Source organism: Sphingobacterium pedocola (assembly GCF_015209965.1).
GTDB classification, from domain to species: domain Bacteria; phylum Bacteroidota; class Bacteroidia; order Sphingobacteriales; family Sphingobacteriaceae; genus Sphingobacterium; species Sphingobacterium pedocola.
Map to the genome: position 1 here is coordinate 606,347 of NZ_MU158689.1, position 461,373 is coordinate 1,067,719.

390 protein-coding genes, 13 tRNA genes, 1 pseudogene and 1 riboswitch (2 of these 405 only partly in view) are annotated in these 461,373 nt (G+C 39.7%); of the genes and pseudogenes, 231 read left to right on the top strand and 173 right to left on the bottom strand.

Annotated features, from left to right (window positions below):
- Positions 1 to 3,906, bottom strand: partial view of a glutamate synthase large subunit gene (gene gltB / locus C4F40_RS02440; RefSeq protein WP_196937802.1) — the 5' portion only. 609 nt of this gene lie to the left of the window's left edge; only the first 3,906 of its 4,515 coding nucleotides appear in the window; it begins with the start codon at positions 3,904 to 3,906; the stop codon falls past the left edge of the window.
- A 109-nt stretch (positions 3,907 to 4,015) separates the two neighbouring features.
- Between gltB and C4F40_RS21525 the strand changes: the two genes are divergently transcribed.
- Entirely contained in the window at positions 4,016 to 4,183 is a 168-nt protein-coding gene (locus tag C4F40_RS21525) for a hypothetical protein (protein WP_231389892.1), read from the top strand.
- A gap of 786 nt (positions 4,184 to 4,969) precedes the next feature.
- Here the strand turns inward: C4F40_RS21525 and C4F40_RS02445 are convergent.
- Positions 4,970 to 5,758 carry a DUF3575 domain-containing protein gene (locus tag C4F40_RS02445; protein ID WP_196937803.1) on the bottom strand — a complete coding sequence of 263 codons (789 nt, stop codon included), beginning with the start codon at positions 5,756 to 5,758 and terminating at the stop codon, positions 4,970 to 4,972.
- A gap of 281 nt (positions 5,759 to 6,039) precedes the next feature.
- Here C4F40_RS02445 and C4F40_RS02450 point away from each other — a divergent pair, with 281 nt between their 5' ends.
- The 4 genes from C4F40_RS02450 to C4F40_RS02465 are packed head-to-tail and all read left to right on the top strand — an operon-like array spanning position 6,040 to position 9,396.
- Positions 6,040 to 7,137, top strand: a complete 1,098-nt coding sequence (locus tag C4F40_RS02450) for a mandelate racemase/muconate lactonizing enzyme family protein (protein ID WP_196937804.1) — start codon at positions 6,040 to 6,042, stop codon at positions 7,135 to 7,137.
- A gap of 58 nt (positions 7,138 to 7,195) precedes the next feature.
- Positions 7,196 to 8,176 (top strand): deoxyhypusine synthase family protein, encoded by a 981-nt coding sequence (locus C4F40_RS02455; protein WP_196937805.1) that lies wholly within the window; start codon positions 7,196 to 7,198, stop codon positions 8,174 to 8,176.
- Positions 8,177 to 8,220: 44 nt separating this feature from the next.
- Complete coding sequence (locus C4F40_RS02460; RefSeq protein ID WP_196937806.1) at positions 8,221 to 8,766, top strand: hypothetical protein; 546 nt, start codon at positions 8,221 to 8,223, stop codon at positions 8,764 to 8,766.
- A 57-nt stretch (positions 8,767 to 8,823) separates the two neighbouring features.
- Entirely contained in the window at positions 8,824 to 9,396 is a 573-nt protein-coding gene (locus C4F40_RS02465) for a non-canonical purine NTP diphosphatase (protein WP_196937807.1), read from the top strand.
- 48 nt (positions 9,397 to 9,444) lie between these two features.
- Here the strand turns inward: C4F40_RS02465 and C4F40_RS02470 are convergent, their stop codons facing one another.
- Positions 9,445 to 11,838, bottom strand: a complete 2,394-nt coding sequence (locus C4F40_RS02470; RefSeq protein ID WP_231389893.1) for an OstA-like protein — start codon at positions 11,836 to 11,838, stop codon at positions 9,445 to 9,447.
- A gap of 655 nt (positions 11,839 to 12,493) precedes the next feature.
- Between C4F40_RS02470 and tilS the strand changes: the two are divergent.
- The 5 genes and pseudogenes from tilS (at position 12,494) to C4F40_RS02495 (ending at position 16,273) form a co-directional block, all read left to right on the top strand.
- A pseudogene (gene tilS / locus C4F40_RS02475) lies at positions 12,494 to 13,864 on the top strand (tRNA lysidine(34) synthetase TilS).
- Between the two features lie 23 nt (positions 13,865 to 13,887).
- Positions 13,888 to 14,313 (top strand): hypothetical protein, encoded by a 426-nt coding sequence (locus C4F40_RS02480; protein WP_231389894.1) that lies wholly within the window; start codon positions 13,888 to 13,890, stop codon positions 14,311 to 14,313.
- 85 nt (positions 14,314 to 14,398) lie between these two features.
- A complete protein-coding gene (locus C4F40_RS02485) occupies positions 14,399 to 14,719 on the top strand; it encodes a DUF4834 family protein (RefSeq protein ID WP_196937808.1) in 321 nt (106 codons plus the stop codon).
- A 137-nt stretch (positions 14,720 to 14,856) separates the two neighbouring features.
- On the top strand, positions 14,857 to 15,960 hold the full coding sequence (gene recF / locus C4F40_RS02490; protein WP_196937809.1) for a DNA replication/repair protein RecF: 1,104 nt from the start codon (positions 14,857 to 14,859) through the stop codon (positions 15,958 to 15,960).
- Positions 15,953 to 16,273, top strand: coding sequence for a DciA family protein (locus tag C4F40_RS02495; RefSeq protein WP_196937810.1), 321 nt, complete (start codon positions 15,953 to 15,955; stop codon positions 16,271 to 16,273). The genes recF and C4F40_RS02495 overlap by 8 nt, the downstream gene beginning before the upstream one ends.
- Before the next feature lie 13 nt (positions 16,274 to 16,286).
- Here C4F40_RS02495 and C4F40_RS02500 read toward each other — a convergent pair whose 3' ends face one another.
- Together C4F40_RS02500 and asnS are read right to left on the bottom strand one after the other, a co-directional pair.
- Positions 16,287 to 16,907, bottom strand: a complete 621-nt coding sequence (locus C4F40_RS02500) for an L-threonylcarbamoyladenylate synthase (RefSeq protein ID WP_196937811.1) — start codon at positions 16,905 to 16,907, stop codon at positions 16,287 to 16,289.
- A 124-nt stretch (positions 16,908 to 17,031) separates the two neighbouring features.
- Complete coding sequence (gene asnS, locus C4F40_RS02505) at positions 17,032 to 18,477, bottom strand: asparagine--tRNA ligase (RefSeq protein WP_196937812.1); 1,446 nt, start codon at positions 18,475 to 18,477, stop codon at positions 17,032 to 17,034.
- A gap of 128 nt (positions 18,478 to 18,605) precedes the next feature.
- On the opposite strand from asnS, the gene C4F40_RS02510 reads away from it, so the two are divergent.
- Positions 18,606 to 19,439 carry an IPT/TIG domain-containing protein gene (locus tag C4F40_RS02510; RefSeq protein ID WP_196937813.1) on the top strand — a complete coding sequence of 278 codons (834 nt, stop codon included), beginning with the start codon at positions 18,606 to 18,608 and terminating at the stop codon, positions 19,437 to 19,439.
- Positions 19,440 to 19,560: 121 nt separating this feature from the next.
- Here C4F40_RS02510 and sucC read toward each other — a convergent pair whose 3' ends face one another.
- Positions 19,561 to 20,754, bottom strand: coding sequence for an ADP-forming succinate--CoA ligase subunit beta (sucC, locus tag C4F40_RS02515; RefSeq protein WP_196937814.1), 1,194 nt, complete (start codon positions 20,752 to 20,754; stop codon positions 19,561 to 19,563).
- Between the two features lie 394 nt (positions 20,755 to 21,148).
- Between sucC and C4F40_RS02520 the strand changes: the two genes are divergently transcribed.
- The 5 genes from C4F40_RS02520 (at position 21,149) to C4F40_RS02540 (ending at position 25,447) form a co-directional block, all read left to right on the top strand.
- Positions 21,149 to 21,802 (top strand): ABC transporter ATP-binding protein, encoded by a 654-nt coding sequence (locus C4F40_RS02520; RefSeq protein ID WP_196937815.1) that lies wholly within the window; start codon positions 21,149 to 21,151, stop codon positions 21,800 to 21,802.
- Positions 21,803 to 21,805: 3 nt separating this feature from the next.
- Positions 21,806 to 22,276, top strand: coding sequence for a hypothetical protein (locus tag C4F40_RS02525; RefSeq protein WP_196937816.1), 471 nt, complete (start codon positions 21,806 to 21,808; stop codon positions 22,274 to 22,276).
- A gap of 115 nt (positions 22,277 to 22,391) precedes the next feature.
- Positions 22,392 to 22,832: an HAD family hydrolase gene (locus C4F40_RS02530; protein ID WP_231389895.1), complete on the top strand. Its 441-nt coding sequence runs from the start codon at positions 22,392 to 22,394 to the stop codon at positions 22,830 to 22,832.
- 14 nt (positions 22,833 to 22,846) lie between these two features.
- Entirely contained in the window at positions 22,847 to 24,403 is a 1,557-nt protein-coding gene (locus tag C4F40_RS02535; RefSeq protein ID WP_196937818.1) for a S41 family peptidase, read from the top strand.
- A gap of 33 nt (positions 24,404 to 24,436) precedes the next feature.
- Positions 24,437 to 25,447 carry a LacI family DNA-binding transcriptional regulator gene (locus C4F40_RS02540; RefSeq protein ID WP_196937819.1) on the top strand — a complete coding sequence of 337 codons (1,011 nt, stop codon included), beginning with the start codon at positions 24,437 to 24,439 and terminating at the stop codon, positions 25,445 to 25,447.
- Positions 25,448 to 25,509: 62 nt separating this feature from the next.
- Here C4F40_RS02540 and lpdA (C4F40_RS02545) read toward each other — a convergent pair whose 3' ends face one another.
- Positions 25,510 to 26,898: a dihydrolipoyl dehydrogenase gene (gene lpdA, locus C4F40_RS02545; protein ID WP_196939242.1), complete on the bottom strand. Its 1,389-nt coding sequence runs from the start codon at positions 26,896 to 26,898 to the stop codon at positions 25,510 to 25,512.
- 240 nt (positions 26,899 to 27,138) lie between these two features.
- Here lpdA (C4F40_RS02545) and C4F40_RS02550 point away from each other — a divergent pair, with 240 nt between their 5' ends.
- Positions 27,139 to 27,444 (top strand): DUF3817 domain-containing protein, encoded by a 306-nt coding sequence (locus tag C4F40_RS02550; protein ID WP_196937820.1) that lies wholly within the window; start codon positions 27,139 to 27,141, stop codon positions 27,442 to 27,444.
- On the opposite strand, the gene C4F40_RS02555 is transcribed toward C4F40_RS02550, so the two are convergent.
- The 7 genes from C4F40_RS02555 to C4F40_RS02585 form a co-directional block, all read right to left on the bottom strand.
- Positions 27,441 to 27,848 (bottom strand): acyl-CoA thioesterase, encoded by a 408-nt coding sequence (locus C4F40_RS02555; protein WP_196937821.1) that lies wholly within the window; start codon positions 27,846 to 27,848, stop codon positions 27,441 to 27,443. The two genes, C4F40_RS02550 and C4F40_RS02555, sit on opposite strands and share 4 nt — an antisense overlap.
- A gap of 94 nt (positions 27,849 to 27,942) precedes the next feature.
- A complete protein-coding gene (gene lpdA, locus C4F40_RS02560; RefSeq protein WP_196937822.1) occupies positions 27,943 to 29,349 on the bottom strand; it encodes a dihydrolipoyl dehydrogenase in 1,407 nt (468 codons plus the stop codon).
- Positions 29,350 to 29,436: 87 nt separating this feature from the next.
- Entirely contained in the window at positions 29,437 to 29,964 is a 528-nt protein-coding gene (locus tag C4F40_RS02565; RefSeq protein WP_196937823.1) for a plastocyanin/azurin family copper-binding protein, read from the bottom strand.
- A gap of 152 nt (positions 29,965 to 30,116) precedes the next feature.
- Entirely contained in the window at positions 30,117 to 31,733 is a 1,617-nt protein-coding gene (locus C4F40_RS02570) for a response regulator (protein ID WP_196937824.1), read from the bottom strand.
- Positions 31,734 to 31,739: 6 nt separating this feature from the next.
- Positions 31,740 to 32,306: a chemotaxis protein CheB gene (locus C4F40_RS02575; protein ID WP_196937825.1), complete on the bottom strand. Its 567-nt coding sequence runs from the start codon at positions 32,304 to 32,306 to the stop codon at positions 31,740 to 31,742.
- Complete coding sequence (locus C4F40_RS02580) at positions 32,306 to 33,139, bottom strand: CheR family methyltransferase (protein WP_196937826.1); 834 nt, start codon at positions 33,137 to 33,139, stop codon at positions 32,306 to 32,308. The genes C4F40_RS02575 and C4F40_RS02580 overlap by 1 nt, the downstream gene beginning before the upstream one ends.
- Positions 33,127 to 36,531, bottom strand: a complete 3,405-nt coding sequence (locus C4F40_RS02585; RefSeq protein WP_196937827.1) for a response regulator — start codon at positions 36,529 to 36,531, stop codon at positions 33,127 to 33,129. Before C4F40_RS02585 ends, C4F40_RS02580 begins: the two co-directional genes overlap by 13 nt.
- 307 nt (positions 36,532 to 36,838) lie before the next feature.
- Between C4F40_RS02585 and floA the strand changes: the two genes are divergently transcribed.
- The 3 genes from floA to C4F40_RS02600 all read left to right on the top strand — a co-directional run bounded on the left by floA (position 36,839) and on the right by C4F40_RS02600 (position 39,273).
- Entirely contained in the window at positions 36,839 to 37,819 is a 981-nt protein-coding gene (gene floA, locus C4F40_RS02590; RefSeq protein WP_196937828.1) for a flotillin-like protein FloA, read from the top strand.
- Positions 37,820 to 38,148: 329 nt separating this feature from the next.
- On the top strand, positions 38,149 to 38,679 hold the full coding sequence (locus C4F40_RS02595; RefSeq protein ID WP_313784904.1) for a KdsC family phosphatase: 531 nt from the start codon (positions 38,149 to 38,151) through the stop codon (positions 38,677 to 38,679).
- Positions 38,680 to 38,682: 3 nt separating this feature from the next.
- Positions 38,683 to 39,273, top strand: a complete 591-nt coding sequence (locus C4F40_RS02600) for a Maf family protein (protein WP_231389897.1) — start codon at positions 38,683 to 38,685, stop codon at positions 39,271 to 39,273.
- A gap of 25 nt (positions 39,274 to 39,298) precedes the next feature.
- On the opposite strand, the gene C4F40_RS02605 is transcribed toward C4F40_RS02600, so the two are convergent.
- From C4F40_RS02605 to C4F40_RS02645, 9 genes are all read right to left on the bottom strand, one after another.
- Positions 39,299 to 41,923: a carboxypeptidase-like regulatory domain-containing protein gene (locus C4F40_RS02605; protein ID WP_196937829.1), complete on the bottom strand. Its 2,625-nt coding sequence runs from the start codon at positions 41,921 to 41,923 to the stop codon at positions 39,299 to 39,301.
- Between the two features lie 788 nt (positions 41,924 to 42,711).
- On the bottom strand, positions 42,712 to 43,467 hold the full coding sequence (trpA, locus tag C4F40_RS02610) for a tryptophan synthase subunit alpha (protein WP_196937830.1): 756 nt from the start codon (positions 43,465 to 43,467) through the stop codon (positions 42,712 to 42,714).
- A gap of 37 nt (positions 43,468 to 43,504) precedes the next feature.
- Positions 43,505 to 44,689 carry a tryptophan synthase subunit beta gene (gene trpB, locus C4F40_RS02615; RefSeq protein WP_196937831.1) on the bottom strand — a complete coding sequence of 395 codons (1,185 nt, stop codon included), beginning with the start codon at positions 44,687 to 44,689 and terminating at the stop codon, positions 43,505 to 43,507.
- Complete coding sequence (locus tag C4F40_RS02620; RefSeq protein WP_196937832.1) at positions 44,682 to 45,311, bottom strand: phosphoribosylanthranilate isomerase; 630 nt, start codon at positions 45,309 to 45,311, stop codon at positions 44,682 to 44,684. The genes trpB and C4F40_RS02620 overlap by 8 nt, the downstream gene beginning before the upstream one ends.
- Complete coding sequence (gene trpD / locus C4F40_RS02625) at positions 45,304 to 46,293, bottom strand: anthranilate phosphoribosyltransferase (RefSeq protein WP_196937833.1); 990 nt, start codon at positions 46,291 to 46,293, stop codon at positions 45,304 to 45,306. The genes C4F40_RS02620 and trpD overlap by 8 nt, the downstream gene beginning before the upstream one ends.
- Before the next feature lie 268 nt (positions 46,294 to 46,561).
- The gene (locus C4F40_RS02630; RefSeq protein WP_196937834.1) at positions 46,562 to 47,014 is read right to left on the bottom strand and encodes a hypothetical protein; all 453 of its coding nucleotides are present in this window, start codon (positions 47,012 to 47,014) and stop codon (positions 46,562 to 46,564) included.
- A gap of 230 nt (positions 47,015 to 47,244) precedes the next feature.
- Positions 47,245 to 47,466 carry a DUF2795 domain-containing protein gene (locus tag C4F40_RS02635; protein WP_017258669.1) on the bottom strand — a complete coding sequence of 74 codons (222 nt, stop codon included), beginning with the start codon at positions 47,464 to 47,466 and terminating at the stop codon, positions 47,245 to 47,247.
- Between the two features lie 122 nt (positions 47,467 to 47,588).
- Positions 47,589 to 48,356, bottom strand: a complete 768-nt coding sequence (locus tag C4F40_RS02640; protein ID WP_196937835.1) for a lysophospholipid acyltransferase family protein — start codon at positions 48,354 to 48,356, stop codon at positions 47,589 to 47,591.
- A 233-nt stretch (positions 48,357 to 48,589) separates the two neighbouring features.
- A complete protein-coding gene (locus C4F40_RS02645) occupies positions 48,590 to 49,960 on the bottom strand; it encodes a dipeptidase (protein ID WP_196937836.1) in 1,371 nt (456 codons plus the stop codon).
- A 207-nt stretch (positions 49,961 to 50,167) separates the two neighbouring features.
- Here C4F40_RS02645 and C4F40_RS02650 point away from each other — a divergent pair, with 207 nt between their 5' ends.
- A complete protein-coding gene (locus C4F40_RS02650) occupies positions 50,168 to 52,882 on the top strand; it encodes an outer membrane beta-barrel protein (RefSeq protein ID WP_196937837.1) in 2,715 nt (904 codons plus the stop codon).
- A gap of 152 nt (positions 52,883 to 53,034) precedes the next feature.
- Positions 53,035 to 53,820 carry a GLPGLI family protein gene (locus C4F40_RS02655; RefSeq protein WP_196937838.1) on the top strand — a complete coding sequence of 262 codons (786 nt, stop codon included), beginning with the start codon at positions 53,035 to 53,037 and terminating at the stop codon, positions 53,818 to 53,820.
- 77 nt (positions 53,821 to 53,897) lie between these two features.
- On the opposite strand, the gene C4F40_RS02660 is transcribed toward C4F40_RS02655, so the two are convergent.
- Positions 53,898 to 54,077 carry a histone H1 gene (locus tag C4F40_RS02660; protein WP_196937839.1) on the bottom strand — a complete coding sequence of 60 codons (180 nt, stop codon included), beginning with the start codon at positions 54,075 to 54,077 and terminating at the stop codon, positions 53,898 to 53,900.
- Between the two features lie 122 nt (positions 54,078 to 54,199).
- The gene (locus C4F40_RS02665) at positions 54,200 to 56,338 is read right to left on the bottom strand and encodes a S46 family peptidase (RefSeq protein WP_196937840.1); all 2,139 of its coding nucleotides are present in this window, start codon (positions 56,336 to 56,338) and stop codon (positions 54,200 to 54,202) included.
- Positions 56,339 to 56,576: 238 nt separating this feature from the next.
- Between C4F40_RS02665 and C4F40_RS02670 the strand changes: the two genes are divergently transcribed.
- The 4 genes from C4F40_RS02670 to C4F40_RS02685 all read left to right on the top strand — a co-directional run bounded on the left by C4F40_RS02670 (position 56,577) and on the right by C4F40_RS02685 (position 59,037).
- Complete coding sequence (locus C4F40_RS02670) at positions 56,577 to 57,926, top strand: DEAD/DEAH box helicase (protein ID WP_196937841.1); 1,350 nt, start codon at positions 56,577 to 56,579, stop codon at positions 57,924 to 57,926.
- A gap of 5 nt (positions 57,927 to 57,931) precedes the next feature.
- Positions 57,932 to 58,174, top strand: coding sequence for a hypothetical protein (locus C4F40_RS02675; protein ID WP_196937842.1), 243 nt, complete (start codon positions 57,932 to 57,934; stop codon positions 58,172 to 58,174).
- Between the two features lie 41 nt (positions 58,175 to 58,215).
- Positions 58,216 to 58,566, top strand: coding sequence for a gliding motility protein GldC (gldC, locus tag C4F40_RS02680; RefSeq protein ID WP_196937843.1), 351 nt, complete (start codon positions 58,216 to 58,218; stop codon positions 58,564 to 58,566).
- A 63-nt stretch (positions 58,567 to 58,629) separates the two neighbouring features.
- Positions 58,630 to 59,037, top strand: coding sequence for an EVE domain-containing protein (locus C4F40_RS02685; protein ID WP_196937844.1), 408 nt, complete (start codon positions 58,630 to 58,632; stop codon positions 59,035 to 59,037).
- Positions 59,038 to 59,061: 24 nt separating this feature from the next.
- Here the strand turns inward: C4F40_RS02685 and C4F40_RS02690 are convergent, their stop codons facing one another.
- The 6 genes from C4F40_RS02690 to ileS are packed head-to-tail and all read right to left on the bottom strand — an operon-like array spanning position 59,062 to position 65,974.
- Positions 59,062 to 59,589 (bottom strand): acyl-CoA thioesterase, encoded by a 528-nt coding sequence (locus C4F40_RS02690; RefSeq protein ID WP_196937845.1) that lies wholly within the window; start codon positions 59,587 to 59,589, stop codon positions 59,062 to 59,064.
- A gap of 6 nt (positions 59,590 to 59,595) precedes the next feature.
- Positions 59,596 to 60,522 carry an SDR family oxidoreductase gene (locus tag C4F40_RS02695; RefSeq protein ID WP_196937846.1) on the bottom strand — a complete coding sequence of 309 codons (927 nt, stop codon included), beginning with the start codon at positions 60,520 to 60,522 and terminating at the stop codon, positions 59,596 to 59,598.
- Positions 60,510 to 61,463: a M20/M25/M40 family metallo-hydrolase gene (locus C4F40_RS02700; protein ID WP_231389898.1), complete on the bottom strand. Its 954-nt coding sequence runs from the start codon at positions 61,461 to 61,463 to the stop codon at positions 60,510 to 60,512. Before C4F40_RS02700 ends, C4F40_RS02695 begins: the two co-directional genes overlap by 13 nt.
- A gap of 1 nt (position 61,464) precedes the next feature.
- Positions 61,465 to 62,115, bottom strand: coding sequence for a lipoprotein signal peptidase (locus C4F40_RS02705; protein ID WP_196937847.1), 651 nt, complete (start codon positions 62,113 to 62,115; stop codon positions 61,465 to 61,467).
- Between the two features lie 58 nt (positions 62,116 to 62,173).
- Positions 62,174 to 62,557, bottom strand: a complete 384-nt coding sequence (locus tag C4F40_RS02710) for a TraR/DksA family transcriptional regulator (RefSeq protein ID WP_136819508.1) — start codon at positions 62,555 to 62,557, stop codon at positions 62,174 to 62,176.
- Positions 62,558 to 62,560: 3 nt separating this feature from the next.
- Positions 62,561 to 65,974: an isoleucine--tRNA ligase gene (gene ileS, locus C4F40_RS02715; protein WP_196937848.1), complete on the bottom strand. Its 3,414-nt coding sequence runs from the start codon at positions 65,972 to 65,974 to the stop codon at positions 62,561 to 62,563.
- Between the two features lie 171 nt (positions 65,975 to 66,145).
- Here ileS and C4F40_RS02720 point away from each other — a divergent pair, with 171 nt between their 5' ends.
- Positions 66,146 to 67,567, top strand: a complete 1,422-nt coding sequence (locus tag C4F40_RS02720; RefSeq protein ID WP_196937849.1) for a DUF4419 domain-containing protein — start codon at positions 66,146 to 66,148, stop codon at positions 67,565 to 67,567.
- Between the two features lie 501 nt (positions 67,568 to 68,068).
- Here the strand turns inward: C4F40_RS02720 and C4F40_RS02725 are convergent.
- The gene (locus C4F40_RS02725) at positions 68,069 to 68,422 is read right to left on the bottom strand and encodes a HesB/IscA family protein (RefSeq protein WP_196937850.1); all 354 of its coding nucleotides are present in this window, start codon (positions 68,420 to 68,422) and stop codon (positions 68,069 to 68,071) included.
- Positions 68,423 to 68,641: 219 nt separating this feature from the next.
- Between C4F40_RS02725 and C4F40_RS02730 the strand changes: the two genes are divergently transcribed.
- The 9 genes from C4F40_RS02730 to purE all read left to right on the top strand — a co-directional run bounded on the left by C4F40_RS02730 (position 68,642) and on the right by purE (position 77,407).
- The gene (locus C4F40_RS02730) at positions 68,642 to 69,169 is read left to right on the top strand and encodes a DUF7935 family protein (RefSeq protein WP_196937851.1); all 528 of its coding nucleotides are present in this window, start codon (positions 68,642 to 68,644) and stop codon (positions 69,167 to 69,169) included.
- A 103-nt stretch (positions 69,170 to 69,272) separates the two neighbouring features.
- The gene (locus C4F40_RS02735; RefSeq protein ID WP_196937852.1) at positions 69,273 to 70,544 is read left to right on the top strand and encodes a serine hydroxymethyltransferase; all 1,272 of its coding nucleotides are present in this window, start codon (positions 69,273 to 69,275) and stop codon (positions 70,542 to 70,544) included.
- Positions 70,545 to 70,781: 237 nt separating this feature from the next.
- A complete protein-coding gene (locus C4F40_RS02740; RefSeq protein ID WP_196937853.1) occupies positions 70,782 to 71,372 on the top strand; it encodes an RNA polymerase sigma factor in 591 nt (196 codons plus the stop codon).
- 820 nt (positions 71,373 to 72,192) lie between these two features.
- Entirely contained in the window at positions 72,193 to 72,879 is a 687-nt protein-coding gene (locus C4F40_RS02745; RefSeq protein WP_196937854.1) for a zinc metallopeptidase, read from the top strand.
- A 346-nt stretch (positions 72,880 to 73,225) separates the two neighbouring features.
- The gene (ffh, locus tag C4F40_RS02750; RefSeq protein WP_196937855.1) at positions 73,226 to 74,569 is read left to right on the top strand and encodes a signal recognition particle protein; all 1,344 of its coding nucleotides are present in this window, start codon (positions 73,226 to 73,228) and stop codon (positions 74,567 to 74,569) included.
- 87 nt (positions 74,570 to 74,656) lie between these two features.
- Complete coding sequence (locus C4F40_RS02755) at positions 74,657 to 75,244, top strand: NADH-quinone oxidoreductase subunit A (RefSeq protein WP_196937856.1); 588 nt, start codon at positions 74,657 to 74,659, stop codon at positions 75,242 to 75,244.
- Between the two features lie 3 nt (positions 75,245 to 75,247).
- Positions 75,248 to 75,748 (top strand): NADH-quinone oxidoreductase subunit B, encoded by a 501-nt coding sequence (locus tag C4F40_RS02760; RefSeq protein ID WP_196937857.1) that lies wholly within the window; start codon positions 75,248 to 75,250, stop codon positions 75,746 to 75,748.
- Positions 75,749 to 75,759: 11 nt separating this feature from the next.
- Positions 75,760 to 76,902, top strand: coding sequence for a 5-(carboxyamino)imidazole ribonucleotide synthase (locus C4F40_RS02765; protein WP_196937858.1), 1,143 nt, complete (start codon positions 75,760 to 75,762; stop codon positions 76,900 to 76,902).
- A 1-nt stretch (position 76,903) separates the two neighbouring features.
- Positions 76,904 to 77,407, top strand: a complete 504-nt coding sequence (purE, locus tag C4F40_RS02770; RefSeq protein ID WP_196937859.1) for a 5-(carboxyamino)imidazole ribonucleotide mutase — start codon at positions 76,904 to 76,906, stop codon at positions 77,405 to 77,407.
- 30 nt (positions 77,408 to 77,437) lie between these two features.
- Here purE and C4F40_RS02775 read toward each other — a convergent pair whose 3' ends face one another.
- The 4 genes from C4F40_RS02775 to bshA form a co-directional block, all read right to left on the bottom strand.
- On the bottom strand, positions 77,438 to 78,421 hold the full coding sequence (locus C4F40_RS02775) for a sugar phosphate isomerase/epimerase family protein (RefSeq protein ID WP_196937860.1): 984 nt from the start codon (positions 78,419 to 78,421) through the stop codon (positions 77,438 to 77,440).
- Positions 78,422 to 78,566: 145 nt separating this feature from the next.
- Positions 78,567 to 79,130, bottom strand: coding sequence for a ribosome recycling factor (frr, locus tag C4F40_RS02780; RefSeq protein ID WP_196937861.1), 564 nt, complete (start codon positions 79,128 to 79,130; stop codon positions 78,567 to 78,569).
- A gap of 19 nt (positions 79,131 to 79,149) precedes the next feature.
- Positions 79,150 to 79,854, bottom strand: coding sequence for a UMP kinase (gene pyrH, locus C4F40_RS02785; protein ID WP_196937862.1), 705 nt, complete (start codon positions 79,852 to 79,854; stop codon positions 79,150 to 79,152).
- Between the two features lie 72 nt (positions 79,855 to 79,926).
- Positions 79,927 to 81,069 (bottom strand): N-acetyl-alpha-D-glucosaminyl L-malate synthase BshA, encoded by a 1,143-nt coding sequence (gene bshA, locus C4F40_RS02790; protein WP_196937863.1) that lies wholly within the window; start codon positions 81,067 to 81,069, stop codon positions 79,927 to 79,929.
- A 184-nt stretch (positions 81,070 to 81,253) separates the two neighbouring features.
- On the opposite strand from bshA, the gene C4F40_RS02795 reads away from it, so the two are divergent.
- Entirely contained in the window at positions 81,254 to 81,952 is a 699-nt protein-coding gene (locus C4F40_RS02795; protein ID WP_196937864.1) for a type 1 glutamine amidotransferase, read from the top strand.
- Here the strand turns inward: C4F40_RS02795 and C4F40_RS02800 are convergent.
- The 4 genes from C4F40_RS02800 to C4F40_RS02815 are packed head-to-tail and all read right to left on the bottom strand — an operon-like array spanning position 81,929 to position 87,375.
- Complete coding sequence (locus C4F40_RS02800) at positions 81,929 to 83,179, bottom strand: hypothetical protein (RefSeq protein WP_196937865.1); 1,251 nt, start codon at positions 83,177 to 83,179, stop codon at positions 81,929 to 81,931. The two genes, C4F40_RS02795 and C4F40_RS02800, sit on opposite strands and share 24 nt — an antisense overlap.
- A 53-nt stretch (positions 83,180 to 83,232) precedes the next feature.
- Entirely contained in the window at positions 83,233 to 84,945 is a 1,713-nt protein-coding gene (locus C4F40_RS02805; protein WP_196937866.1) for a HEPN domain-containing protein, read from the bottom strand.
- A gap of 10 nt (positions 84,946 to 84,955) precedes the next feature.
- Positions 84,956 to 86,176, bottom strand: a complete 1,221-nt coding sequence (locus C4F40_RS02810) for a hypothetical protein (RefSeq protein WP_196937867.1) — start codon at positions 86,174 to 86,176, stop codon at positions 84,956 to 84,958.
- A gap of 2 nt (positions 86,177 to 86,178) precedes the next feature.
- On the bottom strand, positions 86,179 to 87,375 hold the full coding sequence (locus C4F40_RS02815) for a hypothetical protein (protein ID WP_196937868.1): 1,197 nt from the start codon (positions 87,373 to 87,375) through the stop codon (positions 86,179 to 86,181).
- 103 nt (positions 87,376 to 87,478) lie between these two features.
- Here C4F40_RS02815 and C4F40_RS02820 point away from each other — a divergent pair, with 103 nt between their 5' ends.
- From C4F40_RS02820 to C4F40_RS02865, 10 genes are all read left to right on the top strand, one after another.
- Complete coding sequence (locus C4F40_RS02820) at positions 87,479 to 87,868, top strand: hypothetical protein (RefSeq protein WP_196937869.1); 390 nt, start codon at positions 87,479 to 87,481, stop codon at positions 87,866 to 87,868.
- A 737-nt stretch (positions 87,869 to 88,605) separates the two neighbouring features.
- The gene (locus C4F40_RS02825) at positions 88,606 to 88,884 is read left to right on the top strand and encodes a type II toxin-antitoxin system RelE/ParE family toxin (RefSeq protein ID WP_196937870.1); all 279 of its coding nucleotides are present in this window, start codon (positions 88,606 to 88,608) and stop codon (positions 88,882 to 88,884) included.
- A gap of 10 nt (positions 88,885 to 88,894) precedes the next feature.
- Positions 88,895 to 89,209 (top strand): HigA family addiction module antitoxin, encoded by a 315-nt coding sequence (locus tag C4F40_RS02830; RefSeq protein ID WP_196937871.1) that lies wholly within the window; start codon positions 88,895 to 88,897, stop codon positions 89,207 to 89,209.
- A 133-nt stretch (positions 89,210 to 89,342) separates the two neighbouring features.
- Positions 89,343 to 89,747, top strand: coding sequence for an alternative ribosome rescue aminoacyl-tRNA hydrolase ArfB (gene arfB / locus C4F40_RS02835; RefSeq protein WP_196937872.1), 405 nt, complete (start codon positions 89,343 to 89,345; stop codon positions 89,745 to 89,747).
- A gap of 191 nt (positions 89,748 to 89,938) precedes the next feature.
- Positions 89,939 to 90,307, top strand: a complete 369-nt coding sequence (locus tag C4F40_RS02840; protein WP_136819573.1) for a BlaI/MecI/CopY family transcriptional regulator — start codon at positions 89,939 to 89,941, stop codon at positions 90,305 to 90,307.
- Positions 90,308 to 90,335: 28 nt separating this feature from the next.
- A complete protein-coding gene (locus C4F40_RS02845; protein WP_196937873.1) occupies positions 90,336 to 92,372 on the top strand; it encodes a M56 family metallopeptidase in 2,037 nt (678 codons plus the stop codon).
- Between the two features lie 172 nt (positions 92,373 to 92,544).
- Positions 92,545 to 93,411, top strand: a complete 867-nt coding sequence (locus tag C4F40_RS02850) for a hypothetical protein (RefSeq protein ID WP_196937874.1) — start codon at positions 92,545 to 92,547, stop codon at positions 93,409 to 93,411.
- Between the two features lie 256 nt (positions 93,412 to 93,667).
- Positions 93,668 to 95,107: a circularly permuted type 2 ATP-grasp protein gene (locus tag C4F40_RS02855; RefSeq protein WP_196937875.1), complete on the top strand. Its 1,440-nt coding sequence runs from the start codon at positions 93,668 to 93,670 to the stop codon at positions 95,105 to 95,107.
- Positions 95,108 to 95,123: 16 nt separating this feature from the next.
- Positions 95,124 to 96,038 (top strand): alpha-E domain-containing protein, encoded by a 915-nt coding sequence (locus C4F40_RS02860; RefSeq protein ID WP_196937876.1) that lies wholly within the window; start codon positions 95,124 to 95,126, stop codon positions 96,036 to 96,038.
- A 26-nt stretch (positions 96,039 to 96,064) separates the two neighbouring features.
- Positions 96,065 to 97,042: a transglutaminase family protein gene (locus tag C4F40_RS02865; RefSeq protein ID WP_196937877.1), complete on the top strand. Its 978-nt coding sequence runs from the start codon at positions 96,065 to 96,067 to the stop codon at positions 97,040 to 97,042.
- A gap of 10 nt (positions 97,043 to 97,052) precedes the next feature.
- On the opposite strand, the gene C4F40_RS02870 is transcribed toward C4F40_RS02865, so the two are convergent.
- From C4F40_RS02870 to C4F40_RS02930, 13 genes are all read right to left on the bottom strand, one after another.
- Positions 97,053 to 97,331: a chaperone modulator CbpM gene (locus tag C4F40_RS02870; protein ID WP_196937878.1), complete on the bottom strand. Its 279-nt coding sequence runs from the start codon at positions 97,329 to 97,331 to the stop codon at positions 97,053 to 97,055.
- Positions 97,332 to 97,335: 4 nt separating this feature from the next.
- Positions 97,336 to 98,247, bottom strand: a complete 912-nt coding sequence (locus C4F40_RS02875) for a DnaJ C-terminal domain-containing protein (RefSeq protein ID WP_196937879.1) — start codon at positions 98,245 to 98,247, stop codon at positions 97,336 to 97,338.
- Between the two features lie 38 nt (positions 98,248 to 98,285).
- Complete coding sequence (locus tag C4F40_RS02880; protein ID WP_196937880.1) at positions 98,286 to 100,979, bottom strand: peptidase associated domain and porin domain-containing protein; 2,694 nt, start codon at positions 100,977 to 100,979, stop codon at positions 98,286 to 98,288.
- Between the two features lie 358 nt (positions 100,980 to 101,337).
- Positions 101,338 to 102,915 (bottom strand): M28 family peptidase, encoded by a 1,578-nt coding sequence (locus tag C4F40_RS02885; RefSeq protein ID WP_196937881.1) that lies wholly within the window; start codon positions 102,913 to 102,915, stop codon positions 101,338 to 101,340.
- A 9-nt stretch (positions 102,916 to 102,924) separates the two neighbouring features.
- Positions 102,925 to 103,356 (bottom strand): ribose 5-phosphate isomerase B, encoded by a 432-nt coding sequence (rpiB, locus tag C4F40_RS02890; protein WP_196937882.1) that lies wholly within the window; start codon positions 103,354 to 103,356, stop codon positions 102,925 to 102,927.
- A gap of 13 nt (positions 103,357 to 103,369) precedes the next feature.
- Positions 103,370 to 104,239 (bottom strand): twin-arginine translocase subunit TatC, encoded by an 870-nt coding sequence (gene tatC / locus C4F40_RS02895; protein WP_196937883.1) that lies wholly within the window; start codon positions 104,237 to 104,239, stop codon positions 103,370 to 103,372.
- A gap of 81 nt (positions 104,240 to 104,320) precedes the next feature.
- Positions 104,321 to 105,676 (bottom strand): acetyl-CoA carboxylase biotin carboxylase subunit, encoded by a 1,356-nt coding sequence (gene accC / locus C4F40_RS02900; protein ID WP_196937884.1) that lies wholly within the window; start codon positions 105,674 to 105,676, stop codon positions 104,321 to 104,323.
- 75 nt (positions 105,677 to 105,751) lie between these two features.
- The gene (gene accB, locus C4F40_RS02905; RefSeq protein ID WP_196937885.1) at positions 105,752 to 106,237 is read right to left on the bottom strand and encodes an acetyl-CoA carboxylase biotin carboxyl carrier protein; all 486 of its coding nucleotides are present in this window, start codon (positions 106,235 to 106,237) and stop codon (positions 105,752 to 105,754) included.
- Positions 106,238 to 106,426: 189 nt separating this feature from the next.
- Positions 106,427 to 107,416, bottom strand: a complete 990-nt coding sequence (locus C4F40_RS02910; RefSeq protein ID WP_196937886.1) for a beta-ketoacyl-ACP synthase III — start codon at positions 107,414 to 107,416, stop codon at positions 106,427 to 106,429.
- Between the two features lie 6 nt (positions 107,417 to 107,422).
- A complete protein-coding gene (gene plsX / locus C4F40_RS02915; RefSeq protein WP_196937887.1) occupies positions 107,423 to 108,361 on the bottom strand; it encodes a phosphate acyltransferase PlsX in 939 nt (312 codons plus the stop codon).
- 106 nt (positions 108,362 to 108,467) lie between these two features.
- The gene (gene rpmF, locus C4F40_RS02920) at positions 108,468 to 108,659 is read right to left on the bottom strand and encodes a 50S ribosomal protein L32 (RefSeq protein WP_136819611.1); all 192 of its coding nucleotides are present in this window, start codon (positions 108,657 to 108,659) and stop codon (positions 108,468 to 108,470) included.
- A gap of 15 nt (positions 108,660 to 108,674) precedes the next feature.
- Positions 108,675 to 109,217 carry a YceD family protein gene (locus tag C4F40_RS02925; protein WP_196937888.1) on the bottom strand — a complete coding sequence of 181 codons (543 nt, stop codon included), beginning with the start codon at positions 109,215 to 109,217 and terminating at the stop codon, positions 108,675 to 108,677.
- A gap of 70 nt (positions 109,218 to 109,287) precedes the next feature.
- Positions 109,288 to 109,950, bottom strand: coding sequence for an epoxyqueuosine reductase QueH (locus tag C4F40_RS02930; protein ID WP_196937889.1), 663 nt, complete (start codon positions 109,948 to 109,950; stop codon positions 109,288 to 109,290).
- 206 nt (positions 109,951 to 110,156) lie between these two features.
- Between C4F40_RS02930 and C4F40_RS02935 the strand changes: the two genes are divergently transcribed.
- Complete coding sequence (locus C4F40_RS02935; RefSeq protein ID WP_196937890.1) at positions 110,157 to 111,272, top strand: hypothetical protein; 1,116 nt, start codon at positions 110,157 to 110,159, stop codon at positions 111,270 to 111,272.
- Positions 111,273 to 111,274: 2 nt separating this feature from the next.
- On the opposite strand, the gene C4F40_RS02940 is transcribed toward C4F40_RS02935, so the two are convergent.
- From C4F40_RS02940 to C4F40_RS02950, 3 genes are all read right to left on the bottom strand, one after another.
- Positions 111,275 to 112,123, bottom strand: coding sequence for a transglutaminase-like domain-containing protein (locus C4F40_RS02940; protein WP_196937891.1), 849 nt, complete (start codon positions 112,121 to 112,123; stop codon positions 111,275 to 111,277).
- Positions 112,124 to 112,858: 735 nt separating this feature from the next.
- Positions 112,859 to 113,038: an ATP-binding cassette domain-containing protein gene (locus C4F40_RS21695; RefSeq protein ID WP_270049216.1), complete on the bottom strand. Its 180-nt coding sequence runs from the start codon at positions 113,036 to 113,038 to the stop codon at positions 112,859 to 112,861.
- A 361-nt stretch (positions 113,039 to 113,399) separates the two neighbouring features.
- On the bottom strand, positions 113,400 to 113,624 hold the full coding sequence (locus C4F40_RS02950) for a helix-turn-helix domain-containing protein (RefSeq protein WP_196937892.1): 225 nt from the start codon (positions 113,622 to 113,624) through the stop codon (positions 113,400 to 113,402).
- A gap of 117 nt (positions 113,625 to 113,741) precedes the next feature.
- On the opposite strand from C4F40_RS02950, the gene C4F40_RS02955 reads away from it, so the two are divergent.
- Positions 113,742 to 114,401: a hypothetical protein gene (locus C4F40_RS02955; RefSeq protein ID WP_196937893.1), complete on the top strand. Its 660-nt coding sequence runs from the start codon at positions 113,742 to 113,744 to the stop codon at positions 114,399 to 114,401.
- A 94-nt stretch (positions 114,402 to 114,495) separates the two neighbouring features.
- On the opposite strand, the gene C4F40_RS02960 is transcribed toward C4F40_RS02955, so the two are convergent.
- Positions 114,496 to 115,668: an ATP-binding protein gene (locus C4F40_RS02960; protein WP_196937894.1), complete on the bottom strand. Its 1,173-nt coding sequence runs from the start codon at positions 115,666 to 115,668 to the stop codon at positions 114,496 to 114,498.
- A 326-nt stretch (positions 115,669 to 115,994) separates the two neighbouring features.
- Here C4F40_RS02960 and C4F40_RS02965 point away from each other — a divergent pair, with 326 nt between their 5' ends.
- The gene (locus C4F40_RS02965) at positions 115,995 to 116,450 is read left to right on the top strand and encodes a hypothetical protein (RefSeq protein WP_196937895.1); all 456 of its coding nucleotides are present in this window, start codon (positions 115,995 to 115,997) and stop codon (positions 116,448 to 116,450) included.
- On the opposite strand, the gene C4F40_RS02970 is transcribed toward C4F40_RS02965, so the two are convergent.
- Positions 116,447 to 117,586: a BamA/TamA family outer membrane protein gene (locus tag C4F40_RS02970; RefSeq protein WP_196937896.1), complete on the bottom strand. Its 1,140-nt coding sequence runs from the start codon at positions 117,584 to 117,586 to the stop codon at positions 116,447 to 116,449. The two genes, C4F40_RS02965 and C4F40_RS02970, sit on opposite strands and share 4 nt — an antisense overlap.
- Positions 117,587 to 118,094: 508 nt before the next feature.
- Between C4F40_RS02970 and C4F40_RS02975 the strand changes: the two genes are divergently transcribed.
- The 14 genes from C4F40_RS02975 to rpoC all read left to right on the top strand — a co-directional run bounded on the left by C4F40_RS02975 (position 118,095) and on the right by rpoC (position 131,525).
- Positions 118,095 to 118,167: transfer RNA gene (locus C4F40_RS02975), tRNA-Thr, on the top strand.
- A 24-nt stretch (positions 118,168 to 118,191) separates the two neighbouring features.
- Positions 118,192 to 118,272, top strand: a tRNA-Tyr gene (locus C4F40_RS02980).
- A gap of 58 nt (positions 118,273 to 118,330) precedes the next feature.
- Positions 118,331 to 118,403: transfer RNA gene (locus tag C4F40_RS02985), tRNA-Gly, on the top strand.
- A gap of 92 nt (positions 118,404 to 118,495) precedes the next feature.
- Positions 118,496 to 118,567: transfer RNA gene (locus C4F40_RS02990), tRNA-Thr, on the top strand.
- A gap of 74 nt (positions 118,568 to 118,641) precedes the next feature.
- The gene (gene tuf, locus C4F40_RS02995) at positions 118,642 to 119,826 is read left to right on the top strand and encodes an elongation factor Tu (RefSeq protein WP_196937897.1); all 1,185 of its coding nucleotides are present in this window, start codon (positions 118,642 to 118,644) and stop codon (positions 119,824 to 119,826) included.
- A gap of 164 nt (positions 119,827 to 119,990) precedes the next feature.
- Positions 119,991 to 120,061 (top strand) — tRNA-Trp (locus C4F40_RS03000).
- A 24-nt stretch (positions 120,062 to 120,085) separates the two neighbouring features.
- Positions 120,086 to 120,280 (top strand): preprotein translocase subunit SecE, encoded by a 195-nt coding sequence (gene secE, locus C4F40_RS03005; RefSeq protein WP_196937898.1) that lies wholly within the window; start codon positions 120,086 to 120,088, stop codon positions 120,278 to 120,280.
- Between the two features lie 19 nt (positions 120,281 to 120,299).
- On the top strand, positions 120,300 to 120,845 hold the full coding sequence (gene nusG, locus C4F40_RS03010; RefSeq protein WP_196937899.1) for a transcription termination/antitermination protein NusG: 546 nt from the start codon (positions 120,300 to 120,302) through the stop codon (positions 120,843 to 120,845).
- A 222-nt stretch (positions 120,846 to 121,067) separates the two neighbouring features.
- Positions 121,068 to 121,511 (top strand): 50S ribosomal protein L11, encoded by a 444-nt coding sequence (gene rplK / locus C4F40_RS03015; protein WP_196937900.1) that lies wholly within the window; start codon positions 121,068 to 121,070, stop codon positions 121,509 to 121,511.
- Positions 121,512 to 121,533: 22 nt separating this feature from the next.
- Positions 121,534 to 122,232 carry a 50S ribosomal protein L1 gene (rplA, locus tag C4F40_RS03020; protein ID WP_196937901.1) on the top strand — a complete coding sequence of 233 codons (699 nt, stop codon included), beginning with the start codon at positions 121,534 to 121,536 and terminating at the stop codon, positions 122,230 to 122,232.
- Between the two features lie 2 nt (positions 122,233 to 122,234).
- The gene (gene rplJ, locus C4F40_RS03025) at positions 122,235 to 122,753 is read left to right on the top strand and encodes a 50S ribosomal protein L10 (protein WP_196937902.1); all 519 of its coding nucleotides are present in this window, start codon (positions 122,235 to 122,237) and stop codon (positions 122,751 to 122,753) included.
- 75 nt (positions 122,754 to 122,828) lie between these two features.
- Complete coding sequence (rplL, locus tag C4F40_RS03030; protein ID WP_196937903.1) at positions 122,829 to 123,206, top strand: 50S ribosomal protein L7/L12; 378 nt, start codon at positions 122,829 to 122,831, stop codon at positions 123,204 to 123,206.
- A 161-nt stretch (positions 123,207 to 123,367) separates the two neighbouring features.
- Complete coding sequence (gene rpoB / locus C4F40_RS03035; protein WP_196937904.1) at positions 123,368 to 127,177, top strand: DNA-directed RNA polymerase subunit beta; 3,810 nt, start codon at positions 123,368 to 123,370, stop codon at positions 127,175 to 127,177.
- A gap of 70 nt (positions 127,178 to 127,247) precedes the next feature.
- Positions 127,248 to 131,525: a DNA-directed RNA polymerase subunit beta' gene (gene rpoC / locus C4F40_RS03040; RefSeq protein WP_196937905.1), complete on the top strand. Its 4,278-nt coding sequence runs from the start codon at positions 127,248 to 127,250 to the stop codon at positions 131,523 to 131,525.
- 81 nt (positions 131,526 to 131,606) lie between these two features.
- Here rpoC and C4F40_RS03045 read toward each other — a convergent pair whose 3' ends face one another.
- Positions 131,607 to 132,248: a bifunctional 4-hydroxy-2-oxoglutarate aldolase/2-dehydro-3-deoxy-phosphogluconate aldolase gene (locus tag C4F40_RS03045; protein ID WP_196937906.1), complete on the bottom strand. Its 642-nt coding sequence runs from the start codon at positions 132,246 to 132,248 to the stop codon at positions 131,607 to 131,609.
- 2 nt (positions 132,249 to 132,250) lie between these two features.
- The gene (locus C4F40_RS03050; protein ID WP_231389899.1) at positions 132,251 to 133,243 is read right to left on the bottom strand and encodes a sugar kinase; all 993 of its coding nucleotides are present in this window, start codon (positions 133,241 to 133,243) and stop codon (positions 132,251 to 132,253) included.
- A 157-nt stretch (positions 133,244 to 133,400) separates the two neighbouring features.
- On the opposite strand from C4F40_RS03050, the gene C4F40_RS03055 reads away from it, so the two are divergent.
- Genes C4F40_RS03055 through C4F40_RS03065 form a run of 3 tightly spaced genes read left to right on the top strand, consistent with a single transcriptional unit; the run spans position 133,401 to position 136,889 of the window.
- Positions 133,401 to 134,222, top strand: a complete 822-nt coding sequence (locus C4F40_RS03055; RefSeq protein ID WP_196937907.1) for an SDR family oxidoreductase — start codon at positions 133,401 to 133,403, stop codon at positions 134,220 to 134,222.
- Positions 134,223 to 134,240: 18 nt separating this feature from the next.
- The gene (gene uxuA / locus C4F40_RS03060; RefSeq protein ID WP_196937908.1) at positions 134,241 to 135,410 is read left to right on the top strand and encodes a mannonate dehydratase; all 1,170 of its coding nucleotides are present in this window, start codon (positions 134,241 to 134,243) and stop codon (positions 135,408 to 135,410) included.
- A 36-nt stretch (positions 135,411 to 135,446) separates the two neighbouring features.
- Complete coding sequence (locus C4F40_RS03065) at positions 135,447 to 136,889, top strand: MFS transporter (RefSeq protein ID WP_196937909.1); 1,443 nt, start codon at positions 135,447 to 135,449, stop codon at positions 136,887 to 136,889.
- A gap of 2 nt (positions 136,890 to 136,891) precedes the next feature.
- Here the strand turns inward: C4F40_RS03065 and C4F40_RS03070 are convergent, their stop codons facing one another.
- From C4F40_RS03070 to C4F40_RS03080, 3 genes are read right to left on the bottom strand one after another with little or no spacing between them, the layout of a single operon-like run.
- Positions 136,892 to 137,935, bottom strand: a complete 1,044-nt coding sequence (locus C4F40_RS03070; protein ID WP_196937910.1) for a LacI family DNA-binding transcriptional regulator — start codon at positions 137,933 to 137,935, stop codon at positions 136,892 to 136,894.
- A 57-nt stretch (positions 137,936 to 137,992) separates the two neighbouring features.
- Positions 137,993 to 138,640: an outer membrane lipoprotein periplasmic chaperone LolA1 gene (locus tag C4F40_RS03075; protein WP_231389900.1), complete on the bottom strand. Its 648-nt coding sequence runs from the start codon at positions 138,638 to 138,640 to the stop codon at positions 137,993 to 137,995.
- Positions 138,641 to 141,256: an FtsK/SpoIIIE family DNA translocase gene (locus tag C4F40_RS03080; protein ID WP_196937911.1), complete on the bottom strand. Its 2,616-nt coding sequence runs from the start codon at positions 141,254 to 141,256 to the stop codon at positions 138,641 to 138,643.
- 303 nt (positions 141,257 to 141,559) lie between these two features.
- Between C4F40_RS03080 and C4F40_RS03085 the strand changes: the two genes are divergently transcribed.
- The gene (locus C4F40_RS03085; protein ID WP_196937912.1) at positions 141,560 to 142,252 is read left to right on the top strand and encodes a DUF4397 domain-containing protein; all 693 of its coding nucleotides are present in this window, start codon (positions 141,560 to 141,562) and stop codon (positions 142,250 to 142,252) included.
- A 24-nt stretch (positions 142,253 to 142,276) separates the two neighbouring features.
- On the opposite strand, the gene tyrS is transcribed toward C4F40_RS03085, so the two are convergent.
- Positions 142,277 to 143,560 (bottom strand): tyrosine--tRNA ligase, encoded by a 1,284-nt coding sequence (gene tyrS, locus C4F40_RS03090; protein WP_196937913.1) that lies wholly within the window; start codon positions 143,558 to 143,560, stop codon positions 142,277 to 142,279.
- An 89-nt stretch (positions 143,561 to 143,649) separates the two neighbouring features.
- Here tyrS and C4F40_RS03095 point away from each other — a divergent pair, with 89 nt between their 5' ends.
- Positions 143,650 to 144,324, top strand: coding sequence for a competence protein CoiA family protein (locus C4F40_RS03095; protein WP_196937914.1), 675 nt, complete (start codon positions 143,650 to 143,652; stop codon positions 144,322 to 144,324).
- A 50-nt stretch (positions 144,325 to 144,374) separates the two neighbouring features.
- On the top strand, positions 144,375 to 146,069 hold the full coding sequence (locus C4F40_RS03100) for an amino acid permease (protein ID WP_196937915.1): 1,695 nt from the start codon (positions 144,375 to 144,377) through the stop codon (positions 146,067 to 146,069).
- Between the two features lie 32 nt (positions 146,070 to 146,101).
- Here the strand turns inward: C4F40_RS03100 and C4F40_RS03105 are convergent, their stop codons facing one another.
- Positions 146,102 to 148,045: a KUP/HAK/KT family potassium transporter gene (locus tag C4F40_RS03105; protein ID WP_196937916.1), complete on the bottom strand. Its 1,944-nt coding sequence runs from the start codon at positions 148,043 to 148,045 to the stop codon at positions 146,102 to 146,104.
- Between the two features lie 213 nt (positions 148,046 to 148,258).
- Between C4F40_RS03105 and C4F40_RS03110 the strand changes: the two genes are divergently transcribed.
- Positions 148,259 to 148,681: a T9SS type A sorting domain-containing protein gene (locus C4F40_RS03110; protein ID WP_196937917.1), complete on the top strand. Its 423-nt coding sequence runs from the start codon at positions 148,259 to 148,261 to the stop codon at positions 148,679 to 148,681.
- Between the two features lie 64 nt (positions 148,682 to 148,745).
- Here C4F40_RS03110 and ispG read toward each other — a convergent pair whose 3' ends face one another.
- The gene (gene ispG / locus C4F40_RS03115) at positions 148,746 to 150,746 is read right to left on the bottom strand and encodes a (E)-4-hydroxy-3-methylbut-2-enyl-diphosphate synthase (protein WP_196937918.1); all 2,001 of its coding nucleotides are present in this window, start codon (positions 150,744 to 150,746) and stop codon (positions 148,746 to 148,748) included.
- 28 nt (positions 150,747 to 150,774) lie between these two features.
- The gene (locus tag C4F40_RS03120) at positions 150,775 to 151,692 is read right to left on the bottom strand and encodes a LiaI-LiaF-like domain-containing protein (RefSeq protein WP_196937919.1); all 918 of its coding nucleotides are present in this window, start codon (positions 151,690 to 151,692) and stop codon (positions 150,775 to 150,777) included.
- 220 nt (positions 151,693 to 151,912) lie between these two features.
- On the opposite strand from C4F40_RS03120, the gene C4F40_RS03125 reads away from it, so the two are divergent.
- Genes C4F40_RS03125 through C4F40_RS03135 form a run of 3 tightly spaced genes read left to right on the top strand, consistent with a single transcriptional unit; the run spans position 151,913 to position 154,374 of the window.
- Positions 151,913 to 152,647: an MlaE family ABC transporter permease gene (locus C4F40_RS03125; RefSeq protein ID WP_196937920.1), complete on the top strand. Its 735-nt coding sequence runs from the start codon at positions 151,913 to 151,915 to the stop codon at positions 152,645 to 152,647.
- A gap of 16 nt (positions 152,648 to 152,663) precedes the next feature.
- Entirely contained in the window at positions 152,664 to 153,419 is a 756-nt protein-coding gene (locus C4F40_RS03130; protein ID WP_196937921.1) for an ABC transporter ATP-binding protein, read from the top strand.
- A 52-nt stretch (positions 153,420 to 153,471) separates the two neighbouring features.
- Positions 153,472 to 154,374: a class I SAM-dependent methyltransferase gene (locus C4F40_RS03135; protein ID WP_196937922.1), complete on the top strand. Its 903-nt coding sequence runs from the start codon at positions 153,472 to 153,474 to the stop codon at positions 154,372 to 154,374.
- Positions 154,375 to 154,441: 67 nt separating this feature from the next.
- Here the strand turns inward: C4F40_RS03135 and purU are convergent, their stop codons facing one another.
- The 4 genes from purU to C4F40_RS03155 all read right to left on the bottom strand — a co-directional run bounded on the left by purU (position 154,442) and on the right by C4F40_RS03155 (position 158,665).
- A complete protein-coding gene (purU, locus tag C4F40_RS03140) occupies positions 154,442 to 155,287 on the bottom strand; it encodes a formyltetrahydrofolate deformylase (protein ID WP_196937923.1) in 846 nt (281 codons plus the stop codon).
- Positions 155,288 to 155,328: 41 nt separating this feature from the next.
- Entirely contained in the window at positions 155,329 to 157,197 is a 1,869-nt protein-coding gene (locus C4F40_RS03145; RefSeq protein ID WP_196937924.1) for a DNA topoisomerase IV subunit B, read from the bottom strand.
- 104 nt (positions 157,198 to 157,301) lie between these two features.
- The gene (locus C4F40_RS03150) at positions 157,302 to 158,093 is read right to left on the bottom strand and encodes a DUF3575 domain-containing protein (RefSeq protein WP_196937925.1); all 792 of its coding nucleotides are present in this window, start codon (positions 158,091 to 158,093) and stop codon (positions 157,302 to 157,304) included.
- A gap of 71 nt (positions 158,094 to 158,164) precedes the next feature.
- The gene (locus tag C4F40_RS03155) at positions 158,165 to 158,665 is read right to left on the bottom strand and encodes a cupin domain-containing protein (RefSeq protein ID WP_196937926.1); all 501 of its coding nucleotides are present in this window, start codon (positions 158,663 to 158,665) and stop codon (positions 158,165 to 158,167) included.
- Between the two features lie 264 nt (positions 158,666 to 158,929).
- On the opposite strand from C4F40_RS03155, the gene C4F40_RS03160 reads away from it, so the two are divergent.
- From C4F40_RS03160 to C4F40_RS03235, 16 genes are all read left to right on the top strand, one after another.
- Complete coding sequence (locus tag C4F40_RS03160; RefSeq protein WP_196937927.1) at positions 158,930 to 161,146, top strand: helix-turn-helix domain-containing protein; 2,217 nt, start codon at positions 158,930 to 158,932, stop codon at positions 161,144 to 161,146.
- 33 nt (positions 161,147 to 161,179) lie between these two features.
- The gene (locus tag C4F40_RS03165; protein WP_196937928.1) at positions 161,180 to 161,437 is read left to right on the top strand and encodes an AtpZ/AtpI family protein; all 258 of its coding nucleotides are present in this window, start codon (positions 161,180 to 161,182) and stop codon (positions 161,435 to 161,437) included.
- Positions 161,430 to 161,816 carry a hypothetical protein gene (locus C4F40_RS03170; RefSeq protein WP_196937929.1) on the top strand — a complete coding sequence of 129 codons (387 nt, stop codon included), beginning with the start codon at positions 161,430 to 161,432 and terminating at the stop codon, positions 161,814 to 161,816. Before C4F40_RS03165 ends, C4F40_RS03170 begins: the two co-directional genes overlap by 8 nt.
- A gap of 49 nt (positions 161,817 to 161,865) precedes the next feature.
- Positions 161,866 to 163,011, top strand: a complete 1,146-nt coding sequence (atpB, locus tag C4F40_RS03175) for a F0F1 ATP synthase subunit A (RefSeq protein WP_231389901.1) — start codon at positions 161,866 to 161,868, stop codon at positions 163,009 to 163,011.
- A gap of 35 nt (positions 163,012 to 163,046) precedes the next feature.
- A complete protein-coding gene (gene atpE / locus C4F40_RS03180) occupies positions 163,047 to 163,235 on the top strand; it encodes an ATP synthase F0 subunit C (protein ID WP_136819682.1) in 189 nt (62 codons plus the stop codon).
- A 98-nt stretch (positions 163,236 to 163,333) separates the two neighbouring features.
- A complete protein-coding gene (locus C4F40_RS03185; protein ID WP_196937930.1) occupies positions 163,334 to 163,834 on the top strand; it encodes a F0F1 ATP synthase subunit B in 501 nt (166 codons plus the stop codon).
- Positions 163,835 to 163,931: 97 nt separating this feature from the next.
- Positions 163,932 to 164,477, top strand: a complete 546-nt coding sequence (gene atpH / locus C4F40_RS03190; protein ID WP_196937931.1) for an ATP synthase F1 subunit delta — start codon at positions 163,932 to 163,934, stop codon at positions 164,475 to 164,477.
- Positions 164,478 to 164,531: 54 nt separating this feature from the next.
- Positions 164,532 to 166,106 carry a F0F1 ATP synthase subunit alpha gene (gene atpA / locus C4F40_RS03195; RefSeq protein ID WP_196937932.1) on the top strand — a complete coding sequence of 525 codons (1,575 nt, stop codon included), beginning with the start codon at positions 164,532 to 164,534 and terminating at the stop codon, positions 166,104 to 166,106.
- 82 nt (positions 166,107 to 166,188) lie between these two features.
- Positions 166,189 to 167,067, top strand: coding sequence for an ATP synthase F1 subunit gamma (gene atpG / locus C4F40_RS03200; RefSeq protein ID WP_196937933.1), 879 nt, complete (start codon positions 166,189 to 166,191; stop codon positions 167,065 to 167,067).
- 554 nt (positions 167,068 to 167,621) lie between these two features.
- Positions 167,622 to 168,902 (top strand): hydroxymethylglutaryl-CoA reductase, encoded by a 1,281-nt coding sequence (locus C4F40_RS03205; RefSeq protein ID WP_196937934.1) that lies wholly within the window; start codon positions 167,622 to 167,624, stop codon positions 168,900 to 168,902.
- A gap of 10 nt (positions 168,903 to 168,912) precedes the next feature.
- Positions 168,913 to 169,887, top strand: coding sequence for a UbiA family prenyltransferase (locus C4F40_RS03210; RefSeq protein WP_196937935.1), 975 nt, complete (start codon positions 168,913 to 168,915; stop codon positions 169,885 to 169,887).
- A 45-nt stretch (positions 169,888 to 169,932) separates the two neighbouring features.
- Positions 169,933 to 172,551, top strand: coding sequence for a PEP/pyruvate-binding domain-containing protein (locus C4F40_RS03215; RefSeq protein ID WP_196937936.1), 2,619 nt, complete (start codon positions 169,933 to 169,935; stop codon positions 172,549 to 172,551).
- A gap of 3 nt (positions 172,552 to 172,554) precedes the next feature.
- On the top strand, positions 172,555 to 173,640 hold the full coding sequence (locus C4F40_RS03220) for a DUF3419 family protein (RefSeq protein ID WP_196937937.1): 1,086 nt from the start codon (positions 172,555 to 172,557) through the stop codon (positions 173,638 to 173,640).
- A complete protein-coding gene (locus tag C4F40_RS03225; protein ID WP_196937938.1) occupies positions 173,637 to 174,314 on the top strand; it encodes a diacylglycerol/polyprenol kinase family protein in 678 nt (225 codons plus the stop codon). Before C4F40_RS03220 ends, C4F40_RS03225 begins: the two co-directional genes overlap by 4 nt.
- 2 nt (positions 174,315 to 174,316) lie before the next feature.
- Positions 174,317 to 175,285, top strand: a complete 969-nt coding sequence (locus tag C4F40_RS03230) for a hypothetical protein (RefSeq protein ID WP_196937939.1) — start codon at positions 174,317 to 174,319, stop codon at positions 175,283 to 175,285.
- The gene (locus C4F40_RS03235) at positions 175,269 to 176,819 is read left to right on the top strand and encodes an AMP-binding protein (RefSeq protein ID WP_196937940.1); all 1,551 of its coding nucleotides are present in this window, start codon (positions 175,269 to 175,271) and stop codon (positions 176,817 to 176,819) included. Before C4F40_RS03230 ends, C4F40_RS03235 begins: the two co-directional genes overlap by 17 nt.
- Here the strand turns inward: C4F40_RS03235 and C4F40_RS03240 are convergent.
- Positions 176,788 to 177,870, bottom strand: coding sequence for a 3-oxoacyl-ACP synthase III family protein (locus tag C4F40_RS03240; protein ID WP_231389902.1), 1,083 nt, complete (start codon positions 177,868 to 177,870; stop codon positions 176,788 to 176,790). The genes C4F40_RS03235 and C4F40_RS03240 overlap by 32 nt on opposite strands.
- 38 nt (positions 177,871 to 177,908) lie before the next feature.
- On the opposite strand from C4F40_RS03240, the gene C4F40_RS03245 reads away from it, so the two are divergent.
- From C4F40_RS03245 to C4F40_RS03255, 3 genes are all read left to right on the top strand, one after another.
- Positions 177,909 to 178,190 carry an ATP-dependent Clp protease adaptor ClpS gene (locus tag C4F40_RS03245; RefSeq protein ID WP_196937941.1) on the top strand — a complete coding sequence of 94 codons (282 nt, stop codon included), beginning with the start codon at positions 177,909 to 177,911 and terminating at the stop codon, positions 178,188 to 178,190.
- A gap of 95 nt (positions 178,191 to 178,285) precedes the next feature.
- Complete coding sequence (locus tag C4F40_RS03250; RefSeq protein ID WP_196937942.1) at positions 178,286 to 180,733, top strand: TonB-dependent receptor; 2,448 nt, start codon at positions 178,286 to 178,288, stop codon at positions 180,731 to 180,733.
- A 103-nt stretch (positions 180,734 to 180,836) separates the two neighbouring features.
- Entirely contained in the window at positions 180,837 to 181,649 is an 813-nt protein-coding gene (locus C4F40_RS03255) for a 3-keto-disaccharide hydrolase (protein ID WP_196937943.1), read from the top strand.
- A gap of 29 nt (positions 181,650 to 181,678) precedes the next feature.
- On the opposite strand, the gene C4F40_RS03260 is transcribed toward C4F40_RS03255, so the two are convergent.
- Positions 181,679 to 182,380, bottom strand: coding sequence for a YjjG family noncanonical pyrimidine nucleotidase (locus tag C4F40_RS03260; protein WP_196937944.1), 702 nt, complete (start codon positions 182,378 to 182,380; stop codon positions 181,679 to 181,681).
- A 197-nt stretch (positions 182,381 to 182,577) separates the two neighbouring features.
- On the opposite strand from C4F40_RS03260, the gene C4F40_RS03265 reads away from it, so the two are divergent.
- The 6 genes from C4F40_RS03265 (at position 182,578) to C4F40_RS03290 (ending at position 186,863) form a co-directional block, all read left to right on the top strand.
- Positions 182,578 to 183,453 (top strand): sensor histidine kinase, encoded by an 876-nt coding sequence (locus C4F40_RS03265; protein ID WP_196937945.1) that lies wholly within the window; start codon positions 182,578 to 182,580, stop codon positions 183,451 to 183,453.
- The gene (locus C4F40_RS03270; RefSeq protein WP_196937946.1) at positions 183,443 to 184,165 is read left to right on the top strand and encodes a response regulator transcription factor; all 723 of its coding nucleotides are present in this window, start codon (positions 183,443 to 183,445) and stop codon (positions 184,163 to 184,165) included. The genes C4F40_RS03265 and C4F40_RS03270 overlap by 11 nt, the downstream gene beginning before the upstream one ends.
- Before the next feature lies 1 nt (position 184,166).
- Positions 184,167 to 184,682 (top strand): tetratricopeptide repeat protein, encoded by a 516-nt coding sequence (locus C4F40_RS03275; RefSeq protein WP_196937947.1) that lies wholly within the window; start codon positions 184,167 to 184,169, stop codon positions 184,680 to 184,682.
- Positions 184,682 to 185,716 (top strand): uroporphyrinogen decarboxylase, encoded by a 1,035-nt coding sequence (gene hemE / locus C4F40_RS03280; RefSeq protein WP_196937948.1) that lies wholly within the window; start codon positions 184,682 to 184,684, stop codon positions 185,714 to 185,716. The genes C4F40_RS03275 and hemE overlap by 1 nt, the downstream gene beginning before the upstream one ends.
- A 69-nt stretch (positions 185,717 to 185,785) precedes the next feature.
- Positions 185,786 to 186,337 (top strand): CopD family protein, encoded by a 552-nt coding sequence (locus tag C4F40_RS03285; RefSeq protein ID WP_196937949.1) that lies wholly within the window; start codon positions 185,786 to 185,788, stop codon positions 186,335 to 186,337.
- Positions 186,338 to 186,350: 13 nt separating this feature from the next.
- A complete protein-coding gene (locus C4F40_RS03290; protein ID WP_196937950.1) occupies positions 186,351 to 186,863 on the top strand; it encodes an outer membrane beta-barrel protein in 513 nt (170 codons plus the stop codon).
- A gap of 23 nt (positions 186,864 to 186,886) precedes the next feature.
- Here C4F40_RS03290 and C4F40_RS03295 read toward each other — a convergent pair whose 3' ends face one another.
- The 4 genes from C4F40_RS03295 to C4F40_RS03310 all read right to left on the bottom strand — a co-directional run bounded on the left by C4F40_RS03295 (position 186,887) and on the right by C4F40_RS03310 (position 191,593).
- A complete protein-coding gene (locus C4F40_RS03295; protein WP_196937951.1) occupies positions 186,887 to 188,317 on the bottom strand; it encodes an NAD-dependent succinate-semialdehyde dehydrogenase in 1,431 nt (476 codons plus the stop codon).
- Positions 188,318 to 188,399: 82 nt separating this feature from the next.
- Entirely contained in the window at positions 188,400 to 189,614 is a 1,215-nt protein-coding gene (locus C4F40_RS03300; RefSeq protein ID WP_196937952.1) for a bifunctional 3,4-dihydroxy-2-butanone-4-phosphate synthase/GTP cyclohydrolase II, read from the bottom strand.
- Positions 189,615 to 189,698: 84 nt separating this feature from the next.
- Positions 189,699 to 191,147, bottom strand: a complete 1,449-nt coding sequence (locus C4F40_RS03305; protein WP_196937953.1) for an LptF/LptG family permease — start codon at positions 191,145 to 191,147, stop codon at positions 189,699 to 189,701.
- Positions 191,148 to 191,215: 68 nt separating this feature from the next.
- On the bottom strand, positions 191,216 to 191,593 hold the full coding sequence (locus C4F40_RS03310) for an START-like domain-containing protein (RefSeq protein ID WP_196937954.1): 378 nt from the start codon (positions 191,591 to 191,593) through the stop codon (positions 191,216 to 191,218).
- Between the two features lie 254 nt (positions 191,594 to 191,847).
- Between C4F40_RS03310 and C4F40_RS03315 the strand changes: the two genes are divergently transcribed.
- Positions 191,848 to 191,921: transfer RNA gene (locus C4F40_RS03315), tRNA-Met, on the top strand.
- 116 nt (positions 191,922 to 192,037) lie between these two features.
- On the opposite strand, the gene C4F40_RS03320 is transcribed toward C4F40_RS03315, so the two are convergent.
- From C4F40_RS03320 to C4F40_RS03330, 3 genes are read right to left on the bottom strand one after another with little or no spacing between them, the layout of a single operon-like run.
- Positions 192,038 to 193,021 carry an ISAon1 family transposase gene (locus tag C4F40_RS03320; RefSeq protein WP_196937955.1) on the bottom strand — a complete coding sequence of 328 codons (984 nt, stop codon included), beginning with the start codon at positions 193,019 to 193,021 and terminating at the stop codon, positions 192,038 to 192,040.
- Positions 193,014 to 193,367 carry an ISAon1 family transposase N-terminal region protein gene (locus C4F40_RS03325; protein WP_196937956.1) on the bottom strand — a complete coding sequence of 118 codons (354 nt, stop codon included), beginning with the start codon at positions 193,365 to 193,367 and terminating at the stop codon, positions 193,014 to 193,016. The genes C4F40_RS03320 and C4F40_RS03325 overlap by 8 nt, the downstream gene beginning before the upstream one ends.
- A gap of 33 nt (positions 193,368 to 193,400) precedes the next feature.
- Complete coding sequence (locus C4F40_RS03330) at positions 193,401 to 193,568, bottom strand: hypothetical protein (protein WP_196937957.1); 168 nt, start codon at positions 193,566 to 193,568, stop codon at positions 193,401 to 193,403.
- Positions 193,569 to 193,663: 95 nt separating this feature from the next.
- Between C4F40_RS03330 and C4F40_RS03335 the strand changes: the two genes are divergently transcribed.
- Entirely contained in the window at positions 193,664 to 194,299 is a 636-nt protein-coding gene (locus C4F40_RS03335; RefSeq protein WP_196937958.1) for an OmpW family outer membrane protein, read from the top strand.
- A gap of 289 nt (positions 194,300 to 194,588) precedes the next feature.
- On the opposite strand, the gene rpsJ is transcribed toward C4F40_RS03335, so the two are convergent.
- From rpsJ to fsa (C4F40_RS03370), 7 genes are all read right to left on the bottom strand, one after another.
- Complete coding sequence (gene rpsJ / locus C4F40_RS03340; protein ID WP_002993539.1) at positions 194,589 to 194,894, bottom strand: 30S ribosomal protein S10; 306 nt, start codon at positions 194,892 to 194,894, stop codon at positions 194,589 to 194,591.
- Positions 194,895 to 195,029: 135 nt separating this feature from the next.
- Positions 195,030 to 197,153 carry an elongation factor G gene (fusA, locus tag C4F40_RS03345; RefSeq protein ID WP_196937959.1) on the bottom strand — a complete coding sequence of 708 codons (2,124 nt, stop codon included), beginning with the start codon at positions 197,151 to 197,153 and terminating at the stop codon, positions 195,030 to 195,032.
- 136 nt (positions 197,154 to 197,289) lie between these two features.
- Positions 197,290 to 197,757, bottom strand: coding sequence for a 30S ribosomal protein S7 (gene rpsG, locus C4F40_RS03350; RefSeq protein ID WP_136819823.1), 468 nt, complete (start codon positions 197,755 to 197,757; stop codon positions 197,290 to 197,292).
- Positions 197,758 to 197,776: 19 nt separating this feature from the next.
- Positions 197,777 to 198,190: a 30S ribosomal protein S12 gene (gene rpsL, locus C4F40_RS03355; RefSeq protein ID WP_002993550.1), complete on the bottom strand. Its 414-nt coding sequence runs from the start codon at positions 198,188 to 198,190 to the stop codon at positions 197,777 to 197,779.
- A 113-nt stretch (positions 198,191 to 198,303) separates the two neighbouring features.
- A complete protein-coding gene (rnr, locus tag C4F40_RS03360) occupies positions 198,304 to 200,433 on the bottom strand; it encodes a ribonuclease R (RefSeq protein WP_196937960.1) in 2,130 nt (709 codons plus the stop codon).
- Positions 200,434 to 201,012: 579 nt separating this feature from the next.
- The gene (locus C4F40_RS03365) at positions 201,013 to 201,477 is read right to left on the bottom strand and encodes a Fur family transcriptional regulator (RefSeq protein WP_196937961.1); all 465 of its coding nucleotides are present in this window, start codon (positions 201,475 to 201,477) and stop codon (positions 201,013 to 201,015) included.
- An 88-nt stretch (positions 201,478 to 201,565) separates the two neighbouring features.
- Complete coding sequence (gene fsa, locus C4F40_RS03370; RefSeq protein WP_196937962.1) at positions 201,566 to 202,225, bottom strand: fructose-6-phosphate aldolase; 660 nt, start codon at positions 202,223 to 202,225, stop codon at positions 201,566 to 201,568.
- 186 nt (positions 202,226 to 202,411) lie between these two features.
- Between fsa (C4F40_RS03370) and C4F40_RS03375 the strand changes: the two genes are divergently transcribed.
- Complete coding sequence (locus tag C4F40_RS03375; protein ID WP_196937963.1) at positions 202,412 to 203,644, top strand: MFS transporter; 1,233 nt, start codon at positions 202,412 to 202,414, stop codon at positions 203,642 to 203,644.
- Here C4F40_RS03375 and C4F40_RS03380 read toward each other — a convergent pair.
- The 4 genes from C4F40_RS03380 to C4F40_RS03395 all read right to left on the bottom strand — a co-directional run bounded on the left by C4F40_RS03380 (position 203,621) and on the right by C4F40_RS03395 (position 212,808).
- Positions 203,621 to 204,064, bottom strand: coding sequence for an aspartyl protease family protein (locus C4F40_RS03380; protein WP_196937964.1), 444 nt, complete (start codon positions 204,062 to 204,064; stop codon positions 203,621 to 203,623). The two genes, C4F40_RS03375 and C4F40_RS03380, sit on opposite strands and share 24 nt — an antisense overlap.
- Positions 204,065 to 204,181: 117 nt before the next feature.
- Complete coding sequence (locus C4F40_RS03385; RefSeq protein ID WP_196937965.1) at positions 204,182 to 205,120, bottom strand: malate dehydrogenase; 939 nt, start codon at positions 205,118 to 205,120, stop codon at positions 204,182 to 204,184.
- A gap of 103 nt (positions 205,121 to 205,223) precedes the next feature.
- A complete protein-coding gene (gene tamL / locus C4F40_RS03390) occupies positions 205,224 to 207,560 on the bottom strand; it encodes a translocation and assembly module lipoprotein TamL (RefSeq protein ID WP_196937966.1) in 2,337 nt (778 codons plus the stop codon).
- On the bottom strand, positions 207,529 to 212,808 hold the full coding sequence (locus C4F40_RS03395; RefSeq protein WP_196937967.1) for a translocation/assembly module TamB domain-containing protein: 5,280 nt from the start codon (positions 212,806 to 212,808) through the stop codon (positions 207,529 to 207,531). Before C4F40_RS03395 ends, tamL begins: the two co-directional genes overlap by 32 nt.
- A 276-nt stretch (positions 212,809 to 213,084) precedes the next feature.
- Between C4F40_RS03395 and C4F40_RS03400 the strand changes: the two genes are divergently transcribed.
- The 4 genes from C4F40_RS03400 (at position 213,085) to C4F40_RS03415 (ending at position 216,059) form a co-directional block, all read left to right on the top strand.
- Positions 213,085 to 213,756, top strand: a complete 672-nt coding sequence (locus C4F40_RS03400) for a response regulator transcription factor (RefSeq protein ID WP_196937968.1) — start codon at positions 213,085 to 213,087, stop codon at positions 213,754 to 213,756.
- A 3-nt stretch (positions 213,757 to 213,759) separates the two neighbouring features.
- Positions 213,760 to 215,040, top strand: coding sequence for a sensor histidine kinase (locus C4F40_RS03405; RefSeq protein WP_196937969.1), 1,281 nt, complete (start codon positions 213,760 to 213,762; stop codon positions 215,038 to 215,040).
- Between the two features lie 97 nt (positions 215,041 to 215,137).
- On the top strand, positions 215,138 to 215,581 hold the full coding sequence (locus C4F40_RS03410) for a PepSY-like domain-containing protein (protein ID WP_196937970.1): 444 nt from the start codon (positions 215,138 to 215,140) through the stop codon (positions 215,579 to 215,581).
- A gap of 31 nt (positions 215,582 to 215,612) precedes the next feature.
- On the top strand, positions 215,613 to 216,059 hold the full coding sequence (locus C4F40_RS03415; RefSeq protein ID WP_196937971.1) for a PepSY-like domain-containing protein: 447 nt from the start codon (positions 215,613 to 215,615) through the stop codon (positions 216,057 to 216,059).
- A 77-nt stretch (positions 216,060 to 216,136) separates the two neighbouring features.
- On the opposite strand, the gene C4F40_RS03420 is transcribed toward C4F40_RS03415, so the two are convergent.
- The 8 genes from C4F40_RS03420 to rplM all read right to left on the bottom strand — a co-directional run bounded on the left by C4F40_RS03420 (position 216,137) and on the right by rplM (position 222,602).
- The gene (locus C4F40_RS03420; RefSeq protein WP_196937972.1) at positions 216,137 to 216,736 is read right to left on the bottom strand and encodes an alpha-ketoglutarate-dependent dioxygenase AlkB family protein; all 600 of its coding nucleotides are present in this window, start codon (positions 216,734 to 216,736) and stop codon (positions 216,137 to 216,139) included.
- Positions 216,723 to 217,664 carry a methylated-DNA--[protein]-cysteine S-methyltransferase gene (locus C4F40_RS03425; RefSeq protein ID WP_390881606.1) on the bottom strand — a complete coding sequence of 314 codons (942 nt, stop codon included), beginning with the start codon at positions 217,662 to 217,664 and terminating at the stop codon, positions 216,723 to 216,725. The genes C4F40_RS03420 and C4F40_RS03425 overlap by 14 nt, the downstream gene beginning before the upstream one ends.
- Positions 217,665 to 217,680: 16 nt before the next feature.
- Positions 217,681 to 218,424 (bottom strand): SDR family NAD(P)-dependent oxidoreductase, encoded by a 744-nt coding sequence (locus C4F40_RS03430; RefSeq protein WP_196937973.1) that lies wholly within the window; start codon positions 218,422 to 218,424, stop codon positions 217,681 to 217,683.
- A 180-nt stretch (positions 218,425 to 218,604) separates the two neighbouring features.
- Positions 218,605 to 219,654, bottom strand: coding sequence for an AI-2E family transporter (locus C4F40_RS03435; protein ID WP_196937974.1), 1,050 nt, complete (start codon positions 219,652 to 219,654; stop codon positions 218,605 to 218,607).
- A 184-nt stretch (positions 219,655 to 219,838) separates the two neighbouring features.
- Positions 219,839 to 220,675, bottom strand: coding sequence for a translation elongation factor Ts (tsf, locus tag C4F40_RS03440; RefSeq protein ID WP_196937975.1), 837 nt, complete (start codon positions 220,673 to 220,675; stop codon positions 219,839 to 219,841).
- 248 nt (positions 220,676 to 220,923) lie between these two features.
- A complete protein-coding gene (gene rpsB, locus C4F40_RS03445; RefSeq protein WP_196937976.1) occupies positions 220,924 to 221,742 on the bottom strand; it encodes a 30S ribosomal protein S2 in 819 nt (272 codons plus the stop codon).
- Positions 221,743 to 221,760: 18 nt separating this feature from the next.
- Positions 221,761 to 222,147 carry a 30S ribosomal protein S9 gene (gene rpsI, locus C4F40_RS03450; protein WP_140938572.1) on the bottom strand — a complete coding sequence of 129 codons (387 nt, stop codon included), beginning with the start codon at positions 222,145 to 222,147 and terminating at the stop codon, positions 221,761 to 221,763.
- A gap of 11 nt (positions 222,148 to 222,158) precedes the next feature.
- Positions 222,159 to 222,602 (bottom strand): 50S ribosomal protein L13, encoded by a 444-nt coding sequence (rplM, locus tag C4F40_RS03455; protein WP_136901040.1) that lies wholly within the window; start codon positions 222,600 to 222,602, stop codon positions 222,159 to 222,161.
- A 217-nt stretch (positions 222,603 to 222,819) separates the two neighbouring features.
- On the opposite strand from rplM, the gene C4F40_RS03460 reads away from it, so the two are divergent.
- The 5 genes from C4F40_RS03460 to C4F40_RS03480 all read left to right on the top strand — a co-directional run bounded on the left by C4F40_RS03460 (position 222,820) and on the right by C4F40_RS03480 (position 228,556).
- Positions 222,820 to 224,529 carry a tetratricopeptide repeat protein gene (locus C4F40_RS03460; protein WP_196937977.1) on the top strand — a complete coding sequence of 570 codons (1,710 nt, stop codon included), beginning with the start codon at positions 222,820 to 222,822 and terminating at the stop codon, positions 224,527 to 224,529.
- Positions 224,519 to 225,289 carry a lipoprotein insertase outer membrane protein LolB1 gene (locus C4F40_RS03465; protein ID WP_196937978.1) on the top strand — a complete coding sequence of 257 codons (771 nt, stop codon included), beginning with the start codon at positions 224,519 to 224,521 and terminating at the stop codon, positions 225,287 to 225,289. Before C4F40_RS03460 ends, C4F40_RS03465 begins: the two co-directional genes overlap by 11 nt.
- A gap of 96 nt (positions 225,290 to 225,385) precedes the next feature.
- Complete coding sequence (locus tag C4F40_RS03470) at positions 225,386 to 226,651, top strand: murein hydrolase activator EnvC family protein (RefSeq protein WP_196937979.1); 1,266 nt, start codon at positions 225,386 to 225,388, stop codon at positions 226,649 to 226,651.
- 72 nt (positions 226,652 to 226,723) lie between these two features.
- Positions 226,724 to 226,936, top strand: coding sequence for a twin-arginine translocase TatA/TatE family subunit (locus C4F40_RS03475; protein WP_196937980.1), 213 nt, complete (start codon positions 226,724 to 226,726; stop codon positions 226,934 to 226,936).
- Between the two features lie 171 nt (positions 226,937 to 227,107).
- Positions 227,108 to 228,556, top strand: coding sequence for a lytic transglycosylase domain-containing protein (locus C4F40_RS03480; RefSeq protein ID WP_196937981.1), 1,449 nt, complete (start codon positions 227,108 to 227,110; stop codon positions 228,554 to 228,556).
- A gap of 9 nt (positions 228,557 to 228,565) precedes the next feature.
- Here the strand turns inward: C4F40_RS03480 and C4F40_RS03485 are convergent, their stop codons facing one another.
- Positions 228,566 to 229,081, bottom strand: coding sequence for a phosphoribosyltransferase family protein (locus C4F40_RS03485; protein WP_196937982.1), 516 nt, complete (start codon positions 229,079 to 229,081; stop codon positions 228,566 to 228,568).
- A gap of 208 nt (positions 229,082 to 229,289) precedes the next feature.
- Positions 229,290 to 229,874, bottom strand: a complete 585-nt coding sequence (locus tag C4F40_RS03490; protein WP_196937983.1) for a C40 family peptidase — start codon at positions 229,872 to 229,874, stop codon at positions 229,290 to 229,292.
- A gap of 503 nt (positions 229,875 to 230,377) precedes the next feature.
- Here C4F40_RS03490 and thrA point away from each other — a divergent pair.
- From thrA to thrC, 3 genes are all read left to right on the top strand, one after another.
- On the top strand, positions 230,378 to 232,825 hold the full coding sequence (gene thrA / locus C4F40_RS03495; RefSeq protein WP_196937984.1) for a bifunctional aspartate kinase/homoserine dehydrogenase I: 2,448 nt from the start codon (positions 230,378 to 230,380) through the stop codon (positions 232,823 to 232,825).
- Between the two features lie 88 nt (positions 232,826 to 232,913).
- Positions 232,914 to 233,897 (top strand): homoserine kinase, encoded by a 984-nt coding sequence (locus C4F40_RS03500; protein ID WP_390881607.1) that lies wholly within the window; start codon positions 232,914 to 232,916, stop codon positions 233,895 to 233,897.
- Between the two features lie 43 nt (positions 233,898 to 233,940).
- Positions 233,941 to 235,257 (top strand): threonine synthase, encoded by a 1,317-nt coding sequence (gene thrC / locus C4F40_RS03505; protein ID WP_196937985.1) that lies wholly within the window; start codon positions 233,941 to 233,943, stop codon positions 235,255 to 235,257.
- Positions 235,258 to 235,357: 100 nt separating this feature from the next.
- Here the strand turns inward: thrC and C4F40_RS03510 are convergent.
- Positions 235,358 to 235,442 (bottom strand) — tRNA-Ser (locus C4F40_RS03510).
- A 168-nt stretch (positions 235,443 to 235,610) separates the two neighbouring features.
- Here C4F40_RS03510 and C4F40_RS03515 point away from each other — a divergent pair.
- The 3 genes from C4F40_RS03515 (at position 235,611) to C4F40_RS03525 (ending at position 240,820) form a co-directional block, all read left to right on the top strand.
- A tRNA-Arg gene (locus tag C4F40_RS03515) sits at positions 235,611 to 235,684 on the top strand.
- Positions 235,685 to 236,164: 480 nt separating this feature from the next.
- Positions 236,165 to 238,435 (top strand): S9 family peptidase, encoded by a 2,271-nt coding sequence (locus C4F40_RS03520; RefSeq protein WP_196937986.1) that lies wholly within the window; start codon positions 236,165 to 236,167, stop codon positions 238,433 to 238,435.
- Positions 238,436 to 238,600: 165 nt separating this feature from the next.
- Complete coding sequence (locus tag C4F40_RS03525) at positions 238,601 to 240,820, top strand: glycosyltransferase family 4 protein (RefSeq protein ID WP_196937987.1); 2,220 nt, start codon at positions 238,601 to 238,603, stop codon at positions 240,818 to 240,820.
- Here C4F40_RS03525 and C4F40_RS03530 read toward each other — a convergent pair.
- Positions 240,817 to 242,283 (bottom strand): glycoside hydrolase family 130 protein, encoded by a 1,467-nt coding sequence (locus C4F40_RS03530; protein WP_196937988.1) that lies wholly within the window; start codon positions 242,281 to 242,283, stop codon positions 240,817 to 240,819. The genes C4F40_RS03525 and C4F40_RS03530 overlap by 4 nt on opposite strands.
- A gap of 187 nt (positions 242,284 to 242,470) precedes the next feature.
- Between C4F40_RS03530 and C4F40_RS03535 the strand changes: the two genes are divergently transcribed.
- Entirely contained in the window at positions 242,471 to 243,277 is an 807-nt protein-coding gene (locus tag C4F40_RS03535) for a patatin-like phospholipase family protein (RefSeq protein WP_196937989.1), read from the top strand.
- 22 nt (positions 243,278 to 243,299) lie between these two features.
- Here C4F40_RS03535 and C4F40_RS03540 read toward each other — a convergent pair whose 3' ends face one another.
- The gene (locus tag C4F40_RS03540; protein WP_196937990.1) at positions 243,300 to 244,124 is read right to left on the bottom strand and encodes an alpha/beta fold hydrolase; all 825 of its coding nucleotides are present in this window, start codon (positions 244,122 to 244,124) and stop codon (positions 243,300 to 243,302) included.
- A 156-nt stretch (positions 244,125 to 244,280) separates the two neighbouring features.
- Here C4F40_RS03540 and C4F40_RS03545 point away from each other — a divergent pair.
- The 4 genes from C4F40_RS03545 (at position 244,281) to obgE (ending at position 246,283) form a co-directional block, all read left to right on the top strand.
- Positions 244,281 to 244,354, top strand: a tRNA-Arg gene (locus tag C4F40_RS03545).
- A 184-nt stretch (positions 244,355 to 244,538) separates the two neighbouring features.
- Positions 244,539 to 244,612, top strand: a tRNA-Arg gene (locus C4F40_RS03550).
- 75 nt (positions 244,613 to 244,687) lie between these two features.
- On the top strand, positions 244,688 to 245,263 hold the full coding sequence (locus C4F40_RS03555) for an adenylate kinase (protein ID WP_196937991.1): 576 nt from the start codon (positions 244,688 to 244,690) through the stop codon (positions 245,261 to 245,263).
- Between the two features lie 12 nt (positions 245,264 to 245,275).
- The gene (gene obgE, locus C4F40_RS03560; protein ID WP_196937992.1) at positions 245,276 to 246,283 is read left to right on the top strand and encodes a GTPase ObgE; all 1,008 of its coding nucleotides are present in this window, start codon (positions 245,276 to 245,278) and stop codon (positions 246,281 to 246,283) included.
- 78 nt (positions 246,284 to 246,361) lie between these two features.
- Here obgE and C4F40_RS03565 read toward each other — a convergent pair whose 3' ends face one another.
- Positions 246,362 to 247,315: an acetyl-CoA carboxylase carboxyltransferase subunit alpha gene (locus C4F40_RS03565; RefSeq protein WP_196937993.1), complete on the bottom strand. Its 954-nt coding sequence runs from the start codon at positions 247,313 to 247,315 to the stop codon at positions 246,362 to 246,364.
- 252 nt (positions 247,316 to 247,567) lie between these two features.
- Between C4F40_RS03565 and C4F40_RS03570 the strand changes: the two genes are divergently transcribed.
- The gene (locus C4F40_RS03570) at positions 247,568 to 248,386 is read left to right on the top strand and encodes a mechanosensitive ion channel family protein (RefSeq protein ID WP_231389903.1); all 819 of its coding nucleotides are present in this window, start codon (positions 247,568 to 247,570) and stop codon (positions 248,384 to 248,386) included.
- Here the strand turns inward: C4F40_RS03570 and coaA are convergent.
- From coaA to C4F40_RS03610, 8 genes are all read right to left on the bottom strand, one after another.
- Complete coding sequence (coaA, locus tag C4F40_RS03575) at positions 248,373 to 249,326, bottom strand: type I pantothenate kinase (protein WP_196937995.1); 954 nt, start codon at positions 249,324 to 249,326, stop codon at positions 248,373 to 248,375. The genes C4F40_RS03570 and coaA overlap by 14 nt on opposite strands.
- 139 nt (positions 249,327 to 249,465) lie before the next feature.
- Positions 249,466 to 249,867: an OsmC family protein gene (locus C4F40_RS03580; protein ID WP_196937996.1), complete on the bottom strand. Its 402-nt coding sequence runs from the start codon at positions 249,865 to 249,867 to the stop codon at positions 249,466 to 249,468.
- A 4-nt stretch (positions 249,868 to 249,871) separates the two neighbouring features.
- On the bottom strand, positions 249,872 to 250,246 hold the full coding sequence (locus C4F40_RS03585; RefSeq protein ID WP_136899688.1) for a methylglyoxal synthase: 375 nt from the start codon (positions 250,244 to 250,246) through the stop codon (positions 249,872 to 249,874).
- Positions 250,247 to 250,328: 82 nt separating this feature from the next.
- Positions 250,329 to 251,561, bottom strand: a complete 1,233-nt coding sequence (locus tag C4F40_RS03590; RefSeq protein ID WP_196937997.1) for a nucleoside recognition domain-containing protein — start codon at positions 251,559 to 251,561, stop codon at positions 250,329 to 250,331.
- A gap of 87 nt (positions 251,562 to 251,648) precedes the next feature.
- Entirely contained in the window at positions 251,649 to 252,929 is a 1,281-nt protein-coding gene (locus C4F40_RS03595; RefSeq protein ID WP_196937998.1) for an anthranilate synthase component I family protein, read from the bottom strand.
- 7 nt (positions 252,930 to 252,936) lie between these two features.
- The gene (locus tag C4F40_RS03600; protein WP_196937999.1) at positions 252,937 to 254,208 is read right to left on the bottom strand and encodes an adenylosuccinate synthase; all 1,272 of its coding nucleotides are present in this window, start codon (positions 254,206 to 254,208) and stop codon (positions 252,937 to 252,939) included.
- A gap of 126 nt (positions 254,209 to 254,334) precedes the next feature.
- Positions 254,335 to 254,823 (bottom strand): Fur family transcriptional regulator, encoded by a 489-nt coding sequence (locus tag C4F40_RS03605; RefSeq protein WP_196938000.1) that lies wholly within the window; start codon positions 254,821 to 254,823, stop codon positions 254,335 to 254,337.
- Positions 254,824 to 254,901: 78 nt separating this feature from the next.
- The gene (locus C4F40_RS03610) at positions 254,902 to 257,109 is read right to left on the bottom strand and encodes a RelA/SpoT family protein (RefSeq protein ID WP_196938001.1); all 2,208 of its coding nucleotides are present in this window, start codon (positions 257,107 to 257,109) and stop codon (positions 254,902 to 254,904) included.
- 233 nt (positions 257,110 to 257,342) lie between these two features.
- Here C4F40_RS03610 and C4F40_RS03615 point away from each other — a divergent pair, with 233 nt between their 5' ends.
- The 3 genes from C4F40_RS03615 to bshB1 are packed head-to-tail and all read left to right on the top strand — an operon-like array spanning position 257,343 to position 259,242.
- Positions 257,343 to 257,984, top strand: coding sequence for a DUF4294 domain-containing protein (locus tag C4F40_RS03615; RefSeq protein WP_196938002.1), 642 nt, complete (start codon positions 257,343 to 257,345; stop codon positions 257,982 to 257,984).
- 7 nt (positions 257,985 to 257,991) lie between these two features.
- Positions 257,992 to 258,483, top strand: a complete 492-nt coding sequence (locus C4F40_RS03620) for a glutathione peroxidase (RefSeq protein WP_196938003.1) — start codon at positions 257,992 to 257,994, stop codon at positions 258,481 to 258,483.
- Positions 258,484 to 258,522: 39 nt separating this feature from the next.
- A complete protein-coding gene (gene bshB1 / locus C4F40_RS03625) occupies positions 258,523 to 259,242 on the top strand; it encodes a bacillithiol biosynthesis deacetylase BshB1 (protein WP_196938004.1) in 720 nt (239 codons plus the stop codon).
- Here bshB1 and C4F40_RS03630 read toward each other — a convergent pair.
- From C4F40_RS03630 to C4F40_RS03650, 5 genes are all read right to left on the bottom strand, one after another.
- Positions 259,235 to 260,209: a bifunctional riboflavin kinase/FAD synthetase gene (locus C4F40_RS03630; RefSeq protein WP_196938005.1), complete on the bottom strand. Its 975-nt coding sequence runs from the start codon at positions 260,207 to 260,209 to the stop codon at positions 259,235 to 259,237. The genes bshB1 and C4F40_RS03630 overlap by 8 nt on opposite strands.
- 102 nt (positions 260,210 to 260,311) lie before the next feature.
- Positions 260,312 to 261,049 carry a tRNA pseudouridine(55) synthase TruB gene (truB, locus tag C4F40_RS03635; RefSeq protein ID WP_196938006.1) on the bottom strand — a complete coding sequence of 246 codons (738 nt, stop codon included), beginning with the start codon at positions 261,047 to 261,049 and terminating at the stop codon, positions 260,312 to 260,314.
- The gene (locus C4F40_RS03640) at positions 261,049 to 261,843 is read right to left on the bottom strand and encodes an undecaprenyl-diphosphate phosphatase (protein ID WP_196938007.1); all 795 of its coding nucleotides are present in this window, start codon (positions 261,841 to 261,843) and stop codon (positions 261,049 to 261,051) included. The genes truB and C4F40_RS03640 overlap by 1 nt, the downstream gene beginning before the upstream one ends.
- Before the next feature lie 5 nt (positions 261,844 to 261,848).
- Positions 261,849 to 262,091: a DUF3098 domain-containing protein gene (locus C4F40_RS03645; protein WP_196938008.1), complete on the bottom strand. Its 243-nt coding sequence runs from the start codon at positions 262,089 to 262,091 to the stop codon at positions 261,849 to 261,851.
- An 18-nt stretch (positions 262,092 to 262,109) separates the two neighbouring features.
- Positions 262,110 to 262,988 (bottom strand): cell division protein FtsX, encoded by an 879-nt coding sequence (locus C4F40_RS03650; protein WP_196938009.1) that lies wholly within the window; start codon positions 262,986 to 262,988, stop codon positions 262,110 to 262,112.
- Positions 262,989 to 263,213: 225 nt separating this feature from the next.
- On the opposite strand from C4F40_RS03650, the gene leuS reads away from it, so the two are divergent.
- Together leuS and C4F40_RS21650 are read left to right on the top strand one after the other, a co-directional pair.
- Positions 263,214 to 265,994 (top strand): leucine--tRNA ligase, encoded by a 2,781-nt coding sequence (gene leuS, locus C4F40_RS03655; RefSeq protein WP_196938010.1) that lies wholly within the window; start codon positions 263,214 to 263,216, stop codon positions 265,992 to 265,994.
- A 184-nt stretch (positions 265,995 to 266,178) separates the two neighbouring features.
- Positions 266,179 to 266,313, top strand: coding sequence for a hypothetical protein (locus C4F40_RS21650; protein WP_262894804.1), 135 nt, complete (start codon positions 266,179 to 266,181; stop codon positions 266,311 to 266,313).
- Between the two features lie 77 nt (positions 266,314 to 266,390).
- On the opposite strand, the gene C4F40_RS03660 is transcribed toward C4F40_RS21650, so the two are convergent.
- The 5 genes from C4F40_RS03660 to C4F40_RS03680 all read right to left on the bottom strand — a co-directional run bounded on the left by C4F40_RS03660 (position 266,391) and on the right by C4F40_RS03680 (position 271,918).
- A complete protein-coding gene (locus C4F40_RS03660; protein WP_196938011.1) occupies positions 266,391 to 267,413 on the bottom strand; it encodes a cytochrome-c peroxidase in 1,023 nt (340 codons plus the stop codon).
- Positions 267,414 to 267,565: 152 nt separating this feature from the next.
- Entirely contained in the window at positions 267,566 to 268,456 is an 891-nt protein-coding gene (locus tag C4F40_RS03665) for an MbnP family protein (RefSeq protein ID WP_231389904.1), read from the bottom strand.
- A 52-nt stretch (positions 268,457 to 268,508) separates the two neighbouring features.
- Positions 268,509 to 270,497 (bottom strand): TonB-dependent receptor, encoded by a 1,989-nt coding sequence (locus C4F40_RS03670; protein WP_196938012.1) that lies wholly within the window; start codon positions 270,495 to 270,497, stop codon positions 268,509 to 268,511.
- A gap of 5 nt (positions 270,498 to 270,502) precedes the next feature.
- Positions 270,503 to 271,429: a hypothetical protein gene (locus C4F40_RS03675; RefSeq protein WP_196938013.1), complete on the bottom strand. Its 927-nt coding sequence runs from the start codon at positions 271,427 to 271,429 to the stop codon at positions 270,503 to 270,505.
- Positions 271,430 to 271,708: 279 nt separating this feature from the next.
- Positions 271,709 to 271,918 (bottom strand): hypothetical protein, encoded by a 210-nt coding sequence (locus C4F40_RS03680; protein WP_196938014.1) that lies wholly within the window; start codon positions 271,916 to 271,918, stop codon positions 271,709 to 271,711.
- 398 nt (positions 271,919 to 272,316) lie between these two features.
- Between C4F40_RS03680 and C4F40_RS03685 the strand changes: the two genes are divergently transcribed.
- Positions 272,317 to 272,814, top strand: coding sequence for a hypothetical protein (locus tag C4F40_RS03685; protein WP_196938015.1), 498 nt, complete (start codon positions 272,317 to 272,319; stop codon positions 272,812 to 272,814).
- Between the two features lie 51 nt (positions 272,815 to 272,865).
- Here the strand turns inward: C4F40_RS03685 and C4F40_RS03690 are convergent, their stop codons facing one another.
- Positions 272,866 to 273,471, bottom strand: a complete 606-nt coding sequence (locus tag C4F40_RS03690; protein WP_196938016.1) for an NUDIX hydrolase — start codon at positions 273,469 to 273,471, stop codon at positions 272,866 to 272,868.
- On the opposite strand from C4F40_RS03690, the gene pyrE reads away from it, so the two are divergent.
- Together pyrE and C4F40_RS03700 are read left to right on the top strand one after the other, a co-directional pair.
- Positions 273,470 to 274,117, top strand: coding sequence for an orotate phosphoribosyltransferase (pyrE, locus tag C4F40_RS03695; RefSeq protein ID WP_196938017.1), 648 nt, complete (start codon positions 273,470 to 273,472; stop codon positions 274,115 to 274,117). The genes C4F40_RS03690 and pyrE overlap by 2 nt on opposite strands.
- 12 nt (positions 274,118 to 274,129) lie before the next feature.
- Complete coding sequence (locus C4F40_RS03700; protein ID WP_196938018.1) at positions 274,130 to 274,528, top strand: SRPBCC family protein; 399 nt, start codon at positions 274,130 to 274,132, stop codon at positions 274,526 to 274,528.
- A gap of 49 nt (positions 274,529 to 274,577) precedes the next feature.
- On the opposite strand, the gene C4F40_RS03705 is transcribed toward C4F40_RS03700, so the two are convergent.
- Complete coding sequence (locus tag C4F40_RS03705; RefSeq protein WP_196938019.1) at positions 274,578 to 275,120, bottom strand: DinB family protein; 543 nt, start codon at positions 275,118 to 275,120, stop codon at positions 274,578 to 274,580.
- Between the two features lie 209 nt (positions 275,121 to 275,329).
- Here C4F40_RS03705 and C4F40_RS03710 point away from each other — a divergent pair, with 209 nt between their 5' ends.
- From C4F40_RS03710 to C4F40_RS03740, 7 genes are all read left to right on the top strand, one after another.
- Positions 275,330 to 276,283, top strand: coding sequence for a 3'-5' exonuclease (locus tag C4F40_RS03710; RefSeq protein ID WP_196938020.1), 954 nt, complete (start codon positions 275,330 to 275,332; stop codon positions 276,281 to 276,283).
- Between the two features lie 28 nt (positions 276,284 to 276,311).
- Positions 276,312 to 277,274, top strand: a complete 963-nt coding sequence (gene trxB / locus C4F40_RS03715) for a thioredoxin-disulfide reductase (RefSeq protein WP_196938021.1) — start codon at positions 276,312 to 276,314, stop codon at positions 277,272 to 277,274.
- A gap of 134 nt (positions 277,275 to 277,408) precedes the next feature.
- Entirely contained in the window at positions 277,409 to 278,971 is a 1,563-nt protein-coding gene (locus C4F40_RS03720; protein WP_196938022.1) for a calcineurin-like phosphoesterase C-terminal domain-containing protein, read from the top strand.
- 142 nt (positions 278,972 to 279,113) lie between these two features.
- Positions 279,114 to 279,662 (top strand): YeeE/YedE family protein, encoded by a 549-nt coding sequence (locus C4F40_RS03725; RefSeq protein ID WP_196938023.1) that lies wholly within the window; start codon positions 279,114 to 279,116, stop codon positions 279,660 to 279,662.
- A 3-nt stretch (positions 279,663 to 279,665) separates the two neighbouring features.
- Positions 279,666 to 280,079, top strand: a complete 414-nt coding sequence (locus C4F40_RS03730) for a DUF6691 family protein (RefSeq protein ID WP_196938024.1) — start codon at positions 279,666 to 279,668, stop codon at positions 280,077 to 280,079.
- A gap of 9 nt (positions 280,080 to 280,088) precedes the next feature.
- Entirely contained in the window at positions 280,089 to 280,898 is an 810-nt protein-coding gene (locus tag C4F40_RS03735) for a sulfite exporter TauE/SafE family protein (RefSeq protein ID WP_196938025.1), read from the top strand.
- A 71-nt stretch (positions 280,899 to 280,969) separates the two neighbouring features.
- Complete coding sequence (locus tag C4F40_RS03740) at positions 280,970 to 282,346, top strand: MBL fold metallo-hydrolase (RefSeq protein ID WP_196938026.1); 1,377 nt, start codon at positions 280,970 to 280,972, stop codon at positions 282,344 to 282,346.
- Positions 282,347 to 282,359: 13 nt separating this feature from the next.
- Here the strand turns inward: C4F40_RS03740 and C4F40_RS03745 are convergent, their stop codons facing one another.
- Both C4F40_RS03745 and C4F40_RS03750 read right to left on the bottom strand, forming a co-directional pair.
- Positions 282,360 to 282,575, bottom strand: coding sequence for a hypothetical protein (locus C4F40_RS03745; RefSeq protein ID WP_196938027.1), 216 nt, complete (start codon positions 282,573 to 282,575; stop codon positions 282,360 to 282,362).
- 211 nt (positions 282,576 to 282,786) lie between these two features.
- Positions 282,787 to 283,317, bottom strand: coding sequence for a YceI family protein (locus C4F40_RS03750; protein WP_196938028.1), 531 nt, complete (start codon positions 283,315 to 283,317; stop codon positions 282,787 to 282,789).
- Positions 283,318 to 283,478: 161 nt separating this feature from the next.
- Here C4F40_RS03750 and mnmE point away from each other — a divergent pair, with 161 nt between their 5' ends.
- Together mnmE and C4F40_RS03760 are read left to right on the top strand one after the other, a co-directional pair.
- On the top strand, positions 283,479 to 284,858 hold the full coding sequence (gene mnmE, locus C4F40_RS03755; protein WP_196938029.1) for a tRNA uridine-5-carboxymethylaminomethyl(34) synthesis GTPase MnmE: 1,380 nt from the start codon (positions 283,479 to 283,481) through the stop codon (positions 284,856 to 284,858).
- 84 nt (positions 284,859 to 284,942) lie between these two features.
- Entirely contained in the window at positions 284,943 to 285,758 is an 816-nt protein-coding gene (locus C4F40_RS03760) for a ZIP family metal transporter (RefSeq protein WP_196938030.1), read from the top strand.
- 71 nt (positions 285,759 to 285,829) lie between these two features.
- Here C4F40_RS03760 and C4F40_RS03765 read toward each other — a convergent pair whose 3' ends face one another.
- A complete protein-coding gene (locus C4F40_RS03765) occupies positions 285,830 to 286,153 on the bottom strand; it encodes a YegP family protein (RefSeq protein WP_196938031.1) in 324 nt (107 codons plus the stop codon).
- Between the two features lie 216 nt (positions 286,154 to 286,369).
- Between C4F40_RS03765 and C4F40_RS03770 the strand changes: the two genes are divergently transcribed.
- Positions 286,370 to 287,359 carry a Gfo/Idh/MocA family protein gene (locus tag C4F40_RS03770; protein ID WP_196938032.1) on the top strand — a complete coding sequence of 330 codons (990 nt, stop codon included), beginning with the start codon at positions 286,370 to 286,372 and terminating at the stop codon, positions 287,357 to 287,359.
- 107 nt (positions 287,360 to 287,466) lie between these two features.
- On the opposite strand, the gene C4F40_RS03775 is transcribed toward C4F40_RS03770, so the two are convergent.
- A complete protein-coding gene (locus tag C4F40_RS03775; protein WP_196938033.1) occupies positions 287,467 to 288,213 on the bottom strand; it encodes an isocitrate lyase/PEP mutase family protein in 747 nt (248 codons plus the stop codon).
- 514 nt (positions 288,214 to 288,727) lie between these two features.
- Between C4F40_RS03775 and moaCB the strand changes: the two genes are divergently transcribed.
- Genes moaCB through C4F40_RS03805 form a run of 6 tightly spaced genes read left to right on the top strand, consistent with a single transcriptional unit; the run spans position 288,728 to position 297,826 of the window.
- Positions 288,728 to 289,678, top strand: a complete 951-nt coding sequence (gene moaCB / locus C4F40_RS03780) for a bifunctional molybdenum cofactor biosynthesis protein MoaC/MoaB (protein ID WP_196938034.1) — start codon at positions 288,728 to 288,730, stop codon at positions 289,676 to 289,678.
- Between the two features lie 2 nt (positions 289,679 to 289,680).
- Entirely contained in the window at positions 289,681 to 290,862 is a 1,182-nt protein-coding gene (locus C4F40_RS03785) for a molybdopterin molybdotransferase MoeA (protein WP_196938035.1), read from the top strand.
- A 36-nt stretch (positions 290,863 to 290,898) separates the two neighbouring features.
- Positions 290,899 to 292,239 (top strand): NarK family nitrate/nitrite MFS transporter, encoded by a 1,341-nt coding sequence (locus C4F40_RS03790; protein WP_196938036.1) that lies wholly within the window; start codon positions 290,899 to 290,901, stop codon positions 292,237 to 292,239.
- Complete coding sequence (locus tag C4F40_RS03795; protein ID WP_196938037.1) at positions 292,226 to 295,750, top strand: nitrate reductase; 3,525 nt, start codon at positions 292,226 to 292,228, stop codon at positions 295,748 to 295,750. The genes C4F40_RS03790 and C4F40_RS03795 overlap by 14 nt, the downstream gene beginning before the upstream one ends.
- Positions 295,740 to 297,254, top strand: coding sequence for a rubredoxin (locus C4F40_RS03800; protein WP_231389905.1), 1,515 nt, complete (start codon positions 295,740 to 295,742; stop codon positions 297,252 to 297,254). Before C4F40_RS03795 ends, C4F40_RS03800 begins: the two co-directional genes overlap by 11 nt.
- A gap of 2 nt (positions 297,255 to 297,256) precedes the next feature.
- Positions 297,257 to 297,826, top strand: coding sequence for a molybdenum cofactor guanylyltransferase (locus tag C4F40_RS03805; RefSeq protein WP_196938038.1), 570 nt, complete (start codon positions 297,257 to 297,259; stop codon positions 297,824 to 297,826).
- A gap of 221 nt (positions 297,827 to 298,047) precedes the next feature.
- On the opposite strand, the gene C4F40_RS03810 is transcribed toward C4F40_RS03805, so the two are convergent.
- On the bottom strand, positions 298,048 to 298,608 hold the full coding sequence (locus C4F40_RS03810; RefSeq protein ID WP_196938039.1) for a biliverdin-producing heme oxygenase: 561 nt from the start codon (positions 298,606 to 298,608) through the stop codon (positions 298,048 to 298,050).
- A 271-nt stretch (positions 298,609 to 298,879) separates the two neighbouring features.
- On the opposite strand from C4F40_RS03810, the gene C4F40_RS03815 reads away from it, so the two are divergent.
- Together C4F40_RS03815 and C4F40_RS03820 are read left to right on the top strand one after the other, a co-directional pair.
- The gene (locus C4F40_RS03815; protein ID WP_390881624.1) at positions 298,880 to 301,336 is read left to right on the top strand and encodes a glutaminase domain-containing protein; all 2,457 of its coding nucleotides are present in this window, start codon (positions 298,880 to 298,882) and stop codon (positions 301,334 to 301,336) included.
- 167 nt (positions 301,337 to 301,503) lie between these two features.
- Positions 301,504 to 302,178 carry a hypothetical protein gene (locus C4F40_RS03820; protein ID WP_196938041.1) on the top strand — a complete coding sequence of 225 codons (675 nt, stop codon included), beginning with the start codon at positions 301,504 to 301,506 and terminating at the stop codon, positions 302,176 to 302,178.
- A gap of 21 nt (positions 302,179 to 302,199) precedes the next feature.
- Here C4F40_RS03820 and C4F40_RS03825 read toward each other — a convergent pair whose 3' ends face one another.
- A complete protein-coding gene (locus C4F40_RS03825; RefSeq protein WP_196938042.1) occupies positions 302,200 to 303,717 on the bottom strand; it encodes a GH3 family acyl-acid amido synthetase in 1,518 nt (505 codons plus the stop codon).
- Between the two features lie 115 nt (positions 303,718 to 303,832).
- Here C4F40_RS03825 and C4F40_RS03830 point away from each other — a divergent pair, with 115 nt between their 5' ends.
- The 4 genes from C4F40_RS03830 (at position 303,833) to C4F40_RS03845 (ending at position 307,159) form a co-directional block, all read left to right on the top strand.
- A complete protein-coding gene (locus C4F40_RS03830; RefSeq protein WP_196938043.1) occupies positions 303,833 to 304,843 on the top strand; it encodes a DUF6807 domain-containing protein in 1,011 nt (336 codons plus the stop codon).
- A gap of 181 nt (positions 304,844 to 305,024) precedes the next feature.
- Positions 305,025 to 305,858: a helix-turn-helix domain-containing protein gene (locus C4F40_RS03835; protein ID WP_196938044.1), complete on the top strand. Its 834-nt coding sequence runs from the start codon at positions 305,025 to 305,027 to the stop codon at positions 305,856 to 305,858.
- A 60-nt stretch (positions 305,859 to 305,918) separates the two neighbouring features.
- On the top strand, positions 305,919 to 306,494 hold the full coding sequence (locus C4F40_RS03840; RefSeq protein ID WP_196938045.1) for a DUF417 family protein: 576 nt from the start codon (positions 305,919 to 305,921) through the stop codon (positions 306,492 to 306,494).
- Positions 306,495 to 306,655: 161 nt separating this feature from the next.
- Positions 306,656 to 307,159, top strand: a complete 504-nt coding sequence (locus tag C4F40_RS03845) for a VOC family protein (protein ID WP_196938046.1) — start codon at positions 306,656 to 306,658, stop codon at positions 307,157 to 307,159.
- Between the two features lie 73 nt (positions 307,160 to 307,232).
- Here the strand turns inward: C4F40_RS03845 and C4F40_RS03850 are convergent, their stop codons facing one another.
- On the bottom strand, positions 307,233 to 307,601 hold the full coding sequence (locus C4F40_RS03850) for a DUF2200 domain-containing protein (protein ID WP_196938047.1): 369 nt from the start codon (positions 307,599 to 307,601) through the stop codon (positions 307,233 to 307,235).
- 606 nt (positions 307,602 to 308,207) lie between these two features.
- Here C4F40_RS03850 and C4F40_RS03855 point away from each other — a divergent pair.
- The 3 genes from C4F40_RS03855 to C4F40_RS03865 are packed head-to-tail and all read left to right on the top strand — an operon-like array spanning position 308,208 to position 312,161.
- Positions 308,208 to 309,353 (top strand): endo-1,4-beta-xylanase, encoded by a 1,146-nt coding sequence (locus C4F40_RS03855; protein ID WP_231389906.1) that lies wholly within the window; start codon positions 308,208 to 308,210, stop codon positions 309,351 to 309,353.
- Between the two features lie 42 nt (positions 309,354 to 309,395).
- Positions 309,396 to 310,361: a glycoside hydrolase family 43 protein gene (locus C4F40_RS03860; protein ID WP_196938048.1), complete on the top strand. Its 966-nt coding sequence runs from the start codon at positions 309,396 to 309,398 to the stop codon at positions 310,359 to 310,361.
- A 51-nt stretch (positions 310,362 to 310,412) separates the two neighbouring features.
- Positions 310,413 to 312,161 (top strand): glycoside hydrolase family 43 protein, encoded by a 1,749-nt coding sequence (locus C4F40_RS03865; RefSeq protein ID WP_196938049.1) that lies wholly within the window; start codon positions 310,413 to 310,415, stop codon positions 312,159 to 312,161.
- Positions 312,162 to 312,384: 223 nt separating this feature from the next.
- Here C4F40_RS03865 and C4F40_RS03870 read toward each other — a convergent pair whose 3' ends face one another.
- From C4F40_RS03870 to C4F40_RS03880, 3 genes are all read right to left on the bottom strand, one after another.
- On the bottom strand, positions 312,385 to 313,341 hold the full coding sequence (locus C4F40_RS03870) for a TolB family protein (RefSeq protein WP_196938050.1): 957 nt from the start codon (positions 313,339 to 313,341) through the stop codon (positions 312,385 to 312,387).
- Between the two features lie 389 nt (positions 313,342 to 313,730).
- Entirely contained in the window at positions 313,731 to 314,273 is a 543-nt protein-coding gene (locus C4F40_RS03875; RefSeq protein WP_196938051.1) for a hypothetical protein, read from the bottom strand.
- Positions 314,274 to 314,275: 2 nt separating this feature from the next.
- The gene (locus tag C4F40_RS03880; protein WP_196938052.1) at positions 314,276 to 314,752 is read right to left on the bottom strand and encodes an RNA polymerase sigma factor; all 477 of its coding nucleotides are present in this window, start codon (positions 314,750 to 314,752) and stop codon (positions 314,276 to 314,278) included.
- 223 nt (positions 314,753 to 314,975) lie between these two features.
- On the opposite strand from C4F40_RS03880, the gene C4F40_RS03885 reads away from it, so the two are divergent.
- On the top strand, positions 314,976 to 315,173 hold the full coding sequence (locus tag C4F40_RS03885) for a hypothetical protein (RefSeq protein WP_196938053.1): 198 nt from the start codon (positions 314,976 to 314,978) through the stop codon (positions 315,171 to 315,173).
- 134 nt (positions 315,174 to 315,307) lie between these two features.
- Here the strand turns inward: C4F40_RS03885 and C4F40_RS03890 are convergent, their stop codons facing one another.
- Complete coding sequence (locus tag C4F40_RS03890; RefSeq protein ID WP_196938054.1) at positions 315,308 to 316,447, bottom strand: epoxide hydrolase family protein; 1,140 nt, start codon at positions 316,445 to 316,447, stop codon at positions 315,308 to 315,310.
- 162 nt (positions 316,448 to 316,609) lie between these two features.
- On the opposite strand from C4F40_RS03890, the gene C4F40_RS21535 reads away from it, so the two are divergent.
- The 4 genes from C4F40_RS21535 (at position 316,610) to C4F40_RS03910 (ending at position 319,907) form a co-directional block, all read left to right on the top strand.
- On the top strand, positions 316,610 to 316,765 hold the full coding sequence (locus C4F40_RS21535) for a DUF1016 domain-containing protein (RefSeq protein WP_262894805.1): 156 nt from the start codon (positions 316,610 to 316,612) through the stop codon (positions 316,763 to 316,765).
- 185 nt (positions 316,766 to 316,950) lie between these two features.
- Positions 316,951 to 317,178 (top strand): hypothetical protein, encoded by a 228-nt coding sequence (locus C4F40_RS03900; RefSeq protein WP_231389907.1) that lies wholly within the window; start codon positions 316,951 to 316,953, stop codon positions 317,176 to 317,178.
- A 281-nt stretch (positions 317,179 to 317,459) separates the two neighbouring features.
- Positions 317,460 to 318,236 (top strand): hypothetical protein, encoded by a 777-nt coding sequence (locus C4F40_RS03905; RefSeq protein WP_196938055.1) that lies wholly within the window; start codon positions 317,460 to 317,462, stop codon positions 318,234 to 318,236.
- A 12-nt stretch (positions 318,237 to 318,248) separates the two neighbouring features.
- The gene (locus tag C4F40_RS03910; protein WP_196938056.1) at positions 318,249 to 319,907 is read left to right on the top strand and encodes an IPT/TIG domain-containing protein; all 1,659 of its coding nucleotides are present in this window, start codon (positions 318,249 to 318,251) and stop codon (positions 319,905 to 319,907) included.
- 165 nt (positions 319,908 to 320,072) lie between these two features.
- Here C4F40_RS03910 and C4F40_RS03915 read toward each other — a convergent pair whose 3' ends face one another.
- Complete coding sequence (locus C4F40_RS03915; RefSeq protein WP_196938057.1) at positions 320,073 to 320,417, bottom strand: winged helix-turn-helix transcriptional regulator; 345 nt, start codon at positions 320,415 to 320,417, stop codon at positions 320,073 to 320,075.
- Between the two features lie 109 nt (positions 320,418 to 320,526).
- On the opposite strand from C4F40_RS03915, the gene C4F40_RS03920 reads away from it, so the two are divergent.
- A complete protein-coding gene (locus C4F40_RS03920) occupies positions 320,527 to 321,555 on the top strand; it encodes an LLM class flavin-dependent oxidoreductase (protein ID WP_196938058.1) in 1,029 nt (342 codons plus the stop codon).
- Positions 321,556 to 321,743: 188 nt separating this feature from the next.
- On the opposite strand, the gene C4F40_RS03925 is transcribed toward C4F40_RS03920, so the two are convergent.
- From C4F40_RS03925 to C4F40_RS03960, 8 genes are all read right to left on the bottom strand, one after another.
- The gene (locus C4F40_RS03925; RefSeq protein WP_196938059.1) at positions 321,744 to 321,947 is read right to left on the bottom strand and encodes a hypothetical protein; all 204 of its coding nucleotides are present in this window, start codon (positions 321,945 to 321,947) and stop codon (positions 321,744 to 321,746) included.
- Positions 321,948 to 322,533: 586 nt separating this feature from the next.
- Positions 322,534 to 323,376 carry a sialate O-acetylesterase gene (locus C4F40_RS03930; RefSeq protein ID WP_231389909.1) on the bottom strand — a complete coding sequence of 281 codons (843 nt, stop codon included), beginning with the start codon at positions 323,374 to 323,376 and terminating at the stop codon, positions 322,534 to 322,536.
- A 94-nt stretch (positions 323,377 to 323,470) separates the two neighbouring features.
- Positions 323,471 to 325,633 carry an endo-1,4-beta-xylanase gene (locus tag C4F40_RS03935; protein ID WP_196938060.1) on the bottom strand — a complete coding sequence of 721 codons (2,163 nt, stop codon included), beginning with the start codon at positions 325,631 to 325,633 and terminating at the stop codon, positions 323,471 to 323,473.
- A 25-nt stretch (positions 325,634 to 325,658) separates the two neighbouring features.
- On the bottom strand, positions 325,659 to 326,693 hold the full coding sequence (locus C4F40_RS03940; protein ID WP_196938061.1) for a DUF5627 domain-containing protein: 1,035 nt from the start codon (positions 326,691 to 326,693) through the stop codon (positions 325,659 to 325,661).
- A gap of 20 nt (positions 326,694 to 326,713) precedes the next feature.
- The gene (locus C4F40_RS03945) at positions 326,714 to 328,483 is read right to left on the bottom strand and encodes a RagB/SusD family nutrient uptake outer membrane protein (protein ID WP_196938062.1); all 1,770 of its coding nucleotides are present in this window, start codon (positions 328,481 to 328,483) and stop codon (positions 326,714 to 326,716) included.
- 25 nt (positions 328,484 to 328,508) lie between these two features.
- The gene (locus C4F40_RS03950) at positions 328,509 to 331,373 is read right to left on the bottom strand and encodes a SusC/RagA family TonB-linked outer membrane protein (protein ID WP_196938063.1); all 2,865 of its coding nucleotides are present in this window, start codon (positions 331,371 to 331,373) and stop codon (positions 328,509 to 328,511) included.
- Positions 331,374 to 331,412: 39 nt separating this feature from the next.
- Entirely contained in the window at positions 331,413 to 333,353 is a 1,941-nt protein-coding gene (locus C4F40_RS03955) for a RagB/SusD family nutrient uptake outer membrane protein (RefSeq protein ID WP_196938064.1), read from the bottom strand.
- Positions 333,354 to 333,364: 11 nt separating this feature from the next.
- Positions 333,365 to 336,535: a SusC/RagA family TonB-linked outer membrane protein gene (locus C4F40_RS03960; protein ID WP_231389910.1), complete on the bottom strand. Its 3,171-nt coding sequence runs from the start codon at positions 336,533 to 336,535 to the stop codon at positions 333,365 to 333,367.
- A 522-nt stretch (positions 336,536 to 337,057) separates the two neighbouring features.
- Here C4F40_RS03960 and C4F40_RS03965 point away from each other — a divergent pair.
- The 8 genes from C4F40_RS03965 to C4F40_RS04000 all read left to right on the top strand — a co-directional run bounded on the left by C4F40_RS03965 (position 337,058) and on the right by C4F40_RS04000 (position 352,893).
- Positions 337,058 to 341,173 carry a hybrid sensor histidine kinase/response regulator transcription factor gene (locus C4F40_RS03965; protein ID WP_196938065.1) on the top strand — a complete coding sequence of 1,372 codons (4,116 nt, stop codon included), beginning with the start codon at positions 337,058 to 337,060 and terminating at the stop codon, positions 341,171 to 341,173.
- A 184-nt stretch (positions 341,174 to 341,357) separates the two neighbouring features.
- Complete coding sequence (fsa, locus tag C4F40_RS03970; RefSeq protein WP_196938066.1) at positions 341,358 to 342,020, top strand: fructose-6-phosphate aldolase; 663 nt, start codon at positions 341,358 to 341,360, stop codon at positions 342,018 to 342,020.
- A 153-nt stretch (positions 342,021 to 342,173) separates the two neighbouring features.
- Positions 342,174 to 342,998, top strand: a complete 825-nt coding sequence (locus C4F40_RS03975; protein WP_196938067.1) for an alpha/beta hydrolase — start codon at positions 342,174 to 342,176, stop codon at positions 342,996 to 342,998.
- A 26-nt stretch (positions 342,999 to 343,024) separates the two neighbouring features.
- Positions 343,025 to 344,587, top strand: a complete 1,563-nt coding sequence (locus C4F40_RS03980; RefSeq protein WP_196938068.1) for a glycoside hydrolase family 43 protein — start codon at positions 343,025 to 343,027, stop codon at positions 344,585 to 344,587.
- 11 nt (positions 344,588 to 344,598) lie between these two features.
- Positions 344,599 to 345,966 (top strand): glycoside hydrolase family 43 protein, encoded by a 1,368-nt coding sequence (locus C4F40_RS03985; protein ID WP_196938069.1) that lies wholly within the window; start codon positions 344,599 to 344,601, stop codon positions 345,964 to 345,966.
- Between the two features lie 5 nt (positions 345,967 to 345,971).
- Positions 345,972 to 347,834, top strand: a complete 1,863-nt coding sequence (locus tag C4F40_RS03990; RefSeq protein WP_196938070.1) for a sialate O-acetylesterase — start codon at positions 345,972 to 345,974, stop codon at positions 347,832 to 347,834.
- A 62-nt stretch (positions 347,835 to 347,896) separates the two neighbouring features.
- Complete coding sequence (locus tag C4F40_RS03995; RefSeq protein ID WP_196938071.1) at positions 347,897 to 350,005, top strand: hypothetical protein; 2,109 nt, start codon at positions 347,897 to 347,899, stop codon at positions 350,003 to 350,005.
- A 239-nt stretch (positions 350,006 to 350,244) separates the two neighbouring features.
- Positions 350,245 to 352,893 carry a glycoside hydrolase family 3 C-terminal domain-containing protein gene (locus C4F40_RS04000; RefSeq protein ID WP_196938072.1) on the top strand — a complete coding sequence of 883 codons (2,649 nt, stop codon included), beginning with the start codon at positions 350,245 to 350,247 and terminating at the stop codon, positions 352,891 to 352,893.
- A gap of 78 nt (positions 352,894 to 352,971) precedes the next feature.
- Here the strand turns inward: C4F40_RS04000 and C4F40_RS04005 are convergent, their stop codons facing one another.
- Both C4F40_RS04005 and C4F40_RS04010 read right to left on the bottom strand, forming a co-directional pair.
- A complete protein-coding gene (locus C4F40_RS04005; RefSeq protein WP_196938073.1) occupies positions 352,972 to 354,921 on the bottom strand; it encodes a RagB/SusD family nutrient uptake outer membrane protein in 1,950 nt (649 codons plus the stop codon).
- A gap of 10 nt (positions 354,922 to 354,931) precedes the next feature.
- Positions 354,932 to 358,006 (bottom strand): SusC/RagA family TonB-linked outer membrane protein, encoded by a 3,075-nt coding sequence (locus tag C4F40_RS04010; RefSeq protein WP_196938074.1) that lies wholly within the window; start codon positions 358,004 to 358,006, stop codon positions 354,932 to 354,934.
- A 659-nt stretch (positions 358,007 to 358,665) separates the two neighbouring features.
- Between C4F40_RS04010 and C4F40_RS04015 the strand changes: the two genes are divergently transcribed.
- On the top strand, positions 358,666 to 358,866 hold the full coding sequence (locus C4F40_RS04015) for a hypothetical protein (protein ID WP_196938075.1): 201 nt from the start codon (positions 358,666 to 358,668) through the stop codon (positions 358,864 to 358,866).
- 11 nt (positions 358,867 to 358,877) lie between these two features.
- Here C4F40_RS04015 and C4F40_RS04020 read toward each other — a convergent pair whose 3' ends face one another.
- Both C4F40_RS04020 and C4F40_RS04025 read right to left on the bottom strand, forming a co-directional pair.
- Positions 358,878 to 359,390, bottom strand: a complete 513-nt coding sequence (locus C4F40_RS04020; RefSeq protein WP_196938076.1) for a hypothetical protein — start codon at positions 359,388 to 359,390, stop codon at positions 358,878 to 358,880.
- Complete coding sequence (locus tag C4F40_RS04025) at positions 359,390 to 359,761, bottom strand: winged helix-turn-helix transcriptional regulator (protein ID WP_196938077.1); 372 nt, start codon at positions 359,759 to 359,761, stop codon at positions 359,390 to 359,392. Before C4F40_RS04025 ends, C4F40_RS04020 begins: the two co-directional genes overlap by 1 nt.
- An 80-nt stretch (positions 359,762 to 359,841) precedes the next feature.
- On the opposite strand from C4F40_RS04025, the gene C4F40_RS04030 reads away from it, so the two are divergent.
- Positions 359,842 to 360,720, top strand: a complete 879-nt coding sequence (locus tag C4F40_RS04030; RefSeq protein WP_196938078.1) for an NmrA family NAD(P)-binding protein — start codon at positions 359,842 to 359,844, stop codon at positions 360,718 to 360,720.
- A 74-nt stretch (positions 360,721 to 360,794) separates the two neighbouring features.
- Here the strand turns inward: C4F40_RS04030 and C4F40_RS04035 are convergent.
- Positions 360,795 to 360,868, bottom strand: a tRNA-Ile gene (locus C4F40_RS04035).
- 89 nt (positions 360,869 to 360,957) lie between these two features.
- Here C4F40_RS04035 and C4F40_RS04040 point away from each other — a divergent pair.
- The 3 genes from C4F40_RS04040 (at position 360,958) to C4F40_RS04050 (ending at position 362,208) form a co-directional block, all read left to right on the top strand.
- The gene (locus tag C4F40_RS04040) at positions 360,958 to 361,590 is read left to right on the top strand and encodes an HAD family hydrolase (protein WP_196938079.1); all 633 of its coding nucleotides are present in this window, start codon (positions 360,958 to 360,960) and stop codon (positions 361,588 to 361,590) included.
- Between the two features lie 92 nt (positions 361,591 to 361,682).
- Positions 361,683 to 361,874: a 30S ribosomal protein S21 gene (rpsU, locus tag C4F40_RS04045; RefSeq protein ID WP_196938080.1), complete on the top strand. Its 192-nt coding sequence runs from the start codon at positions 361,683 to 361,685 to the stop codon at positions 361,872 to 361,874.
- Between the two features lie 249 nt (positions 361,875 to 362,123).
- A tRNA-Ser gene (locus C4F40_RS04050) sits at positions 362,124 to 362,208 on the top strand.
- A gap of 429 nt (positions 362,209 to 362,637) precedes the next feature.
- Here C4F40_RS04050 and C4F40_RS04055 read toward each other — a convergent pair.
- Positions 362,638 to 363,108, bottom strand: a complete 471-nt coding sequence (locus C4F40_RS04055; RefSeq protein WP_196938081.1) for a hypothetical protein — start codon at positions 363,106 to 363,108, stop codon at positions 362,638 to 362,640.
- Between the two features lie 300 nt (positions 363,109 to 363,408).
- Between C4F40_RS04055 and C4F40_RS04060 the strand changes: the two genes are divergently transcribed.
- From C4F40_RS04060 to C4F40_RS04070, 3 genes are all read left to right on the top strand, one after another.
- Positions 363,409 to 364,182, top strand: a complete 774-nt coding sequence (locus C4F40_RS04060) for a histidine kinase (protein WP_196938082.1) — start codon at positions 363,409 to 363,411, stop codon at positions 364,180 to 364,182.
- A complete protein-coding gene (locus C4F40_RS04065) occupies positions 364,151 to 364,882 on the top strand; it encodes a LytR/AlgR family response regulator transcription factor (protein WP_196938083.1) in 732 nt (243 codons plus the stop codon). The genes C4F40_RS04060 and C4F40_RS04065 overlap by 32 nt, the downstream gene beginning before the upstream one ends.
- Positions 364,883 to 365,013: 131 nt before the next feature.
- The gene (locus tag C4F40_RS04070; protein ID WP_196938084.1) at positions 365,014 to 367,293 is read left to right on the top strand and encodes a cation:proton antiporter; all 2,280 of its coding nucleotides are present in this window, start codon (positions 365,014 to 365,016) and stop codon (positions 367,291 to 367,293) included.
- A gap of 111 nt (positions 367,294 to 367,404) precedes the next feature.
- Here the strand turns inward: C4F40_RS04070 and C4F40_RS04075 are convergent, their stop codons facing one another.
- The gene (locus tag C4F40_RS04075) at positions 367,405 to 368,625 is read right to left on the bottom strand and encodes an MFS transporter (RefSeq protein ID WP_196938085.1); all 1,221 of its coding nucleotides are present in this window, start codon (positions 368,623 to 368,625) and stop codon (positions 367,405 to 367,407) included.
- Between the two features lie 443 nt (positions 368,626 to 369,068).
- Between C4F40_RS04075 and C4F40_RS04080 the strand changes: the two genes are divergently transcribed.
- Positions 369,069 to 370,175, top strand: a complete 1,107-nt coding sequence (locus C4F40_RS04080) for a DUF2891 domain-containing protein (RefSeq protein ID WP_231389911.1) — start codon at positions 369,069 to 369,071, stop codon at positions 370,173 to 370,175.
- Here the strand turns inward: C4F40_RS04080 and C4F40_RS04085 are convergent.
- Positions 370,172 to 370,435: a 5-oxoprolinase gene (locus tag C4F40_RS04085; RefSeq protein WP_196938086.1), complete on the bottom strand. Its 264-nt coding sequence runs from the start codon at positions 370,433 to 370,435 to the stop codon at positions 370,172 to 370,174. The genes C4F40_RS04080 and C4F40_RS04085 overlap by 4 nt on opposite strands.
- A gap of 70 nt (positions 370,436 to 370,505) precedes the next feature.
- Positions 370,506 to 370,599: riboswitch (SAM-I-IV-variant riboswitch) on the bottom strand.
- A gap of 244 nt (positions 370,600 to 370,843) precedes the next feature.
- Here C4F40_RS04085 and htpG point away from each other — a divergent pair.
- Together htpG and C4F40_RS04095 are read left to right on the top strand one after the other, a co-directional pair.
- Entirely contained in the window at positions 370,844 to 372,730 is a 1,887-nt protein-coding gene (gene htpG / locus C4F40_RS04090; RefSeq protein WP_196938087.1) for a molecular chaperone HtpG, read from the top strand.
- A 117-nt stretch (positions 372,731 to 372,847) separates the two neighbouring features.
- Positions 372,848 to 372,921, top strand: a tRNA-His gene (locus tag C4F40_RS04095).
- 68 nt (positions 372,922 to 372,989) lie between these two features.
- On the opposite strand, the gene C4F40_RS04100 is transcribed toward C4F40_RS04095, so the two are convergent.
- Positions 372,990 to 373,553, bottom strand: coding sequence for a YqgE/AlgH family protein (locus C4F40_RS04100; protein ID WP_196938088.1), 564 nt, complete (start codon positions 373,551 to 373,553; stop codon positions 372,990 to 372,992).
- 175 nt (positions 373,554 to 373,728) lie between these two features.
- On the opposite strand from C4F40_RS04100, the gene pdxH reads away from it, so the two are divergent.
- From pdxH to C4F40_RS04120, 4 genes are all read left to right on the top strand, one after another.
- Complete coding sequence (gene pdxH / locus C4F40_RS04105) at positions 373,729 to 374,382, top strand: pyridoxamine 5'-phosphate oxidase (protein ID WP_196938089.1); 654 nt, start codon at positions 373,729 to 373,731, stop codon at positions 374,380 to 374,382.
- 3 nt (positions 374,383 to 374,385) lie between these two features.
- Complete coding sequence (locus C4F40_RS04110) at positions 374,386 to 374,877, top strand: NADH-quinone oxidoreductase subunit C (protein ID WP_196938090.1); 492 nt, start codon at positions 374,386 to 374,388, stop codon at positions 374,875 to 374,877.
- A gap of 2 nt (positions 374,878 to 374,879) precedes the next feature.
- Positions 374,880 to 376,076, top strand: coding sequence for an NADH-quinone oxidoreductase subunit D (locus C4F40_RS04115; protein ID WP_196938091.1), 1,197 nt, complete (start codon positions 374,880 to 374,882; stop codon positions 376,074 to 376,076).
- A gap of 207 nt (positions 376,077 to 376,283) precedes the next feature.
- Positions 376,284 to 377,615: a PDZ domain-containing protein gene (locus C4F40_RS04120; RefSeq protein ID WP_196938092.1), complete on the top strand. Its 1,332-nt coding sequence runs from the start codon at positions 376,284 to 376,286 to the stop codon at positions 377,613 to 377,615.
- A gap of 98 nt (positions 377,616 to 377,713) precedes the next feature.
- Here the strand turns inward: C4F40_RS04120 and dnaJ are convergent, their stop codons facing one another.
- From dnaJ to C4F40_RS04145, 5 genes are all read right to left on the bottom strand, one after another.
- A complete protein-coding gene (dnaJ, locus tag C4F40_RS04125; protein ID WP_196938093.1) occupies positions 377,714 to 378,856 on the bottom strand; it encodes a molecular chaperone DnaJ in 1,143 nt (380 codons plus the stop codon).
- 11 nt (positions 378,857 to 378,867) lie between these two features.
- Positions 378,868 to 379,398, bottom strand: coding sequence for a nucleotide exchange factor GrpE (locus C4F40_RS04130; RefSeq protein ID WP_196938094.1), 531 nt, complete (start codon positions 379,396 to 379,398; stop codon positions 378,868 to 378,870).
- 138 nt (positions 379,399 to 379,536) lie between these two features.
- Positions 379,537 to 380,217: a cell division ATP-binding protein FtsE gene (locus tag C4F40_RS04135; RefSeq protein WP_196938095.1), complete on the bottom strand. Its 681-nt coding sequence runs from the start codon at positions 380,215 to 380,217 to the stop codon at positions 379,537 to 379,539.
- A 3-nt stretch (positions 380,218 to 380,220) separates the two neighbouring features.
- Positions 380,221 to 380,424, bottom strand: a complete 204-nt coding sequence (locus C4F40_RS04140; protein WP_196938096.1) for a fructose-6-phosphate aldolase — start codon at positions 380,422 to 380,424, stop codon at positions 380,221 to 380,223.
- Positions 380,425 to 380,483: 59 nt separating this feature from the next.
- Positions 380,484 to 381,497 (bottom strand): acyl-CoA reductase, encoded by a 1,014-nt coding sequence (locus tag C4F40_RS04145; protein WP_231389912.1) that lies wholly within the window; start codon positions 381,495 to 381,497, stop codon positions 380,484 to 380,486.
- 165 nt (positions 381,498 to 381,662) lie between these two features.
- On the opposite strand from C4F40_RS04145, the gene C4F40_RS04150 reads away from it, so the two are divergent.
- The 12 genes from C4F40_RS04150 (at position 381,663) to C4F40_RS04205 (ending at position 395,251) form a co-directional block, all read left to right on the top strand.
- Positions 381,663 to 382,013 (top strand): 4Fe-4S dicluster domain-containing protein, encoded by a 351-nt coding sequence (locus C4F40_RS04150; RefSeq protein ID WP_196938097.1) that lies wholly within the window; start codon positions 381,663 to 381,665, stop codon positions 382,011 to 382,013.
- A 137-nt stretch (positions 382,014 to 382,150) separates the two neighbouring features.
- A complete protein-coding gene (locus C4F40_RS04155; RefSeq protein WP_196938098.1) occupies positions 382,151 to 383,605 on the top strand; it encodes a dicarboxylate/amino acid:cation symporter in 1,455 nt (484 codons plus the stop codon).
- A gap of 176 nt (positions 383,606 to 383,781) precedes the next feature.
- Positions 383,782 to 385,098, top strand: coding sequence for a D-alanyl-D-alanine carboxypeptidase (locus tag C4F40_RS04160; RefSeq protein ID WP_196938099.1), 1,317 nt, complete (start codon positions 383,782 to 383,784; stop codon positions 385,096 to 385,098).
- Between the two features lie 41 nt (positions 385,099 to 385,139).
- Entirely contained in the window at positions 385,140 to 386,447 is a 1,308-nt protein-coding gene (locus C4F40_RS04165) for an MFS transporter (RefSeq protein WP_196938100.1), read from the top strand.
- 6 nt (positions 386,448 to 386,453) lie between these two features.
- The gene (locus C4F40_RS04170) at positions 386,454 to 387,188 is read left to right on the top strand and encodes a (Fe-S)-binding protein (protein WP_196938101.1); all 735 of its coding nucleotides are present in this window, start codon (positions 386,454 to 386,456) and stop codon (positions 387,186 to 387,188) included.
- Between the two features lie 18 nt (positions 387,189 to 387,206).
- Complete coding sequence (locus C4F40_RS04175) at positions 387,207 to 388,085, top strand: sugar phosphate isomerase/epimerase family protein (RefSeq protein ID WP_196938102.1); 879 nt, start codon at positions 387,207 to 387,209, stop codon at positions 388,083 to 388,085.
- A gap of 3 nt (positions 388,086 to 388,088) precedes the next feature.
- On the top strand, positions 388,089 to 388,976 hold the full coding sequence (locus C4F40_RS04180) for a hypothetical protein (RefSeq protein WP_196938103.1): 888 nt from the start codon (positions 388,089 to 388,091) through the stop codon (positions 388,974 to 388,976).
- A gap of 112 nt (positions 388,977 to 389,088) precedes the next feature.
- Positions 389,089 to 390,684, top strand: a complete 1,596-nt coding sequence (locus C4F40_RS04185) for a peptide MFS transporter (protein ID WP_196938104.1) — start codon at positions 389,089 to 389,091, stop codon at positions 390,682 to 390,684.
- Positions 390,685 to 390,877: 193 nt separating this feature from the next.
- The gene (locus tag C4F40_RS04190) at positions 390,878 to 392,647 is read left to right on the top strand and encodes a peptide MFS transporter (protein WP_196938105.1); all 1,770 of its coding nucleotides are present in this window, start codon (positions 390,878 to 390,880) and stop codon (positions 392,645 to 392,647) included.
- 66 nt (positions 392,648 to 392,713) lie between these two features.
- On the top strand, positions 392,714 to 393,442 hold the full coding sequence (locus tag C4F40_RS04195) for a polyprenol monophosphomannose synthase (protein WP_196938106.1): 729 nt from the start codon (positions 392,714 to 392,716) through the stop codon (positions 393,440 to 393,442).
- An 11-nt stretch (positions 393,443 to 393,453) separates the two neighbouring features.
- Positions 393,454 to 394,476: a Holliday junction branch migration DNA helicase RuvB gene (gene ruvB / locus C4F40_RS04200; RefSeq protein WP_196938107.1), complete on the top strand. Its 1,023-nt coding sequence runs from the start codon at positions 393,454 to 393,456 to the stop codon at positions 394,474 to 394,476.
- Positions 394,477 to 394,489: 13 nt separating this feature from the next.
- Positions 394,490 to 395,251, top strand: a complete 762-nt coding sequence (locus C4F40_RS04205; protein WP_196938108.1) for a hypothetical protein — start codon at positions 394,490 to 394,492, stop codon at positions 395,249 to 395,251.
- Here C4F40_RS04205 and C4F40_RS04210 read toward each other — a convergent pair.
- The 3 genes from C4F40_RS04210 to C4F40_RS04220 all read right to left on the bottom strand — a co-directional run bounded on the left by C4F40_RS04210 (position 395,228) and on the right by C4F40_RS04220 (position 399,790).
- Positions 395,228 to 395,785, bottom strand: a complete 558-nt coding sequence (locus tag C4F40_RS04210) for a hypothetical protein (RefSeq protein WP_196938109.1) — start codon at positions 395,783 to 395,785, stop codon at positions 395,228 to 395,230. The genes C4F40_RS04205 and C4F40_RS04210 overlap by 24 nt on opposite strands.
- 1 nt (position 395,786) lies before the next feature.
- Complete coding sequence (locus C4F40_RS04215) at positions 395,787 to 398,276, bottom strand: S9 family peptidase (RefSeq protein WP_196938110.1); 2,490 nt, start codon at positions 398,274 to 398,276, stop codon at positions 395,787 to 395,789.
- A gap of 95 nt (positions 398,277 to 398,371) precedes the next feature.
- Entirely contained in the window at positions 398,372 to 399,790 is a 1,419-nt protein-coding gene (locus C4F40_RS04220) for an ATP-dependent DNA helicase (protein ID WP_196938111.1), read from the bottom strand.
- Between the two features lie 91 nt (positions 399,791 to 399,881).
- Here C4F40_RS04220 and C4F40_RS04225 point away from each other — a divergent pair, with 91 nt between their 5' ends.
- From C4F40_RS04225 to coaD, 3 genes are all read left to right on the top strand, one after another.
- Entirely contained in the window at positions 399,882 to 400,673 is a 792-nt protein-coding gene (locus C4F40_RS04225; protein ID WP_196938112.1) for a DUF3822 family protein, read from the top strand.
- The gene (locus C4F40_RS04230) at positions 400,664 to 401,200 is read left to right on the top strand and encodes an RsmD family RNA methyltransferase (protein WP_196938113.1); all 537 of its coding nucleotides are present in this window, start codon (positions 400,664 to 400,666) and stop codon (positions 401,198 to 401,200) included. The genes C4F40_RS04225 and C4F40_RS04230 overlap by 10 nt, the downstream gene beginning before the upstream one ends.
- Positions 401,201 to 401,291: 91 nt before the next feature.
- The gene (gene coaD, locus C4F40_RS04235; RefSeq protein WP_196938114.1) at positions 401,292 to 401,756 is read left to right on the top strand and encodes a pantetheine-phosphate adenylyltransferase; all 465 of its coding nucleotides are present in this window, start codon (positions 401,292 to 401,294) and stop codon (positions 401,754 to 401,756) included.
- A 1-nt stretch (position 401,757) separates the two neighbouring features.
- On the opposite strand, the gene C4F40_RS04240 is transcribed toward coaD, so the two are convergent.
- Positions 401,758 to 403,065 carry a DEAD/DEAH box helicase gene (locus tag C4F40_RS04240; RefSeq protein WP_196938115.1) on the bottom strand — a complete coding sequence of 436 codons (1,308 nt, stop codon included), beginning with the start codon at positions 403,063 to 403,065 and terminating at the stop codon, positions 401,758 to 401,760.
- 324 nt (positions 403,066 to 403,389) lie between these two features.
- Between C4F40_RS04240 and C4F40_RS04245 the strand changes: the two genes are divergently transcribed.
- The 12 genes from C4F40_RS04245 (at position 403,390) to C4F40_RS04300 (ending at position 416,410) form a co-directional block, all read left to right on the top strand.
- On the top strand, positions 403,390 to 404,277 hold the full coding sequence (locus C4F40_RS04245) for an OmpA/MotB family protein (protein ID WP_196939259.1): 888 nt from the start codon (positions 403,390 to 403,392) through the stop codon (positions 404,275 to 404,277).
- A gap of 133 nt (positions 404,278 to 404,410) precedes the next feature.
- Positions 404,411 to 405,157 (top strand): hypothetical protein, encoded by a 747-nt coding sequence (locus tag C4F40_RS04250; protein WP_196938116.1) that lies wholly within the window; start codon positions 404,411 to 404,413, stop codon positions 405,155 to 405,157.
- A 29-nt stretch (positions 405,158 to 405,186) separates the two neighbouring features.
- Entirely contained in the window at positions 405,187 to 405,783 is a 597-nt protein-coding gene (locus tag C4F40_RS04255; RefSeq protein WP_196938117.1) for a hypothetical protein, read from the top strand.
- A gap of 64 nt (positions 405,784 to 405,847) precedes the next feature.
- Positions 405,848 to 406,762, top strand: coding sequence for an AEC family transporter (locus C4F40_RS04260; RefSeq protein WP_262894806.1), 915 nt, complete (start codon positions 405,848 to 405,850; stop codon positions 406,760 to 406,762).
- A gap of 100 nt (positions 406,763 to 406,862) precedes the next feature.
- On the top strand, positions 406,863 to 407,825 hold the full coding sequence (locus tag C4F40_RS04265) for a formylglycine-generating enzyme family protein (RefSeq protein WP_196938119.1): 963 nt from the start codon (positions 406,863 to 406,865) through the stop codon (positions 407,823 to 407,825).
- 24 nt (positions 407,826 to 407,849) lie between these two features.
- Complete coding sequence (locus C4F40_RS04270) at positions 407,850 to 409,163, top strand: Gfo/Idh/MocA family protein (protein WP_196938120.1); 1,314 nt, start codon at positions 407,850 to 407,852, stop codon at positions 409,161 to 409,163.
- Positions 409,164 to 409,165: 2 nt separating this feature from the next.
- Positions 409,166 to 410,170 (top strand): FAD:protein FMN transferase, encoded by a 1,005-nt coding sequence (locus C4F40_RS04275; RefSeq protein WP_196938121.1) that lies wholly within the window; start codon positions 409,166 to 409,168, stop codon positions 410,168 to 410,170.
- A 155-nt stretch (positions 410,171 to 410,325) separates the two neighbouring features.
- Positions 410,326 to 411,243 (top strand): hydroxypyruvate isomerase family protein, encoded by a 918-nt coding sequence (locus tag C4F40_RS04280; RefSeq protein WP_196938122.1) that lies wholly within the window; start codon positions 410,326 to 410,328, stop codon positions 411,241 to 411,243.
- 86 nt (positions 411,244 to 411,329) lie between these two features.
- Positions 411,330 to 412,580, top strand: coding sequence for a nucleoside permease (locus C4F40_RS04285; protein ID WP_196938123.1), 1,251 nt, complete (start codon positions 411,330 to 411,332; stop codon positions 412,578 to 412,580).
- A 21-nt stretch (positions 412,581 to 412,601) separates the two neighbouring features.
- Positions 412,602 to 414,284, top strand: coding sequence for a GMC oxidoreductase (locus C4F40_RS04290; RefSeq protein WP_196938124.1), 1,683 nt, complete (start codon positions 412,602 to 412,604; stop codon positions 414,282 to 414,284).
- A gap of 24 nt (positions 414,285 to 414,308) precedes the next feature.
- Complete coding sequence (locus tag C4F40_RS04295) at positions 414,309 to 415,739, top strand: Gfo/Idh/MocA family protein (RefSeq protein ID WP_196938125.1); 1,431 nt, start codon at positions 414,309 to 414,311, stop codon at positions 415,737 to 415,739.
- An 11-nt stretch (positions 415,740 to 415,750) separates the two neighbouring features.
- Entirely contained in the window at positions 415,751 to 416,410 is a 660-nt protein-coding gene (locus C4F40_RS04300; protein ID WP_196938126.1) for a gluconate 2-dehydrogenase subunit 3 family protein, read from the top strand.
- 170 nt (positions 416,411 to 416,580) lie between these two features.
- Here C4F40_RS04300 and C4F40_RS04305 read toward each other — a convergent pair whose 3' ends face one another.
- Complete coding sequence (locus tag C4F40_RS04305; protein WP_196938127.1) at positions 416,581 to 417,591, bottom strand: LacI family DNA-binding transcriptional regulator; 1,011 nt, start codon at positions 417,589 to 417,591, stop codon at positions 416,581 to 416,583.
- A gap of 84 nt (positions 417,592 to 417,675) precedes the next feature.
- On the opposite strand from C4F40_RS04305, the gene C4F40_RS04310 reads away from it, so the two are divergent.
- From C4F40_RS04310 to C4F40_RS04320, 3 genes are read left to right on the top strand one after another with little or no spacing between them, the layout of a single operon-like run.
- The gene (locus tag C4F40_RS04310; protein ID WP_196938128.1) at positions 417,676 to 419,154 is read left to right on the top strand and encodes a xylulokinase; all 1,479 of its coding nucleotides are present in this window, start codon (positions 417,676 to 417,678) and stop codon (positions 419,152 to 419,154) included.
- 23 nt (positions 419,155 to 419,177) lie between these two features.
- Positions 419,178 to 420,506, top strand: a complete 1,329-nt coding sequence (gene xylA, locus C4F40_RS04315) for a xylose isomerase (protein ID WP_196938129.1) — start codon at positions 419,178 to 419,180, stop codon at positions 420,504 to 420,506.
- A 50-nt stretch (positions 420,507 to 420,556) separates the two neighbouring features.
- Positions 420,557 to 422,242 carry a sodium/sugar symporter gene (locus C4F40_RS04320; protein WP_196938130.1) on the top strand — a complete coding sequence of 562 codons (1,686 nt, stop codon included), beginning with the start codon at positions 420,557 to 420,559 and terminating at the stop codon, positions 422,240 to 422,242.
- A gap of 323 nt (positions 422,243 to 422,565) precedes the next feature.
- Here the strand turns inward: C4F40_RS04320 and C4F40_RS04325 are convergent, their stop codons facing one another.
- The 3 genes from C4F40_RS04325 to gyrA are packed head-to-tail and all read right to left on the bottom strand — an operon-like array spanning position 422,566 to position 427,427.
- Complete coding sequence (locus tag C4F40_RS04325; RefSeq protein WP_196938131.1) at positions 422,566 to 423,741, bottom strand: tetratricopeptide repeat protein; 1,176 nt, start codon at positions 423,739 to 423,741, stop codon at positions 422,566 to 422,568.
- Between the two features lie 13 nt (positions 423,742 to 423,754).
- A complete protein-coding gene (locus C4F40_RS04330) occupies positions 423,755 to 424,879 on the bottom strand; it encodes a tetratricopeptide repeat protein (protein ID WP_231389913.1) in 1,125 nt (374 codons plus the stop codon).
- On the bottom strand, positions 424,860 to 427,427 hold the full coding sequence (gene gyrA, locus C4F40_RS04335; protein WP_196938132.1) for a DNA gyrase subunit A: 2,568 nt from the start codon (positions 427,425 to 427,427) through the stop codon (positions 424,860 to 424,862). The genes C4F40_RS04330 and gyrA overlap by 20 nt, the downstream gene beginning before the upstream one ends.
- A 326-nt stretch (positions 427,428 to 427,753) precedes the next feature.
- Here gyrA and serC point away from each other — a divergent pair, with 326 nt between their 5' ends.
- From serC to lysA, 4 genes are all read left to right on the top strand, one after another.
- The gene (serC, locus tag C4F40_RS04340) at positions 427,754 to 428,821 is read left to right on the top strand and encodes a 3-phosphoserine/phosphohydroxythreonine transaminase (RefSeq protein WP_196938133.1); all 1,068 of its coding nucleotides are present in this window, start codon (positions 427,754 to 427,756) and stop codon (positions 428,819 to 428,821) included.
- A gap of 253 nt (positions 428,822 to 429,074) precedes the next feature.
- Positions 429,075 to 430,022, top strand: a complete 948-nt coding sequence (locus C4F40_RS04345) for a D-2-hydroxyacid dehydrogenase (protein ID WP_196938134.1) — start codon at positions 429,075 to 429,077, stop codon at positions 430,020 to 430,022.
- 110 nt (positions 430,023 to 430,132) lie between these two features.
- The gene (locus tag C4F40_RS04350) at positions 430,133 to 431,446 is read left to right on the top strand and encodes an aspartate kinase (protein ID WP_196938135.1); all 1,314 of its coding nucleotides are present in this window, start codon (positions 430,133 to 430,135) and stop codon (positions 431,444 to 431,446) included.
- Positions 431,447 to 431,461: 15 nt separating this feature from the next.
- The gene (gene lysA / locus C4F40_RS04355; protein ID WP_390881625.1) at positions 431,462 to 432,616 is read left to right on the top strand and encodes a diaminopimelate decarboxylase; all 1,155 of its coding nucleotides are present in this window, start codon (positions 431,462 to 431,464) and stop codon (positions 432,614 to 432,616) included.
- A gap of 27 nt (positions 432,617 to 432,643) precedes the next feature.
- On the opposite strand, the gene bglX is transcribed toward lysA, so the two are convergent.
- The 5 genes from bglX to C4F40_RS04380 all read right to left on the bottom strand — a co-directional run bounded on the left by bglX (position 432,644) and on the right by C4F40_RS04380 (position 443,959).
- Complete coding sequence (bglX, locus tag C4F40_RS04360) at positions 432,644 to 434,917, bottom strand: beta-glucosidase BglX (protein ID WP_196938137.1); 2,274 nt, start codon at positions 434,915 to 434,917, stop codon at positions 432,644 to 432,646.
- Between the two features lie 34 nt (positions 434,918 to 434,951).
- Positions 434,952 to 436,310, bottom strand: coding sequence for a glucoamylase family protein (locus tag C4F40_RS04365; protein WP_196938138.1), 1,359 nt, complete (start codon positions 436,308 to 436,310; stop codon positions 434,952 to 434,954).
- A gap of 12 nt (positions 436,311 to 436,322) precedes the next feature.
- A complete protein-coding gene (locus tag C4F40_RS04370) occupies positions 436,323 to 437,816 on the bottom strand; it encodes a RagB/SusD family nutrient uptake outer membrane protein (RefSeq protein ID WP_196938139.1) in 1,494 nt (497 codons plus the stop codon).
- 10 nt (positions 437,817 to 437,826) lie between these two features.
- Positions 437,827 to 440,832, bottom strand: coding sequence for a SusC/RagA family TonB-linked outer membrane protein (locus C4F40_RS04375; RefSeq protein ID WP_196938140.1), 3,006 nt, complete (start codon positions 440,830 to 440,832; stop codon positions 437,827 to 437,829).
- Positions 440,833 to 441,109: 277 nt separating this feature from the next.
- Positions 441,110 to 443,959, bottom strand: coding sequence for a helix-turn-helix and ligand-binding sensor domain-containing protein (locus tag C4F40_RS04380; protein WP_196938141.1), 2,850 nt, complete (start codon positions 443,957 to 443,959; stop codon positions 441,110 to 441,112).
- 140 nt (positions 443,960 to 444,099) lie between these two features.
- Here C4F40_RS04380 and ispE point away from each other — a divergent pair, with 140 nt between their 5' ends.
- From ispE to C4F40_RS04395, 3 genes are all read left to right on the top strand, one after another.
- On the top strand, positions 444,100 to 444,909 hold the full coding sequence (gene ispE, locus C4F40_RS04385; protein ID WP_196938142.1) for a 4-(cytidine 5'-diphospho)-2-C-methyl-D-erythritol kinase: 810 nt from the start codon (positions 444,100 to 444,102) through the stop codon (positions 444,907 to 444,909).
- Positions 444,910 to 445,992: 1,083 nt separating this feature from the next.
- Entirely contained in the window at positions 445,993 to 446,241 is a 249-nt protein-coding gene (locus C4F40_RS04390) for a hypothetical protein (RefSeq protein WP_196938143.1), read from the top strand.
- 507 nt (positions 446,242 to 446,748) lie between these two features.
- Positions 446,749 to 448,752: a heavy metal translocating P-type ATPase gene (locus tag C4F40_RS04395; RefSeq protein WP_196938144.1), complete on the top strand. Its 2,004-nt coding sequence runs from the start codon at positions 446,749 to 446,751 to the stop codon at positions 448,750 to 448,752.
- Between the two features lie 54 nt (positions 448,753 to 448,806).
- On the opposite strand, the gene C4F40_RS04400 is transcribed toward C4F40_RS04395, so the two are convergent.
- On the bottom strand, positions 448,807 to 451,656 hold the full coding sequence (locus C4F40_RS04400) for an MGH1-like glycoside hydrolase domain-containing protein (RefSeq protein ID WP_196938145.1): 2,850 nt from the start codon (positions 451,654 to 451,656) through the stop codon (positions 448,807 to 448,809).
- 612 nt (positions 451,657 to 452,268) lie between these two features.
- Between C4F40_RS04400 and C4F40_RS04405 the strand changes: the two genes are divergently transcribed.
- From C4F40_RS04405 to C4F40_RS04445, 9 genes are all read left to right on the top strand, one after another.
- Entirely contained in the window at positions 452,269 to 452,862 is a 594-nt protein-coding gene (locus tag C4F40_RS04405; RefSeq protein WP_196938146.1) for a (2Fe-2S)-binding protein, read from the top strand.
- Positions 452,859 to 453,836 carry an FAD binding domain-containing protein gene (locus C4F40_RS04410; protein WP_196938147.1) on the top strand — a complete coding sequence of 326 codons (978 nt, stop codon included), beginning with the start codon at positions 452,859 to 452,861 and terminating at the stop codon, positions 453,834 to 453,836. The genes C4F40_RS04405 and C4F40_RS04410 overlap by 4 nt, the downstream gene beginning before the upstream one ends.
- A gap of 65 nt (positions 453,837 to 453,901) precedes the next feature.
- Positions 453,902 to 456,109 (top strand): xanthine dehydrogenase family protein molybdopterin-binding subunit, encoded by a 2,208-nt coding sequence (locus C4F40_RS04415; RefSeq protein ID WP_196938148.1) that lies wholly within the window; start codon positions 453,902 to 453,904, stop codon positions 456,107 to 456,109.
- Positions 456,110 to 456,194: 85 nt separating this feature from the next.
- Positions 456,195 to 457,325 carry an XdhC family protein gene (locus C4F40_RS04420; RefSeq protein WP_196938149.1) on the top strand — a complete coding sequence of 377 codons (1,131 nt, stop codon included), beginning with the start codon at positions 456,195 to 456,197 and terminating at the stop codon, positions 457,323 to 457,325.
- Between the two features lie 8 nt (positions 457,326 to 457,333).
- Positions 457,334 to 458,314 (top strand): GTP 3',8-cyclase MoaA, encoded by a 981-nt coding sequence (moaA, locus tag C4F40_RS04425; RefSeq protein WP_196938150.1) that lies wholly within the window; start codon positions 457,334 to 457,336, stop codon positions 458,312 to 458,314.
- On the top strand, positions 458,311 to 460,077 hold the full coding sequence (locus C4F40_RS04430; RefSeq protein ID WP_196938151.1) for an NTP transferase domain-containing protein: 1,767 nt from the start codon (positions 458,311 to 458,313) through the stop codon (positions 460,075 to 460,077). The genes moaA and C4F40_RS04430 overlap by 4 nt, the downstream gene beginning before the upstream one ends.
- A gap of 4 nt (positions 460,078 to 460,081) precedes the next feature.
- Positions 460,082 to 460,816, top strand: coding sequence for a sulfite exporter TauE/SafE family protein (locus C4F40_RS04435; protein ID WP_196938152.1), 735 nt, complete (start codon positions 460,082 to 460,084; stop codon positions 460,814 to 460,816).
- A 92-nt stretch (positions 460,817 to 460,908) separates the two neighbouring features.
- A complete protein-coding gene (locus C4F40_RS04440; protein WP_196938153.1) occupies positions 460,909 to 461,136 on the top strand; it encodes a MoaD/ThiS family protein in 228 nt (75 codons plus the stop codon).
- Position 461,137: 1 nt separating this feature from the next.
- Positions 461,138 to 461,373, top strand: the beginning of a protein-coding gene (locus tag C4F40_RS04445; RefSeq protein ID WP_196938154.1) for a ThiF family adenylyltransferase. 868 nt of this gene lie beyond the right edge of the window; 236 of the gene's 1,104 nt are visible here — the first part of the coding sequence; the start codon lies at positions 461,138 to 461,140; its stop codon lies beyond the right edge, outside the window.

Below are 461,373 nucleotides of genomic sequence, written 5' to 3' on the forward strand. Positions count from 1 at the left end.
ACCTTCGAATTTAAAGTTGATGGTATTATCGGGTAATCCCTCGGCGCCGTATAATTTGGATATTTCATTGGATAATAACGTTCCGATCGTACGGTCTGTGTTTTTCACCAGGAAGGTTCCGAACACTGGTGTCTTCGTGTCCAAAGCAGGTTTAGCTTGTTTTACGAGACCCCAGTCTAAAATCATGCTCATGCCATGATCTTGCTCTTCAGTGTTATAAAGTGTTTCGCCTGTTGCATTTCTAGCCACGTGTAAGATTCCGGAGAAATCAATTTTGTTGGCTTTCCAATGCTGAATGTCTTCACGTTTTTTAAGGAATTGTGCACGGCCTACCATTTCATTGATGGTACGGAAACCCAATTCTGCCATGATCTCGCGCATTTCTTCTGCTAAGAATTGGAATAAGTTTACGATATCTTCCGGTTTTCCAGAGAACAGCTTACGTAATTCCGGATCTTGTGTCGCTACACCTACCGGGCAGGTATTTAAGTGACATTTGCGCATCATAATACATCCGCCAGCTACTAAGGCCGCAGTTGCCACACCCCATTCTTCAGCACCTAATAATGTAGCGATAACTAAATCGCGACCTGTTTTCATTTGGCCATCGGCTTGCAATACAACACGACTTCTTAGTTTGTTCTGTACCAATGTTTGATGTGCCTCGGCTAATCCTAATTCCCAAGGAAGACCTGCATGTTTAATCGAACTGATTGGAGAGGCTCCTGTACCGCCGTCGTATCCTGCTATTAAGATTACATCAGCGTGTGCTTTTGCAACACCTGCTGCAATTGTTCCGACCCCAGCTTTAGAAACTAATTTTACGTTGATACGTGCTTCTCTGTTCGCGTTTTTAAGATCAAAGATTAATTGTGCTAAATCTTCAATGGAATAAATATCGTGATGTGGGGGAGGAGAAATTAAGCCCACGCCAGGTGTTGAGTGACGTACTTTAGCAATCCACTCGTCTACTTTGTGTCCTGGTAGCTGGCCACCTTCTCCTGGTTTAGCTCCTTGCGCCATTTTGATTTGAAGCTCATCTGCTTGCGTCAGGTAATTGGATGTTACACCAAATCGTCCTGAAGCTACTTGTTTGATAGCCGAACGCATCGAATCACCGTTAGGCAATTTTTGATAGCGTAACTCATCTTCCCCACCTTCACCCGTATTGGACTTCCCGCCGACACGGTTCATAGCAATGGCTAGGGTGCTGTGTGCTTCATGCGATATCGATCCAAAGGACATGGCGCCTGTTGCGAATCTTTTCATGATTTCGCTCGCAGGTTCTACTTCGTCAATAGAAATAGCCGTACGATGTTTTGCAAAATCCAACAGCCCACGTAAGGTAAAAATACGTTCTTTCTGATTGTTGATAAGTGCGGAATATTTTTTAAAGGTCTGAAAGTCATCTGTGCGGCATGCTTGCTGCAATAAGTGTACAGTTTGCGGATTCCACAAGTGTCCTTCGCCACGTCTTTTCCATTGATAGATACCGCCTTCTGGCAATAAACTTTTTGGAGATCTATTGTTTTCAAAGCTTCTCCAGTGTTTGGCTAAAGCCTCTTTTGCTATGTCATCTAGCTTTAATCCGCCAATACGTGAAACTGCTCCACAGAAATATTTATCGACTACTTCCTTATCTATACCCAATACTTCAAATATTTGAGCGCCGTGATACGACTGAAGGGTCGAGATACCCATTTTTGAAAATATTTTCAATAGGCCGTTGCAAACTGCTTTGACGTAGTTTTTCCTTAGTTGATCCCAGGTAAGTTCGGTATCTAACTGCCCTTCTTCGCGCATGGTACGGATACTTGCCAACGCCATGTATGGGTTGATTGCCGTAGCACCGAATGCCAGTAAACAAGCAAAGTGGTGTACTTCCCAGGCATCTCCAGCTTCGACCACCAAACCAACAGCTCCGCGGTTGCCTGTTTTGATCAAATGGTGATGTACGGCGGATACGGCTAGGATAGAGGGTATGGCCGCATGTTGTGAGTCAATAGCCCGATCCGATAAGATAATAACTTCGAAGCCATCACGTACGGCATCGTCAGCATAGCGACAAAGACGCTCAATACCGGCTTCTAAAGAACCTGGCTTGCCATCTGCACGGAAATAGGATTGTAATGTTTTGGCTTGGAATACTCCGGTGTCGATAGAACGTAATTTTTCCAGTTCGCTCGACGTTAATATAGGGTGTTCTAAGGTTACACAGTGACAGAATTTTTTATCTTCAATAAGTATATTTCCGGCATTTCCGATGAATGTTGCCAAACTCATAACCAAACGCTCGCGAATCGGATCTATCGGCGGATTGGTTACTTGTGCAAAGAACTGTTTGAAATAGCTTGATAAATGTTGTGGTTGATCCGATAGCAAAGCCAATGGTACATCTGTACCCATTGAACCAATCGGCTCATAGCCCGTGAGCGCCATTGGGGTAAGGATTGTTTCCAGATCCTCTCGGGAATAACCAAAAGATTGCTGATATTTAAATACCGATTCTTTAGATAAGTATGTGAATGTAACGCGTGGCTTAGCCAGTTGTTCTAATTTAATCTTGTAATTGTCTAGCCATTCGCCGTAAGGTTGTTGACGAACTAATTCACCTTTTACTTCCTCATCGCTTCGGATAAGACCGGCTTCCATGTCTACAACAAAGATTTTTCCGGGTTGTTGACGTCCTTTTTTGATAATGGTAGCTTCGTCTATGGGTAGAGCTCCGGCTTCAGAAGCTACAACAACACGGTCATCAGATGTGATGGCATAGCGCAAGGGACGAAGGCCATTGCGATCTAATGTAGCGCCAATCGTTTTTCCATCCGTAAAACATAATGCAGCTGGACCGTCCCAAGGCTCCATTAATGTTGCGTGATATTCATAGAATGCTCTTTTCAATGGATCCATCTGTGTATTACCATCCCAAGCTTCCGGAACAAGCATGAGCATCACATGTGGTAAACTACGGCCACTGTGTAATAAGAGTTCTACCACATTGTCCAAACAGGCTGAATCGGATTGACCTTTATCAACTACCGGTAATAGGATTTCCATTTCTTCTTCCGTGAAATAGGGGGAAGATAGCGAGCGTACCCCTGCATAAAACCAGTTTAGGTTTCCGGTAAGTGTATTAATCTCACCGTTGTGCGCAATCATGCGAAACGGTTGAGCTAAAGACCAAGAAGGGAATGTATTGGTAGAAAAACGCGAATGCACCAATCCAAAAGCAGAAACTACGCGCTTATCGCGAAGGTCTTCAAAATAGGTGCCTACTTGATAGGTCGTTAATTGACCTTTGTAGATAATGGTCTTGCATGACAGCGATGCAATATATAAAGGTAGTGGGTAACTTTGCTTTTCTTTTATTTTTTGGATGATCAAACGTCTTAATACATAAAGTTTCCGTTCAAACTCTTCTGTGTTTGCCACGCCATCGGGACGGGAAACGAAAAATTGTACAATTTCTGGTTCAGCACCTAACGCGGTTGGGCCGATGCCTTGACGATTTACAGGTACAGATCGGAATCCAAGAAAAGTCATATTGCGCTCTGCTGTAGCTTCTTGTATCGTCGTTCGGCAAAGTTGATTTAATTCGGCTTCCTTTGGAAGAAATACCATTCCTGTTCCATAATAACCGGGCTCTTCCAGCTGGATACCTAATTTAATACATTCTTCCCACAAAAATTCATGTGGTAACTGAATCATAATACCAGCGCCATCTCCACTCTCTGGGTCGCATCCACATGCACCACGGTGTTCCATGTTTTCCAACATAGTAAGCGCATCTTTGACCTGAGCATGTGATTTTTGCCCTTTGATGTGGGCCACAAAACCAACACCACATGCGTCATGTTCAAATTCCGGGTTGTAAAGTCCTTCTTGCTGCATTCTTTCGTTAATCATTTTCTCTCCTCAAAATATTGGTTTGCTAATATACGAATAAATAATGTGTTGCCATTGAATTATTTATAAAAATTTTGTATTTATTTTGTTTTTTCTTCAAAGAAGGTTTGTGAAATTAATTGAATTCGCATTTATTGCGTTTTTTAATGCGAAAATTGAAATATCATTCAGTGTGGGTGCCATCTTACAGAACAATGAAAAATTAACCATTTCCCTGTCTGCAGGGGATATTTTAGAAACGTTTAATGAAGATATTTTACGTTTACAGGTGATTTGATTGATCCGGGGTAGGCTCCATTCTGATTGGTAACGATAAGTATATAAAGGGGAAAGCATTTTAAAAATAGGAGGACTGCGCCGAGTGAGTTGTATAAAAAAAATGAACCCTCCAGTACCGAGCGGCAGCTAGAGGGTTACCAAACCAATTATTAACCTAAACTAATTTTCGCAATTTTCGTGCCAATTTTTATCCGATAGGGCCTTCTGAAAGGAGATCAAAAAAGAGGAGAAAGTTTTTACGTAACATTAGCATAGACTCAATTGCTTTTGCGTAAAACTAAACTACTTCGCTTTAAAATTTACTTCGGTTTTTGATAAACTCGTTATTAATCAGTGTTCTATATGAATACTTGTTCAAGTTTCCAGCTCGTTGTGGGAATTTATCAGTCGCGTTTCGACCAACAGTACTGTTTTTTTGGTTAAGCAAAAACGGGTAAACATAGTAACCAGTTTAACTTTTGGTTATTAGCTATCCCCGTTTCTGTCCTACATTTCGTACAGTGTGTAAATTTATCCAATCAGCATCTTAAAAAGCCTTAATTCCGTAAATCTTATCGATTAAGTACTTGTCTGCGTTTCTTTTTATTCTGTAATAGTATCGTTTGTGGAAATTCAGGTGTGTCCCTGTGGTATTCAGGGCAAATACGTGTTTTTTTGCCGAAAGATTAATATATCTAATAATACAGCTTTTGGTTAAGTTTCGGTACAGTTTTATTTATCGATTTCGAATTCAACCCACGGTTTACACCGCGGGTTGAAAATTAATATACTGTTCCATTTTTTCTTAAAACCGATAGGCAATCGACAATCCACTGCGGATTCCCGCCCATGGGCTTCTTAATATTTTAATGTTTGCACCATCGGCATTTACATCGTAATCAATCTTTATAGACAAGGGCAATTCTTCCAGATCTGTTTTTAGATCGTTCAAGCTTTCACGAAGTTCGGACTGTTCTTCACTGTTCAGCGTCATTTTCCCAGCTACATCTCCTTTAGCAGACCCATATCCAGGTCCCATAATTCGCCAATCCAAGTGGATGTTGCGCGAAAGTTTAAAGTTGACGCCAAAAGATACACCCGCAGTAAAGGATGTTATATCTCCTTTTAATGGAATAGTTTCGGTGCGGCTATAAATGTCGGTTTCCTCGATATCAAAGTCGAATGGTAAGGAAGCGCCGTAGCTTGCGTATTTGATATAAGGAGCAATATAGAAGCCGCTAAACGGTCCCCGCTTGGAGGTGTAGAAACGTGCCTCCGGTGTAATCGAGAAATTGGAACTACTGAAGTTGTCGATTAAATCGTCAAGCTCTTCGTCGTCTACAAAGCTTTTTACGGTCGATCCAAAGGGGAGCCCTTTATTGGGGCGGATGCTGATCGCCGCGCCTGCGGTAATACGGCTGGTCAGTAGTCGCTCGTACTCGAAAGAGAATTTGCCACCGAGTAAAGGCAAGACGTTGAATTTTACCATATTGGGGCCACCTTCTTCTAAAGAAGATGCAGTTTGGGCGGTAGCACTAGAAAGTGCGAATATAAGGCCGAGTGCAGGGATAAATCTTAGAAATTGTTTTTTCATTTTTGATTGGGTTAATGCTTATGAACGATTTGGGAACAATGTTTGGCTAGATATTTTTACCCGAACAGCGCAAATTTAACGAACTACCGATTTTAGCACAATACCCCATAAGGGGTATTTTTTCATTAGATAATTGTCCGTATTGATCTTTAAGGTGAGTTTTTTGTGACACATGGAAACATTGATCGTGAACTTTATTATATTAGCTCAGTATTATCGAAGTAGCGATTTTGAACTTTTGAACCGAACGCTAGCGCGGTTAACTTTTATATAATTTTTCAATGAAAATAACACAAGTAGAAATCTACCGTTTAAGCATTCCAATGGAACCATTCGTAATTGCTACAGGTACGATGGACTATGCACAGAATACATTTATTCGGATACACACCGATGCTGGCTTGTATGGGGTGGGGGAATGCTCGGCTTTCCCAATGATTGTGGGCGAAACCCAGGATACCTGTATCAGCGTAGCGCAGGATTTTGCGAAGATATTGAAAGGCAAAGATCCATTGGCTATTGCAGACCGCCTTGCAGATCTTAACTTGTATATAGCAGGAAATACCACCATCAAATCGGCGTTTGATATGGCATTATATGATCTCGCAGCCAAGCATGCAAATGTGCCCCTATATCAATATCTGGGAGGTGCTCGCCGTGATATGGCGACAGATATTACGATTGGTATTGCAACACCTGAGGAGATGGCTGCTAGAGCATTGGGCTTTAAAGATAACGGTGCAATAGCACTTAAAGTGAAGCTGGGTAAGCTGCCGCAGGATGATGTTGCTCGTATGCGGGCAATCCGTCGGGCAGTCGGGTTTGATATTCCTATTCGTATAGACGCCAACCAAGGCTGGAGTTATGAGCAGGCGGTTGAAGCGTTAACGGGATTAGAGCCTTACAAAATTCAGTTCTGCGAACAACCCATGCGTACCTATAACGATCATTTAATGCCTGAATTACGGATCCAAACAATTGTACCGCTTATGGCGGACGAGTCTGTGTATTCGCATTACGATGCCGAACGATTGTGCAAAAATGATGCTTGCGACTACATTAATATTAAATTTTCCAAATCAACAGGAATTCATGAAGCGTTAAGGATTCAGTCCGTAGCTGCGGAATACGGTGTTCCGTGTATGATAGGAGGAATGCTGGAAAGCCGTTTAGCATTGGCAGCTAAAGTACATTTTGCTTATGCGGCCCCGAATGTTAAATTTTATGATCTGGACACCTGTATGGTCGGACATTTGGAAGATCCTGTGACCGGTGGTGTTAAATACAACGGCTACCATATTGCTATTTCAGACGATATCGGAATTGGCGCGGATATCCGAGCGGAGTTTTTGGACAGATGTGAAAAGTGGGTGATATAGATTTTTATATTTACAATTATCAGTACCTTTGCGTTAGTTAATAAAAAGAAATAATATTATGAGTTCACAAAAAGGTCCTATTTCTCAGTTTTTGGAGAAAAACTACCTACACTTTAATGCTGCGGCACTCGTGGATGCGGCTAAAGGATATGAAGCCCATTTGAATGAGGGGGGTAAAATGTTGATTTCCTTGGGTGGAGCGATGAGTACTGCTGAATTAGGTATCTCGTTAGCGGAATTGATCCGTCAAGATAAAGTCGCTATTATTTCGTGTACAGGTGCTAACCTAGAGGAAGATGTGATGAACCTAGTGGCGCATTCGCACTACAAGCGCGTGCCCAATTACCGCGATTTAACGCCGGAGCAGGAACGCGAGTTGTTAGATCAACACTACAACCGTGTTACAGATACCTGTATTCCAGAAGAAGAGGCCTTCCGCCGTCTCCAAAAGCACTTGGAAGATGTCTGGCAAGCGGCCGAAGCAAAGGGTGAACGGTATTTGCCGCATGAGTTTTTATACCAAGTGGTCAATTCTGGCGTGTTAGAGCAGTACTATGAAATTGATCCTAAAAATTCGTGGATCGTTGCAGCTGCGGAGAAGAACTTGCCTATTATTTGTCCAGGATGGGAAGACTCGACTACAGGGAATATCTTTGCTTCTAATGTGATTAAAGGCAAATTAAAAGCAAGTACCGTGAAATCTGGTATCGAATATATGATTTACCTGACAGAGTGGTATCGTGCCAACTCAGGAGGTAAAGGTGTGGGATTCTTCCAGATTGGTGGTGGTATCTCGGGCGATTTTCCGATTTGTGTGGTGCCGATGATGTATCAGGATCTGGAATGGGAAGACGTTCCGTTCTGGTCATATTTTTGCCAGATATCAGATTCGACCACTTCTTACGGATCGTATTCCGGAGCAGTTCCAAATGAGAAAATCACTTGGGGTAAATTAGATATTGATACACCTAAATTTGTGATAGAGTCAGACGCTACGATTGTAGCTCCGCTAATTTTCGCTTATTTATTGGGGCAGTAAAATTTCAGATATTAGATTTGAGACATTAGATATTAGACTGCGCATTGAAGAATTTATTGACAGATAACCCAATTGCTTTACAGGCATTGATGTCGGAAACAATTTTTTCGACGGGATTTTCTGAAAAAGAGGATACTAGCTCATCTGTGTCCAATGCAACTGCAATTCCTCAGCCAAGTACTGCTACGGGCTCAGCTGAGGAATTCATATATCAAGGGGATAAAGCGACCGGTGTACTTTTTATACTCCGATATCCTGAATATCCCTATTTTTCACCGAATGCTGAAGAAGCATTCATTAAGACGATAGGTGCGCTACAACTTACGCCACATAATGTTGCGGTAGTCAATTTGGCAAACCCGCATAATCCGAATGATTTTAAACGTATCATGCAGTTTTTTCAACCCAAGAGGATAACACTTTTGGGTGTCGAACCTGCTTCACTAAATCTGCCCGCTATAGCCTATAATTCGTATATGAAAGGTAAAGTAGCAACGGTATTCAATACATTTAGCTTTGAGGAGATGTTTGTCGATGTGGAGAAGAAAAAACTATTCTGGGGGGAGTTTAAGACTTTTATTGGTTCATAAGCCGGATTTGCGAATATGCTTTTTTACTTTTTATTTTTTTACTTATTACTTTGCAACATGCTTGAACTAGTTTTTGCTACAAATAATGCACATAAATTGGAAGAGGTACAACAGGTTGTTGGAGACCGCTTTCAAATCCGATCACTTGCGGATATCAATTGTCAGGATGATATTCCGGAGACAGGGGATACCTTCGAAGAGAATGCGAAACAAAAGACAGATTACTTAGTTAATAAATATGGGCTGTACTCGTTTGGTGATGACTCTGGTTTGGAGGTTGATGAATTGGATAATGCCCCTGGAGTTTATTCTGCCCGGTACTCTGGATCGCGGGATATGGAAAAGAATATAGATTTGGTGTTGGAAAGTTTAGCAGGTAATCTTAATCGTAAGGCACGTTTTCGGACCGTTATTTCACTCTTTTTGAATGAACAGCAGCATTTCTTTGAGGGAACGATAGAAGGTCGTATCGGAACGGAAAGGAGGGGTGAAGGCGGCTTTGGATATGATCCTATTTTTATCCCCGAAGGGTATGAGAAGACCTTTGCAGAGATGACCGCCGCCGAAAAGAATCAAATCAGTCATCGTGCGATTGCTGTTCGGAAATTGGCAGATTTTTTGAATGATTAAGTAGGCGATTTAAAAAGACACGTTTAACAAAAGTGTTTAAGAAGATGTTTAATTAGCCTGTTTCAACGGAACAGGCTTTTCTTTTTCAGTGTTTTCCACTTTCTTTGTCTCCTTAGAAACCGTTTCTTGCACTGCGTCGATTAGGCCCTTTTCGGAGGAGATATCTTTCGTTATCTGCTCTGATGTTTGGGGTAGGTTAGGCCCTTCTTCTCCAGCTTTTGGAATTTCACGCCGTCGATTGAGCAAATCTTCCTTCGATGTCGGTCTATCTTGTGGTCTCCAGATAAAACCAGGCAATATCTCATTTTCTTGGGTTACCATTTTGAATGGATATACTTTTTGATCCACTTTTCGGACGGAAACGTAATCTATGATTTTTTTGCCTTCCATTTTTATTTTTATTCGCGCGCCTCGGTCATGGAACATATCGGTAATAATGCCTAATTCTGTGTTCTCCATAAAGATGAGATTTTCCGCGTTGCCATCTACATACAACCGGTCGATATTATTGTTAGCGAAAAATGCGGTAATCTTTCGTCCTTTTAATTGATTGAACTTAACGGTATCTAACACGGCATTAACCATCATGGCGTTTTCTTTAAGCAGCGCATTATCCAGTTGCTGGTTTAATATCTGCATAAAAATGGTGTCTGCCGAAATTTGAGATCCTTGCGCCCAGATCATTGGTCGCCCCATGAACCGAAACATGGAGTCGGCCATACCATAATAAACGGAATCCGCGACGGCCTGTAAGTCAGATTTAAATAATCGTACGTTATAATATGCTTTTACGATTCGTGTGCGCGCGGTATCGGATGCGGCATCAATCGTTGTACTATCACCCACGGGAATATTTTTTGTAATCGTATCTTGGGTTTGCGCGACTTTCAGGGCATTGTTAAGGAGACTATCAGCTTCGGATCCGGTGGGGATAATGGCATTTTGACGCGTCAAACTATCTGCTTTTATAGTCGCTTCGATAGAAAGCGGTTCATCTTTTTTGTTGTTTTGAGGCTTTTTTGCTTGTATAACAGGTTTTTGTGGTATGGTTTTTAGGGTGCTATCGGGATAGGATTTCGATGAAATAACTTGCTCCAGATCATCGATTGCCATTTCGCCTGAGTCTAAGTTTAGCTTTAGCGCAGTTGAATCAACCTCTAAATCCATGGTCGAATCAACCTCTAAATTCAAATCATCATCCCCATAATCCACATCGTCTTCAATAATTAATTCTCCTCCGCTGCGATCTAATTTTAAATCGAGGGCAATATATTCTTTTAACGGAATTGCTCTAGAGAATAACGTGTCGGCAGTGAGGAAAACGGAATCCATCTTCGCTTCTTCTTTAAGTTTAGGCGGTATCACTTCGCTTTCGACGGATGAGATACTATCTGTCTCTGTCTCTATCTCTAATATTTCCTGTTCTTCCAACTCCCGCTGTTCTCTACGTCGTTCGCGACGCGATTTTACTTCATCGGTATTTTCTGTACTGTCTATTTTTACATTATTATCTGTACTATCGTTTTTGACCAATGTAATGATCAACGGTTTTTCCGTCATGGTGATAGATTCATCCGATTGTCGATACAGTCCAAATCCTCCGTATGCATAAAATTTATCGAGCGTATCGATAAAAACAACATTTCTATAAGCCTTGCCTATACCAGATTCCCGTTCATAATGGAGACTGTCGCCTTTTAAGAACTTCGTGCCCTCCGTATATAAATTGTTTTTATTAAAATCAGCTATTCCGGTACCTGTATTATAATGCCCCCTTTCGGTGTACAAATTTTTCTCGCCTGTATTATCTTTTATGTTAGTCGGTCCGAAAAAATAAGTCATCCTGTCCGCTGAATTATACCGCATGGTGTCGGTGTAGATTTTTACGTTTGGCGTCCGTACGACGACTGCATTACGGAAATAAGCATCTTTCGTGTCCTCAAAATAATACGCATTTTTAGAAGTAATCGTATCGCCTTGAGAGATAATACGTCCACCTCCTGTGTAGGTGCCTACTTTAGCACGCATCTTGTAGGTTAGGAAATTGGTGGTCAACGTCGATGTGCCATCGACCATTTTCACGTTTTTATTTAACCGTGCATGTTGTGCAGTTGCGTCGTAATGTAAATAATCCGAATAAATAACCGTGCCCGAGGGTTGTGTAATGACCACATTACCGAACGCTTCGAAAAATTGTCGCTTTAACTCATCTTCATAAATATAGCCGCTATCTGCAGATAGTGTACTGCCTTTGTGTTCGTACACCGGGCGGTAGAATATCATCTGTCCTGTCTTAGCGTTGATTCGCCCGCTACTGGAGGAGACTAGGTTTAATCGATCTTGCCCACCACCTTGTTGAATAGGAGTTCCTCCGATTGGCGTCTGACCAAAAGTAAGTTGTGCACCGACTACGAAAAAGATAAAAATCAACCAATATTTCACGAAGGCAAAAATATGTAAATAAATAGCAAAATAATGTTAATTGCGAAATTTTCATATACTTATTTACTTGTTTTACCGCGGTGTTCTAGGTTATGTAAAAAAGGTTAGGGGTTATAAAAATGAACCTATTTTTTAATCAGTTTTTATGCGCCTCTTTCGCCGGCGCGAGGGCGACTTCTTTTTCCTAAAAAGAAGCAAAAATCGTCGCTGTACCCATTTGCCAGAATGGCTAGTGCCTCCCACTGCAATTGGCAAATGGCTAAGGCGACATTTTCGAATTTGTAAGGATTGTGCATTGATTATATGTGCTTTTTTTCATCAGCTAAATTTAGAAAGAACGACCTAGGTCGATGTAGCGTTAAGAAAGCTTTTGGATTTACGTTAAGAACAGATCCTTGAAGTGAAACGGCTCGGAGCTGTTTAGTAAATCCAAAAGCTTTTAGCGTAACGTTGACCAAGTCTTGAATTTTGTCAACCTTTTTTTCAAGAAAAAGGTTGGAGCCCTGCCATGGCCAATGGCGGAAGGGTGCTGAACGGGACAAAAGAAATCGATTAAGAAAAACCTTCTTTTAATATCAACAATATCTCCATGAAATCTAATGGATCGGTTTTGTTTAAATCCGTAAAATCAATTAATATTATTTAAATTTGATCAATGGAACTTTTGAGTCGTTTTAAGTATTATTGTGTTGATAATGAATTATTTACTTCTGTAAACAAGGTTTTGCTTGCAGTAAGCGGAGGACGTGACTCTATGCTAATGGCAACATTGTTTTTGGAAGCGCAGATAGCTGTTGAAATTGCACATTGTAATTTCGGTCTTCGTGGACGGGAATCGGATGAGGATGAAATCTTGGTGCGGAACTTTGCACGACAGCATGGGATACCTTTTCATCTAAAGAATTTTGATACCGTATCTTACGCTGAAACGCATAAGATATCGATTCAAATGGCGGCACGCGATCTACGGTATGCTTGGTTTAATGACCTTGCACGGGAATTGAACTGTCGGTACATCGCGGTGGCACAACATAAAAGCGACCATGTCGAAACAGTACTCTTGAATCTTACACGTGGAACAGGACTTCAGGGACTTCAGGGGATCAAATCGAAGCGCGGAAACATCATTCGTCCGCTTTTATTTTTGACGGCTGCAGAAGTAACTAGCGCCGTCGAAGAACTAAAGGTGCCTTTTCGAGACGATTCTTCTAATTTTTCGACTAAATATGCTAGGAATAAAATTCGTTTAGATATCATACCGCAATTCGAGGCTTTAAATACTGATTTTATTGATACGATGGATAAAAATATACAACGTTTTCAAGAAAATTATGTGTTACTCCAAAGTTTTATTGACCCGTTGCGCAGTCAGTTGTTTGAAACGGATACTGGAGAAGGCTGGAAAATTAAAAAAGAAGATCTGAGTAGGCAAAGTATGCCATTGCTATATGCTCTCTTTGAACCTTTTGGGTTCTCCAAAATGACGCTTCAGGATTTGCTGCAAGCATTAGCGTCAAATGCGGAGTCTGGTCGTATTTTCGAATCGAATAAATATCAGTTATTATTAGACCGGACCTATGTACTTCTCAAAAAGAAAGATAGGTTAGCGACCGAGTTGGAAGTGTCGGAAGATGCAAAGGTCATTGTCTGGTTAGATAAAACCTTCGAAATCCTGCTCTCGGAGCACACAGAAATTTGCCCTGATGTTCAAGTAGCGCAAATAGATTATAATAGACTTATTTTTCCATTGAAAGTTCGATCTTGGCAAGAAGGAGATACGTTTTATCCTTTGGGAATGCGGGGCAAAAAAAAGCTGAGCGATTATTTTGTGGATAGAAAAATTAGTCTTTTTGATAAGAAAAATATTGCAATTTGGGTGAATGGTAATGGAGAGATCATGTRGATCAGMGGYTAMCRCTTAGATGATCKGTATAAGATTACAGATAATACACAAAAAGTAMTTAMCTTAGTTTGTAAATWATRGRTATKKAMAAAGMAAATCTTTWTGTCKAAAGACAATATTTAGGAAGAGACAAAACCTGGATCAGTGTGCGTCTTATTTTGGCATTGTTCTGTTTTATTGCCTATTACCTAAATCTAGATCATTTGGCGTCTAGACAATTATTTTTTATTGTGGGAGGAATCATCATTATCGTTTCTATTATTATGATGTATATGCTGCTGTATAAAACCTTAGTCACACCAAATAATATAACGATCAGCGGATTGTGGTCTACCAGTTTGGTGAAAATTGATTTATCATCGATAATCTCGGTTGAGAAGAGACCGTATAGTAGTTTCATTTTTAACAATCCCGTGTATAATTTACATACCAAGGGTAAAATCCGCTTTTATGCTGGAGGAAAAGATGCCGTATGGCTGAAGGATCGAGATGGACTTGTATATATAATTGGTACCCAGAAGCCAGAAGAATTGGCAAATGCAATTCACAATGCAAAACGTACAGAGTCTTAAAAAATGTTAAGCGTATTGACTCTGACATTTTTTTGACGTATCCATCTTTTTAAATTTTTATCTTTGAAGAAAGAGAATACACAAGATGACATTTTTATATTTTATTTTATTTACCATACTGTTTTACTACGTTTTTAAGTTTTCGATTCGTCTGCTTATGCCTTTCGCTATGCGCAAACTTGCCGAGCGTATGATGAAAAAGGCGCAGCAATCCCATCAATATATGTCTGGAGGTCAAAATCCTTTCGGAAATGCGAACCCTTTTGGTAGTGGCTATCAAGATCAATCGCAATCGCGTAAACCGGATAATAAAGTACATGTAGATTATGTTCCGCCTAAAGAAGAAGCTAAGAAAAATGGCGCGGCAACAGCGGGTGAGTTTGTCGATTTCGAAGAAATTAATTAGGTCAGAACGTTGTTTTTTTAATGGATACATTTGCCTTTGGTTAATTTGTTTTTGCCGATATTGACTGATCATTTATAACTATCTTCGATGAATTCGCAAGTGCGATTTTTTACTTTTTAATTTTTGACAACGTCGATATGTGGCTGAAACAATTATCTGTTTTTAATTTCAAGAATTATACAGAATCGACATTGGATTTTCTGCCTGAGGTGAACGCGTTCGCCGGAGAGAATGGTGCAGGTAAAACCAATCTACTCGATGCCATCCATTATTTATCCCTCTGTAAATCCTATTTTAACCCCATTGACTCCCAACATATCAAAAAAGGGGAAGACTGGTTTATGATTCAGGGTGAATTTGATAACGATGATCGCTTAGATCATATATCATGTAGCCTTAAGCGCAATCAAAAAAAGCAATTTAAACGCAATAAGAAAGATTATCCACGGTTAGCAGACCATATCGGGCAGTTCCCCTCGGTAACGATTTCCCCTAATGATAGTGTCATTATTACGGAGGGAAGTGAAGAGCGTCGTAAATTTATAGACAACGTAATCTCGCAAACAGATAATAAGTATTTAGATACGCTTATTGCCTATAACAAAGTATTGCTTCAACGTAATGCTGTACTGAAAAACATCAGGGATAAAGGTGTTTTTGACCTTGGTCTTATGGAGGTTTTAAATGTACAGTTGGTAGAGGTAGGTGAGATTATTTATGCGCGTCGCAAACGATTTATGGCATCGTTTTTACCTGAATTCCAACGGCATTATAGCTTTTTGTCGGAAGGGGCGGAGGAGGTATCTCTTGAATACGAATCTCAATTAGGTCAACATGGATTTCTCTCTCTTCTGAATCAAACCCTCGAAAAGGATCGGATTTTAGAACGTACCACTCAAGGCATTCATAAAGACGACCTGTTATTTACGATCCATGAAGATATGCCGTTGAAAAAGTTTGGTTCTCAAGGACAGCAAAAGTCGTTTTTGATTGCGTTAAAATTGGCGCAGTATAGCTTTTTACGGCGTGAGAAAAAATATAAACCTCTTTTGTTACTAGACGATATCTTTGATAAGCTGGATGAAAAACGTACCAAAAAATTGATGCAGATGGTATCAGAGGATGAATTTGGACAAATTTTTATAACGGATACCGATGCATTCAGGCTGCAGAAGATTTTTGAGGATATTGCCCAGCCTATACGTATCTTTGCGATACAAGGAGGGGCGGTAAATGTATAAGTATAAGAAAAAGTTAGAGGAGATTCATACCCGGGATGATATCAGTATCAAACAAGCCGTTGAAAAATGGCTTGAAGTTTTCAAATTACGCAGAAAATTTGATGAGTCCTCAATCGTGTCCGCGTGGCCTGAAATAATGGGGACGTCTATCGCTAACCGTACACAACAGATTTATATTAAGGATAAGAAGCTCTTTGTAAAGGTTGAATCTGCGGTTATCAAAAATGAACTGGCGTTAATGAGAAGGCAGATAATAGGTCGCGTGAATGAACACGTGGGGCAAGTCATTATAGAAGAACTCATCATTCTGTAAATCGTTTATCGCGCTACAAATAAAGCTCCAGATCACCTTTGCCATCCCGGATAATCTCGAATTCACCATTAGTTAGGTCGACAACCGTGGAAGCGATATTATCTCCATACCCTCCGTCGATAACCAGATCCACTTTATCTTCATACTTTTCGTAAATCAATTCGGGATCCGTTGAGTATTCTATAATCTCATCTTCATCATGAATAGAGGCCGTCACAATGGGATTTCCTAGTTCTTTGACGATCTCGCGCACGATGCTATTATCCGGAACACGTATACCTACCGTCTTTTTCTTCGAACTCAATAATTTGGGCACTTGGCTACTTGCGTTAAAGATAAAGGTGAACGGGCCAGGCAATGCCTTTTTTAACACCCGGAAAACAGTCGTGTCAAAAGGTTTTGTGTATTGAGATATGTCTGTTAGATCGTAGCAAATAAAAGACAAGTTAGCCTTATCGGGTCGCAGCCCCCGAATGGCGCAGACACGTTCAATTGCTTTTTGATTCGTAATATCACATCCAATACCGTATACGGTATCAGTTGGATAAATTATCACACCACCTCTCTTCAAAATATCTACCGCTTGTTGGATAGCTTTTGGATTCGGATTGTCTTCGTATATTTTAATTAACATTTGTAAAATAAAAAAAGCATATTCGCAAATTTGCATATTCGCGAATATGCTGATAGTCTATATAATAAAACCGTCAAAAGTATAATTTGTTTTGACGGTTTTAAGGCGTTTGTATAGTTTATCATTAAAATTCTGCGTTGTTGGGCGTACGTGGAAAAGGAATTACATCTCTAATGTTCGTCATTCCTGTCACGAAGAGTACCAATCGTTCGAAGCCGAGTCCGAAGCCGGAATGGGGCGCTGTGCCAAACCGTCTTGTATCTAGGAACCAATCCATCTCTTCAGAAGGGATACCCACTTCTTCCATACGAGCCAGTAATTTGTCAAGATTTTCTTCCCGTTGTGAACCGCCCACCATTTCTCCAATACCTGGGAACAGGATGTCCATGGCACGTACCGTATGGCGTCCTTGTGCATCAGGTTCATTTTGTTTCATATAGAAAGATTTGATTTCTCGCGGATAATCGATTAGGATTACCGGTTTTTTAAAGTGCTTTTCGACTAGATAGCGCTCGTGTTCCGATTGTAAATCAGCACCCCATTCTTCAATGAGGTACTTAAATTGTTTTTTCTGATTGGGTTTACTGCGTTTTAATATTTCGATAGCGTCAGTATATGTTACGCGTTCGAAATTATTCTCTAAAACGAAGTTTAATTTGTCGACCAAGTTTAGTTCCGCACGTTCATTTTGAGGTTTTGATTTCTCCTCCTCCAATAATCGGCTTTTTAAAAAGTCAATTTCTTCTGCGCAATGATCCAAGGCGTATTTGATCACGTATTTTAATAGATCTTCTGCTAGATCCATGTTGTCTTCCAATTCGTAGAATGCCATCTCCGGTTCGATCATCCAAAACTCAGCCAAATGACGTGTTGTATTCGAATTTTCTGCACGGAACGTTGGGCCAAAAGTATAAATATTACCCAGGGCCATGGCGGCAAGCTCGCCCTCTAACTGTCCTGATACAGTTAAATTGGTCGCTTTACCGAAGAAATCTTCTTTATAATCTATTTGTCCTTGATCGTTGCGGGGAATATGGTCAAAATCTAACGTAGTTACCTTAAACATTTCACCTGCTCCTTCGGCATCTGATCCAGTGATAATAGGTGTATGCATGTACACGAAATCCCTTTCGTTGAAGAACTGATGGACTGCAAAAGCTAATGCATTTCGTACTTTGAATACTGCATTGAATGTTCCGGTGCGAAAACGTAGGTGTGCTATCTCGCGCAGGAATTCTAAGCTGTGTTTTTTTGGTTGCAATGGGAATTTCTCCGGATCAGAATCTCCTAAAATTGCCAGTTCCTGCACTTTAATTTCAACACGTTGGCCTTTACCTAACGATTCTACTAATGTTCCGGCTACGCGCACGGTCGCACCTGTTGTTATCCGCTTCAAGAGAACTTCGTCCGTATTCTCAAAATCAACTACTGCCTGAATATTATTCAAAGAAGAACCATCATTAATCGCTATAAATTGATTATTGCGGAAAGTTTTTACCCATCCTTTTACAATAACGCGTTTGCCGAATTCCTCGGATTTTAATAGTCCTTTGATACGTGTGTGTTCCATTTAATAATCAACTTCTTTGTTAAGCGTCACAAAAATACGCTATTCTGTCGGTTATTGGTAATAAATGAGGAATTTATGAAAAAAATGAACATTATGGATGGATTGTAAAAAAAGTTATCTTTATAGTCATGAAAAGTTACTTACTCAAAATATTGGTCGTGTCCATCGCCTTGTTTGTATCGTGTGGTAAAAGCGATGATGGAGACCCTGTTAAGAAGACTATAGATAGAATCTTAATTGCTCCGGAAAGTATTGTTCAAAAAACTGGAGTGGAATATTATGTCATTGGACGGTACTTCAAAGACTATGAGGAAAAAGATAACGTCCGCTTAACGGTAAATGGCCAATCGGGAACGATAATAAAGGAAGAAAAAAAAGAACTGGAGGGAACTACAATACTATTTAAGCTTCCGCCAGTCAATCAAACCGGCGATTTGACGATGAAATTGACGATAGACAATGGTCAAAATGTCGTGGAACAGGAGAGCATGCTGCGCTTTGTTGCTGATTATACCTTGCCGACAGTTTGGCAAAGCCTAGATAGGGCCTATAGAAACCAGATATCATGGATTGGTCGCCGGTTTAAAAGTGGAGGTAGCGCCATCAGTATCATTTCACCAGGAGAATCGCTAAATCCTTCTGTCGGTTTATATTATTCAAAAGATAAATTGTATGACCAGTTGGTGCATGTTCCGTTTATAGAGGGACTTAGTGGTAACTATTTGTTGTATTTTGAAGATAGTTCCCTAAAAGAATTAAGAATAATACACGGAGAACCGATTAGAAATCCTCAATATAGTGCAGAAGAATCCCATGCAGAGATTCGTACAGAATTGGGTGCTACACTCGTTTCGACAGAGGAAAGAAGCAATTATGTACTAACCACCTATAAGAAAAATAATTTTACATTGAGCGTAAGCGAGAACGAAAGTGCAGTACATACGTTGGTTACGAAAGAATAGCTTAGGGGATACTTCTTTCAACGTACCACGGGTAGTTTTCGATTTTAGGGGTATAAACAAAAAAGACCGATTTTCTTAATGGAAAATCGGTCTTTTTATCTATTTTAAAACCAAAAACTATTTATCCTTTTAATACTTTAGTAACTAATTCAGCAGCTTCTTTTAATTGAATAGCAGAATAAACTTGTAATCCTGATTCGTCAATTAACTTTTTAGCTTCTGCAGCATTTGTACCTTGAAGACGTACAATGATTGGAACAGGAATGTTTCCGATTTCTTGATATGCATCGATCACACCTTGAGCAACACGGTCACAACGAACGATACCGCCGAAAATATTGATTAAGATTGCTTTTACGTTAGGGTCTTTTAAGATGATGTTAAAACCAGCTTTTACCGTTTCTGCATTTGCAGTACCGCCTACGTCTAAGAAGTTAGCAGGCTCACCACCAGCAATTTTGATGATATCCATTGTTGCCATTGCTAGACCAGCACCATTAACCATACAACCCACGTTACCGTCAAGTTTTACATAGTTTAAGTTAGATTTGCCAGCCTCAACTTCTGTAGGATCTTCCTCCGTTACATCACGTAATGCTGCATAATCCGGATGACGGTATAATGCATTCTCATCTAAGTCTACTTTTGCATCTACAGCTAAGATTTTATCGTCAGATGTTTTTAATACAGGGTTGATTTCGAACATAGATGAATCTGTTGAATCATATGCTTTATATAAAGCAGCAACAAATTTCACCATTTCTTTGTGTGCACCACCGGTTAGGCCTAAATTGAAAGCAATTTTACGTGCTTGAAAGCCTTGTAAACCAACTTTAGGATCGATTTCTTCTTTGAAGATTAAGTTTGGAGTTTTCTCAGCTACTTCTTCAATGTCCATCCCACCTTCTGTGGAATACATAATGATATTACGACCTTTAGCCCGGTCTAATAACACAGATACATAAAATTCTTTCGTTTCACTTTCGCCAGGATAGTAAACATCTTGAGCAACTAATACTTTATTTACTTTTTTACCTTCGGCACCAGTTTGAGGAGTTACTAATTGCATACCTATGATATCTGTAGCACGTTGTGATACTTCCTCTAGGTTTTTAGCTAATTTCACACCACCACCTTTACCGCGACCACCAGCATGAATTTGAGCTTTGATTACAACCCAGTCAGAATTGTATTCTTCTTTCAATTTTTTAGCAGCTTCTACAGCTTGCTCTGGGGTTTCAGCAACAATACCTTCTTGTATTCTTACGCCAAAACTTTTAAGTATTTCTTTTCCTTGATATTCGTGAATGTTCATCGATAAAAAATTTAGTGTAAAAGTAGTATTTTTATTCGTAAGGGTCAAGATTTTGTTCGTTAAAAAGCTACTTTTTTTACGGGAGAGTTTGTCTTCAATGCTCGTCAAGAACCTGCACTAACTTTTGAGGTTGTTGGTGCTCATGCTAAGCCTGCGAAGATTTTTCATCGATGTATATTTGTTTTCAACGTAGTGACAGACGATCTTAATTTCACCTATTTTTTATTGATCTCTTGTCTGTATTTATTGGTGTCAATGAGATCGGTTTGTTTCGCAGTTGTCTTCGGTGGTCGCTAAGTTTTTAATGGCTGATGAGAGCCGATCTAAATGATGATTGCCCTGTGTGTCCATATTATTTACACCTCGATTTCATACTTTTTGCTAACTTCGTGTTATGATATTGAAAGCAAGTAATATTTATAAAGCTTACGGTGAATTACCCATTCTAAAAGGCGTTAGCCTAGAAGTAGAGAAAGGTGAGATCGTTTCAATCGTGGGAGCTTCGGGCGCAGGAAAGAGTACGTTGCTGCACATCATCGGGACATTGGACAAGGCCGATAAAGGTGAACTTTATATCAATGGCGCTGCAATACATGCTCTTTCCGCTAATGCACTGAGCAGTTTTCGGAATGAACATATCGGTTTTGTATTTCAATTCCATCATTTGCTGCCGGAGTTTACGGCGTTAGAGAACGTTTGTATTCCTGCCTATATCAAAGGTCAAACCCATGGACAAGTTGAAAAGAAAGCAATGGAATTATTAGATTTGTTAGGTGTAGCTGGACGTGCGAAACATAAACCTTCTCAGATGTCTGGAGGCGAGCAACAGCGTGTCTCGGTAGCCAGGGCGTTGATTAACAATCCGTCTATTATACTCGCAGATGAGCCCTCAGGTAATCTGGATTCTGAAAACGCGTCGTCATTACACAATCTGTTTTTTCATCTGCGGGATACAATGCGTCAAACATTTATTATTGTGACACATAACGAAGAGCTTGCCGGTATATCAGACCGTACCATTCATATGCGGGATGGATTTATTTATTAAATTATGCAAAAATTATTAATTACGTTCGGAACCCGACCGTTAGCCATCCGGCTGTCGAAGTTAATGCAGCGCAAATATGAAGTGATTCTTTCCACTTCAGAAGAAGTTCCTTCGGTATTACAAGACAAATATCTCCATATTCCCACAGGAACAAATCCTACCTTTTCGCACGAAGTGCTCAAGCTGGCTTTGGATCATAACGTGCCCTTCATTCTTCCCCTAGGAGTGGCAGAAGTACAGTCTATAAGTGAATCTATACAGCTTTTTGAAGAATACGGGATACGGGTTATTTGCCCTTCTAAAAATGAGCTTTTGGAAATGGAGGTATTATTCGATCCTATTAAAGAATTGGCGTTAAGTGTGGTGTTAGACCATATAGATTTAATCTCAGGTCAATCTGTTGCTTATGCAGTTAACGGATTAGGCGTAGTTTCAGATTCGGGAGAAGAGTTTGTTTTAGCGGTTTTGAAATAATATGCATATCGAACGTATTCCTTTAGATAAGGAAATTTATTTATTTGAAGTAGACAACGTCCTATTTGCGAAGTCTGATTACGATTTACAGGTCTACTACCTGTTTGCAAACTTTATGGAGTTTACAACAGGGGCGATACCTGCCAGGGATCTTGTTGGTTTTATGAAAAAAGTTTATGAAAACCAAGGACCGAAATTCGTTTTTGACAGACTGAAAGAGATGTTTGGAGTGGAAGAGAAATATAAAGAAAATTTGCTGCGCTTGCATGTTAATGCGCAGTTACCACTCAAATTAATATTATTCAAAGAAGTGGAAGAATTAATTGTTCGACTTTTTACACAAAATAAGCAGGTCGCTATTTTAACAAAGGGTAATCCGGTCGAACAATTAAATAAAATGAAACACATTGACTGGGGAGAAGCAAATCAGTTTAAAAATTTGCTTAAAGTTTATTTTGTGGATGAACTAAAGTTTAGAAATTTCGAACCAATTGATTATCTTGCTGAAGATTATGGCGTGAAGCCCCAAGATTTATATTGGATTCAGGCTGATTAGACTTAAAAGGTATTATGAAGAAATTTTTTGCATTACTGTTTATACTTGGTTCTTTCGGATCTATGCTTTCTTGTAAAAAGGATAGTCCCGCTAGTCCGGATGAGGGAGTTGTCGAAACAGGTATCGATAAAGGCAAAACATATCTGTCTGATGAAAGTGAGAATAAATTACGCGATTCGGTATGGTATTTTTATAAAGTATTATCCTTATGGGAAGAATACATTCCTCCACGCGATATAAATAGGATTGATGAAGATGGCTATTTACGTGAAAATTTCACCCAATATTTTGAGCGAAGCGAAAACGTGTTGGATTATTTAATGGGGTTAACAAAAATCGATCCTTCAGGAGCTCCTATAGACCGTTACAGCTTTATCGATAGACAGGGTGTGATTAGCGGAGAATTAGAGGGAGGTGTAGCTACGGATTTTGGGATGTATGTTTTTTATTTGCAAACCGTTTCTTCGGGCGACAATGCGGATCTATATGTGCGTATGGTAGATGTCGAATCTCCAGCTTATAAGGCAGGCATAAGACGTGGTGATCGTATAGCTCGTGTCAATGGCAATTCGGATATCGATTATGAAGCACAAAGAGCCCAAAATTTCGCTTTTATAAATAATGCATTGTCTTCCTCTTCGATGAGCTTAAACCTAGTAAAAGCGGACGGTTCAACCGATATCGTCTCTATAAATAGCATTGAATATTCCTTCAACCCTGTTGTAAGCGAGAAAGTAATTATTCAAGATGGAAAAAAAATTGGATATTTAGCTTTTAGCTCCTTTATAAGTCTTTTTGTAGAAAACACGAATATTCCTTCGAAAATGAATACAATTTTTCAAGATATCTTTCAAGAATTTGAAACGGAGGGGATTGAGGAACTCGTTGTCGATTTGAGGTATAACGGCGGAGGTATCGTAAATACTGCTGAATATTTAGCCAACAAAATTGTACCTACGAGTGGAAACGGAGAACTGATGTCGACGCACAAAATCAATAGGTATCTCCTTGCCGATCCAGAGATAAAACGAGAGTTTGAAGATGTGTATTTTTCGAAAACGAACGCATTAAATTTAAAGCGCGTATATTTTTTGGTTACTTCTTCCACGGCATCTGCAAGCGAGTTGCTGATCAATAGCCTAGAGCCTTATATGGATGTGCACGTTGTCGGTACCTACGCTTGGGATGAAAACGGAAGTAGGATTTCGGAAAATACCTACGGAAAGCCGGTTGGTTTTTTTGAATTAGAACTTTTAAATAAATCTCTATCATTGTATGCGGCTTCGTTCCAAACCTTTAATGCAGACAACCAAGGCGATTATTTCAATGGATTGATTCCGGATGTCCACGTATCGGAGTTCGATAATTTTTATGATTTTGGCGATGAGCGCGAGTCAATGTTATCAATGGCGTTAAGACATATTAATACCGGGACATATACCTCGCTTGAAAGATCGGCTACAACTTCTATTCGCAATAGGCGGATTCGAAAGGGAATCTTGAATATGGGTGATAGAAGTAAAGTGCATGGCATGTTCAAATTCCGGAATAAAGACCTAAAAATAAAATAGTATTTTTGAGATAGAAACTTAAAGTAAACTTTGATGACAAAGCCAAACAAGCCAGCGACGATAAAGGAAATAGCGAGAAAGCTTAAAATTTCACCTTCCACAGTCTCTCGTGCACTCAATGATCATCCAAGTATTGGGCTTGTGACCACCATGCGTGTCAAAAAAATGGCGGTAGAGTTAAATTATGAACCCAATCAGACAGCAATATTTTTTAAACAACGTAAGACATTTACGATTGGCGTAATTTTGCCGTCATTGTCCGAACCGTTCTTCTCACTAGCTATTAGCGCGATAGAGACTGTCGCTGAAGAACATAAGTATACGGTACTGCTCGGGCAATCGTTGGATAATGAAGAGCGGGAACTTCAAATTATTAATACATTTAAGAAACATCGTGTCGACGGAATTTTGATGTCCATGGGTAAGAATACGACAGACTTAAGTTTTATTGAGATACTTAAGTCTTCCGATATTCCGATTGTATTTTTTGATTGTGTGCCCGAGTTGGATAATGTAGATAAAGTCTATAGTGATCTGTCTTCTGGTATGGAAGAAGCAATTGAAGCATTTATATCTAGAGGACATCAGCGTATCGCACTGATTAATGGCCCCGATACCTTGCTTGCTTCTGGCGAGCGAACAGCAGCATTTAAGAGTGCGCTTAAAAAATTTGATGTCGTGATTGATGAAAAATATATTGTGCATACCGATTTGACGGAAAGAGGTAATGAAGAGGCGATGGAGGAGCTGTGCTCCTTGTCCGAACGACCTTCTGCAGTGGTGTCTTTTAATGATTTCGTGACACTAGATGTCATGAAATATGCACGTCACAGGGGTATTGTCTTAAGTCAGGATATGCATTTTATTAGCTACGCAAATTATCCGTTGTGGAAATATATCGAAAATCCACCAATAGGAAGTATTGAGCAGTATCCGGATAAGCAAGGTGGAAAAGCTGCGGAAATTCTTTTTGATATCTTGACCTCGAAAGAAGAATTTGAGCCTAAAGACATCGTTTTTCCTTCTAAATTGATCTTAAAATAAAAGGCGCGGTTTTTATAGTAACCGCGCCTTTTGTTATTTTGTAGCCAAAGACAAGGAGCTTCTTATAAGTGGATTACTTCACCGTATGCGTCTGCAGCAGCTTCCATGATTGCCTCGCTCATCGTAGGGTGGGGGTGCACCGATTTAATAATCTCATGCCCCGTTGTTTCCAATTTACGGGCTACAACTACCTCAGCGATCATCTCGGTTACATTGGCCCCGATCAAGTGAGCGCCTAGGAATTCGCCGTATTTCGCATCAAAAATAACCTTTACGAAACCATCTTTTGCACCAGCGGCCGAAGCTTTTCCTGAAGCAGAGAATGGGAATTTACCTACTTTGATTTCGTATCCAGCTTCACGGGCAGCTTTCTCCGTATAACCTACGGATGCAATTTCAGGTGAGCAATATGTACAGCCTGGTATATTATTATAATTGATAGCTTCTACATGAAGGCCTTTGATCTTTTCTACGCAGGTAATGGCTTCAGCGGATGCAACATGAGCTAGGGCCTGACCTTTTACAATATCTCCGATCGCGTATACGCCGTCAATGTTTGTTTTGTAGAAATCGTCAACTACAACGCGTCCCTTATCAACTTTTACGCCGACTTCTTCAAGTCCCAAATTCTCAATATTTGGAGAAATACCAACAGCAGATAAGACCACCTCAGCTTCGATTACTTCGTTTCCTTTTGCTGTTTTAATATTAACTTTAGAAAGATTTCCTTTTGTATCAACAGATTGAACTTCTGATTTCGTTAAAATTTCAATGCCTGCTTTTTTAAGGGATTTTTCGAGTTGTTTTGAAACCTCTTCATCTTCAACAGGGACAATACGATCCATAAATTCTACAATGGTAACCTTGGTTCCTATTGTATTATAAAAATAGGCAAATTCAACACCAATTGCCCCGGATCCCACTACAACCATTGATTTGGGCTGTGTCGGTAAGTTCATTGCTTGACGGTATCCAATGATTTTTTTTCCATCTTGAGGAAGGTTAGGTAATTCCCTAGAGCGAGCGCCGGTAGCAAGAATAGTATGTTTTGCAGTATACTCTTTCGTCGAACCATCAGCCCCTTTTACCTCTATTTTACCACCTTTTTTGATTTTGGCAGTACCCATGATCACATCGATCTTATTCTTTTTCATCAAGAATTGAATACCTTTGCTCATCCCGTCTGCAACACCTCGGCTCCGTTTTACGATAGCGCCAAAGTCAGCCTCTCCACCTTGTACTTTGATGCCATATTCTTCAGCGTGATTTAAATATTCAAATACTTGAGCACTTTTTAATAATGCTTTAGTTGGAATACATCCCCAATTTAAACAGATACCTCCTAAAGCTTCGCGCTCCACAACAGCAGTCTTAAAACCTAATTGAGCAGATCGGATAGCAGCTACATAACCTCCAGGACCACTTCCGATGACGATGATGTCGTAGTTCATATAATTTAATGATTTTGTGTCTTTTACAATTAAACTCAAAAATACATTTTTTTTTTGGTAGCACGTAATTTGAGCGTGTGATTTTGACGTTATCATACCTAGATAAATTATTTTGAACACCTTATTTTTACAGAAAAATAAATACCCGCGTGGGTTTGTCACTAGGTAGTCAATAATGGTAAATAATCTGTGTAATATGAATAATAAAGCTATTTTTGTTACCGAAAACACCTTATTTGTATGTTAAGAATATTTCAACAAATCGCACTTTGGGAGGCCATTTCTACTGTTATATTGTTTTTTGTGGCGATGCCTTTAAAGTATTTTGCGGATGTACCCGAAGCGGTTCGAATTGCGGGATCCATTCATGGATTTTTAGTCGTTATTTTTGTTATCTTGCTAGTGGCATGTTGGCAAACGTATAACTGGAAATTCTCAAAAGTACTGACCTATTTCGTTTTATCTCTAATCCCTATTGTCTCATTTTGGGTTGAAAAAGACGTTAAAAAAGAAATCGCTTCTATAAAGAGAAGCAATATCCGTTAGTCATGTTTTAGTTTAGGCGTGTCTATACTCATATAGGCATAGGTAATTTCGGTTTTGCCATGTGGCACAGGGAGGCCATTTTCATCGAGGTTGACGAAGACCAATTTGTCTATTGAAAGAATCGTTTTCCGCGTAATCTTATTTCGTACCTCACAGGCCAAGGTTATGGAGGTCGTGCCGAAATGAGTTGCTATAATACCTAGTTCGATAATATCCCCTTGTCTGGCTGAGCTGACGAAATTTATTTCGGAGATGTATTTGGTAACAACATGGGGATTACTTAATTGTACGATGGCATAGATAACGGCTTCTTCGTCGATCCACCTCAACAATGTTCCCCCAAACAAGGTGCCGTTTGGATTGAGGTCTTCTGGTTTTACCCATTTTCGTGTATGAAAATTCATCTGGTGGTTTCGTTTTTTTGAGATAATAGATAAGGAACAAAGATTAAGGCTCAAAGACTATCCTTGCTCCTTAATCCTCGCTCTGAACCTTTTTTTAAGCATGAATTGCTCGGTTAGCAGTAGCGGCTAATGCTGCTTCTTTTAATGCTTCTGTATAGGTAGGGTGTGCATGGCAGATACGGCCGATATCTTCTGCAGATGCACGGTATTCCATGGCGACCACGGCTTCAGCAATGATGTCCGCTGCTCTTGGGCCTATGATATGTACTCCAAGAACCTCATCCGTTTCTATATCCGCCAAGACCTTAACAAATCCATCCGTGTCTCCAGATGCTTTTGCCCGGCCGGAGGCTTTGAAAGAAAATGAACCAGCCTTATATTTTTTACCGGCTTCTTTGAGTTGTTCTTCCGTTTTACCGACTGAAGCTACTTCGGGCCAAGTGTAAACTACCCCAGGAATTAAGTTATAATCGATATGTGGTTTTTGACCAGCAATACGCTCGGCTACATAAATTCCTTCATCTTCTGCTTTATGCGCCAACATAGCGCCCTTTACCACGTCCCCAATCGCGTAAACGCCCGCTACAGCGGTTTCCAAATGATCGTTTACTGGGATTTTATTGCTTCTCTCTTCAGCAGTAATGCCTATATTTTCTAATCCCAGATCTTTGGTATAGGCGATACGGCCGACTGAAACAATACAATAATCACCTTCAAAAGACACGCTTGCTCCTTTGGTATCTTCTGCCGTTACCGTGACATTTTTACCTTTTACCGAGGCACCTGTTACTTTGTGGCCTAAAAAGAATTCCATGCCTAATGACTTTTTCAATACGCGTTGTAGTTCTTTTCCTAGTCCACCATCCATGGTGCTGATAATTGATTTGGCATATTCTATAACAGAAACTTTTGCACCCAAACGCGCATACACGGAACCTAACTCTAGGCCGATTACTCCTCCACCGATTACGATAAGATGTTTAGGGACTTCATTCAGATTTAACGCTTCTGTAGATGTAATGATACGCTTTTTGTCAATAGGCAGAAATGGTAATGCTGTAGGTTTTGAGCCTGTCGCAACAATTACATTTTTTCCTTTTATTTCTTCTGTTGTGCCGTCACTTTTAGTGATTTTGATCGTATTTTTGTCTACAAAAGAGCCAACACCTTCAAAAGAATCAATTTTATTCTTTTTAAAGAGAAAAGTGATGCCAGCTGTATTTTGCGCGATAACATCATTTTTACGAGCGATCATCTTTTTGATATCAATTTTCAAATTGCTCAGATTAATCCCATGATCTGCGAAATTGTGAGCGGCATTATGATAATGTTCCGACGTGTCTAATAACGCTTTTGATGGGATACAACCCACATTAAGACATGTGCCGCCGAATGTGCTGTATTTTTCGATAACTGCTGTTTTAAGGCCTAATTGGGCGCATCGGATGGCAGCTACGTAACCACCTGGACCACTACCAATTACTATAACATCGTATTGCATGCGTGCGAATTTTATTTTTTGTTGCTAAGTTACTTATAATAGAAGGCACAAACTAGCACCTTTTTTATCAAAATCGTTCCAAAAAGCTTATTCAGCAACGATTTTACCTTTCATAACACCGTAATGGCCAGGGAAACTACAGATGAAATCGTAAACACCTTTTTCAACAGTGAATGTAATTTTATCTTCTTCACCTGGACCTAATAATTTAGTATGTGCCACAATGGAAGAAAGGGAAGATTTAGGAATGTATTCTGACTCCGCAGCACCTGTAGCTTCTGCGCCGAAGGTAGGTAAATCTACACCAGGTTTTAGCACAACAAAGTTATGTCCCATAGATTCTTTCGGCATGGTGCCTACATTTTTTAGTGTAATTTCTACAGGTTCACCTGCTTTTACACGAATTAACTCCGTGTCGAACTTCATTTGATCATTGCCTTCTACCGTCCATGTATTAGACAAATTGACATTTTCAATACCAGGTATTGTTTCAGCTACAGCATCTGTAGACTCTTCTGTTGCTGCATTATCAGTGGTAGATTTTGTGTCATTACCTCCACATGAGGATAGTGAAATCGCGAATAAAACTGCCGGAATGATAAAGAATTTTTTCATATATATATTGTTTGTTTTCAAGTGGTGATGAAGCTATTCTGATGCTATATATTCCCGTAAAGGGTTTTTTGAAATCAGAATGGTTTCATACGTCTTTGTTAAATCAGCGACTAATTTACTAATAATTTTGTTGAACTGCTGTCTTTGCTCGCCTAAAATGTAATATTATTTTCATTTTTCAATGCGCAGGTTTTTGTAATCTTATTGTACAGATCTATGGGGTGGAAGGGCTTACTAATCACGTCATCCGCGCCTACTTCGAAAGCAGCTTGTTGTTCATGTTCAAGCACCGAAGCCGAAATAGTTATAATCGGGACATTCCGCTTATCCCGATTAGGGTGCCTACGGATTTCTTTGATCGCCTCGAATCCAGACATGATCGGCATGTGCGTATCCATTAAGATCAAATCGTAGGTGTTAATTTCGAATTCCTCTAATGCCAACATGCCATTTTTCACTACCTTTACATGACAACTCCATGTTTGAAGCATATGAGAAAGCATAAAGCTATTGAGCTCGTTGTCTTCAGCTACTAGTACATTGAGCTTATTTAATTCGGGGAATTGAGTATATTGTAGTCGAACTTTTTCTTGCGTACTTTTTTCTGCTTTTTGAATAGTTGACACAAACGAGAACTCAGAGCCGTTACCGTAGGTGCTTTTCGCACTAACCTTTCCTCCCAGTAACTCGGAAAGTCTTTTTACAATAGCTAAGCCCAAGCCGGTGCCCCCAAATTTTTTGGTTATGCCATCGTCGCCTTGTTCAAAAGCTTGAAATATTTTTTCAACGGCGTCGGGCTTAATACCAATGCCGGTATCTCTTACCACAAAGCTAATGGAATATTGATCTCCAATATTCTCCACGTTTGTAACTATTAATGATATTTTTCCTTTTTCGGTGAACTTTAAGCTGTTGGAGATGAAATTGCTGATGATCTGTTGAAGCCGTAAGGCATCGAACCTAACATATTGTGGCAGTGCCTCATCTAGAATGACTTCAAAATCCAAATTTTTGTTAGTTGCCTTAAGTTTGAAATTTTTGTCGAACTCCAAAATCATGGCTTTCAAATCAAAATCTTCAAACTCGATTTTCATCATGCCCGAATCTATTTTTGAAATGTCTAAGATGTCATTGATGATCAAAAGCAAAGAATTAGAAGCGTTCTCTAAACGATTTATCCAGTCGATTTGCTCGGGATTCAAATTTGCATTTTTGAGCATATGAACAATACCCATAATTCCATTTATGGGGGTACGGATTTCATGACTCATATTGGCTAAAAAAATCTCTTTCGACCGGCGGGCCTGTTCTGCTTCTTTATTGGCTTGAATTAAGGCTTTTTTGGATTGTTCCAGTTCCATGTTCTTTTGGATGATTTCTTCTTGAATATGGATCTGTTTTATAAAGGAAGTCACCTTTGCAATAGTGATCTCTGGATTAAGGGGTTTATATAGGTAATCAACTGCTCCACTCTCTAGGCCCCGTATTAGATACTTATCTTCTTTAGATATTGCTGTTACCATGATCGCCGTGATGTGGCTAGTTCTTGAATTGGACTTCAATAGTGAAACAAATTCGAATCCGTTGATTTCAGGCATTTGCACATCGACTAGGGCAATAGATATGTCCTTCATCCAACAGATTTTTAATGCTTCATTGGGATCTGTAGAGCTGATAATGTTGATGTCTCCAATATCTGAAAGTAAAGCCGAAAGACTGATGATGTTTTCCTCTTTATCATCAAGAATGAGAAGATTGATGGTACTCATAGAAGTTTACTTTATGGAACAAAAGTAGTTAATTATTTCTTTGTTTTTGAGCACATTCGCTTTTGATGACGTAGTGATAGCGCTGTTGGGCATAGTATTTATAAGTGCATCATTAGGATCTTGTATTATCGAAGTTCCGCCGAAAAATTCTACTCTTTTAATACCATATGCTCCGTCGTTGTTTGCACCAGAGAGTAAGAGGGCCGTACATCTGGTTGTATACACCTCCGCCGCACTCTCGAAAAGGACGTCGATGGAAGGTCGTGAAAAGTTGACCGGATCGGAGATGTCCAAAGAAAACGTATGGTCGGGCTCAACGAGTAGATGATAACCCGGAGATGCAAAATAAATATTATTACCTTCAATTGTTACCTTGTCTTCGGCAGAAAGAATGGGCCTTTTGAGCTTCAACGTAAGGCTTTTCTCCATTTGAGTTGGATATTTTGCATTCCGGTGAATGATTACAATTATTGCTGATGAAATTTTGGCGGGGATACTTTCCAACATGTTTACAATCACACCGTATGAGCCCGCAGAGCCTCCTATCAAAATTATATCCTCAGCTTGTGCCATTATTTTATTTTTTGATAAATGTTTAAGCTTTTGTTGATGACTTTAAAATTCGCATTCATTTCCTGCCTATAAAGCGATTCTTTAGTGCCTAGGCACAAAAATCCGAATAAGCTTAACGATTCATAGAATACATTAAGCACGCGCTGTTGTAATTCTTTGTCAAAATAAATAAGCACGTTGCGACAGCAGATCAGTTGAAATTCATTAAATACATTATCGGATACTAAATTGTGATTAGAAAATAAAATACTATTCCGATATTCATTGTTGATGATTACGGCATCATACATTGCAGTATAGTGATCGGAGAATTTACTGTTCATTCCTACTCGGTTATAGTTCTCTGTGTACGATTTTATTTTTTCCACGGTGTAAACACCTTTTTTAGCAGTATTAATGGCTTGTTGGCTGATGTCGGTTCCGTAGATAAAGGAGCGGTTTAATAATTTTTCTTCTTGTAATAGTATGGATAATGAATAAGCTTCCTCTCCGGTAGCACATCCAGCACTCCAAACACGTAGTTGTGGATAAGTTTGTAAGTAGGGGAAAACAGCGTTTCTTAACTCTTGATAGAATGGTGGGTCACGAAACATCTCGGTTACATTAACCGTAATCTCCTGAATAAAATACCCAAAAAAACCATTCACATTTAGAATTGCATTTTTTAGGTCGATAAGATCCATGCTTTCCATGGCCATAAGACGTTGCACTCGTCTTTTTAAGGATGATTTAGAATAACCCGATAGATCATAGTCTGCTACTTTCTTAAGCAAATAGACAACATCATCCAACTCTTCAAATGTAATATGGACCGGCTCTTTTAACTTAACCATACTTGCATTAATGATGTTAATTTGTCAATATCAATGGGTTTGCTGATGTAGTCGTTGGCTCCGATCTGTAGTGACATTTCCCTGTCGCCTTTCATTGCCTTTGCCGTTACAGCAAGGATAGGAAGTTTTTTGAATTTCAACTCCTCGCGAATAATTCGAATGGCTTCATGTCCGTCCATCTCCGGCATCATAATGTCCATCAATACGATGTCTATCTCGTTACCGAGTTTTTCCATTAATTTTATCGCTTCTTTGCCATTATTAGCCACCTCGATTTCCATGTTAAGACTTAGTAAAGTTGTCGTTAGCGCAAATACATTTCGCATGTCGTCATCTGCAATCAAAACGCGCTTTCCCGCCAAATTATTCGTTTGGATAGTGGGATCTATTTTATGGATATTCTTGACCGGTTGATAGTGTTCATTATTTATTTTGTTCAAGAATAAATTCACTTCGTCTATGAGTCTATCACTCGATTTAGCCGATTTTAATACAGTAGCTTTTGCATAAGATAATATCTTTTCGGACTGATCTTTCGGTAACTCAAATGCCGTATTGATAATAATTGGAATATTTTCAAGTGATCGGGAATCTTTTATACGTTCCAATAGCTCTATACCCGTGCCGTCCGGAAGTTGCATATCAAGAATAATGCAGTCTATGTTTGGTTCCTGATTCAGTTTTTCCCAAGCGGAGCTAAGGGAAAATGCCTGAATCACATTTATCTTATGCTCTGCGAAAGAGTTTTTTATAAAATCACTTTGTAATTCTTGGTCTTCAATCAATAAGATCTTTTTTACCGATTGGCTTAAATTTAAGTTAATATTATCAAATGTCTTTTTGATAGCCTCTTCATTTACGGGCTTATGCATGAACCCTATTGCGCCTTTTTCCAGAAAATCTTTTTTGTTAAATGAAGCCGCTGACATCATGTGAATTGGGATGTGTTTGGTGTTTTCATTTTCTTTCAATACGCGAAGTACTTCCCAACCATCCGAAATAGGAAGCATCACGTCCAAGATAATTGCATCGGGTATGATCTCTTGTGCCAATTTAATCCCCATAGATCCATCGTGTGCCAGGGTAACTTTGAAATTGTAGTTCTCAGCGAAGGCTTTAAGTATGTCTGCGAAGTTAACATCGTCCTCAATTATCAGTATACTTCTGTGTTGATTTACTATAAAACCACCGCCCGTCTCTTTAACATCAATTTGCTCGGAAGATTTCTTAACAACCGGTGAAGCCGATGTTTGCGGTGTCTTATTTGGAATGATGAGGGTAAAGGTACTCCCTTTTTCTAGATCACTTTCTAACGTTATTTTCCCTCCTAGAATGGAGGCAATCTCTTTGCTAATGGAAAGTCCTAGTCCGGTCCCGCCATATTTTCTGCTCGTGGAGCCGTCTTCTTGTTTAAATGCCTCGAAAATTAACTCTTGTTTTTCCTGGGAAATACCTTTTCCGGTGTCTGATACTTTAAAATGCAAGTTATTGTCTAAATAAGATATCTTGAAATCGACCTTTCCATTTTTATCCGTGAACTTAAATGCATTTGATAAGAAGTTTTTCAACACTTGCTCTAACCTGTATTCATCACATAAAAATTTATCGGGTACATTACTGGATGATGATACACTGAAGATAATTTGTTTATCATTCGCTAATTCTTTGAACAGTTCCCCGATATTGTCTTTAAATTCATTTGTATTGATCGTCTCAATATGCAGCTCTATATTACCCGACTCTATTTTGGCGAGATCTAACAGCTCATTAATAAGTTGTAATAAATCGCTTCCTGCGCTATGAATGACATTGGCATATTTTACTTGATCTCCGGTCAAATTTTTACCCTTATTATCGTGCAGAAGTTTGGCTAAGATCAAAATACTATTTAGCGGTGTACGAAGCTCGTGACTCATATTCGCCATGAATTCTGATTTATATTTGCTTGCAAGTTCTACTTCCGCTATTTTTTGTTCAACCGTTATTTGAGCGGTGTTCAGGTCTTTGTTTCGTGTCTCAAGTTCGGAGGCCTTCTCATTGAGTTCTTGGTTGGTTTGCGTCAATTCCTCTTGCTGTACACGCAATTCTTCTTCTGATGACTCTAATAAATTCGTCTTATATACTAATTCTTCGTTCGTAATACGAAGCTCTTCTTGCTGTGCTTCTAGTTCTTCAGTTTGCCGTTGAGTCTCCTCTAATAATTGCTCTACGAGATGATGACTTTGTCCGAATTTTATCCGTGTAGCGATATTTCTCGATGCCCTGATCAGAAACTCAACATATTTGGGCGATTGATTTTCTTCGATGTTTAAGACGATTTCCAAAAGACCAAGACTATGCCCTTCGTGAGCTAGCGGACAAATAAAGACTGTCGCAGGAATCTCGCGTGCAATACTGCTTTTGATATTCAAATGGTCAATATCTTTGATCGATAGTATTTTGATCTCGTTATTCTCTACTACTTTGCCCAATAAACCTTCGCCGGTAATGAAACTCGACGGGCACAGGTTTTTGTCTACCCCTACACTGTTACTTAAACGAAACTCGTTCGAACCGATCTTTCGGATGTATATTGTAGCTCCATAAAATGGAGTTACTCCGTCTAAGATATTCAAGGCTATCTTACTTATTTCATCTTCATCATCGATACCACTAATCTCCTCAATAATCTTATTGTTGGTTTCCAATACCCAGTTCGTATTTTCTATTTTTTCACTCGCAACTATAAATTGATTATTCATTTCTTTGAGCTCCTTACGGGATGTCCGTAAGTATTCGAGCAATTGAAATACTTTAAAAAATGTATAGAGAATAACCACCAGCGATATGCAGATCAACGCAAGGACTATTTTTTTTGAATCGTCAAACCGCTCTTTGTTTTTTGCTAAACCTTCTTCTCTTTGTTCAATAATAAATTGGGTGTACGTATTAAGCGCACTCTTTGTTTCTTCTTGTTCATCGACTAGGTACGACGCAATTTCATTCCGATTTTTATGTTTTAGTTGTTGCTCAAAATAGGCTAAATCGGTAATTCGTTCTACTAATTCTCTTAGGTTCTTTTGTACGGGACCATTGGAATGAAAATAGCTGTTGTGTGTTTCTAATTTGATAAGGCTATTTAAAGCCTCGTTTTTGTCTTCTTTTATCCGTTGGGCATCGGGTTGTAGATTATTGGTGGCGTAATGCGCTTTATACTGAATAATATGATATAAATTGGATTCAATAGCTGTAGATGTAGCAAAACGTTCTTCAGCTAAATTTATGATCAATTCGTTTTCGTCCGTAAAACTATTTAGCTTATTAAAAAAATACAAAGCCGAGAATATAATTACGAGATAAGCTAGTACAATACTTATTAAAAGCTGTAATTGTATTATATTTCTTCGAGCCATAATTTATTCCATCATTTTATAATAATATAAATACTTTATCCACAAAATTTGTTTGCCATATCTTTTGTACCTATTGTATAGCGGATACGCATCTAAACTTGATGTGATTTGATAAATTGTGAGGAGTATATATTATTTTTAACGTAAATATGTTAGATAATTTTTATACAAATATAATCAATATACTCTTCTGAAGAACGTTGTAAAGGTAATTCTTTTGAAGAATTGAACCTAAAGGTGTTAAAAACTCGTCTAATTTTAATACCTTTAGGGAGAAAGTGAACCATATAACAAATACTACGGAAAAATGAATTCAGAAATAACATTAATATTGACCATTGTAGGGGGACTAATCGCCTTCTTTCTTTTGTTTTATCTTTTGCCTGTAAACCTGTGGTTTACAGCTCAACTTTCGAATGTGCGCATCAGCCTTTTGAATTTGGTTTTGATGCGTCTACGTAAAGTTTCTCCAGCGTTGGTAACGAATGCAATGATTACTTCGACAAAAGCAGGATTGCGTATCACTACGAACGAGATAGAAACACATTATTTGGCAGGTGGAAATGTAAATAAAGTTATTAGAGCATTGATTTCAGCGGATAAAGCAAATATTCCATTAAGCTTCAAGTTGGCAACTGCTATTGATTTAGCAGGACGGGATGTGTTTGATGCAGTACAGCTTTCTGTAAATCCTCAGGTAATAAACACACCTCCGGTAGCAGCTGTTGCTAAGGATGGCATTCAATTGATAGCGAAGGCGAGGGTAACCGTGCGTGCGAATATTAACCAACTGGTCGGAGGAGCTGGTGAGGAAACTATTTTGGCTCGTGTTGGTGAAGGTATTGTTACGACGATCGGGTCCGCAGACAGCCACAAACAGGTTTTGGAGAATCCGGATAGAATTTCAAAAACCGTACTTGCGAAAGGACTGGATTCAGGTACAGCTTTTGAAATATTATCGATTGATATTGCCGATATTGATATCGGTGTAAATGTTGGCGCGCAACTACAGACTGATCAGGCTGAAGCTGATTTAAAGGTTGCAAACGCTAGAGCAGAAGAAAGAAGGGCTATGGCAGTTGCCAATGAGCAAGAAATGCGTGCGAAAGCGCAGGAAGCAAAAGCAAAAGTAATCGAGGCCGAAGCTCAAGTTCCATTGGCTATGGCCGAAGCGTTTAGAAGCGGTAATCTGGGTATAATGGATTATTACAAGATGCAGAATATTCAAGCCGATACGGATATGCGCTCTTCAATTTCCAATCCTAAAGGAAACGATAAAAGTAAATAAGATCAAATAGATTTTTAAAAAAAAGCCAATTGGATACGTTCAATTGGCTTTTTTTGCAAAAAACAAAACCTTGGCGTTGGGCGCCAAGGTTTGCTACTAACCAATTATAAACCTAAATTATGAAAAGACATTTTTAAAACAATTACACTGCTCCGAATTGTTAAGACAAATTTACGGCAAGATTTTTCATCTATCAAGTATTCTGATAAAGAAAGTTGTTATCACAACTACTTTGTGACAATTACATGATTTGTGTTATTTTTTGGGATAAAAAAATGACTCGAATGAATAAAAGTTGTTTTTGAAATGGGTAATAAAAAACTGTATTTTTGGAATCAGATATGATATTAAAACGCTTAGAATATGTGAAAGCCATCTTTTTGGATGTGGATGGTGTGCTTACAGACGGATCGATCTTCGTTAATGAAGTCGGAGAGCAGCTACGGACTTTCAACGTAAAAGATGGCTATGCGATTCAATTGGCAATTAAGAAAGGAATTAAGATCTGCGTCATAACCGGAGGGAAATCGGAGGGGGTATTAAGAAGATTTGAAGGTCTGGGTGTAGAAGAGATACATATGGGGATTACAGATAAACTTGCTATACTGGAAGCTATCTTAGAAAGATATCAGATTAATAAGGAAGAGGTTCTCTTTATCGGTGATGATATGCCAGATTTGGCGTGTATGCAATATGTGGGAATCGCTGCCGCCCCCCAAGATGCCGTTGAGGAAATCAAGGCGATAAGTCATTATATATCTTCTAAGGAAGGCGGGAGAGGTGTTGTTCGTGATGTCGTGGAGAAGGTACTGAAATTACAAAACAAGTGGGGCGCGGATTTTTCTGTAAAAAGTGTTTGATATATGATACTTGATAAACTAAAAGATGTGCAGGTAGTTTTGGGTTCTCAATCACCACGACGCCGTGAATTGTTAGCTGCTTTGGGGATTTCGTTTGAAGTTATTGTGAGAGAGGTTGATGAACGTTTTGATTCCGATATTGAGGTTCAACATGCAGCGCTGGAAATAGCACGTAAAAAGAGCGCGGCTTTTTTAGAGGAGCATTTTTTCGAAGCGTTGGTTATTACCGCTGATACCATCGTGATCGATGCGGAAGGTAATCCGATTGGTAAACCTAACGATCAAGATGATGCTATTCGCATATTGCGTCGGCTATCCGGGAAACCACACGTTGTACATACAGCAGTAGTTATTCGGTATAGAGCGAAACAGCATCATTTCACCGAAGAAACAAAAGTATGGTTTGCGGCGTTGAGCGATGATGAAATAGCGTATTATGTTAATTTATACCAACCTTATGACAAAGCTGGTGCGTACGGTATCCAGGAGTGGATAGGCCGTGCAGCTGTGACGAAAATAGAAGGTTCTTACGAAAATGTGGTAGGACTACCTACCGCTCGTCTGTTTCAGGAACTGAAAGAAATATTAAAATAAAAAATGGAGCGTTAGCTCCATTTTTTTATTTTATGTGATACCGTATTCCGGCGTAGAACATTTTTCCCGTCAATGGACCCCAAAGTAAGTTGGTGTCAAAGTAGGAACCAAAAGGATCTTCAAAAGCTATTATTGGATTTTTTTGATAGTAATTTGACAGATTTTCTCCTCCTACATATACATCAAAGTTTTTGGCTTTGCCTAGCGTTTTGCTGATCTGTGCGTTCATCGTAACATAGGCTTCCGAATAGCGCGATAATTGATATTCTTCTGGATTAGCTGCCGTAGATGGTAACCTTTTTTCTCCCACCACATTTAACGTATAATCAAAGCTCCATCCGCTATGTGTATTGTATGCTAGGTTCATAAAACCTCGGTGTTTAGCCGTCAATGGCTTTTGTAATCGTCCGGCTTCATAATCTGTTTGTACATCAAGTAGTCTATAAGCAAGCCTAGCTTCCAAATGTTGTGCTGGCATAAACCTGAATTCTGTTTGTAGGCTGTTTGAAAAAGATTTTCCGTCCAGATTATAGAAAGAGATTGCCCTTGGATTTTCATAGTCGATGATGACTTGATTTTGAAAATTATTGTGAAACAATTCGACGGACATTCCAGATTCTCTTCCAAACAACTGAAAATCCTGGTCAAAAGTAAGGCCCGTATTCCAGGATACCTCCGGTTTTAGATTGTATGCAAACTGTCCGTTATCTAGGGCTGAATAGTTAATCGCGCGACTTGACGCGAGGATACTCATGTTTTCCGCAAATATATTGGCGGTACGTTGGCCTCTCCCCGAACTCACGCGTATCGTCGTACCTGTAACTGGAGAATACCGTAGTACCGCACGAGGCGTTGTGAACCACCCATATATATTGTTGTAGTCTTGTCGAATGCCTAATACGGCATCAAATTTTTCGGATGGGCTGAATGTATATTCTGCAAATGCCCCAGAAACGACTTCTTTCCTGTCAAAATTGTAGCTGTTTACATCTTCAGTGTAATCGTCGTATGTTAAGGATGTACCCACCTTATATTTATGATTAACGGTGCCGATTACATCTTGATAAATTAAGTTGGCATATCCGCTATTTTGCTCACTTAAGTACGTGTTTAATCCAAAATAACTATCCTGTTTATAGTTGGAAGCGGATAATTGTAACCCTATGCTACGCAGCCTATTCTGCGGAAATACATAGCCTATTTTTGCGAATCCTTCGATTCGCTGGTTGTCAAATCCCAATCCGTAGCGGTTGGTGGTTAATTTGTCTGTTGCTTTATTAAAATCGATTTCACCACCTGTCCTGTCATCCTTTAAGAATTTAACCCCAAATTGAGCGATTAGGCCTTTTCCATCTTCATAATGCCATCTATTTATGCCGGAAAAGAGGTTTCCTACAGGGGCATCACGAAACCCATTGTCACTGAAATTCATATTTTTATTGTACATGAAGTTGTCGTGGAGCAATAATCCGACAGACCAGTCTTCATTTATTTTGTGCGAAAGATTCAAGTTGACATCCGTACGTCCCATGTTATTTGCATAGGCATTGAAAAATAGCTTCTCTGATGTATGTGGTTTTTTAAGTTCGACATTGATTTGCCCGGCCATGTTTTCGAATCCATTTACCACCGAACCGATTCCTTTACTTATTTCGATGGATTCAATCCAGGAGCCAGCGATACTGTTTAATCCTAAAGGCGTCGCAAAACCGCGTGGGCCAGGAAGGTTTTCTACGGTTAGCTGCGTGTAGATGCCACTTAATCCCAACATTTGAATTTGTTTGCTGCCTGTCACGGCGTCATTGCTCACTACATCTACCGAAACATTTGTCTCAAAGCTTTCACTTAGATCACAACAGGCCGCTTTAAATAGTTCTCTTGTGGTCAGTACTTCTACACGATTCGGTTCCATTGATTTGACGTAAGCAGATTTTCGACGACGAGATACCACTACTTCCGATAGCACATTGTCTTGGGCATGGATAACCAAAACTTCGTGCAAATCTTTTACTTCAACCGTGTCTGGTTCCATCCCCGCGAAAGAAAAAACCAAATTTTTTAATCCTTCTTCGTGTTTGATTTTGAAGACCCCGTTTTCATTGGTAATCGTGTTGGTACTGTTGTTTTCCAACCATTTGATATTCACGCCTATGATCGGACTCAGATCTCCTTTTGCGTTTTCTTTGACAACGACACCCGTGATTTCATGTTCATGATCGTGATGATCATCATGATCCTTTTTCTGAGATTTAGTTTCCTGATCATGTTGATGAATGTCATGTGAAGCGCCATGACTATGCCCTCGTTCTTCCGCGCCCAACCTATTATAATGACAACATTCATGAAGTTTTTTGTAAACGTCATCGGGCGCTGTATATAGCGGAGTGTCATGCCCAACGGTTGCTATGGCCTGCTGTATGTGATTTAATTTTGTTTGTTGGGAATTGTATTTTACGGTCAATTCACCCGTTTGTATATTCCATACCGCGCTTTCAACACCCTTGATATTTGCGGCTTTTTCGATTCGATTTTTACACATTCCGCAGTTTCCAGCCACTTCAAAACGGGCTGTGCTGTCTGATTGTGCAAAGCTTTTATGTCCTACTGATAGGATGAGTACTAATAAAGATAATTTTAATATAAAATTCATTGTAATTCATTTTAAGTATAAAAATTCCATTACATCTAGTTTAACTAAATGATTAAATAAAGAAATCGAAATACTAAATCCTGAAATTACGATGGAGAAGGTAGGTTGGTGGCGAAGAATTGGAAAATGCTACTGTTTCTTCGGGCGTGTGTTTGCTATTAAAAACAAAATCAATAAAAAGACTAGGTTGTACCCAATATAATGTAATTATGGTCGGGCTAAATCCGAGAAAACTTTTGCTGTAGTCCGCCGAGAATAGTTTGTCAGACAATTGATCCAATTTTACCTGTATATCATTACACGAATGACTTTCTTGACAATTGGTCTTTTTTTCTGCGGTGTGCTGGTGATCTTTCGAACACAGAGGGCAATTACTGTGTGTGTTCGCCCCTTCCATAAGACTTATTACGGTAGTACCGCTACACTGATGCAAATATATAGTCGCTCCACTAGATGTGAAGGAATATAGTATCAACATGGTAAGCGCTAAAAACTGTCTCATCATCACAAAGATACAATGATTAAGACGAATAAAAAAACAAAAAATAATTTGATATTTTGAAATAAACTTACTAGGTTAGATTCCGACAAATATAAAACCTAGATGAATGATGGAAAGTATTCTCAGCACACCGATTGGAGTTTATGCGAGTATAACGGGGTTAATTATTTTAGCCTGTTTACTACTTAAATTTTACGCTAAAGTTATTTCAAAAGTAAGTTAGTGATTAAGGCTACTAAAAAGTCCGTTTGTCGACCTTTTAGTAGCTTTTTATTTTTTTAATTCTCTAACTTTTTAGTTCTCTAACAAAATCCGGAATATACTTTAATGGGTTTTCCTGAGCAAGTATTTTGACAAATGCCGTCCCAACAATGGCACCATTTGCATAGGTCGTTGCTTTTTCAAACGTTTCTTTATTAGAGATTCCGAAACCTATTATAAATGGATTAACAAGATTCATCTCTTTGATTCTATTGAAATAATCCGCTGATTGATTTTTAACTTCAAGCTGTTTACCTGTAGTTGCATTCGAGGATAGCAAGTAGATGAAATTTGTCGTTAGACTGTCTATTTTACGGATACGCTGTTCTGAAGTCTGTGGTGTTACTAAAAAGATATTGCTGACTCCATTTTCTTCGAAAATAGTTTTATACAGCTCTTCGTACTCATACATCGGAAGATCGGGTAAGATGGTGCCGTTCACCCCAACTTCTTTACATGCTTTACAGAAGTTTTCTACACCAAATTGTAAAACGGGATTAAAATAGCCCATTAAGTAAACCGGAATACTGACGTACTTTCTTAAATCTTTTAATTGATCAAAAAGCAGTTTTAAGGTCATCCCGTTTTTTAAAGCAATTTCGGAACTATGTTGTATAGTAGGGCCATCTGCAACCGGATCGGAATAGGGGAAGCCGATTTCTAAAAAATCTACACCCGATTGCTCTAATGTCTTAGCGATTTCTATGGTACTATCCAATGTGGGATAACCCGCTGTAAAATATATGGATAGTAAACCGTTCGAGTTTTTGTTGATTTGCATTTTAAAAAGTAAAAGGTAAACGTAAAAAGTAAGCTTGCTACAAATTAAAGTATTTCATATAATTATCTAAATCCTTGTCGCCGCGACCAGATAAACATACAACCACTGTTTCATCGCCTTTGAAATTCATTTTTTGAAGATAGGCGAGTGCGTGAGAGCTTTCTATTGCCGGAATAATTCCTTCTAATTTCGTCAGTTCCAAGCCTGCCTGCATTGCTTCATCATCCGTCGCACTTACATATTGTCCTCTGCCGCTTTTGAACAACCACGCATGCTGCGGTCCTATTCCCGGGTAGTCAAGCCCCGCAGAGATGGAGTACGGTTCTATCACCTGTCCATCCGTTGTCTGCATCAGTATCGAACGACTTCCGTGCAATACACCTTCTTTTCCTAAGACGGTAGTGGCCGCAGATTCACCGGAGTGTATCCCGTGGCCTGCGGCTTCAACAGCGATAAGTTTGACGTGCTCATCGTCTAAAAAGTGGTAAAACATTCCCGCAGCATTTGATCCTCCCCCTACACAAGCCATTACAACATCCGGAGTAGATTTTCCTGTTTTTTTCAACAATTGCACCTTCGTTTCTTCTGATATAATAGATTGGAAGCGAGCAACTAAATCGGGGTAGGGGTGCGGGCCTACCACAGATCCAATGATGTAATGTGTATCTACGGGATTGTTAATCCAATCTCTTAACGCCTCGTTTGTGGCATCTTTTAACGTTTTGCTGCCTGATTGCGCTGAAACTACGGTCGCCCCCATCATTTTCATTCGGGCTACATTGGGAGCTTGTCGTTGGATATCTATTTCTCCCATGTATACCACACATTCCAGCCCTTTCAGGGCACATACTGTAGCTGTAGCAACACCATGTTGGCCGGCTCCAGTTTCGGCTATGATTCTTTTTTTTCCTAAACGTTCGGCAAGCAGGATCTGCCCAATGGTATTATTAATCTTATGAGCTCCCGTGTGATTTAAATCTTCCCGTTTTAAGAAAATTGTTGCATTATACTTTTTGGATAATCGTTTTGCATGGTAGAGTGGAGAAGGGCGTCCGACGTAATCGGTTAATAATTGTTCAAACTCTTCCTTAAAAGAAGGTTCCTCCATAATCTGAAGATAACGGCTCTGTAATTCTTCCACATTCGGATACAACATCTCGGGAATATATGCTCCCCCAAATGGCCCGTAGTATCCTTTGTCGTTCACTTGATATTTACTCATCTCTTAGTAGTTTCAATGCTTGCGTTAATGTACTTATATTTTTTAGTCCCGGTTCTATTTCAAATTTAGAATTCAAATCCACACCGAATAATCTATCATCGTCGAAATTTTTGGCTTCCTCAATATTGGCTAGTGATAAGCCTCCGCTCAAAAAATACGGTTTGTTGTGGGGGTAATCTGTAAGTTTTTGCCAGTTAAAGCGATGTCCGGTTCCTCCATACGTTGCGCTTTTGGTATCAAATAAAAATAGATCAACGTCATTGAGAAAGGGTTCGACGCTTTCCCATTCGAAATCACCATCAATCCCAAATGCTTTGATGAGTTGGATGCCTGGTTGAGCAAGCTGTTGGCAAAACGCTACATCTTCATCTCCATGTAGCTGTACGGCCTGTAAGGAGCACTCCGCTATTTTGGCCTTTATATGCGCTACACGGTCGTTCACGAATACGCCCGTACGTTTTAGTCCTGAGGTCGATGGCGCAAATGGGATATGATCAACAAAGCGCTTGGACTGTGGATAAAATATGAATCCCATATAGTCGATGGTTAAAGCGGCTACATCGTCAATATTCTGAGGGAGCCTCATTCCGCATACTTTAATCTTTAGATTTCTATTAGCCATTAATCAGCGTTTTAAAACTACGTAAGGCTTTCTTGCCCAATAAAGAACCCTCTGCTTCCTGATAGCAGTCTACAAATGATTTTTTTGGATCAAATGTTTTGATTGCAAAGGCTGCGTTTGTTAATACCACATTATTTTGCGGATCAGTACCTTCTCCGGATATTATCTTGCGAAAAATTGCTGCTGCTTCTTCTACGGTATTTCCTCCATTTAAGTCGTCTGCTTTTAAAGTTTCCAATCCAAGTTCACTCACCTCGTAGTAGTTTTCGCCGGTATTGCTGATGATTTTAAAATCACCCGTTAATGAAATTTCGTCGTATCCATCTAAAGCATGGATAATGCTATATTGTTTCGCTGAATTTTGGTAGAGATATCCATACAGCCTTGCCAGCTCTAGACTAAATACACCGACGGATTGAAATTTAGGGTTAGCAGGATTTGTCAACGGGCCTAGCATGTTAAAAAAAGTCTTTATTCCCAATGCCCTACGGATGGGAGCGACAGTTTTCATAGCCGGATGAAACAAAGGGGCATGGAGGAAACAAATGTTAGCCTGATCCAATTGTTTATTAAGGATGTCGCTATCATTTGTAAAAGTATAGCCTAAGTGTTCCATTACATTGGAAGATCCGCATCCCGATGATACACCGACGTTACCGTGTTTGGCTACATGATAGCCCGCTCCTGCGACGACAAATGAAGCCAATGTTGAAATGTTGAACGTGTTTTTTCCATCTCCTCCGGTTCCGCACATATCGATTAAGTCGTATCCATCGAAATCGACTTTTAAACATAAGTCGTACATGGCATCTCTAAACCCTCCTAACTCTTCTACCCGAATGCTTCTCATCCCGTATGTCGTCATAAAGGCTGCGATCTGATGAGAGTCGTATTTACCTGTAGCAATATTTGTTAGGATATCATAGGCTTCTCTCCGTGAGAAAGATTTATATTCAAATAGGTGTCTTAGTATTTCTTTCATTTTACAAAGTGAAAAGTTGAATTCCCACCCAACCGTCATCCTCCTCAAAAGGGAGGCCAGATAGGGAACAAAAAAAAGGCTCACCCGAAAAGGCAAGCCCGCTATTTTTTGATATGTATCAATTTATGCAATAGGTGTCTGCCACAACATTAACTGTTATGCCACCACCAAGCTTTATATGATACGATCGATTTCATATTCTCTATTATTATCACAAATATCTTATAAGTTTTTTAAAAAAGCAAAATGTATTTTGAAAAAATTAAATTTAATACGTTACAAAATGTGCCAGATTATTCCCTTTAGATACCAATGTAAACGAAGCGATTTTGCCCTTTTCAATATAGATTGCAAGCACCTGTCTTTTTTTATACTGTAAGAAGTACATCTTGTTCGTGTCCAATTCCTCTGGATCGATATCCCGAACCTCTTTGCGTGGCATATTGGCATATGGAATGTAAGTGATATCAGAAATTTGTTTGTACAGCACATTGATACGCACTTCTTCAAGACTCACTTCTAAATAATCGTATGTTTCGCTTGAAGGTTGATCTACTTTTATATATTGGCTTAAAATAACATCTACTGCAATATTCTCGTTTGCAAGATCTGCAATAAAATTTTTTATTAGCTGGATATCGTCCTGCCTTGTTGCGTCTTGATTTTGGGCAAAGATAAAAGGCGATAATAAAGTGAAAATCGATATCAGTAGAATTCTCATGTTTTTTATTTAAAGATATGACAAGTTTTGGAAGAAAAGGATTAGTCCTAAAGTTGTCCTCCTATTTGTTTGTAATCTTTAAAGTATAGGCGCAATCTTTCCAGTTTGGCGGAACACTTCTGACGACTGCCAAATATTCAACTATAACAGTCGAAGTTAGGTAATATATTTTTGAAAATTGAGTAATAAAATAAAAATCGCACTACTGTTAGTGCGATTTTTATGATGGATTAATACTCGTCTTCATTGAAAAAGAAATCGTCCTTAGTCGGATAATCTGGCCAAATTTCCTCAATATTCTCGTAGGGTTCACCGTCATCTTCCAGCGCTTGGAGATTCTCTATTACTTCCACTGGAGCGCCAGAACGAATTCCATAATCGATTAATTCATCTTTTGTTGCAGGCCATGGCGCATCTTCCAAATGCGATGCTAATTCTAGTGTCCAATACATAGTCTTACAATTTGTGTTTTATCTTTTTCGCAAAAATAGTATTTAATTTGACTATATCAAGTTATTTTTAGGGTGGGATAAATCTTTCGGCTTATTTATCTGGTATACAGGTAAATAAAATTTTATTTCCCTGAGTTTATGACGGTTTGATGATCATTGTAGATGTCCCAAAATGATTTCATTTGATGATATACGCTTGTTTGGAGCTGATTACTTGCTTCTGAGGGTAAATTTTGCGTATTTATGGGGGCTAAAACGGTAATGTGGATGGTGCCGGGGCGTGATCCTCTTTTTAATCCGTCGTCCCAAAGTATCTTCCAGGCGTCATGTATAACCACAGGGATAATTTGAACTTGATTTTCGATAGCAATGCGAAATGAGCCGGATTTAAATTCATGGAGCTGAGGAGGGTATTCGTCGTCGATTTTTCCTTCTGGAAAAATGACGATAGTTTTGTGTTCTTTTACCAGTTGATGCACTCGTTTGAACGAACGGAAAGCGGATATTTTACTTTTGCGATCTACGGCAATATCGACGCTCTTAAAAAACATACCCGTAACCGGATTTTTGAGTAATTCTATTTTCCCCATAAACGAAAAAGGTTGCTTACAAAGGTAGCTAATAGCGGTAATATCCAATACGGACGTATGGTTGGGACAAATAACGTATGGTTGCGTCCAGTCGATGGTTGTTTCAAAAGTTACTTTAAATCGAATACCTACAAGCCAGCACGCTAAGAGGCTTATCCATTTGCGTAGAAATACAATTTGATTATAATATTTAGAAGGATGTAAAGTGAGGTAGCGTAGAATGGGATAGGCGAGCAGAAAGAAAAAGGACACAGCACTGTAATATAGGACAGTGTGCGCTTTTTTTAAAAGTTTTACCATAGTGTAAACTTAAAAAGAAAAGTTGGATTTCTTAACAAATAACAGGTGCATCTAACAAGGTAGTTGACTAACAAAAAAACACGTCACTGCGAGGAGGTACGACCCGGCAGTCTTTTTAAGATTGGTTTTTATCAGCCACACAATCCCATACACAGCCCTGATAGAGAAAAGTTCCTTCGGAGCTGCCTTCGGCGGTCGTTGCTGCGCGCCTCGCAATGACGTTAAAACATCTCTTACCTACTTAATTCCGCATAGTGCTTATGGAATAAAGGAATGGTTTCGATTCCCTTTAGATAGTTTTCGATACCATATTTTTCATTCGGAGAATGTAGGTTATCGCTGTCCAATCCAAAACCCAACAATACAGTTTTAATGCCTAATTCTCTTTCGAATAAGGCTACAATAGGGATGGACCCACCGCCACGTGTTGGGATCGGTTTTTTGTTGAAAGTTTCGGTTAAAGCTTTTTCAGCAGCTTTGTATGCGATGCTATCAGTCGGTGTAACCACGGGTTCGCCTCCGTGATGCGGTGTTACCTTCACTTTTATATAATCGGGTGCTATCCCTTCAAAATGATCTTTGAAAAGTTTGGTGATTTTTTCCGAATCTTGATTTGGTACCAAGCGCATCGAAATCTTAGCAAATGCTTTGGAAGGTAGTACTGTTTTTGCACCTTCTCCAATATAGCCGCCCCATATACCATTCACTTCTAGCGTAGGACGAATACCAGTTCGCTCAATTGTTGTGAAACCTTTCTCGCCCCAAATATTAGCGACGCCTAGATCTGATTTGTATTCTTCAATATCAAAAGGAGCTTCATTTAACGCCTTTCTTTCTTCGGTTGTCAATTCGACAACGTCGTCATAAAATCCGGGGATGGCAATATGATTATTCTCATCGTGTAAAGAAGCGATAAGTTTAGCTAAAATTGTCGCAGGATTTGCTATAGCACCGCCGTACACTCCGGAGTGTAGGTCACGGTTAGGCCCCGTTACTTCAACCTCCACATAAGAAAGGCCACGCAAACCAGTTTCTAAAGATGGATTTTCGAGACTGATCATAGAGGTATCGGATATAACGATAACATCTGCCTTCAACCGTTCTTTGTTTTCTTTTACGAAGATGCCTAGGTTTGCAGAGCCAACTTCTTCTTCCCCTTCGATCATGAACTTGATGTTACATGACAGTTGTTCATTTTTTATCATGTATTCAAATGCTTTTACATGCATGTAAAACTGACCTTTGTCATCTGCTGCGCCACGGGCATAGATTTTGCCATCACGAATAGTTGGCTCGAAAGGAGGGGTGTCCCATAGTTCGATAGGGTCTGCAGGTTGTACATCATAGTGACCGTATACTAAAACCGTAGGCAAGGACGGGTCAAAAACTTTTTCACCATATACGATGGGATAACCCGCCGTAGGGCAAATTTCCACATTGTCAGCTCCGGCATCTTTTAGTTTTTGGGCTACGAATCCAGCGGTATTTAATACGCCTTCCTTATACTGTGGATCAGCACTTACTGAAGGAAAACGCAATAATTCAAATAGTTCGTCTAAGAAGCGTTGTTTATTTGCTTCTACATAATCTTTGATATTTTGCATTATAAACGGGTTTTTACAAAGGTAAAGAAATAAATTAGGAAAGTAGATGTAACATTTCGTGCATTCGAGCTACAAATGATATGGAATTTGGATTTTGTTGCATCTTATTAAATAGTAACGGAATTAAAAACTTATTGTTAATTATGGTTAATGTTGTTGCATAGTATAAATCGTTAAATTATTTTCGCTTAAGATTATAGCCTTTGTATGAAAAAAATACTCTTCATTTTGTTGCCGTTCATGTTCAGCAGTTCCGCTTTTTCGCAAATTTTCATAAAAGGCGAAATTGTAGATGAGGCAGATAAAACAAAACTATCGAATGCCACAATTATGCTTTTACAGTCCCGTGATTCTATTTTGGTCGATTTTACCCGATCGGGAGAAAACGGAAAATTTCAATTGATAAAGCCCGATACCGGCTCTTACTTGTTAATCATCTCTTATCCAAAATTTGGAGATTATTATACACCGATTGACGGGAACAAACAAAACGAAGACATTGGTCAGATTGGACTAACCAGTGTGACAAACCTTCTGGAGGAAGTGCTGGTAACGGGTAAAATTCCAATTGTTATTAAAGGGGATACGGTGGAATATGATGCGTCAAGTTTCACGGTGGAAAAGAATGCCAAGGTTGAAGATTTACTTAAAGTGTTGCCGGGGATCTCCGTAGACGCAAGTGGTAAAATTACGGCGCAGGGAAAGACTGTAGAGAAGGTGTTGGTAGACGGGGAGGAGTTTTTCGGCGATGATCCTGTATTGGTAACACGGAATATTCGATCGGATATGGTGGACAAGGTGCAGGTATACGAAAAGAAATCGGATCAAGCGGAACGCACAGGTGTGGATGATGGACAGCGCTCGCAAACGATCAATTTGAAACTCAAAGAGGAAGCCAAACATGGTATTTTTGGTAAGATAGAAGCAGGAGCAGCGACCGATAAGTTTTATTTAGGCCAAATGATGACCAATTATTTTAAAAAATCACTTCGATTATCAGCTTATTTAATTGCAAGTAATAACGGAAAGACAGACCTGTCGGGAGACGAAGCATCTTCGATCGGAAATGAGGATCGAGGAGGGCAGGGGCAATTTTCGGGTGAGGGGCGCCCGGAAGTCTTAAATACCGGGGTGCAGTACGCGGACAAATCGAACAATGGAAGACATTATTGGCATGTAGGATATAAGCTTAATGATGCAAATAATGATATTAACCGCTCTGTGTTTACGCAAAATTCGTTAAGAGATACCGCGTTAATTACGAATAACGATTCGAGAATAAATTCACACAACAATAAGCAGGACATGTACCTGAAATATGAAGCCAAATTCGATTCCTTAACCACCCTGACTGTTTGGGCAGGTGCTTCGCGTACGAAATCAGAATACAATTCATCTTCGGTATCGAAGACCATGAATCAGTTTAACGACAAAATTAACGACAATGAAAGAAATTCCTCGAATACGAATAGAAATGAATCACTAAATGCAAGTACATTGTTTACACGGAAATTCGGAAAAGAGGGCCGTTCTTTATCCTTCTACTACGGTACGAATACCTCAGACGCAGAAAGTGATCAATATATTTACGCGTTAACAAACTATTTTAGAAATAATGAGTTGTTACCTGATTCATTGGATCAAAATAAAGTAAGTGAAAATACCTCTATAAATCACGACGCGAAAGTGACATATTCCGAGCCAATTTTGAAAAATTTGGTGGTATCTTTCGAATACGGGATTACGAATAATTTCAATCAGAATAAGCTTGAGTCTTTTAATAAGAACGAGCAGACGCAGGCTTATGATATACTTGACGATGAATTTAGTAACGACTATGAATATAATACATTTATAAACCGTTACAATGTCGCCTTCAATTATAAGGTCGGCGATGCGTTAAATTTCAACTTCTCTAATGCATTTAACGACAATGAATTATCTCAAAAAAATAATTACGATAATTCAGAATTATCGCGTACATTCTTTACGTATAGTCCACGGATGAATACGAGATACAGCATTACGAAGAACTCCATGTTATCGTTGAATTACCGGGGAGATAATACGCTTCCGAATCTTACACAGATACAGCCGCTACGTTCAAATGAAGACCCTTTAAATGAGTACTTGGGAAACGAAGAGCTAAAGAATTCGTATACGCATAATATGGATATAAACTACTGGGCTTCTAAACTTTTGCAAGGAACATTTTACGGATTTGGCGCGAATGCATCAAGTACAGAGGATGCCCTGATACAAAATGTAATGACCGATAGTCTGGGAAAAAATACTTATATCTGGGATAATTTGAGTATCCGAAATAATCAAAGTTTAAGTTTTTATTCGTGGTATTCGACTTTTCTGCATAAGAAGTATCAGATTAGGCTAGGTGTTAATCCCGGAATCACGATTAACAAAAATTATAATTACGTAAATAGTTTGTTGGCCGCATCGTTAAATCAGACCTACAACATGGGCTTATCCCTACAGCGTAGCACTACAAAGGGATTTGATTTTGACGTAGCTGTCGTGCCAGGTTATACCGTTCGGTCTACCGATTTAAATACGCAGGCAGATAGTAAAGGATTTACGTTTAGCTCTAATAATGCATTGAAATATTATTTACCGATGAAATTTGTCCTTCAGGCTGATCTTAATTACATATATGAAGCGCCTACTGAGGTCTATAGTCAAAAATTTGAACGCTTGTTGTTGAACCCGTCTATTTCTAAAAAATTTTTGAAAGATGAAACGTTGATGTTGACATTGGCTGCCAATGATATCTTAAATCAGAATATAGGATTCTCGAGAGTTCAAAGTGGTGCTCAGCTTACCGAGCGCAGGTATAATACAATAGGGCGGTATTTTATGCTAAAAGTATCTTGGGATATTAATAAAATGTTTGTACAAGCGAATTAAATTGTAACAGCTCTATTGACTGTAGAATTATCCGTGAGGTCCTGGACATTCCACGTGACGTTGAAGAAGTCAAACGAAGCTTACCACGCTCACGAAAGAAATGTACGGTATGATGGATACAATTCTAAAATTTATTTAAAAATATACACGATATGAAATTTATATTATTTGTCAGTCTATTTATATTATGCTTCCATTTTCCATTGAAAGCGCAGTATACTTATTTTCCGCAACAGGGAACAATAAGCTATGAGAAAACGATCTTCATAAAGAATCTGGTAAAACGATATGGTGCGTATGCAAAGGATGAAAATTCAAAACAGATGATGCTCTCACTACTGGATCGACTTCCTGAAAATCATATATTTAAAAAGAAAGCATCATTTTCTGATAAGGAAGTGTTGTTTGAGCACGTAAAAGAGGATTACACTGAATCTGTCCGTATGATGATGCAAATGGGAGTTATCGAATCGGGTATCACCACCTACCAAAATTTGGGAGAGAAGCGTATGAAGTCTTCTTTTGATCTCGGAGGACAATCGATTCTAGTGGATGATCAGATGGTTGGTGTGAAATGGAAGATAACGGATGAATATAGATCAATAGCGGGATATAATTGTCGAAGAGCCAATGGTCTAGTTATGGATTCGATTTACGTTGTTGCATTTTATACAGATGAAATTCCTGTCTCGGCAGGACCTTCTAGTTTTAATGGATTGCCGGGAATGATATTGGGACTGGCGGTACCCGAATTACACTATAATATTTTCGCCACCAAGGTAGATCTGACACCATTAGCACCGGGCGCGTTGGCAATCGGTAAAGTAAAGGCCAAGCCGATGACAAGGAAGGAAGTTTACGACCAGTTGAGCGCAGTTTTAGTAGGTTTTTTAGGAGAGAAGATGTTTAACCTGGTGATGGCCGGATACTATTTATAAAAAGTACATTACGATAGGATAAAAAAACCTGACTTACGCATGTAAGTCAGGTTTTTTATTTCTGATAAACAAGATAATTATTTATCGGTGTTTTTCTTCTCCGTTACTTCGTTACGAATGTCCTGAGCTAAAGTTTTGATTTCTTGTAAACCTTTACGAACGCGTGTACCTGCTGCTGAGTTACCGTTGTTGAAGAATTTGTCCGCATCTGCTTCGATTGAAGCTACCAGTTCTTTTAATTTAGTGTAGTTTTCCATTTTTATTAATATAATTTTAGTTTTCTCTAATTAATTGCTAAGAGGTAATAAATATACAAAATCAACAAATAAAAAAACAATAAAATGTTGTTTTTTTGTATAAAAAGTCATTTTATTAGAATTTATTCTACAATAGTCAATTCATCAATTATGTTTTGAGCCCCGGCAAATTTGTCGATAATGAATAAAACATACCGTACATCAACTGAAATTGTGCGTTGCAATTTAGGGTCAAAAATAACATCACCGGCCATTGCTTCTATATTTCCGTCAAATGCCAATCCGATTAATTCGCCATTTCCATTCAACACCGGAGAACCAGAATTACCGCCAGTAATATCTTGATCGCTCAAGAAATTGACAGACATATGCCCATTCTTATCAGCATAACGTCCAAAATCTTTCTTTTCGTATAAATCAATCAATTTTTGAGGAAGATCAAATTCTTCGTCTTGTGGTTTGTATTTTGCTATCGTACCTTTTAAAGTTGTGTAATTGTTGACTTTAGCGTCGTTTCGTGGATCTTTAGGTAAGGCTCTAATAGTACCATACGTTAAACGTAACGTGCTATTTGCATCCGGATAATATTTTGTCTTAGTATTCATTTCCAAGAAACCTGCTATGTATTTTCTATACGCCGCTTGGTAAGCATCTGCCAATTGATTTTGTTCTGGAGATTGTTCGCGATATTTTGTCATCAATGCATTAGAAATGGCATATAACGGATCCGTATCAATCTTTTGTGCAGATGGGTTTTCCAAGAAAGCAAGCATATTTGCTTCCGAGCCAAATACACTATTGGTAAAATATTGAGCGACCGAACCTTTAAAATTACCATTGTTTTGTTTCGCCAGCTCTGCAATATAAGGAGAAATGTTGCCTCCCTTTGTGCTATATAAATTTAATTCGTCGGCCAAGACATCGATCTCCAATGGAATATGAACTTTTTCATACGTTTCACGTATAGCGCTTTCTAATCTTGGATGCATCTCTTTGCGTTTTTCCGTATTCGCATCTGCGTATTGTTTTAATGCATTTCCTAAGCTAGCTGGTAACGCCGCAAATGTTGACGAACGGAGCATACCGATTAAGTAATTGTCATGACGCGCTTTTTCATTTGTTGCTGCGTAATACCTATTTATTGTTGTGATGACTTCACCGTATTCGGCTTTATTTGCTGTTTTACTTGCCCATTTTTGGAATTTCTTCTCTGCTTTACGTTTCGAGTCTGATGTTTTGTGCTTTGAAAGTGCATCGATCATACCTTGACGATTTTTCCAGTAGTTGGCAACTCCTGAATATTGTGAAGCATAGTTGATCTTAACAGCTTGATCTTGGTCCATATGTTTTTTCATTGCATCCATTCCTACTTTGGACGCTTCTACCCAAGCAGGGTATGCGTAATTCACATTTTGGTCAATCCCTGCGGCAGGCATCCAACGATTCGTACGTCCAGGATATCCTAATATCATCGAGAAATCACCTTCTTTTAATCCTTTGATGCTAATTGGTAGGTGATACTTCGGTTTTAATGGAACATTCTCCGCTGAATAGTCGGCCGGATTGCCATCTTGGTCTGCATAGACCCGGAAGATAGAAAAGTCTCCGGTGTGACGAGGCCATTCCCAATTGTCGGTATCTCCGCCAAATTTACCAATGCTATTAGGAGGAGTGCCCACCAAGCGCACATCATTGAAGTCTTGGTACACAAAATAATAATACTCATTACCATTGTAAAATGATTTTACCGAAACGACATATTTTCCGTTTTCGCTATTTTCTTTCTCAATTTTAGCAATTTCTTGATTAATAATTTTTTCTCTCTCTTTTTCGGGCATCGTATCATTTACCAATCCCAAAATACGCTTAGAAACATCGTCCATACGTACAAAGAAACGTACATATAAGGATTTGGGTTTCAATTCTTCAGCATGGTTCTTCGCCCAAAAACCATTTGTTAGGTAGTCGTGTTCTGGAGTAGATAATTCAGCAATTGCGCCATATCCACAGTGGTGATTAGTAAAGACCAGTCCTGTTGCTGAAACTATTTCCGCTGTACACCCTCCGTTGAATTGAACTATTGCATCTTTTAAGCTAGAGTTGTTTATGCTGTAGATTTCTTCAGCTGTTAATTTCAAGCCTTTTTTCTGCATATCCGCTTCATTTAGCCGTTTCAAATGCATTAAAAACCACATGCCTTCATCGGCCATACTTGTCATGCTTATCGCACATAACACTACTAGTGATAGTATTTTTTTCATTCGTATAAATTATTTATGAGTGCTAGATTTCAAAGTTAAATGAACGCGTTACACTCGGTTTGTTCTTAAAGGTGATGGAACCGTCACGATTTTACATTTCCGTTTCACGCTCATCAATTTTATTTCGGAAGCAAAATTGGCGTAAATACACCGTAAAACAAAATTTTGGTTAATAAAGTTGCTGTTGCAACCTCTTCTTTGCAAAATTTAAATGCACAGATTTACCTATCTTTGTAAAATGCAAGCATCGTTTGAGGATTTTAAGTTAAATAAACAGCTATTAAATGCAATAACCGAGGCAGGTTATTCAATACCGACGGAAATACAAGAGAAAGCTATTCCACCGATTTTAGCGGGACAGGATGTGATGGGCATAGCACAGACGGGTACAGGTAAAACTGCGGCCTTTGTGTTGCCACTTTTGATGAATCTCAAATATGCGCAGGGAAACGATCCACGGGCGCTCATATTAAGTCCTACCCGCGAACTTGCTATTCAGATTGAAGAACATATCCAGCTTTTTTCCGCTTACCTGGATCTGCGTACTATTGTATTATATGGTGGTTTAGGTCCTAAAACGCAAAAGGAATTGCTTGCTAAAGGCTGCGATATTGTTGTCGCTACACCAGGCAGGTTTTTGGATCTATATCTAGCGGGAGATATTAATACAAAGTCGTTAAAAGTGTTGGTGATGGATGAGGCAGACAAAATGGTAGACATGGGCTTTATTGGTAAATTACACCGTATTTTGGAAGTAATACCCCGTAAAAGACAGAATTTACTTTTTTCCGCTACCATGAGCGAATTGGTGCGGAAGATTGCAGGAGATTTTTTGGCGTTTCCAACGGTAATTGAAGTCACAGAGCAAGCGACGCCTGCTCAAACGGTTACACAATCGCTATATCATGTTCCCAACGTTAAGACCAAGATTAATCTGCTTCAGCATCTATTTACAGATGATGAAGCGTACCATCGGGTGATTGTTTTTTGTAAGACCAAGCAAGTTGCCGATAGTGTATTTGCGTTTTTAGAACGCAAGTATGGTGCAAAAAATGTCCGTGTGATCCACGCTAATAAAGGGCAAAATACACGGATCAATTCTATCCATGCTTTTAAGACCGGAGAAATCCGTTTTTTGGTCGCTACGGATGTGGCAGCTAGAGGACTGGATGTGAGCAATGTGAGCCATGTTATTAACTTTGATGTACCTATTGTCATAGAGGATTATGTGCATCGAATCGGCCGTACTGGCAGAGCGTTTAATACAGGAGACGCTATCACATTTTGCAATCCTGCAGAAGAATATTCTATTGCAAAAATTGAAAAGCTGATTCGGCAGCCTATAGAAGTGATCGATTTACCGGAGGATGTTTTTGTAGAAAAAACACCTTTTGACGAACGACAAGCCATTGCCCGTGAAATTGATAGTCAGAAGAAAAAGGAAAATCCTGATTTTCAAGGCGCATTTCATGAGAAGAAATTTATGCTGAAGCACGGCGGTAAAAAAAGAACTGCAGCTTCTGGAACAAAAGGGGGTGGTAAAGGAAGAGTTTCTAGCGGAAAATCGAAATCGTTTAAAAAGAAGTAACATCCATGAAATTGACACCCTTGAATATTACCTTGGCCTGTATCTTGGTCTGGTTTATCTCTGAAATGAATGCCGATACGGAGATGCTGTTTTCCTGGGGATGGTTGATCACATTGATTGCGGTACTTTTGTTAGTGGACGTATTTTTTAGATTAGTTATAAAAGATTTACAACGCATTTGGTTCCTACAGATTGGCTTTATACTAGTAGTAGGTATCGTAATGGTAATATTAAAAATTCAATCATGATACCTACCTGTAGTAGGTGAGGCATCATAAAAAATAAATAGATGAAAAAAGCAGAAATAAAATTAGAAGTAGAATTAGACGATAATAATGTACCTGATACCATTCAATGGTCGTCTACTGATGGACAAAATACGGAATCTTTACCTACGAAGGCCATGTTTTTGGCATTGTGGGACGGACAGTATAAAAATTCGTTACGCATAGATCTTTGGACTAAAGATATGCCCTATGACGAAATGAAACGTTTTTTCTATGAAACTTTACAAACGATGGGCGATTCTTTCTTACGTTCATCCGGAGGTGACCCGATGGCCGAAAAGGTAATCGAGGATTTGAGAGATTACTGTTCACACTTTGCGGAGAAAATGGAAGTGTTAGAGCAACAGAATTAGATATTAGACATGAGATGTAAGATATTAGACATGAGATGCTAGATATTAGATAGGAGAAAAAAAATGAATTACTTTTTGGTCAAATCAGAACCGTTTAAATACAGTTGGGAACAATTCAATAAAGACGGTCAAACGTTTTGGGATGGCGTCCGCAATTATCAGGCTCGCAATAATTTGAAGGCGATGAAAGAAGGCGACCTTGTCTTATTCTATCATAGCAATGAAGGAAAGGAGATTGTAGGGATAGCGAAGGTGATCAAAGAATTTTACCAGGATCCGACTACCGAAGATCCAAAATGGGTAGTTGTCGATTTAGCTCCGGTAGAGACCTTTGAGAAGCCGGTTACACTGGAAGCCATTAAAGCAGACGAATTTCTTCAGGATGTCGCATTGGTACGCCAGGGACGACTTTCTGTAATGCCGTTGAAACCGGAAGAATTTGATCGTATCGTCGCATTGGGGAATTCATAATATTCCCAATGCGATATCGATCCTTTATCCCTTATGATCGAACAGATTAACCAGATTTTTTAATTCTGTCGCGTGTTCAGGATCCAGTTTCCCAGCCAGAATCAAACGTAATTCTCGTCGCTGTAAGGCCTCGTTGTATAGTTTTAATTCGTTTTCGGTTTCTGGTTTCAACAAAGGAATAGCTTTCGGTTTACCTTGCTCGTCCAACGCGACAAAAGTATAATAGGCCTCATTGGATTTCTCGTTCGTACCTTTGGGAAGATTCTGGGCAAACACTTCTAGACGTACCTCCAAAGAGGTGTTAAATGCTCGAGTTACCTGGGCTTTAATGGTAACTACATCCCCGAGTTTTACCGGTCTTTTAAAAGAAACATTATCAACCGATGCGGTAACGACGACGTTATTGCAATGTTTTTGAGCCGCCATAGCCGAACAAATATCCATCCAGTATAGTAAACGTCCGCCCATTAAGTTACCAAACGTATTGGTGTCATTTGGAAGAACGAGTTCATTCATTTCGGTATACGACGCTTTCGCAAATTTTTCCTGCATATTATTCTATACTAATTTCAATTGTTTATCTATCTCTGCCAAGCTGTTTGCTAACGACGTAGGAGTGAACCCTAATTCTTTTTTTGCTTTGTCTAGTACAAAACCAGTCTTCTTGGGACGGTTATCCGCTTGCCCAATCTCTTCTGCGGTTACAGGTGTAATCAAATCAATGTTTAAAGACCAATGATCCGCTACCTTATAGACAATATCAAGTATAGAATACATCTCATCGCCGGATATATGATAAATACCGACTGCATTTTTCTGGACGGCGAGGAGGCAGGCATTCGCCAAATCATCGACCCAGGTAGGCATGCGCCATTGGTCCTGTACAACACGTATTACTTCGTTGTCCTGTAACTTATTTTTAGCCCAAAGGATCAAATTGGAGCGATTCTTATCGGCAATAACACCGTAAACCAATATGGTGCGTAGGATAGCAGCCTTACAGCCCGACTGTATTATCTTTTGTTCTGCAGCAACTTTACTTTTTCCATATGCATTGCACGGGTTCGTCGGAGCAGTTTCCAAATAAGTTCCTTCTTTTCCATCGAAAACGAAATCTGTAGATAAAAAAGTGAGGTGGATATTCTTTTTCTCACAGATTTCGGCTAAAAACTGAACCGTATCAGTATTAAGCTGTTTGCATTCTTCCCAATTATTTTCACAAGCTTCAACACTTGTCGTAGCAGCAGTGTGAACGATATGCGTCGGGGAATACGTGTCGATTAATGTTGCGAGCTCTTTCTGATTTATAAGTGAAAGCTGAACATAATTGTATCCCTTTATATTCGGATTCCTATTCGCGGATTTTGAGGTACACAGCAGCGAATAATCCGTTTTTTGTACAATAAAATCTGTAAGCTTTTGACCTAGAAAACCATTGGATCCTGTTAGAAGGATACGTTTTTCACCGTTTATCAGTTCGTCCATTGAAAGTCCATTTTGCCTTGTTTCATGGAATTGTTTAATACCTCTATTTCCAGCTTTAAAATCGATTCCAATGCATTATAATCAATTTTTTCGGGATCATCCCCTGGTTTGTGGTAATCATCATGCCCCCCCGTATGAAAAAATAAAACAGGAATATTTTTTTTGTAGAAGGAAGTTTGATCGGAACCGCCGTTTCCATCCCTGCTTAAGTTGAATTTTATATCGCTGGTGATCCCTTCAAATATGGTCGGAAATTTAGAGCTGGTACCATAACCAATGATGGCTAGGCCATTATCTGGATTATACCGGCCGATCATATCCATATTGAGCATCCACTGTATATACTCCAGTGGTACGGTCGGATTCTCCGTGAAGTGCTGTGATCCTACTAAGCCCAATTCTTCTGCACCAAAGCCGATAAATAGCATGTTATATGCTTCTCTCTCTTCGTTAGTAGCGAAATATCTTGCTAATTCTAGTAGTCCCGCCACTCCTGAAGCATTGTCGTCTGCACCATTATGTATTTGTCCGACGCCTAACGAGTCCCGTGAACTCCCTTGATGCCCTATGCCTAAGTGATCATAATGGGCTCCAATTATAATGGTGTGAGGTGCACCGTTATCTAAAAATCCAATAATATTGTCGGCTAGACGAATGCTGTCGGGAACGACGACGCGACGAATTTTTGCGGTAAATGTTTGACGGTAGCCTTTTTCGCCTTTGGGTGAGAGCCCGTATTTTTTAAAAAGTTTTTCAATATAATTAGCCGCTTTATTTATTTCCTTAGATCCTGTGCCGCGGCCTTTCATGTTGTCTGAAGCTAAATAGTAAACATGCTTCTTGAGATTCTCCTGCTTGATCTGAGCAGTTAAGTATGTTGGTAGAATCAGCAGAGCTGATAGTAAACTACAGAAAAAACTGATTCTTAAATTTACTTTCACTTTAATCCTCCAAGATCTCGCTATTTACACTCTCTTCTTCGTTGTGCTCTTCTTTAAAGTATCTCTTTTGAAAGAGTAAAATTAAAACTACTCCAACCGAGATAGCGGAATCGGCTACATTAAACACTGGTCGAAAAAACAGGAAGTGTTCTCCTCCCCATATCGGAAACCAGGTTGGAAAGTTCCCTTCGATCAGTGGGAAATAAAGCATATCCACCACTTTGCCATATAGGAATGGAGCATATCCACCTCCTTCGGGAAAAAGAACAGCTTTTGTATAAAAATCACTTTCGCTAAAGATCATACCATAAAATACGCAATCAATAATATTGCCTAATGCACCGGCAAATATCAGGGCTACATTCAGGGTAAAGCCTCTGTGATATTTATTCTTGATCATGTAATGAAGGCCGTAACCGATACCAATAACAGCAATAATACGGAAGATACTTAGAAAGAGTTTACCATATTCGCCACCGAACTCCATTCCATAGGCCATGCCTGGGTTTTCAATGAAATGGATAAGAAATTTATTACCAAGTATCTTGAAATCTTGACCTATCGTCATGTTGAGTTTTACCCAAAATTTTGATATTTGATCAATTAATAGAATAAGAAAGATAAGAGTTATTGGTCGCGTGTAGCCTTTCATGATATAGGATAAAATGGTCTTTGCGCTATTTGAGCAAAGACCATTCAGGTTTCAATTCTTAATATTGTTTGTTTTTTGCTTCGATACTTAATGTTGTATGAGGAACTGCTTTCAAACGTTCTTTTTGAATTAGTTTTCCAGTCTCACGGCAGATGCCGTACGTTTTGTTTTCGATGCGTACCAATGCGGCTTCAAGATTGTCAATGAATTTTTTTTGACGAGCCGCCAACTGGTTTACTTGCTCTTTCTCAAGAGTCGCAGAACCGTCTTCTAAAGTTTTATAGGTTCCAGCTGTATCATCTGTGCCGTTTGCGTTACTGTTGCTTAAAGTTCTTGTTAATGCTAGTAACTCCTCTTTAGCAACACGCAACTTTTCTAAGATAATCGATTTGAATTCTTGTAATTCTGAATCGCTGTATCGTGTTTTCTCTGTGTTAGCCATAACCTAAATTTTTTCGATTAATACCTTTAGTTCTATACCATTTATTTCTATTGTGTCTGACGACGTTAGTGTGTCTACAAAAACAAATGAATCAGCTAATATTTCGGTGCAAATATAAGATAAATTATGTTGTGTAGCCTCTTCTATTTCAATATTTTGGCTCACTAGAACTTTGATTCTATCTGTAACTTCAAAATCCTTTTCTTTCCGAAGATTCTGAACTCGATTTACCAATTCTCTAGCAACACCCTCTTTCTTTAATTCGTCTGTAATCTGCACATCCAGTGCAACGGTCAAGTTTCCTAGATTTGCCACTTGCCAGCCTGCGACATCTTCTGCGATAATTTCCACATCTTCTAAAGAAATGTCGTATGCTGTCCCTGCTAATACATAATTTCCATTTCTTTCAAGTTCGCCAATTTGATCTGCATTCAATGCTTGGATAGCCGTCGTCACCAATTTCATATCCTTACCAACTTTCGCGCCAAGTGCTTTGAAATTAGGTTTTATTTTTTTCTTGATGATGCCGGTTGTGTCGGTAATAAATTCAATAGATTTGATGTTCGTCTCTGAAAGAATAAGGTCCTTTACCTTCTCTACTTTCGCCTGGAATGCACTATCTAAAACAGGTAGTAATATCTTGCTAAGTGGTTGACGCACATTTATTCCCGTTTTCTTGCGCAACGACAAAACTAACGATGAGATGTCTTGTGCCAATGCCATTCTTTCTTCCAAAGCTTTATCCACAAGAAGGGGATTGTAAGATGGGAAATCAGCTAAATGTACGGATTCGAAATTTTCCTTTTTGGTCACCGCATTTAAATCCAAATACAATTGATCGGAAAAAAATGGTGAAACTGGAGACATCAATTTGGCAATAGTGTCCAAACAAGTATACAGTGTCTGATAAGCAGAAATCTTATCTTCCGTATAATCGCCCTTCCAAAAACGACGACGACACAAACGTACATACCAATTGCTCAAATGTTCGTCGACAAATGTTTGGATAGCCCGGGTTGCTTTGGTCGGTTCGTAATCCGCATAATAATCGTCTACTTCTTTGCTTAAGCTATTCAGAAGTGATAATATCCAGCGATCAATTTCTGGACGGTTTTCGTTTGCAACATCCGGTTCTACATAGTTGAAATTGTCAATATTCGCATATAAGGCAAAGAAAGCATATGTATTATATAATGTTCCGAAGAATTTACGTCGTACTTCATCCAGTCCTTCCTCATTAAACTTTAAGTTGTCCCAAGGTGCTGCATTGCTAATCATGTACCAACGCGTGGCATCGGCACTGTATTTTTCAATTGTAGCAAATGGATCTACTCCATTACCAAGGCGCTTAGACATTTTGTTGCCATTCTTGTCTAACACAAGTCCATTAGATACGACATTTTTAAAAGCTACAGAACCTCGAATCATGGTGGAGATCGCGTGCAAGGTAAAGAACCATCCTCTGGTTTGATCTACACCCTCGGCAATGAAATCCGCCGGAAAAGCGTGGTTATACTCCTCTTTGAAGGGCAATTTATCTCCATTAGCTAATTTATTGTGATCCAAGCCCCATTGCGCATAAGGCATCGCACCGGAGTCAAACCAAACATCGATCAGATCTGGCTCGCGAAACATTTTTTGTCCTCCGTCAGATACTAAGACCAGATGGTCGACATATGGCCGGTGTAAGTCTAAATCCGTGGTGTCAAATTTTGCTAAATATGCTGTATTGACTGCTTTCTCATTTTCCGAAAGTACATCAGATGCAATGGATGCTTCTAGATATTTTTTTAATTCCGGCATGGAGCCAATACAGATTTCTTCGTTTTCGTCTTCCGAACGCCAGATGGGCAATGGGGTGCCCCAGTAACGCGAACGTGATAAGTTCCAGTCTACCAAATTTTCCAACCAGTTGCCAAATCGACCAGATCCTGTAGCTTCTGGTTTCCAGTTTATGGTTTTATTTAGGGCCACCATTTCTTCTTTCATGGCTGTTGTACGGATAAACCAGCTATCTAGGGGATAATACAATACCGGTTTGTCTGTGCGCCAACAGTGTGGATAGGTGTGCTCGTATTTTTTTACATCGAAGGCTTTGTTGTCCTCTTTTAATTTGATGGCAATTAAAACATCCGTCGGACGGAAATCTTTTTCAGCGCGTTCGGCATCTGAATAGTATTCTTCTTTCACAAAACGTCCCGCAAAATCCGTGATTTCTTTCACGAAACGACCTGTACGGTCTACCGTCGGTACGTCTTTTCCATTTTCATCCTTAACAAAAATACCCGGAACGTCATTTTCCTTTGCAACTCTAAAGTCGTCTCCACCATATGTAGGGGCAGCATGAACAATACCTGTACCATCCTCTGTGGTTACGAAGTCACCTGCAATTACCCGGAATGCTTTCTCTAATAACTCTTCGTTTGTTATATAGGGTAGTAGTTGTTCGTAACGTAATCCAAGAAGCTCTTCACCTACAAATTCTGCCGCTATTTCCCAAGGAATAGTTTTGTCTCCAAGATTGTAGTCCTGAAAAGAAATTTGTTGACCTTCAGCCTTAAAATGCTTGCTGATTAGGTTTTTTGCTAAAATTACGGAAACCGGTGATCCGGTGTATTGATTGAATGTTTTGATTTTAACGTATTCGATTTTCTTCCCTACTACCAAGGCTGTGTTGCTTGGTAATGTCCAAGGTGTGGTCGTCCAGGCAATAAAAGCAACATCTTCTTCTTCGGTTTCGACCAAAGTCGAGATCAGTGGATGGATTTGATCTTTTACTAAGCGAAATTCGGCAACAATCGTCGTGTCTTTTACATCTTTATAGGTGCCGGGTTGGTTCAACTCATGCGAGCTTAGCCCCGTGCCGGCAGCAGGGGAGTAGGGCTGTATGGTATATCCCTTGTACAGAAGGCCTTTGTTGTACAGCTCCTTCAACAAATACCATAATGTCTCGATGTACTCATTCTGATAGGTGATATATGGATTCTCAAGATCTACCCAGTAGCCCATTTTTTCTGTTAGGTCATTCCATACATCCGTGTATTTCATCACCTCTTTACGGCAGGCCGCATTATATTCTTCAACAGATATTTTTTTACCGATATCTTCTTTCGTGATGCCCAATGTCTTTTCAACAGCCAATTCAATCGGAAGCCCGTGTGTATCCCATCCGCCTTTACGTTTTACCTGAAAGCCTTTCAATGTTTTGTAACGGCAAAAAATATCTTTTATACTACGCGCCATTACATGGTGAATTCCGGGCATACCATTTGCGGACGGTGGACCCTCGTAAAAAGTATACGGTTTACTTGCAGGACGGTTTAAAACACTTTTTGCGAAAATGTCCTGAACTTCCCAACGCTTCAATACTTCTTTCCCGATTTCCGGTAAATTTAACTGCTTATATTCCTTGTACATTACGTAAATTAAATGTCTGTTTTTAAGGTTGCAAAGTTAATGATTATTAAGGAAAGGTGAAAGAAAAGAACTGCGATTGCTGTCAAGATTCTTCAGGTGTTATTTTTTTTAGCTCTATTTATGGAATTGTTGCTTTCGGTACATCATGTACGAAATTTATACCCCTGCGTTATGATGAAAATTAATTATTTATTTAGCCTGACACTGCTGCTGTTTTCGACGTCTTGTTTGAGTAGTTTAATAAAGTCGGGGACATCTTCGTCGTCGTTTTCTGTACAACAAGTCCGATCATTAGACACGTTGCGTTTGCACCGATCTGCAACAGAATATCCAATCGATGAATTGTTGGAGCCACCAAAAGAATTGTTGGAGCGCGTTAGCTCTTTGGATCTTTTTCGAAAGCTTAAGTCGGGCGAAGTCGAAAAATATGCGCCTATACCGGATAGTATTGTTTATTTTGGTAATCAACCTTTTCTATTGGGGATGCTTAAAGCCTATCAGGAGCATAGGCCTATTGTGATTTCTCCGGATATAATTTGGTTATTGATTGAACAGGGGTTTGCGAGACATATTGCATTTCATGGCGAAAAATTTAGAGACAGGCTTGTCGGTTTCGATGGTAAACGGGAGCTGACCGTTGTGGTGGATAGTAGGCAGGTAAAACTTGGGAATAAGGACAGTGATTGGGAGCAGGTTTTTCCGCAGTTTGTCGATCAAATATTAACGTATACGGGCGAGGATTATGTTAGGAATTTACGGGCGGATTTTTCGACATCAAATGAGATAAGTAAAATTGCCTCCGAAATAGTACTGATGGAGTCGGTTAAGATTTATTTTGATTATAAGATGATGATGATCGGATGTGGCATATCATCCGTTACGATAGAAGGAACAGTAGCCGATTGGAAAAAAATTCTGGACAAGATAGATTACATGGAAACATTTGATTTGGCGTGGTGGACAAAAGAATTGAAACCAATTATTCAGGAAATTGTGAAAACGAAAGAAGGTAAGCTGGATAAAGAGTTTTGGAAAAATATGGTGCAATTACAGCGCAAAGCTGTTTATTCACCTCATGAGACAATCGATGGGTGGATTACTAAATTTTATCCGTTCAATGATAAAGGGGAACGCCGGAACCTCGACCCGATAACGCACGCGAGTTCCATCGCGGCTGAATATGTAAAAGTACCGTTTATAATGGAAGACCGAGCCTCTGGGGTACAATATGCTATGGAATTTTGGGCTGGGTTGTTTGGAATGGAGCAAGATGCCGTCAACTACAGGCTAAGGCCAGTTGTCGGTTGGGCTATTGCCCATAATACGGAAAGTACGATTGCTACTCCTCCGAAGGATAATTACGATGATGTGAGTTTAAAAAATATTACGGAGATACCCCGACAGTTCTTTGCCCTCAAAAGTATAGACCGCTTGGTCATTGGTTTCGTTGGAAAAGTAAATATTCCTGATGAAATAAAACGTATAAAAATAAAGAAAATGATGGTAACAGGCGAGATCTCTGTTGAAGAGGAGAAGCGTTTGAAAGAACTATTGCCGGACACCTGGCTGTTTGTTAATGATCGCGAAATATAAACATTAGATCGGGGAATGTGCTGAATTTCCACTTAACGAAATAAAGTGCTTATATTTATTGGATGTTAAATTTATTGACATGAAAGATAACGCGCTGACTAAAAATATTTTATATGGTCAGATATGTGCTTGTTTGTTTTTAATACTTGCAATTCTATACGTTCGCTATTATACTTGTCTTCCAGAAATAGTAAGTACACTATTTGGAGTGGTTCACAATTTGGCTATGATTCCAGTGCTGGGGTTTTTGCTTTTTTCGTTCGGATATGGAGTGTTTCAGCTTCTTTTTAAAAGAAGATATAGCCTTACGAATGCGGTAGTTGCAATTTTAGGGGTTATATCGGTAGGCTTCATTGTCTTCGAATTTCTCACAGTCTAACACAGCACAAAAACCAGAAAATTTTTGTGCTGCGTTTTTAACGTCGTAAGATTGGTTTCCTTCGGAGCTGCTTCGCGGTCACCATCGTTCCTCCTGTTCGCAATGATGACGACGTTGTGTTTTTAAGCGGAAAAACTACTTCCACAACCGCAGGTGCTAGATGCATTTGGGTTATTGAAAGTAAATCCTCTGGCGTCGAGTCCGTTTTTAAAATCGACCTCCATGCCAGCTAAATATAGTCCATGTGCTTTATTCATAAACACACGGATTCCAGCTATTTCGTATTCCGAGTCACCATCTTTCTTTTGGTCAAATCCCAAGATATAGCTCATTCCCGAGCACCCTCCGCCTTCCACGCCTAAGCGTAGGCCGAAGTCAGATCCCAGTTCTTGTTGATCGATTAATTTTTTTAGCTCTGAAACTGCTCCCGAAGTTAATGTGACTGGTGCAGCGGCGGATATGTTATCTATAGTCATTTCTTACCTTTCCGATGGTGTATAGTTAAACAAAAATACATATTTTTAGCCGAAATATTTGACATCACTGATTTTTGACAATACGTAAACAATGTGGTCATTGAGGATAGCCGAATACGAATAATATAGTTTGGATATTCCATATGGCCGTTAAAAGACAAACCGAGTGAAACGAGTTCATTTATACCGATGAAAACAGACACTCCTAAATAATTATATATGAATTATACCGAGTTTTTCGCGCAGTTATTCGTTATCGCTTTTGGTGTATTTGCGGCATTAGTTTTAGCATTTAGGATTATTTGGCCTAAAATCGAGAACTACCTTTTAAAGATTAATGCGATAAATCAAAGTAAACTTTTAACCAAAGAAAATCTCCAATTACGCTATACTGCTTATGAACGGTTGATTTTGTTGGTTCACCGTATAACTCCCGAACAAATTATGTTACGTAATCATGATCCACAGCTATCAGTGGGGCAATTTAAGCAGATACTGATCGCGGAATTGGAAAGTGAATTTAACCATAATTTTACACAACAGCTTTATGTATCAGATGCTGCCTGGATGGTGGTCAGAGATTTAAAGGCCAATACCGTTTCTCTGTTAAGAAATACGGCGAAGGTATTACCAAAAGACGCGACGTTGGACCAGTATGTCAGTCTGGTCTTGAAGCATGTAAAAGAATTAGATGTTAATCCGTATGATGCTGCCCTCCTTATATTGAAAAATGAGTTAACGGCTTAGATTCTTTTATATTAACGCGATTATAATTGGATATAAAAGCAAATTTATCTAAATTTGCGGCTTATTAAAATAATTCTTCAAAATCCTATTTAATACAATAATAATGGAAAGAGATCAGGCCATATTTAATCTTATAGCTGAAGAGCTAAAACGTCAGGAAGAGGGTGTTGAATTAATCGCTTCTGAAAACTTTGTAAGCAAGCAAGTGATGGAAGCTGCGGGTTCAGTATTAACAAACAAGTATGCTGAAGGTCTTCCGGGAAAGCGTTACTACGGTGGCTGTGAAGTGGTGGACGTTATCGAAACGATTGCTATTGATCGTGCCAAGCAACTTTTTGGAGCAGAGTGGGTAAATGTTCAACCTCACTCAGGAGCACAAGCTAACGCAGCTGTATTCTTGGCTATTTTAAAACCTGGCGATAAGATTTTAGGTTTTGACCTTTCTCATGGTGGACACCTGACGCATGGTTCTCCGGCAAATTTTTCTGGAAAGCTATATCAACCTTTATTTTACGGTGTTAAGCAAGATACTGGTTTGATTGATTATGAGCAATTGGAAGAAACGGCATTAACTGAAAAGCCAAAAGTAATCATCTGTGGCGCTTCGGCTTATTCGCGTGATTGGGATTATGCTCGTATCCGTGCTGTTGCAGATAAAATTGGCGCTTTGGTCGTAGCTGATATTTCTCATCCCGCTGGTTTGATTGCACGTGGATTATTGAATGATCCGCTTCCGCACTGCCATATCGTTACGACTACTACACATAAGACGCTACGTGGTCCACGTGGCGGTATGATTATGGTTGGCAAAGACTTCGAGAACCCATGGGGCATCAAAACACCTAAAGGCGAAATACGTACCATCACGCAATTGTTGGATTTGGCTGTTTTTCCAGGTACACAAGGTGGTCCATTAGAGCATACTATTGCTGCCAAAGCAATTGCTTACGGTGAGGCATTATCTGATGAGTATATGGAGTATATTGTTCAAGTGAAGAAAAATGCAGCTGTTCTAGCGCAGTTTTTTGTTGAGAAAGATTACAATATTATTTCGGGCGGTACAGATAACCACTTGATGTTGGTTGATCTTCGCAATAAGGATATTTCAGGTAAAGAGGCCGAAGCAGTATTAGGCTTGGCAGGAATTACGACCAACAAGAATATGGTGCCTTTTGATACACGTTCTCCTTTCGTTACTTCAGGCGTTCGTTTTGGAACGGCTGCTATTACGAGTAGAGGTATTGGGGAAAACGAAATAGTTCAGATTGGTGAATTGATTGATGAGGCTTTATCAAATCGTGGAAATGAATCTCAGTTGGCTAGTATTCACGAAAAAGTGAAGACAATGATGGCGCAGTTTCCGTTATACAAATAAATTTAGAGAAATAATCACTCAAAAAAGCTCCGAAATTAATTTTTGGAGCTTTTTTTGTTGCATAATATTTGAAGTAATATTCGAAGTGTGAATTAATGTTAAAAAGGGGAGTGATAATTTGAAAGGTGGGATTTTTTCATTTGATTTGAATAGTTAAACAAAAAAACAATTGCCTATTGATATAAAATTACTCTTTTTAAAATTAGTGCGACTCTAACTTAAATTAGGGAAATTATTATGAAACTATTGAAAAACAAGAGTGATCAGGAGTTGATCCACACGTATATTAATGGCGATGAAGCTGGATTGAAAGTTTTGATTGAGCGGTATAAAAGCAAAATTTATACATCAATATATATACAGGTTAAAGACGAATATCTTACAGAAGATATATTTCAGGAAACATTTATCAAGGTAATAAATGTATTAAAAGCTGGACGATATAACGATGAGGGTAAGTTCTTGCCCTGGGTAATGCGAATCGCGCATAATATGGTTATTGATCACTTTCGCCGTGAAAAACGTGGGCTGAACGTTATTAACGCAGATGGATTTGATATATTTGAAGTCCTTGACTTTGCGGATGAAGACGCGGAAAGTAAAATTGTCCGTACACAGCGGGATATCGATTTGAAGAAAATTATTCAGCTTTTGCCTGATGACCAAAAAGAGGTATTGATTATGCGCCATTTTTGTGATATGAGTTTTAAAGAAATAGCAGAAATCACTGATGTTAGTATTAATACGGCATTAGGTAGAATGCGATATGCGTTGAGTAACCTGCGCAAGATTATTGAAGATCATAATATGCTATTACAAATGGGATAATAAAAAAGCCGGATTTTAAATCTGGCTTTTTTATTGTCTATCGGCTTCCTTTCATTCATGCGTTATCCCGCAAGTACAGAATGAAATCAGATTAAGTGTTTTTGGAACGTTGATGTTAAAGGAAGGTTTTTCTTAATCAATTTTATGCGCCTCTTTCGCCGGCGCGAGGGCGACTTCTTTTTCCTAAAAAGAAGCAAAAATCGTCGCTGTACCGGATCGACACCACGGTTCACCTTTCCTGCCATTGTCGACCCGCTGAGGCGACATTTGTCGGATATGTAAGGATAGTGCATTCGTTCTGAAAGTTAAGTATTCCGCAAACTCAAAAACTCCGGCCTTAGCGGATTTGGATGCGTAGGCAGCAGATGATGTGTTGCAGAAACGTACAATTAGCATTTAACCAAGCAGGTCTCAGTCTTCGAAATGGGATAGTGTGTTGGAGGCCTAAGAGCTGCGTACTGCGTCATCGCGTAGCCGAAACGACAAATATGGTATCAGCCTTGACTTTTTTTGCTTCGTTTTTTTGGTCAAGCAAAAAGATGAAGGCCCTGTCGTGGCAACGACGGAAAGGTGGAGCCAGGGAAAAAAACTGATTAAATAAAAGGTTCCTTTTTATTGTTCCACTATATTCAGAACTACTATGAAAGCTAAAAACGGGCAGCAAGTCATTTTGTCACGAATTGACCATTTATAGGCAATTATTTGTCAGAACCAAAGTAATTTGATATTTTTAGTCGGTTATTTTAACAGCTTCGTTTAAATGGAATGCCGTTTGATAATCTACTATAAATATTAACGCGATAATAAAAGTATTAAAAATATGGGAATTTGGATTTTATTAATTGGTATTGGAATCATAAGTATGATTGTCCAGTCAAGATTTAAGAATAAGTTTAAGAAATATTCAGAGATGCCATTGACCTCGGGTATGTCGGGAGCAGATATCGCGAAAAAGATGCTAAATGATAATGGGATATATGATGTGAATGTAATTTCTGTTGAAGGTCAGCTTACGGATCATTATAATCCATCGGATAGAACGGTAAACCTGAGTCCTGAAGTATATCATGGACGCAGCGTTGCTGCTGCTGCTGTATCAGCTCATGAATGTGGCCATGCTGTGCAACATGCCAAAGCCTATACGTGGTTGCAATTTCGTTCTGCAATGGTGCCGATGGTAAATGTAGCTTCTAAGATTGTTTCATTTACGCTTATGATAGGCGTAATGCTAGCGATTTTTTCGAATAACTTATTCTTATTACAGATAGGAGTGGGGGCATTGGCGGTTACTACGGTATTTAGTTTCGTGACCCTGCCAGTAGAGTTTGATGCTTCTAATCGTGCTCTGGCGTGGTTGAATACGGCTAATATCACACACAATACGGAGGAGCATGATGGTGCAAAAGATGCTTTGAAATGGGCTGCTATGACTTACGTAGTTGCGGCGTTATCTGCATTAGTTACACTACTTTATTACGCAAGTATGCTCTTAGGCCGGAGGGATTAATCACGTTTAAAATATATCAGGCGGTTGTATCATAAATAAATCATTCCGTCATTTCGAGGAGGTACGACGAGAAATCTATGGTCAAGTAATTTTTCAACTAGTTGAAATTTAGTTCATTAAAATTAATCCATAGATTTCTCCCCCTGGTCGAAATGACGGTCAGGCGAATTACTCGGTCTTTTGATACGGCCTCTTTTTTTTCTGCAGGTGTCTACTCTCAAAGGCCATCAAGAACTTTCATGGCTGTTGGTGATTCAATGGATCATGAAAGTTTTGTGACTAGAACACATTGCTTTCAGCTCAATTTCGTAACTTTGCGTTTTAGTATTAAGAACTTCAATAGATTATGTTTTCAAATCTTCAGGATAAATTAGATAGAGCCTTTAAGGTATTAAAAGGTCAGGGGAATATTACCGAAATCAACGTCGCAGAGACGATGAAGGAAATTCGTAAAGCATTATTGGATGCCGACGTGAATTATAAGACTGCTAAAACATTTACAGACGATGTGAAGCAGAAGGCTTTAGGGCAAAATGTATTGACGAGTATTTCACCTGGGCAGTTGTTGACCAAGGTTATGAACGACGAGCTGACCGATCTGATGGGAGGTACAGTTACCGAACTTGATCTTTCTAAAAGCCCTACAGTTATTCTAATCGCAGGTTTAAATGGTGCAGGTAAGACAACCTTTGCCGGCAAGTTAGCTAACTTCCTAAAAGAACAGAAGGGTAAAAAGCCCTTGTTGGTGGCAGGTGACGTATATCGTCCTGCTGCAATCGACCAGTTGCAGGTCTTGGGCAATCAGGTCGGTGTTCCTGTTTATGCAGATCGCGAATCTACTGATCCTATTGCGATCGCTAAAGCCGGAGTTGAAGAAGGTAAACGAAATGGTAATAATGTCATCATTATAGATACAGCTGGGCGTTTGGCGATTGATGAAGCGTTGATGAATGAGATTACGGCGGTAAAAGAGATTACACAGCCGAATGAAATCTTATTTGTAGTCGATTCGATGACCGGTCAGGATGCTGTAAATACGGCAAAGACGTTTAATGATCGTCTTGACTTTACTGGTGTGGTGTTAACCAAACTAGATGGTGATACCCGCGGTGGTGCGGCCCTTTCGATAAAATCTGTCGTCAATAAGCCGATCAAGTTTATTGGTACAGGTGAGAAAATGGAGGCATTGGACGTCTTCCATCCAGATCGTATGGCTTCCCGTATTTTAGGTATGGGTGATGTGGTATCTTTGGTAGAGCGTGCACAGCAACAGTTTGATGAGAAAGAAGCAGCAGCACTTCAAAAGAAAATCCGCAAAAATAAATTCGATTTCAACGATTTCAGGTCCCAAATTCAGCAAATCAAGAAAATGGGTAACATGAAAGATCTTATCGGAATGATTCCGGGAGCTGGAAAAGCATTGAAAGATATTGAAATAGAGGATGATGCGTTTAAGCCTATTGAAGCCATCATAAACTCGATGACACCTTTTGAAAGAGAAAATCCGGATGCGATAGACCAGAAAAGAAGAAGTCGTATTGCCAAAGGATCTGGCACGAATATAGACGAAGTTAATAAATTGCTGAAGCAATTTATGGATATGCGTAAGGTCATGAAGCAGATGTCTAATCCTGCTATGGCGGCAAAAATGATGCGCGGTATGCCAAAGATGCCGGGTAAACCGTTCTAGAAACTTTTAGATACAATATAATTTTAAGAAAGCCAAACGTTCGTGTTGGCTTTTTTATTAAATTGTTTTTTGTTATTTTTGCATTATATGGACGATCATCCCGGGCAGTTATCTGAATATGGTTCTATTCTCCTCATGGGAATAATAGGAATTATATTGGTATGTGCAACCATTGGGCTGGCAAAATTCATATCTCCTAAACATCCTAATCCTATTAAGCAGAGCACTTACGAATGCGGTGAAGAAACAGTAGGAACTTCATGGGTTCAGTTTAACCCACGTTTTTATGTTATAGCACTTATCTTCTTGCTATTTGATGTTGAATTGATATTTGTATTTCCTTGGGCTACGGTGTTTGGGAACCGTGATCTCATAGCGGCAGATTCGAGATGGGGTTGGTTTACATTGATCGAAATGGCTATTTTTTTAGGTATTTTAATCATCGGTTTGGTTTATGTATGGCGGCGGGGAGATTTGAATTGGATTAAGCCTATCCATCAAAAACCTACTACAGATGTAAAAATACCCTTTTCTGTATACGATACGCTGAATAATAGGGCGTATCAGATTAAGGACTATAAGGTAGCGGCGGCGGTGGAGCCAGAACCTGGGGAACGGCCTGCCGAGATTCCGAAAACCTCAGTAGGGTTTAAACCACGATTTAAAAAAACATAAGCAATGGGTGTACAGCAAGAGCAGAATAATGGTGTCGTCATTGCTAAACTCGACGATTTATTAAACTGGGCTAGACTTTCTTCCATGTGGCCGGTGAGTTTTGGTATTGCCTGTTGTGCGATAGAAATGATGGGGGCAATGGCGGCTACCTATGATTTGGATAGACTGGGTGTATTCCCTCGACCCTCACCAAGGCAAGCTGATGTCATGATCATTGCTGGAACGGTTACCTTTAAAATGGCCGAGCGTATAAAACGGTTGTACGAACAGATGCCCGAACCGCGTTACGTTATTTCTATGGGGTCTTGTTCGAATTGTGGAGGACCTTATTGGCAACATGGTTACCACGTGGTTAAGGGGGTGGACAGAATTATACCGGTCGATATCTATGTGCAAGGATGCCCACCTAGACCGGAAGCGTTGATCGGTGCTTTTTTAGAATTACAAAAGAAAATAGAAACAGAACATATTCTTCAAGAAAAATATTTCGAAGAAAAGGTTTAAGATAAAATAATATGGCAAAAGATTTTTATGGGGAATTGCAATTAGGTATCCTTGGAGGTGGACAGTTGGGGCGTATGCTGATCCAGGAAGCTATTAATTACAATGTGAATGTACATGTGCTCGATCCAGATAAGAATGCTCCATGTCGTAAATTATGTAATCAATTTGAGTGCGGGTCATTGAGTGACTACGAAACTGTTTACAAATTCGGAAAGGGATTGGACATGATCACCATTGAAATTGAAAAAGTAAATGTAGATGCATTGGAAAAATTGGAAGAGGAGGGTGTGCTTGTTTACCCCCAATCTCGTGTTATTCGCCTGATTCAGGATAAAGGAATGCAGAAGCAATTTTTTAAACAGAATAATATTCCCACCGCGACCTTTCAATTGATCTCCAATAAAGAGGCGCTCGCAAACGCACAACTTCAGTTACCGTATATCCAAAAATTAAGAAAAGACGGATATGACGGAAAGGGAGTAAAGAAAATACTATCGGTAGAAGATCTCGAACATGCTTTCGAAGAACCCTCTATTATCGAAGAAATCGTAGATTTCGAGAATGAGATCGCAGTAATCGTAGCACGCAACGATAGAGGAGATGTTAGTACGTTCCCCATGGTTGAAATGGAATTTAATCCACAGGCCAATCTGGTTGAATTTTTGATTTCTCCATCGACATATAGCTTTGAAATACAACAGCAGGCTGAAGATATTGCTAAAAAATTAGCGAACGACTTGCAGATCGTTGGCCTGTTAGCTGTTGAGATGTTCTTGACTAAAACAGGGGAAATACTGGTAAACGAATTGGCTCCACGTCCTCATAATTCAGGACATCAGACTATAGAAGGGAACTTTACCTCTCAGTTTGGTCAACACCTTAGGGCTATTTTCAATTTGCCGTTGGGTAATACTGCTGCGCGTACTAATGCAGTCATGATCAATTTACTTGGCGAAGATAAGTATGAAGGCTTAGCTGTATACGAAGGTGTGGAAGAGGTATTGGCCATGGACGGTGTATACGTGCACCTGTATGGTAAAAAATACACTAAACCATTTCGTAAAATGGGACACGTCTGTATTGTGAATGATGATCGCGAAGTGGCTATAGCAAATGCACGCAAGGTTCAAGAAATATTAAAAGTAATCGCATAATATGAATCCAAATATACAAGTAGGTATTATCATGGGAAGTAAATCTGATCTTCCTGTTATGCAAGATGCTGTAAATGTGTTGAAGCAACTTGGAGTAGGTTTTGAGGTAACGATTGTTTCGGCGCACCGTACACCACAGCGGATGTTTGATTATGCTGAGCAAGCTGCGGGCAGAGGCTTAAAAGTAATCATAGCAGGAGCAGGAGGTGCCGCACATTTACCGGGTATGGTAGCATCAATTACGCACTTACCTGTAATTGGCGTGCCTGTTAAATCTTCTAATTCCATAGATGGTTGGGACTCTGTTTTATCCATATTACAGATGCCAAATGGTATTCCTGTTGCAACGGTGGCACTCAATGCTGCAAAGAATGCAGGAATTTTAGCAGCTCAGATTATCGGAACAAACGATGATGCGATCGCTAACAATGTATTGGCGTTCAAGAAAGATTTAAAGGAGGCTGTTGAAAAAACGGCATCTGAAGTCGAACAGATGAAATTTTAAATAAAAAAGGAGCTTCCAAAAGCTCCTTTTTTATTTTGTTAAGATTTTTTGTACATAGTCGTAGCTCTTCTTTACACTTTCAAATTTATTGGGGATATAAATGTCGTCTTGCTCTACAAACGCAAATTGTAGTCCTGATTGATTTGCACTCCGTACAATATTTGGATAGTCTATTGCTCCCGTTCCCACTTCGGTATAGCGTACATTTGCCTGCATCAGACTATCGAGAGGTAGCTTGTCGAATGCGCTCCCAATGACTTCCGTTGTGTAATTTTTGTCCATATCCTTTACATGCCATAAAGGAAAACGGTTCGGATATTTTTCAAAATAACTTTGCGCACTGATACCTGCTTTTTCAACCCAAAAAATATCCAGTTCAAAGTCTACCAGCTCGGGTTCTGTAAACGCAATCAAGATATCTAAACCCTTTGTGCCGTTAGGGAAATTCCGAAACTCCCAAAAGTGATTGTGATAGCCCATTTTGATGCCGGCCTTTTTGGACATCTCTCCAGCTTTATTTAGTTGTTCGGCAGCATATTGATAGTCAGATATCGATAGATTATTTAAATCTTCCATCGGCGTTACGGGGGCGATGATATACTTTTGTCCCAGTTCGTGTGCGATCTCAATATATTTTTCGATACTCTCTTTGTCGCTTTGTTTTTGATCGAGGTATTTCGATAAGTCGTAATGCCCGCTATGCGTTTTGAGGTTGTTGTCGTCTAAAATCTTTCGTAGATCAGTGAGCGGAACACCCCAAAAGCCGTTGGCGGCAATATCTACCCCAAAGGTTTCCACGTGTTTGTAGCCAATCTTTGCAACAGTTTCTAAGACTAATTTGGGGTCTTCACTGAGTAGGTCGCGTAGCGTATAGAGTTGTAGGCCGATGTTGTGAAACGGAGAATCTCCGGGTGCGCTCTTATTGGTGCAGGCAGATAATAGCTGTGTGCCAACGAAAGCTGAAGTCAATCCTATTCCCGTTTTTTTTATAAAATCTCTTCTTGATTTGTCCATATGTATATAATCTGGTTGCAGCTACTGTACCTTCCTATGGCAGATAAAAGGAGGGTGAGTTACAAGGATTAAATTTATAAAAAAAATGGAACAAAAAAAGGATTCTTTCAAGAATCCTTTTTTTATCGTTATAAAAGATGTCGACTTATACAGTCATGATATCTTTCTCTTTCAATTCAGCTAGTTGGTCTACTTTTGCAATATAGATATCGGTCAATTTTTGCACCTCGCCTTCTCCTATTTTAATCTCATCTTCTGAAGCACCGTCATTTTTTAGCTTTTTGATGGATTCGTTGGCATCTTTACGGATGTTACGTACAGCTACCCGACCTTTTTCAGCTTCTTCTTTTGCCTTTTTTACGAGATCACGTCTTCTTTCTTCAGTCAATGGAGGCACGACTAAACGTATTACAGAGCCATCATTTTGTGGATTGAGACCAATATTAGAATCAATGATCGCTTTTTCGATAGCGGTCATGATGGTTTTTTCCCAAGGTTGAATCACCAATGTACGTGCATCGGTCGTATTAATATTTGCAACTTGAGAAAGAGCGGTGGGTGAACCGTAATAATCTACACTAATGCCGTCCAACATAGAAGGTGTAGCTTTTCCTGCGCGGATTTTTGTAAGTTCTGATTCGGTATGGGTTATTGCCTTAAGCATGCTTTCTTTGCAGTCGTCCAATTCTAATGATATCAGTTCGTTCATATCTTTGAGTATTTATTCGTTAGCTAACTATAGTTCCAATGTGTTCACCAGATGCTAATTTTGTTAAATTACCTGGTTTATTCATGTCAAATACGATAATAGGAAGATTGTTTTCCTGACACAAGGTAAATGCTGTCATATCCATTACATTAAGCCCTTTTTCATAGACTTCGGTAAATGAAATCGTATCAAAGCGTTTGGCATTCGGATCTTTTTCTGGATCTGCAGTATAAATACCGTCTACACGTGTTCCTTTTAATACTGCATCAGCATTAATCTCGATAGCACGTAAAGAGGCAGCGGTATCTGTTGTGAAATAGGGATTACCTGTACCGGCACCAAATATCACCACTCTACCTTTTTCTAAATGTCTAACTGCTCTTCTACGAATGAACGGTTCACAAATCTGTTCCATTTTGATGGCCGTTAACAAACGCGTTTTTAATCCTACTTTTTCTAACGCATCCTGAAGTGCCATGCTATTGATAACTGTTGCAAGCATTCCCATGTAGTCTGCCTGTACCCGATCCATCCCCGATTTTTCTGCGCTCAAACCGCGATAGATATTACCTCCACCGATTACGATGGCTATCTCGAGTCCCTGATCGTGAATTTCTTTAATATCGCGAGCGTATTGTGCGACTCTGTTGATGTCAATGCCATAGCTTTGCTCCCCCATAAGGGCTTCACCGCTGAGTTTAAGTAGGATACGTTTATATTTCATGTGTGTTCTTTTTTGGAATCTTTCCAAAAGTCAAAGATATGATTTTTTTTTATCCCATGAGACAGCAGCGCGTTATTTGTTGCTGTTTTTTACGCTTTCTATGGTCTGTTGGTAATAGTTTTCATAAAGAGGAAGGATCTTACTGATCTCAAAATCTTTTGCGCGATTGAATGCTGCAGTCTTAAATTCCGCTAATCGTTCACAGTTTTCAAGAATATAGATCGCATTTTTTGCCATTTCATCTACGTTTCGAACATCGCTCAAAAAGCCCGTTACACCTTGTACATTTAGTTCAGGTAACCCTCCGGTATTGGAGGAAATGACGGGAACGCTGCATGCCATAGCTTCCAAAGCAGCAAGTCCGAAGCTTTCAGAGCCAGATGGAATCAAAAACAAATCAGAAACGGATAGAATTTCTTCAATGGCGTCTTGTTTTCCTAGAAAACGTACGCTGTTTGCAATACCTAGCTGTCGAGATAGTTCTTCTGCGTTACTCCGCTCGGGGCCATCTCCCACCATGAGTAATTTGCTGGGTATTTTTTGATTGACCAGATGGAATATGCGTATCACGTCGTCGGTGTTTTTGACTTGTCGAAAATTAGACGTGTGCACAAGTATGCGTTCATCATCTGGCGCAATAGCCTTTTTAAAGTGTTCTCTTTTTTTGTTGTAAAAGCGGTTGAGGTCAATGAAGTTGGGTATGACCTGGATAGGTCTTGTAATATCAAAGAAAGATAATGTCTCTTCCCGGAGGCTTTCCGATACGGTGGTGACACCATCAGACTCATTGATCGAAAAGGTAACGACGGGCTTAAAGCTTTTGTCTCTACCTACTAGAGTGATGTCTGTTCCGTGTAACGTAGTCACGACGGGGATATCTATGCCATATGTTTTTAAGATCTGCTTCGCCAAATAGGCCGCAGAAGCGTGAGGAATGGCATAATGGACATGTAAGACGTCTAATTTTTCAAATCGAACCACATCTACTAACTTACTTGCTAAAGCGGATTCATAGGGAGGGAAGTCAAACAGGGGGTATTGGGAAACAGCAACTTCGTGATAATATAAGTTTTCGGAAAAGAAATCTAATCGTGCCGGCTGGCTATATGTGATAAAGTGTATCTGATGTCCGTTGGACGCCAGTGCTTTGCCCAATTCGGTAGCGACTACACCACTGCCACCAAAAGTTGGATAGCAAACTATGCCTATTTTCATCTATATGTTTTTTGTTCTCTGATATAAAACTGGCACAAATTACGGATTATTTATGCAACAGTATGTCAATCGAATTGCCATAATTGTGCAAAATTTTACGCGTACCGTATTCACACATCGATGTTCATCGTATTGCATATTGCCGTAACTTTATCTAAGTTTGGTTTAAGATAAAACACAATAGATGAACGTACATTACTTACAACATGTATCTTTTGAAGGATTGGGCTATATAGAAACATGGTTAAAAGAAAGCGAGTGTACCGTTTCATCAACTCATTTTTATGAAACGGATTACGATTTACCTGCTGTTGAAGCAATAGATTGTTTAATTATTATGGGAGGCCCTATGGGGATACATGATGATGATCAATATCCTTGGTTGCTGGAGGAAAAGCAGTTTATTACGGATTGCATTCAATCAGGAAAGAAAGTATTGGGAATTTGTTTAGGAGCGCAATTGTTAGCGGATAATCTTGGTGCTAAGGTCTACGGAGCACCGCATAGGGAAATCGGTTGGTTTCCTGTGAAACCAACCGAAGAGAGCAAACAGCTTGCTTGGTTTTATGATCTGTTTAAGGATCAACGAACGGTATTTCATTGGCATGGCGACCAATTTGAAATTCCTGAGGGCGGTCTTGACCTGCTTTCCTCTGCGGCAAATAACAATCAGGCATTCTCTTACGGAGATAACTTGATCGGTTTGCAATTTCATTTGGAAGTAACCCGAGATACGCTGAACGACATGTTGGAAAATGGTGCTTCGGAATTGACCGACGCACCTTATATCCAGAAGGTAGCAGAAATAACAGCGCGTGAAGCAAATATAGCTCGTTGTAATGCAATGATGGCAAGTATTCTAGGGGCTTGGCTCAGCAGGTGAGATTTTGCTGACCTCTAAATCTAGATGCTTTTTAGAAAGGCAATTTCTTTGATTGATGACGTCCAATATTTCGACAATCTTTTTGAGCAGGTTCCGTTTATCCTCATAAGAACTATAAGGGTTTTTACTAGTACGTAAGGCGTAGGACAAAACTTCTCCCAGCTGGTCTCGAAGGAAACCAATACCCGTTCTTCGGTACAATATGGATAGTGTTCTTGTTGAGTTTGCGCGTTGCTTTAATGAAAGCAGATTTGTTTGTGGATTTTGCGTTAGACTCTCCTTGGGTAAATCAAAATGCTCAAAGAGATGGGGATCTAACCATTTTGCAGGAACTTCTTCTCCTTGTAATAATAACCATCCGGCTTCGTAGAGGCAGATAATCCAGTCATGAAAATCGATCAGCTTCCCCGGCTCCGCTTTATTCCAGATCTTTGTTTCGTCAATGGCACAGTCAAACCAATAATCAATCTCTTCTTTAAGTTCATATACCGTATAATCCCCAAATATCCAATTAATCTGTTCCAAAGGATTGTATACACCGGTGTTGGTGGCATCTAACTTGGTAATCACATAATCCGCATCAAAAAAATGTCCATTATGCACAAGACCATCTTCTACGGGGTGGTTATAGTAAAAGCTATCTCCTAGATAAGTTATCTCGATAAGCCGTCTTAATTCGTCATAGGTACATAAGGGGTGTTCGTCCCAACCTTCAGATGCTATGCTTTCTACTTTTCTGCTGTACTCCTCCCATTTATCCAGTAGAGCTAACCAGTCAAGCACATTCAATTGCTCAAAGAAATGATCTATAGCCAAAGTGAAATCACGCACCTCGGCGACAGACAGGTGTTGTATTTTCCCTTCATGCATAAGATAAGGTTTATTCCGGTCGTTATATTCGTGATCCTGATCGGTTGGTCTTTGGTAGAATGGGTTTTCCTCCCATTTAAGATGAAAGGAAGGGTGTGTATATTTTTCTCTTTCCATATATTCTTTGCAACGCCATGCTGCGGTTACCATCTTTTTTAGGAAAATGACTGTTCTACCATGATCTACCTCTTCCGTATTTTCCCATCCGAACGAGACAACAGCTTTTGTTAACAACCATAAGTTCTGTTTTATGGTTTTATAATCACGATCCCAAAAGGACCTGTGCATCCCACTTACAAAATAATCGACGTACTCGTCATCGTTCTTGTCGGGGAAATAATAGCATCCATTTCTCATGTTTTAGATTTTTTTAATGGTTACTTTTCTTGTTAGCGTTTGTAATCTTTCATTTAAGCGTACAGTTCTCCTTTTGCCGCTTGTTCCTGTTCGAGCGGTGTTACGGTGTTGATTTCTGCTGAAAGGTAAGACTCTACTGCGCTGTGTGCAATGGCAATAAACTGCTTTACGCGTCCCGCTAAAACCTCTAAATGTTGTCCCTGTGTACGGTAGTTGGGAGCATGTCGGAACCGCTGCTGGGCTTCGGTTAGGAGTTTGAAAATATTGTTATCCTCTTCATTTTCTCTACGGAAGACTGCGCTCACGTGAGGCGCACTGACATCAACAAGTTTCATCAAATAGTTGAGGTTCAAAATATGCGAGGAATAACCTAGTAGGCTTTTAATTAGACCTAGACAGACTTGCTCTGTTGCAATTGCAAGAACAAAGCAAATGGCTCGTTCATCGCCAATGAGGTGTTGTCTATTGTTTAAGTTTAGCAATCCCTCTGCATTCTGTATTCGTTTGCCCCATTGTTTGTTCAGATAGCTCATATTTCGATAAGTAGCAGGCAATTGTGATTTTTCTATTCTGTTGCCGTTTTGCAGCCACGTTTCTCCATTTTGAATAACATTGCAGAAGAATGGGTGTCCTTGCTGTGCCTTATTAAGAATTGTATCCTCTCTCTCCAGGATGAGCGTTATATTTATTTCTGAAGGCAGCAACTGATTGATTTTATCCTGTAAATCCAGCGTGTTTATCCGTTCGTCTGATGTCGCAAGCAAAAGGTAGTATTGGTGTAAGGTAGTTTTATTATCACTAAGCAAGAGTATATTTGAAAGCTGTCTTTGCTCACACCGGTAGGCAAAACAATTTACCTGTTTGGGGGTGCAGTAGACTTGCAATGCGCTGATGATAAACTCCTTATGGCTGTCCGTGGACAATGATTTCACGTCTTCTGCGTAGCGCGTTTTCAGGTTCTGAATACGTTTTTGAGCGATATATTCAGGGGCCAGTTCGTTTTTGATTTCCTCTATATACTCAATTTTGAACATCTCTATCCACGCGATTGCTTTTTCGACGATGCGATAAGCCGTTTCTAGATCTGCCACGGCAATTTGATAATTTGGCGTGTATCGAAATGCAGAGTAAGAGTTATCTAGCAGACGGAGTACTGCTTGATTTCGATCTTTAATACAAAGTCTGCCCAGTACAGAATCGTATGTTTTTAAATGCGCGATGTTATTAACTAGATTATGTGATTTTTTCTCGTAGCCAACCAACAGCATAAAGGCTGTTCGAAGAATTAGCTCAAGTGCTTGGTGCAGCATAAAGGCTGCATGAGGTGCGTTTCCGGTATTTACATAAAAATGGTAACCATCTAGAAAGGATGCGACCTTGCTTCTTTCGATGTCGATATATGCTTCACTTTGGTTAGCTATCTCGTCTGCATCAGCTTTTGGAAGTGTAATATCCTGGACAGACTTGTCATTTTGATAAATTATATTTTCTGCACGACAGACTAGAGAGAATCGACCTAATCCTTGCTCGATAAGTTGCTGGATCTCCTCTTGATAATAGATTGTGAAATAGATGTCTTTGTATTTTTCAAAAATAGCGAAACATAGTTCCTTGGCGTCGCCAAAGCGTAACCCTGAACTTTTCTGTAAATGAATATGTAACATAGATAGCTTTTTCCCGTCACGTGCATATGTCCAATGGTAGATTCGGTCTATGTGTAGTTTAGCGACGAGTGTTTCTACGAGTATATTGATATTTGTATTCATATGGCGTGTGTTATTTCTTAATTAAACTATTGTCATTTTCTTTAAAGTTCTCATGGTAAATGAATTCGATTTCATCCTGATAAGTAATTAAGAATGAGATTTCGATGATTTTCCTGAGCTTCATAAAGTCATTTGGAAATGTGGCTTCATCTTCCTCCATTATAAAAGGTTCTGTACTCAAGCTTTGCTCGGACCAATCGTCAAACAACATTTTCCACTCTTCAAGTGAATGTTCCCAGAACAGTCTAGGCAGATAGTAATGAGGCGCAGCTATTTCAGCGAGCGATAGGGATTCGATATTATACACCTTATTTCCTTGTTTTACTTTCGTGCTAACCCAAGAAATGCTATGGCGGGAATGCTTTTTTTTCGATTGATCGTGAAAAAGATTGGAAGCAATTTCATTGATATGTTCAAAAAGGTTCCTCATTATTTGAGTATAAATTATTTGATCTGCAGGTTTGTACTCCCTAAATGCATCCTCCCAGCCAGCATACGCTTTTGGTATAGATATTTCCCAGAAGCTCAAGAATTTCTGCCAATCTTCTAACCATGTGTATTCGAAAGGATATTTTAGTTTATTCCTGTAAGTAATAGATTGCGAATTGCCGGTATTCTCCTCGATCTGGTTGCTTTCCGTATATTCACTTTCGTTTTTTGCAGCTTTCACTTCTAAGAGATCTGGTCGTTCCGATAGGTGATACATTGCTTGCGCAAGTCTCAAAAGCAGCTCCCTGATGGCGAGCACGCGGTCGCCAAAACGATCGTTGTGCTTGTTTTCGTAGGATGTTAGACCCATCCACAGTTCGTCCAATATGTAATACCATCGTTCAAGGTTTTGATAGGAAAAAAACTTAGCTATCGTATCGAGGGGGTTGATTTCCCCATTTATTGTATATTCACCGTTATTGGCATATCGTATAAGATTCTCGTGAGTAGGGAAGAAATCTAAGTGCATTGTTTCCTCTTTCAGATCTTGCTTTCGAAAAATCACATATGCTGCTTCCACTTGTTCTATTAATTGCTTGCAAACATATCCGTTGTTCTGTTTACATTCTGAATTGTTCATTTCTGGACAAGTTCCTGCGTTAATAAGCAAATGGATGTCTCGTAACCAATATTGAATATCAGTTTCGTGTCCGAAGAAATTTTCGATATAATTTAATGGATTCTTGACGTGTTCTTTCACGAGGTAGCGAAATTCGTGCCCTCTTAATTTAGTTGTTTTCATGATCAGTTTTTATGTTGGTTAGTAAATTCTATTTCATGTTTAAAGGCAAGGACATAACTTAGTTCTACGATTTTCACTAAGGATTGATAAATGTAGGAGGTGTGTTCTGCATACTTTGTGCCACCTATTTCACCACTTGAAAGTCCGTAGAACAACCAGTCATAGAGTATTTCATCCCATTCGAATTTATTGTATTCGGTAACCAGATCTGTAATTGCACCTAGTGGGTTTTCCGTATCATCCTGTAAAACATATTGAAGTGAAATTGTGCTATCTTTATGCTCAATGGTTACATTAGGGTATACTTTAAAGACTGATCGGCTTTTTTTGCAAGAGAAATTGGGAGTTTGCTGTTCAGGTGCAGCCTGAGATCTATACATCTCTAAAAGAGAATAGAAACATGCATAGCTGTAGAGTAAATTAGCTCCTGAGAGCATTTTTTTATCCGCAGACCAAAACTGGCCTTCAGTAAGAACTGCTTGATACCAGTTCCAAAGATCGTTTTTCCATCCCTCCAGAGAAGAAACTTGAAAAAAGTCCCTTATTGCTGTTAGCGAATAGGCTTGCGGAGCTAACCACTCTGGCAAAGCAACCTGTTCTCTGTGAAAAAATGGAACTGGAGATTTTCGTATTACGTCGTCATCATCAGGGAGCCGTTGCAGACAATTTTTATGTTCTCGTTCTTTGTCGGTTAAATTGTGATAGGGCAATACATATATAGGAATGTTAAAATCTTCAGCTTTATCGATAGATAGAAGATAGAAATAGTAGCTCAGATAATGCAACAGTTCGATAGTCCGTATTATGTATAGGTTATAGTTGTCTTCATCGTGCCTATAATTACAATCTGTTTCATTTTTTAAGAGTTCATACATAGTCTCTAACCAATATTCTCGACAATTGATCTCGAAGAAATAATTCAGGAAACGAGATGCAATACCTCCCCCCACAACGCGTTCATTCATAATATAGGCGATCTCAATGTGTTTAATTATATTTTGATGAACATAATAAGGATCAAACAATGGAGGTCTGAATTGTGCAGACCCCGAAGTAAGGAAAACATATACTTTTTCCTGCCAATGCCTCAGCTCATATTGGTCGTAAAAAAAGCGTATATATTGAAGAGGATCCTTCACATATTCCTTACTTAAATACCGAAAATGTTTCGCTTTCAGTTTCTTTTGTGTATTTTTCATACTTGTAAGTTTGAATAATAGTTTTAAAAATAATTATCTTCCGTAATGCTAATTTAGGAACTATTTTTCATCAAAACAATAATTTTGAATATAATTTTCGTTTATGAGTTCTGTTTTGAAGAGAATTAAAGTGATTTCCGATCACGAAGGTATCAGTGTAACCGCACTTGAAGCTGCAATAGGCGCCAGTAAGGGTGTTTTTTCGCGTGCGTTGGCAAATGGAACAGATATACAAAGTAAATGGCTGGTTAAAATAATTGAAAATTATCCCCAATATTCTTCTGAATGGTTATTGTCAGGCAAAGGAGAGATGTTGCGTGAGGCGGCAACCACAGCTCGAGACAAGACCGATCATTATGAAGAAAGCGCCGAAAGTCACGCGGTTATCAATGCTCTTAAAATGGTAATCTCCACACAGGAAAAAACTATTCAATCACTCGATAAACAAGTGCTTTTTCTGGAAGAACAGGTTCAAAAACTTAAAGGAAAATAGGTTAACAGCCTACCGATTTGATTCGAGAAGGTGGCTATTCTTTCTTTTTATGTAGGTATTATCATCTCATACCTAGCTGTTTTGTTTCACGACCTGACTGTTTAGTCTCACCACCTGGCTGTTTAGTTTTTTTAGCTACCGATCCTGACGGAACACCTAGCGTCTGTCAAAAAGCACCTAGCTTTTCTGAAAGAACAGCCATCGTTTCTAACAAAACACCTAGCGTTTGGAACAGGATGCCTAGCTGTTTTTACAGAACACCTAGCGTTTAGAACAGGATGCTTAGCTGTTTTTACAGAACACCTAGCGTTTGGAACAGGATGCCTAGCTGTTTTTACAGAACACCTAGCGTTTGGAACAGGATACCTAGCTGTTTTTTCAAAACAGCTAGCGTTTCTAACAAAACACCTAGCGTTGCGTTTTTTGGTGATTGCTATTTTATTTAGCTAAAAAACCCTATTAATGATAGTTTAAAATAAGTTTTTATCAAAAAAATGGTCTAAATTTTGTGATAAAAAGGTTTGTTTTTGAGCCAACGGCTTTTTGGTATCCCCAGGAAAATGGCCCAAAAACAAACCTTTTTGCGAAGACGATAAAGCAGGTTTTCGGTTGTTTTCATTTATAAATTATAGTGGGATGTTGGGAACAAAAAAGGGAAAAATAGAAAGTCTGCTCATAAATATTAATTTATTTGATCGGATATTTGCAACGTGATACGTTTCATGTTACATTTGTAAATGATTGTTAGCTTCAGACACAAAGGGCTTAAGCTCTTTTACGAAAAAGGAGATACTTCAAAACTTCAATCGCAGCATGTAAGCAAAATTAGGCTGATCTTAACCCGTTTAGATGCCGTCAAAACCCCGGAAGAACTAAATGTTCCGGGCTACGGTCTTCATCAGTTGAAAGGGAACCTCAAAAACTTCTGGTCAGTAAAAGTTGACAAGAATTATAGGATCATTTTCAATTTTGAAAATGAGCAAGCTCAGGAAATAGATTATATTGATTATCACTAATAAAGAAATTATGGCAATGTTCAGTCCAGCTCATCCCGGAGAATTAATCAGGGAAACCATTGACGGTATTATTGAAGAAACCGGCAATAAACTAAGTGTAGAAGAAGTCGCAAAGGGTTTAGGTACTACTCGTAAAACATTGTCGGCTATCATCAATGGAAAACAGTCCGTTACCCCGGAAATGGCGATCAAACTGGCGACAGGTTTCAGTAATACGACACCTGAATTTTGGTTGCAGGTACAGGACAATTACAACTTGTTTTTAGCAAGAAAAAAAGTAGATACTAAATCTATCCGGGTTTTCTGGAAAGCGGCTGTTCTTTAGTATAAAATACCTTAAGTTTAGTTGCCCGATAATTGCCATTGGATTTAGCTGTAAAACCTTTGGCGTGAGAAGTATAAGCAAGTTTTTGGTGTTGAAGCGTATCGCGCCTAAAAAGTTTTCATAATTTTGTACCATGATACATAAGGACGAGTTGGTGGCAGAACTGACTTATAGAACTTCCCGGTCGAGCGGACCGGGGGGACAGAATGTGAATAAGGTCGAGTCCAGGGTCACTGCGATATGGCATGTGGAGGGATCCCAATTACTTTCTGATGTCGAAAAGGCCATTGTAGAACAACGATTGGCCCACCGGATAAATGCATTGGGTATGCTCAGTGTGGATTCATCCGAGAGCAGAAGCCAGTTGGAAAATAAAGAACTTGCCGTCGAGAAGTTGGTGAATTTGATCAATATTGCGCTCAGACCGGTAAAAAAACGTATACCGACCAAGATCTCCAAAGCTAAAGTTTTAGAACGTCTGGATCGTAAAAAAAAGCAGGCAGCCAAGAAAAAGGATAGAAGATGGCGACTGGAGTGACGCACATAATGAGATTTTTACAGCGTGTATTAATGATTGAAGGAATTTATCTTGTTTATTTTCAGTTAGATAACCATATATCCTGAAAATAAACTAAAAAAATAGTTGTGTAACTAAATTTTTAGTTTTAACTTCGTTTATGTAATCGATTATAGGCAGACGTGCCATTATTTTTATTTATAAACAGAGTTATGCACGAAATTAAAGAACTAACAAAAGCCGAGGAGCAGATTATGCACGAGCTTTGGGAAATGGGAGGGGGCTTCGTGAAGGAGGTCATCGAACGTTTACCGGAACCCAAACCGGCTTATAATACTGTATCTACTATAGTACGTATTCTAGAGACCAAGGGTTTCGTAGAACATCAAGCATTCGGGAAAAGCCATCGTTATGTCCCGAAAATACACAAAGAGGAATATAAAAAATTGATAACGGATAAATTGTTGAACAATTATTTTGACAATTCACCGAAGCGCATGCTGTCTTTCTTCTTGGAAGACAATAAGTTGGATGTCAAAGAATTGGATGATATCCTGGCGATCTTAAAAAAGCATAAATAGGTTAACCGCCTCTATAAACTTTAATATTATGGTGTATTTAATTTTAGTCAATATCTCATTGATTGTATGCTATACGTTATATAGCTTGTTCTTCAAAAAACTTACTTTTTTTCAATGGAATAGATATTATTTGCTGGGGGCATTGATCATTTCATTGCTTATCCCTATCGGTCTATTTGTCGATATGTCGTCGAATAGTCTATTGGAGCAGACGCTTCCTACCATTGATCTGCATATGATGATGGATGTCGATGTCATGACGTTTGGAGCGCAGGCAAGTAATTATTATTTAATGGATTTTCTTGCACCTCTGTATGGCTTAGGTGTCCTTGCATTCGGATTCTCGCTGTTGCACCGGTTATACCGACTCCGGTCGATCATGCGAAGCGAACAGGATTGGCTGAGTTTTTCCGTCTTTAATAAGATTTTTCTGGGAAGGCACTTGATGGACAACTCGACGATTCTTTCGCATGAGCAGGTTCACGTGAAACAGGGGCATACCTACGATATTGTATTGGTAGAGTTGGTGAGATTGTTCAATTGGTTCAATCCCGTTTTGTATTTCTACCAGAAGGAATTAAAATTCCAGCACGAGTGTATTGCGGATGAATTCTGTTCGGAGGATAAGGTGGCTTATGCCGAACTATTAGTGGCTCATGCGATGAATGTAGATCAACTGCATCTAACGAATGAGTTTTCCAACCATTCATTTTTAAAGAAAAGAATCATGATGTTATTTAAGAATAAATCAAAAACACAACACAAATACTTGTATCTATCTGTACTGCCTGTTATTTTGGTAGTAGTGGGGTCGACGTTGATCTTCAACACCTCGAAAGCTAGAAATATCGTGGCTGATTTTGAAAACAAGGTAGCAGATGTAGCGATACCTTTGTCATCTAGTGTTGATGACCAACCATCGGAAGCACCCAAGGAACCGATACATCTTATGGAAGTGCCACTGGGATCTCAAGAGGGAAACAGGGTTTTACAGCAATTGGCGCTTGAGGTAATAACACAGGAGGATACCGTAGGGAAAGAGATATTCACTGCGGTGGAGGTGCAACCTGAACCCCCCGGTGGAATGGCTGCTTTTCGAAAATGGATATCTGAAAATTATCAGTATCCTCAAGCGGCTATAGATGCGGGCGTAAAAGGTACAGTACAGGTTTCATTTATTGTAGAAGCGGATGGAGCCCTTTCCAATCTAAAGGTAGGAAAGGATAATATGGGGCATGGAACGGGAGAGGCTGCAGTAGAAATGCTGAAAAAATCTGAAAAGTGGAGTCCTGGTGTACAAAATGGGCGTGCTGTTCGGGTTGCTTATACGCTTCCGATCCGATTGGATCTGACGCCGATGGGATCCGCTCCGGAAGAAGTTAAACCGGATATACTAGCTGAACCTGAGTTGGGAAGAGCAAAATTTATGGAATGGTTTGCAAAGGAATATCGACTGCCAAGAGCGATTACCTCAGAAGATAAAGATCCCTATATGTATGTGCGTTTTGTCGTAAATAAGGAAGGTAAACCGGATCAATTCTCATCCCGGGCAGACGAGCTTGAACAGAGTTTTTTTAATGAAGCTGTACGTATCATCTCTAAAAGTAAGTGGAAGCCCGCACTTAAAGACGGACAACCGATTGATTCCCGAACAGCGGTAGGAGTTAAATTTGATCGAGACGGTAAGATTATTAAGAATCATACCCGGGTAGAGGTAATGCCTGAACCGAAAGGTGGAATGGCAGCTTTTCGGAAAAATATAAGTGCGTGGCTCGTATATCCCAAAGAAATGATTTCAAAAAAGGAAAGTGGAAAAGTAGATGTATATTTTGAAATCGCTAAAGATGGCACGCCTTCAAATTTTAAAATTCTGGAAGAGCCATACCCCGGGGTAGGAAAGAACCTTGTAGAAATTATCCAAAAATATGGAAGATGGGCCCCGGCTATTCTTGACGGAAAAGGTGTGGTTACGCAATATTCTGTTTCCGCTGATCTGACTTTTATGCTCGGTGGAGGGGTCATAGAAGTGAAGGGATTAAAGGGTGGTAATTTCATCAAATCTTAAAAAGAAAGCTGTTTGGAAAATGCTTCCCCAACCGTGATGAAGGATCTAAATGCTGGAGTAAATCAATGGCATTAGATCCTTCACTTCGTTCAGGATGACAATTTAAAATATCGTTCTTCGGATACTCATAACAAAATCTCGAGTTATTAAGACCTTCTTTCAAAAAATAAGAATGCGAAGACTAGTTTTTCTTTTAATCATAGCAACGTTATCCGGATGCAAATCTTACGATTTCGTAAAGAATGGATATATGGTAAAAGGCGACGATCAATTTGTAAGTCTCGACCGGAAACTTACCGTTAATGTAGGGGCTGATTTTATGGAAGATAAGGTCTGGCAGCACAACAGGTCCCCGGTGAATACAGTCAAGCTATCGCGTGAATCTCGAAAAATTCTAAAAAGCTTAGGCTATAGCAGTAAGGCTTATTCTACTTTATTCAGCAGTAGAATTGACAATGAAAATGTCAGGTATGACCTGCTGACCATGATTAATAATCATGGGATACAAAAATCGGGTAAAGACGATTTACTGGACCTCAGCAGGCTGGCGCGAATGAACACACAGGCTGGCGATAGATGGTTTTACGAAATTTTAACGCTAAATCAAGCGAAGGTGTATCATGCCGTCATCCCCGTGTCGGATGAACTATGGTCTGAACGATACTTAAGTATGATATACGTCTTACCAAAAAGCAGGGATTCCAATCTTCAGGATATAGAAAGTATAGTTGCAGAAAATGCATCTTTACAGCATCCTTCGTCCTTTTTCCCAATGAAAACAGTATTGAGCTGTCCCTGCGACGGAGAAGTTTTCTATTATGAGTATGAAATCCCCACGCACGTTTCGAATACAAATGAACACATGATATTGAAAGTTTCAAGTGGTTCAATGGAAGACGAAAAATTGATCTATTACACGGTAATAAATCCCGAACTTCGTCTAGGAGCCTTCAAAATATGTAAGGGAAACTATACCTTAACCTATACTACACTTCAGGGAAAGGAGATCTGGAATTCGGAAATAGTCGTCGGAAATTAACTATAGAATGCTTTTTTTGATTTTAATAAGGTTATTGTTGTTTTAATCCTGTTTTTTGTCTCTTATTAGGGATGATGTCTTGATTTTTGTTTTAGACCGTGTTTTGTTTGGTATTATATTTTATATTTCTGTGAAATTCTGTTCTTTTTATGCTTAAAGTGTTTATTTTTTTATTAAAAATTTAATAAAATTCGGATTTTTATATTGATTTGTTAACAATTATTCTTTAGTTTTAAGAGAAATTAAACTAATTGTTATGATTGACCATTTGCTTGATAGTTATAAGCCGATAGATGGCGTCTATGATGAGATGATGAATGGTGTAATCCGCCAGCATTATAAAAAATTTGTTTCCTCTTTCGGAAAATTGGATGTGAATTCCATGGAACTGCGTAATGAAATGGCTAAAAAGCTTTTTATGACGCAAGGAATTACGTTTACCGTGTATTCTGATGGAGAAGGAATTGAAAAAATATTCCCTTTTGATATGATTCCTCGAATTATAGAGGCTGCAGAGTGGGAATATATTGAATCGGGAATTCGGCAAAGGCTTAAGGCGCTCAATATTTTTCTAAAGGACATTTATCATCAGCAATTTATTTTAAAAGACGGTATTGTTCCCTCCAGTTTAATCTTCTCCTGTCCCAATTATTTGCGCGAAATGGTAAATGTCAACGTGCCGTTCGATATTTATACGCATATAAGTGGCATAGACCTCATTAGGGACTACGACGGCACGTACTATGTGCTGGAGGACAATCTTCGGACGCCTTCGGGTGTGAGCTACATGCTGGAAAATCGAAAGATGAGCTATCGTATTTTTCCGAATATCCTGCCTGAAAATAAGGTGCGTCAAGTCGCCCATTATCCGGATATTTTAGTGAAGAATCTCGTAAGCTTGGGGGCGCATTTAAGTACAAGACCGACGGTTGTATTGTTGACTCCGGGCATTTTCAATTCTGCTTATTTTGAGCATACTACACTGGCAAGATTGATGGGGATTGAACTGGTCGAGGGTCGTGACCTCGTGGTGCAGAATCATATCGTTTATATGCGAACAACCAAAGGCTTGAAAAAAGTAGATGTTATATACCGTCGTGTAGATGATGATTTCATTGATCCATTGGTATTTCGGTCGGATAGTCTATTGGGCGTGCCGGGTCTGTATCACGCCTACCGGAAAGGTACCGTAAATATCGTCAATGCAATGGGTAATGGCGTGGCAGATGACAAGGCAATCTATACCTATGTGCCTGATATGATCCGGTATTACCTAAATGAAGAGCCCATTCTGAAGTCAGTACCTACCTACAGAATGGAAAATGAAGAACAGCGAAAATATACGGTGCAAAATATTCGTAACATGGTCGTGAAGAAGACCAACGAAAGCGGCGGTTATGGCATGCTGATAGGTGACAACGCATCGGATCAGGAGATAGCGGAGTACATTTGCGAAATAGAGAAAAACCCAAGGCAGTTTATCTCGCAACCGATTATCAAGCTGTCGGCAGCGCCTTGTTATATTGATGGAAAACTACAGCCTCGTCGGGTTGACCTCCGGCCTTTTGCGCTCTATGGACCGGACGGAATCAAAATTGTTCCGGGCGGACTGACCAGAGTAGCTTTAAAGGATGGATCTATTGTGGTCAACTCTTCGCAGGGTGGCGGCAGTAAGGATACGTGGATAGTGGATTGAACTAAATTTTAAACATATGTTAAGTCGAGTTGCCGAAAATCTTTTTTGGATGAGCCGTTATATGGAACGGACGAATATAAGCCTGAGGGTGTTGAAGACCTTGTATATCGCGCATCAAGACGGACTACCGGTACGATCCTGGGAGCAAACAGCGCATCAATTCGGTATCAGGGAGGCTGAAAATATGTCTAGTTACACGATTTTAAAAACATTGATCTTTGATGGAAATTCCAATTTTTCAATCTTGAATAATGTTTTTCGTGCACGTGAAAATGCACGCAGTGCTCAGGATCACATCAATAGGGAATTATGGCAGTCTCTGAATGATTATTATCACCTGGTGCGGGATAGCCAATTGAGTCAACAGTTGATCTTTGATCCGATAAGCGTACTGGATCAGCTTATCAAACAGACTATGTATTATTATGGTGTGATCGATAGTTCGATGAACAGGGGGGAGGCTTATTGTTTTCTGAGTCTGGGGAAATTGATCGAACGCGGAATGCAGATCGTAGACTTGCTTAAAACCGAATTGGAGCAGAATATCCATACGGAAGGACGCGAAGAAGATCAGCGTTGGCGGTATCTGCTCATTGCGTTGAATGGTTATGAAACGTACCTGAGTGAAAATGTAGGGAGCCTTGAGCCGCAGTCGGTACTTAATCAGATTCTGTATAAGAATAATTTTCCGAATTCCCTGTTCTACAACTGGGATCAGATCGAGTCATTTGCTAATTTCATGGAGCGGGATGAAGTGGATCTGCATACGAAAGGACTTAACTTCGAGATAGGGAAGTCATTTTCATTTATTAAGTATAACCAGCTTCCAGAGCATATCGATCATAAATTACAGTTCCTGAATACGATTCAACGGAATTATTATAACTTGTCAAAAGTGATTAATAGAGACTATTTCGGGATTATAAATTAATTTTTAACAATTTAGCAATTACAGCAATGTCAAAATATAGTGTCGTACATCTGACCAGGTATGTATATCCGTCGGATGTGACGGATAGTGCCAATCAATTTATATTATCTCCGAAGTCTGACGATATGCAGCAAATATTGAAGCATCAGATATCAGTTTCACCCAAGGTTAATATAGATGTTTTTTCGGATTACTTCGGAAATGAAGTGGGTGTGTTTACCATAGTGGGGCCACATCGCTCGTTGGAAATACGAGCGGATATGGAGGTATTCACCTTTGCTTCTACGGAGCCTATTGCTGAGGTCTCGGTGTTGGAGCAATGGGCCGATCTCGAACTGAAAAAATGGGAATTTCCGTATATTGATTTTCTCTATCTGGAAAATATTAATTGCAAAGCGGAGGTTAATGCAATTTTTGACGACTACGTCTTAAAGGAGATGCATATTGTCGATGTTGTTCGTATGTTGTCGACGTATATCTATACGAATTTCACGTATCGGCAAGGCGTAACGACGGTAGAGAGTACGGTAGATGAGATCTGGAAGCTTCGAGCCGGAGTATGTCAGGATTTTGCACACTTACTGATTACGATGTTGCGCATGCAGGATATACCGTCACGTTATATTTCAGGATATATTTGTCCAAGCAACAGTGAGATGAGAGGCGAGGGTGCTACGCATGCCTGGGTAGAAGTGTATATTCCATCCGTTGGATGGAGAGGTATTGATCCCACGAATAATTGTTGGGTGAGTGATAGACATATTAAAATAGCTTATGGACGTGATTTTAAAGACTGTACGCCAGTTAAGGGTACTTATAAGGGGCCATCGGCACATACGTTGACGGTATCTGTAATTATAACGAATGAAAATACAAAGGAAAAAACAGCAGAACCGATCGAACCTGCCTATGTGAGTGTGACCACTGATAAACAGGGAGTAGAAAAATCGAATTCATATCAGCGCTATCTTGAAATGCAACAACAGCAACAACAGCAACAATAGTGAAGCTAATTTATTTGGTGTGGCCCTCGAGCTTACGGAGTTCGAATTGAAGTTGTTCGATACGATTTAACAGATGCCGAACAACTTCAATTCCCTGTAAATTTAATTCCAGATCATAGTGCCAGGTGGAATACTGTTCCAACTGGCCAAGCTCTTCTTCATCTATAAATTCTTCTTCTTCTACAGAAACTAATTCTATCAGGCCGTTTTCATGCAGATCCCGGACAAACGTGCTTTCAATCCTATAGGACCGGCAGACATCTATTATTTTAACCAGTGTTCTTTCCATGATTTTATTTTCTTAAATCGCTCAATTGCTGGAATAGGTTTTTCTCTTCCTCACTGAGGTTCTTCGGATTTTTGATAGTTATTTCTGCATATAAGTCACCGAATTTCCCTTCCTGTTTATAAACAGGAAGACCTTTCTCTTTGAGGCGGATTTTGGTTCCATTTTGTGTTTCAGGTTTTATTTTTACGCTGATCTGCCCATCTAGTGAATTCACTATGGCATTGCCACCCAGTAGGGCGGTATATAAATCAAGTTCCAGTTTAGTGTATAGATCATCTCCTTTACGCTGGAACCGGGGGTCTGCTGCAACGGTAAATGTAATATACAGATCTCCTTTTGGTCCTCCATTTGCACCGGCAGTTCCCTGACCTTTTAGACGTATTTTCTGCCCGTTTTGTGTGCCTGCCGGAATGGTAATACGGATGTTTTTCCCGTTTACGGTGAAGGTACGCTGATGTGTTGTCGAAGCCTCTTTCAACGTGAGGTTTATTTCGGCATTCAAATCCTGTCCGCGGAAAGCGCTTTTGCGTCCGCCCCCAAAACGGGAACCAAACATCTGTTCAAAGAAATCAGAATATTCTCCGGTATCGTAATTACCACTGTAGTCGAAGTCGAACCCCTCGAACGGATTCTGTGTACCTCCCCGTCCCTGACGCGAATACTGCTGTTGGGCTTTTTGATGTTCTTCTCCATGTTTCCAATTTTCACCATACTGGTCATATTTCTTCCGCTTCTCCGGATCGGTAAGCACCTCGTTCGCCTCGTTTATCTCCTGAAATTTTTTCTTGGCTTCGTCATCATTCGGATTCAGATCGGGATGGTATTTACGTGCCCGCTTTCGATAAGCCTTTTTGATATCATCCTGCGAAGCCGATTTGTCTAAGCCGAGTACGTTATAATAATCTAAGAATGCCATAGTATATGTATAGACTAATGTTTGAAAAACAATACAGTTTACTTTTTGTTTTTATCCGATGAAGTTAGAAATTTGTAAACAAATCCCAGCATGAAATATTGTTTTTGCGTGAGCTGCTCGCCATATCCAATGTAATTGTTGCTGCTGTATCGGTATACATTCTGATTCTGATTCAACAGATCGAACACGGTTAGTTTCAATTCGCCTTTCCCCATTACCGGATAGTAAACGGATGCATTTACGAGATGAATGTTCTTTCGGGCATTATCTATACTGGAGGGTTGATTTTTTATATTATAGGAGGTCTCGAAGGTTATTTTGTGAATGTCGCTCAATCGTAACCCTGCACCGAAATCGTGTGTAGTTGTTTGTATATTTCTAAAGCTGGGGTCGTCGGATGAATTTATGCTTTTGGATACATTAAAATTGTAGCTTGGACTGATGGAGATTTTATTTTTCCAGGAAATATTCAGTGTTTGGTTTCCTGAGACGGTATTACGGTTACTCCTATTTTCTATACCGTTTGTTATGTTAAAGGAAGGGTAGCTGTAAAAATTATAATTACCATTGACGTAGATATTCCATGTTTTATGTTGAATGATCTCTTTACGGAAATTTCCTCCTAGGCTGAACCGATCTGTGCCCTCTGCCTGGTAATACTGGGAGGTAGAGGTGGAAGTTTCGACGTCGTAGAAACGCCTATTTCCGATCGATCTGTCATTGACAGTGTAATTTCCATAGAAAGAAAGATTAAACTTTAATTTTTGGAAATACTTAAAATACTGTATACGCAGGTTATCCTGGATCTCGTTGTCAAAATAGGGACTGGCGTAAGTGATCGTAGTGGGGTATAAATCGGAATCGACTGCGACAAACTGATAAAAGGAGGGGAGATTTACACCTTTTGAATAAGAAAGATTTAGGTCATATACATTTAAGGATATGTTCGGAAGCCAATAATTTTGGGTCTTTTGGATGTCTTCATTTTTGCCGTAGAAGTCATATCGGCGATCCATATTAAGCCATTCTACACCAATCGATCCCCTTATTCTCTTGGAGATTCGATAATTGATTTTTGTACCTACGAATGCAGCATCTGCATTCATTTTTTTGTCGTTTGTGATGGCCTCTTTATCTTCGAAATAATCCGCATTCAATTTGGAATAGATATCTTCTATCTGGTCTTCGATCTCTATATTATATTTAGCATAAATATCGGTGGTAAATAGTTTTTTGTACGGAATTTGAAGATTTAGTGTATTCCCGATCCGCTGCGTATTCGAACGTCCGATTTCATTTATGTGTTGGTCGATAATACTGTCGCCGAAAAGATAATAGTGTCCATAAGAAAGGTCGTTTCGATCCCCTTTGCTGTTGCTTACATTTACATCGTTGCTGAGGGATAATACCCATTTGTTCGAAAATTTCTTCTCGTATCTGAAATTGTGTCTTAAAGACGGTGAATTATTCAAACTGGTGTAATCTCCTTTTCCCCATTGCACCGGTGTAGATTCATTCCGGAAACTGCTGGATTCATTGTAGCTATCCGAAGTTCTTTTATTTAAATTCAGATTCAGGTCGTAGAAAATAAATGACGTGGTATCGAGATGATAACGTGCAAATGCTCTTATTTTATGCCTGTAGTCTTTGTATGTTGCGTTGGAAAAATTTGTGCTGTTGATGGTCGTGTCGTTATAGAAATTTTGATTGTTACCCGTATTCCTAGTATAATCGTTTTGTTGTTCAAAAGAATATAAAAAATTGGTCTTTAATTTTTTAGCGATATCGTAATTGATATTCACGGCTCCGGATAGGTTATTCTGTAAACCTCCGTAATAGGAGTAAGAGGAGGAATTATTTTCCGCTCTTCCAAACCCTCCCTGTTGGCTGAGCTCACTGTAATCAAACCCTTTTCGGCTCAGGTTATTGGCATATCCGATAAAGCTAATCTGCAGGGTATCCCTAAAGGTATTTACCAATGCTCCTGCTTCATAGCGGTCGCGTGTACCTCCACCTGCATAGAATTTACCAAATTGTGCTTTTACAAATTCGCGTTTCGTCTTCAGGTTGATGATAACGGGGAGATCGGTATCGTCTAATATGGTCTGTTTGCTCTCTCCCTTCTCGCGAAACACCTGTACTTTGTCGATCATGGATGCATCTAGGTTCCTTGTTGCGATCGTCATATCCTCGTTGAAGAAATCCTTATTATTCAAGCGGACAGACTGCACTGCTTTTCCTTGGTAGTAAATGGAGCCATCTAAGTTGACCTGTAGACCTGGTAGTTTTTGCAATAATTCTTCCACATTCGCATTTGGACGGGTTTTGAAATACTTCGCATTGTATTCCAACGTGTCTTTATTCATCCGTATTGGGGGCGTCATCTCGATGACGACTTCTTCTAGACTTGTAGGGGCTAACGTGATATCTTTAAAGTCATACTCCTCCTCGTTTGACAGGTTGAAATTTATGTATTCTGCTGTGGCATTGATATGGCTGATATATAAGATCAAATTTTGGTTAAGCGGTAATTTAATAAAACTAAATTTTCCGTTTTCATTGGATAAGGAGTAAGATAAGACGGTGGAATCCTGGGCGAGTAATATTGCTACGGTGGCTTTTTCAAGCGCTTCCTTTTCGGACGAGTAGAGAACACCCTTTATCTTTCCTTTGTTTTGGGCAAGTAGCGAAGTACTGCAAAGAAGTAGGCATAAAAATACAGTGAATTTCATTTAAGCTAATAATTAAGTTGGTATAAATATTACGATTTATTCGTAATAATCAAAATGAGAACGGCTGTATTGCTTATTATTAACTTTTTTTAAGGAATAGTACTAAGAAAACGTTAAATTTAGAGGAAAAAGAGACTGTCTAAAATCAAAACATCGTCGTCATTGCGAACCGGAGAGACGATGGTGAAGCAATCTGACGATGTTAAAAACGCAGATTGGTTTTTATCAGCCCCACAACCCCATACACAACCCTGATAGAGAAAAGTTCCTTCGGAGCTGCTTCGCGGTCGTCATTCTTCCTCGCAATGACGCATTTTTTTAGGGAGAAGACCTTTTAGACAGCCATCCTTTTTAGCCTTTATTCTTTATTGCTATCGACCGCTAATCGTTGTGCGCGGTTGGCAATCTCCCAGGTGATATGGAATACGAGTTTCTCCCGTTTTACCATCATCGGAAAATCAATTTTATCTACGGTATCATTTGGTGTGTGATAATCCGGATGTAATCCTGAAAAGAAAAAGGCGGAGGGGATCCCTTTTTGTGCAAAGTTGTAATGATCTGATCGGTAGTACAGGCGCATGGGATCTTTCGGATCATCATAGGTGAAATCAATCTCCATCTGTGTATATTCTTTGTTGGAGGTTTCTGTTATTTGTTTCAATTCTGAGCTTAATTTATCCGTACCTATTGCATGGATATAATTGTGATTCCCGGTCAAATGTTTGTCATCGATACGGCCAATCATATCCAAATTGAGACAAGCTACTGTATTGGCTAATGGAAATATAGGATTTTCGGTATAATACTTCGAACCCAAAAGTCCTTTTTCTTCGGCGGCGAGGCCGATAAATACGATACTTCTTCTCGGCCCTTTGCCTTCTTTTTTAGCTTCGGAAAAAGCTCTTGCCAATTCCAGCACACCTGTTGTTCCTGATCCATTGTCGTCGGCCCCCGGAAAAATCGTGCCATCCGGAAGAATTCCATCGTGATCGTAATGCCCTGAAATGATGATAATTTCCTCTTTTAAATCCGAACCTTCTAATAGTCCCAATACGTTGGGATCGCCTAATTTTTCCACCTTCACGCCCATAGAAGCTGCGAAAGGAGTTTTAATCTGTAGTGTGGAAGGTTTGAACGATTTGTTGGTTTCTTCTTTGAATTTTTCGACGGAAGTATTTGCTTTAGCAAGCAATTTATTTGCTGTAGCTATCGAAATGTTAATAACGGGAATGGCTTGTGTGATATTCCGGTTAGTAATATTCCCGTCGCCTAACATAACACGTCCGCCAGTCAGTCGACCTTTCATTTTCGTAAGCGTCTCCGCTACCTGAGAACCGGTTGAAAATATAGCAGCCGGCTGCAATTTGGTTAATTCCTGAATCCTCTTAAACCGGCTTGAAGACCATTCTGATTTATAACTTTCTTTGGTGATATGGGATTTCCCTGATGCATCGGTTGGTTCGTGTTCATTAATGAGCAATATTACCTTTCCTTTTACGTCTATTCCACTAAGCTCATTGTAATTTACATGCTGTATGCCGTAGCCAACAAAAATAATCTCGTTTGCGGAGAAATCTTGAAAATCATGATCTCCTTGTACAAAGAAATCTTTTCCGTTTACCCAGGTTTCGCCGTCAATACGGAAGTTCTCGGCATGATAGGCGATCTGTTGTAAGGCTACAGGCTGATAATAAGAACCATTTACCGGGGGGGTAAGCCCGTACGACCTGAATTCATTCGCGATATATTCAGCGGCTTTTCTTCCGCCTTCTTGTCCTGTACCACGACCTTCAAATTCAACAGAACTTAAGGTAGTCAGGTGTTTTTTGGAACTTTCTACCGTGATCAGATCGGCATATTTTTGCTGCACATCTTGTGCGATGCTACAACTGTATACAGCGGGAATTATGAACAAAAGAGAAAAGAGGCGTTTCATATCGTTATATTAAGAACAAGAGATCTTATTAACACGAGTAGCATGTCTTCCAGCTTCAAAATCAGTCGTCAAGAAAGCTTTTACAATTTCTTTTGCCAGGTCGAGATCGACAAAACGAGCTGGTATACAAATGATATTCGCATTATTGTGTAAACGGGCTAAAACAGAAATTTCTTTTTGCCATGCGATAGCTGCACGTATACCTTGATGCTTGTTGGCTGTGATGGCCACGCCATTTGCACTGCCACAGATGAGCACCCCAAATTGACTTTTCCCTTCTTCTACGTTTGATGCTACAGGATGTGCAAAATCTGGATAATCGACAGAATCTGCTGTTGCAGGGCCGAAATCTTCTACATCATGTCCTAACTCTTTCAATACATCAACAAGTGGTGCTTTGTAATCAAATCCTGCGTGATCGCTTCCAATGGCTATTTTCATGATATTTATCGTGTTAATTGTTATAAAATTCTTTTTCTTTTAATTCCTTTTTACGGAGTACATTCGCTGACACGACTATACTTATTTCATATAGAATAAACATCGGTGCACTCACCGTTAAGAGTGTGATCACATCTGCGGTAGGGGTGATGATAGCAGCTATTACTAAGATGATGACAATGGCGTAACGTCTACTTGCACGCATGAATTGCGGTGTCATTAACCCTAATTTGGATAGAATGAAAATCAAAATTGGCAATAAGAATATAATCCCACAACCCAATGTCAACGTAGCGATAGTGGATAAATAGGAATCAATAGTAATCTGGTTAGTAATTTCCGAACTGAGGGAAATATTTGCTAGAAAGTTGACCGAAAGGGGGACTACGATATAATAGCCAAATAAAGCCCCAACCACAAAGAGTAGTGTGGCATAGAGAACGAATCCGCTAGCTGATCTCCTTTCGACTTCGGTAAGCGCTGGTTTCACAAAAAGCCAGACTTCAAATAGCAGGTAGGGAAATCCCAAAGCTACCGCCATCAAAAGACAGGAATTAATTTGCAGCATAAACTGTCCGGCCAATTCAGTATTGATAATATTGAAAGGAATACGTTCTACACAGAAGCCTTCCAGGTTCAATAGCGCTCCCAATTTACACATCATTCTGTACGTCCAAAAATCAAGGTTCTTTGGCCCCATAATGATGTCATTGAAGACAAAATCATAAAATGTAAAAGCTAGTATTGCAAAAACGGTAATCGCTATTACTGATCGGATAATGTGCCAACGAAGTACTTCGATGTGTTCGAAAAAAGACATTTCGGTTTCTATGTTCTTCCCTTTATCTTTTATGGCTTCTATTAATTTTTTGCTACTTGACATGTTTACGTTCTATGGAAAACAAAAATACCATTCTTTGTTATAAGAATGGTATTTTTTAATAGGAAAACAAAAAATTTACGCTTAATCTTCGTCGGGGTAAGCCGTTAAATCGAAAGTTTCCATAAATTTCGTTGTGAAATTACCCGCTCTAAAGTTTGGATCGCGCATTAGTCTCAGATGCAGCGGTATAGTGGTCTTAACACCTTCAATTACAAACTCGCTGAGTGCACGCTCCATGGTATTGATTGCTTCTTCACGTGTTTGCGCAACACAGATCAGTTTTGCGATCATTGAATCGTAATTCGACGGAATGGTATATCCTGCATATACGTGTGTATCTATACGTACACCATGGCCTCCTGGGGAATGGAAATTTGTGATTTTACCCGGAGAAGGACGGAAATTATTAAATGGATCTTCCGCATTGATACGACACTCAATTGCATGCATGGTCGGTTCGTAGCTTTTTCCTGAAATAGGGATACCCGCAGCGACTTTAATCTGTTCTTTGATTAAATCAAAGTTGATGACTTCTTCCGTAACGGGGTGCTCTACCTGGATGCGGGTGTTCATTTCCATAAAGTAGAAATTACGATGCTTATCTACCAAAAACTCGATAGTACCAGCTCCTTCGTAATTCACGGCTTGCGCTCCTTTTATAGCGGCTTCACCCATCCGTGCGCGTAAATCTGGTGTGATGAATGGGGAAGGGGCTTCCTCAACAAGCTTTTGATGGCGACGTTGAATAGAACAATCTCGTTCAGATAGATGGCATACTTTGCCATATTGATCTCCAATTACCTGAATTTCAATGTGGCGTGGATCTTCCACAAATTTTTCGAGGTAAATCCCATCGTTTCCAAATGCTGCTCCTGCTTCTTGACGAGCCGAATCCCAAGCGGGCTCAAATTCGGCGTCTTTCCATACGATACGCATACCACGTCCACCGCCTCCGGCAGTGGCTTTTAGAATCACGGGATATCCTATTTCATTAGCCGTGATAATGCCGGCTTTTACATTTGGAACTAATCCTTCCGACCCGGGGATGGTAGGGACTCCTGCTAACTTCATAGTTTCCTTTGCAGATGCCTTATCGCCCATTCGTTCAATCTGTTCAGCGGTAGCACCAATGAACTTAATTCCATATTCGGCGCAGATAGCCGAAAATTTAGCATTTTCGGATAAAAATCCATAGCCTGGATGAATGGCGTCTGCATTTGTTAATTCTGCAGCGGCGATAATATTGGGGATACTTAGATAGGAATCTTTACTTGCTGGAGGGCCAATACACACGGCCTCATCCGCGAAACGGACGTGAAGGCTGTCTCTATCAGCAGTAGAGTATACCGCTACACTTTTGATACCCATCTCGCGACAGGTGCGGATGATACGTAGGGCAATCTCTCCTCTATTAGCTATTAATATTTTTTTAAACATAAGGAATAAATGAGGTAACCTATTGACGAATTACTTCGTGTGACTAAATTTAGTTGATATAAATTACAACTAATATTATCTTGGATCAACTAAGAATAAAGGTTGATCGTATTCAACAGGTTCTGCATCGTTCACTAAAATCTTAACGATTTTTCCAGAAACTTCAGATTCAATTTCGTTAAATAACTTCATTGCTTCTACAATGCACAATACTTTACCAGGCGAGATCTCATCACCTACGTTTACGAAAGCTCCTTTATCGGGGCCTGATGAGCGATAAAATGTACCAATCATTGGAGACTTTATCGTGATAAAGTTTGCTTCTTCGTTGACTACTGTTGCCGCTGCTGGCACCGGTGCACTAACTGCTGTCGGAACTGCTGCTACAGGAGATACTGCTGCAACGGGAGCCGCAGTAGGGATGGATGCCGTTACGTAGGTAGGCTCCTGACTGGTCTTTATTGTTATCTTGAAATCCTTTTCTTCAATTGATACTTCATTCACACCTGATTTTGATACAAATTTGATCAGGTCTTGAATTTGTTTGATATCCATACTCATATTGGAAGGGTTTGATTTAATGTTATGTATAAAAATAGCTTTTAAACTTAGATAAATTTGTTTTTATATACAAATTATAATTATGTTGAATATAAAACACAAATTTATCAGATTTGCTTCTTTGAGCTCGAAAGCTCGGTTTATCAGCTGTAAGTGTTTAAATTATAGCGAAAATATAAAAAAGACGGCTTAATATGCCCATTTTAAGTAAACTGATCCCCAGGTGAATCCTCCACCAAAAGCAGCTAATATTAAATTGTCTCCTTTTTTTAATTTATCTTCCCATTCCCATAGACACATGGGAATCGTGGCGCTTGTTGTATTTCCATATTTATGGATATTTACCATCACTTTTTCTTCCGGCAAACCTGCGCGTTCTGCAGTGGCATCGATGATACGTTTATTTGCTTGATGCGGTACTAACCAAGCTATATCTTCAGAAGTCAAGTTGTTTCTTTCCATTACTTCGGCGGCTACATCAGCCATATTTGTAACAGCGAATTTGAATACGGTACGACCTTCTTGGTATGCGTAGTGTAGTCCGGCATCAACGGTTTGATGTGAGGCGGGATACAGTGAACCTCCACCTTTTATGTTGAGAAACTGTCCACCTGAACCGTCTGTTTTTAAAAGTGAATCTTGAAGACCATTGCCTTCGGTATCTGGTTCTAATAGCACAGCGCCACATCCATCACCAAATAAAATACAGGTATTACGGTCTGTATAATTTACGACAGAAGACATTTTATCAGCCCCTATGACAAGCACTTTCTTGTGCTTACCGGACTCGATAAATTGTGCTCCTGTAGTTAATCCAAATAGAAAACCGGAACAGGCAGCTTGCAAATCGTAGCCCCAGGCATTTTTTGCACCTATTTTGTCTGCTAAAATATTGGCGGTTGCAGGGAAAAGCATGTCGGGAGTACTGGTACAGAAAATGATTAATTCAATCTCTTCTGCTGAAATTCCTCTTTTTTCCAACAATCCTTTTACAGCCGGGACAGCTAAATCAGACGTGGCTAGGCCTTCTCCTTTTAAGATACGACGTTCTTTGATACCTGTACGACTGACAATCCATTCGTCATTCGTTTCTACCATGGATTCCAACTCCTTGTTGGTGAGGATATAATCCGGTACATAACCATTTACAGCGGTAATTGCCGCGTGAACTTTAGACATATGTTTTTAATTGAATGCAGACTTGATCTTATCGATAAATTTTGATACGATCATGTCTTTTGATAGTAATACCATATTTTTTATAGCCTCAGGAGTAGATATGCCGTGCCCTATTATTACGGGTGCATTTACACCTAATACTGGGCTCCCTCCATACTGCTCATAGTTGAACCGATCAAAAAAATCATCTTTAATTCCCTTTTTTAAGGTCACTACATAAAATGATTCAGCAAGTTTTAAAACAACATTACCTGTATAACCATCGCATACATATACATCCGCATGATCGGTAAAGAGATCTCTACCCTCAGCGTTGCCTATGAAATTGATTTTGGAATTTGATTTAAGTAGTGGATAGGTTGACATGGTTAGATTGTTGCCTTTTTCTTCTTCTTCACCAATGTTTAGAAGACCTACTTTTGGGTTTGGTACACCGTACACATATTCCGAATAAAGGCTGCCTAAAATGGCAAATTGATTTAACATTTCGGGCTTGCAATCTGCATTGGCTCCTACATCCAGTAAAATGCCGAAACCGCTTTTTAATTTAGGTACATTCGTCGCAATAGCAGGACGTATTACCCCAGGTATAGTTTTTACGCTGAACATCGATCCGACCAGCATAGCGCCGGTATTGCCTGCTGAAGCAAAGGAATCGATCGCACCTTCTTTGAGAAGGTCGAAACCTCTTGATATGCTTGAATTTGGCTTCTGCGAGATTGCTTTTGTAGGGTGTTCATGCATAGAGATGATCTCCGGAGCATGTACGTAGGCAAATAAAGATGAATCTACTCCAGTCTCTTCAATACGCTTTTTGATATCAGACTCGTCGCCGAACAACACAATCTGTTGGTCTTTATCGAGCGATTTTTGCGCTTCTATAGCGCCTAATATTGTAGCCTCAGGGGCATAATCTCCTCCTGATACGTCTAAACCAATCCTCATTCGTTATTATTTATCTAATCAATAATACGCAAAAAACATCCCAAAGTAAAGCATAAAATTCAAATTTTATGCTTGTTTGGGATGTTTAATTTTTTAAAGATATACTTTAGACAACTGCAGTATTTTCAATAATTAATTTACCGTTGTAGTATAAATTGCCATCTACAGTATACGCACGGTGGGGTAAGTGAACTGCTCCAGTTTCTTTACACACTGTTAATGTAGGTGCTTCTGCCTTATAATGTGTTCTTCTCTTGTCTCTTCTCGATTTCGAAGTCTTACGCTTTGGATGTGCCATCTCGTATTTTGTTTTTTAATTGTTTTTAATATTCTTTAATGCTGCCCAACGTGGGTCTATTTTCTCTTCTTCACCTGATGATTCGTCTTCCTGTTGACTGCTATTGTTGATTTTTGACAACATTTCTGCATCACAAGTAAGATTTATGCCCTGCTCGCTACACTTTGCGTAATAAGGGACTCTGACATTGATGTACTCGTATAAAAGACCTGCAATATCCAATTCATAATCTGTCTTAGGCAGTACAAGCACCTCCTCCGTGTCGTTATCCCATTCTTCATTTACGAATTTGACAATCAAACGCTCGGTAAACTGTAGCGGAGAATCAAACTCATTCAGGCAAACATCACATGTCAACATTATTGTTCCTTCGATATTAAAAGTCACTATTAACATGGTTTCCTGTTTCTGTAATTGAACCAGGGCTTTTAGCTTGCCATTTTTAACTAATGAATGCGCGTAGCAGTCAAAGAACTTATCATCTATTTCAAACTCAAAATCGTGCTTTCCTTCAGTTAAGCTTGAAAAAGGTATTCTATATTGTTTTAGATACTTCACAATCTTGTATTTGAGCCTGCAAAATTAATCTTTTTAACGATACTTTGCAATTTTTTATGAAAATACTTTTTTAATCCTCGTTACCATAGTATTGGGTGCCTAATTCTATTTTCTCCCGGCCGTTTGCCATGCGCCATTTATTGGTGTCGCGCAGCGAGTAGGCACAGCCGCAATATTCCTGCATGTAAAATTTTTCCCTTTTGCTGATTTCCAGCATGCGTGTAGAGCCTCCTTTTTTCCGCCAGTTAAATGTCCAATAATCCATGTTTGGATATCTGGAGGCTGCACGAAATCCACAATCATTGATCTGCTCCATGTTTTTCCAGCGGGAAATACCCAGCGAGCTTGATATGACATCAAATCCATTTGCCGCTGCATATGCAGCGGTTTTTTCAAAACGCATGTCAAAACACATGGTACAGCGTACACCTCGTTCGGGCTCGTGTTCCATGCCCTTCGCCAAATTAAACCAATTGTCCACATCATAATCTGCGTCAATGAACGGGATATTATGTTTTTCTGCAAAGCGAATATTTTCGTCTTTGCGGATGTCGTATTCTTTACGTGGGTGGATATTCGGATTATAAAAATAAATGGTGAAATCGATGTCGGAGGAAATCAATGCTTCCATTACTTCTCCTGCACAAGGTGCGCAGCAGGAGTGTAAAAGTAGTTTTTTGCCGGAATTCGGAAGACTTAACTTTTCTCGTGTGAGTTCTTTATTGCTATCCATGGTTCTAATTTCAGATCCTGCAATTTTAAGTAAATACGACGATATTCTAAAACATATTGTAAACTTGTGGCGTTATTATTGCATTTTTCGTTTAAATCATATCTATAAAAACTAGATTACGACTTACATTTTTTTACTCGTCGATTTTAGTGAATGCAAAGCATTTTATCTAAGTTTGTAATATAAATAAATACGCATCTTATACAATGAATAGATATATCTTTTATATAGTAACAGTGATCTCACTGATTTGTTTCAGTAGCTGTCAACGTGACGACGACGAACCGGTGAAGGCACTGAAGCCTATTTCAAGGTTATATGTTTCTACTTCTAACTATCAGGCGAATACAACCTCGCCCGCGTTGTATAACGTTTTCGTAGTGTCTCCCGCAGATTCTAATTCTTTTGAGATAGATCCGCTTTCTCGTCATACCTCTTCCGCACTTGGAGGTAGTGCGATACATTTCAGCCCGTATGCACAAAGTATCTTTCAAAGCAGCATGAATGCACCTGCATACCGAGATACGTCGATATATGTCATGCCGGTTAGCGACAAAGGTGTGATTTCAAACGGTAATGTAATAGGAAACCGAAGGTTTAATAATGTGAAGGGATTGTGGTATTATGTCCATAATACCCCTGGAAATACGACAAATATTACAAATAATTATTTGTTGATGACAAATTTGGGTGTCGACACCGTGAGCTTGTTTATAATCGATCAACCAAGGAATAAAAGAGGGTTTACCCGACCAAGATATGAGTTGATGTTGGATTATCGGCCATGGAGTATACAAATGGACGTGGATGATCTGTTGCTTTCAAGAACAGAGGATAATGGAGGTATAGTTGTTTATAAGAATTTACCTGCCGCACTCGGACGCGATACCGTGCTTAATATAGAGCCTACCTACGAATTTACGGTAACCGGGGCAAATAATATACGCGGACTCTCGTATTCGAGAGATAGGGATGTATTAGCGCTTACCGATTATTCCGGGGACGCCGTGGGTAGTGGACGGATTTTGATCTTCGAGAACTTCTCACAGTACACCGGTTCGACAACCATTACACCAACACGTATTATAACAGGTACGAATACCTTATTACATCAACCGATTGATGTTGCCTTAGATACTCGGGAAGGTGAAGATGATGCATTGTTTATTTATGTAGCAGATGCAGGGGCCCAGACGCGAAGCATTCTACGGTTCAAATTGTCGGATAATGGGAATGTTGAGCCGGATCAGGTTTTGGAAATTTTAAATAACCGACAGACACCGCAATCTATTTCATTGGATTCCAGAGGTGTGAACAGGTAGTTTTAATCGTCTTCTAAGATTTGTAGCAAGAGGGCTACTTCGTCTTTTTTTTCGGTATTTCCTTGGTTCTCGTAGGCGGTCATTAAATTGCGTAAGACGCGTTTTACGATGGCTAAATTGGAACAAGGCAATATGTAGTCATCTGATGGGGGAAGATTTAGCTGTTTAAGAAACGAAAAGATATCCTCCTGTTTCATGATTTGCCCCCTATTAAAAATGTTGATATAAAATAGAGGCACGTTTTCGGCTTCATTGTCGATATACGCTACCACGAAATGTTTAGGCAGATTGATTCCGTAAATGGGAATATCTAACTTCTGTGCGACGATCGCATAAATGCAGGATAATGTGATTGGATTGCCCTTCTTGGACTCTAATACTTTATGGATAAAGGAGTTTTGTGGGTCGTGGTAATTCGTGGTATTGCCGGATAGACCGAACTCCCTAAATAAGACGTTATTTAATAGTTTTACTTTCTCAACTGGACTCATGTCATACATGAGGTGATACCATGCATTTCTGCGTAATTCTGCAATTTGAAAATGTACTACATCTTCATCAAGAGCAGGATACTGATATCTATTAATGATAAGTAACCCTTCTAATAAGTCATCGCTGTTACTTATTTTCCAGAGTTGCAGCTCGTGCTTTATCTGATCAAATTGGATTCGATGTATAATATTTTCTATTCGAGTTTGCGACAACACGTCAAACGATGCCTCCCAGGATTCTTCAAGAAGAGGAATGACTTCTGGTCCACAGGTCACAAGATGTTGTTCAACCTGACTGAATATTTCGCTGTCAGGGTCATCTAATAACGAAATCAATGCCTTTAGTTCCTTCTCCTTCATATTCGAATTTAACTAAATTTAATATAGATTGCAAATTGTTGCTGCAATTGCGCTGATGTCTGTTCATTAAGTCCTTTTGTTTCCTCATAAATCTTTATAAATCTTTTTTGAAGGAGTCGTAAAGTTAGAGGGGGGTAATGAAAATGAAGGATTAATTTAGGCAGTTTTTTGCGCCTCGCATTACCTATCCGTCGCTGCCACGACGGGGCCTTCATTTTTTTGCTTGACCAAAAAAACGAAGCAAAAAAAGTCAAGGCTGTACCGTATTTGTCGTTCCGGCTACGCGATGATGCAGTGCGCAGCTCTTAGGCCTCCGGCGCACTATCCCATTTCAAGGGCTGAGATCTGCTTGGTTAAGTGCTCGCTGTACGGTTCTGCAGCACATCATCTGCGGCCGGCACGTCCAAATCCGCTAAGGCCGTCTTTTTGAGTCTGCCGAACACAGGGCTTTCATAATGAATGTACTATCCTTTCATACCCGACAAATGTCGCCTTAGTCATTTGCCAATAGCAGGAGGAGGCACTAGCCATTGTGGCAAATGGGTACAGCGACGATTTTTTCCTTCTTTTTATAAAAAAAAGAAGTCGCCCCGCGCCGGCGAAAGAGGCGCATAAAAATTGATTAAGAAAATCCTTCATTTTCATTAATCTTCTATTTTACCTGTCCATCCAATAAATTAATAACCCTATTTCCATAGGTGGCATTTTTCTCTGAATGAGTTACCTGTATGATCGTCACACCATCTTTATTGAGTTGGCTAAACAGTGATGAAGCAATGTTGATTTCCCCGAACCTGAAGGACCCATGATTGAAATAAACTCGCCTTGTTCGATCGTTAGGTTGATGTCCTTAAGTACAAAACTACGTGCTCCACCTATAGTGTACCATTTGAATATGTTATTTAGCTGTATCATTGTTTTCGTATTTATCCCCTAAATCCCACAAAGGGGACTTTTCGCTTCGTTGTTTTATCTATCTTCCCTAATCTTTTCTCCTCCGTCCAAAATTATTTGCGCTTAACCTCTATTAACTCATCCCACAAACTGTTGCGGGATATGCCTGTGCGACTTTATCGGGTTAATAGTTTCTAATTATGCGATATCCTAATCGAGTTACAATTGATAAGCCAATGGTGTATGTTGTTTGTTACCAGTAAATTGTGTTTTTACTACTTTGTGCTACTGTTCGATTTCGAACAGCCACTTGTACGTCTACGGACAATAATATGTGCGCATTTAGGCTCATATTATTCTGTAAGGGGATGGTGTTAACCGCCTACGAATCCAAATCCGCTAATGCTAAGTCTTCACAAAGGACTTTCATCATTTCGCAAGGATCTGTATCAATGGACAAAGCGATCAGGTACATTTCATCCAAGCGTAGTTTGGCGGTTTCGGTCATGGTTAATTCATTGACCCTAGCCTTGCTAAGTCCGGTCTTACGGGCCACCATCGACTTATTAACTGATTTCTTCGCTAAGTATTCTCCTAATTTAGTCATTGCTTTATATCTATTTGTATAGATAAATGTATAAAATGTGAGTTTTATTTAAACAAATGTTTTGAATATTGATATTAAATCTATTTCTTTGTATAGAAAAGCTATATAAATTAAACTATGAAAGAAAAAGTATTTAAACCCAAAACAAAGGTATACAAGCGGATTTGTTCTTCATTTGAAATGATGATGTATTACCGTATGATGTTATTACGGATTTCCCGGAATTTATCTCCTATTGAGATTTCTTTTTTAATGGGAAAGCGTCTAGATTTTATACATAAAATAGAGGCATTTAAACTGAAGAAGATAATGATGGCAGATCTGTTTGATATGCAGCGGGCTTTGGATATAAAAAGTATAGGGTTTCTTTTTTCGAAGGGTATAGAAAGTCACGATGATAATTGTCATTATCAGTTGACGGTTAGGGCATTGAAAAGCAAAACTATCCATGAAGTACAGAGGTTAGATAAGGAACTGAATGTCTTTGTCAGTGAATTTAAACTGATCGACAAAAGGCATGATATAGACTCGTATTCGTCGTCAACTTTGCAGGAGTTAGACGAAATAAAAACCTTCATGAGAGAATTATTTGTTGAGGGTTATTTTAAAGAAAAGAGGGGGCCGTATGAGATTTACACAAAGTGTTGCACCGATATGGATCAATATCTAAGACCGAAAAATGTGCTGAGCATTTTGCAGGGTGATTCCGAATCACCATTCTCCATTCAGCGAATAGAAAGCAAAGATGGGGCTTTCTATATGGAGCATGGGGTATAAAAAAGCAATTAAATTTTTTAAGCCGTAGGTTTTACCAATTATTAACCCCCTTCCTCCCCGATCGGTTATTTTTTATTTTTTCGCACCCTACGGCTTATTTGTAAAGACTTCCGTCCGATGCTTCGTCCCAGCTCCTGACGAGATACTTACTGCGCTTTTGGGATTGATTTCCTCCGTATATCAACACTTTTTGCACAGGTATTTCCTGATGGCTTTCGAATTTGTCCAACTGTTTAAACATTTCTGTGGTTATTGTCTTAGCCGCTTTTATTTCTGTCGCTATAAAGGTACGGTCAACCTTCCAAAGGAGGTCGATTTCATTTCCGTTACTGTCCTGCCAAAAATATAGATCGTTAAATTGATAAAGGTGATTGGTGCTTTTCACGTGCTCTGCGATAATCATATTTTCGAATATGTTACCTCGGGCCTGATCCAATAACAATTGTTCTGTTGTTTTTATACCTAAAAGAAAACATAATAATCCGGCATCGTAAAAGTAAAGTTTGGGTGTTTTGACTAATCGCTTATTCCTGTTTTCGTAATAGGGGTGAAGTAGAAATGTGATGTAACTGCTTTCTAAAATAGACAACCATTCTTTAGCCGTATTAAAAGATATATCGGCTTCGTTAGCCAGCGCAGAAAGGTTGAGCAGTTGACCAGCCCTGTTGGCACATAGCTTGATGAATTGTCTAAACTGTCGGAAATCCTTTATTTTTAATAGCTCGGTAACGTCTTTATCGATGTAAGTTTGTAAATAATTGCTGTAAAAGATGGAAGGATTAATCTCCCGATCATAAATAGCAGGATAAAAACCCCGCAGTGTGTTGTCGGCGTAGTCTTCGGATAGAAGTTGGTGTGCTTTTAGTTCTTCTAGGTCAAACGGAAGTAGTTTGAACAAGGCTACTCTGCCCGCTAGAGATTGCGTTATACTTTTTAGTAAATTAAAGTTTTGAGAACCGGATAAAATATATTGCCCCATAAGTCCGCTTTCATCTACGCGCCCCTGTAGATAAGAGAACAGCTGAGGAACACGTTGTACTTCGTCCAGAATGACGTACTTATCATAAAGATCCAAAAAAGCCGTCGGATCGGATTCCGCAAACTCCCGAATGTCTGGATCTTCCAAAGAAATATAGCGATATGTAGGGAACGTGTTTTTGAGCAATGTCGTTTTCCCAGACTGTCTGGGGCCAGTAAGGGCTATGATAGGATACTTGTCCTTTACTTCGTTTATTTTATTCGCTATCCTTCTGGTTACAAACATCATTCAATCCTTTGACAGGACAAATGTAAATCATTTTGATGAAATTACATAACTTCTATTGATGAAATTACATAGACTGTACTGATGAAATTACATAACTTCTATTGATGAAATTACATAGATTGTTTTACTCATCCCTCAAACTATCCACGGGGTTTGTTCTAGCGGCATGTGCTGCACGAAAACCTACAACGGCTATAAAATCTTGTTAAATATAGAAATAGCATACTACTTAATGCGAGTTTAGCATAAAGGAGGTCAGTATGATTTTTGGAGCAGTTTGAGTAAAAGTGATAAATCTTTGGGAAACAATAATTAATTTTGCGGAGATGTTATTTTACTTTAAAGCCATAATCCATTTTCTCTTTTCCAATAGTAGACATGGTACACATTCTCCATTTGTGTATAGGCTAGCTGATGAGGTAATTTACGCATCAACTAAGCAACAGACCAATGGAGATAGTAAATCCGGTCTTCTTATTAAAGAAATCGCAGCATATTATAGCGCAGAAATAAAACAGGATAAATCTGTATCGGGAGGAGCCCTGGATATTTCCATAGAAAAATTGCAAGTAGCAGAGGTCGCGGACTTACAACATCGCTTCACCATACTCTTTTTAAGAGATATACATAAGAACCTTTCTAATACACGAAAATGGAACAACTTAACCAAAGAAGATGCTTTTACCGTTACGATAGATCTGTTCTATTTTGGAATAGTGTGTCAGCGGGAAGGGCAGCGGAAGGAGCATTTTAAGCTCCGTTTCCCATTTTGGAAATACTAAAAGGCTTCACTGATACTTAGGTAAAAGCCAGACTGTCTTTTTTCGCCCGATCTCTTTTCACCATATGCATAATCGAATCGAATCGTACTGTTATGCTCTAAACTAAAGAAATAACGTATTCCTCCACCAAATGAAGGTACTAGCCGTAGGTTGTGCTGAGGAGAGAACGTACTTCCTGTGCCTCCAAAGACAACAGCTCCGAGTCTTGGAATTATTCTATAGCGTAGCTCTGCCTGTGTAGCTGTGTAACTCTTGTCTTTATAACGTCCCAGGTAATAACCTCTCATTGTCATGTCACCTCCTAAATCCCTAAAGGCATAGAAGGGAATATCTTTACCGATGGAAGCCCTATAGAGTGTTTGGACAGCGGTTGTTAATTTGGGTGTAAGGGGATAGAAGTATCTTACGTCCAGTTCGATTTGACTACCTACGAAATTTTCTCCGCCCCAGAAGTTGGGAGCATAAGCATATTTTATTCGGCTGTAAAGGCCCGATGTGGAGTAGGTTGTGTTATTCCGAGTGTCGAATAGTGCGGATACTCCTAACGCGAGGTATTTTCCACCTGTTTTTCCCAGTACTTCATTTGATTCGAAAATGCCTCCAGGCTCTTCATCCGTAAAGGAGAAATGTTCAAAATTAGCATTTACTCCTAGATAGAGCTTTGATGATATTTTCTTTTCGACATCGAACTTCGCTCTGAAGAGTTCTTGGCCGATATAGTCTTCATTAATGAGTAATGTTTCGTTGCCAATGCCGTAAAAATTGAACGGCCAATCTCTAAATCTTAACTCGGAAATAATATGATAATCGTTGTTTTTCGTCCAGATGTCTGATGTTAGTTTTATGTTTTTCTGTTGCTTGGTGGTCATGGTTGCCATCAATGTCAGATTGGATGTTCGGCTGTTTAAATCTGATTTATCCGTATAAAAATTATAAGTAGATGCGAATCCGTATTCAAATCCTGATTCTTGTGCGTATCCCACTGCCGGTAAAGCGATGAAACTTGCTCCTCTGGAGGAATCTTTTTTGGATGATAAAAACTGTTTGATTGTCTTTTTTATAAAATTATTGTTTTCTTGGGCGGCTAGGGGTAGAGAGAGTAAGGTGCAAAGACAAAAAATAAAATTTCTTTTCATGTAGTTTTGATATCGCTTTTACGTGTTTCAAACATAGATAAAATGCTTTGCATTCACGAACGCCTAAAACAAAAAAGCACTGTTCGTAATTACTTCAACTATGAAAGCTAATTATTCATCCATGTTCTTTCTACGGCCTGAATGAGCGCTACGCGGTTCATCGTTCTCTCCTGTGCCTTTGAAAATTGAGAACGTAGCGGAAATATAATCGAGATGTTTCGGAATAGAAGGTGGAATTGGAATTGAAAATTATTTCATTGCATATCAGCACAATGAAAAGAATGGATATGTTTTTTTAGAAAATACTTTTGTAAAGTTCTTTTAGTACCTATCTTTGCGTCATCAAAAACAACAAGGTTTATGCCTAAATTGGTTTTTGAGTCGTTCTTTAAGGAAAAAAACTTTTTTTTAAAATACTCTTGCAAAAGTGAAATTAAATTTTGATTTTTGCACTCGCTGTTCAGAAGAACAGATTGTTCTTAGAGATTATATTAAAAGAAAAATATTAGCCTCCTTAGCTCAGCTGGTAGAGCAACTGACTTGTAATCAGTAGGTCATTGGTTCGATCCCGATAGGAGGCTCTAAGCGACGCAAGTTGCTGGTCTGGAGGGGTTCCAGAGCGGTCAAATGGGACGGACTGTAAATCCGTTGCTTCGGCTTCGAAGGTTCGAATCCTTCTCCCTCCACACTAAATAGTTTGTGAACTGTATCAGGTTAATCTCTGGTTACAGTTCGCAAGCAAAAGCGGAAGTAGCTCAGTTGGTAGAGCGATAGCCTTCCAAGCTATAGGTCGCGAGTTCGAACCTCGTCTTCCGCTCTTTAATATCAAGATTTTAAGTCTCTATCTTTCATGATAATCATGTAATGTAAGGTGGAGGCAATAATCTGTAAATAAGCTTTTGATAAGAAGCCGAAGTAGCTCAGGGGTAGAGCACTTCCTTGGTAAGGAAGAGGTCGTGGGTTCAAATCCCATCTTTGGCTCGAATAATTTAAGTTTATTAACTTTGTAAAGAATTTAATAAAGAAATATTTAATAATTACTAATTCGCATAAACATGGCAAAAGAGAAATTTGACCGTAGTAAACCACACTTAAACATTGGTACAATCGGTCACGTTGACCACGGTAAAACTACTACAACTGCAGCTATCACTAAAGTATTAGCTGATAAAGGTTTATCAGAAGCTCGTTCATTTGATTCAATTGACTCTGCTCCTGAAGAAAAAGAACGTGGTATTACAATTAATACAGCACACGTTGAGTACTCAACAGCGGCTCGTCACTACGCACACGTTGACTGTCCAGGTCACGCGGATTACGTGAAAAACATGGTTACTGGTGCTGCTCAAATGGATGGTGCGATCATCGTAGTAGCTGCTACTGACGGTCCTATGCCTCAAACTCGTGAGCACATCTTATTGGCTCGCCAAGTAGGTGTTCCTGCATTAGTTGTTTTCATGAACAAAACTGACTTAGTTGATGACGAAGAGTTGTTAGACTTAGTTGAAATGGAAGTTCGTGAATTATTGTCGTTCTACGAATACCCAGGTGATGATATTCCTGTAATCAAAGGTTCTGCTCTAGGTGCATTGAATGGTGAGCCGGAGTGGGTTGAAAAAATTATGGAATTAATGGATGCTGTAGATAACTACATTCCGATTCCTCCACGTTTGACTGAGCTTCCTTTCTTGATGCCGGTAGAAGATGTATTCTCGATCACAGGTCGTGGTACAGTTGCTACAGGTCGTATCGAAAGAGGTGTAATCAACTCTGGTGATCCAGTTGAGATCTTAGGTATGGGTGCTGAGAACTTGAAATCTACAGTAACGGGTGTGGAAATGTTCCGTAAAATCTTAGACTACGGTGAAGCTGGTGATAACGTAGGTTTATTGTTACGTGGTATTGAGAAAACTGATATCCGTCGCGGTATGGTTATCTGTAAACCAGGTTCTGTAACTCCTCACGATTACTTCAAAGCTGAGGTTTATGTATTATCAAAAGCTGAAGGTGGACGTCACACTCCATTCTTTAACAAATACCGTCCACAATTCTATTTCCGTACAACAGACGTTACTGGTGAGATTTCATTAGCTGAAGGTACTGAGATGGTAATGCCAGGTGATAACGTTACAATCACTGTTAAGTTGATTTCTCCTATCGCTATGGAAAAAGGTCTACGTTTCGCTATCCGCGAAGGTGGCCGTACAGTAGGCGCTGGTCAGGTAACTGAAATTTTATAGTCTTAATAGATTATAATACTCAATATAAAAATAAGCTAATTAGCTGATGCTGATTAGCTTATTTTTTCTAAGGAAATTGGGTTGCGTAGCGTTGAAAAAAAGTAAATAATATTTGCTGTAATGTATCGTAAATACTATATTTGCAGCATTAAAATAATAACTACACGGGCATAGTTCAATGGTAGAATAGAGGTCTCCAAAACCTTCGATCAGGGTTCGAATCCTTGTGCCCGTGCTAACATAACTTAAGTAACTACTAATGGCTAAAGTACTTGATTTTTTTAAAGACTCTTATGTTGAGATTACAGAGAAAGTAACTTGGCCTACTTGGTCTCAGTTGCAAAATCATGCAGTTGTTGTACTTGTTGCATCTGTTTTAATCGCATTGATTATTTTTGCGATGGATAAAGCTTCAAGCAATGTGTTAGAGGTGTTGTACGGTACAGCTTCTTAATTTTATCAATCAAATATCTATGGCTGATCAAAGTTTGAAATGGTACGTAGTGCGTGCTGTAAGTGGTAAGGAAAAAAAAGTAAAGCAATATATAGAGGCTGAAGTAAGTCGTCTTGGTATTCAGCATTTGGTTCCTCAGGTTCTAATACCAATGGAAAAATATTATCAGATGCGTGATGGTAAAAAAGTTGCTAAGGAACGTAATTACTATCCAGGATATGTGCTTATCGAAGCTTCTTTAGATGGAGAAATCGAACATGTAATTAAGAACTTAAACAGTGTAATAGGTTTCTTAGGTGATAAAGCGGGTAACGCTATTCCGCTTCGCCAAGCTGAAATAAATCGTATTTTAGGCAAGGTAGATGAGATGGCTGAGCAAGGAGAGACGATCAATGTTACGTATTATGTGGGAGAGGCAGTGAAGGTTGTAGATGGGCCGTTTAACGGTTTTACGGGTGAAATCGAAGAAGTTCACGAGGATAAAAAGAAATTGACAGTCATGGTTAAAGTTTTTGGTCGTAAAACGCCATTGGAACTGAATTATATGCAAGTTGACAAAGAATAGTATGTCTTTATAAACAGGAAGGCCCTTTTGACAATCAGAAGGGCCTTCCTGTTTATAAAGAATAATGAAATATTTTGCATATTAATTTGCTTGCGACTAATATATTTTATATCTTTGCACCTCGTTTGGTTGCAAAGCTATGTTTTCAATCAAATGAATAAATGTTACGTTATCTGCTTCCAACTTACTAACAAACATTTAACACATTAAATTTATAACAAAATGGCAAAAGAAGTCAGTGCGTTAGTAAAATTACAAGTTAAGGGCGGCGCAGCCAATCCATCTCCTCCAGTAGGACCTGCTTTAGGTGCTAAAGGTGTGAATATTATGGATTTCTGTAAGCAGTTCAATGCTCGTACGCAAGACAAACCCGGTCAGGTTTTACCTGTTGTCATTACTGTTTATGCAGACAAGTCATTCGATTTTATCATCAAAACTCCACCGGTAGCTATCCAATTGAAAGATGCTGCTAAATTAAAAAGTGGATCGGGTGAGCCCAACCGTAAAAAAGTTGCTGCGGTAACTTGGGAACAGGTTGAGACAATCGCGAAAGATAAAATGCCCGACTTAAATGCATTTACAGTAGAGTCAGCTATGAAAATGGTAGCTGGAACGGCGCGTAGTATGGGTATCACTGTTTCAGGTGACGCTCCTTGGAAAAATTAATTAACGAAATCAGTTTAAGAAAGTGGCTAGATTAACAAAAAATCAAAAAGCGGCACTATCCAAAATTGAAGCTGGTAAGGCGTATTCTTTACAAGAAGCTGCGGCTTTAGTGAAAGATATTACGACAACTAAATTTGATGCTTCAGTGGATATCGACGTTCGTTTAGGCGTAGATCCACGTAAAGCGAATCAAATGGTTCGTGGTATTGCGACATTACCTCACGGAACTGGTAAAACTGTGCGTGTTTTAGTATTGTGTACTCCTGATAAGGAGGAAGAGGCTAAAGCCGCTGGTGCCGACTACGTAGGTCTTGACGACTATATCAGCAAAATTGAAGGTGGTTGGACTGACGTTGACATCATCATTACCATGCCTAGCGTGATGGCAAAAGTAGGTAAATTGGGCCGAATTTTAGGGCCAAGAAACCTAATGCCAAATCCTAAAACTGGTACAGTAACTACCGACGTAGGTAAGGCTGTAACAGACGTAAAAGGCGGTAAGATCGATTTCAAAGTTGACAAAACCGGTATCATCCACACTTCAGTTGGAAAAGTGTCTTTCCCTGCGGAGAAGATTTATGATAATGCTTTAGAAGTATTACAAACTATTGCAAAATTGAAACCTTCGGCAGCTAAGGGAACATACTTCAAGAGTATCCATATCTCATCAACAATGAGTCCCGGTATTCATATCGAAACTAAATCAGTAGCTGGAATTTAATCATGAGAAAAGAAGAAAAACAAGAAATTGTTCAAGCTTTGGCCGAACAGATTAAATCTTTTGGTAATTTTTATATTACTGACACAGCTGATTTAACTGTTGATAAGATCAATGGAATTCGTCGCAAGTGTTACGAACAAGGGATCATCATCCAAGTAGCTAAAAACTCATTAATCGAGAAGGCACTTGTTGAAGCAGGAATCGATTCAGAAGAATTGCGTAGCGTACTGAAAGGTGCTTCTACGTTGCTGTTCTCTGAATCAGGAAATGCTCCAGCGAAGTTGATCAAGGAATTGCGTAGAGCAGGCGACAAGCCTGTGTTGAAAGCGGCATACGTTCAGGAGACAGCCTTTGTAGGTGATGATCAACTGAATGCACTAGTTACCCTTAAATCTAAGGATGAACTTGTTGCAGACATTATCGCAGCACTTCAATCACCAGCGAAGAATGTTATTTCTGCACTTCAATCGGGCGGAAATACTATCTCAGGTTTAGTAAAAGCTTTAGAACAAAGAGGATAACGAACGCCTCATTAATTTAAAAGTTCGTAATATTAATTAACAACATTATTAAGTAAATTCAAAAATCAAAATAAAATGGCAGATTTAAAACAACTTGCTGAACAGTTAGTAAACTTAACAGTAAAAGAAGTTAAGGAATTAGCTGATATCCTAAAAGACGAATATGGTATCGAGCCTGCTGCTGCTGCTGTTGCAGTTGCTGCTGCTCCTGCTGACGGCGGTGCTGCTGCAGTTGAAGAGAAAACATCTTTCGATGTAATCTTGAAAGAAGCTGGCGGTTCAAAACTAGCGGTAGTTAAATTGGTTAAAGATTTAGCTGGCTTAGGTTTGAAAGAAGCTAAAGATTTAGTTGACGGCGCTCCTAAAGAATTGAAATCAGGTGTTTCTAAAGACGAAGCAGAAGCTTTGAAAAAACAATTAGAAGAAGCTGGAGCTGTTGTTGAGATTAAGTAATCTCAAATAAAGCCCCAAAAGGTTAGACTCTGATAGCATTTCTATCAGAGTCTATTCCTGTTTTATACTATAAGTCTTGTAAGGAGTGGTGCTGGCTTCTTTACATTTACAACAAAACAGCACAGTTAAGTTCAGTTTTTTTAAACTAAAATCTTATTCCCTTGGCAAACAGTAATATTCAAAAAGAAAGAGTAAATTTTGCTACAAGTAAGAAGGTAATTGATTACCCCGATTTCTTGGATGTGCAATTGCAGTCTTTCAAGGAGTTTTTTCAATTAGAAACTACTTCTGATAATCGCCATCAGGAAGGGTTGTACAAGGTTTTCGCGGAAAACTTCCCTATTTCTGATTCAAGAAACATTTTTGTGCTAGAGTTTTTGGATTATTTCATTGATCCTCCTCGCTATGATATCCAAGAGTGTATCGAGCGTGGTCTGACCTATAGCGTGCCTTTAAAGGCAAAATTAAGATTATCTTGTAATGATGAAGAACACGAAGATTTCGAAACTATCGTACAAGATGTGTATTTAGGTACAATTCCTTACATGACTCCCAAAGGTACGTTTGTTATCAATGGTGCTGAACGTGTTATTGTGTCTCAATTGCACCGCTCTCCTGGTGTTTTCTTTGGTCAGAGTAGACACACAAATGGTACTAAACTTTATTCTGCTAGGGTAATTCCTTTTAAAGGTTCTTGGATTGAATTTGCGACAGACGTAAACAACGTGATGTACGCTTATATCGATCGTAAGAAAAAATTCCCAGTTACTACTTTATTACGTGCAATCGGTTTTGATTCGGATAAAGATATCTTAGAATTGTTTGACCTTGCAGATGAAGTAAAAGTTAGTAAATCTGGTTTAAAGAAATATATTGGTCGTCGTTTGGCGGCTAGGGTATTGAAGAAATGGATTGAAGATTTCGTGGATGAAGATACAGGTGAAGTTGTATCTATTGACCGTAATGAAATCATACTTGAACGCGAAACTGTCCTAGAAGAAGATCACATTGATTTGATCATTGATGCCGGTGTAAAATCCATTATTCTGGCTAAAGATGATGATTCGAACAATGCGGACTATTCTATTATATATAATACTTTACAGAAAGATACGTCAAATTCTGAAAAGGAAGCGGTAGAACATATCTATCGACAATTGCGTAATGCTGAACCACCTGATGAGGAAACTGCTCGTGGGATCATTGATCGCTTGTTCTTCTCAGACAAACGTTATGACTTAGGAGATGTGGGGCGTTACCGGATTAACCGGAAGCTTCAATTAGATACGGCTGCTGAAACGAAAGTTTTAACCCGTCAAGATATTATCGCGATCGTGAAGTACTTGATCAACTTGATCAATTCAAAAGCTGAGGTAGATGATATTGATCACTTGTCAAATCGTCGTGTACGTACGGTAGGTGAACAGCTGTATGCCCAATTTGGAGTTGGTCTAGCTCGTATGGCGCGTACAATTCGCGAGCGTATGAATATTCGTGATAACGAGGTGTTTACGCCAACGGATTTGATTAATGCACGTACATTGTCGTCCGTGATCAATTCATTCTTTGGTACTAACCAGTTATCACAGTTCATGGATCAGACCAACCCTCTTGCAGAGATTACGCACAAGCGTCGTCTTTCAGCTTTAGGTCCAGGTGGTCTTTCTCGTGAGCGTGCTGGTTTCGAGGTTCGTGACGTTCACTATACGCACTACGGTCGTTTGTGTACGATCGAAACTCCTGAGGGACCAAATATTGGTTTGATTTCATCATTAGCGGTTCACGCTAAGATTAATAATTTAGGTTTTATCGAAACGCCATACCGTCGTGTTGATGAAGGTCGTGTTGTGGTGGATGAACCAGTGGTGTATTTATCTGCGGAAGATGAAGATGGGAAAACTATTGCGCAGGCAAATGCACAATATGATGATAATGGTAATTATTTAGATCCTAAAGTAAAAGCGAGATACGAGGGTGATTTCCCGATTATCGTGCCTGAAAAATTAGACTACATGGATGTTGCTCCTAATCAGATTACATCTATTGCAGCATCTTTGATTCCTTTCTTGGAACATGATGATGCCAACCGTGCTTTAATGGGATCTAACATGCAACGTCAAGCCGTTCCATTGTTACGTCCGCAAGCTCCTATTGTAGGAACTGGATTAGAAGGTCGTGTGGCTTCAGATTCCCGGACGTTAATCAACGCAGAAGGAAACGGTGTAGTAGAGTACGTCGATGCCCAAGAAATAAAAATTCGTTATGAACGTAACGAAGATGACCGTTTGGTTTCATTTGACGATGATATTAGGACATATCGATTAATTAAATTTAAGAAAACCAACCAGAATACGTGTATCAACTTAAAGCCTATCGTTAGAAAGGGGCAGAAAGTTACTAAAGGTCAAGTGCTTTGTGAGGGGTATGCTACTGAAGACGGTGAATTAGCTTTGGGACGTAACTTAAAAGTGGCATTCATGCCTTGGCAAGGATACAACTTTGAGGATGCGATTGTAATTTCTGAACGCGTTGTTTCTCAAGATATTTTTACTTCATTGCACATTGAAGAATTCGAACTAGAGGTTCGTGATACCAAACGTGGTGAAGAAGAATTGACGGCTGATATTCCTAACGTATCGGAAGAAGCTACTAAAGATCTGGATGAGAATGGTATTATTCGCATTGGAGCAGAAGTAGGTGAAGGAGATATCTTGATCGGTAAAATTACACCTAAAGGTGAATCAGATCCTTCGCCGGAAGAAAAGTTATTACGTGCTATATTCGGTGACAAAGCGGGAGATGTTAAAGATGCGTCTTTAAAAACTCCTCCTTCCATTAAAGGTGTTGTAATTGATACTAAATTATTCTCACGTGCTAAGAAGATGTCTAAAGAAGTTGAGAAAAAGGCTTTAGAGAAATTAGAAGTAGCACACGATAAAAACTTAAGATCATTAAAAGAACGCTTGGTAGACAAATTATTTACGATTGTAAATGGTAAAACGAGTCAAGGTGTTTATAATTCTTATCGCGAATTATTGGTAGCAAAAGGTGCTAAGTTCACACAGAAAATCTTAACAGATTTAGATTACGCACATATCAATCCAACGGGTTGGACTACTGATGAGGAAAAGAATGAGATGATTAAGATGTCTCTTCATAACTACAATATAAAGTATAACGAAGAGTTAGGCGCTTTCAAACGTGATAAATTTGCTATTTCGGTAGGAGATGAGCTGCCGTCGGGTATTGTTCAAATGGCTAAAGTTTACGTAGCAAAAAAACGTAAATTGAAAGTAGGTGATAAGATGGCGGGTCGTCACGGTAATAAAGGTATTGTTGCACGTATTGTACGTGATGAAGATATGCCTTTCTTAGAAGATGGCACCCCGGTTGATATTGTATTGAACCCTTTAGGTGTACCTTCTCGTATGAATTTGGGTCAGATTTATGAAACCGTATTGGGTTGGGCAGGTCAAAAATTAGGTATGAAATTCGCTACACCGATCTTTGACGGCGCTGAAATGGGCCAAGTGGAAGAGTGGGTTGCAAAAGCGGAGTTGCCTAAGTCAGGACGTACATACCTTTACAATGGGTTGACGGGAGAGCGTTTTGATCAACCTACTACTGTCGGCGTGATTTATATGTTGAAATTAGGTCACATGGTAGATGATAAAATGCACGCACGTTCGATCGGACCATACTCATTGATTACACAGCAACCATTGGGTGGTAAAGCACAATTTGGAGGTCAGCGTTTCGGTGAGATGGAGGTTTGGGCATTGGAGGCATTCGGTGCATCTAATATCCTTCAGGAGATCTTGACCGTGAAATCCGATGATGTTGTAGGTCGTGCTAAAACTTACGAAGCAATCGTGAAAGGTAATAACTTACCAACTCCATCGGTACCAGAATCGTTCAACGTATTGGTACATGAGTTGCGTGGTTTAGGTTTAGATATCACATTAGATTAATCAAGCAAATAGGACTTAACGGATGGAAACATGCGTTAAGTTTCTTTAAAGCTTTAACTTTTGAATAAGTATGTCTTACAAAAAAGATAATAAAATTAAAAGCAACTTTACATCGATCACGATCAGCTTAGCGTCTCCGGAAACAATTTTGGAACGCTCAAGTGGTGAAGTTGTAAAACCAGAAACGATCAACTATCGTACGTACAAACCGGAACGTGATGGTCTATTTTGCGAGCGTATCTTCGGTCCGGTAAAGGATTACGAATGTCACTGTGGTAAATACAAACGTATCCGTTACAAGGGTATCGTATGTGACCGTTGTGGTGTCGAAGTTACAGAGAAAAAAGTACGTCGTGAGCGCATGGGCCATATCTCTTTGGTAGTTCCTGTTGCGCATATTTGGTACTTCCGTTCTTTACCCAATAAAATTGGTTACTTATTAGGTCTTCCTACTAAGAAACTAGATATGATCATCTATTACGAGAGATACGCTGTAATCCAAGCGGGTATTAAAGAAGATGATGGTATTTCGTATATGGATTTCTTAACAGAAGAAGAGTATCTAGATATTTTAGATACTTTGCCAAAAGAGAACCAATATTTGGATGACAATGATCCTCAAAAGTTCATTGCAAAAATGGGTGCGGAAGCATTGGAAGAATTATTGAAACGTATTGATCTTGATCAATTGTCATACGATTTACGTCATCAAGCCGCCAATGAAACTTCTCAACAACGTAAAAATGAGGCATTAAAACGTCTTCATGTGGTAGAGGCATTCCGCGGTTCAAGAGATCGTATTGAAAATCGTCCGGAATGGATGATCGTGAAAATCGTTCCTATTATTCCACCGGAATTGCGTCCGTTGGTACCTTTGGATGGTGGTCGTTTTGCGACATCAGATTTGAACGACTTATACCGTCGTGTTATTATCCGTAATAACCGTTTGAAACGTTTGATTGAAATCAAAGCCCCTGAAGTAATATTACGTAACGAAAAACGTATGTTACAAGAGGCTGTAGATTCATTATTTGACAACTCACGTAAGGTTAACGCAGTGAAAACTGAAGGTAACCGTGCGTTGAAATCATTATCTGACATCTTAAAAGGTAAACAAGGTCGTTTCCGTCAAAACTTATTAGGTAAGCGCGTGGATTATTCCGCTCGTTCAGTAATTGTCGTGGGACCTAACCTGAAATTACACGAGTGCGGTATTCCTAAAGATATGGCGGCAGAGCTTTACAAACCGTTTATCATCCGTAAGATGATCGAAAGGGGTATCGTTAAAACAGTAAAATCGGCTAAAAAAATTGTAGATCGTAAAGATCCAGTTGTTTGGGATATCCTTGAAAACGTGTTGAAAGGTCACCCGGTGTTATTAAACCGTGCACCTACGCTTCACCGTTTGGGTATTCAAGCTTTCCAACCTACTTTAGTAGAGGGTAAAGCAATTCAATTACACCCATTAGTGTGTACAGCGTTTAACGCCGATTTTGATGGTGACCAGATGGCAGTCCACTTACCGCTAGGTAATGCTGCAATTTTGGAAGCCCAGATCTTAATGTTGGCTGCACATAATATTTTGAATCCTGCTAACGGCTCTCCAGTTACAGTACCATCTCAAGATATGGTATTGGGTCTTTACTATATTACCAAAGGCCGTAAATCGGAAGAAAATCGTAAGATGAGAGGTGAAGGAAGTACATTCTATTCTCCCGAAGAAGTTATCATTGCTTTAAATGAGCAACAGGTAGATCTTCACGCTTGGATTAAAGTTAAGACGCAAGTTAAAATAGGTGAGGAGAAATATGCTCAACAGATTATTGAAACGACTGTAGGACGGGTAATCTTTAACCAGATTGTTCCGCTAGAGGTGGGTTATATTAATGAAATCTTGACAAAGAAATCACTTCGTAATGTCATTGGAGAGATCGTGAAGAATACGGGTATGGCTCGTGCAGCGAAGTTCTTAGATGATATGAAGGAATTAGGTTTCCAAACGGCTTTTAAAGGTGGTTTGTCCTTCAACTTGCAAGATTTGAATATTCCTGACGCAAAAGCTGACTTGATCGCTCAAGCTACTAATGAAGTTGAAGAGGTAATGAACAACTATAATATGGGTTTCATTACGAACAACGAGCGTTATAATCAAATTATTGATATCTGGACACGTATCAACAATAGGTTGACTGCGCACGTTATGGATATTCTTTCCAACGATAACCAAGGTTTCAACTCAGTTTATATGATGTTGGATTCTGGAGCGCGTGGTTCGAAAGAGCAGATTCGTCAGTTGTGTGGTATGCGTGGTTTGATGGCTAAACCTCAAAAATCGGGTAATTCAGGAGGAGAAATTATTGAAAATCCGATTTTATCAAACTTTAAAGAAGGTCTTTCTGTATTAGAGTACTTTATTTCTACACACGGTGCGCGTAAAGGTCTTGCCGATACAGCATTGAAAACAGCCGATGCGGGTTACTTAACGCGTCGTCTGCATGATGTTGCTCAAGATATGATTGTCGTAGATCACGATTGTGGAGGCCTACGTGGTATCTATACAACCGCATTGAAAGATAACGACGATATCGTTGAACCATTATATGATCGTATTTTAGGCCGTACACCACTTCATGATGTTTATCATCCGGAAACCAACGAGTTAATCGTGGCAGCGAATGATGACATTAACGAGGAAGTTGGGTATGCGATCGAAGAAGCAGGTATTGAGGGAATTGAGATTCGTTCGGTATTGACCTGTGAATCAAAACGTGGAGTATGTGCTTGTTGTTATGGACGTAACTTGGCTTCTGGTAAACGTGTACAAATGGGAGAAGCTGTCGGTGTAATTGCCGCACAATCCATTGGTGAGCCAGGTACACAGTTGACACTTCGTACATTCCACGTGGGTGGTACTGCATCAAATATTGCCAACGAGTCAACGATCATTGCCAAATACGAGGGTATTGTCGAATTTGAAAATGTTCGTACTGTTGAAAAGCAAGGTGAGAATGGGCCATATCAGGTTGTACTTGGTCGTTCAGGTGAGATCAAAATTATCAGTGACGAAAACAAAGTTCTTTATCAACAAATTATTCCTTATGGTTCCAACTTGTTTGTACAAGAAGGGGAAAAAGTCGAAAAAGGTGTCAAACTTGTTGATTGGGATCCATATAATGCGGTAATCATCTCGGAGTTTGCAGGTAAAGTAGAATTTGATGCTGTTATTGAAGGTGTTACTTTCCGTGAAGAATCTGATGAGCAAACTGGTCACAAGGAAAAGGTGATCATAGAAACTCGTGATAAGACGAAGAATCCGACGATCAAAGTCCTTGACAATAAGGGTGAAGTAATTCGTTCTTACAATATTCCTGTAGGAGCTCACGTTTCTGTATCTCATGGTCAAAAGGTAAAAGAAGGGGCTATCTTAGTTAAGATTCCTCGTTCTACCGGTAAGACGCGAGATATCACAGGTGGTCTTCCGCGGGTAACAGAACTATTCGAAGCGCGTAACCCGTCTAATCCAGCCGTAGTTACTGAAATCGATGGTGTTGTATCATTAGGTGGGGTTAAGCGTGGTAACCGAGAGATTTCGATCGAATCCCGTGATGGACAGGTGAAAAAATATTTGGTACCTCTTTCAAAACATATTCTTGTACAAGATAACGATTTTATCAAAGCTGGTATGCCTTTATCAGATGGTCAGATTTCTCCTGGAGATATCTTATCTATCAAAGGTCCGGCGGCAGTTCAGGAATATATTGTCAACGGTATACAAGAGGTTTACCGTCTTCAAGGTGTAAAAATCAACGATAAGCACTTTGAAACGATTGTTCACCAAATGATGCAAAAAGTTCATATTGAAGATCCTGGGGATACACGTTTCTTAGAAAAAGAAGCGGTGAATAAATGGGATTTCATGTTGGAAAATGACTCATTGTACGATAAGAAGGTTATCGTTGAATCAGGTGATTCTTCGACTTTACGTGCAGGTCAAATTGTTACATTGCGTAAACTTCGTGAAGAAAACTCCAGTCTGCGACGTCAAGACTTAAAATTAGTGGAAGTGCGTGACGCAATTCCAGCTACTTCGAGTCCGCTATTGCAAGGTATTACAAGAGCCTCGCTAGGAACTAAATCATTCATTTCGGCGGCGTCCTTCCAGGAAACCACGAAAGTACTGAATGAGGCGGCAATCGCAGGTAAACGTGATAATTTATTAGGATTGAAAGAAAACGTAATTGTTGGTCACTTAATTCCTTCTGGTACTGGTCTACGTAAATACAGTAATATTATCGTAGGTTCCCGTGAAGAATACGATCAATTATTGGCGTCGAAAGAAGAAGATTAATTATTTCTTTTTCGTATTATATATAATAAAGGCTAGCAAATTTTGCTAGCCTTTATTGTTTCTATCTATCTCCAGAATGTTTTATTTGTTGATCCAGCTGAACAATTGCTTGCTTCGCTCAGCTAGCCACGAATAATCTGTAGCGCCTTCTGGCTCTTGAAATAACTTTGAACCAAGACCGACGGAATATACTCCGGCGTCAAACCATTCCTGAATATTTTTTTCTTCTACATCAACACCACCTGTGGGCATGAATTTTACCTTGGGAAACAAGGGTTTGATCGCTTTTAAAAAATTTGGGCCAAGCGTATCTCCAGGGAATAATTTAACAAGTGGTGCACCTAATTTTTCGGCGACAGCAATTTCAGAAGGTGTCATACAGCCCGGAATCCATAAAATACCTTTATCTAATGTTTCCCGAGCAATACTTGGTTCAATAATTGGACTTACAATAAATTCTGCGCCAACCGCTAAAAAGCTTTTCGCCTGTTCAACATCTTTTATGGTTCCTATACCTAATACCAACCCGGGTAGATGCAAATTCTTATACTCCAACAATATTTTGAAATTTTCCAATGCTTTTTCACCTCGGTTTACAAACTCGAAAACACGAATTCCTCCTTCATAAGCGGCCTTAACAATTTCAATGCATTTCGCGCTGTCATCATGATAATAAACAGGTATTACTGGGTATTTATTGATTGTTTCTAATATATTGTTCATGATTATTTAAATTTTCCGTTTCCAAAATCGCCTTCTACAAATAGCTTTTGATATCCTGCTCCTGTAGCTATTTCAATTATTTCCCGAGCGTCAGTCGTGTTTTTTAAGGCATGAATGAATCCGGCCATAAACGCATCGCCACTTCCTATGCGATCGATGACGGCATTCGTTTCATATATTTGAGAGATGCCGTTTTCTTCTCTTGAATGATAGGTTCCATAGAAGAGATTATGTGTCGGGTTATCCATAAAACGATAGGTATTGGCGATATGCTTCGTTTTATGAAATTTATCAAATATCTCCTTCGCCGATTTTATCGCATATTCATAATATGTTTGAACCTCGGTTTCCCGGTTCAGGGAGTCATCAATAGATGATCCCAGCATTTTATTCGCGGCCCATATATTGCCCATTACTACATCACAGTATTCGACCAATTGAGGCATTACTTCGATGGGTTGTTTGCCGTATTGCCATAGTTTACTTCTGTAATTCAAATCTACTGAAATTGTGATATTTCTTGAACTTGCTTCTTTCAATAAGTAATCTGTCAACGAAGCCATTTGTTCATTAAGAGCAGGAGTAAGCGCAGTCCAATGTAGCCAATCTACATTTTCCAGTAACGACCCGTAATCAATATCTGCTGGATGAAGCTGGCTAAAACTAGAATATTTTCGATCATATATTACCTCTCCTTTGGTAAGACCGTTGGCAGATAGGAGAATATATGATCCTATTCTATCGCCTATTTTAGAAATTTTAGAGGTGCCGACACCGGATTCGTGGAGTACTGCTATAATCTCGGAGGATAGCGGATTGTCGGGAAAAGCACTATAGTAGGAAGTTTTTGTCCCCATTTGTGCCAACGACACAGCCACATTTGCCTCTGACCCTCCCGGATACAATCTGGATAAATTATTGCCTTTTTCAAAAAAGGAATTGCCTACAGCTTGTTGTCTGATCAATATTTCTCCAAAAGATAAAACGCTTTTCATTACAATAGTTTTGATTAATGCTCTAAAATACGATTTAACTGTGATAAATAGGAGGTCGCTAATGTATAAATTTACCGCAATCGTTATCGTATTTTACGTTCATTTATTGTTAATTTTTTGGGTATCTTGCTTTGATAAAATTATAAACAATTGTTAAATGAACGTTTTAGAAAAATTTTCCTTGAAAGGAAAAGTAATAATCGTCACTGGAGGAACGGGTGTTTTAGGAAAATCTTTTGTGAAGGCGCTTGCAGAAGCAAAGGCCAAAGTATGTATTATTGGTCGGGATCAGAAACGTGCGGATGAGCGAGTGCGATTAGTGGAGACTTTCGGAAGTGAAGGGCTTGCTATTGTAGGCGACGTGATGAATGAGCAATCAATGATTGCCGCTCGGGAGCAGATATTGGCGAAATGGGGAACAATAGATGGTTTGGTAAACGCAGCAGGAGGTAATATTCAAGGTGCAACAATTACTCCCGAAGATGACCTCTTCGCTACAGATGTACAAGATACGATTAAAGCTATTGAATTAAATCTTTTTGGAACGATAATTCCGACTCATGTTTTTGGGAAAATAATTGCTGAAAATGGCAAAGGCTCTATTATTAATATAGGCTCGCTGTCGTCGAGCCAGGCTATTACCCGTGTATTGGGTTATACCGTGGCCAAAAATGGTGTTGTTGGATATACTAAATGGATGGCGACTGAATTGGCCTTGCGTTACGGTGACAAGGTTAGAGTAAATGCAATTGCTCCGGGCGTATTTTTGACGGAACAAAATAGGGCCTTGCTCACTAATACAGATGGGACATATACATCTCGCGCACAAAAATTTATCAACGGAACACCTTTTTCAAGACTAGGAGATCCTTCTGAGTTAGAGGGTACATTGGTTTATTTATTGAGCGATGCCTCGTCTTTTGTTTCTGGAGAAACGGTATATGTTGACGGGGGATTTAATGCGTGGAGTGGAGTTTAATAGCACAAAATTTTAATAATGAAAAATAGATTTGAACAAACTTGGAGATGGTATGGGCCTAACGATTCGGTCAGTCTACAAGATGTAAAACAAGCCGGCGCTACGGGGATTGTCACCGCATTACATCACATAGCACACGGAGATGTTTGGCCCTTGGAAGATATACAAGAGCGGAAAAAGATTATAGAGGATTCGGGACTTAGGTGGTCCGTGGTTGAAAGCGTTCCGGTACACGAAGCTATCAAAACGAGAAGAAGTGATGCTGGAAAATATATTGAAAATTATAAGCAATCATTACGCAACCTTGCGTCGTCTGGTGTACATATTGTCACATATAACTTTATGCCGGTACTAGATTGGACAAGAACTAAACTCGATCTGGAATTAAAGAATGGTGCGAAAGCGCTTTATTTTAACTGGACTGATTTGGCCGCATTCGATATTTTTGTCTTGAAAAGAGAGCAGGCAGAAAAAGATTATCCTGAGGAAATAGCCGCGGCGGCAAAAAAGCGGTTTGAAGGATTCACTCCAGCAGATATTGAAGAGCTGAATAGGGTTATCCTAATGGGGATTCCAAGCGAAAAAGATATAAGTTTAGAAGATCTTCACACAAGTCTTGAAATATATAAAGAAATTGGATTCGAAGGATTGCTTAGTAACCTGCTTTGGTTTTTGAATGAAATCGCTGAGGTATGCGAGGAAAACGGTATTAAGATGGCTATCCACCCGGATGATCCTCCTTATCCGATATTAGGTTTGCCTAGGATCGCTTCTAATAAAGATGATTATCTCAAGATTATTAATGGACTAGACCGAGATTTTAATGGTGTCTGTTTTTGTACGGGTTCTTTAGGAGCAGGCGTGAATAATAATGTGCCTGAAATAGCAGAAGCGTTAAAACACCGTGTACATTTTGCACATTTCCGTAATGTGAAAAAAGATGAACAGGGTAATTTCTATGAAGCCGACCATTTGGATGGTGATGTGGACATGGCTACCGTGCTAAGTATCTTTATTGCCGAAAACCAAAGAAGACAAGAACCTATTCCATTTAGACCTGATCATGGACATCAAATGTTGGATGATTTGGAAAAGGTAACGAATCCTGGTTATTCAGCAATAGGCCGATTAAAGGGGTTGGCTGAAATTCGTGGGCTGGAATTAGGATTAATTCGCTCAAAAGTGTAACTTTAATATTTACTAAACCTTGTTATAATAAACTTTATGAAGTCTAATTCAATGAGTAAGTACAGGTGGTCAATTTGCGCCTTACTTTTTTTTGCTACTACTATTAATTATTTAGATCGTCAAGTACTATCTTTAACGTGGAAGGATTTTATTGCTCCGGAATTTCACTGGACAAACAATGATTACGGTAATATCACCGCGTTATTTTCGATTTTTTACGCTATTAGTATGCTTTTTGCTGGTCGATTCGTCGATTGGATGGATACGAAGAAGGGATTCTTATGGGCGATAGGTATATGGTCAGTAGGAGCGATCCTACATGCTTTTTGTGGAATTGCAACTTCGGGTATTGTTGCTGGTGAATGGTTTGTTGGGTTTGAAGGAGCTAAGGAAGCTATTAGTCATGTCCAAGATGTCGGACGAGTAATCAATGTGAGTGTGGTTTTATTTATTTTTGCAAGACTAATTCTCGCGATCGGTGAGGCTGGTAACTTTCCGGCTGCCATCAAAGCCACAGCCGAGTATTTTCCAAAAAAAGACAGAGCATACTCTACGAGCATATTCAACGCCGGCGCAACGGTAGGTGCTTTGGTTGCCCCGTTGAGTATTCCTCTTATTGCAAAGTTGTGGGGCTGGGAAATGTCATTTATTATCATTGGTGCCTTGGGCTTTGTATGGATGGGGTTTTGGGTGTTTATGTACGATAAACCAGAAGGTAATCCTAGGGTTAATGAGGCAGAGCTAAATTATATACAGCAAGATAATACATTGGAAGAAAATGCAGATTTGAATGCAAGAAAGAAGATGGAAAGAGTTTCTATTTTATCATGTTTGAAATACAAACAAACATGGGCATTCGCTTTTGGTAAATTTATGACAGATGGCGTATGGTGGTTTTTCTTGTTTTGGATGCCAGCCTACTTGAGTTCTGTATACGACATTAAATCTTCTGATTTTGAAGGGCAGTTGGCTGTTTTTGTCCTTTATGCGATTACGCTTTTGTCTATTATCGGCGGTTGGTTGCCGACTTATTTTGTAGATAAACTAGGAATGAATCCATATGCTGGTCGTATGAAAGCGATGTTAATTTTCGCATTTCTTCCACTCGTGGTGATGTTAGCTCAACCTTTGGGACACCTTAGCTATTGGTTTCCTGTGGTTTTGATCGGTATAGGCGGCGCAGCACATCAAGCATGGTCTGCTAATATCTTCTCTACGGTTGGTGATATGTTTCCTAAGAAAGCTATCGCTACGGTAACAGGAATCGGCGGACTCGCTGGAGGTATTGGAGCCTTTATAATCAACAAATCATCGGGCGTACTTTTCGACTTTGCTGGACGTACTAATATGCAGTTTATGGGATTCCAGGGTGAAGAAGCTGGATATTTTATTATATTCTCGATTTGTGGGGTAGCCTATCTCATCGCTTGGACAGTAATGAAAGCCTTAGTGCCTAAAATGAAATTAGTGGAGATGTAGGTTTAAGAATCTACGTCTGTCGATTTTCGAAGTTGAATAGATGAATCAAGTTTAAATTCTTGAAAATCTATTTGACTTCGATTTTTTTTTGTAGTTATGAGCCTGATAAGCATCTCTATAGATAACGAGGCAATTTCTGCTGTAGGTTGTCTGATCGTCGATAATGCAGGATTAAGACTATTTGCTATTTCAGTATTTGCAAATCCTATCACCGCTAATTCATTAGGGACTTGGATTCCCAAATCCGCCAATATCCCCAATACACGGGTCGTCAAGGTATCAGTAGTGCCGAAAATAGCGTTTGGTGCAGTGGATGGATCTTTCATTAAAGAGGCTATTTTTTCTTTCAGATCATTGTCAAAGTCTTCAAAATTATTTTTGTAGTTACAATAAACGATATAATCGTGATTTACTTCAATGTCATGTCTCGTAAGGGCTTCTTCGTATCCTGCTAGCCTTTGCTTTGTAACACCGATATTTTTACCACAGAGAATGACAATTTTTCTACGTTCTGCTTTTATTAATTCCACCGTAGCATCAAATCCACTCTGAAAATTATTAACACCTATCTTATACGTATCGAGATCGTAATTAATTCGATCAAATATAATAACCGGGCAAGTACTCTCATGAACCTTTTTCAACAACGCTATATTGGATGTATCATGAGCAGGAGAAATGATAATTCCGTCAATCCCTTGATTTAAAAGTGTCTGTATGGCCTTTGTCTCTATTTCTTCAGAATCCTTGCTCTGCATAATAATCAAGTTGAAATTATGTAGGCTAGCATGGTTATGCAGGCTCTCAATGATCTGACTATGAAAGGGGTTGCCAATAGAGGGCAATATTACGCCAATACTATTAGATCTTCCAAGCTTCAGGTATTTTGCTAAAGGGTTTGGTTGGTAATTACGCTCTTTTGCAAATTTCTTTACAATTCTCTTTGTAGCATCGCTTATTTCATGGCTATCGTTTAAAGCTTTGGAAACTGTAGATACCGATAGGTTCAAAACTTTAGCCATTTCCTTAAGTGTTACCTTGCCCATTCTTCAACGTCTAATTTCTTAAAGATACAAAAATACATCTGAGTTAATCCAAATTTATTATCTCAAGTCTACCACTTCAAAATTCGGATATTCCTTGTTATTAAATACAAATTGTGAACTTGGAATACGATGATTGACATACAGTTTGTGGATCGTATACGTGTATTTAGAACCCGATTTGTCATAAATACTGACATCATGGATATGTTTGTTTTTATTTATACGCACTTTAATTTTGAAATAGTTCTTTTTGGTGTCTAAAGGAGCCATTTCAATGACAGATAGTGTATTTGCCCCTACTTTCTCATCAGACATCCCTATGTATTTAAAACCGGTTTTGTAAAAAGTAAAAAGGTTATTCGGACCGATAACATCTGTGCTATTGTCTGCGTCGGTTATTTGAATTTCCTTTTCTTCTTTCAAAATCGTCCATACAGATTGACCGTCTGAAATAAGTTGTTGATCCTTAAGTCGAATCTGATATTGATTTTTAACCTTGTTAAGGAATAAGGTACCTTGATCCGAATAAGACTTGTTTTCAGCATCGGTAACCAAGAATCCGAAGTCGGCTTGTGCGGTTTTATAGCTGTCATACTTTTTGGCTACTTCATCCAATATTTTTTTTGCACCGGTATCCGATTGCGCATTTGTAACAAGAGCAGCAAAACCAAGTAGTAATGTTAAAATGCAATGTGTTTTCATCATCTAATTTTGATTTTTTAATGTTTCTAAATATTGCTCTAAGGAATATTCATCTGGATAAAGTACTTCTCTAGCTTTACTTCCTTCAAATGGACCTACAATTCCGGCAGCCTCTAACTGATCGATGATACGTCCAGCTCTATTGTATCCCAGTTTTAGCTTGCGCTGGATTAAAGATGTAGAGCCTTGTTGATGCATAACGATTAGACGGGCAGCTTCTTCAAAAAGTTGATCTCGATCAGATAAGTCGAAGTCCATTGAGCCACTCCCTTCTCCCGATTCATCGACATATTCTGGAAGCATGAATGCTGAAGGATATCCTCTTTGGCTTCCGATGAAGTCAGATATCCCTTCAACTTCCGGGGTGTCTACAAAAGCACACTGTATACGGATCAAATCGCTTCCAGTGGCTAAAAGCATATCTCCACGGCCGATAAGCTGATCGGCTCCGCCCGAATCCAAGATCGTTCGTGAATCAACCTTAGACAGTACACGAAATGCCAAACGCGCGGGGAAATTGGCTTTGATTGTACCAGTAATGATATTTACCGAAGGACGTTGTGTCGCAATAACTAAGTGAATACCCACTGCGCGAGCCAACTGTGCTAAGCGCGCAATTGGAGTTTCAACCTCTTTTCCTGCTGTCATCATCAAATCTGCAAATTCATCAACAATAAGAACTATAAAAGGTAAGAATCGATGACCCTCCTCAGGGTTTAATCTGCGGTTGATAAATTTTACGTTATATTCTTTTAAATTTCGTACTTGTCCATTTTTAAGCAGATCATAACGCTGATCCATTTCGATACAAAGGGAATTAAGCGTGTTGATTACCTTTTTTGTATCGGTAATAATAGCGTCCTCCTCTCCGGGAAGCTTGGCAAGGAAATGACGTTCCACTTTCTTGAAAAGGGATAGTTCTACCTTTTTCGGATCTACCAATACAAATTTTAGTTCTGAAGGATGCTTTTTATATAATAAAGAAGTCAAAATTGCATTTATACCGACAGATTTACCCTGCCCGGTAGCTCCGGCGACCAACAAGTGAGGCATCTTGGCCAGGTCTGCGATATAGACTTCGTTAGAAATAGTTTTACCTAATGCAATAGGTAAATCCATGTCTGTTTTTTGAAACTTTTCTGTTGCTAAAACCGAACGCATGGAAACCATCTCCGGATTGCTGTTAGGTACTTCGATACCGATTGTTCCTTTGCCCGGCATTGGTGCAATAATACGGATTCCTAAAGCCGCTAGACTCAAGGCTATATCATCTTCCAGATTTTTTATCTTTGAAATACGAACTCCTGGTTTTGGAATTATTTCATATAAAGTCACCGTTGGACCAATAGTAGCTTTAATGTGTTCAATTTCAATGTTGTAGTTTCGTAATGTGTCTACAATTTTATTTTTATTAGCTTCTAGTTCGTGCTGGTTGATGGTTATTTTACCACTTCCATATTCTTTCAACAATTCCAGTGTGGGGTATTGGTAACCTGAAAGATCAAGTTTTGGATCATATTCTCCGAATTGGGCTACAAGATCATTTGCTGTTATCGCTTTTTCTTCCTTTACTTCCGCTACACTCAAAACAGGTTCGTCTGTATGATTTGGTGTTTCGATTTCTAAAGGAGTGTCCAACGACAATTCAATCTCTTGGCGATCTATGTCCGTACTTTTTGTCGTGTTTTGAGGAAAAGGCGGTTTGGTGTCAAAATGCACGCTTTTTACAATTTCGTTTTCATCCAATCCTTCTTCTTCGAAATCATGTTCAAAACTTACATTGGGGGTAATTGCTGTTTTAGAAGGCGAAACGACGGGATTTGTTTTTACTGTATTTTCCCTGAAGGAGGCTGCTTCGCTACTGGACTCGATATCATCTTTATATTCAGAAACCTTTTTGTTTAGTTTTTCTTTTTGAAACGAGAATTTAAGATCAAAATTATAAACCAATATTAGTACCGTTAGGTAGGCAAATATCAATAAGCCCGCTACTCCGAGTTTTCCGATTTGTGCATTTAACAACTGATTAGTCCAATAGCCAAATTTTCCTTCTAGAATATGGGGCGTCTCAGCGATATAGTCCTGAATAAAACCTAACGTTACCGACAAGTAAATAATGCCTAAACCCGAATAAAGCAGTGTCTTCCAAATAGGGAGTAAAGATTTACGGTATATTAATTTGTATCCTACTACAAAAAGAATTAAGATGAACAAAAAAGAAGCGATGCCAAACCATTCATATATAAATTGATTGGATAATAGGGCACCAAGTTTGCCTAACTTATTCTGTACAACGACTACGTCTATCGTGTCATCTGTTATTTCTTCATTAGTACTGAATAGCGTGCTCCAACCACCATTACTGATTGCAATATAACTTTGGTCGTCTTTCCACGTAAATAAATATGAAACAAAAGATACTGCAAATGCAAAAGCTGTCAATAATAGCAACAGCCCAAGTATCTTCAGCACTTTGCGTTGACCTTCCGAAAAATCTATATTATCAAATGATTTAACAAATGAATCTCTTTTCTTGTAAGTGATTTTAGTCGATTCTTTGCCTTCTTTGATTGTTCTAGATTGTCCGCTATTTTTGAATGTATTTCCTTTATATGCCATGAAAATGTGATAATTTCCCCATACAAACTTAAAAAAAATAGCCATAAAAAGTGTGGTGTTCAGATGTATTTCTAGTAACTTGTAGCAATTCCTTGCCTTATTACGTTTTTATTCATATATAAAGGTCATGTGGAATATTGTTCATGTCTTGTGGGTTTTAAAATGGATTATTTGCACTGACATTATTTTATAGATAGAGGACTAATAGATTCATATACACTCGCTTCGCGCTATTTCAGAATGACGTATCGGTCTCGCCTTGGGCGAGTGAATATTTTTATATTATCAGTAAATTAATACGCTATGATGCCGAAAATAAGGGCTGTTTTGTGCAGTGTGCTATTTGTAATGTTGTTTGGCTGTGACAAGTCGGATATAGAAGGGATGTATGACAGTCCGATTAATTTGTCGTCGGTGGGTGTGATTAACGCGGTGCCAGGATCGATTGGCATGGATGTATTTGTGAATAAAATTAAACTGAATAAAACAACCGAAAAACTTGTTTTTGGTGAGCATATTCCCTATAGAAATACATATACTGGAGAAGTTGAATTTTCTCTGACGAGTTATTCTGGAACCAAGCAAGAGATGTACAGCGGAAGGTTAACGTTTGTTCCGAGTAAGATCTATAGTGTATTTGTTTATAAAGAAGGTGATCTAAAATTGTTGCAATCTGAAGATAACGTATTGTTACCTGCTAAAGGCCAAGCAAAACTCCGTATAGTTCATCTGGGGGGTAATGTGGCATCTTTGAAGGTTTTTTCGGGCGATAAAGAAATTGATTTTCAGAATGTTAAATATAAGGATGTCTCTACGTTTATCAGTCTAGCTATTAATAAAAGATATAATTTGCAAATTACAGACGAGGATGCCGACGTCAAGGTAGAGCTAAATTTTGAACCTCAAAATCAAGGCATCTACACACTATTAATCAAAGGTGATAAAAAAAGCAGTGTTGAAGGATTAGGTATAGATGCTAAGGTTATAAAACATTGAAGGTGCAAGCGCACCTTCAATGTTTTATTCAGCTACGATTAGGAAGTAATTCTTCTTTCCTTTTTGAACGATTAAGTATTTGCTACTGATTAAGTTTGAGGAAGTAATGATCTGCTCAATGTTCTCTAACTTTTCTTTATTCAATGAAACTCCTCCACCTTGTATCATTTTACGTGTCTCACCCTTAGAGGGGAAGACATGAGTATCCGTGGCTAATAAATCCAGAATATTAATTCCTTTTTCCAAATCGGCTTTGCTTACCGTGTACTGAGGGACACCTTCAAATACCTCTAAAACGCCTTGGTGATCTAAATGGGCTAAAAATGCTAAAGAACCATTCCCGAACAAAAATTCAGTAGTCTTTAATGCTGTTTCGTAATCCTTTTCAGAATGAGTACGGATAGTTATATCTTTCGCTAACGCCTTTTGAACCGTTCTTGTATGAGGCGCTGCATCATGCTCTGCTATGATCTGATCGATCTCTTCTTTCGGCTTTAATGTGAAAATTTTAATCCAGTTTTTGGCGTCATCGTCTGACGTATTTAACCAGAATTGGTAGTATTTAAACGGAGAAGTTTTCTGAGGATCTAACCATACTGCGCCAGATTCTGTCTTGCCAAATTTTTGTCCGTCTGCCTTTTTTATCAGTTGTGTCGTAATGGCGTAGGCTGTTCCTTGATCTTGACGTCTGATCATTTCACTACCGGTCACAATATTTCCCCACTGGTCGGATCCCCCCATCTGAACTTTACAATTGTGGTGTTTCCACAAATAGTAAAAGTCATATCCTTGGATCAATTGATAGGTGAATTCTGTAAAAGATAAACCGTTGTCGCCTTCGAGTCGTTTTTTTACAGAGTCTTTTGCCATCATGTAGTTGACAGTGATTAATTTGCCGACATCACGAATGAACGCTAAAAAGCTGAAGTCCTTAAACCAATCATAATTGTTTACCATTTTAGCGTTATTGGCACCTTCTCCAAATTCTAGAAATTTAGACAACTGGTTTTTTAAACAATTTACGTTGTATTGTAATGTGTCTTCGTCCAGAAGGTTTCTTTCCGCAGATTTGAAAGATGGGTCGCCGATCATTCCGGTTGCTCCGCCTACTAGTGCTACAGGTTTGTGTCCCGAATTTTGAAAGTGAATCAATGTCATGATCTGTGTCAAATGTCCTACATGTAACGAATCACCTGTTGGATCAAAGCCTATATACCCTGCGACTTTTTCTTTATTTAATAACTCTTCTGTACCGGGCATGATGTCTTGAAGCATGCCTCTCCAACGTAATTCTTCTACAAAACTCATGTGAAATGATTTAGAATTTTTTATTAAGATTGCAAATATACAAGATTAAGCCGTATCTTACGATACGTAACACTATATAACTTTTCGCAGTGAATTTTTTATCCCATTTTTATTTTGAACGGTTTGCATTGGATGCTGAAAAGGTCTTAGGTGCATTGCTGCCAGACCTATTGAAAAATGCAGATAAAAGTTATTCTTTTCAAATTCATAAGTACGAAGATCGGCTCCACTTTCATCCGAAAAGTATCGCTTTGCACGAGGGGTGGATCCGACACGTGGAAGTGGATAAATTGTTTCATAGTTCGGATTTTTTCTATACACATAGCCATACCTTACGTAAGCAAATTGAGTATACCGTACAGGATTTGCCGATCCGTGCTTCCTTTCTTGCTCATGTTAGTTTAGAGCTTTTACTAGATCACTTACTTATTAAGCATAGTATAGTAAACGTGAATAGACTATATGAGCATTTGGCCTCAATTGACCGCCCAGTTTTGGCATCTTTTCTGAAGGTGTTGGGGAGTGTGGATATTGGTCGTTTTTTATCTTACTATGATGGTTTTATAACATCGAAGTACATCATGCAATATGAGGATATTTCTAATATCTCACATGCACTTTTCAGTATTTGCCGACGAATCTGGGATTTTAAAGAAAGTGAACAGCATGTGGTTGAATTAACCAATCATTTGATCAATTATGAGGTCAACTATTTGAAAAATTATAAAGACATCTTTTTAGCAATTCAAGATAAAATAGAATAAATGAAGTTATTTTATCATTTTTGTTGTCAACAAATTTTTTAATCTAAATTATGGCAAATAGACTTTTCAGGAAGAAAAGCGTAGAGCAGATCTTGTCCGATTCGGAATCTCATGGATCGGGGTTAGCAAAAATTTTAGGCGTAAGAGACTTGGTGTCTTTAGGGATTGCAGCTATTGTTGGCGCAGGCATATTCAGCACGATTGGTTTAGCCTCATACAACGGAGGGCCAGCAGTTTCTTTGCTCTTTGTTTTTGTTGCATTTGCTTGTGTTTTTACAGCATTGTCTTATGCCCAATTTGCGAGTACTGTACCGGTCTCTGGAAGCGCCTATACATATGCTTATGTAGCATTTGGAGAGTTGTTTGCATGGATTATCGGCTGGGCCTTGGTACTTGAGTATGCTGTTTCAAATATGGTCGTTGCCATTTCTTGGTCGCAGTATTTTGTTTCGATGTGTGAAGGTTTTGGTATTCACATCCCCCGTTGGCTTACGATGGCGCCGGCGTATGCCGCTGAAGCGCATGCCAAAATGCTAGAAGTAGGTGCAGCAAATCTAAACGGTATCGATAAAATCGGGCTACAAGCGTTTGAAACAGCTCCCCGCATAGCGGGACTTCCTATAATTTTCGATCTACCTGCTGGGTTGATTACGGTTTTCGTGACCTGGCTGGTTTATATTGGAATTAAAGAATCCAGACGTGCCAGCAATATTATGGTCGTTATTAAGATAGGCGTCATTCTCGCTGTTATTTTCGGCGGATTATTTTTTGTAAAGCCGGAAAACTGGACGCCTTTTGCGCCAAATGGCATGGGAGGTGTATTAAGTGGTGTAGCGGCCGTATTCTTTGCCTTCATCGGCTTTGATTCCATTTCTACGACAGCGGAAGAATGTAAAAATCCACAGCGCGACCTTCCTAAAGCCATGATCTACTGCCTCGTAATATGTGCTGTGTTATATGTTTCTATTACGCTGGTATTGACGGGGATGGTAAATTTTTCCGAATTAAACGTGAAAGATCCATTGGCCTATGTTTTTCATTACGTGGGATTCGATCAAATGGCGGGTATTATTTCCGTAACATCTGTTATTGCCATTACGTCAGCATTATTGGTTTTTCAATTAGCGCAGCCACGCATTTGGATGACGATGAGCAGGGATGGATTATTAAGCAAAAAATTCTCTAAAATACACCCGAAATATAAAACACCTTCCTATGCGACGATTGTCACAGGCTTTGTCGTTGCTGTTCCCGCTTTGTTTATGAAGATGGATTTCTTCGTAGACCTGACCAGTGTAGGTACTTTCTTTGCTTTTATACTGGTATGTGGAGGGGTATTGTATATGGATCATTCTGGGCTTTCCAAAAAATCTAAATTCAAGGTTCCGTATGTTAATGGTAAATATATCGTAGGGATAGGATTTATAATTGGCCTTGTGTTGCTTTATGTATACGGTCAGGAGGGATTTTCAGAATGGAGAACGTTGGGGACGAAGCAAGTAATACTTCATAAGTCGCTCGTGGTGATATTCTGGGGGACTTGGTTTGTAATGAGCATATTTAGTTTTAAGTACAATTTCTCTCTCTTGCCTGTCACAGGGATATTAATTAATCTGTATTTAATGAGCGAGCTCGGCGCAAGCAATTGGTTGATCTTTGTCATATGGCTTATAATTGGATTGGTTATTTACTTTATGTATGGATACCGACATTCGAAACTCAATAGCGTAAAAGAAATAGTCTAAAAGGCACGACTGTCGTGCCTTTTAGACAACACCTACTTAAGCCTCCTCAATCGGATGTTATCTGTGTTAGGAATATTAAGAGGTACACGTTCGAGCGTCACGAAGCTGCTGTCCAATCCAAAACCTTTTTCTTCACTCAAACTAAAATGTTTGAGCAATTTATATATCTCCATGATAATTCTATTCCCCCAGTTTAGATCTGTCGTTTTACTGAATATCTTTTCAAGTACAACAAAATTAAAGTCGCCTGTAATTTTGTATTTGTTTAACGTTTTATAATGACTCGTGATATCAATTTCGCCCTTGTTGACCATATCTTCTACCACTTTGCGGAAGAGAAGGCTGATACGTTGCTCTTCTCTAAAACCTAATTTGAAATCAATCCTGACCAATTTCCCTGGTATTAGTTGCGTAACTACATAATCTCTTGCATGGGGTGTATCCATCACGTCCACATGCACGAGCCAGTACACATCAGCACGTTTTGGTTTTTTATTAATGATTGAATACATAACTTTTGCTTCTATCTCTTCTTTATTGTTCGCACTTGTTAAATACACCAATTGAGATGCGAATGTTGGAACGGAAAGATCATCACTCAGTTCTGTTATTAATGGATAAAATTCTTTGATGTCTACAAATCGAACATATCGATTTTTGATTTTGCGAGCGCCGTACCAGCAGAACATCGTAACGAAGATAGTGGAGGCTAGTAAGAGCGTAAGCCATCCACCGTGTCCTATTTTGATCACGTTGCCCAATAAAAACGTAATTTCAATGGTAAAAAAAACAACTGCAAATAAAATGATCCAAATTTTATTGATATGTTTTCGAAGTAGAAAGAAACACATCAGTATCGTGGTAGTGATAAACGTTAAGTTGATAGCGAGGCCGTATGCCGCTTCCATGTTGCTCGATTCGCGGAAAACAAAGATAATGAGCATACATCCTACGAATAAAATCAAGTTAATAGATGGAACGTATAGTTGACCTTTTTGATCTGAAGGATAGCGGATGGCTACTTTAGGCCAAATATTAAGCCTAACTGCTTCTGATATGAGGGTAAACGATCCGGAAATCATTGCCTGACTGGCAATTACAGCGGCTATTGTGGCAATGGTAACACCATAGATTACAAACCAATCCGGCATAATTGCATAAAACGGATTTGTTTCGCCAATTTGTGTGCCTTCATGCAAAAGTAACCAAGCTCCTTGACCAAAATAATTTAGGAGAAGGGATAGCTTCACGAAAATCCAGCTGATACGGATGTTTTTTTTTCCACAATGACCCATGTCTGAATACAAGGCTTCGGCACCCGTGGTACATAAGAAAATTGCTCCAATTATAAAAAGTGCATTGGGATAATTTATAAGGGTTTCAATAGCATAATAAGGATTGATCGCTTTGAGCACTTGTGGCGCATTGTCAATATATCTAAAGCCAATGACTGCAATGGTGGAGAACCAAATAAACATTAAAGGACCAAATATTTTACCTACGATGGATGTGCCAAATCGTTGAATTAGGAACAACAGAGAAATAATGGCTATCACAGTAGGAACCGTTGGGAAATCCGGGTTTTTAATAGCCAAACCCTCTACCGCGGAAGAAATAGTAATCGCTGGTGTAATCATGCCGTCTGCGAGGAGAGTGGAAGCTCCAATAATAGCTGGAATGATTAGCCATTTGGCTTTTCTTCTCACCAAGGAATAGAGTGAAAGAATACCGCCTTCACCTTTATTATCTGCATTAAGGGTGATAATAACATATTTTACGGTTGTCTGGAGTGTCAGTGTCCAAAAAACGCAAGAGATACTACCAATAACCAGATCGGAATCTATTATCCCTTTGTTAAATATCGCCTTAAATACATAAAGGGGGGAAGTACCTATATCACCAAAAATAATACCTAATGCTACTAGCAAGCCCCCTAGACTGAGTCGATTTAAGGAATGCTGACGGTCTGTTGCCATTTTGAATTGTATAAAAGATCGTTTAAAAAATTGTGCCAAGTTAACACGAAATATTGGCGTAACGTCTATTCTTGTTAAAAATTGTTAAAATAAGGTGTTTTTTTAAAAAATATTGAAATTACGTAGGTAATAAACTACTTTTGTATTAGGTTATTTGGAATGAAAGTCATAGTTTTGATTAAACCAAATGTCCACGCAATTGTCAAACTATAAATGAAATTTAGTATCCACAAAATAGTAAAATTAGGAGTCTTCAATATCTTGTTATTGATTTCTGTTACTACTGCGTTTGCAAGTGGAACTAATAATTATTCCCATACCTCGGCAACTCAATACATTTCCTCATTATTTGTTAATGAAGAAGAGAATGAGAAGAATATTAATAATGTCAAGGCGTTTTATAATCCGGTTTCTCAACAAATCAATGTTTCTTTCAGGTTAGCGAAACAGGGTACAGTAAGTATTAAATTAATGGATGCATTGGGGAACGAAGTTCTGAATTTGTCAAACTCTACTTTAGAAAGTGGAAATCAATCTTTCGCTTTTGATGCTAATGACAAAATAACACCAGGTTTTTATTTTCTTCGAGTCGTCGTGGGGGGAGAGGCTGTCGTAAAAAGGATGTCTATACGGTAATTTTATCAACTAAAATATTTAATTTATTTAAGCGAGCGCATTCTAAGTTAGGACGCGCTCGCTTTTATTCCACATCGATCCATAAGCCATCGTTTTTTATGATGCCTATGAGTTCGTCTAATGCATTTGCCGAACTTACGTTTCTTTTTACGACCTCTTTCCCCCTATATAATGTTATTTTGTCTGGCCCAGCACCTACGTATCCATAATCGGCATCTGCCATTTCTCCAGGACCATTTACAATACATCCCATGATTCCAATTTTTAAACCCTTCAAATGATTTGTACGGCTCCGTATCATTTGTGTAGTTTCTTGAAGGTCAAATAACGTACGTCCACAGCTCGGACAGGATATATATTCTGTTTTAGATATGCGCGAACGCGTTGCCTGTAATATTCCAAAAGATAGGGAACTTAAGCTGTTCAATGGTGTAGCAGGAGAATCAATCCATATACCTGAGCCCAAACCATCAATCAAAAGTGCACCAAGATCCGTAGCAGCATACACTTGAATTTTCGAAATAGGTTCTTCAGGATCCATCATATCACCAAAAGGACCGTTGAATTCATGGGGAGAATATGATCTCTTAATAATAACGGGAACATCTAATCCTATTTCCTGTATGTTTGCAAAAAATTGACGCTGATCGGCCATTCCATGAAGATGATCGGTTTCTAACAAGAAAACAACAGTTTTGTCTATTTGAAAGTTGGCAAATTCGATAGATGTCAAGAGTACATTCGACATATAGACGATATTCAATGCCGGATCTTTTTCAGTTGCCCTATTAAATTCTTCTAATCGATATATCGGATGAATGTTGCTTCTTAATTTTAAACTGCTCCAAGTTTTATAATTGTATAATTGCTTGAGATTACCAGGCATTGTAAAAGACGGGAGCTGATCGGCTAAATAAACAAAATCCACGGATTGTTCTCCCATGTGATACTTGTCTAATAATGCGTCATATTTATAGCCCACTGCCTGGAGGGCGAAAGGATCTCTTAAGTTCTCTTTTGAAATGTCCACTATAATACGTGGAACTAATGCCCCACCGACAAAGGTGTTTACTTCGGAAGACGTATATGCCTTGGTTTCATAGGACGAAGAAATATTAAAAATAGGAGTGTGTTCGTTTTTGCTCAATGCCACTGCCCGTTTGGCATATCTGTTTACTAGAGCTATGGCTACAGGAGCCTCTTTTTCAGGTTCTTCTGTTAGCGAAACACGCACGGTATCCCCTAGTCCATCCTCCAGTAGCGTTCCGATCCCTACAGCAGATTTTATACGGCCATCTTCTCCATCGCCGGCTTCTGTTACGCCGAGGTGGAGCGGATAGTTCATGTTCTCTACGCCCATTTTTTCCACAAGGAGCCGATATGCCTGTACCATTACCTGCGGATTAGACGACTTCATGGATACCACGAGGTTATAGTAGTTTAAATCTTCACAAATGCGTATAAATTCTAACGCGGATTCCACCATTCCTTCGGGGGTATCTCCATATCGGCTCATGATACGGTCGGAAAGAGATCCATGATTTGTACCTATACGCATCGCTGTGCCATATTCTTTGCAAATGTTTACTAACGGTGCAAATTTTTTGTAGATACGATCCAATTCTGCTTGATAAGCAATATCGGTATAGTCTATTTCATCAAATTTCTTTTTGTCGGCATAGTTACCCGGATTTATCCGTACTTTTTCTACGATTCTTGCCGCTACTTCTGCTGCATTAGGGGTAAAATGTATATCGGCAACCAGCGGTACGTTATAGCCTCTGATACGAAGTTCGTTCTTTATATTGGCGAGGTTTTCAGCTTCTTTAATACTCGGCGCAGTAATGCGTATGTATTCACATCCGGCATCTACCATCTTGATCGCCTGTTCTACGGAGCCAAGGGTATTCATGGTATCTACAGTGGTCATACTCTGTATACGGATAGGGTTTCCTCCACCCATAGGAATATCGCCTATAGAAACCTCTCTTGTTTTATATCTAGAATAGGTATTTTTAGAATTGCAATATCTTCCGGGTAATATCAATGTGTTTGTTGTCTCCATATCGGAAACAAAGTTAGCTATTTATAACTTAAAACCTATTTATTGATAGCGAATTGGCTGCCCCTGCAATTTTAATAATATACTTGTTTTTCGCGCTGTCAAAACTTGCGGTTTTATGCACGTTGCCCTCTTTGATGTCTAACCCCTTGAATTTTTTACCCGATAAAAAGCTGTCATTTTCAATCAGACACGCTGCATTTTTTGGAAGATTGATCTTACAACTTGAAGCTGCTGTGTTGATCTCAATGGTAGTAATACCTACCTGGGGCTGTCCTAATGTAAGGTCTATACTTGCCGCACCTGAATTAATAGATAGATTTGCTAATTTATAACCCGATAGATCTGCGTTGAAAGAGGATGCTCCGATGTTAAATTCCATATTCCAAATCGGAGTCTTGTTCAATGCAAAGTTGATGATGTTGCCCGAGGCACTATCTTTTTTTATTTTACTGATAAGCTCAACCTTTTTTAGCGGCTCCTCTTCCGTTGTCTTAAGTTTGAGTCCCATGTTGTCATTTAGACTTGCGGCTTTGATGAGCTCTTCGGACGGTTGGCTGTTAAGAAAAAGGCTCGTAGCACCGGCGTTTACTTCAAGCTCGATTTCCTGAATGTCTTCTGTATAGGGGAGAGACACGACTTGTTTTAAACCTAGTGTGTCGTTTATATTTTCAATATTAATATTTCCAAATTTATTGAAAGAGAACTTTTCTGAAGAAGTCAAACCGATGATCATTAGAAATACACATATGACGACGTTGACAATAGATGTAATCAGCGTTCCAAACTTTCTATTTTGAAGAATCAGATTTGCCCCAATGGCTACTATGATAAGGGGCCAGTATTTAAAAATGGCGTAAAAATTGAAATTGACTACTCCAAAGTTGTGAAGTAGAATAATAATTCCGAAGAAAATAAACCAAATGCCGGTAGTGATTTTACTGTTCATATTCGATTGTTAAAGATAGCATTTTTAGTTGTTTTATGATAACAAAAATAGGGCGATATGTAGGGTTATACTATTTGAATTAGGTTATTCGTTTGGTATTTTCGGTAAAGGGAATGATTTGGTCGGTAAGCGATTTAAAGGTGTAAGGGAACAAATCCTCAAAAAATTGGGGTATACTATTAATAAATATGTATTTTAGCATAAACCGTAAGAAAGTTATATGTTTTTTTATCATTTTGGTGAGTATTTGCTGCTGCTAAAGAAGGTTTTTAAAAAGCCGGAGAAGTGGAAAATTTATTGGAAAGAGATCTTACATGAGATGAATGAGATCGGAGTAGGTTCCATTGGCTTGATCATTATTATATCTACCTTCATTGGTGCTGTAATGACGATGCAGATTGCCTTTCAATTGGTTTCCGATCTAATACCAAATTCAATTATCGGCCAGATCAACCGCGACTCCAATATCCTGGAGCTGGGGCCGACTATTTCTGCTTTGGTTCTCATGGGAAAAGTTGGTTCATCAATTTCTTCACAAATTGGATCTATGCGGGTTACCGAACAAATTGATGCGTTGGAAATTATGGGTATCAACGCTGCGGGGTACTTAATCCTTCCCAAGATAGTGGCTGGTGTGGTAATGATGCCTGTTGTGGTGATTATTTCTATTTTTTGTGCTTTAGTAGGTGGATTGATAGGTGGTTCATTAACGGGGGCAGTCAGCGCTGGAGACTACATCATTGGAATTAGGGAGTCTTTTCAAGGTTTTACGATGGTGGTTGCAATGGTTAAAGCTTTTTTTTATGGTTTTATTATTACTTCGGTACCTGCTCACAAGGGGTTTCATGTGCGAGGTGGTGCTTTAGAAGTGGGACAAGCAGGTACGAGAGCTGTAGTTATAGGATGTATTTCTATTCTTGCTAGTGATTATATCATTACCGCTTTGCTTTTATGAAAATAGGGATGAATTTATGATTGAGATACAAAATATACATAAAGCTTTTGGTGACAATCACGTATTGAAAGGGATAGATGCGGTATATGAACGCGGAAAAGTGAGCATGATTATTGGTGGATCGGGGTCTGGGAAAAGTACACTTCTCAAATGTATCGTCGGTTTGCATGAACCGGATCAAGGAAAGGTGTTTTTTGGGGAGCAAGAGTTTACAAAGATGGATTTTGAGCAAAAAGTACCCATTCGCAAGGAAATTGGTATGCTTTTTCAAGCCTCCGCGTTATTTGATTCGATGACTGTGGAACAAAACATTGTGTTTACACTGGACATGTTTACTGAAATGAGTCTTGCTGAAAAAGTCGATAGGGCGAATTTTTGTTTGGAGCGAGTTAACTTAGCCGGTAAAAACAATCTGTTTCCCGCAGAATTGTCTGGGGGGATGAAAAAACGCGTAGGTATTGCGCGCGCCATTAGTATGAGTCCAAAATATTTGTTTTGTGATGAACCGAACTCGGGATTAGATCCTGCCACTTCTATCTTAATTGATGAGTTAATTCAAGATTTGACAGAAGAGTACCAATCGACCACTATTGTGGTTACACATGATATGAATTCTGTCATGGGAATAGGCGAATACGTAATGTTTCTGCATCAAGGAGAAAAATTTTGGGAAGGGTCGAATAAAGACATGCTCAAATCAGATGTGAAAGAACTTAATGATTTTGTATTCGCAAGTCCGTTGATGAAAGCGGCACGAGAAACGATGAAATAAATACTAAATAATCATATCTAACATCTATCTTTGCACAAAAAATACGATTACTTTGTCTGAAATTACAACGATTCAATTGCTTACTCCGCAGCACTGGAGGGATTATGAACTAATCGACTGCGGAAATTTTGAAAAATTAGAGCGGTTTGGCGACTTAATCTTAGTTCGTCCAGAACCTCAGGCTGTGTGGCCAAAGGCGTTGGGAGAAGCAGAATGGAATAAGCGATACCACATCAAATTCAAGGGAAGGTCAGCCACCAGTGGCGAGTGGTTAAAGAAAGATCCGAAAGTGGTAGATCGCTGGCATATTGAATATAAAAATAAGGACGTGGCGATTAAATTTCGCTTAGGTTTGACGTCGTTTAAGCACGTAGGCATCTTTCCGGAACAAGCTGTCAATTGGGATTACATATCGGAAAGTGTAAAATTATTTGAAACATCTCAACCTAAGGTATTAAATCTTTTTGCATATACAGGAGGAGCTTCGTTAATAGCAAAGGCTGCAGGTGCAGATACTACGCATGTGGATTCGATAAAGCAGGTTGTAACTTGGGCGAATGAGAATCAAGAACTTTCTGGAGTGGATAATATACGTTGGGTAGTAGAGGATGCGCTGAAGTTTGTAAAGCGGGAGCTCAAAAGAGGTAATACGTATAACGGTATTATCTTGGATCCTCCTGCTTACGGTCATGGCCCCAAAGGAGAGAAGTGGAAATTGGAAGACCACATCATGGAAATGATGCAGGACGTCGTTCAATTGTTAGACCCCGAAGAACATTTCCTTATTTTAAACACCTATTCCCTTGGATTTTCATCGGTCATTGTAGAGAATTTGATTCGGACTTCTTTCCCTCAGGTGAAAAATCTGGAAATAGGGGAGTTGTATTTACAGGCTACAGCAGGCCCTAAATTACCATTAGGAGTATTTGGGAAATTCCGGAAAATAAAGAAATAGAACGGTCAACAAACGGTGTTTAAAGCACCGCCCTAATCAATAGATGCTCAATGGGAATTGCCTAAGTTTAGGATTTGAAAACAATCGTTTTATTCCCGTTGAGCATCACTCTGTCTTCAGTAAGAAGCTGAATTGCTCTGCTTAAAACCGCTTTTTCAATCTCTTTTCCCGCAGTTCTCATCCTATGCAGGTCATAGCTGTGATCAATAGTCTTCGTGTTCTGAACGATAATCGGTCCCTCATCCAAATCGTCTGTGACAAAATGTGCGGTAGCGCCGATTATCTTTACACCTCTTTCGTGTGCCTGTTTATATGGATTTGCTCCTATGAATGCGGGTAAAAAGGAATGATGAATATTAATGAGTTTACCTTTGAACTGTTTGACAAAACACGGGGATAATATCCGCATAAACTTGGCAAGTATGATGTAGTCTGCCGGATAGGAGTTTAAAACTTCTGCTAGTTTGTTCTCAAATTCTTCTTTGGAGATATTCTCATGGGACAAGTGGTGATAAGGAATATCAAACTTTTCGGTAAATTCTTTTAGCGTTTCGTAATTGCCGACAACTGCCAAGACTTCTGCTTGTAAGGTGTTAAAATAGTGGCGTATTAAAATGTCCGCAAGGCAATGATGTTCTTTAGTAACAAGCACAACTATTTTTTTTCGCTGCGCAGGGGAAACTGATATCGTCGAATTTTTGGGTAACTGTAGCATCAGGTCCTGCATTAAAGTTTCCTCAGACCTTAAAATACCCGAGCACACGACGCGAACGAAAAATTTATTACTTTCTTCATCTACGTATTCTCGCATGGTAATGATATTTAATTCATGCTTGGCGACTACGTTGGAGATGCTGGCTACTAATCCGACAGCATCCTTACACTGAATAAGAATTAAAGTTTGGTTTTGCATGGTTTTAGGTTTCTATTCTCCTTCCTTATGGTTGTATATAATTAACTTGCTTGCTGAGCGGCCCTTGCCAAAGCAAGTTCTTCTTCAAGGTCTAATTCTACACGCAGATTATTTACGATATGTTTTTGTCTATCGGGTGTGTTTTTGCCCATGTAATATTCTAATAATTGTTGAAGTTTGTTTTCTCTGGATAAGATCACCGGTTCTAACCGGATATCTTCACCGATAAATAAACCAAACTCGGAAGGAGAGATCTCGCCTAATCCCTTGAATCGAGTGATTTCGGGTTTTGCGCCGAGTTTAGAAATTGCCCGTTGTCTTTCCTCGTCTGAGTAGCAATAGATCGTTTCTTTTTTGTTGCGGACCCTAAATAGCGGAGTTTGTAAGATCGAAACGTGTCCAGCTTTTACCAGATCAGGGAAAAACTGAAGGAAAAATGTCATTAGCAATAGGCGAATATGCATACCGTCGACATCTGCATCTGTGGCAATTACGATGTTATTATAGCGTAAGCCATCCAAGCCATCTTCAATATTTAGCGCATGTTGCAAGAGGTTGAATTCTTCGTTTTCGTAAACAATTTTTTTAGTCAATCCGAAGCAGTTCAGTGGTTTTCCTTTTAAGCTGAATACGGCTTGCGTTTGTACATCACGTGATTTGGTAATAGATCCACTGGCGGAATCCCCCTCGGTAATAAAAAGCGTGGTTTCCTGCGTCCGTTCATGTTTGTCGCCAAAGTGTAATTTACAGTCCCGCAGTTTTCTATTGTGCAACGAGGCCTTTTTTGCCCGCTCGTTCGCCAATTTCTTAATACCGGCTATATCTTTACGTTCTCTCTCAGATTGCAGAATACGTTTTTGTAAAGCTTCAGCCGTTGCCGAGTTTTTACGTAAATAGTCGTCCAAAGCTTTCTTTACGAAATCGTTTATAAACGTTCGGACGGTAGGGCCGTCAGGGCCTATACTTTGGGAGCCCAGTTTTGTCTTGGTTTGAGATTCAAAAACGGGTTCTTGTACTTTTATCGCTATAGCAGCTATGAAAGATGCCCTGATATCGGCGGCATCATATTCTTTCTTATAAAACTCACGAATTGTTTTTACGACTGCTTCACGAAATGCCGCTTGATGCGTACCACCTTGGGTTGTATGCTGGCCGTTTACAAATGAATAATATTCCTCGCCATACTGTTGACCGTGGGTCATAGCAATCTCGATATCTTCACCGTTCAGGTGAATAATCGGATAGCGCATAGAATCCGCTTCCACGTTTCTTTCTAACAGATCCCTTAGTCCGTTTTCTGAAATGAATTTTTGTCCGTTAAAATTAATGGTTAATCCTGAGTTTAGGAACACATAATTCCAAATCATATTTTCAACGTACTCAACTCTGTATTTATAATGTTTGAATATACTGTCGTCTGGATAGAATGTTACAGATGTTCCGTTGCGCTGTGTAGTTTCTTTCTGTTCGTCGTCGACTAGTTCTCCTTTGCTGAATTGCGCAATACGAGTTATACCCTGTCGATAAGATTGTACAGCAAATGCAGATGAAAGTGCATTTACCGCTTTTGTACCCACTCCATTTAAGCCTACTGATTTTTGGAAAGCTTTGCTGTCATATTTACCACCGGTATTTATCTTAGAGACTACATCTACGACTGATCCGATCGGAATACCACGGCCAAAGTCGCGCACAGTGACCTTATTGTCATTGACCGTAATGTCAATAGTCCTACCAGCTCCCATTACAAATTCGTCAATGGAATTGTCTACAACTTCTTTTAAAAGTACATAGATGCCATCATCGTAGGCAGAACCATCTCCAAGTTTACCAATATACATCCCCGGACGTAAGCGGATATGCTCTTTCCAGTCGAGTGATCGGATACTATCTTCGTTATATGTAGTCATTATGTTAACTCAATTAAGAACCGGACAAAAATATAAAAAAAATAGATGATAATCTGCATGCTATTCATTAAAGAATAGATCTATAATTTAACCGTAAAAATGAGCTATCTAAACCGATACCCGATTGATAACCCCATTGTAAAGCCAATAATCGGACCGTTTGGCTTTACTTCAACTACCCGATCATCGACATGGTAATCGAGTTTGTACACAGGGATGTCATCTAACCGTTGGAGTGTTTTGCTTATATCGTCCTGAATATCTTGCGATAGCGGCTGAGAAGAAGTTCCGGAGATTTTTCCAAAAGCATATCCGTAGTGGTTTCCAATGATTTGCCAGTCCAAATAAAAATCTTTAAAAATATTATATTGTAAACCAATTCCATAGCCGGCGCTAAGGGTGTTGATTGGCCCTTTAATAGGAACCTCTACAGTTGATACGGTATTATCAATGTTATTGTCAACATAGTCGTAGTTTAACCGAAATGAAGAGGTATACCTTGCGTATTTAAGATACGGTGCGATATAGAATTTTGTGAACGTACTGCTGTTTCCAAAATAAAAACGTATTTCAGGCTGAATAGAAAAGCGGTTAAATTGTGCTTCTTCAACGGTTTTTCTGCTGTTATCATCTGTTATTCGGTCTATGTATAAATCTTGGAAAGGAAGGCTTCTGTTTGGAGTGAACGAAAAGCTCAATCCTAGAGAAGTTTTAGGTTTAATGGATCTTTCGTACTGGAGTTGAAATGTTTTAAAGGGAAGAGTGAGGAGGTTCGTTTTGATCAGTTGGGGTGCATGTACGTTTTCACCATAGCAATATAATTGTGCGTAAGAATCAAAAACCATAAATGTGAAAATCAAAATTGCTATCGCTTTTACAGACGTCTGTTTAATCATTAATAAATCGTAGTTGCAGCAGTGGAAATTTGCGTTTATTTATGGTTTTTGATATCCGGATTTTTGTGAAATTATCTACCAAAATCATCCTGTACCCGTACAATGTCGCTTTCATCGGAAGGATTAGACGCATCTGTATGCTGCCAGATTTCGGCTACTACACCGAACCCACCTAGTCCTACTAGGCGATGACGCTCACCTTGGCTCAATCGTATTGTGTCTCCCTCTTTGAGTATTTTAAGTTCGTGTTCATCATCATTGGGGCTAGTTACCACTCCGACTTCGCCACGTACCACGCGCCATATCTCGGCACGGCGATGATGATATTGCCAGGAGAGACGTTTGTTTGGTCCAACTATTAAAATTTTTGGACTTAATTTTCCTGATATTCTTAGATCTTGTACATCTAAACCTTCAAAATATTCATTTGCAAACTGCTGTGCTTGATCTTCGTTGATCACGAAGAATCCGCCCCATGGTCTATTTTGATCGGTACTTTCAATAGTAAATCCTCGATCAGTGATTTTTTTTTCAATTTGGCTGAATAATTCGCCTTTATCTATATATGTCATGGCTAATTGATTTATAGTGACGATGAAGATAATACATTCTTTGAAAATATCATAATCAAAAATGAAACTGCGTTGTAAATAATTATAAAACCTAAACACAAAAGTACGACCTTTCCGATGATTTTATGCCTTTTGACCCATTTGATTACATTTCGTTTCGCTCAAGAGTAACGTTATTGTTCCATATCATAAGGGCGCAAAAAGCGCAGTTATATTTCGGGTACCGTCGTTAGTTGAGGTATTTTTTTACCTTTGTAATTGAATATGGAATCTATTAATTACGATCATAGCAACATAGTATTTAAGCAAGCTGTCGCTTTTGTCAATCAGACAAATCAAAACCTTTTCCTAACGGGCAAAGCCGGAACAGGTAAGACTACTTTTTTGAAATATATCCGCGAAAACTGTTATAAAAAAATGGCGATTACAGCACCTACAGGTGTAGCTGCAATGAATGCTGGCGGGACAACTTTGCATGCCTTATTCTGGTTGCCATTCGGTGTTTTTATATCCGATTATCCATTGAAGTGGGATGATGCAGATAATCACATCTACAATAAGAATCGACTTTTTAGTACGATTAAGTTAACCAAGCAACGTCGTGCCATTCTTCAGGAATTGGAATTGTTGGTCATTGATGAGGTTTCGATGGTACGTGCGGATACATTAGACGCTATTGATGTCATTCTGAAATCTGTCCGTAGAGATATGCGTCCGTTCGGAGGGGTTCAAGTTTTATTTATAGGCGATCTCTATCAGTTACCTCCTGTAGTGAGAGATCATGAATGGCAGGTACTTCGTGATCACTATACCAGTCCATTCTTCTTTGATGCGAAGGTGTTGCGAGGCAACCCGTTGGTCATGTTAGAATTGCAACAAATCTACCGCCAGAATGATGATGCATTTATTTCCATATTGAATAATATTCGAAACAATGTATGCTCGAGTGATGATTTAATGGCCTTAAACGGACACTATAAAGAAGATTTTAGACCATCTCAACAAGATCAGTATATCACCCTAACTTCTCATAATAGATTGGCCGATCAGATTAATCAAGAAGAGTTGATGAAGTTGTCGGGCAAGATGCATAATGTAAAAGCTATTGTTAAGGATGATTTTCAACAAGGGGCATATCCGACAGAAGAAACGCTTGCGCTAAAAGAGGATGCTCAAGTCATGTTCATCAAAAATGATGTTGGGGAAGATCGGAAATTTTTTAACGGAAAAATAGGTTTTGTCAAGGAACTGAAGATGGATAAGCATCAAGTTGTCGTGGGATTCAAAGATGGTTCAGAAGATGTCGTGGTTCGTCGAGAAACCTGGGAGAACATAAAATATAAATACAATAAAGGAGAAGATAAGATAGAAGAAGAAGTATTAGGTACCTTTTCGCAATTTCCGTTGCGGCTAGCGTGGGCCATAACGATTCATAAGAGCCAAGGTTTGACCTTCGAAAAGGCAATTGTCGATGCCGGAACTTCTTTTGCTGCGGGACAAGTGTATGTTGCCTTGAGTAGGTTGACAGGGTTAGAGGGGTTGGTGCTACGGTCTAAAATTTCACCCCATTCCATACGTACCGATTATCAGGTAGTTGACTTTATGAAGCGGTTGATGAAGGAAGACGAAGTGGTGGATATATTAAAGCAATGCCAACGTGGATACCTCGGTCAAATACTTCTCCAAAGTTTCCGTTTTAGTGCGCTTACGGAAGCAACTAAAGAACTGTCTGATAGTTTAGTCGAGCGAAATGTGGATAACAAAGCAGGGGCAGTGCAGTTTTTCGAGGAGTTGACATTGAAGATTAACGGACAGGAACAGGTAGCCCATAAATTCGTCACGCAATTATATACCATGCTGTCCGATACATCGACTTTAGATTATGACAAAATATGTGAGCGTACACAATCGGCTGTGAGTTGGTTTCTGCCAAAAATGGAGATTGATCTCATTGATGCAACCCAAAAGCATATTGATGACTGGCAAATTCGTAAGCGCACCAAGAAATACATTCAAGAGTTGAAAGCACTTTTATTGGATTTTAAGCGCAAACATGAAGTGTTGAAACACTGCCTCACGATTGCCCAAGCTTTGACACAGGATGGGGATCTGGAAGGAGTTTCGTTAAAAATTGAAAAAGTAAAAGATGATACCGTATCTATCAAGGAGGATGTTGCTGAGAAGGATACCGATACCAAACAGGTGTCACTAGACATGTATCTAGATGGATTTGATATTAAACAGATCGCGGATAAACGTGGCATGGTAGAGGGGACGATTTATGGGCATTTGATTAATTTTGTTGGAAATGAGATTGATGCTGAAGATCTCATTTCTCAGGAAAAATTGGAAAAGATATTAGATGTCTTGCAAAAGAACGAAGGTAAATCTTCTTCCGAAATAAAGATGTTCTTAGGGGATGATTTTTCTTATCCAGAGATCAAAATTGGGCAAAAAGTTTTAGCGATAAAAGCAGGATAGTAAATGACAGATGTATGTTTAAAATAACTATATTTGCCCTTCGTTAAGGGAGCCAATCAATTTGTTATTTTGAAAACGCCAGATAAAAGAGTTAATAAATGGCTAGTTTTTGTCTCGATGCCCGTGCAGATGGGGGTAACTATCTATGCATTTTATTGGTTAGGTACTTGGCTGGATGATAGATATCAAATTAGCGCAAGTTGGGGGATGAAAGGCCTCACGATGTTGGGGGTGGTAATTTCACTTTATCAATTTATTAGACAGGTGAATTATATAAATAAGCATGAATAAATATTTAAGATATATTCTTTCGTTACTAGCTGTTGCCTTGGGTACATACGGTATTCATCACTTCGTTTTGGCAAATAAGGATATTCAGCAATCTTGGGTACAATCTGGTTATTCCTTACAAGGTTTGTATTTTTTTGGATTTATAGCTTCTTTGTTTGTTACAATTATTATTTTGCTCGGTCAGTGGGTGATGCCGAAAAATGTAGGTTTTATATTTCTTGGCGTGATGACTGTCAAGGCGGTCGCGAGCTACCTGTTTATTCGGAGTGGTTTAAATAAATTTGAAAATGACTTTATTGAATATAATTTCCTAGTGGTATTCTTTGTTTTCTTGTTTTTTGATGTATTTGTGGCTTTTAAAGCAATAAATGAAGAGTAAGTTATGGAGATAAAGTATTTTTATAAAAAGTTTCAATAAAAGGTATTTAATGCCAAATAAAATTGTATTTTTGCGCAAAATTTTTCATTATTCAACGTTAGTAAAAATGGTGAGTCTTAAGAGAACTCTTTTAGTATTTACGGTAATCTTTTTTACTGTTAACCCCTTCAGTCTGAGCGCAGCGGATGACGTGCATGGAGATGCGCCTAAGACGCAAGACGACGAAATCAAAACGTATATCGCGCATCACTTGGAAGATGATCACTATTTTTCGTTATTCAGCGATAAAAAGGCCGGTAAACATTATGGATTTCCGCTACCCGTGATTTTGATTGACGGTGGATTGAAAATCTTCTCTTCCGGAGAATTTCACCATGGCGAGAATATTGTCGAAAAAGGTGGGACATTCTATAAATTATACCATGGTAAAATTTATAAGACAGATGCTTCAGGCATCTTGAGTTACGATGAGGATCATCACCCGACGAATGCAAAACCTTTGGATTTTTCAATTACAAAGAATGTAGTAGGACTCTTTTTAGCTGGAATTTTATTGTTTTGGGGTTTTCTAGGCCTAGCAAAAACCTACAAAAAGGGAGCTAATGCTATTCCTAAGGGATTCAGTCGTGTTTTGGAGCCGTTGGTGCTCTATGTGCGTGATGAGATGGCCATTCAAAATATTGGACACCGTTACAAAGAATTTATGCCCTACCTACTTTCGGTATTCTTCTTGATTCTGACATTGAATCTCTTAGGGCTTACTCCGCTTGGATTCAACGTGACAGGTAATATCAGCATTACACTATGTTTAGCATTATTCACTTTTTTTATTACAAATATCAAAGCGAACAAAGACTATTGGAAGCACATCTTCTGGATGCCAGGAGTACCCGTTCCGTTTAAGTTCGTTTTAGCACCTATTGAAGTGCTGGGTATGTTTACCAAGCCCTTCTCTCTTATGGTGCGTCTTTTTGCGAATATCACAGCTGGTCACACGGTGATCATGGGATTAATAGCAATCGTTTATTTATTACAAAATCAATTAACTGTAGGTGGAAGTATCGGCGTTTCGATGGTACTTACATGCTTCCTTATGGTAATTGAGCTATTCGTTGCCTTCCTGCAAGCCTTTATTTTTACGATGTTATCTTCGTTGTTTATTGGTATGGCAGTAGAAGAACACACGCATCATTAATTGGAATTTTTGTTAAATTTTATAAAATAATTATTATGTACAACTTAATTGGAGCTGGTTTAATTGTAATCGGTGCGGGTATAGGGTTAGGTAAAATCGGTGGTTCTGCAATGGAAGCTATCGCTCGCCAACCTGAAGCAACATCTAAAATTCAAACTGCAATGATCATTATTGGCGCCTTACTAGAAGGTTTAGCATTCGGTGCTTTACTTTTAGGTAAATAGTCAATAGCAAACTACAAACACAATTTGCAACGGTTGGTTGCAGATTGTGTTTCGTTAAAACGACAAAAATTAAAAATTAACAATTTACACTATATATAATGGATGCATTAATTAATCAGTTCTCGTACGGTTTGTTCTTTTGGCAGTTAATCGTATTATTGGTTATTATTTTTTTGCTGGGCAAATTTGCTTGGAAGCCAATTATTAATGCTTTAGAAGAGCGTGAAAGTGGTATTGCTGATGCTTTAGCTTCTGCCGAAAAAGCGAAGTTGGAGATGGCTCGTTTGACAAATGAAAATGAGCAACTTTTGAAGGAAGCGCGTGCTGAACGTGATATTATCTTAAAGGAAGCTAAAGAATTGAAAGACAAGATCGTAGCTGAGGCGAAAGCAGCGGCGCAAACGGAAGGGGCTAAGCTTATAGAACAGGCTAAGCGAGAGATTGAGGATCAGAAAACCAAAGCGTTGGCAGAAGTAAAAGGTCAGGTATCTGCATTGTCTTTAGCGATTGCTCGTAAAGTATTAACAACAGAATTTGAAGACCAAGGAAAACAAGAGGCGCTGGTAGCAGACTTGTTGAAAGATGTCAAATTGAATTAATTGACGATTGTGATAATTCGCAAAATTTGATTTTTATTTTTGACTTTTGACTTTTTAACCGAGCTTTAGCGAGCTCATCTTTAGATAATTTTTTAACATGTCAGTATTCAAAGTTGCTTCAAGATACGCCAAGTCATTAATTGATTTAGCACAAGAACTAGGAAGTTTAGAAATTATTAAAGCCGACATGGAACAAGTTGTCGTCTTAATAAAATCTAGCGCTGAGTTGCAAGCTGTTTTAGGTAATCCTATCATTAAAATAGATAAAAAGAATAGTATCTTAGAAGCCCTATTTAAAGATAAAGTACGGCCAGAAATATTAGGATTTTTTAATATTATGGTCAGAAAAGGGCGTAGTGGGCTAGTGTACGCTACAGCACAAGAGTTTATCCGCGAATACAATGAAGTAAAAGGCATTGTAAAAGCTGAAGTAACTTCTGCTGCAGCATTATCTGACGCTAATTTGCAATCCTTAAAGGCGAAGATCTCAAAGGAGATCAACGCGGAAGTTATTCTAACTAATAAGGTAGATAAAACATTGATCGGAGGTTTCGTGATCAAAGTAGGCGATAGGCAACTAGACGTGAGTATCGCCGGTAAATTGAACAAGTTAGAAAGACATTTTAGTAGTCAAGGCGTTTAGTCCCTTGGCGAATAATTAAAGTAATAGAATCTAAAACCCCTTATACGAATTAAAATGATAGAGGTAAGACCAGATGAAGTTTCGGCAATTCTAAGAGAGCAATTGTCAGGCTTTAAGTCAGAGGCCGAGTTAGAAGAAGTGGGTACCGTATTGCAAGTAGGAGACGGTATTGCACGTATTTACGGCTTAACAAAAGTTCAATCAGGCGAGCTTGTTGAATTTGCTAATGGATTACAAGGTATAGTATTGAACTTAGAAGAAGACAACGTAGGTGTCGTACTTTTAGGTCCTTCTGACGAAATTAAAGAAGGTGATACGATCAAACGTACAAACCGCATTGCATCTATCCAAGTAGGTGAAGGTATGTTGGGACGTGTAGTAAATACATTAGGCCAACCCATTGATGGTAAAGGTGCTATTGTGGGTGATACATATGAAATGCCCATTGAGCGTAAAGCTCCAGGGGTTATCTTTCGTCAACCAGTAACTGAGCCTCTTCAAACGGGTATAAAAGCTATCGATGCGATGATTCCCGTGGGCCGTGGCCAACGCGAGCTGGTTATTGGTGATCGTCAAACCGGTAAAACTGCAGTTTGTATCGATACGATCATCAATCAAAAAGAGTTTTATGATGCTGGGCATCCAGTTTTCTGTATATACGTTGCCGTAGGTCAAAAGAACTCTACCGTAGCGAACATTGTTCGCGTGCTGGAAGAGAAAGGGGCTATGGCTTACACCGTGGTTGTAGCAGCGTCTGCTGCCGATCCAGCTCCACTACAGTTCTACGCGCCAATGGCGGGTGCAGCGATCGGGGAGTTCTTCCGGGATACTGGTCGTCCGGCATTGATCGTTTATGATGATTTATCGAAGCAAGCTGTAGCATACCGTGAGGTATCGTTACTATTGAAACGTCCTCCAGGCCGTGAGGCATATCCAGGTGACGTATTCTATTTACATAGCCGTCTGTTAGAAAGAGCTGCGAAAATCAACTCTTCCGATGAAATCGCTAAAAACATGAACGACTTACCGGAATCTATCAAACATTTGGTAAAAGGAGGCGGATCGTTAACGGCTTTACCGATTATCGAAACACAAGCAGGTGATGTATCTGCATATATCCCTACCAATGTTATTTCCATTACAGATGGTCAGATATTCTTGGAATCTAACCTATTCAATGCGGGGATCCGTCCAGCGATCAACGTAGGTATTTCTGTATCGCGTGTTGGGGGTAATGCACAGATCAAATCTATGAAGAAGGTATCTGGTACATTAAAATTGGATCAAGCGCAATACCGCGAGCTGGAAGCATTTGCGAAATTTGGATCGGATTTAGACGCGGCCACTAAATCCGTACTGGATAAAGGTATCCGTAATGTACAGATCTTAAAGCAAGGTCAATTCTCACCGGTTTCGGTAGAGAAGCAGGTAGCGATCATCTACGTTGGTACGAAAGGACTATTACGTAATGTTCCGGTAAATAAAGTTAGACAATTCGAAGAGGAGTATTTAACGCAATTAGAGCAGCGTCATCCAGAGGTATTATCGGCGTTAAAGGCGGGTAAATTCTCAGACGAGTTGACGGATGTATTAGAAACTGTAGCAAAAGAATTATCTTCAAAATACTAAATAGTAATGAGTACTAAGTATTGAGTAGCTAGGTTTTAGATTCTCAATACTTAATACTAAGTACTTAATACTTAAGATAAATATGGCAAATTTAAAAGAAGTTAGAAACCGTATTACCTCGGTAACATCGACGCAACAGATCACCAAAGCAATGAAAATGGTATCTGCTGCCAAATTGAAACGTGCAACCAATGCAATCGTGCAATTACGTCCTTATGCCGATAAGCTAAGAGAGATTTTGGCGCAAGTTTCTGCTTCTGTTGAGGGGAATGATTCACCTTTCACACAAGATCGTGTGCCAACCAAAGTGTTAATTATTGTTGTTACTTCGAATAGAGGTCTTGCCGGTGCGTTCAATGCAAATGCAATTAAAACAACAAATAATTTGATCGCAGCCAAATATGCAGATCAGTTTGCTAGAGGGGATGTAAGCCTTATCGCTATTGGTAAGAGAGGCCATGATTTCTTTTCAAAACGTAATTTCAATGTAATTGGTAATTACAACGACATATTCAACAATTTAGATTTTGAAAATGTATCTAAGGTAACTGAATACGTCATGGATGAATTTAAAGCAGGAAATATTGACCGTGTAGAAGTCGTGTATAACCAGTTCCGCAATGCAGCGGTTCAAATTTTAACTTCAGAACAAATATTACCTCTTTTGCCTGAAAAAAAGAACGCGGATGTAGCAGAATTAGATTACATTATAGAACCCTCTAAAGAACAAATAATTGAAGAATTGATTCCGAAAGCTATCAAAATTCAATTGTATAAATCGGTATTAGATTCGAATGCCTCCGAGCACGGTGCGCGGATGACAGCGATGGATAAAGCAACCGAGAATGCGGGAGATTTATTGAAGGCATTAAAGTTGTCATACAACCAAGCACGACAAGCCGCGATTACGACCGAATTGACCGAAATCGTTTCCGGCGCAGCAGCGTTATCCAACGGATAAATCAGTTAATTAAGTATACATAAAAAGGCGATGAAGAATTTCATCGCCTTTTTTGGTTGTCATCGTAAGGTTGGAGGCCTGTCTAAAATCTACACTTGTCCGATAGACGTTCCTAAAATTTAATTAATCTCTTGATCAATTTTGATCTGGATATTCATAGTCAGTCATGGAATCAGTCGCCTGCTTGCTTTGCTCCAGCTTAGGTAGCGAAACAAATAAAAGTACAGGGGTGTCGCAGGATCATCCCTTTTTTCGTTTTACCAGTTCGCGATATCGAGATATTTGGTTTGAAATGTTTTGGATATATGTGAATATTCCGTACATTCCTTTATTAAACCCATTGTGCATCAAAAATTTAAATCTGTCATCCTGACGATAGGAAGCCTGTTTACCTAAAGGTAGAGATCTAAAAGCTAAATTTTAAATACTTTATAGATACTCCGGCCAGCCTCAGATTAAAAAACGGATTTGGTGAAAGGATGCGAAATAGGTTATATTAAATAAATCTGTATGTTTGGTTGCAAAAAGAAATAAAAGACACACTATTACACCATATGGCATCTTCATTAGAAAAAGCAAGCACGGCCTTGCATATCATCAATACCGTACAGCAGATGGAAGAAACCATTGAGCAGATCCGGGACAAAAAATCTCCGGTTCACCGAAAAGAAGACGATCTCCCTTTTGAACCGAAAGTAAGTAAAGATGGTATAGCAGAACGTAAGCTATTCCTTTTTCAAAAAACAAAGCAAGAATATCCGTATCTGATGGATAATAAAGGATTTGACGATTACGATTCCCTCAACGGTAATGTAGAAAATTATATAGGCATGATCCGCGTTCCTACGGGGGTGATTGGTCCGCTACGTATTACAGGATCATCCGCTCGGGGAGATTTTTACGTTCCGCTCGCGACGAGCGAGGGTGCCCTGGTCGCATCGTATCATCGCGGTGCGAAGGCTTGTTATTTGGCGGGTGGTGCGACCTCCATTTGTTTGATGGAAGGTGTTCAACGGAGTCCTGTTTTTAAGTTTGAAAATATTGCAGACCTCGGCCTTTTTGTAACCTGGATGTTGCCACAGGTGGAAAAATTTAAGGAAATCGTTACTGATGAAAGCCGATTTGCCAAATTGATGGATGTCAAAATTCAAATTGAAGGTAATCATCTTATTGTAACATTCGAATACCATACGGGGGATGCCGCCGGACAAAATATGGTAACAATCTGTACAGATGCCATATGTCGTTATATCATCGAGAAATGCCCGACCAAACCAAAGATATGGTTTATCGAAGGAAATTATTCGGGTGATAAAAAGGCTACAGCACTGTCCTTCACGAATGTACGGGGAAAGAAAGTGACAACCGAGATTGTGCTTCCCGAAGAGATTGTGCGTAAAGTGCTTAAAACGACACCTGAACTCATGGCCGAATATTGGAGATCGTCTACAGTTGGCATCATTCAAAGCGGAGCGATCGGGGCTCATGGGCACTATGCAAATGGTCTGGCGGCATTATTTTTAGCAACAGGGCAGGATGTGGCCTGTGTGGCAGAGGCGGCCACCGGAATCACACGCATGGAGATGAATAAAGATGGCTCACTATATGCATCCGTTACACTACCTAATTTGGTGGTGGGCACAGTGGGCGGGGGAACACACTTGCCTACGCAGCGGGAGTGCTTGGAAATGATAGATTGCTATGGACCGGGCAAGGCCCGCAAATTTGCGGAAATATGTGGTGCCGTGGTACTGGCTGGCGAGCTGTCCATAGCTGCAGCACTCTCTGCGGGCCACTTTACACAAGCGCATCAAAAATTCGGCCGTAAAAAGTAATATAATCTATATGCGTAAAGGTATAATAGAAAATGAATACAGTAAAGCGGAGGAGAATAATTCTTCTTTTGCAAGGCGCTTCTGGATTTATCAAAAAGAACGCTTTCCACTTTTCGGACATGGTGTATTGGTTACGGCTTTTAGTTTCTCCGCTATTTCCTATAGTAGAATATGTCGGGGTGCGGAAGGATTTGTAAATTGGAAAACATTTCTGATTGGTGTTTTTACGACAATTTCTTTATTCTTCCTGGTTCGGATCTTTGATGAATTTAAAGATGCAGAAGAAGATGCTGCGTACCGGAAGGAGCTCCCTGTGCCCAGAGGTTTAATCTCTTTTGGTGAACTTAAAACCATCGGGATTACACTTGCTATCCTGCAAGTGCTACTGAATTGGTTTTTCTTTCCGAAAATGCTCTTTCTTTATGCGGTTATCATCATATATCTCTGCCTCATGGGCAAAGAATTTTTTATTCCCTCGTGGTTAAAAAAGCATCAGTTCTGGTACGTGGTTTCGCATATGTTTATTATTCCATTGATCGATATCTATGCAAGTGGCTTGGACTGGCTATTAGCTGATGTTGCGGCACCTCATGGACTGATTTTCTTTTTTGCCGTCTCGTACATGAACGGTATTGTGCTCGAAATTGGGCGCAAGGTACGCAGCCCCCAAGATGAAAAAAACGGGGTATTGACCTATTCCAGTATGCTAGGGACGGATAAAGCCGTGAAATGTTGGATAACTGTGCTTTTTGGGACACTGTTGTTGAGCATGTCCGCTTCCTACTATGCCGGGTATGGCTGGCTGGCGTATATGATATTGAGTGTAATCTTTTTGATCTGTTGTATTCCCGCATTTCTTTTTTTGAATGCCTATTCGTCTAAATATGCCAAAGCAATCGAGTGGTCTTCAGTCGGTTGGACTATCGCTATGTATTTGAGTTTGGGGGGGATTCCGATGCTCGAGCAGTTTTGGAGAGGCTTTTGATAGAGTAAAGTTTGATAAAAAAGGCACGCGTTAACCTTATTTTACATGTTTATTAAAGATTACCAATATCAACATATACATAATCCTGCCGTTGGCGGGAAGGCTAAGAATCTACTGAAATTAGGTCAGCTTAATCTGCCGGTACCTAAGTGGATCGTATTGCCTGCTGATTATTTAGCGGAAGTATTTAAAGATGTCGCTTCTATTGAAAATGCAAATGATTTGTTGGAAGCTATCGATGTGTATAAATTTCCATCCTTTTCCCTTACACAAATAGAGACGACCTTTCCGGATACGACATATTTTGCCGTGCGTTCATCTGCAATTGATGAAGACGGTCGCCAACATTCTTTTGCTGGACAGTTTGAATCGTATCTCTATGTACGTAAAGAGGATATCTTTGCGCGTATCAAAGATGTCTGGCGGTCTTTATTCTCGGAACGGATTCTCGCGTACCGTACTTTGAATAATCTGGGATTGGGTTTAGGGATTGGTGTGATCGTACAGGAAATGATTGATGCGGATGTATCGGGAGTAGCTTTTGGTATGAATCCCGTTTCGGGTAATCGAAAGGAAAAATTGATTTCCGGCGTATTTGGTGTGGGAGAAGGACTTGTATCCGGTTATCTGGATGCAGATAATTTTATTATTCATAAGACGGGCACGATCGATCGACAGATTGTTAGAAAGAAGGAAAAATTTATTCTTAATCCAGCGGGAAAAGGCGGGGTAATGAAACTTGATGTTCCTCGAATCCATCAAAACGACCAGTCGATTCCAGATGCACATTTGCATCAGTTGGATTCGATTTTAGACCAATTGAGAACGGAATATAGTTTATTTCAGGACGTCGAATTCGCCGTAAAAAATGACGTGCTATTTATCCTCCAGGCTCGACCGATTACTGGTCTGGATAACGTGCCGGATCTCACGGCTGATTATGTGCTTTGGGATAATAGCAATATCATCGAATCTTATCCAGGAGTCACCACACCATTGACGTTTTCATTTATTAGTCAATCTTATGAAGGTGCCTATAAGCTGTTTTGTTCCTTTTTGGGTGTGTCCGAAGACAGCATCCGTAGAAATGAACGGGTATTTGCCAATACCCTGGGACTGATTAATGGCCGCGTATACTACAATTTGAAGAGTTGGTACCACATGTTGGCCATGTTGCCCGGGTATAGCATAAATGCGCGTTTTATGGAAAAGATGATGGGGGTAAAGGAACAATTTGATGTACCGAAAAGTTATCAGCTTTCTACCGGAGATGCGTGGCGTAGTATGCTGTGGATGGCACTACAAATGTATAGGCGATTTAAAAGTCTACCGCAAAAACGCACTGAATTTAAAGCGCTATTGGATGCAACGATTGCGAAATATAAGCAGATCGATTTTCAGCGTAAGAATGCCAACGAATTGATGCAATTGTATTTGTATTTTGAACGAAAATTGTTGAATCAATGGAAGGCACCTTTGCTCAATGATTTTTTTGCTATGATCTGGTTTGGCTTGCTGCAAAAACGCACAGAAGATTATACCAATGGCCAGCACCTCAATATTCATAATGATCTACTCTGTGGAAGCGCGGATATTATTTCTACACAACCTATTCATCGCAGTATTGCTATTGCGACCTTTGTGCAGGAAGTGGATTACCTAAGAGCAATTTTTGAATCCGAAGATCCGGAAAACATCTGGCAAATAGTTCAGCACGATAACCGGGACGAGAGCGAAAGATTATTGGTACAGATTCGGCAATATTTAGCGGATTTTGGAGAGCGCTGCGTAGGGGAGTTGAAATTGGAAACGATCTCCTATTCACAAGATCCACCCAAGTTCGTGCAGATTATCAAATCGTATGTTGAGGCGAGTATAACGACGGCAAATACCAATAATAACGTGGAAGAGGTGCTGCGTAGCAACGCGGAGGAAAAGATGAAAGGGGTATTACGACGAAAACCGTTGAAGAAATGGTTGTTTAGAAAAACGTTAAAGAAAACCCGGGAATTGGTTAGTGCACGTGAAAACCTTCGCTATGAACGTACGCGTGCATTTGGTGTAGTACGCGAGTTGTTTACACATATAGGCAAGCGTTTTTATGAAGAAGATATACTTGAATTTGAAAGAGATGTATTTTACCTGACGAAGGACGAAATATTTGCCTACATTGAAGGAAGAAGTGTTAATCAAGATTTGAAATCGTTGGTGGCTGTACGTAAGGATGAATTTGAACTTTTTAGACGAATGGATCCACCTTCGGAACGAATTGCAACCTATGGCGCGGTTTATCAGAGTAATGATTTTTTTAGCAATAGTAAGAATGAACCTATCGAAGGCGATTTAAAAGGTATAGGTTGCTGCCCCGGACATGTGAGGGCACAAGTCAGGATCGTGTTGAATCCCAGTGAAACGAAAACGTTGAATGGCGATATTTTAGTAACCAGCAGCACCGATCCGGGATGGGTGACACTATTTCCAAGTGCGGGCGGAATTTTGGTAGAACGAGGTAGTTTGTTGAGTCATTCCGCGATTGTGTCCAGAGAGATGGGAATTCCATGTATCGTAGGGGTGACGGGATTATTGAAAACATTGAAGACGGGAGACTGGATAGAGATGGATGGAAATACAGGTGAAATAAAAATTTTGGATACACAGGAATAATACATGGCAAATATCAGCACTGAGGTTGATTTTAATATGATTCGATATGCAAATTGTTGGGAAGATCCCCATATTTTGTTAAAAGGCCTTTCTCCAGTTGTGGGATCAAAAATTTTATCCATAGGATCAGCAGGCGACAATAGTTTTTCACTATTAACGACAGCACCTTCTCTGGTCGTCGCTGTCGACGTCAATCCGACACAGTTGTATCTTATCGAATTAAAGAAACAGGCGATTCGAAATCTCGAATACGATGAAGTATTGAATTTGCTGGGTTTTCGGCAGGGAATGAATCGGGTGACGTTGTTTGAACAATGTAGAGATCACCTGAGCGCAGATGCTAAGGTATATTGGATGAACAACGCCGATAAAATCGAAAAAGGCCTTATCCATCAGGGTAAATTTGAACGGTATTTTCGGGTATTTTCAAGCAAAATGCTTCCTTTTATCCATAGTCGACGTGATGTCGAAGACTTACTGGCAAGTAAGGATGGGCTGTCGCAGGCCCAGTACTATCACGATAAATGGAATACCTGGCGTTGGCGATTTTTCTTTAAAATTTTCTTTAGCAAATTCGTCATGGGGAAACTGGGTCGAGATCCAAAGTTTTTAAAGGAAGTAGGGGTGCATGTCGGTGATTATATTTTCAAAAAAGCTGAAAGGCATCTGAAAAAAATCGAAGCACAGACAAACTCGTTCTTACGCTATCATCTAACGGGCACATTTGGCGATCTCTTACCGCATTATTTACAACCCGACAATTATCAAGACGTTAAAGAAAATATCGATAAACTCATTTTACGCAGCGGGTTTGCAGAGGATGTTGTTAGCGAATTCGGGAATTTTGATGCCATGAATTTATCGAATATCTTTGAATATATGGATAGGGATGTTTTTCGAAAAGCGGCAGACAGTCTGTTAAAAGGTCTGAATGCAAGTGGCCGTATGGGGTATTGGAACCTAATGGTGCCTAGACGGGTCTCGGGAATTTTTCCGTCGGAAATACAATACTTAAGCGCCTTATCCGTACAATTAAGCCAAGAAGATAATGGTTTTTTTTATAACCAGTTTATTGTCGATCAAAAATGAGCCAAAGTGTAATAAATGCCGGTATTCTAGCCGGATGTTATCTGTTGCTTTTTGCCTTAGGCGAGTTTCTCTATCATTATTTCAAGGTTAAAGTGGAAATTACACGTAAAATAGTTCATATTGGAACGGGGTTATTAGCGCTGTTGTTTCCGTTGTTATTGGACAATCATTGGTTGGTATTGGTACTATGTGGTCTTTTTGCGGGTGTTCTGATGCTGAGCCTAAGGTTTCATCTTCTTCCATCTATTAACGCGATCGACCGCCGGTCTATAGGCAGCTTAGCCTATCCGATATCCGTATATGGTTGCTATTTGGTTTATGATCTGAATGGCGGTCGGTATGCATATTACTATCTTCCTATACTGATCTTGGCGGTTTGTGATCCCATTGCAGGCCTTACTGGAAAGAGATGGGCTATAGGGCCATATCATATCGCGGGAGCACATAAGACGCTCGTGGGTTCTCTTATGTTTTTGTGCTCAGCAATGTTGCTTACGGTGGGGTACTTTGTACTGTTTTGCAGTGCAGCCGTAGGCTCTTCTTTGATTTTTACAGTGGTGTGTGTGGCTTTCCTATCCACCTTGGCTGAAGCAGTTAGTCGCGACGGTTACGATAATATAACAATACCACTTGCTGTAATTGTGGGTTTGGTACTTACAAAATCGATCGTGTGAGGATGGAAGTGCAGAAATTTACAGCTTCTTTTTTAGATTTTGACACCTTCGTTAGTTTGCGCCGGGCAACAGAAAGACCGCCAGCAACACATTTTTATCAAGGGATTATCGTGAAAACATCCGAAAAGGTATTGGCCAGTGCAGCACTGTACCTGAACGCGGATATCGTATTGGAGGATAAGGTAGCCGGAGTTGTAGGTGCATTTGAGGCAGTCGACGATCAAGAAGCCGTTTCTTTGCTATTTAGAGTAATCGAACATATTGCACAAGAGTTAAAATTGGATTTCTTGATTGGGCCCATGAATGGATCTACCTGGGAAAGCCATCGTTTTCACGATAATCCGGAGCAACCTCTTTTTCTGATGGAAATGCAGCACCCCGACTATTACCCGGAACTGTGGACGAAAAATGGTTTTCGACCGATCGCAACCTACTATTCTTCTGAGAGTTTCGAGTTGCAGTATAGGGACATAAGCATCTCTGAAAATCGAGACCGCCTGACAAGAGAAGGTATTCATATTCATCCGATTAGATTGGACCAATATGAAGCCGAATTGACTAATTTATATCCCTTTTTATTGAACGCATTTGCATCTAATTTTCTTTATTCACCTTTATCAGAAACTTCCTTTAAGGAAAAATATCTCCCGCTCCAAAAATATCTCGACGCAGATTTCGTGTTGTTAGCTTCACGCGAGGGAAGGATAGTAGGTGTTTTCTTTTGCGTGGAGGACTTTTTAGATCGGACCCAAAAGACACTTATCATTAAAACCATCGCACGTGATCCTGATCCGCTATATCGGGGATTGGGCCATGTAATGGCGGCTCAGGTATATCAAATGGCTTATGAACGGGGATTTACACGTATTATTCATGCCTTTTTAAAAGAAAACGGTACGTCTACCCCTATATCCAATCATTTCTTTGGTACGCCGTTTAAAACATATTCACTGTATGGAAAAGCGATTTAATATCACGGAATTGTTTTTATCCGCTGCTGCAACGTATCCGGACAAAGTAGCTATTGTGGATAAGCAAACAAAGATAAGTTTCAAACAGCTGCTTGATGATGTGAAATGCACGGCTCACTATTTCGCTAAGAAAGGTATTCAGAAAGGTGATAGAGTCTTGGTATTTGTACCCATGGGAATAGACCTGTACCGTATCGTGTTGGCTTTGTTTTACATGGGAGCTACCGTCGTATTTCTGGATGAGTGGACGAACCGGAAGCGACTTGATCTATGTTGTCGACTCGCCGATTGTAAAGCGTTTGTAGGTACGTGGAAAACACATTTATTGCGTTTGTTTTCGAGCGAAATCCGAAGAATTCCGATTATACTGAACACGCGTCTTCGTCCAGGTAACAGCTACTTTCTTTCCGATACGCAAATGGAAGACCCGGCGTTGATTACGTTTACTACAGGTAGCACCGGCGTACCAAAAGCGGCTTTACGTACACATGGTTTTCTGCTCGAGCAGTTCAATGCATTGGAAGATAAGATGCAGGCTCATCCTTCCGATATCGATATGTCTGTGCTGCCCATTGTACTGTTGATTAATCTGGGGGTCGGATCAACTTCTGTTATCGCCGATTTCAAATCAAGCAAACCTACGAAAATGTGTGCCGCACGGATTATTGATCAACTGCGGGCGCAGCAGGTTTCGCGTATTGTTGCTTCGCCTTATTTTATTAAGCGATTGGCTGAAGAGATCAAGTCAGATCCCCGCTCTTTGCCTCATCTGCGAGCAATCTTTACGGGCGGTGCACCGGTATTTCAGAAAGAGGCCCTATTGTTTACGGAAGTTTTTCGGGATAAGCAGGTACAGATCGTTTACGGATCTACAGAAGCTGAACCCATCAGCTCGATTGAAGCAAAATACGTAGCGGAAGATCATATTACCTATCGGCCTGAGGTTGGTCTGTGTGTGGGCAGACCTTATTCGGCAACGCAAGTCAGAATTCTTAAAATAACAGATGAAGCTCTTTTTGATATATCTGCCAAGCAGTTTAAGGTGTTTCAGTGCGAAGAGGAGGAGTGGGGAGAAATAATTGTTTCCGGTCCGCATGTATTAGCTACCTACTTTAAAAACGAAGATGCTTTGCGTAAAACCAAGATACTTTTGAATGGCGTATATTGGCACAGGACCGGAGATGCCGGCTACATGAAAGACGGTATGTTGTATTTGACTGGTCGTTGCCAAACCCTGATCCAAAATGGGAATAGGTATATTTCTCCATTCATATTTGAGAATTATCTGCAATTTATTCCTGGTGTCAGGCTAGGGACGGTATTGAAAATACAAGGGAAAATGATTGCATTTGTAGAGTTGGAAAATAAGGCTGTGGATCGTCAGCTCCTCGAGAAAACCATTCGTTCTTTACCATTGTTTATTGATGAAATACGATTTTGTAAATTACCTCGCGACCCACGGCACCATTCCAAAATTGAATATGGCAAACTTGCTCCGCCTACTACCAACGAATCAACGCCGATCCCCAGGTAAATCCAGCTCCAAATGCCGCTAGACACACGAGATCGCCTTTGTTGATGCGACCTTGTTCCCATGCTTCGCACAAGGCGATAGGTACGGAGGCTGCGGTGGTGTTGCCATACTTTTGGATATTGTTGAATACTTTGTCGTCACTTAATTTTAACGTTTTTTGCACGAATTGAGAAATACGTAAATTTGCCTGATGCGGTATGAGCATGTCGATGTCTTCTGTTCTTAAGTTGTTCTTGGCCAGGGCTTCAGCGATTACTTCTGGAAATTTGACCACAGCTTTCTTGAATACCGCCTGCCCGTCCATATATGGGAAAGCAGTGCCGTCTTCTAACATCTCCGTCGTCATGAACATCCCTCCCAGTTCCTGATCTGGCCAGTCGGGCCGTTCTTCCAACCATATACCCCCCGAAGTTCCAGGGTAATACATGGCTAATTTTTCAGCATCTGCACCGTCGGAGTGAAGGTGTGTGCTCAATATCCCGCGACCTTCTTCGGTAGTCGGTTGAACCACGACTGCGCCTGCGCCGTCTCCAAATATCACCGATACATTGCGCCCACGTGTAGAATAATCTAAAGCGAAGGAATGTTTTTCAGACCCTACTACAAGTACATTCTTATACATGCCCGTTTTGACAAATTGATCTGCTATGGATAGTGCATAGATAAAGCCCGAACATTGATTACGGACATCCAGAGCGCCCACCTCGTCCATTCCCATCTCGCGTTGCAACAACACACCACATCCTGGGAAATAATAATCGGGAGAGAGCGTAGCGAATACGATGAAATCGATGTCTTGCGCTGTAATGCCAGCGCGCTCAATCGCGATCTTTGCCGCTTCAATCCCCATTGAGGTCGTTGTCTCTCCGATGCGATCGGCGTAGCGTCGCTCCTGTATGCCGGTGCGCTCTTGGATCCACTCGTCGCTTGTTTCCATGAAGCGAGTTAGATCGGTATTGGTATAGATGTTTTTGGGTACATAATACCCTACACCTGCAATCTGGGATTGAAACATAAGTTTATCGTGTAATTCGTAATCAATTATAGGCAAAATTACGCTTTTTTTGAAAAATAAGCTATTTTTGCAATATGAGTGTCGAAACCGAGCAGGAAACCTTTACATTGGAAGAAATCTTAGCCTCTTTTAAAGAGGCCAACAGGTTGATCTTATGGAATGATGAAACCAATACATTTGATCATGTTATTTACTGCCTTATGCACCATCTGCAATATACGGAAACTGAGTCCGAACGCATTGCCTGGAAGGTACACAATGAGGGGAAATGCGCGATACTGGAAGGCTCATTTACAGAAATGGAAATTTACCGAAAAATCCTAAAAGCAGAAGGTCTTACTGTCTCCGTAGAGTAAATGTCGCATTCGTCCTATGCGTAATATTGCAGTTACGTTATCTGTTCCTAATACAAAAATTACCACTTTTGTAAGACGAGGAACTATCACAAAATATGCAATTTAAACTTTTTTTTATTTTATTAATTGTTATTCCGACAATTTCGTTTGCACAAAAAGGACAGCTCAAAGCAATAATTATAGATGCTGAAACCAACGAGCCTGTTGTAGGCGCTAGTGCAGCACTCCTGAGTCAATCTACGAAAGCATATATCCGAGGTCAACAAACTGAGGCGGGCGGTATACTAAAATTTGATGGTATAGGTCCGGGCACGTATGCACTGCGCATTACGTATGTGGGGTTAACAAATTATATGCATGAAAATATAGTGATTACAAGTGCTACAACTTCTATTGATCTCGGAATATTGAATATGCTAACGGATGGTCAACAGCTGAAAGAAGTGGTGGTAGAGGGCAGGGTGCCGGGATTGCGATTAGATATTGATAAAAAAGTATTTGATGCTTCGCAGAGTATGGTAAGTGTAGGTGGGACCGCTTCGGACCTGTTGGCTAATGTGCCTACATTACAGGTGGATATGGATGGATCTGTCTCCTTGAGAGGATCTAGTTCGGTACGAATCTTAATTGATGGTAAAGAGTCTGCAATGGCCGGCAGTGACATTAATTCGCTCTTACAGTCCTTACCAGCAAATGCGATTGACAAAGTAGAACTTATCACGAATCCCTCCTCAAAATATGATGCAGAAGGACAATCGGGTATTATTAATATCATATTGAAGAAGAACGTGCGTACCGGATTAAATGGAAATGTGAACGTCTCGGGTGGTTCTTATCATAATTACATGGCCGGTGCAAGCCTGAATTACAGAGATCGCAAGTTTAATTATTTCGGAAGTTATAATTTTAACAGGCGAAATAATGTAGGATCTGGTAAGAGAGATAATTTTTACCTCAACAATAACAGTCAGATCAATAATACCGAAGAATCTTCTCGAAAAGGATTAAGCAATACCGTGAAGCTGGGTGTAGATTATTATATGGATGACAAAACCACACTCAGTATTTCGAGTAACTTAAGTTTAAGGGATAATAATAGAACTTCTGAGTTATGGTATACCTATTTGAACAGCCCTCAATTTACGGGGACAAGCCGTAGACTGTCTTCTCAAAACGAAGATGATTTTGGCTATGATATAAATTTTGATTTTTCACGCAAACTTAATGAAGCAGGTGCTGAATTAACTGCTAATTTCAGTTTTGGAAGTGATAAAGAAGATGGTGTAAATGACTTTGAACAGACTTATTCTGATTTATATCCGGTATCTAGTAGAATAAACCAGACATCGGAAGATGGTAGGAATGTTAATCTTCAGCTAGATTACTTACTTCCTTTAGGTGATAATAGGAAGTTTGAGTCGGGTTATCGTAGTATTATCCGTAACTCATTTGATACGCAGTTTTCAGACACGTTGAATGTAGTCGACAACGTCTATCTGCCAGATTATTCCATTAGTAATGATTTTGATATGACCAGCGCAGTACATGCACTGTATATTAATTATCAAGACAAATTAACGGAGAAGCTGGGTTATCAAATTGGTCTGCGCGCCGAACAGGCTAATTTGAATACGACATATTTTTCTAAAGACCCATCTGTGCCCGAAAATGAGATCGCTACAGATGGTAAATTGGATTATTTTAGAGTATATCCAAGTGTTTTTTTAACCTATCAGATTGGAGAACAGGAAGATAAAGTACAGTTGAGTTACACTAGACGGGTTCAAAGACCTCGGGGATGGCAAGTAAATCCGTTTGAAAACGTATCGGACGATATGAATAGACGCCAAGGGAACCCGAATCTTATGCCTGAAGATATTCATTCAATGGAATTAAGTTATGCTAAATTTTATGAAAAGTGGAATTTTATCTCCTCTGCTTACTATAGACGGATGAATGACGTGATGCAACCCTATATTTATCGCGTGGATGAGGAAACAAGCGTAACATTTAGTAAGTGGGAGAATTTAACAAATTCTAATGTAGCCGGCTTAGAGTTAATTAGTAAAATTAACTTTACGAACTGGTTTGATGCGACCTGGAATGGTAACATATCATACAACAAATTTGAGGGTAATCCCGAATATAACATTCGAGAACAAGAGGGCGTCAATTGGGACACGAATTTAACCAGTAATTTGAAATTTACCAATACGTTATCTTTACAAGCCCGAGCCGACTACTTTGCGCCGAGAATTATGGCGCAAGGAAAGTCAAAATATATGACAGGAATTGATGTAGCAGTGCGCAAGGATATTATGAATAAGAAAGGAAGTGTAATGTTTAGTGTACGCGATTTATTTGATACACGCCGTTTCGGTGCAGATACCTTCACTCCCCAAGTGAACTCAAGTTTTGAACATAGATGGATGAAACGCATGTTTACCTTATCTTTTTCTTATCGATTTGGAATTCAGGATCTGACTAAAAGTAAGAAAAATGGTGATCAGATGCTGGGAGATGATATGGGAGGAGAATATTAATTTTAGTTTGTTAATATAATGTTAAGCCAGATTTCATTTGAAGTTTGGCTTTTCTTTTTAGTATCTTTATGTTTATAAACGACAAAAATACAATATAACGAATATGAACAAAACTTCTATTTTAACGTGTGCATTGATAGGCGCTCTTTCTATCTCTGCCTGTAAAGCACAAAAAAACACAGATGCCGTGGAAAATAAAACTGGCTACGAATTACTGGACCTTCCGAAGGTGAATATTAAAGATTTTAATAAAAATGAAAACGGCGCCTACGTTATCTTTGATGGATCTTCCTTGAAGGGGTGGAGAGGATATGGTAAAGATCATATTCCAAATAAATGGAGTTTAGACAACGGTACATTGAAATTTTCAAAAGCACCTAATGCCACTTCGCCCGAGGGAGGTGATTTGATCTTTGGGTATGACTTCAAAGATTTTGAGTTGGAATTTGAGTGGAAAATATCTGAAGGAGGTAACTCAGGTGTATTCTTTTTAGCAAAAGAAATAAAGGATCAACCGATTTATATTTCGAGTCCTGAATTTCAGTTATTGGATAATGAAAGACATCCTGATGCGAAGCTAGGTGTGGATAATAATCGAAAATCGGCATCGCTCTACGATATGATCCCCGCTAAACCACAAAACGCAAATCCTGCCGGCGAATGGAATAGTTCAAAAATAGTGGTGAAGAAAGGTAAGGTTTCTCATTACCAAAATGGCGTAAAAGTAGTTGAATATGAACTGTGGTCGCCAGCTTGGACAGAATTATTGCAAGCAAGTAAATTTAGCAAAGAAAAATGGCCTTTAGCCTTTGAGTTGTTAAATAATGTCGGGGGCAAGTCGAAGTCTGGTGTGATTGGGTTTCAAGATCACGGAGATGATGTGTGGTTAAGAAATATTACCGTGAAGGTTCTTTAAATTGCTGCATGGAAATAATTGTAGACTTTTTAAAAAAGAGTCTGCAATTCTTCAAGACCATGTACCATTAATGGAATGTCATCCGGTTTATTAGCGCGGACAGGATTAAAGAAAATCGCATCCATGCCATAGGCAAGCGCTCCTCTTACATCGGCATCTAGGCTGTCCCCAATCATAATAGCGTGTTCTTTTTGCGTTTGGCCATTGCTGATGGCATAGGCGAAAATACGTGGATCTGGCTTATTGATGCCAAAGATCTCCGAAATGACTATAGTTTTAAAATACGAGTTCAGCTTGCTGTGTGCTAATTTTTTCTCACAGGCTTCCTTAAATCCATTAGATATGAGGTGTAAGTTGTATTTGCTTTGCAGATACGTTAAGGTTTCGTGTGCATGCGGAAATAAATTGGTCTTTGTCGGACAGATTTCCAGGTATTCATTTTCAAATTCTTCGGGGAACAATTGGGGTGATACGCCCAATTCGGAAAAAGTATCTGCAAAACGTGATTTGCGCAAAGTAGACTTATCTATCTTACCGTGATGGTACAATTCCCAAAGCTTGTGGTTGTTCCGGGTGTATGTCTCGATAAATAAATTCGAATTTCGCTGATTGAACAGATCCGCGAATTGATATTTAAAATATAAATCGTGTAGTGTTTCCTGCGCATTCTTATCAAAATCCCAAATGGTATGATCTAAATCAAAGAAGATGTCTTTTTTTGTCTTAAACATATACAAACTTAGATAAATTGCTTTTAAATACAATGTAATTGGTTTGCATATACTTCTCTCTTGTTGTGATAGTTTTCTGAAAGTATACGACACCATATTTTTTCGGAGATTGCGATTTTCTTATTAGTGTCATAAAATACGCGCTATTTTAGAATGAGTCGGTATTTGAGTATTTTTGTTGAATGTTAATAATCAGGATGAAAAAGGCGTTGTTTTTATTTTATTTTCTTGTTTTTTATGCTTCTGCCCAGTTGATATGGTGGGGATACATGTTGGTTAATTTTGAGCCCGGACGCAAGGGGATGATTTTTGGAGAGGGAATGATCTTTATGTTTATTTTCATCTGGGGCGCTTTGCGTTTAAAAAAGCAATTTAAAGAAGAATATAGAACGCATCAACAACAGCAAAATTTTTTATTAGCAGTGACACACGAGCTAAAATCGCCTTTGGCATCCGTTAAATTATATTTACAGACGATACAAAAGCGGGATTTGGATCGAGAGCAGCAGCAGATGTTTCTTTCCAATTCGCTCAAGGATATCGAGCGTTTAGATTATCTGGTTGAGAATGTTTTGTTGGCTACAAAACTGGAAAATAGAAGTTTTAGTTTTCCTAAAGAAGATTTTAATATGTCCGAGCTCGTAGCAGATGTGGTAGACAGGTTGCAGAAGAATGCGTGTAAAACAGAAATCATCAAACCGCATGTCGAACAGAATGTTGTCTTGTATGCCGATAAGTTTGCGATAACCAATGTTGTTACCAACTTGATCGAAAATGCCGTCAAATATTCACCGCCATGTGCTCATATTGAAGTGAATCTATTTCCCAGAGAAAATTCGCTGGTCTTTTCCGTATCGGATCACGGAATAGGTGTCTCCGATGAGGAGAAAAAGCTTATATTTAATAAATTTTATCGTGTAGGAAATGAATCTACACGTAAAACTAAAGGTACCGGTTTAGGGTTATACATAGTGAAAACAGTATTGCAAAAACATAATGCCTCCATTAAGGTAAAAGATAATCATCCTTCAGGAAGCATTTTTGAAGTAACATTTTACAATTATGCAAAGTAAGCAAAGAATATTATTAGTCGAAGATGAAGAACACTTGCTAGAGGCTATCAAGTTAAATCTCGAATTGGAAGGTTATCGTGTTACCACTGCCACCGATGGAAAAAAAGCACTTAAAGTCTTTAAAGAAGAGCGTTTTAACCTCGTCGTGTTAGACGTGATGATTCCTGAAATTGATGGATTTCAAGTGGCAGAAACCATTCGTCTCCAGAATACCGAAGTTCCTATTATGTTTTTAACTGCGAAAAACAGTAGTGAAGACCGCATTACTGGTTTGAAAAAAGGAGCAGATGACTATCTCGTAAAACCCTTTAATCTGGAGGAGCTTATCCTGCGAGTGGGTAATTTGGTGCGTAGAGGTATGAAGGGAGATGATCTCAAAGAATTGAATTCCTATACAATCGGAGATAAAACGATCTATTTTAACTCGTATGAATTGCACCAGACAGATGGTAGCATTACATCGTTGACGAAAAAAGAGACCATGCTGTTGAAGTTGTTAATTGAACGACGCAATGAAGCGGTATCCCGTGAACAGATCTTAGAAACGGTATGGAACTACGATGTATATCCGTCTACACGTACGATAGATAATTTTATTCTTACTTTTCGTAAATATTTTGAACCCGATCAAAAGCATCCCATATATTTTCATTCTATTCGTGGTGTAGGGTACAAATTTACGGATAATCCAGAAGGACAATCTCAGCAATAAGATGAACACAAGGTTTCGTTTTATACTGATTGCGATAGCCGTAATCTTATTGGCGTATGCTGTGGTTTCAGTGCGTTATTATCTTTGCGTATATATACTAGGCTTTATAGGCTTTATCATATGGACCCAATATCGAGACGGGACTGTTTTCTTGGCAACACAGGCTTTCCATAAGCAAGATTATGAAAAGACCAAACGACTGCTGAAGGAAATAAAAAATCCGGATCATTTGCGTAAAGGACGTCGGAATTTTTACGAATTTATGTTAGGTAATATCGCGATGCATGAGGGACGTATAGATGAAGCAGAATATCATTTTCAACTCGCTTCTCGATTGCCTTGGCGTAAAGATAATGAGAGAGGAATGGTCTTAATCAATCTAGCGAATATTAACTTACGTAAAGAAGAATATGAACGGGTGGCTACATATTTGGATTTAACAGATACATTGACATTGACAGCTCGTCAGAAAAGTATAGTAGATAAAATTAGAAACGAAGTAAACAAACATAGTTAGTGAGCACAACTTTACAAAACGATTTATTAATTAGGGCTGCTTTATCGCAGCATACAGAGCGGCCTCCTGTTTGGATGATGCGCCAAGCGGGGCGGTTTATGCCAGAATATTGGGAAATTAAGAACAAATATTCGTTCTTAGAAATGTGTAAGACACCCGAAATTGCTGCAGACGTAACGATGCTACCTGTTGACCTCTTGGGGATTGATGCAGCCATTCTGTTTTCCGACATCTTAGTGACGGCTGAAGCAATGGGGGGAAATCTCTCTTTCGAACAGGGCGTAGGTCCGCGTTTTTCGAATCCCGTTCGGTCTGCTGCAGATATTGAAAGATTGTCTACAGACTGTTTGGGTAAGTTACAATACGTTGCAGATGCCATAAAAGTGATACAACAACGCCTCAACGGGACTATTCCTTTGATCGGCTTTGCTGGCGCACCGTTTACGATCTTGAGCTATCTAGTAGAAGGTGGTTCGTCCAAAGATTTTAAGATGACGAAACTGCTACTAAACAATGAACCTCAGTTAGCGCATAAAATTCTACAGAAAATCGCTGATGTGACTGTCGATTACTTAAATATGCAGATAGCAGCCGGCGTGAACGCGGTTCAACTATTTGATAGTTGGGCCCTTGCTCTTTCCTGGAATGATTACCAGGAATTTGCACACCAGTATAACAAATACATCCTTTCCAAAATCAATAGAACGGTTCCTGTTATATCATTCTGTAAAGGTTCTTCTGTCTTTGCACCTATAATGGCGGAAGCTAATCCGGATGTAATTTCAGTAGATTGGAATGCAGATTTGAAAAATATCAAACAAATGCTTCCTCATGGAATAGCCGTGCAGGGTAATTTAGATCCATTTGTGTTGTATGCTGAAAAAGGGGTAATTAGGAGTAAAATATTACAACTGTTTGAACGAATGCGTGGCGAAAATGGATTTATATTCAATCTGGGCCATGGCATCATGCCCGACATTCCTTTTGATAATGTAAAATATGCGATAGAGGTGGTTAAAGAATTCAGATATTGATCCCCCTAATCCCCAAGAGGGAATTGTAAAATATTATCTCCCCCCTCGGGGAAGGGGGGATTAAAATTTATGCTATACTTATACGCGAAAGCCGTACATATTATTTTCGTCATTTGTTGGATGGCTGGATTGTTTTATATGCCTAGATTATTCATTTACCATACGGAAGCGAAAGGTAAGACGGATAGCGAATATCGGGTATTGCATACGCAATTCAGTATAATGGAAAATAGGCTTTGGTGGATAATTACCACGCCGGCAATGTATATTACAGTTGTGTCAGCTTTGTTGATGCTGTACGTTAACCCGGGGTTATTGTCAATGGGGTGGATGCAAATGAAACTATTGTTTGTTGGTGGAATGGTATTTTATCATTTTAAAACCCAACGTATCATGTCGCAGTTGCGAGACGAACGCTCGACTTGGACTTCAGCTAGGTTGAGAATGTGGAATGAAGTCTCAACTATACTTCTTTTTGCAATTGTTTTCGTCGTCGTTTTAAAATCGGCTTTGAATTGGATTTTTGGTGTGTCAGGCCTGTTGGGATTGACGATTGTTTTGATGTTATTGGTGAAAGCTTATAAAAGATATCGGAAAAGTAAAGGGGAGAAAGTAGATTAAAATAATTATACAGATGAAAAAGATTACGCTAGTACTTATTCTAACAGCATTGTATTTTGTCAGCTATGGGCAGGATCATAAATGGGCATTTGGTTTTTATGGAGATGTACATATCGAAGAACCATCTTATTCCGGATCTTTTGGCGTGCAGGGTAAATACGATTTTGCAAACAGGCATGCTTTGCAAGCACAGGTACATGGTAGGTCTGGTTTAGCAATACTGGGTGCAGATTATCTGTTTTCTTTTTTTGATAAAACAAAAAGCAATTTTAATGTATTCCTGGGGGCAGGATTGGGTGAAGAGTTCTATACTTTTTCGCAGGAAATATTTTTGGAAGACGTACCCCCGACAACAATTAAAGTGAGAGATAATGTATTTGTTGCAAATGGACAAGTAGGATTGAGCTACTATTTTCCGGCAGTCGGACTTTCATTGTATTCGGGTTATAAAGCGAAATTTAGTTTCGAGGATGAATCATTTTCACCTAATTATTTAATGTTAGGCGTCCGCTATCACCTGTGGTAATACTTAGTTTTGGAGTGATGCTCTCAGTCTCCAAAACATAAATACTTTATCTCTAGATACTCATCCAGTCCGTACTTAGAGCCTTCACGGCCTATTCCAGATTGCTTGATTCCCCCAAATGGAGCACCTGCATTAGAAATTATGCCTACATTAATCCCAACCATACCGGACTCAATCTGTTCAGCTACACGGTGACAGCGGTGAATACTGTCACTGTAAAAATATGCGGCCAATCCAAAAGGCGTGTCATTTGCCAATCTTATGGCTTCCTCTTCCGTATTGAACCTAAAAAGCGCACAAATTGGGCCGAATGTTTCTTCTTCCGCTATTAAACTATGATGAGCTACTTCAGAAAGCACAGTGGGTTCGAAAAAATTACCTTCGATATGTCTACCCCCAGTTAATATTTTAGCTCCCTTTTGTAGCGCGTCTTCTAAGTGTTCTTCTACTTTTTCCAGTCCGTTTTTATTGATTAAAGGACCAACCTGTACTCCTTTTTCCAGTCCATCGCCTACTTTAAGCGCCGATACAGCAACCGCTAGTTTATTAGCGAAGGTTTCATAAACGGAGTTTTGGACGTAGAACCGATTAACGGAAACGCAGGTCTGTCCCGTATTTCTAAATTTCCCAGCAATCGCTCCTTTTATGGCTTTGTCGACATCGGCATCATCGAATACGATAAACGGAGCATTGCCACCTAGCTCCAAAGAAACTCTTTTGATGGTGCTAGCAGCCTGCTCCATGAGCGTTTGACCGACCTTGGTAGATCCTGTAAATGTTATTTTTCGTACCAACGGATTCGTTGCCAATTCTTTCCCTATCTCGCTACTGTTTTTTGATGTAATAATATTGAAAACACCAGCTGGTAAACCCGCATCGGCTGCTAGTTTTGCAAGTGCTATAGCCGTAAAGGGTGTTTGAGACGCAGGTTTTAGCACGATAGTACAGCCAGCCACCAGTGCCGGTGCAACTTTTCGGGTGATCATGGCCAAAGGGAAGTTCCATGGTGTTATCGCTGCGACTACACCTACACCCTGTTTGATTGTGCTCAGACGTAATCCGCTGTTTAATGAAGGAATGGTTTCTCCGTAAGATCTTTTTCCTTCTTCAGCAAACCACTCGACAAAGGAGTTGCCATAGTCTACTTCGCCTAAAGATTCGCTCAATGGTTTCCCACTTTCTAGTGTCATAATTTCTGCAAGCTCGTTTTTGTTTGCTTGTATCGCTTCATATAGTTTTCTTACGATCGCTGTCCGGTCACCGACGGAAGTTTTTTTCCACTTCTTCCATGCATGATCAGCGGCATGTATGGCGGTTCGGCAATCGTTGGCAGATAAATTTGGAAGCTGGCCAACTAATTTATTTGTTGAAGGGTTAATAACATCAAACTTATGTTTTGCGGTGATAAATTTTCCATTTATATATGCCTTTTCAATAATTAATTTATTTGTCATAACTTTTTTATTTAGAAAACAGGAAAATCGAACGTGTGTTTTGTAAAAATAAAAAAGAGGATGTACATCCTCTTTTTTATTTTTACAAGTTTTTTAATATGGTATGACCCATACGGTCTCTTTTCGTTTTTAGATAAGTTTCATTGAAAGAATTAGGTTCAATTTCAATTGGTACGCTTTCTACAATTTCGAGGCCATAACCAACTAAACCAGCTCGTTTGGTAGGGTTATTAGACATGAGGCGCATTTTGCTTACCCCCATCTCACGAAGTATCTGTGCGCCGACACCGTAATCTCTAAGGTCGGCTTTGAAGCCTAATTGGAGGTTTGCGTCTACTGTATCGACTCCTTCTTCTTGTAGTTTGTAAGCGTGTAGTTTGTTTATAAGCCCTATACCACGTCCTTCTTGGTTCATGTAGACAATTACACCCTTACCTTCTTGCTGAATCATCTCCATTGATTTGTGCAGCTGTGGACCACAGTCACAGCGACAAGATCCAAATATGTCCCCCGTTAAACAGGAACTATGTACTCTTACCAATATCGGTTCATCTTCTTTCCATTCACCTTTATACAAGGCGATGTGTTGTTCCCCTGTATTTTTTTGGGTAAAAGCTTTTAAATGGAAGTCGCCCCATTCTGTCGGCATTTTGACATTCACTTCTTCATGGATCAAAGAGTCGTGTTTTAAACGATATTCGATGAGATCTTCGATGCTGACTATTTTGAGGTCGAAGCGTTTCGCGACTTCCATTAAATCCGGAAGACGGGCCATTTCACCATCATCTTTTAATATCTCAACCAATACTCCGGCAGGTTCAAATCCGGCCAAGCGTGCTAAATCTACTGACGCTTCAGTATGTCCAGTACGTCTTAATACACCTCCATCTTTTGCAATTAAAGGGAAAATATGTCCCGGTCGACCCAACTCTACCGGATCAATATTGGGGTCTATTAATGCTTTAATTGTTTTGGAACGGTCGGAAGCAGATATACCTGTAGTACATCCATATCCCTGCAAATCCACAGATACGGTAAAATTGGTTTCATAAACAGCTGTGTTTTGTCCTACCATCGGCGCTAAATTAAGCTCTCTACAACGTTGTTCAGTTAATGGGGCACATACCAATCCTCTACCGTGAGTCGCCATGAAGTTAATGACTTCGGGTGTGGCATTTCGGGCCGCTGTAACGAAATCACCCTCATTTTCGCGATCTTCATCATCAACCACAATAATCACTTTACCGGCTTTGATATCTTCTATCGCTTCCTCAATCGTGTTCAATCTAATATCCATTGATATCTGTGTTTTATTCTTTTACAAAAGTAAATTAGTTTTTATTTTTTTCTATAATTAAGAAGTCATAAAAGGTCAGAAACGCTATTTCGCAGAGAAAAAACGTTTTTTTATCCAATTCAATAAGTACTGGGCTTTAATTTTATATTGATCTACATCAAATAATGCAGAATCTGTGGTAGATTTGTAGGTAAGGAATGCCGCCAAAGGGCTTAATACGACAATGGCCATCCACATGCCCCAAAATGGATCAAGCCCCCCATCCTTTGCCGATTTCTCCGCTACTGTAGCAATGATATGGTATATCAAAAAGAAGATAATAGCCATAACTACTGGAGCGCCCAATCCACCCTTACGAATAATAGCACCAAGCGGGGCTCCAATTGCAAATAATAATAAACAGGAAACAGCGAGTGTAAACTTACGGTGGTATTCAATTTTATACCGGATGTCTTTATCTTTCAGTATTTTGAAATCGGATAACTTGTTCGTATTGATATCTGTGATTTGCTGCGCTTGACTCAACGCATTATTAATAATATTTCGCCTTGTTTCTTCTGAGATATACGTCAAAATATCCCCGTCAAAATCCACTTGTGCTAATTTGACATTATCCGGTCTGTAATAGGGGGTGTTATAATAGATGTAGTGATTGTATTCTCTTACCAGAGAGTTTTGCATGCTATCCATCTCGATTTTATTCGAATCTGTTTTCAGTTTTAATTGACGGATATTCATCATTTGATGATGAGATTTGAAAAGATTTTCATCGGTACGTTTAAAATTAAACGCTTCCATGTCAAATTTTTGTTCGGTTTCTTTAAAGTGAAAACGTGTAAATTGTTGACGAGGGTCGTACCGTTTGGCATTTTTAACCCGAGCATCTTCGTAGCGTACCCCATCTATCAATTTGATGATCATGTATTTTTGATCGCGAGAATTGTATATAAATCCTTCTTTAGCTATCATGACGTTGCTCGATGCGGTCCCATTTTGATGGTCGTAAATAGTAAGATCATATAGCGTTTTCCCATCTTCGCTCTTACTTTTAGCGCGTATGGCATAGCCCGGAATGGTGTTGTTAAATACACCGGGTTTGATTAAAAAATCGGCCTGCTTTTGACGCACGTCAAATAGAAGAGAACCCATTTTTAAATTAACGATGGGAAGGATATAATCGGAAAACAGAAATGAGCACATACTAAATAATCCTACTAATACAAATAGAGGAGTCATTGCTTTACGTAATGATACACCAGCCGCCTTTATCGCTACCAATTCGTAACTTTCGCCGAGATTTCCAAAGGTCATAATGGACGACAAAAGCATCGAAAGGGGTAAAGCCATCGACAACTGAACAGCACATTGATAGCCGATAAGCTCTAAAATTACGTACCATTCAAACCCTTTGCCAATTAAATCGTCAATATACTTGAATAGAAAAAGCATTAAAAGCACAAACATCACAATACAGAATGTGACTAAAAAGGGCTTTATAAATGCTTGTAAAATTAATAAGTGAACTTTCTTCATATCAGCGAATCCATTCCTATAACGTCAAAAACGTGGAGTATGATAATACGCTACAAAGATAAGGTTTTTTAAGCACCAATTACGCTTTGTAAATAGCTTATCGAATTATCCCAAATTTTTTTTCGGTCTTCGATATTTTCATCCTTTGCATAATCAGTAATGGCTAGCGCTACGTCATTCGTTAATTCATCCTGTACAATTTCCATTTCAAAAAAGTTCGGTTCATCGTCTATCCATTTAAATTTAACGGATTTATTCTCTTTCGAAGTGGCGATGCGAGCTTTAAATGACTCACCGTCCCAAATAAACTCGTAAACACCATCGTGATAATTTACATCGTCGGCAAACCATTGTGCCAGCTCGTTAGGTTCCACCAAATAGGGATATAAGATACGTGGTGATGAGTTTATAATATATTCTAATGATATTTTTGTTTTTTCTGTCATAACTATTTTTGTATGTATAACTAAAAGTGGTATGATTAATTGACGTTGTACTTTTGTAATAATACATATTTATTGTGTTATTGTAAAGCCCGCGCATTTTTTTTTATTCACAATGTGATTGTTTTTCACATCTATGGTCTTCATTTTTAGTAATTTGTAGCCTGGAGCGTGTTCCAAGGCAATTTTTAGAATAAATTCTAAAAAAAATTACTTTAAAAATGATTCCTTATTACTATATTTGCATACCGAAAAAAGGCGGGGTAGCTCAGATGGTTAGAGCGCAGGATTCATAACCCTGAGGTCGGCAGTTCGATCCTGCTCCCCGCTACAAATTAAAAGCTTCAAGTTATATTGAAGCTTTTTTATTTACACGAATTAAGCCCTCTTAATCGCGATCTTCTTAGGATTTTTGGATCATACCGAAAGTTTGGGGGGTAATCCTTTTTAAGCATATAATTTCATTACCCTATAAAGAAAGAATTGGGTATCTCTAACCCCACGGAAGATACTTCTGAATGCTTTTAGTTTAGCATTAAAGGATTCTGCAGAAGCGTTTGTACTTTTGTTATCGAAGTAATGTAGGATATAGGGATGATGGGCAGCGATAGATCTGGCCACGCTTTCAAAAGATGCTATTCCTGAAGCTTCTACCTGATTATGCCATAGACCAAGTTTGGTAAAAGCGACTTTCTTGTCTTTGCATTTCTGGAAGATATCTCCCAATGCTATTCCCAGATCATGTGCTTTTTTGAGAAGAGGGAATCGTAGAAATAAGAGTTCTGCCCGGTGCTTTTGACTCTCGGTCCATCTTGTGGGATGCTTGAATAACAGATATCTAGACCTTGCCAACAATTGTTTAAGGGTATCACCGTTGGATAGCACTCCAGGGTCATAAGGAATACCGCATTTACGTGCCTGGGCAATCTTTTTACTTTCCTCATCTAACACCTGCCAGCGGTATCTGATACGAAGTTCCTGAACAGCATCATAAGCAAGTTTTTGTACATGAAACCGATCGATAACCCTTCGAGCATTCCGAAAACACCTACGGATAGCTTTTGCCATATTGGGAGCCATATCCATCGTTACTTCTTTAACTTTGTTTCTTAGCCTGAGTGGAATACGCTCTAATACGGTGATAATATCTTCTGCCTTTGTTCCTCTAATGGTGGCTAGAATAGTCCCCTTTTTGCCTTTGGAGGCTTTGCTGGTGACGATAGTATAAAGTTCGCCATTGCTAAAACTGGTTTCATCAATACTGAGCTGTGGGGATATATTGCCAGGAAATACAGTCCAGTACTCCGCATGAGGTTTTTGGTCCCAATCATGAAAGTCGCTCAAGTGATTCTTATACTGATCTTGAAGTTGTTTGCCATCCAGCTGAAACAGAAGCCCAAGAAGATGGGCACTGATCGGATAGTTATCCAAATATTCCCTTTAAAAAAAGCCCGAATTCCGTAGTCATTCGAGCACCTTCACGAACCAGGTTCCAATCCCGGGTAATGATTTTCCGGGTATCTGACACCGTCCAACGCCTGCGTTTAATGTGAAGAGTAACTTTCTGACCCCGAATCGGAAAGTCTTTAATCTCTGAAACAGGCATAAAGCCCTTGGATGCTAGTTTAGTGTTTTCATATCCTGAAGGAGCAATATTTTTTTCATCCAAATGGATGTGAAGTTCTTTGTCCTTCTGGACAACTTCCATGATATCGAAATAATCTAACAGCCCTTCGGGCATTAATAAGGCCAATAGTCTACGTTCAGCGTCTTGCAAGGTAATATGTTTTAAGACTGCTAAACTAAGAATTTATTTATCTCTCCCCAAAGATTCAGCTTGATCCGGATTTTTGATGTTTTGTTTAATACGAGCCGTATTATTTCGGTTTTTGCAAAAATTCTTCACTTTATTTAATGAAATAGTAATTTTGATTAAAAAAGAGGTTGTAATTAACTGACCATTAATAGGTTGCTTCATTGTTGCAATTTTATGACTAAAATTTAAACTGATTTTTTTGCTCGTGAAGTCAAAAAGTTTAGATTTGCATCAGTTTAATTTAAAACAATAAAAATATGAAAAAATTATTACTTACTTTGACTGCTGTAGCAGGAATGACATTTGCGTCTAACGCACAAGAATTTGGTTTTGAAAAAACTGATTTCATTGTAGAAGGTTTTATTCGTTCTGCTAATACAAATGATAAAATGGCGGAAGAAAAAACGGCTAACTTTAACTTCAACCCTAAGTTCGGTTACTTTGTAACAGACAAAATCGCTGTTGGTATTCAATTGGGTGTGGGCAACGAAAAAGTAACAGATTATTCTGGCGAAAATGATACCTACACAAAAGGTAACGATTTCAGCATCGGTGCTTTTGGACGTTATTATTTTCTAGAAGTTGGATCACGTTTTAAAACTTACGCTGAATTAGGCGCTGGTTACAACCAAATGGGTGGTGAAATAAACAATGGTATCGAAACTACTAAATTGGATAAAACTAAAGGTTTTGGTGCTAACGCGGGTATAGGTGCAAACTATTTCTTGACAAACAACATCGCAGTTAACTTTGCTTTTGCTAACGTTTTAGCTTTCAACACTTCTAAAGTTGATGTTGATGGTGCTAAATCTCAAACAGAATTCGCTACAAACGTTAACGTGTTTGATAATTTCTTCAACACAGCTTCTTTTGGATTAACGTTCAAATTCTAAGCTTAGTCGTTTAAGACAAGGAGGGAGGCAATTATGTCTCCCTTTTTTTGTGCTATAGCCTATTCCTAGCTGTTGCTTTAGGTTATCCCTGCCAGCTTCTTTACCTCCCTTTCACTGCCAACACCTGTGTCGTTAGTTAGGACTTGCTTATGTGAGAGCACAGTTACCCCAGAGTAGCCGCAGGCCTCTTTAGCGTTAGGGGCGCGGCGGAAATATGATACCGCCTTTAGGCATACAAAAAAGGCTTCTGTTTTACGAGAAGCCTTCTTGTTTCATTTGCTGAAATCCATCACACTTTGATTTCAACTTCAACACCCGAAGGTAGTTCAAGTTTCATCAATGCGTCAACAGTTTTAGAGTTAGATGAATAAATATCTAACAATCTTTTGTACGCGCACAATTGGAATTGCTCACGTGCTTTTTTGTTAACGTGTGGTGAACGTAAAACGGTGTAGATTTTTTTCTCTGTAGGCAATGGAATAGGACCACTAACTACGGCACCTGTAGGTTTTACAGTTTTTACGATTTTCTCAGCTGATTTGTCAACTAAATTGTAATCGTAGGATTTCAATTTGATTCTGATTCTTTGGCTCATTTTTATTTATTTAAGATGGCCATTGGTTAGAGCTATTCGCAACCAACGGTCGGTTTAATCTTTGGAATAAAGATGAAAGAACAAAGATTAAAGACTCCATGTTCTTCATCTTTGCTCCTTGATCTTTAATCAATATTATTCTACTGACCCTTTTACTTTTCCTTTTGATTTTGCAATTACTTCTTCTGCAACATTACGAGGTGCCTCAGCAAAGTGATCGAACTCCATTGTAGAAGTAGCACGACCTGAAGTGATTGTGCGTAATTGCGTTACGTAACCAAACATCTCAGAAAGGGGTACTAATGCTTTGATTACTTGTACACCGTTACGTGAATCTAAACCTTGCATCTGACCACGACGACGGTTTAAGTCACCCATTACATCGCCCATGTTTTCTTCTGGTGTTAAAACCTCTATTTTCATAATTGGTTCCATTAAAACAGGAGAACATTTTGGCAATGCTTCACGGTATGCTGAACGAGCAGCTAATTCAAACGATAATGAATCTGAATCGACAGCGTGGAATGAACCATCAATCAAACGAACTTTCATTCCTGATAATGGGAATCCTGCTAATACACCATTTTTCATCGAAGTTTCAAATCCTTTTTGAACTGAAGGGATAAATTCTTTTGGAATTTTACCACCAACGATTTCATTTACGAATTGAAGAGGTGATTTACTTAAATCATAATCTTCGTCTGCTGGAGAAATAACAACTTTAATGTCCGCAAATTTACCACGACCACCTGATTGTTTTTTGAATACCTCACGGTGTTCTGTAGTTCCATTGATAGACTCTTTGTATGATACTTGAGGAGCACCTTGGTTAACCTCAACTTTGAACTCACGTTTCAAACGATCGATCAAGATCTCTAAGTGAAGCTCACCCATACCAGAGATAACTGTTTGACCAGTTTCTTCGTCAGTTTTTACAACGAATGTAGGATCTTCTTCAGCTAATTTACCAAGACCAATACCTAATCTATCGATGTCAGCCTGAGTTTTAGGCTCAATCGCTAAACCGATAACTGGTTCGGGGAAGTTCATTGACTCTAACACGATAGGGTGTTTTTCATCACATAAAGTATCTCCGGTTTTGATGTCTTTGAAACCAACAACAGCACCGATATCACCAGCCTCAATGAATGGGATAGGGTTTTGTTTGTTAGCGTGCATTTGGAAGATACGAGAGATACGTTCTTTGTTACCTGAACGCGTGTTCAATACATAAGAACCTGCATCTAACTTACCTGAATAAGCACGGATGAAACACAAACGACCTACGAATGGGTCAGTCGCAATTTTGAAACCTAATGCTGCGAAAGGCTCGTTAACATCTGGTTTACGTAATAATTCTGCACCTGTATCAGGATGAGTACCTTTAACACCTTCTGAATCCATCGGAGAAGGCAATAATTCCATTACTAAATCCAACATGGTTTGAACACCTTTGTTTTTGAAAGATGAACCACAAACCATAGGAACGATAGAGTTATCCAATACTGCCGCACGTAAAGCATTTAAGATTTCGCGCTCAGTTAATGAATTAGGATCTTCAAAGAATTTTTCCATTAAAGACTCATCATAACCAGCAACAGCTTCTAATAACCGCTCACGGTAGTCAGCAACCTCTTCCAACATATCTTCTGGAATAGGAACTTCTGTAAAGGTCATACCTTTATCATGCTCATTCCAAATGATACCACGGTTATTGATTAGATCAACAACACCTGTGAATGTGTCTTCAGCGCCGATAGGTAATTGTAAAGCTACAGCTTCAGAACCTAACATTGATTTAACTTGACCAACAACTTTTAAGAAGTCAGCACCTGAACGGTCCATTTTGTTAACGAAACCGATACGTGGAACTGCATAGTTATCAGCTAATCTCCAGTTAGTCTCTGATTGAGGCTCAACACCATCAACTGCAGAGAATAAGAATACTAATCCGTCTAATACACGTAATGAACGATTTACCTCTACCGTGAAATCCACGTGACCTGGAGTATCGATTACGTTTACTTGGTATTTGTTACCACGGTACTGCCAGAAAACTGTAGTAGCAGCAGAAGTAATCGTGATACCACGTTCAGCTTCTTGCTCCATCCAGTCCATTGTCGAAGCACCTTCGTGCACTTCACCAATTTTATGATTAACTCCTGAGTAGTAAAGAATACGCTCAGTTGTAGTTGTTTTACCGGCATCGATGTGCGCAGCGATACCAATATTTCTAGTGAATTTTAAATCTCTTGCCATAATATTTTTATGCACTTAGCCTCTTAAGGCTTCTTTGATTGCAATATTTGTAAAATAAGTACACCGACTCCGATAATGGAAAGAGTTCTACTATCTTAGAGTCGGTGTAATCATATTTGATTCTTAGTTTTCAAAATTAGAATCTGAAGTGTGAGAACGCCTTGTTAGCTTCCGCCATTTTATGCGTATCTTCTTTCTTCTTAACAGCAGCACCTTCACCTTTAGAAGCTGAAATGATTTCTCCTGCTAATTTCTCGAACATTGTTTTTTCACCACGTTTACGTGAGTAAGAAATTAACCATTTCATACCCAAAGCGATTTTACGCTCAGGACGTACTTCCATAGGAACTTGGAAATTTGCACCTCCAACACGACGAGATTTAACCTCTACAGCGGGCATAACGTTGTTTAAAGCTTTTTTCCAAGTCTCTAAACCGTTCTCTTGTGTTTTTTGTTCTACTAATTCTACTGCGTTGTAAAAAATTGAATAGGCGATAGATTTTTTACCATCGTACATCATATTGTTTACAAAACGTGTTACCTGAGTGTCGTTAAACTTTGGATCAGGTAAAATGATTCTCTTTTTTGGTTTTGATTTTCTCATTTTCTTTCCCTCCGTTTAATTATTTCTTTTTACCTTTTGCTGGAGCTGCAGCTGCTTGCCCTGGTTTAGGACGCTTAGTTCCATATTTTGAACGACGTTGGTTACGGCCTGCTACACCTGATGTATCCAATGCACCACGGATGATGTGGTAACGTACACCCGGTAAATCTTTTACACGGCCACCGCGGATCAATACGATCGAGTGTTCTTGTAAATTATGACCTTCTCCAGGGATGTAAGCGTTGACCTCTTTACCGTTTGTTAAACGTACACGAGCTACTTTACGCATTGCTGAGTTTGGTTTTTTAGGGGTAGTAGTATATACACGTGTACATACACCTCTTCGCTGTGGACAACTGTCCAACGCTGGAGACTTACTCTTGTCTACCAGAGCTACTCTACCTTTTCTAACTAATTGTTGAATAGTAGGCATTTACCTGTTCTGTTTTAATTTATGTAAAATTAATTTTTTAAAGTCTGCAAAGATATATATAATGTTTTTAAATATAAAGGCTTAAGTGTAAAATGTTTTAATCTATGACGGTACTAACTAATTAATGTAAAGTCAATTTGTCTTTTTTCTAGGTCCACTTTCTTTACTTCGATTTGAACCTCATCTCCCAGCTGGTACACCTTCTTTTTACGTTGCCCAATAATCGCATAGTTCTTTTCGTCTAGCGTGTAAAAATCGTCAGTAATGTCACGAAGGCGTACCATCCCTTCACATTTATTCTCTGCTATTTCTACATACATGCCCCATTCGGTCACACCGGATACTAATCCTTTATATTCTACGCCGATTTGATCTTGTAGAAACTCGGCTTGTTTATATTTAATTGAAGCGCGCTCCGCCTCTGCTGCCTTTTTCTCCATCTGCGAAGAGTGTTCTGCCATTTTCTCATAATGCTCGGCATTTACTTTATCGCCACCATCTAAATAAAATTGAAGCAAGCGGTGTACCATTACGTCAGGATATCTCCGGATAGGAGAAGTGAAATGCGTATAATAGTCGAAGGCAAGGCCGTAATGAGAAGTGTTCTTGGTCGTATAGATGGCTTTCGCCATAGAGCGCACAGCAAGTGAGGTAAGCAGGTTCTGCTCTTTTGTCCCCTCGATTTTTGTCATCAGCACATTGAGGGATTTAGCAGTCTCCTTGTCTGATTTGATATTAAGCTTGTGTCCGAAGCGGAGGGCAAATTGTGAAAAGTTAGCTAATGTGTCTGGTTTTGGTACATCGTGAAAACGGTATACAAAAGCTAGCTTGTTTTTTCCGCGACCCTGTTTTCCGATGTATTCGGCAACTTTACGGTTAGCCAGGAGCATAAAATCTTCGATCAGCTTGTGGGCGTCTTTTCTGACCTTTGTATATACGCCCAGTGGTTTTCCGTTTTCATCCAGGTGGAATTTGACTTCTTCGCTTTCGAAACTAATAGCTCCGTTTTTGAATTTGCGCTCGCGGAGGATATAAGCAAGCTCATTTAGTTTCAATAGTTCTTGGGATAACTGCCCTTCTTTATTCTCTATGATTTCCTGAGCTTCTTCATAGCTGAACCGACGGTTCGAATGTATGATCGTGCGGCCAAACCACTGGTCCAGGATATTTGCTTTTTCGTCTATTTCAAATACGGCCGAAAAACACAACTTATCTTCGTCGGGACGTAATGAGCATAAATCATTCGATAGGCGCTCAGGCAGCATCGGGATTACACGGTCGACCAGGTATACGGAAGTGGCACGCTCGAAAGCTTCTTTGTCTAGCGCACTATCCGGGATTACATAATGAGAGACATCTGCAATATGAACACCGATTTCGTAATTCCCATTTTCTAATGTCTGAAACGAAATAGCATCGTCAAAGTCTTTCGCATCCGCAGGGTCAATAGTAAAGGTGAGGGTATTCCTAAAATCACGGCGTTTGGCGATTTCTTCTTTGGTGATTTCGCCAGAGATGCTATCTGCAGCTGCTTCTACTTCTTTCGGGAAGCTAAGCGGAAAGCCGAAGTCTGCCAAAATCGCATTCATCTCGGTATTGTTCTCTCCTTTTTTTCCAAGGATGTCCTTTACTTTTCCGATCGGGTTTTTGGCATTCTTCGGCCATTCGATGATAGATACCACTACTTTCTCTCCGTCTTTCGCTCCGTTGAGATTGTCTAGCGGAATAAAGATATCGTGGTTCATTTTTCGGTCATCAGCCAAAAAGAATGCATAACTTTTAGATATATCGATCGTACCAGTGAAATCTGTCTTGGCGCGTTGAATGATTTCGACTACTTCACCCTCTCGTTTCTTGCCCTTGCCACGTTCGTAAACGTGCACCTTTACGATGTCATTGTGCAATGCCTGACGGAGTTTTCTTGGAGCTACAAAAATGTCACTTTCCAGCTCGTCATCGGGTACGATATAAGCGGATCCATCGGCTGTCATGTCGACCTTTCCGGTAACGTAAACATTGAGCTGTTTTAGCTTAAATTTTCCCCTTTCAGGTTGGGTAAACAGTCCGGATTTTGAAGCGTCGTTGAGGATGTCTGCAACGGCAACTTTTGAATCGGAATCGGATATGTTTAGTTTTGCAGCAACTTGTTTGTAGTTGAGTTGTTGATTCGCAGACTTCTCAAAAATATCTACAATCATCCGTGTTAAAACTTCCTTATAAGGGTTCTCTTTTTTTGATTTCATTCGTTAACTTTTTAAATGCATCCGTTTCTAAAGTAGGAGGGTGCCGACTACTTGATGTATATAACATTTTTACGGAACGCTTGTTTTACGCACTTGCATTAAACATGATGAGCCCACCGCTATCGGTGGGCTGGTGTCCGGCCAGTGAGTTGAAATTGTTACGGATGAAATATACAAAAAAAATAGCTCGAATGCGTGTTTTTTTTTTGAATGAATTTGCCCGTAATAGATGCGTTTTGTATTTGTTTATTTTTTTATTTTATTTAGCTTTATTAATATTCTGATTATAAATGTAATATATGTAAATATTGCTAAAATATTTTTTTGTAGAAGTGCTTCTGTATGCTTTGGAACGTGTTTGGTCCGGATGTATGGCGTTTCGGAGTATTTTGCTAAATAATTCAATTAAATTTTTTATATCTTTAATTGAATATAATATGTTCTTTTTTAGTTTTTTATATTTTTTTTTATAAAATTTTAGCGATGTAATATCGTTGTAATTTAGCCATATTTTTTACGTAAAGAATACCTAGAGTAGCCCATTAAAGGCTTCAACGTAAAATTGGAAAATGACTTGTATTATTGAACTTCGGACTGACAGTTTTTACATAACCCAACAGCATTGATTGCAATGGAGTGTAAGGAAAAGTTGGAAGGAAGATTAATCTTTGGCAGAGAAATTTCATTGAGACAATATACACTATTGCATACTGAACATATGAAATGTACATGCTGATCATGGTGGTGATGTTCGGTACATTTTGTAGAACAGATGGCGTAAGTAGCCGTGCCATTTAGGTCAAAAATCTTGTGTAAAATTCCTTTCTCTTCGAAGCTTGCAAGAATGCGATATAGTGTAACCCTGTCAATATCTGCCCCCAATAGTTTCTCTAATTCGGGCTGCGAAATGGCTGCGGTTTTGGTCGATACGATTTCCAAAACACGCAGTCGAGGCTGTGTCACTTTAAGCTTGTTTGATCTTAACAAGTGATTGAATTCTTCAGTCTTTTTTTTACCAATAATACTGTTATTTTCTGTATCCATACCGGTAAAATTACGGAAAAATTAGTGCATAAAAAAACCGCCTTGTATCCAGTACAAAACGGTTTTATTTTTTTAAAAAAATGATTTTTTATTTGCCCGCCGCTTTTGCGTGATCTGCCAAAAATTGAGCAAGACCGCTATCTGTTAGCGGGTGTTTTAATAACGATGTAATTACGGATAGCGGACCCGTCATTACATCAGCACCGATCTTTGCACAGCCTAATAAATGAGCACTGTGACGTACCGAAGCAGCTAAGATTTGAGTAGAGAATCCGTAATTGTCATAAATCAATCGAATATCTTCAATCAAACCTAATCCGTCTACCGAAATATCGTCAAGACGGCCAATAAAAGGAGAAACATACGTTGCCCCCGCCTTTGCAGCCAATAAAGCCTGCCCCGCAGAGAATACAAGTGTGCAGTTAGTCTTGATACCTTTGCTGCTAAAATATTTGATTGCTTTGACACCGTCTTTGATCATAGGTACTTTAACCACGATCTTGCTATCTAAAGCGGCTAACGCTTCGCCTTCTTTGATCATATCGTCGTATGTCGTGGCGATTACTTCTGCACTTACATCTCCATCAACAATTGCGCAGATCGCTTTATAATGGTTAATTACGTTCTCGTCGCCGCTGATACCTTCTTTTGCCATTAAACTTGGATTGGTGGTAACTCCATCAAGGACGCCTAGATCCTGCGCTTCTTTGATTTGAGCCAAATTGGCTGTGTCAATAAAAAATTTCATATGTAAAATAAATTGTTTTTAAGATACTTAAAGATGTATGGTAAAATGTTGAAAATCAGTTCTATGAAAGTTGTTAAAACTTTATGTTTTTAAAGCTGTTACAAAGGTAGTTATATTCTTTTATAACTATAAAATTTTAGCGCTAAATTAGCCTATGTATATAATAAAGAATCGATATCAACATTAATGGAGATTTTTAGATCCTTACAATACCCCAACTTCAGATTGCATACAATTGGTCAGTCACTTTCACTTTTGGGAACCTGGATGCAACGTATTGCGATTAGTTGGCTCGTCTATAAATTGACAGATTCTATCTTTTTGCTGGGTTTTGTTTCGTTTATATCTTTACTTCCGTCGCTGGTTTTATCACCTTTTATAGGAAGTTTTGTCGATAAGAGACCTAAATATAAGTTGGTGCTCAACACGCAGATCTTATTAATGATCCAGGCGGGTTTACTTACTTTGCTTGTTTTTTTTGGTAAGGAGTCTGTAATTTGGCTTAGTGCATTGGGTTTTATGCAAGGCGTGATTAATGCGTTTGATGTTTTGGGCAGGCAGGCTTTACTCGTGTCTTTAGTTGATGGAAGGAAAGATTTACCGAATGCAATCGCCTTAAATTCGTCGGTGTTTAATGCCGCTAGAATGGTTGGACCTGCAATCGGCGGTATATTGTTAAGCGCTTACGGCGAATTGGTCTGCTTCTTTATTAATTTTTTGAGTTTTATACCTGTTATTACAACCTTATTGCTCATGCGTGTCAATGAGGAACCCAACACCAGCCTGAGAGGTACCTCTAACTGGCGAGGACTTGTGGATGGATTTGACTATTTAAAACGATCGCCTCATATTGCCTCTTTAATTGTTATTATGAGTTTTTCGAGCCTGTTTGTCATCCCTTATACCTCGTTATTGCCTGCCGTAGCAAAAGACCTATTCTTGGGAGACGAAACTACATTCTCTTGGTTCGAGAGTGCAGCTGGTCTTGGTGCGATGATAGGGGCGATAAATATGGCGCGGTTGAAATCTGGAGAGAACCTACGTTACCGCGTGTTATTCGCAGCGCTCCTGATGGGAATAGCACTTATTCTTTTGGCTTTTTCACACTTTTTGCCTTCTGCTCTTATCTTTACGGTCTGCGTTTCTTTCGCAATGATGATGCAGAACTCAAGCATCAATACGTATATCCAAACGCATGCTATGCCCGCTTACCGCGCACGTATCATGTCTTACTATGTAATGGCATTCCAAGGAGTCTTCCCTATTGGAAGCTTACTGATAGGTGGCATTGCTGAGATGATGGGGATTAAGGCGACTTTGTATTTGATGGGATCCCTTGGTGTATTGATCTCTATTGCCTACTATACCTATCTTCGTTTGCATATTCATCGTCGTTTATTTAAGACGCGTACTTCGTGATTGTAATCGCAGTGTGTGTCTTTTATAATCAATTACTGCTCCATACTTCAACAGGATGTCACCGCCCAAAACGCCAATAACAGGAGCAAAATTCATTTGCTCATAGGCATAATTGATAGAGGAGAGGTCAAGCACCGCCACCTGAAAATTCTTTGTTGACCAGTCATGAATGCGAAATAATGGAAGATCTAGTGTGAAACTTTGCATGTTATTCGTACCTAACCCTGTGGATAATATATTTGTATTTTGGAATTTGCTTTCTTCAATTCCAGCATTTAAAAGCGTAGTCTTATCCAATACCGTTTTCGAGGCTCCGGTGTCGACAACCATTTTAAAAGGCTTGTCAAAAATCTCTACTTCTATAATGATATGAATGCCATCTCCTTCCAAATTGAGCGCTATTAAGGGTATAATCTGCATTTAAAAAATAATTCTGTATTGAAAAAACGTAAACAGGTAATGTCGTGTCAATAACGAAAACGTACAGGTTTGTTTGCGTTTCGGTTTATATGCAATTTTATGTAAGTTCGATTTCTGCTATATTAGATTGTTTGTTTTTAGTACATTATTCATGTTGCGTACAGCATCAGCACTGGCTTTGAAGAGCTCCTTTTCCTGGTCGCTCAATTGAATAGGAACGATTCTTTCCCATCCATTCTTATTAAGAATAACGGGCACGCCGATATTGATGTCTTCTTCACCGAATTCACCCTCCAAATATACAGAAGCGGTAAATAATCGATTCTGATTTAATACGATACTCTCTACCATTGCGGCTGCGGCTGCTCCGGGAGCATACCAAGCGGATGTACCGATCAGTGCGGTAAGCGTTGCTCCCCCTACCATCGTTTTTTTAACAATCTCCTCTTGCTCTATCTCATCCAAGAAGTGCGTAACCGGAATACTGTTCCACGTGGCGTGTTGGATTAAAGGGATCATCGTTGTATCACCATGGCCGCCGATCACAATCGCATTTAAATCGTTAGGAGAAGCATTAAGTTTACTTGCTAACTGATATTTAAAACGTGCGGAATCCAACGCTCCCCCCATTCCAATTATTCTGTTTTTCGGCAATCCACTCGATTTAAGCGCTAAATAGGTCATCGTATCCATAGGATTTGATACAATCAGAATAATGATGTCCGGTGAATACTTTACTAAATTTTCAACAACAGTCTTTACAATATTCGCATTGGTCCCTATTAGCTCTTCACGGGTCATGCCCGGTTTTCGTGGAAGGCCAGAAGTCACAATAGCTACAGAAGATCCTGCGGTCTGCAAATAATCATTTGTTACCCCCTTTATATTGGAATCAAATCCTAATAATGCAGCTGTTTGCATCATATCCTGTGCTTTTCCTTCAGCTACACCTTCTTTAATATCCAAAAGAATAATTTCTTCAGCAATATTTCTTCTGACTAGATTATCTGCTGTTGTAGCTCCTACAGCACCAGCACCAATAACAGTTAACTTCATAGCATCTATTTTGAGTTGTTGTCTTTTTAAAACTACGAAATATTGCTTGAAAACGCGAATGATATAGACGCAAAATCCGAAGAAATTTCTTCGGATTTGTCTTTTAAAAAGGATAGCCTATCGCTAAATTGAAAATCAGGTTGTTTTCTCTCCATTTTCCACTGCCGAAATCGATATCCTTGAACACCCATCGGTCCGATTTAGCATTGTAGGGAATTCTAAATGGAATGGCAAAGTCAGTTCTTAAAATCAGAAAATCAAAATCAAAACGTAAGCCGGCACCGCCACCTACGGCGAGCTCGGATAGAAATTCTTTAGACAGCCTGCCTCCTGGCTTATTATCATCCCTATTTTGCAGCCAAATGTTTCCGGCGTCTACAAAGGCTGCCCAGTGTAAGAATCCCGCTATTTTAGCACGGTACTCCGTATTGAGTTCGAGTTTGTAATCTCCCGTCTGATCGGCAAAAAAATTATCCTGACCGAGGTTTTCTGGAAGAGAAGATCCGGGACCTACAGATCTCGCCCGAAACGCACGAAGTCCATTGGGACCGCCGGTAAAATACTGTTTCAAATAGGGGAGGGAACGCGAGTTTCCATACGAATAACTCGTTCCGATCATAATACGCGAGGCCAATTGTGAGTTAGTCGATAGTTTCATGTAATGCCTGAAATCACCCTCGAGCTTAATAAACTGACTATAGACCGTATTAAAGAGTTCTTTTATATTTCCCTCGCTGGCATTGGCGCCCTGGATAAGCCCCAAAACGTTACCAGAAAGATTGATACCTCCTTTGAAGTAAAACGTGTGCTTTCTTTCCTGCTCCATCGTGTTCGTATACGTAAAGTTGTAATTCGGACCAAACGAAAATTGAGGTTCGATAATGTGTCTCAATGTCGGCACTGTATCCATCTGTGCTTCGTATTCGGGAGTTACGTTACGAGGTTGTACGTATATAATTTCTGCAAGTGCCAAATCATGTTGCTTTCTGTCATTTTCTTTCCAATTGTATCCATAATTAAGACTGGTCGAATTGAGCGTATAAGCGGTGCGTCTATTTAAAAATTCGTAACCTAATTTCAAATAGGTTCTGGGGATAAACTTTCTGGATGGCGCCCATTTATAGGGAGATAAAAGGCGAGGCCATGTAATGGTTGCTTCCGCACCATACCGATAATAGGATGAGTTGAGATTAACATTGCCACCAGTTTGGGTTTCATATCCACCAAAAACGTTCAGGGTCAATGTTTCGAAACCACGGAATGCATTTCGTAGTGTCCAGGTAACATTTGCTTCAGATCCATTGTAGACTGTAGCGGTTTTGCCTAGTACTTCAAAGCGTAAGGATTTTTTAGGCAGTGGTGTTAAATAATAATATATATCTAATGTATTTGTCGAGTCGGGGCTGTCCTCAAAATTGTTCTTAACAAATTTAAATGTGTTTAGATTGACCAGATGATTGATCGTCTGATTGTGATCATGTCGATTATACAGTTGGCCTCTTTCAAAAAAGATATGGTTGGCAAGTACTTTTCGGCGGTAGGTCTTATTCCGATCGATAATGTAATAATTATCATTGAACAATTCCTGATTTCGGAGACGGTTCTGCCGCTGATATCCTTCTGTGGTTAACGTGTAATTAGGATAAATGAATATATTGCCTATTTTTTGCGGATGTACGGCTTTCTCTGAAGTTTCCGGTTTCAAATTGACAAACATATCCACCTTATGGTCACCTATGGTGCTATCGACTTCGACCAAGAGGTTGTCTGGGCTGAAGTAGTAATAACCTTGGTTCTTGAGGTCATCGTCTATACGTTCTCTTTCATTGATTATAACATCTAGATTATAGTTCTTTCCGTTCTGTAATAGGGATTTATCCCGGGTCTCTAAAATGTCCTTGCCGATTTGTCGCGCGCTGTCGATGTCAAATTTGACTGCATTGATCCGATAGATGCTTCTCGGAATACCGTAGTAGGTAACCGTTGCCAGCTTTCCGTTAATAGAGGTGTCCGAAAAAAAAGAAGCATTAAAAAAACCGAGGTTTTCTAGACGGTTTCGGAGTAAGTTCTCGTTATACTCGCGGTTCACGTCGCTTAATAGCACAGGCTCTTCTCCTTGACGTTTAAGCCATCTTCGGACGAAGTTTGTAGTAGTGTCGGGACCACCCCCCATATTCCAAAGCGATAATTTCCACCTCCATCCCAGAAGTTTTGCATTCGGTTCCGGACGCAACATGGATGCGAGGCTTTCTTCGAAAGCTTCTTTGCGATCGTTGGCTACACCGCTATCGACCTTTAACTCGACTTTACCCTCGTCATACAATTTTTCATCTTCCGTCAGGTATTTGGTGGAATTACACGAGCTTACGAAGAGGCCAAGAACAGCTAATAACATTACTATCTTTTGGTTATTCATTTTCATTCCTTTCCTCATCTTCATTTCTTATCACGGTATTTGCCGTGTCTTTTATTGCTTTTTTCGAATTCGTATCGGTATTGTTTTTGGTCGAATCTTGCTGTTTCAATTCCTCTTGCTCTCTTTCTTCCACTCGTTTCCGGAATTCAGGATTGTGTTTCATAAGACTGTCTCGCAAAATTAAACGTACGCTATCACGATATACAGAGTCGGTTTCCATCCGATCCACATCAAATCTCCTTCTGAAGCCTCTTGTGTCCGTATTATAGTATTCTTCTAAAGCCTTAGAATTCATAAAGAGTTCTTTAAACCTATTGTAATCCATGGTCATAACGAATCCAATGCCTGTTTCAACAAATTGCCCCTGTAAAGTGGCTTGATATTGATTTTTGCGATATACACGGGCGAAATAACGACCGTCTTTAGATAGTTGGTAATCCAATGAAATGTCTCCAGCTATATTGTTAGGCCTCTCACCAGGACGGGTATTCCCCTCTACCTCAAAATTAGATCCAATGGTGATCTTAAGCCTATCGTCAAAAAGCATTTTTGATATACCTACATTGAGGTCGGTCCTGTTTTGTCCCGATCCGGTCAGATAATCCTGTTCTGATTGTAAATTGAAATCTAATTCAACTCCTTTGATCAAATCGGAAGCGAGGTTATTGAGCTGACCGGTAAGAAAAGAACTAACTGAACTTCTGGCGATTCCTTCTACGCCGGCGCCACCGGAAAGGCTTTCAAATGGATTGGCTGACATGAATCTTCCGAGAATAATTAAAGAGAAGACCTGTTTATTTAATTCTGCCGGATCATCGCGAAGTGCTGATAAACCTATATTGACTTTGCTCACGACGTCTTGGGAGACAATGGCGTTATTTTCATCTAGATCAATATCAAAATTGATGCTGGGCTTGAATAATTCACCAGCTAAAATTAATTTAACATCAAATGGAATACGTTGCTTATAGAGGTTCTGATTTTCAGCACCGATTTGGTTACTCACCAGTTCAAGCGTCGGAAATTTCCCTTTATACAGTGCCGTGATGTCCATCCGAGCATCTAACGGATCGCCATTCCATGTAATAGTACTCCCTTTTTGGAAATTAAATTGTCGACTTACCGGGCCAAAGTTAAACGAATAGTTTCCGTCTTCGACGGTGTACGTGCCCGACATCGTAATGTTACTGTTGGCATCTATCGTAGTATTCAATTCGGCTACACCTTGTATATTAAGCGCATCTTGTGATCCTTCATCGATAATGATCTTGAATTTAGCTTCTCTATCAGTGGATAGGTTGAGCGCTAGATCAAATCCGGATAACGAAGAGGCGGTAGTTAACGAATCTAGCTTAGCGAATACATTCGTGCGGGCCGTATCGCTTTTGTTTACGAATTTTACCACACCATCACGTTCGGCTACGCCCGGGTTATCATTGGGCACAATTAATACAAAGTCGGTGTTTTCATTTGCTTTGACATTCCCGTCTATTTTGGGTTTATTGAGATCTCCCGTAATACGGATGTTGGACGTTACGAACAGCTTCCCAAAGAAGAGATCATTATCCTCACGAGTCGAATTTACCACCGCGAAATCATCGGTAGTTAAATTTAAATTGAAAACAAAATCACCATAGGTAGCAGTCCGTATGGTTCCATTTAGTTTTGCTGTATTACCTTTCAAATCTTTTATTTCAAATTGCCTAAACTGTATGCCTTGATTGTTGAAGGTGATTTTTTGATTGTCCATTAAAAAATCGGCATTCAGCATGGTAACATTTAATTTACCTTGCTGAAAGATTAAATCTCCATTTATTTTCGGAGTTTGTGTGGTGCCGGAGATTTTAAGTGAACCTGTGAGATCCCCATCGGCTCCCTGCAAATAACCCAAGCTAAAGGCTTCTACCGTTTTCAATTTCATCGGTTTTAAGTCTAGTGTTGCATTGAAAGTGGATTCACCAGTAGGGGGAGTATAATATTCACCTATTAATTGCACATCGTTGCCGTTCTCCGTGATGCGGACGTCCGCAGCAAATGTGTTTTCAGTTTCATTATTCACCTTAACAAGGACATTGCCAACCGTATCTTGTCCAAAATAGAATTTTAGTATCTCAAGATCGGAAACGAATACCGGATTGCTCTCCAGGCGAGAGACCGTTGCCGAACCGTTGATCCCGCCACCCAAATTTAAGGTTTCTGATTCGAGCATTTTACTAAAGGTCTCAATCCTAAAATCATTGAACGTTACGTCGATAGGCGCATTTAGCGTAGAGTCTTGCGACTGGATCAACAATTCCTGTCCATTATTTGAGAGTTTAAAATCATGAGCATGAATGCCATCCGTCCCAAAGGTGATTTGATTGGCGGATGAAATATTCCATTTATCATAATTCAGCATAAGACCGTCTTCAAATAGACTTAAGATATAATTATTTTCGTTAACCGCCATCTTCGCCCCTAGATGATAGCGGTCTTTCTCTTGTTTATCCTTAATCCACAGACCAAAATCAAGGTTGTTTTCAATTACCTTTCCACTCAATACCGTATTGATCAATTCAATATTGCTGATTTTTATCCGATTGATCAATGCCGAATAATACAGTGTACTATCTAATGTATTGATGTCTATACCCACATTTTCCACTTCCATGCCATCATATATCACCTTCGGCGCGATTAATTTGGCCATAATACTTTTACTCTTGCTATCAAAAGTACCATCCAGTGTCACATCTTGCATTTCTTCAAGCTGTGGAAAGAAGTCGCGGATAAACCGAGAATTATTTATTGCAGCTGAAAATTCGAAGTTTTGATCCTCATACCGTGTTGTGTCTGAAGGTATATTTTTTGGGTTATAATACACCTGAGTAATATCTTGTATGGAACTTCCGAGTTCGGTAAGTTTGTATTTTCCAACTAAATGCGCGTTAAAAAATTCTGAATTCAGCACCAATGTATTTCTGTTTGTATCTGCGGTTGCTGCCAATGATATGGTATCTAAAGCAAACCGATTCTCATTGTAAGCTATAGACGACTGGGTAACGTCAATTTTCCCGTTTAAATGATTTAAATCAGCCGTTTCAAAATCCGCAGTTATTTTCCCATGGTAACGAATATGATCGGTCGTTAAATTCAGGTTCTTTAGATTCACACTATCTACCATCAATTGCATGTTTACTTTAGGATATTGTCCCCGCATATCCCCAGCGAGATCAAGGTTGAATTTAACATTTGGGTCGGGACTAACTATGTTTCCAGCAATATCGCCATCACTCGCGGTAAGATCAAGTACGATCCCTTGATAGCTGTAGCCCATGGCATCCAATCTGTTAATTGTTCCATCGACTTCTGCCATCATAGTCTGCGGATTTAGTCCCTGCCCTTTTATGTTGGCTTCCATTGCAATGATCCCCAGTACGGAATCCTGATTCAGGATATGGCCAATGTTAAAGTCGTCTATCGATACGTATGCATCGTAAGTGGTATCTCTCTGCCCCATATTTAAAGAACCATTTACGGTGGCGTTCCCTTTATCGGTTACTAGGCTCATATTGACGTCTCCGCCAGACATCCCACCTTTTAAGGTGCCCGATAATGAAATGGAGTTAGGTAGTTGTATACTATCGGGAAGCAAAGATTTATCTACCAATCGTTCAATATCGCGTCTGCTGGTCGTTAGCTTTTTAAGGTTAAGATTAATATTCATGCGCTCCATATCTGGTAGTCCTTTGATATCTGCGCTAGCAATGATATGCGTATTGTCGAGGGTCTTAAATTCCAGTTTTGGAATATGTAGGTCATCTAGTCGGCCATGTACACGGCCGTCTACGTAAAACCGTTTTGCCATTAATGGTTTCATCGCATCCATACTCTCCAAGTCAGGTATAAAGTACCGTATATCTGTCATATCGATCTGGCTTCTACTAATGCGAGCATCGATAGTCATTGCACTTGGATTATTGCTGATGGTCTCTAGCGAAGGGTAGGTTACTTTGATGTAATCGCGAATAATGGTCTTATCCGTCTCTGCTAATAAATTTTCAATCGTAGCCCCAGTGCCCGAATACACGAAATCTGCTTTTAGCTGTTTGAGATAAAAGCCGGAATGATCTTTTACAGAAAGATTTGCCAGGGAACCCGAAATGGAATCTGCGGAGTAATAGAGATCGTCCAATCCCCCAGCTAGATCGGTTATCTTAATATTCGAATAGTCAAATCCTTTCGTGCGCGCTTGATTATCGTCTTTAAACCAAAAGTTGGTTTTTTCTATCGAAAGTTTGTCTGCTGAAACGATCCATTTCATCGACGAACTCGTATCTGCTGAGGTGCTATCTACATTTATGTTATTTTGCTTTCCAAAGAGTACATACGAATCTGAACCTTGAAGCATGATTTCGTTGAGTCGAACGATTTCCTTATTAAGATCTATTTCTTTAACATTTGCCGACAGGTTTTTAATGTCGAATTTAGTATCCATTGCGGAAGAACTATCCGCATACCGTATTAAAATATCTTTCAGGATGATTGACTCGGTGGCCAAATTGGGAAGCAGCGAAGAATTTTCTACAGACTGATCTGTAATGCCGAAATCTTCTGCAGTAGGAGCAACCGTCTCCGTGGCCGGAGCCCATTGTTTGATATCGGCACTTAAACCCGTAATATGAATAACAGGAATGTCAAAAGACATATTGTTGGTTAGGTCGAAATTTTTTACACGGGTGTCAAAATGTGTTAAATTGATATTGGCAGAAGTACCGATCATATCATCTTTGTAAGAGAAACGAATACGGTCGAAATTTACTTTATCAATGTCAAATATCAAAGCCGACGTAGTGTCTGCATCGGTAGCGCTTTCTTTTTCTGTTGTAAAGGCGTTTAATATATAGTCAAAATTGAACGATCCATCCGGTGCTGTGCGGATTATTTTAGCAGTAATACCCGCTAAATCGAGCTCTTGAATTTCGATTGTATTCTTAAATAACTTGAACATATTGATATCCACGGACAGTTTTTCGCCGGCTATGAGGGTGTCTTGACGCTGATCCTCAAAATAGACATTCTCCAATACCAATTTTTTAGGAAAAGTGATGTGGATATAACCAATATTGACCGGAGTGCCAATTTTGGTTTCTAAATAATTAGTTACCTTTCCAACTACATAATTCTGTACGGAGGGCAATCTAATCAAGAAAATAGCTAGTAGAAGCAAGGCTATAACAGAACCTACAATCCAAAGAATGGTTTTTAAAAAAATACGGCTGAATCTGTTCAATTTACGTGTGTATATTAAGTGGACCTATTATGACTTATTTTTAATAACGTAAAAATAAATTAATTGTTTATGTTTTAAATGTTTTTTGATGCTGATTTGCAATAAATACGTAAAACATTTTCTTATCAGCCTAGATTTTTTTTTATTCGTAGGCTTAATTCCCAAATTTTTCCTAACTCTGTAGTTAGGATTGTCTTTTTAAATACAGCTGAATATACGAAATAGCGTTTTAGTTAATGCATTAAGCTACATGATATTTTGCGAAAATAATTGCGAATGAAAATATTAATTATAGAAGACGAGGTAGAACTATTGCATAGTGTGCAGGAGTTTCTAGAGCAAGAAAGCTATTTGATAGAATCCGCAACCCATTATAATGCTGCGGTGGAAAAGGTGCTTGCTTATCAATACGATTGTGTATTATTGGATATTATGTTGCCTGGAGGAAATGGCTTGGATATTCTTCGTGTGCTTAAGAAAGAGAAGAAAGATCAACCCGTACTGATATTATCTGCCAAAGATTCCGTTGAAGATAAAGTGTTGGGACTGGAAATCGGAGCCGATGATTATTTAGCAAAGCCATTTCATCTTTCGGAATTGTTAGCGCGGATCAAATCCATTATCCGTCGACACATGCACCATGGTGACCCAATTATTTCTTACAAAGATGTTAAATTGAATCCAGATTTACGACAGGTACTAGTCGGTGATAAAGAAGTCACATTAAATAGGAAGGAATATGATATTTTGTACTACTTGATACTGCGTCCGAATAAACTGATGGAAAAAACGACTATTGCGGAGACAGTATGGGGAGACAACGTCGACCAGGCAGACAATTTAGACTTCATCTATTCGCAAATAAAAAATTTAAAACGTAAGTTGAAAGAGGTGAATGCACAGGTAGATATTCAAGCAGTATACGGAGTGGGGTATAAGTTGATTTAAGTTATGAACGTTTCGGTAAAGAATTACACGAATAGATACATCATTATTACCATACTGGTCATAATGGCTATATGGGCTTTGTTGTTTTATGCGGTATTGATGGATGAAGTGTATGACAATGTAGATGATGGACTAAAGAATCAAAAGATTGAGATTATTCGAGAGGCATATGCCAATTTGGACATACTGAATAATACCCGGGAGTTTGGAATTAACCAGTATCGGATATTACCCGGAGATGCAGCTGATTTTACAGACAGAAACCGTTTTACGAATGAATTGATTTATATGCCTTACGATGAGGAAGATGAACCTTATCGGGTATTGAGAACTGGGTTTTATAGCAAAGAAGGGGATCCCTACCTGCTGGAAATACGCACTTCTACGGTGGAAGAAGATGACTTTCTAATCAATTTAGCTATTTCTTTAACCATACTTTATCTTGTTATTGTCTTGAGTATTCTCGTGGTGAATCATTTGATATTAACCAAAGCATGGCGTCCATTTACCCGAACCCTTTCTAATCTCAGCAATTATCGCTTCGGAGACATGTCTTCTTTTCAACCCGTAGAAACAGAGATTAAGGAATTCAACGAACTCAATAGGCAGATTAGCCTTATGATTCAACGTAATGAATCTGTTTTTAGTGAACAAAAGCGGTTCTTGGAAAATGCTTCCCACGAGTTGCAGACACCTCTAGCTATTACGATAAATAAATTGGATCTTTTGCTGCAAGATGATGAACTTTCGGAACCACAACTTGTCAAAATAGCGGAAGCAAAACAATCTCTCCACCGGATGGTAAGCCTTAATAAGTCACTTTTGATGCTCTCTAGAATAGATAATCATCAATACAAAGAAATTGAAGAGGTAAATTTTAACGAACTAACGAAAAGACTTTTACAAGAGGTCGAAGATTTTGTTAATTTTCGGGAGATAAAATTTAATTTGACCGAGGACGCCGTATTTAAAACTTTCTGTAATCCCGATTTAGCCGCAATATTGATTTCCAATTTGCTTCGTAATGCGATTAAATATAATACCAACCCCGGTGAAATAGGCATTCAAGTTTCTTCAAATACACTTGAGATCTCTAATCCGAGTAACTCGGGAGCATTGAATCCACAATATATTTTTGAACGTTTCCACAAAGGATATCAAGATAGCCAGTCTAATGGCTTAGGGCTTTCGATCGTTAAATCGATTGTAGAAACCTATTCCAATTTGGACATAATATACCGATTTGAAAATAATTTTCATATTTTTTCACTTGTTCGCGTGTAATTCCTAATTCTTTCCCAATTCGTGTCTGAAATTTGTTTTAACTAAGTGCAAGAATCCATCGAATGATTCTTGCGCCATTACTTAAAAAAATATAGATATGAACAAAAGTATTACAAGCATGATGACAGCTCTTTTTTTTATGGTTGTTGTGATGGTTCAGGCGCAAGAAAAGATTATTCAGTTTGCGCAATTACCTCAACCCGCACAATCGTTTATCAAGACCTACTACCCCAAAACGTCGGTGTCACATATTACCGTGGAAAGTGAGTTTCTTACTGAAAAGGAATATAAAGTCGTATTAACAGATGGTGTGAAGATAGAATTTGACGGTAAAGGGAGTTGGACGGAAGTAGATGCCCAATTGAATCCTGTACCCACTAGCATCGTACCTGCATCTATACATGCGCACATTAAAAAGAGTTTTCCGAATAATAATATCGTTCAAATCTCGAAATCACCTCGCCTATATGAAGTTGAATTGACAAACGGTTTGGATTTAGAGTATAACAAAAAAGGTGAATTTGTACGCATAGATGATTAAATAACGAATAAAACATATAAATAGAATGAAGATGAACAAATTACTTTTAGGAATACTGTTATTTTTCACGATTACTTTCGTAAGTGTTTCATGTGAAAAAGAGAAAATTGTTGGATTAGATGACCTGCCGGCAACTGGGACGACATTTTTGAAAGAACATTTTAATAACGTGGCAATTTTAAGTGTCACTAAAGAAAAGGAAGGGCTTTCAGGTACGGAATACAAAGTGCTATTAGATAATCGTACTGAAGTTACATTTGATAAAAATGGAAACTGGAAAGAGGTGGATGCCGCAGATAATATCGCTATTCCAACTACTTTTATACTCCCAGCAATTGTTAATTATGTAAATACAAATTATCCAAATGCCGATTTTAACAGTATCGAACGGGAAAATGGTAACTTCGATGTTGAATTGACGAATGGATTGGATCTAGTCTTTAATAAGCAGGGAGATTTTGTTCGAATTGATCCGTAAACGAAATATGTTCTGTACAAAACAAGAGCAAACGTCGTGTTTTCTCTTGTTTGTTTCAGTTTATACCCACGTAATGATCAGTTGAGAATCGTCCGAAAAGTTAAATTGATGCGCGCATTGGACACCTTGGTAGTTGGAGGCAGACGGTGCAACCAATGTGACTGCGTACTGTCTTTCATAACTAGAAGACTTCCATGTTCGAGATAGATATCCACCTTCTCTTTCCTTTTTTTGTGTTTGAATGAGAATTTTCGTTGCGCACCAAACGTCATCGAGGCTATCGCTCCGTTGGGTTTCAGGTCTTTTTCTGCATCACTATGCCAAGCCATTCCTTCGCTTCCATTGTGATATAGATTAAGTAAACATGAATTAAAATTTTCTCCACTTGCTGTTTCTGCTAATTCTTTCAATTCTAGCAAATCCGAGCTCCAAGGTAGGGCGATCTTTTGGATACCTGAATAACTGTATTCGAACGCACGGTCGCCATACCATGCAATTTTCCTTTTCGTGTAAATATGCTTCCCAAATATAATAGCTTCATCGTTTTTCCAAGCGATATGATGCATAAGTCTTTCATAATAATGATCCGCTGACGCACAGATAACGCCGTAATAATTAACAGTACCATCATACGGGAGTAGATTTTTTACGGAATCTGATGCATTAAATAGTTTCATCTTGCTCCGAGTTTAGCTGTGCATTTTCCCAACCTATTATGGCTGCTTTGCGTGTCGGATTCCACATATAACCTCCAAATACCCCTGTCGACTGGATGACTCGGTGGCAGGGAATAAGGTAGGCAATTGGATTGCTTCCGATAGCAGTTCCTACGGCTCTAGAAGCTTTTTTATGGTTTATTTGTTTCGCGATAGTGCCGTAAGTAGAGAGACCTCCTCTCGGGATTTTTAGTAACGCTTCCCATACTTTTAATTGAAAGGGAGTGCCTTTTAGATGGAGTTTTAGTTGCGGTAAATTTATAGTCTCGCAGCTAAAGATAGAATTTGCATGGCGGTGAACTTCTACTTCCTTCTTCACATAGGTGGCGTTGGGGAATTTTCCTTTTAGATCGTATATGCCTTGGGTCGTATCTTCCAAAAAGCCCATGTAACAAATTCCGCTTTCGGTAGAAGCAATCAAACTCTGCCCGAAAGGAGTGAGGCTAAAGCTATAAAATATAGTAAGGTTTTGACCACCATTCTTATATTCCGCGGGAGTCATTCCCTCAATTTGGACAAATAGATCGTGAAGCCTGCTGCTACTGGTCAGTCCCGTTTCATATGCCGTTTCGAAAACAGTGTGCTTCTGGTTTTCTAAAAGTTTTTTCGCATGGGATACACTAATATATTGCAAAAATTTTTTTGGACTCGTGCCCGCCCATTCTGTAAATAAACGCTGGAAATGGAAAGGGCTGATATGCACGTGTGCAGCAAGCTCTTCTAGACTGGGTTGATGACGGAAATTATCTTGTATATACGCTATTGCTTTGGCAACGCGTTCGTAATTGATCTGCTGTTGTGTAATTGTCATATCCAAATTTCGAAATTGAAAAGCACAGATAAAATCCGGATCTTGCTCAATTAATATCGGCTCCTCTAATTTTTTCAATCACGTCAGTGATACATTATTTAGCTAAGTATCCGCCGTCTACAGGATAATAAGATCCGGTAACAAATGACGATTTGTCACACGCTAACCATAAAGCAAGTTCAGCGACCTCCTCAGGCCTTCCCAGTCGTTGCAAAGCATGTTGAGTAGCTAGGTAGTCGCTTGTCGTCGTATCCATATTTGTATCGATAAGAGGCGTGGTGATAAAGCCAGGACCAATAGCGTTGATACGTACCCCTTTGGCTCCGTATTCCCATCCGGCTGTTTTTGTTAGACCAACTACTCCATGTTTGGCAGCGGCGTAGGCCGAAGATAGCGCAAATCCTACTTGACCTAATATGGAAGCCATGTTGATGATACTTCCGCCTACTTTTTCTATTTCGGGCAATTGATAGTGCATACCATAAAACACGCCATTTAGATTAATATCAATCACTTTTTTCCAGGAATCAAGAGAGTAATCACCCACCGTAGCCGCATCGCCACCTACACCAGCATTATTGACAGCAATGTGTAGTGCACCGAAGTTTTCAATAGCAACCTCAACTATCTTTTTATTGTCTTCTGCCGAGGAAGAGTCTGCCTTGATGAATAAAGTACTTCCATCGCCAAGTTCATTGACCAGCTGGTGTCCCAATTGTTCATTGAGGTCAGATATGACTACTTTTGCCCCCTCTTTTACAAAAAGTTCTACAATGGCTTTCCCAATACCGGATGCTCCTCCGGTCACGATAGCGATTTTATCTTGTAACTGTCCCATGATCTTTGATTTTTAATTCATACAAGTTACGTAAATACTTATTTAATTAATATGATGGATATTACTTAACGTGCTGATTTTGACCGTGAAATTACAGTATATAGCACAATTGACAGTGTTTTGATATTTGAAATATCTACAAAATGATGAGTGGAGTCTGATTGTTATCCTGTTGTGCAGTTACTCCGAAAGTTCTTTCTCTGCAACATATGATCGACCAAATTCGTTTGCATACACTCGAATAAGCAGACCTACAGAGGATAGTATTAAAGGGCCGAAGATAAGGCCGAGCATTCCAAACATATTTAACCCTAATAATACCCCGAAGACGGTAATTAATGGAGGTACGTTGCCCAATTGTTTTAAAATGGTAAACCGTAAAATATTATCTATGCCGCCTACGAGCAAAAAGCAGTATACCGAAAGTCCGATTGCATTCGCCGTCTGCCCCGAAGCTAATGTGATCACACAGATCGGGACGTACACCGTCATCGTGCCGAACACAGGTATAATGGATGATACACCAGTAAGTATCCCCCACAGGATATAGTTCTCTATGCCGAAAAACCAGTAGCCGATCATGGCAACGACACCTTGACAAAGACCTAGGATAGGGATTCCAATTGCATTGGATTTGACCATTAATTTTACTTCCGCCCAGATTTCTTTTTTGCTTTTTGGCGATAATGGAATTGCCGAATAAATATAGGTTTCCATTCTTTTGGCGTGTACTTGCATGAAATAGAGTACGAATAAGGCTACCAGAATATTTATGCCAACTTCTGCTACTGAATTAAGCACACTCGGGATATACCGGGTAAGACTTTGCAATGAAGCTAACAGCGCTTCGTTCGAAAGATCAATATCTTTAAAAAAAGGTTTATCGCTGAGGTATATTTTCAGTGTGTTAAATTTAGCAATGATATCCTGTTGGTTGCCAAGAAAGATAGTAAGCTTTGGAACTAAATAATCAATAATTGCCCATAAGGGCAGCACGATAAATACAATAGATAATATAATGAAAAAGATACTTGTAACCGACTTATTCCATTTTTGACGCGTAGTGAGCTTGAAATAGATATTTCGGAACAGAATGTACAAGGTAATAGCTCCGAGAAAACCCGGTAGATAATACAGCAGATTCTTAAAAATTAAAATACAGATCAAGATGATAATTAGAATCAACATGATTTGATTAATGGAATTATTATTTATCTGCTTATATTTCATAGTTAATTATTTCAATGCCAAAATACAAAAAAGGTTTGGAATCGGTAAACCGTGCAATAGAATACAAAAAAATAGGAGAGAGAATATGGAAAAAATATACAAATGAAAACAGCCTGTTCATTAACTAAACAGGCTGTTTTATTCAAGATAACCCAGTACTTAATACCTTGTACTCAATACTTAATTACGCTCCTAATTGTACGCGTTTGAAAGCAGTAACTGTTAATCCCTTAGATACTGAATCTAGGAATTGAGAAATGTTTTTAGAGCTATCTTTTACAAACTCTTGATTCAACAATGTTGTTTCTTTGTAGAATTTGTTCAATTTACCAGCTGCAATTTTTTCAGCCATTTCAGCAGGTTTGCCTTCAGCAATGATTTGTTCTTTAGCGATTGCAATTTCGCGGTCGATCGTGTGTTGGTCTACACCATCTTTATCGATAGCGATAGGATTCATCGCTGCGATTTGCATGGCCACGTCTTTACCAGCATCTTCAGCGCCGTCAGCAGCAGCTGAAAGACCTACCAATACACCTAAACGGTAATTCGCATGGATATAAGCAATAACTTTCTCTGCAGATACAGTTTCGTATTTCGAAACTTCGATTTTCTCGCCGATTTTGCCGGTTTGATCGATCAAAAGGTCTGCTATTTTAGCGCCATCAATTTCTAATGCTTTTAAATCGTCCAAAGAGGTAGGCTTATTTGCTAAAGCAACGTCAGCTACCGATTCAGCAAAAGCAATGAAGTCCGCATTTTTTGCCACGAAATCAGTTTCACAGTTTACTTCTACGACGATACCTGATTTGCCATCGGCTGCAGCTTTAGCGATAATTACACCCTCATTAGAATCACGATCCTGACGGCTTGCAGCTACTTTAGCTCCTTTTTTACGCAAGTAGTCAACAGCAGCTTCGAAATCACCATTCGCTTCTACTAATGCTTTTTTACAATCCATCATACCTGCGCCTGTTTGTTGACGCAATTTGTTTACATCTGATGCAGAAATTTGTACTGACATGATATTTTCCTTTTTTTATAAAATTACAATTGATACATTAACAATGACCGTCTCGTATATAAAGCCTTTGTTAATTTTTAATAAAAAACCTTCATGATAGTGCCAACACCAACAGCTATAAAACTCATGACGGTTCTTGGTGGCTATTGCGTGCAGACACTCTCAAAAAAAAACCGGAAAAACACGATAGGTTAAGGAAGCAATTCTTCCAGAAACCAACACTTGTCATTCCGGCTTAATATAGAATATTATTCTACGTCTTTTGCTTTACGAGTGCGTTTTCCAGCGCTAGCTTCAGTAGTTTCAATAGTTTCACCACCGTTGTCTACAGCTGCTTTCGCTGCTGCTGCTTCTTTTTCCGCATCTTCTTCTTTATCACGCTTGCGTTCGTCTAACCCTTCTTGAATCGCTTGGCCAATGATTCCTGCGATTAAGCTGATAGATTTTGTAGCATCATCATTAGCAGGGATAGGGAAATCAATATTAGTCGGGTCAGAGTTGGTGTCTACCATCGCAAATGTAGGGATGTTCAATTTAATAGCTTCAGCCACAGCGATGTGTTCTTTTTTTACATCGATGATGAATAAAGCTGCTGGCAAACGGTTTAAGTCAGCAATACCACCCAAAAGTGTTTCTAACTTAATACGCTCGCGTTGAATCATCAATTTTTCTTTTTTAGATAATACATCATATGTACCATCTTTTTGCATTTTGTCGATGTTAGACATTTTTTTGATGGACTTACGCACTGTTGCGAAGTTTGTAAGCATACCACCTAACCAACGCTCAGTCACATACGGCATGTTTACCGTTCTAGCTTGTTGAGTGATGATTTCTTTAGCTTGTTTTTTCGTAGCTACGAATAAAACTTTACGACCTGATTTTACGATTTGCTTGATAGCTGAAGAAGCTTCTTCTAATTTCGTAAGAGTTTTGTTCAAGTCAATAATGTGGATACCGTTGCGCTCCATGAAAATGTACTTAGCCATTTTCGGATCCCATTTACGTGTAAGGTGACCAAAGTGCACACCTGCATCCAATAAATCTTGATAAGTTGTTCTTGCCATTTTTTGATCCTCCTTTGATTAACGTTTACTGAATTGGAATCTTCTACGTGCCTTACGACGTCCTGGTTTCTTACGTTCAACCATACGGCTATCACGCGTCATTAAACCTTTCGCACGTAACGCTGGTTTTGCTTCTGGGTCAAGTTCTACTAACGCTTTAGCAATTGCTAAACGTACCGCTTCTGCTTGGCCTTTAACGCCACCACCATGAACGTTAACTTTCACATCAAAACTTGCTAGTGACTCCGATACAGCTAATGATTGTGTAACGATGTATTGCAAAGGCAATGTTGGAAAATATTCTTTGTAGTCTTTACCGTTTACGGTAATGTTTCCGCTACCAGCACCTAAGTAGATACGGGCAACAGCGGTTTTTCTTCTTCCTGAAGTATTAGTTGTTGACATGGTTGATCTCCTTAAAATTTAACTGGTTTTGGATTTTGTGCCTCATGCTTGTGCTCTGAACCCGCATAAACAAAAAGGTTTCTAAATAACTGACGTCCTAAACGATTTTTAGGAAGCATCCCACGTACCGCTTTCTCGATGATACGCTCAGGGTGTTTAGCCAATAATTCTTTTGGAGAAACAAAACGCTGACCACCTGGGTAGCCTGTGTAGCGAACATATACTTTGTCGCCTAATTTGTTTCCTGTCAACTTAATTTTGTCTGCATTAATAACGATCACGTTATCACCGCAGTCTACGTGTGGGGTAAATGTAGGCTTGTGTTTGCCACGAATTACTTTCGCAATTTCGCTGGCCAAGCGCCCCAAGATCTCGCCCTCAGCGTCAACAACGATCCACTCCTTGTTAACGGTGTTCTTGTTGGCAGAGACAGTTTTGTAACTTAACGTATTCACTTGCTTTTATTTAATTAATTAATAATGTTTTTTATCCGTTTGTAATCACTACAATTGGATTGCAAAGGTACAATTTTTATTTGAAAATAATCAAGTGTACTTTGCTTTTTTGTTTTTAACATTATTTAGGATTTTTTATTTTAAACTTTTGTGGCGTAGAGCTATCAATTATTTGAAGGCAATATGTACCTTAGTAAAAATGAATATTTAAGATTTAATGAGCAAAATAACCAAAAGTTATACGTTACGCCTCCTGTTAATGTGTCTGTGCTGCGGGGCGTTTTTATCGATTACAGTAGGCCAAGAACAAGCGAAGCCGTATAGAAATCAACTGAATGAAGTTGAAAATAAATTAAAAGTCGGGGATTTTGGCGGTGCTATTCAGGATCTAGATCAAATCACCTCACAATATCCTGATGCAGCGGAAGTCTATTATGCTAAAGCACTATTGTTTGGTCAAACGCAGAATTTTGATTTAGCTATTGATAATGCAAAACTGGCCTATGAGAAGGAGCCTACTTTAGTGTATGCTAATTTTTTATTAGAGCTGTATAAGACGAATGACGATATACCGGCGGCAATCGAATTACTGAGAGGTCTTCGTACCGAAAATCCAGACGATTCAACTATTTCTAGAGAACTTATCATGACCCTGCACAACGCAGGACAATCACAGGACGCCTTGATCGTATACGACGAACTCACTGCGAATGCACCGTCTTCCGATACATTGGATGTGATAAAAGCTGAAATATTAGTGGATTTAAAAAGAAACGAAGAAGCTAAGCAGCTTTTAAATCCATGGAAGGGCAAATCCAAAATAAGGCAAGTCTATAGCACACTAGGTTTTATCTATCTGCAAGAGAAAAATCCGAAGCAAGCGATTACTATTATTCAGAAAGGAATCGAGGAGTCTAATGATCCCATCTTATATTTGGACTTGGCGGATGCACAGAAAGCTTCGAAAAAAGATAAGTTGGCCTTCGATGCCCTAATGCTTGCATTCAAATCGGATAGAGTAGAGTTTTTGGATAAGCATCGGGTATTATTGACGTTGATATCACCAAAGAATCCCGAATTTTCGTTAGATCAAATACAGCTTTTGGCAAATGAGCTGGTATTGCGGCACCCTCGCATAGCCGATAGTCATGTGTTAAAAGGAGAAATATTGTGGCGAAGAGGGAATACCCAAGAAGCGCGGTCTTTGTTCTTGACTGCAGTAGGTATTAATCCCAAACATCTTGATGCTTGGCGTATGCTCATTAATACGGATTTGGGATTGAATGAAGCGGACGTTGCAGTGCAGCACGGTATGGAAGCCCTAAATGTTAATCCAGGGAATGCGATGCTAATGTATTTCACTGGGCTATCTTACATGGTAAAAGAAGATTTTGATAGTTCACGTAAGATGTTAGAACTTGCTTTGGACAATAGCCTGAACGATAATACTTACCTACAATCTATTATATACGCTTCATTGGGAGATCTGTACCACCAACTGAAAATGGAAGCGGAGTCTGATGTTGCCTATGAAGAAGCTATTCGGTTGGATAGTACAAATGTCTCGGCGATGAATAATTTTGCTTATTATTTGTCGTTAAGAAAGAAAGATTTGGACAAGGCGGCTAAATATTCGGCGCTATCAAATGAGATAGAACCCAATTCTTCGACTTTTCAGGATACATATGCATGGGTATTGTTCCAACAGGAGAATTACAGCGATGCTTTACGTTGGATTGAAAAGGCGATAAAGTCTCAAAATCCTTCAGCTGTTCTTTATGAACATTATGGTGATATATTAAGTAAGGTTGGTAACATCAAAGAAGCCGTCAAACAGTGGGAAAAGGCACTAGAGTTGGCCGGTGATACGGGATTGAACAGCGACAAAGTGAAAATAAAAATTAGAGAGAAGAGATATGTGGAATAAATGGATAATGGGATTTTTGTGTCTTACGCTGTTGTCCGCTTGTGGTACGAAGAAAAAGGTCGCTAAATCTAAAGTTGAAAACGGATCGGATACGAAAGTAATCCCAACTAGTAGTTATACGCTGAATAATTTAGACTTCCATACGTTTTCCGGAAAAGCGAAAACTAAAGTGGCGTTCGGAGAATCCAATCAGGATGTTACCTTAAATCTTCGTATTCAGCGCGATAAAGCGATTTGGATTTCTGTAACGGCATTATTGGGTATTGAGGTTGCTCGTGTACTAATTACTCCAGATAGTGTAAAGATATTGAATAAATTACAAGGGGAATATGTCGTCAAGCCTTTTAGCTATATATATAGGTATACTTCAGAAGGCGTAACATTCGCAACACTTCAAGATTTGCTGTTGGCCAATGTCTCCGTCCCTTTATTAAAGACGGAGAACTTAACTGTCGCGAGTAGTGAAGACGAAGTGCAACTTATAGGAGTCAAGGACAATCTTGCTTTCCATTACAGCCTAAACCAAAATGATAGACCCAAAGTCTTTCGGTTGAATACAATCGGAACTGATGGAAATTTGGAAGCAGTCTATGCACGATTTGTGTCAACGGATGGATATGAATTTCCACAAACCCAGCAACTGAAATTAAATGCGCAGACTATAAAGGTAGAAGCGTTATTAGAATATAATAAAGTAGAATTTAATCAATCTATTGAGGTTCCTTTTACCGCCCCTGTTCGATATAAAGTGATAAATTAATAGAAAAGCTGTTAAATCGGTAGTTTTATTAGGCAGGAAAGGTAGATATGATTATTTTTGGAAGTTTGAAGAACTCGAATAAAGAAATTGCCCTTCATGGATTTGAAAAAAATACTGTTTAGTATAGTCACTATATTTATTTGCGGAAACCTAGCCTTTGGCCAAAGTTCTGCAGAATTGAAAAAGCAACGAGAAAAAATTGATGCCGAGATCGCGCAATTGAATCAGATTTTGCGCGAAAAGACGCAAGAAAAAATCCTTTCGCAACGTCAAGTCAATGCGCTGAGTAAGCAGTTGAATCTTCGGGAAGATAAGATTAGCACGATCAATAGCGAGTTACGTCTTATCAACAACCAAATCTCATCCAACACTAAAGCGGTAAACGCATTAAAAGCCGAACTTGAGAAAATGAGACAGGATTATGAAAAGATGATCATGTTTGCTTTTCGTAACAAGAACGCCTACAATAAAATGATGTTCATTTTTGCGTCTAAAGATTTTAATCAGGGCTTCAAACGTGTGAAGTACCTACAGCAGTTTAACGATGCACGAAAAATCAAAGCTGCAGAAATTGAAGAAACTACGAAACAAATAGAATTAAAAATTGCGCAATTGGAGCAAGATAGGAAAACGCAAAATGCACTTCTTGCTGAGCAACGGGTAGAACGCGACAAGATTGCGAAAGACCGCTCGACTCATGCTGGTGAGTTAAATCAATTGGCAAAAGAGGAACGTTCTTACAAGGGCGAATTATCTAAAAAACAGCAAGAAAAGAAACGTATTGATGCGGCAATCAAATCTGCCATCGCACGTGAAATAGCTGAAGAGCGACGAAAAGCAGAGGCTGCACGTAAAAAAGCAGCTGAGGAGGAAGCGAAGCGAACCGGAAAAACAGTAGCCGAAGTCGAGAAAACTACCCCTAAAAAATCGGATAGTGAAATATTGAGATCTACACCAGAGGCGGCGAAATTGTCTGCTGATTTTCAATCCAATAGAGGTCGCCTTCCTTGGCCAGTGTCTCAAGGTAATATCGTTAGAGCATATGGGAAGCGTACGGTAGAAGGAGTACCTATTTTTGAACCCGATATTGCGATCCGCACGTCTACAAATGCTGCGGTGAAGACAGTTTTTGACGGGGAGATCGTTCAGGCGTTCTCAGGAGTAGTCGTAATTAAGCACGGAGAGTATTTTAGTTTTTACTCTAATCTAGCTTCAGTTTCAGTAAAAAGAGGTCAAAAAGTAAGTCGTGGTCAACAAATAGGTACGGCTGATTCTGATGCTGATTTAGGTTATTCGTTAGTGAATTTCGGTTTATCACGAGGACAACAGGAATTCGATCCTTCATCATGGCTTGCTCGCTAAAATTATAATTTATAGAAATTAGTAGCTATATTTGTGAAAGTACTCACGTTACGTAAGGTAGAAAATTAAGATATGTACACATCAGGATTATTATTATTTGGATTGGGCGCGCAAGAGATTGTTATTATTCTTGTCATCGTACTTCTATTATTTGGGGGTAAAAAAATACCAGAATTGATGCGTGGCTTGGGCCGTGGCGTGAAAGAATTCAAGGACGGTCAAAAAGACGATGATACCACTAAAGCAGATATGCGAGATCCCAATGAAAAGACTAACAATCAATAAACTTTTATAGCATTGATCGTTTGAGAGTTTCATTAAGCTACGGCCTTAATGAAACTCTTTTATTTTTTCTGAACTTGTGGTGTATTCAGCGGTCAGAAAAAATCTTCAATCGACTTTCATTGCTGCGGGTATTACTACGCATCATGGAGGTTTTTACTTAATACCAAAAGTATGATAAAATGCAGAGTGCTATTTTCCTTAGGCTTGGGAATTTCCTGTTTGCAGGTTGTAGCTCAAGAGATCTCACTTGAGGAACATAAAGCTGGAATCCAGAATTCCATGATTGAATTTATTGACATCCGTCAGCAACAAATTTTTTCTAAATTAGATTCTATACGGGAATTTATAGATCCTGATACAGGGAATGGATCAGAGGATGCAGGGATTCTCAAACGTCTAAATGGAAGTGCCAAGATTATTCCTTTGGATTATAATTCGCAGGTGAAATCCTTTATTGATAAATATACATCGAACAACTACCGTCCTTATATGAATAAATTATTGGGACTGAGTAATCACTTTTTCCCGATTTACGAACAGGTATTTGATGAAATGGGATTGCCCGAAGAAATAAAATATCTGTCGGTTGTCGAATCTTCGTTGGATCCACATTTAGTATCCCGATCTGGTGCAGTCGGCCCCTGGCAATTTATGTATGCCACGGCCAAGTCTTACAACCTCGATATGGATAATTATGTGGATGAACGCAAAGATTTGTATATATCTAGTTATGCGGTGACACAATACCTTAAAGAAGCTCACGATCAATTTGGAGATTGGTTGTTAGCGTTGGCTTCCTACAATTGTGGGAGAGGATGCGTAACGCGTGCGATTCAGCGCTCCGGTATAGCTGCGCCAAGTTTTTGGGAGCTGTCGCCTTACCTTCCGCAGGAAACCCAAAAGTATATACCTAAGTATATAGCCATGACATATGTACTCAGTAATGCCGATTATTACGGTTTGGTGCCAGCAGAGACCGATTTGGATCTGGAAAGTAAAGTGTTAATGGTCGATAAAGAGGTCGACTTGAATCATGTAGCATCAGCCGTAAATATACCATTAGAGCGCGTGAAGAAATTTAATCCTTCTTATAAAAAAGGGATTGTAAATGGAACACCTGAAAAGCCCAAAAGACTTCTTCTCCCAGTTACCGAAAATACCAACGACAGCTTGCTATATCTCGCATTAAATGCGCCATCCTCCTTACCATCGCACATTATCAATGATCTCGACAACTCCAGCCTGGCAAAAACAGATACAGATGAAAAAAGATATAAAGTAAAGCGTGGCGAATCGCTAGCTGGTGTTGCGAAAAAATTTAATGTTTCAATCCAGAATTTACGGGCATGGAACGGATTGTCTACAAAGAGTTCTGTTGCAGGAAGGACATTGATTGTCCAAAAACCGGTTGATGCTAGATTGGCTAAAAATGTAAAATCCGCAACTTCTTCTACTAAAGCCACGGCGTCTACGATTGTCTATACGGTAAAAAGGGGGGATTCATTAGATCGAATAGCCAATCGACATAAAGGGGCTACAGTCTCTAAGCTAAAAGCTGACAATAACTTAAAAAGTTCGCTTATTAAGCCTGGTATGAAATTAAAAATAAAAAAGGGATAAAAAATGCGGCTAGGAAAGCCAGGCTGCATCTTCTTCCTTATCAAATTCTTCCAATACGACTTCCACATGTTCTTTTAATATGGTGGATAGCTTAGTGCCGTAATAATCACTGAATATCGGGAATATATGATGGCTTCTGTCAATTAAAACCGCTGTACGCATTTTTTTTAAGGGTACATTAATGAATACACCGAGTGCGTAAGCTAATGTCCGGCCACTATTTAATACATCATCTACAATAATCACTACGCTGTTTTTAGCGATATTTACCGGAATGTCTGTATTCGCTTCTAAGTTGCGTTTACTTTTTTCAATTGTGACTTTAATAAGTTGAATCTCTTTTTCGGGAGCAATCTCTAATAGGATGGCTTGAAGCCTTTGCGCAAAGATATAGCCGCGGTCGGCGATTCCTACTAAAATAATAGTTTTTTCTTCAAAATTGTCTTCCAGAATCTGATAAGCAATGCGTCTTGATTTTTGCTTAATCTGTTCCTTATTTAGTATGAGTGTTTTTTTAGTAGACATATCCGTTTCTTATCCATGTAAATTTAGATAAAATGCTTTGTATTGACAAACGTAAGGATAATGCAATGATTTTTTTGAGGGACTGTTGATGCTAAAAGGTCCGTTTTTATTATTTTTCCCTCACTTTATACTTGATCTCGTTTTAGCTAAATGAAAAAAGTCTGAATGCTATGCGGCATTCAGACTTTTTTGAGTCTAACTTACAAGATTAATTTAGATTGTTATCTTTATTTGTAGTAATATCAGCAGTCATTATGCGGTCTTCCTCGTCTTTCTTAGGTCTACCGCCGTTATAATAATATCGGCTCCAATAAGGTTCATTTAAATTACTTACCATTACACCTTTGCTAGAGGAAGCATGCGCAAATTTATCGTCGCCCAAATAAACACCGACATGTGTAATGCTTCTGCTTCTAATTTTGAAGAAAACTAGATCACCTGCTTGCAAATCATTTTTGCGTATAGGTGTTACATTTGCATATTGATTGCGGCTATTGTAGCCAATCGTCGTATTGAATACATTCTCATAAAGGGCGAGCGAAAATTTTGAACAATCAATACCTCTTTTTGAATCACCTCCTAATCGGTACGGAGTGCCAACCCATTCGTAGACAAATTGATAAAGTTTGGTATTAGTAGTTGCCGAAACTGCAACTCCCATGATTTGAGAGAAGTATTCTTTAGCTAAGTTATCCGGATCAGATGTAGTTTTATTTTTGTTTGTTGTTTGTGCTTGCGACACTAGACATAAGCCTATGAAGAGCATTCCTGCTACTAGTTTCTTTGTTTTCATTTAATCGCTATAATTTTTACAACTCAATGCGTTGGTGTATTGTATTTTGTACATCAACTGTAGCGAAGATACTACATCTCTTTATACTACACAACTCGTTTGATCTATTTTTAACATACTTTTAACATTTTTAACATTTTAATGTGTTGATTAACAGTAGAAAGCTTAATCGTTCCTAATTCTTATTTTGCTTTAATTTTGTGTGGACACGAATAGTTATAGTCTTCTCAAAGTATAAAATTGACAAAGTTGTATTTTTTTTAAAAAATATTTGTCTGTATGAAAAGGAAAGTCGTATCTTTATGAAAATTTTATAAATACGTATGCGATTTAACACAATTATTTCAACAATTATTATTACCACCGGCTATAATTTTCGGAGGGGGTAGTCTGTTGTCTTAAAAAGTGTACAGTAAATATTGAAAGACCTTCCTCCATTCGGGAAGGTCTTTTTTGATTTATCGATTTTATAATAAAACAAACTAAACGTAATATATTGAATAATGAAAGTCTTAAAATTTGGAGGAACATCAGTCGGTTCGGTAGAGAGCATAAAGGCAGTTTTGGATATCGTCAAGAGCTCATATGATGCTGGCGAGAAACCGTTAGTTGTCTTGTCCGCTATGTCTGGCGTTACTAATTTACTAACAGCTATGGCCGAGCGTGCTGCAGAAAGAAAGGAGTTTGAATCAGATTTAAAATTATTAGAAGACCGTCACTTTGATGTTGTTAAGAAGCTAATCGCGGTAAAATTTCAAAATCCTGTTTTCACGAAGTTAAAATTACTGATTAATGAGTTAGAGGAAATTCTACAAGGTGTTGCGGCGCTTAAAGAGCTAAGTCATCAAAGTAAGGATTTGATAGTTTCCTTTGGAGAGCGTTTTTCGAATTATATGGTTTCCAAAATAATGGAACAATATATCGCTGAGTCAACCTTTATAGATGCTTCTCATTACATTAAAACCGATTCGAATTTTGGACATGCACATGTTAATGAAGAATTGACAAACCAACTGGTTCAAGCCTTGGCACATACGCATGCTGATAAACTATTGTTTGTAACAGGTTTTATTGGTTCGAATGAAAATGGCAGGGTAACTACTTTGGGACGCGGAGGATCTGATTATACAGCAGCTATATTTGGTTCGATCTTAAACGCAGATGCAATAGAAATTTGGACAGATGTGAACGGAATGTTGACTGCTGATCCAAGAATTGTTAAAAAGGCATTCTCTCTTCCTATTTTGTCGTATACCGAAGCGATGGAACTTTCTTATTTTGGCGCTAAAGTCATCTATCCGCCTACAATGATTCCGGCATTTTTAAAGAAAATTCCGATTGTAATCCGGAATACGTTTGAACCTGAATTTGTTGGCACTGTAATACAATTCGATTCAGGAAAATCGGATTATCCTATAAAAGGTATTTCGTCCATCTCCGATATTTCAGTGATTAATCTATCGGGAAGTGGTATGATTGGGAAATCAGGTTTTAGCGGAAGATTGTTTACTTTGTTAGCCCGAGAGCAGATTAATGTCGTTTTAATTACCCAATCATCATCCGAGCACAGTATTACGTTTGCAGTACATCCCGACGACGCGCAGAAGGCTGTAGCATTAATAAAAAATGAATTTGAACTGGAACTTGAAGCGAATAAGTTGGATTTACCTGAAATTGAGGAAAACCTTTCCGTTCTTGCCGTTGTAGGCGAGAATATGAAGCGTACGCCCGGAATGTCAGGGAGGCTGTTTTATGCTTTAGGACGTAATGGAATCAACGTGCGCGCGATAGCGCAAGGTTCTTCTGAATTCAATATTTCCGTTATTATCAAGAAGGATAATCTAGCCAAAGCGTTGAACGCTGTACATGATGCCTTCTTTGCCGCATTAAATAAAACACTTTATGTTTTTAACCTGGGCACAGGTAATATTGGCGCGACTTTATTTAAGCAGCTGCATGAGCAGCATGATTTCCTACTAGAGAATAATGATGTTGAGATAAAAGTAGCGGGCATGTCGAACTCGCGAAAGATGTTATTTGACGTGGAGGGAATTGACCTTGCAACATGGAAAGATACATTGGAATCGGACGGCGAGATCGCAGATCTTTCTGCTTTTATTGAACGGATGAAAGAAATGGATTTGCCAAATTGTGTTTTCATCGATAATACAGCAAGCAAACTGCCTGCGACATATTATGAAGAGATTTTCAAAGCTAATATATCCATTGTAACTTGTAATAAGATTGCTAATTCTGGCGATTATGCACAATACAAGTTATTGCATGATACAGCTCGAAGACATGGTGTTGATTTTTTTTATGAAACAAATGTCGGAGCAGGGTTGCCAATTGTACGCGTCCTAAAAGACTTGATGTTAAGTGGTGATAGACTGTTAAAAATTGAGGCTATTCTTTCGGGTACGATATCATATATTTTTAATAATTTCACTGGTGATGCTTCGTTCTATGACGTGGTCAAAAAAGCGCAGGAATTAGGATACACCGAGCCGGACCCGCGTGATGATTTGGGAGGAGTCGATTTTATGCGTAAGATGTTAATTCTCGCAAGGGATGCTGGAAATGTAATCGAGCCAAGCGATGTCGATTTGGGTAATATTTTACCCGAAGCCTGTTTAAATGCGACATCCGTAGATGACTTCTATGCCGAGTTGTTAAAGGCAGAGCAGTATTTTAACGATTTGAAAAATAAAGCATTACAAGAGAATAAAGTTATACGCTATATCGGGAAACTAGAAAATGGGAAGGTGAGTATTTCGATGCAGATGGTAGGGGATACGCATCCGTTCTACGCGCTTTCCGGCAGCGACAACATCATCTCTTTTACAACGGAGCGCTATAAGGAAAGGCCGTTGGTGGTAAAAGGTCCAGGTGCAGGTGCGGAAGTTACAGCAGGAGGAGTTTTCGCTGACCTCGTAAATGTTGGCGCTTAATCTAGTGCGGAGTAGTTCGTGTGGCAAAAAATATTTTGTCCGAAACAATAAGTAATTATGGAATATAGGAGTCTATATAATGCTAAAAATGATGCACGAAAATAAAACAGATAAAAAAATAGATTTTGCCAAAATCCTTGACAATGTTCGGGTCTTCGCTCCCGCTACAGTAGCAAATATGATTTGTGGTTTTGATATCTTGGGGTTTGCAGTAGATAAACCTGGGGATGAAGTCAAAATGTATCGCGTAGACGAACCCGGAGTGCGTATTCGTTCAATCGCTGGAGACGACGGAAGGCTGCCACTTGACGCAGATAAAAATACAGTAAGTGCCTGCGTGAAGATGCTGCTGGTTGATTTAGGAATCGATAACGAAATTGGTATTGAAATCGATTTGATCAAACATATGCCAATCGGAAGTGGTTTAGGATCAAGTTCGGCAAGTACGGTCGCCGGATTGTTCGCCGTCAATGAACTATTGGGTAATCCACTTACGAAAGATGAGCTGATGCCTTATTGTGTAGAAGGAGAACGCTTGGCCTGTGGGCATGGGCACGCCGATAACGTAGCTCCAGCATTAATGGGTGGAATTACGTTAATTCGGGGCTATCAGCCGCTTGACGTTATTAGCCTCCCTGTTCCAAAAGATCTATATGCGGGAATTGTATTTCCCCAGGTAGACGTTCCAACTCGGGATGCGCGACAGCTCATAAAAGAGAAAGTTCTTTTGAAAGATGCTGTAATTCAGTGGGGCAATATTGCTGGACTAATCTCTGGTTTGTATCAATCTGATTATGCATTAATAAGTCGAAGTATGCACGATGTACTTATTGAACCTACTCGTGCCATTTTAATCCCAGAGTTTTACGAAATGAAACGTATTGCCTTGGACGGCGGTGCGCTAAGCTTTGGTATTTCAGGCTCTGGACCATCGGTCGTTGCAATAACGAAGGGAGAAGAAGTAGCAGAACAAATTACCGAAAAAATTCAACAACATTTAACCTCAAATGATATTGCGAGTTTTAGGTACGTATCTTCCGTCAACGTAGAAGGACCAAAAGTTTTGAAATAAGGACCAGAGGATTTTTTATCCAACAACAATAATAAAAATAAAAATGAAACTATATAGTACCAACAATAAGAATTTGAGAGTCCCTTTCCGAGAAGCCGTTTTCAATTCATTGCCAGCTGATAAAGGACTTTACATGCCCGAACTCATACCGCAATTAGATCCGCTATTTATAAAGGATATCCAACAGTATTCTTTGCAAGATATTGCATTTCACGTTGCGAATGCATTAATTGGTGACGATATTCCCGAAGACGACTTAAAAGCTATTATCGATGAGGCGATTAATTTTGAAGCCCCGGTGAAGTTCCTGAATGAAGAAACTGCCGTTTTGGAGTTGTTTCATGGGCCTTCTTACGCATTTAAAGACTTCGGTGCTCGTTTTATGAGCCGTGTTATGGGCTACTTTTCGGAAAAGAACGAAAAAACACTTGATGTCTTGGTCGCTACTTCTGGAGATACCGGAGGCGCGGTAGCATTAGGTTTTCTAGGTGTGGAAGGCACAAGAGTGACTATTTTATATCCCAAAGGGAAAGTGTCTAAAGTGCAAGAAGAACAACTTACGACCAACGGACAAAACATACGAGCGTTAGAAGTCGATGGAACGTTTGATGATTGTCAGGCTTTGGTTAAACTGGCATTTAATGATCCCACATTAGCGGAGGAATTGCGTCTGACTTCGGCTAATTCCATCAACATTGCACGTTTGATTCCACAGACATTTTATTATTTTTGGGCCTATGCCCAGCTGAAGGCACAAGGTGTAAAAGATGTCGTCTTTTCTGTGCCAAGCGGTAACTTTGGAAATATAGGAGCTGGTCTTTTGGCCTATAAAATGGGGCTTCCCGTTAAGCATTTTGTAGCAGGTACCAATGTGAACGATACCGTCCCTCGTTTTCTTCAATCAGGTACTTACGAACCCAAGCCGTCTATACAGACGTTGGCAAACGCCATGGATGTTGGAAATCCAAGTAACTGGGTCCGTATCCAAGATCTATTCAGCAACAATTTAGAAGAACTCAGGGAAATAATTTCGTCATATACCTACGATGATGAGGAGACGAAAGCTGCGATGGATGAATTGTATGCAAAATACAAGTATATCGCTTGTCCGCATACCGCTATCGCCTATTTAGCATCCAATGCTTACAAAGCAGCAAAGCCTGGTGAATACGCTTCTGTATTTTTGTCGACCGCGCATCCATGTAAATTTCCAGATGCCATAAACGAAGAAGTCTTTTTAAAGATTGAATTGCCAAAAGGAGCAAAAGATTCGGCCGGAAAGACGAAGTTAGCAACAAACTTAGCAGTGAGCTACTCCGACTTTAAAGCTTATTTATTGAAAAATTTGAATTCAAATTAATTACGATATTTCAACACAAAAACARGTTTTGAAACTGATCCCTGAACACCCCCAGCTTTCGCTAACGCAAAAATCCCATCATTTCTGATGGGATTTTCTGCGGAGAGCGAGGGATTCGAACCCCCGAACCTGTGACAGTTAACGGTTTTCAAGACCGCCGCATTCGACCACTCTGCCAGCTCTCCGCGACAAAAGTAGAAATTCTGTCGTTATTTGCAAAATTTATTTTGAAAAACATCACGCTTAAAAGCATCCTAAGATCAATTCTGTTGATTGTTAGCTTTTTGCGAAAAAATACTTTTTTTATTTTGCAGATAACCTGCAAATGGCTACTTTTGCTTCACCGAAGGAAAGCGCCCATAGCTCAGCTGGATAGAGCAACGGTTTTCTAAACCGTCGGTCACAGGTTCGAATCCTGTTGGGCGTACAGCAAAAAAGGGGAGTTACGGTTTGGTAAATCCTCTTTTTTCTTTAATGGCAATTTCGGAATACCCTGCAGCTATTTAATAGATCTGGCGCAACGTTGTAGTTGCGTATTGGTATCTGCTAGATATTTTTTAATACAACTTACCCTCTTTTTCTATAGCTTTTTACAACATTGCAAAAAAGGATTCAAGTAATTTAGATTCTTGTGCAGGTGTGTAAAAAAAATAGTTTCTTTTTTGGCACTTGATTTTTTTAAAAAGGTTTTTCCAAAGCGCATAAATCAGATTTTAAGACGTGAAAAATGACTTTCATCAGGCCTTGTTATGGGGTGAAATCGCGTCAAAAAGTTTTTGGGGATATACTCATTTTTGATACATTTTACCCCATTTGGTATTATCAGAGACATTTTAACATAAAAGATTAAATTTGTTTGTAACGAAGACAATGTTTTTGACACCAATAGTTTAAATAATTTATACGGATGAAGAATTCTATTTTAGTTGCAGTATGCGTAATTTTGGGAATGACAAATAGTTTTGCCCAAGTAAAAGGAGATTGGAAAGGAACATTGGCAGTACAGGAGGGGGTGTCGCTGGATCTGATTTTCCATTTTACAGAAAAAGACGGAAAATTGGAAGGTACCATGGATGTACCGGCTCAGGGAGCTGTAGGGCTTCCGCTCACCGAGGTGAAGTTTGAAAATTCATTGCTGACACTTTTCCAAAGTCAGGCAGGGATTAAGTATGAAGGTACATGGGCCGATCACAAAATCGAAGGAAAATTTATACAAGGGGGGATGGAGCTACCTTTGAATTTAGAAAAGGTAATCATCACGAAGCCCGGCGATACGACGTTGGTATCTTCAACTGAGGATCTAGTCGCATTGGCTTCTTTGGCAGATGGTAATTACAAATATAAAGTGGAAGATTACTTTGCTAAGCCTAAATCTTCCAGTTTCCAACTCTCACCTAATGGGAGATACCTATCTTATATGGAAAAAGATGATCACAACAAAAGACATGTGATGATTAAAGAGGTTTCGACTGGTAAAGTAGCCCTTGCAATCGAAGAGAAACAGGAGCTTATACGAGGGTATGGATGGATTAATGACAGTCGTTTGGTCTATGTAATGGACAAAGGCGGAGATGAGAACTATCACTTGTATACGGTGGACCTGGACGGCAATAATAATGTAGACCTTACTCCATATGACGGGGTTCAAGCGAGTATTTTGAGTTTACTTAAAGAACAGAAGGATTTTATCATTATATCCATGAATAAGGATAATAAACAAATCTTCGAACCATATAAGGTTAACGTGAATACAGGCGAACTGGTAAAGCTTTTTACGAATGACGATCCAGCTAATCCGATCGCTGGTTACGATTTTGATAAAGACGGAGATCTTCGTGGATATAGCAAAATGCAGAATGGAATCAATCAACAATATTTCTATAAACCGCAAGGTGCGGATGATTTTGAATTGTTCCATACGACCAAATGGGACGATAGTTTTTCTGTATTATCCTTCAACTATGCAAGTGAAAACCCAGATGATGCCTATGTGTTGACCAATTTGGATTCGGATAAAGCACGTATTATATTGTATGATTTTAAAACTAAAAAAAATCTAAAGGAAATATATTCCAACGAAGATTTTGACGCTTCTATTTTAGGTCTTTCTCGCAAGCGTAGTTGGGAAATTGATTATTTAGGATATGAGGGGGAGAAAGTAATTATAGAACCGGTAAGTACTGCATTTAAGAAGATTTATGCGAATGTCTCTGAAGAGTTCCCAGATCATCAGTTTTCTATTACAGGTAAAACGGATAATGAAGATCAGTATCTTATATTAGTGCAAAGTGATAAATTATATGGTAAATATTACAGCTATAACGCATCTTCCGGTAGGCTAGAATTACTTTATGATCTCATGCCGCAGCTAAAAGAAGAAGATATGGCCGAAATGCGTCCTATAAAGTTCAGAACACGGGATGGACTAATTGTTCATGGATATATCACATTGCCCAAAGTTGCTTTAGAAGGTGAAAAAGTACCTCTCGTAGTAAATCCACATGGTGGCCCACAAGGAATTAGAGACAGTTGGGGATTCAATCCGGAGACACAATTGTTTGCAAGTCGTGGTTATGCTACTTTACAAGTGAATTTTCGTATTTCGGGGGGGTACGGCAAAGAGTTTTTACGGGCTGGTTTCAAACAAATCGGCCGTAAAGCAATGGATGATGTAGAAGACGGCGTAATGTATGCTATTGAACAGGGCTGGGCAGATAAAGAGAAAATCGCGATTTACGGAGGAAGCCACGGAGGCTACGCTACGTTGATGGGATTGATTAAAACACCGGAGTTATACAAAGCAGGCGTGGACTACGTAGGTGTATCTAATATTTATACATTCTTCGAATCTTTCCCCGAATATTGGAAACCTTATAAGGAGATGATGAAAGAAATTTGGTATGATCTAGACAATCCCGAAGAAGCGGTGATTGCTAAAGAAGCTTCTCCGGTTTTCCATTTGGATAAAATTAAAGCTCCATTATTTGTCGTTCAAGGTGCAAATGATCCGCGCGTAAAAATTACCGAATCAGACCAAATTGTCGAGGCTTTGCGTGATAAAGGTGTTGATGTGCCTTATATGGTGAAGTATGACGAAGGACATGGTTTTGCGAAAGAAGCAAATAGTATCGATTTTTATAAATCAATGTTAGGATTTTTTAGCAAGTATCTTCACTAGTAAGATTCGGATGATTACAAAAAAAGCACTTCATTATGGAGTGCTTTTTTGTTATGCAGGGGATTGTATATTGTTGACGTTTGTCGTTTCGCAAACGACTATAATTTGATTAAGACAAAACTTTTTTGATTCTTTTCTACTTAATATAATAACAGAGAACTAAACATGAAAATTGCTTACATTAGTACTTACCATCCGAGACAATGCGGAATAGCTACCTTTACCCACGATATTTTTTCCGCTATTTCATTTAATGATAAACATGAAAAAATTAACCAGCACATTTTCGCACTGACGGATGAAGGAGAAGAGTATGATTATCCTGAGGAAGTTGTGTTTTCGATAGCGCAACAGACGGAAGGTGATTACATTGAAGCCGCTAAATATATGAATACACGTGATTACGATATTTGTGTGTTGGAGCATGAATATGGGATTTTTGGAGGAAAAAGTGGGGATTTTATACTTTCGCTGATCGATCATCTTCATATTCCACTTCTCGTAAACCTGCACACCGTATTGGAAAGCCCGTCTATTGATGAGAGGTCAATTTTAATCCGCATAGCACAGCGTGCTTCAAAACTTGTGGTGATGAGTCAATTTGCTATTGAGTTACTTACCCGGGTTTATAAAATTCCAGAAGTGAAAATACTACTGATTCCACATGGTGTTCCTCAATTTTCGGTCAAACACCAAGATGCTAAAAATGAATTAGATCTTTCTGATCGAAAAGTGATCATGACATTTGGTTTTATTGGTCGAAGTAAAGGAATTGACGTCGCGATAAAAGCTTTGCCGGCGTTGGTTGCCAAATTTCCAGACGTTTTATACTTAATTGTCGGTAAAACACATCCCACTACGCTGAAACGAACCGGGGAGGAATATCGATATTATTTAGAAAATTTGGTCGAAGAATTTAATCTCCAAAACAATGTACGCTTTATTAATTCGTTTGTTGATATAGCCGATCTATCGCTTTACTTATCTGCATGCGACATATATATTACACCCTACGTCAATGAAGCTCAGATTACGAGTGGTACATTATCTTTTGCAGTTGGTGCCGGAGCTGCAGTGTTGTCTACCCCATACTGGCACGCGAAAGAGATGCTTGCAGAGGGGCGGGGCGTGCTGTTTAACTTTAACGACGATAAGAACTTAGCAGATATATTATTAGATCTTTTTTCCAACCCGGATAAACTAAATGCCATCCGTCACAACGCTTACCTGTATGGACAGGAGCTTTCCTGGCATAAATTAGGCGTTAGGTATATCAACCTTTTTGAGAAAGTGGCTAAACGTCTACTGGACAGGGATACCGAAAATTCATGGGCAGAGATAGCAGGACAGGTTCCAGAATTCGATCTAACACATTTAAAAAGGCTAACCAATCATGTGGGTATCCTGCAGCATGCCAGATATGCGACACCAAACTATCACTATGGATATTGTCTGGATGATAATTGTCGTGCCATGCTATTGACGCTCATGGCTTATGAAATGAAACCTTCAGAAGAATTGGAAGGGCTAATTTCTACCTATTTGAATTATGTGCATTATATGCAGTTGGATAATGGAAAATTTAGAAATTTTATGTCCTTTTCCAACGAATTTCTAGATGAAGAGGGTACTGAAGATTCATTTGGACGCACAATATGGTCTTTGGGATATTTATTAAAGACCGCTCCTTTCAACGGTTTTTATCAGATGGGAAAGGAACTTTTTTTTGATGCTGTCCCGCATTTTAGAAGCATGAAGTCGGTACGCTCAACAGGTTACGCCATCATGGGTATGACCTATTATCTCGAACACCAGCCGAATGATAGAGATATATTGGAAGAATTGAACGCAATGGCTTACTATATGGTCAATGAGTATAAACAAAATTCAAGTGAAAGCTGGCGATGGTTTGAAAAGATCATTTCGTATGATAACGCACTCTTGCCGCTCAGTATTTTAAGGGCGGGAGAGATTCTGAAAGACAGTGTTTTAATTGAGGTGGGAATGCAGAGCTTTGCATTTTTGGATCAATTGATCTTCGAAAAAGGATATTTATCGATCATCGGAAATACGAAATGGTACGTGGAAGGTGCCGAAAGAAGCAAATTTGGTCAACAACCCATTGAGGTATCTACCGTAGTTTTACTCTATCACCAAGTTTACGAAATGACACAGGATGAAAAATACCTCGCAAAAATGGTAAGTTCATTTCAATGGTTTTTAGGTAAAAATGAGCTTCATCTCGGTTTATATGACGCTGAAACGAAAGGTTGCTGCGACGGATTAGAAAGCCATGGCGTAAACCGCAATCAGGGGGCGGAAAGTACGATCTGTTTCTGGATTTCATACTTGGATGTAAGGCGGATACTCATTGCATTGACCTAAGATTCGATCAATACAGTGAGAAGTTCGTCTAAATCGATTGTTGCATAGGTTGAAGCGTAGTCAGACATCGCATACGGTATGATTAGATGACCATTATGCACAATTTGTCCACATGAATATACCACATTCGGTACGTAACCTTCGCGTTCCTCTGCATTGGGATATAAAAGCGGTTCCTTGAGTTTACCAATAATTTTTGTAGGGTCTTCCAGGTCAAGTAGTATTGCACTAATGGTATATTCCCGCATTGGCCCAACGCTGTGGGTAAGTAAGAGCCAACCCTTATCTGTCTCTATTGGCGATCCGCAGTTACCCAGCTGTATAAACTCCCATGGATATTCGGGGCCTGTGAGCAGGGTTATGTCTTGTTGCCAATTATTGATGTTGTCAGAGAAGGCGACATAATTATTTTCGCCATCTACGCGACAAAGCATCGCGTATCTTCCATTAATTTTTCGAGGAAAGAGCGCGGCACCTTTATTTGCTATCTTTCCATTAATGGGCAACACCTTAAAATGTATAAAATCTTTTGTAGACAACAATTTTGGTAATATAGTGAAACCGTCGTAGGCAGTATATGTCGCATAGTAAGTAACTCTACCTTTTTCGTCAATAAACCTTACAAAGCGCGCATCTTCAATGCCTCTTTTTTCGGTATCACTTATCGGGAAAATAACCCGTTCTGAGATGGATGTGTCTAAGGAGTAAGTCATTTCATAGTGCGATGAAGCGAGCCACATCATCTGATGCATTAACGTTTCACCGTCTGCACTCAGCTCATTTTCGCGCTGTATCTCTGTAACATATCGACGCAGCTCTTCATACGTAAATGTCTCCGTTAGTTTATTTTTAATGATTTCCAAGACATCTTCTTCCGGATAGTGCATCTGTAGTAGCTTATTGACAAAATCTTCCTTCTGATAGCGATGGCTTTTTATCACCTTAGGTTTTTCCAATAGACCGCCTGCTGTATCTTGTTTAATATTTAAATCATTATCGATGATAGCCGACCGAAATACGATAGATGAAACATGACCTTCGCCCGTAGCCCTAAAACTTAAAATTATCCTTTTTTCGCCATCACGCAGTTGGGTTTGATCGATCGCTTCCACTACCGAAGGATTGAAAAAGGCAGCCGCTTCGATAGAGTATTCCATCGTGAAATAAGCACCGATGAGTAGTTTTTGCTTATATGAAATGTCCGTATCTTGGATATTCATACCGTGAAGAATAGATTGTGTACGTTTATAGTTTTTTTCAAGAATAGAAACAACACTCCGGTGGCGTTTTGAAAAATTGCGTAGTACCTGATTCAGTGTATCCGCCTGTTGTTGTTTGCTCATGCTTAACACGCGATTTACAACTTTTATCGAACGTTCGACACTCAGGTTAAAATAGCGCGCTAATACACGTTTGGGATCCGGTTTGAAGAAGATATTTTTTCTTATAATATTAAGGCTCATGAGTGTTTTTATTTGTAACGGTGAAATACTGTTAATTGTTTGTATGCAATATACAATTTGCCGCAAGAATATCATTAATTTTGGAGGTAACAAAACAATGAGGGGGTGAATTTCGACATCTCAATAATATCGTTAGGGAAGATCTGGTAAATTATGTTCGAAAAATAAGATACGTAACATTATACATATGAAACAAAAAATATCGCTGGTTTTGGGAAGCGGTGGCGCACGGGGTATTACGCAGATCGGCGTTATTAAACTTTTGGAAGAACGGCAGTTGGAGATTGACGAAATTGTAGGGTGTTCTATAGGTTCATTGGTCGGGGCAGCGTATGCAGGAGGAAAAGTAGCGTTACTTGGGGAATGGATGAGTAAACTTACAAAAAGAGATGTCTTTAGGCTACTCGATTTCTCTGATCCACGGTATGGTTTGTTTAAAGGTATGCGTATATTGGAAACATTGCACAGCATTTTCGGCGATGTTAATATCGAAGACCTTCCAATCAAATACACCGCAGTGGCCACTGATCTGCGAAATAATAGAGAGGTGCTTATGCGAGATGGGAGTATTTATCATGCGATAAGAGCTTCTATTGCGATACCCGCCGTGTTTACCGGAATTGATTCGGACGATCGTTATTTAGTGGATGGCGGTGTGCTAAATCCTTTACCTGTTAATCATGTACAAAATAAAGAGAATATTATAATTGTCGTCAACCTAGATGGTAAACCGAATGCACCATTAACAAAGACAGTCAAAAAATTGAATGCTGTGGCTCTATTGCAAGAATCTTATTACGCCATGCGCCGACGGCTTAGTGAAATGAGTTTGGAACTATATAAACCAGACTATGTCATTCATATTCCGCACAATATGGCCGGAATATGGGATTTCGGCCACGCTGCCGAACTTATTGAAAAAGGGTACGCACTCGCAGCAGATGCTATTCCAAATGAGATTCTTCAAAAAAGTGCGGTTAGTCTTCAATCCTAACCGCCTGCACTAAGTCAATAAGTTAATTTTCCAATAAAAAGGTATTCATTTGTTTATTGAAAGCTAGGGGATCTTCCACATTGGGAAGATGTCCACAATTCTCCAATTCGGTAAATTGTGATCCTTTTATTTTTTCATGCATTATTTCCATTGGTTCTCTAGGTGTAATTTTATCTAGAGATCCTCGAAGGAGTAAAGTCGGGACATTTATCTTTTTCAATACCTCCGATGTATCTGTGCGTGCAGCGAGTGCCAGGAGGGTAGCACATATATTGTTCACCGTATTGCGTCGGATACTACTTTTAATCATTTCAACAGCTTCTGGTTGCTTTTCAATACTCTCTTTGGCAAAGAGGTTGTCGATAAAGCCGATGGCAAAAGGCCTCCGCCCATGTTGTAAAACAGATTGTATGGTATCGAAGCGTTTCTGTTTTCCGGCGTTGTCGTCTGCAAGATGATGGGTGTCAGATAATATCAATCCTGTGATTTTTTCAGGAAACAATTCGTAAGCACGAAGGGCGATGTACCCACCCATTGAGATCCCACATAATGTCACATTATGCAGGTCTAGTTTCTCTATAAATACTTTGAGGTCTTTAGCAAATACGTCAATACTAAAAAATCCATGACCACTTGTTGTCAGTCCATGTCCTCTTATATCTACTGCAATACCAGTGATGTTGTCTTCCAAGGATTCGAGTTGATCTTTCCACATATTTTTATTAAAAGGAAATCCATGAAGAAAAATAATTGTCTTCTCATTCTTCTCGGTTGCCTTTTTTATATAGTAAGAGATGCTGATGTCACCAATTCGGATCTTATTTGTACGCATTATACGTTCTGTCATAAAAATAATAAATATAAATATATTGATATCAACAATATAGCGAAAAGATTGTTTTTAAACGATTAAAAAAGCGAAAAATAATTTGCAAAATTTAAAAAAGTGTCGATATTTGCATCACTAAAACCAATATATAGTATTGGTTTCAAATAAAATGCTGCGCTCATAGCTTAATTGGATAGAGCACCTGACTACGGATCAGGAGGTTAGGGGTTCGACTCCCTTTGAGCGCACATTATTTCTTTCCAAAACGCAATTATCCAACTTTTATCTTCTCTCGTTATCGCAACTATCTGATAGCACACATTATTATAATGAATTCCAAAATGTAAAAAAAAGTTTGCGATAAACTATATAAATCTCTATATTTGCATCACCAAAACAGAAAAGGCTGTTAGTCATGAAGTGATGGTTGCCGCGCTCATAGCTTAATTGGATAGAGCACCTGACTACGGATCAGGAGGTTAGGGGTTCGACTCCCTTTGAGCGCACTTATTCACTGAAAAGCCTAATTCTTTAAAACGGATTAGGCTTTTATTTTTGTCATAATATAACAACTAAAACTTATGCTAAACCTTGTGTTATTCGGGCCTCCAGGGGCAGGAAAGGGTACTCAATCGGAAAAACTTATTGAAAAATACCAATTGGTTCATGTTTCTACCGGAGATATTTTTCGTTCGCATATCAAGAATCAAACAAGTTTGGGACAGCAGGTAAGTCAAATTATAGCTGAAGGCAATTTAGTTCCTGATTCTATAACTATAGCCATGTTGGAAGAGGAGGTAAAGAATAATCCAAATGCTAAAGGATTTATTTTCGATGGCTTTCCTCGTACCGTAGCTCAGGCAGAAGCTTTAGATAAGTTCCTAGCAGATAATAACACAGCAATTAGTGGAGTTATCGCATTGGACGTAACTGAAGAAGAATTGACGCAACGTATTGCGAAGCGTCAAGAGATATCGGGAAGGGCAGATGATGCTGCTGATAAACTCAAAAAACGTATTGAAGAATATTTTAGTAAAACTATTCATGTATTACCTTATTACGAAGAGCAAGGTAAATTATCTAAAGTGAATGGAATTGGTGAGGTAGAAATTATTTTCGCTGAATTATCAGCTGTTATTGATAAATATAGTGCTTAATTTTTAATTAGTATGGCGCAAGGCTCGAATTTTGTTGATTATGTGAAAGTGTGTTGTCGTTCGGGACATGGAGGAGCCGGCTCTGCGCATTTGCACCGTGATAAGCATACTGCGAAAGGCGGTCCTGATGGCGGAGATGGGGGGCGCGGTGGACATATTATTCTCAAAGGTTCCTCTCAACACTGGACCTTATTACACTTAAAATACAGAAAGCATATTATTGCCTCAGATGGTGAACGTGGCGGCGCTGCCTTACGCTCTGGAGCGACTGGGGCTGATGAAATTTTAGAAGTTCCGTTAGGTACTGTGGCTAAAGATGCCGAAACCGGTGAAGTTCTTTTTGAGATTACAGGCGATGGTGAAACGCAAATCCTAACCCCAGGAGGGAAGGGGGGATTAGGCAATTGGCATTTTAAATCCGCAACCCAACAAACGCCTCGACATGCACAGCCTGGTATACCCGGTAAGGAACATTGGGTCATTCTTGAATTAAAAGTGCTAGCCGATGTCGGGCTCGTTGGTTTCCCTAATGCGGGGAAGTCGACATTACTATCGGTAGTATCTGCTGCTAAACCTGAAATTGCAAATTATCCGTTTACAACCTTGGTCCCCAATCTTGGTATCGTCGGTTACAGAGACAGTAAATCTTTCGTAATGGCAGACATTCCAGGAATTATCGAAGGTGCGTCTCAAGGAAAAGGTTTGGGATATCGTTTCCTAAGGCATATCGAGCGAAATTCTGTTCTTCTATTCATGGTGCCAGCTGATACGGATCGTACGATTGAAGAAGAATATAATATCCTTTTGAATGAGTTGACGACCTATAATCGCGAACTGTTAGATAAGCCGCGTTTATTGGCTGTTACTAAATCGGATATGTTGGATGAAGAATTAGAAAATGATATGAAGATGCAGCTTCCTTCTCATATTCCATATATATTTATTTCCGCTGTGGCGAGTAGAAATATTCAAGAGTTAAAGGATATGCTTTGGAAAGCCATTAACTCTTGGGAGGGTTAGTATAAAATTGTGCTATATTAAATATATTAAAGGCTAATTAAGTAAATGATTAGCCTTTAAATTTCTTGTATATTCTACTTATTCGTTTACTACGCCCATTTTGCTGAATTTATCAATACGTTCAACAACTAACGTGTCGGAATCTTTTGCTTTAAGAATAGTTAAATCGCTTAAAATTTTATCTTTTACGTTTTGAGCAGCAATTGATGGGCTTTGGTGGGCACCACCTAATGGCTCAGCAATGATGCCGTCAATTAATCCGTTGCCCAGCATGTCTTTTGCGGTAAGTTTTAGCGATTCAGCAGCTTTCTCCTTTTGGTCCCAACTGCGATATAGGATAGAAGAACAGGATTCTGGAGAAATAACGGAATACCAAGTATTGTCCATCATGTAGACGCGATCACCAATGCCGATCCCTAAAGCACCACCTGATGCTCCTTCGCCGATTACGATACAGATTATGGGAACTTTTAATACGGACATTTCCAGGAGATTTCGTGCAATAGCTTCTCCTTGTCCTCTTTCTTCTGCTTCTATGCCTGGATAAGCACCCATGGTATCAATTAGCGTGATAACGGGTTTGTTGAACTTTTCGGCCATTTTCATCAAACGCAACGCTTTACGGTACCCTTCCGGGTTCGCCATACCGAAGTTGCGGTATTGTCTTTCTTTTGTGTTTTTACCTTTTTGATGCCCGATTACCATAACGGATTGGCCACCGATGGAAGCAAAACCACCTACTATTGCCTTGTCATCCTTGACAGTGCGGTCGCCGTGTAATTCAATAAAATCGTCACAAATCATTTCGATGTAATCGAAAGTTTGCGGACGTTCCGGATGGCGAGACATCTGAACCTTTTGCCAACCAGACATATTATTATAGATATCTTGTTTGGTTATTTCCAATTTTTCTTCTAACTCACGTACAGTTGCGCTCATGTCCACTTTCGTTTTCTCGGCTACCTGCTGTACTTTTTCTATCTGTGTTTGCAAATCTGCAATTGGTTTTTCAAAATCAAATGTTGTTTCCATATAAAAAGCTCGTTCACTTTAAGCTAGCTAAGTTAGTGTATTTTTGTCTATTTTAAAATATTTACGCGCTAAAAAGCGGCCCCAATAGAAGGCAGAATCTCGTCTAAAAACAATTCTAGTTAAGTTTGAATGAATAATCAGAAATTTTTAAGCTACGTTCTAAATAAATTTGCTAGTTTAGCGCGTTATGTTTTTCGTATGGTGAATAAAGAAAATAAGAATAAAATACCGGTTTCGTTTATTTTAAAAATTATGGTAGTTATTCTGTTAATAGGTTCCCATTTACTATTTGAGAACAAGATTAGCGATAACAAATGGCTTACCCAAGTCATCAAAGGTTTGAGCACCTTTCTGGTTCCCAGTATTTTACTCTCGGTCTCCCGTTTTATTGTGATTGCATTATATAACGCGCAACACGCGAATAAGGCGGTACGGGGGAATTTTGTATTGGGAATTAATCGCCTTACAGCGGTCATCAATGCCATATTTGCGATTATCGCGATCATGATTGCATTGGGAATAAATCCCATTGAGTTTGTCACCAGCTTAACCATCGTAGCGATGGCAATTGCAGTCTTATTCCGGGATTATATCACGAATCTAATCAGTGGATTATTTATTATGTTTTCCGAACAACTTTCCGTAGGCGATCGTATTAAGATAGGCGATCATAAGGGGCGAATAGTTGATATTACCTTTGCAAATATCATTGTGCAGAATGAAGAGGACGATATTGTAATGGTACCCAATAACTTGGTTTTTACCAATCCTACTGTTAACCTATCAGCTCATCGTTCTAATTTATTTACCGTCAAATTCGAACTCCCGTTATATGCTGCTACAGAAATAGATAAACTGGAACAAGAAGTACAGGCTGTTACATTGAATCATCCAAATTTGGCAAAGGATAGCGATATGATACTGAATGTCGAGGAAATAGGGAAGGATTTTGTACGCTATAAAATTGAACTACACGCCGTAAGCAGCAGCAATCGCTTGCATAAACAATTGGAAAATGAGCTTTTGCGACAGATTCTTATTTTTGAAAGAACGTTGATTAAATCTTCCTAACTTTAATTGTTTTTACAAAGTGTCGGGAACCTTTTTCTAAAATTAGGTCTGCGCGATATTTGGTTGGTAAAATATTATCCTGAAGATTTGGAAGATTAATTTCGTTCCATATTTGATTGGCCATTTGAATACTTTCCTCTCGAGATAAATTTGCGTACTTGTGGAAATACGATAAAGGATCTTGGAAAGCTGTGGCGCGTAAAGATTCGAACCGATTGATATACCAATTCACAATATCCTTTTCTGCTGCATCTACATAAATAGCGTAATCAAAAAAGTCAGATACGAACACTCCAGGCCCTTGTGTACGTTGCGAATTGACTTGTAATACATTTATCCCCTCTACAATCAGAATGTCGGGGTTTTGTATCTTTTGTTTTTCACGCTCCAGTATATCGTATTCCATATGGGAATATACAGGTACAGCCACCGATTTTTCTCCTGATTTCATGGACGAGAGAAAATTTAATAGACTTTTTGTGTCGTAGCTTTCTGGAAAACCTTTTCTATTCAATAGATTACGTTCGATAAGAACTTTGTTGGGGTATAAAAAGCCATCAGTGGTTACCAATTCAACTTTAGGTTTACTTGATAACAAGGATAATACTTTTTTTAATACGCGAGCAGTTGTACTTTTTCCTACAGCCACCGAACCGGCTATACCAATGATGAAGGGTAACTTTTGTTGAGTCCGTTGAAAGAAGTTATTGTTATTGTCGCGGAGTGTTGTATAGTTGTTGATATGTAGCTCCAAAAGGTGGGCTAGGGGAAAATATACCTCTTCAATCTCCTGAATATTCAGCGGTTCATTTAGCGCATGTAATCGGTCAATATCTTGAGCAATTAGGGTATGATTAAAATGTCCGTTCAGACTCTTCCACTCTTCCCTTTTGAAGGTTTGATAAGGGTTACTGAACGTTTGCTCACTGATAGGTGTCATAAAAGTATGCGTTGATATTAAAATTTCGCCAAACTTAGATAAAATGCTTTGCATTCACAAGCCAAACATAGTGCGCTCGTGCACACGATTGAAGACATGCACAAATGCATAACTTAACCTTGTGTAATGCGCGCAATAATCATATCATATTGCTTTCTATGGTGATGGGATTGGTCAAAATATTGTGAATTGGACATTTGTCTGCAATTTTATAAATACGTTGTTTTTGTTCGGGAGTAAGGTGGCCTGAAAGTGTGATGTGACAACGGATGTAAGTGGTCTGCTGTTGTTCACTTTTCTTCACTTCCGAGGATAACCGCACTTCTACTTTGTCTAACGGCCACTTTTTTCGATCGGCGTACATCCGCATCGTCATGGCCTTGCATGTTCCTAGCGAAGAGAGCAATAGTGGGGTAGGCGAGAAACCTTGATCTTTACCACCTAACTCCTCGGGTTCATCAGCAATGATCGTGTGCTTATCAAATTTGATCTCGGTTGTGTATTTTTCTTTTCCGATTGTAACATGTACTTCTTTCGTCATATTATTATAAATTGTCGTCTAAAAGGCCTTCAATGATTAGTGATCCTGTTCCCGGGTTTGTAGCTAGCGGCACATTATATAGATCGCAGATTCGCATCAACATCTGGATATCAGGTTCGTGCGGATGCTTACCCAGGGGATCCCTGAAAAATATTATCCCATCAATTTTGCCTTCAGCAGCTAGCGCCGCTATTTGGGCATCGCCGCCTTTAGGGCCACTTAATTTGAGCTCCACTGCGAGGCCTGTTTGCTGGATATAAGATCCGGTCGTACCCGTAGCGACGAGCTTCGCTTTACGTAAATATTCGATATGGTCTTTTACAAAACCCACCATTTCTGCTTTTTTGCCATCGTGAGCAATCAGTGCAATTGTTTTCATCTATTTATTTATTAATCAGTTTTAGCTTTTTTATGTGTCGATATTATTCTATACCGGTTTCATTTTGTATAAATTAGGTTGGTTAACCAAAGAATATATATGCTAAAAATATTGCAGCTATCAATCCTACCAAGTCAGCTATTAGACCACACGTCAGTGCATATTTTGTGTTCTTAATGCCTACCGAACCAAAATATACCGCTAATACATAAAAAGTGGTTTCCGAAGATCCTTGAATAATACTGGCCAGTCTCCCTTGAAAGGAGTCTACACCGTAGGTGTCCATAACATCAATCATTAAACCTCTAGCTCCGCCTCCGCTAAGCGTCTTCATGAATCCAACCGGTAGGGTAGGAACAAACCGCGTGTCTAATCCGAAATACGAAACTACCGAGCCAATCCCGTTTACAACATAATCCATACATCCTGTCGTTCTAAAAGCCGAGATTGCAACCAGAATAGCTATCAGAAATGGAATAATCATTACGGAGGTTTTAAAGCCTTCTTTGGCACCTTCTATAAAGGAGTCATATACATTGATCTTTTTTGCTGCAGCGTATGTAATAAACAATACGATAATAGAAAAGATGAGTAACCCCCCAATTAAGCCGGTTATTTTTTGAATTTCTTCGGGAGGTAAACCGTTAAGTCCGAAGTATAGCAAACACATCAATCCGACAAAGAATCCCAAAAAAACAAGAATAGGAAGTTTAAACAGGTTAATCTTCTGGTAAGCCGCTACGGCTATCATACCCGATACAAAGGATATAAATGTGCCAATGAGCGACGGGATAAAAATGTCTGCGGGATTTTCGGCCCCTGCAGCCATACGTAATGCAATAACAGAAGTAGGTATCAGTGTGATGCCGGCTGTATTCAATACCAAAAACATAATTTGGGCATTCGTCGCCGTATCTTTATCCGGGTTAATATCATGCATTTCCTTCATGGCTTTTAAGCCCAATGGAGTTGCAGCATTATCTAAGCCCAACATGTTTGCAGAAAAGTTCATAATGATAGAACCATTTGCCGGATGGCTTTTTGGAATTCCAGGAAATAGCTTACTGAAAAAAGGACTAACACCTTTGGCGAATAAGGTAATCATGCCCGCTTGTTCGCCAACCTTCATAATACCCAACCAAAAGGTCATAATACCAATAAGCCCTATTGATAATTCCGCACCCGTTTTTGCACTATCAAATATACCGTTGACCACTGCAGAGAAAATTTCTGTATCACCAAAAAATAAGAGCTTTACGAGTGCGACAACAAAAGATATAATAAAGAAGCCTACCCAAACGTAATTTAATGCCATATGGTTGTTTGTTTGCGTAAATGTAGTATTTAAGAAGGATTCTTCCAAAAGTGAACATTCCTGAGATAAAGAAATGCGTTGTGAAAATTATTCCAGTTCGGTATTCAGTGTTTTTAATATAGCACTGGCTTTCAGTTTACATTCGTTGTATTCCTTTTCAGGGTCTGCTTCTATGGTCAATGCACCCCCCGTATGAAAAGAAAGATATTTGGAGCTTTTATTATACAGAATGGTGCGAATAATTACATTAAAATCAAAATCGCCATTAGAAGAAAAATAACCAACAGCGCCAGCATATACACCTCTGCGGCTTATTTCATATTGATCGCATAGACGCATGGCGCTAATTTTAGGAGCTCCTGTCATCGATCCAGCAGGAAAGGTGTCTTTAATGACCTGAATATCAGATTTTGCATGGTCAATTTTACAAGTAATAGTCGAAATCAATTGATGAACCTGCTTAAAGGTATGTACCTGTGGTCTCTTTTCCGCAGCTACTGTGCCTGGTAATGCACTTCGTGTTAAATCATTGCGTACGAGATCGACTATCATTACATTTTCGGCAATTTCTTTCGGATTGTTTTCCAGCGCATGGATAATCTCCAAATCTTCATGTAGGGTATTCCCTCGCGCCGCAGTACCTTTGATGGGCTGTGATATTAGTATATCACCTCTCTTGGCTAAGAAACGTTCTGGCGATGCCGATAAAATGTATTTGTCATTTGCTTTGAAAAAAGTAGAAAAGGGGGTAGGAGAGACAGCATTGAGCCGCGTGTAAACAGCTAATGGATCTAATTCAACGTTTTCGGCATAAAACTCCTGGCATAAGTTTACCTCGTAAATATCCCCTCGTTTGATATGATCCATCATCCGATGGAAAGCATTGAAATAAGCTTCTTTTGAAAATCGCTTTTTTATTTTCTTCTTAAAGTCAATAATGGAATCAGTGGCAGAATAATGAGCTATCGATTCGTAGATTTGAGACGGTTTTTCAGCTTCTATTTCAATACAAGTGCCGATAAATTTAATAAGGACCTTTGGGATAAAGAAATATGCATCTGCAAAACCTACTGGATTGGGAAAGGAAGTCTCTAGTGATTCAATCTCGTTCTTAAGATCATAACTGAAAAAGCCAAACATCCAACTACTGGAATGTTTGGCTTTAAAAATTGTTAATTTCTCAAAGGTCGTATGGCTATCACTTTCGAAGATTTCGGACGCATCTACAGCAAGTATTGCGTCAATTGATGCATAGTCATCCTTATAATCATTAGATTGAAGGAAGCATGCTTGTTCAAACTGTTGCGCCCATTGTAACGCCTTCGCCTGGAAAATGTTTCTATTTACCTCATAAGTGGCTTTAGCCATAGTATAATTAGAGCTCTATAGTTTGAATGCGGTCAGGACCTACAGACAAATATTTGATAGGAACTTCTAGCGCTTTTTCTAAGTATGCAATGTAATTTGCTAATGCTGTTGGAATTTCATCTTTGCTACGGATGCCTGTTAAATCTTGATTCCATCCTTCGATTTCTTCGAGAACTGGTTCTGCTGTATGGGTGATAATCTCATAAGGCATATAATCAATTACCTCACCGTTATATTTGTAGTGTGTACATGCGTAGATTTTATCAAATGTATCCAACACATCTGCTTTCATCATGATTAACTCGGTTACACCATTTAACATGATAGCATATTTCAATGCTGGGATATCAATCCATCCTGTACGGCGTGCGCGACCGGTAGTCGCACCAAATTCGTGTCCCAATTGACGTAATCTCTCACCGGTTTCGTCATCCAACTCGGTTGGAAAGGGGCCACCGCCAACGCGTGTCGCATAGGCTTTGAAGATGCCATATACTTCCCCAATTTTATTTGGAGCAATCCCCAATCCGGTACAAGCTCCAGCAGTGGTCGTATTGGATGAGGTTACAAAAGGATAGGAACCAAAGTCGACATCCAGCAGTGTGCCTTGAGCACCTTCTGCTAAGACCTTTTTACCGTCCTTTAAATATTTATTCACCAAATGCTCTGAATCTACATGTGGAATAGCTTTGATGAATTCAATGGCGTTTAAGAAAGCCTCTTCTTTTTCAGAGAAATCAGGTATTTCACCGTAATGAGCAAGAATTGAAAGGTGTTTCTCTTTTAATTTTTCATAACGTTCTTGGAAGTCGGGAAGTGTGGTGTCACCTACACGTAATCCGTTACGGCCCGTTTTGTCCATATAGGTGGGGCCAATGCCTTTTAACGTTGAACCGATTTTGCCTGCGCCCATTTTGGATTCGGATGCCGCATCCAATAATTGATGAGTGGGCAAGATCAAATGTGCCTTGCGTGCAAGTACCAAATTACCTTTACCAACTGGATCGAAACCCGCAGTTTTCAGATTGTCTAATTCTCTTTTTAGAATAATGGGATCTATGACGACACCATTACCGATTAGATTTAGGATTCCCTCATTGAAAATTCCCGATGGGATCGTGTTCAAAACAAATTTTTTGTTGTCAAACTCCAATGTGTGTCCGGCATTAGGACCGCCTTGAAAGCGAGCGATTAAATCGTACTTTGGACAGAAAACGTCCACGATTTTTCCTTTACCCTCGTCGCCCCATTGTAGGCCCAATAGCACATCAACTTGCATAGTTTTTTTATATTGAGATTAATATTGAATGTATATTTCGTTTCTATTAAAAATAAAATGTTCAGAAATTGCTTTTCCAATTTCTGAACAAATTTAGTATATTATACGTTGGATTCGGAATTAATTTTAAATTACTTCCGCATGGATTTTTGGGTTGGTCTGCACTTCCTTATTTCTGCAATCTTCACATACACCATATAGATTTAGCGAGTGGTGCTTGATTTCAAACTTCAATAGCTCACCCATCATACTTTGGATTTGGTGAATACGTGGGTCACAGAATTCTACCACTTTATTACATTCTATGCAGATAATATGATCGTGTTGTTTATAGCCGTAAGACTTCTCAAATTGTGCCATATTCCGGCCGAACTGATGTTTGGTAACAAGGTCACAAGATACTAAAAGCTCTAATGTGTTGTAAACAGTGGCTCGGCTCACACGATATTTTTTATTTTTCATGTGGATATACAAGGACTCCACATCGAAATGGTCTGTTCTTGAATAGATCTCCTCCAAAATAGCATATCGCTCTGGAGTCTTCCTTAAATTTTTGTTTTCTAAGTAAGCTTCAAAAATTTTTTTGACTGTTCCGTAATTTTCAGCTTGATTCATAGTTTTTATTACTCCTGAACAAATTTACCAATTTCTAATCTATTTTTTGCATTAATATAAAATCTGATATTTAAATGATTAATTTTCAGATTCGTATCGTGTTACGCTCGTGATTCCTGTTACCTGCTTTAAATGTTTAATCAGATTGTCTAATTGCTCCGTATTGTTAACATGCACCATGATGTTTCCTTCAAAAATACCTTCGTTACTGGATATGGATAAGGATCGGATATTTACTTTAAATTCTTGTGAGATAACGGTTGTAAGTTGATTAACAAGCCCCACATCATCGATACCGATAATCCGTATCCCAGTTAAAAAGGCAGTATCGTGCTGGGAAGATGCCCATTTTGCTTTCAATATTCGATAGCCATAGTTCGCCATTAATTTGGACGCGTTTGGACATGATGTGCGATGGATTTTTATGCCATCATTTACCGTTAGAAAACCAAAAATGTCATCTCCAGGGATGGGATTGCAACAAGGTGCCAATGTATAATCTATCTTCTGATAGTCATCACCAATTAAGATCGTGTCAACATCTTTTTTGTTGATTTTCTCAACTAACCCTGAAATATGAGATGCAAACTGATTACTTGTCACCTCAGGTAATTTTTCATTCGCTACATACTCTCTCAAATTCTTGATGTCGATGACGCCTTTCGCAACGTTATAGAATAACTCTTGGGAACTGGGGAACTTGAAATAATTGGCGATCTTATTGATATTGTCTGTGTTGTAAGTGATTTTTAAGGATTTTAGTTTGCGCTCTAATGTTTCTTTGCCATCTTCCGCAACACGTCTTTTTTCTTCCTTTAGTGAAGACCTGATCTTGCCCTTTGCTTTTGCCGTAATAACAAAATTTAACCAATCTTCTTTTGGTGTTTGTTTGCTGGACGTGATAATTTCAACTTGGTCACCATTTTGCAAAGGGTGGCTAAGTGGCACTAATTTATGGTTCACTTTCGCTCCAATACAGGTTGCCCCGATATCGGAGTGTATCTCAAAAGCAAAGTCTAAAGCTGTTGCCCCATTCGGTAATTGAATCAATGTGCCTTTCGGTGTAAAAATGAATATCTCATCAGAGAAGAGGTTCATCTTAAAATCATCCAGAAAATCCAGTGCATTTGGCTCGGGATTACCTAGAACGTCTCTTACTTTTTGAATCCATTGATCCAATCCATTATCGGAATTAGATTCTTTGTACTTCCAGTGTGCGGCAAATCCTTTTTCAGCAATTTCGTTCATTCTCCTGGTACGGATCTGTACTTCCACCCATTGTCCCCTAGGGCCCATTACTGTGGTGTGTAGGGATTCGTATCCATTCCCTTTAGGTGAAGATACCCAATCGCGTAAACGGTCTGGATTTGGACGGTAAAGATCTGTAATGATGGAGTAAACCTTCCAACATTCTGTTTTTTCCTTATCAATATCGGTATCTATGATGACGCGAATGGCAAATAAATCGTATACCTCCTCAAAGGGAATCGATTTTTTACGCATTTTGTTCCAGATGGAATGAATTGATTTTGGTCGACCAAACACATTTGCAGTGATGCCCTGTTCTATCAATATTTCTTTTACCGGAGCAATAAAATCAGCAACGAATTTTTCTCTTTCTGCCTTTTTTTCATTTAATTTTTTGGCGATAAACTTATACGTGTCCGGGTCCGTATATTTCATGGAGAGGTCTTCCAGCTCCGATTTAATCGCGTAAAGTCCCAATCGGTGAGCTAAGGGGGCGTATAGATAGCTTGTCTCCGAGGCAATCTTCAATTGTTTGTGACGCGCCATAAACTCCATTGTACGCATGTTGTGCAGGCGATCGGCAAGCTTGATGAGGATCACGCGTACATCATCGGCTAGGGTCAAGAGCATTTTTCGAAAATTTTCTGCCTGAATGGAGCTATTGGGATCAAATACGCCTGCAATTTTTGTTAAGCCATCAATAATCCGCGCTACTTTTTTTCCAAATTGATCTTCTATGTCGCGGAGTGTCATACTGGTGTCTTCCACCACGTCATGCAATAATGAACATACGATAGAAGTGGTTCCTAAGCCAATTTCTTCTGCAGCAATTTGGGCGACAGCAATAGGATGGTATATATAAGGTTCGCCGGATTTTCTGCGCATTTCTTTATGGCTTTCCAGCGCCAAGTCGAAAGCTTTTCTAATCTCTTGCTTATCTCCTTTTTGTAAGGTAGGTTTGCACGCTCTTAATAAAGCTCTATATCTTTTACGAATTTCTTTGTTTTCCGCCTCAATATCAATCACATATTCTTCCATAAAAACTATTTCTTTTTTTCGTAATATCAGTGAATTTTACTAATTTTATTTAATGGTTTGAAGATAAGCTTTTGGGACTTATTATTAAACAGATAAAATTAAGAAATTTTAGTTTAATTTAAAAGGGTTTTCGCTGTTTTTGTTGATGAAAACCTGCATGAGCTTCCCCGAAAAAACAAAACTAGTAGAGACAGCTTATGCAAGCTTCGTCGCCATTGACAACATTTATTCTGATGAAAAAATGCGTATATGCACAGCTTTTAATTGGTTACCTAGTTTTCGGTTCAGATAGCTACGGGCAGTCTTTGACTTTACCCCATTATGGTGCAGGTACACCCGAAATAGTCGAATTTTATACCACGACTAAGTTGGAATCTGGTGAAATTGTACCGTGGTTTCCAATCGAAGAGGTGGTAATTGTGGCTAATCGGATCTGGAAAAATGAAGAGCAACGTCAGAACTATTTTAGATTGAAAAGAAATGTAGTGCGGGTACTTCCATACGCGATATACGCGCAAAAAAGATATGAGAAACTGGATAGAGATCTTGCTTTGGCTAATTCTAAAAAAGAAGAAAGAAGATTAATAAAAGCCTGCGAGGATGAGATAAAACAGAAAATAAATTCTGAAGTTAAAAATTTATCTATTTATCAGGGTAAAATTTTGATTAAGTTAATAGAAAGGCAGACAGGTAATACCAGCTACGATCTAGTAAAAGATATGAAAGGGGGAGTGACCGCCTTTGTTTACCAGGGAGTCGCCCGGGTATTCGGTCACAATTTAAAAACCACTTTTGATCCTAAAGAGGACTTTGAAATAGAAAATATCATTCGCGAATATGAACGTGTAAGACCGATCAGCAATCCATATCAATAGCAGATAAATGAAGACGATCTACGATTATAAAGTCCAGGAGTTCTCCGGTAATGAAAAATCTTTACATGATTATACAGGGAAGGTAGTACTCATTGTAAATACTGCGAGCAGGTGTTACTTTAGAAAGCAATTTCAAACCCTGGAAAAACTTTATCTTAAGTACAAAGGGCAAGGGTTTGAGATCTTGGCATTTCCCTCCAATGATTTTCTGAACCAAGAACCGCGAACAGGGGTTAATCTGGAAACTTACTGCCGTCTGCAGCAACAAATCTCTTTTCCTGTTTTCAAACGTATACATGTTAAAGGGGATTACGTTCACCCCTTGTATAAATTCCTACAGACAAAAGAATTAAACGGGAATATTAATGTGAGACCTTTTTGGAATTTTCATAAGTATCTAATTAACAAGAATGGAGAAGTTGTAGACTACTATTACGCGTTTACAGATCCCCTTTCCAACAAAATACAAAACCGCATCGAACATTTGCTTTCCCAGTAAATTGTCGGAATTCTGTACCTTTGTACAAACAATAATAACATGAGATTAGACTTGATGGTGATGACTGTACATCCAGACGATGCTGAATTGGGCGCCGGAGGTACAATCGCTAAATATGTTACAGAAGGAAAAAAAGTGGGTATTATAGATCTTACCCGCGGAGAATTAGGCACAAGGGGCACTGCAATTACGCGAGCGCAGGAGGCCAGCGCAGCGGCAGAAATTTTAGGTGTAGAGTTGCGGGAAAACTTGGAGCTGCGAGACGGTTTTTTCTTAAACGAAGAAATTTCTCAATTAGCTATTATCCGTATAATACGAAAGTACCGTCCGGAGGTGATTATTACAAACGCTTGGGATGACCGTCATCCTGACCATGGTAGAGCAAGCAAATTGGTCAACGATGCTGTTTTTTTATCCGGTCTTCGACGCGTAGAGACAGAGTTAGACGGCGTGACTCAAGAGGCTTTCCGACCGAGGTTACAGCTACAGCTTATTCAAGATAAATATATCCAGCCCCACGTGATCTTAGATATATCCGATTACTGGGACATCAAAGAAAAATCAATTTTAGCGTATAAAACGCAGTTTAACGCTTCATCTGATGATGATGGTCCACAGACATATATTTCGAACCCGGATTTTATGGAATATACTAGGGGGAGAGCTAGGGAACTTGGTCGAAATATACAGGTGAAATATGGCGAAGGGTTTACAGCCCGAAAATTGTTGGGTGTACAAGACTTGTTTGATCTTATTTAAAGTAATTTCTGATTGCGTCCTCGTCTTTTTTAATCTGATGTTGGAGGTCTTCTAAATTGTCAAATCGCTCATCGTGGCGTACAAAATGCAAGAACTTAATGCGTAATGTTTTTGAATAAAGATCATCTTTAAAGTCCAATAGATTCACTTCAATTTTACGGTTCATGCCATCTACGGTAGGTCTTGTGCCAATATAGCACATGCCTTTTGCCAAGGCAATAGGTTCGGGATGTATGTAATCTCCCGGGCCTATCGAAGGAACCTTCGGATAGATTTCCACCTCTACGGCGTAAATACCATAAGCGGGAATAAGTTTATGCCCTTCATGTACATGTAAATTGGCTGTAGGAAAACCGATCTGCCGGCCGATTTGATCACCTCTTACAATCGTGCCCGTCAATTCAAATGGATATCCCAGATATCTGTTGGCTGTATCTACATCACCTTTAATAAGTGCTTCACGAATGCGGGTAGACGAGACGGCTACATAATCAATATCCTGTTCAGGAATTTGGTCTACACCGAAATCGAATATTTCGGAAAAGAGGACTAAGTCTTCGATAGAACCAGTTCTATTCTTTCCGAAATGGTGGTCATAGCCAATGATGATTTTTTTTGTACCTAATTTTTCAACTAACACATTTCGAATATATTCCTCTGGATTTTGATTGGAAAAATCGCGCGTAAATGGAGTAATAATTAAATGGTCTAATCCTGCTAATGCGAGACGATGTGTTTTTTCCTCAATATCATTAATCAATTTCAAAGCCTCATCATCAGGGTTAATGATTAATCTGGGGTGTGGAAAAAAGGTCAAAAGAACAGATTCTCCGTCGTTTTCTCTCGCGCAATCTACCAATTTTTTTAAAATCTTTTGATGCCCAACATGGACGCCGTCGAAGGTGCCTATGGTTACGATCGCATTCGCTAACGTATTGAATTCTTCAAGATTCCTGTATATTTTCATCTATAAATTACTTTTTAAAGGTGATGCTTACCCGCCCCCCAGAGGGAAGACATGAGCTACTTTTTATGTCCTTTTTTGGATTGCAGCTCATGCAGGTTTCATTTATAAAGGCCTTTTCTCAATTACGGTACTTTTTTGTACTCTTATCGTTTGAATTAAATCTTCTAAATTCCAAGCGTTATCTACATGAAATTCGCCACTCATGGTACGACGTAAAGCGGAGAGGTGAGCGCCGTTTTGTAGCGCTTTTCCAAAATCATGCGCGATAGAGCGTATATAAGTTCCCTTCGAACACTTAATCTTGAAGAAGATCAACGGAAGTTCTATTTTCTCGATCTCAAACTCTTGTATAGATACTTTGCGGGATTTCATTTCAACTTCCTCTCCCCGTCGTGCCTTTTCGTACAGACGTTCTCCATTAATTTTAATCGCAGAATGAGCCGGTGGAAATTGATCTAGCTCTCCGACAAAAGATCGAGCTACTTCTTTTATCTGATCTTCTGTGAGGTGTTCGATATCAAATGTTTGATCGATTTCTGTTTCCAAATCATACGAGGGAGTAGTCGCTCCTAACGTAATTGTACCGGTATATTCCTTGTTTTCTGCCTGAAACAAATCAATTTTTTTAGTGAATTTTCCAGTGCAAATAATTAATAACCCGGTTGCTAGAGGATCTAAGGTGCCGGCATGTCCCACTTTTAATTTAAGGGGCTTCATGGTATTTCGTAGTTTACCTACCACATCGAAACTTGTCCAGGTCAATGGTTTATCGACCAATAGTACCTCTCCCTCAGCGAAGGAGAAAGTAGATTTGTTTTTTTCTTCTTGAATGTTCTCCATTAAATCACTTGTAAGCTATGTCCGCTAAGCAGCATAACTATAATAATCATTCCCAACACAATCCTATACCATCCAAAAGCCTTGAAACCATATTTTGTCAGGATATCGATGAATGTTTTAATCGCCACGATGGCCACGATAAAACCCACGACATTCCCAATGATAAGTAAGTTGATTTCCTCATTACTTATCGTATTGCCATCTTTAAAAAAACTGTAAAGCTTAACCAACGAAGCGCCAAGCATCATAGGTATCGCTAAAAAAAACGAAAATTCCGCTGCGGCCTTACGTGTCAATTTTTGTGTCATACCACCCACAATGGTACTTGCTGATCTCGAGGTACCTGGAATCAGCGCTAAACATTGGTAACAGCCAATAATGAAGGCCTGTTTGAATGAAATATCATCCGAGTCGGCAATCTGTGGTTTGTTAAACCATTTATCAACAAAGAGCAAAATAATTCCGCCTATAACCAGTGTAAATCCTACCATTAAGGGGCTTTCCAAAAACGAATCAATAGCATCATTGAATACGAAGCCTAAAATAGAGGCGGGAATAGCTGCCGCAACCAATTTATAATAAAAGTCTAACGATTTAAAAAAACGTTTCCAGTACAATACCAGTACGGAAAGTATTGTGCCTAATTGGATGAAGATTGTGAAAAGTTTTACAAAATTCGAAGGTTCCAAACCCATTAGGGCTGTACCGATAATCATATGTCCAGTAGAGGATACAGGTAGAAATTCTGTTAATCCTTCAATAATGGCTAAAATAATAGCCTCTAAATAACTCATTCCTCTTAATTGTCTTTGTTCTTCGGTTTGTATAAAATTGCAACAAATCCAATTGCAAATCCAATAATAACAACTAAAGGAGCCAGGGTAATTTTTGTAAAGCTATAGATATCGTCTGTTCCCATCATGAACAAGAAACCTAACGCAACAATCAGGATACTGGCCACAAATAAAATATAGTTAATTTTTTGAAATACAAATCCGCTGTATTTCTTTTCATTACTAGGCATCGTGTTTTTTAAAGCCATTTTTAATTTTTATAGAGGTTAACGGTACAAACTATGTGATTTGGCGCGTAAGTATTTCGTTACTGCAAAATAAGTACTTAAGCCTGAAATTAATATTCCCAATATAACGACGATTAGAAAGATTGCGCCGAATTCGTACCAATTTCGTAAGAAAACTAACTCCGGAATCTGTTTTTGAGCAAATTGTAACGTGAAAAGCAATAGCAAAATTGCAATCAGTGCTCCGATAAGACCGTGGATAACGCCATATAGGATATAAGGTTTGCGGATGAAATTTTTCGTCGCACCTATTAACTGCATACTTTTGATTAAAAAACGCTGCGAATATATGGCCAATCGAATCGTGTTATTAATCAAAGCAATAGCTATAATCAAAAGTATTACGGTAAAAGCGAGTACAACAATTCCGATTATCCGGATGTTCTTATTGACCATATCAATAAGGGATTCTTGATATACAACTTCTTTGACACGGCTGCTTTTTGATATTTTCTCTATGAACGGCTGAATACTATCTGTATTTGCATATTGTTCTTTCATGTAGATGTCCACCGAATGTAGTAGCGGATTGTGTCCAAGATATTCTACAAAGTCTTCACCTAAATCTTCCTTGAGATTCTTCGCAGCTAGCTCTTTACTCACGTATTCGGTGCGCAATACATACGGATCCTTTTCAAAATCCTTTTGGAGAGAAAGTACATCGCCTTCGTTTACATTATCGTTTACAATAACATTTAAGACAATGTTCTCTTTTACATATTTGGACAAGTTCTTTGCGTGCACAAGTATAAGTCCTAGTAAACCAGTCATTAATAAAACTAATGCAATACTGATCACAGTGGAAATATATACAGATTTTGTTTTTTTACGTGGTGAGCCTTGTTCTATTACTGACATAAAGCTTTAAAATATTTGATGCGAAAGTAATTAATAAAGATGATTTTTTGAGTATTAAATGTAATATCTTCAAATTCAAACTTAATAAACATCGACGAAAGTTTGATGTCTCTTAAGTTTTAACAACGAATATCCGAATTTATTGTCTAGAATAAAAAACTTTTATACTGTTTTTGTTCTAAAATCGCTAATTTCGCAACTCTTATACAATTCTTACTTAGGAAGATGGATTACAATCACAGATCAATTGAACAAAAGTGGCAGACATTTTGGGCCCAAAATCAAACGTTTAAAACAGCTGAATCGACTGATAAGCCGAAATATTACGTTTTGGACATGTTTCCCTATCCTTCGGGAGCTGGACTACATGTTGGCCATCCACTAGGATACATAGCTTCTGATATTTTTTCCAGGTATAAGCGATTAAAAGGATTTAATGTATTACATCCAATGGGCTATGATTCCTTTGGGCTACCTGCAGAACAATACGCGATTCAAACCGGGCAACATCCGGCCATTACGACAGAAGTGAATATCAATCGCTATCGGGAACAGTTAGATAACATTGGTTTTTCTTACGATTGGTCGCGTGAAGTGCGGACATCCAACCCCGATTATTATCGGTGGACGCAATGGATCTTCATCCAATTGTTTAACTCCTGGTATAACAAGGACGCTGATAAATCTGAGTCTATAGATACATTGATTAACAGGTTCAAAAGCGAAGGTTCTCAAGGTGTTAGCGCCGAATCAGATGAAGATATTTCGATCTTTACGGCGGAAGAATGGAATGCATTTCCCGAAGAGGACCAGCAGAGAGAGCTATTAAAATATAGATTAGCCTATCTACGCGAAAGTACAGTAAATTGGTGTGCGGCTCTAGGTACGGTATTAGCCAATGACGAAGTCATCAATGGTGTTTCCGAACGAGGTGGATACCCTGTCGAACAAAAGAAGATGATGCAATGGTCTATGCGCATTACGGCCTATGCCGATCGGTTGTTGCGCGGTCTGGATACTGTGGATTGGCCGGATCCGCTAGTAGAGATGCAACGTAATTGGATAGGTAAATCTGTGGGGGCATCTGTGATTTTCCCCCTTACCCCCAAAGGGGGAATTGAGGTATTTACTACGCGGGTAGATACACTCTTTGGTGTTTCTTTCGTTGTTTTGGCTCCAGAGCATGAATTGGTAGATGCATTGACGACAGAAGCTCAGCGCTCTGCCGTGGCATCTTATCTAGCGAAAACAGCTAAGAAATCGGAGCTCGAACGCATGGCAGATACGAAAACAGTATCAGGTGTATTTACAGGATCCTACGCAAGACACCCGATTACCGGTGACGACGTCCAAATTTGGATAGCGGATTATGTTTTAGCAGGATACGGAACGGGTGCTGTGATGGCAGTTCCTTCTGGAGATCAGCGCGATTACGTGTTCGCTAAACACTTCAATTTACCTATTATTCCAATCTCTGATTCCCAGAATATTGAAGAACAAGCCGATCCAACTAAAGACGGCAGATATATTAATTCTGATTTCATCAACGGAATGACCTATCAAGAGGCTGTATCGGCAGTAATTGCGAAGTTGGAAGCATTGAAGCTAGGGAAGGCAAAAGTCAATTTTCGGATGCGCGATGCGATCTTTGGCCGGCAGCGTTATTGGGGAGAACCTGTTCCTGTTTATTTTAAAAATGGAATACCTTATTTAATAAAAGAAGAAGAGTTGCCTTTGTTACTCCCCGAAGTAGATAAATATCTTCCCACTGAGACGGGAGAACCTCCTTTGGCGCGCGCTGAAGGGTGGAAATATCAAGACCAATACGAGTACGAGCTAAGTACCATGCCAGGTTGGGCAGGCTCTTCGTGGTATTGGTTCCGCTATATGGATCCTCAAAATCAAGATATATTTGTTTCCAAAGAAGCTGTTGATTATTGGAAGGCCGTTGATTTATATATCGGTGGTTCTGAGCATGCTACGGGTCACTTGTTGTACTCGCGCTTTTGGAACAAGGTTTTAAAAGATTTAGGTTTCCATCAAGAAGAAGAGCCCTTTAAAAAGTTAATTAACCAAGGTATGATTCAAGGTCGTTCGAACTTTGTATACCGTGTTTTGGATGACGAAGGAAAAGGAACAAATCAATTTGTTTCATTGGGACTAAGAGATCAATATAATACTGTCCCCTTGCATGTCGATGTAAACATCGTTTTTAATGATGTGTTAGACACCGAAAAATTCAAAACGTTCCGTTCTGATTTTGCAGATGCTGAGTTCATCTTGGAAAACGATAAATACATCTGCGGAACCGAGGTGGAGAAAATGTCGAAATCCAAGTTCAATGTTGTCAATCCAGATGATATTATTGAAACATATGGAGCAGATACGTTGCGTTTGTACGAGATGTTTTTAGGTCCGTTGGAGCAGGCAAAGCCTTGGAATACAAACGGTATAGAAGGCGTATATAAATTCTTACGTAAAGTATGGCGGCTATTTCATGATGCGGAAGGTAATTTCAGCGTGTCTGATGAGGAGCCTACAAAGGCAGAGTATAAGGCGTTACACAAGATCATCAAAAAGGTCGAAGACGATATCGAACGATTTTCGTTCAATACCTCTGTCTCTGCATTCATGATCTGTGTAAATGAACTCACCGAGTTGAAATGTAATAAACGGCGCATCCTGCAAGATTTGATCATCGTATTGGAATCGTATGCACCGCATATCACGGAGGAGCTTTGGATATTGCTTGGCAATCAGGCAGGAACGATTTCTTATGCTGTTTATCCCAAATTCAATCCCGATTATCTAGTCGAATCTGAGTTTGCATATCCGGTGTCTATAAATGGTAAGATGAAATTAAATCTATCCTTAGCATTGGATTTAGATGCTAAAGCTGTTGAAGAGATCGTTATCGGTAACGCCGATGTTCAACGTTATCTAGACGGCAAGGCTGTGAAAAAGCTAATTTTTGTGAAGGGTAAAATTATTAACATTGTCGTGTAAAAGGCACTCACCCAGAATAAACGAAGACCGGACTCTACAATCCGGTCTTTTGTTTTATAATCCATTTAGATGTAAATCAAATGTTTTCTAAATGTCATTACCACCGCGAATAAGGTTCGATCTAAAACAATATTTGGATTTGGCTTAAAAATTGATTATATTAAGTCGACAACGAAAAATATATATGATTAGAAAAAAGAAAGAGAAAAAAACCGCATTGGAGAGAAATCCATTTTTGTACTACGTTACAAACGTAGGTTTCATTGAACCGATGAAAGAAGAAGATCAGAAAATTAGAGAAACGTTAGCGATACGTTAACTTTCTCAAAAAACTTGAAACAATTTAGATATGCTTTTCAACACGAAAGCATTTTTTTTATTTTATGCGCCCTCCAATTATTTTCTAACAAACGTGCTATCGCTTAATGTTTTAATAAATGAAATAATATCTTGTTTTTCCTGTTCGGTTAATGGTATTCTATTGCCGTTTTCTTTTAATATGGGGTCAAGATTATCGGCATCTAAAACACCATTATCAAAATAATCCAAAACAGCCCGTAATGTCGGAAACTGGCCAAAACTGCCGTACGGTGCGGTGTATTCTACATTTCTTAGAGAGGGCACCCGAAAACGCATAAAATCTGCAGCTATTCCCGTTACCCTGGCACGCCCCGCCTCCTCCGCGCTGGGATTCAAAGGAAAACCTACATTTCTGAAACTTTGGTCTGTAAACAATTCTGTGCTGTGACAGCTCGCACATTTAATTTTAAACGTCTGATAACCCCGTTCTTCATTTTCTGTAAATGTCTCTCCTTTGTCTCGTTTTACTCTATCATACTTACTGTTGGCGGAGATCAGTGTATATTCATATTGGGCAATACTTCGGTAAATTCTGTCAGGGGTAATGTCTTCATCACCAAAAGCTTTTCTGAACAAATCCTTGTATTCGTACTCATCTCTAATTTTTCTAATGACTTCCAAAATCGAAGAGTTCATCTCTTCGTGTGTAATGATGGGAACTAACGGTTGTTTTTCCAATTGAAGAATATTTCCATCCCAATTATAAAATTTCATAAATGCCAAATTTTGAATCGGGGGAGTATTCCGGAGTCCGACCCTGCCATTGATTCCTATGGCTTGAATATTATTATCGGCGAATGCCTTTGACCGATTGTGGCAACTCGCGCAAGAAATCGTATTATTTCCGCTGAATCTTTTTTCGTGAAATAGTTTTTTACCTAGTTCCGCACCGTATCTCGTGGGCTTATTTCCGTTTACCGAACCGTTCAATGGTGGAAAACCATGAGGTATGCCCAGTGGAATCTCCGGGTTGTCATAAGGTATTTGCTCAGAGACATCGTCTCTGCTACAGGATAGGAGCACCAAAAAAAAGGATATAATTACGAGTACTTGTCTCATGTGTCAAAAATAGTTTGGAAGAACCTTCATATGCTTGGGCTTATGCACTCACTCATCAATACGTTAGAAAGGGTTCTTGAATGGAAAGCATACACATCTAGAAGAAAGAGCCACCATTGCTTTTAAATTTTTAGGTGGCTCTTAGTTTAATTTTAATTCGCTACACTGCCGATGGAAAATATTCCCGTAATGTCGCTCGAACCGTTTCCGCCTAAGTTATCTACGAATTTCACCATCTGAACAGCGGAAGTGACATTGGGTGTCGCGTTGCTATCATCGCTATGGCTATTACCACCTGTTTTTGATTTCAACGTAATTGTATTGATCTTTCCGCTCAACAGTTTGTCAAAATCTGCCTTGATCGTGATTTTAGGAGCATTTCTCCCTACAATAGCATGGTTAGGCAGTGTCAAGGTTATGTCCCGGTATGCATCAACTCCCTGCGTATAGGTATCAGGATCTCCGTTAGTGCCCTCCACGGTGCTTCCGGTATGAATGGATATTTCTTTATGGTCACTATCATAAAAGCCCTCCAACTTTGTAAAACGGTATCCCGCTCCCCATTCCCAATGCATTTCGGTATCATTAGCCCCAGCCTCGGCATAAAAATTGGGAAATCTTGCTTCATCCAATATGTTTAGTTCCGGTTTAACACCCAACCCAAATTTTATCTGTTTGTACTCACTTGCTGGAACATTTCGCAGCACAAAGTCCAAGGTCTGTGGCTTTGCCTGATTTACAACCGTCGCTCCTTGATCCAAATTGTTGATGTGATATGGGATTTCAATACCGTCTGCTTTTATAAGACGGATATTACTGATCACGTATTTTAATTCTGAAAAGTGGTGAATTTGCCCTTCGGCAGAAGTATTCGCCGTAGCTGTAGAAGATGTAGCATCCCCCAGTACTATAGTCGTATTTTTGAACGTGTTGTTGAAATGCAACGCGATATTATTGGCAACGGGATTGTCGTTGTCTTTGCTACAAGATACCATCACTAATAAAAACAATGATAATGATAAGTAATTTGGTTGTTTTTTCATTTTTTATTCCTTTTAGTTTTAAAAATTGTATTTAATAATGATTTCATGTTCTTTAAAAATCAAATTTCAATGAAGTGAAAATATTGCGCCCCATTCTTGGAATATTGCCCCAATCTGCGTACGTACTGTAATACGCATTGAATAAATTTTCTGCACCAATCTGTAAGGTTGCTCGGTAGTTTTTGAATTTGAAGGTGTAATCGACAGAAATGTTCCAAATTCTATAGGCCCGACTTAGGGTTTCACCGTATTCAGGACTGTAATTTTTGTGTGCAAAATCGCCATTCATTGAAGTCTGAAAATTAAATTTTCTATGCATAAAATGCAGGGATGTATGGTAGCTCAAGGGACGAATGAACGGTAAATTTCCACCGTCGTCGTCCGTTGCACGTGCATACATAAGCGTTCCTTTCCAATGAAGATGTTGCAATACATCGTAGTTGCCATTCAGTGTCGCATTGAAAAGCTTAGCATGGTTTAATGACGTGTATCCTTTCACACCGACAGACTGATAATTCATGGGGCTTCCCAAACTCAAAATTCTACCAACGATATAATTTTGAATATGAAAATAGTTTACTTTGGCTTCTATTCCCATCTTTTCGTTTTTAAACCCTGCACTTGCATTGGCCTCATACGAAATCTCGTTTTTCAGATCGGGATTCCCAATATAATCGTAACGGTCAAAACTGTTGTAAATATAATACCCGTATCCTTCCGAAGCAGAAGGCGCTCTATGCCCGTAACCCGTTCCGACGGAAAAATTAAATTGGTTGATATGCAGTTGATAATTAGTATATAGCGCTGGCAATACCCTGTTTTTTTCCTGTGGCGTGCCGGGATAGAAAATCCAGTTGAATTCCACATATTTGGAACGGTTGTAATTCCAGCCCAATGAGCCTCCAAAATTTACCTGGCTCATTTCAGAAAAATCCCAGGAGTTATTTATAGACGCTCCTGCAAAACGGGTAGTTACCCAGGGCCAGCTGTATGCGAACATCGTTTTCTTGCTCCTGTCTTGCGGATACATCGTCATTTCTGCGATAGATAAATTATCATACACATTCAACTGTATTTCGGAACTATAATTACCATGTTTCAAATTTGCACGCGAGACCAATCCGTAGGTATTACTCCAACCTGGCATATCCATGTGAACCAGATTTTCTGGACGCTTCGTATCATCCATATAGTGTTCTATGGCATTGAAATAAAGTTTCGTGTCCCAAACTTTTACTAACCCTTTTTTGAATAATTGTTTGTAAGAGGCCGACGTAATAATGGCTCTGGAGAGCCATAAATCCATAGGAAGTGCGGGGAAACCGACATCTTTCGCCCTGTCATAGATTGCATCAATCCTCACCGAAGAAAGCGGACTTGTTTTATATGCTAGCCCCAAAGAGGTATTGAATTTACTGTATTGCGAATGGTTTACTTCGTCGTTATTTCCGTCATAATAGTTACCGGCTTTTCGGAAAGAAATGCTTCCGTCCACTACGAACTGATCACTGGAGTAAGACAGGTTTCCGAGGTTGAAAAACTGTTTGTTATTGGTTTCAAAACCGGTCTGATAAGCTCCGCTCCATATCCTTTCAAGGCCGAATGGTGTGCTTTTCCTTTTCAGGTCGATACTTCCTGCAACAGTTGCACCGTGCAAACTTCCCTCTTGACCGGATTTTATATCAATCGTAGCAAGATTATTGCTTTCTACATACGAAGTGATAGGATCCATTTTATCCGTACATGCGCCAAAAACGTGCATGCCATCAATCGTAATCGTGGAGCGTTCCGTACTCATGTTATTAAGCAATGGTTCCCATGCATAGGCACCTCGTTTTATGAAACTGATTTTGTCGGAGGAGGCTAAAAATTCATCCACGGAAACCGTCATTTTCATTTCACTCTCTATTTTTTTCTTAGCGATAGCGATGATCTTTACCTCTTCAATGCGTTGGGTAGTGTCGTGTTGGGCCTGCATATTTTGGGCGTTTGCGTTAATTCCAAGAAAAAGAGTTCCAAAAATAATACCTAGCTTCTTCATAAACCTTAGAATAGAATATCAATATGTAGTTCACTTTTTATACCCTCGACTCCGGGCGTAAAATCAGTCGGCACAACCGTACCCTTCAGAATTTGTCCCCGTTGGTTCAACATAATGAAATTTAATGTCCAGTTGCCCGTCATGGTGTAATTGACTACCCCGTAGTACAAGCCATTGCTTTGCTGTATTAGATCCTTATTATTGGGCGAAGAATGATTTCCCATAGAAGGCTCGGGCATCCGCGGATCCAGCTGTAAGGTATAATCACTTACCTCCGTGTACGAAAACTGCGAGGGATCCGGAAAATCTCCGGACGGGGGATTGGTTGGTTGATTAAATCTGTAAATTCCCGCAACCAATACATTTTCGGCAATTTTAGGTTTCTGTGGCGATACTAAAGTGATGAAGTACTGTTCATCATCATTTCCCGTAAATGACGTCATATTTAGGTTTTTATTAGTCTGCTCTTGGACAGTAATGATCTGTTTCACTTTATATGCTTGATTGGAAATTCTAAAGCTGATATAAAGTTCCCAGATGCTATCTATATTGCTTTCACTTGTAAACACTGCATAACCCGAAAAATAGTTTTCATCCGGCTGATAAGCTAACTCGTGGAGATGAGGGCAGGAAACCTTATTCCCGACTGCATTAACCGTGATCGGTAGAAATGTAACAACGGAAGCATCTGCGTCTTCATTCGTTTGTATATTCGTAATTTTTAGACGTATTTCGTTGTAACCTTTATAGAACGTTCCGTTTAAAGCTTCAATGCTAATGTTATAACCCTCGGTATTGAAGGCAACAGCTTCTTTAAACTCAAAATGATCGGTAACCACTGTGTCTATTTCCGCTTCGTAGTCCGTTTTTTCTTTCGTGCAGGATACTAATGCAAAGCATAGCGTAATCAGAAAAAATATTAATTTTTTCATTTGTTATTTTAGTTTTCCTTCGTCAAATGCCTCTATGCCGATCGGCATAGAGACCCCCGCTGATTAACATAGTCATAGGTCCGTGTGTCCAATGAATATTTTTTCCTATCTAGAAGGACTTGATTATTGACGAATGTTTTGTGAAAAATGATTGAAATCTGACAGTCGATTGGCAGCGCTTAGCACAAGTGGTTTAATATCTAATTAGAAATTATGTCAAGTTTAGCTAACTATATTAGGTACCTAAACTCCTGTTAAGCTCTGTGCTACCCGTAAAGCCTAACTAATGGGAGGGCGGAATATGGAGGTATTGTACTTAAATCTGTAATCGATCAGATAAGGTGAAAAATGGTTTTCATCGGTTTCTCCCTTCGGATGGTACGTTGTTGTGAAGATAGTATATTCTTTATGCATGTAATGCGCACTATATTCATATACCACTAAATTCTTCTGTGTTTCTTCTTTTTCTTTTTTTCTTATTTTTTGCATCAGTATACACTGACCATTACAATGAAGCTGGGGTAAGTCTTTGTTTATACATTTCGCTAAATAGTCTGGTAAATGCATCTGATATTCCATCGTCATGATACTGCGATAAAATGATTGCAGTGTCAAAATGATTAATAAAATATATGTACAAAAAATTCTCAAAACTATCTAGTTTCTGATGGTAACAATCTTCGGCAAAGATACAGAAAGAATCTTCTGTAAAAATAGCGAAATATCACTTTTTTTAGAAACGTCACCTAACAGTGTATGGTGATAAGATTAGGCGGGCGGACAAATTAACTAAATTTAACAATCAAGATATTAAACCGTTTCATTTGAAATATATCTATGTATAAAACAAGGTCGTAAAAGCATTATTTACAATTTAATTAAATACGATGAAAAAGATATTAACATTAGCAGTATTGTTTACGGGATTAAGCGTTGCGTCCTTTGCGCAGGAAAAGTCAGATAATAAGCGTGCAGATCGTAGAGAAGGTAAGCCATCTCGCAAAGGGGTTACGGTAAAATCGGCAGAAGATATCGCGAAAATCCGTACAGAGCGATTAGATAAGGAATTAAAATTTACCGATAAACAGCGTCAAGAGGTATATGTGTATAACCTCGATCAAGCAAAAAAACTCAGACAACGTGCGGAAGGGCGGAGAAAAGAACGTATGGCGATGCGAAGAGAAATGAAAGCTGATCGCGAAAGATTTAAAAATCTATTGACTGAAGATCAACAAAAAATAATGAAAGATCGTATTGTGGAGCGAGACGGGGAGCGTATCCATAAACGCGGTCAACATTTTAAAGGTCGCAAAGATGGCGACAGACCAATTCGTAAAAAGATTGAAAAAATTGAAGATACTAAGGAAGAAAGTTCAAATAGTTAGTGGTTATATGTTTTAGACGGAAGCCCTGAAGTGATTCAGGGCTTTTCTATTTTAAATTTTTTCGTTTATTATCTCAAGAATGAGTGGATATGTGTTTTCTTTCACTTGAGCTAGCGCTTTTTTTGACAACCATTCTGCTCGATCGATGTCTTCTTCAAGCTGAGGAATTAATTTTGGTATTTTATTGACACCCATTTCATACCAATTGGTCTGTTTTAAAACTAGTTTGCCACGCATCAGATAAGTATGATATGTTGTGATCGCTTTTTTTCCAAGATAATGGATCTTAATCCCGCATTCTTCTTCCACTTCACGAACAGCGGCTTCATACATTTTTTCATTGTCTTCTACCTTCCCTTTAGGTAAATCCCATTTTCCGAGACGATGAATGAACAAGTAATGTCCTTCACCATTTTTTACAATACCACCCGCTGCCTTAATGATTCTTAGCTTACCAGAAATCGTTTTAAAAACTTTTTCCACTTCTGGGTGTATGTATAAATAAGTGGCAGTATCGTTCTTTGTACTGTTGTTGAAAAGTTTTTCCAAGTCAATCTCTTGTAATCCAATAGTTTGGACGTCGTTCTTGATTTTAGGTAAAAAATCTGCTAAAATAAGCAGGCTTTGGTTCATATAAATTTTATAAATTTGCGCCATGAATGATTTTAATGAGGTTGAACAAAAAGTTGCTGAATCCTTATTGCAAATTAAAGCAATAAAATTGCAACCTAAAAGTCCTTTTACGTGGGCTTCGGGTTGGAGGTCTCCAATTTACTGTGATAACCGCGTCACACTATCACATCCTGCTATCCGTACATACATCCGCCAAAAGTTATCTCAACGTATTCAGGAAGAATTTGGAAGCGTAGAAATGATTTCTGGAGTTGCTACTGCGGGTATACCCCAAGGCGTGTTAGTTGCTCAAGATTTAGGCCTTCCTTTTACGTATGTGCGCAGCAGTGCGAAAGATCATGGACGTCAAAACCTAATCGAAGGAGAGGTGGTAAGTGGACAACGTGTAGTGGTCATAGAGGACTTGGTATCTACAGGTAAAAGCTCTTTAATAGCTGTTAAGGCATTGCGTGAAGCAGGTTGCAATGTTGTTGGTTTGATTTCTATCTTTACCTATGGGTTTGAAGAAGCTGTGAAAAATTTTACAGAAGCAAAATGTCCTTTATTCAGTCTTTGTACGTATGATTCTTTAATCAAAGTGGCTGTGGACAAAAGCTACGTGTTAGAGAGTGAAGTGGATATGTTAGAGCAATGGCGTAAGGACCCTGCGAATTGGGAACCACACGTATAATAAAAAATAAGCATGACGGTTATCCAAAATCATACTGTAATCAACAAAGCTATTTCTGAAGTGTATTCTTTTCTAGCAGATTTGAACAATCATGAGCAATTGATGCCAGATAATATATACAACTGGATTTCGACAGCGGATGAAGCACAATTTACAATTAAAAATATGGCTAAATTGTCGCTTAAAATCAATCAACGTGTCGAAAACAAAGAAATCATTTGCGTGCCTTCGGAGGAAGCTCCTTTTGAAATTAAATTATCTTGGCAAGTAGAGGAGATATCTCCATCGGAAACCAAAGCAACATTTGTGATTGACGCACAATTGAATATGATGATGAAAATGATGGCTTCTGGACCTTTACAAAAATTGGTAGATCACCAAATCAATCGAGTGAAAGAGGTTCTCGGATAAGTGTTTATATACAAAAGCAATCTGCATATAGGTTGCTTTTGTATATCAATCATTTTGAATAATACATATTATCTTTTTCTTGCCGAAGTACTATCGCTGTAACTAACAATTGCCGTAGATGGCGTTGCGCATGCTCGGCAGCGTGAAATAACAGACTGATGAGTGATGTCGGTATACGTTTTCTTCCAAGATAACGTATATGTGTCAACGTATTAATATCCACCTCCTTCAATTTTTCCAAAGATATTTGTAGTTGGTGATCTAAATTGCTGCGTAGGACATTAAGAGTGACCGTCTGATCGTAGACGCCTTCTTTTTGAAGATAATATAATTGATCGTTGCTAAGACTCAAGTCCGAAGCATACGTAAACATCCGGTCCAATACCCCGACAATGTGTTGTAGGTGAAAAGCTATGGATGCTACATTTGCGGGCCTTTGCCAAATTGAGGTATTCTGTAGACCTTTTGTATATTTTTCGACATCTTCCTGAACCTGCAAAAGAGCGTGAGCTACGGGTTGTAACAAGGTGGGAACTCCTTCGATAGGACCGCGCATCCACACTTCGGGTAACTGTTTTTGATTTCCTTCCATAAGTAAATTTATCTTATTTATACTAAAAAGAGTTAAAAACAGGTGTTAACTTTATTTTCGGTTTTAATTCTCTACTCCTCGAGGTCTTGTTGTAACAAAAAAGGTGTTATGAAAAGCAGATTATGATGTATGAAATTACTTTCGCTTGATGAATGGGTAAAATATGAATTGTATTTTTGTTTATTCGCATTTAGCTATATCTTTAGGGCATGGAATTGAAATTAAAAAGACCATTGGCGTTCTTCGACTTAGAGACTACTGGGGTCAATGTTTCGGCAGATAGAATTGTTGAAATAGCTATATTAAAGGTGATGCCCGATGGCAGTGAGCAGGTGTTGACTAGACGGGTGAACCCCGAGATGCCTATCCCATTAGCTTCCTCGATGTTTCATGGTATCTATGATGAGGATGTAAAAGACCTCTCTACATTTAAAGAACTGGCAGCAGAAGTCGCGGAGTTTATTGGTGATTCGGATTTAGCAGGGTATAACTCTAATAAATTTGATGTACCGATGCTGATGGAAGAATTTTTACGTGCACAGGCTGAGTTTACGTTGGAAGGTCGGTCGTTTGTCGATGTACAAAATATATTCCATCAAATGGAACAACGGACATTAAAAGCGGCATACAAATTCTACTGTGGTAAGAGTTTGGAAAATGCGCATCAAGCAGAAGCAGATGTAAGAGCTACTTATGAAGTGTTGAAAGCGCAATTGGTGAAATACGAAGGGATTGAATTTGAAGATAAGCATGGTAAAGTGAGTGTGCCTGTCGTCAATGATGTAGATGCTTTGCATACTTTTACCAATCTGTCTAAGCCTGTTGATTTTGCTGGAAGATTGGTATATAACGACGACGACCAAGTAATCATTAATTTTGGAAAGCATAAAGGTAGGGTAGTGACGGATGTGTTTGATGTAGAGCCAAGTTATTATGCTTGGATGCAAAACGGTGATTTTCCATTGTACACAAAAAAAGTTCTTGAAAACATTTGGAACGCACATCGGCAGGTAAAACGTGAAGCAAGAGTAGCGCAAACGGAAGTTGAGAAGGACAGTAAGAAAGAAGCTAAAAAGAATTTTCAGAATGCACCAGTCAAGGAAAAACCTAAGCCAATTACATTGGACATGTTAGATGGTTTAAAAAACAAATTTGGTAAATAATAGAATAAAGTATATTGTTGATTATAAAATGAATACACAAGAAGAAATAGAGCACATACAGTGTTTAATTATTGGTTCAGGTCCTGCCGGTTACACTGCTGCAATTTATGCTGCCCGAGCTGATATGAAACCTGTAATTTATACCGGATTGGTACCAGGGGGGCAATTAACGCAAACAACGGAAGTAGATAATTTTCCGGGCTATCCGAATGGCATTACCGGACCAATCATGATGGAGGATTTACGTGCCCAAGCGGAGCGATTCGGTACGAGTGTACGTTTTGGATATGCTACGAAAGTAGACTTTTCGATAATTGGTGGTGTGCATAAAATAGAGATTGATAATATTAAAACGGTAACTGCCGACACGGTAATTATTGCAACGGGAGCAACCGCGAAATGGTTGGGATTAGACTCGGAAGAAAAATACAATGGTTTTGGCGTCTCAGCTTGTGCCGTTTGCGATGGTTTTTTCTTTAAAGGTCAGGATGTTGCCATAGTTGGCGCGGGGGATACTGCTGCAGAGGAAGCTACTTACCTAGCTAAATTGTGTAATAAGGTACATATGTTGGTGCGCCGTGACGAATTCCGTGCATCTAAAGCTATGGTACATCGCGTATTGAATACACCGAATATCGAAATCCATTATAACACCGAAACACAGGAAGTACTCGGTGATGGACAGGTGGTAACTGGATTACGTGTTAGGAATAATCAGAATCAGGAAGTAAAAGATCTGGATATTACCGGATTCTTTGTGGCGATTGGACATACGCCAAATACAGCCCTATTTAAAGGTATTCTAGATATGGACGAAACGGGGTATTTGATTACTAAACCGAACGCTACTGCGACAAATATATTGGGTGTGTTTGCCTGTGGGGATGTACAGGATAATATATATCGCCAAGCAATTACCGCTGCTGGAACAGGGTGTATGGCCGCATTGGAAGCCGAACGTTACTTGGCTGCAAAAGAAGGCGGCGAATAAATTATTTTATTTTTATACTAAAAAGGGTTAGTTTTTTATAAACTAACCCTTTTTGTATGTTTACAATTTGTTAATACTAGATTAACTAACGTTTAGTATATAAAGTATAAGTTTGCAGGATTAGCAAATAATATATGAATTTTAGAGTACTATTAACCAGTTGCGCGATACTATTCGGATCAGCACAGGCACAACAACTCGCCAAAGGCGTTATTTTTGAAGACAATAATAGCAACGGCAAACGGGAACGAAATGAAAAAGGTATTGCACAAGTTGCTGTGAGTAACGGACGGGAGGTCGTGTTAACCAATGCCAAGGGTGAGTACAGTTTACCTGTAGATGAAGATAATATCATTTTCGTGATCAAGCCCCGGGATTTTAAATTTACCGTAGACCAGGATAACCACCCTCAATTTTACTACATTCATAAAGCTAAAGGATCACCTCAGCTTAAGTATGCTGGGACGCCAGCAACAGGTAACATTCCTAAGTCATTGGATTTCCCGCTTCTTCCTAATAAAGAAAACGATGAATTTAAAGCATTCGTTTTCGGCGATCCACAGGCGTACAACCTTGATGAGATAGCCTATTTTAAAAAGGGAATAATTGACGATATCCAACAAAAGGAGGGAATTTCGTTCGGGATCAGTCTGGGAGATTTGGTCGGCGATGATCTAAGTCTGCATTCGGCTTATAAGCAGACTGTTGGACAACTAGGGCTTACATGGTACAATGTTATGGGCAATCACGACATGAATTATGACGTGAAATCGGATTCCCTATCGGATGAGACATATGAAAAGAACTTTGGACCGAATAACTTTTCATTTAATTATGGCAATGCCCATTTCATAATTTTAGATAATATCATCTATCCTAATCCCCGCACAGGGACCGGATATTTAGGTGGATTGCGGAAAGATCAATTGGATTTCGTCGCAAATGATTTAAAATTCGTGCCGAAAGATAAACTGATTGTGCTTGCTTTTCACATTCCACTTCAACACGAAAACTCCAATGTGTTTAGGAACGAAGATAGACAACGTTTGTTTGATTTACTAGCAGAATATCCAAATACCCTTTCTCTCTCAGCCCACACACATTTTCAAAAACAGAATTATTATAGTCGTGCAGACGGTTGGAAGCAGGAAAAACCACACCACGAATATAATGTCGGGACGACTTCCGGTGACTGGTATTCCGGTAAAATGAATGCACAGGATGTGCCTACATCAACGATGCGAGACGGTACGCCAAAAGGATATGTGATCTTATCGATCGATAACAATCAATACAAATTTGATTATAAAGTGGCGGGATACGATCCGGCATACCAGATGAGTCTAATCGGACCTGAGGAGATCCAAGAAAAATATGCAAGACGTTACACCTTATATGCGAATTTTTTTATTGGCAAATCGGATGATAAGCTGCAATATCGTGTAGACAACGGTGCTTGGAAGAACATGGAAATAAGTAACACTGCCGATCCCCATTTCGCATATAGTGTGTTGTCGTATGACAATGCCATGAAATTGCAAGAGGGGAGAAGGCCTTCAGATCCTGTTCCGTCATCGCACCTTTGGAAGGTGAAATACCCCAAATTAGCAATAGGCGCTCATAAAATCGAAGTGAAGGCTATTGATATGTTTGGTCGTGAGCATATACAGGTTAAAAACATCACCGTAGTGAAATAGGCGGTTTAACTACTAACTTTATGAGGTATGGCTTTGGTCTAGTATAATGACCAAAGCCATATTTTTTTAATTCAACACAATTTAAGATACCATTTAGCAAAGCATTTTATCTAAGTTTGTATAAACTAAATGAGAATATGTTATGGATGTAATATTAGGTCCGTGGCCATGGTATGTCGGAGGTGCCTTGGTAGCAATTATCATGTTAACGTTGATTATTCTGGGCAAGAGCTTCGGGTTTTCGTCCAATTTCAGAACCCTATGTTCAGCGTTAGGAGCGGGAAACAGCTGCGATTTCTTTAAATTTGATTGGAAGGCACAGCGGTGGAATTTATTGTTTCTAGTAGGTGCGATAATAGGAGGCTTTGTTTCGGCCAACTATTTGTCTGTTAATCAGATCCCCGAAATTAACGAAAATACGGTAACTCAATTACATCAACTGGGTTTTGAAAGCGCAGGACAGACCTATGTACCTTCTGAAATATTTGGTAAATTAAGTGTAAAGAACATACTGATCTTGTCTATTGGTGGCCTATTGATTGGTTTTGGCACACGCTATGCGGGCGGGTGTACTTCAGGACATGCCATTTCTGGATTGAGCGATCTGCAGTTGCCGTCTTTGATTGCAGTTATTGGCTTTTTTATTGGAGGCTTATTTATGGTTCATGTGTTGTTTCCTTTAGTATTTTAAAAAATGAAGAATTTAATATATATTATTTTAGGGACATTTTTTGGCATTGCGATGTATAAAGCCGAAGCTGCCTCTTGGTTTCGGATATATGAAATGTTTAATTTTCAATCCTTTCATATGTACGGTTTTATCTCGACGGCACTGCTGATGGGCGCAGTAGGTTTACAAGTGCTTAAACGGTATGAGGCGAAAGATATAGATGGCAAAAAGATCGTGATACAGCCAAAAGAGAAATCAATAGCACGTTATTTACTAGGAGGCATCCTATTTGGGCTCGGATGGGCGTTAGTAGGCGCATGTCCCGGGCCGATCTTTGTGCTCCTTGGAGCGGGGGTATGGCAGATGTTGATCGTCATAGCATTTGCTTTGCTAGGTACTTATTTGTACGGACTGATAAAGAATAAACTTCCTCATTAATAACCCTAGATGATGATTGTCTTAGGGATTCTGTTGGCAATAGTGGTAGGAATAACATTAGGACTAGTTGGTAGTGGCGGGACTATACTAACAGTGCCCATTCTTGTGTACGTTATGGGCGTAGATCCAGTTTTAGCGACCACATATTCGTTATTTGCTATTGGCGTGACCTCTTTTGTTGGTGGTGTCAAAGGTCTTATTACGCGGACCGTCGATATTAAAAAGGCGCTGATATTTGGTATTCCCTCGTTGTTCATGGTATATATTACACGTATGTTTATCTTGCCGCTACTGCCAGATGTGATCATCATCGGACCCTATACAATACATCAGAATAGTGCGCTGATGATGTTGTTTGCTGTGGTAATGCTAGGGGCTTCGATAGCAATGATAAGAAGACAGGACGAACGTATAGTTTATATCAATGAGCGTAAATTGTCCTTTGCTAAAGTAATAGCAGAGGGCGGTGCAATTGGATTGGTTACCGGTCTGGTTGGTGCTGGGGGCGGGTTCTTAATTATTCCTGCCTTAGTTAATTTTTTTCGAATGCCGATTAAAAATGCCGTTAGCACGTCTTTAGTCATCATCGCAGTCAATTCCTTTTTCGGTTTACTTGGTGATACCGAGAAGTTTGAGCGCTTCGATTGGCAAATGTTGTTAAGTTATACCGTGGCAGTTATTGCAGGGATGTTCGCTGGTTTTTCTGTGTCAAAAAGAGTGGATGGTTCGGTATTAAAGGTTATCTTTGGCTATTTGATTTTGTGTATCGGTACCTATATCCTTATTTCTGAATTCATTCTACACGATGTCCACAAATAGTACGGAATAGGTATTCAGAGCGTTCAAATATTTGAAAATAAATATAACGGATTAAATTTAAAAGGATAGCAATGTTTTTTCAACAAGTATACGACAATACACTTGCACAAGCAAGTTATTTTATAGGCTGTCAAGCCAAAAACGAGGCGATTGTGATCGATGCAAAGCGCGATATAGATACGTATTTAGCTATTGCGAAACAAAATAATATGCGTATTACCCATATCGCAGAAACACACATTCACGCAGATTTCTTGTGTGGTTCGCGGGAACTGGCCAAAGCGACCGGTGCGAAGATATATCTTTCTGATGAAGGGGGATCCGACTGGCAATATGATTTTGTGCATGAAGGACTGAAAGATGGTGATAGAGTTATCGTGGGAAACCTGTCTCTGGAAGTGATGCATACACCCGGTCATACCCCCGAAAGTATAAGCTTTATCTTACGCGATCATCCAGTTACAGACGACCCTGTAATGGTTTTTACGGGCGACTTTGTTTTTGTAGGAGATATTGGCCGTCCCGATCTGTTGGAAGAAGCTGGCGGTATGATCGGTGCCAAAGACAGAGGCGCGCGACAGATGTATGAATCTTTAGAGAAGTTTTTGTCGTTACCTGACTATATGCAGGTGTGGCCCGGTCACGGTGCGGGCTCGGCTTGCGGAAAAGCACTAGGATCTGTACCTAGCAGCACAGTAGGGTATGAGAAAATTCGAAATTGGGCATTCCAATTTACTAATGATTTTGAAGGGTTCAAATCATATTTACTGCGTGACCAGCCAGAGGTGCCGACTTATTTTGCAACGATGAAAAAACTTAACCGTATTGACCGGAAATTATTGGTAGAAGTGCCGAACCATCCTACTTTGTCGCTGAAAGATCGAGACGAAAGTTGGACAGTGATCGACACACGCCACAAACGTGATTTTATAGAGGGACATTTGAAAGGGGCAATCAATATACAGAATAATAATGCCCTGCCCAATTGGGCGGGTTGGATGCTGGACTATAACCAGAAATTGTTAATTGTAGCCGAAGAAGGAACTCAAAAGGACATCACACGGAAGCTGATGCGTATTGGTATGGATAATATTGCCGGGTTCTTAACTGATATCGATGGAGCAGCGTTAATACCTACGAAATTGGTAAATGCGGATCAGGTGGAGTTGATGAAAGAAGAAAGTGATGTGACTTTGTTAGACGTACGGAGTTCTATAGAAAATAGGGAAGGTCATATTCCTAATGCCCAACATCATTTCGTAGGCGACCTGCCAAAAGAACTACCCGTCGAATTACGGAACAGAAAGGTCATTGTTCAATGCCAGTCAGGTGATAGGTCGACCATCGCAAGTTCGTATTTGGAAAACCAAGGTTTTACACAGGTATACAACTATGCCGGTAGTTTTGTCGATTGGAAAGCGTCGGGTAAGCCAATAGTTTCAGCGTAAAATAAAATTACTTTTATTCTTTTTTTATTTTTCCTTTTTCTTTTGGTCTATCTGTAGGATCGTTGGGCATGTCATTGAGTTGCTCTACTTGCGCGTCAACACCCGCTTCACCATCTGCATCCTGCTTTTTATCCTCTTTCTTTTTTACAACCGAGGTTAGTTCGCGTTCGGTGTCTTCGTTCTTCTCTTTTTCGATACCAGTCGTATCGTTTTCTACTTTTGTTGGCATAGTTAAATCGTTTAAAAGGTAATATTCTGTTTATTAATAACAACGGAAAACAGAAGTTGCTTATCGATAAATACGCAATATACCAGCAATAAATACGCTAATTTTCAATATATAAGCTAAAATATGTTTAGACGCAGCAAAAAAAAGAGCTTTCCGATCGAAAAGCTCTACTTGACTAAATTATTGCAGTGATTTATTGCTGCGTTCTGAATTACCCCTCGCTTAATACAAATTGTACATCAGCTTGAAATTTTACATCCTCACTTACCATTACACCACCTGTTTCCAATGCGGCATTCCAGGTTAATCCAAATTCTTCACGATTTATTTTACCTGTTACGGTATATCCGACCTTTTTATTTCCCCAGGGATCTTTTGCAATACCTCCGAATTCAACTTGGAAAGTTACCGGTTTTGTAACATTTCTAATCGTAAGATTACCCGTTAAATTAAATTCGTCATCATCCACTTTCTTAATATCAGTGGATTGGAATGAGATTGTTTTGAAAGTTTCAACATTGAAAAAATCAGCGCTCTTTAAGTGCTGGTCACGTTGTTCATTTTTGGTATTGATCGAATCAGTTTGAATGCTTACCTCAATTGCAGCATTCATGACATCTTCGGTAGAACTGTCTACCGTAATGTCAAAATCATGAAACTGTCCTTTAACACTAGATATCATCATGTGTCTTACTTTAAATTCAATTTCACTGTGTGCTTTGTCTAGATTCCAAGTTGCCATAGTCGTAAATTTTATTTTTTGTGATCTGTTGTTAACTATTTTATCAGCTTACATTGCTGAATGTAAAAGCAAAGATCTAAATTAAAATCCCTACAAAGCTTAACATAGGTTAAGAAAATCATTTTATATACTAATCGGCGCAAAGCCGTACCTTTGTCCATATGTCTACAGCAGGATTAATTTCACAGGATACGATCGTGGCATTGGCCACTTCTTCTGGATCTAACGGAGCAATTGCCGTGATACGTGTTTCAGGATCTGAGGCAATACACCTTACTAATTCTATATTTAAAGGTAAAGATCTAACCCAACAGTCCTCACATACAATTCATTTTGGAACGATTCGGGAAGAAGAAGATATTATTGATGAGGTACTAGTTTCACTTTTTATTGCTCCCAATTCGTATACCAAAGAAAATTCAGTGGAGATTTCTACCCATAATTCAAAGTATATTATAGAGCGGGTAATCAATCTTTTGATAAAAAAAGGAGCACGTGCCGCAAAGGCAGGAGAGTTTACGTTGCGTGCTTTCTTAAATGGTGGATTGGATCTCTCTCAGGCCGAAGCGGTAGCTGATTTGATTGCATCTAATTCGGCGGCTTCGCATCAAATTGCTATGCAACAGATGCGAGGGGGCTTTTCCAATCAATTGAAAAAGCTTCGTGAAGATTTGGTTCATTTTGCTTCATTAATAGAATTAGAATTGGATTTTTCCGAAGAGGATGTTGAATTTGCAAATAGAGATCAATTAAAAAACTTAATTCAGCAGATCTACACCGTAATCAATAAGCTCATATCCTCATTTGAACAAGGTAATGTTTTAAAAAATGGTGTCCCTATTGTTATTGCTGGAAAACCGAATGTTGGTAAATCCACATTGTTGAATGCATTATTAAACGAGGAGCGTGCAATTGTATCTGAGATTGCCGGTACGACGCGTGATACAATAGAAGATGAAATGAATATCCATGGCGTTACTTTTCGTTTTATTGACACCGCAGGCATCCGGGAAACACTGGATATTATTGAAGCGAAAGGAGTGGAGCGAACCCGGGAGAAGATGAAGCAAGCGCGTTTGATCGTTTACCTATTTGATCCCACACAGGACCAAATTGCTGATGTTGAGATACAGATTGAAGAAGTTAAATCCCTGGGGATTCCATTTATCACGATCATTAATAAAGCCGATCTGTTGAGCGAATCGCAAAAAGATGAATTTGACGTTTTGAGCCCTTTATTTATCTCGGCTAAAGAGCAGCAAGGTATAGAAACATTGAAAGATGAACTACTCAATCAAGTTAACCTGTCGAATATAAATACTGACGATGTGATGGTGACGAATATCCGACATGTGGAAGCTTTGCAGAAAACACAACAATCATTGGAAAAAGTACTTTATGGAATTGATAATCCTGTGACTTCAGACTTTTTGGCCATGGATATACGACAAGCATTACACCACCTCGGAGAGATAACGGGGACGGTCACTACGGACGATTTACTTGATAACATATTTTCCAAGTTTTGCATCGGCAAATAGCTTTTTTTGTATTAAAGATATGATATAATATATGTAATTTTAGGGCCTAATCCATTTTATTGGACACTATTAACGATTGCTTGTATGGATGATATTATTCGTTTTTTTGAAAATCAGGACCCCATTATGGGTGCTTTTTATGCGACTACTTTTACGTGGTTTGTCACTGCAGTGGGCGCGGCGACCGTGTTTTTTTTCAAAGCAATTAATCGTAATTTTATGGATGGAATGCTCGGCTTTACCGGTGGGGTAATGGTCGCGGCAAGTGTGTGGAGTTTGTTGATACCAGCAATGAACATGAGTGAGGGTGAAGGTTTTGTGAAGGTTATACCAGCGATTTTGGGGTTCCTTTTTGGTGCTGGATTTTTGTTCGCATTAGATAGGTTATTGCCTCACCTCCATGTAAATTTCAAACAGGTTGAGGGAGTTAAATCCCCCTGGCAGAAAACAACACTATTGGTGCTAGCTATTACACTCCACAATATTCCCGAGGGACTCGCTGTTGGGGTTTTGTTCGGAGGAGTCGCTGTTGGGCTTCCGGAAGCCAGTATTGCAGGCGCGGTGGCTTTAGCAATAGGAATCGGACTGCAGAATCTACCGGAGGGAATTGCGGTAGCTATGCCTCTTCGGCGTTTAGGCATGAGTCGTCGGAAAAGCTTTTTTTACGGACAGTTTTCTGCCATAGTAGAACCTATAGCAGGAGTTGTCGGTGCTTTAGCCGTTACGGTTTTTACGCCAATTTTACCTTATGCCCTCGCGTTTGCGGCGGGAGCTATGATTTTTGTTGTCGTCGAAGAAGTTATTCCAGAAGCGCAGCAAAATAAAGATTCAGATATTGCCACAATCGGTTTTATTATAGGGTTTCTAATTATGATGTCTTTAGATGTCGTTTTAGGATAAATAAAAATTTCATCCGTGTGATGAAAAGAGGTTGTTATATTTCTTTATAACAACCTCTTTTTCATCTTTCGTTATTCCTCAGTCGTCGCCGAAGGAGCATTTTCTTTTACTGAATTTATACCGTTATTTCGTCCAGATTCACTTTCATACATTTCACTGCTACCTATGATTTGGCCATTTGTGGATTTAAGGTTAAAAAAATACTTACCATTAGACGATGTTTTCTTTTCAAATCTAGCAACCACCTGTGCATTTTTTTTTACCGAATCGACGCCTTTTAAGCAGTTTGCTTTCGTGGCGTAACCTTCGCTGGTCAATATTACTTGTCCATTGCCAGCTTTAAGATTGAACTGGAATTCACCATTTTTTCTGGTGCTTACTACAAATTTTCCCATTACTCTAGTTTTAGATGGTTTATATACTTATAATATGATATCCTTACTTACGTATTTATACTCTAAAATAATGAATAATAATAGAAAAGAAAAACCTCTGCAATTTTTAGTTGTATTATTTCATAATTTTTTTGCATCTCGACTTATAATTTCGCTATTGTCTATATAAATTTTTGATTATATTGAACGTGCTATCTCAAATGAGGGAATATACTTATGGATATTAAGAAGTTGGATACGGTACGATGGGGAATGATTGGTGCGGGAAATGTGACAGAAGTAAAAAGTGGCCCCGCGTTTTATAAAATAGGAGACTCTAGATTGGTCGCTGTGATGGCGCGCACCTTGGATAAAGTGAAGGACTACGCCCAGCGGCATGAAGTCCCCACGTACTATACCAATGCGCAGCAATTAATTGATGATCCGGAGGTGAATGCAATTTATGTTGCTACCCCCCCAAGTACGCATATGGAGTATGCCGTTAGCGCGATGCGAGCTGGTAAGCCGGTTTATGTAGAGAAGCCAATGGCGATGAGTGTAAAAGAATGTGAAGAGATGAATGCGATATCGGAGCAGACCGGAATTCCGCTTTTCGTCGCATTTTACAGGAGGGGTATGGCGTATTTTAATCAGATAAAACAGCTATTAAGTGAAGGTAAAATTGGGGCTATACTTTCGGTCGATGCCAAAATAATACAAGCGCCTTCTGACAGTGATCTTGATCCCAAAAAGCACAGTTGGCGAATCGATAGAAACATTGGCGGAGAAGGATATTTTGTTGATCTGGCCCCTCATACATTTGATATTTTGGATCATTTACTAGGTGAGATTGAAAGTGCAAGCGGAAACGCCATTAATATCGCGGGGAATTATGAAGTCGCGGATACCGTTGCGGCGAGCTGGAAATTTAAGTCCGGCGTTTTAGGAATAGGGCTTTGGAGTTTTTCAAGTACACGATCCGCAGAATTGGATAGGGTTATTATTACAGGTACCCGCGGTACGATCACGTTCAGCATCTTCAAATTGACACCTATAGAAGTGCGTACAGATACTGGAGTCGAAATGTTTGACTTTGATAGACCACAGCACATACAGATGGGACTCATTCAAATGATCGTAGAAGAATTGACTGGGAAGGGTACAAGCCCTTCCACGGGGGTATCGGGACTGCGGACTGCAAAAGTAATGGAGCAGGTACTCGGTTGATGATGCGTATCATTAACAATAATGAAAAGGCAACGAATATTATTTCGTTGTTAGTGCATCCCTCCAATAATTAGCAGTATTCCAACACCCCTCTTAGAAATGCTAGATTACTCCGGTATTTTTGGATTTTCCAAATATGCAGAGAAAGCTTTATCTGCTTTTTTGGTTAGCCATTCATAAAGTTTTGCCCCGTGACTTATCCGTTTCACACCGATTTTCCCAAGGACTTCGAGGTTAGGTAAATTTGGTGTTAAAAATACGTTCAAGGGCAGTTTTATTTCCTGTGTGAGTTTTTCAATATCTTCTTTCGATTCGATTAACGGTACGAATATTCCATCCGCGCCTGCTTCCATATATAAAGAGGTACGTTTTATAGATTCAACTAAACTATCCTGATGTTGCGTAACATAAGTGTCCGTACGTGCATTAATAAAAATATCAGTCACTTCTTTTATAGCTTTTATCTTATCGGCAAGTAAAGTAGACGAGCCTAAGACGCGTTTACTGTCTTCTACTTTCCCGTCTTCCAAATTGATTCCAACCACACCAATATCCGTTAATTTTTTGACATACCGCGCTACTTGTTGAGGATCGTCCGAATAACCAGCTTCTAGGTCTACCGACACCGGAATCTGTACGGATCTTACGATGCGTTGTACAACAAAAAAAAGCTCATCGAACGAAATGTTCTCTCCGTCTTCGTACCCTAATATATTGGCGATAGCGTGGCTTGACGAGCCCAGTGCCTTAAACCCGCATTTTTCTGCGATTTTTGCAGAATGTGCGTCCCACACGTTGCCTAATACTAACGGAGATGATTGTCGGTGTAAGTTTTTGAAAGATGTTAATGACATACGATAAAATGTTTAGTTATATCTTTCTAACAGATCGGTAGCCTGTTTGTTTTGTGAAACATAAAGTTGATTTTTTTGGTTTTTTAATAGTTTTTGTTGTTGTGTAATGTGTTTTTTTATTTAAATTTTAATACTAATTTGTTTTTTTTGTATTTTTAATCATATTTTCTTTTAATAAATTGAATATTTTATGTTTATTTTGTTATATATATCATATATTTACGTTTTTAGTGTTTTAAACTGTGTATTTAGTGTTTATTACTTATTTTATTATTGTTAATTACGTTGTTTTTGTGTTATTGTTTATATGTAAATACTATTTTGTTGTTTATTTGTGTAAATCCTGTTTATAAAATTTGTCTTTTGGCATAATGTGAGTAAATTATTTTGAATATTGTCTTAAAATAAATTTTATGTGCAGTATTGCGCAGGAGAAATTAAAAAATACCAAGGTGTTAGTTCTGGGGCATAGAAGCGTAGCAGAAGCTAGTGTCATGAAAAAACAATTTCTAATATGAGAGATATCAGCCGTAAACAAATGACATTACGAACAGCTTATGCTGTAGCTGTAGTATACTGTTCTGACGAAACCATTCACTTGATCAAGAGCAATCAGCTTCCCAAAGGAAATTTATTTGATGTCGCGCGGGCAGCGGGTTTTATAGGGGCCAAGCTAACGCCACAGCTTTTATCGCATTGTCACCCAGTCGGAATAGATGGAATGGATATTTCCTTTGAGTACCTGTCGCGTAGGGCGCATTCGACTTATTTTTCGGATCCCAATCTTCCATCTTCCGGAATATTGATTTCGGTAAACGCTAAATCCATTGGCCGTACCGGTATTGAAATGGAATCGCTCGCGGCAGCAAGTATAGTCGCATTAGAAATTTACGATATGTTAAAACCGGTTGACCAAAATCTGGAGATCGGAAACATTCAGCTACGTCAGAAAACAGGTGGGAAATCTGGAAACTACGCATACTTGGGTATGACAACGACATGTGCCATATTGGTATGTTCTGATTCTACAGCGGCGGGTACTCGATCCGATAAAAGTGGTCTGCTTATTAAAGAAATCATGGAAAGCCATAAGGCAACTATCATCGACTATAAGATCGTACCCGACGAAAAAACGCTGATACAAAGTCAGATTCAAAAATGGGTGGCAGCAGATGTCCATTTTATCTTCACAACAGGCGGAACGGGTCTGGGGCCCCGAGATCATACCGTCGCAGCCGTTGCAGAGATATTAGAGCGAGATGCAGATGGTATTACCGAAGCAATGAGAGCGTTTGGGCAAATGCGAACCCCTGTGGCGATGATGAGTCGTTCGGTTGCCGGAGCAATACAACAAAGTCTTATTATAACACTTCCAGGGAGTAGTAATGGCGTTCAGGAATCGTTGGACGCGATTTTACCGGGTGTTTTTCATGCTCGAAAAATGATGTTGGGGGGAGGACATTAAAAATGGAAACGTTTGATAGTGCACAACGATTACTCCGCGAAGCTGCATCTTCATTCGGATGTGAAGAGGTGGATCTACATGAAGCTGATAATCGATTTTTGGCTGTAGATATAGTTGCCGATCGCGATTATCCTCCTTTTAATAGAGCAGCAATGGATGGTTATGCATTCCGGATTGAAGATTGGCATGATGGTATCCGTACCTATGAGGTTGTTGAAGTAGTATACGCAGGGGCACAGCATAAGCAGGAACTAAAAAAGGGACAATGTTATAAAATCATGACCGGAGCAGCCTGTCCTGAAAGAATCAATGTAATTATAAAGCTCGAAGATGCGATCGAAGTGTCAGGTACAGTTAGCTTTACGGTGGATCGAGTTGCTGAATTCCAGCATATCGCTCGACAGGGCGAGGATGTAAAACAGTATGAAGTAGTTTTGTACGCACCTCAAAGGTGTAATGCGCAAATAATTAGTCTATTAGCTTCTTTGGGTGTGTCACGTGTATCTGTATATCTCCTTCCTTCAGTGTCTATTGTGACTACCGGTTCCGAAGTGATACAGCCCGATTTACCGATAAGCCCTTTTCAAATTAGAAACAGCAATCAGTTTTTATTAAGATCCCTATTAAAAAAATGGTCCATTGTACCACAGCTTTGTACGCATGTTGATGATAACGTCCCCTCGCTCCAAGCAGTACTCCGAGAAGCATTAAAACATAATATTACGATAATAAATGGAGGTGTTTCAGTGGGAGATGCAGATTATGTTCCTACCGTATTAGGAGAACTGGGGGTCAAAGTTCTGTTTCATAAAGTATCTATCAAACCCGGAAAACCTATATTAGTCGGTCAGACAACAGGAGGTGGAATTGTATTTGCTCTACCGGGCAATCCCTTATCCTGCCTTGTGACCTTTACAGTGTTTGTAGAAGAATACCTGTACTATTGTTTTCAATATAGCCAGCGAATGATCTATAAACTTCCTGTTTTGGATTCTAGGCGCAAGAAAGGTGAACTTACGGAGTTCTTTCCCGTGAAAATCCATCCAAATGGTGGATTGTGTATGTTGGAGTACAACGGCTCTGGGGATATTACTGCAGCTTTAGGAGCAGACGGATTCGCGATACATCCCCACGAGATGGCAGAAATAGCACAGCATAGCTGGACATATTTTTATCCATTATAATAATTTAATTCTTAATCCACCTGAAAAAAATAATTTATGAAAGAAGCACTTAAACCATTGACTACCCTCCGTATCTTTTCGATTAAAGGCATCCAGATGCGTACTTTTCACATCACCTGGATTACCTTCTTTTTCTGTTTCTTTGGGTGGTTTGGCGTAGCGCCATTAATGCCCCTTATAAGAGAACAATTAAACTTAAGCAAAAGTGAGATCGGAAATATTATTATCGCATCCGTTTCTGCCACTATTATAGCGAGGCTAGTCATTGGGAAATTATGCGATACGCTAGGGCCACGGCTATCCTATACTATTTTGTTAGCGATAGGTTCCCTTCCCGTTATGCTGATCGGTTTAAGTAATAGCTATGAATCATTTTTGTTGTTTAGGTTTTTTATCGGGATAATAGGTGCATCATTTGTTATTACTCAATTTCATACCTCGATGATGTTTGCCCCCAACGTAGTTGGTACCGCGAATGCGGTTACCGGAGGGTGGGGTAACCTAGGCGGGGGAGTAACGAATCTAGTTATGCCATTAATTGCAGCGGGTTTTGTCGGAATGGGACTGGTAAGCCACTCCGATTCCTGGCGAGTTGCGATGATCGTACCTGGTGTTATTTTATTGGTAATGGCATTTGTTTACTATCGGTATACAAAAGACACTCCTGAAGGGAACTTTGATGAATTAACAGTTAGAAAGGGTAAGCGCAAAAAGGCAGAGAAAGGAACCTTTATAAAAGCATTAAAGGATTATCGTGTGTGGATTTTGACGTTTGCTTATGCTGCATGCTTTGGAATAGAGATTACTGTTGATAATGTCGCTGCGACGTTCTTTATGGATCAATTTGGAACGAGCATGATAATGGCAGGCGCAATGGCCAGTATATTCGGTGGAATGAATCTTTTTGCACGAGCTTTAGGAGGAATCGTAAGTGATAGAATTGGTAAATCCTACGGTTTAAAAGGTAAAGGCATTCTGTTAGGCGGCTTATTAATGTTAGAAGGTATCGGAATAGGACTGTTTGCGCAATCACATACGCTCACCATGGCAATAATAACGATGTTATTGTTTGCACTCTTTCTAAAAATGGCAAATGGTTGTACCTACGGTATAGTCCCGTTTATCAATAAAGATTCCATCGGCACGATAAGCGGTATAGTCGGTGCCGGTGGGAATATAGGTGCTATGCTTGTCGGATTTTTGTTTAAATCTGAACAGTTAACTTACGCAGACGCCTTCCGATATATCGGTATTGGTGTTACCATAATAGGCGTAATTGTACTTATTACCAAGTTTCAATTGAAAACTCTTGGCAAGGCGGCACCGGTTTCTCTTGAATTAGAAGACAAACAACAGATTCTCCATGAACAGAGATAAACAAGAAACTTTTACCAGTACGTGCTGTTATTGTGGCGTAGGCTGTGGTGTTAAGGTTAAAATCGAAAGCAAAGATACCGTTTCCGTAAAGGGAGATGAGGATCACCCTGTTAATAGCGGGATGCTTTGTAGTAAAGGACTCAATTTGCAATATACGGTAAATGATAAATCGGACCGTTTATTGTATCCGCAGATGCGCTATAATAAGAATATGCCTTTGCAGCGTATATCTTGGGATGCAGCGTTAGAGCGTACGGTCGCTGTATTCAAAACTTTCATCGAAAAATATGGCCCAGATTCCGTCGCGTTTTATGCTTCTGGTCAATGTCTTACGGAAGAGTATTATGTAATAAACAAGCTGATAAAGGGATTTATTGGTAGCAATAACATCGATACCAATTCACGTCTATGCATGAGTAGTGCGGTTACAGCATACAAAATGTCATTAGGAGAAGACAGTGTGCCCATTTGTTATGATGATATCGAAATAGCAGATTGTTTTTTGGTAACGGGTGCAAATCCTGCTTGGTGTCATCCTATTTTATGGCGACGTGTTGAAGCACATAAATTTGCCAATCCGCATATTAAGATTATCGTAGTCGATCCCCGCGTTACTGATTCTTGTTCATTAGCTGATCTGCATCTACAGATTAACCCCGGTACGGACATCGTGCTCAACTATGCCATAGGGAGGATATTGATCGAAAACAATCAGATAGATAGTAATTTTATCCGTGATCACACGGAGGGATTTGAAGCCTATACACAACGTGTCTTTGAGAAAACTGTTTCCGAAGCCGCCATCATCTGTGGTGTGCAAGAGGCATCCATCCGGTTGGCTGCCGAATATATCGGCGATGCAAAAGGCTTCTTAAGTCTTTGGACAATGGGGCTTAATCAAAGTGCAATTGGTGTTAATAAAAATTTGAGTCTCATCAACCTTAATCTAATTACCGGGAAAATCGGAAAGCCAGGTAGCGGACCTTTTTCGCTGACGGGACAACCCAATGCTATGGGGGGGCGAGAGGTTGGTGGTTTGGCTAATTTGCTGCCGGCTCACCGGGATCTGTCAAATGATAAACATCGAAAAGAAGTGCAAAAATTTTGGGGTGGCGCTACAATCTCGGATAAAGCAGGACTTACCGCAACGGAGATGTTCGAAGCGCTCCATGATGGACGGTTGAAAGCGATATGGATTTTGTGTACAAATCCAATGACGAGTTTACCAAATGTAAGGTTTGCGGAGGAAGCTTTAAAAAAAGCAAAATTTGTAGTCGTGCAGGAGATTACGGATAAGGCGCAGACATTGCCCTATGCGGATGTTATTTTACCTGCGGCTGCATGGGCGGAAAAAGAGGGAACTATGACGAATTCAGAACGCCGGGTGAGCCACCTCCATAAAATCATTGATCCTCCCGGTGAGGCGCTACCGGATGCAGAAATTATTTGCCGTTTTGCCCAGAAAATGGGCTATAAGGGGTTTGATTACCTTCATCCTTCGGATATTTATAGAGAGCATAGTAAGCTTACCGCTAGAACCAATACGAGCGTTGATGGGTTAGATTATGCGCTTATAGACAGCAATAAAACGGTACAGTGGCCTTTTCAAAAACGAAAGCGGACAGGAACAGCGCGGTTGTTTACTGATCACGAATTTTATACGCCGAGTAAAAGGGCGATTATACATAGCCCTGTTGATGTGCTGACAAGCGAACTTCCCAATTCAGAATATCCTTTTATTCTGACCACAGGACGAATCAGGGACCATTGGCATACCATGTCTAAAACGGGTAAGGTAAGTAAGCTTAAGCAACATATTAAAGAAGCATTTTTGGAAATGAATCCGGTCGACGCCGAACGACTGCACATAGCAGATGATCAAATTGTATGCGCACAATCCAGACGTGGAAAAGTGCAAGTTAAGGCCAGGATTACGAATAGCATTAAACCAGGAGTTGTCTTTCTTCCAATGCATTGGGGAAAGGCACTGGGAAGCGATCTGCATAGAACGAATAATTTAACAAGCGCATACGTAGATCCATTATCAAAAGAACCTGACTTTAAATATTGCGCTGTTCATATCGAACCATTTTCAAAGCCATTTCAAAAAATCGTAGTAGTAGGTGCAGGCGCGGGGGCATTTGGATTTGTAAAATCGTATAGAGCGTTAAATGAATTGGACGAAATTACTGTTTTCAGTAATGAAGACCAACCATTTTACAATAGAGTAATGTTACCGCATTATGTGAGTGGAGAGCAGGGATGGGAACAGCTCGTGAAAATGAAAGATGGAGAGGAAAATGAGTATAATATCAAACATCTGCGCGGGATTGGTGTACAGCGTATAGATCGTGAAAGTAAATATGTAATCGACTCCAGAGGAAGGAAGACACCCTATGATATCTTGATTTTAGCTACGGGCAGTCGCGCTACATTACCTAAGAATGTGCCCAATCTATCTGGCATATTTACAATGAGAAGGCGGGATGACGCAGATAATTTAAAGAAATACCTGCCTAAAAATTCGCACGTTGTTATTGTAGGCGGAGGTTTGTTGGGATTGGAAATGGCAGCTTCTCTGCGGGAAATAGGCGTCAAGATTACGGTCGTACAAAGGGTGTCCCGTTTTCTGAATAGACAGCTGGATATATTAGGCAGCCAGATGTTGCATGAGGAAATGGTAGAACAGGGGTGCGATATATATTACAATGATGAGGTGCAGCTGTACTATGGAAGAAGTAAACTAACAAAGGTTGAACTGAAAAGCGGGGCGCAGATAAAATGCGATGCTATCATTTTGGCAATTGGTACGACTCCGAATATTGAATTGGCTAAGGAGGCAGGTTTACTTTGCAAGAGAGGTGTCGTCGTAAATGAACGCTTGCAAACGAGCGATCCGAATATTTATGCAATAGGTGAAATTGCTGAATTTGACGGTACACTTTATGGAATCACCGCGGCAGCGGAGCAGCAGGCAGCGGTAGTCGCAAAATTCCACAATGGTGACGTGGGGAGCTATTATGCAGGTAGTTTATTTATGAATATTATCAAAATCCAGGGATTTGATTTGTGTAGTATTGGCCTCAGCGAATCACCTAATGAGGAGTATGAGGAAGTCGTCTTTATCGATAAGGCTAAGCGTTATTACAAAAAATGTATTATACATCAGGATAGGCTAGTGGGTACCGTACTTATTGGAGATAAGAATGAGTTTTTAGAATTTAAAGATCTTATTGCAAATAAAACTGAACTAAGCGATAAAAGGCTTCAACTACTACGAAGTGGTAACAAAGCCGAACCTCTTATAGGGAAACTGGTCTGCAGTTGCAGTCAGGTTGGAGCTGGTAACCTGACCCGAAAAATAGAATCTGGCTGTGCAGATCTGCAACAGCTGTGTGAAGCTACCGGAGCAGGTATGGGGTGCGGTTCTTGTCGACCGGAGGTGAAATCTATTTTAGATCAGTTCTTAGCAACAACAGTTATAGCGGAGGAGGTGCCAATTGAAAACTAATATAACAACCGTACACCAAATAAAAGTAAATCTCCGGGGTGGAATTGTCGCAGTAGGGGATCTATTGCCTATTTTAGAAATTTTACAACAGGTAGGTATCAGAGAAATTAGATTCGGTACGCGCCAACAACTTTATTTTGAGGTAAATGCTGATGAACTTGAACAAATTGAATACGGATTTTTAAGCACCGATAGCGAGTTTGAAATCGATAACGATGATTATCCGAATATTGTGAGTTCATATGTTACAGACGACCTGTTTACCCAGTCTACGTGGTTACGTGAGGGGGTTTATCGGGATGTTCTGGATTCCTTTAACTATAAACCAAAACTAAAGGTTAATCTGGTGGACAATAGTCAGTCATTAGTGCCTTTATTTACGGGAAATTTAAATTTCATTTCATCAGAAGTAAGTAACTATTGGTATCTGTATGTTCGATTTCCGAAGACCAATATTTTGTATTGTTGGTCATCTTTAATCTATTCCTTTGATATCTCTTCTGTCTGTCAAAACATAGAAGAGGTTATAGGGGAAGAGTCAGGGATATTTGTCGGCTGCGAAGAAGTCGACGGAGTTTTATTGGAAGAGAAAGTAAAGAGCAAAGGAAATTATTTTTCGCAAGCATTAACAACTCTTTTGACAACGGATGAATTTCAATTACCCTATTATGAAGGATTCAATAGGTATAACGATAAGTTTTGGTTGGGCATTTACAGGCGAAGTGAACTTTTTACCGTAGATTTTCTGTCGGATATTTGTACGGTATGTGCCAAAACCCGGATAGCACAAATTTATACTACACCATGGAAATCCATCATCATAAAGGGAATCCAAGCGTCAGATAGGAAGTTATGGAACGGTGTGCTCAACAAGCACCGGATCAATGTACGTCACGCCTCGAATGAACTGAACTGGCAAACGGAGGACGTTTGTAATTATGGCTTGGCACTTAAGCACGAGCTGATCTTCCATTTTAATCAAATGGATTTAAGAACATTTAAATTGTGCTTTGCGATCAAAACAAATCCAAAAAGCAGCCTTTTTGGTTCGATCATTATAAAGCAATTATTTCTTGATACAGATGGAGAGTGGTTTGATGTACTACATACCGTCGATTTTAATCCGAATTCTAAGAATCTGATCTGTTATGAACACAAGGTTCCGAGATCAGGACTTATTGGAACGTTGACGAGTTTATGTAACTACTACTATGAATTACAGGAAACAAAATCAAACCTATCAATATTCGATCACGTAGATTATGCTTCTGTCAATGAAGGATCCCATGAGGTGGTTGTTATCCACCAATGTATGAAATGTTTGAGTCTATACGACCCCGAATGGGGCGATGAAATAGCGAATATAGCAGCAGGTGTAACATTTGCCGCGTTGGATGATACCTATTGCTGCTCTATCTGTAATGCAGGTAAAGAATGTTTTGTTGCGGTAAATAAGAAAACCTTAGCGGCAATAAATGCTGTGAGAATTGAATTTAATGAATAATCATGATAGGACTTGTTTTATGTGGTGGTGAAAGCAAACGGATGGGGAGGGACAAGGGCATGTTGCAGTATGGAAATTACACCTGGGCTGAATATGCGCAGCAAATATTGCATTGTACGGATTTGCCGGCATTTATATCCGTGAATGAAAGACAACTTCCAGTATATCAACAGCAGTTTTCGAATCCGGAATTGATTGTAGACTGTGTGTCTGCAAAAGGACCTTTAACCGGGTTATTGAGTGCTCATTTTAATTTTCCAGAGGAGGATATCTTGGTGTTGGCCTGTGATATGATCAATATGGATACCGATACCTTGCGTACATTAATACGAAATCATGTTGACAATAAAGGAATAGCAGGTTGCTTTTTTGAAAATAACAGTCGTGTGGAGCCATTGTGCGCCATTTATTCTTCCAGTATGCTAGCACAAATTGCTACGCAATTAAACTCAGGAACACTTATTCATTTTGCATTACATAAAATCATTTTAAGTTTCCACGTTTCTATCATACCGATCGCTGATCATATTAAGTTTGTCAATTACAATACCATTGACCATTTTTATGAATAGGAGATCAAAAATAGAGAGACGAAGCGAATATTAGAGACAGCCCTGTTTTTAATTCGAGAGCCTAAGATATTTTACTATCTCAGGCTCTCTTCTTCGTGAGGTATTCAATATACCCTATATTTTTTCTGCAGACGCTTCCACTTATTTATATAACGTTTGTCGTTTCAAATTGTTGTAAAAAAAAACAAAAAAAATGCTAATTCATGGGCCTTTCTCCAGCACTATGACACCTGAGTCGTATTGAAGACTTCTCCGAATTTAGAAAACGTTTCATTAGCCACTTCTATTGCTTTTGCATGACTGGCTGGGTCTTCTCCGTATGTGTTGAGTACTGCCGTAAATGCAGCCCACATCTTACCCGTATCTTCCCCATATCCCGAAAAGAAAGATGTTCCTCCAGTAATACCGTATTTATTCAACATCTGTACAATGTATGGTCCGCCCATGATAGAACCTTCCAATACGTATAAGGCAGAGAGGGCTTCCAAGGGGGAAGTTACCTGTGGGACATTCACTTCCGGGAGATGGTCCACACTTTCGCCTAATTCTTCAACATCCTGTTTGATATAGCTGGAATTCCGACGCTGGACATAGTCTGGCAGTACTTCGTTTGTAATATACGGCATTATCGCTTTTTCGACAGCGTTGAAGTATGCATAGAAGTTTTTTAATACTTCTGCGTAATCTGCGTTGGAACGGATAGCTTTTAGTTGACGTACAACTGTACCTTCTAATTTTTGATGTGCAGCACTCGTGCTTTCTTTGATATTTTGACTTAACATGATGTAATCTTTTAATTTATAACGATTCTATACAAATATTGTTATTTATTGGAATATCTGTATGCTTCTTTTCGCTTAATCATCTATGAAATCTGCTATTTTTCTAACAAGCTTTCGTAGTAGGGCAAGTAGGACGTCAATTTCGTTACAAAGAGAATTAACGTTTCTTTGCTTTTTAACGGAAAAAAAACTATGTTGCAGAAAATTATACTTCGACCAAGTATAGATTTTTTATTCTAAAAACAATACAATTATGAACAAAATCAAATTTATGAAGAGCCTAGTTCTTCTTTTCTTCGTCGGAGTTTCCGGGCAGTTGCATGCGCAGGATAGGACGGCGCCGTCTTATCCGTTGATCACCCACAACCCCAATTTCAGTATTTGGTCTAATACCGACCAACTTGCGGAATCCACAACGACACATTGGACCGGAGCGGATCATGCGCTATTGGGTATGATCGATGTAGATGGAACAATATATCGCTTTCTAGGTAAGGAGGTTCCAAATTACAAAACCATTCTGCCCGCCTCCGATGAAGAGTCTTATGAAGTACATTATACCGAAGTACAGCCTCAAGGAGATTGGAAAACAACAAACTATAACAGCTCTGAATGGAAGTTAGGAAAAGCGCCTATTGGTGATTTGGCTCAAAAAGCTAAAACGATTTGGCAATCTAATGATATTTGGGTAAGACGAACTTTTGATGTCACCAGCCCTGAAACTATCGACGCTCTTTTTTTAAAATTAAATCACGATGACGATATCGACGTATATCTTAATGGCACCAAGATTTATAATAAAGTAGGATGGACCAACACATTTGAATATATTTCCTTAGGAGAAGAGGATAAAAAAGCCTTAAAATCAGGAAAAAATGTCATTGCAATCCATCTGCGAAATACCGCGGGAGGACGTTTTCTTGATTTTGGGTTAGTCGATCGGGAAATAGATCGTTCCGCGACGACGCAGTTAGCAAAGCAAACCAACGTAGAAGTAAATGCGACGCAAACCATATACCATTTTACCTGCGGTGCAGTTGACCTAAAATTGACGTTCACCTCGCCGTTGTTGATGGATAATCTGGATCATTTAGCACGTCCCATCTCCTATATTTCCCATCAGGTGCATGCCAACGACAGCAAAAACCATCAAGTCAAGGTGTATCTTAGCGCTGCATCAAATATTGCCGTTTATGAGCCTTCGCAGGAAGTAACGGCGAAGCAATATAACTCCGATCAGCTTTCCATTTTAAAAACAGGTACGGTCGAACAGCCTATGTTGCAAAAAGGAGCAGATGACATGCGCATAGATTGGGGTTATTTCTATGTCGCCGTACCAAAGAAAAGCCAATCTGTGCAGTTTATTACTCCCCAAAAAGAGGCAGGAAATGCCTTTCGAAATGGTCTTACCACATCTACAGCGCATCAAGGCAGACAACTCGCCTTGAATACCGTTATTCCGTTTGGCAGTGTTGGTAAAAAGCCGGTTACGCATTATGTTGCCGTCGGATATGATGAGGTTTATTCGATACAATATTTTGGTAACAATTTGCGGCCATGGTGGAATCTATCTGGTAAAGAGACGATAGAAAAGCAACTTACTAAAGCCACGAATGAATACCAAGAAACCATCGCACAATGTGAGGCATTTGATAAAACATTGTATGCAGACGCATTGAAATCGGGCGGAAAAAAATACGCGCACCTCTGTGCATTGGCCTATCGTCAAAGTATCGCAGCCCATACATTGGTGAAAAGCCCCGAAGGAGAAATTCTATGGTTATCCAAGGAAAACAACAGCGGAGGTTTTATCAATACGGTGGATGTCACTTATCCATCCGCTCCATTATACTTGATTTATAATTCACAGTTGTTGGAAGGTATGCTCAATGGGATTTTTTATTTCAGTGAAAGCGGCAGATATCCGCATCCATGGGCCGCGCATGATCTTGGTACTTACCCCTTGGCGAACGGACAGACATATGGTGAGCCCATGCCGATCGAAGAATCGGGTAATATGATTATCCTTACTGCTGCTATAGCAAAAGCGCAAGGAAATGCGGAGTACGCAAGAAAACATTGGAAAATACTGACCACATGGGCGGATTATCTAACCAAAGAAGGTTTGGATCCAAAGAACCAGTTGTGTACCGATGACTTTGCAGGGCATCTCGCTAGAAATGCAAATTTGTCTATCAAGGCAATTGTAGGCATAGCTTGCTACGCTGAGCTGGCCAAGATGTTAGGTTATGACGATATTGCAAAAAAATACAGAGCTATTGCAGACGGGATGGTTCCGGCATGGATGGAAATGGCAGATGCAGGAGATCACTATGCGCTGACATTTGATAACAAAAATACCTGGAGTCAAAAATATAATTTGGTGTGGGATAAAGTTCTACACCTGCAACTTTTCCCTCAAACAGTATATGATACCGAAATCGCGTATTACCTCAAGAGGCAGAATAGATATGGATTGCCTTTGGACAGCAGGAAAGATTATACTAAAAATGACTGGATTTTGTGGACGGCGACTTTTACGAACAACGAAAAGGACTTTCAGTCACTCATAAATCCCGTTTATTTACATGCAATCGAAACAAGCTCTAGAGTACCGTTAAACGATTTTTACGATTCAAAGACCGGTATTCGGGAGAACTTTAAAGCTCGCAGTGTGGTAGGAGGTTTTTATATGAAAATGTTTTCTGATAGATTAAAAAATAAATAAGCCAATAAGGAGTCCAAAACAGAGAATGATATCTTTTTGGACTCCTATTCCACTATATATTACCTGTTTTCACCTTCGCTTCATCCTTTGTTCACATCTAAATTGTCATATATTACAACAATTTTTGCGGTTGACTGTTAATTTTTAGACATCATAACGAAAATCTTATGAGTTTAAACACAGATACAAAAATTAACGTCGTAACAGCGCTTAGCGTTCTTTCCGCTAACAAAAAAATTCCAAAGGTGATAGAGAGACAGGTACTTACCGCGTTATCGCACTATCCTGAGCTTGGGGATGCATGCATAAGATTTATTTTTACACAACAGTTGAAAAGATCCGTAATGGCCGCACGGCCAGTGATTCGAACATTGTTCTACGCGCGTAAAAGACGGGTGTACGATATATTGATCAGTCCGGTATTTAAACTTAAACACAGCATCGAACCCATTCATCAGGTGGCAGATGCTGTATTAATCGGGTGGATAGGCCATGAGCTCGGTCATATTATGGACTATGAGGAAAGAAGCACGATAGGCATTGCTAGGTTTGGTTTATTGTACTGGTTGTCCAAAAGGTATGTCCGCAAGGCGGAACGTGTAGCGGATACGTTCGCTGTAACCCGTGGTATGGGCTCCTATATTTTGGCCACCAAAGAATTTATTTTGGACCATAGCGAATTGTCGCAGCGGTACAAAGATAAAATCGCACGCCTTTATCTTTCCCCGGATGATATTGTAGAACTGGTAGCCAAACTGGAAGAGAAAACACAAGATGATCGCGAGGAAATATTGGCCGAGGAATCCCAAATAGTGGAGGATATCACCAAAGAAGATCAATAAGCCCCCTGAACAATCTTGTTTTTATAATGTCGAGATGTATTTTTCAAACTTATCAAATTCCTCCTCTATCATAACCCGAGGTATTTTCGTTTGTCCTCCTAGTTTTTTGTAATGTTCGCTCCAGCTATGGAAATATGATACAGGTATGATATTGACTTCCACCCCATCTAACGCTTGATGTCGGGCCACCTTATAATTCTTATTGTTAGCCTGGAGTTTTGCGTCGAGAAATTCGGTGATTTGTGGAGAAGTGTACACTCTATCAGCGCCCAAGTACCATTTATTGATGTGTTTTTCTCCTCTGCGGATCGAGGCAACGGTGAATTCCTCTATCTGCAGATCAAATTGCTCCTGTAATTTTTCGATAGCATTGTTCATCTGATGTACGGATACCTGTTCCCCCACGACATTTAGAAAGTGCTTTGTCCGGCCACTGATCATAATTTCAGCGTGTTCTTTATCCGTGAGGATCACTGTATCACCGATCATATAACGCCAAGCCCCGGCTACGGTCGAGATTAAAAGTACGTATTCCGTACCTTCATCTATTTCTTCTAATGTTAGCACCTCAGCATCCTGTCTCACTCGTCCTTCTTCGTCCATATTTGCCTCAACAAAGGGAACGAACTCGAAGAAAATACCGTTGTCAACAATGAGGGCCATACCGTTGGTATCCGGTCTTTTTTGTGTAGCTAAATAACCTTCTGAAGCTAGGTAAGTGTCGATATAGGTCATCGGGCGCGCAAACAGTTTTTCAAAACTTTTGCGATAAGGCCCAAAAGCGACCCCTCCTGTGCTGTATACCTGAAGGTTGGGCCAGATATCGTGTATGGTGTCGACCTGATGGTAACGAATGATTTCTTTAAGTAGGAGTTCGGACCAGGACGGAATACCCGTCATACTGCCGATGTCCCATTTTCTTGCAGCTTTCGCTATCCTTCTGACCCGCTCATCCCAATCTTTGGTCGCAGCGATTTTTCGTCCGGGTTTGTAAAACTTTCTAAACCACAATGGAAGGTTGGATGCGGAAATTCCGCTAATTTCTCCTTCAAGGAAGCCGTTTCGTTCTTTTAGCTGCGTACTGCTTCCGAGCATCATGATGTTTTTTTCAAAAAAATCCGCCGGCAAACCAAAATTTTTTAGACTAAGAATTTGCTGTATGCCCGCTTTTTTTATAGCATCTAACATATCGTCGGTCACTGGTATAGCCTTACTGCTGCTGGTGGTTCCGCTGCTCAACGCGAAGTATCGTTGACCGCCCGGCCAGGTGATGTTTTCGTGCCCCTCATCTAAATAGTGCCACCATTCTGCATATATGTTGTCGTAGTCGTATATAGGCACTGCGCGTTGGAAAGCTTTGATCGGATCCGTTTCAGTCAATATCGTGCTGAAATTATATTTTCTTCCAAAAGCAGTATATTTTGCTTTTTTCAACATGTCAATTAGCACTTCCCGCTGTGCGTCCTTAGGTAATGGATCTTTACTGATGATGCCGTTTACGTTGATTACCCTTTTTATAATTTCTCCGATAATAGCCATAAATAAAAAATTGCTTACTTTACCATTATAACAACCAAAGGAGTGTGGAAGTTTTGTTTTGCTCGCTGCATAGAAAAGGTTTCAATATTTGTTTACAAATATTTATGTTTGTTAGATGCATTTACTACTCAGCAACTTCATTTTTCGGATAACCATTACATTATGGTTATTAACCAACATATGCTGCACGCAGGTGAGCGGGCAATCAGAAAAACTACAGTTAACTGTCGATAGTGTATTGACTATCAGTAGCAGTATGAGTTGTTTGCTTAGTTATCAATTCAATACAGTATATCCACCCAAAGGGCAGGATAGCAGTTATCGGCGCAGTGGTTTTATCCATCCGCTTAATACACCTCAAGGACATCAACTTACCCGTATGCAACCTGATGATCATTACCACCATTATGGCATTTGGAATCCGTGGACGCATACCCTTTTTGAGAAGGACACGATCGATTTTTGGAATCTGAAGAAGAAAACCGGAACAGTCCGTTTTGTCCGCTTCACTAACCAGGATAAAGGCGCGAATTATGCCGAATATACAGCGCTGCATCACCACGTCGCATTCAAAAAAAACGGTACCGAAAAAGTCGCCTTGGAAGAATGGCAAACCGTTAGGGTGGAGGTATCCGATGAAGCCAAAAATTACTATTGGGTCGACATTACGACTACTTTTCGTTGTGCTTCAACGAGTCCATTGCACTTGCTTACTTATCGGTACGGAGGACTAGGATGGCGGGCTACGGAATTTTGGGATAGCAGCAATTGTGAGGTATTGACCTCGGATGGAAAAGATCGTAACAATACCGATGGTAGCAAAGCAAGATGGTGCTTGGTACAAGGTGAGTTACCAAATAATTCCTATGGCGGAATGGCCATTCTTTCCCATCCCGATAACTACAATCATCCGGAACCCTTACGTATTTGGGATGAAAATGGTAATAATGGACGTGGAGATTTCTTCCTCAATGTCTCACCGACAAAAGATCGTGATTGGCTGTTAGAGCCAGGCCATACCTATGTTTTAAAATATCGGCTTATTGTATTTGATGGGCATATGGATGCAGACAGCGTAGAAAGCATCTGGCAAAGTTTTTCTAAAAGCCAAACAGCTCCTAACTAGAAACCATTGTGTAATTTAATTTTTATTGAATTTGAGTTTGGTGTCCACGTAATTCAAAATTGGATATATATCCTTCGACATGCAATGATAATCTATTGGATCGAGAAGGATCAGTTTTTACGCTCGGAAAGTATTTGACGAAATGGACCTTCGTTTTAACAAAATGGATAACTTTGCTGTTATGGACATTAGTATTCAGACTGTTGAGGCAAGCATGTTTTCCAAGACGTTTTGCTCTGAGCATTATCACATCTTATTGACAGCGGATTCAACCTGTTATCAAGTAGACGATGTAAATTACACATCGGGCAGCAAATCCTTAATATTTCTAGCTCCTTACCAACGTTTTAGAATCATAGACGCACTGGATCTTCACCTTATGCAACTTGCTTTCAACGGCGATTATTATTGTATAGAGCTACATAAGAACGAAGTATCCTGTAATGGGTTACTCTTCAATTCCGTTTATCAGTTACCTCATGTGGAAGTTGCAGATGATATCTACCTTGAGTTGACCTCAATTTGCGGTAAAATGGAAAAAAAGATTTATCAGGACACTAGATTTACCAACTCGATTATTAAATCTTATTTGCAATTGCTACTGTCTATAGCCAGCGATGAAAAACAAAAGTTCATAAATCATCATTTCTATTTTACGCAGCTCAGAAGCGAAGAGGGTATAATATTTCAAGATCTGGTTGAGCAGTTTTACAAAACAGAAAAATCCATAACATTTTATGCGTTCCGCATGCACATGTCTTTACCCGCGTTTAGTCGTAAAATAAAGCGTGTGCTGCATAAAAGTCCTTCAAAAATTATACAAGAACGTACTATTCTAGAAGGGAAGAAGCTTTTGCATCTCACTTATAAATCAGTTAAGGAGATCGCACACGAGCTATGTTTCGAAGATCAACATTATTTCAGCCGCTATTTTAAAACCCATGTGGGCGTATCGCCAACCTATTACCGTCAGCAGGTCGGCATATCTGCCGCTGCAAATTTATCCATAGAATAGTCAAATATGTCCATTTAATACCATATTCCCGTGTCGTAGTTTTGTGTAAAAAATGATCTTATGCAATTTTTACATTTCTTCGCTGCCTTACAGGGTAAGTTTATCCATTTTCTACAAATCGCTATTTTTATTGTAATGGCCTGGATTGGTGGCCTAAAGGTATTCCAGTACGAAGCAGATGGCATCGTGCCATTTGTGGCCAATAGTCCATTTATGAGTTTTTTCTACACCAATGAAGCTACGGAATACCAACATTATAAAAATCCTGAGGGAGCCACCGTCACAAAAAACATCAACTGGCATAGGGAGAATGGCACCTATATCTTTTCGTATGGCTTAGGCGGTGTTATAGTTTGCATTGGTATTCTTACCTTATTAGGCATCTGGTATCCTAAGGCAGGATTTGTAGGCGGTTTATTAACCTTCATCATGTCTGTTGTCACGCTATCTTTTTTAATCACAACGCCAGAAGTTTATGTGCCAAATTTAGGAGGTGACTTTCCTACGCCTAACTTTGGATTTCCTTATCTTTCCGGAGCTGGGAGACTGGTGCTAAAGGATATCATTATGTTGGTTAGCGGCTTAATAATAGCTTCTGATTGTGCACAGAGACTACTTAATTCAAAATGTCCTTAGCCGATTAAGTGCTGTCTAATGAGATCATCTCACAGACTAATCTGAACGATTAGTTACTTCTAATATATTAAACAGCTTTCTGCGCTTGATGAAGTAAAAGGTGTTGCCTATCTTTACCTATAGAGTTAATCTGTATGATTTAATTCATAAAATCTATAAAAATGTCGAAGGAAAAGGACTATGTTATCCCTGCGCAAGCAGGTATAGGACATGTGCATTTAAAAGTGTCCGATCTTGAACGCGCGCTGGAATTTTACCGTGACCTGTTAGGTTTTGAGCTTACTACGATGTATGGCGATCAGGCAGCGTTTCTATCTGCTGGGGGATATCATCATCATATCGGATTGAATACCTGGCACAGCAAAGGAGCGGTGCCTGCGTCTGCAAATGGCGTAGGCCTATATCATACGGCAATTGTATACCCCACTAGAAAGGACCTTGCTGTTATCTTTGACCGTCTGCGGCGAACACATTATCCATTGACTGGAGCGGCAGATCATGGCGTTTCGGAGGCTTTGTACATGAATGATCCCGATGGCAATGGAGTAGAATTGTATTGGGATCGCCCTAGAGAACAATGGCCGCATCAGTCGGATGGTTCTTTGGAAATGTATACGCGTGCGCTGAATTTAGATGATCTATTGAAAGAACTTGATAGAAGTTAAAAGAATTGATAAACTTTAAGTTCCGTACTATTGAATAAGGCTATCTTTGCTTTTACACGCAAAGATAATCTTATTAAACAGCGCTACGCAATATCTTTTCCATTTTCCAACCTTTCGCCAGTTCATCCACCAATTTGTCCAAATATCGAACCTGTCGTGTCAACTGATTTTCGATTCCTTCGATGCGATACCCGCAGATTACTCCGCTGATGAGGTGTGCATTTGGATGTAACAAAGCCTGTTGGAAGAACGTTTCAAAAGTTACATTTTGTTTTATCAGATCCTGTAACGTACTGCTGTCAAAGCCTGTTAACCACTCTATTACCTGATGCAATTCTTCTTTTGTTCTACCTTTCTTCTCTACTTTTGCGAGATACATCGGATAGACCGAGGCAAAGCTCATTTTTGCAATACGTTCATTATGCGTGGCGGAAGTATTCATACCTTATGTTTTTAATTGTTCGCATTCTATTTTGCATATTGCAATTTACAAATTGAATCGTAGAAAGTTAAGTCAAAAAAATGAAAATCTATTTAAAATTTCGTGGGTGAATCTTATAACCTTGAACAGGTATTTTACGCTACCTGCGAATTTTAATATTTAAAATGAGAAGCATGAATATTTGGCGACTGTATCGCCTCACATTGTAAACTATTTTTCTTTAACACGGGTACTTCATGTCTTCCGTGTATCAAAGAAAACGGCGTAAATTAACCTTAAATAGGCTGTTCGTAAACATATTTACTGTTTTCTAAAACATCTGTATCATATTTCCCCAACTATCTCTTCCTACCTTTACTGCTGTACGATGTAGCATGTAATGGTATGTGTATACAATATAAACAGTTGCTTATAAACCTGAATGCAAATTTTGCGGATGTATTTAAGAGCTTAATATGGATGATTATGTTAACGCGGATGTCCCTTGTTGTAGATGGTTTATTTCGAGTACAGGTTAGCCGATGATGTAATCGATAAAATTCATCAAATCAAAATCAGGGATATAAAATAAAAAAATAGTAAACGGATCAATAATACTAAACACAAATGAAAATAATCAACACACTACTTACGATGTGTACTGTTGGAGCGCTACTTGGGTGTTCGTCGCAGGCCGGACTGAAGAACGAGACGCCGAAGGCAACTGTATTGAAGGAAGCCTTCAAAGATAAGTTCTATATCGGGACAGCTTTGAATCTTGATCAGATATGGGAACGTAATGCTACGGCGGTGGGAGTCGTAAAAGAACAATTTAACGCTATTGTTGCCGAAAATTGCATGAAAAGTATGTATCTACAACCGCGTGAAGGAGAATTTTATTTTAAAGATGCAGATAAATTTGTCGAATTCGGAGAGAAAAACAATATGCATATGGTGGGACATACGTTGATATGGCACTCCCAAGCGCCTAATTGGTTTTTTACAGATAGGCAGGGCAAAGAAGTTTCACGAGATGTTTTAATTGAGCGTATGCGTCAGCATATCACCACAGTGGTATCACGTTATAAAGGCCGTATCAAAGGATGGGATGTTGTAAACGAAGCTATTTTGGATAATGGTGAGTGGCGTGATAGTAAATTTTACAAAATTATCGGAAAAGATTTTATCAAGCTAGCTTTTGAGTTTGCACATGCCGCAGATCCAGACGCCGAACTCTACTACAACGATTATTCTACAGCAGTGCCCGATAAGCGTGAAGGTATTGCTAATATGGTTAGTGATCTGATCGCACAAGGTGTGCGTGTGAATGGAATCGGTATGCAGGAACACCATCAGCTGGATAACCCAAGTGTTCAGGAGGTCGAAAAAACAATTTTGGCATTCTCTAATTTAGGTGTCAGCGTGATGGTTACGGAAATGGACATCACTGTGCTTCCGTCACCCCGACGCAATATAGGAGCCGAGATTAGCGAAAATTTCACGTACGACAAGGAAATGAATCCCTTTCCCGATGGCCTCCCTGCTGAGAAGGTCCGCCAGTTAAATGGTAGATATGTGGATTTCTTTCGCTTGTACCTAAAGCATCAAGATAAGATAAGCCGGGTCACCGTATGGGGAGTGGGGGATGGTGATTCATGGCGTAATGGCTGGCCTATGCGCGGTAGAACCGATTATCCGCTGCTTTTTGACCGGGAATACAAGCCTAAATCCATAGTTGCTGAGCTTATTAAAATGGCACAGCGTAACCATTGAATGTCGACGGAAAACGATTCACATAAATTTAGTTTTAAGAATATGAACAACACAAGATATTTGTTTCCCAACGATTATATGGCAGATCCTTCTGCCCACGTCTTTGAAGGTAAGATCTACATTTATCCTTCGCACGATTGGGAAAGTGGCATTCCAGAAAATGATAACGGTGATCATTTCAATATGAAAGACTACCATGTGTTTTCGATGGAACACATTGCGGGTGAGGTCACCGATCATGGCAAGGTGCTTTCATTAGAAGATATCCCTTGGGCGGGAAGGCAGTTATGGGATTCAGATGTGGCCCACAAAAATGGAAAATACTATATGTATTTTTCATTAAAGGATAAGACGGATGTATTTCGTTTGGGGGTCGCCGTAAGTGATAAGCCGTATGGTCCATTCGTGCCACAGGATCAGCCAATAAAAGGAAGTTATAGTATTGATCCTTGTGCGTTTCAAGACGATGACGGCGCGTATTACCTGTATTTCGGTGGGATATGGGGAGGCCAACTGCAGTTTTTCAGAAACAATAAGATGGTAGCCGGAGCAGATCTTCCACATTTCCATGAACAAGCCTTGTCTGCTAAAGTTGCGCGTCTATCGGAAGATATGTTGGAGTTTGATGAAGAACCGCGGGAACTGCAGATCTTGGATGAAAATGGAAAGCCATTGACGCAGGGAGATACTGAACGTCGTTTTTTCGAGGCTTCGTGGATGCACAAATACAAGGGTAAATACTATTTTTCGTATTCTACGGGCGATACACATTTGTTGTGTTATGCCATAGGTGATAATCCCTATGGACCATTTACCTATCAAGGTGTTATATTAACGCCCGTAGTGGGATGGACTACGCACCATAGCATAATGGAACACAATGGAAGATGGTATCTGTTTCATCACGATTCTGTACCGTCGGACGGAAAAACCTGGTTGAGGAGCATGAAAGTCGTGGAATTACAATACAATGCAAACGGTACCATAAAAACAATTGAGGGTCAGTAAGTCACTTAATAGGCAAATACATTGAAAATTAAACTACTCTACAACGATAATATGATGCAAACAAGAAAACAAAAAGCAATCCGAAAAATAAAGATAGGGGCCTGTCTGTTTGCTTTTGCTTTACTATATTCCTGCCAATCGATGCGTTCTGGCGATGAAAAAGTAGATGGGGAACCTATATTTAGTAATTTCGAGTACGTCGGAAACGACAAGATATATGACGAAAACCCGCTATTAGAAGGACAGTTTTACAGCCCTATTTTACAAGGCTGTTACCCCGATCCGAGCATTACCAGAAAGGGAGACGATTATTACTTAGTCACCTCCTCCTTCGTCATGTTCCCCGGTGTTCCTATTTTTCACTCAAAAGACATGGTTAATTGGCAGCAGATCGGACACGTCTTGGACCGCGAGTCGCAATTGAAAGTGGGAACTGCTGGGATCAGTGCGGGGATATATGCTCCTGATATCATGTATAATCCGTATAACGATACCTTTTATATGATTACGACGCAGATTGCCTCGGGAATAGGTAATATGGTTGTGAAAACCAAAGATCCAAAAGCAGGCCATTGGTCAGATCCGATCAAATTGCAGTTTGACGGAATTGACCCAGCGCTATTTTTTGACGATGATGGTAAAGCCTATGTTGTGCATAATGATGCTCCGGATAAGGGGAAAGAGTTGTATGAAGGGCATCGTGTAATTAAGGTTTGGGAATACGATGTTGAAACAGATCAGGTAATAGCCGGTACAAGCAAGATTATTGTGGATGGTGGGGTCGATATCAAGCAAAAGCCTATATGGATTGAGGCACCGCATGTCTATAAAAGAAATGGGAAATATTATTTGATGTGTGCAGAAGGAGGAACGGGGGGTAATCATAGCGAAGTAGTGTTTTCCAGTGATAGTCCTATGGGGCCTTATATTCCAGCAGCAAATAACCCTATTCTTTCACAGCGTCATCTCCCCAGGGACAGGCAAAATAAAGTGGATTGGGCCGGACATGCAGATTTAGTACAAACACCCGGAGGAGAGTGGTACGGTGTGTTTTTGGCGGTGAGACCTAACGAAGAAGGCCGTGTGAACACCGGACGTGAGACCTTTATCTTACCGGTAGACTGGTCGGGCGAATGGCCTCTGTTTGAAGCAGGGCTAGAACCTTTAAAACCATCTGTTCGCATGCCTAAAGGTGCAAAAAACGAGATGAATACCGGACAGTATTTCCCAAATGCAAATTTTACATTTGCCGACAGGCTTGACGGAGATAGGTTAGATGACCGGTGGATAGGATTAAGAGGGCCACGTGAAAAGTTCGTTCACGAAACCAAAAATGGACTTATTATAAAACCGTTTGCAGTAAGTATTAAAGAGCAAAAGCCAATTTCTGCTCTTTTCCATAGACAACAGCACATTACTTTTTCTGCGTCCGTTGAAATGGATTACACTCCTCGGTCGGAGATGGACTTTGCCGGCCTCACCTGCTTGCAGAGCGAAACGTTCAATTACGTATTTGGTGTTACGAAGTCGGATGGCAACTACTATCTGGTGTTGGAACGTACGGAGAAAGGGCTGTCAAAAATTGTTGCCCGTACTAAATTAGATGAAGCAGGTAAGATTAGGTTAAAGGTAACAGCAGATGGAGATAACTATCAGTTTTCCTACGGCATAAGTAATGGCCCCTACAATAACCTTGGTAGTATGATGTCGGGAGATATTTTGTCAACAGATATAGCCGGAGGTTTTACCGGAGCGATGATTGGACTATATGCTACTTCCGCTAGCGATACCAAGCTGTAGATACAAATATTTAAATATAGACTGAGATGTAATACTTCGGTAGCTTTTTGGAGTACTTTTCTTCCAAAAGCGAGGTGATCGTGATAAATAGAAAGAGTCAAGTTGTTGGAGAAGTCCTTCAGGCATGCGCGCGACCTTAACTTAGAGACGTTGTTGGCTTATGACGCCGATCAGTTACTTGAAAATATGTATTTCAGGTCCTTATGAAAGGATCGCAAAGATTCTAACGCCACAACATATAATTATCACCCTTTTCCACATTTTCGTTATTCTGCTCTTTTACCACGATGACCGCTTCTGAAGGGGTTTTCCCTACAATGTGTTTAGTACCATCCAATGGAATGATATTTAGGCTCCAAGTTCCGGGTCTTGATGTCGCCGGCTGATAATCTGCTGCAATGAGCAAGAAGTTACCATCAGGCGAAAATATGCCCTCTCGTTCCTGTGTTTGGCTATCTGTGACCTGTATTAAATCGGTTCCATCACTATTCATAATGTAAATATGCTTGTCTATGCGAACCGATAGCTTTGAGCCATCTTTACTGCTGTGTACATTTCCCCAATCCGAATAGTTCATTTCTTTTATGGCGACAATTTCGTCATAAGGAGGACTTGTTTTTAAGATATACTTGTTATCAAATGTGAACAAGATACTCTTATCGGCAAGCATCATCGCTTTATCACCCAACGTTAAATTTTTCCCATTTACCTTACGAAAGTTCTTAATAATATTACCCTCTAAATCAAGCAAAACGATCCCATGATTTAAATCTGGTTCGAGTAGTATCTGTGATTTGTGTCCAACAAGCTTTCCAGAGGTTAAACGATCTTCTTGAGCAGAGCGTGGGTAAATTATTTCGTGTTCGATCACACCATTAGAAGGATTAACAAACCTGAATCTAATGTTTTGAAAATCCCCAGCAATCGATGATGTTTCTAGTCGTGTAAGCCCATCCCAACTAACGTCCCAACCGTTCAGAGAATAGTTATTATGTTCAAAATAGATACTTTTTGCACCACTGCGCAAATCAAAAGAATAAATATTCTCGCCTTTGTCATATAAAATTTTACCATTAAGGTTTTGTGTCGAGCTGTTTACTTCTCCATTGTCATCCTTGCTACATGCAGTAAAGCATAAGAAAAAAAACACGAAGATTCCCAAAAATCGAATATTTTCCATAATATTTAAATTTAGTTATAGCCTGCAATTTGAACAAAAGAAATTGCATATCATATCCATGAAAACCAGTATTTTTGAGATTAATTCGATGATTAATGCTTCAATACGTCACGCGCTCATTGGTAAGCTTATTTGTACATCCCGGATGTGTTAAAGGAAGGATGACGTATCCTTTCGGCATTTGCCAAACTTATATTTATCAGTTCGTCAATCTCTCGTTCTCTGTTTCTTCGAGGGAAATCCACTCATACTTCCCGTTTAAGTATGTTAGTTACTCCAGACCATTTTCAGCATCATACCGGTATGCGAGGGAATCTAGTGACCGAATATCTCCGTTTTCATCCCTGGAGTAAAAGATTGTCATTTTTCGCCTGAACAATAAAGGTTGATTATAGAAATGATGCTAATGCACTACCCAAATTTTTCACACGTTTTGCCCATATCCGATATGACATAAATAGCTGTACGAGGAATATGGAGATGATAATAGCCAGCGAAAGATATTTGCTCGAGTTAAAGCTTAATCCGTAAGTGAAAAACAATAGAAACCCAGCTAGGTAAATCTGTCTGGTAATAATGGAAATGATAGCGTAAATTTTAATTTTAGATTGATACATGTTTAACGATTCTCGAATATTTGTTCCCTGCACCGGGTATTTAGCAACGCTATAGCCCACTAGGTTGTGAATAATGGGTATAAGCACAGATAGCACAAGCAGAACGTTGACCCATACTGGTTTTTTGTCACCGTCAAACATGGAGTAATAGCATATTAGAAAAACACTCCATATAATGATTTCTATGGTCAATTGTTTTCTAATACCGCTAAGAGAGGGGTGCATTTTTTCGGATGCCATGGCACGAATTTCCTGAGCGGAAACTCGCGGGGATTCCACTGTGCTCCATGTCGTTTTTATGTCGTTCAGTTCCATGATTAATTGTTTAAGAAGTTTTTAATTTTGATTTTTATTCTGTTCAATTTTACGCCAACATTATTTTCACTTATTCCTGTAATTTCTGCTATTTGCTGATAACTTAGGTCCTCAAGGTATAGGGTGATAATTGCCTTGTCGGCATCATTTAGCCTTTTCAATGCATTGAATAAGCGCTCCTGACGAAAGGCAAGTTCTTCATCGGGCTGTTCGTCTGCCAGATCGGGCAAGACAGGGGAGTACTCAATGGCATGTTTCTTTTTTCGGAAGGAGGCAATTGCGGTATTCAGCGCAATGCGATAGATCCAGGTGCTGATTTTAGACTCATTTTTAAATGTCTCATGGGATTTCCAAAGCTGGAACGTTATTTCCTGAAATAGGTCTTCACGATCCTCGCGGATATCCCGGTACAGGCGACATATTTTATGGATAATTCCCTGATGTTCACTTATAAGGGTTAAAAACACTGCTTCATCCATTACTATCTTTTATTGAAGGTAATAATTTCGCAACTGTCTGTATGTTTGTCTTATTCATGTTATGCGAATTTCCTAATAAGTTGCAGAAATATGGAAAAACTTACAGCGATTTATTAAAATATGTAAAAACTTGCTAAGGATGCACGCCTAAAGTCATTTAAAAATTGGAACATGTGTAAGTTTTTACTGCTGTTATACAACTAATAAGCTAAATCATAAAAACATGAAACAATTTGCTGTTATTATTTTGCTCTCACTCGCTGCCTGTGGCCGCGAATCATCACCAGATGGAAGATCGCAATTACGAGATGAAAACATACAAAACGAAATAGGTATTTTAAAGGATCAGAATGAGGCCCTATCCGATAGTATAAAATTCATTAGTGAAAAATTAAAGCAGTTAAAAGAATCAAGAAATTGAAATTTGGCCAGCAAGAGTATTTCGTTAAATGTCTTTAGTCCTCCTTTTTTTCGAAGAGCGATTTCAAGGTAAAATAGCAGAGAATTAAACTGATACTTAGAAAGATAAGAATACTGTTGAGTATACTGGAATACTCAAACTATTCTGCTAATAAATTTTTTAAAATCTAAATATAATACTTCTGGTTCTTCGAGTGCAGCAAAATGGCCACCTTTGTCCATTGTACTCCAATGGATAACATTATAGTTGTAATCAACAATTGATTTAGGAGTTGGAGCGAATACAGGGTCAGGAAATGCTGCAATCCCAGTGGGTACTTTTATGTATGCTTTTAAAGGTAATTTATTAGATTTCTCTAAATACATCCCACGGTATATCCAAGTTGAAGATACGATAGTATTTGTTACTAGATATAACATTATATTGGTCAAAATTTTAGTTTCATCAAATTTTGACCATAAATCTGGGCTTCCTTCCTTAGCCAAGGATAAGTCGGCCCATTTTCCAAATTTTTCTAAAATCCATGCTGCTGTTCCAACTGGACTGTCGTATAATGCTACGCCCAAAGTCTGTGGTCTAGTTTCTTGTTGATGATTATACCCTTGTTCATCATATAATCTTCTATTCCTGTTTTCCATAAATAATTTATCATTTACGTTTTTTGGCTCATTGTCTTCAGAAATAATTCCTACCATATTAAGGTGTATACCAATGATTTTGTTAGGATATAAATATGCCATCCAAGATGCAATATGAGACCCCCAATCTCCTCCCTGTATTATATATTTTGTTTCCCCAAATAATTCATTCATTAAATTATTAAATAAGCTACTAATTTTTTTTGGTCCAATTATTTCATTTAATGGACTTGAAAATGCAAAACCCGGCAGAGATGGAACTATGACGTCGTGTCCATCTACTGCTAATTTATTCATTAGATTCTCAAATTCAAGATAAGAACCAGGCCAACCATGAAGTAGAAGTATTGGTGGCTTTGAAGCGTTAGTTTTAAAGTGCAAAAAATGAATTGTATAATTTTCACTTACGAATGTATAGTTGGGTAATAAATTTAATTCTTCCTGAACGTCATACCAGTTATAATGAATATTCCAAAAATTAACTAGTTTTAATAAATCATCATAACCGACACCATCTTGCCAACCATCTCTTTTAGGAAAATCTCGCCAGTTATATTTTTTAACCTTAATTTGTATATCATTTATATGTTCTCTATTAATTTCGATTTTAAATGGATTTATGGTAGCGTTTTTCATGGAATATATTATCTTAGTTCTAGAAAAAAAATTAATCAAATAGATGTTGTTATTTGATTTAAATAGGTTTTAGTAATCTTTTAACAATTCATAAATATTATTGTTTACTGTGAATCTTAATTATTAAATTAAATTTCATATTTATAACATTGGATACCAATTTTGACATTACATATCGAGGGGGATGAGTTTTTTGCTGATCTGGTGTTTTACAACCGCATTTTGCAATGCTTTGTGATCACAGAAATCAAAACCCACAAGCTGACGCATCAGCACATTGGTCAGCTGCAGATGTGGTCAATAATTATGATCGTGTAGAGAAGCTTCTCTATGAAAACCCTACCAATGGTATTTTTGCTCTGTGTCAGTAAGAACGATGCTGTCGTGAAATTCACACTGGCAGAGTGCTTCCCATACCATACCATACCATTGCCGCCAACAGTCACAATTGTAACTCTGTTTTCAAATCTCAGTTCTGTTGTGCTCATAAATATATATTGGAAATGTACAAAGATCAAGAGGCCTACCAATCCCATTTGAAAACCGAGCATTTCCTAAAATACAAGACAACCACACTCCACATGGTTAGATCATTAAAACTTGTGGATATGGATGCACTGGATCTGGATACCGCGGTACAAATTTTCAACAAGATGCCAGCTAATAGAAAATATCAGGCTACGCCGCCTGCTCCAAACCATTTGGTGCAGAAGCATTTCAAAAATCGATAAAACAGTCATACGATGGATGGGCAATGGCGGTTTTTTTATAAACAGTTGAGGAACCACGCTGATAGTAGACCCTTTCCATAGATGATGCCTGTGCGAGGTAGGGCATCGTGCAGGCATCACTTTTCAACTTGCGGCAGGAGGGTAAATCACCGCCGTGAAGAAGGGCAGGGCAGTGGGTTTTTATTTATATATCCCCTGGTCTTACAAATTACTGCTAAACAATAAATTAATACCGCTAATTCAAAACGTAAAAAGTATATTTGCCGCAAAATTATGGATTTATGAAAAGAATATTTTTGGGGATGATTATGGCGCTTGCTGTAAATCATGCCTTCGCCCAAACCGAAACAGTAACAGACAACGGGGGGATAAAACCTCGTAAAGGAAGCTTTGCAACCGAGCTGAATTTTAACCCATTTAAAGGCAATCTGAGCCTTAGCAATTCCCTAAACCAGATCAAAGGACGGTACTTCATTAGTGATGCTGTAGCGCTGCGTGCGGGATTGAGTATCAATGTTATTGATTCGACCTTTAGCAGCGGCAATCCCTATGGTGCCGAAGCACAAATTATCAGTGGCACCAACAAACGTACGGGACTTGGCATCAACATTGGAATAGAGCGACATTTTAAGGGTACGAAAAGACTGTCCCCTTATATTGGCTTGGATCTAACATGGTCGAAGCTTTCGGCATCTCAAGAAATGACCACGAATGGAACGACGACGACGACAAAAAACGCCTGGTTGGAAACACAATATAGACAGGTTCAGTACTATAACAATGGTAGCTATTATTATACGGTGCCTTACAACACGTTAACAAACAATGCCTATACACGGTTTGGTGTAGCAGCTATAGCAGGGTTTGATTACTATGTGGCAAAAAATCTTTTCTTGGGATATGAATTTAACCTCGGATACGCACAGACCTCTTACAAGTCGCCAGAGTCGGAAACAACTGGGCAGACCAACAACACGGATAATTTTGTGCACTCGAAGAAAAAGAAAGAATTTGGTACTTCTCTGATCAACGGTATTCGTATTGGCTACGCGTTCTAAAGAAGACATATCATGAAGAACATATTTTGCTGCTGTATAGCTTTTCTCACGCTGTTTTTTTCTGGTTGCGAGAAGGATGGATTGACACATCCTGAATTACAGACCTTATCTGTCACAGCAACCTCGCCAACGACCATTACTGTGGTCGGAAATATTGTCGCGCTCGGAAGCGAAAAGATTCAAGATTATGGATTCGTTTACAGTCATGATTCTTATATCGACGAAAATAAAGGAACCAAAGTGTCGCTGGGTAACAACCCGCAAAAGGGGCAGTTTACGAAAACACTTGAAAACCTTGTCTTAACGGGTAATTATTACGGTAGTATCTATGTGAGATCTTACCTCAAGAATACGAAAGGGACGGCTTTCGGTGCCGTCTTAAATGTTAACCTCCCTAGTTTAACGACAAGTGGTATTAGTCCGGCAACAGGGAAGGTCGGCGATAAAGTTAAAATTACTGGACAATTTTATGATACGGATGCTTCCGCTATTTCTGTACGATTTAATAATGTCGTTGCAAAGATCATTTCGGTCAGTAGTACGGAGATCAGTGCAGAGGTGCCTGCCGGAGTTGATGCTACGCATGGACAATCAGTTAACGTAACCGTAAATATAGGCGGCTTAAATCTTAACAATGGATACAATTATTTTACCATGCAGGCCAATGTTACGGATTTTACGCCAAAAACAGGGCCAGTAGGTACGCCAATTAGATTCATGGGCGATAATATGCCTGCCAACTACTATTACAATTCAGATATCTTGGTCCATATCGGAGGTAGTTCTCTTAATATGTCGTATTCTTCCATGAATGTCGTACCTGTACCGTTTACCGTCGGCATCTCATCAGAGGTTGCCGTAACGATCAACGGGCAACGGAAAGTATTACCCGGGGTATTCACAGTTACTCCGCCAGTAATCACATCGACTACGGAATCTATTTTCCCGGGACAGAATTTGATGATCTACGGTACGAACTTCGTATCTACCGGTGACGTAAGCAATGGCAGGCCTATGGCGAAACTCGGTTCAGGAACTTATCAAGCGGTATCTATCTATAATAGTGGGCAGTATGTATATACGGTGCCCAGCAATATAAGCGAAGGAGAGTATACCTTGTATTTAAAGGTGGGGCCACATGAAGTACAAGCGCCAAAGAAAATCGATATAATTGGATATGTAGCGACGACGTTTTCTCCGTCGAGCGGAGGTCCGAATCGACAGGTAAATATAACAGGACGTTTTATACAGGGCACTTATTATGAGGTGTCTTTCGGATCGGTAAGAACAAGTGCTTTAGCCACATCGGCTACGAACCTACAAACTAACGTCCCGACAGGAGTGAATGAAGGTGCTGTGAAGATAGCTGTTCACGTACCAAATAAGACCATAACCCTCGCTGGTGATTTTCAGGTGATCGGTCCCTCATTTTCTTCGTTTTCTCCAGCGTCTGGTGTTCCGGGTACATTGATTACCATAAAGGGAGCAGGATTTAATCCGCATTATACGATGGTAAGATTTGGTACAGTAGTGGTGGCACCGAATACGCTGACCGACGATACGATTGTCGTGGCGGTACCATCTAATGTGAGCCCTGGAGCCATGAAGCTTACGATTGAGACAAACGGTCAGACTGTTGTACACAACGATAATTTTACGATCTTGCAGTAAATCAGAATAGATATCTAACAAAGGAACCTGAATCAACATCATGATTCAGGTTCGTTTGTTATGGTGAGATTAGTTACAGATTTTCTCTAACTCTTTATCCGCCAGCTTGCTCAAAAGTCGAACAGCTGCGAAACTGATACAATATTCCGAAGGGAAGGTGTAGAATTAGGTAAAGAGCTTCTTCCGATGGTTAAGACCCCATTCCTTAAGTGCATCAATGATAGGGATGATCGATTCGGCATAAGGTTCAGGCCTGTAAAGAATTTTTACCGGATACTCATTAATTATAACACGTCTGATTAGTTTATGCTCTTCGAGATCTTTTAGTTCTTTTGCCAACACCTTCGGTGTGATGCAGGAGATACTATGTTGTATGTCCGTAAAGCGTTCGTTGCCCACCATTATGGATACAAGAATAGGTAATTTCCATTTTCCGTTAAAAACATCCAATGCATCCCTTACTGGTTTTAAGGTATCCAAGCAGGACAAGTAAGATTGTTTAGGGGTCATATATTATTGTTTTCAAATCATGAATGCACTATCCTTTAGGAAAGTGCTATACAAAGGAAAGTAATTTTTCGTACATTTGCAACAGTTTTTTATACAAGACTTCAACTGAATGAGAACAGAAATAAAAGATAAGAAAATAAATTATTCCATTTTAGAATTGGCCAATGTGCCGCAAGAAGGAACAATCAAGCAAACCTTGAATGATTCGCTGGAAGTAGCCCGACAGGCCGAAGCGCTGGGTTACAAACGTTTCTGGCTCGCCGAGCACCACAATGCGGAGTTTATCGGGAGCAGTGCCACATCGGTGCTCATTGGTTACATTGCCGAAAACACGTCAACTATCCGTGTAGGATCCGGCGGGATCATGCTGCCCAACCATTCCCCTTTGATTATAGCCGAGCAGTTTGGCACCTTGGCCCATTTATATCCGGGTCGGATTGACCTGGGGCTCGGAAGGGCGCCCGGTACCGACCAGGAAACGGCCCGTGCCATCCGTTCCGATTTTATGGAGGCTGCTCATTCTTTTCCGGCAGAAATAGGGAAAATTCAGCAGTATTTTTCGCGAGAGAATAAACAGGCTAAAGTGAGGGCTACTGTTGCCGAAGGAAGAGATGTCCCGCTTTATATTCTAGGATCGAGTACGGATGGTGCGCATATTGCCGCGCAACTTGGCTTGTCTTATGCATTTGCCAGTCATTTTGCTTCCACGCATTTGCATAATGCTCTGCGCATCTACGAACAGGAATTTCAGCCCTCAAAATCTTTGGAAAATCCGTATACCATGGCGGGAATCAATGTATATATAGCCGACACCGATGAAGAAGCAGAAAGCTTATTTACCACGCATGTGCGGATGTTTCTGAGTGTCTTAACGGGTACAAAAGAAGGGGTGCATCCACCCGTAGAAATGACAGCTGAGCTTCAAGCGATGATGAATCATCCAACCCTAGCGCAAATGATTAGATATTCTTTTGTGGGAAGTAAGAAAAAAGTAAAAAAAGAAATAGAAGAGTTTCTTGAACTAACCGGTGTGGATGAGCTGATTACTGTCACCATCGCTCACAACCGTGAGGATCGAATCAAATCTATCCGACATTTTGCAGCAATAATGGACGAGATCAACGAAGCGAGGGATTAATATCTTGATTTTACGCAGTTTATGAGTCCGACACATTGAGAGGGAATTTGGAGTTGCCGAATCCGGCATTTAGAAAATTAAAATAAAAGATAAGTTTAACAAATAGACTGCTAGACCTAATTGGGTAGGCACTGGACCGAATCCGGTTAGCTGCTCACCTAGTTAATGTAGCACTCAACCGCTTAGGGTTAGCGCTTCATCGATTCGGTTGTAAGTTCACCTTGTTGGGTTAACACTCGACCGTGTATGGTTCGTGCTAGACTCAGTGCGGATAGCAGTTCAGACAATCTGGTGGGCACTTGATTGGATATAGTTAGCGCTGAACCGAACACGGATAATAGCTTACCGTATACGCTTTGCACTCGACCAGTTATGGTCAATACTTCATCCATTCCGGTTAGCTGTTCACTCGGTTAGCTTAACACTCGGCCGGTTATGTTCGGCACTGACCCCGGTTCGGTTAGTAGCTCCCCCGATCCGATGGACACTTGACCGTGTATGGTTCGTGCTAGACTCAGTGCGGATAGCAGCTCACCCAATCAGGTGGACACTCGACTGGATATGGTTAGTGTTGAACCCCATCCGGGCAGCTGCTAACCCAATTCCGTGTAGTACAAACCGTGTACGGAAAATGCATATAATCAAATATTTATGGAGTAACTTGATCAATCTTGATCAGCCCCGGGTGACTGGTTACTCGTGATTGGTGACTAGGAGTTAGGTGACAGGAGTTAGAGACTAGATCATCCTACTTCCTGAAATCTAACTCCTAACACCTTAATACTTAATACTAAGACATCATGGCAGCTTTGTGTTCTTTATTTTTCGGTTTTCTTTTTGCTTGTTTATGCCCTTTTGTGGGCGTTTGTGATAGTACTGTAAATCAAAAGCACGTCATCGCGAGGAGCATAGCGACGTGGCAATCTGTGCTTTTGCCAGGAATATTGCTTCTTCAATATTATAAAAAAAACGTCTCTACTATTTGCGAATATCTAGCATTATTTCCGCGTAATTTCTTCCGAGTTGCCGATAGCCTGCAGGACTAAAGTGCAATCCATCCGGTATTCCTTCGCAATCGTCGGATGAAACAATATGAGCTGTTGGAATTACTCCTGGTAAAGTCTTAATAACAGCATTCATACTCGCACACTTACCTCCTTGTTCTGCTGATAGTAACTCACCGGCTAATAAAGGTGTTTGGGATGCTTCAAGTTTAAGATCTTGTAGTAGATTTTGATAAACCTTATTAACCTTGTTTGGCCAATCGCGATCTCCCGTATTGCTTTCTCCCTGATGTAGTAAGATCCCTTTAATGACGCCTGTTTGCTGCGCGATTTTGGCCATTTCGACAAGACGTCCGTAAGGATCATTATCGTATGCGGAGAGGATACCCTTCATCCAATTAGGTGCTTTGGCTACATAGCTAATCGTGCTATCTTTATCAAAAAGCTGGATATCGCATCCGCCGACGGATATGTTAATAATACCGATACGGATGCTATCCGGTAGGTTTTCAGCTAGTTTTTTGCCAAAGTAGTCCGCGGGCGTTAAACCGTTGTTGCATCGTGTGATCGGAGGCTGTGCAAGATACCATTCTCCTTTTTTGCGATCGAGTTCTGGGCAGTCTACGGCTTGAAGTGAATAGAAGCGCTCATTGCCCACAGTGTCCTGATCTTCAAATTTGCCATGGCCTTCCATATTAGATTGTCCAAAGCAGAGATAAATGTGGAAGTTCTTGTCTTGGGCATATGATTTTTGAATTGTATATACTGAAATAGAGGTTATAATGGTTAATAAGATCAAGTAATTCTTTATATTCATGATTTTTGTGCCTATTAGTAAAAAAGGAGGGACGATTGCCCTATCGCCCTCCCCAAAAAACTGTTCCAGTGCTTCTAACGGAAACAGTATATCGTTATTTTTGTTTTTCTAGTGCTTCTGCTACAGCTTGATAGGCCGGTTTTCTGACGAAAGTCTCCGACCATATACCGATTGGCTCTCCTCTTCTCCAGAACGAGTATTGATTGTCGGGACTATCTAAAGGGCTCCAAACGGTGATACCATACTGCTGGGCTTTCGGAATGATCTCGAAGTATTTTTCGATCACAAACTTGTACATCTCCGCTTGTTTTTGGTACATTTCGGCGGTTGCATTCGGCGTTTTAATGCCGTCGCCCAAACCGATGTCAAGCTCGGATACTTTGATCAATTTACCGGTGGCAGCCAATAATTCGTACATGTTGATGATGTTATCTTTATTGGTATTGATGTCAATGTGCATTTGTGTACCGATACCATCTACCGTTACGCCTTTACTTTCTACGTAATCAACATAGGCAATTAAACCTTTACATTTGTTGCCTGCACCTTCTAAACCATAGTCATTGATGAAAAGAATATCTTCTGGATTACCGTACTGCCTAGCAAATTGGATCGCTTGGACGGCGTAGTCTTTACCGAGGTAATCTTGCCAATAGAATTCATCTTCTGCCAATTCGGCTTTACCGACGCCGGTCTTCAATGCGTACTGATCTGGCCAGTCAGACATGGGTTCGTTGACCACATCCCAAGCCTTGACATAATCTTTGGTAACCGATAACATCCCTGCAATAAAAGTTTCGAGGGCATCGGTGATAATTGATTTTTTCTCCTCCGGTGTTTTTTCAATTATACTACCACCCGGACCACCATATCCTTCACCTTGTGCAGAGTGTGAACGCGTGGAGTTGTTACCCCATCCACCCCAGGGGCTGATGCCATTCTCAAAATCTCCATTCGTAAGGAGATTAGTATTGCTTCCCGCTTTCGTCAGACTGATATTGTCGATATATGTGATGCCGTCGTATTGGCCATGATTAATAATAAAGCGGTTGCGCAAGGCGGTAGTCGTGAGTTTAAGTTCGTACTCTTTGTAATCTGTCGTTAAAGTTATCGCACCAAAGCCATTGCCTTGATAGTCAGCTGTGCTTTGCAGGTCAAAGCTAATGTTTCCGGTTTTGCTGCCTTTTGCTGCCACTTTCAAGATGTATTCGGTATTATTCTCCATACCTGTGAGATCATGGACTGTTTGGGCTTCCCAGGCGTTGACGACCGTAGGATTTGTCAGTTTTAACGCATAGCCTCCTTCTGATGGACCGTTGGATCCGCCGTTTGGATCTTCTCTACGAATGGTAATATCATCGATCCATATACTACCATCAAACGTTCCGAAATTAACTAGAAATCGTTTTGCATTTGGTCCAGAAATTATCGTTGATAACTTGATTTCTTTCCACTCGTTTGTAATAGCCAGAGCAGGGTAATCGCCTTGGCCGCTATAATTAGCCGGGTTTTGGAAGCCGGCTCCTATAGGACCGGCTTTCGAACCTTTAATTTTAAGTGATAATACATAGGTCGATCCTTCCTCTAATTGGTTCGTAAAATCATAGGCAAGTTGTGCTTCCCAAGAATTAACTGGCGATGGGTTCGTAATCTTAAGTGCATGGCCAATGTTGTCATATCCTTCTCCATTAGCCGATTGTTCATGTGTTGAGCTATTTCCCCATCCGGACCATCCACTTATATCGGTTTCAAAATCGGTGTTGGCAATAACACTGGGATCTAAGGAAGGCCCACCACTTCCAGGTATTACTATGGGCGCAATCAGGCTATTTAAATAGGTCGCATTCTGTCCGGAGTGCCAAGTGAGCGTATGGCCGAAAAGAGCCATGTTATTTTCTTTAGCTGCTGCAACCAATCGCTCTAGCTTGCTCAGGTTAAGTGAACCATCTGCTTGTACGATGGAGGAATGTTTCATCTCGTATCCCATCACCATTTCCTCAAAATTGCGATTTACGAGGCGGTACATCACCCCTTTATTGAGATAATCATCCATATTCAATGCGACACCCCATTTAAAACTGGGATTGGCATCTTTATCCAGGTAAGAGATCAATGGTGCATACGAGTCTATATCTTCCTGTGCGATGACACTTTCTGGCTTTTCCGCGAAGTAGTCTAACATTTCATGCTTGGCGCATGAACTTAATAGGATGCCTGCAAGCAGGCTATATCCAATTCGTTTATTAATTCGGTTCATATTTCTACGTGATTAATTGGTTGAATTAAGGTTTTAGACCCACAGAAAATGTTTCCATTTTAACACCTCTGTCGCGCATAACCAGTGTATCCTTTGTGCTGATACGCATCTGCGCCATATCGATCTGGTATTCCAGGTACATCGCATCGCGATCGGTATTGCCCCAACTATTTTTCTCTCCTCTTTTAATAAACTTGCCATTACCGGATGCCGTGATACCTGTTGTACCTGAGCTAACGCTACAGTTATTGTTGTTATCAAAAGACAGGATGAGATTAAAGTTGATGTTTGTACCATCCACGTCCTTGAATGTAAGCGGAAGTATGGTGTTCTTTAGAGACTGTGTAGACACGCTCTTTACTTCATCTTTTTCAACGAATGCTTCGCGTCTGACCTGCGTTTGGCTAAGGGAAGTGTTTCCGTTTTTTCCAACAATGACATCTTGTCCCCTGCGCAGGTAATTCCCATGCCAGGTGTTGATATATTTGATCGCGTAGAAGGTGTAATCTTTTGGAGCGACATCCCAGTCATCGGCCACCGCCTTGCGCAGTAAACTACCTGCTGCGGGAGTACCGGATAGAATAGAATCTGCACTAGATACTGCCGTTAAACGGATGGGAAGGACATAGGTTCGACTGATTGCCTTGGGGTCTGCAAAAAAAGCATCGGTTAGCTGTACTTCTACACCGCCTGAGGGTTTACCCTTTGAAATAACAATTTTATTGGAAGCGAGAGTATAATAATTACTGGGAAGTGGTAGTATATCAGTACCTCCTGGAGCGTATGTCATGTTGTTCGTCATGGCATTGTCTACAACAAAATCTATCGTGATATCCCCCTTATTGCTGTATACTCCGCCCGTCGTTGCCATAACATTTACCTTGCCCTGATTATCCAGGGATGTGTCGAAGATGTCTTCCCCCATGGTGATCGTACGCACGGGATATTGATAGGCGAAATATACCGTTTGGTATTCGAAATCCGGAAATTCCCAATCCTGATTTTTGCAGGAGGTAAATGCTAAAAGTAGCATCGTGAAAAATATATGTATTTTTTTCATGTTGTTTTGTTTAGAAATGTTTACCATCCGTTATTTTGTTCGAGGTTGTTATACTTAAGTGTTTCACTGTAAGGAATAGGTCCGTAAAGCATATAGGACTCGTATACACGATTTTCAACATTGATAATGTTATATGCATTATTTTGGATACTGACACCCTTTGCCACCTCCGTCAAATTCTCGCTCCATCTCCGGATATCCCAGAAACGGAAGCCTTCAAAGCATAATTCCAAACGACGTTCGTTCCGGATGAGTTGGCGCATCAAATCTTTGTCGTTTTTGACTTGTTCTAGGTAAGGGTCTCCGTTTGTTGTACCTACACCGGCACGGGTGCGGATCGCTTTGATGATGTCATAAGCGGAAAAGCTATGTGTACCTATGCCCATAGGTCCCCAAGCTTCATTGGCTGCCTCGGCATAGGCAAGGTAAATCTCTGTCATGCGGAGCCGGGGCGTGATGTGATACTGCCCGGATACAGAGGAAGGGTTGAGGTTTACGTCTGTTCTGAGGAGCTTACGTAAATAATATCCGGTACGTGTCGACGTTTCTACCTTGTTGAGCCCATCATTGGTTGGACTGTTCACAGCGGTATTGATGGCTGTATTATTTACACCTAAGGTACCTCCGTTTACAACGATGTAATTTTTGAGACGCGGATCGCGATTATCATAAGGTGCAGTGGCAACATATCCGCTATTGGCGGCATCACTAATAGGGTATCCATTGGCCATGGGAAACGCGTCGACAAGGTTTTGTGTCGGATTCAGGCGACCACGACCAAATAATGTTGGTGGGAAATGGTCTGCCTCTAAGTTTGATGTCACATCACCACGATCCACGCGCCATAGGATTTCGACCGTATTTCGCCCCTCATTCATCGTATTCACACTTGCCGATTGATAAAATAACGCGCCCTGTGGATCTATGCCCGCTACACCTCCTTTTTGTTGAATAACTAGAGCCGCATAGTTGGCTGCGTCAGCCCAGGTGGTTGTGTTGCCACTACTGTAGGCTGGACTGGCGGCTTGTAGGGCAGCCTTAGCCTTTATGGCTTGGGCTATCCGCCGAGTCATCCGTAGCCGAAAATGATCTCCAAAAACCCGGTTGTAATCGCTTACATTAATCCCGATGCTTTGATATTTCGTTGGGATTTGGCTTTCCGACGAAATATCTTCGTAATCTAAGGGCAATAAATCCTCTGCTTTTTGGAGGTCTGCATAGATCTGTTGCATACAATCTTCAAACGTCGCTCTGGGATGATTGAAATCAGACTCCAATGTTTCATGCTCGAGTACAATAGGTACACCCAGCAGTTCGCCGCTGTTGCTTTTCCCGGCGTGTGACTGGAGTAGATGGAACAGAAAGAGGGCACGGAGACCGTAAGCTTCACCTTTCATACGGTCATTAAACATAGCGGTAACCGGCTCTGTTGTTGCCCACTGCACCTTGTCGGTCAACGTTAGAAAGTTGTTAAGGTACTGTATTGCCGACTTACTGTTACGCCATTGATCGAAAGGGTTGTTGATCGCTGTCCACTGTCCGGTGGCAATTTTCAAGTAATCGCTTGCACGATCATTAGTAACAGCGTTGTCGGTGGCTACATCGTTAAAAGACCAACTATTTGTGGGTACACGTGTATACCCATTTAATAATAGACCCTGTGCATATAACGGTCTATCGTAAGCTGTTTCGATATCGAGTATATTTTCAATGGCAGGCGAAAACATATCTTCACACGAGGTGAAACATAATGTAGAAGCGATACTGAATATAAATAATGTTTTTTTCATGTCAATTTATTTAGGAGTCTGCAGATTAGAATAAAGCTTTCACACCAAAATTGAAAAATCGCGTTTGTGGAGCACCACCTATTGTCAGTTGCATGGTTTCCTTTTCTTTGGCAAATGTCATTAGGTTGAAGCCGTTCACATAGGCGCCTAACTCACGAACGATTCCATTTCCTAATGTACTTTTCGGAAAATCATATGAGATCTGAACCTTCGAAAGGTCGAAACGATTCGTTTTATACATCCAGAAGTCTGAACTGCGGAAATTATTATCACTGATAGCGGTCGTTAGGCGCGGGTATGTAGCAGCTTCTTTCGTTTCTTCGGTCCAGCGATCGCGCGCCAAGATAGAATACTTGTCTTCGCCGTCCATCCAAAAGTAAGAGCTATTTTTCATGGCATAAGCACCGTATCTTCCCGTAGCTACAGCAAAAAAGGTCAGATTTTTCCATTTGGCGGTAAGGTTAAAGCCTAGGGAAAATGGTGCTCCTGCCCATCCGCCTCTTCCTAAATATATCTCATCACGGGTGTCAATAGTTCCGTCTCCGTTTTGATCAATATATTTGATGTCGCCGGGCTTAACTTCACCGAATGTGCTTAGTGCTGCATTATCCACATCGGCTTGATCGCTGTAAAATCCTTGACTCTGAAGTCCCCAGATCGCATCGAGCGGTTTGTTGGTGCGGTATTGATAGGCATTTTCGTATAACTCATCGCGCTTTAAGGCTTTGGTATCGTAGTAAAGACCCGTCATACCTAAGGAAAAAAAGCTGTTGTTGTAAGATTTGTTCACATTGACGCCAAAATCGACACCCTGACGCTCGTCTACGTTGAAGTTTACAAACGGCATATCCGAATAGTTCGGCCAGTAGGACATAAAGTACATGGGATATAAAGTGGCAGGCTGCACCAGCATACCATGCATCTGATTATAAAAATAGGAGGCGTTAAAAGTTACGAGGTTGTTGTACATACCGGCTTCTACACCGAAGCTAACTTCCCGGCGTTGGGGGTAACGCATATCCATATTTTCGCCGCGAAAGCGATCGAATGTATGTACTAATTGACCGTCCCGCCAACTATACCATGCCGCATTGTTGAAGGTGTAATAGCCCTGATACAAGTAATAATCTTGAATATCCAGATCCGTATTCACTATTCCTGCTGATGCCATTAACCGAAGGTTATTAAAGATGCTGTGGTCTTTCATGAAGTCCTCCTCGCTAAGTCGCCATGCCATGGAAAGGGTAGGGGAAATGGCTTTGCGTTTTGCCGGTGGCAATTTTGCAGAATGGGGCAGAGCAGCACTGAAATCTATATAATATTTATTGGCGTAATTATACCCCAGATGTAAACCTAGATTCGCATTACTTTGTTTGTGGTATTGTTGCGACTGTCCGATCTGAAAGGCATTTGCCAAGAGTATAGCCGACACGTGATGTCGATCATTATAGGTACGGGAGTAATTCAATTGCCCCGTAAAACCCAAAGTTTGCCGATAGGCACTTCCGCCAATGTTCTGCACCCCTGAAATCCGATCGTCGCCATATTTCGTCAGATTGCTAATTTGATCTCTCCCGTCATAGTTGTTCCAGGCTGCTTGGTAGATCGCATAACTGTTATTATACGATTGGTTGTATTGGTTCTGATAATCAATGGCCATGGCTGTCTCGAATGTTAAACCTTCTAGAACGCTGCTCAGATTGAAGTCCAATCCGGTATTGAACTGAAACTGCCTGTTCAGATGCCGGCTGTTTCCTCCTGCATAAATATTAGCGAATGCATTTGTTTGGTCTAGTTGACTACCTCCTAAGAGATACTTGCCATCAACGAGGAAGTTACTGTTATTAACATAGATCCAGGAGTTTTCGTCACTTTCTTCAATCATATCGATAGGTATAAGAGGTGAAAACCGATGTGGACGACCTGTTGCAGCAGCACCCCAATAGTCCGCGTTTACGCCTTTGGAGGTGTAAAAACTTGCTGCGGCATCTACATTTAAAGATATGATGCTATTTAATTGTACGTTGATATTTCCGCGCATATTAAACCGATTGGAGGCGTTGTTATCCATAGCCTCTCCAATGTTTAATAGGGAGCCGGCAGACCAAAAACCAAAATTGGTATAATACTGTGTGCGTTCGCTCCCCCCCGACACTTCCGCAGTAGCGTCGTAACGGTTGTAGCTGTTTTTGATATAATCAGACGAATAATAGTCGACATTTGGATAGCGATATGGATTGAGCCCTGCCGCATGATGATAAATACTTTCATCCGAATAAAGGTTAGATAGTCCGTCATTGCGACGAGCTTCATTATACAAAGTCATATATTCTGCCGATCCAAGGTACTTCGGATAACTGATAGGCGCATTGATACCAGCATTAGCTCGGATATCTATCCGTTGATCGCCGGATTTTCCGCGTTTGGTGGTAATGTAAATAACCCCCTTGGCCGCCCGGCTTCCATAAAGTGCAATGGCATTGGCACCCTTTAAGACCGAAATTTGTTCAATCTCGGTAGGCATCACGTTGTTCGCATCGCGCGGAAATCCGTCGACAAGAACGAGATGGCCTCCCGATCCCCAAATGTTTCCGTTATAACCTGATATTAAAGCATCAAGATTATCTAAACTATATGTCGTGTAATTTTTTTGAAGCAATTTAGCGAAATCGATCGCTTGCACTTCGCCCATAAGATCCTGTTTCTTGACCTTTCGGAAGGCGACCTGTACAAGCGCACTATCTGCCATTAAACTATCCTGCAATTGCACTAATGCAGCATTCGATGTCATATTGTTGGTATGTGCAAATAAGCGGAATACTGATGAGTCAAGCGTACTCAAACCAACCATACTTACGCACAATGCTATTTTTATTTTTTTATACTTCATTGTCTTCACATTTAAATTGAATTGGATCGATTACCTTGATTACCATCCTGGATTTTGTGAAAATTCAGGATACATATTCACATCATTCACTTTTAGAGGAAGCCAGTAATGTTTGTTGGTGAATTTCCTTTCGAGTAGAACGGTTTCCCGAATATTAAGTACACGGTTTTCTTTCGGATCGGCTGCATTAAAGGTTCCCGCGCGATCAAATTGGATGGCTGTTTTTACTGTATATGGACTTTCTGTCAATAGTAACCATCTTCTCAAATCATTAAAACGGTGGCCTTCATAAGCCAGCTCAACTGCTCTTTCGCGACGTACTTCGCCAAGGAAAACTTCTGCCGAGCCCAAAAATTTGCTGTTTACAGCTTCTACGCCTGCACGGTCTCGAATAGTGTTCACGGCTTCTACTGCATTTTTTGTATAGTTTGGCGCTTTCCCCGTTGCTGTACCGTAGCCCATTGACGATGCCTCGGCATACATAAGGTATACATCTGCTAGGCGCATATAGGGTACATAAATGTGCATATTAGAACCGTAATCGTATGCACGGTCATAGATATTTGTCGTTAAAGGAATAAATTTCCGTAAAACATAGCCCGTTCGACTGCCGTTCTGAATATTGCGGTAAGATCCGTTACTGTATAATTGTGCATAACGACGATCATTTTCATACGTTATTCTATCTTCTTCTTTTGTTATATCAGCTGGAATAGGTATTGTTGCTTTTATGACCGTTAATCCATCAAAAATTATATCATGGTAAAAACGCGGATCACGCCCTTTCCAGGGATATTGAGGGTCATAACCTGATTCCGCATCAGCTAGCGTAATATCTTTGATCGGGAGGCCATTGGCCATGCCATAATAATTAACATAATTAGACGTCGGCAAAAATTTGATGGCATCGCCTTCTGTTATTATGCTTGGCATGTATTGTTTACTCGTTCCGTAATGTGTATTGTTACCCGCATTGTAAGGCCCTCTAAAAATAGCTTCGGTACTGCCGGGAAGTGCCCAGTTTTCGCTAATCGTGTAGAAATTGAGGTGATAGTTTTCGAACTCTACTAATTTGTGTGGCGCCTGCCCGCTCTCGGTCAATGTCAATAACTCGCCAAATGCCTCTGCTGCTTTTTTACAGTAGTCGGTATGGTACGTACGACTGCCTGTAACCGAAAAATTCATGAGGGGACTACCTGCCCAAAGGTAGTTTTTACCTAAGTAGCCTAAGGCCATAATTTTATTGATCCGCAGGGCATTTTTACCTAAGGTGCGTTTGCCCGGGTTAGTGTCGTCCCAATTAATGGGTAAAAGATTGGCCGCTTCGCGGAAATCTGCAGCAGCGAGGTCAGCACATTCGTGGTAACTTAGGCGGGGGAGGGTGAGCTTTTCATCACTAGGTAGTACGTAATTGATATAGGGCATCCCACCGAAGTATTCCATTAGCCTATGGTGAAACCAACCACGAAAGAAAAGCAACTGCCCTTTGATCAGATCACGTTCTTCTTGCGTAGCTTCGTTCATTTTGTCCATATTTGCGAGTCCGATGCTGATTTTCCGTAAGCCAAACCAAGCGGCATTCCAAAGGTCCTTATTGATATTACGGTCGTCAGGAAAAAATGGCGTTGCAAAGTCGCCCTGTTCCATCCAGCCAGAACCCCAGCCATCGTGTTGCGCCTGCCAACCCCAAAAATTACCGTTATCAATCTTGTGTATAAAATGATAGTCCGACGCGGTAGATGTAATCTCATCCTCGCCCCAGTTCCAAGAATTGGTCCAATAAAGATTACTGAAGTTGACAATACAGTGGTATAGCTCTTCAGTATACCCTTGGAAGTTATTGAAGTTTTTAAATGCTTCCTCCTCGGATATGATCGACTGTTCTTCCTTGTCTAGGTATTTCTCACAGGATATCATGGTTGAGGAACTTAGCATACCGCAGGACAGTAGGATCTTAATATATTTTGAATATTGTTTCATAACAGTTTCAGTTAGAATGTAATGTTTGCGCCTAGATTAAAACGTTTCACCGTAGGATAGGCACCTTGCGAAGCCCATCCAGTACCCGCATAATTTGACTCCCGATCGTCTGGCATTTTTGACCAGAACAGGAGATTGTGCCCATTGAGGAATACCCGGATATGCTGAAAGCCCATGCGGCGGATGAAGTTGCTTTCCGACGTAAGGTTATACGCAATTTCTGCAGTCTTTAGACGGATATATGAGCCATCGTACATAAAGCGATCGGCTGCAGTATAACTGGCCATCGAGAGCCAGCGTGGTAATGGTACGTCGGCGTCGATTTGATCTTTAGACCAGTAGGATCCTTCGTAATAGGCTAAATTTCTTTGTCTATCAAAGCTTCCCAAAACAACCTGTCGCGTCACATTATTGACGCCATACCACTGCGTCATAATGCTGAAGTTTTTCCAGTCAAAACCGACCGTCAGATTATAAGTATTTTGAGGTGTAGAGGGGTAGGCGTAGGGTATATTATCCTTAGTGTCGATTATACCATCGCCATTGTAATCCACAATGTGGTAGTTGCCAGGTAACTTATTGCCATCGTTGGTATCATGTATGGTACTCGAATACAACTCGTCCCAGGTATTGTAATAGCCTGCGCTGACGTTAGTATAAGTCTGGCTGATTTGTTTATCATTAAGTCTTTGATAATCAGGTAGAAGCAATGGACTATCTCCTTCGATGACTTTATCTTTGGCATGGGTGAAATTAAAATCACCCCATACGCGCCAGTTTTGGTTGATGGCCTTGTTAACTTTGAATTCTACCTCATATCCTTTGTTCTCTACAATACCCAAGTTGGCTACAGGTGCGTTTACACCAAAATAATCGGGTACCGCACGGCTGTTGCCGGGAATCAGGACATCGGTACGCTTATCGTGGAATACATTGACTTGTCCAGAAACTAAGCCATTAAGAAATCCAAAATCAACACCAAAGTTTGTCTTTCGTACTTTTTCCCAGCGTACATTAGGATTTCCAAGTTCGTTTTCTTTATACCAGGTGTAGGTACTGCGTTCCGGCGCTTCGCCAATGACGCCCATATGCGATTGTCCGCCATAGGCCCATTGCGTCAGGTAGAGATAACGTCCGTTCACATTATCATCTCCAATGTCTCCATACGAAGCACGAAGCTTTAGCATATCCAGAAAGGAGAGATCCTGCATGAAGTTTTCTTCAGAAATTAACCAGCCTATACCACCTGAATTGAAAAATCCAAATCGGTATTCCCGTGCAAATTTTTCCGACCCGGTATAGGCGCCACTGTAGTCAAGCATATATTTGCCTTTGTAGTTGTAGGTGGTGCGGAATACCCAATCTTCGCGGAAAAAGGGTTGCATACTTCCTGTCGCGTATTGGTTTCGATTGAATAAGCCCATAGCGGTAACATTATGGTCTTCTGCAATACGTGTCGCATAGTCAAGCTGCAGCTGATAAAACAGACGCCTATACGTTTGGCTATTATCTACCAAACCCGATTGTTGAGCCCAATTGATCCCCTGCACGAAATCGAAACGGCTCCCGTCTATATTTTGACCGTAAATAGCCAGTCCTGTCGCGGGATCGATCCATTTGGTTTGCACACCATTGTTTAAATCATTGACTCCTCGTTCGGATTCAACAAAGGCATTATCCAATGACATGCTCCCTCGGGCGACTAAGCCCTTAACAAACATGCCCAAATCTTGCTCTAAAATGAAATCCGTTGTGATACGATTGGAGGTTGTTAATTCTATACCAGATGTCGCTAGTGCTTGTGCTGAATTAATACCAACCTGTGAATCTGGTTGGTAAAAACCCCACGTGCCATCAGAGTACCTCGGGTAGATCACATCTGGTGGAACAGTGTACGCGGCGATCCAATATGCGTAATTATTACCTCCTCCCCAAGGGCTTTTGCGTGTGCCGTGCGATCCCGCTAAATTAGCGGAAAATTTTGTGGTAGGCGTGAGTTGGAAATCCAGGTTGGAACGCATATTTAGACGATTGAATCCATAGCCGGCTTCATAACCGCGGTTGTTGTCGTTTTGGCGGAACATATCACCTTCGTACAGGTAATCTGCACTGGCAAAATATTTTACGAATTTAGTACCTCCTGCAATATTGACGTTGCTGTTTTGTGAGAAAGCATGACCTTTGAAAAGTTCTTCGGCCCAATTGGTGTTGACGTAGCGCTCGGCTTCTGCCTGATTGGCCGGATAGCGGTACTTGTCAATAATATATTGTGGTTGATAAGCGGCCCAACTGTTTGGCGATAGTGCCAATTCGTTTTCGATCACCCGGTTACGGAGCATCATGGCATCATAAGAATCCATTTTACCAGGTAACTGCGATACCGTTTTTACGATATTGTTCACAGTACCGCGTACAGAAGCTTTCCCTTCTCTTCCTCTTTTTGTCGTAATCAGTATAACGCCATTTGCGCCTCGTACCCCGTAGACAGCAGTAGCGGATGCATCTTTTAAGACAGAGACAGTCTCTATCGAACTGATATCGACACTACTCATCGGGCGCTCCACGCCGTCGACCATGATCAAGGGATCGGTATTGTTCCAGGTACTCCGTCCACGGATTACGATACGTGGATCTTCTTCGCCAGGCATACCGGTACTGGCGCTCGTTATAACACCAGGTACATTACCGGTTAAGGCCGCACCTACACTGGCGACTCCACCTGCTCGTTCCAACACTTTTCCCGTAGTCTGAGAGATGGCGCCCACTACGGTTTCCTTCTTTTGTGTGCCGTATCCCACGACTATGGTTTCTTCTAATTCGATGTTATTATTGTTTAAGATGATCCGAAGCTGGCTTTGATCCCGGATATCTATTTCAATTCGTTCATGACCCAACTTAGTGATGACAAGCACTTGTCCGCTTGTCGGAATCCGTAAGGAGAATGCCCCGTCGGCATTAGTGGACGTGGCTACGTTGGTACCTTTTACTGTTATTGAAACATTTTCGATCGGCGCGCCTTGTTGGTCGACGACCAATCCGGTCAATTGTCGGTAGCCTTGCGCCATTGCGGACGTTGCACCGAAGGTTGATAATAAGAAAAATGGGAGTACAAGCATATGGCTGGCTAAGCCCCAAAGTTTCTTCCAGTGTCTCAAAAGAGAACATGTAGGTGTTATCATCATAGTTTATCTAAATTGATTATTGGTAAATTCGTTCTATACTGGTTTATAACTGTACTGCGTTTGGTGCGATTGTCACGTAGTATGCAAGCGATTGCATACTACGTGACAATCAACTTTTTAAATGTAATGCTTTACGTTTGTTTTTTATTCATAATGATTTATTGGTTAACGTTTGTTATTGTTAGTCCACATCTTCACTAAGCCACAGTTAAGAAGGTAGTGTCGATGACGACTTAGTTTATAATGATACGAAAGTATATATATCTTTTTCGTTACGATGCAACGAATGTCTAAATGATGGGTAAGAATGTCAAGGTATGCGTTTAATGCGTTTCAGTGTAGTTTTTGAGCATTTAGATAGCGGAAAATAGAGGGCATAGCAACCTCTATCCTAAATATAAATGTCTTTTTGACAGGAATAATGTTTTGATGTAAAAATTCTAGTCTGTTTACTACAATTTTTAATACCTTAGTAAAAGATATATAAACCCCGCTAACCAGCCGGACAATTTTCGATACCGTATGAACAAGATAGTTGTTTTTTTTTTCCTTTTATTTTATGTTGTTACCATTGCCAGTGCGCAAGAGCACCCCACAGCATTCCAAAGCTATTATTCAAAAGACGGGTTGTCGTCTAATACGATCTTTGCTATGTGCCGGGATAGCTTTGGATTCCTTTGGTTAGGAACAGAAGATGGACTGAATAGATTTGATGGCGCTAATTACAAGGTATATCGACATGATCCCGATGTGGAAGGTACGCTTAAAGTAAACCACGTTACCGCCCTGTGTGAGGATCATCAAGGACGTTTATGGATTGGTACGAACGGTGGCGGACTAAGCTATTACGATCGGACGACAGATAAAATAGTTCATTATGACAGAGCACCTGACGGTCGTTGGTTGAGCACCGCCATTACGTCTATTTTCGTGGATAGGAATGGATACCTATGGGTCTCATCATATGGAGCGCTATTTATAATAAACGGAAAAGATAAAGACAGCCAGATCAATGTATCATACGACAACGTAATAAATAGGGTTCAAGGAAGAGTCTCTCACCGCGTCTTTGAAGATAGCCAACAACGGATGTGGATTGCGGTAGATAACATGGTGCATGTATTTAACGCGGAACTTAGTGAAGCGGGATCATATCCTATTTCTACTTTGGCTACTGGTGGGGGTAGCGACAACCTGATTACGGGGATAATTGAAGATGTCGCTAATAGAATTTGGGTAGGCTCCTTAGATGGTTTGTACGTGTTAGAAAATGGGGGGGGACAATTTAAACGCTTTCAGTCGTCAGGAAACCTGGCCGGAGATCGCATTTATGCATTAGCAAACGACCGTAAAGGCGGATTATGGATCGGTACGGATAGTGGATTGGACATTATGGATGTATCCAGTTTTTCTGTAAAAACCTTCAAACCTGATGGTAGGAACCCGAATAGCATTAGTCATCAATCCATCCGCTCCATGCTCGTAGATACACACGGTATATACTGGGTGGGTACTTTTCAGGGGGGATTAAATAAATATGATACAAATTTAAGCCAATTTAACTTGAAGGATATACGCACGGCCGACGGGTATGGTTTAAATACGCGGATGATTACCTCCTTCTTAGCGGATAAAAATAATATATTGGTGGGTACGGATGGCGGAGGTGTACACTTCTATGACCGGGCTAAGGATGAACTACGGCTGTTGGACCTAACCGCGAGTAGGGATCACTTAGGGCACGATCTGACCATATTAGCACTGGAACAGAAAAATGACGAACAATTTTGGATCGGGACCTATAAAGAAGGCTTGTTCTATTACAATCGGGTAACCCGTAAAAGCGTGCGTTATGGAGTAGGGAACGGCAACGATCAACTCAACAACAGTGACATCTTCTGTTTAAAGCAGGATTTTCAAGGTGATCTGTGGATAGGTACGAATGGGGGTGGTATTAACGTGCTTCGCGCAACAGACGGTACAATAAGGAAATATACCCGTCAGACCACTGTGGGAGGTGGAGGACCGGAACCGAGCAGTAATTTTATACGTGCCTTTGAAGAGGACCGTCAACGGGATATGTGGATCGGAACATATGGATCCGGAGTTTGCGTTTTTAGACGTGCAACAAATACGTTTTCATTTTACAACAAGGATAGTCATAACCTGCCGAGCAACTATGTATTGTCGGTTAAGGAGGACAAAAAGGGCAACATATGGGTGGGAACAAACGGTAGCGGTGTTGGTCTGCTGCGAAAAAATGCTGAGAAATTCACTATTATTTCGGAACGGGATGGACTGATCAATGGTGTTGTGCAAAGTATTGTAGAAGATGCCGCGGGTAATATTTGGTTCAGCACGAATAAGGGGTTGAGTTGTTACGATCCGGATGATAAAGTATTTAAAAGCTATTCGCATCTAGCCGGATTGCAGTCGGGACCCTTTATGCGTGGCGCGGGTGCCTTTTTGCCAGACGGTGAACTGTTTTTTGGGGGGCAGAACGGATTTAACCATTTTTATCCGGCAAAGTTGAAGATTAATAAAAATCCGGCTAAGGTCGTACTAACGGATCTCAAAATAGATAATAAAGTTATTTTACCCAGTGAAAATGGCCCGATAAGTGCATCTTTACTCGTTGCAGAGCAGATTAACCTGAAATACAAACAAAATTTTTCTATTTCTTTTGAGATCTTGAATTTCACCGTACCTGAAGAAAATCAGTACGAGTATATGCTTGAGGGCTTTGATAGGGATTGGATCCAAGGGGGAAAGGAGCATAGTGCTTATTATACGAATTTGGATCCGGGAAATTATACGTTTCATGTCCGGGCGAGTAATAACGATGGTATGTGGAATGAGGAGATTAAATCCATTGCAATATATGTGGCACCTCCATTTTGGCGCACGATATACGCATACATTTTTTATATCATTGCTGCTTTGGGTGGACTATTCTATATACGACACAGAGGGATACGTAAGCTGGAAGCAAAATTCGCACAGGAACAGGAAAAAATCCGGGTGGAGCAACTGATCGAGCAGGAGCGCAAAGAAGCCGAACAGTTGCATCAATTGGACACGATGAAGATAAAATTTTTGACCAACCTAAGCCATGAGTTCCGTACGCCTATATCACTGATCGTAGGGCCGATTGACAACTTACTACGTCAGATGAAAGATGTAAAAGCGTCCGAGCAGCTCAGCTTGGTAAAACGAAATGCAAGACGACTCCTCAATTTGGTTAATCAATTGCTCGACTTCCGAAAAATGGAAGAACAGGAACTACGATTGCAGGAAAGTGATACTGAACTAATTTCGTTTGTGGAAGAAATCAGTAACTCATTTTGCGATTTGGCCCAACAGAAGAATATAGATTATTCCTTCTCAGCTACAACGGATAGGGTATACGCTGCATTTGATCAGAATAAGATTGAGCGTGTGCTCTTTAATATCTTGTCGAATGCCTTCAAATTTACACCTAAAGGAGGAAATATTTCGGTGCATGTCGAAATAGCGAACTTCTCTTTCGATGGTGAAAAAATGGAAGTGCGGGTGGCAATCAAAGATTCAGGAATAGGCATTCCGAAAGAGGCGCAGTTGCATATTTTTGAGAGTTTTTTTCAACATGATACGGCCGGAGCCGTGATTAACCAAGGTACTGGAATTGGCCTTTCTATAGCCCAGACCTTTGTACAGATGTATGGTGGAGATATTATAGTAGAAAGCGAACCGGGAACGGGCAGTTGTTTTTCCTTCAATCTGTGGATGAAGCGCAGTGAAGCTGTGTTAAGCGATTCTTTGGCAGTGGTATCGTCTGAGGACGAACAGCTGGAAGGTATTACGGAAAGCCTACGCGTAGATCCGGGAGATGTACGCCGCCAACCGTCCATCTTGATCGTAGAAGATGATGATGATTTTCGCTTTTATATGAAGGATAGCCTTGAATCTTCTTATCAGGTGTTTGAAGCTTCTAATGGAAAAGAGGGCTGGCAGAAGGCACTTTTTCATCATCCTGATATCATCCTTTGCGACGTGCAAATGCCTATTATGAACGGTATGGAACTTGCACAGAAGCTCACGCAAGATCGACGGACGAAACATATTCCCGTCGTGTTATTAACAGCTGCGCAGGTCAAAAACGGACTGATCTGCGGTTTGGAAGCCGGAGCAATCGATTACATCACCAAGCCATTTGATATAACCGTATTGCATGCCAAAGTGAATAGTCTGCTGGTTTTAAATCAGGCATTTAGAGACGTCTATACCAAGCAGGTTTCTGTTGTGGCTCCCGAGATAGAGGTTGTTTCGGAAAAGGAACTATTTCTTCAGAAGATTCTGGCTTATATTTATGAAAACATGAACAATCCACAGCTCTCAGTAGAGAACTTAAGCGCCTACCTGTCTATAAGCCGGGCCTCACTCTACAACAGGTTACTCGATTATACTGGTATGTCTCCAGTCGATTTTATTCGCTCGGCTAAGTTGGAACGTGCAGTAGTGTTGTTGGAAAAAAGCGATAAAACCATCGCGGAAGTTGCTTATGAAACGGGCTTTGCCAACCCAAACTATTTTACCAAGGTATTCAAAGCGAAGTATCAGCGGACACCCTCTGAATACGTGCAGGCGTTCAAGAATTAATCGATATGTTTGAAAAACAAATACTGGGGCTTTTGTCGTATATGATGAACTGAAGATGCAAAGACCGTGTTTTAAACATTTGTTCTAGTTTTTTCATTATTCTTACCCTTCCTTCCAGACTTGTTTTTATAGTTTTGGTTGTGCCAAATGGACACGACCAAATAAACTATACAGGCAAAATAATATGAAATTTTTTATTGATACAGCCAACCTGGCAGATATACAGGAAGCACAAGATCTGGGCGTATTGGATGGTGTTACCACCAACCCTTCTCTGATGGCAAAAGAAGGTATATGCGGTGCAGAAAACGTCATCGATCATTATAAAGCGATCTGTGCCATTACAGATGGTGACGTAAGCGCGGAGGTTATCGCTATTCATTATGATGAAATCCTTCGTGAAGGACTGGAACTCGCCAAGTTGGATGATCGGATTGTGGTGAAAGTTCCCATGATTAAAGAGGGGATAAAAGCGATCAGGTACTTTTCGAACGCTGGTATTAAGACAAATTGTACACTGGTTTTCTCTGCCGGACAAGCTTTGCTGGCGGCTAAGGCGGGGGCGACGTATGTATCTCCGTTTTTGGGACGTTTGGACGATATTTCGACAGATGGCTTGGGACTCATCAGCGACATTCGCCTCATCTATGACAATTATGGATTTCCTACGCAGATATTAGCGGCTTCCGTTCGTCACGCGATGCATATTGTGAACTGTGCCAAATTTGGTGCTGACGTTACCACATCACCGTTATCGGCCATTACATCGCTTTTGAAGCATCCACTAACAGATTCTGGTTTAGCACAATTTCTTGCGGATCATAAACGCGTGTCGGAAGGGAAATAATTAGATTTAAATTCTTGATAATGAGTGGATATGGAATTCATAAATTTAGAGGGAACAGTTTTCTCAGGTGAGACGTGACTTGGAGATACTAACATTTAAATACAATACGACTATAAAATAAATTATAAACCATACAACTTAATATGCCCTAATATGAAAAATATAGTGTTACTGGTGCTTGCTGTGATCTCGTCTGCAGTATCTCATGCACAAATAAAGGCGGCTCCTATTGGATTTGATATCTATAGAGAGCATATTGAACGCGGTAAAATGGACACGATATCTTATCCATCTAATACCGTCGGCGTAAACCGTAAAGCGTTAGTATATACTCCCCCAGGATATTCTTCTGAACAAAAATATCCAGTTTTATACCTATTGCACGGTATAGGTGGGGACGAGTTAGAATGGTTCAAAAATGGTGTGCCAAATATTATTTTAGATAATTTGTATGCAGACGGAAAGCTGGAACCCATGATCGTCGTATTACCAAATGGACGTGCCATGAAAGATGACCGCGCGACCGGAAATATAATGGACAAGGAAAAGGTAGCGGCTTTTTCCACTTTTGAAAAAGACCTTTTAGAAGATCTTATACCATTTGTCGAAGCGCATTATGCCGCTAAAAAGGATCAGGCACACCGCGCGTTGTTTGGGCTTTCAATGGGTGGTGGGCAAGCGTTGAACTTTGGTCTCGGAAACATGGATATATTTGCGTGGGTGGGTGGTTTTTCCGCTGCACCTAATACGCGCGAACCTGAACAATTACTACCTAATCCGCAGGAAGCCAAAGATAAGTTGAAATTCCTTTGGATATCCTGCGGTGACCAGGACGGGTTGATTCGCTTTTCGGAACGCACACATACATATTTAGAAAAACATCATATTCCACATATCTACTATATAGAACCGGGAGGCCACGACTTCAAGATTTGGAAAAATGATTTATACCAAGTTTCCCAACTTCTTTTTAAATAGGGATAAAGTTTACAAAAATATCATCTATGAGAAAATTACCACTTCTGATTAGCGTTATAATGCCGATAGTTATGTTGACCGGCAATATAGTCCAAGCGCAAAAAGCGCAAAACCCGATTATTTTCGCAGATGTTCCAGATCTCTCGATGATACGTGTGGAGGATACATACTATATGAGCAGTACGACGATGCATATGAATCCGGGACTGCCTTTGATGAAGTCTAATGATTTGGTCAATTGGGAACTTATTGGTTACGGGCATACCGCCTTGGCGGATATGGACGAACTGAACCTCGACAATGGCAAAAGCACTTATGGACGTGGATCATGGGCGAGTAGTCTCCGGTATCATAACGGAATGTACTACGTCAGCACCTTTGCCCAAACTACAGGAAAAACATATATCTATTCGACCAAGGATATCGAAAAAGGACCGTGGGAGGTAAAGGAATTTAAACCTGCGCTGCATGACCATACGCTTTTCTTTGAAGGGGATAAGATTTATATGATCTGGGGTGGAGGTAAAGTAAGCATCGTAGAGCTATTGTCCGATCTATCGGGCGTGAAGCTAGAGACACAACGTGTACTGATCGAAAATGCAACTTTACCTAGTATACCAGAGGGTACACGTGGTGGCTTGCCGGCTGAAGGCTCACAGTTGTTTAAGGTAAATGGAAAATACTATCTTTTTAATATTTCTTGGCCTCCTGGAAGCATGCGTACTGTAATTGTACATAGAGCGGATCAATTAGAAGGGCCTTATGAGGGACGTGTTGTTTTGCAAGATAAAGGGGTGGCGCAAGGTGGTCTGATTGATATGCCCAATGGGCGGTGGTATGCTTATCTTTTTCAGGATTATGGTGCCGTTGGGCGTATTCCGTTTCTCGTACCCGTTGAATGGAAGGACGGTTGGCCGGTACTCGGTGTTGATGGTAAAGTGCCTCATGAATTGGAACTTCCAGCCAGTAAGGGGTTAATTCCGCATATCGTTAATTCGGACGATTTTTCCCGTAAAAAAGGTGATCCAGTATTGCCTTTAGTATGGCAGTGGAATCACAATCCGGTCAATGATTTATGGTCGGTGAGCGAACGGAGGGGGTACCTCCGGTTGAAAACAGGACGGGTAGACCAAGATTTCTTACAAGCAAGAAATACATTAACGCAGCGTACGTTTGGACCTACTTGTACAGGATCTATTGCTATCGATCTTTCCAAAATGAAAGATGGTGATTTTGCAGGTTTATCCCTACTGCAGAAAAACTATGGTTTGGTGGGTATACGTATGGACGGTCATAAAAAATCAGTGGTGATGGTCAATGCAACAACTGGTACGCCACAAGAGGACGCAAGCATTCCGTTGGATCAGCAGAAAGTATATCTAAAAGCTGAATGTGATTTTACCAATAAAAAAGATATAGCCAACTTCTTTTATAGCCTTGATGGGAAAGAATGGAGTCCGATCGGAACCCAGTTGAAAATGACTTATACTATCCCACAATTTATGGGCTATCGCTTTGGTCTTTTCAACTATGCTACAAAGCACGTAGGGGGATATGTTGATTTCGATTATTTTAATATTACACCGTAAAAAATGTTCATATGAAGCATTACAAGCCGTATTTACTAGCCCTGTGCGCGTTGTTATATTTTGATCACGAAGTATTTGCGCAGAATCCCATAATTCAAACTACGTATACAGCCGATCCCGCACCCATGGTTTATAATGATCGGTTGTATGTATATACCACGCAAGATGAGGACGAGTCGACGTGGTTTAATATGAATAATTGGCGAGTTTATTCGACCAATGATATGGTGAATTGGACTGACCATGGTGTTATTCTTTCCTATACCGATTTCGAATGGGCGAAGGGGGATGCTTGGGCTGCTCAATGTGTCGAAAAAAAGGGTAAGTTTTACTTATATGTGCCGGCGATCTCTAAAACAAATAATAGGGGTGCGATCGGTGTAGCGGTGGCTGACAGCCCATTGGGGCCATTTCGCGACCCACTAGGAAAACCTCTTGTGCAAAGCGAATGGGGTGATATTGATCCAACTGTCTTTATCGACGATGACGGGCAGGCACATATGTACTGGGGTAACCCAAAGCTGAAGTATGTCAAGTTAAATGAGGATATGATATCGTATGTCGGAGATATTATCGAAGTGCCTATGACCGAATCCTCTTTCGGTAAACGCGCGGGTGATCCAGAACGCCCGACAAAGTATGAGGAAGGTCCATGGTTATATAAGCGAAATGACCTATACTATTTGTTTTGGCCGGGAGGCCCGCTACCCGAGTTTATTGGATATTCTACCAGTAGAAGTCCGGAAGGGCCATGGAAATACGGCGGTGTCGTTATGCCTGCTGAAGGAGAGGCTTTTACCAATCATCCCGGCGTGATCGACTTTAGAGGGAAAACCTATTTTTTCTATCACAATGGTGCATTGCCGGGTGGAGGGGGCTTTACGCGTTCAGTTGCAGTTCAAGAAATTGTATTCAATAAAGACGGGAGTATTGCACAGATGAAAATGACTGCGGGTGTAACGAAAGCCTTAGCTACCGTCAATCCATACGAGCTTACGCAAGCAGAAACAATTTCATGGTCTGAAAATGTTAAATCTTTGCAAAATGATAAAGTAGGGGTTTTTGTGAAAGCAAAAAAGAATGGAGCATTCACGAGTATAAAAAATGTGGACTTTGGAAAAGAGGGAGCTTCTTCCTTTTTTGCACGCGTGGGAACCACACACAATGGCGGAATGAGTATGGACGTTCGCCTGGGGTCGGTGGATGGGTCGGTAGTCGGAACGATAAAGATACCAATGACCGGAGGTGATGACCGTTGGGCGACGGTTGATGTACAACTCGATGCTAAAGTAAAAGGTGTTCATGATATCTACTTTGTATTTAATGGGAAGGCGCCCTCAAACATCATGTTCTTTGATTGTTGGAAATTTGGTAAATAATAAATATGAGAAATAAATTATTCTTGGTCTTCTTAGCCATATTGACTACGCAATGCCTTGTTGCAGCAGTCCGTCTCCCTTCACTAATCAGTGACCGGATGGTCTTACAGCGGGATATTGAGCTGAAAATATGGGGTTGGGCGGATAAGGGCGAGAAGGTGACGGTCCGTTTTCAGGAAAAACACTATTACACGGAAGCAGGTGCGGATGGCAAATGGCAGGTGATTTTGCCAGCGCAAAAAGCTGGTGGCCCTTATCTAATGGAAATCAATGCGCTAATTATCAGGGATATTTTGATTGGTGACGTATGGTTATGCTCGGGACAATCTAACATGGAAACACCTATTGCCCGGCTTGTGGAGAAATTTCCGGAGATCAGCGTATCCAATAATCACATGATACGCCATTTTAAAGTTCCGACGCAAAACACAGTGGAATCGGTGCAGGATAATACAGCAGACGGAGGGAAGTGGTATTCGGCCATCGCCTCGGATGTGATGAATTGGACGGCACTTGCCTATTTCTACGCGCAGGAAGCTTACCAACATAACGGGGTCCCGGTAGGGATGTTGGTTTCAAGTTTAGGCGGATCAGCTATTGAAAGCTGGATCAGTCAGGAACATCTAATAGAATTTCCGTCTTTGCTTGTCGATCAAGAAGCCTTAAAAGAAAGAACATCCGCGGAAGCAGATAAGGGCGCTGGCTTATGGTCCAGAGCCAATTGGGACGATACAGCCTGGGATACCATGCAAATGCCGGGACTATGGCGAGATAATGGGCTTCTTGCCAGTGGGGTTGTTTATTATCGTAAGGATTTTACGGTACCTACGACAATGGATGGCAGACACGCCAAACTATACATGGGTATGTTGATCGATAGTGACTCGATCTTTATAAACGGACATTTTGTGGGCACAACCGGATATATGTATCCGCCAAGAAAATACGATATTCCAGCTGGGGTACTCAAAGCGGGACAAAATAATATCACCGTAAAACTAACGGCGAATAGGGGTAATGGGGGCTTTGTGCGTGATAAATCCTACAAAATTGTAGGTGACGATGCCGAAATCGACCTCCATGGAACCTGGAAATACCGCGTAGCGAAAAACCTAAGTAACATCAAAAGGGTTGAAGAAAAATTGGTAAACCTGAAGTCAGCGGGATCGGGATTGTATAATGGCATGATCTATCCTATTCGTGATTATAACGTACGAGGAGCAATCTGGTATCAGGGAGAAAGTAATGCAGGTCAGCCGCATACGTACGAAACGTATCTTAAATCGTTAATTACGAGCTGGAGAGCGTTGTATCAATGGGCAGAGATGCCATTCTTGTTGGTACAGTTGCCAAATTACATGGAAAAATCAGCTGTACCACAAGAAAGTGGCTGGGCGAAAATCCGCGAAGCGCAGTTTAAGACTGCATTGGAAGTACCCCATACGGCGATGGCTGTGACCTACGATGTAGGAGAATGGAATGATATCCATCCGTTAAACAAAAAAGACGTTGCACAGCGGCTATTCTTAGGAGCGCGCAAACTCGTCTATGACGAAAAGCTATTGAGCTCGGGGCCGCTGTACAAAGATATGAAGATAGCGGGAGACAAGATCGTTTTGTCGTTTACGGAAGTGGGCGCTGCGCTCGTCGGTAAAGGCGGGGCATTGCGCCATTTTGCCATTGCCGGGGCGGATAAGAAATTCTTCTGGGCCGAAGCGGTAATTAAAGGGAATAAAGTGATTGTTGGCAGTAGAGATGTCAGCAAGCCCGTAGCGGTACGCTATGCCTGGAGTGATAATCCAGAAGATGCAAACTTAATGAACAAGGAGGGCTTGTTAGCCTCTCCATTTCGTACGGATAATTGGTAGGATGTCTACCGCATGACGCACAACTTTAGGTAACAAAAAATTAATTATCAAACATATCATTTATGAAGAGATTCAAACTTGTCTTTCAAAAACAACAAATGCTTTTATTAGTTGTAGCTATTTTCTTTTTTTCGGCTACTGCTGTAAAGGGGCAGCAAATTCCAATTAGTGGGAAAATGCCACATAAGAAATATATACATACTGCTGCCGGAAATCCGTACCTACCGCTTTGGGAACACTTGCCCGATGGCGAACCTCGTGTGTTTGAAGATCCGGATAATCCTGGTAAATACAGGGCATACATTATCGGATCACACGATTTGAGGATGGACAGCTATTGTGGACCGGATATCCGGATGTGGTCTGCAGCTGTCGAAGATTTGTCCAGTTGGCGGGATGAAGGTGCTATCTTCACGTATGAAATTGATGGACAATGGGACGTGATGTACGCGCCTGATCTTGTTGAAGTAAAAAGGAAAGATGGTACGAAAGAATACTATTTGTATCCACATAGCCGTGGGCAACACCGCGAGGCGATGGTGGCCAAAGGCAGTCGTCCCGACGGTCCATTCAAACCGATTAATCTAACGGAAGATGGCAGACGTACCATTTCGGGTAGTATGATTGGATTCGATCCGGCCGTGTATGTTGATTATATTACGGATCCGAATGATCCCGATTTTGAAATCGGATTCAGAGCGTATGCGTATTGGGGGTTTCAACGTTCTTTAGCAGCGGAGCTGGATCAAAATACGATGTACTCCGTAAGACCAGGGACGCAAATTATTGATCGCTTTATTCCGGCAAGTGCACGTTACGGTGTACTGCGGGATCCCGAAGGAACCGAGTATCCCAATATTTTGAAAGGTGAGGACTTAGGGGCATTTAATTTCTTTGAAGCGTCTTCTATCCGTAAAGTTGGTAACAAGTATGTATCGGTATATAGTGGCTACTCTGGTCCTGAATATGGTGTCGGTAGTTCTAATTCTACCTTACGCTATCTGGTCGGTGACTCTCCTTTGGGTCCTTGGAAAAGCGGTGGTGTTTTAGTGGACTCACGCGCGCCAGTGTTGAATCAAGATGGAAGCGCACTGCAAACGACTGGTGGAGGACATAACACGCATGGTAGTATTGAAGAAATTAATGGACAGTGGTATGCTTTTTACCATAGACCTCCCCGAAATTTTGGATATGCGCGCCAGGCGGTAGTAGCACCGATTAGCATTGATTGGGATGAAAAACCGGTGGCTGAAGGTGGTTCGGTAAGGATCCGCGCTTACGATCCGTACGCAGCGAATAAGATCTGGACGGTAAAAGACACGCAAGGAAAAGAATATAAAGGTGCTGAAGTTACTTCGGAAGGATTTCATATTTATGGATTGGATCCTTATCAATATTATTCGGCGGGTTATGCTTCTTATCTTTCGGAGGTCGGGACAATGCAGGACTCTTGGGATATCTGGGATAACCAGATGCCGGTTACAAATGTAAAGAATGGGCATATCATTGGGTTTAAATATTTTGGTTTTGGCGGACTTAAGCAGGATACGAAGGGACTGAAAGCCTTCGAAGGCACGAAAGAGGGAAATAACACGGCGTTTAACCTATTCCTTACCCCGAAAACAAAAAAAACCTTCAAGGTTAATGTATGGTTAGATGGGCCTTGGGATAATGATACCTGGAAAGGGAAAAAAATAGGCGAGATCGTTGTTCCGGCAAATGCGGACTCAAAAGAAGCAAAATTTACCGTTGACGTATCGCAGTTTGTCGATCATTTGGATAAAAAGCATGCGATATTTCTTGTCGCTGAGGGGGATGACTCAGCGGAACTTTTTGATTTTATTGGGCTTGGATTCAGCACTAAGGATAAGAAAATCATACGTCCGGTGGTACCTACAGTAAGTATTACGTTAAATGGAAAAGCGATAGATTTGCCGGCTAACCCCGTAAGATCAACCAATGCGAATGGTATTACAGGTTATGATATTTATGAGGCAGTTTATAATGTGCCTGCCGGCACAAGCGGGATTCCAGTTGTGAAAGCCACTTCCGATAATCGAAGGGTGAAGATCGCCGTTACACAGGCTAAATCTTTTTCGGAAAAGGCTGTTGTGAAATTTGATTATAACGGTGTCGTAAAAACATATAATGTGCTGTTTGTAGCCAAATAGTCTATACAAATGATTTAAGAAAAGCTAATCGATATGAAACCATCATGATTTATTCAAACCGAACTTAGTGAGCTCATGAACTTAGCGAAGCGATTTCATGAATGCCTTAAAAAGCGAACAAGTGATGAATAAACCATGCAAGGGAATGAATGAACCGAGCTTGCGAGCTCTTTAACACATATTAAAACAAACACTGGTGAAAAATCGGATAGCTTTATCACCATTGAAATTTTATACAGATGAAAAACAAAATTAAAGCAGTGTTTTTACTGGCTTTCGCCATATTAGCATTTAGCTCATGGAAGGGCTATGGAGATGATGAGTTTACCTTTCGTGATCCAGATTTACCTATTGACCAACGGATTGACGATCTGATCGCTTTACTAACGCTTGAAGAGAAGATTGGTTTAATGATGAACAGTTCCAAACCGGTGGAGCGTCTTGGTATTCCGGCCTACGACTGGTGGAATGAAGCATTGCATGGTGTGGCCCGGGCAGGGAAAGCAACGGTGTTTCCGCAGGCAATTGGAATGGCGGCGACCTGGAATGAAGAAAATCACCTCAAAACGTTTGAGATCATTTCGGATGAAGCACGTGCCAAATATAATGAATCGATCCGCCAGGGTGAAAGAGGAAGGTATTATGGTTTATCGTTTTGGACACCCAATATCAATATTTTCCGTGATCCGAGGTGGGGTCGGGGACAGGAAACGTATGGAGAGGATCCCCACCTTACTACAAAGCTCGGATTAGCTGCTGTTAAAGGACTGCAAGGCGATGATCCTAATTATTTTAAAGCACATGCCTGCGCTAAGCATTTTGCAGTGCATAGTGGCCCCGAATGGAATAGGCATTCTTATAATGCGGTGGTGTCCGACCGTGACCTATGGGAAACCTATCTTCCGGCATTTAAGGCATTGGTGCAGGAGGGAAATGTACGTGAGGTAATGTGCGCTTACAATGCCTACGACGGACAACCTTGCTGCGGAAGCGACGCGTTGATGATGGATATCTTACGCAATCGTTGGGGATTTGAGGGCATGGTGGTATCGGACTGCTGGGCGATAAATGATTTCTACCAGAAGGGGCATCATGAGTCGCATGATACACCGGAGGCTGCTGTTGCAGATGCTGTCTTGACTTCAACGGATCTAGAATGTGGTAGTTCTTACGAACACCTCATCGCGTCGGTGAAACAAGGACTGATTACCGAGGAGCAGATTAATGTCTCGCTGAGAAGGGTCTTGAGGGGTTGGTTCGAGTTGGGTATGTTTGACCGCGAAGATCGCCTGCCGTGGAGTAAACTGCCCTATAGTATTGTGGCTTCACAAAAACACCGTGAACAAGCACTGGAAGTAGCACGCCAATCCATAACCTTACTAAAAAACGAAGGTAATACGTTGCCGCTGCGTAAGGACATAAAAAGAATCGCTGTCGTGGGAGCGAATGCGGCGGACAGCATGATGTTGTGGGGCAACTATAACGGAACTCCGACTTCCACGGTTACCATTCTGGAGGGTATACGGCGGAAAATTCCAACTGCTGAAATTTTGTATGAAAAGGGGAGTGATTTGGTTGATCCATGGGTCAGAAATTCGCTCTATGACGTCCTGCTAGCCGAAAAAAATGGGAAAAAGGGATTGAAAGTCGAATTTTATAACAACAATACATTTGAAGGAAAACCTGCGAACACATTGATAAATAGTCTTGGTATTGAGTATAGCAATCGGGGAGGCACTGCATTAGCGCAAGGTGTCAACATGGAGAATACATCCACACGTATCTCAGGGATATTTGTAGCTCCATATACCGGCGAAGTCGTATTAAAAGCGAACGCGTATGATGGGTATGTGTTGACATTCGCCGGAAAAGAGATTGCCAATCGTCAGGGTAAGACAGCCTTACAAGGTGAAGAGTATCCTGTGCTTGTAGAAAAAGGCAAACACTATCCAATCGTTATGGAGCATCGCCAACAAGGGAAAATTAATATTATTGGTCTGTCTGTGTACAAAAAAGAAAAGGCTGATTTTACGGAACTGACCGAAAGATTAAAGGAGGTGGATGCCATCGTATATGTCGGAGGTTTATCTCCACAGCTGGAAGGTGAAGAAATGTTTGTCAACGCGGAAGGTTTTAAAGGGGGCGACCGTACCGCGATCGACTTGCCAAACGTACAACGCGAGCTCTTAGCAGCTCTCCGTAAAACGGGGAGACCGGTTACATTCGTATTGTGTACGGGTAGCTCGCTAGCTCTTGAACAAGACGAGCAAAACTATGATGCATTGCTTTGTGGGTGGTACGGAGGTGAGGAAGCCGGTACTGCTGTAGCAGATGTGCTATTTGGGGATTATAACCCGGCAGGTCGATTGCCGGTTACTTTTTATAAGACGCTAGCGCAGTTAGACAATGGTTTGACGCAGACAGGTGATACGTTGAGACAGGGGTTTGAAAATTACGATATGAAAGGACGTACCTATCGGTATATGACCGAAGAACCTCTTTACGCTTTTGGCCATGGGTTGAGCTATGCTAACTATTCTTACGGAAATATCCGTATGGCTGATACGCCAATCGACGGAAAGAAAGGTTTGCGTCTGGTAATACCGCTCGTCAATACTTCGACGAAAGACGGAGAAGAGGTTGTACAGGTCTATGTAAAAAGAAATAACGATCCATTAGCGCCCGTAAAGTCACTCCGGGCTTTTAAACGGATTCCCATAAAAGCGCAGGAACGCAAAGTTGTCGAGCTTGTCGTTGAAGCGGATGCTTTTTGTTTTTACGACGAGCAAGCGGATGATCTTGTATTTAAACCAGGCAGCTATACCGTGATGTATGGTGGTACTTCGGTAGATGCAGGATTGAAGAAAATAGATCTTGTGATTGAGTAGCGGTTAGGAGATTGCATAAAATAAAAGGGCTTACATCAGTGTGATGTAGGCCCTTTTATTTTTACCATTTGGATTCGTCTAATCGTAACCTGGATTCTGATAAGCCCGTATTTCTACTTGTGTGATCTCCATGGCATCGAGTTGACCCTGCGGTATTGGACGCAAATAGTGATGGGGTTGGATGCTGCGGGTATGGGTCACTGCGGTATGATCGCCCTTATTTGAGCCTGCTATTTCATACGTGCCGGCAAGATCATTCCATTTTTGGGTGCGGATCAAATCGTACCAACGGTATCCTTCACCGTAGTATTCGCGTGACCGCTCGGCTAAAATGTAGTTGATATCTATCGCCGCTGGTGTTGCTGCTTTCATCGCTGCACTATTGTCTTCTACTTTCGCAACGTTTCCATTATTGTTCCAACGCCATTTTCCTGCACGTGAGCGTATCACATTAATCAGTTCTCGCGCGCTTTTTCCGGTCTGAGGAGCAGCACCTTTTACAACAGCCTCGGCAGCGATAAGATATAGCTCGGAGAATTTTGCAATATTGAACGGTCGGGTGCTGGCGGCGTTGGGTTGCCCCAGTCCCGATCCATTATCCGTACGGTATGGACCGAGTTTCCAAAGACCGGGATATACAATACGGCTTATTCCGCGGGGTGATATGACAAAATCAGATCTACCGGGTAATACACCCGCACCGATATTACTCTTATAGGTGCTGTTATCGTAGTTGATAGTTGCCGCTGGCTCTTCATCTAAAAATGTAAGGATAGCACCACCTGGGGTTACGGGGAGGTTGTTTGCATTATAAACCGAGGCCGCAGTTACACCACCTTTCGGCCAGTTGGCGCGGTACACTGTGGTAAACGTGCCGTCGTAACGCGAATCGTTTTGCTTATCGGCAAAGGTGGTTTCGACTACGCCGATGGGTGGCGCCATACGGGTCCATGGACGACCAAGCGCTTGTGATGCTTCGCGTTGTACCGAACTTATAACGGCGCTCCAATCCGTACTTGTAGCGCTACGTATGTCGGGATAGTTCCAGGTCATCATCCATCCTGCAAAATTATCGGGAGCCCCTCCATTTGCATAGGTCAGGCTACTTCCGTTGTAAAATTCGCTTGTCTCGGTGTGGTCGGCATAGAGCAAGATTTCGTTGTTGCGATCATTTTGACCGAGATTAACATCATAATAGGTGTCCTGTAGACCAAACGGACCCGGATTATCAATGGCGGTGGTTGATACATTGTACGCCTCTTGATAGTACCACTGCGCATTATGCCCGTCGGGATCAGTCCGTGCAGCTTCCGGATAGGTAGGAATATTACCTGGATTCTCGAGCCACCAACCATAGGTGAGGTAAGCTTTCGCAAGATAAAGACGGGCCAATGTTTTTGTAGCTCCTCCAGTCATCCGTCCTTGGTCAGGGAGATCATTTATTGCTGTTAAGAGATCAGGAAAGATCGCTTTTGTATAGACTTCGGGTACCGTATTTCGAACAGAAGTACGCGAAGGTGTGATATTAAATATTAATTCTCCAGCTCCAAGATCTAACGGGACGCCACCAAAGGTCTGTACGAGTAGAAAGTAATCAAAAGCACGAAAGAAACGAGCTTCGGCTATCTGTGCTGCAGTTATAGTGCTTACTTCTGCGGCATTCTCTATAATGCCGCTGGCCGTGTTGATATTGCTGAAAGCAACTCCCCAAAGTGCATCTGAACGACTGCTGGTCGATGTGATGTCTCCCTGTCCAGTAAGATCCATTACCTTGAAGTTCTGATCTGCACTTTGTCCATAGGTGGCTTCATCTGTACCAGTGAGCGTCGTGTTATAATAGTAAGCTTGCCCGTAGATATAGCGTAGATGTGCGTGCATGGAAGTTAATCCGCCGTGAATACCTCTTTCTGTTTGGAAGAAAGCGGGTTCGTATATTCCGCGTGGCTGCTCGTCTAAGATATGCGAACAACCGAAGAGTAAGAGCGAGTGGACAGCAATGATCGTGATTTTTAAACGTATGCGTTTCATGTGAGTAATATTAAAATGTCAAATTAAGACCAATCATATAATTTCGCGTTGCCGGCGTATTCGTTCCCAACGTAAGGAGACGACGTCTATATTCGCTGGTAACGGCCGCGTTTTCGTCTCCATAGGAATTCGTCTCTGGATCCATGCCCGATTCAGTATGGTATGGCGAAAACATGACGAATGGATTTTGCGCGGTAAAGTATAAGCGTAGACGTTGGATACCAACATTCTTGATCCATTCGCTATCGAAATTATAGCCTAGGCTGATCGTTCGTATCTTAAGGAACGAGGCGTCAAAGTAACCAAGTGTACTGCCATATTTTGGGTTATCACCACTTGCTATTCCTCCTGGCTTTGGAGCGCTCGCATCTGTATTGTCTGGTGTCCAATAGTCGGTTTTTATATTGCCACGTCGACCATTAAGCATGTTGAGATAACCCGATGAGGAATATAACGTACTAATGAGCTTGCCGCCATTTTTGAAAAAACCGACCATACTTAGATCGAAACCCTTATAGGCGACCCGCGTATTGAACCCGCCTTGAAAGTTAGGGTCTACGCTCATGATCTGCCGGTCGTCTGGTCCGATTTGGCGGACAGGGCTACCGTCGGCATTGTAGTCACCATCATACTTAACTTTAATCATCCCTGCATTTCCGCCCGGTTCCAAGATGTCGCGATATTGATCGCCTTCTTGCCAGAGACCTATTTTTTCATAATCGTAAATTACATTGATCGTATGGCCAACGAACCACCAGTTTGCTTCATCTCGCTGTCGTCCGGAGGCTAAGGCTACAAGCTTATTGCGATTGACGTATAAATTAAACCCCGCTTCCCAGCTCCAACCGTCTGGGTTGTCGAGGATAAGCCCATTCAGTGAAAATTCGAATCCTTTGTTCTGCGTTTGGCCGATATTCGCGGTATAGCTATCTACGCCGGAGGTACCAGGCAAGCCTACCGATAGCAGTACGTTCTTCGTATCCTGGATGTAATATTCTACGGTACCCGACAACCGATCGTTTAGAAAGCCAAAATCTAAACCGTAATTCCAGGTGCTCGAAAATTCCCAACCTAAATCAGGATTTGATAATTGAGACAAATAATAGCCGGTAGCGTAGTTATCGTTGCCAAAATTATAGGGGCGGGTATTAAGTAGTCCCAGTGTAGCGTATGGATCTATGGATTGATTAGAAGTTTGCCCGTATCCTACACGCAATTTTAATCGATCAAGATAATGAACGTCGCTTAAGAATGATTCGTTCTTGATATTCCATCCGGCTGATACGGCTGGGTAGGAGTGCCACTTGTGTCCTGGAGCTAATCGAGAGGAAGCATCTGCCCTAAATGTAGCACTCAGCATATATCGGTCATCGTAGGAATACATAGCCCTTCCCATCCATGACATCAATCCCGACAATCGGTACTGCTGGTCGGCGGGGTTAACGGTAATTTCACCGGCCGCGTGACCGAGATTATAAAACTGGAATGCATCGGAAGGGATATCCCGTGCAGACATCCGAGAGCTGTGGAATTTATTCTGTTCGGCAGAATAGAGGGCTACTACATTTAATTGATGCTTATCGGCAAAGGTTCGGTCGTAGGTTAGTAGATTTTCGATCACCCAATGATAGGTATGCGAATTGCTGACAGACGCGGTTGATTCCGTGGTGGGATTTGTGCTGTTGATACCCTCGCCCGTGTATGCCCCGCCATTACTCTGACGGTAGTTTAAACCAATATTTGCTCTGTATTTAAGGCCTTCGATACCGGGGATTTTGACCTCCCCATAAAGTGCGTTGTACGTGGCGTAACCTCTTGTCTCACTTAGCCATTTGTCGTCCAGATCATTCAATATATCTCTTGAATAGACCCAAGGCTCATCTAAGGGCAGCCGAATGGTTCTCTTCCAGCTACCATCGGCGTTGTAGGGGTCGGTGAGCGGAGAAAAATTCAGGATACCGTACATACCTACTTGCGTACCTTGTGTTACATTATAATTGTTGTTTGTGGTAAAGCCGATACGCACATATTCGCCAACCTGTTGATCCACACTACCACGTAGTGCTAGACGGCTGTATTCCTGTGTAGGAATGACTGCTTGGTCGTTATAGTAGCCAATCCCGAAATTGTAGCTCCCTCGATCTGTTCCACTAGAGACCCCGACATCATGGCTGCTTAATTTAGCAGTTCTATAAAATAAATCTTGCCAATCGGTATCCACATCATCCGACTCATCAACACCGTTACTGTAAAGTCCTGCCGCTTCCCGTAGTGCTTTAAACTCAGTACCATTCATCATCGGGTATCTTCCAAAGACATTTTTTAATCCCTGATAGCCATTGTAGCTGATTTGGGCTTTTTGTTGCCCCTGTCCTTTATTTGTAGTCACCAGTATAACGCCATTGGCGCCTCGTGAACCGTAGATAGCGGTAGCCGAAGCATCTTTAAGGATATCAATACTCTTAACATCATTTGGATTGATATCACCGATGGTTCCGGCGAAGGGTATGCCATCGAGCACAATCAAGGGGTCATTAGTTGCATTTAGAGAGCGTGTACCCCGAATACGGATTTGCATGGCTGCTCCGGGTTGAGATGAAGTCTGCGTCATTTCGACGCCGGATACGCGTCCTTGAAGGGCCTGGGAAATATTTGCGGATGGTACATCGCGCATGTTATCTCCACTGATCGATGCAACTGATCCGGTGACTGATTCTTTGCGCTGTGTCCCGTAACCCACCACAACTACTTCGCTAAGCTCGGCAGCATCTTCAGTCAGGGTTATCGTAATAAAGCTCTGGTTTCCCAATTGGAGTTCTTGGCTGGCATAGCCAAGAGAAGTAACCACCAATGTACGTAGTGCCGTAGGGACGGTGATCGAGAAGTTTCCGTTTAGATCGGATTGTACCGAAACGTCTCCGTTTTTAACGGAGACGGTAGCACTTGCAACCGGTTGCTTTTGGTCATCAATAATTCGACCTGTGATTGCACGTTGTGCATATGCTTCCGCGGAAATTCCAATGAAAAGCAACATCAATGATGTGTACCGTAGAAGGATGTCTCTGATAGGTTTGAATAGTGTCATAAAAATCTGGTTTAAAAAATACTTATGTTTTTGAAAAATCAAGGGTTTTTGGCAATACCCGAGAAATAGTTTATAATTTGAATACGTTTTTGTGCTGGACTAAACTAGAATAAATTTATAGCACTTACAAGCGCACATATTTGGTTATCTGGCTCGATTCTTATCGCTTTGCTTCATGCTTGTGATTTTATTTAAATTTTTAAAATATTGTTTACTAGATGTTTAAGTTGTTTTTTGAGGTGGTGTAAAATGTGTCTGTTTTTTAAGATGATATAGTATCTATTTTACTGATTGAACATTATTACCCATATTTTAAACAAATGTATTGTATGGCTATGGTTGATTTGTATCATTTAGTCGATTTAAATTTTCGTGTTGGTGATAAATTGCGTGGCGCAGTTCACGATGTTGTATGGTAAAGAATGGTGTTGTCTCCGTACACGGTCTCCGGTGAAAAAACTTTGTATCGATAAGGTAAATGAAGAGACGAGCCTATGTTTTGTTTGCTGTTCACGATAACTCGTTTGTGGTGCAAGGCGGTAATTTCCTGGATATAAGCTAAACGATATGGACGGTAGAAATTTAATGATTATTTAATCAAAATTAAATCTTAGTTTGTGTATAACTTATTAACTTTGATGTAGTTAATGGAAATAGTTATGGCAATACAATTCGCTACACAAAGAGAGGATACGAATCATGCGTATCCGCATATTGAATCACTTGCACAAGATCTTGATGCACTTCGGAAATACTCGTTTGAGCTACTGAATAAATTCCGTACGGTTTGGAATGAAGCAGAGTATCAAGAATGGTGTGTTATTCAGCGGATTTTGCACGCGAAGTATATACAGCACTAATTTTATAGGGATTACATATTAATGCTATCGTAAGCCCAATGTAGGAGGGCTTGTCTTTGTCTTTTGCGGCATGAAAGATCTCCAAAGTGACAGTTATTGACAACCTGAGAAGCATGCCTTTTCATGGCCTTCCAACGCTTTATTTGCCTTTCGTCATCTTCAGTACGCCTTCCCATATAATAACGGCAATACCATTGAAACCAACCACGCGGATCTTGTGGATGGATCCAGCCTTTTGCTTTCCAAATGGATAGGGATTGTGAAGCATGGATGCCGAAAAAATTAAGGTGACTATCTCCGGATCTTTTATTTCCTTTATACAGTTTAGCCTTCGCAAACCATTCCGCAGGAAATTCATTTTGGCAATCCCTTAAATAACGGCCTCCAAATACACCCAATTCCAGCATCTCCGAAGGTGTGAGGTCGGGGATAAATTGAGGGTCAAATTGCGCACCCATTGGACAGGTTAAATAATAGACATAGTCCTGCTGCATGAGATCATTTACGTAAATTGTTTGGCTCATTAGTCAAACTTAGACAGGTCAGCTTCTCGTTCACTTATTGCCCAGGTAGCCATTGCTTCGATAACGGGCATGAGCCTTTCACCAGCTTGACTGAGCTTATAGGTCACGTGAGGGGGGACGACAGGCTTAGCTTCACGTATCAATAAATTGTCGATTTCGAGCTGCTTAAGCTGCTGAATCAATACTTTTTCTGTAATGCTCGGTATAGCCCGCTTCACTTCGCTATAGCGTTTGGTTCCGCTGGATAGGTGATAGAGTATAATGGGTTTCCAATAACCACCGATCTTTTCCATTACGTAGGTTACTGGGCATTGTTCCAACGCGTATTGTTTGTTTTCCTGTATAGTTGAGTTCTCTTTAATCGCTGTCATGATACATACTATAGGGTAAGTACTTGTATATAAGTAAGTGCAAATATACCTTTGTTGTCGGAAACTAAAAAATAAAAGATATGCAAATTACAATTACAGGTGCCTTAGGGAATATAGGAAGCGCGCTTACTAAGAATTTAGTGAAAGCAGGACATGAGTTAATCGTCGTAACAAGTAACAACGGTAGAACGACTGAAATAGAAGAACTTGGTGCGAAAGCAGTTGTTGGTTCGATATCTGATGCGATGTTTTTGGCAGAAGCATTTGCCGGTAGCGATGCTGTTTTTGCAATGACGCCACCAAATTTAGGTGGAGAGAATGTGATTGCAAATACTACACAAGCAGGTGAAGCCTTCGCAACGGCATTTAAAGCCTCGGGCGTGAAACGCGTGGTGATGTTGAGCAGTATTGGAGCCGATCTTCCAAATGGAAATGGTCCTATCCAAGGACTACACCATATTGAAAAAATTTATAATAATCTTGAAGGAGTGGTATTTACGTTCTTACGGGCAGGTTATTTCTATACTAATCTGTATAATGATATCCCGGTAATCAACGGAATGAATGCGATAGGTGCTAACTACCCCGCGGAAACTATTGTTCCATTTGTGCATCCGAATGATATCGCAACGGCTGTGGCGGAAGAACTGGAACTTGTACCAGAAGGAAATAAAATCCGTTATGTGATCAGCGATGTTCGTTCTGCGGCAGATGTGGCAAAGGTATTGGGCGCGGCTATTGGTAAACCTGCATTACCATGGGTAGAATTTACAGATGAACAGTCTTTACAAGGGATGATACAAGCTGGGGTGCCAGCGGAAATAGCGAACTTGTACACGGAAATGGGGATAGGTATCCGCTCCGGAAAAATCCAATCTGATTTCATACGCCAGGGCTCTCCCGTAATTGGACAGATAAAATTGGAAGAATTTGCAAAGGAATTTAGTACTAAATTTTAATTTATTAATAAAGGTAGTTGTTTTTTTGAATTAAAGAAGCCGCTTTTCTAAAAGGAAAGCGGCTTCTTTTCTAGTGCGCCCACCTGGGCTCGAACCAGGGACCAAAAGATTATGAGTCTTCTACTCTAACCGACTGAGCTATAGGCGCAGGGTATTTGTATAAATGTCAATTTGAAACGTTGTTCCCTTTTGACGATGCAATTATCGATATTTGTAACGAGAAAACAAAATTTTTAGATGCAAAAAATTAAAAATATTATACTCGATTACGGCAATGTTATCTTTATGATTGACTTTGCGCGGCTGCGCGAAGCATTTATTTCGCTGGGTATCAAAAATGTAGATGACTTTTTTGGACATCGTGGTCAGGATTCGCTTTTTGACGCTTTCGATAAAGGAGAAATCGGCGTCCACGAATTTAGAAAGGGAATAAGAGACAAAGCCGGCAAACCAGAATTAACCGATCAGCAAATTGACAATGCCTGGAATTCGCTGCTAATTGGTGTACCCAAGGGCACACACGAGTTGTTATTAGCTTTAAAGACCAAATATCGAACATTTCTTCTAAGCAATAATAACGAACTGCATTACACTTGGTGCATGAATCATCTTATGACAACCTACGGTGTATTAGATAATAGTCTGTTTTTTGAAAAGACTTACTACTCCCATTTGATGGGCAAACGCAAGCCTAATCCAGATATCTTTGAGGCGGTGCTTGAAGAAAATGATTTGATACCGACTGAAACTCTTTTTATTGATGATAGTCCACAGCATTTGGAAACTGCACAGATTTGTGGAATGCAGACTGCATTGTGTACAAAAGATGAGTCACTCGCATATTGGCTTGAACATTATAAATTACTGTAAGTATTTTATATTTTGCTTTTTAATTTTGAATTTTAATTCTACCTTTGTGACTCACAAATTAAAATGGCTACGAAAGGGGGTATATAAGCAGCATGATCATCGTAAATGTAAAAGAAGGAGAATCTTTAGACAGAGCGTTAAAACGTTTCAAAAAGAAATTTGAGAAAACGGGAGTTTTACGCGAACTGCGTTCACGTCAAGCATACGAGAAAAAATCTGTAACTCGTCGTACGCAAGTTAAAAAAGCTATCTATAAACAAGGATTAAACTTGGATAAAGCTTAATTCTGGTTTTAGTACAGATATAGGAAGCCGATCAAAATGATCGGCTTTTTTTATGGATAAATTGGACGATAAGTTGAATGTGAATATAAAATGATAATGAATAAAGAAAACAAATTTAACGGTATATGATAATATTTTTAAAAAAGCTTTCATATAGAGATAGTTATAATCGAAGAGTTGCTTTCCAGAAGTAGAATAGAAAAAAGATATAAATAAAAGCTAAAAATATATATATTTGCACACACGATCGGAGAGGTGTCAGAGTGGTCGATCGAGCACGCTTGGAAAGCGTGTGTACTTAACGGTACCGCGGGTTCGAATCCCGCCCTCTCCGCCGATTCAAAATAAGCCCAACTGTAAAGTTGGGTTTTGTTGTTTATGTCCCTTTGTAAGCTCGCTTAAACAAAGGACATAAATAACAGGAACCTGAACGAAGTGAAGGGCTTTATTTTGAATTGAAGCCTCCTACCAAGGATGGCTGCTGGCAAACGTGTGGGGATTGTGGGACGCAGCCAATCCCGCCCTCTTAGAATAAGCTCTTTTATGCTTCCAGAGAATGGCCAAAGGTCACAGCCCGTAATTAATTGCAATAGACCAGGGATGAGAACCCTGCGGGTTCGATCCGAAGAAGGTTTAGGGATGGTGCACGGGGATGCGGGGCTAAACCAATCCCGCCCTCTCCGCCAAGACAAAATAAAGCTTAATCTTTCGATTAAGCTTTATTATTTAGAGCATATCTCTCATTATCCCCAATATAACTTCATTAATTCTTTAATTTTACGAACACTTCACAAACGACAAATTTACGACCTTCATATCCCTCAACAGGACATAGTTTAAATGCTTTTTCTAAAATATTTAGCCTGTCTGCTACGGTATACTGCCGCGGGTTTCCATCGAAGAAATAGGAATGATTTAGATCAAATTGATCACCAACAGCAATATCACCCACTTTATATTGCCCGTTCATTATGCTTTCTAAAACGTCCTCTACATGCAAGGGGACGTCTCGGCCGTAATAACGGCCCAGGGGATGTTCAGTGAGTACTCTTTTGATCTGAGAAAGTGCTTCGTCGCTCCACGTAAGCATCTCCTTTAATTCAAAAATTTCTTCCTCTCTTTCGTCCAGTTGATTTAGATAATCCCACAGGTCTCCGTCTACCTCTTCGGGTACTCCATTTTTGAGTATTGTATATCCCTTTTCGATCAACAATTCCACTGCTTCCTTTGTCATAATTCAAAGATAATCAATATATTTTAGGTAACGGCATGACCAATCTTTGTTGATTTATGCCTCTTGCCCCTCATCGAAGTTTAGTAAAAAAGCAAATAAACATCCGACATCTTTTTTATTGGTAGATGTGCTCTATGAGTATAACGAATTGAAACAGCAATTGTTAGTTGAAATATATCCTTGTGAAGCACAGATATCAAAAGATCAACGGTTTTTGATGTAGATAGTCGATTTTTCATCATTGCTATAGTGCAAGATGATACTATACTGCTTTTAGATTCTTTAAACTATATTTGTCAAATGGACAAAAGCCATGATCTAATATTGCTTTCTGTTTTGATGATAGTCATAACGCTCTTTTTAGGCGTGGGCGTTCTATGTGGTTGTCTAATATATAAATACAAGAAACTAAAACAAGAAAAAGGACATTTAGTTCAGGGGCATGAAGACCATAATCTTCGTTTAACGGGGGGGCATCTGGATACCCTTCATGCACAGCTTAATCCACACTTACTGAAGAATGTGCTAAACTCTATACTATCACATGCTTACCAAACGTATTATACGATGGATAAGTTATCCTATGTGTTGGACTATGTACTTTATGAGTCTCCCAATAAATTAGTGACGCCAAAAGAAGAAATCGATTTTGCCATCAACTTGATCGAAATCAATAAAATAAAAGTAAGCCCACTTTTGGATTTGAGAGTTAAAGTAAATGTAATAGTAACTAAGGAACCACTTTATGGACAAAAAGTCTTGGCTCCCTTAATTTCGGTTGATTTAATTGAAAATGCATTTAAGCATTCCGATCTGCAAAGTGCTAATGCATTTATTTCAATTGTATTCGAATTTAAAAATGGTTGTTTTCTATTGAATGTATCTAACAAAATATCAAATAAAATACCTCTTAAGAAGCTCAGAAGTGGTGTAGGAAGTCGGACGTTGGAAGAAAGGTTACAATTATTATATAAAGATTATTATTCGTTGCAGCGTTTTGTAGAAGGTGATGTTTTTATTGCACAATTAAAAATAAATTTGGATGGGCACCGTGTTAAAATGCATAGTACTTGATGATGAACTTCTGGGACTGACCTATTTGAAGATGTTGTGTCAACAGATTGAAGGGGTGGAGGTTGTAAAAGCATATAGTGATCCACTTGTTTTTTTAAGTGAGGTGCAATATTTGGAATTTGATTTTTGCATTTCTGATATTGAAATGCCCGGTATAAACGGACTGGAACTAGGAAAGTTAATACCTAATTGCCCTATAATCTTTACGACCGCCTATAAACAATATGCCGTAGATGCATTCGGAATGGATGCTATAGATTATATTACAAAACCAATTCAAAAAGAACGTCTAATCCAAGGGGTGAAAAAGTTGCGCAAGTATTTGAACACGAATACTCCCAAACGTACCTATATTCAGCTTCAGACCGATAGGGGTAAAACATCGATTCTATTTAGCCAACTCTATTATATCCGAAACTCGGATATCGATAGCCGCGATAAATTGGCGCGTCTTGAAGACGGTAGCACATTGATATTAAAAAATGTTTCTTTCGAAAGATTGTTGGAACAGCTGCCTGAAAATCAATTTTGCCGTATTAATAAAAAGGAGATTTTAGCTTTACGGATCGTTAAATACTTTACTGTACATGAAATTACGACGCTTTTATTGGATGAAAAAGGACGAGCGTTGAGCTTTTCGCTAAATGATACCTATCGTAAGCGCTTTCTGGGTAAAATGCCTGGCGGACAAATTACATAAGAAGGGGTTTTTGTTACATTTTTAAGGAATCTCAAGAATATTTTTTCGAGCATTCGCTCTCGCTGTATATATTTGGTGACCACAACCTACGCTGAGATATGCAAAGGGGGAACATTTTCAAAATTCAAGCTATGAAGAACTCTAAAAACATGTTCTATATCGTAACGATTCTGGGCTTTTCTGCAATTATGTATTGGATTATCATTCAAGGAGAAAAGTTAGAAGCATTTCGACAGATCGATTTGGTGCAATCCGATAAAGGGGCTTGGACAAATTTCATTGATTCGCTGATCCACGGTGTACAACATCCATTGGCTATTCTCTTAGCCCAGATCGTGACCATTATTTTCGCTGCTCGGATTTTTGGGTTGATCTGTATCAAAATAAAACAACCCGTAGTAATAGGAGAGATGGTAGCTGGTATTGTACTGGGACCGTCTTTATTGGGAATGTATTTTCCAGAGTTTTCCAGTTTGCTTTTCCCAGCAGAATCATTGGGTAATTTGCAATTTTTAAGCCAAATAGGTCTAATTTTATTTATGTTTATCGTGGGAATGGAGCTGGATCTCAAGATTCTTCGTAATAAGGCTCACGATGCCGTAATTATCAGTCACGCAAGTATTATTGTTCCGTTTACACTTGGAATTGCGCTAGCTTATTTTTTGTATGATCAACATGCACCAGATAATGTCCAATTTTTATCATATGGTTTGTTTATTGGAATAGCGATGAGTATTACTGCATTTCCGGTACTTGCCCGTATCGTACAGGAAAGGGGGTTACAGAAAACGAGATTAGGCACGATAGTTATCACGTGTGCTGCAGCGGATGATATTACGGCATGGTGTATTTTAGCCGCGGTGATTGCTATTGTAAAAGCGGGTTCTTTTGCCAGTGCTATATTCACTATTATTTTGGCGCTTATATATGTATTGGTCATGATTAAAGTTATACGACCATTTTTGATGCGTGTAGCCGACGTCAATTCTACTAAAGAAAGTATGCGTAAACCGATTGTCGCCATTTTCTTTCTTACATTAATTTTATCTTCATATGCTACCGAAGTAATTGGTATCCATGCACTATTCGGCGCATTCATGGCCGGAGCAATAATGCCAGAGAATACGAGATTCAGAAGCATATTCATTGAAAAGGTAGAAGATGTTGCCATGGTATTGTTATTGCCTTTGTTTTTTGTGTTTACGGGACTTCGTACACAAATTGGTTTATTGGATGATGTGAATCTCTGGTTGATTACAGGTGCTATTATTCTAGTAGCAGTGATAGGGAAATTTATCGGCAGTGCATTTGCCGCTCGACTGGTTGGACAAACCTGGAAAGACAGCCTCAGCATAGGTGCATTGATGAATACCAGAGGACTGATGGAGCTCGTGGTGTTGAATATTGGATACGACCTGGGCGTATTAAGTGCAGAATTGTTTTCCATGATGGTCGTTATGGCATTGGCTACGACCTTTATGACAGGCCCGAGTCTTGACCTTATCAACCGGATATTTAAACCAAAACCTTCGAAGAATCCAAACGAAGTCGTGAATACCGGAAAATTTAAGATACTACTTTCATTTGCCAAAAGTGAAACGGGGCTATCCTTATTGCGCCTGTCACACGCGATGGTCAAGAAAAATAAAAATACTGCTCTTATTACTGCACTTCACATCTCTCCAGCTAACGAACTCCATCTTTATGAACTAGACGAACAAGAAGCAAGCAGCTTCAAGGAACTTGTAAATTTATCAGAAGATTTAGACCAAAAGGTAACTACACTTTTTAAGATATCGGCAAATATAGATCACGAAATAGTGAATACAGCCAACAATACCGAAAACGACCTACTCTTACTTGGAGTAAGTGAATCCATCTATGAAGGAAGTATTCTAGGTAAATTCCTGAATTTTACGACTCGTATCATCAATCCTGAAAAGCTTATTTATACGGTAGCCAATAGGGATAATATTTTCAGTTCGTACGAACGGACGGATCAAATCCATGCACGTGTAGATGGTGCCGTCGGGATATTAATTGACAAAAATTTTATCAAAGCTGAGCGGATTATCGTTCCTATCTTTGACAAAGAAGATCAGTTCTTAATTCCTTATATTCGAAAATTTATCCATAATTCGGAAGCTCAAATTATGATATTGGATGTGAAAGAGGTGATAAAACAGTATGCAGAAATAAAAGAAAAAATTCGTCATATCGAGCAACAGGCCCCTAACTATATTACTATTGATTCTAGAAATGTGATGGAAAAGGAATTCCTGCAGCAGTTTGACCTCATGTTGATCAGTCTGACCAGTTGGAAAAGCCTTGTTGACACCAAGAGTGTATGGTTAAAGGATGCGCCATCGACGTTAATTCTAGGAGATAGTAAGCGGTCTGCTAACACCTAGGTATTAAAAATATAATGTTGGATTAGAATAGCTTTTCCGCCTACACTGATGATAAGAACTTTCGCAAACGTATTTTTAAAAGTCTCATTTTTGAATGAGACTTTTAGGAGCTTAATCAACTAAGATACCTGAAGCTGATTCGATTTCTTTTCTATGCGCAGCCGCAGCCTCTCTTAGCTTTTGATTCGGGATGGCATATTTTCTTAGAAAGATGTACGCCAGAATAGCGCCAATGGAAGCCATAATTATACCTATGGCAGAGGGATAATTATAGGCATAACCGTAAGCAATAGGGATAGCACCAAAATATGCGCCCAACGAGTTGCCTACATTAAACGCGGCTTGTCCACCAGCAGCAGCAAAGGTTTCTGAACCTTGCGCATTGTTAATCAGCATTAATTGCAGGGGGGAGCCGATACTAAAGGCGATCATTCCGGTAATAAAAGCCATAGGATAGGCTAATACGGTAATATGGGCCGTAAAAAAAACGACAACAAGACAAGCCGCCATTGCAGAAAAACAGATAATAGCCGCTTTGGTGGGAAGCATGCTGTCTGCCAACTTTCCGCCTATAATATTGCCAATAAACATCCCACATCCTACTAATACCATGACGGTAGATACTTCATTGGGATGTAGGCCTGAGACCGTAGTGACCAATTTAGAAATATAACTTATCCATGCAAACAGTCCGCCGGTTCCTATCGCGATAACGGCGACAATTAACCACGCATCCCAGCGTTTGAAATAACCAATTTGATGGATAACCTTGTTGCTCTTATCAGCGGGAATCTTAGGCATCCAAAAATAGATTGCTAGAAATGTAATCAATCCTAAAGCACTGACAATCGAATAGGTAATACGCCAAGAATAATGGTGCCCGATATATGTGCCTAAAGGGACACCAGCAAGATTCGCAATAGTCATCCCGGTAAACATCATTGAAATCGCCTGGGCCTCTTTCCCCGGCTTAGCTAGTTTCGCCGCAACGACCGATCCTATTCCGAAGAAAGCACCATGGGGTAGTCCTGCGATAAACCGGGAAGCGAAAAGGCTCCACTCATTAGGCGCAATGGTAAAAATACCGTTGAATAGGAAAAACAATAACATTAAAAATAAAAGAACTGCTTTCGGAGAATACTTCGAAGTGGCCGCCACAAGAGTCGGTGCACCTACCACAACACCCAATGCATATAAACCTATTAAATTACTGGCAGAAGGTATATCTATATTTACGTCTTTGGCAATGTCGGGCAATATGCCCATCATTGTGAATTCTGTCATACCTATAGCTAACCCTCCGAAAGCTAAGGCAACAAGTCCTTTATTCATTATTGTATTTGTTTTTTAGTGATATGAATGAGCTCCCTTCGGTCGGTTATTCATTATGTATTTGTTTTTTAGTAATATGAATGAGCTCCCTTCGGTCGGTTGTTCATTTGTGTTTAGCTGACCTCTTTTATGAAATGCAAAAGTAGAAAAACATTTGTTATCTGAATGTTATTAATAAAAAAATCAGAAATGTTCTTATCTTTCCTAAAAATATTCAGATTATCGGGAGATGGTCTGAACCGTTCGTGGAAAAAACAGATAGAGATGTGAATACCGTGGAAAGCGCACATATCAATGAAAAATCTGACTGTGGTAGGCAGTGTATCATCACCTTTCACACCCGCGAAAGCAGCACGAACTTAACCTAGTGATCTTATGAAGGCATTTTTAAATAAACACGACTGAATAATGCCTTTTAAAAAAAAAATTAATATAATATGCGGATGAAAACGATCGTAATTACCTCATTTATGGCTTTTGTCATGTTATTTTTTTTGAGTTGCAGTAACAATACACCGAAAGTTATGGATGAGACAGAGCCGGTGTTAGTAAGTTTGTCCGAAAAACAGGCAAAAGATATTTTTTCTTTACCGGTTCATTGTCTCGAGGTAGAATACCCAAATAAATTAGGACAGGTACTTGGATCGGATAAAGATCTGAAATCGCCAAAACAGTTACGTCCGATTTTTTACGGATGTTTTGACTGGCATTCTTCGGTGCATGGTTATTGGTCTATTATCAATTTAATGAAAAAATACCCAAGTATCGATGGAGACGGAAGGGTAAGGCAGCTTTTGGATATACATATTACCTCTCAAAACGTAGCTATTGAACTGGCATTTTTCAAAGATATAAACAATAGTAATTTCGAACGGACTTACGGTTGGGCTTGGCTTTTTAAATTACAGGAAGCCTTGTTAACCTGGGATGACGAAGACGCCAAAAGGTGGAAGATAATTCTCCAGCCTTTAGTGGACCACCTCGTAACCGAATATAAAGTGTATCTACCCAAACTGATTTATCCGATTCGAGCAGGTCAACATGATAATTCTGCCTTCGGATTGTCTCTCTCTTTGGATTATGCGCGTAGCGTAGGAGATAAGGAATTTGAAGATAGCATCATGCAACAAGCAAAACGTTTATTCTTAACAGATGAGAACTGTAATTTAGCATATGAACCCAGTGGCTATGATTTTTTGTCCCCTTGTTTTGAAGAGGCTTACCTGATGTCCAAAATCATGGATAAGTCCGAATATACTGCGTGGTTAAAGCAATTTTTACCTTCTCTTTTTAGCAAATCATTCACGTTAGAGCCTGCGGTTGTCAAAGATCGTACAGACGGAAAACTAGTTCATCTTGACGGTTTGAATTACAGTAGGGCTGCGTGCCTATATGGCATAACCAAAGCATTGCCCGAACTTGACCATTTGAATACTGTAGCAAATGCGCATATCGCTTTTTCTTTACCCAACCTTTCGACCCAAGATGACTATATGGGCAGTCATTGGCTAGGTACGTTTGCTTTATACGCGCTGGAACATGTACACTAACTAAGTGGCACTAATACGTTTTCGTCTAGTCGTACAGGAGCTAAAATTACAGTTGTAAAACCGTCTTCTCTACGAATGATGAGCGAAAGATCTATGCCACGTTTGGAAAATGTATTTAATATAGCTGTGCGAAATGTCCCTTTGGAAGACCCCCATCCTGTACTTTTTACGATTTCATTATTCAAGTGGATAAGTTCTTCTGTAGAATAGTTTCTAAATTTCTCTACGAGATGTTGATACAATTGAACTGGTGTTGACATACAATTTAAAATTTAAACGTTAAACCATAAATTGTATCCAGAAATTCAAAGGGCTTTGTAAATAAGCGCGACGAGACGTTTATTTTGGCTGAAGGCCCGTATTATTTTACCACCGCGGTGTACGCACTCGGTTGGTATTGCTCACGCAATTCTGAATACCCTACAAAGTTAGTATACTTTTTCGAGGCTACAAATTTTATTTAATTTATTTTTTATTAATTACGGTACACCTACCTGGTTGCTCGGTGTAATGATCTACAGTCCTGATCAGTTTTTTCTAAGAGGAAACTACCAAATACTGCCATTTTTTTACTTATTAGAAATGAAACTGCCATCCTGTCTTAAAATCTATTTTGGAATATTCCTTGATATAGCCTAGTTATTAAAGCTAAAATTAACATATATAATATGCAAGAACAAGGTACAATCTCGATTCATACCGAGAATATCTTTCCGGTAATTAAAAAATTCTTATACTCAGACAACGAGATCTTTTTACGTGAATTGGTTTCGAATGCAGTGGATGCGTCTCAAAAGATTAGACGATTATCTTCGCTGGGTCAGTTTAGTGGTGAAGTGGGGGACCTGATCGTGGAAGTAAAATTTGACGAAGCAGCAAAAACAATTACCATTTCGGATAATGGTATAGGTATGACTGCGGAGGAAATCAAAAAGTACATCAATCAGATTGCTTTCTCCGGTGCAACTGAATTTATGGAAAAATTTAAAGAAGCTAATGATGCTAACGAAATCATTGGTCGCTTTGGATTAGGATTTTATTCGGCATTCATGGTTGCGGATAAAGTAGAAATCCAAACACTGTCTTATCAAGAAGGAGCTGTGCCCGCACACTGGACCTGTGACGGTAGTACATCTTATGAAATCTCAGAAGGGGGACGGGTTAATCGTGGCACCGACGTTATTCTTCATATCAATGATGATTCAGTAGAATTTTTAAATGAACAACGTATTCAAGAGATTTTAGATAAGTATGCTAAATTCTTGCCAGTGCCGATTCGTTTTGGTACGAAGTCAACTTCAGAACCTGATGGTGAAGATGAGGAAGGTAAACCGAAATATAAATCCGTTGAAGTTGCTAATATTATCAATAATACAAATCCTGCATGGACAAAAGCGCCTTCGGAATTGAAAGACGAAGATTATCTAGCATTTTACCGTGAATTGTATCCGTATTCGATGGATGAACCGTTATTTTGGATTCATTTGAACGTAGACTATCCATTTAATCTTACCGGTATTCTTTATTTTCCTAAAATCAAGAATGAATTGGAAATACAGCGCAATAAAATCAAGTTGTATTCCCGGCAGGTATTCATTACTGATGAGGTAAAGGATATCGTACCTGAATTCTTAATGCTGTTGCATGGGCTTATTGATTCTCCGGACATTCCGTTGAACGTTTCGCGTTCTTTCTTACAAGCGGATAGTAACGTGAAGAAAATCAATAATTATATCACTAAAAAAGTAGCAGACAAATTACAGGAAATTTTTAAATCGGATCGCAAAGGTTTTGAAGAGAAATGGAATGATATCGGACTATTTATTAAGTACGGTATGTTAAGTGATGATAAGTTTGCGGAAAAGGCGAATGAATTCTGTTTGGTGAAAAATACAGATAACGAGAGCTTTACCATTAAAGAGTATTATGAAAAAGTCAGAGATATTCAGGTGGATAAAGATGGAAATATTGTATACTTATATACATCAGATTTAGCGCAACAAGACGGCTTTATTTCCGCGGCAAAATCCAAAGGATATGATGTGTTAGTGCTGGATGGGTCATTAGATACACATTTTGCGGCCTATCTGGAACAAAAGGGCGGAGATAAGGTTCAATTAAAACGTGTGGATTCGGATGTCGTTGACAAACTGATTCAGAAAGATGAGAAAGTGGAGTTGACTTTATCCGAGGAGGAAAGTAAAAAAGCCGCAGACGTATTTGAAAAATCCATCGGACGCGCAGACATGAAAGTAGAAGTAGATGCGCTTCATGCTGACGAACTTCCGGTATCCGTTACTATCGACGAGTTCATGAGACGGATGAAAGATATGGCCAAAACAGGTGGCGGCATGGGATTTTACGGTACGCTTCCAGATAACTATAAGGTAACAGTAAATGGCAATCACCCCTTGGTAAAGCGTATTTTAGAAAGCGATGCTGAAGAAGGTGAAAAACTAGCTAAACAAGCTTTTGATCTAGCGTTATTGTCACGTGGATTGTTAACAGGAGCAGACTTAACTTCTTTTGTTAAAAGAAGCGTGGAAATGATCTAACGCTGTTTTAAAAATAATTGCTTAATCCTCATTGTGTTAATTTACAATGGGGATTTTTTGTTAAAAAAGATTTGGAGTGAATGCTGTTTTATACTACTTTTGTAGCATCAAAATACGGTAGGTATAGCTCAGTTGGTTAGAGCATCGGTTTGTGGTACCGAGGGTCGTGGGTTCGAGCCCCATTACTTACCCAGATAGCGAAGCAGAAATGTTTCGCTTTTTTGTTTTCTAGGGTATCTGTGATCCAAAGTAAATCGTATTAATTTAAATCGGGACTTTTTGGGAAATTGGCGACGTGTGCATATTTCGGACCAAGGCTAATGATCGCTTGTTTCCATAAGTCTTCACCATCTGTAAGGAAAGTAAGGGTGGGATCGAAAGAACGATGTACCGCCCAGCTGTTTTGTTCGATTTCCTGATTCAATTGTTCGGGGGCCCATCCTGAGTAACCTAAAAAAAATTTAACTTCATCAGGCACGATAATACCTTCGTTAATAAGTAGAACGAGTTTTTCAAAATCGCCACCCCAATAGACGTCTTCGCAAATAGATGTGCCGCTCAACAATTTGTCGTATGCACGGTGCAGAAAGAACAACGCATTACTTTCTACGGGACCACCGATATATAAGAAAAAGTTTTCGTTTTGTATTTCTTCCACCACATCGGAAAGTTGGAGATGAGAACGGTGATTAAGAACGAGTGCTATAGTACCATCTCCATTGTGTTCACATATCATCACTACCGATCTCTCAAAGTTCGGATCAAGCATAAAAGGTTCGGATAGCAATAGGCTTCCTTGTGTGGGTTTGTTTTCGCTAAACATGTCTCATTATTTATAGATATTATTAAACTTAAATAAAATGCTTTGCATTCAAAAATACTTAATGTAAAAAAATCATTAATGAGTAATTTATTTTAATATGCAATATAATAGCATAAAAATGGCGCTGTTTAAAGGAGGTTTTAGTAAGTTTGTTTTGTCATCAAATAAGTTAATAATGGCAATTGAACACAAAGATATCGCTGCGATTAGAGAAGATTACGTTAAAGGAATTCTTTCTGAGGCTGAGATGAAAGCCGATCCCCTGAAACAGTTTAAAGTTTGGTTTGACCAGGCTTTGGATGCTAAGGTAATCGAACCGAACGCAATGGCACTTTCTACGATCTCAGCAGATGGATTTCCTTCTTCCCGGATCGTACTATTAAAGGACCTACAACATGATGGATTGCGTTTTTTTACGAATTATCAGAGTCAAAAGGGAAAAGATTTGGTCAATTGTAATCGGGTAAGTGTTTTATTTTTCTGGGCGGAATTGCAGAGACAGATACGTATAGAAGGATGTGTAAACAAACTATCCGTTGCGGATTCGGACGAATATTTTGCCTCTCGGCCTCGGGGCAGTCGGATTGGTGCATGGTCTTCTCCTCAAAGTTCGGTAATTCCGGATAGAGGCTTTTTGGAAAAAATAGTGCAGGATTTTACGAATGATTTTGAAAATAGTGAAGAGATTCCGAGACCTGATTTTTGGGGTGGATATGTGGTCAAACCCGTTAAATTTGAATTTTGGCAGGGAAGAAGTTCCAGGCTACATGACCGCATTCAATATACTTTAGAGAATAAAAAATGGGTTATAAATCGATTAGCCCCCTAAATTATGATAGATCAACTGAAAACTGAAATAGTGGCTCAATTTGGAGCTGAAAGCGTCGTAGATGTACAATTGGACGGATTGCAACAGGCTTTAGTCATTCATCCCGGATATCTTATTGATATATGTGGATGGTTACGAGATAATCCAATATATTATTTTGATTTCTTATCTAATATTACTGCAGTCGATTATCATCCGCAAACTAAGTTTGCAGTGGTTTATCATTTAGCATCTATTCCGTATCAAAAACAGCTAACGCTCAAAGTTTTTATCACCAATGATAGAACGGCAGCGGCCCTGCCCGAACTTCCCTCGGTGAGTTCGGTTTGGAAGACAGCGGATTGGCACGAACGGGAAGCTTTTGACCTTATGGGGGTGTATTTTGATGGTCATCCCGATTTAAGACGAATATTGATGCCAGACGATTGGGAGGGCTACCCGCTGCGCAAAGATTACGAGGATCCAGAAAGTTATCACGGTATAGCAATTAAATAACTATGAACTTAACCCGCTATCAGTCGGCTTACGAAAGATATAAAGAAAAGATTGCGAACGTAGGATCGCATGAAATGGTCATTAATATGGGCCCCCAACATCCCTCCACTCATGGGGTATTACGACTGGAGTTGATTACTGATGGAGAGATTGTAAAAGAGATTATCCCACATCTGGGCTATTTGCACCGCTGTTTTGATAAGCATGCAGAATCTATGAACTATACCAAGACTATTCCGTTTACAGATCGCCTGGACTATCTGGCATCCATGAATAATAGTCATTCTTTTGTGATGGGAGTGGAACGCATGCTAGGCATTGATCATAAAATACCCAAACGTATTGAATACATCCGGGTACTGGTATGCGAGCTGAATCGGATTGCCTCGCACCTTATAGCGATAGGAACTTATGGTATTGATATAGGTGCTTTTACGCCCTTTATGTGGTGTTTTAGAGATCGGGAGCATATTATGAATATGCTGGAGTGGGCCTCTGGGTCGCGTATGCTTTACAATTACATTTGGATCGGTGGTTTGTTTTACGATTTACCAGTCGGTTTTGAAGATAGATGTAAGGAATTCCTCGATTACTTTAAACCGAAGTTGATCGAGTTAGATGAATTGCTTTCTACTAATCAAATATTTATTTCCAGAACAGCTAATATTGGTGTTTTACCAGCTGACGTGGCGATTAATTACGGTTGTTCAGGGCCTATGCTTCGTGCTTCGGGAATAAAATGGGATTTACGACGTATAGATGCCTATTCAGTTTATCCTGAAATTGATTTTGATATTCCCGTCGGTAAAGGTGAAATGGGCGCATTGGGAGATTCTTGGGATCGCTATAAAGTACGCGTGGATGAAGTGTACGAATCTGTTCGTATTATAGAGCAGTGTCTGGAACGTCTTGTAAAAGATTTCGCCCGTACGCCCGATTTTGATCCGAGAGCTTTGGTGCCAAAAAAAGTAAATTTGAAGGAACAGGACTATTACGTCCGATCTGAGAATCCCAAAGGCGAGCTTGGATTCTATTTTGTTACGCAGGAGAAAACGGATATTCCGAGAAGAGTAAAAGCAAGGGGTCCTAGCTTTAATAACCTTTCCGTATTACCCGAATTGGGTAAGGGAGTCCTGATTGCTGACTTAATTGCGGTTCTAGGATCAATAGATATTGTGCTTGGAGAAGTCGATAGGTGATATAAACGTGCATAAAAATGCAAAAAATAGTTGTGAATAAACCGAACTATTTGTATCTTCGTATTCTCATAATTTAAGTTTATAATTGGTTAATAGGAAAGTTCGTGTCCACTTGGACACGGACTTTTTCTCATTTATGCATCCTTATAGAATTATATTTATATTCGTATAAAAATCAATTGTAAGTTTAGGTAAGTCTATCCTGTTATGGCCAGAATAATTTCGATCTTGTTTGTGCTGATTTCATTTTCGGAGATCTACGGCCAACAGTGGATTTTTAGAAACAATGCCACTAAAATAACATTTTCTTTTGAGCTCGTGCACAACGTTATCATCATTCCCATCCATATCAACGGCGAAGAATTATCTTTCATCTTAGATACTGGAGTAAAAGAGACGCTATTATTCGGTAGTTCGGATTCCTTATTACTACACAATGTATCTAAAGTAAAATTTCAGGGGATCGGGATAGGCGAAGGAATTGAAGGGTTACGTTCACTTTCTAATCATTTGAGTATTGCAGATTCTGCGATGATGGATCTAAAACATAATTTATTCGTGGTGACCGATGACTCATTACATTTATCTAATTATATTGGATTACCGGTGCATGGAATTTTGGGTAGTAATTTTTTTCACAACAATGTGGTAGAGATTAACTATGTTAAAAAGAAAATAACGGCGTACCGTAACATACAACATATAGGGAGAAAATTAAGAGGTTACGACAAAATTCCCTTAAAAATTGAAAAGGATAGACCTTATGTGAATATAGATTTGAGAATTGGTAGGAAAACACATAAACAAATTAAGGTACTGTTGGATTTGGGGAATTCCGATCCCGCCATGCTTTTTCCGGATCGTTTACCGGAGTTTGAAATATTAGAGCCTACTATATATGAATTCCTTGGTAAGGGGTTTAATGGCGATATTTATGGGAAGAGAAATAGAATCCATTCTTTGCGGATAAACGATTTTGAGTTTCAACAACCTATTATATCCTATCCGGATACGAATACTTATGACAACAAAAAATTGGTGAGAGATCGAGTTGGATCTATCGGAAATCAATTACTCACTCGATTCTCTGTCTTGATTGATTACGAACATCGTATGTTATATCTCAAACCCAATAAGAATTTTCGTCAGCCGTTTTATGTGGATATGAGTGGAATCGAAGTGAAACATGAAGGCTTTGTATGGGTAGAAAGTAGAATTCATTTAAATACATCTCCGAATCAAGAGGGAAAAACAATACAGTTTGATGGGAGTAGCAGTTTTAAATATAAAATAGAACTAAAACCTAACTTTATAATAAATAACGTGCGGCATAATTCTCCTGCTGAACGGTTTGGTGTAATGAAAGGGGACGTATTAATGAAAATAAATGGGCGATCGGTTCAGTCACTTTCGCTGGAACAGATAAAAGATAAATTACAGTCGGGAATAAACAAAACGGTGAAATTAGAAATCGGAAGGGGTGGAGAAGTTCTAAATTTTACTTTTCAATTACAAGATCCGATTCCGTTGTTGCTATAAAGAAATAAGCCGTTATGCTTGTGTCACAAACGCTTCTATATTGATGCATAAAAAAGGCAGCCCAAAAAGACTGCCCTTTAAAAACAAAATTTAAATAATTATTCGAAATATTCTTTAATTCTTTCAAAGAATGATTTTTCGCTTTTTCCGGGCTGTGGCCTAAAGTTGGCAGAATCTTTTAATTTTTCCAGCACTTCGCGCTCTTCAGAAGATACAGCTTTTGGTGTCCAAACATTCACGTATACTAATTGGTCTCCCTTGTGGTATGAATTTACTTCAGGAATGCCTTTGCCTTTTAAACGTAGGATTTTACCTCCCTGTGTACCCGGTTCGATCTTGATTTTAGCTTTCCCGTCTATCGTCGGAATTTCTACACTTGTACCTAGTGCAGCATCTGCAAAATTGATATATAAATCATAAATGACATTGATGCCGTCACGTTTTAATGTTTCGTGCTGTACTTCTTCTACCAAGATGATCAAATCTCCGGGTATGCCTCCGCGCGCAGCCGCATTTCCCTTTCCACTCATAGACAGCTGCATACCTTCGCTTACACCTGCTGGGATATTAAATGTAATGGTTTCCTCTCCTCGTACAAGACCTTCTCCTTTACAAGAAGTACATTTTGCAGTCACTTCGACACCTTCCCCGTTACAAGTAGGGCAAGTACTGGTTGTCTGCATTTGTCCTAAAATCGTATTGGTAACTCGTCTTACGGATCCTGCACCACCACAGGTGTTACAGGTGTGGAATGAAGACTTGTCTTTAGCACCGGTACCATCACAGGTTTGACAGTGAATTTGCTTATTTACTTTTACTTTTTTCTCTATACCGTTGGCAATTTCTTCCAGCGTAAGCTTTACTTTAATACGTAGGTTGGTACCTTTTTGAACACGCCGTCCTCCTCGGGAACCACCGCCGAAAAAGCCTTCGAATGGATTTCCACCACCGAAGATATCTCCAAATTGGCTGAAAATATCATCCATATTCATACCACCTCCGCCAAATCCAGAAGCTGAGTTGCCAGAATGACCGAATTGATCGTAACGAGAACGCTTTTCCGGATTACTTAATATTTCGTACGCTTCAGCTGCCTCCTTAAAGTTCTCTTCAGCTTCTTTATCACCTGGATTTTTATCTGGATGAAATTTAATAGCTAGCTTGCGGTAAGCCGATTTGATTTCAGCGGCGTCGGCTGTACGTGATACACCTAATATATCGTAATAATCTCTTTTTGACATGTTATATTAAGTTATTGTCCAATCACCACTTTTGCGAAACGGATTACTTTATCATTTAAAAAGTAACCTTTTTCTACAACATCCAATACTTTATTTTTTTGATTCTCGTCCGGAGCCGGTATCGCGGTTATAGCTTCCTGATATTCTGCATCAAAAAGTTGTCCCAAAACTTCCATTTCTTTTAAACCTTCGTTCTCAAGTAATTTTCTGAATTTAGAGTTTACCAATTCGATTCCTTTCTTTACGGAGTCGACTTCCTGAGCGGTAGACATGGCATGAAGAGCCCTGTCAAAGTCATCTATTATGGGGAGTAATTTAGTAATCACGCCCTGGCCGGCCGATTGAATAAGTTCGACACGCTCTTTTGACGTGCGTTTCTTGTAATTGTCGAATTCGGCAAATAAACGAGCATATCTGTCGTTTGCTTCCGCTAATTCCTGTGTAAGTTTCTCTTCATTTGATACCGTTTCTTGTTCCGCTTGCGGTGTATCTTCTTGCGCTAAATTCTCTTCGTGGGTATTTTCTTGTTGTTCGTTCATCATCGCCCTATTTTTAATATACTTAAAAAGCTTCTTGAGATTTCTCAATAATTTTGCCATTGTAAAATATACGACAGCCTGTCAGTACACCACGCTGGTGAACATACAAAATGTCGGATTTAAGATTTTATGTCAGTTGGTTTAGATACTTACATTGTCATGCAATGCACCGTCTGAGGTTTTAATTATCCGTGCCGGAAGATTTCGGATAATTTGATAATCGTGTGTAGCGATTAATACCGATGTTCCTGCAGCGGCAATGTCGCGGAGCAATAAAACGATTTCTTCAGACGTGGAGGGATCTAAATTACCGGTGGGTTCGTCCGCAAGTATAATTTCAGGATTATTCAATAACGCACGGGCAATTACTACCCGTTGTTGCTCACCTCCTGATAGCTCGTGCGGCATTTTTTTTAGTTTAGAACGTAGACCTACCTTTTCCAATACATCCAGCATTCTACTTTGAATCATTCCTTTCTCCGTCCAGCCCGTGGCTTTAAGTGCAAACTCTAGATTTTTTTCAACTGTTCGGTCATTTAATAGATGAAAATCCTGGAAAACTATACCCAACTTTCTACGTAGAAATGGAACTTCATTTTCATGGAGTTTTTTTAAATCAAAGCCGGCGATCATACCTTCACCATTTGCAATGTACAAGTCGCCGTAAATAATTTTCAATAAGCTACTTTTTCCGGTACCGGATTGTCCGATCAAATAGATGAATTCTCCTTTTGCAATATCCAGGTTGACATGCGATAAAACGAGATGCTTTTGCTGGTATATATCGACGTTTTTGAGTCTTATTACAGTGTTTTCTGCCATGTTTTATAATTCGATTTTCTTTATTTGACCAAACGGAAGTTCCCTAACGATTCCCATAATATAGGCCATTTTGTCTCCGAGACCTATTTTTTCTAACGATTTATCTGGTCTATCTACTCTAAAATATGCTAATAAGGTAAATGCGTCATCGCGCAATTGCACATAATCTGGAATTTTAGCAACGCCTTTTACTTTAATTAAATACATAATAGCAAAGTTAGAATTTTTTATGGATTCGCTATGAAACTAACGCTATAAAATCAGATTTATTGGTTAGCGAATAGAAAGTCCAATGTATTAACACCGTCGGCATAGTCGTCGAGGGCCGGGCACTGGCTTGACCCTAACGGAAAGACAGGTACTTCTAGTTCAAAAGTCCCTTCTGTGACGACACACTGAACCCGTTCCTTGCTATTATTGATTATAGCAACTGCATCGTTGACATGATCGTATTCTTCGTAAAATACGACCGCTAATGGGGAGGCTATATTTTTATCTTCCTTTAATAATAAAAAACCATTGTCAAAATGTTTTTCGCCGTTAATGAGGTAGATAGATTTGTTATAATCGTAATTGTTATTGTATTTAAAATGTTCTTTTGATGGATGAAAATGCTCAATCGCTTCAAAAAACGTCGAAATAGGGTAGCCCGAAGGGATAAATATTTTAGAAACAGATCTACAGCCTAAGCCAAAGTAATCGAAAATATCATAGCCTACTTTCCGCAGATCTTCCTCACGTTCTTCGCCTGTAAGTAAAGCGATGGAATTTCTGTTTTTACGAATGATATTGGGTTTACTAGAAAAATAGTATTCAAAATAACGTGCTGAATTATTTGATCCCGTGGCAATAATAAGATCGTAGCCCGATAATTTATCGACCAAATCTATTTTATCGACAAACAGCGGCTCTATTTGAGTCAATCTGTCGAGCACCATGGATGTTAGTCCCGCATCATCAGATGACACTTTGATTTGTGCCACAAATCCGGAAATAAGTACGGACAGAATATCATGAAAGCCCACCAATGGAAGGTTACCTGCCAAAATGAGACCGACTCTTTTAGACGAATTAATATCGGGATAGGCCAACAACCATTTGTTAAGTTTCTCTTCCGCTAATTGCTGCCCAAGGGACTGAAATTGCTTCAGAACATATTCCTCAGTGTACCAGGGATTCTTATAATGAACCTGTTGGATAGATTGAAGGGAGCTTTCGTCTAAGTTTAGCATCCAATCTCCTAGTTTGCATAATGCTTGAACACGTAGTTTCTTTGTCAAAATATTTTATTTAGAATTGTTCTGATAAATATTTGATTTATCTTTGTATTGTCAAAAAAGTAGATAACCTACTAACTTTGTATACATTTTTGTTGATAGTATACAATGAAGGTGCTACCTTTGAAGTGCAAAATTAGTTTATTTATTATAATTGTGAGGTTATAAATGGCGATAAAAATTACAGACGAGTGTATTAATTGTGGAGCATGCGAGCCAGAATGCCCAAATAATGCGATATATGATGCGGGTGTGTCTTGGAAATTTTCAGAGGGTACGGCTTTAGATGGTATTATTGATTTTGGGGATGGTGTAACGTTAGATGCAAATGAAGGGCAGGCTGCAGTTTCTGATGAGGTATATTATATAGTTTCCGATAAATGTACAGAGTGCGTCGGTTTTCATGATGAACCGCAATGTGCTGCTGTGTGTCCGGTAGACTGTTGTGTGGAGGATGAAGACGTAGTCGAATCTGACGAAGAGTTACTGGCTAAAAAGGCGTGGTTACACGCTGAATAAGTGAGCAAAATATAGATTTAGAAAAAGCATTATCCGAAGGGATGATGCTTTTTTTATGTCGGCGCAACTGGTAATAATTTGGTTTGCCTGTGTATTTTTCTATTTTTGTTGCTGAAGAAATTTAAATTTTGATCTAAATGTTGAAAAAACAAATTGGTTTTGTAACCCTCCTTACAGTTTCCATTGCTATTATAATCACTATATTTTATGAGTTCAACTGGTTAGGTGTAAGCCCTCGAATCATGATGGGTGTCCGCTGGATTACAGCTTCAGCGTTGATATTAAACGGAATAGCACGTAAAAATTTAACAACATGGATTCTTACGTGTCTGGTGCTAGGGGTATTTGTAGGACTGGACTTTCCGGATCTGGCACGCGCAATGCAACCATTAAGCCAAGGGTTTATTAAGCTCGTAAAGACTATTGTCGGACCTATTTTATTTGCAACGTTGGTATTCGGTATCGCAGGACATTCAGATCTGAAATCAGTAGGTCGTATGGCTTGGAAATCCATGCTTTACTTTTTTACAGCGACATCATTTGCTATTTTTATAGGTTTATTCGTAATCAATTTAACCAAAGCTGGGGTGGGTGTAGATGTAGAACACATGCCGCATGAAGAATTACCGCAAACTTCTACTACAACGGCAGGAGATCAGACGGCACTAAGCCACATCGATGCCGATGTACATTGGGTGTACAAGTTTAATGCATTTATTAGAGATACTTTTCCCGAAAACATTGTAAAAGCGGTGTACGAAAATAAGGTATTGCAAATCGTTATTTTTGGTGTAATCTTCGGTATCGGCTTAGCAATGGTCGAAGAGAAGAAGCGAAAGCCACTTGTTGATTTTACCGAAAGCTTGTCGGAAGCAATGTTTAAATTCACAAATATTGTCATGTTATTTGCTCCAATTGGTGTGGGGGCAGCTATGGCCTATACAGTCGGACATCTCGGTGTAGATATTCTCAAAAATCTCTTTATGTTGTTGGGAAGCTTATATCTCGCTTTATTGATGTTTCTTGGGTTCATTTTACTACCTATAGCTTTATTTTTAAAGGTACCCATTAAGCAGTTTCTTAATGCCATTAAAGAGCCGGTTTCAATAGCTTTTGCGACCACGAGTTCAGACGCGGCCTTGCCAAAGGCAATGGAGAATATGGAAAAATTTGGCGTACCCCGTAAGATAGTTTCCTTTGTAATACCTACAGGCTATAGTTTTAATCTGGATGGCACATCCTTATACTTGTCGTTGGCTTCTATTTTTGTGGCGCAGGCTGCTGGAATAGATCTAAGTATTGGTGAACAACTTCTTATAGCTTTTACCTTAATGATTACTTCTAAAGGAGTTGCGGCAGTTCCAAGAGCTTCTCTGATCGTTTTGATTGCGACGGCAGATCAGTTTGGCTTGCCAACTTTTGTTATTGCTGCTATATTAGGTATCGACGAATTAATGGACATGGCACGGACATCAGTCAACGTAATCGGAAATTGCTTAGCGACAGTAGTGGTAGCAAAATGGGAGGGACAATTCGACGAGGAAGCCCCATTTAGGACGGAATTACCTGAGAAATCTAATTCTAGTGAATAATACAAAAAGATAACGTCCACGCTACTGAAGCTAAAGGTTTCTAAAAGTGTGCTCCGCTTATACGGGGTTATGCAATGACGCATTTTTTTAATGATGGCTATTTTTTTAGACCACCTATTTTTTAATATTTTTAATTGTTACACCACAGTTATTCAAAAAAATGCTATTTTGGATTCATGATTAATTTCTTAAAGAATGTATCGTCATGTGTAATGGGTCTTCTTTTTCTTTTGCCACATGTACAGGCACAAAACTTTGACTCGTTACAAGGACTATTCAAAGGTTCTTCGGTTCTGAATAAACACTATTATGGATTCAGTTTATATGATTTGGATAGCAATAGATTTGTTTATGGTGACAATGAAGACAAGCATTTTACTCCCGCATCCAACACAAAGGTATTTACCTTGTTTGCCTCTTTAAAAATTATAGGAGATTCTATTCCAGGCATTGAGTATATCGAAAGAGGAGATTCTTTAGTATTTTGGGGTACCGGCGACCCAACATTTCTGCACCCTATGCTTGACTCCCATCGGGTTTACAATTTCTTGAAATTTTCGAATAAAAAATTATTTTATGTCCCACAGCAAACTGCTGAATCTTTTTATAGGGATGGATGGTCCATTGAAGACTATGCTTATGATTATCAACCCGAAATAGCAGTATTTCCCATATATGGTAACCTAGTTCGTTTTAGAGCTTCAGGGAAAGATATTATCGCCTCTCCGGAACTATTTAATCAAAAGCTCGCCGTTCGGGAGAAATATGCTCGTTATTTTAACATCGTTCGCGATATCAATTCCAATACTTTTGAGCTAACGAATTTAAATCCGAGTGCGTCCTATCGTTCAAGTAAACCGTTTCATTGGTCAGACAGTCTTTTTGTCGATTTGCTGTCGGACACGTTGTCTACTAAAGTTGAATTATTAAATAGCTATAACAAGCCTTCTGATACAAAAATACTTTATTCGGTGCCTAGGAACGTGGTTTTACGCGAAATGATGCTTCCTAGTGACAACTTTTTGGCGGAACACCTTACTATGGTTGCTGCAAAGATAAAGTACCATGAATTTAAAACCGATTCATTGCGTGCAGAAATGCAAGACAAGTTTTATAAATTATTTGCGGATTCTATACAGTTGCGTGACGGAAGTGGTTTATCGACATATAATAAGGTAACTCCTAGAAGTATGGTTGAACTATTATTATCCGTGAAACAGATTTTTCCGGATTACAATCAATTATTTAATTACTTTCCCGCCGGTGGTATTGATGGCACTTTAAAAAACGCTTATGGATTAGATCAAGGAGTTCCTTTTGTTTGGGCTAAAACGGGGACGATTCATGCCGTACATTGCCAATCTGGATATATCGTGACGCGTACGGGTAGGAGGTATGCGTTCTCTTTTTTAAATAATAATTTTTTAGGAAGTGCCAATCCTGTGCGCAAAGAGATGGTGCGAATAATGACCTTCATTCGTCAAAACTATTAATATTCTAAAACAATTGGTATCTTCGTCAATCAATTCAAAAAATGCGGGTTTTCAAAAAAAACGATAAAAAACTTGTACGTTCCTGGGCAATGTACGATTGGGCAAATTCTGCGTATAACCTCGTCATCACTTCTACTATATTTCCGGTCTATTATACGGCTATTACAACGACTAAAGATAAAGGAGATGTCGTAAGCTTCTTTGGCTTTGAAGTGATAAATACAGTTCTTTCTAATTATGCTTTGGCAATAGCTTACTTAATTATGGCCCTAGCTCTTCCCTTTTTGTCGGCTTACGCAGATCTGAGCGGTAATAAGAAGTTTTTTATGAAGCTGTTTACCTATATAGGCGCATTGGCTTGCATGGGATTGTTTTTTTTTAAACTTGACACGTTGGAAATCAGCATTGTGTTTTTTGCCGTAGCAGCCATGGGATATATAGGTGGCGTGGCTTTCAATAATTCATATCTTCCGCTAATTGCTACCGTTGATCAACAAGACAGGATAAGTGCGCAAGGATTCGCATATGGTTATGTAGGCTGCGTAACCCTTCAATTGATCTGTTTTATATTTGTTTTTAAACCGGAATGGTTTGGAATTATAGATGCTTCGTTTCCTGCAAGGTTTTCGTTTTTTCTAGTGGGACTGTGGTGGGTGATATTTGCGCAAATACCGTTTAGTTACTTACCGGAAGCAAAACCGTTATTGGGTGATAAGCAAGTCGTCTTTTTTGATAGGGTGAAAAATGAGTTTAAACATGTGTTATCCGAGATAAAGAAAATAGAACCTATCCGCCGCTTTTTACCGGCTTATTTCTTCAATGCGATGGGGGTACAGACGATTATGATCGTGGCGGCAGCTTTTGGCGAAAAAGTTTTAAATCTTGGAGCGACAAAGTTGATAGCAACAATTATATTGATCCAGCTGGTGGCGATTGCCGGTGCTTATCTGATGTCAAGCTTAGCTAAGCGCCACGGGAATATCAAAGTGTTACTGGTGGTCGTTTTGATGTGGATTTTTATATGTATTTCTGCTTATTTCCTGAATCATGAATTCCAATTTTACGGGATTGCTTTTATGGTAGGATTAATGATGGGAGGGATTCAGGCTTTATCAAGGTCAACTTATTCCAAACTCCTGCCACAAGATATGGAAGATACAACGGCATTTTTTAGCTTTTATGATGTAACAGAGAAGTTGGCTATTGTCTTTGGATTGTTTACTTTTGGTGTTATTGAACAACTAACGCACAATATTCGTAATTCAGCATTATTTCTTTCTATATTTTTTGTGCTAGGATTTGTGTTACTATGGAGAGTATTAAAGTTTAATACGTTATTGAAGAATTAGTTTCTTATGCATAAAAAAGTAGAATTATTTATTCCTTGCTTCATTGATCAATTGTATCCTGACACAGCTTTCAATACAGTAAAGTTATTACAAAAGGCAGGTTGCGAAGTGATTTATAATAGTGAGCAAACGTGCTGTGGACAGCCTGCTTATAATGCAGGGTTTTGGGATGAGGCTAAGGCGGTAGGTGCAAATTTTTTAAGTAATTTTACTGAAAATAATTATATTGTGTCACCTTCGGCCTCTTGTACAGGAATGCTGAAACACGGTTACAATGATCTATTTACCAATTCTATAGAGCATAATAAGTGCAGGGCGGTGCAACGGAACGTTCATGAAGTATCTGATTTTTTGGTGAATATATTAAAAAAGGAATATTTTGGCGCTGAACTAGTAGGCACAGCGGTGTATCACGATTCGTGTTCTGGTTTACGTGAATGTAAGATAAAGGAAGAACCTAGACAGCTGCTTTCGCACGTGGGTGGACTTGAATTGATAGAAATGCGAGATCAGGAAACGTGTTGTGGCTTCGGAGGAACGTTTGCAGTGAAGTTCGAAGGGATTTCTGCCGCGATGGCGGAGCAAAAAGTAAGAAATGCACAAGCTGTACATGCAGAGTATATCATTTCTACTGATTCCTCTTGTCTGCTGCAGCTCCAAGCATATATCGACAAGCATAAAATTCCCATGAAGACGATGCATCTTGTGGATGTATTAACCTCCGGGTGGGCAAATATCTAATATATAAATCTATAAATAATGAATTCAAGAAGAGATTTTATTAAAAACCTAGGATTGGCGACAACAGGCGTAATATTAATGCCATCATTAGAAAGTTTTGCGGCAAAAAAGAATTGGTTCGATATTTCTTTAGCCGAATGGTCCTTACATCGTACCCTTCATAAAGGTGATTTAAAGAATATTGATTTCCCGGAGTTTACAGCCAAAAATTTTGGTATTCACGGCGTGGAGTATGTCAACTCGTTCTTTAAGGATAAGGCAAAGGATATGAGCTATCTGAAAGACTTGAATAACAGAGCAAAGGATAACGGTGTGAAAAATGTGCTGATTATGATAGATGGAGAAGGGGACTTAGGTGATGAAGATGCTCAAAAAAGAACGCAAGCTGTAGAAAATCATTATAAATGGGTTGATGCTGCAAGTTTTTTAGGGTGTACATCTATCCGTGTAAACGCAGCCGGAAAAGGGAGTCGTGAAGATGTGAAACAACGGGTTGTTGAGAGTCTTGCTACGTTATCTAATTATAGTAAAAAAGCGAAGATCAATGTCATTGTCGAAAACCACGGCGGCATATCTTCACATGGTGATTGGTTGGCCGATGTGTTAAAATCCGTTGGCAACAAATACTGCGGTAGCCTGCCTGATTTTGGCAATTTCTACGAATACGATCGCTATCAAGGTGTAATTGATTTAATGCCTTATGCTAAGGGCGTAAGTGCGAAAACACATGATTTTGATAAAAACGGTAACGAAGCAAATATCGATTATGCGAAAATGATGAAAATTGTGAAAGATGCAGGCTACAAAGGTTTTGTAGGTATTGAATATGAAGGGAGTACTTTAGGTGAAATCGAAGGAATTAAAGCAACAAAAGCTTTATTAGAACGTTTTCAATAAAGTATGATAAGAAAAATCTTACTATGTGGTTTTCTCACTTGTAATATACTTTCATCTTTTGGACAAAATACCCAAAAGATGCAAGTATGGCAAGATAGTTTGGTCAGGTTGGGTAATAAAATATTTAGAAGCCCTGCAGAACCCGAGCGGCTTGATAACAATTTTAAATTTGTGAAGACCTTAGTGTCGGCTTTAAAAGAACCAAACTCATATTATTATTCTTTTGAACAGTTGAATATGATTGCGATTTTGTCGTCGCCCGACAACAATTTCAAGATATTTACATGGAATGTCCCATTAGAAGACGGTTCTTACCTCTATTACGGTGCTATCCAGCATAAAACGGCAAACGGCCAAATTAACTTAACACCATTACTTGATAAGACTTTTGAAATCAATGCAGTAGATAGTTCTATTTTAAGCAATATAGAATGGTATGGGGCACAGTATTATGACATTGTTTCCCTAGGTAAGAATCGATATGTATTATTGGGCTGGAAAGGGCATCATACTGAATATACTCAAAAAGTAATAGAAATATTATCGTTAAACGGTGATGATCAAGTTGAGTTAGGAGCCTCAGTCTTTTTAGAAAACTCCAAACTCACAAGGCGTATATTTTCATATACCCGTCAAGCAACGATGTATTTAAAATATAATGGGACATATAATAGGATTGAATTTGATAACTTGGTACCCGCAGATCCCAACCTTAAAGGTAATTTCAAGTATTACGGGCCTGATTTATCATATGACGCGTATGAAGTTACTAAAGAGGGGAAACTTAAATTATTAGTGGACGTCGAAGTGAAAAATGTTGAAAGAGGAAATGAGGATCAGTATATCGATCCAACGAAACCGGATAAAAAGCGCAAAAGTGGCTTCCGGTAAATGTAAATAATTTGGGATAATAGGTTTTTTTAGCTAAAATAATCTTTTCTTTGCCCTGAAAATGTTTGAACCAATAAAATAACAGTATAAATTATAATAAACAAATAGGTATATGGTTGAGCAACGAAATGACGAATCCCTGGTTAAGCATTTGGCGAAACAAGGGATTGATGACAAAATGGTGATGGGGCACCCCGCGAGTCTTTTTGTCTTATTTTTTACCGAAATGTGGGAGCGTTTTAGCTATTATGGAATGCGCGCTTTATTAGTGACTTTTTTGATTACTGAGATAGCGAAAGGCGGATGGGAATGGACGAATGCGGAAGCGATGGAACTTTATGGTTGGTATACGGGATTAGTGTATGCGACACCCTTACTGGGTGGTATGTTGGCAGACAGGCTTACTGGATACAAAAAAGCGATATTGCTTGGAGCGCTAACGATGACTTTAGGGCATGCTTCTATGGCGTTGGAAGGATTTAGTCAATATTTTTTTTATTTGGGTTTGGGCCTGATGATTTTAGGAAATGGTCTCTTTAAGCCAAATATTTCGTCGATGGTGGGACAATTATATCCAGATAATAGTTCAAAAAAGGATGCAGGTTATACTATTTTTTATATGGGCATTAACGCCGGAGCCTTTTTAGGGTCATTACTCTGTGGATATATTGGTGAAAAAATTGGGTGGCATTATGGTTTTGGACTTGCCGGTGTATTTATGTTTTTTGGCATGCTACAATTTTATTTTGGTCAAAAGATATTTGGAGTGATAGGCGATAAACCGAAAACAGAATCCGAAAAGTTAGCTTATGATGAGATAAATATAGGGGATGAAAAAAAAGACGAATTACCATCCAATGTCGTGAGGGATCGTCTGGTTGTTGTTGGCGTATTGATCGTGGCGAGTATATTTTTCTTTTTAGCCTTTGAGCAAGCAGGTGGATCTATGACAATTTTTGCAAAAAACTATACACAAAGAGTTTTAGAAGGGAATTCAGCGATTACTTTTAAATGGGTAGATGCAATACTGACACTTTTTCCCATTTTAATTGTAACCTATGTGCTTACAAAATTGGCGTCAAAAATTTTCAAGCAGTACCCCATGACCATTGCTTTTACGATGGTTTCGTTCGTTTCTATAGCCATTTTAGGATTTTGGAAAATTCATAGAGAATTTACAGCTATCGAAACGGAAGTGACAGTTGCTTGGTTTCAAATTTTGAATGCTTTCTTTATTGTAACACTAGCTTCGTCGTTCAGTAAATTTTGGGAAAAAATATGGAATCCTTCCGGTCCTGTAAAGTTTGCGTTGGGACTTATTTTAGTAGGAGTTGGATTTTTAGCATTGTCGTATGGGAGCATGAGTATTCCTCAAGGTGCGGCAACGGCTTCTGTAAGTATGGTTTGGTTAATATTGGCATATTTTTTCCATACGACTGGAGAATTATGCGTTTCACCTGTAGGGCTATCATATATGAGCAAGCTTTCTCCTAAGAAGTTTATCGGACTTATTTTTGGTTTTTGGTTTTTAGCATCAGCAATCGCTAATAAGCTAGCCGGATGGAGTGGAGGATTAATTGACAAAATTACTGAAATGTATTCTATGTCAACATTCTTTGTAATTATAGCGGCTTTACCTATCAGTGCTGCACTATTGTTACTGCTCTTCAGCCCAGTGTTGAAGAAAATGATGCACGGTATTAATTAGTAAATAATGTAAAGAAATATTTGAAAAGCGCTCGTTTACTTAACGGGCGCTTTTCAAATTATAATAACAGATGTGATATTCATGTTTCCAAAGATACTATTGAACCCATTTACATAAGGGCAATAATAAGCTTACTAGCGAATGAGGCAAATGCTTCTGAAATGAGGCGAAACATGAACAAATAATATGCTATATGAATCAAACGAGCGAAGTAAAAGAGTCGCATTTTTTTGACTCCAAAGTACTAGGACACCCATCAGGGTTATTTGTGCTGTTTTTTACAGAGATGTGGGAACGTTTTTCATTCTACGGAATGCGTGTCCTCTTAATTCAGTTTTTAACCGCTGCTGTTATTTTTAACGATCCAATGTCGGGATGGGGATGGACTGCCGAACAAGCAGGTGCGCTATACGGAACTTATGCGATGTTGCTTTACATAACACCAATATTCGGCGGGGTAATTGCCGATAAATTTATTGGTTCTAGAGCCGCAGTAATAATAGGTGCAGCGGTCATGACACTTGGACATGCTTCGATGGCCTTCAATTCGCAGATTATGTTTTTCTTAGGTCTGGGTTGCTTAGTCATTGGTACCGGTTTTTTTAAACCCAACATGCCTGCTATATTAGGCGAAATGTACAAATACTTACCAGCAAAAAAAGATGGCGCGTATACCATTTTTTATATGGGCGTTAATGCGGGCGCCTTCTTTGGAATGATGCTGTGTGGCTATCTAGCAGAGACTGTTGGATGGCATTGGGGATTTGGATTGGCAGGGATTTTTATGCTATTGGGGACGATTCAATTTTGGCTGGCTAAACCACTTATGGGTAATTTGGGGATCTTGGACAAATCAAGTGTTATAAAGTTAGACAAAAAGAGCGATCTGGAGGAAGGTGAGAAATCGTATAATGCGTTTACGAAAGTAGATGTTTTTTTAATGGTTGTCGTTGGGATTATAGGTTTAGTATACGCATTCAATGATCCATTGTCCAAAAATAATGTATTAGATGTTTTTGCATTCTTAGATACTTCTTTTTTGAGAGGACAGAACATCATGATTGTCATTGCACTGATACTATTCCTCTATCTTGTGTTGTCTCGTATTAGAAGATATAGTCGGATAATTAGAGAGCGGATGTACGGTGTTATTGTACTGGGATTCTTCTTGATTTTCTTTTTCATGAGTTTCGAGCAAGGAGCTACTTCATTAGTATTGGTCGCACGAGATTATGTAGATCGGCAACTTTCCGGAAATAGTTTACTGATATTCAATGTTATAAATACACTCTTGACGATCGTGCCTTTGATGATAATTTCTTGGGTGTTGATCAAGTTGGCAATAGCTACCTGGAGTAAAATCGCCTTATCCAACATTATATTATTTTTATGTTTCGCTTTAATTTGGGGAGCTGCGATCTGGATGTTGTATAATGAATTTACCGCAGAGATTTCTGCAATAAAGGTGTCTTGGTTTTCTATATTAAACTCATTCTTTATTATTGCATTAGCCTCTTCTGTGTCGAAAATATGGGAGTCCAAATATAATCCTTCGGCAGCATACAAATACGGTATTGGGTTGATTTTGGTAGCTATCGGATTTTTAATACTCGGATTTGGAGCATTGGGAGCAAATGACAGCGTAAAGATCTCTATGGTGTTTCTCGTGTTAACCTATTTGTTTCACACGTTGGGTGAATTGTTTATTTCGCCAGTTGGATTATCTTACGTTTCTAAATTAGTACCGGCTAGGATGTTGGCATTTATGTTTGGGATGTGGTATTTAGCGATCGCTATTGCTCAGAAATTAGCTGCAATTTTAGGAGGACAAGTGGAAACTATTCAGGAAAATTACTCCTTAAGTCATTTCTTTTTCTTATTTACTATTATCCCTGCCGTGGCGGGATTGGTCGTAATAGCTTTGAATCCATTATTGAAGAAACTGATGCATGGTGTAAAATAGGGCCGGCTTTGTGTACTTGCATATCAAATCAAGTTTGTCTAAGTTTGCAACTTAATATTTAAATTAGTGACGGATAGCATAGTAATTATTCCAACATACAATGAAATTGATAATATCGAAAATATCATTCGTAAAGTTTTTTCATTAACTGTTAATTTTCATGTCTTAGTCGTCGATGACGGATCTCCAGACGGAACCGCTGCAGTAGTAAAAAAAATGATGCAATCGGATTATGCCGGTAAATTATTCATCGAAGAACGAGAAGGAAAATTAGGTCTGGGTACGGCGTATATCCATGGGTTCAAATGGTCACTTAGTCGAGATTATACCTATATTTTTGAAATGGATGCAGATTTTAGCCATAATCCCGAGGATTTAATACGCCTGCGACAAGCCGCGCTTGATGGCGCTGATATGGTTATCGGATCTCGCTATATTAAGGGGGTTAACGTGGTGAATTGGCCTATGAGCCGTGTTTTAATGTCGTATTTTGCTTCGGTATATGTACGTATGGTTACACGGGTAAACATTCAGGACGCCACTGCAGGTTTTGTTTGTTTCAATAGAACAGTATTGGAGAAAATAAAATTGGATGAAATTCGTTTTGTAGGGTATGCTTTTCAGATTGAGATGAAATTTAAAGCCGTACAATACGGATTTAATGTTTTAGAAATTCCAATCATCTTTACTGATCGTACCTTAGGCGTTTCTAAAATGAGTACAAAGATATTCCGGGAAGCTTTTTGGGGTGTAATACAATTGAAATTAAACAGTTTATTCAGAAAGTATAAATAACGAAACTATAAATGAACGAAAATCTTGATCCCAATCCAGAACGTCTAAATCCTACTGAGAAAGAATTGGAAAGAGTTTTGCGCCCGCAAAATTTTGAGGATTTTACTGGACAGGCCAAGATTTTGGAGAACCTTTCGATATTTGTAAAGGCGGCGAGACTACGCGGTGAAGCACTTGATCATGTATTACTACATGGCCCTCCAGGATTAGGGAAAACAACGCTATCCTACATTATCGCTAATGAAATGGGTGTGGGAATCAAAATTACTTCTGGCCCTGTGTTAGATAAGCCTGGAGATCTAGCTGGATTGCTCACCAATTTAGAGGAAGGTGATATTTTGTTTATTGATGAAATACATCGCCTATCACCAGTTGTAGAGGAATACCTGTATTCGGCGATGGAGGATTTTAAAATAGATATTATGCTGGAGACGGGACCCAATGCTAGATCGGTGCAAATCTCTTTGAATCCGTTTACCTTGGTAGGGGCTACTACACGTTCCGGTTTACTTACCGCTCCATTAAGAGCTCGATTTGGTATTAATTCGAGACTGCAGTATTATGATGCAAAATTGTTGACCACTATTGTACTTCGTTCATCGAGTATTTTGAATACAGCAATCAGTGAGGAAGGTGCTTACGAAATTGCAAGGAGAAGTAGGGGAACTCCTCGGATTGCTAATGCGTTGTTGCGTCGAACGCGTGATTTTGCACAGATCAAGGGAAACGGGAGTATTGATAAAGCAATTGCACAATATGCGTTGAATGCCTTAAATGTCGATGAACACGGATTGGATGAAATGGATAATCGTATCTTGTCTACAATCATAGATAAATTTAAGGGAGGACCAGTAGGACTGAAAACGATAGCGACGGCAGTAGGCGAGGATGAAGGTACAATAGAAGAAGTATACGAACCTTTTTTGATTCAAGAAGGGTATATCATGCGTACCTCTAGAGGAAGAGAATGTACTGAAGCTGCATATAAGCATTTAGGGAAAAACAATTATAATAAAGGAAACACACTTTTTTAACGTTAAGACTATTATGAGATACGTTTTATTTTCAATTTTGTTGTTAAATTTATCATTTGCCAATGCCCAATTAGATTGTCCGGTTCCTTACGGCACCAATAAGGGAGAACAAAAGTATCATATTACAACTGGAATAGGATTGACCAAATTGTACGGTGATATGGATAAATCGGGCACGATGGGAACCGCTTTTTTTTTGAAATTTGATTACAAACTACTAAAGGGGCTTCATGTCGGTATAGAAGGACAATTGGGAAGTTTAGAAGCAGTTTCTTCAATCGCAGACGAACGATTTGTAACGAACAATTATTATTCGGGAGGCATTTTTGTAACCGCTTATCCTTATGATTTAATTGTTAACAATAAACCCTCGTATAATTATTCATTTAAAAATAGATTATTGAGCGGTATTTATGTCGGTTTAGGAGTTTCTGGGATACGTAATTCTTATAAAGAGGGGGATATCTACCGGGATCCGAATTTACTTTATACCTATGGTCCAATAGCGTATTATGATGAAAATGGTCTACCGGTTTTTAAAGAGAAAATAAATTCCCTACTTTTTCCGGCCGTTAACGCCGGCTTGGCATTGCCTATTAATAAACATACCACTCGCACGGGAAGATATTGGAGCGCTGTAGTGAACGCACAATTTAATTTTTCAAATAACGAGTTATTGGATGGTTATATCCCATATAATCAAGACGGTCAACGTATTGAGGGAAATAACGACATGTACACTTTTTATTCTTTAGGCGTTCGTTATTCGCTTTAACTTGTTTAAAACACGATTTCCTCTGCTTTTAATAGCCGGGGTTGGACTTTGTGATATACAAAGCTGTAATTGGGCGGTCAATTCTTCCTGGATCCAATCTTCATCATTTTTTAAATAAAATAGGATATCAAAACAGTTTACTTTTACGGCTATCGGACAATTTAAATTAAGTAAAGAAGTAAATGTTTTTTCTAAAATAACTTTACGTTGATCATTTTCAGGGATAGTGAACTTATTTTTAGGTGATAAGATCCACATAATTAGCTTAGTATAGGAGCGCAGGCAACTCCAGTTCTCTGTTTTAATATAAGCATCTATCACGTGCTCTGTATGTTTGGTAAAGTAATTGGGTTCTTTTAAAAATACGGTTTCTATAATCCATGCCGCCCGGAAAGCGATTTGCTTGTCGTCGGTTTGTAAGGAAAGTTCAAATAATTCATCCAATGAATGCAACGCGAAAACAGCTGAAGAGACTTCCGAAACCCTAATTTTTACTAAGGTTTTAGAAATCTCCTCATAATTCTTCAAATCCATATTAGTTCTTAAGCGGTCTGTCCCGATTAACCTCAATGAGGTCAACTTCATTTTGTTTAGACTCACCTAAAAGGTGTTCACTAAAATAATCCGCCATTTTCCAGAAGAAGTATTCAGTCATATCTCCGAACGCATGACGTTGTCCAGGTAGCATTACAAAGTCAAAACGTTTATTTGCTTTGATCAATGCCTCGACCATACGGATTGAGTTCGCAGGGTGCACATTATTATCAATATCTCCTGTCACGATTAATAGCTTACCTTTTAAGTTTTTTGCTAAATCAGTGTTTTTTTGTATCTGGTAATTAAAAGTAGTATCTCCTTTTTCTGTAATAGATTCCTGAACGCCGTGGTGTCGTTCACTCCACCATCTATTATAAATATTGTTTTCATGATTACCAGCGCCCGAAACAGCAACTTTAAAAAAATCTGGATAAACAAGCATCGCTGCTGTTGACATAAATCCACCTCCGGAATGTCCTGTAATCCCTACTTTATCGATATCAATGAAATGATGACGGGCAGCGAGTTGTTCTGCAACTACTTTTTTATCTTCTAATCCATAGTCCCGTAAATTGCCGTATCCATAGGTATGATACCATTTGGAGCGGGCCGGATGTCCGCCACGGTTACCAACGGAGACCACAATAAAACCCATCTGTGCCAGGCGATCGATGCGATCCATACTTCTTCCAAAACTTTTATTCACTGCTTCCGTTTGCGGACCTGGATATACATATTCAATGATAGGATAAGTCTTAGTGGAGTCGAAATCATAAGGCTTATACAATACACCGTAGAGATCTGTAATACCATCGCCTGCTTTTACTTTGAATGTCTCCGGGAATTGATATCCCGCGGCGAAAAGCTGTGTCAGATCTGCTTCTTCGAGTTTCATGATTAATTGGCCAGAAGCATTATATAGGTTAGATGCCGGTACGGTATTCACGCGCGAGAAATTGTCCACAATGAAAGTCCCACTTTCACTTATGTTTACTTGATGATCATAATCTCCCGGTGTTAATAATTTTATACCTGACCCATTTTTATTGATTGCATAATAATAGGAATAATAAGGGTCAATGTTTTTCTCACGCCCGTTGGCTTTGAAATATAAAGTGCCAGTTGATTCGTTATATGACGTTAATTCCTGACAATGAAACTCCCCCTTTGTGATTTGGCTAAGTAGCTTTCCCTGTGTACTATACAAGTAAAATTGGCCCCATCCATCCCGTTGAGACCAGTGAATAAATTCATTGCCGTTATTGATAAAGGTTGGCTTTTGAATATCAAGGTAGACGTTTGCGCGTTCCTCAACTAATGTGCGTACACTTCCATCTACACCTACGGCAAGTAGATCGATGCGTTTTAAATCCCGGCTAGAGCGGGCGATATAAAATTCTTTATCATTGCCCAGCCAATAGTTGATATAATGTTTGCCTTTTAAATTTTCTTTTTTTCTTTCTTTAGACCAAAGACTTAGTGTCTGATTTTTGAATCTATAGACAGGGATTTGCTTCGGTTTTAGGGAACTCACTTCGAAAAGGTGAAGCTCGGTTTCTGTCGAATCAGTTTCTCCAGGCATGAGGTATTTATAGGTCTCCAGGGTTGGTCTTTTTCCGCCAACGTTGTTTATCACCCAAAGCGCAGGATTGTTTCTATTGTCTTTGCGGGTTAGAACAAAATGCTTTCCGTCGGGACTCCAATTCAACCGTACCGGCTTTCTTTTTTTTAATTCATCGTCTTCAGATTTTTTATCTCCACTGGTAACACTATATTCATCACCGCCCCAAGCGTAATACTGTACACCATCGGTCGTGAATTGGTTTTCTACAATTGTAGAATCCTTTTCATCTAGGATTGCTTTTTTATAGTTGGCATAATCCATCCAGTATAGATTATAGTTTTTAGCATAATATACGCGCGAAGTGTCTGGATTAAAGATGGCCCAATACGGTTTTGCTTTTTCCTTAGTTGTGTCACTTAGTTCTTTTAAATCTCTAGAAATAAGGTTGTATTCGAAGAAAAAAGTTTTTTTCTTTATCGTATCCTTTTTATTGGTTAGTTTTTTAATCTCTTCCTTACTCTTTACCGTATCTTTTGTACTGGGAACTTCAAAACGGATCAAATTTTCATCTTCCATGAAACGCAGGTTATCTAGTGTCAAGTGCTGCGCATCAAACGGATTACGAACGATTGAAGTAATCTTTGCTGCCATTTCGGCGTGGTCAAATAGTTCGGATTTCTGGCGGGATTTAGGATCCACCAAGTACCATTTTTTGCCCGATGACGTTGTGTATTCATACCAAAATTTATCCCCAAAATTTATCCAGTTGGGCTTCACTTCAGTAGAGAATATCATGGTGCGAAGTTTTGAAGGGGAAAATTTGGAGGCCAATTGATAATTAGGTTTTACCTGATTGCCCTTTTCCTGTGCATATGAGAGGAAAATGCCACAGGTAAAGAGTATTCCTAAGATGTAATTCTTCATGTAATATAGCGCGTTGATAATAATTGTTAACGAAATTATCTTTTTTTAATAAGAAATAGGGAGGGAGATATTGTAATATTTTTGATAGTAATTTTTTAATAAAATTTCTCATTAAAATTGACTAAAAATAGTTCTTGCGTGGCCCGTGTAATGGCGGTATACAACCACCTCAAAAATTCGGTATTCAACATTTCATCGATTAAATAACCTTGATCGATAAATACGAGTGGCCATTGTCCGCCCTGTGCTTTATGACAGGTAATAGCATAAGCAAATTTAACCTGTAGTGCATTATAATACGGGTCTTTTTTGATGGCTTCAAGACGGTCTTTTTTCGGCCCGATATCTTCATAATCTTTTGCTATGCTTTCATACAGTTGTTGTTGTAACTCATAAGGCAATTGGGGAGCATCTACATGAAGACTATCGAGTAACACGCGACAGCGAATAGCATCGCCCTCGTTATTATCCAAAAATTCTAAATAGAGATCAGCAAACCGAAATCCGTGCATATCGTGTATATTGCCAACTTTCCGGATTGCCGCCATATCTCCATTAGCGATAAATCCTGTGTGATTTTCATCATGTTGCTGTAGCCAGTAGTAATTATTTCGCACGATCATGACTAGGTCACCGCCAGTAACTTCTTCTTCTCTGAATAGTATTTGGTTTCTAATATGTTTGTTATAAAGATTGGCGGATTTATTCGATCGGCAGATAACCATGCAGTTTTCGATTCCGTATTTGTTGTAAGCATAGTGTAACCCCTCAATTAATCGTTCTCCCGTCATTCTGTAAACATCTTTAAATCCAGATGTTATGAATTTTGGAAAGCTGTATGTCGCATCGCTCTCATCCAGTTTTATTTCATTTCGAATCTTGGTAGCGTTAAAGAGTATCCCTGAGTTTTTTGCCTGTCGCACTACATCCGTCATTTCATAACTAAAGGTCTGAAGTCCGAATTCTTGATTGATATAGCCTGAATTTAAGGCAGGACTGTTTTCTAACCCAACAGGCGGTAGCTGGGCGGTATCTCCCACAAAAAGGATTATACAGTTTTCGCCCGAACGAACATAGGAGATTAAGTCATGCAAGAGACCATTTGAAAAAATATTTATTCCCTCATTGGATATCATGGATGCCTCATCGATAATGAATAATGTATTTTGATGTCGATTTTCAGCGATCGAAAAATCCATTTGTAGGCTAGCAGCAGACTTTTTACGGTATATTTTTTTGTGAACGGTTAAGGCATTACGGCCTGAATAGGCTCCCATTACTTTGGCGGCTCGCCCTGTAGGAGCAAGAAGAATAGCTCTTTTTTGCAACTTGGGGAGCGTTTTTACCAATGAACTAATGATGGTAGTTTTTCCCGTACCTGCGTAACCTTTTAGAATAAAGCAAGAAGTTTCCGAAAAGGTTTGTAAGAACTCACCCAGTAGAGAAAACACTTCTTCTTGTTGTAGGGTAGGTTTCCAGGAAAACTCTTGAATGAGAAGATCTTTAATATACACATCCAAAGTTATTTAAAAGGTTTGTCAATTCAATTGTAAAAGCTAATTTTGTTGTCAAAGATTGGCTTAATCTGCTAAATAATATTATTCAATGAACTACACATCAGAAGAATTTCATATTCACTATATTTCCTCTTATACGCTATTTGTCAATAGTGACTATGCGTACGACCACCTAGTGGTTGTAGATGAGCAAAAGAATGTTTTGGTTTTCATGAAGTATGAAACGACGAAACCTTCTACGGAAGCAATGAAGATATTAAGCCTGCCTTTTCAACATATTTTTGTGACACTTCCTCACCAAAGCCTTGTTTTAATTCCAACGGATGTGTTTCAACATGCGGAGAAAGATATTTATGCTGATTATTTTATTGATCAAAATGGAGACCATACTTACGTAAAAAATTTATCCTTAGGTATTACGGCACTTTATCAATATGATTTGTTATTATATAATAGATGGAAGAATCTCTTTTCGGAAGCACACTTTGTTCCATCGTTCGACGTAATTATACGGCAGGCACAATTAAATATCCCTATTCAAGGGGAAACTTTGGGCGTTCATATTTATGATAGTCAAGCCGATCTATTTTTATATGTAGATGGCGCTTTGCAATTGTACAACACATTTGAGGTCCAGACCGTTGACGACTTAAGTTATTTTATGCTAAGTATATTCAAAAATTTCGGTTTAACGCATAAAATTCAACGAATTCTATTGAGTGGCGCGGATGAAGGGTCGGAGTGGGGTGAACGGCTGTCTAAGTATACGGAGGATTTAGAAGTAATAAAGGCTAAATCAAAATGGATAACGACTGATGATGACGTAAAAAGCCAAATTCCTAATTTGAATATTTTAATGGATAGTCAATTATGCGTATAATCGGAGGAAGATTAGGAGGAATTAGACTCAACCCGCCAACCAATCTACCCGTACGGCCTACCACCGATATGGCAAAAGAAGCTTTGTTCAATATTTTGTTAAATCAGATTGATATTGATGGAACAACATGCTTGGATTTATTTTGTGGCACCGGAAATATTTCGTTCGAACTTGCTTCTCGCGGAGCCACGCACGTTGATGCGATAGATATACACAACAAATGCCTTTTTTATATTAAGGATACATGTGGGAAGTATGAGATTGAAACTATTCATACACGCAAAGCAGACGTCTTTACGTATATTACTTCTGCTAAAAAAAGCTACGATTTAATTTTTGCCGATCCTCCATATAATATCGACAAATTGCCACAGCTACCCGAGATAATTCTGAGCAATAATTTGTTGGAGTCAGGGGGTATTCTTGTCATAGAACATCCTTCCACGCGTAAAATGGTTGCACATCCGGCTTTTGTGGAAACGCGAAAATACGGATATTCCTCTTTTAGCTTTTATGAACAAAAATAATGAATAATTGCGCTTGTGAGTTCACAAATTAACCGCTGAACGCCCATGATGTCACTAAAAAGCATTGTTAAATAGTTAACGATAAACAAATATGAAAATAGCAGTCTTCCCCGGTTCATTTGATCCATTTACGTTGGCACACAAAGATTTGGTAGATAGGTCGTTATCGTTGTTTGATAAAATATATGTAGCGATCGGCATTAATTCTTCTAAGAAAGGAATGATGGCATTTGAGAAACGTAAGAGCGCAATTGAAGCGGTATACACCAATTCAGAACAGATCACTGTGGATCTATTTTCAGGGCTCACGATTGATTATTGTACATCGGTAGGTGCACAATTTATATTGAGAGGCCTTCGTAATACAAACGATTTCATCTACGAAGACGCGATTGCTCAAAATAATTTGATTCTTGCTCCTCATATTGAAACCTATTTTTTATTAAGTAGAAGTGGAACCGCACATATATCATCTACAATTGTTAGAGATATCTTTGTAAACGGTGGGACAATTGATAAGTTGGTGCCGCAAGAAGTAATCGATTTTTTACGATAGATTAAGTTCGCATAAATTTAATTTTATTACCCTTAATCTTTCCCGGACCATCATTCTTGAGAATGCGGGAAGCTATATTTCTTTTTACCGCGATATAAGCTTCATTATCTTTAACCTCAATAATACCAATGTCTTCTTTTTCGACGCCATCAAGTTGAAGCGTATACCCAACCAAATCGATTTTGTTTACTTTATTCTTTTTTCCCACGGGAATATAAAGTGTGGCATAGGGGGTGTTTGATGGTAGATCATATTCTTCTTCCAAAATAATTTCTTCCGTTAGATCAGGTATATATGGGAAATCATCGTCCGGTTTGAGCATTACAATAACGTCTCCTTCCGTATTCATACGTGCTGTACGTCCGTTTCTGTGAACGAAAGCATCTTCTTTATAGGGTAATTGATAGTGGATAATGGTATCCACGGCGGGAATATCGAGGCCCCGTGCAGCTAAATCTGTGGTTAATAGTATCCGATTGCTGTTGTTTCTAAACTTTAAGAGTGCTAATTCTCGATCTCTTTGTTCTAGACCACCGTGAAAAACATCATGAATGAGCAGACGATCTTCCAATAATTCGCTAATATGATCTACGGCATCCCGATGATTGCAAAAAATCAATATTTTTTTGTCGCCCAGCTCACAGAGTAGCTTAAAAAGCGTTTTGAGTTTGTGCTGAGGGGAAGAGGTTATTTTCTTGTACGTAAGATTAGGGATACTTTCATTATCGGCTAAATAATCGATTGTAATTGGGTTATTAAGCGACATAAAATCAGGATATTCAATTAATTTTGTCGCCGAGGTCAATATTTTGTGTTCAATTTGATCAATCTGTGATAACAAATTAGACATCTGACCATGAAAACCGAATTCCAATGATTTATCAAATTCGTCTAATACAACCGTATGTATTTTTCTAGGGTTAAAGTGCCCTCTGTCTAAATGGTAGATAAGACGTCCGGGGGTACCAATTAATATGCTAGGTGCTTCTTTTAACGTATTCCGTTCTATCTTGGTATCGTGCCCCCCATAGCAGCAGGTTACCTTCTGACCTGTCACCACTTTTTTAATAACAGATTCTATTTGTAACGCTAGTTCCCGTGTCGGAACAACGATGAGCACCTGAACGAGGTCTTTGATGAACGGATCCACTAGCTGGTTGATTATTAGCGAGAAGGCGAGCGTTTTACCGGTGCCGGTAGGAGATAGAACTATTAGATCCTGTTGCTTCTTGAATTTTTCCGTAACTTCCAGCTGCATGGGGTTCAACGATTCGATACGTAAGTTTTGAAGAATTTTTTCGATGTCCATGGCGCTAAATTAAATAAATAATACGGTAGCTATGCGATATATTTAACAACTGATTGGATGAAGATCTCAAGCGGCGGGTTAACGTGCCTACTGTATTACAGGATAATTATTAAAAAATATGTTAATATAAGTAGTTTGAACTTTTTGTGGCATTAAGATTGATTAATATTTAATTCATAATTTAGGTTAATAATTGGTTTAATAATAAGCCTTCAATCTCCCCGGTTGAAGGCTTATTTATTTAAAATCCTTAAATATTGTTAATATGATATGGAAGGGCATTTAATTTGCTATCTTCACATACGTGAAAACAATAAAAAAAATATGCTTAGACATAAAAGAATAATTCCATTAACTATATTACTAGGTAGTTTAGTGATGGTGAGCTGTGTTAGCAATAAAAAATATTTAGCCTTGCAAACACAACATCAGGATCTAGCAACGCTTTACCAAAAGGGACAAGTGGATTTAGCAGAAAGCCGGGCCAAAGTAAAAAGTCTGGAAGACCAATTAGAACAAGAAAGAAAAAATAATGCTGCATTAAAAGAAGCATATTCAAAATTGCAAACGACATTGGATAATAGTATATCGCAAAATTCGCAAGGGAATGTGAATATTTCTAAACTAGTAGATGAAATCAATGCTTCAAATAAGTATATTAAACATCTTGTAAATACAAAAAATAAGAGTGATTCATTGAATGTCGTGTTGACAAACAATCTAACACGTTCACTTAGTCGTGAAGAATTACGTGATGTTGATGTGAAAGTGTTAAAAGGTGTGGTGTACATATCCCTTTCCGATAATATGCTTTACAAATCAGGTAGTTATGAAATATCTGAAATGGCCGGAGAAACATTGAGCAAAATCGCGAAAATTATTCAGGATTATAAAGATTACGAAGTTCTTATAGAAGGTAATACGGATAGTGATCCTATTTCGAAAACAAATATTCGTAACAATTGGGATCTGAGTACTTTAAGAGCATCATCTGTTGTGCAAGCGTTACAGAATAATTATGGGGTAGAACCTAAAAGATTGACAGCTGGTGGACGTGGTGAGTATAATCCGATTGCGGATAATTCTACGCCAGATGGGAAAGCTAGAAATAGACGGACACAGATTATCATTACGCCTAAGCTAGATCAATTTATGGAATTGATTGACAAGGCTCCAGAGACAGATAATGCACCTGCAATAGAAGAATTGTAGCTTCCTTTTAAACGAGTAAATGTCCTTAGTAGTAAATTATTAAGGACATTTTTTTGTAGGTGATAAGTAAAAGAAACGTTGTCTAAGTTTAAGATGGCGGTAAATTTGGCATGATTGTTTATACTCAGCAAGAATGATTGTAAAAAAACTTCGACCGTTAATCGTCTCAACGATTCTTTTTTTATTGACAGGCTGCAGTTCGATGTACATGCCCAACGTTCCGGCGACTCCGATGTTTAGAAATCAAGGTGAGGGATACATTACAGGACATGTAAATACAAAAGGTAATATTAGTGGTTCGTTCGGAGTGGCGGCTACCAACCATGTAGCAGTAATTGCGAATGGATCTTATGTGAAAAATGGAATAAAATCCAATGAGGAATTCGCGCAAAAGTTGGTTGAAGGAGGAATAGGTTATTTCGCTAAAATGGGGAAAAATAAAAGACAGGTATTGGAATTTTATGGTGGTTATGGCATAGGGCATACCCTGAATATTGATAAACGTGCGTCTACGACAGGGTTTGAGGCTGTCGAAACGCGAGAAATGGATTTTGATAAAATATTTGTTCAAGTAAACTATTCCTCGACCAAAAAACGCAAACTTAATTTGTTCGGCAATAAAAATGAGCTAAATTACGGCACAGCAATTCGGTTAAGTAGAGTGGGGATGACAAATTTTACCATAGATGGTATAGATGCGCAAAAAGAAGAAAACCTGTTTATTGAACCAGTATTCTTTACCCGACTGGAGCTTTTTAAAGGCTTTCAATTGCAGTACACAACAGGGTTTAATATCGGTATCATTGATAATGAATATTTAAAGGCCGGCAATTCAATTTTTACTTTAGGCGTGTCATATAATTTTGGCCGAAAAAAATAACAAAAAATTAAAAACAAAAAATTTACAATATGAAAAGAATAAGTCTAATATTGGGGGGCATTGTATTATCCTTTGCTATCATTGGATGTGTTGCGAGCAAACGAGCACAGCTGGAAGCATTGGCGAAATGTACTTACGATATTCACTCCATCAACAATATGTTGGTAGGCGGTAAATCAATTGAAAGTTTTGATGCGGGAAACGGACTTAACATTGCTTCGATACCCAGCATTGCATTGGCTATTCTTAGAAAGGACCTCCCTTTGGAGGCCAATGTGAATCTGAAAATAACTAATCCCTCTGCCAAAGTTGCGGCTATCAATCAGTTTAAATATTTGATTGAAATTCAGGGAAACCCAGTATTTGAAGGAACCGTAGACGAAAACATTCATTTGAGTACCAATGAATCGAGTACAGTTCCATTGAGTTTTAAGTTAAATTTATTTGGTGCAGATAAAAAAGATAATTACGTAGAGAAGATTTTTGAAGAACTTTTTAAAAAGGAGAAGAGCGATAAATTTATGACCTTGAAGATTAAACCCTCCTTCCAGATTGGGGGAAACAATATCTATTATCCAACATACATTACAGTGGATACCAATTTGCTTAAAAAGCTAAAAATTTAGATTTTACGGAGAATTGTCGACCAAAGGCTTTTGAAATCATTTCAAAAGCCTTTTCTTTGTTACCGTGTTAAATTTTATAATAATCTTGGTTTCCTTAGTGGCGGGTTTTATTGTGAGACAAACCAAGTTGGTGGATGCGAACGCCTATAAGGGAATTAATATATGGGTGATTTATATCGCTCTTCCCGCTGTGGCACTAAAATGCATACCGCAGATTGATTGGAATATTGCTTATCTATTTACCGTATTGCTGCCATTCTTGATGTTTGGCGGATCGTTTCTGTTCTTTCGATATCTTAATATATTCCTAAAACTTTCCAATCGCAACCTGAGAACATTAATCCTAGTTTCAGGATTAAGTAATACATCATTTATCGGATTTCCGTTGATTATCACTTTTTTTGGAGAGGAATATTTGAAAATTGGTATTGTAAGTGATCAGACTACTTTTTTTATTTTATCGTCATGGGGAGTGATACTTGCATTTGGTGCGAGGAAAGTTAGGTTTAAGACGCAAAGCAGAACTTCTTTGGTTGTTAAAAGAGTTTTTACCTTTCCGCCGCTGATAGCGTGTATAATAGCTATTGTTTTCCGTGATATATGGCTTAATGATACCCCGCAACGTTTGTTTAACGCTTTTGCCTCAACTGTCTCGCCTTTAGCGCTTTTTTCGATAGGAATGCAGTTAAATTTTAAAAACTGGAAAAAAGAAATGAATTTAATTTCATATTCCTTGTTTTACAAACTGATTTTAGGCCCTTCCATCCTTATCGCGTTTACACTTCTAATGGGATTGCACGGACCTTTTTACCAAGTTTCCGTCTTCGAAATGGTTATGCCAAGTCTAGTCGCTACGAGTGTCGTTATACAGCAATTTGGGCTTAATACTAAACTCGCAAATACAATAATAGGGGTAAGTATTATTGTGGGGCTGTTTCTTTCCTTTATATGGCATAGTGTGATAATTACACTATTGTAACGGCTTTGTTATTTTGTGTTGTCGGTAACTTGAGTTTTATTTACTACTTTAGATTTAGTTTATCAAAATTGGATAAGCTGAACCTATATATTGATAGTTAATGAATAGAATTTTCTTGTTTTCTGTTTTGAGTATTTCAACGGCACAGGCCCAATCCTCCCATGAACGTTACGTTCAGCAGATTGAAGGTACTTCACTCGAGTTTACCATGGAAGCGATTCCCGGTGGAATATTCGTTATGGGAAGTAATAGTTCTTCTAAATCCGATGAAAAGCCTGCTCATAACGTTAAAATCGATCCATTTTGGATGGGAAGCTACGAAGTTACCTGGGATATTTACGAACCATTTTTATACAAAGACTATGAACAGTCCAAACAGAAAGTTGGTGCGATTCCTCTGCAGGTAGATGCCGTTACTAGGCCTACTAAGCCTTATTTGGATATGACCTTTGGAATGGGAAAAGAAGGTCATCCAGCCTTAGCGATGACGCATTACAATGCCATTCAGTTTTGTAAATGGCTATATGTAAGAACAGGCGTATTTTATAGATTGCCTACAGAGGCGGAGTGGGAGTATGCTTGCCGCGCTGGTTCAGATAAGGAGTATTTTTTCGGCGACGATGCGACTGCAGCCTCTGAATACGCTTGGTTTGCTTCCAATAGTAATCAATCTACACAAAAAGTAGGACAGAAGAAGCCGAATCCTTACGGATTGTACGACATTTTAGGCAACGTCGCAGAGTGGACATATGATCAATACATTGCTGATTTCTATACTATAGATAAAACCGACCTTAATGATAATCCTGTATCGCTTCCCACTGCGTTATATCCACATGTGGTGAGGGGCGGATCCTTTGAAAGTACAACCGACGAGTTGCGTTCGGCTGCCCGTACGCCCTCTGATCCTGTTTGGAAACAACTGGATCCACAAATGCCCAAATCTAATTGGTGGTTTCCGGAAGCTCCTTTTGTAGGAATGCGTCTGGTTAGGCCCTTGAATCCACCCACACATGAGGAGATAATGGCTTATTACGATAAAGAACCAATAGCGGATTTTTAAAAAAAACCTAATATTTGTATATACATGAAAAATTTTAACCGTAGAGATTTTATAAAATCTTCGTCCATAATAGCCGGATCGGCTGCAGTTACCTTGACATCAGCTTCATCTGTGTTTGCAGCCGGAAATGACGTAATTAAAGTAGCGTTGATCGGCTGTGGTGGTCGAGGCACAGGAGCTGCTGCGGATGCGCTCGAATCAGGACAAAACGTTCGAATAGTTGCAATGGCAGACGCCTTTCAGGATAATCTCGATTCTTCATTAAAAAATCTAAAACAGAAATATACCGACAAAATCGATGTTCCTGCGAGTAGACAATACGTGGGGTTTGAAGGGTACAAATCTGCTGTAAAGGATGCCGATGTTGTTATTTTAGCAACTCCTCCCGGATTCAGACCAATCCACTTCGAAGAGGCTGTAAAAGCTGGAAAACATGTTTTTATGGAGAAACCAGTGGCGGTTGATATTCCTGGTATACGTAAGGTGTTGGCCACAGCAGCAGAAGCAAAAAGACAAAAGTTGAACGTCGTCGTAGGATTACAGCGTCGCTATCAAAAGAATTATAAAGAAGGTATTCAACGTATTCAAGATGGTGCAATAGGTGATATCATATCTGGACAAGTGTATTGGAATAGCGGTGGCGTGTGGGTAAGACCGCGCAAGCCAGCTCAAACTGAAATGGAATATCAGATGAGAAATTGGTATTATTTCAATTGGTTATGTGGAGATCATATCGTAGAACAGCACGTCCATAATATTGATATTGCCAATTGGGTAAAAGGTAAGTATCCGATTTCCATTGAGGGTACAGGTTCTAGGGCACACAGGGATGGAAAAGAATATGGTGAAATCTACGATAATTTTGCCGTAGAATTGACCTATGATGACGGTTCAGTTGTATACAGTCAATGTCGTCATTTTGAAGGTATTCATAATCGTGTAGACGAAACTTTTCAGGGAACCAAGGGACGAGTATATTTATCCGCAGGTAATCAAGCGGTATTATGGGATGCGAAAGGCAATGAAATATATCGCCACCAAGGTAGAGGAGATGCAAATCCCTATCGCCAAGAGCATGTTGAACTGTTTGATGCTATTGCAAAAGGAGAATTCAAATTTGACAATGCTGAATATGGAGCATATAGCACATTGACCGGTATTATCGGGCGTTTAGCCTGTTATTCCGGTAAGGTAATTAAATGGGATCAGGCGATACAATCGGAAATTGATCTCATGCCAGCTATATACACATGGGACAGCCTTCCAAAGATATTGCCAGACGAAAATGGTATTTACCCAGTGGCTGTACCCGGCATTAATACGCAATTATACATTTAGCGTTGAGAATTACGATTGTTATAGTTCAAATAGTATTAGGATGTTTTGTATTTGCTCAACATCCTAACGCATTTAAGGAGCAGGTAATTCAGGGACGTGCTCAGGGAACTACGTATCTGATACGTAATTTTTCAGATAAGGTTATATTAAAAAAAGATATAGATAGTTTATTGGATATTATAGATTTATCGATGTCTATCTACAATCCATCTTCATTAATTTCTATTTTTAACCAACCCGCTACTAAAAAGGTAAAAATGGATCGTCATATGGCAAAAGTGATCCATAAAAGCGTGGAGATACATCAACAAACGAATGGGTATTTTGATATTACCGTATTACCGCTCGTTAGTTTATGGGGATTTGGTCCAGACGGTTATAAAAAGAATCCAACAGACGATGCCGTTTCGAACATTCTTCCTCGTGTAGGAATGCGAAATCTCACAATTAAATCAAAAAAGATCATAAAAAATAACCCTGATGTGTCAATAGATTTAAATGGCATAGCGCAGGGATATAGCGTAGACGTCTTAGCGCGATATCTAGAAGATAATGATGTGCAGAATTACCTCGTCGAGCTTGGTGGAGAAATTAAAGTAAAAGGAGTTAAAGACTCAGGACAATGGCAAATTGCGATTCAAAGACCCTATTCTAGTAATGGCGTACGCTCAGATTCATTAACTTATATCTTAAATTTAAAAAATAAAGCAGTGACAACGTCTGGAACTTATGAAAAAAAGAGAATGGTTGGCAATACGTATGTTTCTCATCATATAAATCCGGTAACGGGATACCCAGTTGAAAATGCGACAATTAGTGCAACCGTAATTGCAAATACGGCTATGGAGGCAGATGCTCTTGATAATTACTTTATATACCTCAAACCTCAACAAGCAGTAGAATTCGCTGATAAATTAAAAGGGGTCGAAGTATATTTAATCTATGTCGAGAACAATTCTTTTAAAGAAGCCTTTTCTAAAGGCTTTAAAAATTATATTTACAACTAGATAACGATATACTCATATTATTAGATGAGCAGTGAATGAACGAAAGCATTAAAAGAATCGCCCGTCAGATAGGTTGGTGAATGACCTAAATAGTCAAGCCTCAAAATATGCAATTGTGCCTTTGAAAATACACTTTAACGAACAATTATATACATATGAAAAGATCAGATTTTGTTAAAAATGCAGGTTTACTTGTCGGAAGCTCTGTATTTCTTAATTCATCTCTAAACGCAGCTACGCAAGATAACAATAACATGAAAAATCAAACGTTTAAATTAGACTATGCCCCACATCAAGGAATGTTTAGCACTTCAGCGGGTAAGGGTTTCCTCGACGAAATACAATATATGTATGATCTGGGTTTCCGCAGCATTGAAGATAATGGCATGCCTGGACGTTCCGTTGAAGAGCAAAAAAAGGCAGGGGAATTACTTGTGAGGCTGGGGATGAGAATGGGGGTATTCGTCGTACCAAAAGGTGGTAATGGAGCAAATACATTGGCAGCAGGCAAGAAAGAGCATGTGGATATTTTTTTGAAAGGATGTCATGATTCTGTCGAAATTGCAAAGCGTGTTAATGCCAAATGGGTGACGGTAGTACCGGGTGATTATGAACGTCGTCTTCCTATCGGTGTACAAACGGCAAACGTAATTGAAGGTTTAAAAAGAGGGGCTGAAATATTTGAGCCACATGGAATTACGATGGTTTTAGAGCCTTTAAGTGACACCCCAGATCTTTTTCTAAGGTTTACCGATCAGACCTATGAAATTTGTAAGGCAGTAGGTAGTCCATCGTGTAAAATTCTATATGATGCGTATCACCAACAAAAAAACGAGGGAAATTTGATTAATTTGATGAACCAGTGTTGGAGCGAGATTGCGTATGTCCAAGTGGGGGATAATCCGGGAAGAAAAGAACCGACAACCGGAGAAATAAATTATAAAAATATATTTAAATGGTTGTATGAAAAAGGTTACAAAGGCATAGTCGGTATGGAACACGGTATGTCAAAATCGGGAAAGGAAGGAGAAATAGCGTTGGTAAATGCTTACCGTGAAGTGGATAATTTCTAATGCTAAATTATATTAGCAAAAAAATAATTTTTAATAATTTACAATAACTATTATATTTATAAAAATAAACCTATCAATTTATCACGATGTCAACATCAATAAAATTTAAATTATCCTTCATGATGTTTCTCGAATTCTTTATTTGGGGAGCATGGTTCGTCACGTTGGGAAGATTTCTTCCCGTGAACCTGAATGCAAATGATTTCGAAATCGCGAATGTATTTTCCACGCAGTCATGGGGTGCAATCATTGCACCGTTTATAATCGGTATGATTGCTGACCGGTTTTTTAATGCAGAGCGAATTTTAGCTGTGTTACATCTAATGGGAGCTGTGTTAATGTATTTGATGTACCAAGCAACGGATATTTCAGCATTTTTCCCCTACGTGTTAGCTTACATGATCCTCTTCATGCCGACATTGGCCCTTGTTAATTCCGTTTCATTCAGACAAATGAAAAATCCGGAAAAGGAATTCTCTAAAATTCGCATCTGGGGTACAATAGGCTGGATAATTGCCGGGTTGAGCATTTCTTTTTTATTTGCATGGGATTCTAACGAAGGAGTTGCAAACGGTTTGTTGAAAAATACTTTTTTAATGGCCTCTTTAGGATCGTTAGTATTGGGGCTATTTAGTTTTACATTACCCAAGACGCCTCCTACTAAAATAGACTCGTCCGAAAAGCCTTCGTTCGCCTCCATTATTGGATTAGATGCTATTAAACTGTTGAAAGATCGAAATTTCTTGGTCTTTTTTGTATCGTCGATATTAATCTGTATTCCATTAGCTTTTTACTATCAAAATGCCAATAACTTTTTAGGAGAAGTTGGAATGGAAAACGTGACGGGATTTATGACGATAGGTCAAATTTCTGAAGCGTTATGTTTATTATTATTACCAGTCTTTTTTACCCGATTTGGCTTTAAAAATACTATTCTAATCGGCATGTTGGCGTGGTCCATTCGCTATTTATTATTTGCTTACGGTGATGCAGGATCAGCGACTTATATGCTACTGATAGGTATAGCACTTCATGGGATATGCTATGATTTCTTTTTTGTATCTGGTCAAATTTATACGGATTCAAAAGCGGGGGTCAAATACAAGAGCGCTGCGCAGGGGTTGATCACATTAGCTACTTATGGGGTAGGTCAATTAATCGGTTTCTGGGTAGCGGGATATGTGGGTACATTATATGGAAATATTAAAGCAACAGATATCGGTATGTTCTGGCAGAACGTATGGCTGGTTCCTGCAGCTATTGCATTTGTGGTATTTATCCTATTCTTAATATTCTTTAAGGATGAAAAAGTAGAGAACAAAACTGAAAATATTTAAAAACAAACTAGTAGAAGAAATATGGCAGACAATGTTTATGATGCAATAGTAATTGGATCAGGTATCAGTGGAGGATGGGCTGCGAAAGAGCTTACGGAGAAAGGATTAAAAACCATTATGTTGGAACGTGGTCGGAATGTTGAACATGTTAAGGACTACCATGCGAATAAAGATACATGGGAATATCCACATCGCGGCGGTCGTACAAAACAGATGGAAGCAGATTATCCCGTTTTGAAACGCGATTACCCATTGAATGAGAAAAATTTAGATTTTTGGGTCAACGAAAAAGAAAGCCCTTATACTGAAACCAAACGTTTTGATTGGTATAGAGGATACCACGTAGGAGGAAGGTCTTTAATGTGGGGGCGTCAAAGTTATCGCTTTTCAGACCTGGATTTTGAAGCTAATTTAAAAGACGGACATGGCACAGATTGGCCTATTCGATATGCCGATATCGCTCCTTGGTACAGTTACGCTGAAAAATGGGCTGGAATCTCGGGTAATCGCGATGGCTTAGCAGTATTGCCAGACGGCGATTTTATGCCCCCGATGGATATGAATATTGTGGAGAAAGATCTTGCTTCACGATTAAAGAAAGAATACGGAGGCCAGCGTCATTTTATTATGGGGCGGACTGCGAATATCACCAAACCACATACAGGGCGCATCAATTGTCAATATCAAAACCAGTGTTGGCTAGGTTGTAATTTCGGTGCATACTTTAGTACGCAGTCGTCGACATTACCGCCGGCTGTAGCGACAGGAAATCTTACCTTAAGACCATTTTCTATTGTTACCGAAATCATTTACGATAAGGATACACAGAAAGCAAAGGGCGTAAGAATCATCGATGCAGAGACCAATCAAACTTATGAGTTTTTTGCTAAAGTGATATTCGTTTGTGCTTCCGCATTTAATTCAACTTGGGTGTTGATGAATTCTGCAACGGATGTATGGGAAAATGGATTGGGTAGTAGTAGTGGAGAGCTTGGACACAACGCGATGGATCATCATTTTCGGGTTGGTGCAGGTGGGCGAGTAGAGGGGTACGAGGACAAATATATTTTTGGCCGTAGGCCGACCGGATTATATGTTCCTCGGTTTGTCAATGTAGATGGAGATAATAAACAGCGTGACTATGTACGTGGGTTTGGATACCAGGGAGCGGCTAGCCGCGGACGTTGGTCTGGTGAGGTAGCTGAGATGAGCGTGGGTGGAGACTGGAAAGATGCGATGCTCGAACCAGGGGATTGGTCTGTCGGTTTCACTGCCTTCGGAGAAATTCTGCCTTATCACGAAAATCGCATTTACTTGGACAAAAAGACCAAAGACAAGTGGGGGTTACCTGTATTGGCGATGGATATGGAGATAAAAGACAATGAGAAGAAGATGCGTAAGGATATGTCCGAAGAGATGAAAGATATGTTAGATAAGGTGGGCGTGAAAGACGTCTACACCTATGATAATGAATATCATTTCGGTATGGGTATACATGAAATGGGCACGGCACGTATGGGTACAGATGCTAAGAATTCCGTGCTTAATAAGCATAATCAAGTATGGGATGCGAAAAATGTATTCGTTACAGACGGTGCGAGTATGACATCCGGAGCTTGTGTGAACCCATCTTTGACCTATATGGCTTTGACAGCTAGGGCTGTAGACTTCGCTGTTGCTGAATTAAAAAAGGGAAATTTATAACTTAAGCGAGTAAACCTATAAAACATGGATATAACAAACAAAAGTAGAAGAGATTTTATAAAAACAGCAGCTATAGCGGCAGCTGGTATTACAATAGTACCGAGGCACGTGCTAGGAGGTACTGGCTATAGAGCACCTAGTGACATGCTGCAGATTGCATCAATCGGTGTTGGCGGAATGGGACAATCCGACGTAAATAATTTTTTTAAGAGCGGAAAAGCAAACATCGCGTATTTATGTGATGTAGATACCGCAAGAGCAAAGAATTCGGTAGAGAAGTTTCCTAAAGCAAAGTTTTATACCGACTTCAGGGAAATGTTAGATAAGGAACACGCACATATTGACGCAGTATCGATTTCGACACCGGATCATAACCATGCTATACAAACGCTAGCTGCCATGCAGCTAAACAAACATGTGTACGTACAAAAGCCGATGGCACATGATGTATGGGAAGCAAGAGCGTTGACAGATGCTGCCAAGAAATATAAAGTAGTAACACAAATGGGGAATCAAGGGGCCTCAGGAGACGGTGTCCGCCAGATGCGCGAATGGATTGATGCTGGTCTTATTGGAGACCTGGAAGAAATCTATTGCTGGACAGATAGACCTGTTTGGCCGCAAGGTATATCTTGGCCTGCGCAAAAGGCCAAAGTTCCAAGTTCATTGGATTGGGACAAATGGCTAGGAACAGCTCCACAGACTGATTATTTTGATAAACTGGTTCCTTTCAACTGGCGAGGTTGGTGGCCTTATGGTACAGGAGCGCTAGGTGATATGGGTTGTCATAATATGGAAGCTCCATTCAGTATTTATGGATTGCAATATGTTAAAGATGTACAAGCGAGTGTAGGATCTGTATACGTCGATGAGTTTAAACGCGGATATTTTCCAGAGTCGTGCCCGCCATCTAGTTATGCGACATTAACTTTCCCTAAAACAGCGAAAACTAAAGGTGATGTGAAAGTGCATTGGATGGATGGAGGTATTCAACCACCGAGACCAGAGGAACTAGGACCAAACGAAATGTTCGGCGATGGCGGAAATGGTATTTTATTTATTGGCAAGAAGGGTAAAATTTTAGCGGATACGTACGCTGCGAATCCGCGATTGTTGCCAACGGATAAAAAACATAAAGAAGTAAAACAAAAATACGCTCGCGTAGAAGGAGGTGCTTCAGGGCATTGGGCGCAGTGGGTAGAAGGTTGTCTTGCCGGCTACGGCAATATGGAGATGTCTTCGCCTTTCGAAATTGCCGGACCTTTGACCGAAGCATTGTTAATGGCTAACTTAGCTATTAGAGGATCCGATTTGAGGGTTGATAACAAATATCCAGGACGTGGATTGAAATTATTGTGGGACAATGATAATATGCGCGTTACTAATTTTGACGATGTAAATCAATTCGTCAAAAGAACGTATCGTCCGGGATGGGAGGTTAATTATACTTTTTAATAATTAAAGAGATGAATAGAAGACAAGCAATACAACGCGTTGCGATGATCATAGGTGGATCTGTAATCGGCGCAAATCTATTTTTAGAAGGCTGTACCAGATCTGCTTCCAAAGATGTAGAGACGTTATTCGAACAATCCAATGTAGATTTATTAAATGAGTTGGCAGATGCTATTTTACCGCGTACGTCGACTCCGGGAGCGAAAGATGCAAATGTAGGCGCGTTCATTCCTGTAATGATAAGAGACTGTTATACATCAGTTGATCAGAAAGCTTTTGTGGAAGGATTATCTACCGTAGATGAAGTCGCACAAAAAGAATTTAATAAAAAATTCGCTGAGTTGACGCCGGAGGAACGCTTACAGTTTGTAAATAGATTAGATAAACAAGCAAAGGACTTCCAAAAAGAGAAGAAAGAGAAAGAAAAGGCAAGGGAGCAAGACAGGGCCAATCAAAATGAGAGTTCCACAAATAGGCAAAATCAAAATGCTAATAAAGTTAATGATTTAGACGAATTCCCTAATCACTTCTTTACTATGCTGAAGCAACTAACGCTTACAGGTTTTTTTACTTCTGAAGTTGGAATGACCCAAGCATTACGATATGTAAAGATTCCCGGCAAATTTGATGGTGCTTACCCCTATAAAAAAGGCGATAGAGCATTTGCATAATAACATCTTCATGATTAGTGGTAACACCAACATTCATGAAGATTCTTGATGACCATTGAAAGCGATCCCGCTGAGGCGAGACAGCTCTTTGATTCCCTTGGAAAATGAATGATCATCAATAAACAAACTTTCAAAGAAAGTGACCAGCATCTCGATGTCGGAGATGCTGGTTATCTTGTAGAATCTCTCGCAATTAAGATAGGGTCTAAAATTATTTTTTCCGGACTATTAACACTTGTTTTTTTGCTGATTAATCTTAAAAATAAAGAAGCGCATTCCTGACCCATTTTTACCGCTTGTTGATCAATGGTAGAAAGACTAGGTGTTATATACTCCGAAAAAGTTTGATTAGCAAACCCAATTACACCTATTTTTGGAGGAACAATTCCTTTTATTGATAGACCTTTTATAATACCTAGGGCGGTAAAATCATCACCACCAATAATGGCATCTGGTTTTTCCTTTAATTTGAGTAGCTTTTCGGTTGCTTTAATTCCGCCTTGGATGGAGAGTTCGTCTAAAATAACGAAGTTTTCATTTATTGGCATATTTGCTTCCTGTAATGCGTTAATATAGCCTTTAAATCGATCATCAAAAATTTTAATTTTATGTCGAGTAGATACATAAGCTATCTTTTTATACCCTGAATCAATGAGGTGCTTGGTGGCAATGTATCCAGCCTGTATATCATTAATAGCGACCGAGGGGACGTTGAGTTCACTGTGTACACGGTCAAATATGATCAAAGGCTTTCCTTCTGATTCTACCTTCCGTATATGATCAATATTATCTGTCTCTAAAGACAGAGAGATAATTATACCGTCCACTTGTGCCTCCAATAAGGTCTGAATTCCATTTTTTTCCGATTCAATAGATTCATTCGTTTGATATAACAGAATACTGTAACCGGCTTTTTTTAGCGCCTGTTCTAAGCTGTGTATCACAGAAGAAAAGAATTGAATTTTTGCACTGGGAATAATTATACCTATAATATTAGTTTTTCCTGAACTTAATGAGGTGGCAATTTTGTTGGGGCGATAGTTTAGTTTTTTTGCCATTTCCCAAACAGCATTTCTAGTTTCTTCACTTATGGATGATATATTATTTAATGCTCTTGAAACGGTAGAAACCGTAATATTGAGCGCTTTAGCTATATCGTAGATGGTGGTTCTCTTTTCCAAAGATTTTATATTTAAAATTTAGTTGTAAATATAAATAAAAATAAATACTTTTATGCAATCGGTTGCATTGTTATATTGTTTGTCATGTTATTATTAGGTATAGATTTAGGAACGTCGTCCATAAAAGTATCAGTTATCGATGCTTATCGACAAAAATTAATAGTTTCGGTTAATTATCCAGAAACAGAAACGGAAATAATAGCTCCAGAAGTGGGCTGGGCAGAGCAGAATCCCAATTTATGGTGGGAGCATACCGTGCGTTGCATCCAAAAAGCACATGCTTCTAACCTATATAATCCCAAAGAGATTAAGGCAATTGGTATAGCTTACCAAATGCATGGCCTCGTACTCGTAGATAAATTGCAACAGGTATTGCGTAATGCAATCATTTGGTGCGATAGCCGAGCGGTTGCTATTGGAGACGAAGCGTTTAACGACTTGGGACATGAAGAGTGTTTGACGACTTTGTTAAATTCCCCTGGAAACTTTACGGCTTCCAAGTTGGCTTGGGTGAAAGCAAATGAGCCTGATATTTATGAAAATATTGATAAGATCTTGTTGCCGGGTGATTTTCTTACCATGAAGTTAACCGGAGAAGTCAATACAACTAGCAGCGCACTTTCAGAAGGTGTTTTTTGGGATTTTTCGACAAATACACTCTCTAGCAAGCTCATGTCTTATTTTAATTTTTCTGATTCGTTCATTCCCTCGATTAATCCCGTATTCAGTAACCATGGTAGATTACATGTTAGCGTGGCAGCCCAGTTGGGATTGGCTACAGATGTTACAGTTACTTACAAAGCAGGAGATCAGCCAAATAATGCGCTATCACTCAATGTTTTGAAGCCTGGCGAGGTGGCTGCAACAGCTGGTACGTCAGGAGTCATCTATGGGGTAAGTAATCAACTTGTATATGATAAGGAGTCGCGTATTAACACGTTTGCTCACGTCAATCACGATAAGGAGCGTATCAGTACAGGGGTATTACTTTGTATCAATGGAACCGGAATACAAAACAGCTGGATGAAAAAAATGGTGGGTGAAAATTTAACGTATAATGATCTTAACAGCATAGCAGCTGGTGCGTCTGTTGGAAGTAACGGACTTCGGATGCTTCCCTTTGGGAATGGAGCCGAGCGTATGCTGAACAATAAACTGATCAACGCACATATGCATCAAATCGATTTCAATCGTCATGGTAGAGCGGAGGTGCTCCGTGCTACACAGGAGGGAATTGCATTTTCATTCCGTTACGGGTTAGATATCATGCGTGAGAATGGATTGAACCCCTCGATCATAAGAGCTGGTAACGCCAATTTGTTTTTGAGTCCAATATTTACGTCGTCCTTCGTTGGAGTGACAAATACGCCTGTAGAACTGTACAACAACGATGGCAGTGTTGGTGCAGCGTTAGGGGCCGGCATCGGTGCTGATATCTATCATACAGCAGGAGAAGCATTTTCTGAAATGCAGATGATTCGTGAAATAGAACCCCAACAAGTAGATGTCTACGAGGAACTATATCAAGACTGGAAAACATTGTTAATTAAACAACTTAACTAAATAATAATTTATAAACAACGAATATGAACATTTTAAAAACAGAAAAAGAGTATTTCGAAGGTATTGGTCAAATCCAATTTGAAGGAAATGGGAGTGATAATCCATTAGCGTTTCGTTGGTATAATCCGAGTCAGGTAGTCCGGGGGAAAACCATGGCAGATCATTTTAAATTTGCATGTGCCTATTGGCATTCTTTCAACGCCAATGGCAGTGATCCTTTTGGCGGCCCGACCCACGTTTTCTCTTGGGACAAGAAAACAGATGCTGTAGAAAGAGCAAAGGACAAAATGGATGCAGCATTTGAATTTATCACGAAGCTACAGATTCCTTATTACTGTTTTCACGATGTGGATTTAGTAGACTATACAAATGACATCGTAGAAAATGAAAGACGATTAGAAGCAATTACGGAATATGCGAAGGTTAAACAAGCAGAAAGTGGCGTTAAATTACTCTGGGGAACCGCAAATTTGTTTAGTCACAGCAGATATATGAATGGAGCTTCTACAAATCCCGATTTTCACGTCGTAGCACATGGTGCTGCACAGGTAAAAGCTGCATTGGACGCGACAATCGCGTTAGGTGGCGAAAACTATGTGTTCTGGGGCGGACGTGAGGGATACATGTCATTGCTAAATACGAATATGAAACGTGAGCAAGAACACCTAGCGAAATTCTTGCATTTATCTAAAGATTATGCACGTAAAAATGGTTTCAAGGGAACATTCTTTATTGAACCTAAGCCATGTGAACCGTCTAAGCATCAATACGATTATGACGCTGCGACCGTGATTGGTTTTTTACGTCAATATGATCTTTTAGGCGATTTTAAATTGAATTTAGAGGTAAATCATGCGACATTAGCGGGCCATACGTTTCAACATGAATTGCAAGTGGCTGCCGATGCGGGATTATTAGGCTCTATTGATGCTAATCGAGGAGACTACCAAAATGGGTGGGATACGGATCAGTTTCCTAATGATATAAATGAATTGACAGAAAGTTTGTTGATTATTTTGGAGTCCGGTGGTCTTCAGGGGGGAGGTGTAAATTTTGATGCTAAAATACGACGAAATTCTACCGATCCAAAAGACTTATTCTATGCACACGTAGGAGGGATGGATATTTTCGCAAGAGCATTGTTAACTGCAGATCGTATCTTAGAAAAATCCGAATATTTAAAAGTTCGTGAGGAAAGATACGCTTCATTTGATAGTGGTCAAGGTTTGGATTTTGAGAACGGTTTATTGTCTTTGGAAGACTTGCGCAACTATGCAGCCGCTAATGGCGAGCCTAAATCGATTAGTGGTCGTCAAGAATATTTAGAAAATTTGATTAATAGGTTTATATAAGTCCGAACATTTTCTTACATTTAGGCCCTAAACTAATATCGAATAAACCGATGAATAATTATTTAAGTACGCAAGATTACATTGTGTTCCTGATTTATTTCGTGATCGTTGCTTCCTATGGGATTTGGGTTTACTATAAGAAAAACGTAAAGACGGAAGGATCGGAATCAAAAGATTACTTCTTAGCCGAGGGCTCATTAACGTGGTGGGCAATTGGAGCCTCTTTAATCGCTTCCAATATTTCTGCCGAACAATTTATTGGCATGAGCGGTTCTGGATTCAAGATGGGGCTGGCCATTGCCACGTATGAATGGATGGCTGCAATTACACTAATTGTAGTTGCTATTTTCTTTATTCCAGTATACCTGAAGAATAAGATTTTTACGATGCCGCAGTTCCTTAATCAGCGTTATAATGGTACTGTTGCCATGATTATGGCTGTGTTTTGGTTGATGTTATATGTCGTGGTGAATTTGACATCCATTCTGTATTTGGGCGCTCTGGCGGTAAGCAGTATTTCAGGGATTAGCCTTACATTCTGTATGTATGCTATTGCCATTTTTGCCATCATTATTACTTTGGGTGGCATGAAGGTAATTGGTTACACCGATGTCATTCAAGTTTTCTTTCTAATTTTAGGAGGCTTGGCTACGACTTACATAGCATTAAATTTGGTCTCTGACCATTTTGGAGGTGGGGGCGGAATTCTTCAGGGATATCAGATCATGACAGAGAAAGCATCGGAACATTTTCATATGATACTAGAACCTGATAATGAAAATTATCTCGATTTACCAGGTCTAACTGTATTAGTCGGTGGTATGTGGATTGTAAATCTTAATTATTGGGGATGTAATCAGTATATCACGCAAAGAGCATTGGGAGCCGACCTTAAAACGGCTCGTAATGGAATTCTATTCGCTGCGTTTTTAAAGCTACTCATGCCTGTTATTGTTGTGCTCCCTGGTATTGCTGCATATGTGTTGTGGAAAGATGGCTTATTTCAACAAGAAATGCTTCAAGCAGGAGAAACTAATCCAGATCGCGCTTATCCTGTTTTATTAAATCTATTGCCTACAGGTCTGAAAGGACTTTCTTTTGCGGCTCTTACCGCAGCGGTCGTAGCATCACTAGCTGGTAAAGCAAACAGTATAGCGACAATATTTTCTTTGGACGTCTATAAAAAGGTGTTCAATAGAGATGCATCGGAGAGACAGCTGGTGAACGTAGGTAAAATCACCATTATCGTGTCCATGATTTTAGCTGTAATTATTGCACCACACTTGGGAATCGATAAAAAAGGTGGATTTCAATATATTCAAGAATATACAGGATTTGTTTCTCCCGGTATTTTCGCCATGTTTATTTTAGGATTCTTCTGGAAGAAAACTACATCCAATGCGGCGTTGTTTGCTACTATTGGAGGATTCTTGTTTTCGATCTTCTTCAAGTTCCTGCCGGGGTATGTCGATCTTTCTTTTTTAAGCCCGATGAATTTTGCGGTTCTTAGTCCAGCCAGCGGTCTTTACGAAATCCCATTCTTAGATCGTATGGGCTTTGTATTTGTCATCTGTATTGTTGGAATGATCATAATTAGTAAAATCGAAAATGCAAGAGGAGTAGTTCCTAAAGGACTTGAGATTGATGTCAAAATGTTTAGAATGCATCCCGGTTTTATCGCTGGAGCACTGATCGTAACTTTTATTACGATCGCATTGTATACTATTTACTGGTAGCGTATCACTATAGAAAATATTTATGTATTTCCTATGAAGTTCTCATAGACGGAGGAGAGGCCGTTAAAAGTTTAATCCCAAATGTTAAGGCATTTGGGATTTTTTATTCGTTCATTATCGCCATTTATTCATCATCCTCTTTTTATGATATATGCTTACCTCTATTATATTATATAGGTACTGCTGAAGGATCCGTATGATTGATTGGAACAAAGGTCGGTAGCCACAATTTTCTGGGAATGCTATTAGTTGGTCTATATATATAAAAAAGAGGAGGCATGAAATAAAATTTCATGCCTCCTCTTTTTTATATATTTTACGCTTTAGTTTAAAGCATCTAATTTGTCTTGAATGGCCTTGCCTTTGACTTCATCTTGTGTGAAGTCATAAAGACCTTTAAGCCCTCTTAACGCACTTTCACTTTTTGGATCAACTTCAATTACCTTAGTAAAGTATCCTTCAGCCGGTTTAATCTTCTCTTTGAGTGCATTTACTTTTTCGTTGTATTGATTGTTGTTTAACGTTTTATCGTCGTTAGTGAGTTGTAATTCTTCACGAACGGAGTTCATTAATACAACACCTGCATTGAGATTTGCATCGGCATAATTTGGATCAATTTCAATCGCCTTTTTATATGCATCCAGCGCTTTTTGAGAATCATTAGCCGCCGAATATGCAATACCCAAATAGTAATACAAGCTTTTGTTTCCCGGATCTTTAGTTAATTGATTTTCGATTTCGGAAATAATCTTAGATTCGTTTCCCACAATGAGGTTTAATTCAATATTTTGAATTACAGCGTCATTGTCGTTTGGATAAGTTTGTGCTGCTTGAGCTGCATACTCTATCGCAGAAGTAGTATCTCCCAACGACAGGTATAACTTAGGTAGATCGACTACGACCAATTTATGTGATGAAAAATCCTTTCTATCTAATAATTGCTTATATTTTTCGATTCCATTCTTATAATCTTGATTTTGTATAGCTGCTAGGCCCGAATAATAAGTCAATGTCGTATCTCCAGGTAAATAAGTCAATGCGTCATTAAAAGACGTGTAAGCAGACTTGAAATCTTGTTTTTCCCAAGCTCCCACGCCCTCATTAAATTTGTACTGACCTACAACTTGAGCAGCGACTTCAATGTTGGCAGCATTTTTATTCTCTTTATCCAGTTCTTTTGCTTTTGCAATACCTTCTATTGCTTTTGTAGCGGCTTCACTACTTTTTTCTAGAGAAGCAATATTAGCATATATCAAAGAATAATAGGTCCAAGTATCCGCCAAATCTTTCGTTTTATCATGTACACTAGCCTCATCGATGGCTTCTTTCGCTGTCGTCAGATTTGCCTTACCTAATTCGGCACTTCCCGCACCTTTTAATTCTTCAAATTTTTGAATATTAGTAGCCGCCTTCTTTAAGTTGCTATTTTGTGCATAAACCGTAGATGCTCCTGTTGCGATCAATACGGAAAGAACTATTGCTTTTTTTAAATAATTCATGTCTATTGTAATATTAATTATTCGAAAGTTGATTTAATAACATGTTAACTCTGTCTAGCTGTACCACATCATCCGCAGCTTCATAAAATAAAGCCAGCCCTTTGAGCGTATTAACAGCATAGGGTTTGATTTCGTTTGCCTTTAACAAATAACTTTGCGCATCATATTGAGCCTCAAGATTATTTTTATCTTTCAAAAATGCATTTAAGTGAATCAGACCTAATGCTAAATTAGCATCATAATTACCTTCATTTAGGAGGATTACTTTTGCGTAATACTTCTTTGCAGCTTCAATATTTTGTTCATTTTCATTCGCAAATCCAGCGAGATAATTCAATTGGATATTTTCTGGCTCAAACTTTAATGCCTCATCGATAATAGGAACAATTGCGGCATATGATTTGTTTTGTGCGTATACCTCCACCAATTGAAAAAGAACATCTTTATTGTCAAGAAATTTTGTTCTAGCGGTTTGAAGCGTATTTAAATACAGTTGATTTTCGCTTTTTTTATGATACAGGTTTGCTAATTCTAGGTATTTACCTGCATCTGCGTCTGTATTGTCTATTAGTTTTTTGTAATAAAAGATTGCGTCATCTATTTTATCCGTTTGACTAGCTAATAGTGCCAAGTTATAAGTAACGTCTTCCCCTTTAGATCCCAGTTTCTCTACTTGTAAAAAGTCAGAATATGCATCCTCAAAATTTTCGCTTTCAATAGATTTATTCGCTTTATAAATATACGCTGCTGCAAGATTCTGTTTTATATAATCCAATTCTCCCTGAAAATTGCTTAAGTCTCTAGGCTTTATCCTTGATAAAGCATGGGTTGTAATCTCTATTGGATCCTTGTCGTTTTTAATTTTACGCGTGGAGTCAGCGTAAGCCATCGAGCTGTAGATCATACCGCGCAGCAGATTCACTCTTGTGTTGGAAGAGTCTCGCCTAGTCTTATACGCTGCATCAATAAATTTCTTAGCACTTTCAAGGTGCGTTAATTCTCCAGTTTGCGAATATTTAGCAAAACTGTTGGAGCTTTCCTTATAATTGGATTGAGCTACAACAGTTCCGCTAATAGTCAAAAATAATAGTGAAGCTATACCTGCTTTCATAATCTTATTATTCTTCAGTTTCATCATTGTTTTGATCGTTAGATTCGGTGTTTTCTGAATCCTGATCTCCTAGATCATTTAGCGTATCTTCCTCTTCCTCTTCCTCTTCGCGAGCTACTTTGGTGATCGAAGCGATTGCATCGCTGTCTTTCAATGTAATCAATCTCACACCCTGCGTTGCTCTACCCATCACTCTTAGCGTCTCTACACCTATACGGATCACGATACCAGACTTGTTGATGATCATTAAATCATCCTGATCGGTAACACCTTTGATTGCGACCAGTTCACCCGTCTTATCGGTGACATTAATGGTTTTAACACCTTTACCGCCCCGGTTTGTAACACGATAGTCGTCTATATCAGTACGCTTTCCATATCCTTTTTCAGATACAACCAACACCGTTGCCTCAGAATTATTAACACTAATCATGCCAACCACTTCATCTTTTTCTGATCCCAATGTAATACCACGAACCCCTGTCGCTGTTCTACCCATCGGTCTTACCGTAGATTCATTAAATCTGATCGCACGACCGGAGCGTAAAGCCATCACGATTTCACTCGTACCATTTGTCAAAGATGCTTCGATTAATTGATCTCCCTCATTGATATTGATCGCATTAATACCATTTGCTCTTGGGCGGGAGTATGCCTGTAAGGAAGTTTTTTTAATGGTTCCTTTTTTTGTACACATGATGATGAAATTGTTTTCCAAGTATTCTTGGTCTTTCAAATTCTTCACCAGTATGTAGGCTTTAATTTTTTCTTCCTTCGGAATGTTAATGATGTTCTGAAGAGCTCTACCTCGTGATGTCCGGCTTCCTTCCGGAATTTCGAATGCACGTAACCAAAAACAACGCCCTGATTCGGTAAATAATAACATGTAGTTATGCGCAGTAGCAGTAATGATATGCTCTGTAAAGTCTTCGTCCCGTGTATTCGTTCCAATTGCTCCTTTACCACCACGACCTTGACGTTTGTATTCCGACAATGGCGTACGTTTTACGTAACTATTATTTGATATAGTAATGACAACTTCCTCATCATCGACGAAATCTTCCATTGTCATATCTTCGGCGGAGTGTACAATTACTGAACGACGTTCATCACCGTATTTCTCTTTGATTTCAGCTAATTCATCTTTGATAATCTGCATACGCAAACTTTCGTCGGCCAATACAGATCTCAAGTATTCGATAGTCTTCATCAATTCAGCATATTCTTCTTTAATCTTATCGCGTTCCAGTCCTGTAAGACGTCGTAACGTCATGTCCAAGATAGCGCGTGCTTGTAGATCGCTTAATCCAAAACGTTCCATCAATCCTACACGAGCATCTTCTGGTGTGTCTGAGCTGCGTATTAACTTAATGACCTCGTCTAGATGATCGAGTGCGATTAAATATCCTTCAAGTATGTGTGCGCGTTTTTCTGCTTCAGCTAATTCATATTTCGTACGACGGATCACGACTTCATGTCTATGCTCAACGAATTCATGAATCATATCTTTCAGATTCATTAACATTGGTCTTCCTTTTACAAGAGCAATGTTGTTTACGGAGAACGAAGTCTGTAATGAAGTGTGTTTATATAAATTATTTAAGACGACATTTGCATTTGAATCACGTTTTATCTCGTAGACGATACGCACATCCCGTGTGGATTCGTCACGTATTTCTGAGATACCTTCAAGTTTCTTCTCATTGATCAAATCCACTGTTCGCTTGATCATATCAGCTTTGTTGATCTGGTACGGAATCTCGGTGACAACAATGACTTCGCGACCTGATTTTGTTGTCTCGATTTCAGCTTTTGCACGCATTACAATACGTCCTCTACCTGTTTCAAGTGCGTCCCTTACACCATGATGGCCATAAATCAAACCACCCGTTGGAAAGTCAGGGCCTTTTACGAATTGCATTAACTCAGCAACCTCGATGTCACGATTCTCTATATAGGCGATCGTTCCTTCGATAACCTCTGTTAAATTATGTGGGGCCATATTTGTAGCCATACCCACAGCGATACCAGAAGCCCCGTTAACTAATAGCGTAGGAATACGTGTTGGTAATACGGTAGGTTCTTCTAAGGAGTCATCAAAGTTAAGCTGAAAGTCTACCGTATCTTTATTGATGTCGGCCAACATTTCTTCCGCGATCTTGCGAAGGCGAGCTTCAGTATAACGCATCGCTGCTGGGGGATCACCATCTAAAGATCCATAATTACCTTGACCGTCGACTAGCGGATAACGCATAGACCAGTTTTGTGCTAAACGTACCATAGCATCATAAACCGATGAATCACCGTGTGGGTGATACTTACCTAATACGTCACCTACGATACGAGCCGATTTTTTATAAGGTTTTCCAGATGTTACGCCCAAATCTAACATGCCGTATAAGACACGTCTGTGTACCGGTTTCAAGCCGTCTCTCGCATCTGGAAGAGCGCGAGAAACAATTACTGACATCGAATAGTCGATGTAAGCAGCTTTCATCTGATCTTCAATATTGATTCGAACAATCCTGTCGTGCGCAGGCATTAAATTGTTGTCATTTTCTGTTTCTTCAGCCATATTTACCTGGTTTCTGTAAAACTAAATAAAGCGCCCTAATTTAGGCACTTCGCATGCGAAGATACGATTTTTTTACATGAAATATTTAAATTGTGCCATTAATATTTCGGTTTAAAAAGAATTGAAATCGAGCAATTGTTTAGGAAAAATAATATAGCATTTAGTTTTAATTTTCGAAAAGATCCGATTTGTCATTATGTGTCAATGTTTTATAAAAAAGTGATAAAAATTGAATATTTGACAATAAAAATTTGAATTCATTTAAAATAATATAAAATAAAATGTAAATTTGCTACCAAAATTTCACCTTAAAACAATACTTAAAAATGAAACATAATTTCGGTGCAGGTCCATGTATTTTACCTAAAGAAGTTTTTCAAGAAGCTTCCCAAGCGGTATTGGATTTTAATAATACGGGATTGTCAATTTTAGAAATTTCTCATCGTTCCAAAGAGTTCGAGGAAGTCGTAATAGAAACAGAGCGTTTAGTGCGTGAATTATTAAATGTTCCACAAAATTATTCTGTATTATTTCTACAAGGTGGTGCCAGTCAGCAATTCGCGATGATTCCGATGAACCTATTGCCTGAAGGTGGCAAAGCAGCTTATTTTGACACAGGCGTTTGGGCGTCTAAAGCAGCGAAAGAAGCAAAAAATGTTGGTCAAGTTGAGATTGTCGCGTCTTCTAGTGATAAAAATTACAACTATATCCCTAAGGATTTTGAAATACCGGTAGATGCGGCATATTTCCATTATACGTCAAATAACACGATTTACGGAACGGAAGTTTTTGACAAGCCAGCTACATCCGTACCAACAGTTGTGGATATGTCTTCAGATATATTGAGTCGGGTGATAAATATTTCAGATTTTGATTTAATTTATGCTGGTGCGCAAAAAAATATGGGACCTGCGGGGGTCACGTTGGTTATTATCAAAGACGAAATCTTAGGTAAAAGCGGACGCAAACTTCCTGCTATTTTCGATTACGAGCCGCATATCAAAGCGGGATCTATGTACAATACGCCACCCGTATATTCGATTTATGTATCTATGTTGAATCTCCGCTGGTTAAAGGCTAAGGGCGGTATTTCCGTGATCGAGCAAGAGAATATTGTAAAAGCGCGTACGTTATACGATGAGATTGAGCGTAACCCTTTCTTTAAGGGTACTGCTGCTGTAGCCGATAGATCCCGTATGAATGTCACTTTTGTGATGGAAAATTCGGATTTAGAGGCTGAATTTTTAGCTTTGTCCAAAGAACGTAATCTAATTGGTATCAAAGGTCATCGTTCGGTAGGCGGTTTTAGAGCTTCTATTTATAATGCTTTAAGTATCACGTCGATTAATGCATTAGTAGATGCGATGCGGGAATTTGAAGAAAAGCACAAATAATTTTTGAATATTCCCTTTGCCTGTGTGTTAATTGGCTTGTGACTATTTGAAGTGAAATCGAGGTTACCAGCATAAGAAGTAATTTATATACATATGAAATGTTCATGTTTCCGAAATACAGATATGCATGAATATTCCATATGACCATTAAAAGTCAATAATATACATATGAAACCATCGTGATTTATTCACTACTCGTAGAGGAATGGATAAATCTGATCGCTTCATCACAAATGAAAACAGATTTATACAGATGAAAATTTTAGCGAATGATGGGATTGATCCTATCGGAAAAAAAATATTGGAAGATGCGGGATTCGTAGTCGACACAGTTCATATTCCACAAGACGAGTTACCATCTCGACTAAATGAATACGATGCTGTAACGGTGCGTAGCGCTACAAAATTAAGACAGGCATTAATTGATGTTTGCCCAAATATAAAAGTGATTGGTCGGGGTGGCGTAGGTATGGACAACATCGATGTTGATTATGCGCGGTCAAAAGGCATCGCAGTGGTAAACACGCCGGCGGCGTCGTCACATTCTGTAGCAGAATTGGTATTTGCACATCTATTGAATGGTGTACGTTTTCTGTACGATTCAAATCGCAAAATGCCAGTTGAGGGGAATACAAATTTTGGTGCGTTGAAAAAAGCTTACGCAGCGGGAGTCGAACTTCAAGGTAAAACATTGGGTGTAGTTGGCTTTGGCCGTATTGGAAGAGAAACTGCCAAAATTGCTTTAGGCTTAGGAATGGACGTGCTTTATTCCGATCTCTTTGACGGACCAGAGGCATTAACATTAACGTTGTCGGGAGGAATATCGGTCGATGTACCGGTAAAACAAGTTGCCTTGGACGAAGTACTTCGCAATGCTGACTTCATCTCGCTACATGTTCCTTTCTTAGACAGACCTGTCATTGGTAAAGAGGAATTCGCAATCCTTAAAGATGGCGTTGCGCTTGTAAATGCGTCACGTGGCGGTGTTATAGATGAGTTGGAATTGGTAAATGCGCTGAATTCAGGTAAAGTCTCGTTTGCAGCATTAGACGTTTTTGATAACGAACCAACGCCGAGGATAGAAATTTTGAACCATCCTAAAATATCGTTAACACCGCATATCGGTGCGGCCACCAACGAGGCACAAGAACGGATAGGCGAGGAATTAGCCCTTCTTTTAATAGAGAACCTGAAGAAGTAGGTTTTCCGCATAAATTATATGCGGCACAAAAGCTTTTAATGCATTTGTGCCGTTTTTTTGTTTGTAATCAGTATATTAACAATCTATAAAAATAAGTATCAAGTTAAATCATGAAAATTCTAAAATTCGGTGGTACTTCCGTAGGAAGTGCAGCACGTATCAAAGGGTTATTGGATATCGTAAATCCTTCTGAACGTCAGATCGTTGTGTTATCAGCAGTATCAGGTACAACAAACGCATTGGTTGAAATCGGTCAAGCATTCCTAAACGGGAAGAAGGATGATGCGGATCAGTTAATCAAAGTGCATAAAGAGAAATACGACGCATTAATTAAGGAACTTTTTACGACTGAAGAGGGGCTAAAAAAAGGACAGGAATTAATTGATTCCCATTTTAATCATATCGCGTCGCTTTCCAATGATATTTTTACGCCGACTGAAGAAAAGATTATCTTAGCACAGGGGGAACTACTTTCGACGACGTTATGGCATTTTCACCTTACGGAAATCGGTATTCCTTCGGTCTTATTACCGGCATTGGATTTTATGAAAATCGATGAAGATAATGAACCTGTTGTAGAATATATCGGTGAAAAATTAAGTGCTATTATTGCCGATCATCCGTCGAACAGTCTGTTCATTACTCAGGGTTATATCTGCCGCAATTCTTTTGGCGAAATCGACAATTTACGCCGGGGAGGCTCAGATTATACGGCTTCTCTAATTGGTGCAGCAATCCGTGCGGAAGAAGTTCAGATTTGGACAGATATCGACGGCATGCATAACAATGATCCGCGTGTTGTGACCAATACCAAACCGATTGCGAATTTGAGTTTCGATGAAGCTGCCGAATTAGCTTATTTTGGCGCAAAGATTTTACATCCCCAAAGTGTATTCCCTGCACAGAAGTACAATGTTCCTGTCCGCCTGTTAAATACGTTGGATCCCGAGGCGAAAGGAACCTTGATTTCAAAAAATGGCGGAGAAAAAGGCTCAATTCGTGCCATTGCCGCTAAAGATGGCATCACAGCCATACACATTCACTCAACAAGAATGCTTTTGGCTTACGGTTTCTTGAGAAGGGTATTCGAGATTTTTGAGCGATACAAAACACCAATTGACATGATCACCACTTCAGAAGTAGCGGTTTCTTTATCCATTGATGATACAAGCAATTTGTTAGAGATTATTAAAGAAGTAGAAGGTTTTGGTAAAGTGGGAGTGGATGAAGGACAAACAATTGTTTGTGTAGTTGGAGATTTTGGTGCCAATACACACGGTTATGCAGCACGCGTATTGGATGCTATAAAGCATCTGCCAGTCCGGATGATTTCGTATGGCGGATCTGATTACAACGTTTCTATTTTATTAGATTCAAAACACAAGACAGAAGCATTACGCTCTTTACATAATAGATTATTTTAAGCTAAAAAAGGAATGTTGTTTAACGATCAACAAGTAGAAAAACTAGTAGGGGTAGAAACACCTTTTTATTATTACGATCTAACGTTGTTAGAACGAACTTTGGATGCTGCAAAACATGCCGCTGATAAACGTAATTTTCACGTCCACTATGCGCTGAAGGCAAATTTTAACGACAGAATATTGTCGATTATTCAATCGAAAGGATTTGGTGCCGATTGTGTAAGTGGTAATGAGGTTCAAAAATCCATTGATGTTGGTTTTGATGCCGGCAAGATTACCTTTGCTGGGGTTGGTAAATCAGACAAAGAGATTATAGCCGCATTAAAGCATCAAATTTTTGCATTTAACGTGGAATCGATACAAGAACTTGAAATAATCAATGCGTTAGCAGATGAGTTAGGAGAGAAGGCAAATGTATCTTTACGCATCAATCCCAATGTAGATGCGCATACCCATCATTATATTACAACAGGTCTAGACGAAAATAAATTTGGGGTTCCAAATTCTGAATTAGAACAAGCTGCAGCTGTTTTGAGATCTTGCGAACATATTAATCTGGTTGGACTACACTTTCACGTAGGATCTCAAATTACGGATATGAATGTTTTTAAGAGCCTCTGCGTAAAAGTAAATGAATGGAAAAGCTGGTTTGAAGAGCGCGGTACCTATATTAAAGTAATTAATGTCGGGGGAGGATTAGGTGTTGATTACCATGCTCCTGATGAAAATCCTATTCCCGATTTTGAAGCTTATTTTGATGTGTTTGATAAATTTTTGGAACGTAACGGCCAGCAAGAGGTTCATTTTGAATTAGGACGTGCTTTGGTCGCGCAATGTGGAAGTTTGGTAAGCAAAGTATTGTATACCAAAAGTGGAACCAAAAAACATTTTCTGATACTGGATGCTGGCATGACGGAATTAATGCGCCCTGCTCTTTATCAAGCATATCATAAAATTGAAAAAGTAGGATCCGACCAATATGTTAAGACGGTTAACTATGATGTAGTGGGACCTATCTGCGAAAGTTCCGATTGCTTTGGAAAAGAGGTTCCTCTTCCGGAATCCAAAAGAGGTGATTTGATCGCCATTCGGACAGCGGGAGCCTATGGTGAAGTAATGGCTTCACGTTATAACTTGAGAGAAGAAATAAGATACATTTATTCCAAATAAAAGCGAGAGGCTCTATGCCTCCCGCTTTTACAAAAGTTTGAAATCAATTTCCTTTGTATCCGTTGAGTTTGGCCCGATGAACAGCTTGAAGTCTCCGGATTCAGCGACGTATTCCAGGCTTTGATTATAATACTTTAGATCTTTTTCCGTTAACTTGAATGAGATCGTTTTACGCTCTCCCTTTTTCAAAAATATTTTCTGAAAACCTTTCAATTCTTTAACCGGTCGCGTTACCGAACCGACTAGATCTCTAACGTATAATTGTACTATTTCCGCTCCATCATAATTTCCCGTATTGGTGATGGTGATATCAGCTTGGATAGTTTCTCCTGGAGAAAACGACGTTTTATCCAGAAGAATGTCGCTATAGTCAAAAGAGGTATAACTCAGGCCATATCCAAAAGGGTAAAGCGGCTCATTGGTTACGTCTAGATAATTAGAGCGAAACTTTTCGAACCATTTTCCTTCGGCAAGCGGACGTCCCGTGTTTTTGGCACTGTAGTACAATGGAATTTGACCGACATTCTGCGGGAATGTAGCCGGTAGTTTTCCAGAAGGATTGATGTCGCCAAACAATACATCAGCAACAGCTTTACCGGTCTCTGTTCCGCCAAACCAGACATTTAATATAGCCGGTACATGCTCGTCTTCCCAGGTTAACGTCAGTGGCCGTCCGGTAAAGAGCACCAAAACAACAGGTTTTCCACTTTTTAGCAGTGCTTTCAATAAGCGCTGTTGTACAGCAGGAATGTTTAGATCTGTCCTGCTCGAACTTTCGCCCGACATCTCTGATCCTTCACCGAGCGCTGCGACGATAATATCAGCATCTTCCGCTACGCGAAGCGCTTCGTCGATTATCTCCTGTTCAGGTCTTTCGTCTCGAGGGATGGTTCTGCCAAACATTGTTGCCCGCTCCTGATAAGCAGCATCCTCCACCAAGTTACTTCCTAGATGCGTAACAATCTTTACTTTATTTCCCAATGCTTCTGTCATACCCTCTACAAGTGATTGCGTATTCGCTAAGTCGGCACTCACACTCCAGGTGCCCGGCATATTTTCTCCGCTATTTGCAAGCGGACCGATAACAGCAACGGTTCCCTGCTTTTTTAATGGTAATAAATTGTCTTCATTTTTAAGTAGCACAAATGACTTTGCTGCTGCTTCGCGTGCTTTTTTAAGGTGATCTCGCGTCAAAATATTGCTTTTTGCCCGACTATCGTCGCAGTAGCGGAAAGGATCTTCAAAAAGACCTAATTTATATTTAGCTTCCAGTATTAACCGGCAGGCCTGATCAATTTCTTCCTGCGTCACTTTTCCTTCTTCCAGGGACTTTTTCAATGTGGTTAAGAAACCTTCACCAACCATATCCATATGTACACCCGCTTTTAGCGATAATGCAGACACCGCCTGTAGATCGCCCAAGCCGTGATCAATCAACTCATTGATGGCTGTATAATCAGTAACTACCATACCTTTAAATCCCCATTGCTTTCGGAGTACGTCTGTCATCAGCCATCTGTTAGCAGTTGCAGGCAAACCGTTAATATCGTTGAACGAGGTCATTACCGTGCCAGCTCCGGCATCTATGGCAGCTTTATAGGGTGGTAAATATTCGTTATACATCCGATGTAGACTCATGTCGGTTGTATGGTAGTCGCGGCCTGCCTCAGCAGCACCATAAAGCGCAAAGTGTTTAACGCAGGCCATTAATGTGTTATTTGCGCGTAGATCGTCTCCTTGATACCCTTTAACCATCTCAATCGCAATCCTCGAACTTAAATAGGTGTCTTCACCACTCCCTTCCGAAATTCTTCCCCAACGGGGATCCCGCGAGACATCAACCATGGGGGAGAAGGTCCAGTTTAAGCCATCTGCAGTCGCTTCCACAGCCGCTATGCGGGCCGATTCGCGTATCAATGCCATATCCCAGGTCGCTGCCAAGCCTAGCGGAATAGGAAACATGGTTTTGTACCCATGAATAACATCCATTCCAAAAATAATAGGTATTCCTAAGCGCGACTCTTTAACGGCTAACTCTTGCGCTACTCGGATTTTTGCTGGGGAAGACATGCTGAAAATACCGCCGATGTTGCCCTCCTTAATTTTTGATTCGACACCTGTCGATACCGATGATCCGGTGATTGCTTCACCACCGGTTACTAGGTTTAACTGACCGATTTTTTCTTCAACGGTCATTTTTTTCATAAGATCCATTATGAAATTGTCCATCTTCGGATCCTGCGCATACAACGATCCGAGATGGATTAAGCCAATAAGTAATCCTGTAATTGCTATTTTCATGTATTTATTTTAAAGAATTCATCATTTACAATGATTATTTTAAATGCGGACTTTCAAATCCGAGCTTTTTCAAACCGTCCTGTATCTCCGTTGCGTTCATAAACAAATTCCATAAGAATCCCGAACGGTAGTTCTCAATCATCACTACAATAGGACCTTGATCAATTGCCAGATAGCGTTGTGGAAACCAGTTTTCGGTTTCGCTGTATGCATCATAAAACCCGTATTTACCCCATACCTTGTCGCTAAGCTGCTCATGAAGATAACGTGCAAAAGATATACTCTCGTTTGGCGTGTATGGGATAGAGGATAGCGCGGCTGTTGGCGAAACAACACCATGATCGTTATCTGGATGATGCGCCTGATAGCCTTTTACGGAATAACTAGCAGTCCATCCCCAGCCTTTATCTGCACCATATCCAGCATATTGCTTTGGGTTCTGTTTAGCATGTTCGATATTTATTTTGGTATGATTCACCGCTGCATCCCAGTAATTAGCATATTGATCTTGAAGACCTTTCGGGTTTAATCCAAGATAGGAGTAATGTTGCCAGAAAAGAGGCCCCACTTCACCCGATTTTGCGTTGTGCTTTACAATAGTCGGGATATCATATTTTGTTAAGGACGACTTTATTTCACCACTTCTCGCCCATCCCTTGTGATAGGTAGAAGCAGGGATAGGATGCGTAGGAGAGGAGGCCGCAAGAATATACGTAATCAGTCCTTCGTCGTATCCCTGTATGGCATGGTTCATACCCCATGCATATTTCGGGCTCCAATGCCAAAACAAAACATCCTTGCCATTGCGGTAGAAGTCCCAGTTTATGCCTTTCCACAGTTGATCTGCTTTTTCTGCAATCTGTTGCTGATCTGTATTTCCATCTTTGTAATATTCCCTTACACAGATTAATGCTTGCGCCATAAAAGCCGTTTCGACGAGATCACCACCATCGTCATTTTGACTGAATGCTTTGGGTTTTCCGGTATCTCCAAAATACCAGTGGGACCAAGCTCCCTGAAAACGCTCTATTCGTCCCAAATATTCCACAATGTGTGCCAGTCTCTTTTGCCCTTCGGCGACACTGACGTATCCATTTTCAATACCCACGAGAAGCGCCATTATGCCAAATCCGCTGCCACCTATCGTAATGACATTTTGATCATTTTCCGGATATTCACCGTCAATATGAATGCGCTCACGGGCTAGGCCAGAGTTAGGTTCGGCACCTTCCCAAAAATATTGGAAAGTTTGCTTTTGGATAAGTGTCAATAGCGAATCGTCGGAGAGTGTTATGGTGTCTTTTTTTTGTTCAGTATCATCGCGATGTGTTGGGCCAGAACAAGAGCCCAACACCAGTAATGTAAACGGAAAAATATAATGGAATATGTGCATGTTATTCAATTTTTAATCGTAATCTGTATTTTGAACTAATATACCACCCGATTTATCTATCTCAGGTTGTGGGATAGGTAAAAATCGGTGTTTGATTTGGTAACCGGTTTTTCCTGCAGCATGAAGTGTCTCCACATCTATTTCCCATCGCACCAGATCAAAGAAACGTTCGTTTTCCATGCCCAATTCGACTTGTCTTTCGTGGCGAATGGCTGCACGTAATTCTTCCAGATCTTCTGTTGTTACTTCAGGTAATACGGTCGCATTGAGTCCTCTAGCACGGAACCTTACCATTTCAAGGTATTCCAATGCTTTGCCGCTATTTCCGGTTTCATTTGCCGCCTCTGCGGCCATAAGCACGACATCAGCATACCGGATTACTCTAAAATTAAACCATTGTCCTTGTCGATTTCCTGCACGATCTCGTATTTGAGGATTTGTGTATACTTTTTTGTTCCAATACGGTCTGTTGGCATTTTCAGGTAGTGTTTCGTTATAGGGAGTGTTTAGCCTGCCCGAGTACAATAGAGTAGCGTCTTTTCTGGGATCTCCTTCTTCAAAAGCGTTTTCTAAAATTTCATTAGGCACGTTCCAGCCCCAGCCCAAATTCCACTCTCCAGCTCCTCTCACGCCTTGGTGCACGGCGTAATTAATCCCTAAGTTCGTATTACTTTGATCATAAAAAGCCTGAATTTCGAACACCGACTCCGATGCATTCTCTTGGGCTTCGGTAAAGATTTCATGATAAGGTGTATTAAGGTTATATTGTTCTGACGTAATGATTTGTTCGGTAGCGCTTAAGGCTGCCACCCATTGTTTTCGGGCTAAATGGGTTTTAGCCTTTACCGCGAGTGCAGTTCCTTTAACAGCTCGTCCGGAAAATCTCCCGTCCCAGTCTTTCTCCACAGGAAGCTGACTTACTGCATACGCGAGATCATCATCAATAAGTTGGTATATTTCAGCGATGGTCGATTTGGGTCTTATAGCGTCTGCCGCGGTATAAATTCGATAATCAATAAGAGGTACTTCACCAAATGCACGTACCAGATTAAAGTATGCAAAAGCTCTTAAGAACCGTGCTTCTGCCACATTTACCAACGCCATCTCATCGGTCAAATTCAGCGAATCAGCTTCATTGATTACATTATTACTTAGATTGATCAGATTGTAGTGTCCGGTCCAATAATTATTCACCAGCCAAAAATCATTGGTATACTGAAAATTGTCGAAATAAGTTTCAGCATCCACACCATCGCCTGGATCACTTCCTTTTTGCGCATCATCGCCACGCATATTGTGTACCGCTAAATAAGGCATTGCGCTTATACCCTCATTTCTTAGACCCGCATAAACGGCTAATGTCATTCCATTTAGCGAACCACCTACTAGATCTTCTTCCGAATATTGCCCCAAGGGCTTTCTATCAAGCCAATCCTTTTGACAAGAAGATGTGAGAATGACGGACAAGAATAGAAATGCCGAAAATTTTATATGTATATTTTTCATAATTTCTGATTTAAAAATTTAAATTAACACCAAAAGTATAAATGGATGGAACGGGATAGGTACCGTTATCCAGACCAAAGGAAGTGGCACTACCGCCAATCTCAGGAGTATATCCTGTAGTTTGTTTTGCCGTAAAAACATTTTGTGCATTTAAAAACACGCGAAGTGATTTAATTCTCGCGTTTTGCAGCATATCTGTTGGAAAGTTGTAACCTATCTGTAGATTACGCAGCCGGAAAAAGGTGCCCTTTTCGATCCAGTAGTCTGATACAAGCCTATTATTATCTCTCGTCCGATCGATAATGGGTTCGGTGTTTGAAGTGCCTTCGTCATACCACCGGCCCAATTGATCTTCTAAAAAGTTGAATTGCGTAAAGGATCCTCTATTCCAGTTTCTAAAGATATCGTTGCCTACTACGCCCATAAAATCGGTGCTAATATCTAAGTTTTTATAGGCTAGATTCAATGTGAAACCATAGGTGAAATCGGGTGTAGGATTACCAATTAATGTTCGATCGGCGGTGGTAATTTCACCATCACCATTTACGTCCACATACTTAATGTCTCCTGGCCGCACCGTATTAAGTGTATTTGTTGGCGATGCAGTTATTTCGGCTGCATTTTGGTATATGCCCTCCATCTTATATCCATAAAAATAACCGATAGGATACCCCGTGGTGGTTCTTGAAATTCCATCCGTTATCTGGTAACCTTCCTCTACTAAGGAAATTACTTTGTTATTCATTGTGGTGAGATTTCCACTGATATTAAGTAATAGCTCTTCTCCAAGAGGCTGTGACCACGAACTGGATAATTCAAGCCCGTTGTTTCGAACTTCTCCCGCATTTGAGAGACCAGGTTTAGTACCCAACAAACCTGGACGGAGTACGATAATTCCATCCGTATGTTTATCGTAATACACTGCGTTCAAGGTCAGTCTATTGGATAACGCCGCTAATTCAAAACCTGCCTCCCACGATGTAACGCGTTCCCAGGTCAAATTTCTATCGGGAATATAGGACGGTTCTAAAGCAGGATATATGTCGTCTCCGAAAACAGCTGAATTTTGTGCCGTCAATAAAGGGTATAGAGGGTATCTATAATCGGCTGTATTTTGAATGCCCAACACGCCCCACGATCCTTTAATTTTTAAGTTGTTAATAAAAGATTGATCTTGCAGAAAATCTTCTTCAGAAATAACCCAGCCGGCTCCTATAGCGCCAAAATTCTGCCATTCATTTCCGTATTTGTGAAATGCCGAATTCCCGTCTCGTCTGAACGATCCATTTAATAGATATTTCCCTTTGTAGCTATAGATAGCACGTGCTAATAGAGACAATGTGGCATTATCCCAAGCGCTACCACCACCTTGCATCGCACTCGTAGCACCGATATTAGTATACCAAAATCGAGGATCGTCAGGAATAGGATCACCATTGCCTTGTGTTCTACGCGAGGTTACGTCTTCAAAACGCAGATAATAGGACGTCCATCCAGCCGTAGCCGTCAAGTCGTGATCACCAAACGTGTTTTTATAGGTCAACAACCAATCTGTCTGTATTTTTTTATGTACGTTTTGATACTGAGACACAGCAGTCGTTGTAGTGATTAAGTCAGTTTTGTCTGTTCCGGCGATATCCGGATTGTACATGCGGATCAAAGGTTCGTAAGTTCGACCTTGGTTAAAGCCATAATCGAATAGAAAGGAGCCTCTAAAGGTAAAGTTTTTTAGAAAGTCTACCTCTGCAAAGGTATTACCAACTGCGCGATATTCATCTAAGATCGCATTATCGTATAAATCATTCACGCTTACCAATGGATTACGAATTTGCGCCCGTTGAAAATCAGGAAGCTGGTAATATAAGTTTGATGCGTCATCAAGAGCCGGCGAAATAGGAGCAGCTCGCACTGCGCTTGCAACTATTGGGTTATAAAATGCATCATTTTGAGGTAGTTTAGAATGGTATCCGCTAAAATTAATACCCACGCGGAAATTGTCCGTAATGCTTAATTGATCATTCAGGGTTAACGTTATTTTATTTAATTTTTCGTTTTTTATGATTCCCTCATCAATCATGTATCCTAGACCCATATAGAATTTATTCTTCTCTGTAGCTCCACTTACACTCAAGTTGTTGTAGTTCAATATTCCATTCTGGAATATCTCATCTTGCCAGTCGGTATCTGCATTGTAATTGGCGTAATTAAACGCTGGGTTACCTTGATTAGCCAGTTGCTCATCATAAAGCATTTTAAAACCAGCCGCATCAGTTAATTTCATCCGATCTGTTACCGATTTAAAGCCGATAGTCGAATTAAAATTAAAATTCAATTGTCCTGCCTTAGCCGTTTTTGTGGTTACAATGATCACACCATTAGCACCCCTTACACCAAATATAGCCAATGACGACGGATCTTTTAAGATTTCCATTGACTCAATATCTGCTGGGTTCAGAAAATTGATATTATCATTTAACACACCGTCAACTACGTATAGCGGTTTAAAACCATTGATGGAATTTGTTCCTCTTATTCGTATATCCGGTTCTTGTCCTGGTCTACCAGAATTGACGATCTGAACACCGGCTACTTTACCTTGTATCGAAGCGATAGGATTGGCATTCGGCTTATCAGCGACAACTGATCCTTTAACAGTTTCTATCGATCCCGTTAAATCTCGTTTACGTGCCGTTCCATACCCGATAACCACCACTTCATCTAAAGCGCGACTTTCATCATCCAAGAATACATCAATAGTTGTTTGATCGCCTATGGTTATAGTTTGCGGCGTGTATCCTATAAAACTGAACTCCAGCTCATCAGTTGGAGCTGCCTCTATCGTAAATTGCCCCGTGACGTCGGTTTGCGTCGTCAGGTTTTTCCCTTTGACGTTAACAGTCACCCCCGGTAGCACAATTAAAGACTGACTGTCTTTAATAACCCCGCTGACTGTTATCTGCCCGTATCCTATACTTGCCGTTAGGAACAGCAGAAATAATGTAGATAGTTTCTTCATAAAAACATAGTTTTTGTACTGATTTATAATATTTGAGAAGTTTACTCCCCGTTAGCTTTATCAACGAATATCACGAGGAATTTGTTTCGATCAAAGTGTGAGGAGATCAACATTACTACTACAGCAATAAAATCTATTCAATTCGAATGATATTATTTACTATAACAATATCTAAAACAGTATGTTATTGTATTTATATGATTTTATGGTTTATAAACTTAGTGTTGTTAATACACTGTTTAGTATGAGAGGTAATGATGTAGTCTTTTTACGTAATTTAACGTTCTAGAAGAAATTCGGAGAGGTTTTTTTCGGTCGGAATACTGAGTTTTTTGCGTAATCGGTAACGTCTTATCTCCACCCCACGTGTTGTTATATTCAGTAAAGAAGCAATCTCTTTACTCGACATATTTAGTCGCAAATAAGCACATAGTTTTAAGTCGTTAGGTATCAATTCGGGATATTCAGCCTTTAACTTCTTAAAGAAATTTCCATGTGCTTCGTCAAAACTTTTCTCAAATAGATCCCAATCCCGGTCATCGTTATGTGCATCATCTATGAGTTTATTTACCCTCCGAAGCTGATCAGGGTTAAGCGATCTGCCTTCCGAATCTTTTAAATTTTTGAGTTCGTCGTGCAAATTATTAAGCATTTCATTTTTGTAGACAATATTCATCGCCGAATTGGCGAGTTCCCGGTTTTTAATATCCAATTCGTTTTGCAACTGTTGGTTTTTAAGTTTTACTAATTTCTGCTCGTTCAGTTCGGCATCACGGGCGATAGCTGCCTTCTGTTGCGCCAGTAGCCTCCTATTGATTTGAAATTGTCGTTTTTGGATCCGCTTGTTGTTCCATTGTCTTCCAAAATACGTGATCAAACCTAATGCAATGACATATAGTAATACTGCTTTCCATGATAGATACCAAGGGGCCTGGATTTCAAACGAAACTCTAGTCACTTCTGAAACAGTGCCATCTGCAGATCTTGCACGTACCTGAAACGTGTAACTTCCAAAATTTAGGTTTGTGAAGTCCCGGTAGGAAGTTTCTTCCCAATCTGACCATTTCTCAGAGTATCCGTCTAAAAAATATTGATATTGGACCGAGGAAGAGGCATACCAAGGAGAAGCGTATGCTATTCGAATATTGTTTTCCCGATTTGCGATCGATATTTGTTCATCAAGAATGGCGCTTATCCCGTCAGATATATTCCATATATGTGAGATGATCGGCTTTTTAATTTCGACTTTTGTTATAGACTGCGTATCATAAATTGCGAAGCCATTATCTAAGCCTATCAGAAATAGTTGATCTGTAATAGGTATAATGCTTTCGTAATAATTCATCATTTTGTCGCTTAGCGGGTTGAGCGAGGTGGAGTCTATCACTACTGTACCATTGGATGTAATTTCTACATGTGCAATGTGTGATTTCTTTACAAACCAATAACTATTGGAATGGATCGGAATGATTTTATTCGAATATTTAAATGAGCCTAGCTTCTCATTGATATCGTCATGCGGTTTGAATTTTTTTACAATATCATCATACACATATAAGCCAGAATCTGTTGCGAAAACCAAATTATTCTCCACTTTAAAAATTCCGTGATATCTTATGTTGCTTTGCGGATCTCTCGCAATTGAATTTGTAACGCTTGTGTTTTTAAACTCATTGTAAAACTGTACCAGTTTGATTTCGTTTTCATTTCCAATCCAAAACTCGTTGCCTGATTTTTGGTTGATATATCTTATCGGTTCTTTTACCTCGTCAAATTGCTTTATAAATGCTACAGTAGGATTTCGTTGGAATAAAGCTATACCGGTATAATTACCTTGTAAAATAGAATTTGTACCGTCGATAGCCGAAAAAATCCAACCTCCAGTCACCGTTGAAATTTGATTTAATTTATCATGTTCTACTTTAAAAGTGCCGTTGTTGTGGCCGCATATCAAATCGGATCCAATTATAGATAAAGTCCACACTTGTCCGTTTGAATTCGGTATTAGCTTAAAATTGAATGAATTATAGTCATCAGGACCTTTCCAGGGGCTCACAAAGAGCCCCTGATTCGTTCCCAAATATATTTTTCCATTATAAACAGCCGATGTATAAACAGTACCTATGCTCCCCGAAAAATCAGCGTAATAATATAAAGCCGAATTGATTTCGATTCGGTCAATACCATTGTCTAGCCCAACCCAGATATTTTCCTGCCTGTCTTTCGTGATACTTAATACGGTATTGTTCTGAAGACCATTATGTTTATTGATATGTTGAATTAGCTCACCATTTTTGTTAATGATGAAGACACCATTCTGGATAGTACCGAAGGCATAATGCCCTCCGTGCACTTCAATGCCATTATTTAACTGAGCCTGTTTAAGATATTGATCAGCAGCGGTCTTCCAAGGTGTAATATTACCTTCTTTGTCCATTTTAAATAGTCCGTCTGTAGCGGTACCGATCAATACATGTCTTTCGTCGAAAGGGAGGATACAAAAAATATTTTTTTGTCCAAGAAGAGATTTATCTTTAACCGGTAGAAGATTATCGCTCACCAGTTTATGTAATCCCGAAGGGATCTGTTCGAAATACAGGTCACCGTTTGTGAGATGCGGAAATAAAAAGGGTTCTCCAGATGCAGTTATCGTTTTTATTTGATTATTTTCATACACATAACATTTTGAAAACGAATGGAAATATATTTTATCTTTTCCTATGATGATTTTCCATATTTCATCATTTTGTAAATCCGATTTATCGACGAGTCCTGAGATACTTGTGTAATGCATTCCACCATACTTTTTGCGTTCCCAAAAACCAAATTCACCCTTACCACCGGTATAAACTTTGCCATTTGTATCTACAGACACACTGCGTACTATGGATTTTTTCTTAAGTGGGTGTAAATTCCAAAATTCACCATCAAAACTTAGTAACCCTTCTGTATTGGCGGCATATATGATTCCTTCAGGGCTTACAGCAATACCCCAATTTTGATTGCCCGCTTTATATATGTTTTTCGCGTATTGTTTTACGTAGGGTGTCCCCGAGCGAATAATGTGTTGCGCCGATAGGGTCTGAAACAAGAATAAAAAGCAGTAGAATAGCAGAAAACGAATCATATATAATGTTAGACTTCTAAAAAGTATAAAGTTATCTAATATAATCCGAACTTTTATTTTTGCATATAAAACCAAAATACGTCTAGTTTTTTTTGCACCAGGTGTTCGCGAATACAACGCATTTTATCTAAGTTTGATTTATGCTTTCATTTGCCAACGCTAAAATTAATTTAGGTCTTCTTGTTACTGAAAAAAGAGAAGATGGATATCACAATATTGAAACCGTTTTTTATCCGGTAAAGTTGTACGATGTCGTTGAAATTACGGAGTCAGATACCTTTTCTTTTCGATCGGAGGGGCTATCTATACCACAAGAGGGTATTAATCTTTGCGAAAAGGCTTATAAATTGCTAGGTGCCGATTTTGACCTTAAGCCAGTTTCCATTCATTTATTGAAGAATATCCCTATTGGAGCCGGTTTGGGTGGCGGATCCTCCGACGCGGCTCAGGTATTGATTTTACTGAATCAGTTAAACGAATTAAATTTAACAACAGCGCAGCTGCAGACCTACGGGGCAATACTGGGCGCCGATTGTCCATTTTTTATTGAAAACACGCCTGTTTTTGCCAGCGGAACGGGAACAACGTTTGCGCCGATAACATTAGATCTTTCAAAATATCGTATCGTCATTGTCAAACCCGATATTCACATATCAACGGCCGAAGCCTATCAGCGTATTACACCGCAGACGCCGATAATAAATATTCAGCGTGTTGTCCGTTTACCCATCCAGGAATGGAAATATCATTTAACGAATGATTTTGAATTGGGCCTGTTTCAACAGTATCCTTTGATCGAAAAAGTAAAGCATAAACTTTATGAAAAGGGTGCGCTGTACGCTTCAATGTCTGGCTCAGGATCCGCGGTATTCGGTATTTTCGAACAGGAAGAAGTAGACTTATCAGAGTTGGAAACCTTAGGTAAAATCTATTACCCGGTAGACTTATAAAAAAGCTTGATACACTCGTTTACGTCTAGCAAAGCTTTTCTCCCAGTTTCTTGGAAACACTGGTTGTTGCTTAGATCAGGGTTGAAATAAGAAGTTGCCTGTTGGGAATTTCGAACAGCTACTCATTCCGGTACAATAGCATTGTAAGAATTTGCACCCGGAATTTCGTTATAGGAAAATGGTTCAATTTTGCATATATACATCACCTTGAACAGGTTATAGTCTATCACGAACAGACTTTAGTTTGCCGTAATGTGTGTTGTCTTTACCGTAAACTATACATACATTGTCGATTTGTGCGCATACATCAGCAAAAATGGACTGGACAGCCTAAGATGTACACGCTTATCCCTCCCAATCTTTACGTGATGTAGGGCGTTTACGTAAGTAATTTGGCAATGCATACACACTATGCGTCATATGCTACATACATTGCAGCTTACACACCGTACAGTGCGGACGTTGTATATCTGTCTGGAGCGATGTATATCCTGTATAGGGTGCACATAGGGCTATAATCGCTGAATTCGTACGTACGCAGTACAGCTTAACAACACAATAATCTTCGTTTACAGCAACTGAGCAGCGATCCCGATGAAATTCGCTAATTTCGCACGACATGGAGGGGTAACAGGTACATGTTTGCGGATGTTACTTTTAACGAAAGAATAGTTCAAGATCTCTTTAGTTTGTGCTTAAATACGAGCAGGCAGTTTCAAGCATCACATTTTCTTAATCAAAAAAGCCTGCACTCCTGCAGACCTCAGATAAGAAACAAAACTACTCAGTTTTAAGGATATGTCGTTATCATTTTACTTACCTGCCAGCCGTCTTTTGTCCGGCAAAGCGTGATATGGTCTACACGGGTAAAGTCAGCAAATTCCATAGTAGCTTTAGCTACGCACTTTGTTGCAGGTTAATGAATTTTTAGGTTATGCTACAGGATCGGCAATTTGGTTACATTTCATAAATATTCTACTTTAGTCTACAATACTTTGACTAGCTTTAATTTCCGGTTAAGACATCTCCAGCTAGCTCGAGCTAGCGCCGGAATGTTTCCGGTGCTTTGCCGGCAGCGACACGATGATCTACCGGTCTAATGGGGATATTAAAGAGGAGCTTGCTTGGACCAAGGTGTCACATAGCTATAAAGAAGCATCCCTAAGGACTTTTGTAGCCCAGATGAGTAGATGGCACGGTTTTACAGTAAAGGACATGAACTGCATACCCAAAGACGGACGAATTAATGCATCGATTTGTTACAAAAGTTCGAATGAAGAGGTGTTTGCCGCGATCCGCAAGGCCGGCATCACCCTCTCGCTGCACAGGTAATTTAGTTCGTTATTTTTTGGCGCGAAAAGGATACTACTTTGGGGGAACTGTGGATCCTTCTAGGGTAAAAGAGGATGCCTTCCTCCCAAAAGTGAATGTGTTTGTTCGAAAAGGGTACCCTTTTGGTCCAACTGTGAACCCTTTTGATCCAAAGTGGTATCCTTCCGTTCCAACTTTGAACCCTTTTGGTTTAAAGTGGTATTCTTCTGGTTCAGCTGTAAACCCTTCTTATACAAAGTGATACCATTCTGTTTAAACTATAAATCCTTTTGGTCCAAAGTGGCATCCTTCTGTTCCAGCTGTGAACGCTCTTCGTCCAAAGTAATATCCTTTTGGTCCAATTGTGAACCCATTTTTTCAAAAGGTGTACCCTTTTACCCGAAAATGCACTAAAATCGTTTGAACTGGACACGTAAAAACGATCATTCAACAAATTTCTTAACTACTGTATTTATTCGCCTGAGATCACTAACTTCGTAATAGTTAGTAAAACAAAAGAAGTGATCTATGCAGCATAAACATAATTATATTGATGGCGTATGTACAATTTGTAGTCAAACCGCAAAAGTATATGCCAACGCCGATAATGACTGCTTTTCACATACGCACGGCCACGGTGATCAGGATCATCAGCATTCCGAATCCCGAGGCACATTTTATCTCTTTGTTCCGGCTATTATCAGTTTAGTACTTCTGCTTCTCGGTATAAGTTTAGATCATTATATTACACAGTCTTGGTTTAACGGCACAACGCGTTTTATAGGATATCTGATTGCCTACATCCCTGTAGGCCTACCTGTTCTTAAAGAAGCCGCAGTCAGTATATCCAAAGGAAACTTTTTTTCTGAATTCTTTTTAATGGGTATTGCCACTTTAGGTGCTTTTGCGATCAATGAGTATCCAGAGGGAGTTGCGGTGATGTTATTTTACACGGTAGGTGAAAATTTCCAAACCTTGGCGGTTAAACGTGCTAAAGCTAATATTAAAATGTTGTTGGATCAACGTCCCGATGAAGCAACAGTCTATCGAGATGGCGATTGGAGGAAAGTAAAAGCAGCCGAAGTAAGCGTAGGGGACAGGGTTCAGGTTAAACCGGGGGAGAAGTTGGGATTGGATGGCATTTTGCGCAGTGATAAAGGTACTTTTAACACCGCAGCGTTAACCGGAGAAAGCAAGCCAGATGGAAAGAATAAGGGAGATGTGGTGCTTGCGGGAATGATTAATCAGCATACTGTCGTTGAAATGGAAGTAACTACGGCATACGAGGATAGTAAACTTAGCAAGATCCTTCAATTAACGCAGGACGCCTCTTCTCAAAAGGCACCAACTGAATTGTTTATTTCAAAATTTGCCAAAATATACACGCCTATTGTTGTATTTTTAGCGATAGGGATCACCTTCTTTCCCTTTCTTTTTGTAGATGATTATGTATTTCGGGATTGGCTATATAGGGCGTTGGTATTTTTGGTGATATCATGCCCGTGTGCGCTTGTTATCTCTATTCCATTGGGATATTTTGGTGGAATAGGAGCTGCCAGCAAAAATGGAATTTTGATTAAAGGAGGAAATTTTTTAGATGTATTGGCTTCTTTAAAACATGTCGTGATGGATAAAACCGGTACGATGACTGAAGGCGTATTTGATGTTCAAGATGTGCAGTTCGATGATGTGATTGATCGCGACAAAATTTTAAGTTATGTAAATGTACTGGAGTCATATAGTACACATCCCGTTGCGACAGCTATCCACAACTATGTGGGGGAAATAGATAAAAGTATTCACATAGCGCATGTAGAAGAGATAGCCGGCCATGGTCTCAAAGGTATAGTCGAAAATAAAGTATTATTAGTCGGTAATTTTAAACTGTTGGATAGTGCACAGATTAAATATGATACAGATCTTAATGCTATTGTCCACACCGCAATAGCTGTTGCTTTCGACGGTACGTATATCGGATATATCACGATCGCTGATCAAATTAAACGGGATGCCAAAGAAACCATCGATCGCTTGCACGATATGCAATTACGCGTTACGATGCTCAGTGGCGACAAATCATCAGTAGTTAGTCATGTTGCCGAAGAATTGGGTATCGATCGGGCATTTGGGGATCTCCTTCCGGAGGATAAAGTAAATAGATTTAAAGAAATACAGCAAGATAGCGGTAAAATAGCGTTCGTGGGAGATGGGATTAATGATGCGCCGGTAGTCGCATTAAGCGATGTAGGTATCGCTATGGGCGGGTTGGGATCGGATGCCACTATCGAGACGGCAGATGTCGTTATTCAAGATGATCGCCCTATTAAAATTCCACTTGCTATCCATATCGGAAAAAAAACAAAACAGATCGTTTGGCAGAATATTTCGTTCGCTTTTGGTGTGAAAATTATAGTCTTAATTTTAGGCGCAGGCGGATTAGCTACGATGTGGGAAGCGGTCTTTGCAGATGTAGGGGTTGCATTATTAGCAATTTTTAATGCCATACGCATTCAACATATTAAATTAACATAAGGAGAAGCCATGGAGGCTTTCTTCGAGTATTACATGATCACACTCACAGCTAATCTATTTTAAATTATTGTTTTGGACGGTACTGATCTCAATTTCAAAAGTTTCTTTATCTTTTTTCTCAAGCGCTATTTTCAGTACATATAATCCGTCAAATATTTGATCTAAAGCAACATGCTTCCCATTGCAGGTTGCCTCATAATCGTATTTATCATCTAAACAGATTAGCATGGATGTGGTACGCTCTCCTTGGTCTGCAAACAATTTAAATGCTCCGTTGAATCCATCATTTTCAGGTCGGAACTTTTGCATAACAGGCCATACATTGAACCCATGCGTGATGGTTCCAGGCCTGTATAGGGCGCTGAACCAATTTAATACTGGAGAGGATAAGGCGCCAAACTGATGCCAGCCTCCGCCATTACCGGTTTCTACACTGAAATTTTCCCAGCAATTGTAACTATTTGCTGTTTCGCGTTTCCATACGTCCAATGCCGTTTGCGCAATCTGTATCGCTCTTTCAGGTTCATTCACGTCTAGCATAGCCTTCCAGATAAACCACTGGTGTGGCATCCATACCCTGCCGTTCCAGTATCCGTCTTTATTGTAATAAGGCGCAGATTGGTCAATGGCCGTAATCCCCTGATCTGTCCATAGTCTTCCTTTTATGAAAATATTTTCCAGTATTCTTTTTGTTTGCTCAGGTGTACATATTCCAGCAATAAGCGGACTAACGCCATCAAGCCCCATGTTGAAATTGACATTTGAGGCATGTTTTAAGATACCGGTCGGGCTTCCATTTTGATCATGCTGCACGTATCCAAAATAACCGGAACGCTCGTCCCATGCCCACCGCTGTAACGCATCTCCATATACCTTAATGTCTGCATCGTACTTTTTAATATCGTGTTGATATCCCAACTGTACGGCTGCCATTTTCAGCAATTTGGCAAATCGTATCTGATGCGAGGTGTTCACAGCAGGCGCCATAGTTTTTGCTAGCTTATGCTTATGCATATAAGCCTGCGGGCTGTAGTCGTCCCAGCCACCGGAATTGTAAAAAATATCCCACGTTTGTACCAGATTTGATTTAAGCTTTCGCGTGGGGGAGCTTTCCGCTCCGTTTAAAAAATCATAATATCGTTTCAGGCGGGGGTAGAAGTATGTTAGATATTCTATATTTTGTGTATTGTTCCACAATTCATTAAAGAGGTATGCCTGTACGGGCAAAGGCGTTCCATGCTCCAAAAACGCGGATTGTGCTGTACTGTCCATTGTATAGGCATTCAGGCTTTCGAGCGCGCGTCCTAAATTTAACCGTGTGTAACCCAATCCTATAAAACCCGCATCCCAAGTATAAAAAGCACTCCAACGTTTTCCGGGGGTAGTGTGCTTCATAAATTTGTTGCCGGCAAATGTCGGATAGTTTACATTGGTTAACGTAGTAGCCGCCATGAGCTGTTGACTGAAAAGGTAAGGTGTCCCAGCTTTATTGACCTGCCACTGGTCGACTGCGGACTGCTGTCGGCGGTAAATATTTTCCGCTTCGCTCCATTCAGAACCCAGTTTTTTTATTTTATCAATCACTTGTTTTTCGCTGTTGCCGTAAACAACATAAGCATATCTATTTACCTGCTGTCCTGGTGCGACGGTGATGGGTGCCATAAATACGTTTTCGAAGTATCCATTGTTATTGCCGCCACCTATTCTTGATTTATGGGAAGATGGCTCCTCCTTTTTCACTAAGTGCTCAAAATAAGTCAAAGCCCTATCTGGATTGTCGTCATATAGTATTCTCCTATCTGCCAGACTGTCGCTCCAAACCATACCGTAATATTCTTCGATATCATCATATTTAAAAACGGCGGTGTTATCCATTCCACTGTTTATTTCTTTTGGTATGCGGTTTAATGGTTTATCCTGAAATTTTATGCCGTCAGCTTCATTTTCCTTTAAGAGTATAAATCCGTCTAATGCGACTCTTGCTGTGTTCAGGGTTTTCAAGGTAAGGCCTAACTCTTCGGCAGGCAGATTTTTTACGGATATCTTTGCCAAAATATAGTCCTTTGTATATTTCAGTTCTATATTCTCTGATGTTTGATTATTGATTTTTACACTTATTTTCGCATCCGACTTGTCGACAGATCGGTAACGAATCAAGATGACGCCTTCCTCCAGTTGCCTGTTATTGACAAACCGAAAAGACAGCTGCTCACCACGGTTTTTACCCATCACAATAGCGGTTTTGCTTACTGCGCTTTCATCTTTAATCTGTCCCCTTAGCTGTCCGTCATACACCAAATTATAATTAAAGGAGATAATAGAATCCGTAAAGCTGCTGTAGTTTGAAGCGTTCTCGAAATGTGATCCGTCTGGCTTAGCTATTGTAACACTATTGCTGTAAGGGTACATGATGGAACTGAATATATTTAATGCCATGCTCCTCGTTTCTGTAGTGTTATTTACATAAGACGCTCGAATCAGGCGACTTTCTTCATCCACTTTACTATAGGAGACATCGCAATATAGTCGGTCTTTCCACTCTAACTGGAACCGATAGGAAAAATAAGACAGATCAGCGGATGCTTGCCAGGGATGGTAGCCAGACTCCCGCTGTGTGCTGGCAAGGGGTGTAATGTTTCTAAAATAAACGGAAGGCTGTACTAGGATATCAAAACGCAAACCATTGTTTCGTACCGGAATATGCGATATACCGTTGAACTTATTGGAGTAAGGTCCCCATGCGGGAAGTGCCATATCATGCGTATGCTGTAAAGAACTGGTAAATCCTGGCTCCCAGTTTCCGTAAATAGATGGAGAGGGTTGTGCAACCAGGTTCATTACAGCAGTTACAAGCAATATCGTAAGTAAACTATATTTAGATTTTTTTTCAAGGTTGATAATCATTCCAGTATTTTCTAGGGATCAGTAATAGTCGTGCTAATTTCCGCAAAATACTATCGAAAAAAGAGTCTTTCCGATTCAATAAATTATAAAATCGTCTCAATTGACTAGCATATGCTATCGCTTTATCGTTATACAAAGATCGGGGTTGATGATACACCTTCTTCGTGTCAGCTTCACATTATCTCCCAGTGTCTCGGCCGTCGGCTCTGATGGTTACCACGGAATGCATAACAAGGGTAGAAGATATGTACGTAATAGCTCAACCACGGTTTTGTCGCGCGACGGCAGTGTATGGTTCAACTTGGAATAGGAGAATGTTAGGTATTTTGTCTATCTTTAATAAGTAAAGACGACCCCCTGGTTAAATAGTATACTAATCCGTAATATTGGTAATAATTTCCGTAATCTGTATACCATAAAAGAGCGAAGTTATGTCGAGATTTGTAGGAAAGCTATATGGTGGAACCCCGTAGCGGACAAGGAACGTAATATGTAATGATTAATTGGTCTTTTGTATAAACTTTTATACCTTTTTATGTGTTCCAATGATGAACATATTTCTTGATAGGCGGGATGTAAGACAACACGATATGATTGAAAATAATTCTAATTATGAAAAAGGGTGAAAAATTAAGTAGGCGTTTTTTTCTAAAAACAACTGGAGCATTGACTTTGTTAGCGGCGATTCCAGCTTCGTTAAAGTCTGCATATAAACAGGTCAAAAATTTTATAGTTACAGAAAAGAAGATGGCTCCCCTAACCGTCTCTGTAAATAAAAAGGCTTATGCACTGGATGCGGATACACGGACGACCTTACTGGATTTATTGCGGGAGAATTTATCCCTGACTGGCACCAAGAAAGGCTGCGACCATGGTCAGTGTGGCGCCTGTACTGTACATGTGGATGGCGAACGCGTCTTAAGCTGCCTGACCTTATCGGCGATGGTCGGTGGAAAAGAAGTAACTACGATAGAAGGAATTGCCAATGGCGATCAATTACATCCCATGCAAGAGGCTTTTATTGTCTGCGACGGCTTTCAATGCGGTTATTGCACACCAGGTCAGATCATGTCTGCCATAGCCTGCGTTAAAGAGGGCCATACCAATTCAGTTGCTGAAATAAAGGAACATATGAGTGGTAATCTATGCCGATGCGGAGCGTATAATGGAATTGTCGAATCTATTCAGAAAGTTGCAACAACATGAAACCATTTGATTTAATAAAAACCACAGATCCTAAGCACGCGTTGTTGCAGAAAAAGGAGCAAGTGCAGTACATTGCCGGAGGAACTAATCTGGTCGATCTGATGAAAAAAAATATTCAGGTGCCCGATACGTTACTTGATGTTACCGAGGCTTTAGGTCATCGGATAGATAAGCAAGGCAAAGCTGTTCAAATAGGCGCGATGGCACGTAATACAACCGTAGCTACGGATGCGATGATTCTACGCGACTTTCCTTTGATTGCCAAGGCTGTACTTGCAGGAGCATCTCCGCAGATACGAAATATGGCTTCTACGGCAGGAAATCTGTTGCAACGTACGCGATGCCCATACTTTTACGATGTCACGACTGCTTGCAACAAACGCAAACCCGGTTCGGGGTGCAGTGCTTACGAAGGACAGAACAGAATGAGTGCGGTGGTGGGTTATAGTACGGACTGCGTAGCGGTGCACCCATCAGATTTATGTGTGGGATTGGCAGCATTGGATGCGGAAGTGCACGTGTTTGGTAAGGATCAAAAAAAATCCGTCATCCCTTTTGAAGAGTTTCATCGTCTACCTGGAAATACGCCGCATCTGGATAATAATCTTCCTGAACATGCTTTGATCACTTCCATTGAGATTCCCGAAAACCCATTTGATAAAAATTGTGCTTATCTCAAAGTTCGGGATCGCGATTCCTATTCGTTTGCCTTGGTATCGGTAGCGGCAGCCTTGCATTTGGACGGTGACCGCATTATCGATGCACGCCTGGCTTCTGGAGGAGTAGCACATAAACCTTGGCGATGGCGCGATGCAGAACAGTTTTTGAGGGGCAAGAGCGCAACAGCTGCAACCTTTGGCGAAGCTGCCAGACTTATAGTCGGCGATTTAAAACCCTTAACACACAATGGTTTTAAAATAGACATGCTAAAAGGAGCTGTCGAGACAGCCCTCGGACAATGTCTACATGTTTAATTTGTATAAATTAAGCTTACTCATTGCTGGCTGAAGCGCATCGAGTTTGCTATAAAAAATAAAGAATGAGATTCTTCGATAAACAAAATAAGGAAATACCTGAAGGGCGTGTGGAGGCTGTAGATAAAGTGACAGGGAGCGGTAAATTTGCCGCCGAATACAAAGTAGATAATCTTTGTTACGGTGTTTTGGTAGACAGTACCATTCCTAGCGGTTCGATAAGAAATATTGATTTAACAAAAGCGAAACAGGTGAAGGGAGTCGTTGGCATCGTTACTCATCTTCAAAAACCAAATGTTCCCGGTTTTGCAACGGAGGATTTAATAAAGCAATCTCGATTTGGTCTGCCTATTTTTCATACCGATAAAATCCATTTTAAAGGCCAGCCAATCGCGCTGGTCATAGCAGAGACACTAGAAGATGCGACCTATGCCGCCACGCTGGTGGAAGTGGAATATAATACGGGAGGTTTCCAAGTTGATTTTGATGCGGCGCATCCCAAAATTCCCCTGCGGGAGGCGGGTAAGGAGCGGGGACAAATCGATTCCTGGAGTAATGCACCCTATGTGATGGAAGCGGAATATAACATCAAGTCGGAGGTGCACAACCCTATGGAAATGCATGCCACGATTGCGGAATGGACAAGTGATCGTCATTTAAAACTTCACGATAAAACACAAGGCGTCAATAATGTACAGCAGGTGATCGCTCCTTTATTTAACCTGCAAAAGGAAAATATAGAGGTTGTGAGCGAATTCGTCGGCGGTGGATTTGGTTCTGGTTTGCGCGTATGGCCACATGTGTTGGCAACGGTAATGGCAGCCAAACATGTTAATCGGCCTGTCAAAGTGATGTTGACGAGACCTCAGATGTTTACCGGTACGGGATACCGGCCGGCTTCTTGGCAAAAAATCAAGCTCGGCGCAGATGCATCTGGAAAATTTTTGGGAATACATCATCAGGCTAAAAATGAAACTTCGCTCTACGAGCGGTTTTCGGATCAAATTACGCGAGTTACGCGTTTGATCTACAACTTTGACAATTTAAAAACGGAGGATGCACTCGTGCCGCTCAATCTAAGTGCCGCAACATGGATGCGTGGACCGGGCGACTGTACAGGTGACTTTGCCATTGAATGCGCCATCGATGAATTGAGCTATAAGCTGAAAATAGACCCCGTAGCGTTGCGAACTAAAAATATTGCAGCTACACACCATCCAGACAACAAGCTGCCCTGGTCCTCCAACTATCTATTGGAATGCATCAACGAAGGGGCCAAGCGCATTGGTTGGAACGATAGAAACCCGATCCCCAATGCAATGAAAGATGGCGACTGGCAAATCGGGTATGGTATGTCTGTGGGGATGTGGAACGCGGGAAGGAATAAAACCAGCGCCGCCATAAAAATGGTAAGGGATGGCCGTATTATTGTTCAAACGGCCATGACAGATATTGGTACGGGAACAGGTACGGGGATGAAAAATATCGCGCATGAAATGACCGGAATTCCCCAAGATAAAATTACGGTTGAGCTGGGTAATTCAAATCTGCCTCCAGCTCCAAGTCAAGGAGGTAGTACAGGAATGTCATCCGTGAGCGGAGCAGTCGTAGACGCCTCCAATGCATTGAAGTTAAAACTTGCCGAATACGCAGCTTTAATCAATATAAATTTTAAAAATATTTCCCCTGATGATATACACTTATCGGAAAAAGGGATCTCGTTGAAAAAAAATCTAGACGAAACAGTCACTTATGCCGATCTGTGGGAGAAAAACAAGTTGGATAGTGTCGTTGTGGAGGCCACTTCTGGCCCAGGAGAAGAACGTAAAAAGTATGCGTTCTGTTCTTCTGCAGCTCATTTCTGTCAAGTCCGCGTGAATGTAAAGACCGGTAAAGTTAAGATTGAAAAATTAGTGTGTGTGGCGGACGGGGGTACAATAGTGAACGAAAAAGCCGCTGCCAATCAAATGTCAGGTGCCGCCGTTGGCGGAATTGGTATGGCATTAATGGAGGAAAAACTTCTCGATGCTAAACTAGGCGGATTAATAGGGGATGACCTGGCTGGATATCATTTTCCGGTAAATGCAGATGCACCGATAATTGATGTGAGTTTTATAAGTAAGCCTGATCCGCACATTAATCCCACTGGTGCTAAAGGCTTGGGTGAAGTTGGTATAATAGGTACAGCTGCTGCAATTGCCAATGCAATTTATCATGCGACAGGTAAAAGATTGCGAAATCTGCCGATTACGCCAGATAAGGTACTGGGCTAAAATAAAAATAGATGTCTTTGATTTTGAAAAATAGATTTATAGTGCTTTATGCTTGTCGTTTTGACGTCAAAATAGAAATTGTACGATGAGTGAATTACGGACAATTATTGAGGCTTATCGGCATGCGGAACAAACCAATAGCAAGAGTGTTCTAGCTACCGTGGTAAAGGTAGAGGGATCCTCTTATCGCATGCCGGGTGCCCGGATGTTGGTATCGGAATTTGGTGAAATGACGGGCGCTATTAGTGGAGGCTGTCTGGAGGGCGATGCACTTCGCAGGGCCATGTTGGCGCTTAATCAGCAAACAAATAAATTGGTCACGTACGATACCTCAAACGAGAATGATTTAAGCATTGGTATACAATTAGGCTGTAATGGTATCGTCCATATCTTATTTGAATATATTGATCCAACCAACCCGCACAATCCGATTGCTTTATTGGAAAAGCTTCTTGATAAACGTATCGCTTCGGCGATAGTCACGGTATGTTCCTTAGATCGTAATGCCGAACAGTTGGGGACTTGTTGTGTGCAGGTAGGGGGGGAAGTGATTCTAAAAATAAACAGTCTTATTTCCATATCCGAATTAACCAATTCTCTCCAACAAGTATTGGAGCGTAAACGAAACTTACGCTCGGTATTGGAGCGGAACCAATTGATATACGAATTGTTACTGGAGTATTGCTTGCCTACTATTCAGCTTGTGCTTGTAGGAGCAGGTAACGATGCACAGCCGTTAGCCCAAATGGCTTCGCTTATCGGCTGGGATGTTTGTATCGTGGACGGACGTAGCGACCACGCGACAGAAAGACGGTTTCCTTCCGCAAAACATGTAGTGGTAGCTCCGTCGGATGCTTTCCAGCGATATGTCATTACCGATGAGTACACAGCCGTAGTGCTGATGTCGCATAATTATCACTACGACAAAGCAATATTAAAACAACTTGAGACAAGCACTTGTGTGTATATTGGATTATTGGGTCCGAAGAAACGTTTTCAACGCATGGTAGAGGAATTACAAGCGGAAGGTGTCGTATTAAGTAAAGAACAATTAAGCAAGATGTATGGGCCGGTGGGATTGGATATTGGTGCAGAAACATCTGCAGAGATCGCACTAGCCATAACAGCCGAAATAAAATCCGTAATTCAGCAGAGATCATTAAATTCACTTCGTGATCGAACCGAAAAGATGCATCAAGATATTTTAACCATTTAATTAGAACTATGCTTTTTGATAAATTTGGTCGCCAACATACCTATCTCCGCATATCACTTACGGACAATTGCAATTTGCGTTGTTTTTATTGTATGCCTGAGCAAGAGTATGCATTTGCACCGCCTTCAAAGCTGATGCAACCCCATGAGATCGTCGAAATTGCTCAAACATTTGTCGAACAGGGAGTCACAAAAATACGCCTTACCGGTGGAGAGCCTTTCGTGAGAAAAGATGCAGACATAATTTTGGCGGGTTTAGCTCAGTTGCCAGTTGAACTGACGTGTACAACGAACGGTGTGCGTGCGGATACTTTGCTACCCGTGATCAAAGCGGCAAATTTTAGTAGTATAAACATTAGCTTAGACACCCTTGATGCGCAGAAATTCCACAAAATAACGGGACGGGATCTCTTCAATCGAGTTCGTTCGAATATTGATCTTTTGTTGAAAGAAGGCATTCGCTGTAAACTGAATGTTGTCGTGATGAAAGGATTGAACGACGATGAAATTTTGGATTTCGTTGATCTTACTAAAGAAAGACCTTTAGAAGTCCGCTTTATTGAATTTATGCCTTTTAGCGGTAATAAATGGACGAGTAATCAGGTATTTACATTAAATGAAATAAAGGAAGTTATTAAACAGCGCTATGCTATTCATGCGCAAGCTGGCGACATACATGATACCGCCAAACGGTTCCAAATAACAGGTCACCAAGGATCCTTTGCTGTAATCAGCACCATGAGTGAACCATTTTGTGCAGGCTGTAATCGTATACGGTTGACTGCGGATGGAAAATTAAAAAACTGTTTGTTTTCTACCCAGGAGACCGATCTATTAAGCGCCTTTCGCAGAGGGGAACCGATTTTGCCACTTATTGAGGCTAATATAGCGTCAAAGGCGTATGCTTTGGGCGGGCAATTGGACAAAGATTATATGCAAATAGATGCCGATCAGCTCGAAAATAGAAGCATGATAACGATTGGAGGATGATGGACAATACGGGGATAATAATTTTAGCTGCAGGTAGTTCCTCACGCTTGGGGACCGCTAAACAACTTCTAGATTATCAAGGAAAAACATTATTAATGCATGTTGTAGAACAAGCTTTAGCAAGTCAACCCGCGCGTGTTGTCGTTGTTGTTGGAGCACATGCAGAAGAGATTACCGCAACACTTGCAGGCAAGGATGTAGTGGTCTGTTACAATGCAGATTGGTCCACAGGAATGGCATCTTCCATGAATAGAGGAATGACACAGCTATTGATTGAAAATCCCGCTATAACGAGCTGTATCTTCTCGGTGTGTGACCAACCGTATATATTGAAAGAAAACTTCACACAGCTATTTGTTCACCAATTGGAGACGGGTAAGGGAATTGTCGCTTCGACCTATGCGGATACGGTAGGCGTTCCCGTCCTTTTTAGCAAGGCATATTTTAAAATATTGATTGCACTGCATGGTGATCAGGGTGCTAAAAAAATAGTAGAACAGCATAAAGATGACTTGGCTACCATTCCGTTTGATAGCGGAGGTGTTGATATTGACAGACCGGAAGATTTGAAATATTTATGGAATCAAATGGTATCGGTGTCTGCAGCACAAGAGATTATTAAGAACAATTGTACATGGGAATACAAGAGAATTAGAAATATAGGGAATGTCTGTGGTTATATTGTGGCAGAACCCATTATATCGACCCTTGATATTCCTCATTTTAGACAGTCCTCCATGGACGGTTATGCCATCAAGTTCGAAGACAGGCTTAAAACCTTGAAAGTGGTAGGCGAGATGCGTGCTGGGCAACCTTCTGTTGTAAAATTAATGTCTGGACAAGCTATACGCGTTTTTACTGGAGCTCCATTACCGGAGGATGCAGATACGGTGGTCATGCAGGAGAGGGTAAAGCGCGATGGGGACTGGGTAATGGTCGAAGATGATCATCTTGCCATCGGTTTGAATGTACGGCAAAAAGGAAGTGAGGCTCAGAAAGGAACATTGGCCTTTGCAGCAGGCGCTTTATTGACCCCTGCCGCTATTGGATTTTTGGCCGGAATAGGGTGCCGGGAAGTCCTGATTTTTGAACCACCAAAAATTGCCGTCATCATTACTGGTGACGAATTGCAAGAGGTAGGCAAACCGCTTGCTTTTGGACAAGTTTATGAGTCTAATTCTTTGCAACTTCGTGCAGCTTTAAAGAAAGGTGGAGTGGCTGAAATTAGCTTATACCAGTCTGAAGATGATCCAAAGAAATTGGAAGCTGTATTGGCAGAGGCATTACGAGAGTCGGATATGGTCTTGTTGGTGGGTGGAGTGAGCGTCGGTGATTACGATTTTGTTGTTCAGACTGCTTTAAGAGAAGGAGTGCGGCCGCATTTTCATAAGGTGAAACAGAAGCCTGGTAAACCGTTGTTTTTTGGAACAAAGGAAGGGAAAATGGTGTTCGGCTTGCCAGGAAATCCTTCTTCCGCACTAACCTGTTTTTATTTGTACGTACTACCCGCCATCGATCAGATGATGCGAAGACCCCATTCGTTGATGATTATTTCGGCTCTTGTAGCAGCGGATTATAATAAAAGCACCGGTTTGACCCATTTTATTAAAGCACATTTTAAAGATGGTCGGGTGCTGCCGCTACACGCACAAGAATCCTATCGCTTACAATCCTATGCTCAAGCCAATTGTTTGCTTGTCTTGGAAGAGGCGTCAACTGGGGTTAAAGTGGGTGATGAAGTACAGGTAATCTTATTGCCCTAAAACTATGGAGACCGAATTATTTTACCCCATCTTATTTATCGTTGCTTTTTTGTACGCATCGGTCGGACATGGTGGGGCGAGTGGTTATCTGGCTTTGATGGCTTTATATGGTGTAGCCCCTCAAGAAATGAAACCTACGGCGCTCTTTTTGAATTTATTTGTGTCGCTCACCTCTTTTATTCAGTACTATCGTGGGCATCATTTTAAAAAGGATATTTTTATTCCCATAGCACTTGCTTCAGTACCTTTTGCATTTTTAGGTGGCATGTTGTCGATTGACGATCACATCTATAAAAAAATATTAGGTATTTTGTTATTGCTCCCCATTATCCGCTTTTTCTTTTTTAAGAATGTGCAGGATGATCGTCTGGTTTCACCTATAAAGTGGATATCCGTTCTTTTGGGAGCGACCATAGGCCTATTGTCCGGAATGATTGGAATTGGAGGAGGAATTATACTTTCGCCAATTTTGATTTTGTTGTTATGGACCAACCAGAAACAAACTGCGGCTATTAGTGCTGCCTTTATCTTTGTCAATTCGTTAGCGGGATTGGGAGGAATGCTAACGCAAGGAATTTCGTTGACTTCCAATATGATTTTATATATTGTGGTTGCGTTTACGGGAGGCTTCCTGGGAGCTTATTTAGGATCTAAAAAATTTAACCAGGAAGTATTGAAATACGTTTTGGCAACCGTATTGTTACTGGCAACATACAAACTACTCTTTACTTCAGCGTAAGGTGATAGTTTGGTGCCATTGAATAAAAACAACAGAATGCAGCCATCAAAGTTGTTCATGATTGCTACATCACCTTGAATAAATATATTCTGATGAAAATTAAAGTACGTGCATTTGGACCATTGTTAGACATTATGGAAAACGAATATTTTATAGAGGCTTCAGACACAAAAGCTCTTTTGGATGTTCTCCTTCAACAATTCCCGGGGCTAGCCGGTCGTAAAATCGCTATCGCTGTTAATGGAAAGATAACAAGCGATATGGTGAGTTTACAGGATCAAGATACTGTAGCACTTTTACCCCCTTATTCCGGAGGTTAATATGCAGTGGGATTCGCGTTACGAAAGACATTATACTTTGCCCGGTTTTGGCCCTGTGGCACAGGGAAAACTGGCCGCCTCTAGGGTGTTGGTTGTAGGAGCGGGTGGTCTGGGCTGCCCTGTACTGCAATATCTGACAGCATCGGGTGTAGGGCGTATTGGTGTACTGGATTTTGATACCATTCAATTGAGTAATCTCCAACGGCAAACAATTTATCCAACAGCTTCGGTGGGGCA

Excerpts from the sequence above, each read along its gene's own strand:
- C4F40_RS03675 (WP_196938013.1), bottom strand. The coding sequence starts at position 271,429 with ATGAAAAAATTAATATTTTTTCTGATTACGCTATGCTTTGCATTAGTA.
- C4F40_RS02965 (WP_196937895.1), top strand. The coding sequence starts at position 115,995 with ATGTTATTTTACTTTAAAGCCATAATCCATTTTCTCTTTTCCAATAGT.
- C4F40_RS02660 (WP_196937839.1), bottom strand. The coding sequence starts at position 54,077 with ATGGAAAACTACACTAAATTAAAAGAACTGGTAGCTTCAATCGAAGCA.
- C4F40_RS04390 (WP_196938143.1), top strand. The coding sequence starts at position 445,993 with ATGATCTACCGGTCTAATGGGGATATTAAAGAGGAGCTTGCTTGGACC.
- C4F40_RS04345 (WP_196938134.1), top strand. The coding sequence starts at position 429,075 with ATGAAAATTTTAGCGAATGATGGGATTGATCCTATCGGAAAAAAAATA.
- C4F40_RS02555 (WP_196937821.1), bottom strand. The coding sequence starts at position 27,848 with ATGAATTTTCATACACGAAAATGGGTAAAACCAGAAGACCTCAATCCA.
- C4F40_RS02485 (WP_196937808.1), top strand. The coding sequence starts at position 14,399 with ATGACATTTTTATATTTTATTTTATTTACCATACTGTTTTACTACGTT.
- C4F40_RS03975 (WP_196938067.1), top strand. The coding sequence starts at position 342,174 with ATGAAAAATATAGTGTTACTGGTGCTTGCTGTGATCTCGTCTGCAGTA.
- C4F40_RS04325 (WP_196938131.1), bottom strand. The coding sequence starts at position 423,741 with ATGAATTATTTAAAAAAAGCAATAGTTCTTTCCGTATTGATCGCAACA.
- C4F40_RS02520 (WP_196937815.1), top strand. The coding sequence starts at position 21,149 with ATGATATTGAAAGCAAGTAATATTTATAAAGCTTACGGTGAATTACCC.
- htpG (WP_196938087.1), top strand. The coding sequence starts at position 370,844 with ATGCAAGAACAAGGTACAATCTCGATTCATACCGAGAATATCTTTCCG.
- C4F40_RS03805 (WP_196938038.1), top strand. The coding sequence starts at position 297,257 with ATGATAGGACTTGTTTTATGTGGTGGTGAAAGCAAACGGATGGGGAGG.
- C4F40_RS02550 (WP_196937820.1), top strand. The coding sequence starts at position 27,139 with ATGTTAAGAATATTTCAACAAATCGCACTTTGGGAGGCCATTTCTACT.
- C4F40_RS04100 (WP_196938088.1), bottom strand. The coding sequence starts at position 373,553 with ATGTTTAGCGAAAACAAACCCACACAAGGAAGCCTATTGCTATCCGAA.
- C4F40_RS03810 (WP_196938039.1), bottom strand. The coding sequence starts at position 298,608 with ATGTTAAGTCAAAATATCAAAGAAAGCACGAGTGCTGCACATCAAAAA.
- C4F40_RS03595 (WP_196937998.1), bottom strand. The coding sequence starts at position 252,929 with ATGGCTAAAGCCACTTATGAGGTAAATAGAAACATTTTCCAGGCGAAG.
- C4F40_RS02930 (WP_196937889.1), bottom strand. The coding sequence starts at position 109,950 with ATGGATAGCAATAAAGAACTCACACGAGAAAAGTTAAGTCTTCCGAAT.
- C4F40_RS03750 (WP_196938028.1), bottom strand. The coding sequence starts at position 283,317 with ATGGCAACTTGGAATCTAGACAAAGCACACAGTGAAATTGAATTTAAA.
- C4F40_RS04020 (WP_196938076.1), bottom strand. The coding sequence starts at position 359,390 with ATGAGCCAAACAATTTACGTAAATGATCTCATGCAGCAGGACTATGTC.
- atpE (WP_136819682.1), top strand. The coding sequence starts at position 163,047 with ATGTACAACTTAATTGGAGCTGGTTTAATTGTAATCGGTGCGGGTATA.
- C4F40_RS03110 (WP_196937917.1), top strand. The coding sequence starts at position 148,259 with ATGAAATTTAGTATCCACAAAATAGTAAAATTAGGAGTCTTCAATATC.
- C4F40_RS04240 (WP_196938115.1), bottom strand. The coding sequence starts at position 403,065 with ATGGACATCGAAAAAATTCTTCAAAACTTACGTATCGAATCGTTGAAC.
- C4F40_RS04120 (WP_196938092.1), top strand. The coding sequence starts at position 376,284 with ATGGCCAGAATAATTTCGATCTTGTTTGTGCTGATTTCATTTTCGGAG.
- C4F40_RS04400 (WP_196938145.1), bottom strand. The coding sequence starts at position 451,656 with ATGATTATCAACCTTGAAAAAAAATCTAAATATAGTTTACTTACGATA.
- C4F40_RS04365 (WP_196938138.1), bottom strand. The coding sequence starts at position 436,310 with ATGCACATATTCCATTATATTTTTCCGTTTACATTACTGGTGTTGGGC.
- C4F40_RS02950 (WP_196937892.1), bottom strand. The coding sequence starts at position 113,624 with ATGACTAAATTAGGAGAATACTTAGCGAAGAAATCAGTTAATAAGTCG.
- C4F40_RS02760 (WP_196937857.1), top strand. The coding sequence starts at position 75,248 with ATGGGTGTACAGCAAGAGCAGAATAATGGTGTCGTCATTGCTAAACTC.
- C4F40_RS04135 (WP_196938095.1), bottom strand. The coding sequence starts at position 380,217 with ATGGCAGAAAACACTGTAATAAGACTCAAAAACGTCGATATATACCAG.
- dnaJ (WP_196938093.1), bottom strand. The coding sequence starts at position 378,856 with ATGTCAAAAAGAGATTATTACGATATATTAGGTGTATCACGTACAGCC.
- fsa (WP_196937962.1), bottom strand. The coding sequence starts at position 202,225 with ATGAAATTTTTTATTGACACAGCCAATTTGGCTCAAATCAAAGAAGCG.
- C4F40_RS02910 (WP_196937886.1), bottom strand. The coding sequence starts at position 107,416 with ATGTCTAAAGTTCACGCGGCAATTACCGCTGTAAATGGTTATGTACCG.
- ileS (WP_196937848.1), bottom strand. The coding sequence starts at position 65,974 with ATGTACAAGGAATATAAGCAGTTAAATTTACCGGAAATCGGGAAAGAA.
- C4F40_RS02500 (WP_196937811.1), bottom strand. The coding sequence starts at position 16,907 with ATGTTAATTAAAATATACGAAGACAATCCGAATCCAAAAGCTATCCAA.
- C4F40_RS04415 (WP_196938148.1), top strand. The coding sequence starts at position 453,902 with ATGAGATTCTTCGATAAACAAAATAAGGAAATACCTGAAGGGCGTGTG.
- C4F40_RS04060 (WP_196938082.1), top strand. The coding sequence starts at position 363,409 with ATGGACAAAAGCCATGATCTAATATTGCTTTCTGTTTTGATGATAGTC.
- C4F40_RS04280 (WP_196938122.1), top strand. The coding sequence starts at position 410,326 with ATGAAAAGATCAGATTTTGTTAAAAATGCAGGTTTACTTGTCGGAAGC.
- C4F40_RS03080 (WP_196937911.1), bottom strand. The coding sequence starts at position 141,256 with ATGGCATATAAAGGAAATACATTCAAAAATAGCGGACAATCTAGAACA.
- rpsG (WP_136819823.1), bottom strand. The coding sequence starts at position 197,757 with ATGAGAAAATCAAAACCAAAAAAGAGAATCATTTTACCTGATCCAAAG.
- C4F40_RS02815 (WP_196937868.1), bottom strand. The coding sequence starts at position 87,375 with ATGAAAAATACACAAAAGAAACTGAAAGCGAAACATTTTCGGTATTTA.
- rplL (WP_196937903.1), top strand. The coding sequence starts at position 122,829 with ATGGCAGATTTAAAACAACTTGCTGAACAGTTAGTAAACTTAACAGTA.
- C4F40_RS03670 (WP_196938012.1), bottom strand. The coding sequence starts at position 270,497 with ATGAAGAAGCTAGGTATTATTTTTGGAACTCTTTTTCTTGGAATTAAC.
- C4F40_RS02535 (WP_196937818.1), top strand. The coding sequence starts at position 22,847 with ATGAAGAAATTTTTTGCATTACTGTTTATACTTGGTTCTTTCGGATCT.
- C4F40_RS03215 (WP_196937936.1), top strand. The coding sequence starts at position 169,933 with ATGTTTATTAAAGATTACCAATATCAACATATACATAATCCTGCCGTT.
- C4F40_RS03555 (WP_196937991.1), top strand. The coding sequence starts at position 244,688 with ATGCTAAACCTTGTGTTATTCGGGCCTCCAGGGGCAGGAAAGGGTACT.
- C4F40_RS02800 (WP_196937865.1), bottom strand. The coding sequence starts at position 83,179 with ATGAGAAATGGATGCTATTATTTCCCCGACAAGAACGATGACGAGTAC.
- C4F40_RS02735 (WP_196937852.1), top strand. The coding sequence starts at position 69,273 with ATGGAAAGAGATCAGGCCATATTTAATCTTATAGCTGAAGAGCTAAAA.
- C4F40_RS03380 (WP_196937964.1), bottom strand. The coding sequence starts at position 204,064 with ATGCAGATTATACCCTTAATAGCGCTCAATTTGGAAGGAGATGGCATT.
- C4F40_RS03100 (WP_196937915.1), top strand. The coding sequence starts at position 144,375 with ATGGCAAATAGACTTTTCAGGAAGAAAAGCGTAGAGCAGATCTTGTCC.
- C4F40_RS04190 (WP_196938105.1), top strand. The coding sequence starts at position 390,878 with ATGAATCAAACGAGCGAAGTAAAAGAGTCGCATTTTTTTGACTCCAAA.
- C4F40_RS04155 (WP_196938098.1), top strand. The coding sequence starts at position 382,151 with ATGTTGAAAAAACAAATTGGTTTTGTAACCCTCCTTACAGTTTCCATT.
- C4F40_RS02600 (WP_231389897.1), top strand. The coding sequence starts at position 38,683 with ATGATACTTGATAAACTAAAAGATGTGCAGGTAGTTTTGGGTTCTCAA.
- C4F40_RS04310 (WP_196938128.1), top strand. The coding sequence starts at position 417,676 with ATGTTATTATTAGGTATAGATTTAGGAACGTCGTCCATAAAAGTATCA.
- C4F40_RS03300 (WP_196937952.1), bottom strand. The coding sequence starts at position 189,614 with ATGGATATTAGATTGAACACGATTGAGGAAGCGATAGAAGATATCAAA.
- rpsL (WP_002993550.1), bottom strand. The coding sequence starts at position 198,190 with ATGCCTACTATTCAACAATTAGTTAGAAAAGGTAGAGTAGCTCTGGTA.
- C4F40_RS03955 (WP_196938064.1), bottom strand. The coding sequence starts at position 333,353 with ATGAAACAATATTCAAAATATATTAAGATCCTACTGTCCTGCGGTATG.
- C4F40_RS03765 (WP_196938031.1), bottom strand. The coding sequence starts at position 286,153 with ATGGGAAAATTTGTAGTAAGCACCAGAAAAAATGGTGAATTCCAGTTC.
- C4F40_RS04270 (WP_196938120.1), top strand. The coding sequence starts at position 407,850 with ATGAAAAATTTTAACCGTAGAGATTTTATAAAATCTTCGTCCATAATA.
- lpdA (WP_196937822.1), bottom strand. The coding sequence starts at position 29,349 with ATGCAATACGATGTTATAGTAATTGGTAGTGGTCCAGGTGGTTACGTA.
- C4F40_RS03870 (WP_196938050.1), bottom strand. The coding sequence starts at position 313,341 with ATGGAAAATATTCGATTTTTGGGAATCTTCGTGTTTTTTTTCTTATGC.
- C4F40_RS04435 (WP_196938152.1), top strand. The coding sequence starts at position 460,082 with ATGGAGACCGAATTATTTTACCCCATCTTATTTATCGTTGCTTTTTTG.
- C4F40_RS04150 (WP_196938097.1), top strand. The coding sequence starts at position 381,663 with ATGGCGATAAAAATTACAGACGAGTGTATTAATTGTGGAGCATGCGAG.
- fusA (WP_196937959.1), bottom strand. The coding sequence starts at position 197,153 with ATGGCAAGAGATTTAAAATTCACTAGAAATATTGGTATCGCTGCGCAC.
- C4F40_RS04230 (WP_196938113.1), top strand. The coding sequence starts at position 400,664 with ATGCGTATAATCGGAGGAAGATTAGGAGGAATTAGACTCAACCCGCCA.
- C4F40_RS03245 (WP_196937941.1), top strand. The coding sequence starts at position 177,909 with ATGAGTGTCGAAACCGAGCAGGAAACCTTTACATTGGAAGAAATCTTA.
- fsa (WP_196938066.1), top strand. The coding sequence starts at position 341,358 with ATGAAATTTTTTATTGATACAGCCAACCTGGCAGATATACAGGAAGCA.
- C4F40_RS04180 (WP_196938103.1), top strand. The coding sequence starts at position 388,089 with ATGATAAGAAAAATCTTACTATGTGGTTTTCTCACTTGTAATATACTT.
- C4F40_RS02855 (WP_196937875.1), top strand. The coding sequence starts at position 93,668 with ATGATTGACCATTTGCTTGATAGTTATAAGCCGATAGATGGCGTCTAT.
- thrC (WP_196937985.1), top strand. The coding sequence starts at position 233,941 with ATGAAACTATATAGTACCAACAATAAGAATTTGAGAGTCCCTTTCCGA.
- C4F40_RS04115 (WP_196938091.1), top strand. The coding sequence starts at position 374,880 with ATGAACTTAACCCGCTATCAGTCGGCTTACGAAAGATATAAAGAAAAG.
- trpD (WP_196937833.1), bottom strand. The coding sequence starts at position 46,293 with ATGAAAGAAATACTAAGACACCTATTTGAATATAAATCTTTCTCACGG.
- C4F40_RS03335 (WP_196937958.1), top strand. The coding sequence starts at position 193,664 with ATGAAAAAATTATTACTTACTTTGACTGCTGTAGCAGGAATGACATTT.
- C4F40_RS02585 (WP_196937827.1), bottom strand. The coding sequence starts at position 36,531 with ATGGCTCGAAGAAATATAATACAATTACAGCTTTTAATAAGTATTGTA.
- C4F40_RS03735 (WP_196938025.1), top strand. The coding sequence starts at position 280,089 with ATGATGATTGTCTTAGGGATTCTGTTGGCAATAGTGGTAGGAATAACA.
- C4F40_RS03795 (WP_196938037.1), top strand. The coding sequence starts at position 292,226 with ATGAACAGAGATAAACAAGAAACTTTTACCAGTACGTGCTGTTATTGT.
- tuf (WP_196937897.1), top strand. The coding sequence starts at position 118,642 with ATGGCAAAAGAGAAATTTGACCGTAGTAAACCACACTTAAACATTGGT.
- C4F40_RS03535 (WP_196937989.1), top strand. The coding sequence starts at position 242,471 with ATGAAACAAAAAATATCGCTGGTTTTGGGAAGCGGTGGCGCACGGGGT.
- C4F40_RS03485 (WP_196937982.1), bottom strand. The coding sequence starts at position 229,081 with ATGTCTACTAAAAAAACACTCATACTAAATAAGGAACAGATTAAGCAA.
- C4F40_RS03615 (WP_196938002.1), top strand. The coding sequence starts at position 257,343 with ATGAAAAAATGCGTATATGCACAGCTTTTAATTGGTTACCTAGTTTTC.
- recF (WP_196937809.1), top strand. The coding sequence starts at position 14,857 with ATGTGGCTGAAACAATTATCTGTTTTTAATTTCAAGAATTATACAGAA.
- C4F40_RS03815 (WP_390881624.1), top strand. The coding sequence starts at position 298,880 with ATGAAGAGCCTAGTTCTTCTTTTCTTCGTCGGAGTTTCCGGGCAGTTG.
- C4F40_RS02630 (WP_196937834.1), bottom strand. The coding sequence starts at position 47,014 with ATGAGAATTCTACTGATATCGATTTTCACTTTATTATCGCCTTTTATC.
- C4F40_RS21650 (WP_262894804.1), top strand. The coding sequence starts at position 266,179 with ATGATTAGAAAAAAGAAAGAGAAAAAAACCGCATTGGAGAGAAATCCA.
- C4F40_RS03220 (WP_196937937.1), top strand. The coding sequence starts at position 172,555 with ATGGCAAATATCAGCACTGAGGTTGATTTTAATATGATTCGATATGCA.
- C4F40_RS02705 (WP_196937847.1), bottom strand. The coding sequence starts at position 62,115 with ATGAAAGGCTACACGCGACCAATAACTCTTATCTTTCTTATTCTATTA.
- C4F40_RS03055 (WP_196937907.1), top strand. The coding sequence starts at position 133,401 with ATGAACGTTTTAGAAAAATTTTCCTTGAAAGGAAAAGTAATAATCGTC.
- C4F40_RS03980 (WP_196938068.1), top strand. The coding sequence starts at position 343,025 with ATGAGAAAATTACCACTTCTGATTAGCGTTATAATGCCGATAGTTATG.
- C4F40_RS02710 (WP_136819508.1), bottom strand. The coding sequence starts at position 62,557 with ATGGCTAACACAGAGAAAACACGATACAGCGATTCAGAATTACAAGAA.
- C4F40_RS03610 (WP_196938001.1), bottom strand. The coding sequence starts at position 257,109 with ATGGAAGAATATGTGATTGATATTGAGGCGGAAAACAAAGAAATTCGT.
- C4F40_RS02765 (WP_196937858.1), top strand. The coding sequence starts at position 75,760 with ATGGCAAAAGATTTTTATGGGGAATTGCAATTAGGTATCCTTGGAGGT.
- C4F40_RS04185 (WP_196938104.1), top strand. The coding sequence starts at position 389,089 with ATGGTTGAGCAACGAAATGACGAATCCCTGGTTAAGCATTTGGCGAAA.
- C4F40_RS03905 (WP_196938055.1), top strand. The coding sequence starts at position 317,460 with ATGAAAAGAATATTTTTGGGGATGATTATGGCGCTTGCTGTAAATCAT.
- C4F40_RS04160 (WP_196938099.1), top strand. The coding sequence starts at position 383,782 with ATGATTAATTTCTTAAAGAATGTATCGTCATGTGTAATGGGTCTTCTT.
- C4F40_RS03950 (WP_196938063.1), bottom strand. The coding sequence starts at position 331,373 with ATGAAGTATAAAAAAATAAAAATAGCATTGTGCGTAAGTATGGTTGGT.
- truB (WP_196938006.1), bottom strand. The coding sequence starts at position 261,049 with ATGGAGAACATTCAAGAAGAAAAAAACAAATCTACTTTCTCCTTCGCT.
- C4F40_RS03185 (WP_196937930.1), top strand. The coding sequence starts at position 163,334 with ATGGATGCATTAATTAATCAGTTCTCGTACGGTTTGTTCTTTTGGCAG.
- tatC (WP_196937883.1), bottom strand. The coding sequence starts at position 104,239 with ATGTCAAGTAGCAAAAAATTAATAGAAGCCATAAAAGATAAAGGGAAG.
- C4F40_RS03130 (WP_196937921.1), top strand. The coding sequence starts at position 152,664 with ATGATTGAGATACAAAATATACATAAAGCTTTTGGTGACAATCACGTA.
- C4F40_RS03375 (WP_196937963.1), top strand. The coding sequence starts at position 202,412 with ATGGAGATTTTTAGATCCTTACAATACCCCAACTTCAGATTGCATACA.
- C4F40_RS02730 (WP_196937851.1), top strand. The coding sequence starts at position 68,642 with ATGAATTATACCGAGTTTTTCGCGCAGTTATTCGTTATCGCTTTTGGT.
- C4F40_RS03295 (WP_196937951.1), bottom strand. The coding sequence starts at position 188,317 with ATGACAAATAAATTAATTATTGAAAAGGCATATATAAATGGAAAATTT.
- C4F40_RS03785 (WP_196938035.1), top strand. The coding sequence starts at position 289,681 with ATGGAAACGTTTGATAGTGCACAACGATTACTCCGCGAAGCTGCATCT.
- C4F40_RS03665 (WP_231389904.1), bottom strand. The coding sequence starts at position 268,456 with ATGAAAAAACAACCAAATTACTTATCATTATCATTGTTTTTATTAGTG.
- bglX (WP_196938137.1), bottom strand. The coding sequence starts at position 434,917 with ATGAAAATAGCAATTACAGGATTACTTATTGGCTTAATCCATCTCGGA.
- trpB (WP_196937831.1), bottom strand. The coding sequence starts at position 44,689 with ATGAGTAAATATCAAGTGAACGACAAAGGATACTACGGGCCATTTGGG.
- C4F40_RS02455 (WP_196937805.1), top strand. The coding sequence starts at position 7,196 with ATGAGTTCACAAAAAGGTCCTATTTCTCAGTTTTTGGAGAAAAACTAC.
- C4F40_RS02840 (WP_136819573.1), top strand. The coding sequence starts at position 89,939 with ATGCACGAAATTAAAGAACTAACAAAAGCCGAGGAGCAGATTATGCAC.
- C4F40_RS03825 (WP_196938042.1), bottom strand. The coding sequence starts at position 303,717 with ATGGCTATTATCGGAGAAATTATAAAAAGGGTAATCAACGTAAACGGC.
- rplJ (WP_196937902.1), top strand. The coding sequence starts at position 122,235 with ATGAGAAAAGAAGAAAAACAAGAAATTGTTCAAGCTTTGGCCGAACAG.
- C4F40_RS04080 (WP_231389911.1), top strand. The coding sequence starts at position 369,069 with ATGAAAACGATCGTAATTACCTCATTTATGGCTTTTGTCATGTTATTT.
- C4F40_RS04070 (WP_196938084.1), top strand. The coding sequence starts at position 365,014 with ATGAAGAACTCTAAAAACATGTTCTATATCGTAACGATTCTGGGCTTT.
- C4F40_RS02570 (WP_196937824.1), bottom strand. The coding sequence starts at position 31,733 with ATGAGTACCATCAATCTTCTCATTCTTGATGATAAAGAGGAAAACATC.
- C4F40_RS04205 (WP_196938108.1), top strand. The coding sequence starts at position 394,490 with ATGAGATACGTTTTATTTTCAATTTTGTTGTTAAATTTATCATTTGCC.
- coaA (WP_196937995.1), bottom strand. The coding sequence starts at position 249,326 with ATGACACCTATCAGTGAGCAAACGTTCAGTAACCCTTATCAAACCTTC.
- C4F40_RS03160 (WP_196937927.1), top strand. The coding sequence starts at position 158,930 with ATGGAATCTATTAATTACGATCATAGCAACATAGTATTTAAGCAAGCT.
- C4F40_RS03475 (WP_196937980.1), top strand. The coding sequence starts at position 226,724 with ATGTACACATCAGGATTATTATTATTTGGATTGGGCGCGCAAGAGATT.
- C4F40_RS03155 (WP_196937926.1), bottom strand. The coding sequence starts at position 158,665 with ATGACATATATAGATAAAGGCGAATTATTCAGCCAAATTGAAAAAAAA.
- rplK (WP_196937900.1), top strand. The coding sequence starts at position 121,068 with ATGGCAAAAGAAGTCAGTGCGTTAGTAAAATTACAAGTTAAGGGCGGC.
- C4F40_RS03415 (WP_196937971.1), top strand. The coding sequence starts at position 215,613 with ATGAACAAATTACTTTTAGGAATACTGTTATTTTTCACGATTACTTTC.
- C4F40_RS04175 (WP_196938102.1), top strand. The coding sequence starts at position 387,207 with ATGAATTCAAGAAGAGATTTTATTAAAAACCTAGGATTGGCGACAACA.
- C4F40_RS03730 (WP_196938024.1), top strand. The coding sequence starts at position 279,666 with ATGAAGAATTTAATATATATTATTTTAGGGACATTTTTTGGCATTGCG.
- C4F40_RS03290 (WP_196937950.1), top strand. The coding sequence starts at position 186,351 with ATGAAAAAGATTACGCTAGTACTTATTCTAACAGCATTGTATTTTGTC.
- C4F40_RS03995 (WP_196938071.1), top strand. The coding sequence starts at position 347,897 with ATGAAGAGATTCAAACTTGTCTTTCAAAAACAACAAATGCTTTTATTA.
- C4F40_RS03700 (WP_196938018.1), top strand. The coding sequence starts at position 274,130 with ATGACGGTTATCCAAAATCATACTGTAATCAACAAAGCTATTTCTGAA.
- C4F40_RS02620 (WP_196937832.1), bottom strand. The coding sequence starts at position 45,311 with ATGGCTAATAGAAATCTAAAGATTAAAGTATGCGGAATGAGGCTCCCT.
- purU (WP_196937923.1), bottom strand. The coding sequence starts at position 155,287 with ATGCAAAACCAAACTTTAATTCTTATTCAGTGTAAGGATGCTGTCGGA.
- tamL (WP_196937966.1), bottom strand. The coding sequence starts at position 207,560 with ATGAAGATGAGGAAAGGAATGAAAATGAATAACCAAAAGATAGTAATG.
- C4F40_RS04395 (WP_196938144.1), top strand. The coding sequence starts at position 446,749 with ATGCAGCATAAACATAATTATATTGATGGCGTATGTACAATTTGTAGT.
- C4F40_RS02690 (WP_196937845.1), bottom strand. The coding sequence starts at position 59,589 with ATGCAGGAAAAATTTGCGAAAGCGTCGTATACCGAAATGAATGAACTC.
- C4F40_RS03760 (WP_196938030.1), top strand. The coding sequence starts at position 284,943 with ATGGATGATATTATTCGTTTTTTTGAAAATCAGGACCCCATTATGGGT.
- C4F40_RS02580 (WP_196937826.1), bottom strand. The coding sequence starts at position 33,139 with ATGGTTAAGTTAAAAGAGCCGGTCCATATTACATTTGAAGAGTTGGAT.
- C4F40_RS02540 (WP_196937819.1), top strand. The coding sequence starts at position 24,437 with ATGACAAAGCCAAACAAGCCAGCGACGATAAAGGAAATAGCGAGAAAG.
- C4F40_RS04005 (WP_196938073.1), bottom strand. The coding sequence starts at position 354,921 with ATGAAACGCATACGTTTAAAAATCACGATCATTGCTGTCCACTCGCTC.
- C4F40_RS03850 (WP_196938047.1), bottom strand. The coding sequence starts at position 307,601 with ATGAATACTTCCGCCACGCATAATGAACGTATTGCAAAAATGAGCTTT.
- C4F40_RS03915 (WP_196938057.1), bottom strand. The coding sequence starts at position 320,417 with ATGACCCCTAAACAATCTTACTTGTCCTGCTTGGATACCTTAAAACCA.
- C4F40_RS04430 (WP_196938151.1), top strand. The coding sequence starts at position 458,311 with ATGATGGACAATACGGGGATAATAATTTTAGCTGCAGGTAGTTCCTCA.
- C4F40_RS03120 (WP_196937919.1), bottom strand. The coding sequence starts at position 151,692 with ATGAACAGTAAAATCACTACCGGCATTTGGTTTATTTTCTTCGGAATT.
- C4F40_RS02605 (WP_196937829.1), bottom strand. The coding sequence starts at position 41,923 with ATGAATTTTATATTAAAATTATCTTTATTAGTACTCATCCTATCAGTA.
- C4F40_RS03525 (WP_196937987.1), top strand. The coding sequence starts at position 238,601 with ATGAAAATTGCTTACATTAGTACTTACCATCCGAGACAATGCGGAATA.
- rpmF (WP_136819611.1), bottom strand. The coding sequence starts at position 108,659 with ATGGCACATCCAAAGCGTAAGACTTCGAAATCGAGAAGAGACAAGAGA.
- C4F40_RS02510 (WP_196937813.1), top strand. The coding sequence starts at position 18,606 with ATGAAAAGTTACTTACTCAAAATATTGGTCGTGTCCATCGCCTTGTTT.
- C4F40_RS02825 (WP_196937870.1), top strand. The coding sequence starts at position 88,606 with ATGATTGTTAGCTTCAGACACAAAGGGCTTAAGCTCTTTTACGAAAAA.
- C4F40_RS03710 (WP_196938020.1), top strand. The coding sequence starts at position 275,330 with ATGGAATTGAAATTAAAAAGACCATTGGCGTTCTTCGACTTAGAGACT.
- C4F40_RS03070 (WP_196937910.1), bottom strand. The coding sequence starts at position 137,935 with ATGGGCAAGGTAACACTTAAGGAAATGGCTAAAGTTTTGAACCTATCG.
- C4F40_RS03480 (WP_196937981.1), top strand. The coding sequence starts at position 227,108 with ATGATAAAATGCAGAGTGCTATTTTCCTTAGGCTTGGGAATTTCCTGT.
- C4F40_RS03725 (WP_196938023.1), top strand. The coding sequence starts at position 279,114 with ATGGATGTAATATTAGGTCCGTGGCCATGGTATGTCGGAGGTGCCTTG.
- C4F40_RS03985 (WP_196938069.1), top strand. The coding sequence starts at position 344,599 with ATGAAGCATTACAAGCCGTATTTACTAGCCCTGTGCGCGTTGTTATAT.
- C4F40_RS02880 (WP_196937880.1), bottom strand. The coding sequence starts at position 100,979 with ATGAAATTCACTGTATTTTTATGCCTACTTCTTTGCAGTACTTCGCTA.
- C4F40_RS03400 (WP_196937968.1), top strand. The coding sequence starts at position 213,085 with ATGAAAATATTAATTATAGAAGACGAGGTAGAACTATTGCATAGTGTG.
- C4F40_RS02955 (WP_196937893.1), top strand. The coding sequence starts at position 113,742 with ATGAAAGAAAAAGTATTTAAACCCAAAACAAAGGTATACAAGCGGATT.
- C4F40_RS03940 (WP_196938061.1), bottom strand. The coding sequence starts at position 326,693 with ATGAAAAAAATACATATATTTTTCACGATGCTACTTTTAGCATTTACC.
- C4F40_RS02970 (WP_196937896.1), bottom strand. The coding sequence starts at position 117,586 with ATGAAAAGAAATTTTATTTTTTGTCTTTGCACCTTACTCTCTCTACCC.
- C4F40_RS04030 (WP_196938078.1), top strand. The coding sequence starts at position 359,842 with ATGCAAATTACAATTACAGGTGCCTTAGGGAATATAGGAAGCGCGCTT.
- C4F40_RS04225 (WP_196938112.1), top strand. The coding sequence starts at position 399,882 with ATGAACTACACATCAGAAGAATTTCATATTCACTATATTTCCTCTTAT.
- C4F40_RS02450 (WP_196937804.1), top strand. The coding sequence starts at position 6,040 with ATGAAAATAACACAAGTAGAAATCTACCGTTTAAGCATTCCAATGGAA.
- C4F40_RS21695 (WP_270049216.1), bottom strand. The coding sequence starts at position 113,038 with ATGATACAGCTAAATAACATATTCAAATGGTACACTATAGGTGGAGCA.
- rpoC (WP_196937905.1), top strand. The coding sequence starts at position 127,248 with ATGTCTTACAAAAAAGATAATAAAATTAAAAGCAACTTTACATCGATC.
- C4F40_RS02935 (WP_196937890.1), top strand. The coding sequence starts at position 110,157 with ATGAATAGATATATCTTTTATATAGTAACAGTGATCTCACTGATTTGT.
- C4F40_RS03235 (WP_196937940.1), top strand. The coding sequence starts at position 175,269 with ATGGAAAAGCGATTTAATATCACGGAATTGTTTTTATCCGCTGCTGCA.
- ruvB (WP_196938107.1), top strand. The coding sequence starts at position 393,454 with ATGAACGAAAATCTTGATCCCAATCCAGAACGTCTAAATCCTACTGAG.
- C4F40_RS03680 (WP_196938014.1), bottom strand. The coding sequence starts at position 271,918 with ATGCAAAAAATAAGAAAAAAAGAAAAAGAAGAAACACAGAAGAATTTA.
- C4F40_RS03860 (WP_196938048.1), top strand. The coding sequence starts at position 309,396 with ATGAACAACACAAGATATTTGTTTCCCAACGATTATATGGCAGATCCT.
- C4F40_RS03270 (WP_196937946.1), top strand. The coding sequence starts at position 183,443 with ATGCAAAGTAAGCAAAGAATATTATTAGTCGAAGATGAAGAACACTTG.
- C4F40_RS03605 (WP_196938000.1), bottom strand. The coding sequence starts at position 254,823 with ATGAATCAAGCTGAAAATTACGGAACAGTCAAAAAAATTTTTGAAGCT.
- atpB (WP_231389901.1), top strand. The coding sequence starts at position 161,866 with ATGCCAAATAAAATTGTATTTTTGCGCAAAATTTTTCATTATTCAACG.
- C4F40_RS03330 (WP_196937957.1), bottom strand. The coding sequence starts at position 193,568 with ATGAAGCAACCTATTAATGGTCAGTTAATTACAACCTCTTTTTTAATC.
- C4F40_RS02830 (WP_196937871.1), top strand. The coding sequence starts at position 88,895 with ATGGCAATGTTCAGTCCAGCTCATCCCGGAGAATTAATCAGGGAAACC.
- C4F40_RS02635 (WP_017258669.1), bottom strand. The coding sequence starts at position 47,466 with ATGTATTGGACACTAGAATTAGCATCGCATTTGGAAGATGCGCCATGG.
- C4F40_RS03650 (WP_196938009.1), bottom strand. The coding sequence starts at position 262,988 with ATGTCAGTAATAGAACAAGGCTCACCACGTAAAAAAACAAAATCTGTA.
- C4F40_RS04245 (WP_196939259.1), top strand. The coding sequence starts at position 403,390 with ATGCTTAGACATAAAAGAATAATTCCATTAACTATATTACTAGGTAGT.
- floA (WP_196937828.1), top strand. The coding sequence starts at position 36,839 with ATGAATTCAGAAATAACATTAATATTGACCATTGTAGGGGGACTAATC.
- moaCB (WP_196938034.1), top strand. The coding sequence starts at position 288,728 with ATGAGAGATATCAGCCGTAAACAAATGACATTACGAACAGCTTATGCT.
- C4F40_RS03125 (WP_196937920.1), top strand. The coding sequence starts at position 151,913 with ATGTTTTTTTATCATTTTGGTGAGTATTTGCTGCTGCTAAAGAAGGTT.
- C4F40_RS03435 (WP_196937974.1), bottom strand. The coding sequence starts at position 219,654 with ATGAAATATAAGCAGATAAATAATAATTCCATTAATCAAATCATGTTG.
- frr (WP_196937861.1), bottom strand. The coding sequence starts at position 79,130 with ATGAACGAACTGATATCATTAGAATTGGACGACTGCAAAGAAAGCATG.
- C4F40_RS02465 (WP_196937807.1), top strand. The coding sequence starts at position 8,824 with ATGCTTGAACTAGTTTTTGCTACAAATAATGCACATAAATTGGAAGAG.
- C4F40_RS03600 (WP_196937999.1), bottom strand. The coding sequence starts at position 254,208 with ATGCAAGTTGATGTGCTATTGGGCCTACAATGGGGCGACGAGGGTAAA.
- arfB (WP_196937872.1), top strand. The coding sequence starts at position 89,343 with ATGATACATAAGGACGAGTTGGTGGCAGAACTGACTTATAGAACTTCC.
- C4F40_RS04065 (WP_196938083.1), top strand. The coding sequence starts at position 364,151 with ATGGGCACCGTGTTAAAATGCATAGTACTTGATGATGAACTTCTGGGA.
- C4F40_RS03045 (WP_196937906.1), bottom strand. The coding sequence starts at position 132,248 with ATGAACAATATATTAGAAACAATCAATAAATACCCAGTAATACCTGTT.
- C4F40_RS03935 (WP_196938060.1), bottom strand. The coding sequence starts at position 325,633 with ATGAACCGAATTAATAAACGAATTGGATATAGCCTGCTTGCAGGCATC.
- C4F40_RS03885 (WP_196938053.1), top strand. The coding sequence starts at position 314,976 with ATGAAACAATTTGCTGTTATTATTTTGCTCTCACTCGCTGCCTGTGGC.
- atpG (WP_196937933.1), top strand. The coding sequence starts at position 166,189 with ATGGCAAATTTAAAAGAAGTTAGAAACCGTATTACCTCGGTAACATCG.
- trpA (WP_196937830.1), bottom strand. The coding sequence starts at position 43,467 with ATGCAAATCAACAAAAACTCGAACGGTTTACTATCCATATATTTTACA.
- C4F40_RS03775 (WP_196938033.1), bottom strand. The coding sequence starts at position 288,213 with ATGTCATTAACATCTTTCAAAAACTTACACCGACAATCATCTCCGTTA.
- C4F40_RS02720 (WP_196937849.1), top strand. The coding sequence starts at position 66,146 with ATGATGAAAATTAATTATTTATTTAGCCTGACACTGCTGCTGTTTTCG.
- C4F40_RS03310 (WP_196937954.1), bottom strand. The coding sequence starts at position 191,593 with ATGACAGAAAAAACAAAAATATCATTAGAATATATTATAAACTCATCA.
- C4F40_RS02810 (WP_196937867.1), bottom strand. The coding sequence starts at position 86,176 with ATGAAAACAACTAAATTAAGAGGGCACGAATTTCGCTACCTCGTGAAA.
- C4F40_RS03065 (WP_196937909.1), top strand. The coding sequence starts at position 135,447 with ATGAAGTCTAATTCAATGAGTAAGTACAGGTGGTCAATTTGCGCCTTA.
- C4F40_RS03660 (WP_196938011.1), bottom strand. The coding sequence starts at position 267,413 with ATGAGACAAGTACTCGTAATTATATCCTTTTTTTTGGTGCTCCTATCC.
- thrA (WP_196937984.1), top strand. The coding sequence starts at position 230,378 with ATGAAAGTCTTAAAATTTGGAGGAACATCAGTCGGTTCGGTAGAGAGC.
- C4F40_RS04000 (WP_196938072.1), top strand. The coding sequence starts at position 350,245 with ATGAAAAACAAAATTAAAGCAGTGTTTTTACTGGCTTTCGCCATATTA.
- C4F40_RS03260 (WP_196937944.1), bottom strand. The coding sequence starts at position 182,380 with ATGTTTAAGACAAAAAAAGACATCTTCTTTGATTTAGATCATACCATT.
- C4F40_RS03230 (WP_196937939.1), top strand. The coding sequence starts at position 174,317 with ATGGAAGTGCAGAAATTTACAGCTTCTTTTTTAGATTTTGACACCTTC.
- C4F40_RS03500 (WP_390881607.1), top strand. The coding sequence starts at position 232,914 with ATGATGCACGAAAATAAAACAGATAAAAAAATAGATTTTGCCAAAATC.
- bshB1 (WP_196938004.1), top strand. The coding sequence starts at position 258,523 with ATGAGATTAGACTTGATGGTGATGACTGTACATCCAGACGATGCTGAA.
- C4F40_RS03050 (WP_231389899.1), bottom strand. The coding sequence starts at position 133,243 with ATGAAAAGCGTTTTATCTTTTGGAGAAATATTGATCAGACAACAAGCT.
- obgE (WP_196937992.1), top strand. The coding sequence starts at position 245,276 with ATGGCGCAAGGCTCGAATTTTGTTGATTATGTGAAAGTGTGTTGTCGT.
- C4F40_RS02665 (WP_196937840.1), bottom strand. The coding sequence starts at position 56,338 with ATGAAAAAAATACTATCACTAGTAGTGTTATGTGCGATAAGCATGACA.
- gldC (WP_196937843.1), top strand. The coding sequence starts at position 58,216 with ATGAAAAAAGCAGAAATAAAATTAGAAGTAGAATTAGACGATAATAAT.
- C4F40_RS02960 (WP_196937894.1), bottom strand. The coding sequence starts at position 115,668 with ATGATGTTTGTAACCAGAAGGATAGCGAATAAAATAAACGAAGTAAAG.
- C4F40_RS04210 (WP_196938109.1), bottom strand. The coding sequence starts at position 395,785 with ATGGATTTGAAGAATTATGAGGAGATTTCTAAAACCTTAGTAAAAATT.
- C4F40_RS02745 (WP_196937854.1), top strand. The coding sequence starts at position 72,193 with ATGGGAATTTGGATTTTATTAATTGGTATTGGAATCATAAGTATGATT.
- xylA (WP_196938129.1), top strand. The coding sequence starts at position 419,178 with ATGAACATTTTAAAAACAGAAAAAGAGTATTTCGAAGGTATTGGTCAA.
- C4F40_RS03420 (WP_196937972.1), bottom strand. The coding sequence starts at position 216,736 with ATGAAACTATTTAATGCATCAGATTCCGTAAAAAATCTACTCCCGTAT.
- C4F40_RS04410 (WP_196938147.1), top strand. The coding sequence starts at position 452,859 with ATGAAACCATTTGATTTAATAAAAACCACAGATCCTAAGCACGCGTTG.
- C4F40_RS03960 (WP_231389910.1), bottom strand. The coding sequence starts at position 336,535 with ATGATGATAACACCTACATGTTCTCTTTTGAGACACTGGAAGAAACTT.
- C4F40_RS03740 (WP_196938026.1), top strand. The coding sequence starts at position 280,970 with ATGTTTTTTCAACAAGTATACGACAATACACTTGCACAAGCAAGTTAT.
- C4F40_RS03385 (WP_196937965.1), bottom strand. The coding sequence starts at position 205,120 with ATGAAGTTAACTGTTATTGGTGCTGGTGCTGTAGGAGCTACAACAGCA.
- C4F40_RS03690 (WP_196938016.1), bottom strand. The coding sequence starts at position 273,471 with ATGGCGCAAATTTATAAAATTTATATGAACCAAAGCCTGCTTATTTTA.
- ispE (WP_196938142.1), top strand. The coding sequence starts at position 444,100 with ATGCTTTCATTTGCCAACGCTAAAATTAATTTAGGTCTTCTTGTTACT.
- C4F40_RS03205 (WP_196937934.1), top strand. The coding sequence starts at position 167,622 with ATGGCATCTTCATTAGAAAAAGCAAGCACGGCCTTGCATATCATCAAT.
- C4F40_RS03540 (WP_196937990.1), bottom strand. The coding sequence starts at position 244,124 with ATGACAGAACGTATAATGCGTACAAATAAGATCCGAATTGGTGACATC.
- C4F40_RS03790 (WP_196938036.1), top strand. The coding sequence starts at position 290,899 with ATGAAAGAAGCACTTAAACCATTGACTACCCTCCGTATCTTTTCGATT.
- C4F40_RS04140 (WP_196938096.1), bottom strand. The coding sequence starts at position 380,424 with ATGTATTTAATTAAAGTAAAAGGCGTTGCTAAAATTCCAGATTATGTG.
- C4F40_RS03210 (WP_196937935.1), top strand. The coding sequence starts at position 168,913 with ATGCGTAAAGGTATAATAGAAAATGAATACAGTAAAGCGGAGGAGAAT.
- C4F40_RS02685 (WP_196937844.1), top strand. The coding sequence starts at position 58,630 with ATGAATTACTTTTTGGTCAAATCAGAACCGTTTAAATACAGTTGGGAA.
- leuS (WP_196938010.1), top strand. The coding sequence starts at position 263,214 with ATGGATTACAATCACAGATCAATTGAACAAAAGTGGCAGACATTTTGG.
- C4F40_RS03990 (WP_196938070.1), top strand. The coding sequence starts at position 345,972 with ATGAGAAATAAATTATTCTTGGTCTTCTTAGCCATATTGACTACGCAA.
- C4F40_RS03645 (WP_196938008.1), bottom strand. The coding sequence starts at position 262,091 with ATGGCTTTAAAAAACACGATGCCTAGTAATGAAAAGAAATACAGCGGA.
- C4F40_RS02650 (WP_196937837.1), top strand. The coding sequence starts at position 50,168 with ATGAAAAAAATACTCTTCATTTTGTTGCCGTTCATGTTCAGCAGTTCC.
- C4F40_RS02675 (WP_196937842.1), top strand. The coding sequence starts at position 57,932 with ATGAAATTGACACCCTTGAATATTACCTTGGCCTGTATCTTGGTCTGG.
- C4F40_RS02695 (WP_196937846.1), bottom strand. The coding sequence starts at position 60,522 with ATGGACGAACTGATAAACGGTGAAAAACGTATCCTTCTAACAGGATCC.
- C4F40_RS03405 (WP_196937969.1), top strand. The coding sequence starts at position 213,760 with ATGAACGTTTCGGTAAAGAATTACACGAATAGATACATCATTATTACC.
- C4F40_RS02645 (WP_196937836.1), bottom strand. The coding sequence starts at position 49,960 with ATGCAAAATATCAAAGATTATGTAGAAGCAAATAAACAACGCTTCTTA.
- C4F40_RS03105 (WP_196937916.1), bottom strand. The coding sequence starts at position 148,045 with ATGGCAACAGACCGTCAGCATTCCTTAAATCGACTCAGTCTAGGGGGC.
- C4F40_RS02775 (WP_196937860.1), bottom strand. The coding sequence starts at position 78,421 with ATGGACAAATCAAGAAGAGATTTTATAAAAAAAACGGGAATAGGATTG.
- C4F40_RS03465 (WP_196937978.1), top strand. The coding sequence starts at position 224,519 with ATGTGGAATAAATGGATAATGGGATTTTTGTGTCTTACGCTGTTGTCC.
- C4F40_RS03630 (WP_196938005.1), bottom strand. The coding sequence starts at position 260,209 with ATGAAAATATACAGGAATCTTGAAGAATTCAATACGTTAGCGAATGCG.
- C4F40_RS02850 (WP_196937874.1), top strand. The coding sequence starts at position 92,545 with ATGCGAAGACTAGTTTTTCTTTTAATCATAGCAACGTTATCCGGATGC.
- C4F40_RS03430 (WP_196937973.1), bottom strand. The coding sequence starts at position 218,424 with ATGGGACAGTTACAAGATAAAATCGCTATCGTGACCGGAGGAGCATCC.
- C4F40_RS02870 (WP_196937878.1), bottom strand. The coding sequence starts at position 97,331 with ATGGAAAGAACACTGGTTAAAATAATAGATGTCTGCCGGTCCTATAGG.
- C4F40_RS03150 (WP_196937925.1), bottom strand. The coding sequence starts at position 158,093 with ATGATTAAACAGACGTCTGTAAAAGCGATAGCAATTTTGATTTTCACA.
- ispG (WP_196937918.1), bottom strand. The coding sequence starts at position 150,746 with ATGGAGACAACAAACACATTGATATTACCCGGAAGATATTGCAATTCT.
- C4F40_RS03965 (WP_196938065.1), top strand. The coding sequence starts at position 337,058 with ATGAACAAGATAGTTGTTTTTTTTTTCCTTTTATTTTATGTTGTTACC.
- C4F40_RS03075 (WP_231389900.1), bottom strand. The coding sequence starts at position 138,640 with ATGATGAAAACACATTGCATTTTAACATTACTACTTGGTTTTGCTGCT.
- C4F40_RS03930 (WP_231389909.1), bottom strand. The coding sequence starts at position 323,376 with ATGAATATAAAGAATTACTTGATCTTATTAACCATTATAACCTCTATT.
- C4F40_RS03145 (WP_196937924.1), bottom strand. The coding sequence starts at position 157,197 with ATGACTACATATAACGAAGATAGTATCCGATCACTCGACTGGAAAGAG.
- C4F40_RS04015 (WP_196938075.1), top strand. The coding sequence starts at position 358,666 with ATGGCAATACAATTCGCTACACAAAGAGAGGATACGAATCATGCGTAT.
- purE (WP_196937859.1), top strand. The coding sequence starts at position 76,904 with ATGAATCCAAATATACAAGTAGGTATTATCATGGGAAGTAAATCTGAT.
- C4F40_RS02445 (WP_196937803.1), bottom strand. The coding sequence starts at position 5,758 with ATGAAAAAACAATTTCTAAGATTTATCCCTGCACTCGGCCTTATATTC.
- C4F40_RS04025 (WP_196938077.1), bottom strand. The coding sequence starts at position 359,761 with ATGACAGCGATTAAAGAGAACTCAACTATACAGGAAAACAAACAATAC.
- moaA (WP_196938150.1), top strand. The coding sequence starts at position 457,334 with ATGCTTTTTGATAAATTTGGTCGCCAACATACCTATCTCCGCATATCA.
- gyrA (WP_196938132.1), bottom strand. The coding sequence starts at position 427,427 with ATGGCTGAAGAAACAGAAAATGACAACAATTTAATGCCTGCGCACGAC.
- rpsI (WP_140938572.1), bottom strand. The coding sequence starts at position 222,147 with ATGTCAACAACTAATACTTCAGGAAGAAGAAAAACCGCTGTTGCCCGT.
- accB (WP_196937885.1), bottom strand. The coding sequence starts at position 106,237 with ATGAGTATGGATATCAAACAAATTCAAGACCTGATCAAATTTGTATCA.
- C4F40_RS03925 (WP_196938059.1), bottom strand. The coding sequence starts at position 321,947 with ATGGATGAAGTATTGACCATAACTGGTCGAGTGCAAAGCGTATACGGT.
- C4F40_RS03250 (WP_196937942.1), top strand. The coding sequence starts at position 178,286 with ATGCAATTTAAACTTTTTTTTATTTTATTAATTGTTATTCCGACAATT.
- C4F40_RS03705 (WP_196938019.1), bottom strand. The coding sequence starts at position 275,120 with ATGGAAGGAAATCAAAAACAGTTACCCGAAGTGTGGATGCGCGGTCCT.
- sucC (WP_196937814.1), bottom strand. The coding sequence starts at position 20,754 with ATGAACATTCACGAATATCAAGGAAAAGAAATACTTAAAAGTTTTGGC.
- C4F40_RS02885 (WP_196937881.1), bottom strand. The coding sequence starts at position 102,915 with ATGAAACGCCTCTTTTCTCTTTTGTTCATAATTCCCGCTGTATACAGT.
- C4F40_RS03820 (WP_196938041.1), top strand. The coding sequence starts at position 301,504 with ATGAGTTTAAACACAGATACAAAAATTAACGTCGTAACAGCGCTTAGC.
- C4F40_RS04250 (WP_196938116.1), top strand. The coding sequence starts at position 404,411 with ATGATTGTAAAAAAACTTCGACCGTTAATCGTCTCAACGATTCTTTTT.
- C4F40_RS03855 (WP_231389906.1), top strand. The coding sequence starts at position 308,208 with ATGAAAATAATCAACACACTACTTACGATGTGTACTGTTGGAGCGCTA.
- pyrE (WP_196938017.1), top strand. The coding sequence starts at position 273,470 with ATGAATGATTTTAATGAGGTTGAACAAAAAGTTGCTGAATCCTTATTG.
- C4F40_RS03580 (WP_196937996.1), bottom strand. The coding sequence starts at position 249,867 with ATGACGAAAGAAGTACATGTTACAATCGGAAAAGAAAAATACACAACC.
- C4F40_RS03225 (WP_196937938.1), top strand. The coding sequence starts at position 173,637 with ATGAGCCAAAGTGTAATAAATGCCGGTATTCTAGCCGGATGTTATCTG.
- C4F40_RS04285 (WP_196938123.1), top strand. The coding sequence starts at position 411,330 with ATGTCAACATCAATAAAATTTAAATTATCCTTCATGATGTTTCTCGAA.
- C4F40_RS04370 (WP_196938139.1), bottom strand. The coding sequence starts at position 437,816 with ATGAAAAATATACATATAAAATTTTCGGCATTTCTATTCTTGTCCGTC.
- C4F40_RS04010 (WP_196938074.1), bottom strand. The coding sequence starts at position 358,006 with ATGACACTATTCAAACCTATCAGAGACATCCTTCTACGGTACACATCA.
- pyrH (WP_196937862.1), bottom strand. The coding sequence starts at position 79,854 with ATGAAATATAAACGTATCCTACTTAAACTCAGCGGTGAAGCCCTTATG.
- lpdA (WP_196939242.1), bottom strand. The coding sequence starts at position 26,898 with ATGAACTACGACATCATCGTCATCGGAAGTGGTCCTGGAGGTTATGTA.
- C4F40_RS03565 (WP_196937993.1), bottom strand. The coding sequence starts at position 247,315 with ATGGAAACAACATTTGATTTTGAAAAACCAATTGCAGATTTGCAAACA.
- C4F40_RS03920 (WP_196938058.1), top strand. The coding sequence starts at position 320,527 with ATGAGAACAGAAATAAAAGATAAGAAAATAAATTATTCCATTTTAGAA.
- C4F40_RS02845 (WP_196937873.1), top strand. The coding sequence starts at position 90,336 with ATGGTGTATTTAATTTTAGTCAATATCTCATTGATTGTATGCTATACG.
- C4F40_RS02640 (WP_196937835.1), bottom strand. The coding sequence starts at position 48,356 with ATGGTAAAACTTTTAAAAAAAGCGCACACTGTCCTATATTACAGTGCT.
- C4F40_RS03365 (WP_196937961.1), bottom strand. The coding sequence starts at position 201,477 with ATGGATACAGAAAATAACAGTATTATTGGTAAAAAAAAGACTGAAGAA.
- C4F40_RS04405 (WP_196938146.1), top strand. The coding sequence starts at position 452,269 with ATGAAAAAGGGTGAAAAATTAAGTAGGCGTTTTTTTCTAAAAACAACT.
- C4F40_RS03255 (WP_196937943.1), top strand. The coding sequence starts at position 180,837 with ATGAACAAAACTTCTATTTTAACGTGTGCATTGATAGGCGCTCTTTCT.
- C4F40_RS03840 (WP_196938045.1), top strand. The coding sequence starts at position 305,919 with ATGCAATTTTTACATTTCTTCGCTGCCTTACAGGGTAAGTTTATCCAT.
- C4F40_RS04440 (WP_196938153.1), top strand. The coding sequence starts at position 460,909 with ATGAAAATTAAAGTACGTGCATTTGGACCATTGTTAGACATTATGGAA.
- secE (WP_196937898.1), top strand. The coding sequence starts at position 120,086 with ATGGCTAAAGTACTTGATTTTTTTAAAGACTCTTATGTTGAGATTACA.
- C4F40_RS03285 (WP_196937949.1), top strand. The coding sequence starts at position 185,786 with ATGCTATACTTATACGCGAAAGCCGTACATATTATTTTCGTCATTTGT.
- C4F40_RS03640 (WP_196938007.1), bottom strand. The coding sequence starts at position 261,843 with ATGAGTTATTTAGAGGCTATTATTTTAGCCATTATTGAAGGATTAACA.
- atpH (WP_196937931.1), top strand. The coding sequence starts at position 163,932 with ATGTCAGTATTCAAAGTTGCTTCAAGATACGCCAAGTCATTAATTGAT.
- C4F40_RS04055 (WP_196938081.1), bottom strand. The coding sequence starts at position 363,108 with ATGACAAAGGAAGCAGTGGAATTGTTGATCGAAAAGGGATATACAATA.
- C4F40_RS03585 (WP_136899688.1), bottom strand. The coding sequence starts at position 250,246 with ATGAAAACAATTGCACTGATTGCTCACGATGGCAAAAAAGCAGAAATG.
- C4F40_RS03520 (WP_196937986.1), top strand. The coding sequence starts at position 236,165 with ATGAAGAATTCTATTTTAGTTGCAGTATGCGTAATTTTGGGAATGACA.
- C4F40_RS03265 (WP_196937945.1), top strand. The coding sequence starts at position 182,578 with ATGAAAAAGGCGTTGTTTTTATTTTATTTTCTTGTTTTTTATGCTTCT.
- rpiB (WP_196937882.1), bottom strand. The coding sequence starts at position 103,356 with ATGAAAATAGCCATTGGAAGCGATCACGCAGGATTTGATTACAAAGCA.
- serC (WP_196938133.1), top strand. The coding sequence starts at position 427,754 with ATGAAACATAATTTCGGTGCAGGTCCATGTATTTTACCTAAAGAAGTT.
- C4F40_RS04290 (WP_196938124.1), top strand. The coding sequence starts at position 412,602 with ATGGCAGACAATGTTTATGATGCAATAGTAATTGGATCAGGTATCAGT.
- C4F40_RS03865 (WP_196938049.1), top strand. The coding sequence starts at position 310,413 with ATGATGCAAACAAGAAAACAAAAAGCAATCCGAAAAATAAAGATAGGG.
- C4F40_RS04110 (WP_196938090.1), top strand. The coding sequence starts at position 374,386 with ATGATAGATCAACTGAAAACTGAAATAGTGGCTCAATTTGGAGCTGAA.
- C4F40_RS03305 (WP_196937953.1), bottom strand. The coding sequence starts at position 191,147 with ATGAAGAAAGTTCACTTATTAATTTTACAAGCATTTATAAAGCCCTTT.
- C4F40_RS04265 (WP_196938119.1), top strand. The coding sequence starts at position 406,863 with ATGAATAGAATTTTCTTGTTTTCTGTTTTGAGTATTTCAACGGCACAG.
- C4F40_RS03745 (WP_196938027.1), bottom strand. The coding sequence starts at position 282,575 with ATGCCAACAAAAGTAGAAAACGATACGACTGGTATCGAAAAAGAGAAG.
- C4F40_RS04165 (WP_196938100.1), top strand. The coding sequence starts at position 385,140 with ATGCGGGTTTTCAAAAAAAACGATAAAAAACTTGTACGTTCCTGGGCA.
- tyrS (WP_196937913.1), bottom strand. The coding sequence starts at position 143,560 with ATGAGTTTTGTAGAAGAATTACGTTGGAGAGGCATGCTTCAAGACATC.
- tsf (WP_196937975.1), bottom strand. The coding sequence starts at position 220,675 with ATGTCAGTACAAATTTCTGCATCAGATGTAAACAAATTGCGTCAACAA.
- C4F40_RS04420 (WP_196938149.1), top strand. The coding sequence starts at position 456,195 with ATGAGTGAATTACGGACAATTATTGAGGCTTATCGGCATGCGGAACAA.
- C4F40_RS03770 (WP_196938032.1), top strand. The coding sequence starts at position 286,370 with ATGGATATTAAGAAGTTGGATACGGTACGATGGGGAATGATTGGTGCG.
- C4F40_RS02575 (WP_196937825.1), bottom strand. The coding sequence starts at position 32,306 with ATGGCACAAGCTGAGGATATAATTTTGATAGGAGGCTCTGCGGGCTCA.
- C4F40_RS04130 (WP_196938094.1), bottom strand. The coding sequence starts at position 379,398 with ATGATGAACGAACAACAAGAAAATACCCACGAAGAGAATTTAGCGCAA.
- C4F40_RS03530 (WP_196937988.1), bottom strand. The coding sequence starts at position 242,283 with ATGAGCCTTAATATTATAAGAAAAAATATCTTCTTCAAACCGGATCCC.
- ffh (WP_196937855.1), top strand. The coding sequence starts at position 73,226 with ATGTTTTCAAATCTTCAGGATAAATTAGATAGAGCCTTTAAGGTATTA.
- C4F40_RS03900 (WP_231389907.1), top strand. The coding sequence starts at position 316,951 with ATGTACAAAGATCAAGAGGCCTACCAATCCCATTTGAAAACCGAGCAT.
- C4F40_RS03845 (WP_196938046.1), top strand. The coding sequence starts at position 306,656 with ATGTCGAAGGAAAAGGACTATGTTATCCCTGCGCAAGCAGGTATAGGA.
- C4F40_RS03910 (WP_196938056.1), top strand. The coding sequence starts at position 318,249 with ATGAAGAACATATTTTGCTGCTGTATAGCTTTTCTCACGCTGTTTTTT.
- C4F40_RS02525 (WP_196937816.1), top strand. The coding sequence starts at position 21,806 with ATGCAAAAATTATTAATTACGTTCGGAACCCGACCGTTAGCCATCCGG.
- C4F40_RS02795 (WP_196937864.1), top strand. The coding sequence starts at position 81,254 with ATGAACGTACATTACTTACAACATGTATCTTTTGAAGGATTGGGCTAT.
- C4F40_RS03945 (WP_196938062.1), bottom strand. The coding sequence starts at position 328,483 with ATGAAAAAAACATTATTTATATTCAGTATCGCTTCTACATTATGTTTC.
- C4F40_RS02495 (WP_196937810.1), top strand. The coding sequence starts at position 15,953 with ATGTATAAGTATAAGAAAAAGTTAGAGGAGATTCATACCCGGGATGAT.
- atpA (WP_196937932.1), top strand. The coding sequence starts at position 164,532 with ATGATAGAGGTAAGACCAGATGAAGTTTCGGCAATTCTAAGAGAGCAA.
- C4F40_RS03410 (WP_196937970.1), top strand. The coding sequence starts at position 215,138 with ATGAACAAAAGTATTACAAGCATGATGACAGCTCTTTTTTTTATGGTT.
- C4F40_RS02670 (WP_196937841.1), top strand. The coding sequence starts at position 56,577 with ATGCAAGCATCGTTTGAGGATTTTAAGTTAAATAAACAGCTATTAAAT.
- C4F40_RS04170 (WP_196938101.1), top strand. The coding sequence starts at position 386,454 with ATGCATAAAAAAGTAGAATTATTTATTCCTTGCTTCATTGATCAATTG.
- C4F40_RS03460 (WP_196937977.1), top strand. The coding sequence starts at position 222,820 with ATGAGCAAAATAACCAAAAGTTATACGTTACGCCTCCTGTTAATGTGT.
- bshA (WP_196937863.1), bottom strand. The coding sequence starts at position 81,069 with ATGAAAATAGGCATAGTTTGCTATCCAACTTTTGGTGGCAGTGGTGTA.
- pdxH (WP_196938089.1), top strand. The coding sequence starts at position 373,729 with ATGGCAATTGAACACAAAGATATCGCTGCGATTAGAGAAGATTACGTT.
- C4F40_RS03470 (WP_196937979.1), top strand. The coding sequence starts at position 225,386 with ATGGATTTGAAAAAAATACTGTTTAGTATAGTCACTATATTTATTTGC.
- C4F40_RS03170 (WP_196937929.1), top strand. The coding sequence starts at position 161,430 with ATGAATAAATATTTAAGATATATTCTTTCGTTACTAGCTGTTGCCTTG.
- C4F40_RS02820 (WP_196937869.1), top strand. The coding sequence starts at position 87,479 with ATGAGTTCTGTTTTGAAGAGAATTAAAGTGATTTCCGATCACGAAGGT.
- uxuA (WP_196937908.1), top strand. The coding sequence starts at position 134,241 with ATGAAAAATAGATTTGAACAAACTTGGAGATGGTATGGGCCTAACGAT.
- asnS (WP_196937812.1), bottom strand. The coding sequence starts at position 18,477 with ATGGAACACACACGTATCAAAGGACTATTAAAATCCGAGGAATTCGGC.
- C4F40_RS02740 (WP_196937853.1), top strand. The coding sequence starts at position 70,782 with ATGAAACTATTGAAAAACAAGAGTGATCAGGAGTTGATCCACACGTAT.
- plsX (WP_196937887.1), bottom strand. The coding sequence starts at position 108,361 with ATGAGGATTGGTTTAGACGTATCAGGAGGAGATTATGCCCCTGAGGCT.
- C4F40_RS04380 (WP_196938141.1), bottom strand. The coding sequence starts at position 443,959 with ATGATTCGTTTTCTGCTATTCTACTGCTTTTTATTCTTGTTTCAGACC.
- C4F40_RS03880 (WP_196938052.1), bottom strand. The coding sequence starts at position 314,752 with ATGGATGAAGCAGTGTTTTTAACCCTTATAAGTGAACATCAGGGAATT.
- coaD (WP_196938114.1), top strand. The coding sequence starts at position 401,292 with ATGAAAATAGCAGTCTTCCCCGGTTCATTTGATCCATTTACGTTGGCA.
- rnr (WP_196937960.1), bottom strand. The coding sequence starts at position 200,433 with ATGAAATCAAAAAAAGAGAACCCTTATAAGGAAGTTTTAACACGGATG.
- C4F40_RS04300 (WP_196938126.1), top strand. The coding sequence starts at position 415,751 with ATGAATAGAAGACAAGCAATACAACGCGTTGCGATGATCATAGGTGGA.
- rpsB (WP_196937976.1), bottom strand. The coding sequence starts at position 221,742 with ATGGCAAGAACAACTTATCAAGATTTATTGGATGCAGGTGTGCACTTT.
- C4F40_RS04330 (WP_231389913.1), bottom strand. The coding sequence starts at position 424,879 with ATGATGAAACTGAAGAATAATAAGATTATGAAAGCAGGTATAGCTTCA.
- C4F40_RS02725 (WP_196937850.1), bottom strand. The coding sequence starts at position 68,422 with ATGACTATAGATAACATATCCGCCGCTGCACCAGTCACATTAACTTCG.
- C4F40_RS03490 (WP_196937983.1), bottom strand. The coding sequence starts at position 229,874 with ATGAAAACAAAGAAACTAGTAGCAGGAATGCTCTTCATAGGCTTATGT.
- C4F40_RS02860 (WP_196937876.1), top strand. The coding sequence starts at position 95,124 with ATGTTAAGTCGAGTTGCCGAAAATCTTTTTTGGATGAGCCGTTATATG.
- C4F40_RS02805 (WP_196937866.1), bottom strand. The coding sequence starts at position 84,945 with ATGAATACAAATATCAATATACTCGTAGAAACACTCGTCGCTAAACTA.
- rpsU (WP_196938080.1), top strand. The coding sequence starts at position 361,683 with ATGATCATCGTAAATGTAAAAGAAGGAGAATCTTTAGACAGAGCGTTA.
- C4F40_RS04040 (WP_196938079.1), top strand. The coding sequence starts at position 360,958 with ATGCAAAAAATTAAAAATATTATACTCGATTACGGCAATGTTATCTTT.
- rpsJ (WP_002993539.1), bottom strand. The coding sequence starts at position 194,894 with ATGAGCCAAAGAATCAGAATCAAATTGAAATCCTACGATTACAATTTA.
- C4F40_RS04350 (WP_196938135.1), top strand. The coding sequence starts at position 430,133 with ATGAAAATTCTAAAATTCGGTGGTACTTCCGTAGGAAGTGCAGCACGT.
- mnmE (WP_196938029.1), top strand. The coding sequence starts at position 283,479 with ATGTCTACAGCAGGATTAATTTCACAGGATACGATCGTGGCATTGGCC.
- C4F40_RS02565 (WP_196937823.1), bottom strand. The coding sequence starts at position 29,964 with ATGAAAAAATTCTTTATCATTCCGGCAGTTTTATTCGCGATTTCACTA.
- C4F40_RS02940 (WP_196937891.1), bottom strand. The coding sequence starts at position 112,123 with ATGAAGGAGAAGGAACTAAAGGCATTGATTTCGTTATTAGATGACCCT.
- C4F40_RS03685 (WP_196938015.1), top strand. The coding sequence starts at position 272,317 with ATGAAAAAGATATTAACATTAGCAGTATTGTTTACGGGATTAAGCGTT.
- C4F40_RS03875 (WP_196938051.1), bottom strand. The coding sequence starts at position 314,273 with ATGGAACTGAACGACATAAAAACGACATGGAGCACAGTGGAATCCCCG.
- trxB (WP_196938021.1), top strand. The coding sequence starts at position 276,312 with ATGAATACACAAGAAGAAATAGAGCACATACAGTGTTTAATTATTGGT.
- C4F40_RS03590 (WP_196937997.1), bottom strand. The coding sequence starts at position 251,561 with ATGGCATTAAATTACGTTTGGGTAGGCTTCTTTATTATATCTTTTGTT.
- C4F40_RS03720 (WP_196938022.1), top strand. The coding sequence starts at position 277,409 with ATGAATTTTAGAGTACTATTAACCAGTTGCGCGATACTATTCGGATCA.
- C4F40_RS04375 (WP_196938140.1), bottom strand. The coding sequence starts at position 440,832 with ATGAAGAAACTATCTACATTATTTCTGCTGTTCCTAACGGCAAGTATA.
- C4F40_RS03570 (WP_231389903.1), top strand. The coding sequence starts at position 247,568 with ATGGTAGTTATTCTGTTAATAGGTTCCCATTTACTATTTGAGAACAAG.
- C4F40_RS04295 (WP_196938125.1), top strand. The coding sequence starts at position 414,309 with ATGGATATAACAAACAAAAGTAGAAGAGATTTTATAAAAACAGCAGCT.
- C4F40_RS02655 (WP_196937838.1), top strand. The coding sequence starts at position 53,035 with ATGAAATTTATATTATTTGTCAGTCTATTTATATTATGCTTCCATTTT.
- C4F40_RS03620 (WP_196938003.1), top strand. The coding sequence starts at position 257,992 with ATGAAGACGATCTACGATTATAAAGTCCAGGAGTTCTCCGGTAATGAA.
- C4F40_RS02530 (WP_231389895.1), top strand. The coding sequence starts at position 22,392 with ATGGAGTTTACAACAGGGGCGATACCTGCCAGGGATCTTGTTGGTTTT.
- C4F40_RS04075 (WP_196938085.1), bottom strand. The coding sequence starts at position 368,625 with ATGAATAAAGGACTTGTTGCCTTAGCTTTCGGAGGGTTAGCTATAGGT.
- C4F40_RS03085 (WP_196937912.1), top strand. The coding sequence starts at position 141,560 with ATGATGCCGAAAATAAGGGCTGTTTTGTGCAGTGTGCTATTTGTAATG.
- C4F40_RS03890 (WP_196938054.1), bottom strand. The coding sequence starts at position 316,447 with ATGAAAAACGCTACCATAAATCCATTTAAAATCGAAATTAATAGAGAA.
- accC (WP_196937884.1), bottom strand. The coding sequence starts at position 105,676 with ATGTTTAAAAAAATATTAATAGCTAATAGAGGAGAGATTGCCCTACGT.
- C4F40_RS02875 (WP_196937879.1), bottom strand. The coding sequence starts at position 98,247 with ATGGCATTCTTAGATTATTATAACGTACTCGGCTTAGACAAATCGGCT.
- C4F40_RS03830 (WP_196938043.1), top strand. The coding sequence starts at position 303,833 with ATGCATTTACTACTCAGCAACTTCATTTTTCGGATAACCATTACATTA.
- C4F40_RS04255 (WP_196938117.1), top strand. The coding sequence starts at position 405,187 with ATGAAAAGAATAAGTCTAATATTGGGGGGCATTGTATTATCCTTTGCT.
- nusG (WP_196937899.1), top strand. The coding sequence starts at position 120,300 with ATGGCTGATCAAAGTTTGAAATGGTACGTAGTGCGTGCTGTAAGTGGT.
- C4F40_RS03835 (WP_196938044.1), top strand. The coding sequence starts at position 305,025 with ATGGACATTAGTATTCAGACTGTTGAGGCAAGCATGTTTTCCAAGACG.
- C4F40_RS04085 (WP_196938086.1), bottom strand. The coding sequence starts at position 370,435 with ATGTCAACACCAGTTCAATTGTATCAACATCTCGTAGAGAAATTTAGA.
- C4F40_RS04215 (WP_196938110.1), bottom strand. The coding sequence starts at position 398,276 with ATGAAGAATTACATCTTAGGAATACTCTTTACCTGTGGCATTTTCCTC.
- C4F40_RS02865 (WP_196937877.1), top strand. The coding sequence starts at position 96,065 with ATGTCAAAATATAGTGTCGTACATCTGACCAGGTATGTATATCCGTCG.
- C4F40_RS04320 (WP_196938130.1), top strand. The coding sequence starts at position 420,557 with ATGAATAATTATTTAAGTACGCAAGATTACATTGTGTTCCTGATTTAT.
- C4F40_RS02755 (WP_196937856.1), top strand. The coding sequence starts at position 74,657 with ATGGACGATCATCCCGGGCAGTTATCTGAATATGGTTCTATTCTCCTC.
- C4F40_RS03275 (WP_196937947.1), top strand. The coding sequence starts at position 184,167 with ATGAACACAAGGTTTCGTTTTATACTGATTGCGATAGCCGTAATCTTA.